This window comes from Hymenobacter segetis (assembly GCF_054776495.1).
On sequence record NZ_BAAHBV010000002.1, the window covers coordinates 976,596 to 1,437,968 of the forward strand.

General features: G+C 61.9%; 364 protein-coding genes, 2 tRNA genes and 3 riboswitches (2 of these 369 running past the window's edge). Of the genes, 208 read left to right on the forward strand and 158 right to left on the reverse strand.

Annotated elements, in window-relative coordinates:
- The 3 genes from rocD to ACYU70_RS14660 all read left to right on the forward strand — a co-directional run.
- Nucleotides 1-981, forward strand: the 3' portion of a protein-coding gene (gene rocD / locus ACYU70_RS14650; RefSeq protein WP_342298196.1) for an ornithine--oxo-acid transaminase. The gene continues 273 nt to the left of window position 1, outside the view; the window shows 981 of its 1,254 coding nt (coding positions 274-1,254); its start codon lies beyond the left edge, outside the window; its stop codon occupies nucleotides 979-981.
- 113 nt (nucleotides 982-1,094) lie between these two features.
- Nucleotides 1,095-2,234, forward strand: coding sequence for an NAD(P)/FAD-dependent oxidoreductase (locus ACYU70_RS14655; protein WP_342298197.1), 1,140 nt, complete (start codon nucleotides 1,095-1,097; stop codon nucleotides 2,232-2,234).
- A gap of 372 nt (nucleotides 2,235-2,606) precedes the next feature.
- The gene (locus tag ACYU70_RS14660) at nucleotides 2,607-2,831 is read left to right on the forward strand and encodes a hypothetical protein (protein WP_342298198.1); all 225 of its coding nucleotides are present in this window, start codon (nucleotides 2,607-2,609) and stop codon (nucleotides 2,829-2,831) included.
- A gap of 8 nt (nucleotides 2,832-2,839) precedes the next feature.
- Here the strand turns inward: ACYU70_RS14660 and ACYU70_RS14665 are convergent, their stop codons facing one another.
- Nucleotides 2,840-3,529, reverse strand: coding sequence for a hypothetical protein (locus ACYU70_RS14665; protein WP_342298200.1), 690 nt, complete (start codon nucleotides 3,527-3,529; stop codon nucleotides 2,840-2,842).
- Nucleotides 3,530-3,661: 132 nt separating this feature from the next.
- Here ACYU70_RS14665 and hemB point away from each other — a divergent pair, with 132 nt between their 5' ends.
- From hemB to ACYU70_RS14680, 3 genes are read left to right on the forward strand one after another with little or no spacing between them, the layout of a single operon-like run.
- Nucleotides 3,662-4,648: a porphobilinogen synthase gene (gene hemB / locus ACYU70_RS14670; protein WP_342298202.1), complete on the forward strand. Its 987-nt coding sequence runs from the start codon at nucleotides 3,662-3,664 to the stop codon at nucleotides 4,646-4,648.
- A gap of 16 nt (nucleotides 4,649-4,664) precedes the next feature.
- On the forward strand, nucleotides 4,665-5,171 hold the full coding sequence (locus ACYU70_RS14675; protein ID WP_342298204.1) for a GNAT family N-acetyltransferase: 507 nt from the start codon (nucleotides 4,665-4,667) through the stop codon (nucleotides 5,169-5,171).
- Between the two features lie 23 nt (nucleotides 5,172-5,194).
- Complete coding sequence (locus ACYU70_RS14680) at nucleotides 5,195-5,890, forward strand: DUF92 domain-containing protein (protein WP_342298222.1); 696 nt, start codon at nucleotides 5,195-5,197, stop codon at nucleotides 5,888-5,890.
- A 47-nt stretch (nucleotides 5,891-5,937) separates the two neighbouring features.
- Here ACYU70_RS14680 and ACYU70_RS14685 read toward each other — a convergent pair whose 3' ends face one another.
- Nucleotides 5,938-7,338, reverse strand: a complete 1,401-nt coding sequence (locus ACYU70_RS14685) for an APC family permease (RefSeq protein WP_342298206.1) — start codon at nucleotides 7,336-7,338, stop codon at nucleotides 5,938-5,940.
- Between the two features lie 125 nt (nucleotides 7,339-7,463).
- Here ACYU70_RS14685 and ACYU70_RS14690 point away from each other — a divergent pair, with 125 nt between their 5' ends.
- The 4 genes from ACYU70_RS14690 (at nucleotide 7,464) to ACYU70_RS14705 (ending at nucleotide 11,194) form a co-directional block, all read left to right on the forward strand.
- Nucleotides 7,464-8,393 carry a cation diffusion facilitator family transporter gene (locus ACYU70_RS14690; RefSeq protein ID WP_342298208.1) on the forward strand — a complete coding sequence of 310 codons (930 nt, stop codon included), beginning with the start codon at nucleotides 7,464-7,466 and terminating at the stop codon, nucleotides 8,391-8,393.
- A 46-nt stretch (nucleotides 8,394-8,439) separates the two neighbouring features.
- Nucleotides 8,440-9,366 (forward strand): cation diffusion facilitator family transporter, encoded by a 927-nt coding sequence (locus ACYU70_RS14695; RefSeq protein ID WP_342298210.1) that lies wholly within the window; start codon nucleotides 8,440-8,442, stop codon nucleotides 9,364-9,366.
- A 121-nt stretch (nucleotides 9,367-9,487) separates the two neighbouring features.
- Nucleotides 9,488-10,681 carry an amine oxidase gene (locus ACYU70_RS14700; protein WP_342298212.1) on the forward strand — a complete coding sequence of 398 codons (1,194 nt, stop codon included), beginning with the start codon at nucleotides 9,488-9,490 and terminating at the stop codon, nucleotides 10,679-10,681.
- A 21-nt stretch (nucleotides 10,682-10,702) separates the two neighbouring features.
- Entirely contained in the window at nucleotides 10,703-11,194 is a 492-nt protein-coding gene (locus ACYU70_RS14705; RefSeq protein ID WP_342298214.1) for a methylated-DNA--[protein]-cysteine S-methyltransferase, read from the forward strand.
- 277 nt (nucleotides 11,195-11,471) lie between these two features.
- On the opposite strand, the gene ACYU70_RS14710 is transcribed toward ACYU70_RS14705, so the two are convergent.
- Nucleotides 11,472-12,356, reverse strand: a complete 885-nt coding sequence (locus tag ACYU70_RS14710; RefSeq protein ID WP_342298216.1) for an alpha/beta hydrolase — start codon at nucleotides 12,354-12,356, stop codon at nucleotides 11,472-11,474.
- 215 nt (nucleotides 12,357-12,571) lie between these two features.
- Between ACYU70_RS14710 and ACYU70_RS14715 the strand changes: the two genes are divergently transcribed.
- Both ACYU70_RS14715 and ACYU70_RS14720 read left to right on the forward strand, forming a co-directional pair.
- A complete protein-coding gene (locus ACYU70_RS14715; RefSeq protein ID WP_460616034.1) occupies nucleotides 12,572-13,315 on the forward strand; it encodes a tetratricopeptide repeat protein in 744 nt (247 codons plus the stop codon).
- A gap of 81 nt (nucleotides 13,316-13,396) precedes the next feature.
- Nucleotides 13,397-14,131 carry a hypothetical protein gene (locus tag ACYU70_RS14720; RefSeq protein ID WP_342298218.1) on the forward strand — a complete coding sequence of 245 codons (735 nt, stop codon included), beginning with the start codon at nucleotides 13,397-13,399 and terminating at the stop codon, nucleotides 14,129-14,131.
- 233 nt (nucleotides 14,132-14,364) lie between these two features.
- Here ACYU70_RS14720 and ACYU70_RS14725 read toward each other — a convergent pair whose 3' ends face one another.
- A complete protein-coding gene (locus ACYU70_RS14725; RefSeq protein WP_342298219.1) occupies nucleotides 14,365-17,232 on the reverse strand; it encodes a M4 family metallopeptidase in 2,868 nt (955 codons plus the stop codon).
- 230 nt (nucleotides 17,233-17,462) lie between these two features.
- Nucleotides 17,463-18,785, reverse strand: coding sequence for an amidohydrolase (locus ACYU70_RS14730; RefSeq protein WP_342298220.1), 1,323 nt, complete (start codon nucleotides 18,783-18,785; stop codon nucleotides 17,463-17,465).
- Nucleotides 18,786-18,939: 154 nt separating this feature from the next.
- Between ACYU70_RS14730 and ACYU70_RS14735 the strand changes: the two genes are divergently transcribed.
- The gene (locus ACYU70_RS14735; RefSeq protein WP_342298221.1) at nucleotides 18,940-19,644 is read left to right on the forward strand and encodes a phosphatase PAP2-related protein; all 705 of its coding nucleotides are present in this window, start codon (nucleotides 18,940-18,942) and stop codon (nucleotides 19,642-19,644) included.
- A 74-nt stretch (nucleotides 19,645-19,718) separates the two neighbouring features.
- Here the strand turns inward: ACYU70_RS14735 and ACYU70_RS14740 are convergent, their stop codons facing one another.
- Entirely contained in the window at nucleotides 19,719-20,501 is a 783-nt protein-coding gene (locus ACYU70_RS14740; protein ID WP_342299952.1) for an SDR family NAD(P)-dependent oxidoreductase, read from the reverse strand.
- Between the two features lie 164 nt (nucleotides 20,502-20,665).
- Nucleotides 20,666-21,481, reverse strand: coding sequence for a phytanoyl-CoA dioxygenase family protein (locus ACYU70_RS14745; RefSeq protein WP_342299953.1), 816 nt, complete (start codon nucleotides 21,479-21,481; stop codon nucleotides 20,666-20,668).
- A 375-nt stretch (nucleotides 21,482-21,856) separates the two neighbouring features.
- Between ACYU70_RS14745 and ACYU70_RS14750 the strand changes: the two genes are divergently transcribed.
- The 4 genes from ACYU70_RS14750 (at nucleotide 21,857) to ACYU70_RS14765 (ending at nucleotide 25,976) form a co-directional block, all read left to right on the forward strand.
- The gene (locus ACYU70_RS14750) at nucleotides 21,857-22,615 is read left to right on the forward strand and encodes an energy transducer TonB (protein ID WP_342299955.1); all 759 of its coding nucleotides are present in this window, start codon (nucleotides 21,857-21,859) and stop codon (nucleotides 22,613-22,615) included.
- Between the two features lie 142 nt (nucleotides 22,616-22,757).
- Nucleotides 22,758-24,320 carry a hydroxymethylglutaryl-CoA reductase gene (locus ACYU70_RS14755; RefSeq protein WP_342299957.1) on the forward strand — a complete coding sequence of 521 codons (1,563 nt, stop codon included), beginning with the start codon at nucleotides 22,758-22,760 and terminating at the stop codon, nucleotides 24,318-24,320.
- Nucleotides 24,321-24,362: 42 nt separating this feature from the next.
- Nucleotides 24,363-25,109 (forward strand): hypothetical protein, encoded by a 747-nt coding sequence (locus ACYU70_RS14760; protein WP_342299959.1) that lies wholly within the window; start codon nucleotides 24,363-24,365, stop codon nucleotides 25,107-25,109.
- A gap of 135 nt (nucleotides 25,110-25,244) precedes the next feature.
- Nucleotides 25,245-25,976, forward strand: a complete 732-nt coding sequence (locus tag ACYU70_RS14765) for a hypothetical protein (protein ID WP_342299961.1) — start codon at nucleotides 25,245-25,247, stop codon at nucleotides 25,974-25,976.
- Nucleotides 25,977-26,054: 78 nt separating this feature from the next.
- Here the strand turns inward: ACYU70_RS14765 and ACYU70_RS14770 are convergent, their stop codons facing one another.
- The 3 genes from ACYU70_RS14770 to ACYU70_RS14780 form a co-directional block, all read right to left on the reverse strand.
- A complete protein-coding gene (locus ACYU70_RS14770) occupies nucleotides 26,055-26,594 on the reverse strand; it encodes a hypothetical protein (RefSeq protein ID WP_342299963.1) in 540 nt (179 codons plus the stop codon).
- A gap of 103 nt (nucleotides 26,595-26,697) precedes the next feature.
- Complete coding sequence (locus ACYU70_RS14775) at nucleotides 26,698-27,903, reverse strand: homogentisate 1,2-dioxygenase (protein WP_342299964.1); 1,206 nt, start codon at nucleotides 27,901-27,903, stop codon at nucleotides 26,698-26,700.
- An 82-nt stretch (nucleotides 27,904-27,985) separates the two neighbouring features.
- Nucleotides 27,986-29,659 carry a S41 family peptidase gene (locus ACYU70_RS14780; RefSeq protein ID WP_342299966.1) on the reverse strand — a complete coding sequence of 558 codons (1,674 nt, stop codon included), beginning with the start codon at nucleotides 29,657-29,659 and terminating at the stop codon, nucleotides 27,986-27,988.
- A gap of 431 nt (nucleotides 29,660-30,090) precedes the next feature.
- On the opposite strand from ACYU70_RS14780, the gene ruvX reads away from it, so the two are divergent.
- The 3 genes from ruvX (at nucleotide 30,091) to ACYU70_RS14795 (ending at nucleotide 32,350) form a co-directional block, all read left to right on the forward strand.
- Complete coding sequence (gene ruvX, locus ACYU70_RS14785; protein WP_342299968.1) at nucleotides 30,091-30,516, forward strand: Holliday junction resolvase RuvX; 426 nt, start codon at nucleotides 30,091-30,093, stop codon at nucleotides 30,514-30,516.
- Nucleotides 30,517-30,582: 66 nt separating this feature from the next.
- On the forward strand, nucleotides 30,583-31,191 hold the full coding sequence (def, locus tag ACYU70_RS14790) for a peptide deformylase (RefSeq protein WP_342299970.1): 609 nt from the start codon (nucleotides 30,583-30,585) through the stop codon (nucleotides 31,189-31,191).
- A 181-nt stretch (nucleotides 31,192-31,372) separates the two neighbouring features.
- Nucleotides 31,373-32,350 carry a zinc dependent phospholipase C family protein gene (locus ACYU70_RS14795; RefSeq protein WP_342299971.1) on the forward strand — a complete coding sequence of 326 codons (978 nt, stop codon included), beginning with the start codon at nucleotides 31,373-31,375 and terminating at the stop codon, nucleotides 32,348-32,350.
- 145 nt (nucleotides 32,351-32,495) lie between these two features.
- On the opposite strand, the gene ACYU70_RS14800 is transcribed toward ACYU70_RS14795, so the two are convergent.
- Nucleotides 32,496-33,407, reverse strand: coding sequence for an ion channel (locus tag ACYU70_RS14800; protein ID WP_342299973.1), 912 nt, complete (start codon nucleotides 33,405-33,407; stop codon nucleotides 32,496-32,498).
- Nucleotides 33,408-33,600: 193 nt separating this feature from the next.
- Here ACYU70_RS14800 and ACYU70_RS14805 point away from each other — a divergent pair, with 193 nt between their 5' ends.
- Entirely contained in the window at nucleotides 33,601-33,975 is a 375-nt protein-coding gene (locus tag ACYU70_RS14805; protein WP_342299975.1) for a DMT family protein, read from the forward strand.
- A 10-nt stretch (nucleotides 33,976-33,985) separates the two neighbouring features.
- Here ACYU70_RS14805 and ACYU70_RS14810 read toward each other — a convergent pair whose 3' ends face one another.
- Nucleotides 33,986-35,470: a hypothetical protein gene (locus tag ACYU70_RS14810; RefSeq protein WP_342299976.1), complete on the reverse strand. Its 1,485-nt coding sequence runs from the start codon at nucleotides 35,468-35,470 to the stop codon at nucleotides 33,986-33,988.
- 268 nt (nucleotides 35,471-35,738) lie between these two features.
- Here ACYU70_RS14810 and ACYU70_RS14815 point away from each other — a divergent pair, with 268 nt between their 5' ends.
- From ACYU70_RS14815 to ACYU70_RS14850, 8 genes are all read left to right on the forward strand, one after another.
- Nucleotides 35,739-36,602, forward strand: a complete 864-nt coding sequence (locus ACYU70_RS14815; protein ID WP_342299978.1) for a hypothetical protein — start codon at nucleotides 35,739-35,741, stop codon at nucleotides 36,600-36,602.
- 161 nt (nucleotides 36,603-36,763) lie between these two features.
- Nucleotides 36,764-37,456 carry a response regulator transcription factor gene (locus ACYU70_RS14820; RefSeq protein WP_342299980.1) on the forward strand — a complete coding sequence of 231 codons (693 nt, stop codon included), beginning with the start codon at nucleotides 36,764-36,766 and terminating at the stop codon, nucleotides 37,454-37,456.
- A 146-nt stretch (nucleotides 37,457-37,602) separates the two neighbouring features.
- Nucleotides 37,603-39,033 carry a sensor histidine kinase gene (locus ACYU70_RS14825; RefSeq protein ID WP_460616035.1) on the forward strand — a complete coding sequence of 477 codons (1,431 nt, stop codon included), beginning with the start codon at nucleotides 37,603-37,605 and terminating at the stop codon, nucleotides 39,031-39,033.
- A 48-nt stretch (nucleotides 39,034-39,081) separates the two neighbouring features.
- Nucleotides 39,082-39,756 (forward strand): response regulator transcription factor, encoded by a 675-nt coding sequence (locus ACYU70_RS14830; protein WP_342299984.1) that lies wholly within the window; start codon nucleotides 39,082-39,084, stop codon nucleotides 39,754-39,756.
- A gap of 76 nt (nucleotides 39,757-39,832) precedes the next feature.
- Nucleotides 39,833-41,200 carry a sensor histidine kinase gene (locus ACYU70_RS14835; protein WP_342299985.1) on the forward strand — a complete coding sequence of 456 codons (1,368 nt, stop codon included), beginning with the start codon at nucleotides 39,833-39,835 and terminating at the stop codon, nucleotides 41,198-41,200.
- A 156-nt stretch (nucleotides 41,201-41,356) separates the two neighbouring features.
- Nucleotides 41,357-42,268 (forward strand): efflux RND transporter periplasmic adaptor subunit, encoded by a 912-nt coding sequence (locus ACYU70_RS14840; RefSeq protein ID WP_342299986.1) that lies wholly within the window; start codon nucleotides 41,357-41,359, stop codon nucleotides 42,266-42,268.
- A 7-nt stretch (nucleotides 42,269-42,275) separates the two neighbouring features.
- Nucleotides 42,276-42,938: a response regulator transcription factor gene (locus tag ACYU70_RS14845; RefSeq protein ID WP_342299987.1), complete on the forward strand. Its 663-nt coding sequence runs from the start codon at nucleotides 42,276-42,278 to the stop codon at nucleotides 42,936-42,938.
- 194 nt (nucleotides 42,939-43,132) lie between these two features.
- Entirely contained in the window at nucleotides 43,133-45,442 is a 2,310-nt protein-coding gene (locus ACYU70_RS14850) for a patatin-like phospholipase family protein (protein ID WP_342299989.1), read from the forward strand.
- Nucleotides 45,443-45,547: 105 nt separating this feature from the next.
- On the opposite strand, the gene ACYU70_RS14855 is transcribed toward ACYU70_RS14850, so the two are convergent.
- The gene (locus tag ACYU70_RS14855) at nucleotides 45,548-46,255 is read right to left on the reverse strand and encodes an alpha/beta fold hydrolase (RefSeq protein WP_342299991.1); all 708 of its coding nucleotides are present in this window, start codon (nucleotides 46,253-46,255) and stop codon (nucleotides 45,548-45,550) included.
- A gap of 417 nt (nucleotides 46,256-46,672) precedes the next feature.
- Between ACYU70_RS14855 and ACYU70_RS14860 the strand changes: the two genes are divergently transcribed.
- Nucleotides 46,673-47,227, forward strand: coding sequence for an RNA polymerase sigma factor (locus ACYU70_RS14860; RefSeq protein ID WP_342299993.1), 555 nt, complete (start codon nucleotides 46,673-46,675; stop codon nucleotides 47,225-47,227).
- Nucleotides 47,228-47,369: 142 nt separating this feature from the next.
- On the opposite strand, the gene ACYU70_RS14865 is transcribed toward ACYU70_RS14860, so the two are convergent.
- The 3 genes from ACYU70_RS14865 to ACYU70_RS14875 all read right to left on the reverse strand — a co-directional run bounded on the left by ACYU70_RS14865 (nucleotide 47,370) and on the right by ACYU70_RS14875 (nucleotide 59,565).
- On the reverse strand, nucleotides 47,370-48,296 hold the full coding sequence (locus ACYU70_RS14865; protein ID WP_342299995.1) for an NAD(P)/FAD-dependent oxidoreductase: 927 nt from the start codon (nucleotides 48,294-48,296) through the stop codon (nucleotides 47,370-47,372).
- 147 nt (nucleotides 48,297-48,443) lie between these two features.
- Nucleotides 48,444-56,030, reverse strand: a complete 7,587-nt coding sequence (locus ACYU70_RS14870; RefSeq protein WP_460616036.1) for a hypothetical protein — start codon at nucleotides 56,028-56,030, stop codon at nucleotides 48,444-48,446.
- Between the two features lie 709 nt (nucleotides 56,031-56,739).
- Nucleotides 56,740-59,565, reverse strand: a complete 2,826-nt coding sequence (locus ACYU70_RS14875) for a 4-alpha-glucanotransferase (protein WP_342300574.1) — start codon at nucleotides 59,563-59,565, stop codon at nucleotides 56,740-56,742.
- A 242-nt stretch (nucleotides 59,566-59,807) separates the two neighbouring features.
- On the opposite strand from ACYU70_RS14875, the gene ACYU70_RS14880 reads away from it, so the two are divergent.
- Nucleotides 59,808-65,075 (forward strand): translocation/assembly module TamB domain-containing protein, encoded by a 5,268-nt coding sequence (locus ACYU70_RS14880; protein ID WP_342300575.1) that lies wholly within the window; start codon nucleotides 59,808-59,810, stop codon nucleotides 65,073-65,075.
- Nucleotides 65,076-65,236: 161 nt separating this feature from the next.
- The gene (tamL, locus tag ACYU70_RS14885) at nucleotides 65,237-67,507 is read left to right on the forward strand and encodes a translocation and assembly module lipoprotein TamL (protein WP_342300577.1); all 2,271 of its coding nucleotides are present in this window, start codon (nucleotides 65,237-65,239) and stop codon (nucleotides 67,505-67,507) included.
- Between the two features lie 206 nt (nucleotides 67,508-67,713).
- Here the strand turns inward: tamL and ACYU70_RS14890 are convergent, their stop codons facing one another.
- From ACYU70_RS14890 to ACYU70_RS14905, 4 genes are all read right to left on the reverse strand, one after another.
- Entirely contained in the window at nucleotides 67,714-68,883 is a 1,170-nt protein-coding gene (locus ACYU70_RS14890) for a hypothetical protein (RefSeq protein WP_342300579.1), read from the reverse strand.
- A 179-nt stretch (nucleotides 68,884-69,062) separates the two neighbouring features.
- Nucleotides 69,063-69,932 (reverse strand): SDR family oxidoreductase, encoded by an 870-nt coding sequence (locus ACYU70_RS14895; protein ID WP_342300581.1) that lies wholly within the window; start codon nucleotides 69,930-69,932, stop codon nucleotides 69,063-69,065.
- On the reverse strand, nucleotides 69,925-70,914 hold the full coding sequence (locus ACYU70_RS14900; RefSeq protein ID WP_342300583.1) for an NAD-dependent epimerase/dehydratase family protein: 990 nt from the start codon (nucleotides 70,912-70,914) through the stop codon (nucleotides 69,925-69,927). The genes ACYU70_RS14895 and ACYU70_RS14900 overlap by 8 nt, the downstream gene beginning before the upstream one ends.
- On the reverse strand, nucleotides 70,914-71,606 hold the full coding sequence (locus tag ACYU70_RS14905) for a TIGR04283 family arsenosugar biosynthesis glycosyltransferase (protein WP_342300585.1): 693 nt from the start codon (nucleotides 71,604-71,606) through the stop codon (nucleotides 70,914-70,916). Before ACYU70_RS14905 ends, ACYU70_RS14900 begins: the two co-directional genes overlap by 1 nt.
- Nucleotides 71,607-71,874: 268 nt before the next feature.
- On the opposite strand from ACYU70_RS14905, the gene ACYU70_RS14910 reads away from it, so the two are divergent.
- Nucleotides 71,875-72,672, forward strand: coding sequence for a DUF547 domain-containing protein (locus ACYU70_RS14910; protein ID WP_342300587.1), 798 nt, complete (start codon nucleotides 71,875-71,877; stop codon nucleotides 72,670-72,672).
- Entirely contained in the window at nucleotides 72,662-73,318 is a 657-nt protein-coding gene (locus ACYU70_RS14915) for a DUF6134 family protein (RefSeq protein ID WP_342300589.1), read from the forward strand. Before ACYU70_RS14910 ends, ACYU70_RS14915 begins: the two co-directional genes overlap by 11 nt.
- 154 nt (nucleotides 73,319-73,472) lie before the next feature.
- Here ACYU70_RS14915 and ACYU70_RS14920 read toward each other — a convergent pair whose 3' ends face one another.
- The 5 genes from ACYU70_RS14920 to ACYU70_RS14940 form a co-directional block, all read right to left on the reverse strand.
- Nucleotides 73,473-74,897, reverse strand: a complete 1,425-nt coding sequence (locus ACYU70_RS14920) for an alpha-amylase family glycosyl hydrolase (RefSeq protein ID WP_342300591.1) — start codon at nucleotides 74,895-74,897, stop codon at nucleotides 73,473-73,475.
- A gap of 51 nt (nucleotides 74,898-74,948) precedes the next feature.
- Nucleotides 74,949-77,057 (reverse strand): glycoside hydrolase family 97 protein, encoded by a 2,109-nt coding sequence (locus tag ACYU70_RS14925; RefSeq protein ID WP_425293345.1) that lies wholly within the window; start codon nucleotides 77,055-77,057, stop codon nucleotides 74,949-74,951.
- A 464-nt stretch (nucleotides 77,058-77,521) separates the two neighbouring features.
- Complete coding sequence (locus ACYU70_RS14930; protein WP_342300594.1) at nucleotides 77,522-79,156, reverse strand: DUF6377 domain-containing protein; 1,635 nt, start codon at nucleotides 79,154-79,156, stop codon at nucleotides 77,522-77,524.
- A 181-nt stretch (nucleotides 79,157-79,337) separates the two neighbouring features.
- A tRNA-Val gene (locus ACYU70_RS14935) sits at nucleotides 79,338-79,412 on the reverse strand.
- Between the two features lie 115 nt (nucleotides 79,413-79,527).
- Nucleotides 79,528-79,602 (reverse strand) — tRNA-Val (locus tag ACYU70_RS14940).
- 254 nt (nucleotides 79,603-79,856) lie between these two features.
- On the opposite strand from ACYU70_RS14940, the gene ACYU70_RS14945 reads away from it, so the two are divergent.
- Nucleotides 79,857-80,768, forward strand: a complete 912-nt coding sequence (locus tag ACYU70_RS14945) for a TerB family tellurite resistance protein (RefSeq protein WP_342300595.1) — start codon at nucleotides 79,857-79,859, stop codon at nucleotides 80,766-80,768.
- A gap of 200 nt (nucleotides 80,769-80,968) precedes the next feature.
- On the opposite strand, the gene ACYU70_RS14950 is transcribed toward ACYU70_RS14945, so the two are convergent.
- Both ACYU70_RS14950 and ACYU70_RS14955 read right to left on the reverse strand, forming a co-directional pair.
- Nucleotides 80,969-82,087 (reverse strand): mechanosensitive ion channel family protein, encoded by a 1,119-nt coding sequence (locus ACYU70_RS14950; protein ID WP_342297600.1) that lies wholly within the window; start codon nucleotides 82,085-82,087, stop codon nucleotides 80,969-80,971.
- Nucleotides 82,088-82,147: 60 nt separating this feature from the next.
- Nucleotides 82,148-83,410 (reverse strand): ABC transporter permease, encoded by a 1,263-nt coding sequence (locus tag ACYU70_RS14955; protein WP_342297602.1) that lies wholly within the window; start codon nucleotides 83,408-83,410, stop codon nucleotides 82,148-82,150.
- Between the two features lie 304 nt (nucleotides 83,411-83,714).
- On the opposite strand from ACYU70_RS14955, the gene queA reads away from it, so the two are divergent.
- Nucleotides 83,715-84,764 (forward strand): tRNA preQ1(34) S-adenosylmethionine ribosyltransferase-isomerase QueA, encoded by a 1,050-nt coding sequence (gene queA, locus ACYU70_RS14960; protein WP_342297696.1) that lies wholly within the window; start codon nucleotides 83,715-83,717, stop codon nucleotides 84,762-84,764.
- A 94-nt stretch (nucleotides 84,765-84,858) separates the two neighbouring features.
- On the forward strand, nucleotides 84,859-85,575 hold the full coding sequence (locus ACYU70_RS14965) for a 2-C-methyl-D-erythritol 4-phosphate cytidylyltransferase (protein WP_342297604.1): 717 nt from the start codon (nucleotides 84,859-84,861) through the stop codon (nucleotides 85,573-85,575).
- A 97-nt stretch (nucleotides 85,576-85,672) separates the two neighbouring features.
- Here ACYU70_RS14965 and ACYU70_RS14970 read toward each other — a convergent pair whose 3' ends face one another.
- The 3 genes from ACYU70_RS14970 to ACYU70_RS14980 all read right to left on the reverse strand — a co-directional run bounded on the left by ACYU70_RS14970 (nucleotide 85,673) and on the right by ACYU70_RS14980 (nucleotide 93,108).
- The gene (locus ACYU70_RS14970) at nucleotides 85,673-88,993 is read right to left on the reverse strand and encodes a T9SS type A sorting domain-containing protein (protein ID WP_342297606.1); all 3,321 of its coding nucleotides are present in this window, start codon (nucleotides 88,991-88,993) and stop codon (nucleotides 85,673-85,675) included.
- An 847-nt stretch (nucleotides 88,994-89,840) separates the two neighbouring features.
- Nucleotides 89,841-91,241 (reverse strand): T9SS type A sorting domain-containing protein, encoded by a 1,401-nt coding sequence (locus ACYU70_RS14975; RefSeq protein ID WP_342297607.1) that lies wholly within the window; start codon nucleotides 91,239-91,241, stop codon nucleotides 89,841-89,843.
- Between the two features lie 1,027 nt (nucleotides 91,242-92,268).
- On the reverse strand, nucleotides 92,269-93,108 hold the full coding sequence (locus tag ACYU70_RS14980; RefSeq protein ID WP_342297608.1) for a hypothetical protein: 840 nt from the start codon (nucleotides 93,106-93,108) through the stop codon (nucleotides 92,269-92,271).
- A 186-nt stretch (nucleotides 93,109-93,294) separates the two neighbouring features.
- Here ACYU70_RS14980 and ACYU70_RS14985 point away from each other — a divergent pair, with 186 nt between their 5' ends.
- On the forward strand, nucleotides 93,295-93,903 hold the full coding sequence (locus ACYU70_RS14985; RefSeq protein ID WP_342297609.1) for a DUF4142 domain-containing protein: 609 nt from the start codon (nucleotides 93,295-93,297) through the stop codon (nucleotides 93,901-93,903).
- An 81-nt stretch (nucleotides 93,904-93,984) separates the two neighbouring features.
- Nucleotides 93,985-94,587 (forward strand): DUF4142 domain-containing protein, encoded by a 603-nt coding sequence (locus ACYU70_RS14990; RefSeq protein WP_342297611.1) that lies wholly within the window; start codon nucleotides 93,985-93,987, stop codon nucleotides 94,585-94,587.
- A gap of 14 nt (nucleotides 94,588-94,601) precedes the next feature.
- Here ACYU70_RS14990 and ACYU70_RS14995 read toward each other — a convergent pair whose 3' ends face one another.
- Together ACYU70_RS14995 and uvrA are read right to left on the reverse strand one after the other, a co-directional pair.
- On the reverse strand, nucleotides 94,602-95,039 hold the full coding sequence (locus ACYU70_RS14995) for a hypothetical protein (RefSeq protein ID WP_342297612.1): 438 nt from the start codon (nucleotides 95,037-95,039) through the stop codon (nucleotides 94,602-94,604).
- Nucleotides 95,040-95,102: 63 nt separating this feature from the next.
- Complete coding sequence (gene uvrA, locus ACYU70_RS15000; RefSeq protein ID WP_342297613.1) at nucleotides 95,103-98,135, reverse strand: excinuclease ABC subunit UvrA; 3,033 nt, start codon at nucleotides 98,133-98,135, stop codon at nucleotides 95,103-95,105.
- 290 nt (nucleotides 98,136-98,425) lie between these two features.
- On the opposite strand from uvrA, the gene ACYU70_RS15005 reads away from it, so the two are divergent.
- The 5 genes from ACYU70_RS15005 (at nucleotide 98,426) to ACYU70_RS15025 (ending at nucleotide 103,283) form a co-directional block, all read left to right on the forward strand.
- On the forward strand, nucleotides 98,426-99,196 hold the full coding sequence (locus tag ACYU70_RS15005) for a hypothetical protein (protein WP_342297615.1): 771 nt from the start codon (nucleotides 98,426-98,428) through the stop codon (nucleotides 99,194-99,196).
- Nucleotides 99,197-99,300: 104 nt separating this feature from the next.
- Nucleotides 99,301-99,819: a hypothetical protein gene (locus ACYU70_RS15010; protein WP_342297617.1), complete on the forward strand. Its 519-nt coding sequence runs from the start codon at nucleotides 99,301-99,303 to the stop codon at nucleotides 99,817-99,819.
- Nucleotides 99,820-99,940: 121 nt separating this feature from the next.
- Entirely contained in the window at nucleotides 99,941-100,456 is a 516-nt protein-coding gene (locus ACYU70_RS15015; RefSeq protein ID WP_342297618.1) for a hypothetical protein, read from the forward strand.
- Nucleotides 100,457-100,576: 120 nt separating this feature from the next.
- The gene (locus ACYU70_RS15020) at nucleotides 100,577-102,052 is read left to right on the forward strand and encodes an MBOAT family O-acyltransferase (RefSeq protein WP_342297620.1); all 1,476 of its coding nucleotides are present in this window, start codon (nucleotides 100,577-100,579) and stop codon (nucleotides 102,050-102,052) included.
- A 28-nt stretch (nucleotides 102,053-102,080) separates the two neighbouring features.
- Complete coding sequence (locus ACYU70_RS15025) at nucleotides 102,081-103,283, forward strand: alginate O-acetyltransferase AlgX-related protein (RefSeq protein WP_342297622.1); 1,203 nt, start codon at nucleotides 102,081-102,083, stop codon at nucleotides 103,281-103,283.
- Between the two features lie 105 nt (nucleotides 103,284-103,388).
- Here ACYU70_RS15025 and asnS read toward each other — a convergent pair whose 3' ends face one another.
- Nucleotides 103,389-104,783, reverse strand: a complete 1,395-nt coding sequence (gene asnS, locus ACYU70_RS15030; RefSeq protein WP_342297623.1) for an asparagine--tRNA ligase — start codon at nucleotides 104,781-104,783, stop codon at nucleotides 103,389-103,391.
- Between the two features lie 154 nt (nucleotides 104,784-104,937).
- On the opposite strand from asnS, the gene rpoN reads away from it, so the two are divergent.
- Nucleotides 104,938-106,530, forward strand: coding sequence for an RNA polymerase factor sigma-54 (gene rpoN, locus ACYU70_RS15035; protein ID WP_342297625.1), 1,593 nt, complete (start codon nucleotides 104,938-104,940; stop codon nucleotides 106,528-106,530).
- A gap of 135 nt (nucleotides 106,531-106,665) precedes the next feature.
- Entirely contained in the window at nucleotides 106,666-109,452 is a 2,787-nt protein-coding gene (locus ACYU70_RS15040; RefSeq protein WP_342297626.1) for a response regulator, read from the forward strand.
- A 67-nt stretch (nucleotides 109,453-109,519) separates the two neighbouring features.
- Here the strand turns inward: ACYU70_RS15040 and ACYU70_RS15045 are convergent, their stop codons facing one another.
- The 3 genes from ACYU70_RS15045 to ACYU70_RS15055 form a co-directional block, all read right to left on the reverse strand.
- Nucleotides 109,520-111,316, reverse strand: a complete 1,797-nt coding sequence (locus tag ACYU70_RS15045) for a T9SS type A sorting domain-containing protein (protein ID WP_342297627.1) — start codon at nucleotides 111,314-111,316, stop codon at nucleotides 109,520-109,522.
- Nucleotides 111,317-111,585: 269 nt separating this feature from the next.
- On the reverse strand, nucleotides 111,586-112,296 hold the full coding sequence (locus ACYU70_RS15050) for a hypothetical protein (protein ID WP_342297628.1): 711 nt from the start codon (nucleotides 112,294-112,296) through the stop codon (nucleotides 111,586-111,588).
- 71 nt (nucleotides 112,297-112,367) lie between these two features.
- Nucleotides 112,368-114,458 (reverse strand): hypothetical protein, encoded by a 2,091-nt coding sequence (locus ACYU70_RS15055; RefSeq protein ID WP_342297629.1) that lies wholly within the window; start codon nucleotides 114,456-114,458, stop codon nucleotides 112,368-112,370.
- A gap of 193 nt (nucleotides 114,459-114,651) precedes the next feature.
- Between ACYU70_RS15055 and ACYU70_RS15060 the strand changes: the two genes are divergently transcribed.
- Nucleotides 114,652-116,730, forward strand: coding sequence for an OmpA family protein (locus tag ACYU70_RS15060; RefSeq protein ID WP_342297631.1), 2,079 nt, complete (start codon nucleotides 114,652-114,654; stop codon nucleotides 116,728-116,730).
- Nucleotides 116,731-116,802: 72 nt separating this feature from the next.
- On the opposite strand, the gene ACYU70_RS15065 is transcribed toward ACYU70_RS15060, so the two are convergent.
- Both ACYU70_RS15065 and proS read right to left on the reverse strand, forming a co-directional pair.
- Nucleotides 116,803-117,231: a DUF4844 domain-containing protein gene (locus ACYU70_RS15065; RefSeq protein ID WP_342297632.1), complete on the reverse strand. Its 429-nt coding sequence runs from the start codon at nucleotides 117,229-117,231 to the stop codon at nucleotides 116,803-116,805.
- Nucleotides 117,232-117,468: 237 nt separating this feature from the next.
- The gene (gene proS / locus ACYU70_RS15070; protein ID WP_342297634.1) at nucleotides 117,469-118,944 is read right to left on the reverse strand and encodes a proline--tRNA ligase; all 1,476 of its coding nucleotides are present in this window, start codon (nucleotides 118,942-118,944) and stop codon (nucleotides 117,469-117,471) included.
- A gap of 264 nt (nucleotides 118,945-119,208) precedes the next feature.
- Here proS and ACYU70_RS15075 point away from each other — a divergent pair, with 264 nt between their 5' ends.
- Together ACYU70_RS15075 and ACYU70_RS15080 are read left to right on the forward strand one after the other, a co-directional pair.
- Nucleotides 119,209-120,684 (forward strand): hypothetical protein, encoded by a 1,476-nt coding sequence (locus ACYU70_RS15075; RefSeq protein ID WP_342297635.1) that lies wholly within the window; start codon nucleotides 119,209-119,211, stop codon nucleotides 120,682-120,684.
- 73 nt (nucleotides 120,685-120,757) lie between these two features.
- The gene (locus ACYU70_RS15080) at nucleotides 120,758-122,368 is read left to right on the forward strand and encodes an OmpP1/FadL family transporter (protein ID WP_342297636.1); all 1,611 of its coding nucleotides are present in this window, start codon (nucleotides 120,758-120,760) and stop codon (nucleotides 122,366-122,368) included.
- A 75-nt stretch (nucleotides 122,369-122,443) separates the two neighbouring features.
- On the opposite strand, the gene ACYU70_RS15085 is transcribed toward ACYU70_RS15080, so the two are convergent.
- Nucleotides 122,444-123,472 (reverse strand): hypothetical protein, encoded by a 1,029-nt coding sequence (locus tag ACYU70_RS15085; RefSeq protein WP_342297638.1) that lies wholly within the window; start codon nucleotides 123,470-123,472, stop codon nucleotides 122,444-122,446.
- 102 nt (nucleotides 123,473-123,574) lie between these two features.
- Here ACYU70_RS15085 and ACYU70_RS15090 point away from each other — a divergent pair, with 102 nt between their 5' ends.
- Nucleotides 123,575-125,809 carry a S9 family peptidase gene (locus ACYU70_RS15090; RefSeq protein WP_342297639.1) on the forward strand — a complete coding sequence of 745 codons (2,235 nt, stop codon included), beginning with the start codon at nucleotides 123,575-123,577 and terminating at the stop codon, nucleotides 125,807-125,809.
- Nucleotides 125,810-125,927: 118 nt separating this feature from the next.
- Here the strand turns inward: ACYU70_RS15090 and prmC are convergent, their stop codons facing one another.
- Nucleotides 125,928-126,785: a peptide chain release factor N(5)-glutamine methyltransferase gene (prmC, locus tag ACYU70_RS15095; protein WP_342297641.1), complete on the reverse strand. Its 858-nt coding sequence runs from the start codon at nucleotides 126,783-126,785 to the stop codon at nucleotides 125,928-125,930.
- A gap of 55 nt (nucleotides 126,786-126,840) precedes the next feature.
- Here prmC and ribD point away from each other — a divergent pair, with 55 nt between their 5' ends.
- Nucleotides 126,841-127,875: a bifunctional diaminohydroxyphosphoribosylaminopyrimidine deaminase/5-amino-6-(5-phosphoribosylamino)uracil reductase RibD gene (gene ribD / locus ACYU70_RS15100; protein WP_342297642.1), complete on the forward strand. Its 1,035-nt coding sequence runs from the start codon at nucleotides 126,841-126,843 to the stop codon at nucleotides 127,873-127,875.
- A 149-nt stretch (nucleotides 127,876-128,024) separates the two neighbouring features.
- Entirely contained in the window at nucleotides 128,025-128,507 is a 483-nt protein-coding gene (locus ACYU70_RS15105; RefSeq protein WP_342297643.1) for a GAF domain-containing protein, read from the forward strand.
- 67 nt (nucleotides 128,508-128,574) lie between these two features.
- On the opposite strand, the gene ACYU70_RS15110 is transcribed toward ACYU70_RS15105, so the two are convergent.
- The 4 genes from ACYU70_RS15110 to ACYU70_RS15125 all read right to left on the reverse strand — a co-directional run bounded on the left by ACYU70_RS15110 (nucleotide 128,575) and on the right by ACYU70_RS15125 (nucleotide 133,228).
- Complete coding sequence (locus ACYU70_RS15110; protein WP_342297644.1) at nucleotides 128,575-129,237, reverse strand: phosphatidylserine decarboxylase family protein; 663 nt, start codon at nucleotides 129,235-129,237, stop codon at nucleotides 128,575-128,577.
- 260 nt (nucleotides 129,238-129,497) lie between these two features.
- Nucleotides 129,498-130,784, reverse strand: a complete 1,287-nt coding sequence (locus tag ACYU70_RS15115) for a Glu/Leu/Phe/Val family dehydrogenase (protein WP_342297645.1) — start codon at nucleotides 130,782-130,784, stop codon at nucleotides 129,498-129,500.
- Between the two features lie 328 nt (nucleotides 130,785-131,112).
- Nucleotides 131,113-132,102: a phosphatidate cytidylyltransferase gene (locus ACYU70_RS15120; protein ID WP_342297646.1), complete on the reverse strand. Its 990-nt coding sequence runs from the start codon at nucleotides 132,100-132,102 to the stop codon at nucleotides 131,113-131,115.
- Between the two features lie 136 nt (nucleotides 132,103-132,238).
- Nucleotides 132,239-133,228 (reverse strand): CPBP family intramembrane glutamic endopeptidase, encoded by a 990-nt coding sequence (locus tag ACYU70_RS15125; RefSeq protein WP_342297647.1) that lies wholly within the window; start codon nucleotides 133,226-133,228, stop codon nucleotides 132,239-132,241.
- A 213-nt stretch (nucleotides 133,229-133,441) separates the two neighbouring features.
- Here ACYU70_RS15125 and dusB point away from each other — a divergent pair, with 213 nt between their 5' ends.
- Nucleotides 133,442-134,434 carry a tRNA dihydrouridine synthase DusB gene (gene dusB / locus ACYU70_RS15130; RefSeq protein WP_342297648.1) on the forward strand — a complete coding sequence of 331 codons (993 nt, stop codon included), beginning with the start codon at nucleotides 133,442-133,444 and terminating at the stop codon, nucleotides 134,432-134,434.
- 165 nt (nucleotides 134,435-134,599) lie between these two features.
- On the forward strand, nucleotides 134,600-135,805 hold the full coding sequence (locus tag ACYU70_RS15135; protein WP_342297650.1) for an ATP-binding protein: 1,206 nt from the start codon (nucleotides 134,600-134,602) through the stop codon (nucleotides 135,803-135,805).
- Nucleotides 135,806-136,001: 196 nt separating this feature from the next.
- Here the strand turns inward: ACYU70_RS15135 and ACYU70_RS15140 are convergent, their stop codons facing one another.
- Genes ACYU70_RS15140 through ACYU70_RS15155 form a run of 4 tightly spaced genes read right to left on the reverse strand, consistent with a single transcriptional unit; the run spans nucleotide 136,002 to nucleotide 139,469 of the window.
- Nucleotides 136,002-137,063 carry a lipocalin family protein gene (locus ACYU70_RS15140; protein WP_342297651.1) on the reverse strand — a complete coding sequence of 354 codons (1,062 nt, stop codon included), beginning with the start codon at nucleotides 137,061-137,063 and terminating at the stop codon, nucleotides 136,002-136,004.
- 40 nt (nucleotides 137,064-137,103) lie between these two features.
- The gene (locus ACYU70_RS15145) at nucleotides 137,104-137,802 is read right to left on the reverse strand and encodes a peptidase associated/transthyretin-like domain-containing protein (RefSeq protein WP_342297653.1); all 699 of its coding nucleotides are present in this window, start codon (nucleotides 137,800-137,802) and stop codon (nucleotides 137,104-137,106) included.
- 48 nt (nucleotides 137,803-137,850) lie between these two features.
- The gene (locus tag ACYU70_RS15150) at nucleotides 137,851-138,552 is read right to left on the reverse strand and encodes a carboxypeptidase-like regulatory domain-containing protein (RefSeq protein ID WP_342297655.1); all 702 of its coding nucleotides are present in this window, start codon (nucleotides 138,550-138,552) and stop codon (nucleotides 137,851-137,853) included.
- A 50-nt stretch (nucleotides 138,553-138,602) separates the two neighbouring features.
- Nucleotides 138,603-139,469 carry a carboxypeptidase-like regulatory domain-containing protein gene (locus tag ACYU70_RS15155; RefSeq protein ID WP_342297657.1) on the reverse strand — a complete coding sequence of 289 codons (867 nt, stop codon included), beginning with the start codon at nucleotides 139,467-139,469 and terminating at the stop codon, nucleotides 138,603-138,605.
- Nucleotides 139,470-139,590: 121 nt separating this feature from the next.
- Here ACYU70_RS15155 and ACYU70_RS15160 point away from each other — a divergent pair, with 121 nt between their 5' ends.
- The 5 genes from ACYU70_RS15160 to ACYU70_RS15180 all read left to right on the forward strand — a co-directional run bounded on the left by ACYU70_RS15160 (nucleotide 139,591) and on the right by ACYU70_RS15180 (nucleotide 144,857).
- The gene (locus tag ACYU70_RS15160; RefSeq protein ID WP_342297658.1) at nucleotides 139,591-140,106 is read left to right on the forward strand and encodes a hypothetical protein; all 516 of its coding nucleotides are present in this window, start codon (nucleotides 139,591-139,593) and stop codon (nucleotides 140,104-140,106) included.
- 73 nt (nucleotides 140,107-140,179) lie between these two features.
- The gene (locus ACYU70_RS15165; protein ID WP_342297660.1) at nucleotides 140,180-141,964 is read left to right on the forward strand and encodes an amino acid permease; all 1,785 of its coding nucleotides are present in this window, start codon (nucleotides 140,180-140,182) and stop codon (nucleotides 141,962-141,964) included.
- 55 nt (nucleotides 141,965-142,019) lie between these two features.
- On the forward strand, nucleotides 142,020-143,120 hold the full coding sequence (locus tag ACYU70_RS15170; protein ID WP_342297662.1) for a sensor histidine kinase: 1,101 nt from the start codon (nucleotides 142,020-142,022) through the stop codon (nucleotides 143,118-143,120).
- Nucleotides 143,121-143,134: 14 nt separating this feature from the next.
- Entirely contained in the window at nucleotides 143,135-143,683 is a 549-nt protein-coding gene (locus tag ACYU70_RS15175; RefSeq protein WP_342297664.1) for a hypothetical protein, read from the forward strand.
- Nucleotides 143,684-143,879: 196 nt separating this feature from the next.
- The gene (locus ACYU70_RS15180) at nucleotides 143,880-144,857 is read left to right on the forward strand and encodes a lipid A deacylase LpxR family protein (RefSeq protein WP_342297666.1); all 978 of its coding nucleotides are present in this window, start codon (nucleotides 143,880-143,882) and stop codon (nucleotides 144,855-144,857) included.
- 113 nt (nucleotides 144,858-144,970) lie between these two features.
- On the opposite strand, the gene ACYU70_RS15185 is transcribed toward ACYU70_RS15180, so the two are convergent.
- On the reverse strand, nucleotides 144,971-146,023 hold the full coding sequence (locus tag ACYU70_RS15185; RefSeq protein WP_342297667.1) for a DMT family transporter: 1,053 nt from the start codon (nucleotides 146,021-146,023) through the stop codon (nucleotides 144,971-144,973).
- Between the two features lie 242 nt (nucleotides 146,024-146,265).
- Between ACYU70_RS15185 and hemA the strand changes: the two genes are divergently transcribed.
- Nucleotides 146,266-147,537 (forward strand): glutamyl-tRNA reductase, encoded by a 1,272-nt coding sequence (gene hemA / locus ACYU70_RS15190; RefSeq protein WP_342297697.1) that lies wholly within the window; start codon nucleotides 146,266-146,268, stop codon nucleotides 147,535-147,537.
- A 932-nt stretch (nucleotides 147,538-148,469) separates the two neighbouring features.
- Here the strand turns inward: hemA and ACYU70_RS15195 are convergent.
- The 3 genes from ACYU70_RS15195 to fdhD all read right to left on the reverse strand — a co-directional run bounded on the left by ACYU70_RS15195 (nucleotide 148,470) and on the right by fdhD (nucleotide 152,423).
- Nucleotides 148,470-151,052, reverse strand: coding sequence for an FdhF/YdeP family oxidoreductase (locus tag ACYU70_RS15195; protein WP_342297669.1), 2,583 nt, complete (start codon nucleotides 151,050-151,052; stop codon nucleotides 148,470-148,472).
- A 57-nt stretch (nucleotides 151,053-151,109) separates the two neighbouring features.
- On the reverse strand, nucleotides 151,110-151,457 hold the full coding sequence (locus ACYU70_RS15200) for a DUF7009 family protein (RefSeq protein ID WP_342297671.1): 348 nt from the start codon (nucleotides 151,455-151,457) through the stop codon (nucleotides 151,110-151,112).
- A gap of 96 nt (nucleotides 151,458-151,553) precedes the next feature.
- Entirely contained in the window at nucleotides 151,554-152,423 is an 870-nt protein-coding gene (fdhD, locus tag ACYU70_RS15205; RefSeq protein WP_342297673.1) for a formate dehydrogenase accessory sulfurtransferase FdhD, read from the reverse strand.
- A 197-nt stretch (nucleotides 152,424-152,620) separates the two neighbouring features.
- Between fdhD and ACYU70_RS15210 the strand changes: the two genes are divergently transcribed.
- Together ACYU70_RS15210 and ACYU70_RS15215 are read left to right on the forward strand one after the other, a co-directional pair.
- Nucleotides 152,621-153,934 carry a cation:dicarboxylate symporter family transporter gene (locus ACYU70_RS15210; RefSeq protein ID WP_342297675.1) on the forward strand — a complete coding sequence of 438 codons (1,314 nt, stop codon included), beginning with the start codon at nucleotides 152,621-152,623 and terminating at the stop codon, nucleotides 153,932-153,934.
- Between the two features lie 76 nt (nucleotides 153,935-154,010).
- On the forward strand, nucleotides 154,011-155,195 hold the full coding sequence (locus ACYU70_RS15215) for a putative sulfate/molybdate transporter (RefSeq protein ID WP_342297676.1): 1,185 nt from the start codon (nucleotides 154,011-154,013) through the stop codon (nucleotides 155,193-155,195).
- 37 nt (nucleotides 155,196-155,232) lie between these two features.
- On the opposite strand, the gene ACYU70_RS15220 is transcribed toward ACYU70_RS15215, so the two are convergent.
- The 7 genes from ACYU70_RS15220 to moaA all read right to left on the reverse strand — a co-directional run bounded on the left by ACYU70_RS15220 (nucleotide 155,233) and on the right by moaA (nucleotide 162,632).
- On the reverse strand, nucleotides 155,233-155,667 hold the full coding sequence (locus tag ACYU70_RS15220) for an acyl-CoA thioesterase (RefSeq protein ID WP_342297678.1): 435 nt from the start codon (nucleotides 155,665-155,667) through the stop codon (nucleotides 155,233-155,235).
- Nucleotides 155,668-155,815: 148 nt separating this feature from the next.
- Nucleotides 155,816-156,038, reverse strand: a riboswitch (cobalamin riboswitch).
- Between the two features lie 197 nt (nucleotides 156,039-156,235).
- Complete coding sequence (locus ACYU70_RS15225) at nucleotides 156,236-157,810, reverse strand: MDR family MFS transporter (protein ID WP_342297680.1); 1,575 nt, start codon at nucleotides 157,808-157,810, stop codon at nucleotides 156,236-156,238.
- A gap of 153 nt (nucleotides 157,811-157,963) precedes the next feature.
- Nucleotides 157,964-158,755 (reverse strand): SDR family oxidoreductase, encoded by a 792-nt coding sequence (locus ACYU70_RS15230; protein WP_342297682.1) that lies wholly within the window; start codon nucleotides 158,753-158,755, stop codon nucleotides 157,964-157,966.
- Nucleotides 158,756-158,762: 7 nt separating this feature from the next.
- Complete coding sequence (locus tag ACYU70_RS15235) at nucleotides 158,763-159,140, reverse strand: cupin domain-containing protein (protein ID WP_460616037.1); 378 nt, start codon at nucleotides 159,138-159,140, stop codon at nucleotides 158,763-158,765.
- A gap of 194 nt (nucleotides 159,141-159,334) precedes the next feature.
- On the reverse strand, nucleotides 159,335-160,495 hold the full coding sequence (locus ACYU70_RS15240) for an MFS transporter (protein ID WP_342297684.1): 1,161 nt from the start codon (nucleotides 160,493-160,495) through the stop codon (nucleotides 159,335-159,337).
- Between the two features lie 231 nt (nucleotides 160,496-160,726).
- Nucleotides 160,727-161,521: an alpha/beta hydrolase gene (locus tag ACYU70_RS15245; RefSeq protein WP_342297685.1), complete on the reverse strand. Its 795-nt coding sequence runs from the start codon at nucleotides 161,519-161,521 to the stop codon at nucleotides 160,727-160,729.
- Between the two features lie 73 nt (nucleotides 161,522-161,594).
- Entirely contained in the window at nucleotides 161,595-162,632 is a 1,038-nt protein-coding gene (gene moaA, locus ACYU70_RS15250; protein ID WP_342297687.1) for a GTP 3',8-cyclase MoaA, read from the reverse strand.
- A gap of 136 nt (nucleotides 162,633-162,768) precedes the next feature.
- Between moaA and ACYU70_RS15255 the strand changes: the two genes are divergently transcribed.
- Nucleotides 162,769-163,011 carry a MoaD/ThiS family protein gene (locus ACYU70_RS15255; protein WP_342297688.1) on the forward strand — a complete coding sequence of 81 codons (243 nt, stop codon included), beginning with the start codon at nucleotides 162,769-162,771 and terminating at the stop codon, nucleotides 163,009-163,011.
- A 90-nt stretch (nucleotides 163,012-163,101) separates the two neighbouring features.
- A complete protein-coding gene (locus ACYU70_RS15260; RefSeq protein WP_342297689.1) occupies nucleotides 163,102-163,524 on the forward strand; it encodes a molybdenum cofactor biosynthesis protein MoaE in 423 nt (140 codons plus the stop codon).
- A 127-nt stretch (nucleotides 163,525-163,651) separates the two neighbouring features.
- Here ACYU70_RS15260 and ACYU70_RS15265 read toward each other — a convergent pair whose 3' ends face one another.
- The 3 genes from ACYU70_RS15265 to moaC all read right to left on the reverse strand — a co-directional run bounded on the left by ACYU70_RS15265 (nucleotide 163,652) and on the right by moaC (nucleotide 166,204).
- Nucleotides 163,652-164,344 (reverse strand): porin family protein, encoded by a 693-nt coding sequence (locus ACYU70_RS15265; RefSeq protein ID WP_342297690.1) that lies wholly within the window; start codon nucleotides 164,342-164,344, stop codon nucleotides 163,652-163,654.
- Nucleotides 164,345-164,507: 163 nt separating this feature from the next.
- Nucleotides 164,508-165,704 (reverse strand): NTP transferase domain-containing protein, encoded by a 1,197-nt coding sequence (locus ACYU70_RS15270; RefSeq protein WP_342297691.1) that lies wholly within the window; start codon nucleotides 165,702-165,704, stop codon nucleotides 164,508-164,510.
- Between the two features lie 8 nt (nucleotides 165,705-165,712).
- Nucleotides 165,713-166,204 (reverse strand): cyclic pyranopterin monophosphate synthase MoaC, encoded by a 492-nt coding sequence (gene moaC, locus ACYU70_RS15275; protein WP_342297692.1) that lies wholly within the window; start codon nucleotides 166,202-166,204, stop codon nucleotides 165,713-165,715.
- A 248-nt stretch (nucleotides 166,205-166,452) separates the two neighbouring features.
- Between moaC and ACYU70_RS15280 the strand changes: the two genes are divergently transcribed.
- Together ACYU70_RS15280 and ACYU70_RS15285 are read left to right on the forward strand one after the other, a co-directional pair.
- A complete protein-coding gene (locus ACYU70_RS15280) occupies nucleotides 166,453-167,520 on the forward strand; it encodes an SDR family oxidoreductase (protein WP_342297693.1) in 1,068 nt (355 codons plus the stop codon).
- Between the two features lie 104 nt (nucleotides 167,521-167,624).
- Nucleotides 167,625-168,848 carry a molybdopterin molybdotransferase MoeA gene (locus ACYU70_RS15285; protein WP_342297694.1) on the forward strand — a complete coding sequence of 408 codons (1,224 nt, stop codon included), beginning with the start codon at nucleotides 167,625-167,627 and terminating at the stop codon, nucleotides 168,846-168,848.
- 331 nt (nucleotides 168,849-169,179) lie between these two features.
- On the opposite strand, the gene ACYU70_RS15290 is transcribed toward ACYU70_RS15285, so the two are convergent.
- Nucleotides 169,180-169,755: an NUDIX domain-containing protein gene (locus ACYU70_RS15290; protein ID WP_342297695.1), complete on the reverse strand. Its 576-nt coding sequence runs from the start codon at nucleotides 169,753-169,755 to the stop codon at nucleotides 169,180-169,182.
- 45 nt (nucleotides 169,756-169,800) lie between these two features.
- Here ACYU70_RS15290 and ACYU70_RS15295 point away from each other — a divergent pair, with 45 nt between their 5' ends.
- The 17 genes from ACYU70_RS15295 to ACYU70_RS15375 all read left to right on the forward strand — a co-directional run bounded on the left by ACYU70_RS15295 (nucleotide 169,801) and on the right by ACYU70_RS15375 (nucleotide 192,067).
- Nucleotides 169,801-170,580: a DeoR/GlpR family DNA-binding transcription regulator gene (locus ACYU70_RS15295; RefSeq protein ID WP_460616038.1), complete on the forward strand. Its 780-nt coding sequence runs from the start codon at nucleotides 169,801-169,803 to the stop codon at nucleotides 170,578-170,580.
- 86 nt (nucleotides 170,581-170,666) lie between these two features.
- A riboswitch (SAM riboswitch) is annotated at nucleotides 170,667-170,775 on the forward strand.
- A 72-nt stretch (nucleotides 170,776-170,847) separates the two neighbouring features.
- Nucleotides 170,848-174,579: a methionine synthase gene (gene metH, locus ACYU70_RS15300; protein ID WP_460616039.1), complete on the forward strand. Its 3,732-nt coding sequence runs from the start codon at nucleotides 170,848-170,850 to the stop codon at nucleotides 174,577-174,579.
- A gap of 93 nt (nucleotides 174,580-174,672) precedes the next feature.
- Nucleotides 174,673-175,629: a methylenetetrahydrofolate reductase [NAD(P)H] gene (metF, locus tag ACYU70_RS15305; RefSeq protein ID WP_342300280.1), complete on the forward strand. Its 957-nt coding sequence runs from the start codon at nucleotides 174,673-174,675 to the stop codon at nucleotides 175,627-175,629.
- A 255-nt stretch (nucleotides 175,630-175,884) separates the two neighbouring features.
- Nucleotides 175,885-176,445 (forward strand): hypothetical protein, encoded by a 561-nt coding sequence (locus ACYU70_RS15310; RefSeq protein WP_342300282.1) that lies wholly within the window; start codon nucleotides 175,885-175,887, stop codon nucleotides 176,443-176,445.
- Between the two features lie 108 nt (nucleotides 176,446-176,553).
- A complete protein-coding gene (locus tag ACYU70_RS15315; RefSeq protein WP_342300283.1) occupies nucleotides 176,554-176,994 on the forward strand; it encodes a putative signal transducing protein in 441 nt (146 codons plus the stop codon).
- A gap of 68 nt (nucleotides 176,995-177,062) precedes the next feature.
- Complete coding sequence (locus tag ACYU70_RS15320) at nucleotides 177,063-178,253, forward strand: PA14 domain-containing protein (protein WP_342300285.1); 1,191 nt, start codon at nucleotides 177,063-177,065, stop codon at nucleotides 178,251-178,253.
- Between the two features lie 203 nt (nucleotides 178,254-178,456).
- Nucleotides 178,457-179,302, forward strand: a complete 846-nt coding sequence (locus tag ACYU70_RS15325) for an SDR family oxidoreductase (RefSeq protein WP_342300317.1) — start codon at nucleotides 178,457-178,459, stop codon at nucleotides 179,300-179,302.
- 295 nt (nucleotides 179,303-179,597) lie between these two features.
- Complete coding sequence (locus ACYU70_RS15330) at nucleotides 179,598-181,013, forward strand: L-lactate MFS transporter (protein WP_342300287.1); 1,416 nt, start codon at nucleotides 179,598-179,600, stop codon at nucleotides 181,011-181,013.
- A 34-nt stretch (nucleotides 181,014-181,047) separates the two neighbouring features.
- Complete coding sequence (locus tag ACYU70_RS15335; RefSeq protein ID WP_342300289.1) at nucleotides 181,048-181,194, forward strand: MFS transporter small subunit; 147 nt, start codon at nucleotides 181,048-181,050, stop codon at nucleotides 181,192-181,194.
- A 231-nt stretch (nucleotides 181,195-181,425) separates the two neighbouring features.
- A complete protein-coding gene (locus ACYU70_RS15340) occupies nucleotides 181,426-182,034 on the forward strand; it encodes a gluconate 2-dehydrogenase subunit 3 family protein (RefSeq protein WP_342300290.1) in 609 nt (202 codons plus the stop codon).
- Nucleotides 182,035-182,133: 99 nt separating this feature from the next.
- Nucleotides 182,134-183,828: a GMC family oxidoreductase gene (locus ACYU70_RS15345; RefSeq protein ID WP_342300292.1), complete on the forward strand. Its 1,695-nt coding sequence runs from the start codon at nucleotides 182,134-182,136 to the stop codon at nucleotides 183,826-183,828.
- 128 nt (nucleotides 183,829-183,956) lie between these two features.
- Nucleotides 183,957-185,291 carry a family 1 glycosylhydrolase gene (locus ACYU70_RS15350; protein WP_342300294.1) on the forward strand — a complete coding sequence of 445 codons (1,335 nt, stop codon included), beginning with the start codon at nucleotides 183,957-183,959 and terminating at the stop codon, nucleotides 185,289-185,291.
- A 105-nt stretch (nucleotides 185,292-185,396) separates the two neighbouring features.
- Nucleotides 185,397-186,008, forward strand: a complete 612-nt coding sequence (locus tag ACYU70_RS15355) for a hypothetical protein (RefSeq protein WP_342300296.1) — start codon at nucleotides 185,397-185,399, stop codon at nucleotides 186,006-186,008.
- Nucleotides 186,009-186,017: 9 nt separating this feature from the next.
- Complete coding sequence (locus ACYU70_RS15360) at nucleotides 186,018-186,332, forward strand: hypothetical protein (RefSeq protein ID WP_342300298.1); 315 nt, start codon at nucleotides 186,018-186,020, stop codon at nucleotides 186,330-186,332.
- 175 nt (nucleotides 186,333-186,507) lie between these two features.
- Entirely contained in the window at nucleotides 186,508-187,044 is a 537-nt protein-coding gene (locus tag ACYU70_RS15365) for a hypothetical protein (RefSeq protein ID WP_342300299.1), read from the forward strand.
- A 270-nt stretch (nucleotides 187,045-187,314) separates the two neighbouring features.
- Nucleotides 187,315-189,855: a DUF5686 and carboxypeptidase-like regulatory domain-containing protein gene (locus tag ACYU70_RS15370; RefSeq protein WP_342300300.1), complete on the forward strand. Its 2,541-nt coding sequence runs from the start codon at nucleotides 187,315-187,317 to the stop codon at nucleotides 189,853-189,855.
- A gap of 205 nt (nucleotides 189,856-190,060) precedes the next feature.
- Complete coding sequence (locus tag ACYU70_RS15375; protein ID WP_342300302.1) at nucleotides 190,061-192,067, forward strand: 7TM diverse intracellular signaling domain-containing protein; 2,007 nt, start codon at nucleotides 190,061-190,063, stop codon at nucleotides 192,065-192,067.
- Here the strand turns inward: ACYU70_RS15375 and ACYU70_RS15380 are convergent.
- Nucleotides 192,064-192,348: a hypothetical protein gene (locus ACYU70_RS15380; protein WP_342300304.1), complete on the reverse strand. Its 285-nt coding sequence runs from the start codon at nucleotides 192,346-192,348 to the stop codon at nucleotides 192,064-192,066. The genes ACYU70_RS15375 and ACYU70_RS15380 overlap by 4 nt on opposite strands.
- 167 nt (nucleotides 192,349-192,515) lie before the next feature.
- Here ACYU70_RS15380 and ACYU70_RS15385 point away from each other — a divergent pair, with 167 nt between their 5' ends.
- The 9 genes from ACYU70_RS15385 (at nucleotide 192,516) to ACYU70_RS15425 (ending at nucleotide 206,498) form a co-directional block, all read left to right on the forward strand.
- Nucleotides 192,516-194,918, forward strand: a complete 2,403-nt coding sequence (locus ACYU70_RS15385; RefSeq protein ID WP_342300306.1) for a beta-glucosidase family protein — start codon at nucleotides 192,516-192,518, stop codon at nucleotides 194,916-194,918.
- A gap of 71 nt (nucleotides 194,919-194,989) precedes the next feature.
- Entirely contained in the window at nucleotides 194,990-198,148 is a 3,159-nt protein-coding gene (locus tag ACYU70_RS15390) for a SusC/RagA family TonB-linked outer membrane protein (protein ID WP_342300308.1), read from the forward strand.
- Nucleotides 198,149-198,196: 48 nt separating this feature from the next.
- On the forward strand, nucleotides 198,197-199,711 hold the full coding sequence (locus ACYU70_RS15395; RefSeq protein WP_342300310.1) for a RagB/SusD family nutrient uptake outer membrane protein: 1,515 nt from the start codon (nucleotides 198,197-198,199) through the stop codon (nucleotides 199,709-199,711).
- A gap of 40 nt (nucleotides 199,712-199,751) precedes the next feature.
- On the forward strand, nucleotides 199,752-200,996 hold the full coding sequence (locus ACYU70_RS15400; RefSeq protein ID WP_342300312.1) for a PKD domain-containing protein: 1,245 nt from the start codon (nucleotides 199,752-199,754) through the stop codon (nucleotides 200,994-200,996).
- Nucleotides 200,997-201,026: 30 nt separating this feature from the next.
- Nucleotides 201,027-201,902 (forward strand): glycoside hydrolase family 16 protein, encoded by an 876-nt coding sequence (locus tag ACYU70_RS15405; RefSeq protein ID WP_342300314.1) that lies wholly within the window; start codon nucleotides 201,027-201,029, stop codon nucleotides 201,900-201,902.
- Between the two features lie 160 nt (nucleotides 201,903-202,062).
- Entirely contained in the window at nucleotides 202,063-202,893 is an 831-nt protein-coding gene (locus ACYU70_RS15410; protein WP_460616040.1) for a glycoside hydrolase family 16 protein, read from the forward strand.
- A 49-nt stretch (nucleotides 202,894-202,942) separates the two neighbouring features.
- Nucleotides 202,943-204,379 carry a T9SS type A sorting domain-containing protein gene (locus ACYU70_RS15415; protein ID WP_342301364.1) on the forward strand — a complete coding sequence of 479 codons (1,437 nt, stop codon included), beginning with the start codon at nucleotides 202,943-202,945 and terminating at the stop codon, nucleotides 204,377-204,379.
- A 92-nt stretch (nucleotides 204,380-204,471) separates the two neighbouring features.
- Nucleotides 204,472-205,383 carry a LysR substrate-binding domain-containing protein gene (locus tag ACYU70_RS15420; RefSeq protein ID WP_342301362.1) on the forward strand — a complete coding sequence of 304 codons (912 nt, stop codon included), beginning with the start codon at nucleotides 204,472-204,474 and terminating at the stop codon, nucleotides 205,381-205,383.
- Between the two features lie 83 nt (nucleotides 205,384-205,466).
- On the forward strand, nucleotides 205,467-206,498 hold the full coding sequence (locus ACYU70_RS15425; protein WP_342301360.1) for a YeiH family protein: 1,032 nt from the start codon (nucleotides 205,467-205,469) through the stop codon (nucleotides 206,496-206,498).
- Here ACYU70_RS15425 and ilvA read toward each other — a convergent pair.
- The 11 genes from ilvA to ACYU70_RS15480 form a co-directional block, all read right to left on the reverse strand.
- The gene (gene ilvA / locus ACYU70_RS15430; protein ID WP_342301359.1) at nucleotides 206,495-207,763 is read right to left on the reverse strand and encodes a threonine ammonia-lyase IlvA; all 1,269 of its coding nucleotides are present in this window, start codon (nucleotides 207,761-207,763) and stop codon (nucleotides 206,495-206,497) included. The genes ACYU70_RS15425 and ilvA overlap by 4 nt on opposite strands.
- 200 nt (nucleotides 207,764-207,963) lie before the next feature.
- Complete coding sequence (gene ilvC, locus ACYU70_RS15435) at nucleotides 207,964-209,025, reverse strand: ketol-acid reductoisomerase (protein ID WP_342301358.1); 1,062 nt, start codon at nucleotides 209,023-209,025, stop codon at nucleotides 207,964-207,966.
- A 98-nt stretch (nucleotides 209,026-209,123) separates the two neighbouring features.
- Entirely contained in the window at nucleotides 209,124-209,726 is a 603-nt protein-coding gene (gene ilvN / locus ACYU70_RS15440; RefSeq protein ID WP_342301357.1) for an acetolactate synthase small subunit, read from the reverse strand.
- Nucleotides 209,727-209,772: 46 nt separating this feature from the next.
- A complete protein-coding gene (gene ilvB / locus ACYU70_RS15445; protein ID WP_342301354.1) occupies nucleotides 209,773-211,581 on the reverse strand; it encodes a biosynthetic-type acetolactate synthase large subunit in 1,809 nt (602 codons plus the stop codon).
- Entirely contained in the window at nucleotides 211,550-213,265 is a 1,716-nt protein-coding gene (gene ilvD / locus ACYU70_RS15450; protein ID WP_342301352.1) for a dihydroxy-acid dehydratase, read from the reverse strand. The genes ilvB and ilvD overlap by 32 nt, the downstream gene beginning before the upstream one ends.
- A gap of 160 nt (nucleotides 213,266-213,425) precedes the next feature.
- A complete protein-coding gene (locus tag ACYU70_RS15455) occupies nucleotides 213,426-214,313 on the reverse strand; it encodes a branched-chain amino acid transaminase (RefSeq protein ID WP_342301350.1) in 888 nt (295 codons plus the stop codon).
- A gap of 230 nt (nucleotides 214,314-214,543) precedes the next feature.
- Nucleotides 214,544-215,662: a 3-isopropylmalate dehydrogenase gene (gene leuB, locus ACYU70_RS15460; protein WP_342301348.1), complete on the reverse strand. Its 1,119-nt coding sequence runs from the start codon at nucleotides 215,660-215,662 to the stop codon at nucleotides 214,544-214,546.
- Nucleotides 215,663-215,678: 16 nt separating this feature from the next.
- Nucleotides 215,679-216,275 (reverse strand): 3-isopropylmalate dehydratase small subunit, encoded by a 597-nt coding sequence (gene leuD, locus ACYU70_RS15465; RefSeq protein ID WP_342301346.1) that lies wholly within the window; start codon nucleotides 216,273-216,275, stop codon nucleotides 215,679-215,681.
- Nucleotides 216,276-216,279: 4 nt separating this feature from the next.
- Complete coding sequence (gene leuC / locus ACYU70_RS15470) at nucleotides 216,280-217,674, reverse strand: 3-isopropylmalate dehydratase large subunit (RefSeq protein ID WP_342301345.1); 1,395 nt, start codon at nucleotides 217,672-217,674, stop codon at nucleotides 216,280-216,282.
- Nucleotides 217,675-217,702: 28 nt separating this feature from the next.
- Nucleotides 217,703-217,876, reverse strand: coding sequence for a hypothetical protein (locus ACYU70_RS15475; RefSeq protein WP_342301344.1), 174 nt, complete (start codon nucleotides 217,874-217,876; stop codon nucleotides 217,703-217,705).
- Between the two features lie 15 nt (nucleotides 217,877-217,891).
- Nucleotides 217,892-219,058, reverse strand: a complete 1,167-nt coding sequence (locus ACYU70_RS15480; protein ID WP_342295339.1) for a 2-isopropylmalate synthase — start codon at nucleotides 219,056-219,058, stop codon at nucleotides 217,892-217,894.
- Between the two features lie 166 nt (nucleotides 219,059-219,224).
- Here ACYU70_RS15480 and ACYU70_RS15485 point away from each other — a divergent pair, with 166 nt between their 5' ends.
- The 3 genes from ACYU70_RS15485 (at nucleotide 219,225) to ACYU70_RS15495 (ending at nucleotide 224,940) form a co-directional block, all read left to right on the forward strand.
- Complete coding sequence (locus ACYU70_RS15485; protein WP_342295338.1) at nucleotides 219,225-220,769, forward strand: hypothetical protein; 1,545 nt, start codon at nucleotides 219,225-219,227, stop codon at nucleotides 220,767-220,769.
- A 147-nt stretch (nucleotides 220,770-220,916) separates the two neighbouring features.
- Nucleotides 220,917-221,453 carry a DUF4833 domain-containing protein gene (locus ACYU70_RS15490; RefSeq protein WP_342295336.1) on the forward strand — a complete coding sequence of 179 codons (537 nt, stop codon included), beginning with the start codon at nucleotides 220,917-220,919 and terminating at the stop codon, nucleotides 221,451-221,453.
- 118 nt (nucleotides 221,454-221,571) lie between these two features.
- Entirely contained in the window at nucleotides 221,572-224,940 is a 3,369-nt protein-coding gene (locus ACYU70_RS15495; RefSeq protein WP_342295334.1) for a cyclic nucleotide-binding domain-containing protein, read from the forward strand.
- A gap of 88 nt (nucleotides 224,941-225,028) precedes the next feature.
- Here the strand turns inward: ACYU70_RS15495 and ACYU70_RS15500 are convergent, their stop codons facing one another.
- From ACYU70_RS15500 to ACYU70_RS15535, 8 genes are all read right to left on the reverse strand, one after another.
- Nucleotides 225,029-226,075, reverse strand: a complete 1,047-nt coding sequence (locus tag ACYU70_RS15500) for an adenylate/guanylate cyclase domain-containing protein (RefSeq protein WP_342295332.1) — start codon at nucleotides 226,073-226,075, stop codon at nucleotides 225,029-225,031.
- 84 nt (nucleotides 226,076-226,159) lie between these two features.
- Nucleotides 226,160-226,537, reverse strand: coding sequence for a response regulator (locus ACYU70_RS15505; RefSeq protein ID WP_342295329.1), 378 nt, complete (start codon nucleotides 226,535-226,537; stop codon nucleotides 226,160-226,162).
- A gap of 51 nt (nucleotides 226,538-226,588) precedes the next feature.
- The gene (locus ACYU70_RS15510) at nucleotides 226,589-228,919 is read right to left on the reverse strand and encodes an ATP-binding protein (protein ID WP_342295327.1); all 2,331 of its coding nucleotides are present in this window, start codon (nucleotides 228,917-228,919) and stop codon (nucleotides 226,589-226,591) included.
- Between the two features lie 13 nt (nucleotides 228,920-228,932).
- Complete coding sequence (locus tag ACYU70_RS15515; RefSeq protein WP_342295324.1) at nucleotides 228,933-231,221, reverse strand: ATP-binding protein; 2,289 nt, start codon at nucleotides 231,219-231,221, stop codon at nucleotides 228,933-228,935.
- Between the two features lie 70 nt (nucleotides 231,222-231,291).
- On the reverse strand, nucleotides 231,292-233,301 hold the full coding sequence (locus tag ACYU70_RS15520; protein ID WP_342295322.1) for a tetratricopeptide repeat-containing sensor histidine kinase: 2,010 nt from the start codon (nucleotides 233,299-233,301) through the stop codon (nucleotides 231,292-231,294).
- 155 nt (nucleotides 233,302-233,456) lie between these two features.
- Nucleotides 233,457-234,854, reverse strand: a complete 1,398-nt coding sequence (locus ACYU70_RS15525; RefSeq protein ID WP_342295319.1) for an ATP-binding protein — start codon at nucleotides 234,852-234,854, stop codon at nucleotides 233,457-233,459.
- 138 nt (nucleotides 234,855-234,992) lie between these two features.
- Entirely contained in the window at nucleotides 234,993-237,200 is a 2,208-nt protein-coding gene (locus tag ACYU70_RS15530; protein WP_342295316.1) for an ATP-binding protein, read from the reverse strand.
- Nucleotides 237,201-237,203: 3 nt separating this feature from the next.
- Nucleotides 237,204-239,441 carry an ATP-binding protein gene (locus ACYU70_RS15535; protein ID WP_342295315.1) on the reverse strand — a complete coding sequence of 746 codons (2,238 nt, stop codon included), beginning with the start codon at nucleotides 239,439-239,441 and terminating at the stop codon, nucleotides 237,204-237,206.
- A 540-nt stretch (nucleotides 239,442-239,981) separates the two neighbouring features.
- On the opposite strand from ACYU70_RS15535, the gene ACYU70_RS15540 reads away from it, so the two are divergent.
- Nucleotides 239,982-240,587, forward strand: a complete 606-nt coding sequence (locus ACYU70_RS15540) for an HD domain-containing protein (protein WP_342295311.1) — start codon at nucleotides 239,982-239,984, stop codon at nucleotides 240,585-240,587.
- On the opposite strand, the gene moeB is transcribed toward ACYU70_RS15540, so the two are convergent.
- Nucleotides 240,584-241,687, reverse strand: coding sequence for a molybdopterin-synthase adenylyltransferase MoeB (gene moeB / locus ACYU70_RS15545; protein ID WP_342295309.1), 1,104 nt, complete (start codon nucleotides 241,685-241,687; stop codon nucleotides 240,584-240,586). The genes ACYU70_RS15540 and moeB overlap by 4 nt on opposite strands.
- Nucleotides 241,688-242,097: 410 nt before the next feature.
- Between moeB and ACYU70_RS15550 the strand changes: the two genes are divergently transcribed.
- The 8 genes from ACYU70_RS15550 to ACYU70_RS15585 all read left to right on the forward strand — a co-directional run bounded on the left by ACYU70_RS15550 (nucleotide 242,098) and on the right by ACYU70_RS15585 (nucleotide 253,852).
- Nucleotides 242,098-243,147, forward strand: a complete 1,050-nt coding sequence (locus tag ACYU70_RS15550; protein WP_342295307.1) for an acetamidase/formamidase family protein — start codon at nucleotides 242,098-242,100, stop codon at nucleotides 243,145-243,147.
- Nucleotides 243,148-243,230: 83 nt separating this feature from the next.
- The gene (locus tag ACYU70_RS15555) at nucleotides 243,231-244,304 is read left to right on the forward strand and encodes a tetratricopeptide repeat protein (protein WP_342295305.1); all 1,074 of its coding nucleotides are present in this window, start codon (nucleotides 243,231-243,233) and stop codon (nucleotides 244,302-244,304) included.
- Between the two features lie 165 nt (nucleotides 244,305-244,469).
- On the forward strand, nucleotides 244,470-246,530 hold the full coding sequence (locus ACYU70_RS15560) for an OmpA family protein (RefSeq protein WP_342295304.1): 2,061 nt from the start codon (nucleotides 244,470-244,472) through the stop codon (nucleotides 246,528-246,530).
- A gap of 187 nt (nucleotides 246,531-246,717) precedes the next feature.
- On the forward strand, nucleotides 246,718-250,353 hold the full coding sequence (locus ACYU70_RS15565; RefSeq protein WP_342295303.1) for a hybrid sensor histidine kinase/response regulator: 3,636 nt from the start codon (nucleotides 246,718-246,720) through the stop codon (nucleotides 250,351-250,353).
- A gap of 56 nt (nucleotides 250,354-250,409) precedes the next feature.
- Complete coding sequence (locus ACYU70_RS15570) at nucleotides 250,410-251,138, forward strand: LytR/AlgR family response regulator transcription factor (RefSeq protein ID WP_342295301.1); 729 nt, start codon at nucleotides 250,410-250,412, stop codon at nucleotides 251,136-251,138.
- Nucleotides 251,139-251,172: 34 nt separating this feature from the next.
- Nucleotides 251,173-251,796, forward strand: coding sequence for a PKD domain-containing protein (locus tag ACYU70_RS15575; protein WP_342295300.1), 624 nt, complete (start codon nucleotides 251,173-251,175; stop codon nucleotides 251,794-251,796).
- 20 nt (nucleotides 251,797-251,816) lie between these two features.
- Entirely contained in the window at nucleotides 251,817-252,887 is a 1,071-nt protein-coding gene (locus ACYU70_RS15580; protein ID WP_342295298.1) for an ABC transporter permease, read from the forward strand.
- Nucleotides 252,875-253,852: an ABC transporter permease gene (locus ACYU70_RS15585; protein WP_342295296.1), complete on the forward strand. Its 978-nt coding sequence runs from the start codon at nucleotides 252,875-252,877 to the stop codon at nucleotides 253,850-253,852. Before ACYU70_RS15580 ends, ACYU70_RS15585 begins: the two co-directional genes overlap by 13 nt.
- A gap of 770 nt (nucleotides 253,853-254,622) precedes the next feature.
- Here ACYU70_RS15585 and ACYU70_RS15590 read toward each other — a convergent pair.
- From ACYU70_RS15590 to ACYU70_RS15615, 6 genes are all read right to left on the reverse strand, one after another.
- Complete coding sequence (locus ACYU70_RS15590; protein ID WP_342295294.1) at nucleotides 254,623-255,534, reverse strand: SDR family oxidoreductase; 912 nt, start codon at nucleotides 255,532-255,534, stop codon at nucleotides 254,623-254,625.
- Between the two features lie 21 nt (nucleotides 255,535-255,555).
- A complete protein-coding gene (locus tag ACYU70_RS15595) occupies nucleotides 255,556-256,209 on the reverse strand; it encodes a peptidylprolyl isomerase (RefSeq protein ID WP_342295292.1) in 654 nt (217 codons plus the stop codon).
- Between the two features lie 71 nt (nucleotides 256,210-256,280).
- The gene (gene hemC / locus ACYU70_RS15600) at nucleotides 256,281-257,207 is read right to left on the reverse strand and encodes a hydroxymethylbilane synthase (protein ID WP_342295291.1); all 927 of its coding nucleotides are present in this window, start codon (nucleotides 257,205-257,207) and stop codon (nucleotides 256,281-256,283) included.
- A gap of 135 nt (nucleotides 257,208-257,342) precedes the next feature.
- Nucleotides 257,343-258,479, reverse strand: a complete 1,137-nt coding sequence (locus ACYU70_RS15605) for a DNA polymerase III subunit (RefSeq protein ID WP_342295289.1) — start codon at nucleotides 258,477-258,479, stop codon at nucleotides 257,343-257,345.
- A complete protein-coding gene (locus ACYU70_RS15610) occupies nucleotides 258,476-259,696 on the reverse strand; it encodes a GlmU family protein (RefSeq protein WP_342295287.1) in 1,221 nt (406 codons plus the stop codon). The genes ACYU70_RS15605 and ACYU70_RS15610 overlap by 4 nt, the downstream gene beginning before the upstream one ends.
- A gap of 171 nt (nucleotides 259,697-259,867) precedes the next feature.
- Nucleotides 259,868-260,137: a type B 50S ribosomal protein L31 gene (locus ACYU70_RS15615; RefSeq protein WP_196294405.1), complete on the reverse strand. Its 270-nt coding sequence runs from the start codon at nucleotides 260,135-260,137 to the stop codon at nucleotides 259,868-259,870.
- A gap of 233 nt (nucleotides 260,138-260,370) precedes the next feature.
- Between ACYU70_RS15615 and ACYU70_RS15620 the strand changes: the two genes are divergently transcribed.
- From ACYU70_RS15620 to ACYU70_RS15675, 12 genes are all read left to right on the forward strand, one after another.
- Nucleotides 260,371-260,796 (forward strand): hypothetical protein, encoded by a 426-nt coding sequence (locus ACYU70_RS15620; protein WP_342295283.1) that lies wholly within the window; start codon nucleotides 260,371-260,373, stop codon nucleotides 260,794-260,796.
- Nucleotides 260,797-260,977: 181 nt separating this feature from the next.
- Nucleotides 260,978-261,559 carry an RdgB/HAM1 family non-canonical purine NTP pyrophosphatase gene (gene rdgB, locus ACYU70_RS15625; protein WP_342295281.1) on the forward strand — a complete coding sequence of 194 codons (582 nt, stop codon included), beginning with the start codon at nucleotides 260,978-260,980 and terminating at the stop codon, nucleotides 261,557-261,559.
- A gap of 182 nt (nucleotides 261,560-261,741) precedes the next feature.
- Entirely contained in the window at nucleotides 261,742-262,368 is a 627-nt protein-coding gene (locus ACYU70_RS15630; RefSeq protein WP_342295278.1) for a uridine kinase family protein, read from the forward strand.
- A 213-nt stretch (nucleotides 262,369-262,581) separates the two neighbouring features.
- Nucleotides 262,582-262,971 carry a hypothetical protein gene (locus tag ACYU70_RS15635; RefSeq protein WP_342295276.1) on the forward strand — a complete coding sequence of 130 codons (390 nt, stop codon included), beginning with the start codon at nucleotides 262,582-262,584 and terminating at the stop codon, nucleotides 262,969-262,971.
- A 157-nt stretch (nucleotides 262,972-263,128) separates the two neighbouring features.
- The gene (locus ACYU70_RS15640; RefSeq protein WP_342295275.1) at nucleotides 263,129-263,590 is read left to right on the forward strand and encodes a DUF4268 domain-containing protein; all 462 of its coding nucleotides are present in this window, start codon (nucleotides 263,129-263,131) and stop codon (nucleotides 263,588-263,590) included.
- A gap of 87 nt (nucleotides 263,591-263,677) precedes the next feature.
- Entirely contained in the window at nucleotides 263,678-264,052 is a 375-nt protein-coding gene (locus ACYU70_RS15645) for a hypothetical protein (RefSeq protein WP_342295273.1), read from the forward strand.
- A gap of 157 nt (nucleotides 264,053-264,209) precedes the next feature.
- Nucleotides 264,210-267,197, forward strand: a complete 2,988-nt coding sequence (secDF, locus tag ACYU70_RS15650) for a protein translocase subunit SecDF (RefSeq protein ID WP_342295272.1) — start codon at nucleotides 264,210-264,212, stop codon at nucleotides 267,195-267,197.
- Between the two features lie 137 nt (nucleotides 267,198-267,334).
- Nucleotides 267,335-267,946: an RNA polymerase sigma factor gene (locus ACYU70_RS15655; protein ID WP_342295270.1), complete on the forward strand. Its 612-nt coding sequence runs from the start codon at nucleotides 267,335-267,337 to the stop codon at nucleotides 267,944-267,946.
- Between the two features lie 796 nt (nucleotides 267,947-268,742).
- Nucleotides 268,743-269,624, forward strand: coding sequence for a porin family protein (locus ACYU70_RS15660; protein WP_342295268.1), 882 nt, complete (start codon nucleotides 268,743-268,745; stop codon nucleotides 269,622-269,624).
- Nucleotides 269,625-269,710: 86 nt separating this feature from the next.
- The gene (locus ACYU70_RS15665; protein WP_342295266.1) at nucleotides 269,711-270,106 is read left to right on the forward strand and encodes a c-type cytochrome; all 396 of its coding nucleotides are present in this window, start codon (nucleotides 269,711-269,713) and stop codon (nucleotides 270,104-270,106) included.
- 23 nt (nucleotides 270,107-270,129) lie between these two features.
- Entirely contained in the window at nucleotides 270,130-270,720 is a 591-nt protein-coding gene (locus tag ACYU70_RS15670; protein WP_342295264.1) for a YceI family protein, read from the forward strand.
- A gap of 42 nt (nucleotides 270,721-270,762) precedes the next feature.
- On the forward strand, nucleotides 270,763-271,680 hold the full coding sequence (locus ACYU70_RS15675) for a DUF5777 family beta-barrel protein (protein ID WP_342295262.1): 918 nt from the start codon (nucleotides 270,763-270,765) through the stop codon (nucleotides 271,678-271,680).
- 199 nt (nucleotides 271,681-271,879) lie between these two features.
- Here ACYU70_RS15675 and ACYU70_RS15680 read toward each other — a convergent pair whose 3' ends face one another.
- The 3 genes from ACYU70_RS15680 to ACYU70_RS15690 all read right to left on the reverse strand — a co-directional run bounded on the left by ACYU70_RS15680 (nucleotide 271,880) and on the right by ACYU70_RS15690 (nucleotide 275,270).
- A complete protein-coding gene (locus tag ACYU70_RS15680; RefSeq protein ID WP_198069922.1) occupies nucleotides 271,880-272,482 on the reverse strand; it encodes a NifU family protein in 603 nt (200 codons plus the stop codon).
- Nucleotides 272,483-272,587: 105 nt separating this feature from the next.
- On the reverse strand, nucleotides 272,588-273,667 hold the full coding sequence (gene aroC / locus ACYU70_RS15685; RefSeq protein ID WP_342295261.1) for a chorismate synthase: 1,080 nt from the start codon (nucleotides 273,665-273,667) through the stop codon (nucleotides 272,588-272,590).
- Nucleotides 273,668-273,728: 61 nt separating this feature from the next.
- Complete coding sequence (locus ACYU70_RS15690; RefSeq protein WP_342295259.1) at nucleotides 273,729-275,270, reverse strand: BatD family protein; 1,542 nt, start codon at nucleotides 275,268-275,270, stop codon at nucleotides 273,729-273,731.
- Nucleotides 275,271-275,542: 272 nt separating this feature from the next.
- Here ACYU70_RS15690 and ACYU70_RS15695 point away from each other — a divergent pair, with 272 nt between their 5' ends.
- The 7 genes from ACYU70_RS15695 (at nucleotide 275,543) to ACYU70_RS15725 (ending at nucleotide 281,380) form a co-directional block, all read left to right on the forward strand.
- Complete coding sequence (locus ACYU70_RS15695) at nucleotides 275,543-276,268, forward strand: ferritin-like domain-containing protein (RefSeq protein WP_342295258.1); 726 nt, start codon at nucleotides 275,543-275,545, stop codon at nucleotides 276,266-276,268.
- Between the two features lie 39 nt (nucleotides 276,269-276,307).
- Complete coding sequence (locus tag ACYU70_RS15700; RefSeq protein ID WP_342295256.1) at nucleotides 276,308-277,201, forward strand: ferritin-like domain-containing protein; 894 nt, start codon at nucleotides 276,308-276,310, stop codon at nucleotides 277,199-277,201.
- A 258-nt stretch (nucleotides 277,202-277,459) separates the two neighbouring features.
- Nucleotides 277,460-278,212 carry a ferritin-like domain-containing protein gene (locus tag ACYU70_RS15705; RefSeq protein WP_342295254.1) on the forward strand — a complete coding sequence of 251 codons (753 nt, stop codon included), beginning with the start codon at nucleotides 277,460-277,462 and terminating at the stop codon, nucleotides 278,210-278,212.
- 27 nt (nucleotides 278,213-278,239) lie between these two features.
- Nucleotides 278,240-279,154: a ferritin-like domain-containing protein gene (locus ACYU70_RS15710; RefSeq protein WP_342295253.1), complete on the forward strand. Its 915-nt coding sequence runs from the start codon at nucleotides 278,240-278,242 to the stop codon at nucleotides 279,152-279,154.
- Between the two features lie 240 nt (nucleotides 279,155-279,394).
- Nucleotides 279,395-280,117 (forward strand): ferritin-like domain-containing protein, encoded by a 723-nt coding sequence (locus ACYU70_RS15715; protein WP_342295252.1) that lies wholly within the window; start codon nucleotides 279,395-279,397, stop codon nucleotides 280,115-280,117.
- A complete protein-coding gene (locus tag ACYU70_RS15720) occupies nucleotides 280,114-280,962 on the forward strand; it encodes a ferritin-like domain-containing protein (protein ID WP_342295251.1) in 849 nt (282 codons plus the stop codon). The genes ACYU70_RS15715 and ACYU70_RS15720 overlap by 4 nt, the downstream gene beginning before the upstream one ends.
- Before the next feature lie 211 nt (nucleotides 280,963-281,173).
- Nucleotides 281,174-281,380 (forward strand): hypothetical protein, encoded by a 207-nt coding sequence (locus ACYU70_RS15725; RefSeq protein ID WP_342295250.1) that lies wholly within the window; start codon nucleotides 281,174-281,176, stop codon nucleotides 281,378-281,380.
- Nucleotides 281,381-281,403: 23 nt separating this feature from the next.
- On the opposite strand, the gene queG is transcribed toward ACYU70_RS15725, so the two are convergent.
- The 4 genes from queG to ACYU70_RS15745 form a co-directional block, all read right to left on the reverse strand.
- Entirely contained in the window at nucleotides 281,404-282,333 is a 930-nt protein-coding gene (gene queG, locus ACYU70_RS15730; RefSeq protein WP_342295249.1) for a tRNA epoxyqueuosine(34) reductase QueG, read from the reverse strand.
- Nucleotides 282,334-282,470: 137 nt separating this feature from the next.
- The gene (gene ruvB, locus ACYU70_RS15735) at nucleotides 282,471-283,523 is read right to left on the reverse strand and encodes a Holliday junction branch migration DNA helicase RuvB (RefSeq protein ID WP_342295248.1); all 1,053 of its coding nucleotides are present in this window, start codon (nucleotides 283,521-283,523) and stop codon (nucleotides 282,471-282,473) included.
- A 221-nt stretch (nucleotides 283,524-283,744) separates the two neighbouring features.
- On the reverse strand, nucleotides 283,745-284,092 hold the full coding sequence (locus ACYU70_RS15740; protein ID WP_342295247.1) for an HIRAN domain-containing protein: 348 nt from the start codon (nucleotides 284,090-284,092) through the stop codon (nucleotides 283,745-283,747).
- A 9-nt stretch (nucleotides 284,093-284,101) separates the two neighbouring features.
- Nucleotides 284,102-285,271 (reverse strand): acyltransferase family protein, encoded by a 1,170-nt coding sequence (locus tag ACYU70_RS15745; protein WP_342295246.1) that lies wholly within the window; start codon nucleotides 285,269-285,271, stop codon nucleotides 284,102-284,104.
- A 299-nt stretch (nucleotides 285,272-285,570) separates the two neighbouring features.
- On the opposite strand from ACYU70_RS15745, the gene ACYU70_RS15750 reads away from it, so the two are divergent.
- From ACYU70_RS15750 to ACYU70_RS15765, 4 genes are all read left to right on the forward strand, one after another.
- Entirely contained in the window at nucleotides 285,571-286,710 is a 1,140-nt protein-coding gene (locus tag ACYU70_RS15750; RefSeq protein WP_342295245.1) for a hypothetical protein, read from the forward strand.
- A 406-nt stretch (nucleotides 286,711-287,116) separates the two neighbouring features.
- On the forward strand, nucleotides 287,117-288,061 hold the full coding sequence (locus ACYU70_RS15755; protein ID WP_342295244.1) for a hypothetical protein: 945 nt from the start codon (nucleotides 287,117-287,119) through the stop codon (nucleotides 288,059-288,061).
- A 167-nt stretch (nucleotides 288,062-288,228) separates the two neighbouring features.
- The gene (locus ACYU70_RS15760) at nucleotides 288,229-290,010 is read left to right on the forward strand and encodes an FG-GAP-like repeat-containing protein (protein ID WP_342295243.1); all 1,782 of its coding nucleotides are present in this window, start codon (nucleotides 288,229-288,231) and stop codon (nucleotides 290,008-290,010) included.
- Nucleotides 290,011-290,067: 57 nt separating this feature from the next.
- Entirely contained in the window at nucleotides 290,068-290,436 is a 369-nt protein-coding gene (locus ACYU70_RS15765; protein ID WP_342295242.1) for a DUF4177 domain-containing protein, read from the forward strand.
- Nucleotides 290,437-290,530: 94 nt separating this feature from the next.
- On the opposite strand, the gene ACYU70_RS15770 is transcribed toward ACYU70_RS15765, so the two are convergent.
- Nucleotides 290,531-291,766 carry an acyl-CoA dehydrogenase family protein gene (locus ACYU70_RS15770; RefSeq protein WP_342295241.1) on the reverse strand — a complete coding sequence of 412 codons (1,236 nt, stop codon included), beginning with the start codon at nucleotides 291,764-291,766 and terminating at the stop codon, nucleotides 290,531-290,533.
- Nucleotides 291,767-291,960: 194 nt separating this feature from the next.
- Between ACYU70_RS15770 and ACYU70_RS15775 the strand changes: the two genes are divergently transcribed.
- Nucleotides 291,961-293,718, forward strand: coding sequence for an APC family permease (locus tag ACYU70_RS15775; RefSeq protein WP_342295240.1), 1,758 nt, complete (start codon nucleotides 291,961-291,963; stop codon nucleotides 293,716-293,718).
- Nucleotides 293,719-293,898: 180 nt separating this feature from the next.
- On the opposite strand, the gene ACYU70_RS15780 is transcribed toward ACYU70_RS15775, so the two are convergent.
- Nucleotides 293,899-296,154: a TonB-dependent receptor gene (locus ACYU70_RS15780; RefSeq protein ID WP_342295239.1), complete on the reverse strand. Its 2,256-nt coding sequence runs from the start codon at nucleotides 296,152-296,154 to the stop codon at nucleotides 293,899-293,901.
- A 62-nt stretch (nucleotides 296,155-296,216) separates the two neighbouring features.
- A riboswitch (TPP riboswitch) is annotated at nucleotides 296,217-296,320 on the reverse strand.
- Nucleotides 296,321-296,482: 162 nt separating this feature from the next.
- Here ACYU70_RS15780 and ACYU70_RS15785 point away from each other — a divergent pair.
- Nucleotides 296,483-296,707 carry a hypothetical protein gene (locus tag ACYU70_RS15785; protein ID WP_342295238.1) on the forward strand — a complete coding sequence of 75 codons (225 nt, stop codon included), beginning with the start codon at nucleotides 296,483-296,485 and terminating at the stop codon, nucleotides 296,705-296,707.
- 89 nt (nucleotides 296,708-296,796) lie between these two features.
- On the opposite strand, the gene ACYU70_RS15790 is transcribed toward ACYU70_RS15785, so the two are convergent.
- The 3 genes from ACYU70_RS15790 to pnuC all read right to left on the reverse strand — a co-directional run bounded on the left by ACYU70_RS15790 (nucleotide 296,797) and on the right by pnuC (nucleotide 299,460).
- Nucleotides 296,797-297,213: a GNAT family N-acetyltransferase gene (locus ACYU70_RS15790; RefSeq protein WP_342295237.1), complete on the reverse strand. Its 417-nt coding sequence runs from the start codon at nucleotides 297,211-297,213 to the stop codon at nucleotides 296,797-296,799.
- 21 nt (nucleotides 297,214-297,234) lie between these two features.
- Complete coding sequence (locus ACYU70_RS15795) at nucleotides 297,235-298,680, reverse strand: aldose epimerase family protein (RefSeq protein WP_342295236.1); 1,446 nt, start codon at nucleotides 298,678-298,680, stop codon at nucleotides 297,235-297,237.
- A 132-nt stretch (nucleotides 298,681-298,812) separates the two neighbouring features.
- A complete protein-coding gene (gene pnuC / locus ACYU70_RS15800) occupies nucleotides 298,813-299,460 on the reverse strand; it encodes a nicotinamide riboside transporter PnuC (protein WP_342295235.1) in 648 nt (215 codons plus the stop codon).
- A gap of 72 nt (nucleotides 299,461-299,532) precedes the next feature.
- Between pnuC and ACYU70_RS15805 the strand changes: the two genes are divergently transcribed.
- The gene (locus tag ACYU70_RS15805) at nucleotides 299,533-299,865 is read left to right on the forward strand and encodes a rhodanese-like domain-containing protein (RefSeq protein ID WP_342295234.1); all 333 of its coding nucleotides are present in this window, start codon (nucleotides 299,533-299,535) and stop codon (nucleotides 299,863-299,865) included.
- Between the two features lie 63 nt (nucleotides 299,866-299,928).
- Nucleotides 299,929-300,717, forward strand: coding sequence for a YqjF family protein (locus tag ACYU70_RS15810; protein WP_342295233.1), 789 nt, complete (start codon nucleotides 299,929-299,931; stop codon nucleotides 300,715-300,717).
- A gap of 9 nt (nucleotides 300,718-300,726) precedes the next feature.
- On the opposite strand, the gene ACYU70_RS15815 is transcribed toward ACYU70_RS15810, so the two are convergent.
- A complete protein-coding gene (locus ACYU70_RS15815; RefSeq protein WP_342295232.1) occupies nucleotides 300,727-301,248 on the reverse strand; it encodes a hypothetical protein in 522 nt (173 codons plus the stop codon).
- Between the two features lie 187 nt (nucleotides 301,249-301,435).
- Here ACYU70_RS15815 and ACYU70_RS15820 point away from each other — a divergent pair, with 187 nt between their 5' ends.
- The 3 genes from ACYU70_RS15820 to ACYU70_RS15830 all read left to right on the forward strand — a co-directional run bounded on the left by ACYU70_RS15820 (nucleotide 301,436) and on the right by ACYU70_RS15830 (nucleotide 306,811).
- Nucleotides 301,436-303,121: an Ig-like domain-containing domain gene (locus ACYU70_RS15820; RefSeq protein ID WP_342295231.1), complete on the forward strand. Its 1,686-nt coding sequence runs from the start codon at nucleotides 301,436-301,438 to the stop codon at nucleotides 303,119-303,121.
- Between the two features lie 36 nt (nucleotides 303,122-303,157).
- Nucleotides 303,158-305,761, forward strand: a complete 2,604-nt coding sequence (gene hrpB, locus ACYU70_RS15825; protein WP_342295230.1) for an ATP-dependent helicase HrpB — start codon at nucleotides 303,158-303,160, stop codon at nucleotides 305,759-305,761.
- A gap of 135 nt (nucleotides 305,762-305,896) precedes the next feature.
- Complete coding sequence (locus ACYU70_RS15830; RefSeq protein WP_342295229.1) at nucleotides 305,897-306,811, forward strand: fatty acid desaturase; 915 nt, start codon at nucleotides 305,897-305,899, stop codon at nucleotides 306,809-306,811.
- A gap of 9 nt (nucleotides 306,812-306,820) precedes the next feature.
- On the opposite strand, the gene ACYU70_RS15835 is transcribed toward ACYU70_RS15830, so the two are convergent.
- Nucleotides 306,821-307,660, reverse strand: a complete 840-nt coding sequence (locus tag ACYU70_RS15835; RefSeq protein WP_342295228.1) for an FRG domain-containing protein — start codon at nucleotides 307,658-307,660, stop codon at nucleotides 306,821-306,823.
- Between the two features lie 103 nt (nucleotides 307,661-307,763).
- Nucleotides 307,764-308,615, reverse strand: a complete 852-nt coding sequence (locus ACYU70_RS15840) for an oxidoreductase (RefSeq protein ID WP_342295227.1) — start codon at nucleotides 308,613-308,615, stop codon at nucleotides 307,764-307,766.
- Between the two features lie 192 nt (nucleotides 308,616-308,807).
- Here ACYU70_RS15840 and ACYU70_RS15845 point away from each other — a divergent pair, with 192 nt between their 5' ends.
- The 10 genes from ACYU70_RS15845 to ACYU70_RS15890 all read left to right on the forward strand — a co-directional run bounded on the left by ACYU70_RS15845 (nucleotide 308,808) and on the right by ACYU70_RS15890 (nucleotide 320,760).
- A complete protein-coding gene (locus ACYU70_RS15845; protein WP_342295226.1) occupies nucleotides 308,808-310,220 on the forward strand; it encodes an alpha/beta hydrolase-fold protein in 1,413 nt (470 codons plus the stop codon).
- Between the two features lie 90 nt (nucleotides 310,221-310,310).
- Nucleotides 310,311-311,789 carry an IMP dehydrogenase gene (gene guaB / locus ACYU70_RS15850; RefSeq protein ID WP_342295225.1) on the forward strand — a complete coding sequence of 493 codons (1,479 nt, stop codon included), beginning with the start codon at nucleotides 310,311-310,313 and terminating at the stop codon, nucleotides 311,787-311,789.
- 198 nt (nucleotides 311,790-311,987) lie between these two features.
- On the forward strand, nucleotides 311,988-313,478 hold the full coding sequence (locus tag ACYU70_RS15855) for a PP2C family protein-serine/threonine phosphatase (protein WP_342295224.1): 1,491 nt from the start codon (nucleotides 311,988-311,990) through the stop codon (nucleotides 313,476-313,478).
- A gap of 21 nt (nucleotides 313,479-313,499) precedes the next feature.
- The gene (locus tag ACYU70_RS15860; RefSeq protein WP_342295223.1) at nucleotides 313,500-313,829 is read left to right on the forward strand and encodes an STAS domain-containing protein; all 330 of its coding nucleotides are present in this window, start codon (nucleotides 313,500-313,502) and stop codon (nucleotides 313,827-313,829) included.
- 109 nt (nucleotides 313,830-313,938) lie between these two features.
- Nucleotides 313,939-314,352, forward strand: coding sequence for an ATP-binding protein (locus ACYU70_RS15865; RefSeq protein ID WP_342295222.1), 414 nt, complete (start codon nucleotides 313,939-313,941; stop codon nucleotides 314,350-314,352).
- 184 nt (nucleotides 314,353-314,536) lie between these two features.
- Nucleotides 314,537-316,852: a peptidylprolyl isomerase gene (locus tag ACYU70_RS15870; RefSeq protein WP_342295221.1), complete on the forward strand. Its 2,316-nt coding sequence runs from the start codon at nucleotides 314,537-314,539 to the stop codon at nucleotides 316,850-316,852.
- A 228-nt stretch (nucleotides 316,853-317,080) separates the two neighbouring features.
- Nucleotides 317,081-318,472 carry a peptidylprolyl isomerase gene (locus ACYU70_RS15875; protein WP_342295220.1) on the forward strand — a complete coding sequence of 464 codons (1,392 nt, stop codon included), beginning with the start codon at nucleotides 317,081-317,083 and terminating at the stop codon, nucleotides 318,470-318,472.
- A gap of 149 nt (nucleotides 318,473-318,621) precedes the next feature.
- Nucleotides 318,622-319,587 carry an AAA family ATPase gene (locus ACYU70_RS15880; protein ID WP_342295219.1) on the forward strand — a complete coding sequence of 322 codons (966 nt, stop codon included), beginning with the start codon at nucleotides 318,622-318,624 and terminating at the stop codon, nucleotides 319,585-319,587.
- Between the two features lie 130 nt (nucleotides 319,588-319,717).
- Nucleotides 319,718-320,143 (forward strand): hypothetical protein, encoded by a 426-nt coding sequence (locus tag ACYU70_RS15885; RefSeq protein WP_342295218.1) that lies wholly within the window; start codon nucleotides 319,718-319,720, stop codon nucleotides 320,141-320,143.
- A gap of 68 nt (nucleotides 320,144-320,211) precedes the next feature.
- Nucleotides 320,212-320,760: a GNAT family N-acetyltransferase gene (locus ACYU70_RS15890; RefSeq protein ID WP_342295217.1), complete on the forward strand. Its 549-nt coding sequence runs from the start codon at nucleotides 320,212-320,214 to the stop codon at nucleotides 320,758-320,760.
- Nucleotides 320,761-320,783: 23 nt separating this feature from the next.
- Here ACYU70_RS15890 and ACYU70_RS15895 read toward each other — a convergent pair whose 3' ends face one another.
- Nucleotides 320,784-321,905 (reverse strand): hypothetical protein, encoded by a 1,122-nt coding sequence (locus tag ACYU70_RS15895; protein ID WP_342295216.1) that lies wholly within the window; start codon nucleotides 321,903-321,905, stop codon nucleotides 320,784-320,786.
- A gap of 370 nt (nucleotides 321,906-322,275) precedes the next feature.
- Here ACYU70_RS15895 and recA point away from each other — a divergent pair, with 370 nt between their 5' ends.
- The 4 genes from recA (at nucleotide 322,276) to ACYU70_RS15915 (ending at nucleotide 325,800) form a co-directional block, all read left to right on the forward strand.
- On the forward strand, nucleotides 322,276-323,307 hold the full coding sequence (gene recA, locus ACYU70_RS15900) for a recombinase RecA (RefSeq protein WP_342295341.1): 1,032 nt from the start codon (nucleotides 322,276-322,278) through the stop codon (nucleotides 323,305-323,307).
- A gap of 213 nt (nucleotides 323,308-323,520) precedes the next feature.
- The gene (locus ACYU70_RS15905; protein WP_342295215.1) at nucleotides 323,521-324,273 is read left to right on the forward strand and encodes a DUF3108 domain-containing protein; all 753 of its coding nucleotides are present in this window, start codon (nucleotides 323,521-323,523) and stop codon (nucleotides 324,271-324,273) included.
- Between the two features lie 80 nt (nucleotides 324,274-324,353).
- Entirely contained in the window at nucleotides 324,354-325,034 is a 681-nt protein-coding gene (locus ACYU70_RS15910) for a hypothetical protein (RefSeq protein ID WP_342295214.1), read from the forward strand.
- A gap of 70 nt (nucleotides 325,035-325,104) precedes the next feature.
- Nucleotides 325,105-325,800, forward strand: a complete 696-nt coding sequence (locus ACYU70_RS15915; protein ID WP_342295213.1) for a response regulator transcription factor — start codon at nucleotides 325,105-325,107, stop codon at nucleotides 325,798-325,800.
- A 9-nt stretch (nucleotides 325,801-325,809) separates the two neighbouring features.
- Here the strand turns inward: ACYU70_RS15915 and ACYU70_RS15920 are convergent, their stop codons facing one another.
- Complete coding sequence (locus tag ACYU70_RS15920) at nucleotides 325,810-326,400, reverse strand: DUF3575 domain-containing protein (RefSeq protein WP_342295212.1); 591 nt, start codon at nucleotides 326,398-326,400, stop codon at nucleotides 325,810-325,812.
- 88 nt (nucleotides 326,401-326,488) lie between these two features.
- Here ACYU70_RS15920 and ACYU70_RS15925 point away from each other — a divergent pair, with 88 nt between their 5' ends.
- Together ACYU70_RS15925 and ACYU70_RS15930 are read left to right on the forward strand one after the other, a co-directional pair.
- A complete protein-coding gene (locus ACYU70_RS15925) occupies nucleotides 326,489-327,559 on the forward strand; it encodes a sensor histidine kinase (protein ID WP_342295211.1) in 1,071 nt (356 codons plus the stop codon).
- A gap of 25 nt (nucleotides 327,560-327,584) precedes the next feature.
- Nucleotides 327,585-328,298 carry an RluA family pseudouridine synthase gene (locus ACYU70_RS15930; protein ID WP_342295210.1) on the forward strand — a complete coding sequence of 238 codons (714 nt, stop codon included), beginning with the start codon at nucleotides 327,585-327,587 and terminating at the stop codon, nucleotides 328,296-328,298.
- A 4-nt stretch (nucleotides 328,299-328,302) separates the two neighbouring features.
- Here the strand turns inward: ACYU70_RS15930 and ACYU70_RS15935 are convergent, their stop codons facing one another.
- Nucleotides 328,303-329,763, reverse strand: a complete 1,461-nt coding sequence (locus ACYU70_RS15935) for a hypothetical protein (protein WP_342295209.1) — start codon at nucleotides 329,761-329,763, stop codon at nucleotides 328,303-328,305.
- A 232-nt stretch (nucleotides 329,764-329,995) separates the two neighbouring features.
- Between ACYU70_RS15935 and rplM the strand changes: the two genes are divergently transcribed.
- From rplM to tsf, 4 genes are all read left to right on the forward strand, one after another.
- Complete coding sequence (gene rplM, locus ACYU70_RS15940) at nucleotides 329,996-330,448, forward strand: 50S ribosomal protein L13 (protein WP_342295208.1); 453 nt, start codon at nucleotides 329,996-329,998, stop codon at nucleotides 330,446-330,448.
- 36 nt (nucleotides 330,449-330,484) lie between these two features.
- Nucleotides 330,485-330,871 carry a 30S ribosomal protein S9 gene (gene rpsI, locus ACYU70_RS15945; RefSeq protein WP_168672488.1) on the forward strand — a complete coding sequence of 129 codons (387 nt, stop codon included), beginning with the start codon at nucleotides 330,485-330,487 and terminating at the stop codon, nucleotides 330,869-330,871.
- An 18-nt stretch (nucleotides 330,872-330,889) separates the two neighbouring features.
- Nucleotides 330,890-331,657, forward strand: a complete 768-nt coding sequence (gene rpsB, locus ACYU70_RS15950; RefSeq protein WP_342295207.1) for a 30S ribosomal protein S2 — start codon at nucleotides 330,890-330,892, stop codon at nucleotides 331,655-331,657.
- 258 nt (nucleotides 331,658-331,915) lie between these two features.
- Nucleotides 331,916-332,752, forward strand: coding sequence for a translation elongation factor Ts (gene tsf, locus ACYU70_RS15955; RefSeq protein ID WP_342295206.1), 837 nt, complete (start codon nucleotides 331,916-331,918; stop codon nucleotides 332,750-332,752).
- A gap of 56 nt (nucleotides 332,753-332,808) precedes the next feature.
- On the opposite strand, the gene ACYU70_RS15960 is transcribed toward tsf, so the two are convergent.
- The 4 genes from ACYU70_RS15960 to ACYU70_RS15975 form a co-directional block, all read right to left on the reverse strand.
- Nucleotides 332,809-333,441, reverse strand: coding sequence for a DUF6624 domain-containing protein (locus ACYU70_RS15960; RefSeq protein ID WP_342295205.1), 633 nt, complete (start codon nucleotides 333,439-333,441; stop codon nucleotides 332,809-332,811).
- A gap of 314 nt (nucleotides 333,442-333,755) precedes the next feature.
- Nucleotides 333,756-334,769 carry a DUF3089 domain-containing protein gene (locus ACYU70_RS15965; protein WP_342295204.1) on the reverse strand — a complete coding sequence of 338 codons (1,014 nt, stop codon included), beginning with the start codon at nucleotides 334,767-334,769 and terminating at the stop codon, nucleotides 333,756-333,758.
- Nucleotides 334,770-334,959: 190 nt separating this feature from the next.
- Nucleotides 334,960-335,964 carry a hypothetical protein gene (locus ACYU70_RS15970; RefSeq protein ID WP_342295203.1) on the reverse strand — a complete coding sequence of 335 codons (1,005 nt, stop codon included), beginning with the start codon at nucleotides 335,962-335,964 and terminating at the stop codon, nucleotides 334,960-334,962.
- A 125-nt stretch (nucleotides 335,965-336,089) separates the two neighbouring features.
- Nucleotides 336,090-336,491, reverse strand: coding sequence for a hypothetical protein (locus tag ACYU70_RS15975; protein WP_342295201.1), 402 nt, complete (start codon nucleotides 336,489-336,491; stop codon nucleotides 336,090-336,092).
- 177 nt (nucleotides 336,492-336,668) lie between these two features.
- On the opposite strand from ACYU70_RS15975, the gene ACYU70_RS15980 reads away from it, so the two are divergent.
- Nucleotides 336,669-337,100, forward strand: a complete 432-nt coding sequence (locus ACYU70_RS15980; RefSeq protein ID WP_342295200.1) for a hypothetical protein — start codon at nucleotides 336,669-336,671, stop codon at nucleotides 337,098-337,100.
- Between the two features lie 71 nt (nucleotides 337,101-337,171).
- Here the strand turns inward: ACYU70_RS15980 and ACYU70_RS15985 are convergent, their stop codons facing one another.
- Nucleotides 337,172-338,731 carry a hypothetical protein gene (locus tag ACYU70_RS15985; protein WP_342295199.1) on the reverse strand — a complete coding sequence of 520 codons (1,560 nt, stop codon included), beginning with the start codon at nucleotides 338,729-338,731 and terminating at the stop codon, nucleotides 337,172-337,174.
- Nucleotides 338,732-338,929: 198 nt separating this feature from the next.
- Between ACYU70_RS15985 and ACYU70_RS15990 the strand changes: the two genes are divergently transcribed.
- From ACYU70_RS15990 to ACYU70_RS16000, 3 genes are all read left to right on the forward strand, one after another.
- Nucleotides 338,930-339,712 (forward strand): hypothetical protein, encoded by a 783-nt coding sequence (locus ACYU70_RS15990; RefSeq protein ID WP_342295198.1) that lies wholly within the window; start codon nucleotides 338,930-338,932, stop codon nucleotides 339,710-339,712.
- Nucleotides 339,713-339,715: 3 nt separating this feature from the next.
- Nucleotides 339,716-340,360, forward strand: coding sequence for a hypothetical protein (locus tag ACYU70_RS15995; protein ID WP_342295197.1), 645 nt, complete (start codon nucleotides 339,716-339,718; stop codon nucleotides 340,358-340,360).
- A 162-nt stretch (nucleotides 340,361-340,522) separates the two neighbouring features.
- Nucleotides 340,523-340,957, forward strand: coding sequence for a CsbD family protein (locus tag ACYU70_RS16000; protein WP_342295196.1), 435 nt, complete (start codon nucleotides 340,523-340,525; stop codon nucleotides 340,955-340,957).
- A gap of 115 nt (nucleotides 340,958-341,072) precedes the next feature.
- On the opposite strand, the gene ACYU70_RS16005 is transcribed toward ACYU70_RS16000, so the two are convergent.
- Nucleotides 341,073-342,296 carry an NAD(P)-dependent oxidoreductase gene (locus ACYU70_RS16005; RefSeq protein ID WP_342295195.1) on the reverse strand — a complete coding sequence of 408 codons (1,224 nt, stop codon included), beginning with the start codon at nucleotides 342,294-342,296 and terminating at the stop codon, nucleotides 341,073-341,075.
- A gap of 304 nt (nucleotides 342,297-342,600) precedes the next feature.
- Here ACYU70_RS16005 and gcvP point away from each other — a divergent pair, with 304 nt between their 5' ends.
- Nucleotides 342,601-345,519: an aminomethyl-transferring glycine dehydrogenase gene (gene gcvP, locus ACYU70_RS16010; RefSeq protein ID WP_342295194.1), complete on the forward strand. Its 2,919-nt coding sequence runs from the start codon at nucleotides 342,601-342,603 to the stop codon at nucleotides 345,517-345,519.
- Between the two features lie 98 nt (nucleotides 345,520-345,617).
- Here the strand turns inward: gcvP and ACYU70_RS16015 are convergent, their stop codons facing one another.
- Entirely contained in the window at nucleotides 345,618-345,941 is a 324-nt protein-coding gene (locus tag ACYU70_RS16015; RefSeq protein WP_342295192.1) for a hypothetical protein, read from the reverse strand.
- 231 nt (nucleotides 345,942-346,172) lie between these two features.
- Between ACYU70_RS16015 and ACYU70_RS16020 the strand changes: the two genes are divergently transcribed.
- Nucleotides 346,173-346,769, forward strand: coding sequence for a DUF4136 domain-containing protein (locus ACYU70_RS16020; RefSeq protein WP_342295189.1), 597 nt, complete (start codon nucleotides 346,173-346,175; stop codon nucleotides 346,767-346,769).
- A 73-nt stretch (nucleotides 346,770-346,842) separates the two neighbouring features.
- Here the strand turns inward: ACYU70_RS16020 and ACYU70_RS16025 are convergent, their stop codons facing one another.
- The 3 genes from ACYU70_RS16025 to ACYU70_RS16035 form a co-directional block, all read right to left on the reverse strand.
- Nucleotides 346,843-347,229 carry a DUF805 domain-containing protein gene (locus tag ACYU70_RS16025; protein WP_342295186.1) on the reverse strand — a complete coding sequence of 129 codons (387 nt, stop codon included), beginning with the start codon at nucleotides 347,227-347,229 and terminating at the stop codon, nucleotides 346,843-346,845.
- 44 nt (nucleotides 347,230-347,273) lie between these two features.
- Nucleotides 347,274-348,167, reverse strand: coding sequence for a lipoyl synthase (gene lipA / locus ACYU70_RS16030; RefSeq protein ID WP_342295184.1), 894 nt, complete (start codon nucleotides 348,165-348,167; stop codon nucleotides 347,274-347,276).
- Between the two features lie 163 nt (nucleotides 348,168-348,330).
- Nucleotides 348,331-349,212, reverse strand: coding sequence for a hypothetical protein (locus ACYU70_RS16035; RefSeq protein WP_342295181.1), 882 nt, complete (start codon nucleotides 349,210-349,212; stop codon nucleotides 348,331-348,333).
- A gap of 109 nt (nucleotides 349,213-349,321) precedes the next feature.
- On the opposite strand from ACYU70_RS16035, the gene ACYU70_RS16040 reads away from it, so the two are divergent.
- The gene (locus ACYU70_RS16040) at nucleotides 349,322-349,729 is read left to right on the forward strand and encodes an OsmC family protein (RefSeq protein WP_342295179.1); all 408 of its coding nucleotides are present in this window, start codon (nucleotides 349,322-349,324) and stop codon (nucleotides 349,727-349,729) included.
- 80 nt (nucleotides 349,730-349,809) lie between these two features.
- Here the strand turns inward: ACYU70_RS16040 and ytxJ are convergent, their stop codons facing one another.
- From ytxJ to ACYU70_RS16060, 4 genes are all read right to left on the reverse strand, one after another.
- Complete coding sequence (gene ytxJ, locus ACYU70_RS16045) at nucleotides 349,810-350,154, reverse strand: bacillithiol system redox-active protein YtxJ (RefSeq protein ID WP_342295176.1); 345 nt, start codon at nucleotides 350,152-350,154, stop codon at nucleotides 349,810-349,812.
- Between the two features lie 106 nt (nucleotides 350,155-350,260).
- Nucleotides 350,261-350,689 (reverse strand): hypothetical protein, encoded by a 429-nt coding sequence (locus ACYU70_RS16050; protein ID WP_342295175.1) that lies wholly within the window; start codon nucleotides 350,687-350,689, stop codon nucleotides 350,261-350,263.
- Nucleotides 350,622-351,200 carry a hypothetical protein gene (locus tag ACYU70_RS16055; RefSeq protein WP_342295172.1) on the reverse strand — a complete coding sequence of 193 codons (579 nt, stop codon included), beginning with the start codon at nucleotides 351,198-351,200 and terminating at the stop codon, nucleotides 350,622-350,624. Before ACYU70_RS16055 ends, ACYU70_RS16050 begins: the two co-directional genes overlap by 68 nt.
- A gap of 102 nt (nucleotides 351,201-351,302) precedes the next feature.
- A complete protein-coding gene (locus ACYU70_RS16060; RefSeq protein ID WP_342295169.1) occupies nucleotides 351,303-353,282 on the reverse strand; it encodes an alpha-ketoacid dehydrogenase subunit alpha/beta in 1,980 nt (659 codons plus the stop codon).
- Between the two features lie 421 nt (nucleotides 353,283-353,703).
- Between ACYU70_RS16060 and ACYU70_RS16065 the strand changes: the two genes are divergently transcribed.
- Nucleotides 353,704-354,423: a LytR/AlgR family response regulator transcription factor gene (locus tag ACYU70_RS16065; RefSeq protein ID WP_342295166.1), complete on the forward strand. Its 720-nt coding sequence runs from the start codon at nucleotides 353,704-353,706 to the stop codon at nucleotides 354,421-354,423.
- On the opposite strand, the gene ACYU70_RS16070 is transcribed toward ACYU70_RS16065, so the two are convergent.
- Entirely contained in the window at nucleotides 354,420-356,813 is a 2,394-nt protein-coding gene (locus ACYU70_RS16070) for an ATP-binding protein (protein ID WP_342295164.1), read from the reverse strand. The two genes, ACYU70_RS16065 and ACYU70_RS16070, sit on opposite strands and share 4 nt — an antisense overlap.
- Before the next feature lie 330 nt (nucleotides 356,814-357,143).
- On the opposite strand from ACYU70_RS16070, the gene ACYU70_RS16075 reads away from it, so the two are divergent.
- Nucleotides 357,144-358,397 carry a M16 family metallopeptidase gene (locus ACYU70_RS16075; protein WP_342295163.1) on the forward strand — a complete coding sequence of 418 codons (1,254 nt, stop codon included), beginning with the start codon at nucleotides 357,144-357,146 and terminating at the stop codon, nucleotides 358,395-358,397.
- A gap of 174 nt (nucleotides 358,398-358,571) precedes the next feature.
- Here ACYU70_RS16075 and ACYU70_RS16080 read toward each other — a convergent pair whose 3' ends face one another.
- From ACYU70_RS16080 to ACYU70_RS16095, 4 genes are all read right to left on the reverse strand, one after another.
- Nucleotides 358,572-358,949 (reverse strand): hypothetical protein, encoded by a 378-nt coding sequence (locus ACYU70_RS16080; RefSeq protein WP_342295162.1) that lies wholly within the window; start codon nucleotides 358,947-358,949, stop codon nucleotides 358,572-358,574.
- Between the two features lie 183 nt (nucleotides 358,950-359,132).
- Nucleotides 359,133-359,552: a hypothetical protein gene (locus ACYU70_RS16085; RefSeq protein ID WP_342295160.1), complete on the reverse strand. Its 420-nt coding sequence runs from the start codon at nucleotides 359,550-359,552 to the stop codon at nucleotides 359,133-359,135.
- Nucleotides 359,553-359,721: 169 nt separating this feature from the next.
- On the reverse strand, nucleotides 359,722-360,087 hold the full coding sequence (locus ACYU70_RS16090) for a hypothetical protein (RefSeq protein ID WP_342295158.1): 366 nt from the start codon (nucleotides 360,085-360,087) through the stop codon (nucleotides 359,722-359,724).
- Nucleotides 360,088-360,359: 272 nt separating this feature from the next.
- Nucleotides 360,360-361,019 (reverse strand): hypothetical protein, encoded by a 660-nt coding sequence (locus ACYU70_RS16095; protein WP_342295156.1) that lies wholly within the window; start codon nucleotides 361,017-361,019, stop codon nucleotides 360,360-360,362.
- A gap of 100 nt (nucleotides 361,020-361,119) precedes the next feature.
- Between ACYU70_RS16095 and pheS the strand changes: the two genes are divergently transcribed.
- The 7 genes from pheS to ACYU70_RS16130 all read left to right on the forward strand — a co-directional run bounded on the left by pheS (nucleotide 361,120) and on the right by ACYU70_RS16130 (nucleotide 368,218).
- Nucleotides 361,120-362,208, forward strand: coding sequence for a phenylalanine--tRNA ligase subunit alpha (gene pheS / locus ACYU70_RS16100; RefSeq protein WP_425293309.1), 1,089 nt, complete (start codon nucleotides 361,120-361,122; stop codon nucleotides 362,206-362,208).
- A gap of 84 nt (nucleotides 362,209-362,292) precedes the next feature.
- Entirely contained in the window at nucleotides 362,293-363,606 is a 1,314-nt protein-coding gene (gene rimO / locus ACYU70_RS16105) for a 30S ribosomal protein S12 methylthiotransferase RimO (RefSeq protein WP_342295153.1), read from the forward strand.
- Between the two features lie 19 nt (nucleotides 363,607-363,625).
- Nucleotides 363,626-364,438 (forward strand): phytanoyl-CoA dioxygenase family protein, encoded by an 813-nt coding sequence (locus ACYU70_RS16110; protein ID WP_342295152.1) that lies wholly within the window; start codon nucleotides 363,626-363,628, stop codon nucleotides 364,436-364,438.
- A 97-nt stretch (nucleotides 364,439-364,535) separates the two neighbouring features.
- Nucleotides 364,536-366,137, forward strand: coding sequence for a bacillithiol biosynthesis cysteine-adding enzyme BshC (gene bshC / locus ACYU70_RS16115; RefSeq protein WP_342295151.1), 1,602 nt, complete (start codon nucleotides 364,536-364,538; stop codon nucleotides 366,135-366,137).
- Nucleotides 366,138-366,149: 12 nt separating this feature from the next.
- The gene (locus ACYU70_RS16120; RefSeq protein ID WP_342295149.1) at nucleotides 366,150-366,737 is read left to right on the forward strand and encodes a 5-formyltetrahydrofolate cyclo-ligase; all 588 of its coding nucleotides are present in this window, start codon (nucleotides 366,150-366,152) and stop codon (nucleotides 366,735-366,737) included.
- Between the two features lie 135 nt (nucleotides 366,738-366,872).
- Nucleotides 366,873-367,400, forward strand: coding sequence for an ExbD/TolR family protein (locus ACYU70_RS16125; RefSeq protein WP_342295147.1), 528 nt, complete (start codon nucleotides 366,873-366,875; stop codon nucleotides 367,398-367,400).
- The gene (locus ACYU70_RS16130) at nucleotides 367,397-368,218 is read left to right on the forward strand and encodes an energy transducer TonB (RefSeq protein WP_342295144.1); all 822 of its coding nucleotides are present in this window, start codon (nucleotides 367,397-367,399) and stop codon (nucleotides 368,216-368,218) included. The genes ACYU70_RS16125 and ACYU70_RS16130 overlap by 4 nt, the downstream gene beginning before the upstream one ends.
- A gap of 75 nt (nucleotides 368,219-368,293) precedes the next feature.
- On the opposite strand, the gene ACYU70_RS16135 is transcribed toward ACYU70_RS16130, so the two are convergent.
- The 3 genes from ACYU70_RS16135 to mnmC2 form a co-directional block, all read right to left on the reverse strand.
- On the reverse strand, nucleotides 368,294-368,845 hold the full coding sequence (locus ACYU70_RS16135) for a GDYXXLXY domain-containing protein (protein WP_342295141.1): 552 nt from the start codon (nucleotides 368,843-368,845) through the stop codon (nucleotides 368,294-368,296).
- A 21-nt stretch (nucleotides 368,846-368,866) separates the two neighbouring features.
- Nucleotides 368,867-370,153: a DUF2157 domain-containing protein gene (locus ACYU70_RS16140; RefSeq protein ID WP_342295139.1), complete on the reverse strand. Its 1,287-nt coding sequence runs from the start codon at nucleotides 370,151-370,153 to the stop codon at nucleotides 368,867-368,869.
- Between the two features lie 167 nt (nucleotides 370,154-370,320).
- A complete protein-coding gene (gene mnmC2 / locus ACYU70_RS16145; RefSeq protein WP_342295136.1) occupies nucleotides 370,321-371,028 on the reverse strand; it encodes a tRNA (5-methylaminomethyl-2-thiouridine)(34)-methyltransferase MnmC2 in 708 nt (235 codons plus the stop codon).
- Between the two features lie 21 nt (nucleotides 371,029-371,049).
- Here mnmC2 and ACYU70_RS16150 point away from each other — a divergent pair, with 21 nt between their 5' ends.
- The 4 genes from ACYU70_RS16150 (at nucleotide 371,050) to ACYU70_RS16165 (ending at nucleotide 374,377) form a co-directional block, all read left to right on the forward strand.
- Entirely contained in the window at nucleotides 371,050-371,475 is a 426-nt protein-coding gene (locus ACYU70_RS16150; RefSeq protein WP_342295135.1) for a thioesterase family protein, read from the forward strand.
- Between the two features lie 350 nt (nucleotides 371,476-371,825).
- Nucleotides 371,826-372,905, forward strand: a complete 1,080-nt coding sequence (gene rlmN, locus ACYU70_RS16155; protein ID WP_342295133.1) for a dual-specificity RNA methyltransferase RlmN — start codon at nucleotides 371,826-371,828, stop codon at nucleotides 372,903-372,905.
- 179 nt (nucleotides 372,906-373,084) lie between these two features.
- On the forward strand, nucleotides 373,085-373,705 hold the full coding sequence (locus ACYU70_RS16160) for a DUF3575 domain-containing protein (RefSeq protein ID WP_342295131.1): 621 nt from the start codon (nucleotides 373,085-373,087) through the stop codon (nucleotides 373,703-373,705).
- A gap of 87 nt (nucleotides 373,706-373,792) precedes the next feature.
- Nucleotides 373,793-374,377, forward strand: coding sequence for a DUF3575 domain-containing protein (locus ACYU70_RS16165; protein ID WP_342295129.1), 585 nt, complete (start codon nucleotides 373,793-373,795; stop codon nucleotides 374,375-374,377).
- Nucleotides 374,378-374,471: 94 nt separating this feature from the next.
- Here ACYU70_RS16165 and ACYU70_RS16170 read toward each other — a convergent pair whose 3' ends face one another.
- The gene (locus tag ACYU70_RS16170) at nucleotides 374,472-375,443 is read right to left on the reverse strand and encodes a YihY/virulence factor BrkB family protein (protein WP_342295127.1); all 972 of its coding nucleotides are present in this window, start codon (nucleotides 375,441-375,443) and stop codon (nucleotides 374,472-374,474) included.
- Between the two features lie 108 nt (nucleotides 375,444-375,551).
- Nucleotides 375,552-376,295, reverse strand: a complete 744-nt coding sequence (locus ACYU70_RS16175) for a DUF3891 family protein (RefSeq protein WP_342295125.1) — start codon at nucleotides 376,293-376,295, stop codon at nucleotides 375,552-375,554.
- A 255-nt stretch (nucleotides 376,296-376,550) separates the two neighbouring features.
- Here ACYU70_RS16175 and ACYU70_RS16180 point away from each other — a divergent pair, with 255 nt between their 5' ends.
- From ACYU70_RS16180 to ACYU70_RS16195, 4 genes are all read left to right on the forward strand, one after another.
- Nucleotides 376,551-377,261 (forward strand): hypothetical protein, encoded by a 711-nt coding sequence (locus tag ACYU70_RS16180; RefSeq protein ID WP_342295123.1) that lies wholly within the window; start codon nucleotides 376,551-376,553, stop codon nucleotides 377,259-377,261.
- Between the two features lie 300 nt (nucleotides 377,262-377,561).
- Nucleotides 377,562-379,295, forward strand: coding sequence for a hypothetical protein (locus tag ACYU70_RS16185; RefSeq protein WP_342295121.1), 1,734 nt, complete (start codon nucleotides 377,562-377,564; stop codon nucleotides 379,293-379,295).
- 76 nt (nucleotides 379,296-379,371) lie between these two features.
- Nucleotides 379,372-381,183: a hypothetical protein gene (locus ACYU70_RS16190; protein WP_342295119.1), complete on the forward strand. Its 1,812-nt coding sequence runs from the start codon at nucleotides 379,372-379,374 to the stop codon at nucleotides 381,181-381,183.
- 32 nt (nucleotides 381,184-381,215) lie between these two features.
- Nucleotides 381,216-382,103, forward strand: coding sequence for an alpha/beta fold hydrolase (locus tag ACYU70_RS16195; RefSeq protein ID WP_342295118.1), 888 nt, complete (start codon nucleotides 381,216-381,218; stop codon nucleotides 382,101-382,103).
- 69 nt (nucleotides 382,104-382,172) lie between these two features.
- Here ACYU70_RS16195 and ACYU70_RS16200 read toward each other — a convergent pair whose 3' ends face one another.
- Together ACYU70_RS16200 and ACYU70_RS16205 are read right to left on the reverse strand one after the other, a co-directional pair.
- Nucleotides 382,173-383,444 (reverse strand): sensor histidine kinase, encoded by a 1,272-nt coding sequence (locus ACYU70_RS16200; protein ID WP_342295117.1) that lies wholly within the window; start codon nucleotides 383,442-383,444, stop codon nucleotides 382,173-382,175.
- Nucleotides 383,445-383,643: 199 nt separating this feature from the next.
- Entirely contained in the window at nucleotides 383,644-384,321 is a 678-nt protein-coding gene (locus ACYU70_RS16205) for a response regulator transcription factor (protein WP_342295116.1), read from the reverse strand.
- 295 nt (nucleotides 384,322-384,616) lie between these two features.
- Between ACYU70_RS16205 and ACYU70_RS16210 the strand changes: the two genes are divergently transcribed.
- The 3 genes from ACYU70_RS16210 (at nucleotide 384,617) to ACYU70_RS16220 (ending at nucleotide 389,872) form a co-directional block, all read left to right on the forward strand.
- The gene (locus tag ACYU70_RS16210; protein ID WP_342295113.1) at nucleotides 384,617-387,349 is read left to right on the forward strand and encodes a TonB-dependent receptor; all 2,733 of its coding nucleotides are present in this window, start codon (nucleotides 384,617-384,619) and stop codon (nucleotides 387,347-387,349) included.
- Nucleotides 387,350-387,563: 214 nt separating this feature from the next.
- The gene (locus ACYU70_RS16215) at nucleotides 387,564-388,916 is read left to right on the forward strand and encodes a CitMHS family transporter (protein WP_342295112.1); all 1,353 of its coding nucleotides are present in this window, start codon (nucleotides 387,564-387,566) and stop codon (nucleotides 388,914-388,916) included.
- A 146-nt stretch (nucleotides 388,917-389,062) separates the two neighbouring features.
- Nucleotides 389,063-389,872, forward strand: coding sequence for a DUF475 domain-containing protein (locus tag ACYU70_RS16220; RefSeq protein WP_342295110.1), 810 nt, complete (start codon nucleotides 389,063-389,065; stop codon nucleotides 389,870-389,872).
- A gap of 83 nt (nucleotides 389,873-389,955) precedes the next feature.
- Here the strand turns inward: ACYU70_RS16220 and ACYU70_RS16225 are convergent, their stop codons facing one another.
- A complete protein-coding gene (locus tag ACYU70_RS16225) occupies nucleotides 389,956-390,948 on the reverse strand; it encodes an NAD-dependent epimerase/dehydratase family protein (RefSeq protein WP_342295108.1) in 993 nt (330 codons plus the stop codon).
- 144 nt (nucleotides 390,949-391,092) lie between these two features.
- Here ACYU70_RS16225 and ACYU70_RS16230 point away from each other — a divergent pair, with 144 nt between their 5' ends.
- From ACYU70_RS16230 to kbl, 3 genes are all read left to right on the forward strand, one after another.
- Entirely contained in the window at nucleotides 391,093-391,530 is a 438-nt protein-coding gene (locus ACYU70_RS16230) for a BLUF domain-containing protein (RefSeq protein WP_342295107.1), read from the forward strand.
- 48 nt (nucleotides 391,531-391,578) lie between these two features.
- Nucleotides 391,579-392,646 carry a patatin-like phospholipase family protein gene (locus tag ACYU70_RS16235; RefSeq protein WP_460616041.1) on the forward strand — a complete coding sequence of 356 codons (1,068 nt, stop codon included), beginning with the start codon at nucleotides 391,579-391,581 and terminating at the stop codon, nucleotides 392,644-392,646.
- 133 nt (nucleotides 392,647-392,779) lie between these two features.
- Complete coding sequence (kbl, locus tag ACYU70_RS16240) at nucleotides 392,780-393,976, forward strand: glycine C-acetyltransferase (RefSeq protein ID WP_342295104.1); 1,197 nt, start codon at nucleotides 392,780-392,782, stop codon at nucleotides 393,974-393,976.
- A gap of 99 nt (nucleotides 393,977-394,075) precedes the next feature.
- Here the strand turns inward: kbl and ACYU70_RS16245 are convergent, their stop codons facing one another.
- The 3 genes from ACYU70_RS16245 to folP all read right to left on the reverse strand — a co-directional run bounded on the left by ACYU70_RS16245 (nucleotide 394,076) and on the right by folP (nucleotide 400,694).
- Nucleotides 394,076-398,482 (reverse strand): beta strand repeat-containing protein, encoded by a 4,407-nt coding sequence (locus tag ACYU70_RS16245; RefSeq protein ID WP_342295102.1) that lies wholly within the window; start codon nucleotides 398,480-398,482, stop codon nucleotides 394,076-394,078.
- 346 nt (nucleotides 398,483-398,828) lie between these two features.
- Nucleotides 398,829-399,662: a diadenylate cyclase CdaA gene (cdaA, locus tag ACYU70_RS16250; RefSeq protein WP_342295100.1), complete on the reverse strand. Its 834-nt coding sequence runs from the start codon at nucleotides 399,660-399,662 to the stop codon at nucleotides 398,829-398,831.
- Nucleotides 399,663-399,815: 153 nt separating this feature from the next.
- Nucleotides 399,816-400,694 carry a dihydropteroate synthase gene (gene folP / locus ACYU70_RS16255; protein WP_342295097.1) on the reverse strand — a complete coding sequence of 293 codons (879 nt, stop codon included), beginning with the start codon at nucleotides 400,692-400,694 and terminating at the stop codon, nucleotides 399,816-399,818.
- A 112-nt stretch (nucleotides 400,695-400,806) separates the two neighbouring features.
- Between folP and ACYU70_RS16260 the strand changes: the two genes are divergently transcribed.
- From ACYU70_RS16260 to ACYU70_RS16280, 5 genes are all read left to right on the forward strand, one after another.
- Complete coding sequence (locus ACYU70_RS16260) at nucleotides 400,807-401,343, forward strand: DUF1599 domain-containing protein (RefSeq protein ID WP_342295095.1); 537 nt, start codon at nucleotides 400,807-400,809, stop codon at nucleotides 401,341-401,343.
- 170 nt (nucleotides 401,344-401,513) lie between these two features.
- Nucleotides 401,514-402,683: a BT_3928 family protein gene (locus ACYU70_RS16265; protein WP_342295093.1), complete on the forward strand. Its 1,170-nt coding sequence runs from the start codon at nucleotides 401,514-401,516 to the stop codon at nucleotides 402,681-402,683.
- Nucleotides 402,684-402,687: 4 nt separating this feature from the next.
- Complete coding sequence (locus tag ACYU70_RS16270; protein WP_342295091.1) at nucleotides 402,688-403,746, forward strand: ABC transporter permease; 1,059 nt, start codon at nucleotides 402,688-402,690, stop codon at nucleotides 403,744-403,746.
- 38 nt (nucleotides 403,747-403,784) lie between these two features.
- Nucleotides 403,785-404,369, forward strand: coding sequence for a shikimate kinase (locus ACYU70_RS16275; RefSeq protein ID WP_342295089.1), 585 nt, complete (start codon nucleotides 403,785-403,787; stop codon nucleotides 404,367-404,369).
- Nucleotides 404,370-404,405: 36 nt separating this feature from the next.
- Complete coding sequence (locus ACYU70_RS16280) at nucleotides 404,406-405,083, forward strand: sterol desaturase family protein (protein ID WP_342295087.1); 678 nt, start codon at nucleotides 404,406-404,408, stop codon at nucleotides 405,081-405,083.
- Between the two features lie 78 nt (nucleotides 405,084-405,161).
- On the opposite strand, the gene ACYU70_RS16285 is transcribed toward ACYU70_RS16280, so the two are convergent.
- The 4 genes from ACYU70_RS16285 to ACYU70_RS16300 all read right to left on the reverse strand — a co-directional run bounded on the left by ACYU70_RS16285 (nucleotide 405,162) and on the right by ACYU70_RS16300 (nucleotide 407,552).
- The gene (locus ACYU70_RS16285; RefSeq protein WP_342295085.1) at nucleotides 405,162-405,341 is read right to left on the reverse strand and encodes a hypothetical protein; all 180 of its coding nucleotides are present in this window, start codon (nucleotides 405,339-405,341) and stop codon (nucleotides 405,162-405,164) included.
- Nucleotides 405,342-405,530: 189 nt separating this feature from the next.
- Nucleotides 405,531-406,391 carry a TPM domain-containing protein gene (locus tag ACYU70_RS16290; RefSeq protein WP_342295083.1) on the reverse strand — a complete coding sequence of 287 codons (861 nt, stop codon included), beginning with the start codon at nucleotides 406,389-406,391 and terminating at the stop codon, nucleotides 405,531-405,533.
- Nucleotides 406,388-406,846 carry a TPM domain-containing protein gene (locus ACYU70_RS16295; RefSeq protein WP_342295081.1) on the reverse strand — a complete coding sequence of 153 codons (459 nt, stop codon included), beginning with the start codon at nucleotides 406,844-406,846 and terminating at the stop codon, nucleotides 406,388-406,390. Before ACYU70_RS16295 ends, ACYU70_RS16290 begins: the two co-directional genes overlap by 4 nt.
- A gap of 127 nt (nucleotides 406,847-406,973) precedes the next feature.
- The gene (locus tag ACYU70_RS16300) at nucleotides 406,974-407,552 is read right to left on the reverse strand and encodes a LemA family protein (protein ID WP_342295079.1); all 579 of its coding nucleotides are present in this window, start codon (nucleotides 407,550-407,552) and stop codon (nucleotides 406,974-406,976) included.
- 201 nt (nucleotides 407,553-407,753) lie between these two features.
- Here ACYU70_RS16300 and ACYU70_RS16305 point away from each other — a divergent pair, with 201 nt between their 5' ends.
- A complete protein-coding gene (locus ACYU70_RS16305) occupies nucleotides 407,754-408,755 on the forward strand; it encodes a sugar phosphate nucleotidyltransferase (protein ID WP_342295078.1) in 1,002 nt (333 codons plus the stop codon).
- Between the two features lie 134 nt (nucleotides 408,756-408,889).
- On the opposite strand, the gene ACYU70_RS16310 is transcribed toward ACYU70_RS16305, so the two are convergent.
- Both ACYU70_RS16310 and ACYU70_RS16315 read right to left on the reverse strand, forming a co-directional pair.
- Entirely contained in the window at nucleotides 408,890-413,548 is a 4,659-nt protein-coding gene (locus ACYU70_RS16310; protein WP_342295076.1) for a T9SS type A sorting domain-containing protein, read from the reverse strand.
- A gap of 299 nt (nucleotides 413,549-413,847) precedes the next feature.
- Entirely contained in the window at nucleotides 413,848-415,257 is a 1,410-nt protein-coding gene (locus ACYU70_RS16315) for an alpha/beta hydrolase (protein ID WP_342295075.1), read from the reverse strand.
- Nucleotides 415,258-415,557: 300 nt separating this feature from the next.
- Between ACYU70_RS16315 and ACYU70_RS16320 the strand changes: the two genes are divergently transcribed.
- The 3 genes from ACYU70_RS16320 to ACYU70_RS16330 all read left to right on the forward strand — a co-directional run bounded on the left by ACYU70_RS16320 (nucleotide 415,558) and on the right by ACYU70_RS16330 (nucleotide 420,242).
- On the forward strand, nucleotides 415,558-416,652 hold the full coding sequence (locus ACYU70_RS16320; protein ID WP_342295073.1) for a hypothetical protein: 1,095 nt from the start codon (nucleotides 415,558-415,560) through the stop codon (nucleotides 416,650-416,652).
- A 127-nt stretch (nucleotides 416,653-416,779) separates the two neighbouring features.
- A complete protein-coding gene (locus ACYU70_RS16325; protein ID WP_342295072.1) occupies nucleotides 416,780-419,011 on the forward strand; it encodes a prolyl oligopeptidase family serine peptidase in 2,232 nt (743 codons plus the stop codon).
- Between the two features lie 184 nt (nucleotides 419,012-419,195).
- Entirely contained in the window at nucleotides 419,196-420,242 is a 1,047-nt protein-coding gene (locus ACYU70_RS16330; RefSeq protein ID WP_342295070.1) for an LLM class flavin-dependent oxidoreductase, read from the forward strand.
- Nucleotides 420,243-420,314: 72 nt separating this feature from the next.
- On the opposite strand, the gene ahcY is transcribed toward ACYU70_RS16330, so the two are convergent.
- Together ahcY and ACYU70_RS16340 are read right to left on the reverse strand one after the other, a co-directional pair.
- Nucleotides 420,315-421,634 carry an adenosylhomocysteinase gene (gene ahcY / locus ACYU70_RS16335; protein WP_342295068.1) on the reverse strand — a complete coding sequence of 440 codons (1,320 nt, stop codon included), beginning with the start codon at nucleotides 421,632-421,634 and terminating at the stop codon, nucleotides 420,315-420,317.
- 121 nt (nucleotides 421,635-421,755) lie between these two features.
- Nucleotides 421,756-422,511 carry a DUF4397 domain-containing protein gene (locus tag ACYU70_RS16340; RefSeq protein WP_342295066.1) on the reverse strand — a complete coding sequence of 252 codons (756 nt, stop codon included), beginning with the start codon at nucleotides 422,509-422,511 and terminating at the stop codon, nucleotides 421,756-421,758.
- A 155-nt stretch (nucleotides 422,512-422,666) separates the two neighbouring features.
- On the opposite strand from ACYU70_RS16340, the gene ACYU70_RS16345 reads away from it, so the two are divergent.
- From ACYU70_RS16345 to metK, 4 genes are all read left to right on the forward strand, one after another.
- Nucleotides 422,667-423,278, forward strand: coding sequence for a hypothetical protein (locus ACYU70_RS16345; protein ID WP_342295065.1), 612 nt, complete (start codon nucleotides 422,667-422,669; stop codon nucleotides 423,276-423,278).
- A 29-nt stretch (nucleotides 423,279-423,307) separates the two neighbouring features.
- Nucleotides 423,308-424,528 (forward strand): class I SAM-dependent methyltransferase, encoded by a 1,221-nt coding sequence (locus tag ACYU70_RS16350; protein WP_342295062.1) that lies wholly within the window; start codon nucleotides 423,308-423,310, stop codon nucleotides 424,526-424,528.
- Nucleotides 424,529-424,636: 108 nt separating this feature from the next.
- Nucleotides 424,637-425,371 (forward strand): SDR family NAD(P)-dependent oxidoreductase, encoded by a 735-nt coding sequence (locus ACYU70_RS16355; protein ID WP_342295060.1) that lies wholly within the window; start codon nucleotides 424,637-424,639, stop codon nucleotides 425,369-425,371.
- 173 nt (nucleotides 425,372-425,544) lie between these two features.
- On the forward strand, nucleotides 425,545-426,807 hold the full coding sequence (gene metK, locus ACYU70_RS16360) for a methionine adenosyltransferase (RefSeq protein WP_342295058.1): 1,263 nt from the start codon (nucleotides 425,545-425,547) through the stop codon (nucleotides 426,805-426,807).
- Nucleotides 426,808-426,883: 76 nt separating this feature from the next.
- Here metK and hpf read toward each other — a convergent pair whose 3' ends face one another.
- From hpf to ACYU70_RS16380, 4 genes are all read right to left on the reverse strand, one after another.
- Nucleotides 426,884-427,183 (reverse strand): ribosome hibernation-promoting factor, HPF/YfiA family, encoded by a 300-nt coding sequence (gene hpf, locus ACYU70_RS16365; RefSeq protein WP_198069793.1) that lies wholly within the window; start codon nucleotides 427,181-427,183, stop codon nucleotides 426,884-426,886.
- A 38-nt stretch (nucleotides 427,184-427,221) separates the two neighbouring features.
- Nucleotides 427,222-428,100: a tyrosine-type recombinase/integrase gene (locus tag ACYU70_RS16370; protein ID WP_342295055.1), complete on the reverse strand. Its 879-nt coding sequence runs from the start codon at nucleotides 428,098-428,100 to the stop codon at nucleotides 427,222-427,224.
- A gap of 168 nt (nucleotides 428,101-428,268) precedes the next feature.
- Nucleotides 428,269-428,463 (reverse strand): 30S ribosomal protein S21, encoded by a 195-nt coding sequence (gene rpsU / locus ACYU70_RS16375; protein ID WP_342295054.1) that lies wholly within the window; start codon nucleotides 428,461-428,463, stop codon nucleotides 428,269-428,271.
- A 177-nt stretch (nucleotides 428,464-428,640) separates the two neighbouring features.
- A complete protein-coding gene (locus ACYU70_RS16380) occupies nucleotides 428,641-429,786 on the reverse strand; it encodes an acyl-CoA dehydrogenase family protein (protein ID WP_342295052.1) in 1,146 nt (381 codons plus the stop codon).
- Nucleotides 429,787-430,035: 249 nt separating this feature from the next.
- Between ACYU70_RS16380 and ACYU70_RS16385 the strand changes: the two genes are divergently transcribed.
- The 6 genes from ACYU70_RS16385 (at nucleotide 430,036) to ACYU70_RS16410 (ending at nucleotide 437,996) form a co-directional block, all read left to right on the forward strand.
- Nucleotides 430,036-431,013: a polysaccharide biosynthesis/export family protein gene (locus tag ACYU70_RS16385; RefSeq protein ID WP_342295050.1), complete on the forward strand. Its 978-nt coding sequence runs from the start codon at nucleotides 430,036-430,038 to the stop codon at nucleotides 431,011-431,013.
- A 67-nt stretch (nucleotides 431,014-431,080) separates the two neighbouring features.
- On the forward strand, nucleotides 431,081-433,585 hold the full coding sequence (locus ACYU70_RS16390; protein ID WP_342295049.1) for a polysaccharide biosynthesis tyrosine autokinase: 2,505 nt from the start codon (nucleotides 431,081-431,083) through the stop codon (nucleotides 433,583-433,585).
- A gap of 14 nt (nucleotides 433,586-433,599) precedes the next feature.
- The gene (locus ACYU70_RS16395) at nucleotides 433,600-434,370 is read left to right on the forward strand and encodes a tyrosine-protein phosphatase (protein WP_342295048.1); all 771 of its coding nucleotides are present in this window, start codon (nucleotides 433,600-433,602) and stop codon (nucleotides 434,368-434,370) included.
- Nucleotides 434,371-434,455: 85 nt separating this feature from the next.
- Nucleotides 434,456-435,478 (forward strand): NAD-dependent epimerase/dehydratase family protein, encoded by a 1,023-nt coding sequence (locus tag ACYU70_RS16400; RefSeq protein ID WP_342295047.1) that lies wholly within the window; start codon nucleotides 434,456-434,458, stop codon nucleotides 435,476-435,478.
- 164 nt (nucleotides 435,479-435,642) lie between these two features.
- A complete protein-coding gene (locus tag ACYU70_RS16405; protein WP_342295046.1) occupies nucleotides 435,643-437,040 on the forward strand; it encodes a tetratricopeptide repeat protein in 1,398 nt (465 codons plus the stop codon).
- Between the two features lie 125 nt (nucleotides 437,041-437,165).
- Nucleotides 437,166-437,996, forward strand: coding sequence for a phosphosulfolactate synthase (locus tag ACYU70_RS16410; protein WP_342295044.1), 831 nt, complete (start codon nucleotides 437,166-437,168; stop codon nucleotides 437,994-437,996).
- A gap of 158 nt (nucleotides 437,997-438,154) precedes the next feature.
- Here ACYU70_RS16410 and ACYU70_RS16415 read toward each other — a convergent pair whose 3' ends face one another.
- The gene (locus ACYU70_RS16415; RefSeq protein ID WP_342295042.1) at nucleotides 438,155-441,427 is read right to left on the reverse strand and encodes a T9SS type A sorting domain-containing protein; all 3,273 of its coding nucleotides are present in this window, start codon (nucleotides 441,425-441,427) and stop codon (nucleotides 438,155-438,157) included.
- Nucleotides 441,428-441,638: 211 nt separating this feature from the next.
- Complete coding sequence (locus ACYU70_RS16420; protein WP_342295040.1) at nucleotides 441,639-442,562, reverse strand: bestrophin family protein; 924 nt, start codon at nucleotides 442,560-442,562, stop codon at nucleotides 441,639-441,641.
- Between the two features lie 423 nt (nucleotides 442,563-442,985).
- Here ACYU70_RS16420 and ACYU70_RS16425 point away from each other — a divergent pair, with 423 nt between their 5' ends.
- The 5 genes from ACYU70_RS16425 to uvrB all read left to right on the forward strand — a co-directional run bounded on the left by ACYU70_RS16425 (nucleotide 442,986) and on the right by uvrB (nucleotide 449,279).
- Nucleotides 442,986-443,648 (forward strand): DedA family protein, encoded by a 663-nt coding sequence (locus ACYU70_RS16425; protein WP_342295038.1) that lies wholly within the window; start codon nucleotides 442,986-442,988, stop codon nucleotides 443,646-443,648.
- A 122-nt stretch (nucleotides 443,649-443,770) separates the two neighbouring features.
- Nucleotides 443,771-444,520 carry a shikimate dehydrogenase family protein gene (locus tag ACYU70_RS16430; protein ID WP_342295037.1) on the forward strand — a complete coding sequence of 250 codons (750 nt, stop codon included), beginning with the start codon at nucleotides 443,771-443,773 and terminating at the stop codon, nucleotides 444,518-444,520.
- A 162-nt stretch (nucleotides 444,521-444,682) separates the two neighbouring features.
- Nucleotides 444,683-445,342, forward strand: a complete 660-nt coding sequence (locus ACYU70_RS16435; RefSeq protein ID WP_342295036.1) for an RNA polymerase sigma factor — start codon at nucleotides 444,683-444,685, stop codon at nucleotides 445,340-445,342.
- Nucleotides 445,332-447,080: a hypothetical protein gene (locus ACYU70_RS16440; RefSeq protein WP_342295034.1), complete on the forward strand. Its 1,749-nt coding sequence runs from the start codon at nucleotides 445,332-445,334 to the stop codon at nucleotides 447,078-447,080. The genes ACYU70_RS16435 and ACYU70_RS16440 overlap by 11 nt, the downstream gene beginning before the upstream one ends.
- Before the next feature lie 159 nt (nucleotides 447,081-447,239).
- Entirely contained in the window at nucleotides 447,240-449,279 is a 2,040-nt protein-coding gene (gene uvrB, locus ACYU70_RS16445; protein ID WP_342295033.1) for an excinuclease ABC subunit UvrB, read from the forward strand.
- A 3-nt stretch (nucleotides 449,280-449,282) separates the two neighbouring features.
- Here the strand turns inward: uvrB and ACYU70_RS16450 are convergent, their stop codons facing one another.
- From ACYU70_RS16450 to ACYU70_RS16475, 6 genes are all read right to left on the reverse strand, one after another.
- Nucleotides 449,283-450,536 (reverse strand): metal-dependent hydrolase family protein, encoded by a 1,254-nt coding sequence (locus tag ACYU70_RS16450; RefSeq protein ID WP_342295031.1) that lies wholly within the window; start codon nucleotides 450,534-450,536, stop codon nucleotides 449,283-449,285.
- Between the two features lie 225 nt (nucleotides 450,537-450,761).
- Nucleotides 450,762-453,161, reverse strand: coding sequence for a glycoside hydrolase family 3 C-terminal domain-containing protein (locus ACYU70_RS16455; protein ID WP_342295028.1), 2,400 nt, complete (start codon nucleotides 453,159-453,161; stop codon nucleotides 450,762-450,764).
- Nucleotides 453,162-453,194: 33 nt separating this feature from the next.
- Complete coding sequence (locus ACYU70_RS16460) at nucleotides 453,195-455,264, reverse strand: glycoside hydrolase family 65 protein (protein WP_342295026.1); 2,070 nt, start codon at nucleotides 455,262-455,264, stop codon at nucleotides 453,195-453,197.
- A gap of 120 nt (nucleotides 455,265-455,384) precedes the next feature.
- Complete coding sequence (locus ACYU70_RS16465) at nucleotides 455,385-456,947, reverse strand: RagB/SusD family nutrient uptake outer membrane protein (RefSeq protein WP_342295023.1); 1,563 nt, start codon at nucleotides 456,945-456,947, stop codon at nucleotides 455,385-455,387.
- Between the two features lie 23 nt (nucleotides 456,948-456,970).
- Nucleotides 456,971-460,039 carry a SusC/RagA family TonB-linked outer membrane protein gene (locus tag ACYU70_RS16470; RefSeq protein ID WP_342295021.1) on the reverse strand — a complete coding sequence of 1,023 codons (3,069 nt, stop codon included), beginning with the start codon at nucleotides 460,037-460,039 and terminating at the stop codon, nucleotides 456,971-456,973.
- A 168-nt stretch (nucleotides 460,040-460,207) separates the two neighbouring features.
- A protein-coding gene (locus ACYU70_RS16475; protein WP_342295340.1) for a glycoside hydrolase family 13 protein crosses the window boundary here: on the reverse strand, nucleotides 460,208-461,373 show its 3' portion. Its footprint extends 667 nt past the window's final position; the window shows 1,166 of its 1,833 coding nt (coding positions 668-1,833); its start codon lies beyond the right edge, outside the window — the gene reads right to left on this strand; its stop codon occupies nucleotides 460,208-460,210.

A 461,373-nucleotide genomic window follows, 5' to 3' on the forward strand; every position in this document is an offset into this window, starting at 1 on the left:
GACCAGCTGGGCGCGGCGGAAAAGCAGCTTTGCGAGCTATTTGGCTATGACAAGGCGCTGCTGATGAATTCCGGGGCCGAGGCCGTGGAAACCGCGCTGAAACTGGCCCGCAAATGGGGCTACCAGGAGAAAGGCATTGCGCCGAACATGGCCCGCATTATCGTGGCCGAGCACAACTTCCACGGACGTACCACGGGCATCATTTCCTTCAGCACCGATGGCGATAGCACGGGCGGTTTCGGGCCGTATATGCCGGGCTATCAGGTGGTGCCGTACGATGATTTGGCGGCGCTGGAAGAGGCGGTGAAGGAGCCGCACGTTTGCGCGTTTCTGGTAGAGCCCATCCAGGGCGAGGCGGGCGTGATGGTGCCTTCAGAAGGGTATTTGAAACAGGCGGCGGCTATTTGCCAGGCGCACAACGTGCTGTTTATCGCCGATGAAATTCAGACCGGGCTGGGCCGCACGGGCCGGATGCTGGCTTGTGACTACGAGGGCGTCGACCCTGACATTCTCATTCTGGGCAAGGCCCTGAGCGGGGGCGTGATGCCCGTATCGGCGGTGCTGGCGAATGACATTATCATGCTCACCATTCAGCCGGGGCAGCACGGCTCCACGTTTGGCGGCAACCCGCTGGCCTGCGCCGTGATGCGCGCCGCGCTGGATGTGCTGACCGAAGAAAAGCTGGCCGAAAAGGCGTTTAAGCTGGGCGAAATCTTCCGCGAGCGGATGCGCCAGGTGCAGGCCCAGCGCCCTGAAACGGTGGATTTGGTGCGCGGCAAAGGCCTGCTGAATGCGGTGGTGATTATTCCCGCCGAAGACGGCCGCACCGCCTGGGACGTGTGCGTGACGCTGATGGAGCGCGGCGTGCTGGCCAAGCCCACGCACGGCGACATCATCCGTTTTGCCCCGCCGCTGGTGATTACGGAGGCGCAGCTGCACGCGGCCTGCGATGTGATTGAGGCGGTGATTCTGGCATTTTAAAGCCCAATCTGTCATCCTGAGTGCAGCGAAGGACCTTCTCACGTTTGAGCAATTTGTTCGGGCGTGACAAGGTCCTTCGCTGCACTCAGGATGACAGACTTTTTCTTTGCCTCATGTCCAACGCTAACCTGTCTTACTGGGAGCACCAATCCTTCTTCGGACCGGCTGAAGTCGCCATCATCGGCGCGGGCTTGGTGGGGCTCACGGCGGCTATCTACCTAAAACAGCAGCGACCTAACTGGCACGTGGTGGTGCTGGAGCGTGGCTCGCTGCCCAGCGGCGCATCGACTAAAAATGCCGGATTTGCGTGCTTTGGGTCGATTTCGGAATTAATCGAGCAGGAAAAGCGCGGCGACTTGCAGGCAGTGGTGGCCGCCCGCTGGGCCGGGCTGGCGCGGCTGCGTGAGCTATTGGGCGATGCCGCGCTGCATTACCAGCCGGTGGGCGGCTACGAGCTTTTTCGGCACGAAGAAGCCGGGCTGGCGGCCAAGTGCCGGGATAAAATCGACTACTTCAATACGCTGCTGGCCCCGGTCACTGGGCACGCCCGCACCTTCCGCGATGCCAGCGGGGAGGCCGGACAGTTTGGTTTCGGGGGCGTGAGGACTTTGCTCAAAAATGAGCACGAAGGCAGCCTCGATGCCGGCCGCATGATGCGCGCCTTGCTGGCCCGCGCCTGGGCCGCCGATGTGCCGGTGCTCACCAATTGCGCCGTGGAAGATGTGGAAAGCAGCCCCGCTAGCCACCGCCTGCGCTTGGCCAACGGCGCGATTGTGACGGCCAGCCAGGTGCTGCTGGCCACCAATGCCTTCGCCACCGAGCTGCTGCCGGAATTGGCCGTGACGCCCGGCCGCGGCCAGGTGCTGGTGACCGAGCCACTGCCCGGAGTGCACCTGCCCGGCACGTTCCATTACGACCACGGCTATGCCTATTTCCGCCAGCTGGCCGACCACCGGATATTGATCGGCGGCGGGCGTAACCTCGATTTTTCAGGCGAAGAAACCACCGCTCCCGGCCTCACGCCCACGGTGCAGCAATACCTCGAAAAGCTGCTACAAGAGGTGATTCTGCCCAGCCGGCAGCCGCGCATCGACTACCGCTGGAGCGGGGTGATGGGGTTTGGGCCGGCGCTGGCTCCTATCATCGACTGGGTGCGGCCGGGGGTGCTGGCCGCCGTGCGCTGCAACGGCATGGGCGTGGCCCTGGGGGCGGGCATTGGCTGGGAGGCGGCGCAAAAGCTGGCCATCGGGTAGCGGAAATCAGCCAATATTCGTACAGCCCTGCGCAGACCTTATTTCCGGACTCTCACTATGCTTTTTGCTACGCGCCCCCGCTTGTTTCACTCCCGTTTGCTGGCTTTGCTGGTGGTAGCTGGCGGCCTGGCCAGCGGCTGCCAGAGCAGCCGGCCCAGCTTCTCGTTTCAGCCGATGCCGGGGCGCGTGCGGGAGGTGAAAGCGGCTGAGGTACCGGCATCGGCCGCGGTGTCAATGGATATGGCTTCGGCCAAACCAGTCACTCAATCGGTAATTTCTTTGCCCGTAGCCCCGAAGCAGCGCCGTACGGTGCCAAAGCCTAGGACGGCAGTGGCATCCACTGAAAATACATCTATTGCTCCCTTACCCATTATGCGCCCGGCCGCCACGCACCGGCGGCCGTTACTGGCCCGGTCCCATGCTACGGCCGAGGTTGGCCTCGGCACCACGGTGCTGGGGGTGCTGGGGCTGGTGGTGCTGCCCATTGCCCTGCTGGGCCTGCTGCTGAGCGGGGGCGGGCTGGTGTGGGGTATTGTGGCGGGGGCGGCAGCGCTGGCGGTGCTGGTGGCGTACATCGACCCGTTTGGGCAGCGGTAGGGTTTCAGCTATTGTATAGGAAACTTAATCTTATCGAAGCGGATAGCTAACGTATCGGTTGCCCCGATTCGGGGAATAACACTTTCGTTAAACTCGTTGAACATGAGCCCAGACTGCCATAGGCTTCCGTTCCATTGGTCTGCCCAAACCCAATGGTAGCGCATTACCGAAATATACATTTGATTATCATGTCGATAGCCAACATGCACCTGCTTACCTATTGCCCTCGTACTGCCAGCAGGATAAGGAGTTAGCGGGCTGGTATATTTGAGCATATCGTACATAAGGATACCAAAAACCGGCGGCCCATTACGCACATCATTGTAGATAATATTCGGTGTATCGGAATAAAACAGGTGCTGTGCATTGTTTTTTACCACCGAAAACCGCGCCTTGTTATAAAGACGTGAATTTAATATTACGGTGTCTGGTGCCAGGAATATTACTTTTTCACCAGGCAAGGGTGTTGGCAAGGGTATAAATTCTGCATGCGACGCCGTCATGTGTCGCAGGAACTTATCCTTGGCTGCCGCATCTTTTATTTCTCTGCCATTAGTGAATAGCCTCAAGTCAAAGGCTTCCGGCTCAATTGGCTCGGCAGGTACCGCCGAATCCTTTTTGCAGCCATTGAGTAAGCCCAGGCTTAATGACACGGCAAGCAGGAGGAAACGGTTAGTTCGGGCGGTCGTGGTAATCATCGCTACAATATTAGGTAGCATATCAGCTTGCTGAAGGCTGCTGCCTATCGTTCATCAACCAATTTGCTGCTTCCAACGGTTAATATGCCACCAGCACTACTTTCGCTGTTTGATTTTTTGAACTACCAGTCCATGCTCCCAACCCACCGCCCCCGCCGCAACCGCAAGTCTGCCGTCATTCGTGATATGGTGCAGGAAACCCGCCTCACCGCCCACGATTTTATCTACCCCATCTTCATCACCGAAGGCCAGAACCAGACCGAGGAAATCAAGTCGATGCCCGGCATTTTCCGCTTCACGGCCGACCGCGTGATTGACGAAATCGGGCAGTGCGTGGAGCTGGGCGTGAAAGCCTTCGCGCCCTTCCCCAACATCAACGAAGTGCTGAAGGACCCCATGGCCCGCGAAAGCACCAACCTTGATGGCCTCTACCTGAAAGCGGTGGCCGACATCAAGCGGCAGTTTCCCGAGGTCGTCATCATGACCGATGTGGCCATGGACCCCTACAGTTCCGACGGCCACGACGGTGTGGTGGACCCCGATTCGGGCGAAATCCTCAACGACCCCAGCCTGGAAGTGCTGGGGCAGATGGCCCTGGCCCAGGCCCGCGCCGGAGCCGACATCATCGGCCCCAGCGACATGATGGACGGCCGCGTGGCCTGGATTCGGCGGGTGCTGGACGAGAACGGCTTTTCGCACGTCAGCATCATGAGCTACACGGCCAAGTATGCGTCGGCGTTTTACGGCCCGTTCCGCGATGCGCTGTCCTCGGCGCCCAAGAAAGGCGACAAGAAAAGCTACCAGATGAACCCCGCCAACCGCCTTGAAGCCCTACGCGAGCTGGCGCTGGATGAAGCCGAAGGTGCCGATATGGTGATGATTAAGCCCGCGCTGAGCTACCTCGACATCATTCGGGAAGTGAAAAACCATACCAACCTGCCCGTGACGGCCTACAACGTGAGCGGCGAGTACGCCATGATAAAGGCCGCCGCCCAAAACGGCTGGGTCGATGGCGAGCGCACTATGATGGAGGTGCTCATGAGCATCAAACGCGCCGGGGCCGATGCGATTTTGACCTACTTCGCCAAGGAAGCAGCCGCCGTGCTGCGCCGGGGCTAATCAATTGGTTTCGAATATGCTCACGACCCGCCGCGCCACTCTGGCCGATGTGCCCGCTATCCTGGACCTGGTGCGGCGGGTGGTGCCGCTGATGCAGGCCAGCGGCAATTTCCAGTGGTCGGCCGACTACCCGAACGAGGCCGTATTCACGGCCGATATCGCGCAAAACCATCTCTGGGTGGCCGAGCTGGATGGCGCGGTGGCCGGCGTGGCCGCCCTCACCCAGGACCAGGATGCCGAATATGCCCAGGCCGACTGGGATGTAACCCAACCCGCCCTCGTCACGCACCGCCTGGCTGTGGACCCCGCCACGCAAGGCAAAGGCGTAGCGCTGGCGCTAATGGCCGAGGCCGAGCGGCAGGCCGTGGCCCAGGGGTTGAAGATATTGCGCGTGGATACCAATTCCGAAAACGCGGCTACGCAGCGGCTTTTCCCAAAACTGGGCTACCGGTTTGCGGGCGAGATTACGCTGGCGTTTCGGCCGGGGCTGCGGTTCTTTTGCTACGAGAAGCGGCTGGGGTAATGGAGTTATTCCGGCTTGGTTTGGTGCTGGGACTACTGGGGCTGGGCATGTTCTACAGCGTGCGGGCGGGCAAACTGACCACGGCCGCCGCCGGCACCGGCGGCGCACTAGGCCTGCTGATTTACCTTGGCAGCGGCTTTACGGGGCTGGCGCTGCTGGCCCTGTTTTTTGGATTGGGCACGGCGGCTTCCAGCTGGCGCGTGGCCGATAAGCGCCGCCTCGGACTGGCCGAGGAGAACAAAGGCCGCCGCACCGCTGGCCAGGTAGTGGCCAATGCCGGGGTGGCGGGCCTGCTGGGACTGCTGGCCTGGCAATATCCGCCCGCTGTTCCGCTGGCCCAACTGATGCTGGCCAGCAGCTTCGCCGCCGCCACCGCTGACACGCTCTCCTCGGAATTGGGCAACGTGTACGGCCGCCGCTACTACAACATCCTCACGCTGCGGCCCGATGCGCGCGGCCTCAACGGCGTGGTGAGCCTGGAAGGTACGGCGCTGGGACTGGCCGGTACGGCCGTACTGGCGGCGGCTTACTGCTTGGGTTTCGGCTGGGGGCCGGCCTTTGGGTGGCTGCTGGTGGCGGGCACAGCCGGCAATCTGATGGATTCGGTGCTGGGCGCTACGCTGGAACGGCGTGGCTTGCTGGGCAACAATGCGGTCAATTTCATCAATACACTGACCGGGGCACTGGTGGCAGGCGGACTGATGAAGTGGCTGGGCTAGCGTTGCACGGCCACTATTTCGGGAGCTGCTCAGCCGCTGAGTTGCACTTATTGCGCAAACGGCCACCGCTTCAGGCTGCGGCTCCACAGTAGAAATGCGCCCGTGCCCAGCGCCATCATGCCCAGCGCGGCCACCTGGAAATAGAGCTTAAAGTGCAGCCCGCCCCACGTCACCTCGGCCGGCGCGATGCCCACGAATACGAACAGCCACACGATGATGGCCAGGATGACGGGCAGCGGATAGAGCGGCATTTTGAACGGTAGCGCGCTCGTGCCGCGCCGCTTCCGGAGCAGCATCAGACCCACGGCCTGACCCACGAACTGCACCAGAATCCGCATGGCCAGGATGGCCGAAATCACCTCGCCCAACCGGAACAGCAGGCTGAACACGAAGCCCACACCGCCCAGCAGCAGCAGCGATACGTAGGGGAACTGCTTGGTGGGGTGCAGCTTACCGAAAATGGGCAGAAATTCGCCATCGGCCGCCGCCGCGTAGGGGATGCGCGAGTAGCCCAGAAGTACCGCAAACAGCGACGCAAACGCCACTAGCAGCACCATGGCCGTGGCCACGTTGGCCGCTGTGGGCCCGTACAGCCGCTCCATAAACACGCTGATGATGAACTGCGACTTATCACCGGCGCTGGCCTGCCAGCCCTGCACTTCCTGCCAGCCAATCACCGTGCCCACGCTCCAGTTCAGCAGCAGGTAGAGCGCCGCGATTCCCAGGATGCTCAGGAAAATGCTGCGCGGAATCACCTTTTCCGGCCCTTTTATTTCGGCCCCGAGGTGGCACACGTTGTAGTAGCCGAGGTAGGAATAGATGGTTTTGACCGCCGCCTGGCCCATGGCCGCCGAAATCAGCAGGCCCGGCAAGGCCGAAAAGCCGCCCGCCGGAAAAATATCGACGTGGTGGTTGGGATGCGTGACGCCACCGAAAATCAGCCAGCCCATCAAACTCAGCACGCCCACCCACAGGGCAACGCCCAGCTTGCCAATGTCCTCGATGCGGCGGTAGAGCAGCACAATCAGCAGCAGAACCACCGTGCCGGCCACCGCCTTGGGCTGCCACCACTCGGTCATGGGCACGAGGTAGCCGAAGTATTGGGCGAAGCCAATGGCCCCGGAGGCCAGTACCAGCGGCGACTGAATGAGCGTTTGCCAGACGTAGAGAAACGACATGTAGCGGCCCCACTTCTGCTCGCCGTAGGCCAGCTTGAGGAAACGGTAGCTACCGCCGGCTTCGGGGTAGGCCGCGCCCAGCTCGCTCCAAATCAGGCCATCGACGGAGGCCAGGGCCGCGCCCACCAGCCAGGCCAGCAGGAAATTTGGCCCCATAAAGCCCATCACGAGCGGCAGGGTGACAAAGGGGCCTATGCCCACCATGTCAATCATATTGAGGGCGGTAGCTTGAACCAGGCCGAGGCGGCGCTGCAAAGTAGGTGCGGACATGGGAGCGAAAATAGCGCCCTACGCCGCAGAATGGAGGCAGCAAGGCCGTCCTTCAACCACAACCGGCGCGTGGTGTTTCGGCACGCTTTGTCAACGCCAACCCCGACGACTGCGTAAGCCCCGCCATGAGTTCACCGGCTACCTCCTCCAAATTTGCCATCTACGGGGCCATCGGGGCCAACATTGCCATTGCCGCGAGCAAGTTTGTGGCGGCGGCTTTCACCGGCTCCTCGGCCATGCTTTCGGAGGGCATTCACTCCCTCGTGGACAGCGGCAACGGCCTGCTCATTCTGCACGGCGTGCGCCAGGCCGAAAAGCCCGCCGACAAGCGCCACCCCTTCGGCCGCAGCAAGGAGCTGTATTTCTGGGCCCTGATTGTGGCCATTCTGGTGTTTTCGGTGGGCGGCGGCATGTCGCTCTACGAAGGCATCGAGCACCTTAAATCCCCCGCCCCCCTCACTGACCCTACCTGGAACTACTGGGTCCTAGGCCTGTCGATGCTGTTTGAGGGCATCTCGTGCTTCCTGGCGTTCAAAGCCTTCAACGCCGACCGGGGCGACGCCGGCTTCTGGGAAACCCTGCGCCGCAGCAAGGACCCGTCGGTGTTCGCCATTTTGCTCGAAGACCTGGCCGCCCTGCTGGGCCTGGTCATTGCGCTGGCCGGCGTGTTTCTGGGCCATCTGCTCAATAATCCTTACCTCGATGGCGCGGCTTCCATCACCATCGGCTTGCTGCTGGTGGGCGTGGCGCTGTTCCTCATCTACAAAACCAAGCGCCTGCTGGTAGGCACCGGCGTGGATGATGAAACCGTGGACGCCATCGAAGCCCTGGTGCGTGCCCAGCCCAACATCGACCAGGTGGGCCCGCCCCTCACCTCCTATCTCGGCCCGGCCGATGTGATTCTGGCCCTCGACGTAGAATTTGCCCACCACCTCGCTTCCGAGGAAATCGAACAGGCTATTGATGGGTTGCAGGATGTTATTCGGGCGAAATACCCGGAGATGAAGCGCATTTTTATCGAAGCCAAGTCGCTGTCGAGCCGGGCAGAAGCCTAGCATGACGTTCTTTGAATTATAGTCACAGACTCCCTATCCCCGCCTTATGGCCGACGCAAACGCCTCTAAACTTTCCCTCTACGGCGGCATCGCCGCCAACATTGCCATTGCCATCAGCAAGTTTGTAGCGGCCTATTTCACCGGCTCATCGGCCATGCTTTCGGAGGGCATTCACTCCCTCGTCGATACCGGCAACAGCGGCCTGTTGCTCTACGGCACCGCCCAAAGCCAGCGCCCGCCCGATGCCGAGCACCCCTTCGGGCACAGCAAGGAGCTGTATTTCTGGGGCCTGATTGTGGCCGTGCTCATCTTCGCCATCGGCGGTGGCATGTCGTTTTACGAAGGCATCAAGCACACTCAGCACCCCGAGCCCATTGAAGACGCGGGCTGGAACTACGTGGTGCTGGGCCTTTCCTTTCTCTTCGAAGGCATTGCGTTTTACCTGTCGGTGAAAGCCCTGCTGGCCCAGTCGGATGGCAACGTGGGCTTCGTGAAGATGCTGCGCACCAGCCGCGACCCGGCCGTGTTCGCCTCCGTGATGGAAAACCTGGCTGCCTTGGTGGGCCTAGCAGTGGCAGGCCTCGGTGTATTCCTGGGCCATTGGCTAAACAACCCGTATTTCGATGGCGGCGCGTCCATCGCCATTGGCTTGCTGCTGATGCTGGTGGCCATCTTTCTGGTGGGCCGCACCAAGGGCCTGCTGGTAGGCACCGGCGTCGATGCCGTCACGCTGGCCAACCTGGAGCGCATTGCCCGCGCCCAGCCCCAGGTGTGCGAAATTCGCTCGCCCCTGTCCATGTACCTCGGCCCAAACGACGTGATTCTGGCCCTCGATGTGCAGTTTGCCGACGACCTCACCTCAAACGAAGTAGCCGGTGCCGTGGAGCAGCTCCAGGACGCCATCCGGGCCGAGCATCCCGAGGTGCAGCGCATTTTCATCGAAGCCAAAAACCTGGCCCAGCCTGTAAAGTAGGCTGCTTCCAGCTAAGCCCAACCTTAACCCCAGCGCCGTTTTTCCGGTTTAAGCTAATCAAGTGCCCGCGCCCGCCCAACCAGCCGGCGCGGGCATTCGCCTATATACGAAGCTTCCATTTATGGCTATTCCTACCCCCATCGCCTCGCCCTTCCGCTCCTTCTGGTGGGGCGGCTACGAGTGCACCGACCAGCTCAACGCCTTCGGCCACCGCGTCGATTTTCTGCCCCTCACCGGTCATTTGCAGCTGATTGACGAAGATTACACCGCCCTCAATCCGTTCAACGTCCGCACCGTGCGCGAGGGCATTCGCTGGGCTCAGATTGAAAAAACGCCCTACCACTACGATTTTAGCACGGTGAAAACCATGCTCGATGCCGGCCAGCGCCACGGCATCCAGCAAGTCTGGGACCTCTGCCACTTCGGCTACCCCGACGACCTTACGCCGCTGCACCCGCTTTTTGCCCGGCGCTTTGCCGCGCTCTGCCGCGCCTTTGTGGATTTCTACCGCTCCGTGCGGCCCGATGATGTGCTTATCGTCACGCCCATCAACGAAGTCAGCTTCATTTCCTGGCTCGGCGGCGATGCCCGGGGCACCTCGCCCTACTGCCACCACCAGGGCTGGGACGTGAAATACGGCCTCATGCGCGCCTACATCGAGGGGGCCCACGCCCTGCGCGAGGCCGACCCCACCATCCGCATGCTCAGCACCGAGCCGCTGGTGCACATCGTGCCGCCGCTGCACGCCACGCCCCGCGAGCGCCGCTGGGCCCGCGAAGCCCACGACAACCAGTTTCAGGCCACCGACATCCTCTCCGGCCGCATGTGCCCCGAGCTGGGCGGCCGCGAAGAGCTGCTCGACATCGTCGGCTTCAACTACTACTACGACAACCAGTGGCAGAACGGCACCACCAATAAGCTGGGCTGGAACGACGACGTGCCCGACCCGCGCTGGGTGCCCCTGCGCAACCTGCTGCGCTCGGCCCACAAGCGCTACCGCCGCCCCTTCGCCCTCACCGAAACCAGCCACCCCGGCATCGACCGCCCCATCTGGCTCCGCATGATTGCCGAAGAATGCGCCGCCATCCTCCGCGAAGGCCTGCCCCTGCAAGGCATCTGCCTCTACCCCATCATCGACCGCCCCGACTGGGACCACCTCGACCAGTGGCACCAGTCCGGCCTCTGGGATGCCGACCTCGCCCAGCCCGGCCCCGCCCGCGTGCTGCACCAGCCCAGCGCCGAAGCCCTGCTCGCCGCGCAAGCGGTGATTACCGAAGCCGTGCCCATACGCCAGCCCCGGGCGGTATTGGTGTAGCGCAGAAGGTACCTTTGGCGCATGGATGCCACGGTTTATCTGCCTTCGCCCCTCGGTCCGCTCGCCCTCATCGGCTCCGATGCGGGCCTGCGGGCCGTTTCATTTCTGGATGATGCGAACATAACCGCCACGCCCCTAGCTACCGTGCCCGCCTGCCTGCGTCCTGCGCACGAGCAGTTGCAAGCCTATTTCAACCGCGAGCTGCGTGATTTCGACCTCACCTACGCCACCGGTTTCGGCACCGATTTCCAGCAACAGGTGTGGCGGGCGCTGCTGGGAATCGGCTACGGCCGCACGGCCTCCTACCTCGACGTAGCCAAGGCGCTGAATAACCCCAAATCCGTGCGGGCCGTGGGCGCGGCCAACGGCCAGAACCCGCTGGCCATCGTGTGGCCCTGCCACCGCGTCATCGGGGCCGATGGCAGTCTCACGGGCTACGCCGGCGGCATGCACCGCAAGAAGTGGCTGCTCGAATTCGAACAGCCCACCCGCCAGGGCGGCCTGTTCAGCTAAAAATTCGCCCCGCGAACCCCTTGCAACACCCCGCGAACCGCTACATAGGGCATGCGAACCACTGCATAGGCCCCGCAAACCGCCCCATACACCCCGCAAACCGCCCCATAGGCCCCGCAAATCGCCGCATACGGCCCGCAAACCGCTTTATAGACCCCGCAAACCGCTTCATACGGCCCGCAAATCGCCTCATAGGCCCTGTTTTTCGTGTTTGCCATGTTGCGCGTATTTGCCATGTTTTGGAAATTCGGCATGTTTCCGGCCGTCGTTAGCCCCGCTACGCCCCCACCAGCTTCAGCAGCCCCTGATAAATGATGTTGTGCTGCCAATACAGCTGCAACACCATCGGAATGTGGTGCCGCCCGGGAATAATCGTGTACGGCGCGGGCTGGCCCGTCGCCTTCAGCCTATCCCGAAACCGCCCCGAACTCCCGCTAATGCTCGGGTACGTCTCCCCCCCGATGTAAAATATGAACGGCGGCAGGCTCGGCTTAATCTTATAAATGGCCGATTCCTGTTTCCATCCCGCCGGGTCCTTGCCGAAGGGCACGAGGTATTGCGCATCCCCCTCATACTTCATTTCCTTGAGGTAGGAATACATATCCAGCCCCGCCGGGTCGTCCATAATGGCCCCGCGCACGGGGTTTTGGGGCAATCCGTTGGCCGCTAACAGCGCATCATCCGTGGCTAGCAGCGCCGCCAGGCCACCGCCGGCCGAGTGGCCCATTACGAATACGCGGGCCGGGTCGCCGCCGTATTGTTTGATGTTCTGCACGGTCCAGGCCAGGGCGCGGGCGCAGTCCGCCGCCTGCTCGGGCACGTGCACCGACGGCGCGAGGCGGTAGTTTATCACCACCGCCACCACGCCCTGCTTGGCCAGCCGCCGGCCGATGAAGGTGTAGATATTCTTGTTCCCGCTCGTCCAGCTCCCCCCGTGAATGAACAGCACCACCGGGTAGCCCTTCCCGTTCGGGGCCACTTTTTTGGGTGAATACACATCCAGAATGTGGCGCTCCTTGTCAAAATCGGGGGCTGAGGCGGGCACATAGGCCACGTCTTTGGTGCGGTGGCTGGGGTAGGCCACCACGTATTCAGTGGCCAGCATGATGACCACGGCGGCCAGCAGCACAGCCACGGGAGTCAGCAAAAAGAAACGACGCATTAGCGGGGATTAAGCAGAACAGCCTGCGGCCGAATCCCGGCGCAGGGACCTCACCTACGCCCGGGCCGGGCCGGCAGTTTGCCCGCCATCGGCGCGGCCCCGGAGCCGGGGCCTTGGCAGCATTGGCTTTATCTTTGTCAGAACGGCTGCGGGCTGGCTTTTTGCCGGGCTGCGCTTCCCTCATTTATTTATTCGCACTCGTGTTGATTTCTGCTTTGCTCAAGAATATATCGCCGGCCCTGGCCGCCCTGCTGCTGGTAGGCCTGCTGGGCACCACCTCCGCCCAGGCCCAGCGCAAAAGCACCACCGCCAACGCCGACGGCAGCCTGGCCGCCCCGGCCCCGGGCAAGCCCATTCGCCTACAGCCCCTGTTCGGCGGCCTCAACCCCACGCAGGCCACCCAACTGCTGGGCGAAGCGCAGCTCAAGGCCATTGCCGCCAGCTTCGCCTCCACCGCCGAAGCCAGCACGTTTTTCACCAACAAGGGCTACGAATACCTGCGCGAAAACCAACTTGACACGGCCACCTACCGCTTCAACCTGGCCTGGCTCCTCAACCCCCAGAACGCCGAAGCCTACCGCGGCCTGGGCATCATCGCCAGCAGCCAGCCCACCCCCGATGCCGCCATTGCCCTGCTGAGCAAAGGCTTCGGCATCGCCCCCACCAGCGTCCTGCTCATGAGCGACCTCGGCGCGAGCTACCTCATCCGCTACGGCCAGACCAAGAAGAAAAAGGACCTCACCATGGGCCTCACCCTCCTGCAGCGCGCCACCGCCGCCGAGCCCACCAACGCCAACGCCTGGCAACAATTAGCCCGCGGCCTCTACTACCAGGAAAAATACCCCGAAGCCTGGGATGCCGTGCACAAAGGCCAGAACGCCAGCGTCAGCAGCCTCGACTTCGACCTCATCACCGACCTGCTGGCCAAGCTGCCCGACCCCCAGGGCACCTTCAAATAAAACCGCGCCGACTAAACGGTTTTCAGCGGTTTGCGCGTTGGGCTCCGTATAGGCGGTCTTTGTTTCACTTAACCCGATAATATGCGGTTTCGCTCGTTGATTTTTGGAGGGCTGGTGGCCGGCGCACTTAGCAGCCACACGGCCTACGCGCAGTACCACCACCCCGTCCGGCACTACAACCGCCAGGAGCGGGCCTACTTCCGGGGGCCGCTGCACGTCACCCTCGGCGGCGGCACGGCCCTGTATAACGGCGACCTGGGCAACAGCCTCGGCGATAATTTCCTGGGTCCGGCCCTGAGCCTGGGCGTGCTCTACCGCCTCACGCCGCACCTGCACCTGGGCAGCGAGTTTTCCTACGTGGAGATGGGCGCACGCGACAAAGCCAAAGAGCGCGGCCTGGCCTTCACCAGCACCAACGGCCTGGGCACGGTGTTCTTCCGGTTCGATTTATTGCCCGACGAGTCCGTGTTCGCAGCCTCGATGGCCGAAGCCCCGGTTTTCCAGGTATTCGTGCAGGGCGGCGCGGGCCTGTTGCTCTACAATCCGCAGTCCTACATGGGCACCGAGCGCGCCACCGATGGCACGAGCTTCCTGCCCCCCGAGCGCAACGACTACCCGGCAATGGCCATGGCTTTCCCCGTCGGTGCCGGCTTCAGCGTGCGCCTCACCGACAAGCTGCGCGCCAACCTCGAAGGCAACTACTACTTCACCACCACCGACCAGCTCGACGACATAAACTTGCGCCTCGGCGGCGCCTCGGCCAACAAGGACGGCTTTGGCACGGTGATGCTCAAGCTGGATTACTCACTGGAGTAGGTTTCTGGTCTAAGGTCATCTGTCATCCTGAGCAGAGCGAAGGACCTTATCACCAAAGGACAGTTTGCAGTAATTCTGTCGATGCGAACGTGATAAGGTCCTTCGCTCTGCTCAGGATGACAGACGACTCAGGATGACAGACGACTCAGGATGACAGACGACAAAGAGATGACAAAAGCAAAAAGGCCCGCCAGCAATGCTGACGGGCCTTTTTTACTACTTCAGAAAGAGGACTACTCTTTCACGAAGCGCTGGTGGTACACTTGCTTGCCGTCGCTCACGGTCAGGGTGTACATGCCATTGGCGAGGCGGCCGATGCTCAGTACGCCGTTGTTCAGCGACAAGCCTTCGATGCGACCACCGCGCACGTCGGTCACCGTCACGCTCTTGATTTCGGCATTATCCGGCAGCATCAGGTTCAGCACGTCGGTAGCCGGGTTGGGGTACACGGCCAGCAGTTTCGAGCCGTTGGTAACCGTGTTGCCGGTCAGGGCCGCGATACCCGTACCGCCGGTGATGTTCACCGTGTAGTCTTCGGTTTCGCCGTAGCTGTAGGTACCGCAGCTGCTGGTGGCGCTGGCGTCGCTCAGCGTCACACGCATGCGGGTGGCACCGCTTTTGGCCGTGGTGGGCACCGTGAAGGATGCCGAGCGGGTGGTGGCTACGCTGCTGGCAGCGGCATTCACCACGTTCTCACCAGCATCGGTGAACACGCCGTTCTGGTTGTAGTCGATGTACACTTTCACGTACTCCGAGTAGGCCGTGCCGGTGAAGCCGGCCGAGAAGTTGATGGTCTGGGCTGAGCCGGCTGCAACCGTAGTGCTCAGCGCCGTCCCATTGTAGTAGCCGGCATCAGCGCCCGAAGTGCGGTTGATGCTGCCCAGGTTCACGAGGTCGATGTACTCATAAGCCACGCTGGTGCCTTTGCTGGCGCAATAGGTGGGCGTGCCACCACCGCTGCCGGCAGTGATGTTCACCGTGTAGTCTTCGGTTTCGCCGTAGCTGTAGCTGCCACAGCTGGTGGTAGCGGCGGCGTCGCTCAGCGTAACACGCATGCGGGTAGCACCCACGGTAGCCGTAGCCGGCACCGTGAAGCTGCCGGTAGCAGCCGTAGCCGAAGTCACCGTGCCCGAAACCACGTTCTCACCAGCATCGGTGAACACGCCGTTTTTGTTGTAGTCGATGTACACTTTCACGTACTCGGTGTAGGCGCTCGATACGAAGCCGGCCTTGTAAGTAACGGTCTGGGCCGAACCCTGGGCGATGCTCGTGGTCAGGGCCGTGCCGTCGTAGTAGCCACCATCAGCGCCCGAAGTGCGGTTGATGCTGCCGAGGGCAACCTGGGCAATGTACTCGTAGGCCACGCTGGCACCCTGCGACGTGCAATAGGTGGTGCCGCCGCCGCCGCTGCTATAAGCTGCGCCGATGCCTACAGCATACCAGGCGTTGGTCACTGCTTGCGTCTGGGTCGAAGTAGCGCCGAACAGGTCCGTAGCGGCCTGAATCGAGTACGTGCGGGCATTGGCATAAGTCGAGCCAGCCGTCATGTACACGCTTTCCATGCGGAAGGTGATTTTAGCCGCATCCGAGATGCCGATAGCGCCCACGTTGTAGGCAAAGCCTTTCTCGTTGGTGCCCGACTTGCCCACCGAAATCAGGTAGTACCAGTAGTTGAGGATACCCGAGTTGGTGTGCACGCCGCCCTGGTCGTTAGCGTTGGATGGCGACGTAGTCGTAGCCGCCCAGTACGTGCCTTTATAGTAAGCGGGCTGGCCGTAGAGGTTGGGGTTGCTCATGGAGCGCAGCGCGCCGCCGGCTTTCATGATGTCTTCGCCGATATCCCAGGTTGATTTGGTGAGGCCCAAAGCGGCCGTGGTGTACTGCTCGATGCTGGCGCCCCAGATATCGGACAGGCCTTCGTTCATCGCGCCCGATTCGTTGGCGTAGGTCAGGTTAGCCGTCTTTTCGCACACGGCGTGGCCGATTTCGTGGCCGCACACGTCCAGCGCCGTCAGGGGCTTGAAGGTGCTGGCGCCGTCGCCGTAGGTCATTTCTACACCGTCCCAGTAGGCATTCTCGTAGCCCGCGCCGCCCGGCACGTCATCAAAGTGCACGTAGCTCTTGATTTTGGCCCCGGCGTTGTCATAGCTGTTGCGGCCGAAAACGTTTTTCCAGTAGTCATAAGTGGCTTGGGCGCCAAAGTGAGCATCGCCAGCCACGTTGTCGTAGTTGGCGTTGTTGTACTCGGCGGCCGTCCAGTTGTTGTCGGCGTCCACGAAATCGGTGGCGGCGGTATAGCTGTTGCTTTTCTTGCAGTTGTAGGTTTCGATGCCCAGGCCGCGGGTATACTCCTTCAGGTGCCAGCCGCCGGTGACGGTTTCGTTGGCCAGCGAGCGGGTGCCGCTGTAGGCCGTGGCAAACGTGGCCGTACCGGCCGTGTGCTTGATGATGTTGTCCTGCAACACCACCTGGCCGGTGCTGGCATTCACATAAATGAATGCGCGGCTGATGGGCTGCGAGGCGTACACGTTGAATTTCCAGGCCAGCACGAGCGGGCCGGTTTCAGAGCTCACGCGGGCATCGCGCACAATCACCAACTCGCCCTTCGGCAGGAAGGAGGCGGCGTCGGCTTCGTTGGATTGCCACTTGTACTGGCGGGCACCTACGTGGGCCAGGGCACGGTCAAGGGCCGCGCTTGCGCTCATCGAAGGCGTGGTGTTCAGGCCCGAGATTTTCTCAAAATCCCCGCTGATGCTTTCCACGGTGCCGGCTTTGGAGTGTACCGTATAGTCGGCGTGCTCCACGCGGATGCCCTGGTAATACTGGGCAAATTTCTGGTGGGTGAAGCCGAGCTGGTCGGTTTCGGCGGTGCGCTGCACCATCTGGTCGGCGTTGGTGAGGGCCAATTGCTGGCGCAGCACTTGGTCGCCGCTCATGCCCCGGGAGGCCATTTTAGCTTCGGCGCTGAACTGCACCAGCACGGGCTGGTTGTCTTCGCCTAATACTTTGGATTGAACGCGGGCGGCGTCCTGGGCATTGGCGGTGGTGGCAACCAGGCCGCCGAGCATCAGTAATGCCGCAGCTGAGTATTGTTTTCTCATGTAACTGAAATAGGTTGTTGGTGGGACACTAAGCCTGAGCAAATTTTGAATATTTTGCATCTAAGCAGCCGCAACCTAGACAACTTTATCAGCCCAATGAGGCATTTGTCATTGATTTATCAATAATACCGAAATCTTGTACGTTTGATGAACAAACAATGAAGAGGTAATTGCACTTAACCAAATTGCAATATTTCTTTAACCTGAATAATTATTTGGTTTGATTGTTGCTAGTGCTTTCCGGAGTTTAAATAGTCAGCGGCCAGAGTGGCCAGGGTTTTCACGCCCAGCGTAAGGCCGCTTTCATCGATGCGAAAGCCGGCTGTGTGGTGGTCGGCGGTGGTGGCGGGGTTTTGCCCCTTTGTCATGCCGCCCACGAAGAGGAACAGGCCAGGCACCTTCTCCTGATAGAAGGAAAAATCTTCGGCCCCGGTCACCGCTTTTATTTCCCGAACGTGGGCCGCGCCGGCCGTCGCTTGCAGCGTGGGCAGCATCTGGGCCGTGAGGGCGGGGTCGTTGGTGGTCACGGGCACATAGGGGTCGATGGTGACATCGGCCGTGGCCCCGGCGCTCTCAGCAATGTTGGTGGCAATGCGGCGGATGCTGGCCCAGATTTGCTTCTGCACCTCGGGGTTCAGTGCCCGAATAGTGCCCGACATTTCCACATCCGGCGGGATGACGTTGTAGCGCACACCGCCGTTGATGGTGCCCACCGTGACCACGGCCGCGTCGTCAATCAGCTTCACCTGCCGGCTCACGATGGTTTGCAGGCCCATGATAATCTGGGCGGCGGTCACCACCGGGTCCACGCTGTTCCACGGATAAGCGCCGTGCGAGCCCTTACCGTGCACCTTGATGGTGAAGCGGTCGGAGCTGGCCATCTCGCCGCCCGGGCGATAGGTCAGGTTGCCCACTTCGGTCTGGGCGTTGATGTGGACGCCGAACACCGCGTCGACCTTGGGCTTGTCGAGCACGCCTTCCTTCACCATGAGTTTGGCCCCGCCCTCTACGCCCGGCAGCGAGCCTTCCTCGGCGGGCTGGAAAATGAACTTGACGGTGCCGGGCAGGTCGGCTTTTACTTGGCTCAGCACCTCGGCCGCGCCCATGAGCATGGCCACGTGGGTGTCGTGGCCGCAGGCGTGCATCACGCCCACGGGCTGGCCCAGGTAGGTGGTTTTTACTTTGGAAGCGAAGGGCAAATCATTGTTTTCGGTGAGGGGCAGGCCATCCATGTCGGCGCGCAGGGCCACCACGGGGCCGGGCTTGCCGCCGCGCAGGACGCCCACCACGCCGGTGCGGGCCACGCCGGTTTGCACCTCGAAACCCAGCTTTTTGAGATGGGCGGCGATGATGCCGGCGGTGCGGGTTTCCTGGTTGCCGAGTTCGGGGTGCTCGTGGATGTCGCGCCGCCAGGCAATGACTTTGCTTTCTTCCTGAGTGGCCAGCTGGGCAATGCGGGCATCGAGGGCCGCATTTTGGGCGTGGGCGGCGGGGGCGGCGGCCAGTGCCAGCACGAGGCCGGCCGGCAAAGCAGTAAGTAAAAAGCGCGTCATAAAATCGGGGCGATGAAGTAAAAGCCGGGCGGCACGATTCGGCCACCTGGCAATGTTACGTCGCCGTTGCCAACCAGCGCGCTACTGTTCAGGCTGGAACGTATTTTTGCGCGTCGATTTATTCTCTGCCCATTATCCGAACCAATTATTTTTTGTGGCTACGATTCTGACCCCGCCCCCCCTGCCCCATCCCGTTGATGCCCCGCGCCCGCCGGCCCGGCCGCGCACCTGGCCAGCCGCCTGGGCTTCAATAAGTTTCCGCCTGCGGCTGGGCGCGGTGCTGCTGGGCCTGCTGGGGCTGCTGCCGGTGGTGCCGGGCTTCTACCATTTCATCCAGGCGCGCCCCGGCCAGCGGCTGTCCGACCCGCTGCTGGATTTGCTGCCGGTGCACGACGTTTCGATGCTCACGTTCGCGCTGATTTACGGGGCCATCGCGGCCACGCTGGCCTACCTTCTGCCCCGGCCGCAACGGCTTTTGCAGGCACTGTGGGCCTATTATTTCCTGCAACTGATGCGGATGGTCACGCTCTGGCTGCTGCCGCTGGAGCCGCCCACCACCCTGGTCATCTTGCACGACCCGGTGATGGACCGCATTTTTGAAGTAACCACCCAGCCCATTGTGCGCGACCTATTTTTCTCGGGCCACACCGCCACCATGGTGCTCCTTACCTTGGCCGGCCGGGGCCGCAAGTGGCACTGGGTGCTGGGCCTGATGAGCATGACCGTAGGCCTGCTGGTGCTGGTGCAACGCGTGCATTATTCCTACGATGTGCTGGCCGCGCCATTTTTCGCCTGGGCCGCCTACTGGCTGGCCGGGCGAATTACGAAGCAGAAAGGCAGCTTCGCCGATGCGAATTAGATTTCTCCAGACAGAAAAAAGGCCGTTCGGAATCACCGAACGGCCTTTTTTCTGTCTTACAATTTGCTAAAACTCTACAAATACTTCTCGTAAATCCCGGCCGCAATCTTCTCCACAATGCCCTTGGGCACCAGACTGGTAAGGCCGGCCGACACCTTGTTGAGCACGCCGGGGATTATTTCGGCCTCACCGGCCAGCAGGCCGTTCACTGCAGCCAGGGCCACGGCTTCAGGCGTCATCGAGACTTTGTTGGCAGTGGCTTGCAGCTCGGCACCCATGCCGGCGCGGTCGGCAAAGCTGGTGGTGGTGGCACCGGGGCTCAGGCAGGTCACTGAGATATTGCTGGTTTTGAGTTCGTAGCGCAGGCCGCGGCTGAAACTCAGCAAAAATGCCTTGCTGGCGGCGTAGAGCGAGAGCGAGGGCACGGCCTGATAGGCGGCGGTGCTGGCCACGTTCAGGATGTAGGCTTTCGGAGCTTTGTGCAGGGTAAGCAGCAGGGCGTGGGTGAGGGCCACGGGCAGGTGCATGTTCAACTGCATCATGTTTTGCTGCTCGGTTAGGCTGAGCTGCTCAAAGCGACCCCAGAGGCCATAGCCGGCGTTATTTACCAATATGGCCAGCTGGTCGGCTTGCTGATTGGCCCAGGCGGCCACGGTTTCGGCAGCGGCGGGGGCGGCCAGGTCGGTGGCCAGCACGTGGGCCTGGCGTTTGTGCCGGGTACCGACTTCCAGCGCCAGGTTGGTGAGTTGGTCTTCGGACCGCGCCACCAGCAGCAGGTCGTAGCCGCGCTGGGCCAGCAGAAGGGCAATGGCGCGGCCAATGCCGCGCGAAGCGCCGGTAACGAGGGCGTAGGCCATTTTTTCGAAGGTGATATTGTCGTATTATTCTTGCTATAAGGCCGTCATGCTGAGCGGAGTCGAAGCATCTCTACCGCGTAACTAATCCCTTTCAATTGGATTACTCTTCGCGGTAGAGATGCTTCGACTCCGCTCAGCATGACCGTTCTTTTTCTCCGCCTATTCTACTTCACCAAATGCAAAAAGCGCAGGTAGAACGGCGTGGGGCTGTCCTCGCTCTTGGGCTGGTACTTGCCCGAGATGATGGGTACGTACATCACGCGGCGGCGGCTTTCGGGGCCTACCAGCGGCGATTGGGCCACGCGGTGCCACATGCGGCCGTCGTGCACGGTGAGGTCGCCGGGCTCGGTTTCGATGGCCACCTCGTTGGGGTCGTAGAACACGTCCTTGTAGTATTTCTTGCGAAACAGCATCTTGTGCAGGCCCTGGCGGTGGGTGCCGGGAATCACGCGCAGGCCGCCGTTGGTGGCCTTGGTGCCGTCGAGGTGCAGGCCCACGTTGAGCATGGGGCCGATGCGCTTGCCGTAGAACACGTCGCGCAGCGAGTCGGTGTGCCAGCCCATCTGGCTGAATTCGGAGCCGGGTACGTTCACGTAGTGGTTCACCACGAGGCCGTCTTTCTCGTTCTCGCCCACGCGGCCGCCTTCGGCTTCGAGGAGCGGAAAAAGAGCCTTAAAACGGTCATCTTGCAGCAATTCGTGCAACACGGGGTGGTGCTGCGAGGCGAAGGCGAAACGCTGCACAATGCGCGAGCCGTCCACGTCGTGGCCGTATTTAATGGGCACGCCGTTCACTTTTTCTACGCCTTCGGCCAGCCATTTGGCTTGCACATCCTCGGTCGCTTTGAGGATTTGCTGGACGTATTCGGGCGAGGCGAAGGGCCGGAAGTGAAGGAAACCGTATTTGGTAAAAAAAGCCCGCTGCTCGGCGGTAAGGGTGCTGCCGAGCGTGAAGCGTGGATAGTCAGAGGATAGGGCCATAACAGGAAATTGGCGGCCGCCGGGTATTCCCGGGCGACACACAAAGGTAATACGTCCGGCGCGGCCCCTGCCGGTTTTTGGGCGGGGGCATCCGGGCAGCACGGCGGCTATAACCGCGCCGCCGCATGGTAGTTTCGGGACGGCAAATACGAAATCAACGGGTGAACAGATGGTGAATACCCGCTTCAGGGCGCGCCTGCGCTGACGGCAATTGCGAGGCAATGCTTTAATGGTCAGCACGTATTCCAGCACTATTCCCCGCGCCGGGAACCCGCCACCGGAACAGCGCCGCACAAGAAAAGGCAAATAAGGCCGTTGCAGAAGCCGCATTAGCTGCGAAAATTTCTATCTTTTCCCGCTTCTTTCCGCTTGGCCATGCTCCTGCTACCCACTTTCAATGCCGCTTTGCAGCCGTGCACCGTTGGGCCCACGGCTTTCCGTACCCATCCGCAAGGGCAATTTTGCGATAGCTGCCAGCGAGTGGTGCAGGATTTCAGCCAATCAACAAACCCTGTGGCTGACCTAGCCGCCGCCCGCGCCGCCGCGCCCGATGGCCGGGTGTGCGGCAGCTTTCGGGCTGCGCAGGTGCAGCAGACTCTGCCGACACTGACGCGGCGCATGAAGTGGTTTCTGGTGGCGCTGGTGCTGGTGGTGGGCCAGGGCTTTACGGCGCATGAAGCGCTGGCGCAGGTGCGGCGAACTACAATTGATTACACGCAGGAAGTTGCTAAGCCGGAACGGGAGCGGCTTGCCGAGGCAAAGCGCGACTCACTAGCACGCGCCTCATTAATATTAGATGAGACAAGTTTGCCACCGTTTTTGGGGATGGTAGTCGAGCAAGTCCCACGTTTTCGTGGCGGCGGCACCAGTTCACTGATTAAGTATATTCAGCAGCATCTAAAGTGGCCTTCTCATGCTGACACAGTCCACGTAAGCGGACGGCTATTTATCATTTTCACAGTGGGCGAAGACGGTTTGGTGCACAATGCTACCGTGGTCAAAGGCCTACATCCGCTGTTTGACGACGAAGCATTACGCGTAGTGCGGTCACTAAAAGGGTTTGAACCGGCCAAGCAGAACGGCAAACCGGTGAGTATGAGCCTAACGCTACCTGTTACATTTGAATCAAAATAGAAGTAGCCATTTCGTCTATTCCTAGCCCATTACCTTGTCTTTTACGGGAATTACTATTTGGACATTCTGCCCAAAATTCCCCACCTTCACCCCTGCTCTCCGCACCGCTCCTAATTCCCACTTCCCCCACCCTCTCCGCCCTATGGTTTTCACGCCCAGCCCCATGCTCCTCAAGCTGCTTTACACCCGCGGCAGCCTGCACAACCTGCCCGAAAACGCGGGCGTGGCCTTTAGCCTCAAAAACCGGCTCGATACCGTGAAGGTGACTGGTTTCAAGCAGGTGCAGATTGGCGAGGTGCTGGTACCGGCCGAGAAAATCCGGGTCGATTTGGGCAACGGTGAGCAGCGCGCCGCTACGGCCATCGATGCCGACGGACAGGCCGTAGAGCTGCCCGTGGGCCGCGCCATCACGGTGATGCTCGACATGCCGGCCCTGCCGGAGGGTATCCATCCGGTGCAGATGTGGTTTTCGACCGATGCCTTTGGCGACCTGCACGTGGAGGTGGAAGACGCCATTGTGGGCGTGGCCAGCTCCAAGCCCCGCATTCCGCGCTCCGAGGAAGACGACTATTCCGAGGCCGCCATCGCGGCCCGCCAGCGCTTCGCCGAGCAGTTTTCGGAGAAGGAATTCAAGCACCTCAAGCACTACTCCTTCGATGCCCACCAGCTGCAGGGCAACTGCGAGCATTTCATGGGTGTGGCCCAGATTCCGGTGGGCCTGGCCGGGCCGCTGACCGTGAATGGCGAGCACGCCCAAGGCGATTTCCTGATTCCGATGGCCACCACCGAGGGCACCCTTGTAGCGAGCTACAACCGTGGCATGCAGGTGCTGAACCTATGCGGCGGCGTGAAATGCACCGTGGTGGGCGACGCCATGCAGCGCGCCCCGGTGTTCGTGTTTGATGATGCGCGCGGGGCGCGGGACTTTGGCAAGTGGGTGGAAGACACCATTGACCAGATTCGGCCGCAGGCCGAAAGCACCTCCAGCGTGGCCAAGTTGCAGTACATCGACACGTATTTGAGCAACAAATTCGCCTACCTGCGCTTCAATTTCAGCACCGGCGACGCGGCCGGGCAGAACATGGTGGGCCGCGCCACCTTCGCCGCCTGCTCCTGGATTCTGGAGAACTACAAGGGCGCGAAAGTGGAGCACTTCTACCTCGAATCGAACTTCGCCACCGACAAAAAGGCCTCCCAAATCAACGTGATGCGGACCCGGGGCAAGCGCGTGGTGGCCGAAGCCGTGATAAAGCGCGACATCCTGATGCAGCGCATGCGCGTGACGCCCGAGCAGCTGGCCTACCACGGGCAAGTGAGCAACGTGGGCGCGTTCATTTCGGGGGCCAACAACAACGGCGCGCACTCGGCCAACGGCATCACGGCCATGTTCATCGCCACGGGGCAGGACGTGGCCAACGTGAGCGAATCCTCGGCCGGCATCCTGTATTCGGAGGTGAACAAGGACGGGGATTTGTACATCAGTATCACCATTCCGTCGCTCATCGTGGCCACCCACGGCGGCGGCACCGGCCTGGCCACCCAAAACGAGTGCCTGCAAATGCTGGGCTGCGTGGGCCGGGGCACGGTGCGCAAGTTTGCCGAAATAGTGGCCGGCGTGGTGCTGGCCGGCGAGCTCAGCCTGGGCGCGGCCATCTCCAGCTCCGACTGGGTGAGCAGCCACGAGCAGTATGGCCGCAACCGTTAAACGCCACGGGGCCAACCCGTCTTTTTCCTTTCCATTTTCTACATGACCACTACCCAAAAACTTGGGGCCGGCCTGCTACTGACCGGCCTGTTACTGGCCTCATCCGCCCACGCCCAAACCCAGCGCGACCTCACCGAAATCGGCATGGACCTCTACCAGCGGGCCAACGCGCCCGATGCCCTGGCCCGTATGCGCAAAGACCTGGTGAATGCCCCCGAGGCCTACCTCATCAGCGTGGACCAGCCGGGCACGCTGGTGTTGCTCGACAAGCGCCAGGTGCGGGTGCCGGCCCTGAAATACAATGTGGCCCTGCGCCTGCTGGAAGTGCGCGACTCGACCGGCAGCCACGTGTGGCCGCCCGGCAGCCTCGACGGCTTTTACCTGGGCCGGGGCAGCGAGGCGCGGCACTTCCGCAGCAAGATGGTGCGCAACGGCAGCACCCGGCTCGACTTTGCGGAGGTGCTGACGCAGTCCGACAACAGCCCGCTAGTCTTGGCCCTGCAGCACAGCTACCACCACGAAGATGCCCAGCTCGACCCCATTCTGCACACCGAAACCCGGCCGGAGCACACCGAAATCGGCCAGACAGTGCTGGCCGGCACCGACCTCGTGGCCAAAGAACCGCTCCGGGCGGTGCTCCTCACCCAAAAGAATGTGACCCAACTCTTTGGCTCACGGGCTTCCGAAGTAGCGGCCTGGGCGGCCAAACAATCCCTGAGCTACACCGACCTGGGCCAGGTGCTGCGCATGGTAGAATATTATAACCAACTGTCTTTCAAGCAGCCGTAGCGCGAACTACAAAGTGCGCGCTACTCCAGGCCCAGGCTGGCACGGTGCTTGAAAATGCGCTGCACCGGAGCGCAACCGCCTAATTATCGTATTTTTGACGCCCCCTGTACTATTCACCATTTTTTAGTGCTTTTAGTGAGACCCCACCTCTACTTATTTGCTATTTTCTTACTTGCCGGCGCACAGCAGGCCAATGCCCAGGCCGCGAAGGAGCAGGCTGAAGCCCGCACCATTTACGCCCAAAGCAACCGCAACCCCACCGCTGCCACCCTGCGGGCCGGCCTGAAAAGCCAGGCCACCGGCTTCCTCGGCGATGGCAGCTTCCAGCCCGGTGCCCTGCGCACGTTCGACGGGCGCTACCGGCCGGTGCCGGGCCTGCGCTTCCACGCCGGCATGCGCCTGCTCGAAGCCCAGGATTCCATCAACACCGATTCGACGCACCTGTGGCCCGTGGGCAGCCTGCGCGGCTTCGATATCGGCGAGATGGGCGGCACCGGGGCCGATGCCCTGCGCCGCTTCCGCCCCCGCCTGGTGAAGGAAGGCAGCGCCGGCACCCGCCGCGAATTTGTGGAAGTGCTCACGGCCGTGGATGCCGGCCCGCTATTGCTGGCCCGCATTTATTCCTCGGGAGCCGATGCGGTGGCCGGCCGCCTCTCCATGGCCCCCATGCTGCTGGTCGGCGTCGGCAACGAGCCTACCGAGCCGCTGCACCCCATCACGCTCAACCAGACCGATGTTCTGCGCCTGTTTGGCAAGCGCGAAGGCGAAATCAGCACCTTCGCCAACGCCCAGCACCTGCAATACGACCAGCCCGCCGACGTAGCCAAGATGATTGACCGCTACAACCGCGTGGCGGTGGTGAAGTAGCAGGCTTCGACTCACGTTAGAGCATCAAAAAAGCCCTTTCTGCGCGTGCGGAAAGGGCTTTTTTGATTTTGCGTGCAGCTACAGTGGGTCGGCCGTTACTTTAAAGCGTGTGTCCGAACGGATGGTGAGGGAATCCATAATAAAGTAATTCGGCCGCTGCCGGCTGTACACCGTCAGCTCGTACGTATCCGCCTTCAGGTAGTCATCGAGGCGGTCGGTGGTTGGAATAAGCGTCAGCGTTTTGGCACCCTTGGGCGGATTGTAGAGGTGCGCGAGCAAAACCCGGTTATTAGCCTTGGGCGTATTGATGTAAACCCGCAGGGTATCGAGGAAGTCGAAGTTGAGCGCGGCCGGGCTAACCAGGGTAAGCTGCATCTGGTCGAGCAGCACGTTTTTGACCTTGTCGCGGGCAGTCTTGTTGTTGCGAAACGAGGCTTCCGAATTCGTGATGATGGATACCGGCCGGGGCAGGCCCGTGTAGAAAATGCTGGGCGGGGGGATTCGGGAGTTCTGCGACACATCCACGGTAAACGTCAGGAGCTGGTCAAGCAGGCTCTTTTTGCAACCGAACACCGTCAGCAGCACCAGTACGGGGGCGAGGAAAAGTAGCTTCTTCATAGATTGTCGGGCTATTGATGAGTAGGGTCGATATACGTAGCTTGGTCGCTAAAGAGTTCGGGGGCAACCGCTACGGTAGTTCTTCAAAGTTACAACGAGCAGCTTAGTCCATCATATCCGCCGATTTGGGCGGGTCGGGCACGAAGCCGGGGTTCCAGCTCATCGGGTAGCGGCCGTCCACGTATTGCAGGGCCGTTTCGGTGAGGTAGAGCGGGCGGAAGGTGTCGAGCATCACCGCCAGCTCGTGGGTTTCCTTTTTGCCGATGCTGGCCTCCACGGTGCCGGGGTGCGGGCCGTGCGGCAGCCCCGTGGGGTGCCAGGTAAAGGAGGCCAAATCAACCCCTTTGCGCGACATGAAATTGCCAGCCACATAGTACAGCACCTCGTCGGAATCGACGTTGGAGTGGTTGTAGGGCGCAGGAATGCTGAGCGGATGATAATCGAACAAACGCGGCACGAAGGAGCAGATGACGTAGTTATGCCCCTCAAACGTCTGGTGCACGGGCGGCGGCTGGTGCAGGCGGCCGGTTATCGGCTCAAAATCGTGGATGCTAAAGGCGTAGGGGTAGAAATAGCCGTCCCAGCCTACCACGTCGAACGGCGAGTGCGCGTAGGTCAGCTCGTGCAGCAGGCCCTCTTTCTTGGTGTGAATCACGTAATCGCCCTCGGGATATTCCTCAGTAATCAGCTCGCTCGGCGGGCGCATGTCCCGCTCGCAGTAGGGAGAGTGCTCCAACAGCTGGCCGAAGTGGTTGCGGTAGCGCCGCACGGTCTCTACCGGGCTGAACGACTCGATAATCATCAGTCGCACCGGTCCTTCCTCGAAGTGCAGCTGGTGGATTACGGTGCGCGGCACCACCACGTAGTCGCCGGGCTCGAAGGCCACTTTGCCCATCTGGCTCCACAATTCGCCCCGGCCTTCGTGCACGAAAATCACCTCGTCGGCCTGGGCGTTTTTGTAGTAATAATCCATCCGCTTATCCGTGGGATTGCAGATGGACATGGTCACGTCGGCGTTGCCGAGCAGCGTTTGGCGGGCGGCCAGGTAGTCGCCGCCGGTGCTGGTCTGGGCCAGCGTGCGCAGGTGCTCGGGCTGGAGCGGCCGGTCCTTAATCAGCTTCGGGGCAAAAGGTTTGGGTGTGCCCACATGCTTAATCTGAGTCGGCGGGTGCACGTGGTAAAGTAGCGACGACACGCCGTGAAACCCGAGCGTGCCCACCAGCTGCTCCGAATACAGGGAGCCATCGGGCTGGCGAAACTGGGTGTGCCGCTTGCGCGGAATCTGGCCGAGGCGGTGGTAATGCGACATAACGAAGAGGGGTGGGATTGGAACCGTGAAGTTACGGGCTGCCGCCTGTCATTGCGAGTGAAGCGCAATGACAGGCGCTCCGCTACTTCCCCAGCAGCGCCAGCTGCGCGGTGCTGTCGCTCACCACGTGCAGGGCGCGCTGCAATTCGGCATCCTGCTCGCGCAGCACGGTGTAGTAGGCCACGGTGCCGTAGGCGCTGCGGGCAATGTAGGCCTTGAGCTGATTGCGCAGCAGCGGCGTGCAGCGGCGCACGGCGGCTCCGTCGGCCGTCACGCCATCCTGGGCGGCCTGGGTGGTCAGGCTCAGCAGCTGCGCATCCGAGATGCGGAAGGTGGCATTGAACTGCTCGAAGCGCAGGCCTTCCAGCTCGGCTTTGTGGCTCTGGTAAAAGTTCAGAGCGAAGGCGCGGGCCACGCCGTGGCTCAGCAGCTTGGTGAAATAGACGGAATGGGCGACAGAATCGCGCGGCACAAACACATCCGGCATGATGCCGCCGCCGCCGTACACGGTGCGGCCGTGGTCGGTGCGGAATTGCAGGGCCTTGGAAAAATGGATGCTATCAGCCGATTGCATCTCGCCACGAGCCGAGCGGCCGCTCAGCTCGGCGCTGTATTCGGCGTAGTTGGCCCCGTAAGGTTTCTGGATGGAGCGGCCGGCGGGCGTATAGTAGCGGGCAATGGTGAGGCGCAGTTCGCCGCCGTCGCTCAAGGGAATAGGCTGCTGCACGAGGCCTTTGCCGAAGGTGCGGCGGCCCACCAGCGTGGCGCGGTCGTGGTCCTGCAACGCGCCGGCCACTACTTCAGCGGCCGAGGCGCTGCCTTCGTCCACGAGTAACACCAGGGAGCCTTCCTCGAATTCGCCGGCTACTTTGGCGTAGGTCTGCGAGTCGTATTGGTCGCCCTTGCCGTCGGTGTACACGATTTTGCGCGAGCCGGCAATGAACTCATCGGCCAGGCGGGTGGCGCGGTCGAGGTAGCCGCCGGGGTTGCCGCGCAGGTCCAGCACGAGGCGGGTGAGGCCTTGCCGGCGTAGGTCGGCCAGCGCGGCTTTGAATTCGTCGTAGGTATTCGAAGCGAACCGGCTCACTTTGATATAGCCCGTCTGGTCATCAACCAGATACGCGGCATCAATCGAGCTATTGGGAATACGGCTGCGGGCAATGCTAAATCGCAGGGGCTGGCCCTGATGCCGGCGGCGCAGCTCAATAGCCACGCTGCTGCCCCGGGGGCCGCGCAGCAATTGCGAAAGCTGCCCGGAGGTGAGGCGTGCGCCCGATACGCGCTTGCCGCCGATGCTTAGAATCTGGTCGCCGGGCTGCACGCCGGCCTGCTCGGCCGGGCCGCCGCTGAGCGGGGCCACCACCGTCACGGTATCGCGGAAGGTGTTGAATTCGACGCCAATGCCGTCGTAGTCGCTTTGCAGGAAGGAATCGGTTTTTTCGCGGTCGCGGGCCGGGATATAGACCGAGTGCGGGTCGAGCTTTTCCAACATCTGGGTCACGGCGTAGTCGGCCAGGCCTTCGGTGTCCACGGAGTCGGCGTAGTCGCGGTCCACGTAGCTCAGGATTTCCTTGAAGCGCAGGTAGCCCCGGGCCGTAGCGTCGGGGTTTTCCGACGAGGGCCGGAAGGGATTATTGGCCACTAATACGCCGCAGCCCATGGCCAGCACCAGCAATAAGCCTTGCCGCAACCAGCCGCGCCGCCATGAGCTGGCGGGCACACCAGTTGCCTGGTTAGCAGGGGTAGAAGTGGGCATAGGAAATAAGCGTAGAGTTAATAATCAATAGGATAATATTAGATGGGATTCAAAATTATTGAAATTTTCCCAGTTACAAAGGATGAAAGGTAGCCATTTCTGCATTTCTTTAATTTATGCAATAATCTAAAACAAAAGAGCTAAACGCCGGTGTTTTTACTGGCAAATCACAATTTATAATTTCCAGCTTAGCCATTTTAACATGAATCAAATTTATGATTTTACCCATAAATTTTCGGATGGCTTTCGCCCAGCCCGGGTCTTTGCCCGTTGGATGGGGCTTTTTCCGGTCTGAGCGCGGCGGTAGTCAGAACTCGCAGCAAATACGGCCGGGGTTGCCCGGCGGATTGGGAGCTTTTGGCCCGCCGTATCTTTGCACCCAGCCACAATGGCTGGCTCTTTTCATTTTCTTCGTTTTACATAGCCACCACATGGGTCGCATCCTCGCCATCGACTACGGAAATAAGCGCGTGGGCCTGGCCGTGACCGACCCGCTGTGCATGATTGCCTCGCCGCTGGAAACCATCCACAGCAAGGATTTGCTGACCTACGTGAAGGCCTACCACCTGCGCGAGCCCCTGCGGGCCGTGGTGGTGGGCATGCCCCGCACGCTGCTCAACGAGCCCACCGACGTGACCAGCGCCGTGGTGGGCCTGCTGCGCACGCTGCGCCGTGAGTTGCCCGAGTTGCCCATTCATGAGCTCGACGAGCGGTTTACCTCGCGCATGGCCCACGCCACCATGCTGGCCGGTGGCCTCGGCCAGAAGGCCCGGCGCGACAAGGCGACGGTGGACCGCATCAGCGCCACCATTATTCTACAATCATTCCTCGAATCACCGCTGATGCGGGAAATATAGTTGTTTCGTTAAACGTCATGCATCGGCTGCGCTCAGCATGACGTTCTGTTTTAACTGACCATTACCATGATTTACTCCATTGTTGCCATCGGCGACCCCGTCCTCAAGACTAAAGCCAAAAACATTGCTGCCGACCTGCCCGCCGCCGAGCTCCAGCAGCTGATTGCCGACATGTACGAAACGATGTATTCGGCCCACGGCGTGGGCTTGGCAGCACCCCAGGTGGGCAAAGCCGTGCGGCTGTTCGTGATGGATTCGGGCCCGATGGTGGAGCTGGACGAGGAAGACCTGGCCGAGCTGGAAGAAGGCGAAGTGCCCGAGCCGCCCATCAAGCGCGCCTTCATCAACCCGCAGATGGTGAGCGAAACCGGCGAGGAATGGGGCTTCGAGGAAGGCTGCCTGAGCATCCCCGGCGTGCGCGAGCTGGTGACGCGCCACGCTGATATCGTGCTGCGCTACGAGGACGAAAACCGCCAAGTGCACGAAGAGGCATTTTCGGGCATGGCCGCCCGCGTTATTCAGCACGAGTACGACCATTTGGAAGGCATCCTGTTCACTGATAAGCTCTCCGGCTTCAAGAAGCAGCTGCTGAAGGGCAAGCTGGCCCGCATCAGCAAAGGCGATGTGCGGCATGACTACCGCATGAAGTTTGTGGGTGAGGGGCGGCGGCGGTAGAAGCCAAACTTGAGTGTATTAACCTGTCATGCTGAGCGAAGCCGAAGCATCTCTACCTCAAGACTATTCCTTTTAATTAAGATTAGTTGTGCGGTAGAGATGCTTTGACTCTGCTCAGCATGACTGTTTTAGCGAAACCTGGTTTAGTGAATTCCGAAGCTGGTTCCGTACCTTGTTAGCCGTGAAAAAATACGGCTACCTGCTCCTGATTTGTTTGCCCCTGCTCTTCGTTGCCCGCCAGGCGCAGGCGTGGGGCTTTTTTGGCCACCGACTACTGAACCGACTGGCAGTGTACACGTTGCCGCCGGGCATGATTGGCTTCTACAAGGCCAACATTGATTACCTGACGGTGAACGCCACGCGGCCCGACTCGCGCCGCACGGTGGTGCCCGGCGAGGCCCCCAAGCACTTTCTCGACGTGGACCGGTATGGCGACAGCGCCGAATTTAAGCTGCCGCGCAAGTACGCCGACGCCGTGGCCCGCTACGGCGAAGACTCGCTGCTGCGCCACGGCATCGTGCCATGGAACGTAGTAAGCATGAAAAATCAGCTCACCGCCGCCTTCAAGGCCAAGGACACGGACCGGATTCTGAGCCTCTCGGCCGACCTGGGGCACTACGTGGCCGATGCCTGCGTGCCGCTGCACACCACCCGCAACTACAACGGCCAGCTCACGGGCCAGCGCGGCATTCACGGGCTGTGGGAATCGCGCCTGCCCGAACTACTAAGCGCCGACTACGACCTGTTCAGCGGCAAGGCCGAGTACCTGGAGCGGCCCAGCGACGCGATTTGGGCAGCTGTCATCCGCTCGCACGCGGCTGTTGATTCGGTGCTGCGGTTTGAAAAACAGCTCACGGCCGAGTATCAGGAAGACCAGAAATTTGGCTACGAGCAGCGCGGCAGCCAGACGGTGCGGGCCTACTCGCGCGATTTCAGCAAAGCCTACCACGCCCGGCTCAATGGCCAGGTGGAACGGCAGCTGCGCTACGCGGCGGCCCTCATCGGCGACTTCTGGTTTACCTGCTGGGTGGACGGCGGCTCGCCTGATTTGCGCCAGCTGCAATACACGCCCTCGGCCAAAGAGCAGCAGCGCCTGGAACTGGAAGCCAAGCAAACGGCCGGCGCACCGGCTACGTCCGCGCCCGGGCATGACGAGTAACGCCTGTCATTGCGAGGCAGAACCGAAGCAATCCGTCCTTTTCTCAGCAACAAACCCTAAAACGTGCTAACCGAAGGTCAGCACTTAAGAAAATGTCTGGTTTTGAAAGGACGGATTGCCGCGCTGCGCTCGCAATGACAGGCGGTTAAGCCAGCGGCTCCGTCTGGTGTACCATATCTAAATCCACTACGGCAATGCCATCTTCGCCGACTTCGTAGGCGCGGATGAAGCGGCGGTGCCACTCAATTTCATCGTGGGTGTAGGAGTTGCGGGCGTGCACGTCCTGGGCGAAGGTGTCGTCGTAGGCTTTGAGCTGGATGATGATTTCGAAATCCAGACGCTCGTAGTCAGCGGGTAGTAGGTTGTGGAGCGGGCTTGTAGAGGTGATGTCGTGCACGATGGTCCAACTCAGGGGGAAGAAGCTGATGGCGTCGCGTTCGAGCGGCAGCAGGGCGTAGGTCTGGTCGTTGGTGGCAGGGTTTACGGTTTTGAGCAGCACGCGGGCCTGCAGGTCGATGAGGATGTTGTTGCGCTGGTTGGCGATGCGGAATTGCAGGCAGGGCAGGCCATCGGGCCGGCGGCTGATGATGGCCGTGCGGCTGAAATGAATGCGCGCCGTGGGCCGCGAAAACCGCCCGTAGAGCAAGCCCGTGGCCAGCGCGAAGGTGAGCACGCCCACCAGCGCCTCCACGCTGCTGAGGAAACCGGTGGCGTTGGTGCCTGGGTACACGTGCCCGTAGCCGACGGAGGTGAAGGTCTGAATGGAGAAAAACAGGGCGCTCAGAAAATCCTGCACGCCGTCGTGCGGGGCGGCCACCCCGGGTAGGTCTTCGAGGCCCAAGGCCATGAAGGCGAGGGCAAAGGCGACATTTATCACCGTAAAAAACACCACCACCAGGCCGATAAACGGATACCAATCCATCTGGATGAGCCATTGGTACGGGTCGTGGCGGTGCGGGCCGCCGCGCCGGCGCACGTTGAATGAGCCGTCATGGTTGATGGCCCGCTTGGTGCGGCGCGAGAACTTTTCGCCGATGCCAGGGTCGAGGGTGGGCATGTGGTGGAGGGGCGGAGTAGTGGGTTGGCGGGGCAACGTATGACGACAAATAAACGTCATGCAGAGCGCAGCGAAGCATCTTTACCACAGCAGCAACCCAATCGACAGGATTAGCGGTGGCGGTAACGATGCTTCGCTGCGCTCTGCATGACGTTCAGACACCCACCAGCTCATTACTCCACCACCCCACCACATGAAAGGCGTTTATTCCCTCCTGCTCCTCACCATCTCCAACCTGTTCATGACGTTTGCTTGGTACGGGCACCTGCATCTGTTCAAAAAAATGGCCTGGTTTGCCAAACTGGGCCTGTTTGGCGTCATCATGGTGAGCTGGGGGCTGGCCTTGTTCGAGTACGTGTTTCAGGTGCCGGCCAACCGGCTGGGGTTTGAGGAAAACGGCGGGCCATTCAGCCTGTTCCAGCTCAAGGTGATTCAGGAGGTGATTACGCTCACGGTGTTCACGCTCTGCGCGGTGTTCGTGTTCAAAACCGACAAGCTGGGCTGGAACCATGTGGTGGGTTTCATCCTGCTGGTGGCAGCCGTGTACGTCATATTCAAAAAGTGGTAAGCCGGTAGCACTACTCGGCTTTTAATACCCGCAGCACTTCCGTACGGCCTTCTTGCAAGAAACGCAGATGCAGGCTGTACACGCCCACGGGCAGGCCCGTAGTGGGCAAGGTGAGCTGCCGTGCGCCCGCCAGCTGCGGCGCGGGAGCCATTTCCAGCACCTGGCGGCCCAGGGCATCGTGCAACGTCAGGCCCACGGGCTGCGGGCTGGCCAGGGTGAAAGTCACCTGGATTTCCGCACCGAACGGGTTGGGGAAAGCGGCCGTGGTGCTGGCCGGACGGCTGGCGCGCACGGGCAGCAGCTGCGCGAAAGTGGTGAGCTGGCCCCAGGTTTCAGTACCCTTGCGGTAGCCAAGCAGCGTGGTGGTTTCGGTGGTGAAGCTGGTGTATTCCTCCTGCGTCTGGCCCAGGCCGACGACCGTGAGCACGGAGTAGCCGGCATCGAGGTTGCTGGCATTGCGGAGGGAGGTACTGTCGGCCGTGATGGTGCCGCACTGCATATAGTCGGTGTGGCGCTGCACAAGGCGGCCGTTGTAGTCGGTGGTGCGCCAGGCGGGCAGGTGCACCAAGCTGCCCGTGCCCACCGAAACCGCCCCTCCCCAGAAGCCGGTGGGCTGGTCGAGGTGGCCCATGATGCGCGTGATATGCAGGGCCTGCACCACGGGCGCACTCAGCACGGGCGCACCGATGCAGTTGCGGGTGAGGGTGCGGCGTTGCAGCTGGTAGTCCAGCGCATCGCCGCTGGCACTGAGGGTGCGGCTAATGATGCTGTCACGCGTCCAGCGATAGTCAACGCAGCCGGGCAAGCCTGCATAGCCGGTGGTGGTTGTTCGGCGCAGGAATACATCGCCGGGCTGGAAATCATACACCGCAAAAGCACCTAGCTTATTAATGCCCAGGCCCAGCTCCGGCAGGGCCGTGAGCGTGAGCGCGGCCTGCGGCAGCCGGGCATTGAGGTAGTGCCCCAAGGCCGGGCCACTCACCCAGCCAAGGCGCTTGCCGAGCGTGATAACGGCCCCATCCGACAGGGTGATGGTGGCCAGCGAATCGGCCTGCCCCAGCACCGCGCCCAGCGTGCGGGCCGTGACGCGGGCCGTGAGGCCGGCCGCAGTAGCCGCCCACGCCTGGCCCAGCACGGCGCGGGGGCGCAGTGTGAAGGTGCGGCCGTTGGCGGCCGTAAGGACGTATTCGGCCCCGGGGCGCTGCGTTAGCGAGGTGCCAAAGAGGTTATCATTGCGCTGCACGTAGTAGCCGCAGTTGCCTTGCTGAGGCAGCGCACGGCCCCGGCTGGTGCGCTTATCGAACAAAAACAGCGAATCGGCGCCCTGTGCCTGACGGCTGGCCAGGCGCAACAGGTGCGTGGTGTCGCCGGGCGTGGCAGCGGCGCTGAGCTGATAGCTGAGGCCGAAGCGAAACGGGCGGTAGGCCTGCGCATGGGCAGTGGTGGCCCACAGGCCGGCGGCCAGCAGGAAAACCAGCGAGGAGAAGTGCTTCATGTAGTTGTGGAATGAAGGAATGGCACAGGTTGGGCGCGGCAGCACGTACAGTCTGCGGTAGGCGACTGGGGATAAATATATTAAAGGAAATTTGCCAACCACTTTTTTGGCCGGAAAAGCCGCCGATTATTCACCTGAAGAAAAATTAATGTGGCCTTCAGGCCGGCTTCAGGGCGCGATGGAAATTTTGTATCGTCGGAAGAGCAACCGGAGCTCGCCGACGCTTACGACTCAACTTTTCATCTCCCATATTTTTTTCATTAATCCCATGAATAAGCCCTTTTATTCGGTTGCCCTGCTGGCCGCTGCTCTGCTGGCTGGCACCATTCAGGCCGATGCCCAGACCGTCACCAAAGTCAAAACCAAAACCTCGAAATCAGCCAAAGCCACCGCCGGCAACCTGGCCACCCCACCCCCACCGCCCGCCGAAGGCGAAGGCCCTGACGGCCCCGATGGCCCCCGCCCGCCCCGTGGTCCGCGTGGCGAGCACGGCGGCCCGCGCGGTGAGCACGGCCCCGGCAAAGACGGCCCCGGCCGGCGCGGCGAACACGGCGGCCTGCAAACCATCACCGACGTGCGCGGCACCCTGAGCAGCTACGTGGCCAACAACGACGACCAAGTGTACGATGCCTTCATCCTGCGCCCCGCAACCGGCGCGGCCGACACCGTGCGCTTCCCGCGCCACCTGGGCCAGCAGCTGCAAGCCGCCGCCAAAGCCGGCAGCACCGTGACCGTGAGCGGCGTGCGCCACACCGGCCCCGACGGCCGCAGCCACCTCCGCTTCGTGAGCCTGACCAGCGGCAGCCAGACCATCAACGACGCGCCGCCCGTGCGCCCCACCACCCCGCCCACGCCGGAAACCGCCACCGCCAAAGGCAGCATTAAGGAGCTGCGGCGCGACCCCAAAGGCCGCATCCGGGGCGTGGTGCTGAGCGACCAGACCGTGGTGCAGCTGCCGCCCCATGCCTTGGAGCAGCTCAGCGATAAACTGACAGTGGGCGCGACGCTGGAAGCCACCGGCAACCTGCGCACCGCCCAGCCCGGCGAAGCCCGCGTGGCCGGCACCACCGCCCCGCGCGTGGTGCACGCCCAGACGCTGGCGCTGGGTGGCGTGAAGTACCTGGTGCGGTAGGGTTGGCCGGATTTTAGAATCTAAACCTATCAGCCCGTCATGCTGAGCGCAGTCGAAGCATCTCTACCGCGCAACTAATCAGATTTAGTATTGCGGTAGAGATGCTTCGACTGCGCTCAGCATGAGGTTTTTGCGTAGTACAACCTCCCATTATCCCCCTCATGCGCATTCTCATCGTCGAAGACGAGGCCCGGTTAGCCGGCTTCATTCAGCAGGGCCTCACCCAGGCCGGGCACGTGGCCGACGTGGCCGCCACCGGCCCCGAGGGTCTGGAGCAAGCCGCCACCACGCCCTACGATGCCGTGCTGCTCGACCTGATGCTGCCCGGCCAGAGCGGCCTCGACGTGCTGCGCAACCTGCGCGAGTTCGGCATCCAGACGCCCGTGCTCATCCTCAGCGCCCTCACCGATACGCAGCACGTGGTGAAGGGCCTCGAAGCCGGGGCCGTGGACTACCTGCGTAAGCCGTTTGCGTTTGATGAATTGCTGGCCCGACTGCACATCATCGGCCGCAAAACCGCCGGTCCGGCCGGGGCCGAAGCCCTGCGTCTGGCCGACCTCGTGCTTGACCCGCTGGGCCGAGTGGTCACGCGCGCCGGCAAGACGCTCAATCTCACCAACCGCGAATTTGCCGTACTGGAGCTACTACTGCGCAACGCCGGCCGCGTGGTGAGCAAAACCCGCCTCGCCGAGAAAGTGTGGGACGTGGACTACGACATGGGCTCAAATGTGATTGAGGTACACATTTCGCAGCTGCGCCGCAAGCTGGACCGGGATTTTGCGCCCGCACCGGCTTTGTTGGAAACGGTGATTGGGCAGGGGTACCGGCTGCGCGAGCCAGCGGCGACGGGTTAGAATAAGCCAAATGAAAAAGCACGTCATGCTGAGCGCAGCCCAAGCATCTCGCGTGTGGTAGTAACTCAATCGTTGCAACGTCTTTGATTAGTGGAAGCACGCGAGATGCTTCGGCTGCGCTCAGCATGACGTTCTTAAATTAACCCATGACCTCTTCTCCCGTCAGCCCCCCTTCCCCCACACCCAAAACCCACCGTTTCCGCCTGGGCCTGCGCGGGCAGCTGCTGCTGGTGTTCGGGCTGGTGTTTGGGCTGGCGACGCTGGCGGCGGGCAGCTACCAATACCGCAGCCTGGGCCGCCTGCTGGCCCGCGCCGACGACGACCGCCTGCGCCTGCGCGCCGCCCAGCTGTTGGCCCGCGTCAGCCTCGACCCCGAACCCACCCTGCCCCTGCCCGACCAAACCGGCGAAACCATGCGGCTGGTATTTGAAGTGCCTGGGCAGCCAGCCCGCGAGCTGTTCCGCTCGGCCCAATGGCCGGCGGACGATACCACCGGGCTGCCTCGGCCGGGCACGCCGGGCGGGCGGCTGGGCCGAGGCCGCGTGGTGGCCGTGGCCCGGCTGGCCGCCCCGCCCGGCCCGGGGGCCGACTACGCCGAGCCCACCGGCCGCCTCACGCTGTGGCTGGCCCACCCCGCCGCCCCTCTCGAAAAAGCCCTGGCGCGGGTGCGCCGCACCGTGGCGCTGGGCCTGCTGGGCAGCGCGGCGCTGGCCGGCACGCTGGCTCTGCTGGTGGCGGGCGCGGTGCTGCGGCCCCTGCGGCGCATGGCCGCGCAGGCCCGCCGCATTCAGCAAGCCACGGATATTGCGCCCCTGCCCGTGCCCAACACCGGCGACGAAGTGCAGGAGCTGGCCGAAACCCTGAACCAATTGCTGGCCCGCCTGCGCGGCCAGGCCACCGCCCAGGCCAACTTCCTGGCCGCGGCGGCCCATGAGCTGCGCACGCCCCTGGCCACCCTGCAAACCGGCCTCGACGTGAGCGGCCGCGACCCAGCCCTGCCGCCCGCCACCCGCGCCGCTCTGGCCGGCCATGATGCCGAGCTGGCCCGCTTGGGCCGCCTCGTGGACGATTTCCTGCTAGTGGGCCGCCTCGGGAATGGGGCTGCATTACCAATAAATCGACACTCCGTAGCGCTCGACGAATTGCTGCTGGCCCTGGCCGACCGGGAGCTACCGCGCTTTCGGGCAGCGGGCCGCACGCTCACCATCGAATTACCTGATGATGCAACGACCGCCGCTCTCACCACCGCCACCGACGCCGACCAACTCACTACTTTGCTTTTGAATTTGCTGGACAACGCCCGCAAGCACGCCCGGCCCGGCACCGGCGTGGCGCTGCGCCTACAGGCGGCTGAGAAAGGTCACGGTCCCGTTATCAGCATCGAAAACGAGTTAGCGGCCCCACTGGGCGAACATCTGGCCCAGCTCACCACCGCCTGGTACCAGGCCGACCCACTGGCCCCCGGTACCGGCCTGGGTCTCTGGATTGCCGGGCGGTTGGCCCACGGCCTGGGCTTGCAACTTGAGTTCCGCGAGCAGCAGGAGCAGCTGGTGGTGACGGTAAGTTTCCCAACGTAAGGTTCGCTACCGACCTTTGGGGCTCCTGCCACGCCTATTTTTTCGCCCATGAACATTCTGCTGGTTGAAGACGACCCCCGGCTTTCGGCCCTCATCAAGCGTGGTTTAGAAGAAGAACAGCTGACCGTGACCGTAGCTGCCGACGGCGAGCGCGGCCAGGAGCTGGCCCTCGCCCAGCCCTTCGACCTCATTATTCTCGACGTAATTCTGCCCCACCGCAGCGGGCTGGAGGTGCTGGCCGCCATCCGGGCGCAGGATGCGCGGGTGCCGGTGTTGCTGCTCACGGCTCTGGGCACGACTACTGATAAGCTCCAGGGCTTCGGCAACGGGGCCGATGACTATTTGGTCAAACCCTTCGATTTTGCCGAGCTGGTGGCGCGGGTGGGGGCCCTCACGCGGCGCGGTGGCGGGCAGCCCCAAAGTGCCCGCCTGGCCTTTGCCGATGTGCTGATGGACACCGCCAGCCGCACCGTGACGCGGGCCGGCCAGCCGCTGCGCCTCACCACCCGCGAGTTCAACCTGCTGGAATTGCTGCTCCGCCACCCCGGCCGCGTGCTGAGCCGGGGCGAAATCGCGGAGCACGGCTGGGACGAGTCCTTCGACGCGGGCAGCAACGTGATTGACGTGTACGTGAGCTATTTGCGCAAGAAAGTGGACCACGGCTTTCCCACCAAGCTCATTCATACCGTGACGGGCGCGGGCTACGTGCTGCGGCAGGAGTAGCAGAACGTCATGAAGAGCGTAGCGAAGCATGACGTTCTTTTGCGCCGCTAATCCAATTCGAAACCAACCCCACCCCATGACCATCCGCAACCGCCTGACCTGGCTCTTCGTGGGCGTGGTGGCCTTCATTCTGCTGGGGGTGCTCACTACGGCGTTTTTGTTGCAGGCCGATTACAGCCGGCGCGATTTCCGGCAGCGCCTGCGCGAGCGGGCGGTGGTGGCGGCCTACATCTACCTGGAAAAGGATGAGCTGCGCAGCTCGGCGTTCCAAGCCTTCCAGAAACAGTTTCAGCGCACGCTCACCGAGGAAATTATTCAGCTTTATGATACCAAGGGTGAGGTGCGCTTTGTGCGCGAGGATGCTCGCCTGGAGGTGCCGCCCGACGTTTTGGCCCGTATCAAAGAAGGCCACGAGGAGTATTTTGAGGATGGCACCCGTGAGGCGGTGGGCATTTTTTACCGCGACAACCAGGGCCAGTACGTGGTGGTGGCCGGGGCCGAAAACATCCGTGGCGAAGCCCGCCTGCAATACCTGGCCACCATTCTGGCCACTATTTTCGTGCTGAGCCTGCTGCTGATTTACGCGGCCGGGCGGCTGTTTGCGGGGCGGGCGCTGGCCCCCATCGCGGCCCTAAATGACCAGATGGACCGTATCTCGGCCCACGACCTGCACCGGCGCGTGGCCGAAAACCTCTCGGGCCGCGAGCAGGACGAGCTTTCGCGCCTCGCCCACACCTTCAACCGCCTGCTCGACCGCCTCGAAAGCAGCTTCGACGGCCAGCGCGCCTTCGTGCGCAACGCCTCGCACGAGCTGCGCACCCCGCTGGCCGCCAGCATCGGAGAGGCCCAGCTGGCCCTGGCCCGCGAGCGCGAGCCCGCCGCCTACCGCGCCGCCCTGCACGCCCTGCTCACCGACCTCACCCAACTCAACGCTCTGCTCAACCACCTGCTGGACTTGGCTCAGGCCGAAACCCCGCTGCCCGAGCACGACACCCGCATCCGCGTGGACGAGCTGCTGGCCGAAGCCTGTGCCGCCATCGACCCGGCCCAGCGCCCGCGCCTGCACCTGCACACCGGCCGCCTCCCCGCCGAGCCCGAGCAGCTGGAGCTCACCGGCAACCGCGCCCTGCTCAGCCGCGCCCTCATCAACCTCCTCGAAAACGCCCTGAAATACTCGGAGCCCCAGCCGGTGGCCGTCGACCTCGAATACGAGCCCGGCGGCGTACTCGTGCGCATCCGCGACCAGGGCATTGGCATTGCCGAAGGGGATTTGCCGCAGGTATTCCAGCCGTTTTTTCGGGCTGGCAATGCCCGGCCGGTGACGGGCCACGGCGTAGGCCTGCCGCTGGCCCGCAAAATCATCGAGCAGCACGGCGGGGAATTGAAATTGACTTCGCAGCTGGGCCACGGCACCACCGTACTGGTGCGCCTGCCCACGGCGTAACCACGTAGCGCGGACTTTTAGTCCGCGAATGCACAATTGCAACGGAAGCAGATGGCCAGAACTCGCGGACTAAAAGTCCGCGCTACATTTTTCTTTCTAATCGTATTCTAATGACATGCCGGTAGCCTTGCAGCAGTTTAACCACTGCCGCACTCTATGAACCTACCAAACCAGTCGCTAGCAAACCGCCACAGCCACGCCCACTACCGCAAAAGCACCCTCGCTTTTACGGCCGTACTCGGGCTCCTATTCTTCACCGCCTGCACCCCCTCCGATGCCGATGCCCTGGATGAGCCCGCGCCCCAGGCCGTCGTAACCCAATCAAAAGCCCTCCCCGAAACCACCCCGGAAGAGTTGGTGCTGAGCGGCGAAATCGCGGCCGATGCCAACCACACGGCACGGGTATTCCCCCGAGTGGGCGGCCAGGTGCTGCGCGTGGGCGTTGATTTGGGCGATGAAGTGAAGCAGGGCCAGGTGCTGGCCGTGCTGCAAAGCCGCGAAATCGCGGAGCTGCAAAACCAGAGCACCGCCGGCACCGCCGACCTGGCCGTGGCCCGCAAGAACCTGGCCGTGGCCGAAGAGCTGTTCCAGAACGGCCTAGCGGCCGGGCAGGACGTATTCAAAGCTCGCGCCGAGCTGGCCCGCGCCACCGGCACCGCCACCCGCAACCACCGCCAGCTCGACACCTACGGCATGGCCCAGGGCGGGCAATACGAGCTGAAAGCGCCCGTAGCGGGCTACGTCATCGAGAAAAACGTGGCGGCGGGCCTACGCTTCAACGCCGCCGACATGCCCGCCGCCTTCACCGTGGCCAACCTGGATAGCGTGTGGGTCATGGCCAACGTGTTCGAATCGGACCTGACGTTGGTGCACCGGGGTCAGGCCGTCGAAATCACCACCCTGAGCTACCCCAACCAGCCGCTGCAAGGCCGCATCAATCAGGTTTTCCACGTCCTCGACCACGACAGCAAGGTGATGAAGGTGCGCTGCACGCTGCCCAATCCCGGCCACCTGCTCAAACCCGGCATGCACGCCCAGGTGCGTGTGCTGGCAACTTCCACCAACTAAGCACGGCATGGCTATTCTCATCATCGAAGCCGAAGAAAAGCGCCGGGCGGCCGTGCAGCGGTTTTTGCAGCGCGCCGGCTACGTCACCGACCTCGCTCCTACCCTGGCCGCCGCCACTGCCCGGCTGGCCGCCCGCTCCTACGAATTCGTGCTGCTGGCCCAGTTCCTGCCCGACGGCGACGGCCTCACACTGCTCTACGAAGCCCAGCGGCGCGGCTCCCGGGCCGCCTTTATTCTTATGATGGCCACCGATTCGGTCCAAGACCGCCTACAGGGCTTCGCCGCCGGGGCCGACGACTGCGTGGCCCGCTCCACCACGCTGCTGGAGCTGGAGCGGCGGCTGCGCAGCATTGCCCGGCAGCGGTTTGGCCGGCCCCGGCCGCGCATCAGCTTCGGGCCGGGGTTTGAGCTAGACCTGGCGGCCCGGCGCCTGCGCCACGGCCCAGATGCGGTGGACTTGAGCCGTTCGCAGTTCGACCTGCTGCACCACCTGCTCCGGCACCGAGGCCAGCCCCTCACCCGCGAGCAGCTGGGCGCGCACATCGGCAAAGGCACAGAGGGGTCGAATTATATCGACGTACATATTATGAACGTGCGCAAAGCCCTGGCCCGCTTCGCCCCGCCCGATTTCCTGCAAACCGTGCGCGGCATCGGCTACCAGGCGGCGTAAAAGAGGTAGGGGCGGGGCCTGCCCCCGCCCGTCGTCCGCGCCGAAACAACGATTCCGTGCAACGACGGGCAGGGGCAGCCCCCGCCCCTACCTCGTATAATCCAGAGGCAAAACACCCCGCAAAAACCCCACGGCCCGGCCCGGCGTACCAGCGGCAGCAGCGCAGTTCCCGGCGCTGGCTGTTACTTGCCTCTATGCGTCACTTCTGCACTCGTTTACCGCTGGCTTTGCTGCTGGCGGCGTTTTCTATTTTCACCGCCTCGGCCCAGAAAGTGGGCCTCGTGCTCAGCGGCGGCGGGGCCAAGGGCCTGGCCCACGTGGGCGTGCTGCGGCAGCTGGAGAGAAACCACATTCCCATCGACTACATCGTGGGCACGAGCATGGGCGCGGTAATTGGCGGCATGTACTCGGCCGGCTACTCGCCCGATGAGATTGAGCAGATTGTGCTCAGCCCCGAGTTTCAGCGCTGGACTTCAGGCAAACCGCTCGAAAGCAAAACATTCAACTTCCTCACGGCCGAGCCGTCGCCCTCAGCCTTGCGCCTGGGCATTGCCATCGATTCCACGTTCAAGGCCCGCATCAGCACCAATCTGGTGAACGATTTGAACCTGAACCTGGCCCTGGCTCGCCTGCTGGCCCCGGCCTCGGCCAGCAGCAACTACAACTTTGACAACCTGTTCGTGCCCTTTCGTTGCATGGCCTCGGAGGTATTCACGCGGCAGGTAGTGGAGCAGAAAAGCGGGTCGCTGTCCGATGCCATTCGCAACTCGATGTCGTTTCCGCTGGCGTTCCGGCCCATCCGCAACCTCGACGGCAAGTATTACTACGACGGCGCGGTGTACGACAACTTCCCCACCAATACGATGAAGAAAACCTTCGCCCCGGACATCATCATCGGGGTGAACGTGGGCGACGTGGCCTTCAAGAAATACCCAAAAAACGACGATGCGCTACTGGCCAGCACGGTAGCCTTCCTGGGCACGAGCGTGGCCGATACCGGCAGCGTAGGCAAAAACGGCATCTATATTCAGCCCGATTTGGACGGCATGGGCGTGGGTGATTTCGACCGCGTGAAGGACTTCATTGCCGAAGGCGACACGGCTGCCAGCCGCAACATGGACAAGATTAAATCGCGCATCAGCCGACGCGTCGATTCGACGAGCTTGCAGCAGCGGCGGCTGGCCTTCCAGGGCCTGGCGCCCAAGCCGCGCTTCATTGAGGTGCAGGTGCGCGGCCTGCGCCCCGACCAGAACGAGTACGCCGCCCGCTTTTTCCCGCGCTCGGGCCGCGAGTATTCGCTCGATGACATTGAGGAAGGCTACTACCGCCTGGCGTCGGACGACTATTTCAAGAACATCTACCCGCGTATTCGCTACGACGCGGCGCGTAAAGGCTACATTTTCAGCGTCGATGCGCAGCGCAACAACAACGTGAGCACCGAAGTGGGCTTCGTGCTCAGCAACCGGCCCATCGACAACCTGTTTTTCGGCCTCGAATTCCGCTACCTGCGCCGGCTGCTCTACACCGCCTCGGCCGACGTGAGCCTGGGCCGCTTCTACAACGGCGCGCACGGCTCATTCCGCATCAACGTGCCGGCCCGGCTGCCGTTCTTCTTTGAGCCCGAAGTGACGTATAATCAATGGGATTTTCAGAACACAGGCGGGGTGCTGGGGCGTGATGTCATCAACACCCAGGTGCGGCAGCAGGACACTAAATTGGGCGGGCAGTTTGGCATCAGTCCCACGTTCCGCAGCCGGATATTGCTCGATGTGGCCACTTTCGTCACCAAGGACGAATACACCAACTCCAAGGAAATCAACACCTCCGATGTGCTCGATGCCACCGTGTTTAGGGGCGTGACCGGGGCCATCCGCATCGCCCGCAACACCCTGAATCGCAAGCAGTACTCCACCAGCGGCCACCGCTACGTGTACACGTTGCGCGGCGTCACGGGCTCTTCGGACTATACACCGGGCTCCACGGCCCAGCAGCCGGGCAGCTCGCAGCACCGCGAGTGGCTCCAATTTCGGGCCACCGTGGAGCGCTACTTTGCCCTGGGCAAGGAGCGCCACGCCTGGGGCTACTTCGGCGAATTGATGGCCAGCGGCCAGCCCACGTTCACCAACTACCGCTCATCGCAAACCATGTCGCCGGTTTTTGCGCCTTTGCCCGATTCGCGCACGTTGTTTCTCGATACCTACCGCTCGTCGCGCTACGCGGCCGTGGGCCTGCGCTACACCCAGCCCTTCCTCAAAAAGCTGGAATGGCGCACCGAAGTCTACGTGCACCTCAACGGCCAGCCCCTCAAACAAGGCGACCTGCAACAAGCCGTGCGCCAGTCGGGCTTCGACCGGCCCCGCATAACGGCCAGCACGGGCCTCATTTTCCAGACGCCGGTGGGGCCGCTGGCCCTGCACGCCCGCTTCTACGACGACCCGGCCGAGCGATTTGGCATCTACGGGCACCTGGGCTACCTGCTGTTCCGCAGCCGGGCGCTGGAATAAGGAGTTAATTCATACCTGAATTGTCATTCCGCCCGCCGGGAGGAATCTGAGTAAAACCGTTTAGCGGCAATGCTTAGATTCCTCCCGGCGGGCGGAATGACCGTTTTAGTCCAATGCCCGGCGTACTTCGGCAGCGGCTTCCAGCGGCAATAGGTGCCCGGCTCCCGGCACCACCTCAAACGGAGTACCGGCCGGTAGCAGCGGCAGCGTGAGCCGGCGTTGCGTGGCAGGCGTGATGGACGTGTCGCCCTCCCCTACCAGCAGGTGGCAAGGAACGTTCAACTGCGGCATCAGGGTGCTGATGTCTTCGCGGGCTCCTTGCAGCAGCCAGGTGGCCCAGGCGACCTCGGTGCTGCGCAGGTTATCGGCGATAACGTGGGCGCGTAGGGCCGCAGCCAACGGTTGGCGGGTGATTTTTCGGAAGGTTTTTTCGGCTTCTTCCCGCTTGCCGTAGGCGGCCAGCGAGGCAGCCCGGTCGGCCTCCGACATGGGCTCGCCGGCCGGCGGCGAGGGCGAGAGCAGCACCAGCCGGCGCAGGCCCGCTGGCTGCCGGGCGGCAAGCGCCAGGGCCATTTTGCCGCTCATGCTGTGCCCGATGAGCGTAAAATCCGTCACCTGCTGCTGCTGAATGTAGGCCGCAATCCAGTCGGCGTAGGCCCGCACCGAGTAGTCGAACTTCGGCGGCACCGGCTGCGCGCCGAAGCCGGGCAGGTCCGGCGTCAGCAGGTTGGCCTCGGGCAGCAGCGGGCGCAGCACATCGTATTCGCGGCCGGAGCCCGCCCAGTAGTGCAGGGCGATAATAGTAGGAGGCATAAGCTATATGGGTACGTAAGCATTACGGCCGGGCCAGTATAGCGAACGGGAATGCGGCCACAGCCATGCCGGATGGCTTTTGCAAAAAGAAACCAGCCAATACTTTACCGGGTTTTTCGTCATCATTTCGCCCCGAGCTTAATCCATAAAAATCATTGAATTAAGTGGTCCAGAAAGTTCTGGTTTGGTAGTGCGCGCTATTATTTCAGCCGGACCAGCGCAATCCAGTTTTGGGAAAGTGCCGTAGGTTCTGGCTCACTGCTAACTGACTATTTATTCATTACCCGGTTCTCACGTCTAACCCGCCTGCTTATTTCCGTATACGCTACTATTCTTTTCCGTTTATCTTACTCTTCAGGCGCTTGACCCGGACCGCTATTATGGGCCAGTAGCCAAGCTCCTTCATCCTCCCCCTGTATGAATAAAGCTCCGACGTTGCTCCCCGCAACGGACGAAGAAATCCTTGTGCAGCGCCTGGTAGCGCGCGACGAGCAGGCCCTGCGGGTACTACACGACCAATATTCCCGTAACCTCCTGACAGTTATCAACCGCTTGGTGCGCGATGAGACGCTGGCGCAGGATGTGTTGCAGGAAGGCTTGCTCAAGGTCTGGCTCAGCATCGACCGCTACGATGCCACGCGCGGCCGCCTGTTTACCTGGATGGTGCGGGTGTGCTGCAACCAGGCCATCGACGCGATGCGCAGCCCCCGGCACCGTTTCAACAGCGGCACCAAGTCGCTGGAAGTGGGCGGGGCGCAGCGGGCGCAAGCGCCTTCCTCCTTCAACCCCGAGCACATTGGCCTGCGCGAGCTCACCCTCAAGCTCAAGCCCAAACAGCGCGAGGTCATCGACCTGCTCTACTTCGGCGGTTGCACCCAGGTTGAAGCCGCCGAGCAGCTCGGCATTCCGCTGGCCACGGTGAAAACCCGCGCCCGCGCCGCCCTAGCGGTGCTGAGCCAACTGGCAAAGTAAGTTTTTTTTTTAGCGGGCCTATCAATAGTTTTATTGTCTGTCATCCTGAGCGCAGCGAAGGACCTTATCACGCCAGAACAACTTTCGTTCGGCGGTGATAAGGTCCTTCGCTGCGCTCAGGATGACAGACGTTTTTAAGCCCTCACCGCGGGCATTCCTCCCGCGTCAGGCTTTCGTTGATGACGATGGCGGCGCGGTTGCCATCGGCGGCGGCCAGCAGGGCTTGCTGGGTGCCGGGCTTGGTATCACCGGCTGCGTACAGACCAGGGATGGAAGTGTGCAGTCGGGAATCAACCCACACCGCGCCCTTGCTGGTGAGGCGAGCTCCCAGGTTGGCGGCCAGCGGCGTGCGCTGGTGCTGGGGCGCGTGCAGAAACATCGCAGCCCGCTCCAGCTGGTCGCCGTTGGCAAATTCGATGCAGCGCAGGTCGCCTTTCGACGAGCCAATGAGGCGGGTAATGGGCTCTTCCCGAATGCCGATTTTTTCGCGGTGCAGGCGGCGGCGGGCATTGGGCGTGAGGTGGCCGGGGCCATCCGTCACCACGATTACGTCGCGGCTCCAGCGGCTCACCAGCAGGGCCAGGCCCGTCACGGTGCGGCCCTGGCCGTACACGGCCAGCGGCTGGTTGCGCACTTCCCAGCCGTGGCAATAGGGGCAGTGGAGCACGCCCCGCCCCCACAGCTCGCGGAAGCCCGGCAGCGGCGGCAGAATGTCGCTCACGCCGGTGGCCAGCAGCACCCGCCGGGCCGTCACGGTGATGGGGGTATCGTCGGCCGTGCCGTGGCCGATGGCCCGGAAGCCGTGGGCCTGCCGCGTGAGCGTATCGATATGCAGGCACTGCACTTCCACGGTTTCGTAGGGTGCCAGTTGCTCCTGGCCCAGGCGCAGCAGCTCGGCTGGCCGGATGCCGTCGCGGGAGAGAAAGCCGTGCACGCCGGGCGAGGCGGCATTGCGGGGCGGGCCACCATCGGCCACCAGTACCCGCCGCAGGCAGCGCCCCAGCGTGAGGGCCGCCGACAGCCCGGCGCTGCCCGCGCCAATAATCAACACGTCGTAATCCAGTTCCATAACACGCAACAGCTGGTAGCCGGTTAGATTAACTCTGATGCCAATGCTCAGGTTATGGGTACGCTTCGATTTTATACAAAAAAAGGCCCTCCCCGCGTGGGGAGGGCCTTTTTGCATGGTCACCGGCCGGGGTCGGGGCCACATCAGTTATTCCTTGATGAGGCGCTTGGTCAGGTTGATGGTCTGGCCGTTGGCCTGGCCGCGCACCAGCAGGTTGTAGGTACCGCTGGCGATGGTGTTCAGGTCCAAAGCGTGGGCCAGGCCGGCTTCCAGCGTCGTGTTGAGGACTATGCGGCCGGTAGCGTCGAGCACGCTCACCTGGTAGCGGCCGGTGGGCAGCTGGGTCAGGTCGAGCTGCGTGCCGGTGGTGGCCGGGTTCGGGAACAGGACGATGGCCGGTACCAGCGTCGTGGTGAAGGTCACGGTACGCACGGGCGAGTAGCTCGTTTCGCCGTCGGTATCCATCTGCTTCAGGCGGTAGTACACCAGGCCTTTAGCTTTCGGGCCGATGCCGGCGTCGGTGAGGGCGTACTCGGTGGTCGTGGTTTTGCTACCCTGGCCTTTCACTTCGCCGATTTTCACAAAGTCGGTGCCGTTGAGGCTGCGCTCCACGTCGAAGTGGTCGTTGTTCTTCTCCTGGGCCGTGTGCCACAGCAGCGCCGCGTCGAGGTTTTTCACCGCCGTAGCCGTGAAGTCGGTCAGCTCAACCGGCAGCGGGAAGTCGCCGATGGTGTAGGAATACGTCAGTGAGTTAGTGCCGCCGTTGGCGTCGATGGTTGTCACGGTTATCGAATAGGTGCCGGATTTGAGGGCCAGGCGGTTCGAGACGTAAATCTGACCCGTAGCGGCATCGAGGGCGAGGCCGGGGGCCAGCGTACCACCCGTTTGCACCACGCTGGTGAGGCCACCATTGGCCGGATTCGGGTTCACGGTGCGGTCGGCCAGGTACTTGCCAAAGGGCAGCGAGCCATCGGCGTTGTACTTCACCGTGTTCACATCAATCAGGTTCACGATGACATCGTTGTCCTGGTATTTCACCGTGCGGCCTTTGGTGGCCGTGCTCGTGGCGGTCGATTTCTCGTCCTTGCCGATTGCAATAGTGTACAGGGCCGGGGCCGAAGTCAGGCCGGGCGTGTCGGTGGTGGTGTAGCCGAAGGTTACATTGCCCACATACGTCGGGTCGGTGGCCAGGATGGTGCCGCGCGGGTCGAAGTACAGGTTGGCAATCTGGGTGGCCGTGTAGCCTACGCCCGTAGCAGCGGGGGCAGTACGGGCGGCATCCAGGTACAGGATGCCCGTGTTGGCGGCTGGCAGCGAGGTCAGCGTGTAAGTCAGCGTGGCGGTCTGGCCGGCATCAGCATCGGTACCCGTGAGGGGCGAGATTTTGATGGGGCCGGCCGTGCTGCCGATAACGCCGGTCAGGAAGCTCGGCAGCGTGTTCACTACGTCGTAAGCCGTAGGCGTCTGGTCGATGGCCGTAGCGAAGGGTGTGGCCACCGTGTTGTTGCCCGTGTTCGTGTCGCCGGGGGTATTGGCCGTGGCCGACACCGTGTAGCTGGCATTAGGAGCATCGAAGGACACGTAGTTCACCACATCGCCGGCCGGGGTCACGCTCATGGCGTTCATCAAGGGGAAGGTGATGGTGATGGTGCCGCCCGAGGCCGGAGCCTGGGTGCTGCCCGCCGGGAAGCTGATGTTGGTAGCCGTGGCTGGGATGGTCACCGTCTGCGTCACCACGCCCGAGGGCGAAGGACCGTTGTTGGTCGTCACTACGGCGTAGGTTACGCGGCTGCCAGCGAGGGCAACAGCCGGGCCTTTCACACTGGTGGTCACATCCACCTGCGAAGTCACGGTGATAACCGCGCTGTTGGCATTGTTGCTGGCAACGGCATCGGCCGTGGCCGAAGACACGAAGGACGTACCCGTTACCGAACCGCTGGCCGGGGCCTTGAAGGTCACGTTGTAGCCCGTGAGAGCCGCTGCGCCCGAAGCGAGCGAGTTCACCGAGTTCCAGGTTACCAGGCCCGTGGTATTGTTGTAGACACCACCGGTGCCGCCGGCTACGGTTACCACGTTGCTGCCATTGGCCAGGCCGGCCGGCAGCTGCACGCGGGGCACTACGGTAGTGGCCGTGATGCCGCCCGCCAGGTTGCTGAAGGTCGCGTTCAGGGTAACCGAAGCGCCCGGGGTTACCGAGCTCACGCCGCCCGAGATGCTGATGGACGTGGCCAAATCGGCCGAGCCCGCTACCGAAGTAGTAGCGCGGGTGGTGAGGGCATCAGCGCGGTTGTTGCTGAGGTCGGTGTCGATGGTAGTGCTGCCAACCTGGGCCCGGGTTACGGGCACCAGCTGCGTCACATCGGGCATCTGCACCGTCACGGTGTTGGCCACGCTGCCGCCGCTGGGCAGGTTGGTAGCCGTGGCGAAGGTGACAACGCCCGTCGCGTTGTCGTAGCTGGCACCGGCAGCGTTGCCGTTCACCAGTACTGTGCCGCCGCTGGTGGTGAGGCCGGCGGGCAGTTGCAGGGTCGAAACGATGGAAGCCACCGGCACGGGGCCATTGTTGGTCGTGGTCACGGCGAAGGTGACGGGGCTGCCGGGCAGGGCTGAGGCCGGGCCGCTCACGGCCACCGTTACATCAGCGGCCGGCGTCACGGCCAGTACGGTCGTGGCCGAGTTGTTGGTGCTGCTGGTTTCGGTGGTCGAGGTACGCACGGCGGCCAGCAGGGCCAGCTGGTTGCTGCCGGTGGTGGAAGCCGAGGGGTCGGTAATCACGCTGGCGGGCACATTGAAGGTGATGGTGTTCACCTGACGGCTGGCAGCAGCAAGGGGGCTGGCCAGGGTGAAGGTGGCCACGCCCGTGGCGTTGTCATAGGTACCAGCGGTGGTACCAGCGAAGGTCACGCCGCCGTTGGCGTTCAGGCCAGCGGGGAGCTGCACGGTCTGCACCACGTTGTAGGCGGTGTTGGCACCGGGGTTGGCAGTGGTCACGGCATAGGTCACGGCCTGGCCCACGGTGGCGGTAGCCGGGCCGGCCAGCGTGGTGCTCACGTCGGTGGTAGTGATGATGTCCACTTTCACTTCGCCCACGTTATCGGCCGGCACGGGGTCGGCGTTGGCTTCGCGCACGGTGGCCGTAGCCAGTACCGGGCCGCTGGCCGGGGCCGTGAACTGAATGGTGAACGGCAGCGGGTTGGTGGCCTGCGGCGCGAGGCTGGCAATGGTGGTGAAGGTCACAATGCCGGTGGCCGAGTCGTAGGTACCGTTGCCTACCGTCACGCCGGTGAGGCCGGCGGGCAGCTGCACTTGCTGCACCACGGCGGTGGCAGTGCCCGCGCCGCGGTTGCCGGCCGCTACCGTCAGGATTACGGCAGTGCCAGCGGTGGTCACCGTCTGGTTCGAGCTGATGGTGGTGTACACGTTGGCGGGGGTGCCCACGCCGGCTACTACCGTCGTGCTCACCGTGGCCCGGTCGTTCGAGGCAGCACCAGTGTTGGTGTCGCCGGAGTTATTATCGCCGGGGTTGACTGCGCCGTTGGCCTGCACGTTGGCAGTAGCGCTGTATGTGGCAGCCGGGGCGGCAAAGCTGATGGTGTTGGTCACCGTCTGGCCGATGGGCAGCGTGCTCAGGGTCGGGAAGGTCACCACCGTTTTGTTGGTGCCTGAGTTGTAGGCGGCCGTGCCGCCATTCGAGATGTAGAGGCCGGTAGTCGTACCATCGGCCGCCAAAGTCAGGTTGCCATCGAAAGTCACCGTCTGAATAACGCTGGGAGCCGGCGAGGCCGAACCGGCCGCATTGGTGGTGCGCACTAGGTAAGTAACGAGGCCGCCAGAAACCACCGGGGCAGCCAGGCCCGCGCCATCTACCGAGCCGGTGATGGTGGTCGACACATCATACGAAGGCGTGATGTTCACCGTGTTCGTGGCGAAGTTGTTGGTGCGGTTCAGCTCCGGGCCGTTGCTGCCGGCCGTGCTGCCGATATTGGCCGTAGCCGTAATCGGGCCGCTGGCGGGCGCTTTGGTGAAATTGGCCACGTAGGTGTTCGTGGTGTTGGCCGCCAAAGAAATGGGCGAGGGCGTGAAGGTCACGAGGCCCGTGGCGTTGTCGTAGGTCGGTACCGTGCTGGCCGTGCCGTTGATGGTGAAGGTCACCGCGCCACCGTTGCTGGTGAGGCCGGGCACGAGCTGCAGGGTCTGGGTTACGTTGCTGGCGGCTACGGCGCTGGCATTCTGGGCCGTCACGGTGTAGCTCAGGGCGGCACCGGCCGTCACGTTGCTGTTGTTGGCCGGGCCGGTGATGGCGGTTACCAAATCCAGCACCGGCGTTACCGATACGGTCAGGTTGGCCTGGTTCGAGGTTACGTTCTCGGTGTTTGTGACGGTGTAGGGAATCGTCACGTTGCCGGTGAAGGTCGTGTTGGCCGGCGTAAATTTCACCTGCCCGGCGGGCACACCCACCGTGGTGTAAGTGCCCTGGCCGGCCACCGTAAAGGTGGTGGCCGACTGCCCGGCAATATTGTTGGGATTCAGGTTGATGGTAGCGCCCGTGAGGGTACCCACGCTCGCCACGTCGTTACCGGTCACGCTGAAGGTAACCGGGGCGGCCGGGTTGGCCGTGATGGTGTTGAAGTCGTTATTGGCCGTAATCGTCACGCAGTTCACACCCGCCACGCTATTGGCAATGCTGGCGCTGATGGCCGCGCTGCTCACGCCGGTAGCACCGGCTTCTGAGCCAAAGGCAACCGGGCCAGGCAAGGTGGTACCGTTGGCCGCGCCGTTGGTGGTGGCCGTGGTAGCGGTCACGCCATTGGTAAGGATTACGCCGCCGCCGCCGCCGCCGCCGGGGCCGTGTAGTGCAGCAGCATTTTGAGTACCCTGGCCGTCGTTAGTACCGCCCGTTCCACCGTTGGCCGACAGCGCCAGGCTGGTAGCCTGGTTGTTGGTAGCCGTAACAAGGATGGAGCCGCCGGCCCCGCCGCCGCCGCTGCCGTCGTTGCCCACCGTATTGTTAGCATTCGCGCCATTGGCCAGGATGCTGCCGGTACCCGTCAGAGTGCCCGTCCGCACCAGCACGATGCCGCCACCGGCCGCGCCGCTGCTGGCAAAGCCGTTGTTGGGCGTGCCCGTGCCGTTGTTGGTAGAGCCGGCTCCGCCGCCGCCACCCATCACCAGGCGGCTGCTCGTAGCCGCCGGGAAGGCTGCACCGGGCTCGCCGCCCACTGCTGTGGCACTGCTCCAGGCGTTGCCGCCACGGCCGCCACGGCCGCCGTTGGCGCCGCCGCCGCCGCCACTGTTCTGGTCGTTATTGAGGGGGTTGGCATCCGTACCGCCGCCACCGGCGTTGCCGGGCGCGCCGCGGCCGTTGTCGCCGCTGGGGTAGCCGTCATTCAGGCCAGCCGGCAGCAGCGTAGGATAGCCGGTAACCGCGGCGCGGGTATCGAGCAAGCCGTTAGTCGGGTCGTTCACGTAGCGCGGGGTACCGGCCAGGCCTTCACCCTTGGTACCATTCGTGTTTTGTGCGGCCGACGAGCGGTAATCGATGCCAGTAGTGCCGGTGTTATCGCCACCAAGCTGCCGGCCGGCACCGCCCCGGAAGCCCAGGCCCGAAGCGTTAATGTTGAAACCAGCCAAGTCGAGTTTTGCGGCCACATCGAGGGCCACGATGCCGCCGGTAGCCCCGTTCCAGGCCAGCGGCGAAATGGTGGCGCCCAGCGTGAGGTTTATGTACTGCGGCACCCGGATTACCTGGAAGGTGCGCTGGCCGGTGGTACCGGTTGCCACGGCGTTCACGTAGCTGTTTTTCAGGCCCGAGGCCAGGGTGATGGTGCCGCCGGCCGTAGAGAGGACCGTAGCGCTGGTGCTGGCTACGGTCACGTACTCATAGGTACCGGCCTTGAAGTTGGTGGATACGCTACTGCCGTTGCCCGAACCGCCGGCCACGCCGTCGCCGTAGGTATCATCGTTGCTCGTGTTGATGTCGGCACCCTGCATCTGAATCACCAGGAGCAGGTCGCCGGGGGCAATATTGGTAGCAGCGCCGCGGGCCACGCCCACGTTGATGGTGGTGGCACCCACACCCAGCGTCTGGGCGGCCGTGCTGGGGTAATACGTATTCGGGTTGGCCGAAATCGTGGGCGACAGGTCTTTGCCAGCCGTGGCGCACGGGGCGGGCGTACCAGCCGCGCCGGTAGCCGACGTAGTCGTCGTCACGTTGGCATTGGCCGCCGTGCCGTTGTTGTCGGCGGCGTTGTTGTCGATGGTAGTGCTGGTGCTAGCGGCTTTGCCGGTGGCCGTTGCGGCCGTGGCCACAAAGCTCACCGAGTTGATAACCGTCGCATTCACCGCCAGCGAGCCGTTGGTAAAGGTCACGATGCCCGTGCTGGGGTCGTAGCTACCATTGGCCGAAGTGGTTACCGTAGCCGGCTTGTTGGGAAGGGTAATGGTCGTGACCGTGCCGGCCGCGGCGGCCGTGCCGTTGTTGGTGGTGTTAGCCAGGTAGTACACCGTCTGGCCCACCACGGCGGTCGAAGGGCCGCTAATGATGGTGAGCAAGTCGGCGTTCGTGACCGTTAGTGTGCTACTCACCGAGTTGTTGGCTTGCTGCGCTACCGTTTCTTCGGTGGTAGTACCGGCCGTGGCCGTGTTGGTATAGGTGCCAGCCGTGGGCGGCACCGTGTACGTGTAAGTAAACGAGTTGCTGGCCCCGGTAGCCAACGCCACGGTGCCAAAATTGATGGTGTTGCCCGTTACCGTGCCACCGCCGTTGTTCGTTACCACTGCCCCGGCGGGCAGGGTCACCACGCGCGACACGGCCGAAGAAGCATCGCCGTCGTTACCAAATTTCACGGTGTAGCTCACCGAACTTCCAGCCACCACGGTAGTGGGGTTGGGCACGGCGGTATACTGGGCATACACGTCGGCCTGCGAGCAGAAGTTGAACGCCGCAAAGCCCATAATCTGTTCGCCCGGGTTGTTGTAAGTGGTTTGGGCGTTCTTGTAAGTAACCACCACCCGGGTCACCGTCGATGGGAACAATACCGTTACGTTGCCGTCCGTAGTCGTATTGGTATTCGTACCGATAATCGTGTTGTTGCCGTTCCAGGCATTGGTGCTGTTAGTACCCAGCGTTACATCGCTGGCGCTCAGCGCAATCGGCGAGCCGCCGGTAGCCGTGGCGTAGCCGTCAATCTGCACCCAGTCCGTCCAGCCATTGCCGTTCGATTGGCCCACCGCTTTGTCGATGTCATTTAGCGTCATCGAAAAGCCATTAGTAGCCCGGTTGAGCGTAAACGTTACTTGGTTATAGTTGGCGTTGGTATTGGTCGGGGCCGTGCCACCATTGTTACCGTAGTCCACGTCCCACAACAATACCTTCCCGAATGATTGGTCCTGTACGACCGTGAGGGTAGTAGTTTGGTTTGATGAGTTCGTGGCATACCCCGATGAGGTAAGGGTGGTGGCACCTGTGGTGAGAGTGCGGCTGGTTTTCCAGTCTTCACCCGCCGTACGCGCGCTGAAATTGAACTCGCTCACATCGGCACAGGTCCGGGCCTGAACGCGGTTGGCCGCCTTCGGATTAACAGACGGATTTTTCCCGGGAATAAACACGTCTCTCATGTTTACTGGTGCGCCAGTGCCAAGGCTTGGCACTCCCGCGTTGCTCGAGGGCCTGTTCTGGCTCCAGCCAGGCAGCGCCAGCAGCAGCAGAAACAGAAGTCGTAAGAGAGGTTTCATAAAATGTGGAGAAGGGTATTAGAAAAAAAATATTATTGGTAAGTCCTTGTTTTCAAAACAAAAAGCTGCGCCAACGGTGGCGCATTTCACCTTCTATATCTGCTACAAAACTATTTCTGTGGAGGAAGCAGCAGAAATGCACTTCGACCAAAGCGGCATCATTCCAGACGAACACCCGGTTTGGGCCCTATTAAAATGCATGAGCACCGTATGGGCATTCAGTCAAAACAATTGACACTTGTTATAATCCCAATCAGGATTCCCTTCCCGGGAATCCCCCGCATTCCAATAGTTGAATACCTGCAAGGCAATCACAATTAAAAAGGAGAGTTTTCTGTTGATTTCCAGCCGATTCGTAATACGTTTTTCGCTACTGTGCTCGCGCGGAAACATGCTTGAGCACCTCACAACAGTATATTTCACGGCATTTTTGCATACGAACCTGACAATCGTATCGGATTGTCGGGATGGGTACTGCACTAAGTCAACCACACAAAGTTCCTCGATTTGATATTTCCGAATAATAATTTTATTATGGAATAATTATATTTACGGCCATTGCTCTACAGTTGAATTGGTCGGACTATAGCGGCATCTGGCAGCAATGGAAAGGGCCAGCAAAACGGGCCAACAGCAAGGGCCAGTCGGAATTCCGACTGGCCCTTGCTGTTGGCCCGTTTTGCTGGCCTTGCTACTAATCTACCGGGCGCTACCCCCGGCCGCTGGCTACCACCAGCTGGTGCAGCGGCTCGTTGAAGCCGATGGCATCCACCAGTTCCTCAAGCGGGAGGTGCAGGCGGTATTTCCAGAAGTGGCTGGGGTTGCTGGGCACGTTGATTTGTTCGTCGTGCGGGTTGGCGCGGCGCAGGTGGCTGTCGATGGCCAGCATATCCTGGAGCGGGAAAATGGCCCACATGGCCGGCGAGTGCAGGTGCTGCACCAGGATTTCGCGCGCCACCCAGGGCTCGCAATAGAACGGGGCCACCTCGCGCCAGTGGCCGAGAATGGTTTCGAAGAAGCGCTGGGTGCGCACCCGGTCTTCTTCCCACCAGCCGCGCACGGTGCTCATGTCGTGGCTGCTGGTCGTGACTACGCTCAGATACGGCGCGCTGTCGGGGTGGCCGAACTCGGTTTCGGGGTTCGAGGGCATGCGCTGGATGTTGAGGCCCAGGATGCCGAGCTCCTTCATTACGCCGGGCACCGACGCGGGCACCATGCCCAGGTCTTCGCCGCAGATGAGCATGTCGGTGGCGTAGCGCACGGGCGGCAACTTAACGAGGCCCTGCTGCCGCCAGAATTCCTCGTGGCGGCGGAAGAAAAAGTCAATGTAAATGTCGTCGTAGAGGCGGCGGCGGTCCTCATCGGAGTCCAGCTCGCGGAACGAGTAGCTTTTGTTCAGGGTGATGCGCGGGTGGTAGAAGTCGTTGCCGGCGGGCACGAACAGAACTTCATTCACCAAAGCAAACAGGCCCTTTTGCAGCCAGGCGAAATACTCGGCGTGCTCGGGGTAAGTGGCAACTTTCTGGGCGATGTAGGCTTCGATTTTGCGCTGGTCGTTCACCGCTTCCTTGAGGTGAATGCGGCCGTAGCTGGCATCGTCCAGGTACTCGTCGAACACGTTCTGGGCCTCGCCCTGGAAGATATCCTGGAGCATGTGCCAGCGGATGTAGGGCTCGCAAAGACGCGAGTAATCGAACCAGCCGAGGCGGCGCTCAATCTCGTGGCGGTGCAGTGGCAGGGCCGGCGCAAAGTGGCCCAGCAGGCCTTCCACCGACTCAATGGGCATCTCCCAGATGCGGAAGAAACCGAGGATGTGGTCGATGCGCAGCGTGTCGAAGTAGCGGGCGAGGTGGCCCATGCGCTGCTTCCACCAGAGGTAGCCGTCCTCGGCCATGCGCTCCCAGTTGTAGGTGGGGAAGCGCCAGTTCTGGCCGGTGGTGGAGAAATCATCGGGCGGGGCGCCGGCCTGGGCGTTCATGTGGTACAGCTCGGGCTGGGTCCAGGCGTCCACCGAGTGGCGATAGATGCCGATGGGCAGGTCGCCCTTCAGCACCACGCCGCGCGAGCGGGCGTAGGCCACGGCGGCACGCAGCTGCTTGTCGAGGTGGTACTGGGTGAAGAAGAACAGGCCGTAGTCGTCATAGTCGGCGGCGGTTTCGGCAGTCAGCTTGGCCAGGTTTTTTGGGGTGCGGAACTGCGCGGGCCACTCCTGGAAATCGGCGGTGTGGTACCGGTCACGCAGCGCGGAAAAGGCGGCGTAGGGTACCAGCCAGTCGGCCTGGCTTGCGTAGAACTCGCGGTACTCGGGGTCGGCCAGGAAGGCGGCTTTCTCCTGCTTATACAGCAGCTTGAGAAACTTCCACTTGGCATTCATCACCGGCTCGTAATCCACGAAATCCTTGGCGTTGAATTCTGCTTTGAGCGTGGCCAGCTCCTTGGCGGCCTTCTTGTCCTTGAGCGCGGCAATGCCTTCGAGGTGAATGAACTGCGGGTGCAGCGCAAACACCGAAATGGCGGCGTAGGGGTACGAATCAACCCAGGTATGGGTAGCGGTGGTGTCGTTGATGGGCAGAATCTGGACCAGCTTGAGGCCAGTTTGCACGGCCCAATCGGTCAGCAGCTTCAAATCGGAGAACTCCCCTACCCCGAGGCCGGCGGCGCTGCGCATGGCAAATACGGGCAGGGCCACACCGGCCCCGCGCCAAGCGGTGGCGTACTGGTAGGCTTCGTCGTTGAAAACGCGGGCCACGGTGCGGTCCTGCGTGGCAGGGATGACGCGGTTTTCACCGCCTTCCATGTCGAGGGCATGGCCGGCAGCGGCATCCCACATGGCGTATTTATAGAGGCAGTTTTCGCCGGGGTTTTGCAGCGTTACGGTGCCGCTCCAGGTGGGGTATTCAGCATCGGAGAGCACCAAGGCTTTGGTGTTGTCCCAAGCCCCCAGCGCGGGGTCGGAGCCGAGGATGCAGAGGCCGTGCTGCGGTGCTACGCGCGGGGCGAGGAGGCGAAAAGTGGTTTCGCCGGCAGCGGTTTTAGTTGTTTGGGAGTCCGGGGTTGATGCCGGGGCAGCTTCGGACGTGGCTTTGGCAGCTTTCGAGCCTTTGGCCGCGGCGGGGGCTTTGGTTTTTTTGGCGGGCGCGGCTGGGGTTGCTGCGGCGGGCGCTTTGGCCGGACGGCGGAAAAGGGCTTTGGTGAAGGCAGCGGTCAGCAGCTCGTTTTCGGGCTGGGCGGGGGCGCGCCAGTAATCAGCCAGATTCAGGCGTTGCGTGCGGGAGGCATCATAAGCAACGCTACGGTTGGGGCCGGCTTCCCAGTGCTCGCCGCCGGTGTTGGCATCGCGCAGCACGTACTTATAGGTAAGCTCGCCGGCGGAATCGGGTACGGTCAGCTCGATGCTCCAGCAGGTGCTGGCTTCGTCGTAGTTCATGTCGGCGGCTGCCGTGGGCTGCCAGTTGCCGAGGTCGGGATGGGAGCCGCACACGGCCAGGCGCTGGCCGAATACGGTGCGGTAGGGAAGAGAAAAACGTAGGGTCATGGGCAAGCGGTGGGGTTTGGGAGGCGCAAGATAGGGACTCGCCAAGGGAGGATTTATGAAGCCGGAAGATGGTTGGGATGCTCAAACGGTTGCGCACGAACAGCCACCCGGGCCGGGGCTTACGCAGTCGGGCCGGGTCGCGTTCGCCGGGCGAGGCGGCGAGCCATTTTGCCAACCCCAGCCGCCGGTTCTGCGTTTGGGAAGGTGCTCCTGCTTTGTGTTGCTGCTAATTACCTTCCGCCTTGTCCACTTTTCTGCGTCGTGCCCTTTACGGAATTCTGGGGTTAATAGCCCTGGTCCTGCTCCTCGTCATCGGAGTGGTTGTGTTTTTGCAATTTCCTTCGGGTCAGGACTTTGTGGCCAACAAGGCTGAAAGCTATTTGCGCAATAAGCTCAAAACGGAGGTCCGAATCGGGAAATTCCGGACCGATTTCCGCCACGCCATCAACCTCGACGGTGTGTACCTCGCCGACCAGCAGCGCGACACGCTTTTATCGGTCGGCCACCTCGGCGTCGACCTCGATATCTGGGCGCTGCTGCACAGCCAGGTAAATATTTCCAACGTGGAGCTGAACGACGGCCGCGTGCGCCTCACGCGCACCGAGCCTGATTCGGTGAACAACTACGACTTCATCATCGACGCCTTCGTCGACCCCAACGCGCCGGTGGATACCACCGCCTCGACGCTGAAATACGACATTGGCAAGGCGCGGCTGACCAACATCTACTTCACACAGAATGACCAGGTGACGGGCTCCGACATTCGGGCCAAAGTCGGCGAGTTCACGGCCAATATGGACGAGGTAGATGTAGACAAGTCCATCTACAAGGTGGATAACGCGGCTTTGCACCGCACCGCCATCAGCATCGTGCAAACTAAAACCGCCCCGGAGGTGGAAAACCCCGGCCCCACCGAGCCGCTCACGCTGCAATTTGGCCTGAACCACGCCGCGCTCGACAGCGTGCAGTTCGTGTATAAAAACGCCCCGGCGGCCCAGTTCATTAGCACCAATATCGGCCTAGCCGATATCACCGCCAAGGATATCAACCTGCAAAAGCAGCGCGTGAACCTGAGCAAGCTGACGCTCAAAAACACCTCCTTCGCCTACGCTCAGAACGAGGCCGTGCCCGTGGCCGAGCGCGTGGTGAACCCCGCCGAGGCCGTGCGCAAGCTGGACGAAGCCACCGACAAGGCCAAAGCCGCCACCGGCCAGAGCGCCGCTTCGCCGGGCTGGCGCGTGCTGCTGGATGAGTCTGATATCAGCGGGCTAGCCGTGAAGTTCGACAACTTCAACCAGCCCAAGCAGAAAACGCGCCTCCCGGCCCTCGACTACAACCACCTCAATTTCACCGACCTCGTGCTGAACACGCACGATTTGAGCTATTCTGAAAACCGCACCACGGGCAAAGTCGACAACCTGGCCGGCAAGGAACAGAGCGGCTTCCGCGTCGATTCGTGGAAAGCCAACGTGGTGTACGACTCAGTGCAAATCCGGCTTGACAGTCTCGATTTGATTACGCCGCACACCCGCATCCGGCGCACGCTGGCCATTGGCTACGAGAGCCTAGCCGCGCTGGGCGACACGAAAAAGCTGCCCAATCTGAAGATTGAGGGTGATTTGCGGAACGTGCGGCTGGGCTTCCGCGACATTCTGTACCTGGCCCCGCAGCTGGCCGGCACCTCGCCGTTCAATACCGGCCCCAACCAATCAGTGCTGCTCAATGGGCAGATTGCCGGGCGCGTGGGCGATTTCTCGGTGCGCAACCTGGAGTTTGTGGGCCTGCGCAACACGGTGCTCAAAGCCCGGCGCGGCCGGATTCAGGGTCTGCCCAATACCGATGCGCGGCTGTATGCTGACCTCGATATTCAGCAGTTCAGCACCTCGCGAGCCGATATCCTGAGCCTCGCGCCGAAGGGCAGCATCCCGAACAACATCAGCATTCCGCCCACGCTGGCCGTGAGCGGCACTTTCCGGGGCCGGCCCACTACGCTGGCATTTGATACCAACCTTAAGCTGCGCTCCACTTACGGCGACCTTGCTTTCAGCGGGAAGCTGGGGGCGGCACAGGCCAATGGGCGGCAGCCGCTCATTGGCACCTTCGCGGTGGGCGGGTTCGATTTCGGCAAGCTGCTGAAAGACCCGACCATCGGGCGCGTCACGGCCACGGGCCGCATCAACGCGACGGGCGATTTGAAAAACCCGGCCTCGCTGGTGGGCCGCGTGCAGAGCAACGTGCAAAGCGCCCGCTACAACGGCTACACCTACCACGGCGTGGTGGCCACCGTCGACCTTGACCGCAACCGCTACGTCATCAACGCCAGCAGCAAAAACGACCCCAACCTGAACCTCGACCTGAGCGCCGTGGTGAATCTGCGCGACGCCAAAAACCCCACCTACGAAGTCACGAAGCTGAACCTGCGCGGGGCCAACCTCACGGCGCTGGGCTTCTACACCGGCGGCGATTTGCGGGTGCAGGGCGACCTGGTGGCCAACCTGCGCGGCTCGAATCTGAATACGCTAAACGGCACCTTCAGCGGCCGCCACATTGTGATTGTGCGCGACAACCAGCCTTTTCCGCTCGACTCGCTCAACGGCCGCATCGTGCAGAATGACCGTCGTACGCTGGCCGTCATCAGCTCTGACATTGCCAATGTAAACCTCGATGGCAACGTGCATCTGGGCGACATCGCCACCGAGTTGCAGCAGCATCTGGACCGTTACTTCGACGTGCCCGGCGTGAAGTATGTGCCCAGTTCGGCCGACCGGCATTTCACCTATTCGCTGCAATTAAAAGACCCGAATCTGGCCACCAAGCTGGTGCCGGGGCTGAAGAAAATATCCCCCTTCACGCTGGCCGGCGACTACTCGCGGCAAGCCGCCCGCCTCACGGCGAATACCAGCATTCCCGTCATTCGGTATAATAATTACAAGCTTGATTCGCTGCGCCTGAACGTAGATTCGGACCCCGCGAAGCTGGATTACAGTCTGCGCCTGGCCCAGGCCGCCCAGGATAGTACGTTGAAGCTGCGCCGCCCCAGCATCATCGGCAACGTGGCGAATAACAAGCTGTTCAGCCGCGTAGCCATCCTAGGCGACTCAGCCAACCGTGAGCGGCTGGCGGTGGCCGGCACCCTGCAGGCGCTGGCTCAGGGCGGCGGCAAGAATAGCAGCGTAGTGTATGAATTCGTGGCTGCACCCGAGCAAGTTATCAACTACGAAAACTGGACGGCGGGAGCCAACAACTTCGTGCGCTACTACCCTACCGGCGAAGTGGTGGCCGACGGCCTCAACCTGACGAATGGCCGCAGCACGCTGGCCCTGCAAAGCCAGAACCCGCAGGTGCGCACCTCGCCATTGGGTGTGACGTTTACCAATTTCGAGCTGGCCGAACTGGCGCGCATCGTGCAGCAGCAGGATTCGCTGGTGGCCGGCAACCTGAATGGCACGGCCCGCATCGACAATCTGGGCAAGCCCAATCAGGCTTTTACGGCCGATGCCACGATTAAAAACCTGGTGTTCCAGAAGGCTTCCATTGGTGATATCGCCTTCCGGGCCACCAACCCCGCCCCCAGCCGCTACGATGTAGATGCGCGGCTGGCCGGCGGCGCGGCCGGTACCGTGGGCGGCGCGGGCAACGACGTGCAGGTGCGCGGCACTTACCTCGCCAGCAGCCCCACCCCGCTCAACCTGACGGTGGATGCCAACCGCCTAAACCTGAAACTCATTGAGCCCTTCTCAGTGGGTCAGGTGCGCCAAGCCAACGGCTACGTGCGCGGCCAGCTCACGGTGACGGGTGCGCCGAGCGCGCCGGTGGTGCGCGGCACCCTTAATACTTCTGACGATGCCGGGTTTGTGGTACCGCAGCTGGGCTCGCCCTTCCGCCTGCCTAATCAGTCGCTCACGTTTGATGACCGGGGCATTGCCTTCAATAACTTCACGGTGCTGGATTCGGCCTCGAACAAAGCAGTTATCAATGGCTATCTGCTGAGCAAGGACTTCGTCAACTACTCCTTCGATATGCGGGCCACGACCAAGGATTTCCTGGCCGTGCGCAGCACCCGCGAGGACAACCAGCTGTTCTACGGCCGCTTGGTGCTCGACTCGGATACCCGCCTCACGGGGCCGGTTTCGCTCATCAAAGTGAATACCAATGTGACGGTGGTCGACGGCTCGAACCTTACGGTGGAGTCGCCCACGGCCACGCCCACCACGGTGGCGCGCGAGGGCATTGTTGAATTTGTGGATAAAAGTGCTCCGCTCGATACCATGCTTTCGCGCAAGCTGGCGGCCGGCGACACACTGAAAATGGCCGCCTCGGGCTACGATGTGACGGCCGTGGTCACGATAACCGACCGCACGCCATTCACCATCGTTATCGACCCGGTGAGCGGCGACAACCTGAAAGTGCGGGCCGCCGGCACACTCAATACCAACATCGCGCCGGATGGCACCATCACGCTCAGCGGGCGGCTGGAAGTGGCGCGCGGGCTCTACCATATGTCGCTATACAGCCTGGCGCAGCGGGATTTCATCATCCGCAGAGGCTCAACGATTGTCTGGGACGGTGACCCGTATAATGCCACGCTTAACATCACGGCCGTGTACAAGGTGCAGGCTGCCCCGGCCGAGCTGCTGGCCGGCCAGGGGGCTGATGACCTCACCAGTGCCACGGTCGCCCGCAACCGCCTGCCGTTTAATGTGCTGCTGAATGTGACCGACCAGCTGACTAAGCCCACCATCGGCTTCGACATCACGCTGCCCGAAAACCAGCGCGGCGCCCTCAACGGCCAGGTTGATGCCAAGCTGGCTCAACTGCGCCAGCCTAACCAGACCTCGGAACTCAGCAAGCAGGTGTTCTCGCTGCTGATTCTGGGTCGGTTTGTGGCCCAGAACCCCTTCCAGACCAGCAGTGGCGAGGGACTGGTGGCCACGCAATTACGCGGCAGCGCCAGCGCCGTGCTTACCGACCAGCTCAACAACCTCACTGGCAAGTACCTCGCCGGCCTCGGCCTCGACCTGGGCGTGACCAACCAGGCTGCCTACGGGGCCGACGGCAGCCAGGGCAGCCGCACCGACCTGAACGTGGCCCTGCGCCGCCAGCTCCTCAACAACCGCCTGACCGTGCGCGTGGGCACCGACATTGCCCTGAGCGGCAACACCGGCACCCAAAGCACCCAGGGCCAGAACAGCCCCAGCAACCTGGCCGGCGATGTGAGCCTGGAATACACCCTGCTGGCCGATGGCCGCCTGCGCGTGCGCGTGTTCCGCCAGAACAGCTACGAGGACATCGACGGCGCACTGGTGCGCACCGGCGCGGCTCTGGTGTTCCAGCGCGACTACCAGGATTTGAAAGAGCTGTTCTCGAAAGTACCGAAGGATATCAAGGAAGAGCGCAAAGCCAACCGCAAGCAGGAAAAAGTGGATAAGAAAGCCGAGAAGGATTCTGTGCAGCAAGCCTCGCCTCCTTCGGCGCGGGTAGATTCGACAAAGCAGGCAAGCAAGAAATAGGTATTTATTTGGTAGTGAACGATAGTAGCATGTTTGATTGGCATACCCGAACCTTCCTTTCCGGTCCTCGCTCCCCTCAAAAGGAAGCGCCTGACGGCATTTGTCAGGACTTAACCAGTGCCCCTTATTTTTCAGGAATTCGGGCGGGAAGTGAGGTTTCGTTGCGCCGCTTAGCCAGCCTCGCTCTGCTCCTGCTCCTCGCCTCCTGCTCGGGCCTGAAATACATTCCCGAAGGCCAGAAGCTCTACACGGGCAGCAAGGTCATCATCAAATCGCCTGAAAAGCTCAGCAACAAGTCCGCCCTGCAAACCGAGCTGGCATCGGTGGTAGCGCCCAAGCCCAACGGCTCCATTCTGGGCCTGCGGCCGAAGCTGTATTTCTGGCACCTCGGCGTGGGCAAGAAGAAGGGTCTGGGCAAGTTCTTCGCCGATAAGTTTGGGGAAGCACCGGTGCTGCTGAAAGACGTGAAAATCACCGCCACCGAAGGCCTGATTACCAATCGGCTCTATAACAACGGCTTCTTCAAAGGCACCGTGGCCCATGAGGTGAAGGCGAAGGACAAGACTGCGCAGGTGGACTACACCGCCACGACTGGCAAACCCTACACCATCAAGGAAATCCATTTCCCGGAAGGCGACACCACGGTGAACGCTGCCGTGCGCGCCACCCAGCCCGGCACCCTGCTGAAAGTGGGCGACGCCTACAACCTGACCACGCTCACCAACGAGCGGGTGCGCATCGACAACGTACTGAAAAACCAGGGCTATTTCTACTTCAACCCCGATTACATTCTGTTTCAAGTGGATAGCACGCTGCACGACAAAGTGAACGTGTATCTGCGCGTGAAAGGCAGCGCCCCCGCCATCGCCGTGCGGCCCTATTGGCTCGATGTGGTGAAGCTCAACACGAACTACATCCTGACCGATACCACCACGCGCCCGCCCATCCTCTACCGCAAATACCTCTACTATCCCGACGAGAAAGTATTCAAGGCCAGCGCCATTACCCGCGCCACATTCCTGTACCCCGACAGCCTGTACCGGCGCAAGCGGCGCGACCAGACCATCAGCCGCTTGATGAGCCTGAACACGTTCAAGTTCGTGGAAATCCGCCTGAAGCCATCGCTGGCCGGCGATTCAGCCGACCGCGCCCGCCTCGACGCTGATGTGCTGATGACCCAGCTCAAAAAGAAAAGCCTGCGGGCCGATTTGCAGCTGGTGTCCAAGAGCAACGGCTTCACGGGGCCGGGCCTCACGGTGTCGTTCCGGAACCGCTCGGCCCTGCGCGGCGGCGAGCAGCTAGTTGTCAATGCCGTGGCTTCCACTGAAACCCAGACCGGGAGTGGCAGCGGCGGCGTGGGCCTCACCAGCTACGAATTAGGTTTGAACGCGCAGCTGCTCATTCCGCGCCTCGTGGTGCCCAATTTGCCGCTGCTGGATGTGCACCTGCCCAACTCCGATTTCCAGCCGCGCACCACCATTGGGGCGGGTTTCCGGCTCGTGACGCGCGCCAACTACTTCACCCAGAACTTCTTCAACCTGAACTACGGCTACTCCTGGAAAACCAAGATTACCAACGAGCAGGAAATCAAGCCTATTGATATAACCTACGTTCAGTTCACGCCTACTGACCAGTTTATTCCAATACTTGAAGCCCGACCTTTTCTGAAAAGCGCGTTTCAGCAGCAGTTCATTCTGGCCAGTTCCTACCGCTACACCTACAACCAGCAGGTGCTGGAGCAGCGCCGCCAGCAGATTTACTTCAGCGGGCAGGTCGAGGGAAGCGGCAACCTGGCCCAGGGCCTGGCCAGCTCTCTCGGCGGCACCAAGAACGATAATGGCAAGTACACCATTGGTGGCCAAGAGTATAGTCAGTATTTGAAGTTTGATTTCGAGTTCCGCGAATACTACCGCATCAGCCCGAATCCTGCTTCGGGCAACCGCATCGTGGCCCGTTTCCAAGCTGGTGTGGGCCTGCCCAGCGGCAATTCCGACGTGCTGCCTTACCCCAAGCAGTACGGCATTGGCGGGCCAAACTCGGTGCGCGCCTTTGCCGCGCGGGGCGTCGGCCCGGGCACCTACCGCCCCCAGAATGCCACGCAGGACCTCAACAGCTTCTACGACCAGGTGGGCGACATTCGCCTCGAAGGCAACGTGGAATACCGCCAGGACCTGATTCCCTACCTCAAAGGGGCCGTGTTTCTCGATGCCGGCAATATCTGGCTGGCCAACGACGACCAGGCCCGGCCCGGCGGCAAGTTCAGTTCCAGCACCTTCCTGAAACAACTGGCCGTGGGGGCCGGCGTGGGTCTGCGCGTCGACGTGCAGTTTTTCGTTATCCGCTTCGACTTAGCCTTCCCGCTGCAAGCGCCCTACGGCACGCCTACCAGCCAAACCGGCCGTTTCAACCTGGCCATCGGCTATCCGTTCTAACAATGTCTGCCATTGCGAGTGGAGCGCAGCGCAACGCGGCAATCCGTCCTGTATTAACCAGACACTTCCTTCTATCAGAAAGCCCCGACACTTCGCAGTATCGGGGCTTTTTGTTGCTAAAACAAGGCTTTGTCACAGCTCAAAGCTGGTCGCATCCAGAGGACGGATTGCCGCGTTGCGCTGCGCTCCACTCGCAATGACAGACGTTACCGAATTATCGGCATCCGCTCAAACGGCCGCTCCCTATCAAACAAATAGCGGAACGTGGCGTGGGTTTTCACGATGGTGGCCCCGATGGAGCGCGTGGTAACCAGCATGCGCGGGTTGAAATCGCCAATCCAGTTCATTTCGATATCGGCGTAGCCCGCGTCGATGAACGCCTGGCGGGCATATACCAGCATGGCCGCGTCCACGCCCTTGCCCTGGTACTCGGGCACCACGCCGTAAATGATGCCGAACAGGCGCTTGTCGCGGCGGCGCATGAAGCGCCAGCGCGCCCATAGAAAGCGCAGCTTGCCCACTAGGTTCAGCCGCCGGCCCACGTGCCGAAAAATCTGGTTCAGCTCGGGTAGGCTGATGAAAAACGCCACCGGCTCGGAGCCGTGGTAGGCAAACCAGAGCAGGCGCTCATCCACCACGGGCTTCATTTCTTTCACGATGTTGCGGGCCTGGTCCAGCGTCATCGGCTTCACGCCCGAGTGCTTGGCCCAGGCCAGGTTATACACGTGGTGGAAGTCGTAGGCCAGCTTCTCGGCATCGGCCTTGCGGGCGTGCTCGAAGCGGAACTCGGCCGCGTGCTCCTTGGCCTGCTGCGCGAAGCGGGCGTGCAGCGGCGCGGCCGTGGTGCGGTAGCAGGTGTACTGCTTGAAGTAGAGTTGAAAACCGTATTGCTCGAATAGCTGCTGGTAATACGGCGGGTGCCAGAACATGCCGTAGTTCGGCGGGCGGTCGAAACCGTCAATCAGCAGGCCCCAGAGCCGGTCGCGCTCGCCGAAGTTGATGGGGCCATCCATGGCCTGCATGCCCCGCACGGCCAGCCACTGCCGGCCGGCATCGAACAGCTCATTAGCGGCCGACTGGTCGTCGATGCACTCGAAAAAGCCCAGGCCGCCGGTGGGCAGGTCGGGGTTCTGCACGTCGGGCGCGTCGCGGTTGAGGAAGGCCGCCACCCGGCCGATGACCGTGCCCGTGGCATCGGTCAGCACCCAGCGAATGGCTTCGCCGTTGGCGTATTTCGGGTTTTTGATGGGGTCGAAAACGGCCTCAATCTCATTTTCCAGAATCCCGATGTATTGCGGCACCGCCTGGTGCAGGCGTGCGGGCAACTCCACAAACTGCCGCGCCAGGCGGGCATCCGTAACTTCAAGCAGCGGCATAGACTAAAACGATAAAAGCAACGCTTGCCAACAAAACCCAAGCGAAAAAGGCCCAACGGGGCCGCAAATAAACAGCCGCGCCGCCGTTCGGGGACCGCCGCAGCACCGCGAGAATACCAAAGGCCCCGGTTATTCCCGAATGCAGCCCCCGCTACCACCGCAGCGGCCCTTCCCGGCGGCTATTCGTAGAAATGCCGCATCCGCCGGATGGTGGACAGCACCACCCAGTCGCCCAGCCGTGGCAGGTAGGTATGCACCAGCACGATAATCCGGCCCAGGGCCGAAATCACGGTGCGCTGCCGCCGCTTCCGCACGTGCCGCACGATAATGGCAGCTACTGCGGCCTGCGACTTCTGCCAGCGCGGCGGGCGGTGTGCAATGGGCACGGGCTGGCCCTGGGCATCGAGCACGCGCTTTTCGGGGTCGTTTTGGGTGAAGCCGATGTGCACCACGCCAAAGTGAATGCCGGTATCAGCCAGCTCCAGCCGCAGGGTGTGGGCCAGGTTGGCCACGGCTGCCTTGCCAGCACAGTAGGCCGAGCCGCTAGGCATCCCATTCAGGGCCGAAATGGAGGAAATGAACGTGACGCTGCCCCGCGTGCGGGTCAGGTGCGGCAGGGCCGCCTTGAGCGGATACACCGAGCCGTATACGTTGCTGTCGAGCACCTGCCGGAACACCTCGGGAGCCATGTCGGCGAAGTAGGCGCGCATGGAAATGCTGGCGTTGGTAATCAGAATATCGAGCCGGCCGAAGTGGTCGAGGGCCGTTTGCACGAGGCGCTCGCAGTCGGCGTAGTCGGTCACGTCGGCTACGCAGGTGGCTACGGAGTGGCCGGCAGCGGTCAGCATTTGCCGGGTATGCTCCAGCCGCTCGGCGTTGCGACCGTTCAGGACCACGGCGGCTCCGCTTTCGCACAGCGTGCGAGCCGTTTCGCGCCCAATACCCGATTCCGAACCGGTGACGATGGCCACTTTGCCCGCAAACGGTCCCGGGTGCCGGGCCAACGTGGCATCCAGCGAAGAGCGAGGGGCCGGATTTGAATCAAACATAATGGTTGGTTTTAAACCAGTCGAACGCTTCGGCCACGGCTTGAACGATGGGAGTTTGCGGCAGGGCCAGCTCCTGCCGGGCTTTCTGCACATTGAAATAATGTCCGTCGTTGGCCACAGAGGTCATGGCCGAATTCAGCTGCGCCGGGCGGCCGGTGAGCCACGCTTTCACATCGCAAAACTCGCTATAAAGTGTGGCGAGCCCTGGCAGAATAGGCCAGCGCGGTGCCTGCACCCCCAGCACGCCCGCCATCAGCCCGAAGGCCTCGCGGTAGCTCAGGTTCTCATTGCCGAGGATGTAAGATTCGCCCACGCGGCCCTGCGTGAGGGCGTTGACGGTAGCCGTGGCCACGTCGCGCACGTGCACGTAGTTTTTGCCACCCGGCGGGTAGCCCGGCAGCTTGCCCTGAAAAAGCTCCAGCAGCAGGGCGTTGGAAGTCGGTTTAACATCTTGCGGGCCGAGCATAAAAGTGGGATGCACCAGCACGGCGGGCAGCTGCTTCCGCGCCACGGCGCGCAGCACGAGGTCGGTGGCCGCGCGCTTGCTGTCCATGTAGTCGAGGCCGTAGCGGCGGCCAGCGTAGGGCCGGGTTTCGTCGCCGGGGTTGGCTTTGGGGCCGAAGCCGAAGACATTGGCCGTACCTACGTACACTAGCCGGCGCACACCCGCCCTCCGCGCCAGCTGCAGCACAGCTTCGGTCCCGCCGAGGTTGGCGGCCCACACGGCCGGGTCGCGGGCCGGATTCACCTGGGCCAGTGCAGCGGCGTGGATGATGGCCCCGCAGCCGTGGGCCGCGCCGGCCAGGGTGGCGGGCTGGGTGAGGTCGGCGGCGCGGTAGTCAATGTTCCAATCGGCTGGAAATGGCGCGGGTGTGCCGGGCCGTAGCAGCGCCCGCACGGGATGGCCGCGCTGCCGCAGTTCGGCCACGAGGTGCCGGCCCAGAAAGCCGTTGGCGCCGGTCACAAGGACGGTTTCGGCCATCAGTAGGTGTTGAGCATGGCTTTGTAGGTGCGGGCAATGCGCACCGGAGCCACTTTGAGGAAGTACAGCGAAAAGGCTGTCAGGTTGGCCACCTGCACGCGCAGCCAGCTGTTATTCCGATACTTACGGGCCGACACCACCACGTCTTTGGGCACAATCAGGAACGAGGCCACCCGCCGGATGCGCTGGATAATCTCAAAATCCTCCATCACCACGAAATGTTCATTGAACCCGCCCAGCTGCTCAAACAACGCCCGCGTAATAAACAGCGTCTGGTCGCCGCCCCGGCTCATAATCCCTTTGAAACGAGTACCAAAGCTATTAATCCGCAGCAGCGGATGCGCCGAATCGAACCGGAACCGGTAGCAGCCTGCCGCGTGGCCCTGCGCCACGGCCTGGCCGATGGTGGCCACGTAGTCGGGGTGAATGCTCACGTCGGCGTGCACGAAATAGAGGATATCGCCGGTGGCGTGGGCGGCCCCGTGGTTCATTTGGGCGGCGCGGCCGGGCCGGGGGGCCAGCAGCACGGTGGCTCCGGCCTGGCGAGCCAGCTCGGCGGTGCCGTCGGGGCTGTGCGCGTCCACCACCAGTATTTCTACCGCGCCGTTGGCATCGTGGCGGCGCAGCTCGGCTACCAGCCGGGCAATGTTGGAGGCTTCGTTGAAAGAGGGGATGATGACGCTCAGTTTCATAGCAAGGGAAAGGACGAGGGGGCGAATTTCTGCATTTCGCCGCACTTGCACTGTGGGCCGTTTTCCATGCTTACGCACGGGCCGCCGCCAGCAGTTTGGAACGGGCGAAATCTTTACCCGCCAGCGACGGCGCGGGCCGTTTCCAGAGCTCGTCAATCGGCCCCGCGTTATTTCTCGTATGGGATAAACCTACGCCGGCGTTGCGTCTATTGCCGCGGCAGTGCCCCACCGTCCGGTTATTCAAGCGCTTCTCATCCAATTTTCCTTCATGAAAGCCACCCGCTCTTTTACCCTCGCCCTGTTCGGCACTATACTCTTAGGTGCTAATGCCTTTGCGACAGCGCCGGCCCACTCACCGGCCAGCGCGGCCACTGCCGCCAGCCCCGCTGCCATAGACCACGGCAGCTACGACAAGCTGCTAAAGAAATACGTAAGCGCCAAGGGGCTCGTCAACTACAAGGGCCTCAAGGCCGACCAGCAGGCGCTCAACAGCTACCTGGATATGCTCAGCAAAAACGCGCCCGCCGCATCGTGGAGCAAGGCCGAGCAAATGGCGTTCTGGATTAATGCCTACAACGCCTACACCATCCGCCTGGTGCTCGACCACTACCCCGTTTCGAGCATCAAGGACATTGGCTCGAAAATCAAGATTCCCTTCGTGACCACGCCCTGGGCCATCAAGTTTTTCAGCATCGGCGGCGAGAAAATGAGCCTCGATAACATCGAGCATGGCACGCTACGCAAGAAGTACGACGACCCGCGCATCCACTTCGCGCTGGTGTGCGCCTCGATGTCGTGCCCGCGCCTGCGCAACGAGGCATACACCGCTTCCAAGCTGGAAAGCCAACTCGACGACCAGGGCCACGACTTCCTGAACAACCCCGCCAAGAATAAACCAAGTGCCGCCAGCGCCCAGCTTTCCAAGTATTTTGACTGGTACAAAGGTGATTGGGACAAGAATGGCCAATCGGTGGAAAAGTGGGTAAATAAGTATTCGACGACTAAAATCGATGCCAAAACCAGGATTTCCTACCTCGACTACAACTGGAGCCTGAATGAGCAATAGGCCCCGTGCGGGCCATTGGCTGGCGCTGCTGGTACTAGTGGGGCTGGCCGGCGCGGCGCAAGCCCAGGCCCTGCCGGGCACAACCACGCGCCCGGGCGCCCCCACCGAAACCCGCCACTACGCCATTGAAGTAGCCGGCCTGCGCGTGGGCACCATGACGGCCACCCGCCAGCCCCAGCCCGGCACCACCGAGGTGATTTCCACCCTCATCAGCGACGTGCAGGTCACGTTCCTGTTCTATCACCTGAAAATTTACTACAAGGTAACCAACCGCGTGCGGGGCGGCCAGCTGCTGCTGTCCACGGTGGAGGCGCACACCAATCAGGGCAATTTTTCGTCCCGCGCCGAGTGGCTGGGCGACCATTACGCCATCCGGGCCGACCAATACAAACACCACTACCAAGCCATCGAAAAGCAGCCCATCACCTACACCGTGACGGATATGTTTTTTGGCGAGCCCGGCAGCCACACCACCGCTTTCGCCGAATATTTTGGCGACTATTTCACCCTGGCTCGCGCCGCCGATGGCACCTACCAAGCCCACCGCGACGGCCGCGAAGACGAGTACCACTACGCCAACGGCCGGCTGGTGAGCCTCATCAAAAAGAACCCGCTGAAGAATTTCGTTATTCGGCTGCTGCCGTAGTGCTGGTAGTTGGCGCAGTCAATAAAAACGCCTGTCATCCTGAGCAAAGCGAAGGACCTTCTCGCGACTGAACAATACGTTCAAACGTGAGAAGGTCCTTCGCTTTGCTCAGGATGACAGACATTTGAAACAGCTCCTGCCCGTTCCCAATCCCCTATTTCGTGAGGACCACGTAGCCGTAGGCGGGCAACGATATTGTGCTGCCCAGCGTGACCTGACCGCCTTGCAGGGCGTTGGTCCAGGTGCTGCTGTTCAGGGTGGCGGGCAGCGTAAAGGAAGTGGCCGAGCTGCGGGTATTCACCACCACCAGCGCCTGCGATGTACCTGATACCTTGGTGAAAGCGCACACGTTGGCCGTGCTGTACGAGGCGGTGGGCATGCCGTGTTGCAGGGCCGGGCTGGCGGCGCGGGCTTTCAGCAGCTGGCGGTAGAGGCGCGTCACCTCGGGTTTGGCATTCCAGTTCACTTTCACACCGGTGAAGGGGAATTTGATGGCCGTGCTCATGCCCACTTCCTGGCCGTTGTAAATCATGGGTACGCCCTTGTAGAGCGCGGCGATGACGAAGGCCGACATCGCGCCCGCATCGCCGCCGAACAGCGCCACCGGCGTGCCGTCGGAATCGTTCACGTCGTGGTTGGTGATGTAGCGCACCACCTGCTGCGTGCCCGTGGCGCCCACGTATTCGCTGGCGTTGAAGTTATCGAACGTGGTGGCCGAGGCGTTGTTGATATACACACTACGAATGCCGCCGTAGAAGTTGAAGCCGAAGATGTAGTCGAAGCCCGAGGCGTAGTGGCTGCTGCGGCTGCCCTCGGCCAGCAAGAGCAGCTTGTGGGTTTTGATGGTGCGCAGCGAGTCCACAGCCTGTTTCCAGAAGGTGGAAGCCGTGATGGTGGGCGCGTCGGCATAGTCGCAGCGGAAGCCATCGACGTTGGCCGTGTACACCCACGATTTCATGGCCGAAATCATCTCCGCGCGCATGGCCGGGTTGGTGAAATCGAGCTGGGCCACGTCGTTATAATTGGTGCCGGGCGGGTTTGAGATGGTACCAGCGGCATTCTTCAGGTACCAGTCGGGATGGTCCGTTACCCAGGCATTGTCCCAGCTGGTGTGGTTGGCTACCCAGTCCAGCATCACGGTCAGGCCCCGGGCGTGGGCCGCGTCCACCAGCGTGCGCAGGTCGGCGAGGGTGCCGAACTCGGCGTTCACGCCGCGGTAGTCTTTCACGGCGTAGGGCGAGTTCACGCCGCGCAGCTGGCCCACCGGGTATATCGGCATGAGGTACACCACGTTCACGCCCAGATTCTTGATAGAATCCAGCCGGGCCGTAACGCCGGCAAAGTTCGCGCTTTGGCTGAACGCCCGCATATTCACCTGATAAATCACGGCATCCTCGCGGTTGGGCACTGCCGAGAAAGGCGTGCCGTACTGCGGTGTGGTTGGCGTGGTGGGGGTGGTCGGCGTAGTGGGCGTGGTGGCCGTCGGGGCCGCTGCCATCTCCTTTTTGCACCCGGCCAGGAAGCTGGCGGCCAGCAGCAAAACCAGGCTGTTTTTAACTAAAATACGGCGAATAAGCATGCAGGAATTCTTTTAAAAGGACAGGAAAATAGCGCGCCGAGACGCAGGAAATTATTTCTTAACCGGCTTGAAGCTAACCGCCGCCCCGCCGCCGGGAGCCAGCTGCAAAGTGAGGACCGACTTGCTGGTAACCACCTGCCTGGTAATGCGGTAGGCCGTGGGGTTTTTCTGCCAGTCGGCCCCTTTGCCGTCGGCATAAATGGTGGCCTCGTAGCGCTGGCCGGGCGTGAGGAAATCCAGCTTAATGGGTTGCTGGCGGGCTTTTTCGTCGGTGATACTGCCGAGATACCACTCGTCGCGGCCCTTGGCTTTGCGCACGGTGGTGAGGTAGTCGCCGGGCTCGGCGGCCAGAATGCGGGTATCGTCCCAGTCCACGGGCACGTCTTCGATGAACTGGAAGGCGTCGAGGTGCTGGTTGTAGTTCTCGGGCAGGTCGGCGGCCATTTGCAGGGGCGAGTACATGGTCACGTACAGCGCCAGCTGCTTGGCCAGCGTGGTGTGCACCAGGCGCTTGCCGGTCGGCTCAAAATTCTGGAGCTTGAAGATGCCGGGCGTATAGTCCATCGGCCCGCCCATGAGGCGGGTGAAGGGCAGGATGGTTTCGTGCTCGGGCTGGTTGCCCTCGCTGAAGGCGTTGAACTCGTTGCCACGGGCGGCTTCGCAGGCCAGCCAGTTGGGGTAGGTGCGGTTGAGGCCAGTGGGGCGCACCGGCTCGTGCATGTCAACCATGATGTGGTAATCGGCCGTTTTCTGGGCCGTTTGCACGTAGTGGTTCACCATCCATTGGCCGTCGTGGTGCTCGCCGCGCGGAATGATTTTGCCCACGTAACCGGTTTTCACCGAGGTGTAGCCGTGGGCATTCATGAAGCGGTAGGCATTGTCCTGGCGGCGCTCGTAGTTGGTGGCCGCGCCGCTGGTTTCGTGGTGCATGATGATGTTGACGCCCTTGCTGGCGGCGTAGCGCTGCAGCTCGTCCACATCAAAATCGGGGTAGGGCGTCACGAAGTCGAACACTTCCTCCTTCCAGTTATTGGCCCAGTCTTCCCAGCCCACGTTCCAGCCCTCCACCAGCACGCCGGGGATGTGGTGCGCGGCGGCAAAATCGATATATTGCTTGACGTGGGCCGTGTTGGCCATGTGGCGGCCGTTGGGCTTGAGCTTGCGCCAGTCGGTGCCGGCCAGCTTGATGTTGAAGGTGTCGGCGTAGTTCCAGCTGCCACGGCTGGTCTGCATTTCCCACCACACGCCCACAAATTTCTGGGGCTTAATCCAGCCGGTATCAGTGATTTTACTGGGCTCGTTCAGGTTCAGAATGAGCTTCGAGGCCAGCAACTCGGGGGCCTTGTCGCTCACCACGATGGTGCGCCAGGGCGTGTGCTCCGGAGCCTGCAAATAGGCCTTGGCGCCCGTGCCGGTGGCATCGGGCACGAGCTGGCTGGTGAGGTCGAACGTCTTGGTGTCCACGTTCAGGTACAGGGCCGGGTAGTTCACCAGCGCTGCTTCGTGGATGTTGATGTACAGGCCGTCGTCCGATTTCAGCATCAGTGGCGTCTGAATACGGTTGGCCGGGGCCTTCTCCTGAATGGCCGGAATGGGCGTGGTGTTCACCTCGTTCACGCGGCTGGTGGTGTAGGCGTACTCGTTCGAGTCGTAGTCGCCCGGAATCCAGAACGCCTTGTGGTTAGCCGGCAGGTGAAACTCCGTGAATTCGTCCTGCACCGTGAAATACTGCAGGTGCGCCTGCCGCGGAAACTCGTAGCGAAAGCCCACGCCATCGGCGAAAACCCGAAACACCACGTCCAGCTTGCGCCCATCGGCGGCGGGCTGGCGCAGGTGCACCGTGAGCTGCTGGTAGTGGTTGCGAATGTTCTTCACCTCGCCCCACACCGGCTGCCAGGTTTCGTCCACGTCCTTGGTTTCGCTGCCCGTGAGCACCAGCGGCCCATCAAAGCCCTTGCCATCGGCAAACGCCAAGCCCAGGCGTGAGGGCGCAATCACGGTTTTCGGGCCGAAGGCCACGGCATAAGTTGGGCGGCCGTCGGTGCTCAGGGCCACGGTCAGGCTCACTTTGTCGAGGCTGGCAGTTAGCGGGGCGGTGGCCTGCGCGTGGGCCTGGGAGCCGGCCGTCAGCAGCAGCGCAGCCAGCAAAATATTTCTCATCATTCGGGTGTCAAATCGGGGGGCGGTGGGAGCGGCGACTTCTTCAGCGTTAGGTATGGGCAGGGGTAAAGGCTGCGGCTGCCCAAGGTTTGGGAGAGCTTGTCAAACAAAGCTAGAGTCACCCCTCACCCCCCTGAAATTTTTCAAACCACAGTATGAAAAATATTAACCCATCCCCCAGACTTATCCTTCACCAACAATGATTTACCCCAAAAATCCCCAACCAAAATATTAGCCCCATATGGCATCTTCTCCTCCTCATTCTAACAAAAACAAGGGCTCCAGCCTCTTAAAAACATCCCAAGCATTACAAAAGCATGGGGCATTCCCATCCCTGTCCTTCACGCCGTCGCATCGTGCCGCAACCAGCCGATGCTCCCCTGCCCACCCTGGTGTGTGGCCACTCACCCAACCGGATATCGGGTTAACTATATCCCCCTTTTACCGTGTAGCAGCCTCGTTCTTCAGACCGCCTGAATGGCCTGAATGCGCGCCTCAAACTCCTCGTTGGGCAGGAAAGACCGGTTCTTTACCCGGGTCTTATAGGTATAAATCGTGTTGATGGAGTAGCCCAGCATCCGGCTGATTTGCTCGCTGTCGTCGATGCCCAGCCGGATGAGCGCGAAAATGCGCAACTCCGTGGTCAGCAGTTGGTCGTCGGCCAGCCGAATGCCCTCCCCTTCCCCGAACAGCGCGTTGAACTGCGCGATGAAATTGGGAAATAGCCGCAGAAATACCGTATCGAACCCCTTCAGCAGCTCGTTGCGCTCGGTTTTGATGTTCACGCCGTCCACCAGCTTCTGCACACCGGCGTACTGTTTGGTAGCCAGCAGCGCATCGAGCCGCTTCTTCAGGGTTTCGATTTTGTCGATGTACTGCGAGTTGTTGTGGAAGTAGAAGCCGATGTATTCCTCCTTAATCTTGTTGGCTTCGTTCAGGTCGCCGTTCAGCTGCCGCAGCACCTCGTTCCGCTCGCGCAGCTCCTGGTTGGTGGCAAAAACCACCCGGTCGGCTTTGCGCGCCTTCCGCAGCTGCCTAAAGCTGATAATGGCAAAGCCTATCACCACGCCCGCCAGCAGCGTCATTATAATCGCATAGGTTTTCAGCGCCTTACGCTGGTTTTCGATGATGTTAATTTTCTGGCCTTCGATGATGGACGAGACGTGGCTAATCTCAAGCTGCCGCTGCCGGGCCTTGTAGAACGTAGCATCCTCCCGCGCCTCCCGGATGAAGGTATAGGCATTTTTCAGGTCGCCCTGGCGGTAGCAATAGTCCGAGAGCTTGAAGATGGCCGTGGTTTCCTTGGTGGCCGTTTTCACGTCGGCAATGGCCGAAACCAGCAGCAGTTCAACGGCCTTATCGGTCTGGCCCGCCAGCTCGTAGAGGTAGGCCGTGGTACTGGCACTCACGGCCAGCTGGTGTAGCGTGAGGTGCGGCAAACGTAATATCTGCTGGTACACGGCCGCACCGGCGGGCACATTGTTGGTCTTTTGCGCCCGAAATTCCTGCACCGATAGGTACTCGTAAGAGCCGGGACGGGCATATTGCAGGGCCGTATCAGCATAGGCCAGCGCCTTGGAATAATACGCTGGCCGGTACACCTGGTCCTGGTTGAAATCGCCCAGGTCGCTGTAGGCCCGGGCTTTCAGAAAATAAAAGCTCTGCTTATCGGCCTTTTTCAGCCGGGCCGGATTGATGCCATCAAGCGTCTCGAAGGTTTCCTTGAACAGGCCCGACGAGAGCAGCACGAAAGCCAGCTTCAACCTGGCAACTTCCAGCTTCTCCGGCTGCTTCAGCTGATTGGCCAGTCGGATAATCTTCTGGCAGTACACAAAGGCCGAATCGTACTTAAACGTCTTGTACTCATCGTAAATGCGCAGGCCCAGGTCAAATTTCGCATCATCATTCACCTCCGCCGAGGCAAACTCGGCTGTGAGCACGGCAATGCGATTCAGGCGTTGCGCATCGTATTCCTTTTTGTGGTCCAACGCTTTATTTAGCTCCACCAGCAGACTGTCAGTCGTGCCCGTGCCCGCCGCCGCACAAGCAGGTACCGCACCAAAGAGCAGGCTACACCACAGGACTAAAAAGAGCTTCACGAAGGCGACAGGAGGTAATTCGGGCGGGGAATGGCCAAAATTAACAGATAGCTGGTGCGTTAGTGGGCACCTCATTCCGCTACGGCAATGAATTCAGCTGCTCTAGCTTCGAAGCGGCCTTCAAACGTGTTAAAATGAAAACAGCCACTCAGTATCGCTACCAAGTGGCTGTTAATCAATGTGGGAAGTAAAGGATTCGAACCTTCGACCTCTTCGGTGTGAACGAAGCGCTCTAAACCAACTGAGCTAACCTCCCATTAAAAAACCTGCAAGCTCTATCAGCATTTGCAGCGGCCTCGGGGCAAACCAAGAGTCCGGCTTTAGAATAAAACAGCCACTCAGATTTCAATCTAAGTGGCTGTTTATCAGTGTGGGGGATACTGGGTTCGAACCAGTGACCCTCTGCTTGTAAGGCAGATGCTCTGAACCAGCTGAGCTAATCCCCCGTGTGGTTGTTTCCGTTTGGGATTGCAAAGATGGGGGGACTTTTTGGAAACACAAAACCTGCTGCTGCTTTTGGGTGCATATTTTTTCGATTTTCGGTCGAATCCGGCAGCAACAAATTCATTTTCAGCGCAAGAAATTTTCGCTGAATTTTAGAAAAAAACTGTTTTGCGGGCTTCAATTAAGGCAAGCAACGTATTCCAGGCCGCTCCGTTAAGGGGTGGAAACAAACTTCTCACTCAACGCTCTCTCCCCGATGGATACCCAACTCCTCCAGAATTACTCGGAACAAGAAAAAACCGCTTACCTGAGCGCCATTGCCAGCCTGGCCACGGCCGACCGGCAGGCCTCGGGCGCCGAAGGCCAGTTTCTGCAGGCGCTGGCGCAGCAGGCCGGCCTCTCGGGCGGGGCTACCCAGCAGGTGCTGGCCGCCGCGCAGGACGCCAACAATCAGACCATTCAGCAGAACCTGGATATCCTCAAAAACAGCGACTTGCGCTTCTCGCTCGTTACCGACCTCATCAGCTTCGCTCGCGCCGATGGCTCGTATGCCAACGATGAGGAAGCCATGATTAGCAAAATGGCCCAATACCTCGGCATCAACCCCGAGCAGAAGCAAACCCTCGAAACCGTGGTAGACCAAGCCGCCAGCGTGCCCCACGACCCGCAGGACCCGGCCAAAACCGGCTTCCTGAGCAGCATCGGCGATAAGCTGTCCAGCGTGGGCATTCCCAAAGGTGCGCTCATGGCCGGCCTGCTGGGCGTGGTGGCCCCGATGGTGATTTCCAAAGTGATGAGCGGCGGCAGCCAGAACCAGAGCGGCTACGGTGACCAAAGCAACTCCGGCGGCGGCGGCTTGCTGGGCGGTAGCATGGGCGGCCTGCTGGGCGGTGCGGCCCACAGCGGCATGGGCAGCCTGCTCGGCGGCCTGCTCGGCAGCGGTATGCTGGGCGGCCTGCTCGGCGGCGGCAACTCCAACGCCACGGCCAATATGCCGCAGCAGGGCTCGGCCATCGGCAGCGGCGGGCTGGGCTCGATGATGTCCATTCTGGGTGGCCTGGGTGGCCGGGCCGGCTCGCAGCCGGCCAGTGCGGGCGGCTCGGGCCTGGGCGGCTTGCTGAATGGCGGCCTGGGCGGAATGCTCGGGGGCTTATTCGGGGGCCGTTAGGACCACGGATTGGCTACGCCGAACTTCGTTTCGCTCGGATTTTTCGGATTCCACGGATTTTGTGGACGACAAAAACTTCCAATCTTTAAAATAGAAAAGGCCACCTCACGGTGGCCTTTTTTGTTATAATGCGCCGTCCACAAAATCCGTGGAATCCGAAAAATCCGAGCGAAACGAAGTTCGGCGTAGCCAATCCGTGGTCATGCTTTAGCCACGGGAGCCGCCACCACGGGCGCGCCGGCAAACAGGCCACCGTGCTGCTCTACCACTTCCACAATGCTGTAGTTAAGGTCTTCTTTCACGTTGAGGTATTCGTCGTAGCTGGTGGTTTCCACGAAGTATTGCACGGTTACTTCCTTGCCGGCGGGCGTGAGGGCGTTGAACTTCATTTGCACGTCCTGAGTCACGAGCGGGTGGGCCTGCATGGCTTTCACGGCGTCGGCAATTATGGTGTGTAGCTGGGCGCTGGTAGTTTTCTGGTCGAAGGTGAGGGTGAAACCTACGCGGCGCGAGGTGCGCAGCGAGAGGTTATCCAGGGGCTTGTCAATCATGCTTTTGTTGGGCACGGTGACGTAGCTTTTTTCGGCGGTGCGCAGGCGGGTGCTGCGGAAACCGATTTTTTCTACAGTGCCGCTCACGTCGCCGGCCGTCACGAGGTCACCCACGCCAAAGGGCTGGTCGAGAAAGATGGTGAACGAGGCAATGAGGTTTTCGAGGCTTTCCTTGGCCGCGAAAGCCACCGCCAGCCCACCAATACCCAAGCCGCCGATGAGGGCCGTGACATTCACCCCAAACACCTGCCCCAGCGCCACCAGTACCGCGATGATGATAAAAAACACCTTCAGCAGGTCCTTGGCAAAGGGCAGAAACTGATTGTCGAGGCGCGTGGGGCCGCTGGTGGTTTCGCGCAGGGCCGCCCGGCGGGCCATCACCAGCAGGGCAAAATCGACGAGCCGCAGGGCCACCCGCGCCGCCGCTACGATGAAGGCCAGCGCCAGCACGCGCAGCAGCAGCACCTCGTGCCAGGGCAGCACGCCGGGGCCGGCCGTGGGGCTGTGCGGGTACGTGAGCGTAGTTCCGGCCAGCACCAGCGTAACGAGCAGCAGCAGCGTGGACAGCGGCTGGATGAGCAGGTTGTGCAGCTCCTCCTCCGTTACGCCAGCGGTGTAGCGCTTGGTGAGGGAAAACAGCAGCTTGCTGAGCAGCCGTGAAAACAACCGTCGGAAAGCGCTGCCCACCAACAGGATGAGCACCGCAATGAGGTATTGCCCGAGGGTATTGCCCAGGAGTTGGTAGTCGAGAAAAGCAGGAAGCGTCATGGGTAGCGATGAATCGTAGCGCGAACGACAAAGTTCGCGCTATGGCCGTCAATCCCTCCCCTACTTGGCCCGGATGGCAATCACCGGGTCCAGGTTAGCCGCCAGCACGGCGGGCACGATACCGGCAATAATGCCGATGCCCACCGAAATAAGCAGCCCCAGCACCACCCGCGCCGCCGACATGGTGAGCGGCAGCGCATCCTGCGGAATCAGCGTCACAAGCCACACCAACAGAATGCCCGCTGCGCCCCCAATCAGGCACAGGAACACCGCTTCGAACAGAAACTGGAACAGGATGAAGAAATTCTTCGCCCCCAGCGACTTCTGAATTCCGATGATGTTGGTGCGTTCGCGCACGCTCACAAACATGATGTTGGCAATGCCGAAGCCACCCACCAGGATGGCAAACGACCCGATAACGCCGCCCACCAAACCAATGACACTGAATAGTTTACCCACAGCCGAGGCAATCATTTCGGGGCGATTCAGGGCGAAATTGTCTTCCTCGCGGGGCTTCAGGCCGCGGATGTTGCGCATCACGCCGCGCATTTCGTATTCCAAATCGAGCAGGCCCACGTCTTCATCGCGGCCTTTCACGGCGATGGTGGCGCTGGGACCGCCGCCGAAACCGGTGGTGCTGAGCGCGAACATCTTCGTGAACATGGGGAACGGGATGATGCAGTTGGCGTCGTTACTGGAAATGGTGATGAGTTTTTTGCCCTCCTTTTCCATCACGCCAATGACGGTGAAAGTCTGGCCGCGCGCCTTGAACTGGCTGCCCAGCGCATTGCCGTGCGGATAAAGATTTTCGGCGATGGTGGCCCCGATGATGGCCACGGGCCGGGCGGCGTCCATTTCCTGCACCGTGAAGTAGCGGCCTTCCTTGATGGGCACGTTGCTCACGACGCGAAAGTCGTAGCTCACGCCCTGGAGCACGCAGTCGGCTACCGAGTTGGAGCCGGCTTTCAGGACGTTGCCGCTGTTGGCGGCGAAGATGGCGATGCCTTTATTATTGGGGCCGAGCTGCCGGCGGAGCTGCTGGTACTCGCGGGGTGTGGGCACGGGGCGCTGGAAATATTTCCACCACGGAAAGTCTGAATCGAAGGCGAAAGGCCATTTCGAGACGTAGATAATCTTGTCGCCTACAAAGTCGAGACTGCTGCGCACGTTGGCTTCCAGCGAATCGACGATGGTGAAAACGGCGATGATGGCAAAGATGCCAACCGTGACGCCCAGCAGCGACAAAACAGTGCGCAACAGGTTGGATTTGAGGGCATCCCAGGCGAAGAGAAAGCTTTCGAGGGTGAGGCGCAGGTTCAACATAAGGGCGGGCGGACACGAGTAAAGCAGCTTCCGGCCCCAAAAGACGGAAACCGGCGGGGAAGTTGCGCCAACTGGCCTTGCGGCGGGCATCCTTATCTGACGTCCGCGAAGCAAAGGACCTTATTACGTCTGAACAGTTTGCCGTAATTCAGGTACTGTAATGGCGGCAAGGTCCTTCGCTCAGCTCAGGAGGCCAGGCGACTAGATGAACGGAGCATTTCTTCAAAAATTAATGTTTCGAAAAAAAGCCGTACTTTTGCCTCCCCAAAATTCCGTATATTCCCCCAAATACTGCCCTATGGCGATGAAATTGCACGAGTTCAAATTTGAACTCCCTGAGGAGCTGGTGGCCATGCACCCCGCCCGCAACCGTGACGAAAGCCGCCTGATGGTGGTGCACCGCGCCACCGGCCAAATTGAGCATCGCAACTTTAAGGATATTCTCGACTATTTCAACGAGGGCGATGTAATGGTGTTCAACGACACCAAGGTTTTCCCGGCCCGCCTGTACGGCAACAAGGAAAAAACCGGTGCTAAAATCGAGGTTTTCCTGTTGCGAGAGCTGAACAAGGAGCTGCGCCTGTGGGACGTGCTGGTGGACCCCGCTCGCAAAATCCGCGTGGGCAACAAGCTGTATTTCGGCGAGTCAGACATGGTGGCCGAGGTGATTGACAACACGACTTCGCGCGGCCGTACCATCAAATTCCTGTTTGATGGCACCGACGAGGAGTTCCGCAAGGCGCTGTACGAGCTGGGCGAAACCCCGATTCCGAAAGAGGTTATCAACCGCGAAACCGAGCCTGCGGATAAGGAGCGGTACCAGACCATCTACGCCGAGCACATTGGCGCTGTGGCGGCTCCTTCGGCCGGCCTACACTTCACCCGCGAGGTGATGAAGCGCATGGAAATCAAGGGCATCGAGCCGGCGTTTGTGACGCTGCACGTAGGCCTGGGCACCTTCCGCACGGTGGATGTGGAAGACCTGACCAAGCACAAGATGGACTCGGAGAACTTCATCGTGACGGCCCCGGCCTGCGAAGTGGTGAACAAGGCCCTCGACCAGAAGAAAAAGGTGTGCGCCGTGGGCACCACCACCATCCGCGCCATGGAGGCGTCGGTGTCGGCCAATGCCCGCATGAAGCCCACGCAGGGCTGGATTGACCGGTTCATCTTCCCGCCCCACGATTTCAAAATCGCCAACTGCATGCTCACCAATTTCCACATGCCGGAGAGCACGCTCATCATGCTGGCGTCGGCCTTCGCCGGCTACCCCCTGCTGATGGAAGCCTACAAACAGGCCATCAAGGAGAAGTATAAGTTCTTCAGCTACGGCGACGCCATGTTGATTCTGTAGTTTGATTAATTAGACGAGCAAAAGGCCCGGCTGCAATGTGCAGCCGGGCCTTTTGCTTTGTCGGATATTTGCGCCTCTTTCAATTCTGCTGTTTATGGCTTTGCCGCGCCCTTCCGTTCATTCATCTGCTCAGTCCATCACCCATCGGTTTGCTATTCTGGTGGCGGGCGGCAGCGGCACCCGCATGGGGGCCGACCGGCCCAAGCAGTTTCTGCTGTTGCGCGGCGAGCCCGTGCTGCTGCACACGCTGCGCCGCTTTGCCGAGCCGGCGTTGGGCGTGAGCGACATTGTGGTGGTGCTGCCGGCCGACCAGCTCGATACCTGGCAGGCGCTGTGCGCGCAGTTCAGCGTGGATATTCCGCACCGGCTGGTGGCGGGCGGGGCCACGCGCTGGGCATCGGTGAAAGCCGGCCTGGCGGCCCTGAAAGCCCACACCGAGGGCCTGGTGGCGGTACATGATGGCGTGCGGCCGCTGGTGTCGCGGCAGGTGGTGGAGCGTACCTACGCCGCCGCCGCCACGCACGCCGCCGCCGCCGCTGCCGTGATGCCCAAGGACTCCGTGCGGCTGGTGTCGGCGCACGGCTCGGCGGCGCAGAACCGCAGCCGCCTGCGCCTGATGCAAACGCCCCAGACGTTCGAAATTGACCTGCTGCGCCGGGCTTATGCCATGCCCGAACTGGCCAGCTTCACCGACGATGCTACGGTGGTAGACGACCTGTGCCGCGTGCAGCTGGTGGAAGGCGACTACCGTAACCTGAAAATCACCACGCCCGAGGATTTGGTTGTGGCGGAGGCGCTGCTTGGGCAGTAGCAGATGCTGTCGCTGGTGCGTTAGCGGTGACAGTCTTCACGTCAAAAAGGCCCGTCCAAAGCTGGACGGGCCTTTTTAGTAGTCAGTGCCAGGATATTTATTTGACGAGACTGACGTGGTTGGTTTTGGTTTTGCCATCCGCTACCACGCGGTAGGTGTAGATACCGGTGGCCAGGAATTCCCCTTTGAGCTTCACCGAACGGGTTTCGCCCCCTGCCACGTCGCCATCAAAAAGAGTGGCCACTGCTACCCCAATGGCATTGTACACCTGCACCACCACGTGCCCCGACTTCGGCACTGAGAAATTGATGGTGGCATCCTTGCTGGTGGGATTGGGGTAGGCTTCCGTCAGGATGCCCTGCTGCAAGGCAGGCGCAGTGGTGGGCGAGGCAGCCGTGGCGACCCGGCCGGCCGAAGCCGGGCAACTTGCGGCCTGCCCCCCACAAATAGTGGCAGCCGAAACACACCCGCCAGCCGCCGCCGAAGCCGTAGCGGTGATGCTAAACCCTTTGCCGGCCCGCAGCACGAACACCAACGGCCCCGCGCTATAAGTGGTGCTTTGCGGATTTGTGCCGTCGGTTTCAGTCACCAGATACGTGGTGCCTGCTACGGGGCCGCAAACCGTGAGGGTGGGCGAGGTGAGCGTGCCGCACAGCGTAGCTTCCTGGATGGTCACGGTAGGCCCGGCGGGCTTGGCATTCACCGTCACGGCCACATCGCTGGTGGCGGCAGTACACACTGGGTTAGCCGAGCTGGTCACGGTCAGGCGCAGGGTTACCGTGCCGCTGCCGCCACTCACGGCGATGGTGGGCGCGTAGGTGCCGCCGTTGGTGATATTGACAGTCAGGCTATTGGGATTATTGAATACGGCCCACGAAGGCGTGCCGTTGCTGCCCGAGCCCGATGGCGAGAATGAGTTGCCGTTGGCACTCAAACACTGCGCTGCCGGTGCCGTGCCCGCATCGGCCGTTGGGTTGGGATTCACCGTCACGGCCACGTCGCTGGTAGCGGCGGTACACACCGGGTTAGCGCCGCTGGTCACCGTCAGGCGCAGGGTCACGGGGCCGCTGCCGCCACTCACGGCAATGGTGGGCGCGTAGGTGCCGCCGTTGGTGATATTGACGGTCAGGCTATTGGGATTATTGAACACGGCCCACGAAGGCGTGCCGTTGCTGCCCGAGCCGGCGAGCAGGAAGGAATTGCCCGCCGTGATGGCGCACTGGGCGGCCGGAGCCGTGCCCGCACTGGCCGTCGGGTTGGGATTCACCGTCACGGTCACGTCGCTGGTTGCATCACCACAGGTAGCACTGGTCACGGTCAGGCGCAGGGTCACGGTGCCACTGCCGCCGCTCACGGTGACCGTCGGCTTAGCCATGGCATCGCTGGAGAAAACCGCACTCAACGCACTGGGCGACTTGCTGAAGACCGTCCACTTGTAGGTGCCATTGGTCCCGCTGCCGTCCAGACTAAACGTGTTTCCCGCCGTGCTGGCGCACTGGGCCGCCGGGGCAGCGCCCGCACTAGCCGTCGGGTTGGGGTTCACCGTTACGGCCACGTCGCTGGTGGCCGCCGTGCAAAGGGGATTCGCGGTTCCGTTCACGGTCAGGCGTAGCGTCACCGTGCCGCTGCCACCGCTCACGGCGATGGTGGGCGCATAGGTGCCACCGTTGGTAATATTGACTGTCAGACTATTGGGGTTGGTTTGCACGGCCCACGAGGGCGTGCCGTTGCTGCCCGAGCCAGCCAGGACGAAGGAATTGCCCGCCGCGATGGCGCACTGCGCGGCCGGCGCGGTGCCCGCACTGGCCGTCGGCACCGGCTTCACCGTTACGGCCACGTCGCTGGTAGCGGCGGTACACACCGGGTTAGTGCCGCTGGTCACGGTCAGCCGTAGCGTTACCGTGCCGCTGCCGCCGCTCACGGCGATGGTGGGCGCGTAGGTGCCGCCGTTGGTGATATTGACGGTCAGGCTATTGGGATTATTGAACACGGCCCACGAAGGCGTGCCGTTGCTGCCCGAGCCGGCGAGCAGGAAGGAATTGCCTGTCGTGCTGGCGCATTGAGTGGCGGGGGCCGTACCGGCGTTAGCCGTGGGGTTGGGGTTCACCGTCACCACTACATCGTCGGGGGGCGACGAGCAGGTGGCTCCCACTTTGGTCACCGTCAGGGTGTAGGTGGTGGTGGCGCTGGGAGTCACCGCAACCTGAGCCGTCGTGGCGAAGGGCGCCGCACTGCCAATTGCCCACGAATAAGTGTAGCCCGATACGGCTGGGGTGCCAATGGTGGTAGAATTACCGGCGCAGACGGCCCTATCCGGGCCAGCATCCGCCGTCACGTTTATTTTGAGGTCCAGCGGAATGGGCTCCACAAAATCCGTCATGTTGGCCGACGAGGACTGGGATGATTTCGTGACCACCCACAGCGTCGATATTTTCCCCACGCAGGTGGTTTGCACATTTCTGTACACGGCAGAAATATCCACGGCCACCTCCGCAAACAGGTTGGTATCGTAGGACGAGCCCCCAAAAGGCGAATACGGCACATTGCTCAGCACCACCCCGTTGGTGCGGCCAAAGGCCGCCCCGGCCGGCGGGGCCTGAATCTGCACCCAGGTAAAAGCCCCGGCTACGGACTGCCACACCTCGTAGTACAGGTTGGGCACGGTGCCGCCGTTCACAAATTCGGCCGTGATTTGAATGTCCCCCGCCGTGCGCCCGCCGTCTGTGCCGGCGCTGGTGAAAGTGCCATTGGTGTTGCGCGTCAGCGTTTTTTGCAGGAACTGGAACGCCAGAAAGCTGTTGCCTTCCTTGGTGGCCCGGTCCCCGGCCATCATCACCCACGTGTCGCCGACGAAGGTGCCCGGCGCGGTGGCGCTTGAGGCCTCTTCGATGAACACCAGCGCGTTGTTGATGTCGTTTTTGGAAGGGTTGGGCCCGCCGGTCTTCCAGGTCACCGCTGTGTTGGGGTTCGAATCAATCTTACTGCCGCCCGAAAAAATGTCGTCCGTAGCCCCGTAAGAGTCGGTTTTATGAATCACCCGCTTTGGGTTGGCAGTTGCGGGCACGGTGCCGGTTGCCGACAGCACGCCGCCGTATCCGGCGGCCGTTAGCGGGTTCGGCAGCCAGTCGCCAGCACTCAAATAGCTGGCAGCATCGCCGCTGTAGGCAGTCAGGTCGCCATCAATCCCGAAGCCATTTGTGACACCAGTTGGCCTAGAATTGGGAATGGGCACCGGGGCCACGCCCGGCGGCACCGCATTTTGGGCAAAAGCGCCGGGGCTCAGGAGCAGCAGCGCCGCCAATAGTGCCCCGGCCGGCCGCCACAGTTTCCGGCCAGGCAGGGTAATGGAATAAAGAAAACGAACGAAAGCGCTTGCTGTAGCAAGCGAGGAATTAAGGGCGCGATAAGCAAGTTTCATGGGTGCGCAGATAAAGGTGAATGGTTGACAGCAGCAGCGTGCATGGCCCGCAAAGCGGCCAGCCGCAGCTTCCAATGGAGAGCCGCAGGGGAGACGAAACCAGCAAGTGAGGGACAATAGCGCCCCATTCCCGGGCTATTGGCCCGGAAAAACCCCGTGAAATCAGAAAGGGTGGCTACTTGTCAGAATGCAACCGGGCGCGCGAAAGCGGCGAGTGTGCAGGCAAGCGGCGGGGATGAAATAAGGGTATTGCTGATGCCCACATCAGCAAAGCGTTAGTATGACCGCCCTTGGGCTCAGGCAGTACGCGGAGGGCACAAGCGTGGCTCCCAGCCTAGGAAGACAGCCACACTCAAAGCAGTATATTCAAATGTATATATTAATTTTATTAAAAAATAGTTACTTTAATTTTATTATTAAAATTTTTAATAAATCCATGCCGGATAGTTCAAATCAAAGCGCATCAGTCTATGTATATGACAGATAAACCACGTCGGCGGCAAGCCAGTACTCCGGTGGCTATTGAGCCGGAAAATCATACAACTAATTGATTTACATCATATAGCCCATACACCTTATCCAGCTATTGCAAGTGAAGCAAGTGGCGCCAGAGACGAAGGCCGCTCAGCCCGGAATTGTCCACCAGGGCAAGGGTTATCCCCGGCTGGGCTTTTGTACTTAGTGGGCACCTGGTTGTATTTGGCGGGCACAATGTCCAAAATATCCGCTTTAGCAGTGTTCATGCCCGTACCCCACATGGCCGTGGGCCAATCGAGCGGCCGCCCACCAAAGCAAAAAGGCCCGTCCCAGCGGAACGGGCCTTTTTTAAACACCAACTAACCGGGGCTTATTTGTCGAGAATAACGCGGTTGGTTTTGGTTTTGCCATTGGCCACTACGCGGTAGGTGTAGGTGCCAGCCGCCAGCGTACCGCCTTTCAGCACCACCGAGCGTTGCTCGCCAGCCAGGGCTTCCCCGTCGAACAGCGTGACCACCGGCCGGCCCATCGCATCGTACACCTGCACCAGCACGTGCCCGCTCTTGGGCACCGAGAAGTTGATGGTGGCGTCCTTGGTGGTGGGATTGGGGTAGGCCATTGTTTGGATATCTTTGGCTCCCACCGTCGATGGTGCAGGGCTGTTGGAGACACGGGCAGGAGAAGGGCAGGTGGTCACAATCCGAGTGGGAGAATTAGTGCAGGTGGTGGCGTCGGAAACACAGCCAGCCGAACTGGTAGCAATGACGCTAAAGCCCTTGCCTTCGTGCATGTTGATTGTCAATGCGCCTGATTTGTATGTAGTAGACTGAATGAGGGATGTTCCGTCCCCCTCATACACATCGTATTTGGTATCAACTACCGGGTTACAAATCGTCAGCTTTGGCACCGTGACCGTGCCGCACAGCGAGGACTCTGTAATTATCACCGAAGGGCCGGGGGCGGTAGCTGGCTGGTCGTTAATAGTAGAACAGGTTTGGGACGAAATACAGCCGGCTGCGTTCTTGCACCGGACGCAGTGGCTACCCGGGGCTAAGTTCCCAAAGGTAGTTGCAGTGCCGAAGGCGCCGCCGTCCAAGTTGTAGGTGAGACCGGTGCCCAAAGGAGCGGTTACCTCGATGCTTCCGGTAGCGCTTGTACAGGTAGTCTGGGTTGGCGTCAGGCTCGGTGCCAAGGGGGCACTTTCGCTACCCAGCGTGAAGTTGAAACTGTACTTACAAGCCGGAGAAGACGAGTCTTTTACGTAAATGGTGTAGGTAGCAGCAGCAAGATTGCTGAAAGTAGCCGAGCTCTGGTACGTCACATCATCCCGGCTGTAAGTATAAGGCGACTTTCCGCCCGTAGCCGAGACGGTGATACTGCCCGTGCTTGCGCCTACACAAGGCTTAACAGACGAACTCACACTAGCCGAGAGCGGCGTAATGATTGCCAGGGAAGGAAGGGTGCCGCACTTAGGAGCAATCTTCGACGGGTCGAGCGGGCACTGGCGATTGGTGTTGTCGGCAGCGTCCGTCCAGGCCAGATATAAGCCCGTAATCGTCAAGGCATCGCCGCAGGTATATGTGATTTTGGGTAGGCCCGAGTTGTTGCTTGAAGAAAAGGAGGTGATTGCATTGGGCGGAACCGGGCCCACGCAGCCAGTTATCGAGGTTGGTGTGGAACTGGTGCCATCAGAATGCCGAATGGTGAGCGTGCCCCAGAACGCAAACGAAGTGCGAAGTGAGCCAGTGGAGTTGTTGATGGCTATTGTCAAATCCGATGTCAGTGTAGTGCCGGAGGTACAGGTAACGCAGCCCGTGCCCGTTATCGAAGCGCTAACCAGTTCCAAATCCTTGGACGTACATCTGTTTGCATTAGGAAAGGTTTGTGCGAGTGCCGTACTGGAGAACATAAGCCCCGCCACCATGAGCAGCAAGAAATGCAGCCAACCAGTAGTGCCCATTCTTTGAGCAGAAGTTGAGGCTAACAGCCATTTAGAAAATGTGCCTTGACAAGCATGAGGTGTATGAGAAATGAGTTTCATGGTCTTGTGGATAAAGGTTTGTGCTTGATATACTAGCAATTGAAGGCGCTGCGGAGCAGCAGCACAGCTAAGCGCGCAATGGCAACCCGTCGTGTTGAGGAGGTCGAAATCGAGGGCCAATAAGGTCCTGCACCCCAGCTGGCGGCTGGGGAAAACCCTGATTCAAAAGTGGGTGGCTACGTGCTGCAATCCTTCGCCACGCCCCTAAAGCGCGGAATACGAATGCGGAATGCGAAGGCAGGTAGTGGCGCGAAAGATGGGCTGTACCATCGAGTGAAACAGCTAAGCCCTGAATGACTGCCTAAAACAGGGCAGCGCACGAGGTCACAAGTCACCGCTCCCGTATCTGCGGGAGGGTGCTTAAATATAGTATATTGTTAATATATACTATACAAAATACTATGTCAAGAACATTTATTACTATTTTCTCACGTTTCCACCGCAGCTCTTACCGTATCAAGGTCGGCCAACTTAATTATCAATCATTTATTGATTGGTGGGTGTATCATTTTTCTTGCATTTATCAGCAATAAAACTTCGATAATTGATAGTCACCCGCTAATTGTTTTGCCCGAAACAGGTAAAGCTGCAAGCCCGGCCAGAGCAACGCAGCCAGAAATAACAGCGCCGATTTCCTTGCCGGCATTATTCAAATGAAACCAAAGCACCAGATGATGCGCCAACCCAGCGGGCACAAAAAAAGGCTGCCCGTGGGCAGCCTTTTCAGAAATCGATACGCTGGTTTGCCGAAGCGTGCTTAGCGCAGTGCGATGGTTTTGGTGTGGCCATTCACGGTCACGGTGGCCACGTTGTCGCAGGTGCCGGTGCCGTAGTCCAGCGTCATGGTCTTGCTGTTGGTGTTGGTGACGGCAATAGTGCCCTGCACGAAGTATTTGGGGCAGTCGGCGCGCTTGACGAGGGCATTCTGGATGGTAGCGGTGTAGCCCACGTTCTTGCGGTTGGTGCCCGTGGCCGAGCCGGTTACGTTGTACACGTCGTCGGATACCTGCGGGGTGCCGAAACCATTCGTGCAGGTGAAGGTCCAGTTGGCGGTCCAGGAGTGGGTACCGCCGTTGTTGGCGCGGATGATGCTGGCGTTGGTCACGTCAACGGTGAACGAGCCGCCGCCGATATCAGTGAAGGTGCGGGTGGCGGTGTGCTGGTTGTCGTTCACGAAATAGTTGTCGCGGGTGACCACCGCCCCGGCCCGGCGGGTCAACACGTCAGTGGTGAAGTGAACGATGATTTTGCCCCGGCGGTAGCGGCCATCGGCGCACAGGCAATTGGTGGTGCCGAAGTCGATGGTGAGGGTTTTGGTGGCAAAGTCGTAGCTGCGGTTGGCGCAGGTGCCGAAACGGGCTTTGAAGTCGTTTTCGCCGATTAGGTAAGCCGAGCCCTGTACAGTAGGGTCGGCGGGGCCGGCCATCTTCATGGCTTCCGAGCTCATGGCCGTTTCAGAGTTATCGTCGGTGCGGTCTTCGGCCGTGGTGATGTCGTCGGAGGGCGTGGCGTCGTTGTTGCGGTTGCAGCTGGCGGTGAGCAGTGCGCCGCTGGCGAGACAGGCAAAGGCCAGGGAACGGAGAGAAACGGTACGCATGACGGGGTGAGAAAAAGTGTATGAATGGGAATGTTGAACGGCGGTTGTGGTTGGTTGGAAGCAAAGGTGCTACGTGGGTTTAACCCGGCCGTAAAAAAACTTCTCCCGCCCCGCAAAAAACCCAGCCCGGGGCGAGTCGTATAGATGGCATATCAGCCCATCTGGCTTATTATCAACTTATTTCTCATGCGCCCCTTTCCTGCCCTTGCAATGCCGTTGCGGCTGTTTAAATGGGCAGCCGTGGCCCTGCCGCTGCTGGCAGCCTGCTCGTCGGGCGGCGGCAAGGCCGATGCCGTGGACGCGGCGATGGCTCAGAACGAAAAGAAAATTGACGCCGCCGATATCACCAAAAAGCAGGAGGCCGACGCCGAATTCCTAGTAAAAAGCACTAGCAATGCCCTGCTCGAAGTAGAGCTGGGCAAGCTGGCGCAGGCCCGGGCCACCTCTCCTACCGTGCGCAGCTACGGGGCCAGCCTGGTGCCGCAGCGGCTGGAGCTGCTGGGCACGCTCCGCGCCCTGGCCGCCGCCAAGGGCCTGACCGTGCCCGCCGCCCTCGGCGATGACGAGCAGGAGGCGTACCACGAGGCCAGCACCCAGGCCGGTGCCCAGATTGACAAGCACCTGATGGCCCTGCTGGTGAAAGCCCAGAAGCAGGACGAGGATGCCTTCGACGACATGAGCGACGATGCGTACGACGGCGACATTCGCGGCTTCGCGGCCAAGTTCCACGACGCCGTGCAGGAGCAGCTCGATGCGGCCAAAGCAACCGCCGACGTGGCCGAAAAGCTACCATAAGCCGCAGGACTTCAGCAAATTTTCATTGATGCGGATTCATCTTACCCTATCCACTTCACTTCACCAACCCCTTCTCTCGCCATGAAACGCTCGTTCATCACCCTGCTCAGTGCCGCCATGCTGCTGATTGCCGCTGCCGGCTGCAACACGAATGACTCCGTGAAGGAGGCCCAAAAAGTTAACGAAGTGAAAGCCGACAGTGCCACGGCCAACACCAACATGGGCAAAATTGAGGAAAAAGGCATGGACTACGACTCCAAGTTCATGACCAAGGCCGCCAGCGGTGGCATGCTCGAAGTTGAACTTGGTAAGCAGGTGGCAGCCCGGGCCGTGACGCCCCAGGCCAAGGAATTTGCCAAGAAAATGGTATCAGACCACACCAAGGCCAACGCCGAGCTGATGGCGCTGGCGGCTAAAAAGAACATCACCCTGCCCACCGCCCTCGGCAACGACCACCAGAAGGTGCTGAAAGACGTGGCCGAAAAGAAGGGCGTGAAAATGGACCAGGAGTACATGAAGGAAATGCTCAAGGACCACGAGGAAGACGTAAAAGAGTTCACCGACGCCTCCATCAAGGCCTCCGACCCAGACATTAAAGCCTTTGCAGCCAAAACCTTGCCCGTGCTGAAAATGCACCTCGATATGGTGACCAAGATGCGCCCGGCCGTGGATGCGGCCAAGTAAAACCTGACCAGCAGCTACTTACTGGCCGACCCCACGGCCACGGCTTCCCACTGCAACTCGTAGGAGTCGCAGCGCAGGGCGTTGATATTCATGCGAAAGCGGCCTTTGGCCGTTTTGCCGGCAATTTGCCCGCCCAGGTCGAAGCACCACGCCGTGGCCCCGCCGTTTGGCGGCTCGCAGAGGCGGCCGGCAATGGTGCCATTGGTGACAGTGAAAGTGCCTTTGGTGGGGCCGGCGGCGCGCTGGCGCTCCAGCTTGCCGCCGCAGCGCCAGTAGCCATTGAAGGTGAAGTCGCTCACGGTTTTGCCGTCGGGCGCAAGCACGAAGCTCAGGCTGTCGCCTTTCATGCCGTTGAGGAATTTGCCCTTGAACAGGGTGCCCGGTTTAGGCGCTTTGGGTGAGGTGCCGGCGGCGAGGCCCAGCAGCAGGGGAAATAGTAAAAATGTACGCATTTGCAGGAATGAAAAGAGGCCGGAAAAATAAATTTTTCCGGCCTCTTTCGCAATACGTTTCAGTTACGCGGTGGCGTACTTGCTCGTTTTCAACTCCTCGGCCAGGAAACGGGCGGTGTGGCCCTTGCCGGATTTGGCCACCTGCTCGGGCGTGCCTTGGGCCACGATGGTGCCACCGCCCGCGCCGCCCTCGGGGCCGATGTCGATGACGTGGTCGGCCACTTTAATCAGGTCGAGGTTGTGCTCAATGATGAGGACGGTGTTGCCCTTGTCGGCCAGCTTCTGGAGCACATCGGCCAAGTGGTTGATGTCCTCGAAGTGTAGGCCGGTGGTGGGCTCGTCGAGGATGTAGAAGGTCTTGCCGGTGTCCTTTTTGCTGAGTTCGGTGGCAAGTTTCACACGCTGGGCTTCGCCGCCCGAAAGCGTGGTGGCCTGCTGGCCCAGCGTGAGATAGCCGAGTCCTACCTCGTTCAGGGTCTTTATTTTGCGCAGGATGCGGGGCTGGTATTCGAAGAATTCCACGGCCTTTTCCACCGTCATGTCCAGAATGTCGGTGATGGACTTGCCTTTGAAGCGCACTTCCAGCGTTTCGCGGTTGTAGCGGCGGCCTTTGCAGGTTTCGCAGGGCACGTGCACGTCGGGCAGGAAGTTCATTTCGATGGTACGGATGCCCGCGCCTTCGCAGGTTTCGCAGCGCCCGCCCTTCACGTTGAAGGAGAAGCGGCCGGGGCCGTAACCACGGATTTTCGCCTCCGCCATCTCGCCAAACAGCTGGCGGATTTCAGTGAATACCCCCGTGTAAGTGGCCGGGTTTGAGCGCGGCGTGCGTCCGATGGGCGACTGGTCGACCTCAATCACCTTGTCCACCAAATCCAGCCCTTCGATGCTGCCGTAGGCCAGCGGCTCGCGCTTGGCATTAAAGAAATACTGGTTGAGAATCGGGTACAGCGTGTCGTGGATGAGCGTGGATTTGCCCGAACCGGATACGCCCGTCACGGCCACTAGCTTGCCCAGCGGCACTTTCAGGGTCACATTTTTCAGGTTGTTGCCCTTCGCACCTTTCAGCACCAGCTCGGTGCCTTCGCCCTTGCGCTTCTTGCGCTGCATCTCGATGTGCTTCTGCCCGCTGAGGTACTGCGAGGTGAGCGAGCCGGAATTGAAAATCTCCTGCGGCGTGCCCGAAGCCACGATGTGGCCGCCGTGGATGCCCGCGCCGGGGCCGATATCGAGCACGTGGTCAGCGTGCAGAATCATGTCCTTGTCGTGCTCCACCACAATCACCGAGTTGCCGATGTCGCGCAAGTGCTGCAAGGCTTTGATGAGCCGCTCGTTGTCGCGCTGGTGCAGGCCAATGCTGGGTTCGTCCATGATGTAGAGCACACCCACGAGTTGGGTACCAATCTGGGTGGCGAGGCGGATGCGCTGGCTTTCGCCGCCGCTCAGCGTGCGCACCGGGCGGTGCAGGTTCAGGTAGTCGAGGCCTACTTCGAGCAGGAAGCCGATGCGCTTGCGAATTTCTTTGAGTAGCTCGCGGGCGATGACGTTCTGGCGGTCGGTCAAGCGGCTTTCCAGCCCTTCAAACCAGCCAGCGAGGTCGTTCAAGTCCATCACCGACAGCTCGCCGATGTGCTTGTCGTCCATTTTGAAGTGCAGGCTTTCCTTTTTCAGGCGGTAGCCGTGGCACTCGGGGCAGGGCTGGGCCTGCGCGTACTGCGCAATCCACTCCCGAATGTTGTCCGACTCGGAATCCATCTGCCGACGCAGGAAGGGAATAATGCCCTCGAACGGCTCCGAATACATGCCCTTGCCGCTGTCGGCCTCATCCTCTGAGATGCCGTGGAGCAGGCGCTTCAGCAGTTCCTCGGGCAGCTTCTCAATCGGCGTGTTCAGCGTGGCTTTGTTCTTCTTGAGAATGAGCTGGAGCTGCTGGAAAATCCAGATGTCGCGGTACTCGCCCAGCGGCGCGATGCCGCCCCGGCTGATGCTCAGCTTGCGGTCGGGCAGCACCGCTTCCTCGGTAATTTCCTGCACTTCGCCCAGACCGTTACAGGTCGGGCAGGCGCCGTAGGGCGAGTTGAATGAGAACGTGTTGGGTGCCGGGTCGTCGTAGGCGATGCCGGTGGCAGGGTCCATCAGGAAGCGCGAGAAGAACTGCGGCGTGGCCTTTTTCGCGTCGGGGTCGAGCACCAACATGGTGCCCTTGCCGTGGGTGAGGGCATTCTGCACCGAGCCCGATAGGCGGAACCGGTCTTCCTCCTTCACCAGCAGCCGGTCAATCACGATTTCGATGTCGTGGATTTTGTAGCGGTCCACCTGCATCTTGGGCGTAATGTCGAGGATTTCGCCATCGACGCGCACTTTGGTGAAACCCAGCTTGGCAATCTTCTGGAAATCTTCGCGGTAGTGGCCTTTGCGGCCTTTCACCACGGGCGCCAGCGCCACCAGCTTCTTGCCGTCGAAGTGCTTGATGATGTAGTTGATAATCTGGTCGTCAGACTGCCGAATCATCTTCTTGCCGGTGGCGTAGCTAAATGCCTCAGCGGTACGCGCATACAGCAGGCGCAGGAAATCGTAAATCTCCGTGATGGTGCCCACCGTGGAGCGCGGGTTGCGCGAAGTAGTCTTCTGCTCGATGCTGATAACCGGCGACAGGCCCTCAATCTTGTCCACGTCGGGCCGCTCCAGCCCACCCATAAACGAGCGGGCGTAGGCCGAAAACGTCTCCATGTACCGCCGCTGCCCCTCGGCATAAATGGTATCGAAGGCCAGGCTCGACTTGCCCGAACCCGAAATACCCGTGAACACCACCAAGCGGTTGCGCGGAATCTTCACGCTCACGTTTTTCAGGTTGTGCTCGCGTGCGCCGTACACCTCGATGTACTGCGCTTCCAGGTGCTGCGAGGCGGGGCTGTGACCGTTGAGCTGGCCATGTACGTGCTCGGTAACGGGGCCGGCGGCCGGAATTTCGGTGATATCACGCACGGCGGCAGCCGTTTCGGCGGCCGCGGCCGCGCCGTTGGATGCCGGTTTTTTCTTAGCGGCGGCCGGGGCTTTAGGAGCTTTGGCAACCGGGGTAGCAGTGGATTTTTTGGCCATTCAGAAACGCAGCGAATAAGTTCGCAAAAGTACGGAAAGCGCCGCCCGATAGCTAGTCCGGGCCGCGAGATAAGACGAGGAATGACGCCGCGGGGCGTCGGGGTATAACCCCAAACGGGGGGTATTTGTCCCCGGAAATCCTGCGGAAAATAAATCGGCGTTGATTTTGGGCAATTGGGCGAATGTTTTGGGCCAACCAACGGTTGGCGGGGTACTCTGGCACTTGCCTTGCATCTATTGAAGTGGCAGCACCGTTACGGAGCTAGCTTATTTTTTATCAACTCCTTATCATGAAACCCCTCGCAAAATTTGTTGGCGCAGCCCTGGTGGGCGCGATGGCGCTGTTCGCGGCTCCGGCCGCCCAGGCCCAGGTGGGGGTGAATATTAATATTGGCACCCCGGCCTGGGGGCCGCAGGTTCCCTACGGCACGCAGTATTACTACATCCCCGAGATTGACGGCTACTACGACCTCTACAACCAGCAGTACATTGTGTACCAGGATGGTTACTGGGTGCCGCTGCCCGAGCTGTACGGCTACGACCCCTACCAGTTCCACCCGGTCATTGTAGACTATCGCGGGGCCCAGCCCTGGCTGCGGGTCGATTACTACCGCCAGCGCTACGCCTACCAGCCCTATCGTAACTACGGCCCCAGCCGCGCCGGCTACTACAATGGCGGCTATGGCTACGGCCCCAGCTACGGCCGCTCCCGCTACGACAACCGCGGCGGCTACTCCAACGGCCGCAACTACGGCGACCGGGACCGCGACGACCGCGGCGGCTACCGCGGCAACGACAACCGCGGCGGCGACCGTGACAACCACGGCCAGTACCCCGGCGGCGGCGGCTACAACACCCCGCGCGGCAACCCCATGCCTCAGCAGCCCACGCAGCATCCGCAGCAGGGTGGTGGCGGCTACAACCCCGGCCAGGGCCAGGGCAACCACGGCGGCTTCGGTGGCGGCCAGGGCCAGCAGGGCGGTGGCCAGGGCAACAACGGCGGCGGGCGCGGCAATGGCGGCGGCAACAACGGTGGCGGCCGTGGCCACGGCCGCGACTAAGCCCGTTCTATAGTGCGCCCAACTTGTTGGGGCCAACTCTAGTATAAAGCGCCCGGTCCAATCAGTGGGTCGGGCGTTTTGCTTTTGCCTTTAATCATTTCTCTATGAAACTCATTCCCACCGTGCTCTGCGCCATCCTGGTTGGAGGCACGGCGCTTGTGGCCGCGCCAGCCGCCCAGGCCCAAATCAACATCAATATCAACCCGCCCAGTTGGGGGCCGGCCGTACCGCAGGGCTCGCAGTACTACTACATTCCCGAAACTGACGGTTTCTACGACGTGCCGACCCGCGAGTACCTAGTGCGGCGCGATGGCCGCTGGGTGCGCACCCGCACTATTTCGGGCTACAACACGGCCAATTTCCACCCCGTAGTGGTTGATTATGTAGGCGCCGAGCCTTGGTCGCGCTACGACGAGTACCGCGCCCGCTACCCCCGCGGCGGCAACCCCAGCAACGGCGCGCTGCCGCCCGGCCAGGCCAAGAAAATGGGCTACCGCGCCAATCCCAGCAACGGCGGCCTGCCCCCCGGCCAGGCCAAGAAAATGCAGGGCCGCTACGATGACGACCACGGCCGAGACCACGACGACGACCATGGCAAGGGCCACGGCAAAGGCAAGCATTAAGCCGCCGGCTGCACTACGACCAGGCCCCGCCCCACTGGCGGGGCTTTTTGCTGCGGCAGTATTTGGCATCTTCCTTTTAAACAGCGCCGTATTACCCCATTATTTCACTTCGTAAAAAGCCATGAATTTCACCCCAAAAACCCTGTGCGTGGCGCTGGTTAGCGTGGTTGCGCTGGCCCTAGCCCCGGCGGCCAAAGCGCAGGTCAACGTGAATGTGAACGTAGGCCAGCCCGCCTGGGGGCCGCCCGTGCCCCAGGGCACGCAGTTCTACTACATCCCCGAAATCGACGGCTACTACGACCTGTATGCTCAGCAATACATTGTATTCCGCAACGGCCAATGGGTGCCCGTGGCCGTGGTGGATGGCTACGACCCCTACCAGTTTCACCCCGTAGTGCTCGACTACAGGGGCCGCCAGCCGTGGGTGTACGTGGGCGCGCACCGCGACCGCTACCCCCGCCGCGTAGTGGTGGTGCAGCCCCGCCCCGTGATAGTGCGCCAGCGCGGCCTGCCGCCCGGCCAGGCAAAAAAGCTCTATCGAGAAGGCTACCGCGAAGGCCGGCAAAATGACCAGGGTCACGGCAATGGTCACGGCAATGGTCACGGCAATGGCCACGGTCGCGGCCACGGCCATTAAACCACCGCAACTTGCCCCAAACCACCTAAAGGACCGGCCCCTCAGCCGGTCCTTTTTCGTTGGCCTTCTCCCGGGTATGCGTAGCTTTGAAACTGCTCTCCCAGCGGTTATTCCCTTTCCATGGTCTTTAGTAGTACTCTTTTCCTCTTTTACTTTCTACCCGCCTTTCTGCTGCTGTACTACGCGGTACCGGCACGCCTGAAGAATGCCGTGGCCCTGCTGGCCAGCATTGGCTTCTACGCGTGGGGAGGGCTCAGTTTTCTGGCGCTATTCCTGGCATCAGTCGTGGCCAACTTTGTGCTCATCCGCTACATGGATGCGGCCGTTGACCAAGGGCGAAAGCGCCTGTTTCTGCTAATCAGCATTGTGCTGAACGTGGGAATGCTCTTTTACTTCAAGTACGCCAACTTCTTTCTGGATAATGCCAGTGCCATGAGCAGCTTCTTCGGCGGCTCCGGGCTGACCTGGGAAAAGGTGGTGCTGCCCATCGGCATCTCCTTCTTCACCTTCGAAAAGCTGACGTACACCATCGACGTGTACCGGGGCGTGAACAAGCCGCTGAAATCCTTCTGGGACTTCATGCTCTACATCATGCTCTTTCCCAAAATGATTGCCGGCCCCATCGTGCGCTTCCACGAAATAGCGGGCCAGCTCACCGACCGCTCGCAGTTTGATACCATCGACGAGAAGCTGGCCGGCATGTTTCGCTTTATGGTGGGCCTGGGTAAGAAGGTGCTCATTGCCAACGTAATGGCCGAGCAGGCTGACCGCATCTTTAGCTCGCCGGTGCATGAGTTGCCCACCGCCGTGGCCTGGGTGGGGGCGCTGGCCTACACCTTCCAGATTTATTTCGACTTTTCGGGCTACTCCGATATGGCCGTGGGCCTGGGGCGGCTGATGGGCTTTCAGTTTCCCGAAAACTTCAATTCCCCCTACGTTTCGCGCTCCATCACCGAGTTCTGGCAGCGCTGGCACATCACGCTGGGGCGCTGGATGCGCGACTACCTCTACATCCCGCTCGGCGGCAACCGCGTGAAGCCCAGTCGCCTCTACGTCAATCTCTGGACCGTGTTCATTCTCTCCGGCTTCTGGCACGGGGCGGCCTGGAACTTCATCGCCTGGGGGGCCTACCACGGGTTCTGGCTGATTCTGGACCGCCTGTTTCTGCTGCGCCTCTACCGCCGCCTGGGGGCCCTGAGCATCGTGCCCACGTTCGTCATCACCGTGGCCGGCTGGGTGCTGTTCCGGGCCGAAACCCTCAGTGGGGCCCTGGCTTTTTTGGCGCGGATGTTGGGCCAGGCCGCGCCCGCGCCCGATGCGGGCTGGGATGCCACGCCGGCAGCGGTGGTGATTCCTCCGCCCGACTGGCGTTTTTTTGACACCCAGTTCTGGGCCATGCTGGCCCTGGGGGCCTTTTTTGCCTTCATGAACGTGGCTCCGTTCCTAGAACGCCGCAACCTGAGCCTGTACGCGGCGCACACGCTGTCATTGCGCCGCTCGGTGGCGCTGGGGTTTGGGGCCGCGCTGCTGCTGGTGCTCAGCGCCAGCTACATCATCAGCAATTCGTTCAATCCGTTCATCTACTTCCGCTTTTAGCGGCTGGCTCGCCGGGCTTCCCTTTCTTATGCCTCCCTCTCCCAAAACTGCGGTGTATGGCCAGCGCCTCATATTCGCTGGGTTGCTGCTTTTGCTCGCGTGGCCGGCCTTGCAGGCAAATTGGCCCGTGGTGCCCGTGCGGCCCCTCGACGGCGTAACGAATCCCGCGCCTACGCCCGTGTTTAGCTGGGGCGACTTGTGGGACAGTACCTACCAGCCCACCCTGGAAAATTCCCTCACCGAGCAACTGGGCTTCCGGCCCTGGCTCGTGCGCGTGCGCAACCAAGTGGCTTACTCCATCTGGCACAAGGCCCTGGCCGATGGCGTGGTGCTGGGCAAAGACCTGAACCTCTTCCAGCAAAACAGTATTGAGGCGTATCTGGGCCGATATTATCTGGGCGATGAGGAAATTGCCAAGCGCGCCCAGCAACTGCGGCAGGTTCAGGATACGCTGCGGGCGCACGGCACCGAGCTACTGTTTGTTATAGCTCCTGGCAAAGCCCGCGTGCTGCCCCAATACCTGCCCGATGACTACGCCAGCCAATGGCGGGGCACCAGCAATTACACCACCGTTAGCCAGCAGTTTGCCAAATACGGCATCAATACCCTGGACGCGGCCGCCCTGATGCTGCGCTGGCAGGCCGCCCGGCCGCCCTACCCCTTGTTCACGCGCACCGGCACTCACTGGAGCGGCTACGCCACGACCCGAATGGCCGATACGCTTTTCCATCGCATCGAAAGCATGACGGGCCGCGACCTGCCCGATTTTGCCCAGCAAGGCCCGCCCGACGTGGTAACCCGCGCCGCCGAGCTGCGCTACGCCGACAAGGACCTGGAAGATTTATTGAACCTGGCCCAGGAAATCCCGCCCTACCCCACGGCTTATCCGCACGTCGTATTCGGGCCGGCCCAAGGCAAAAGCCCGGTCAATGCAATTGTCATCGGCGACAGCTTCACCAAAAGCTTTTTCACCTTCTATCCCTACTTCGACCGCCTGCTGGCGCCCGAATCCCGGTTCTGGTACTATAACGCATCGGTGACCTGGCCGGAGCAAATCCCCTCCGGCGAAACTCGCCAGGTGAAAGACCTGAACCTGGCGCAGCAGCTACGGGGCCGTCAGCTGGTGCTGATTCTTTCGATGGAAGGCAACCTGACCGACGTTGGGTTTGGCTTTATCAATCAGGCATTCAACCTGTACTGCACCCCGGCGGCGCAGCCCAAGGTGCCATAACAAGCTGGCATTCCGATTTTTGCCAGCAACATCGCCCGATAGAAACAGAAAAGGCGGCTTATTTAAGCCGCCTTTTCTGTTTCTTATCTAACTAAAAGCCCGCGCTTAAAACGCTGCGTTTTTGGGGTAGCGCGGGAAGGGAATCACGTCGCGGATGTTGCTCATGCCCGTCACGAACAGCACGAGGCGCTCGAAGCCCAGGCCGAAGCCGGCGTGCGGCGCGGTGCCGAAGCGGCGGGTATCAAGGTACCAGTCGAGGTCTTCGGCGGGCACGTGCATCTCGGCCATGCGGGTGGTGAGCTTGGTGTAGTCCTCCTCGCGCTGCGAGCCGCCGATGATTTCGCCAATGCCGGGAAACAGCACGTCCATGGCGCGCACGGTGCGGCCGTCGTCGTCCAGCTTCATGTAGAAGGCCTTGATTTCCTTCGGGTAGTTGGTGAGAATGACGGGCTTTTTGAAGTGCTTCTCCACCAGATACCGCTCGTGCTCCGACTGCAAATCGGTGCCCCAATCGACCGGGAATTCGAATTTCTGCTTGGCGGATTTCAGGATTTCCACGGCCTCGGTGTAGGTGAGGCGCTGGAAGGCGTTATCGACCACGAAGTTCAGGCGGGTGAGCAGTTCCTTGTCGTACTGCTCGTTGAGGAAGGCGAGGTCGTCGGCGCAGTTGGCTAGGGCGTAGCGCACTAGGCTCTGGAGAAAGTCCTCGGCCAGGTCCATGTTTTCTTCGAGCTCGTTGAAGGCCACTTCGGGCTCAATCATCCAGAACTCGGCCAGGTGGCGGGCGGTGTTGGAGTTTTCGGCCCGGAAGGTGGGGCCGAAGGTGTAGATGCTGCCCAGCGCCATGGCGGCCAACTCCCCTTCGAGCTGGCCCGACACGGTGAGGTTGGTTTGCTTGCCAAAGAAGTCCTGGGTGAAGTCCACGGAGCCGTCCTCGGTGCGGGGCGGGTGCTCGGGGGGCAGCGTGGTCACGCGGAACATCTGGCCCGCACCCTCGGCATCGGAGCCGGTGATGATGGGCGTGTGGACGTAGAAAAAGCCGTGGTCGTTGAAATACTGGTGCACGGCGAAGGCCAGCGCGTGGCGCACGCGCAGCACCGCGCCAAACGTGTTGGTGCGGGGGCGCAGGTGGGCGATGTCGCGCAGGTGCTCCAGCGAGGTGGCTTTCTTTTGCAGCGGGTAGGCTTCGGCATCGGCCGCGCCCAGCACCGTCACTTCGGTAGCCTGGATTTCGACGGCCTGGCCTTTGCCCTGCGAGGCCACCAGCTTGCCACGAATGGCCACGGCGGCCCCGTTGCTCACGTCTTTGAGGCTTTCCTCGGGGAAATTCCCGGCATCGGCCACGGCCTGGATGGTGTGAATCGTGGAGCCGTCATTTACGATGATGAACTGCACGTATTTGTTGCCGCGGCGGGAACGAACCCAGCCTTTGACGAGAACTTCGCGGTCAAGGTCCTGGCTGGCCAGGAGTTCTTTGACGGTGGACCGTTTGAGGGACATAACTTGCGGGGAAGCGGATGAATCGGCAAAGGTAGGCCGATAAGGTGGTAGCACGGAATGCAACGCGGACTTTGTAATGCGGGCCACACCAACTTTTCATGCCAAACTTTAGTAAAATTGACCTCCGCCCCCTGCTTTCCGTACTTTCGTTATTATGCAACGCCTCGACTTAAAACAGCTCCTTTCGCAAAAGCTTAGCCCGCAGCAGATTCAGTTTATCAAGCTGCTGCAAATTCCTACGGCGGAGCTGGAGACGCGCATCAAGGAAGAAATGGAAGTGAATCCGGCGCTGGAAGAGGACGAGCCCGACGACACCGAAGAGCTGGACCGCGACGATGACGACAGCGACGACTCCGACGACCCGGATTCCAGCCTCGACAACGACGAAAACACGCTGGATGAGGACTTTGATGACCGCAGCAGCAACGATTCGGAACAGGCCGACGAGATGCCGGAGCCCGAAATTCAGCCCAAGGACGAAGGCCCGGCCGATACCGAAGCCAACGCCGACAACACCGACCTCGACCTGAGCGACTACCTCAACGACGACGAAATAGCGGGCTACAAGATGCAGGGCGACGGCCCCGGCGAGGAAGAGGAGCGCGACACGCCCCTAGCCGACACCAGCGGCTCGCTCCTAGATTCGCTGCTCGACCAGCTGCATTTTGCCGATTTGGATGAGCGCCAGGAGGCCATCGGTCAGCAGCTCATCGGCTCGATTGACGGCGACGGTTACATCCGGCGCGACCTTTCGGCCATTGCCAACGACCTGGCTTTTTCGCAGAACCTGGAAGTGACGGTACCCGAGATTGAGGCCGTGCTACGCGTGGTGCAGCAGTTCGACCCGCCCGGTATTGCGGCGCGCGACCTGCCCGAGTGCCTGCTGCTACAGTTGGAGCGCCGGCCGCAGGACGAGAACACGGTGAACGCCGAGCGCATTCTGACCGACACGTTTGAGGAGTTCAGCAAGAAGCACTACCCGCGCATTCAGCAGAAGCTGGATTTGGAGGATGACGAGCTGAAAGAGGCCATCAACGTCATTCTCAAGCTGAACCCGAAGCCGGGCGGCAGCGGCCCCAGCGGCCTGGGCAAGACGCAGTACCTGATGCCCGACTTCATTCTGACGAATGATAACGGCATCTTCAACCTGACGCTGAACGCCCGCAACGCCCCCGAGTTGCGCGTGAGCCCGGCCTACACCGAGATGTTCCGGACCTACGACAAGGCGGCCAAGAAGGACCAGAAAATGAAGGAAGCCGTGACCTTCGTGAAGCAGAAGCTGGACTCGGCTAAGTGGTTTATCGATGCCATCCGGCAGCGGCAGAACACGCTGCTGCGCACCATGAATGCCATCGTGGAATTGCAGCGGGACTTCTTTGCCGAGGGCGACGAAGGCAAGCTCAAGCCGATGATTCTGAAGGACATTGCCCAGCGTATCGGCATGGATATTTCGACGGTGAGCCGGGTGGCCAACTCGAAATCTATTCAGACCGAGTTCGGGATTTATCCCCTGAAATACTTCTTCTCTGAGGGCATTGCCACTGATTCGGGCGAGGATGCGTCGAGCCGCGAAGTGAAGAGCATTCTCAAAGACCTCATCGGCAAGGAGAGCAAGGAGCGGCCGCTGAGCGACGACAAGCTGGAAAAGATGCTGAATGCCCGGGGCTATAACATTGCCCGCCGCACGGTGGCCAAGTACCGCGAGCAGCTGAATATTCCGGTGGCACGGCTCCGTAAAGAACTGTAGAACAATCCGAAACCACACTCCGCACAACCAACCAGCGTTGTAGAAGAAGCAGGCTGGCGTAACTTTCCAGCAAAGATTGGGCTCTCATGCCCGGACGGCACTACATTGCCGGATGTCGCCGCTTCGCTTCTACTGATGCAAACCGAACTTCCCTCCGACCCCACCGAGCTGCGGGAGCTGCTGCTGGCTGAGCGCGCCCGCCGCGAGCTGGCCGAAGCCCAACTGCCGACCGTACTCGCGCTGAGCCGCACCCCCGAGCTCAACCCCAACCCCGTGCTGCGGGTGGGTGCCGAGGGCCAGCTGCTGTATGCCAACCCGGCCGCCGGCTTTATGGCGCGGGAACTGGCAGCCACCGGGCCGTCGCGGCTGCGGCCGCTGCTGGTGCAGGCTACTACTACGGCCCTGCGCACTGGGGCCGTGCAGCAGCGCGAAATCATGGCCAACAGCCAGCACTTTCTGCTGTCGGCCGTGCCGGTGCTGGAAGACAATTCCGCGATGCTCTACCTCACCGACATCACGCCGCAACGGCAGGCCGAGGAAAGCCTTCGGGAGCAATATTCGTTCTACGAATCGGTGATGGCCCACCTGCCGGCCGTGGTGACGGTGCTCGACCCCGACCAGCGCTACCGCTACGTGAACGCCTACGCCGAGCCCGACCCCGCCCGGCGGCAGGCCCGCATCGGCCTGACTTTTGCCGACCACTGCGCCAAGCAGGGCCTACCCAAGGAGCTGGCCGTGCGCCGCCGCCGCTTGTTTGACCGGGCCGTGCAAACCCGCGCCCTGGTGAACTGGGAGGAGCGCTGGCCCGGCACCAGCACCGAAGACCACCACCACTGGCTGTGCTACTACCAGCCCGTGTTCGGGCCCGATGGGGTGCTGCGCCAGGTAATGTGCTACGGCCTCGACATCACCAACCTGCGCCAGGCGGAGGCCCGCACCCGTGAGAGCGAGGCCGCCGCCCAGGCCCAGCACGCCTTCACCAATCTGGTGCTCGACCTCAACCCCAACCTCATCTGGGTGCGCGATGCCAAGGGCTACACCATCTTTGAGAACGCCGAGATGCAGACCTGGCGCCGCCTCATTGCGGAGCTGGCCGGCGCGTCCAGCATGGAAGCGGGCATGAGTAAGGAGGAAATCCAAACCTCGGTGCAGGCCGACCAGGAAGTGCTGCGCACCGGCCAGCCGCTCACCATTCAGACGTCCATCACGCTGGCCAATGGCGAGGTGCGCTGGCTGCAAACCGTGCGCTGCCCGCTGGTGCTGGCCGATGGCACGGCCCAGGTGCTGGGCGTGAGCACCGATATTTCGGCCCTGAAAAACGCCCAGCACGCGGCCGAAGCCGCCGCCACGGCCCGCGAAAACTTCCTGGCCAACATGAGCCACGAAATCCGCACGCCGCTCAATGGCGTGCTGGGCATGACCAGCCTGCTGGCCAAAACCGGCCTCAACGAGCAGCAGCGCAACTATACGGCCGTCATTCAGCACTCGGGGCGGCACTTGCTGAACGTGGTGAACGACGTGCTCGACATGGCCAAAATCACCTCCGGCAACCTGGAGCTGGAGCAAAGCGCCTTCAACCTCTGCGACTCGATGGGCAGCGCCGCTCAGCCGCTGGTGATGCAGGCCCAGGAGAAGGGCATTCGGGTGGTGGGCACCCTGCTGAAGGACTCGTGCCCGCACCCCTGGGTGCTGGGCGACTCCTACCGCCTCAACCAGGTGCTCATCAACCTGCTGTCGAATGCCATCAAGTTCACGCCGGTGGGGGGCACCGTGACGGTGGGCGGCTACTACGTGAGCGAAACCGAGGACACGCTCACCACCGAGTTTCGGGTGACGGATACCGGCATCGGCATTGCCCCGGACAAGCTGGAGAGCATCTTCAAAGAATTTACCCAGGCCTATGCCGACACCACCCGGCAGTTTGGGGGCACGGGCCTGGGCCTGAGCATCAGCCGGGCGCTGGTGACCCAGATGGGCGGCCAGCTCACGGTGCAGAGCGAGTCTGGCAAGGGCAGCTCCTTTGCCTTCCGCGTCACGCTGCCTAAGGCCAGCCCCGAAGCCCGGCAGGCGGCCCTGGCCCCCTTGGCCCCGGTGCAGGAAGCGGCCGTGCGCGGGGCCCGCGTGCTGCTGGTGGAAGACAATGCCGTGAACCGCGAAGTGGCCCAGCTGCTGCTGGAGGCCCACGGCGTGACGGTGGACGAGGCCGCCAGCGGCATCGAAGCCCTGGAATGGTTCGAGATGAACCGTTACGACGTTATCCTGATGGACATCCAGATGCCCGGCATGAACGGGCTGGAGGCCACGGCCCGCATCCGGGCCCACGCCGATGCGCGGCGGGCGGCCACGCCCATCCTGGCCCTCACGGCCAACGCCTTCCGGGCCGATGCCGAGAAGTACTATGCCGCCGGCATGAACGACACGCTGCCCAAGCCCTTCGACGAGGCCGAGCTGCTGAGCAAGCTGGCTTCACTGATGGCCGGCGTGAAGGAGCCGCTGGTGGACGTGAAGCCCGCCGCTGCCGCGCCCGCTCCACTACCAGCCCCGGTGCCGGTGCCGGCCGCTGCCCCAAGCGCCGCCCCGGCCGCCGCAGCGCTCTTCGACCTGGCCCTGCTGCACCAGACGGCCCACGGCAACGCCACGTTCATCAACCGGATTCTGACCTCCTTCCACACCAACACGCCCGCCAGCGTGGCCGACCTGCACGCTGCCCTGGCCGCCACCGACTGGCCCGCCGCCGCCGCCGTGGCCCACAAGCTACGGCCGTCGCTCAAGCTCATCGGGGCCGAGCAGCTGGTGCCCTGGCTGGCCGCGGTGGAAAGCAAAACGGCTCCCGATACGGAGCGCCAGCAAGCCACCGAGGCGCTGGCGGCCGGCCTCACCGAGCTGCTGACGGCCCTGCCCACGGCCGTGCCTGCCGCCTAACGCAAACGCCCCCGCCACGGAAGTAGCGGGGGCGTTTGGCTTTGGGTGATGGGGCGGGCTGCCGGCCCTACTCCACCACCAGGCGGTGAGTGGCGCTGCGGCCAGCGGCGGCCACGCGCACGGCGTAGAGGCCGGCAGGCAGCCCGGCCAGGTCCAGCTCGTGGCGCAGGCCGGCGGCGGGCAGGGGCACGGTGGCGGTGCGCACCACGCGGCCCAGGGCATCGGTAATTGCAATGGTGGCAGCCGAGGCCCCGGGCACGGGCGGCAGCTGCACCGTGGCCGTGGCGTGGGCGGGGTTGGGGTACACCGCCACGTCGGGCAGGGCGCGGGGGCCGGTGGTGGCCAGGCCCACCAGGTCGGTCATCGAAGCTAGGAAGGTGGCACTGCCGCCTACCGGGCTGGCCACCGGCAACGTGCCGAAGGCCGCTGGCACCCCCACGCCCCCCGCGATGTAGACACGGGAACCCATCACCAGCACGGCCGACGGGGCATCGCTGCCGGGGCCGCCGGCCTGCTGCGCCCACACCACCTGGGCAGTGGGGCCGGCATCGGCCAGGCGCACCACAAACACGTCGTCGGCCCCTAGGCTGGTAAGGGTGTGCGGACCGAATGTGGCCGTGTTCTGAAAGTTGCCGGCCACGTACACGCTGCCGCCGCGCACGTCCAGCCCGTAGGCGTAGTCCATCGTCGGCCCGCCCAGCTGCTGCGCCCACTCAAACCCGCCTGAGGCCCCGGCATCGGTGAGCTTGGCCACGTAGGCATCGAGCTGGCCGGCATTCACCAGCACGGCATTGCCGAAGCGGGCGGGGGCCCCATACCAGCGCCCCACGATGTAGACCCCGTTCGGGCTGGCGGCCAGGTGTTGGACCTCCTCGGGGCCGGTACCGCCGGCCCGCTGCGCCCAGACGAAGGCCGGGGCCGTGCCCTGGTCGAGCAGCTTCGTGACAAAAACATCCGTCGCCGTCCCCGCCGGGTCGGCGTTGGTCAGCACCAGGCTGCCCAGCCGGGCGGTAGGCGCCCCGAAAGAGCCCCCCAGGTAGATATTCGAACCGCTGATGGCAATGCCGGAGCAATAATCGCCCCCCGTGCCGCCTATCCGCTCGGCCCAGGAAAAGCTGCTAGTGCTGCCCGCGTCGGTGAGCTTGGCCACGTACACATCGGAGATGTTGTTGCCGCTGCCCGTGGTGACGTTGTTGGTGAGCGTGAGCGGGCCGAAGGCGGCGGTTGGGCTGCCGAACTGGCCCACGAAATACACGCTGCTGCCGCTCACGGCCACCCCGTTGCCGTACTCGACGCCCGTGCCGCCCACGCTTTGGGCCCAGACAAAGCTGCCGCTGCTGCCCGCATCCGTGAGCTTGGCCACGAAGGCATCGTAGATGACAGTGGAGGCCGTGGTGGGGCCGGCATTGGTCAGGGTTGTGCTGCCACACACCAACTGGGTGCTGCCAAACACGCCCACCAGGTACACGCTGCTGCCGCTCACGGCCAGGGCATTGACGTAGTCTATGCTGGTGCCGCCGGCCCGTTGGGCCCACACGAAGCCGTTGGTGGCCGGGCTCCATTTGGCCACAAATACATCGTCGCGCCCGGCGCTCGTGAGCGTGGTGCTGCCAAACGGGACGGTGCCACTGAAGCCGCCGGCGATGAAAATATTGCCGCTCGCATCGGCCGCCGTAGCACTTATATACGCCCCGTTGATGCCTGAAGCTCCCACCGTAAACAGCGACTGCCAAGCCGGAGCCGGAGCCTGAGCACGGGCCAGCGGGGCTGCAAGCAGCAGCAGCAGCAGCGCCGCCAGATACGGCCGCAGCCAGGTGATGAGTTGCCGGCCAGAGCCGGGAAAGGTTGTAGAAAAATGCTTCATTGGGAAAGGAAAAAGGGGAGACTAATGGAAAACAGGGCCTAAGGCCACTGATGGGGCTGGTAAAAGCTCCGCCGCATACGGCGGTACCCTTCGGCATAGTGCCCATGCCTACCGCCGCATGCGGCGGGCCATGTGGGCACATTTCCCATGCCTATTGCCGCATGCGGTGGTACCCTTCGGCACAGTGCCCACATGGCCCGCCGCATGCGGTTGGCCATGTGGGCACTGTGCCGAAGGGTACCGCCGCATGCGGCGGAGCTTTTTGGGGGTTAGGACTTGGGCGTGGCGGGGGCGGCCACTTTGGCTTTGCCACCCGTGCGGTTGGGCAGCAGGCCGTAGTTGAAGTAGATTTCGGCCTGCTTGGGCTCTTGCCAGAAGGCAGCCAGGGCGGTGCAGTGCACCTGCCACAGCAGCTGGCAGGCATGCGCCCACTGCCCGCCCAATGAGCCGATGGTTTCCTTTTCCACTTTCAGGCCAGCATCCTTGGCGGCGGTGGCGGCGGTGAGCTCGGTGAGAAGTGCATCGGCATCCTTGGCGGCCTGCTTGCCCAGGTCGCCCTCGTGGGCGTGCAGGGCTTTGGCAAAGGCCTCGAAGCGCACGGGCAGGTCGGTGGCGTTGGCGTCGGTGAGGTGCATCAGGCCCTGGGGCAGCAGCCCCTTGAGGCGGTCGAGGTGCTGGCGGTAGGTGGGCACCAAGGTCACGGCATTGGTGTCCTGCACGAAGGTGCGCATGGCCCGCAACACGTCCTTTTTGGAGCGGGTGAGGGCCTGGCCGGTGCCATCCTGGCCTTCGCGGGCCACCACGGTGCCGGCCAGGGCGGTGGCGGCGGCTTTCAGGCCGGGGCTCAGGGCCAGGAGGGCGGGGTCGGTGCTGGCACCGGTGGCCGTCACGGTGTAGTTGAGCAAGCACAGGAAGGTGGGCCGGCTGCACCGGATGTTGTTGAAATGGGGGGTGTAGAGGTCGTGGTAAAGGGCTGCCATGAGGGTTGAAATGTGGGGGTTAGGTTGTGAGGCCGGAAGGTAGGGGAAGTAGCACAAACTTTCTGCTTACCCTACCGCCGCCCTACCCGCCACTCCGCCGCCAGTTCGAAATACGGTAGTACCCGGCGCGTTTCCTGCGCCAAATCCACCGCCGTGTAGCTGCTGCCCGAGTACGCCCCCTTCCCCATCGAATATGCCGAATACGTGCGCAGCCATTGCAGCCAGATGCTGGCCGTGAGGTTGAAGCCGGCCGTGGCGCGGCGCTCCACCGCCACCTCCGGCCCCTGCTGCCGCGTGATGCTGTGCAGGTAGATAAGCTGCGAGGCCGGCCCGGTGGGGTTGTCGAGCAGCAGGGCGGCGCGGCCGTAGTTGCGCTGCTCCAGCAGGCGGTAGCCCAGGCGCAGGCTGGTGCTGCCCCGCTTGCCAATCCAGCTCTGCCGCCCCCCGATGGACAGGTCGTGCGTCACGCTGGTATCGAGTGGGCTCTCGCGGAAGCGCGTCCAATCGAGCTGGCCCACGCGGTTTTCGCGGCGCTGGTAGTCGGCCAGCAGCAGCAGGTGCGGCCGCAGCTGGTAGGTGAGGCTTTGGGATTGTTCCAGCACGCGGCTGGCGCGGTTGCGGGCCTGCTCGGTGGTCTGGTCGCGCACCTGGTAGCTCACCCAGAGGTGGTAGTTCGAGCGGATGCTCCACTTGCCGGGGGCCCAGGTGAAGCCCGGCTCCCAGTGCAGCAGGTGGTCCACGTAGTTCTCGGCGCTCTGGCTGGCCCGGATGAAAACCGTTTGGCGGTACTCGCCCGCCACCCCGAGCGTGGTGCGGAAGGCCCCGGCCCAGCGGCCCGTCCAGGTCAGGCGCAGCAGGTGCTGGGCTTCGTCGCGGGTTTGCTGGTTGTCCTTACTAGGAGCATCCACGCGCAGCAATTGGGCCGAGCCCAGCAGCGCCAGCGCGTGGCGCGGACTGGGCAGCCAAGTCAAATTACCCAGCCACAAGATGGTTTGCTCCTTGATGTCTTTCACCTGCTCGCGGGCCAGCGCAGTCGCCAAACGCGGCACGCTCAAAAACCGGGAGTTATCAAGATAATACGACCGGGTGCGCTCGCGGTAGCCAAAGCTGATGGACGACTGCAGTTTGGGCCGGGCAAAGCGCAGCTCCTGGCGGGTATCCAACTCGCGCTGGCGGTAGCCCACGTCCTGCAAGGTATCGGCCCGCTCGCCCAGCCGCCGGTAGCGGAAGGCCCGTTTGGGCAACAGCAAGCTATTATCCGAGCGCAGCGTGGCAAACTCATTAATGCGGTACGAAGCCCCCGCCTGCACCGCCACGGTATCGGACTGAATGCGCTGCACCGAGCCCAGCAGGTAGTCTTCGGCGCGGTTGGTGCGGTAGCCCACGAGGCCCTGCACCACCAGCGGCGCACCTTCCAGAAACGCCTGTTCGCCGGCCGCCTCGGCCACCAGCCGCTGCATGGTGCGGGGGCCAAGGCTGGCCCGGGTGCCCAGCACGCGCACAGCCAGCGGCGCGGCCGTGGGGCCATTCAGGAAGTACAGCGCCGCCGCATCGAAGCCCAAGGCGAAGCCTGCGTCTTCGCGGCCGTTGCGGCGGTCGGTGGCCAGGCCGCCCAGCACCGTGAGGCGCATCTGGCTCAGGGTATCGGTGGGCGAGGCGGCGCGCAGGCGGCGCTGGTAGCCCAGGCGGCCCAGCCACAGGCCGGTACGGGTGGCATTGGCGCGGCTCTGGTCGTAGTGGAATTGCTGGCCCAGCTGCCAGTGGTTGGCCGCGTCGAGGGTGAACACGTCGGCCACATCGGCCCCGTAGTCTTCCCGCACGAAGGGCGGCGTGCCCCGCGAGTCGTAAATCATGTCGGTGCCCACGCGGTAGCGCAGCTGCTGGCGCGGCCCCAGCCGAAGGTAACCCCGCGCCCCGCTGGTTTGCACGAAGGTGCTCACGCCCACCCGTCGGGCCCGGGCCACCAGTAGCAGCGCCGTATCGGCCCCGGCGGGCCGCAAACCCCGAAAAACCGGCCCAAACGCGGTAGCGCCCACCAGTACCTGCGCCCGGCCCGCCAGCGGCAGCAGCGCCAGCAACACCAGCAGCCCGGCCACGCGCCGGCCCACCGCCGCGCCCCGCGCTACGGTCCTCTTACCCGCCGAAAACCACCGGATTACCACGTTTGTCCGGCCCCCGACTTATTCCCTCGGCGGGCCGAAGCGGGAAGGTAATACATTGCACGGCGAGGCCCCGAAAATAGTTTTTCGTTAGGTTTCGTTAGGTTAGCGGTAGCAAACCCCGCCCGTTCCCAACGGCATTGATGTAAATTTGCCCGGGGCCCTATTGCCACTTCTCTTTTCTGCTATTGATACCATGAATAATTATCTTATGAAGAATTTGCTGATGGCCGCACCGGTGGCGCTGGGCTTGCTGGCCGCTACGTCGGCCCAGGCGCAGCACGTGCAATGGGCAGCCCGGCTGGTAGCCGTGTCGTCGCAGAAATCTGATGGGAAAGACCCGTTCGCGCCGTCGCAGGTGCTGGGCGTGCCCAATGCCCTGCCGCTGGGTCAAATCAGCAACGACGCCTGGATTCCGCGCAAGGAAGGACCCAATGAGTTCATCGAAGTGCGCTTTGCGCGTTCGGTGGCCGCCCAGCAGGTGACTATTGTCGAGAACTTCAACCCCGGCTCCATCACCAAAGTCGAGCTGGTGGACACCAAAGGCGTGCACCACGAAGTATACTCCAACGACAACCCCGGCCCCCTCCCCGAGCCCTCCCGCACGCTGGAAGTGAAGTTCCCGGCTGCCGAATACCGCACCCTGGGCGTAGTGGTGCGCATGAACACGGCCAAAGTCGAAGGTATCAACCAGATTGACGCCATCGGCATCGCCGACGTGGTGTCGACCATGGTGAAGCAGGCCTTTACCGGCGAGAAAGGCCCTGATGCCGTGAAATCGACCCAGTTTGACTCCTCGCTGGTGAACCTCGGCCCGAACGTGAACACCCGTTACGTAGAAACCCACCCGGTTATCTCGCCCAACGGCCGCACGCTCTACTTCGCCCGCGAAAGCAACCCCGACAACGTGGGCGGCAGCCGCGACCCGCAGGACGTCTTCGCCTCGGCCCTGCTCAGCGGCAAAAACAAGACCTGGGGCCTGGCCAAGAACGTGGGCGGCCCCGTGAACACCCCCGACGACCCCAACGGCATCGCCTCGGTATCGGCCAACGGCCAGAGCGCCATCCTCATCAACATCTACAACCGCGACGGCACCATGGACCCGCTCGGGTGCAGCCTCACCAAGCACACCCGCATGGGCTGGACGCAGCCCGTGCCGCAGGTCATCAAGGACTTCGTGAACCTCGATAAGGAGCACGTCGATTTCTTCCTCGCCACGTCGGGCAAGGCCCTGCTCATGGCCGTGGAGCGCCCCGACGGTCTGGGCGGCCAGGACCTCTTCGTGAGCTTCCCGGTGCCCGAAACCAACAACACCTGGACCAAACCCAAGAACCTGGGCCCGAACGTGAACACCGCGAAATCGGACTTCGCCCCCTTCCTCGCCGCCGACGAAAAGACCCTGTACTTCGCCAGCGAAGGCCGGGGCGGCTACGGCAAGTCGGACATCTTCTACAGCAAGCGCCTCGACGATACCTGGACCAACTGGAGCCCGCCCCGCAACCTGGGTCCGGTGGTGAACTCGCCCGATTTCGATGCCTACTACACCATTTCGGCCGCCGGCCAGGATGCTTACCTGGTGTCGTCGCGCAACGGTACCAACGGTTCCAAGGACATTTTCCGCATCTCGCTGGCCCCCGCTTTCCAGCCCGAAGTGGTGACGCTGGTAACCGGCAAAGTGCTCGACGTGAACACCGGCAAGCCCATCCGCGCCATTATTCATTACGAAAACCTGCTCACGGGTGAGGAAATCGGCGTAGCCGAAACCGACCCGGTTGATGGCTCCTATACCATCGTGCTGCCCAGCGGCGTGCAGTATGGCTACCGCGCCGAGGCCAAAGGCTACATCGCCGAAAACGCTAACCTCGACGTGACGGCCAAGGACAAATATTCCGAGCAGAAGCAGGACCTGTTCCTCGTACCCTTCAATGTGGGCCAGACGGTGAAGATGAACAACATCTTCTTCCAGCAAAGCAAGTATTACCTCACCACCAACTCCTACCCCGAATTGCTGCGCCTCATCCGCATCATGAAGGATTACCCGACGGTGGAAATTAAGCTCTCGGGCCACACCGACAACCAGGGTGACCCGGCCCTGAACCTCAAGCTGAGCCAGGACCGCGTGAACGAGGTGAAGAAATACCTCGGCACCCACGGCATCAAAAGTGAGCGGGTGACCACCGAAGGCTTCGGCGACACCAAGCCCATTGCCAGCAACGACCAGGAAGAAACCCGCGCCAAAAACCGCCGCGTGGAGTTCACCATCACCAAGAAATAGCCCGGCCTGACTGGACGCAAAAAAGCCCCGATACGTAATGTATCGGGGCTTTTTTTATGATGCGGACGCTGATTATTGCCGCGCCTTGCTGGCCGCGCCTACGAAGGAATCCAGGCGGCCTTCGGAGCTTTCCAGGCCCACGATTTCCATGAGCTCCTGGAAGTACTCGGCCACCTGCTGGCGGTCGGTAGCGGTAGCGGTGAGCGGGGCTACGCGCGCCAGGCCGTTGTCCAGGCACTTGAGGTAGGCCTCTTTGGTGGGCTGCTCCTTGGTCACGCGCAGGAAATCATCGGCCGAGATAACGAGGTAGCGGTTGAGGTCGGGGCGCACTTCGGCGTGGGCTTTGGTGGCTTTGCCGGCCTTGGCTACTTCGGCTTTGGTGAGCTCTTTCAGGTCTTCGAGTTGGGTGATGGCCTGGGCCGGCACCTGGATTTTGCCTGTCTGGGCATTGGCGGCCAGGGTGCCCAGTGTCAGCAGGCCGGCTAGTATGGCGTATTTCATAGTAATGTGGTAAAATGTTATGGAAAGATGATGAAATGGCTAAATCGAGGCTATCAAGCATGATAATTCTCTCCGAAGGTACTAGCGGGCAGGCACATTGTCCCCCTCCCGCCAACGCCTGAACCAAAAAATTGTCATTCCGACGCAGGAGGAATCTGAGTAAAGTCATTGTTCAACGACCTCACTCAGATTCCTCCTGCGTCGGAATGACAACTCAGGAATGGCCGCTAATTCGGCTTAGTAGGCGCGGGCAAAATAAGCGCGGCGCGGGCTGGGCTTGCCCGTCACCATGCAGATGCCTTCTTCGTCGGCCTCGTTCAGGGGCAGGCAGCGCACGGTGGCTTTGGTTTCCTCCTTGATGCGCTCCTCGGTTTCGGAGGTGCCGTCATAGTGGGCCAGCAGGAAGCCGGGCTCCTCGTCCAGCATCCGCTTGAACTCGTCGTAGCTGTCCACGCGGGTGGTGTGAGCGGCACGGAAATTCTTGGCGCGCTCGTAGATATTGGTCTGGATATCGGTGAGCAATTGGTCGACGCTGGCCACGATGTCGGCCAGGGGCAGGCTCATTTTCTCTTTGGTGTCACGGCGCACCACTTCCACCATGCCGGCATCAAGGTCGCGCGCGCCGATGGCCAGGCGCACGGGCACGCCCTTCAGCTCCCACTCGGCAAACTTGAAGCCGGGGCGCTCGGTGTCGCGCGCGTCCAGCTTCACCGAAATGCCCCGAGCAATCAGGCCCATCTGAATGGGTTTGATGCGCTCCAGCAGTGCATCAAGCTCGCCCGTTTTGTAGATGGGCACGATAACTACTTGTATAGGAGCCAATTTAGGCGGCAGCACCAGGCCTTCGTCGTCGGAGTGGGCCATCACGAGGGCGCCCATCAGGCGCGTGCTCACGCCCCAGCTGGTGCCCCACACGTGCTCACGCACGCCTTCCTTGTTGGCAAACTGCACATCGAACGCCTTGGCAAAATTCTGGCCCAGAAAGTGGCTGGTGCCGGCTTGCAGGGCCTTGCCGTCCTGCATCAAGGCTTCGATGCAATACGTGTCCTCGGCCCCGGCGAACCGCTCGTTGGGGGTTTTCACACCCTTCACCACCGGCAGGGCCATGTGCTCCTCGGCAAACTCGGCGTAAACGTCGAGCATCTGGCGGGTTTCGGCTACTGCCTCTTCAGCAGTTGCGTGGGCGGTGTGGCCCTCCTGCCACAGGAATTCGGCGGTGCGCAGGAACAGGCGGGTACGCATTTCCCAGCGTACCACGTTGGCCCACTGGTTGATGAGCAGCGGCAGGTCGCGGTAGCTCTGCACCCAGTTCTTGTACGTGCTCCAGATGATGGCCTCCGAGGTGGGGCGCACCACCAGCTCTTCTTCCAGCTTGGCGTTGGGGTCTACGCGCAGCTTGCCGGGTTTGTCGGGGTCAGTCTGGAGGCGGTAGTGAGTCACTACGGCGCACTCTTTGGCGAAGCCTTCGGCGTTTTTTTCTTCGGCTTCAAATAAGCTTTTGGGTACGAAGAGCGGGAAGTAGGCATTTTCGTGGCCGGTGCGCTTGAACATATCGTCCAGCTGGCGCTGCATTTTTTCCCAGATGGCGTAGCCGTAGGGTTTGATGACCATGCAGCCGCGCACGGCCGAGTTTTCGGCCAGGCCGGCACGCTTCACTAACTCATTGTACCAAAGCGAATAATCTTCCTGGCGGGTAGGCAACTTTTTACTCATGGGAGGCATCTTAGGGGTAATTGAAAAAGTTCCCGGATTTGGTACAGGATTTGACTTGACCTTGGGGCACCGTTTCGGGGTCAAATTACGTTATTAAAGTGCGGACCTCCTTGCGGAAGTGCTTTGCGCTGGTGACGGCAGTGACCGGCTTATTTTTCAGCATTTTTTACTGGGCTGAACCTGATTTCTAGCCGCTTCACCCCGCTATCATCGTATAGTCCGTTACTTTACAGAAAGCCTTCCCATCCTTACTTTTTTTTAGTCATGAAAAACCTGCTCACCGCCTGTTTGCCCGCTTTGGCCCTGTTTGCACTGGGCGGCTGCGCGAGCACCTCGGGCCTCGTTTCGTCGGAAGACGACGGGGTCTATTATTCTTCCAAAGACCGCACCACGGCCGTGGTCAGCACCGCGCCGGCCCCGGCCGCTACCAGCGAGGAGGCCAACCCGGACTACAATGGCGGTACCACCAACTCGTCTTCAACCCGGCAGAATAATTCCGGTTCCGACCAGTATTACGACAACACCTACACCTACATGCGCGGTGCGCCCGGCTACGGGGGCTCATCGAGCTACTACGGCCCGGGGCTGAACTCTTACTCGCCTTACAGCCCCTATACCAGCCTGAGCTACGGCGGCGGCTATGCTTATGGCGGCGGGGCCTGCGGCTTTTCGCCTTATGCCTTCGGATGGTGCGACCCGTTTTACAGCTCGCTTTATAGCCCGTTTGGCTATGGCGGCTATGGCTACGGTTCGGGCCTGAGCATCAGCTTTGGATTTGGCCGCTCGTTTGGGTATGGCGGCTACGGCGGCTACTATGGCTATAGCCCGTTCGGTTATGGCTACAGCCCATATGGCTATGGCTACGGTGGGTATGACCCGTTCTACTACAGCAGCCCCTTCTATGGCGGCTACTATGGGCGCGGCGGCTATTATGGCAGCAGCTATTACGGCAACAATTATAACAACGGCTACTACAGCAACGGCGGCGACCGGGGCGGCCGCAACTACGGCAGCCACCGCACCGACCGCGCTTCGGATGGCCGGTATTCGTCGGGCCGCGCGGGCAATGGGCAGGGCGCTGGCACCCCAGCCACGCCCAACGGCAGCGGCCGCACCCGCGATGAGCGCGTGATGTCGAATACCCCCGAATCGATGCCAATGGGCATGGCCGATGCCGTGGGCCGCACCCGCAGTGAGGCCGCTTCGACTTCGCCCGCCACGCAGCCCATGCGCACCAACGACTCCTACAACCAGCCCCGGCGTATGGATGACCAGCCGCGCTACCGCAACATGGACCAGTCCACGACTAACCGGCCGGCCATAGGCGCAGCCCCGCAGGACCAGGGCCAGATGATGAGCGACGATGGCCGGGGCCGCACACGCACCGCCGAGGCCCTGCCGCAAAACAACGGCCAGATGCAGCCGCAACCGCAGGAAGGCCAGCGCCGCCGCGGTGGGTTCTTCCAGAACATTCTTGGGGAGCCCATCAACAACAACGGCGGGCAGGCCGCCGAGCAGCCCCGGCAGCAGCGCACGTATGAGCAGCCCCAGCAGCGCACATACAGCCAGCCTCAGCAGCGCACGTATGAGCAGCCGCAACAACGCACATATGAGCAACCGAAGCAACGCAGCTACGAGCAACCACAGCAACGCTCGTACAGCCAGCCCTCCTACTCCGCGCCATCTGGTGGTGGCGGGGGAGGTGGCGGTGGTGGCCGGGGCCGTGGTCGCGGCGAATAAGGTATAGGCTAAGGATTCTGCAAAAAATTTCCAGCGAGCTGGCCGAACGGTTGGCTCCCTTTCTTCCCTTATCATGAAAAAACGGATTTACTGGCTTAGCCTGGCCCTGGTAGCAGGGCAGGCCGGCCACGCCTTTGCCCAGGATGCCACCGATGCTCTCCGATATTCCCGCCTGCAATTTGGGGGCACGGCCCGCACCCAGGCCATTGGGGGAGCCAATGTGGCCCTGGGAGCTGATTTTGGTAACCTCACCAGCAACCCCGCCGGGCTGGGACTGTTTCAGAAATCAGAAGTGCACCTGACGCCCGGCATTGGCATTGGCCAGAGCGACAGCCACGTTGACGGCAGCGCAAGCGCGGCCCAGAACGACACGAAGAACAGCTTTCACATTGCCAGCACCGGCGCGGTGTTTGCCAGCCGCCGGCCCGATGACGACCAGACCACCAACTGGCGGGGCGGGGCTTTTGCCCTGGGCTTTACCCGGCTGGCCGACTTCAATACGGCCTTCCAGTACGGCAATACCCTTAATACCCGCGTGGCGGGTAACTATACCCTGACCGGCGATGACCAGTCGTATCTGGCTTCGTTGCGCCGCACGGTCGGGTACAACGGCTACACCCAGGCCAGCGTCGACCGGCTGCGGGCGCAGGGCCAGTCTGGCAACTTCACCTCCCTCAACGGGCTGGCTTACGGGGCTTACCTGACCACTATTGCCAAAGACCGCAACGGCAACGACATCGGTGTGGCTTCTACCACGCGCAAGGGGCCAATCGGGCAGGCGGAAAGCGTGATTTCGAAGGGCTCGGTTTCGCAGTTCGACCTGGGCTACGGGGCCAATTACCGCGACCGGCTTTATCTGGGCATCGGCGTGGGCATTGTGAGCTCGAACTTTACCCAGACCCGCAACTACACGGAAACCGAAACCGACGCCACCACTCACCTCAGCGACTACACGCTGCACGATGAGCTGAAAACCACCGGCACCGGCCTCAACGCCCGCATCGGGGCCATTTACCGGGCCACGGATGCGTTGCGCATCGGTGCATCCATCCAAACGCCCACGTTCATGCGCATGACCGATACCTATAGTGCAGCCTTTACCACGACGTTTACGGCGCAGGGAAACGATGTGGTGGCAACCTCGCTGCCCAGCGGCCCGGTGGGCGTGAAGGTGCTCGACCAGGAATTTCCGCTCTATGCGTACACCATCACCACGCCATTCCGGGCCAATGGCGGCGTGGCCTACACCATTGGCAAGCACGGCTTTGTGACGGGCGATGTGGAGTATGTGGGCTACAGCCAAGCCCGCCTGCACAACGACGCGCAGGACAGCAACGGCGATGACTATTCCTTCACGGCTGAAAACAGCGACATCCGCGCCAGCTACCGCAACACCGTCAACCTGCGCGTTGGGGCCGAGGGCCGCTTCGATATTTTCCGGGTGCGGGCTGGCTATGCCCGCTACGGCGACCCCTACAAAATTGACAACAGCAACGAGCGCGCCCAGAATTTCTACACCCTGGGAGCGGGCCTGCGGCAGGGCAATTTCTTCCTCGACCTGGCCGGCGTGTACACATCCTACCACCAATATCACACGCCCTACGACCTGGGCGGCGACGAGCCGCTGGTGAAGGTGGACAACTCCCGTTTCACCACCAGCATCACGGCCGGCATCACTTTCTAACAAAGGCCCTGCTTTGCCATTGCAAAAAAGCCTTCCCGAATCCGGGAAGGCTTTTTTGTGCAGCAGGCTGCCGGCTTATTTCTGCACCCTAACGGAGCAGTTGAGCACCGGGGCCGAGCCCAGCACGAGGTCGGAAACGAGCAGCAGGCCGTAGCGGTCCGTGGTGCCGTCGCTGATTTTAAAGGCCAGTACCTGGCCTTTGGTCAGGGCACCGGTGGCGAAGGCGTTGGGCTTGAAGGCCGGGCTGCTGTCGTAGCTCGTGGTGAAGTCGGCGGCAACGGCCTTGCTGAACTGGTCGCTGGTGAGCGTGGTCAGGCGCAGGCCGGTGGCGTGGCGGCTGGCGGTGGCCCACACGGCGGGCAGTTTGCAGATGGCGGTATCGGTATTGGCCGGCGCTACCAGGCTGAGGGTAGTGCCGGTGCCGCCCGCCACGCAAATCAGGTCCACCAGGGTTTGGTTGGCTTCTACGGAGCGCTCCTGGTTCAGCACCGCGTATTTGGGCAGCAACAGGCCGTATTGCAGGTTGAGAAATACCCGGCTGCGGTCGCGCACGCCCCGGGCTACCACGGCGCGGCGCGGCACCGGCCGCAGCACCGCCGTGAAGCTGTGCACGACGACGGCGGAGTCGGCTTTGCGGGCCGTGAGGCGGTAGGCGCGGCTGGCCGTGGCCCCGGCTACGTCGGTGGCCGTGTATTGCCACTGCTCGGTGCCGGAAGTGGCCCGGGCCGCAAACTGATTGACAAACAGCGTTTCGCTGATATCGTGGCCACTGCTGCTGCCAGCTATGGGCTGAATCAGCGAATCGAGGTAGGTGATTTCCTTGCTATCTGGCGCATTCTTGGTGGGGTCATAGGATGACAGGGGCACCGGGTAGATGATGGGCTTGATGCCGGGGAGGTAAGTAACGGTGATTTTCAGGCGCTTGAGCGCATTGTCATTGCCCACGGCGTACACGCGGGTCGTGAGCGTGTCGTTGGGCTGGACGGTCTTGTTGCTGGAAGTCAGCGTGGAGATACCGACGAAGTCGAGCTGAACCGGCCGGTCGGTTTTGGAACAGGCGGCCAGCAGCACGGGCAGGCAAAGCAACAGGAGGCGAAAACGCATAATGCAAAGGTAACGGGGGCCACGGCCTGCAACCGTGCTGCCGGCGAATGTTACCTTTAACGTTCGGTTTCCGTCCTTATTTCGATTTTGTTCTTATTCCCTATGCGTTTACGCTTTTTTGCGCTGGCGGCCCTGCTGGCCGCCAATGGCCCGGCCCTGGTGCCGGGCCTCACTCCCACCCTCGTTCACGCGCAGCAGAAGCTGCCCCTCACCTTAGAAGACATCTGGGCCAAGCCCACGTTCCGCTCGGCTTCGGTGCCTGGTTTCAACTGGATGAATGACGGCCGCTACTACTCGGCCCTGGAAAACGGCAGCCTGGTGCAGTACGAGGTGACCACCGGCAAAGCCGTGCAAACCCTGGCCGCCGCCGCCGAATTGCAGCTGGCCGGCGCACCGCTCAACGTGGATGGCTACTCCTTCAATACTAACGAGCAGAAAATCCTGTTCACGACGGGCACCGAGCCCATTTACCGCCGCAGCGCCCGCGCCAGCTATTACGTGTTCGACCGGGGCACCAAGAAGCTGACGCCCCTGAGCACCGGCGGCAAGCAGGGCTACGCCACCTTCTCGCCCGACGGCCAGCGCGTGGCCTTCACCCGCGACAACAACGTGTTCGTGACCGACCTGGCCACGATGCAGGAAACCGCCGTGACCACCAACGGCCTAAAAAACAATATCATCAACGGCTCGGCCGACTGGGTGTACGAGGAGGAATTTGGCTTCGCGCAGGGCTTTTTCTGGTCGCCGGACAGCCGGCAGATTGCCTTTTACACCTTCGATGAGAGCCAGGTACCCGAGTACGACATGCAGGAATGGGGCGGGCTTTATCCGAAGGAATACCGCTTTAAATACCCCAAGGCCGGCGAGAAAAACTCCATCGTGAGCGTGAGCAGCTACGACGTGGCCAGCGGCAAAACCACGAAGATGGACGTGGGCCCCGTGGCCGACCAATACATCCCGCGCCTGCAGTGGACGCGCGTGCCCAACACGGTCAGCATCCAGCGCCTGAACCGCCTGCAGAACAAGCTCGAAATCCTGCACGGCGACGTGACCACTGGCAAAACCAAAGTCGTGCTCACGGACACCAACCCCGCCTACGTTGAAATCAACGATGATTTGAACTACCTCGAAGGCGGCAAGCAATTCCTCTTCACCAGCGAGAAAGACGGCTACCAGCACCTCTACCTGCACGACATGGACGGCAAGCAGGTACGCCAACTCACGAAGGGCAACTGGGAAATCTCGGCCATCAACGGCTTCGATGCCAAGACCGGCAATGTCTATTACACTAGCACCGAAGGCTCGGCGTTGCAGCGCCATTTGTATCGCATTAATCTGAAGGGCGGCGACAAAAAACGCATCAGCGAAGCCGGCAACGGCACCGACGTGGTGAACATGAGCCCCGACACGAAGTATTTCCTCAACGTGCACTCCTCGGCGGGCGTGCCCACGGTGACCAGTCTGCGTGAAGGCAGCACCGGCAAGCTGGTGAAAACCCTGGAAGACAACGCCAAGCTCAAGCAAACCCTCACGCAGTACGACCTCGGCAAGCTCGAATTCCTGACATTTAAAACCAGCGAAGGCGTGGAGCTGAACGCCTGGATGATTAAGCCCAGCAACTTCGACCCCGCTAAGAAATACCCCGTGCTGATGCACGTGTACGGCGGCCCCAGCTTCGGCACCAGCAGCACCCAGACGGTGCTGGATAACGCCGGCGGCGGCACGGCTTTCACCAACTACCTCTGGCACCAGATGCTGGCCGAAAAGGGCTACATCGTGGTTTCGGTGGAAAACCGGGGCACCTCGGGCCGGGGCTCGGCCTTCCGCAAGGCCACCTACGCCAACATGGGCAAGCTCGAAACCATCGACCAGGGCGAGGGCGCGAAATACCTGGCCACGCTGCCCTACGTGGATAAGTCGCGCATCGGCATCTGGGGCTGGAGCTACGGCGGCTACATGACCTCGCTGGCCATGACCAAAAACGCCGAACTCTTCAAGATGGGCATCGCCGTGGCCCCGGTCACGAACTGGCGCTACTACGACACCGTGTACACGGAGCGCTACCTCAAAACGCCCCAGGAAAACCCGGGCGGCTACGACGATAACTCTCCCGTGCAGTTCGCCCAGAACCTGAAGGGCAAGTTCCTGCTCGTGCACGGCACCGGCGACGACAACGTGCATTTCCAGAACTCCATCGCCTTCGTCGATGCCCTCATCAAGGCCAACAAGGACTACCAGACGCTGTACTACCCCAACCGCAACCACGGCATCTCGGGCGGCAACACCCGCCTGCACCTCTACCGCCAGATGACGAATTTCGTGCTGCAGAATTTGTAGGATTTTGGCTGGCGCTGAATCCATCTGTCATCCTGAACGCAGTGAAGGACCTTATCACGATTGAGCAAGTTGTTCAACCGTGATAGGGTCCTTCACTGCGTTCAGGATGACAAGTGGCTTACCGCCGCGTGCCGCGCACCACCCGCGCCTTGCCGAACATATCGGGCAGCACGCGCACATCCTCAAAATCACCGGGCGTGAGTAAGGCGGCCGTTTCAGCGCCCAGGGCTTCGTTGATTTCCAGGTAAATGCTCCCGCCGGTGCGCAGCAGCGCCCGGCCCACTTCGGCCAGCCGGCGGTAGAACAATAACGGGTCGGCATCGGGCACGAACAGGGCGGTGGCGGGCTCCCAGGCCAGAACGTTGTCGCGCATTTCGGGCCGTTCGCTTTCGCGCACGTAGGGCGGGTTGCTCACCAATACATCCAGCGAGCTAGGGGCAATTTCCTTCGGCAGCAAGTTCAGAATATCGACCAACTCAAACACCACCTGGGGCGCAAAGCGGGCCGCATTGCGCCGGGCCACGGCTAGGGCTTCGGCCGAAATATCCACGGCCATCACCTCGGCGGTGGGCAGCAGGCGGGCCAGCGCCAGCGCCAGGCAGCCCGAGCCCGTGCCCACGTCGAGCACGCGCAAGCCCGTTCGGCCCGCTTGCTCCTGCTTGATGAGATACACCAACTCTTCGGTTTCGGGGCGCGGGATGAGGGTGGCGGGCGTCACCTCCAGCTCCATATCGGCGAAGTGGGCGGTGCCCAGCACGTATTGCACCGGCTCGTGGGCCAGCAGGCGCATTAGTAGTGGTTCCAGGGCGGCTTCGGTGCCGGGCGCAACGGGCTGTTGGGCTTCCATCATACGCTTCAGGGCATCCATTTGCAGCAGGTGCTCCGCTACCAAAGCGGAAATGGCCTGGGCTTCTGAGGTGGGGTAGATGGCTTGCAGTGCCGTGGTAATCGAGTCGGTGAATTGGCGAACGTTCATTGCCCCAAAGGTAGCGCCGGGCCCCAGCGGCGGCCCGGCGCTTACCTTCGCGCCCATGAAAAACGATGATGCCCTGTTCATGCGCCGCGCCCTCGATTTGGCGCTGCTCGGCACCGGCCACGCCCGGCCCAACCCCCTGGTCGGCTGCGTCGTGACGCACGACGGCCGCATCATCGGCGAGGGCTGGCACCAGCAATACGGCGGCCCCCACGCCGAAGTAAACGCCCTGGCCGCCGTAGAAGACCAAGCGCTGCTGAAAAAAAGCCGCGTCTACGTCACCCTGGAGCCCTGCGCCCACCACGGCAAAACCCCGCCCTGCGCCGATTTGCTCATCGCCAAGGGCGTGCCCGAGGTGGTGATTTGCAACGAAGACCCCTTCCCGCTGGTAGCAGGGCGCGGCATTGAGAAGCTCCGCGCCGCCGGCATCCACGTCGAGACTGGCCCGCTGGCCGAAGAAGGACGCTGGCTGAACCGGCGCTTCTTCACCTTTCACGAGAAAAAGCGCCCCTATCTGGTGCTCAAATGGGCCGAAACTGCCGACGGCTTCCTGGCCGGGCGCTACTTCCAGTCGGTCCAGATTAGCGGGCCGCAGGCGGGCCTGCTCACCCACAAATGGCGCACCGAGGAGCAGGGCATTCTGGTGGGCACGCGCACGGCCCTGCACGACAACCCCCGCCTAAGCGCCCGCGACTGGCCCGGGGCCCAGCCCACGCGCCTCGTCATCGACAAAAACCTGAGCCTGCCGCCCACCCATAATTTGCTCGACGGCTCGCAGCCCACCCTCATCTACACCTACCGCCAGCCCTACCACAAGGCCAACCTCGACCTCGTACACCTCTCCGAAGCCGACGACCTCCTACCCCAGGTAATGGCCGACCTCTACCAGCGCCAAATTCAATCAGTGTTAGTCGAAGGCGGCCCCACGGTGCTGAACGCGCTGATAAACGCCGGCATGTGGGACGAAATTCGCGTATTTCGCTCGCCCATGAAGCTGGGCCAGGGCATTGCCGCCCCGCGCCTGGGCCACGGCGGCCTGCGCAACGTCGAAAACGTTGGGGCCGATGAGCTGTTCTGGTACGTGAATCAGTAAGCTTTTCTATTCCACGCCTGTCATCCTGAGCGCAGCGAAGGACCTTATTACCTCTGCACGATTAGCAGTGAATTCAAAAATGAGGACGTGACAAGGTCCTTCGCTGCGCTCAGGATGACAGCATTCCGCACTCAATACCTAAAAATATCATGGCCGAAACCCTCGCCCTCGACACCACGCTCACCAAAGCCGAGCAATACCGGCAGTTGCTGCCCCAAATAGAAGCCCTCACCAATGGCGAGCCCGACCTCACCGCCAATCTGGCCAACACGGCTGCCGCGCTACGCCAAGCATTCGGCTTTTTCTGGGTAGGATTCTACCTCGTGAAAGCCGATGAGCTGGTCCTCGGCCCGTTCCAGGGCCCGATTGCCTGCACGCGCATCCGCCACGGCAAGGGCGTGTGCGGGGCCAGCTGGGCGCGGGCCGCAACCATCCTCGTGCCCGACGTAGAAGCCTTCCCCGGCCACATCGCCTGCAGCTCCGATTCCAAATCCGAAATCGTGGTGCCCATCATTAAAAACGGTCAGGTCGTGGCCGTGCTCGATGTCGACAGCGACCAGCTCAACGATTTCGACCACGACGACCAGGCCGCGCTGGAGCAACTGATGCAGCTGGCCGCCACCTGGTTTTAATTAAATGGTCACGCATAAAAAAGGCCGCTCAGTGAGCGGCCTTTTTTATGCGTGACCATTTAATTAATCAGACTTTCAGCTGGCAAATCACGGTTTCGCCGCCCTTCACCTTCTGGCCCAGCTCCACTTTCACTTCCGTATCAAGCGGCACAAACAAATCGACGCGCGAGCCGAACTTGATGAAGCCGAACTCTTCGCCTTGGCTCACTTCGTCGCCCTCGTTCACATACCACACAATGCGGCGGGCCATGGCCCCGGCAATCTGCCGAAAAAGCACCAGCGGGCCGGCATCGGACTCCACTACCACGGTGGTGCGCTCGTTCTGGGTGCTGCTTTTGGGGTGCCAGGCCACCAAGTAGTTGCCGGGGTGGTACTTGAAATACTTTACGAGGCCCGAAATGGGGTTGCGCGTCACATGCACGTTGATGGGCGACATGAAAATGCTGATTTGCTTGCGCTCATCCTCAAAATACTCGGGCTCGAATACGTTCTCGATTACCACCACCTTGCCATCGGCCGGGGCCAGCAGCAGGTCTTCGTGGGTGAACAGGTGCCGGAACGGGCTCCGGAAGAACTGCAGAATCAGCAGAAAGATGATGACCGTGGCCCCAGCAAAGAGCCGGTTCACCAAATCCTGGCCCCGATTGAACTGAAACATGAGCAAATTGAGCGCCAGCAAAATCAGCAGCGTAACGAACAGAATGCGTCGTCCTTCTTTATGAATCTTCATATAGCACGGCTTGAAACGAACTCCCCGGCGTGGCTTGCGCCGTCCTTTGGTTCATGAATTCGGTTTCAGATGAAAAAGCTACTCAGCCGCGCAGAACCGGGCCGACTGATGAGGTAAACGTTGTAAACGGGATATCCGGGCAAAGGTCGCTACAGAAATCAGAAAGGCACGAACCGAGCGGCCCGTGCCTTTCCAGAAAGCAAGTACGGAAGAACGCAGAAAAAATCTGTGCATTCCGTGAAATCACGCTAACTATTTGATTAGAAGCCGCCGCGGAACTTGTACGTCTGGGCTACTTTATCAATGCTCACTACGTAGGCCGCGATGCGCATCGGGATTTTATATTTCTGGCTCGTGGCATACACCTTCTCGAAGGCGTCGGACATGATGCGGTCGGCGCGCTCGGTCACCATTTCCTCGGTCCACTTGAAGCCTTGGCGGTTCTGCACCCACTCGAAGTACGACACCGTAACGCCGCCCGAGTTGGCCAGAATATCCGGCACGACCATGATGCCTTTTTCATTGATAATCGGGTCGGCCGAAGCCGAAGTCGGGCCGTTGGCACCTTCCACAATGAGCTTGGCCTTGATATCGCGGGCGTTGTGCTCGGTAATTACGTCCTCCACGGCGGCAGGCACCAGCACGTCCACGTCGCACGTCAGCAGGTCGTCGGCATCCATGGTGGTAGCCCCGCTAAAGCCTTCGAGGCGGCCGTTGTGGGCATTTTTGTAGGCAATGGCTTCATCGATGTTGATGCCGTTGTCGTTCCAGTAAGCGCCCGAGATGTCGCTCACGGCTTTAATTTTCAAGCCTTTGTCGAAGAGCAGCTTGGCGGCCCAGGAGCCCACGTTGCCAAAGCCCTGCACAGCGGCCGACACTTCGGTCGGCTTCAGGCCCAGCTTGCCCAGTGCGGCCAGGGCCGAAACCATTACGCCGCGTCCGGTAGCCTCGGTGCGGCCCAGCGAGCCGCCCATTACCAGCGGCTTACCCGTTACCACGGCAGGCGAGGTAGCGCCGACGGTTTTCGAGAACTCATCCATCAGCCAGGCCATTTCGCGGGGGCCGGTGCCCATGTCGGGGGCCGGAATGTCGCGGTCGGGGCCAAAAACGTCTTTCAGGGCCAGTGTGTAGGCGCGGGTGAGGCGCTCCAACTCGCCGGGGCTCATGGTGGTGGGGTCGCAGATGATGCCGCCCTTGGCACCGCCGTAGGGAATATCCACCACGGCGCACTTCCAGGTCATCCAGGCCGCGAGGGCCTTCACCTCGTCGAGGTGCACGTGCTTGTCGTAGCGGATGCCGCCTTTCGAGGGACCGAGGATGGTGTTGTGAATCACGCGGTAGCCTTCGAACACGCGCAGCTTGCCATCGTCCATCGTCACGGGCAGGTTCACGATGACCTGCTTATCGGGCGCTTTGAGAACGTTGTATGTTTCGTCATCGAGGCCGAGGATTTCGGCCGCGATGTTGAAACGCGACATCATGGATTCGAGCGGGTTTTCGCGGTCCATTATCGGAGCCGGCTCCTTGTACACAGTGTGAGCTGCCATTCGGGATGGGGATTTAGGGATGTGGTTTGGGTGGGAATATGGGTACGGTTTCGCGCCGCAAAGGTATTGCTTTTGGCAGGATGAAGCGGGCAAATGCCGCAAACGTTTGGGAAAACGTTAATCGCCTGTCATTGCGAGTGAAGCGCAGCGGAACGTGGCAATCTGCCCTGTATAACGTGATAAGCCCTGAGATGTGATAAAGCTCTTTTTAAACACCAGAAAGCCCCGATACAGCGAAGTAACGGGGCTTTCTGGCAAAAGAAAGTTCTGGTTTTGACAGGACGGATTGCCGCGTTGCGCTGCGCTCCACTCGCAATGACAAGCGCCCCTACCCCACCAGCAACTGCAGCAGCGCCAGCACCGGCAGCACCAGTAGAAACGCATCGAACCTATCCAGCAAGCCGCCGTGGCCGGGCATGATGCTGCCCGAGTCCTTCACCCCCACGCTGCGCTTGAGCATGGATTCGGCCAAATCGCCGAGGGGCGCGAACACTGCTACCACGCCCGCCGCCACGAGGCGGTGCGTGAGGGGCATATCGGGCAGCATGTAGCCGATGGCCCAGCCCACTACCAGCGTCATGACGAAGCCGCCGGCCCAGCCTTCCCAGGTTTTGCCGGGCGAGATTTGGGGGGCCAGTTTGTGCTTGCCGATGGCCCGGCCCACGGCGTACGCGCCGATATCGGAAGCCCAGATAAGGAAGAGGAGGGCGAAGACGCGGCGGTAGTCATAGCCTCCTGCGCCAAAAGCAAGGACAATAAGCGCCGTCATTGGCACACTGATGTAAAGCAACCCGGTAATGGCGGTGCCCACATTTGTGAAAGGCTGGCTGTATTTGGGCCAGAGAAACATTTCCCGAATCAGCAGAACTACCGTTGTTGCGGTGAGCAGCGCTCCTGGAATGGCAAACAGCGTCAGCCAGGTTTGCGACTGCCAAAAGGAAGTCGTGATGTGTTCTGCGAGTTTATTTCCTTCGGGCGAACCGTCAGTTTTGGCCAACGAAAAGATGCTGTCACCCATCAAGTAATAAGTACCAAATAAGACACTCCCGAATAGCGCTAAGCTAACTACAACCCCAATCCACGTAGCCGGCGCGTAACCGCCCGCACGCATCATGCGGTAAAACTCCCACAGCATGATGGCCTGCACGGCGGCGAAGAACAGCCCGAACGTCCAGGGGCTAAACCAGACGCTGCCCAGCAGCAGCACGGCCCCGATGACGCCCCAGATGACGCGCAGGCGCAAGTTGCTGGGACCGGCGGGTGCGGCGGTAGTTTCGGGAGAGACGGCGGGGGCAGGCGGAGGCGTAGAGTCGGGCAAAGTGGGGAGGTTTGAAAACGAATTATTAAACGTCATGCAGAGCGTAGCGAAGCATATTTACCGCGCAACGCAATCCAATCGACGGGGTTTATAATTGCAGTAAAGATGCTTCGCTGCGCTCTGCATGACGTTCTTTTTAGGCCAAAGGCTCCTCAGCCTTACGCACAGTCACGCCCTCGCTGCTGAGGGTGAGCATGGCGGTGGGCGGGGCCGGGGCCGTGAAGTGCCGGTGCAGCACATAGAGCAAGCCGGCCGAGAGCAGCGCCGACGGAATCACCAGCAGCCAGGGCAGGGCGTCGGTCGAGTCAGGGTCGAAGCCCCAGCCGAACTGGCCGCGCTGAGCCAGGTAGAGGATGAACAGTTGGAAGGCATTTTGGGTGAAGTGCGCGGTCATGCTCACCAGGATATTGCCGCTCCAGAGGTACAGATACCCCAGCACCAGCCCCAGCACGAAGCGCGGCACGAACCCAAAAAACTGAAAGTGAATGGCCGAAAAAATGGCCGCCCCCAGCCATACGCCCACATGCGGCGAAAACCAGCGCACCAGATTTTTCTGAATCACGCCCCGAAACACCAGCTCCTCGGCCACAGCCGGCACCAGTCCAATCACCAGCACGCCCAGCCAAAAGCGCTCGGGCGTGTTGAACTTGGTGAGGAACTTGGTGAGCACGGCCGCCCGGTCCTCGCTGGCCCGCGCCCACACCTCAAACTCGTGCATCTGAGCTGGGAAATGCGCCCCCGCGTTCCAGGCAATGATGGTGGACATAAACGGCAGCGTGACAATAATCAGCACCGCCACCACCAGCAGCCACCACCACGCCCCCAGTCGGCGCGGACTAAAATACTCGGCCCAGCCGTAGCCCAGCGCCGAGGCCAGCAGCACCGCCCCGCCCCCAAACGCCGACAGCAGCAGCACGCCCTGAAACATCATCAGCAGCCCCCAGCCCTGGGGCGAAGCCGCCGGATTATTCATCATGCCCAGCGCCTGGAGCATCGACACGCCGAAGCCCGCCTGCGCCCACACAAACACGATGGCGTAGCCCACGCAGGCCCCCATTATCATGGTGCCCAGCAGCAGCAGTATCTGAAGGCCAGGATGCAGGGTGCGGGGTAGGAAACCTTTCATAGCGGGGTGCAAGTTGGGAAGGGCGTAAATTTACCGTAGTTTTTAACTTAGGCTTGAATAACGACTTTATAGAACGTCATGCAGAGCGCAGCGCAGCATCTTGCCCGCAGTCACTAATTCATGACGCTTCAACGTTTGAGTTAGTGGTGGCGGGCAAGATGCTGCGCTGCGCTCTGCATGACGTTCTGTAAAATATCAACATACGATACTCCCGTGGTCAACATAGGTCCCAACATCCAGCTTCCCGATTTCCCGCTCCTGCTCGCGCCCATGGAGGACGTGAGCGACCCGCCCTTCCGCGCCGTGTGCAAGGCCCACGGGGCCGATTTGATGTACACCGAATTCATCTCCTCGGAAGGCCTGATTCGGGCGGCTGCCAAGAGCCGCAAGAAACTGGACATCTTTGATTATGAGCGGCCCATCGGCATCCAGCTCTTCGGTTCCGACGTGGAGACGATGGGCGAATGCGCAGCCATCAGCACCGAGGCGGGGCCGGATTTGATTGACATCAACTACGGCTGCCCGGTGAAGCAGGTGGCCTGCCGGGGTGCGGGCGCGGCCCTGCTCCAGGACATCCCCAAGATGGTGGCCATGACGGCTTCCGTAGTGAAGCACACCCACCTGCCCGTGACCGTGAAAACCCGCCTGGGCTGGGACGAAGGCACCAAAAACGTGGAAGAAGTGGCCGAGCGCCTGCAGGACGTGGGCATTGCCGCCCTCACCGTGCACGGCCGCACCCGCGCCCAGCTCTACAAGGGCGATGCCGACTGGCGGCTCATCGCCAAAATCAAGGACAACCCGCGCATCAAAATCCCGATTTTCGGCAACGGCGACATCACCTCCCCCGAAAAAGCACTCGAATACAAAAACCGCTACGGCGTGGATGGCGTGATGATTGGCCGGGCCAGCATCGGCTACCCCTGGATTTTCCGGGAAGTGAAGCACTACGTGGCCACCGGCCAGCTCCTGGCCCCGCCCACGCTGGAGGAGCGCGTGGCCGCCTGCCAGATGCACTTCGACCGCAGCATTGAGTGGAAAGGCCCGAAGGTGGGCGTCTTCGAGATGCGCCGCCACTACGCGCATTATTTCCGGGGCCTGGAAGGCGCGAAAACCTGGCGCACCAGCCTGGTGAATGCCGAAACGCCCGCCGACGTGCTGGAGATTTTGCAGGAAATTGCCAGCAGCAACGCTGTGCTGGTGGGCTGAGGCACTTCTGTCATCCTGAGCGTAGCGAAGGACCTTATCACGCCTGACCAGATTTGCAGCAATCATTTTTACTGCAAGCCGTTTTAGCGTGATAAGGTCCTTCGCTGCGCTCAGGATGACAGTCAATTTTACTGCCGTTCCTTTGCCCGCCCCGTATTCCCGTTCATGATTCCGATTTACAGTCAAAAAACCCGCATCAAAATTCTGATAGCCGTGCTGGCGCTGCTCATCGGGGCGGCCACGGTCATCTACACCAACCTGCTGGTGCAGCGCGTGTCGGAGCGGGAGCAGCAGCAGATTCAGCTCTACGCCAAGGCACTGGAATACATTATCAATTCGGAAGCCGAAACCAATACGTTTGTTTTCAACGAAATAATCAGCAACAACACGACTATCCCGGTCATTCTCAGCAGCGATGGCAAGGACATTACCAACGCCAAAAACATCACCATGGCGGCCCACCTCTCACCGGCCGATTCGGTGACGCTGCTCGAAAGCGAGCTGTTGCTGATGAAGAAGCAGCACCCGCCCATCATCGTGAAGTTTGGGGCGGGGCAGGTTAACTATATTTTCTACCGCGACTCGCAGCTGCTGCGGCAGCTGCGCACCTACCCGCTGGTGCAGTTGGTGGTAATTGGCTGCCTGGCCGTCATTGCGTATTTCGCGTTCAGTTCGTCGCGCCGGGCCGAGCAAAACCGCGTGTGGGTGGGCCTGGCCAAGGAAACGGCCCACCAGCTGGGCACGCCGCTCAGCAGCCTGGTGGGCTGGCAGAACTACCTACGCGACTCCGAGCGGTTCAAAAACGAGCCTATCGTGGAGGAGCTGGGCAAGGACATTCGGCGGCTGGAAATCATCACGGAGCGCTTCTCCAACATCGGCTCGGTGCCGGTGCTGAAGGACGAAAACCTGTACCTCACCACCCGCAACGCCATCGAATACCTGCAAAGCCGGGTGTCGAAGAAGGTCATTTTCAAGATTGAATCCGACCTGCCGATGGACACGCCGGCCCGCATCAACGTGCCGCTGTTCGACTGGGTCATCGAAAACATCTGTAAAAACGCCGTGGATGCCATGGAAGGGCGCGGTTCCATCACGCTGCACCTACGCCGCGTGCGTACCCGCCGCAGCTGGTACCGGCGCGGCGCCCCGCCCCGCCAAGTGGCCATCGACATCACCGACACGGGCAAGGGTATCCCCAAAAACAAGCTCGAAAGCGTATTTATGCCCGGTTTCACCACCAAAAAGCGCGGCTGGGGCCTGGGCCTGGCGCTGGCTAAGCGCATTATCGAGAACTACCACGAGGGCAAGCTTTTCGTGAAATGGAGCGAATTGGGGCGCGGCACCACCTTCCGCGTGGTGCTGAATCAGTAGTGGCCGCCTGTAGTTGCGAGGAGGTACGACGAAGCAATCCGTCCTGTCAAAACCAGATATTTTCTTCTACCAGAAAGCCCCGGCACTACTCAGTATCGGGGCTTTCCTGGCTTTAAAAAGGGCTTTTCACAGCCCAGGGCTGGTCGCTGAGAGAGAACGGATTGCCACGGCCTGCAGCCTCGCAATGACAAGCCGCCTACCGATTCGTAATCTCCACATACGCCTTGCCCGTCACGGGCTGGCCGTTGTGGGTGCCTTTCACGCGGCACATTCCCTCCCAGTAATACATGGTGAAGGCGTGGAAAAACCGTAGCGCCAGCTCCTGCTGCGGCACCAGTGGCTCCACGGTGAGGTCGTAGCCCTTGCCGGGCACCTGCACGCGCCAGGTGGCGGGGTATTTCTTTTTCGAGGTCGGGCTGGTCCAGTACGTCAGGGGCGTGAGCTGGAAATCGGGGCCGGAGAGGTGGATGCTGGGGCCGGTGGTGCCGCTGAAGGTACCGTTGTTGAGGTTCTGGCCGGTGGCGGAGTTGCGCAGGGTGTTCAGCATGAATTCCTCCTGGGGCTGGTCGAGCTGGATGCTGAGCCAGTCCCAGCCCACGTTTTTGTCCACGATGCTGGTGCAGTTCCACTGCCGGTCGTACCACAGCTCGCCGGCTACCTGACGGGTTTTGCCGGCCACTGTGAGCGTGCCGGTGGTGGCCAGGCGCGGGAAGGAATAGTAGCCGGCCATGATGCCGTTGCCGTAGTTTTCGTAGCCGGTGCCACTGTGCAGCACCACGTCGCGGGTGGGCAGGGTGGTGAGGTTGAGGGCGTAGCCGGCATTAGCCTTGCCGGTGAGGGCAGCCTGCAGGTGGTAGGCTCCCTCCTGCCCGTCAAATTTCCAGGTTTCACCGCGCTGCTGCTCGCGCAGGCGCAGCGGCAATGAGTCGGTGAGCAGCACGGGCAGCCGGCCCAGCTTGTAGTCGAAGTGGAATTTCTGGCCTTGCGGGTCGGTGAGAGCCACATTCACCATCTGCCAGTCCTGGCGGCCGTCTTTCAGGTTGAAGTGGAAGAATACGTACTCCACGCCGAAATCCTCGCCGGTGGCCTGGTCGCGCAGGTGGCCGGTGAGGTACCACCATTCCAGCGAGTTTTTGGGGTGCACGGCTTCCTCGTGGGGCAGCGCGGCGTGGGTAGCGGTGGGGTTGAAGCGGGTGGTGGGACGCGGGGCAGCACACGCCGCCAGCAGGCAAAGGAGGGCAAAACGCAAAACTTTCATACCCTCTCAGAAGGCATTTTGGGGCAGAAAGGTTTGGTGGTTAGCGGCGGCTTTTGCGAGGTCCAGGCAAGGGAACCGGGGGCTCTTCCAACCTGGCTTTTCCCTTGCGAAAGCCGCGTTCCGGAATTGAAAGCAGCCGGATGGTAAGCGGCGAAGGCGCTGAAGTCACTTTTACGCTTACTTCCACGGCCTGCCCTGCAAGCGCAAAAGGCACGCCCCCAACTCTCACTTTTATAATTCCGCTTTTTGCGGGTGCCCAATCAGCGGGAAAGGAAAAGGAAAATTCTCCCCGCTCGTTGGCAACCGTACCGTATTGTGTTTCGCCAAAATATACTCTCGCTCCGGCTACTGGCACATTCAATGAGTCATCTATCACGACCCCGCGAATGGTAATCATGGCCTTGCCAGGATTCTGCCCAACCAGCGAATGCCCGATGAGCAGCGGCTGTGGCGGCAGAGCGGCCGCCGAAACCTGCTGCCCACTCAGAAAAGCAGCTACCGCCAACAGCCACCGCCGGGGGCCACTCCACCGTTTCGGGTGGTGCAGCACCGCCACCGGGACCGCCATGAAGGCACAAACGCGCTGCCCCTTCCGCGCCGCCATAAAAGCCAGTATTTCCGCCTGACTCATGCGAGTAAAATCCACCACCTCCGTTTGGCAGCGGCCACACTGGCGGCCGTCGGCCGTGGGCATCATGGCATCCCAACTTTCGGCACAGGGCTTCGGAATGGAAATCACGGCGTTCAGCAGTTGGGGCTTAAATCATAACTGATGATGATGCAGCCGCTACTTCTGCGGCGGGGCTACGGGCGGCTCGGGCATCCGGATTTTGCCCATCACCTTGCCCCGGTTCGGCACTGATTCCAGGTGCACGGCCAGTGCGGCGGGCGCGGCCTTCAGGTTCAGCGCCACATCCTTGGGCTGAAAATCGAACGGGTTGCCTAAGAATTTCAGCGTCACGCTGCCTCCGGCGATGGGCGCCCAGTCGCGGGCCATTATCAGCTCGAAATTGCCCTTCTCGTCGGTGGTGGTGCCAAACTCCGTGTCGTTTATCATTACCCGCACGCCGGCCACGGCGGGGCCGCTGGGGCCGTCCAGCACCTGGCCACGAATGATGATTTGGCGTGCCGGGGTCATGGCCGGGTCGGTGGCCACGGTGGCGGTGGTGGGCACGGGCGGCTGCTGGGGTGGCTTGGTAGCGCACGAGGTGGCCGACTGCCAGCCCAGCAACGCGAGGCCGGCCAGCAGCCAGCGCCGCCAGCGCGTGGCCGGGGCCGTGGGAGCCAGCTGAGTGGCATTGGTCAGGGCGCACACGCGCCGGCCGCCCTGCCGGGCCATGAAAGCCATGATTTCGGCGTCGCTCATGCGGGTGAAGTCCACCACTTCGGTGGCGCAGGCGGCGCAGTGCCGGCCGGCGGCGGTGGGCGACATATTGGCCCAAGGCTGGGCACAGGGCTGCGGAATGGAGATGCTTTGGAGAGTGGCCATGCGGCTAAAGTAGCGGTTTTGGGGGAAGCAACAGGGAAACGGCTCCAATATCAGCTGCGGCGAAAGGGTCGGGTGAGCCAGTATTTGCCCCAGTAGTAGATTGCTCGCGGGTGCCAGGGAGCGGGCGGCAGTACCGGTATGTACATTTCCATTCCACCCAACACCTGAGTATCCATCTGCATTGTTATCAGCTGACTGGCGCTGTTGAAATGCACCAACCGCTCTTCCGTAACAAAACCGACACTACTGAAAACAAGTGTTAGGTCTTTATTCAGTAAGGCTTGCGGAACAGGCAGAAGAAAGCTTCCATCCGCCACGGTAGATACGCCCGTTGTAGTTCCCTTTATCAGCACCGTAACGCCCGGAATACTTTCGTGCGCCCTGGCATCGATGACAGTGCCCCGCAATACGGATGGTGCGGACGCTAATGAATCCAGGTGGGTTGAGGAGGCATATTCCATCGTGGGCGCGCCCGTAGTAATCTGCACATGCTCTGCCGTAGCAGGGTCGCGCAAGGGCTTTCCTTTTTCCTCGCCCACCGGAGCCGATGGCACCGGGCCACCCCAGTAGCGGGCACGCCATTCGGCCGGCGCTTGCGCCTGGGCCACCACACCGCTGCCTTCCCGCACGCCCCACACGGCCACGGCCGCCGCCAGCCAGGCCCGCCACCGCGCCGTTGGGGCAGCCGCAGCGGCGCGCTGCAACGGCCGCTCCAGCTGCCCCGCCGCGAAGCGCCCGCAGGTGCGGGTGCCAGCGGCTCCGGCCAGATAGGCCAGAATTTCGGCATCGGTTTTCAGGGTAAAGTCGACCACCGTGTGCTGGCAGGCGTCGCAGTGGCGGCCGGTGGCGGTAGGCATCATGGCGGCCCAGCTTTCGGAGCAGGGCTGCGGAACGGATAGGGAAACGGCGCGGCGCATGAGATATTGGCAAGGAGGTATGCCCGGAAGATGCCCGCCTGCCAAAAAATGCACACGCGGCCTCGCCCAAATTCCGTAACTTGCTCATACTCTCAACTCGGACCTTTCCACGTTCACTGCCATGCTACATTTTTTCCGCGTTGCGCCGCTGGCGCTGGTTTTGTTGCCGCTGCTGAGCCGGGCGCAGGCGGGTTCAGCAGCCGCGCTCGGGCTGGAAATTCCGGCCCCGGCCCCACCCAGTCAGGGCCATTTCCTGGCCGGGGCCTACGTGGTAGGCAACTACACGCCCCTGCCCGCCACGGCCGGCTACGCCATGCAACCCTACCTGCGCTACCAGTTGGGCAGCAGCCCCACGGGCCGGCCGCGCCCCTTCGTGCAATACAGCTTTATCCCCTACCGCCTGCAGGGCCCCGGGGCCGGCATGCTCTACAATCCCGATGCCTTCCCGACTAATTCGGGCTTTGCCCCACTGGCGCAGCGCCCTTCTCCCTTTGGCTACGGCAGCCCCAGCAACTATGGCGGGCTGGGCGCTTTTTCGGTGGGAATTCCGATGCAGATTGGGCGCGGCTCGGCGGTGCTGCACATCGGCGGCTCATTGGTCGAAAGCGCATTCATGCAGTCCTTGCATGTGAGGTAACCGGGGCCGCGCGGGCCGCAACCCGCGCCGGGGCGTTATCTTTTGCCCCTCAAACCCGCCCTCCCACCTTAGCATGAGTTCTGAAAAGTCGCTTTTCCGCCGCAAAACCATCGCGGCCATTCTGCAAAACCCACCCGCCGACCACGAAGGCCACTCCGCCCCCGGCGGCCTGGAGCGTCACCTTACCGTGCGCGACCTCACGGCTTTAGGTATCGCGGCCATCATCGGGGCCGGCATTTTCAGCACCATCGGCAAGGCCAGTCTGGACGGCGGGCCGGCGGTGTCGCTGCTGTTTGTTTTTACGGCCATTGCCTGCGCGTTTTCGGCGCTGTGCTACGCGCAGTTCGCGGCCACCATTCCAGTTAGCGGCTCGGCTTACACTTACGCTTACGCCTCGTTTGGCGAGCTGGCGGCCTGGATTATTGGCTGGGCATTGATAATGGAATACGCGGTGGGCAACATCGTGGTGGCCATTTCGTGGTCCGATTACTTCACCGGGCTCATGGACGGCATCGGGCTGCACATTCCGCTCTGGCTCACGATGGGCACGCAAACTGGTCATGCGGGCTACGAGGCCGTGCAGACGCTGGTGCAATCAGGCAAGACCCTGGCCGAGGCCACGGCCGCCGTATCGCCGGCCCAGCTCGATGGCTACAAGGCCTGGATGCAGGCCCCGGCCCTCTCCGACAGCCTGCATCTGGTGGTTGACCTGCCCGCTTTCCTCATCACCGTGGCCATCACGGCGCTGGTTTACATCGGCATCAAGGAAAGCAAAAACGCCTCCAACCTACTGGTGTTGTTGAAGTTGATAATCGTCTTCATCGTAATTGTAGTGGGCGCGTTCTACGTGCAGCCGGCCAACTGGCACCCCTTCGCCCCCAACGGCGTGGGCGGTGTGCTGAAGGGCGTATCGGCGGTGTTTTTCGCCTACATCGGCTTCGATGCCATTTCGACCACGGCCGAGGAATGCAAGAACCCGCAGCGCGATTTGCCCAAGGCCATGATGTACGCCCTCATCATTTGCACGGTGCTGTATGTGATTATCACGCTGGTGCTTACGGGCATGGTTTCTTATAAAGAATTGGGCGTGGGCGACCCGCTTTCCTTCGTATTTGCCAAGGTGGGCTTGTCGCGTCTGTCCGGCTTGGTGGCCGTGAGCGCGGTGTTTGCTATGGCCTCGGTGCTGCTGGTGTTTCAGCTGGGCCAGCCGCGCATCTGGCTGACCATGAGCCGTGATGGGCTGCTACCCACCGTGTTTTCCAAGATTCATCCGCGCTTTCACACGCCTTCATTCGCTACCATCGTCACGGGCTTTTTTGTGGCGGTGCCGGCGCTTATTCTGAACATGGATTTGGTGGTTGACCTTACCAGCATCGGCACGCTGTTCGCGTTTGCGCTGGTGTGCGGCGGCATCCTCATCATCGACCCTTACGGCCGCTCGGAGGCCCGTTTCAAGGTGCCCTACATCAACGGGCAGTGGCTGGTGCCGCTCATCCTGGCCATCGGAGCCTTCCTGATTGTGCGCTACAACGCGGTCAGCAACCACGAGTTTATGCTCGATATCACCGGTCAGCGCGGCTGGATTGCCCACGATGCGCTGAGCGGCAAGGTCACGGCCGGCTTCGCCCACCAGATTCCGACGCTGGTGTTTTTCCTGTTCTGCATCGGCCTGTCGGTGCTCTCGTTCCGGAAGAAACTCTCGCTGCTGCCCACCCTGGGCCTGCTCATCAATCTGTATCTGATGACCGAGTTGGGCATCAGCAACTGGACGCTGTTTTTCGTGTGGCTGCTCATTGGCCTGGCCGTGTATTTCGGCTACGGCTACAAAAACTCGAAGCTGAACCGGATGGTGGCATAGCTGTTTGCCAACGGGTCAGCGCTTTCCTTCGGCTCACCCTTTCTGCAAACCCGCTATGCTCCCGCCCGTCGAACTATTTCAGCACCTGCTCGAAGGCAGCCCGCTCACCACATTTGTGTACAGCGTGACGGCCCGCCGCCTGCTCTACGTGAGCGCGGCCTACGAGCAGCTGTTTCCCGGGGCCCGGTGCGCGGACACGGATGCCGACCTGCCCCGCCTGCTGAGCTACCTGCCGCCCGATGACCAGGTCTACGCCCTGCATTGCCTGGGCCAGCTGGCGGCCGGCGAGCTCTGCGACGACCTGCTGCTGCGCGTGCAGCCCCACCCCGAGGTGCCCCTGCGCTGGCTCTCGGTGCAGGCCTGGCCCGCCGTGGGCAGCGACGGCCAGCGCCTGCTCTGCGGCACGGTGCAGGATGTGACGCTGGAGCAGGAGTACCTGCGCAACGCCGACAAGTACATGGCCAAGAAGAACACCACGCTCGAAATCCTGTCGCACGACCTGGCCGGGCCGTTCACCATGCTCCAGCAGCTGGCCACCGTGCTCGACGAGCGTACCCAGGCCCTCGACGACCCGCTGGTGCGCAAGCTCCTCCGCGTGATGGAGGCCACCTGCCGCGACAGCGTGAACCTCATCCGCGACTTCGTGGACGGCGAGTTTATGGACTCGGCCAACGTGGACTACAAGGCCATTCGGGTGGATTTGGTGCAGAATATCCGCCAGGTGGTGGACACTTACCAGCAGGGCGAGCACCTCGTGGCCAAGCACTTCGCCTTCCAGACTTCGCAGCCCACGATGTACGTGGAAATCGACAACAACAAGTTTCTCCAGGTAATTAACAACCTGATGTCCAACGCCATCAAGTTCACCGGCGAGGGCGGCCACATCGCCGTGGGCCTCACCCAGCACCCCGACCATGTGCTGGTGACCGTGGCCGACGACGGCATCGGCATTCCGGCCCACCTGCTGCCGGTGTTGTTCGACCGTTTCACCCCCGCCCGCCGCCCCGGCCTGCGCGGCGAAAAAACCACCGGCCTGGGCATGCACATCATCGAAACCATCGTGCGGCTTCACCACGGCCGCATCTGGGTCGAGAGCGAAGAGAACGTGGGCACGACGTTTTACATCAAGCTGCCGGCCACGGTGGTGGCGGGCTGATATTGGGCAATTCCGTGGTCCAAACCTCCTTCCTCACCTTCCGCCTGCACGGCACCATCCCCGCCGCCACCGGCCGCGAGCTGGCCTCCGAGCTGCGCCAGGCCCGCGAATCCGGCACTGACCACCGCCGCAGCCAGAAGCAGTTTTTTGCCAAATTCGATGCCGTGCTGGACCGGGCTCCCATCGGCGCGGCCTACTTCGAAAACGAGAAGATGGCCGAAGTCCTCGCCGGCGAAATCATGATGCTGGAGGAAACAGGCTTCATCGTCCACGGCTTCGCCATTCTGCCCAACCACGCGCATATCGTGGTGCATTTGCCTGAGCGTAGCAACCTTTCCTTCGCCAAAGCCATCGACCTGCTGCACCTGCGCACCGGCACCGCCTGCCGCCGCCTAGTGCGCCCCAAACTCCCACCCGAAGCCGAATTCTGGCAGGTGGGCTGGTTTGAATACGAAGTGCAGGACGAAGCCGAGCTCACCCGCCTACTAGCCTACGTGCGCGGCAATGCCCGGCAGGCCGGCTTGCCCGCCCGCTTCCAGGCATGGCCGTATGTGAATGATTGAGTTGGTGTAAGTCCGGTTCCAGCTGGCGAGCGACTGTCATCCTGAGCGCAGCGAAGGACCTTATCACCGAAGAACAGCTTGCAGTAAATCCAAATGGAGCAAGCGTGATAAGGTCCTTCGCAAGCTCAGGATGACAGTCACATTTTCCAAACAGCCTCAATCCTCCCCGCCCGCCAGCGCGTACCTCCCGCCACTTATGCGCCTGCTGTTTCTCCTGTTTCTATCGTTGCTGCCCCGGCTGCTGTCAGCGGCTCCCACGCCAGCCGATACGCTGCATCCCCTCAGCCCGGCGCGACTGCTGCGCTACACCTACGCCAACGACCTGTTTTTTCGCACCGACTACTACTTCACGCAGGGCATGACGCTCACGCTGGTACACCCGATGCTGGCGCGGCTGCCGGTACGCCACCTGCTGACGGCCGGCCCGCGCGGCAGCACACAGCAGCACGGCCTCACGCTGCGCTACGATGGATTTACGCCCCTGCGCATCCAGGATGCATTTATTCGGGTGGGCGACCGGCCGTATGCGGCGTATTTGTACGCCTCTTTTTTTCGAATCAGCAACCAGCCGGCCCGCCGCCAGCGCCTGACCACGGCGCTGGAAATCGGCTTTATCGGCCCGGCCGCCGGCGGCAAGGAGCTGCAAACCGCCATCCACCGCGTCACGGGCAACGCTGAGCCGCGCGGCTGGGACTACCAGATTAGCAACGCCCTCATCATCGGCTACCGCGTGGCGTTTGAGAAACAACTAGCCGCCAGCCGGCACATTGAGTTGCTGGGCAATGCCGAAGCTTCATTGGGCACGCTGTACACTTATGCCGGCACCGGACTACGGCTACGGGTGGGAAAGTTCAGGCCCTATTTCGCCAATCTGAGCGTGGCATGTCCAAGTCATAGCGCCGAGCCGCAACCCTGGCAACTCTACGGCGAAGCCGCGCTGAAAGGTCACCTCGTCGGTTACGATGCTACCTTACAAGGCAGTCCTTTCACTAACCGCGACCCATACACACTGCCCGCAGATGCTGTACGCCGGGCCGTTTTGCGCAGCTCCGGCGGCATGGTACTGGCTCATAGCGGGCTGAGCTTTGCCGCCACGGCTACTTGGGTTTCGCCGGAATTCGCGGGGGGCCGCTCGCACCGCTGGGGGCAGCTGGGCGTGACGGTGGCCTTTTAAAGAATCGTACGCGCCGGTCCGACCGCCCCAGGCGGTCCGACCGGTTGTCGTTGTTTAGCAGAACGTGCTTCCTGCAACCGGTCAGACCGCCTGGGGCGGTCGGACCAGCGTCTCTACTTGGCCCGGTGAATAATCAGCACACCCACCAGAATCACCACCATGCCGGCGAAGTGCCACAGGTTAAACGCCTCGCCATCCAGCGCGCCCCAGGCCAGGGCCACGATGGGAATCAGGTAAGTACTCGACGAGGCAAACAGCGCCGTAGACTGCTGAATCAACCTATTAAACAACACCATGGCCACGGCCGTACTCATCGTGGCCAGCAGCGCGATGTAGCCAAACGCCGCCCACGCCCCCGGCACGGTAGCCAGCTTATGCAAAAACTCCGTGCCCAGCAGCAAGTACGCCAGCGCCGGCCCGCCGATAAGTAGCAGCAGCACCGACGTCACCGCCACCGGCGTCATGCCGCCCAGCTTGTGCTTGATAACGTTTACGCTCAGGCCGTAGCCCATGGTCGCAATCAGGATATAGATGCCGTACCAGGCGTTGCCCTCGCCGGCGGGCGTGGCATCGCCGCCGCTGCCACCCAGCTGCAACATCACCACCGTGCCCACCAGCCCGAGCGTGATGCCCAGCACCCGCAAGCCCGTCAGCCGCTGCCGAAACAGCAGCGCCCCCACCAGCAGTGTGAACACCACCGTGAGAGCATTGAGCACGCCCGCCAGCCCCGAGGCCAGCCGGGTTTCAGCATACGCAAACAGAAACGCCGGAATCAGCGTCCCCACCACCCCACTAAGGGCCAGCCACTTGAACCGACTGCGCTCCACCCGCCCCACATGGCGCAGGGCAAAGGGCAGCAGCAGCAGCGCCGCCACGCTCACGCGGGTAGCGCCCAGCTCCATAGCCGAAAACACCACCAACCCCTTCTTCATCAGGATAAACGACGTGCCCCAGATGGAGGCCAAAATGAGCAGCAGCATCCACGCCACGGGCGAGGTAACGGCCGGCGCGGGATTGGCCAGCGCTTCGGTCGCTTCGAGGGAAGCCGTTTCGTCGGCCGCGCCCGGCAGGGTGGTTTCGGGCGCGGTCGTGGCGGCCGATGAAGCAACCCTGGCGGGCATCAGCACGAGTGAGGAATGAGCAGCGGGTGGGAGTTTGGGCGACATGCGGCAAAGGTACAAGCCCCCCGCACGGCGGCCGGCGGGCTTGGTTCTGGCTGCCGCCCCCCGATTCCGGGCTGACTTTCGTCATTTCATCCAACACTACCTAGCCTGATTGTCTCTGAGGGCCTGCAGATGCCTGATATTCGTCAACTTTCCCCTCGAACCCTACTTATGCCCGGGCTGTTGTGATATCCTACCGAAATCCTGCCGTAATTTTGTAGTCCGATTTCGTGTCGATTCCGTCTATGTCGCATCCGTTCAAGGCCGTTAGCCTCTCCTTCAAGAAAGCCCCGCTTGCCATCCGCGAGCTGCTTTCGCTGGACGAGGCCGCCTGCCGCCGCTTCCTGAATACGCTGCACAATGAGCTGGGCCTTAATGACCTGCTCGTGCTGAGCACCTGCAACCGCACCGAGGTGTACTACGCCGCCGAGGACGACCGCAGCCGCGAAATCATCCTCGCCCTGGGCCACCTGAAAGACCGCGCCGACATCGGCCAGTTCCTGCCCTACTTTGACCTGCTGCCCGACGCCGACGCGGCCGTGCAGCACCTCTTCGAAGTGGCCATGGGCCTTGATGCTCAGGTAGTAGGCGACCTGCAAATCAGCAACCAGGTGAAAATGGCCTACCAGTGGGCCGCCGATGCTGACGCCGCCGGCCCTTTCCTGCACCGCTTGCTGCACACCGTTTTCTTCACCAACAAGCGTGTGCAAACTGAAACCAGCTTCCGCGACGGGGCTGCCTCAGTAAGCTACGCCGCCCTGGAACTGGTGGAAGAGCTAACCGCCGACGTGGCCAATCCCAAAGTGTTGGTAGTTGGCTTAGGCGAAATCGGAGCCGATGTATGCCGCCACCTGGCCGCCAGCAAGGCCTTCGGCGAAGTCACCCTCTGCAACCGCACCCGCGCCAAGGCCGAAGAGCTGGCCGCCGAGTGCAACATGCGCATCGTAGAGTTTGAAGACCTCGTGCCCGCGCTGAAAGAAGCCGACGTGGTGATTTCCTCGATAAACCGCGCCGAGCCGTTCTTCACCAAAGAGCTGGCCGAGAACCTCGACGTTCTCAGCTTCAAGTTCCTGATTGACCTGAGCGTACCGCGCAGTATTGCCGCCGATGTGGAGCAGGTACCGGGTGTGCTGGTCTACAACATCGATGCCATTCAGAGCAAGGCCTCGGCCGCGCTGCAAACCCGCCTCGAAGCCGTGCCGCAGGTGCGGGCCATCATCGCCGAAAGCATTGCCGGCCTCAACGACTGGGCCAAGGAAATGATGGTTTCGCCCCTCATCCAGAAGATGAAGGCCAACCTCGAAACCCTCCGTCAGGAGGAACTCGACCGCTATCAGAAAAAAGCCACCCCCGCCGAAAGCAAGCTCCTCGACGAAGCCACCCGCTCGCTGATGCAGAAGATTCTCAAGCAGCACGTGCTGCACCTGAAATCTGCCTGCAAGCGCGATGAGGCCGATAAACTGGTAGCCATGCTGGGCGAGATGTTCGATTTGGAGAAGACGGGCGAAGCCGTTTAACCTTTATTAGCTACAGCACAGAAGCCATCTCATTTACTGAGACTTTAAAAAAGCCCGCCAAATGGCGGGCTTTTTATTTTTCGCCGATGCTTTCTTTGATAGATATCGAGGATGCACACATGATATTTCCTCCTTATTCTCATAGCATTTCAACACTCAGCTCACAGCCAACAACTGAAAGTTATCCACATAATCAGACAATCGTTGCCTACACAAACCTTAAACGCTATTTCACAAAAATATGATAATCAATTTATTAATTATCAATGTTCGAATCCATTTAGGACTAGAGCAGTCCGTTAGCGTTAGGAACCGGCTGTTTGCCCTACGTACTTTTACACAGCACGGTTAATCCACCTCACCTCGGCGGTCTTTGAGAAAAGACAAAGCCCCGGCCGGTGGAACGGTCGGGGCTTAAAAGAAGAAGGTGGTTGAGCACCTAATTCTCCCTGAAGATGAGAAACAAGCGTGTAAAACCGGGAGCCAAGTTTCGACTTGACTTCCAGCTGTCCGACGAGCTAGTGAAGTGGCTTGTCGGACTTGCAGTAGGCAGTGGCGCCCTTTCGGCGGCCATTCACTACTTGTAAGAGGCGGCAAGGGGCTGGGCCGGGAGGTTCGGCCCCTTGTTTTTTGGCGTTATTACGCTGCAAATCTACAGTAAGTTTACGAATCTTCGTAAGGTTTCGTATAACTAGCTTTGTTGATTATCACCCAAATCACCTTGTCTATCAGAACATTAACCGCTAGTTTAAACAATTTATTTTGTAGAATTGGTTTTCCATAAAACTGTAAGTTTACAGATAAACGTAAAAAGGAAAGTCCCGGCACTATGCAGTGTTGGGGCTTTCCTTCTTACATCTTGGGACTTTCTGCATCAAGAGGACGGATTGCCGCGTCGCGCTATGCTCCACTCGCAATGACAAACGTCCCCGTTACGCCATCATCTTTTCGCGCTGCTTGATGCGCTTGTCGTTATTCACCGCCGTGGGCACCACCGTTACCACCACGTATTTCGAGGTGGGCGTGTTGCTCACTTTAGCTACGCTGGTGATGGGTACCAGCGGGTTAGCCTCGGGGAAATAAGCGGAGACGTTGCCTTTCGGAATATCGTAGGGCACGGCTACGAACTTCTCCACGGTACGCTCCTCGCCTTGGTAGTGGCTGGTGATGTCGATGAGGTCCTTCGCTTTGATATTGCGGGCGGCCATGTCAGCCGGGTTCATGAACAGCACGCGGCGCTCGCCGTGAATGCCCCGGTACCGGTCGTTGTACTCGTAAATCGTGGTGTTGAACTGGTCGTGCGAGCGCACGGTCATCAGGATGAGCTGGTCGGGGGCCACTTCGTACTTCTCCAGTGTGGTGGTGGTGAAATGGGCCTTGCCGTCCTTGGTTGTGAATTTGCGCTCGCGGGGGCCGTTGGGCAGGTAGAAGCCGCCCGGCTCGCGCAGCTTCTTGTTGAAGTCCTCGAAGCCGGGGATGACGCGGGCAATGTGGTCGCGGATAACGTCGTAATTCTCCGTCATAGCCACCCAGTCGGTGGTGGTTTTGTCGCCGAGGGTGGCAATGGCCACGCCACTGATGATGGCTACTTCGCTAAGCTGGTCGCCGGCCAGGGGCACCAGGATGCCCTTGTTCTGGCTCACCACGCCCATCGAGTTTTCGCAGCTCGTCATCTGGTGGCCGGACTTCTGCATGTCGATATCGACGTGGGCGAAGGTGGGCAGCAGCAGGCTGGTTTCGCCGGTGGTGAGGTGGCCGCGATTGAGCTTGGTGCCCACGAATACGGTCAGCTTCTGCTTGCGCATGGCTTCGGCAATGAACTCGGTGTCGGGGCCGGCGGCCAGCAGGTTGCCGCCCAGGCTGAAATACACCCGGGTTTTGCCCGCGTGCATGGTCTTGAGGCTTTCTACCACGTCGAGGCCGTCTTCGCGGGGGGCTTTGAACTTGAATTCCTTTTCCAACGCGTCGAGAAAATCCCCCTTCACGCGCTCCCAGATGCCCATTGTGCGGTCGCCCTGCACGTTGGAGTGGCCGCGCACCGGGCAGGTGCCCGCGCCGGGCTTGCCGATGGCCCCTTTCATGAGGTGCAGGTTCACGATTTCCTGAATCGTCTGCACGCCCTGGCGCTGCTGCGTGACGCCCATGGCCCAGCAGGTGATTATTTTCTGCTTGCGCGCCATGAGGTTGGCCGCTTCCAGCAACTGGGCGCGGCTGATGCCGCTGATTTCCTCGATTTCCTCCCAACTCGTGTTGCGAATATTCTGCTCGAAGGAGTCGAAGCCTTCGGTGAATTCGGCCACGAAGCTGCGGTCGACTACCTGGCCCGGGTTCAGGTCCTCGGCCTCGAAGAGGTGCTTCATTATGCCGCGCAACAGGGCCATGTCCCCATCCACGCGCACTTGCAGGAATACGTCGGTGATTTGCGTGCCGTCGCCGATAAGCGCGCCCAGCGCCCGTAGCGGGTTCATGAAATCCTGCGGGTTTTTGAAGGCGATGAGGCCGGCTTCCGGCAGCGGGTTCACGCTGATTATTTTGGCCCCGTTGCGCTTGGCCGCTTGAAGAGCCGAGAGCATGCGCGGGTGGTTGGTGCCCGGGTTCTGGCCGATGATGAGGATGACTTCGGCCTCGTGCAGGTCATTCAGCGTGACCGAACCCTTGCCCAGGCCCAGTGTGGGGCTCAGGGCCGAGCCGCTACTCTCGTGGCACATGTTGGAACAGTCGGGCAGGTTGTTAGTGCCGAACTCGCGGGCAAACAGTTGGAACAGGAAGGCCGGCTCGTTCGGGATTTTGCCCGAGGTGTAGAACACAGCCTCATCGGGCGAAGCGCAGGCGTTCAGCTCTTTGGCGATGATATCGAAGGCATCGGGCCAGGCGATGGGCGAGTAGTGATTGTCGCCGGGGCGCTTCACCATGGGGTGCGTGAGGCGGCCGGTGTTGTTCTGGTCGCGGTCGCTCAGGCGCGAGAGCTCGGCCAAGCTGTGCTTGGCGAAAAGCTCGGGGCCGGCGGCCCGGTCGTCGGCATCGGAGGCGGTGGCTTTGGCACCGTTCTCACAGAATTCGGCTACTGAGCGGTGCTCGTCGGGGTCGGGCCAGGCGCAGCTGGAGCAGTCGAACCCGTTTTTCTGGTTCAGGCCGAGCAGGGCCTTGGTGCCGCGCCCCATGCCGCCCTCGCTCCAGCTGAACTGCATCGATTTGATAACGGCCGTAACACCGGCCGCCACCTTCTCCCGGCCTTCCAGGCGCAGGCCGGTGAGGGCCTCAGGCGGCTGCGCCAGGATGGGGTGCAGGTACTTGGCCTCCATAGTGGGCGGCGCGGGGATGTGCTCTTCGGCGGGCGGAGTGCCGGCGCTGGCTTCGTGCATGGCTTTGCTGGGGTGGTCGGCGTTGGGGATTTCGTGGTCGGCTACCGGGGCGTGGCCCTGGTCGGGTCGTTCGCCGCTTTTGGGGGCGAGGCTGGCTTTCTGCTCGTGCGCCTGACCAGCTTTGCCGGGGTCGGTTTGAGGGGAATCTTCCATGGGGCTCATCAAAACAGAGGGTGGGATTTTAAATAGCGTTAGAAGTTGCCGACGGCACTAGTGGCGGCAGTCCAGGTCCTTCTCAACCAAAATTTGGAGACGCTGGTTTTCAGCCAGTGGCACGTCGTGCGAAAAACCGTTCTGGTCGGTTTCGACCCAGGTTTTGGCCAAGGCAAAAGGCACCAGCACGGTGAGCGCGCCCGGCTCGTAATGCACCTGCACGGGCTCGGCCTCGGGCAGGGTCTGGGCGGGTTCGGAGCCGCGCTCCAGGGCATAGGTCAGGCGCTGAGCGGGGTTGAGCCCGAAGTGCACGGCTCCTTCCACGCGGCCTTTTTCGGCAAATTCGTCCAGCTCGCCCTGGGAGACGCGCAGGCGCAGGGTGTCGTCTTCGATGCGGAGTTTCATGGGGTGGGATTGTGGCTGAAAGTTAAACGGCTGAGGAGGGAGGGTGTTGCCGAACTATAGCTGTTAAGCAAGGTTTTTCTGGCGCCTTAGCCAGTATTAGGCCAGCAGTCGCCAGCCGTGGCTGTAGATGTTGAACCGCTCGTTGCGCACGAAGCCCAGCACGGTCATCCCGAAGCTCTCGGCCGCCTGAATGGCCAGGCTGCTGGGCGCGCCCACGGCCGCTAAAATCCCAATGCCGGCTGCCGCCGCCTTCTGCACCAGCTCGAAGCTCACGCGGCCGCTCACCAGCAAAATATGCTGGTGCAGCGGCAGCCATCCGGCCAGCAGCGCCGCGCCAATTACCTTGTCCAGCGCATTGTGGCGGCCCACGTCTTCGCGCAGCAGCAGCAACTCACCCTCCGGCGAAAACAGGGCTGAAGCGTGCTGGCCGCCAGTTTGCTCGAAGCCGGCCTGGGCGGCGCGCAGCTTCTCAGGCAACTGGTGCACCACGGCGTAGCGCAGGTGCGGGCCGGCGGTGGGCAGCACCGGGCAGGAGGCGGTGCGCACGGCATCAATGCTGGTTTTGCCGCACACCCCGCAGCTGGAGCTAGTGTAGAAATGCCGTTCCATGGCCGCGAAATCAACCTTTACGTGCGCGGCCAGCTCGGCGCGGACCACGTTGCCGGCTTCTTCGGCCTTTTGCACATCGGGGCAGGGAATGATGCCCAGCAGGTCGGCTTTAGTATGGATAATGCCTTCGGTGAGCAGGAAGCCGGCAGCTAATTCCTCGTCGTGGCCGGGCGTGCGCATGGTGACGGAGAGGGTGCGATGCTGGCGCTGGCCGTCGGTTTCGTAGCCCACACGGATTTCGAGCGGTTCCTCGGCGGCGAGCTGGTCGGAGGCGGGCACGGGTGGGCCGCTGCCGCTTACTTTTTGGATGGTGGCGAATTCGTAGCTGGCGGCGGGGAGGAGGATGGCGGGGTCCATGGGAGAATGCAGAAACTATAGAACGTCATGCAGAGCGCAGCGAAGCATCTTGCCCGCAGTTAGTAAACCAATCCTTAAATGAAAAAGATTAGTGGTGGCGGGCAAGATGCTTCGCTGCGCTCTGCATGACGTTCTTTTCAGCATGACGTTCTTGCGATTTCTTTCGTCTGCCCCGAGCCCTCCCCCACCCTCTGCCTATGAAACTCAAACGCCTCACCCGCAATCTCACCTTTTGGGTGCTGCTGGCCATTGGGGCCGGGGCGCTGCTGGGCCACTTCCGGCCCGCCCTGGCCGTGCAGATGGAGCCCCTGGGCAAGCGCTTTATCGATGTGGTGAAGCTGTTCATCAACCCAATTATATTCCTCACCATCACGCTTGGCATCAGCACGATGGGGGATTTGAAGAAGGTGGGGCGCATTGGAGGCAAGGCACTGCTGTACTTCGAGATTGTGACGACGCTGGCGCTGCTCATTGGCGTGGGCGTGGCGGCGCTGGTGCGGCCGGGCGCGGGCGTGAGCACCGGCAAGCTCGATGCCGGGAAAGTGGGCGAGTTCACGAAACGGGCCACGGAGTTCTCCTGGGGCCACTTTCTGGCCGATAACCTGACCTTGCAGGTGCTCATCGTAGCCATTGTGCTGGGCATCGGCCTGAGTAAATACGCGGGCCGCAAGGCCATCATTCACTTCCTGAAGGAATGCTCGAAATACGTGTTTCGGGGGCTGCACTGGGTGATGATGCTGGCCCCCATCGGGGCGTTTGGGGGCATGGCGTTCACGATTGGGAAGTACGGCATTGCCACGCTGCTGCCGCTGGGCAAGCTCATGATTACCGTGTACCTGACCATGGTTTTGTTCGTTTTTCTGGTGCTCGGGGGCATTCTGCGCTACTGTGGCATCGGGATGTGGTCGTTTCTGAAATACATCAAAGCTGAATTGCTGATTGTGCTGGGCACCTCGTCGTCCGAAGCCGGGCTGCCGGGGCTCATGGAGAAGCTGGAGGGCATGGGCTGCGCCCAGCCGGTGGTGGGACTGGTGGTGCCCACGGGCTACTCCTTCAACCTCGACGGCACCACGATTTATCTCTCGCTTTCAACCCTTTTTCTGGCCCAGGTATTCCACATCGAGCTTTCGGGGGCGCAGATTCTGACCATGATGGGCATTCTGATGGTGACCTCGAAGGGTGCGGCGGGTGTAGCGGGCAGCGGCTTTGTGGTGCTGGCCAGCACGCTCACGGCCATGAAAGTGATTCCGGTGGAGGGCCTGGCCCTGCTGCTGGGCGTGGATAGATTTATGTCGGAAGCCCGCTCCATCACCAACTTCATCGGCAACGGCGTGGCCACCGTTTTCCTGGCCCACACGGAGGATGCCCTCGACCACGAACGGGCGGTAGAAGTGCTGGGCCGGCGGCTGCGGCCGCTCCGTTTCCGCAAGGATTACACCAGCGGCGAGTACCTGGGCGAAGCGGCCGAACAGGCCAGCGAAGTGGCTCGCCTGCTGAAAAACAAAAAGTAGAACCAGTGGGGTTATGGGTAGAGACGCATACTTGCGTCCCTACCCCATTCTACCAGACATTTCCCACCTTTGCCCTGTGGAATCCATTACCCTGACCCCGCCCACACCCGCCCCTACGCGCCCCCCCATCCGCTTCGACCGCAACGAGCTGGCCGGCGCGTTTGGCGACCTCGGCACCGATTTGCCGCTGCTCATCGGCGTCATCGCCGCCTCGGGGATTGACAGTGCTTCGGTACTGATTTTATTCGGGCTGATGCAGGTGTTTACCGGGCTGTGGTACCGGATGCCCATGCCGGTGCAGCCCCTCAAGGCCTTCGCGGCGCTGGTTATCGCCCAGAAAATTCCCGGCCGCGTCATTTTTGGCGGGGGGCTGGCTATTGGGGTCAGCATGTTTTTTCTGTCGATAACCGGGCTGATTGATGCGCTGGCGCGGCTGGTGCCCAAGGCCGTGGTGCGCGGCATCCAGTTTGGGCTGGCCTTGCAGCTGGCCACGCTGGCCCTCACCAAGTATGTGGGGGCCGATGGCGCAGCGGGCTACGCACTGGCGGCGGCGGCTTTTGCCGTGACGGTGGTGCTGTTTGGCAACCGGCGCTGGCCGGCGGCGCTCATCGTTATTGCCCTGGGCGTGGCGTATGCGCTGGTTTTTAAGCTCGATTTGGCCACGGCGCAGCGGGCGGTGGGCCTGCACTTGCCCAGCTGGCACCTACCCCAATCGGCCGATATTCTGACCGGCGCGGTGCTGCTGGCCCTGCCCCAGATTCCGCTTTCGCTCGGCAATTCCATTCTGGCCACCAAGCAGGTGGCGCACGATTTATTCCCCGAGCGCGAACTGCTTACCATCAAAAAAATCAGCTTCACCTACGCGCTGATGAATTTGGTGAACCCGTTTTTCGGGGGCTTTCCGGTGTGCCACGGTTCGGGCGGCATGGTGGGGCACTATGCGTTTGGGGCGCGCACGGGCGGGTCGGTGGTCATTTATGGCGGCATTTTTCTGGTGATGGGGCTGTTTTTCAGCCAGGGCTTTGCCGAGGTGGTGCAGATTTTTCCGCTGCCGGTGCTGGGGGTGCTGCTGTTGTTCGAGGCGCTGTCGCTGGCCACGCTGCTGCGCGATGTGAGCGGCAGCCGCAGTGATTTACTGGTGTCGCTGCTGGTAGGCCTGCTCTGCGCGGGGCTGCCGTACGGCTACCTGGTGGGCCTGATTGTGGGCACGGCCATCTACTACGCCATGCAGCGCGGCTGGGTAGGGCTGGGGAAACACTAGCGGCTGGCGGCCTTTCTCTAAACACCAGACAGGCTGATTACGAGTCCAAAGGCGGCGCTACCAACGTTAGTGATGATTCCATTTCCTCGGCCAGAATGCGGACGGGCTGCTTGTGCTCATCCACGGCCACAAAGGTGAACAGGCCGGTTACGGCCTTGTGACGGTCGTCGGAATACATCTGCTCCACGAATAATTCGACGCGCACTTTGAGGCTGGTGCGGCCTACGTGCTCGATGTTGGCTACTAATTCGACCAGCGAGCCGCCGGGGATGGGGTGCGTGAAATCGACCCGCTCGGAAGAAACCGTCACCATTTTCAGGCGCGAGAAGCGGGTGGCGGCGATGAAGGCTACCTCGTCCATGAGCAGCAGCGTGGTGCCGCCGAACAGGGTGTCGTAGTGGTTGGTAGTGTTGGGAAAAACGGCTTTGAAAATGCGCGTCTCGGCGCGGGCAATGCGGTCGGCAAGAAGCATGAGCTAACGGGGATAAGAGGTGATAAACGGCCTCCGTTTGCGTTCAAGCCCCATTCTTCATAAGCCAGCCACCGGCCGCACCACGCCCCGGCCACGCCCCAGGCGCAGCGGCACGGCACCGCCGATGCCAGCCCCAAAGCGCGAGGGCAGCATCACTCGGCGGCCGGCAGGTCTCCTGACTTGTTTCGGGTGAGCCCCGCCCTTCTCGGCCCGTTTTCAGGGGGCCAATGGGCATGTCTGGGGCCGCCGGCTCCGGCGGGCTAGGCCGGGAAACTCACAGTAGCGCGTCTGTTCGGGAGTTGCACCCGATTCCCTTTTAAGTTTTACCCCGGCTGAAACCGGGGCTAAAAACCGTCCGCTGATTGAAGGAAATCAAACCGAGAACCAACGCGGCGAAGGTACAGCACGAGCGGCGGGGATGGCGCGGGCCTGTGGCCCGTGCCGGCTATTAGCAGGCCTCTGGCCTGCAATTGTTGAACGATGACCGAACAGCGCGGACGCCCGCGGGCCTGGAGGCCCACCAATAGTCGGCACGGGCCACAGGCCCGCGCCATCGCTGTAATTACCCCTACTCCACCGCCGTGGGCACCTTCTCATTGGCCTTTCGTAGCGGCAGCTCCGGCACCAGCAGCGTGAGCAGCAGGCCGCCCACTACCAGCAGAATATCCACCATATACACCCGCCGGATAGCCGTGGCGAAGGCGGCCCGCACCGCCGGGTCGGCCGCGCCGGCGGTGGTGGCGGGCACGGCCGGGCCTTCGGCTACCACCGCCGGGCGGGCGGCCGTGGCGGGAGTCTGCGCGGCGGCCGGCAGGCTGTGGGCCAGCGTGAAGGTGAGCACCGCGCCCAACGCCGAGGCCGCCAGCGCCCCACCAATCTGCCGAAAGAACTGGCTGGCCGAGGTAGCCTGGCCCATGAGCGTGGGCTCGGTGGCGTTCTGGACGGCCAGGGTGTAGAGCGGCATCGTAGGTCCCAGGCCCAGGCCGCAGACGGCCAGGTAAATGAGCACCTGATAATACTGCACCGTGGGCGGCATGGTGGCCAGCAGGCTCAGCCCCCCGAGCAGCAGCACGAGGCCGCCCAGCATCCAGCGCTTGTAGTGGCCGAAGCGCGATACCATCTGGCCGGCCAGCATCGAGCCCGTGACCACGCCCAGCGACAGCGGCATCAGGCTGGCCCCCGCCCGCGTGGCCGACTCGCCCAGCACGTTCACCATAAACAGCGGCTCGAAAATGATAACGCCCAGAAACGCCCCGCCCATGCAGAACAGCGCCGCATTGGCCGTGCGGAACACCGGGTTTTTGAACAGACTGAAATTGAGAATCGGGTTCTCGTGCCGCAGGCTGCGCCCCACAAACAGCACCAGCGCCACCGCTGCTCCGGCCAGCAGCCCAAGCGTGAGCGCGCCCGCCCACGGATACAGCGCCCGGTTGAGCTGCAAGGCCACCACCAGCGGCCCCAAGCCGGCCATCAGCAACGCGGCGGAGATAAAATCGAACGGCTTGGGTTCGGTGCGCGGGCGTAGCGGCGGCATTTGGGTGATGATGAACCAGAGGGCCAGCAGGCCCAGCGGCAGGTTCACGTAGAACACCAGCCGCCAGCCTGCCACGCCGGGAATCAGCCCCGTACCCTTATCCGTGAGAAATCCGCCCAGCAGCGGCCCCAGCACCGACGACGTGCCAAACACCGCTCCCGTAAACCCCTGGTAGCGCCCCCGCTCGGCCGGCGCAAACAAATCGGCGATGATGATGAAGGCCATGGCAAACAGTCCCGCCCCGCCAAACCCCTGAATGGCCCGGAACACCACCAGTTGCGTCATGCCATCGCCCAGCACGGGCAGCGTCCCGAACTCGCCCGCCAGCCCGCACAGCCCCGAGCCCACCAGAAAGATGCTCACCGCCACAATCTCAATGGTGCGCCGCGAGTACATATCGGCCAGCTTGCCGTAGATGGGCACCAGCGCCGTGCTGGCCACCAAATAAGCAGTAGCTACCCACGTAAACCGGTCGAGCCCGTGCAAATCGGCCACAATGCGCGGCAGCGCCGTGCTCACGATGGTCTGGTCGAGCGAGCCCAAAAACATGGCCAGCAGGATGCCGGCGAAGGTGAGCATCTTCTGGCGGTGGGTGAGGGTTTCGGTCAAGGGGAAGGAAAATGGAAGTCTGGAGCAAAAAAGAACGTCATGCTGAGCGTAGCCGAAGCATCTCTACTGAGGAAGTAATCAGTTACTCTCGCGGTAGAGATGCTTCGGCTGCGCTCAGCATGACGTGTTACTATACGCGCCCGGCGCCAAATGTTATAGCAGCGAGCGGATCCACCCGCCATCCACCGGCACCGACGTGCCCGTGATGTAGCTGGCCCGCTCCGAGCACAGAAACGCCGCCAGCGCCGCAAATTCGCGCGGCTCGCCCAGTCGGCGCATGGGTATTTCGGCCTCCCAGCGTGCCGTGGCCTCGGTCGATGAAATGCCTTCGCGAGCGGCCGTAGCCTCGGCCAAGCCCACCACGCGCTCGGTGCGGGTGTAGCCGGGCAGAATGTTATTCACGGTGATGCCTTGCGCTGCTACTTCGGTGGCTAGGGTGCGGGCCATGCCCGTCACGGCCGCCCGCAGGCTGTTGGAGAGCATGAGGTTGGCCACCGGCTGCTTCACCGAAATGGAGGTGATGTTGAGAATGCGGCCCCAGCCACGCGCCTTCATACCGGGCAGCACGGCGCGGGTCAGCTCCACCACGCTGGTGAGGAGCAGGCTGGTGGCGGCCTGCCACTGGTCGGCGCTCAGCGTGTCGAAGGTGCCGGCGGGCGGGCCGCCGGCGTTGGTCACCAGGATATCGATGCGGCCGAAACGGGCCTGGCCGGCTTCGACGAGACGGGCCACGGCGGCGGGGTCGGCCACGTCGGTGGCTATGCCCAGCACGGGCGTGCCGTATGCTTGCTCGATGGCCGCGCAGGTTTCCTGCAAGGCCGCATCGTGGCGGGCGCAGAGGATGAGCGCCGCGCCCTCGGCGGCCAGTTCTTCGGCCACGGCGCGGCCCAGGCCCTGGCTGGCGGCGGCCACCAAGGCAACTTTCCCTTTTAGTCCGAGGTCCATAAACGGGCTATTTCAGGCGCAGGTAGTCGTCCGATTTATCGAGCCAGTCCTGGCGGGGCGGGCTGAAAATATCCACGTCAAGCGTGTCTTCGATGGCCTCCGCCTTGTGCCACACATTGGACGGAATGTGCAGTACTTCCCCCACACCCACCACAATGGGCTCGGCATCCTCAGAGCCAATCCAGAAGCGCAATGCCCCTTCGAGAATGTATGTAATTTGCTCGTTGTGGTGCTGGTGCAGGGGCACGATGCAGCCTTTTTTGAGGTAGACGTGGGCCAGCATCATCTTGTCGCCGGTGATGAGGCGGCGCGAGAGCTGGTCGGTCACCTGCTCTTTGGGCATATCGTCCCAGGTGTATTTGGTGGCGGTGGGGTTGTCGGGCATGGGGTGTTTGAGTGGGAGCAAAGAATTAAGAAGAACGTCATGCTCATCTGGCGTCCGCGCAGCCGAAGCATCTCGCTCGGGGTAGTAACTCAATCGCAAGGAAAGGGTTGCTGCCTTCGAGCGAGATGCTTCGGCTGCGCGGACGCCAGATGAGCATGACGTTCTATTTCCCTTGGCTTTCCTACTCCCAAACCCTACACCCGCACCCTACTCGCCACCGCCGACACGCACAATCCCATGAAGGCAATCAGCGCAAACGACACCCGCAAGCTCGTGGCCCCGGCCAAGAAGCCAATAATCGGCGGTCCCAGCAGAAACCCGAAGAAGCCGATGGTGGACACCGCCGCCAGCGCCATCCCGGCCGACATATGGGTAGACTTGCCCGCCGCCGAGTACACCAGCGGCACCACCGCCGACGTGCCAAACCCCACCAGCAGAAACCCCAGCAGCGCCGTGGGCAGCATCGGCCACGCCACGGCAATACTCAAACCGGTGGCGGTGAGCAGGCCGCTGAGCTGAATCACGCGCTTCGAACCGAGGCGGTGCGCCAGCCAGTCGGCCCCGAAGCGGCCGGCCGCCATCGTACTCATAAAGGCTGTGTAGCCTGCCCCCACCCAGTCCTTATCGGCCTGAATGACTTTCTTGAAATACACCCCGCTCCAATCAAACATCGCCCCCTCGCAAATGAGCGCGCAGAAGGCAATGGCCCCCAAACCCAGCAGTTCCTTGTCGGGTTTCACGAAGATGGGCTGGTCGGGGTCGACGCCCGAATCCTCGCGCACGGTGGAGCCGGCAGCTACGGCCAAGCCGGTGAGGATAAACAGGGAAATGAAGATGAAATGGATGCCCGGCGGCACCGCGTGCCCAATCATAAACGAGCCCACGGCCGCCGCCACAAACCCCGCCAGACTCCACAGCCCATGGAAAGAGGCCATGATGGGCTTGTGCTGATAGAGCCGCTCCACGCCCACAGCCTGGGTATTCACCGAAATATTGGTGAGGTTGCCACCCACCCCGAAGATAATCAGGCACGGCAGCAGCTGCCAGAGGCTGCCGGCCCAGCCCAGCCCCAGCAAGGCCGTAGCGTAGAGCACCACGCCCCACAGCACCACCCGGCGGCTGCCGTGCTTGGCCACCAGCCACCCTGCCAGCGGCAGCGACAGCAATTGCCCCAGCGGAATGGCCAGCAGCACGCCGCCCAGCGCCGCCTCCGAAATACCCATCTTCTGCTGCACGCTCGGAATGCGCGAGGCCCAACTGGCAAAGCACAGGCCCAATAGAAAAAACAATGCCCCCACGGCCAGGCGGTGGGTTTTGCGGGAAACATAGCCGGCGGCCGGCGGTAGCGAAATCATATCCATCATCCAAAAATCTGGTCGGCAATCAGCCGGGGCCGGGGCTCCGGTTTCGGCAAATTACAAGCATTGCCAACGCCGGCCAACGCCGGGAAGTTGCTCTATTTAGAAAAGAGGCGCTTCTCCGTCAGCAAACGTTTCCGACTTCATCAAGCTTCAGAATCAGCTCAAAAATTTCTAATTATCAGCGTTTTACATACCACACCCGTTAACTACCTAATTGAATAAACGCTACTCCAATAGCTTCGCCAGCTCCCGACGGTACTGCGGGTTATCGGTCATGCCGTTGTGGCGCGCGCCGGGCAAAACGATGAGCTTATCCGTGGGCTTGAGCAAGGCCTTGAGCCGAAGGGTCGAATTGTAGTCAATTACCTCGTCGTGGTCGCCGTGAAATAGCACGATGGGCGCACCGACCTGGCCGATAAGCTCGTTGGTGGGCATGGGGTAGCGCAGCACAAAGCCCGGCACGAAAGGATAAAGACGCGTCGCCATGTCGCGCATGCTGAAGTACGGGGCCTGCAAAATCAGCAGCCTGGGGTGATGATGGACGGCCAGCCAGGTGGCCGGCCCGGTGCCGAGCGAATAGCCGAGAATAACCGTGCGGTTTTCGGGATATTCGGATTGAAGCCGTTGGTAAACCGTGTCTACGTCGGCCAGCATCTGGGCCTGGTTGCTGATGGTGCCGCCACTTTTGCCGTAGCCCCGGTAGTCGAGCAGGAACACGTCGTAGTGCAGGGCAGTGTATGTGGCGGCGGCATCGCCCCAGCTATCGAGCGCGCCGCCATTGCCGTGAAGGTAAAATATCAGCCCTTTAGAGTTCGGGGTTTTGAAAAGCAGGCCGTGCAGCCGGGTGCCGTCGGCGGCCGTGGTCCACCGCTCCTCAAACTGGCCCGGGAAATGAAACTGATAGCCGGCCGGCAAATGCGTGGGCGCGAACAACAGCTTCTCCTGCTTGAAATACAGCACGCCGCACAGCAACACGTACAACGCCGCCACCACGCCTACCACGATAAGCACAACTTTCATAAGCAACTGGCCGCAGCCTACCGAAGCAACTGCCTCCGGGGCTGCCAAGGTAAATCCGCCGGGGCGAAAGGCCCTACCCCCCAATCGTGGCCATGCTCTCGAAGCTGAGCTGGTGCAGGGGCCGCTGCCGCTCCGCCTCGAAGCCATTGGCCGCCCGGTGGCGGAAAGCGGCCGAGAGCGCCGCCACGATTTCCTCGTCGGATTTGCCGCCGCGCAACAGGGCGCGGGTATCGAGCACGCCCTGGTCGTAGAGGCAGGTTTTGATGCCGCCTTCGGCCGTGAGGCGCAGGCGGTTACAGGTACCGCAGAAGGTACGCGAGTAGGCTGCGATAATGCCCACCGTGCCCCGGTGCCCCGATATAGTGTATTCTGAAGCCGTGGCCCCGGCCGCCATGCTCACCGGCGTGAGCGCGCCAAAATGGTCTTCCAGGTGCTGGCGGATACGGATGTGGTTCCAGGGCAAGGAGGCGGGGCCGGCTTCGTGGCTGCCGCCGTTGAAGGGCATTTCTTCGATGAAGCGCACGTCCACGGGCAGGTCGCGGCTGAGGTCGGCCAGCGGAATGAGGGCGTCGATGTTCTGGCCGTCCATCACCACGGCGTTGATTTTTACCTGAATCCCGGCATCGAGCAGGGCGTGGAAGGTTTCCAGCACCTTAGGCAGCTCGTCGCGCCGCGTGATTTGGAAGAACCGCTCGCGGTTCAGCGTATCGAGGCTGAGGTTCACGGCCTTCACGCCCAGGCGGGCCAGGGCGGGCACGTGCGGCGCGGTGAGCACGCCGTTGGTGGTCAGACTGATGTCATCGATGCCCGGCAGCTGGGCCAGGCGCTCCATGAAGGGCACCAGGTCGCGCCGCACGAAGGGCTCGCCGCCCGTCAGGCGCACTTTGCGCACGCCCAAGCCGGCCAGCAGGCCCGTGAGGCGCAGCATTTCCTCGTAGCTCAGCAGCTCGTGCTTGGGCATGTACTTGATGCCTTCTTCGGGCATACAGTAGAAGCAGCGCAGGTTGCAGCGGTCCGTTACGGCCAGGCGCAGGTATTCCAGCGGGCGGCCGTGCTGGTCGAAAAGGGGCGTGACGGCCGGCGCGGCCGGGGCGAGGATAGATGGAAGCACGTTTATCACCAATTTTGCCCGGCTGTACGTAAGACAGCCGGCTTGTGGTAAACCCCGGACGGCGGAAAGGTGTTCAGCCCACAGCCCCAAGCTCGGCCAGCGGCCGGGTTTCGCCCCAAAATTTACGTCGAAAGATATGTCATTAAAAGTCTCCCTCTTCGGCATCACCCGCGACATCGTGGGCACGTCCGTCATCGAGCTGCCGGCCCCCGCCCCCGCCACCGTGGGCGAACTGCTGGCCGAAATGCGCCGCCAGTATCCCGCCCTCGGCGACCTGCGCAGCTGCGCCGTGGCCGTGAACAACGAGTACGCCAGCGCCGATACGCCGCTGCACACGGTGGACGAAATTGCCCTCATCCCGCCCGTGGCCGGCGGCTGATTTTCCGTAGCGTGGACTTTTAGTCCGCGTGTGAACCGCATAATTCTGAATCTACTGACTCGCGGACTAAAAGTCCACGCTACTGCCTGCATGACCCCACACCTCGCCATTACCGACCAGCCCATTGACATTGCCGCCGCCCTCGCGGCCGTGCAAACCGACACCGCCGGGGCGGTCAATTCCTTTATCGGCACGGTGCGCAACCAGTCGGGTGGGCGACCGGTGCGCCGCCTGCACTACGAGTCCTACGACAGCATGGCCCTCACGCAGCTGGGCCACGTCGTGGCGCAGGCTTACGAGAAGTGGCCTATGCTCCAGAAAGTAGCCGTGGTGCATCGCAAAGGCACTTTAGAGCTCGGCGATGTGGCCGTGGTGGTGGCCGTAGCCACACCGCACCGCGCCGAAAGCTTCGCCGCCTGCCAGTTCATCATCGACACACTGAAGCAGGTGGTGACCATCTGGAAACGCGAGGAATATGAGGATGGGACCGAGTGGGTGGCGGCGCACCCGTAATGCAAGCTCGTGTAATCGGCTGTCATGCTGAACGCAGTGAAGCACCTTATCACGTCAGAACCAATCGTTCCAACGTGATAAGGTGCTTCACTGCGTTCAGCATGACAAACGCAAAGCAAACAATGATTTACTTGCTTGGAATCAGGTACCCTAGCGACAATTGAAACGCCGAGTGGCGGGCGTTTTTCAGGTCGCCGTAGAAGTCGCTGTTGTTGCTGGGTTTCACAAAGTCGCTGAAGGCGCCGGTGTAGCGCAGGCTCAGGCTCAGGCCGTTTTCGGCTTCGTAGCCCACGCCGGCCAGGTAGCCCAGCTCGCTGCGGTTGAAGCCGCTCACGTCGGTTTTGTTCTGGGACTCAGTGGTAGTGGGCGTGCCGCCGAGGGCCGGCGTGGTGGTGGTTTTGGTTTGGTTGTTGGCGCTCAGCAGGTAGGAATACTGCGGGCCGGCCTCGAAAATCAGGCCCGAAGCACGCACCTTCAGCAGCACTGGCACATCGAGGTAGTTGTAGTTCACGCTTCCTTCGCGCTTCTGCTTGCCGCCGAGCAGGCCGGTATATTCGGTGGGCTTGTTTTCGAAGCCTTTCTGCGAGTACAGCACCTCGGGCTGCACCGAGAAAAAGCCGTCGGTGGTGACGGGAATGTTGAGCATGGCCCCGCCCAGGAAGCCGAATTTATTATTGTAAGTATCCTGATTTTGAATGTTGCCGGCCAGGTTGGAGTAGTTGGCCCCGGCGCGCAGGCCGATGCGGATACTTTGGGCCTGAGCCGAAGAAACAGCAGCCGTAGCCAGAAGCGCGGCAGCTAAAATTGCAGTCTTTTTCATGATGAAATAGGGTTAATTGATAAGACGTGTCGCGGGCGCTTCTATCAAAAACGTGCCAACACGCGGCCCTAACGCCCATTACCCAAATAATAGTCTGAGCAGTAAGGCAAAAAAATAACCGCCGGGCGGGCGGTTATTCCTGGCAGTAGGTCGGTTTGGCAGGCTAGCGGCTTAGCTCCTGGGTGGCGGCGGCGCGCTCGGCGGGCGTGTTCACGTTGCGCAGCTCATCGGGCGCGGGCGGGGCCAGCAGCTCGATATCGGAGTTAATCAGCGCCTTGCGCGGGCAGGAGTAGCCGAGGCTCAGAAACCGCAGCAGCTGCCCGTAGCTGTGCGGCTCCCAGATGCTCACCAGCGGCTCCGGAAACTCATCCCACGGGCTGCGGAAGGAGGTGGCCATCCGCGCCGGCTGCCGGTTAGTCACCAGGTATTCCAGGGTGTCGCGGGTGAGGAAGGGCAGGTCGCAGGCCAGTACCAACCAGGCCGCGTTGGGGTCGGCCTGGAAGGCGGACAGGATGCCGCCCAGCGGGCCGAGGTTCAGGAAAGTATCGGGTATGGCGGTGAGGCCGGCGGGCAAGTCGGCGGCCTGGTCGGGGCGCACGGATACGCGCACGTCGGGGCAGAATTCGGCCAGCAGCGCGGCGGTGTGCTGGCGCTGGTCGAGGCTGTGGTAGTGGAGCGCGCCTTTGTCGGTTTGCATCCGCTCGCTGCGGCCACCGGCCAGCACGAGGCCGCGCAGCACGGGCACCGCCAGCTGGTACCATTGCTTGATGAAGGCCGCGATTTTAGCGGTGTCATTCAGCGGCAGCACGGGCGGCAGCGGTGCGGCACTGAGGTGCTCCAGCAGTACGGCGGGCAGTTCGGCCTGGCCTTCGGCGAGGAGAATGAGGCGCACGTCAGTGAGGCGGTCGAGCTTCTTATCGAGCGGCTTGCGCGGGTCGACGATGACGACCTGCTGGCGGGCGCGGAAGTGGTTGCCGTTCACCAGCACGATGCTTTCGTGGGCCAGTAATTCGGGCTGCGAAAACCGGTCCAGCGCCCGCGTCAGGTTGAGCTGGCGGTAGGTGATTTTATCCACCAGCTCGGCCGAAAGGCCATTTTCGGCCACGTAAGGCACCGGCTTAGCGGCGGTATCTGAAGATTCTTCAGCAGCGGCGGAGTCGCCGGCGGCATGGTCGGCATCCACGTAGGCCACGCGCAATTGTGGGGCCAGCAGCGGCAGCAGCCGGGCCACCAGCGTTTGAATCTCGCCGCAGGGCGCTCCCAGAATGGCCAGCTCGTGGCGGCCGAATTCGCCCACATCGGGCCGGACCAAGGCGGCGTGCTTGGGCCGCTTTACGGTTGAGTTTGGTAGACTATCCATTTCGGAATTTACGAATTTTCGGCGCGATGGAAATCTTTTTTGCCGCCGGTCTTCTCAATGAGCTGCACGCCTTCGATGGAAATATCGTGCGAAAAGGCTTTGCACATGTCGTAAATGGTGAGCGCGGCCACAGTGGCGCCGGTCAGGGCTTCCATCTCCACGCCGGTGCGGCCGGTGACCACGGCAGTGCAGACGATGCGCAGGGCCGTGGGCCCGTCGGGCTCGATGGTGATGCTGCAATCATCCAGTCCCAGCGGGTGGCAGAGGGGGATGAGGTCGGCGGTTTTTTTGGCCCCCATGATGCCCGCCAGGATGGCGGTGTGGATAACCGGGCCTTTGTGCGAGGGCATTTCGCCGGCCTGTACGCGGCTCAGCAGCTCCTCGCCCAGCACTACGCGGCAGTGGGCGCGGGCCACGCGGCGGGTCGGCGTTTTCTGGCCGACATCCACCATCGTGGGTTGGTTGGCGGCGTTGACGTGGGTGAAATTCTTGGTTAGCATAGGGCTGTAGAGACGCATAATTGCGTCTAATCGTTGGATGGGTTCTAGCGCGGACTTTTAGTCCGCGACACCGGGTGCCGTGCGGAGGCGCGGACTAAAAGTCCGCGCTACATCTCACTTAGCCAACTCGGCGGTGAATTGTTTCGGCGCAAACTATTGGACTAGTCAGCCGTTTTCAACCCAGCGCCGGGCCACAACAGCCCCGGTAGCCCCGGCGAAATCCGCCCCCATCCACCCCGATTCTCATCATGACCAATACCGCATTAGTAGTTGGTGCCAGCGGCATCATCGGCAGCAACCTGGCCCAGGAGCTGCTGGCAAATAACTGGCCCACCTACGGCCTAGCCCGCCGTCCCGGCACCGATATTCCCGGCCTGCAACCTGTGGCCGCCGACCTCATGGACGTGGCCAGCCTCGAAGCTGCCCTGGCCGACATCAAGCCCACGCACGTCTTCATCACCAGCTGGATGCGCAACGATACCGAAGCCGAGAACATCCGCGTGAACAGCGCCATGGTGCGCAATCTGCTGGCCGTCCTCGGCCCGAAACATTCGGTGCAGCACGTGGCACTAGTAACCGGCCTGAAGCACTATCTCGGGCCGTTTGAAGCCTACGTGAGCGGCGGCGTGGCCCCGCCTACGCCCCTGCGCGAGTCGCAGCCCCGCCTGGCGCTCGACAACTTTTACTACGCCCAGGAAGACGAAGTGTACGCTGCCGCCGCGCGCGACGGCTTCACCTGGAGCATCCACCGGCCGCACACCATCATCGGCAAAGCGGTGGGAAATCTGATGAACCTGGGCACCACGCTGGCCGTGTACGCCAGCATCTGCAAGGCCACGGGGCGGCCATTTCGCTGGCCCGGCTCGCGGGCGCAATGGGAAGGGCTGTCGGACGTGACCGATGCCCGCGTCATCGCCAAGCAATTGGTGTGGGCCGCCACCACCGAGGCCGCCCGCAACGAGGCCTACAACGTGGTGAACGGCGACATTTTCCGCTGGAGCCAGCTGTGGGGCCGCCTCGCCGAGTGGTTTGGCGTGGAGGCCGTGGGCTTCGATGGCAGCATTCACCCGCTGGAAGCCGAGATGGCCGGCGATGCCGAGCTGTGGCGCGAAATCGCCAACAAGAATGGTTTGGCTGAAGCTGATTTGAGCCGCCTGGCCTCGCCCTGGCACACGGATTTGGATCTGGGCCGGCCCATTGAGGTGATGACGGACATGGCGAATAGCCGCAAGCGGGGCTTCACCGTGTTTCAGAGTACGGAGGATTCATTCTTTGATTTATTTGCGAAGCTGCGCGAAGACCGGCTGATTCCGTAGGACGGTGTAGGGGCGGGGCCTGCCCCCGCCCGTCGTTGAACGACACAAGCGCGAGCCTAACGACGGGCGGGGGCAGGCCCCGCCCCTACTTCCATCAAATTCCCATGCTCTCCCCCGCCGAAGCCACCGTCCGCGTCCTCGCCACCGCCCGCCCGCTGCCCACCGAAACCGTGGCCCTGCCCCATGCCGCCGGCCGCATCCTGGCCGAAACCCTCACGGCCGACCGTGATTTCCCTCCCTTCAACCGGGTGGCCATGGACGGCATCGCGGTGAGCTTCGCCGCCTGGGCCGGGGGCCAGACGGAATTCGACATCGCCCACACCCAGTATGCCGGCGAGCCCGCCCGCCCGCTGCCCAGCCCGCAACAGGCCGTGGAGGTGATGACCGGTGCCGTGCTCCCCGCCGGGGCCGACATAGTCATTCGCTACGAGGACCTGCTGCTGCACGACAACCGCGCCCGCATCCAGATTCCGCCGCCCGCCGCGGCCGGCGTCAACATCCACCACCAAGCCGCCGACCGCCACGCCGGCGATGCCCTGCTGCGGCCCGGCACCCGCCTCGGCCCGGCAGAGCTGGCCGTGGCCGCCACCGTGGGCGCCGCCGAAATGGCCGTGCTGCGTGCTCCGGTAGTGGCCGTGGTGAGCACCGGCGACGAGTTGGTGGGCATCGGGGCCACGCCCCTGGCGCACCAGATTCGGCGCTCCAACGTGTATGCCCTGCAAGCGCTGTTTGCCCAGGCTGGGGCCGATATTTCGCTGTTTCACCTCTCCGATAATGTGGAGGAGCTGCGCGTAGGCCTCACCAATATCCTGGCTGCCGGCTTCGATGCCGTGGTGCTGAGCGGGGCCGTGAGCAAGGGCCGCGCCGACCACCTGCCGGGCCTGCTGCGCGAGCTGCACGTTGAGGAAATCTTCCACGAAGTGCAGCAGCGGCCGGGCAAGCCGCTCTGGTTTGGGGCGCGGGCCGACGGGCCGGTGGTGTTCGGGCTGCCCGGCAACCCGGTGTCCACCTTCATCACCGCCTGCCGCTACGTGCGGCCCTGGCTGCGCGCCGTGCAGCAGCCCGCCAGCGCGTCCGAAACGGCTGCCTCTATTGAAGCTCCCCAGCCGGCTGTGCTCACCGTCGATATCACCTTCAAGCCCCAGCTCACACACTTTGTGCCCGTGCGTATGACCGTGGACGCGGAAGGCCGCCGCTTGGCCACCCCGCTCCGCGTGGGCGGCTCCGGCGACATGATGGGGCTGGTCGGTGCCACTGCGTTTCTGGAACTGCCGCCGGAGCCGGCCGTATTTGCGGCGAGGACTGTGTGGCCGGCCTGGGGGTTATAGCACATACTTTAGCTTGTGCCAGGCCTGAATGCTGATTGCACGGGCGTGCAATGCTCTTTCGCATCCTCAAAAGCCAATTACACGGGCGTGCGACGCACTTCTGCATTATCAAAAGCCGGCTGCACGGGCGTACAATGCCCTTCCACACCCTCAAAAGCCGACTGCACGCCCGTGTGACGCGCTTCCGGGCCCTCGAAAGCCGGCTACACGCCCGTGCAATGTCCTTTTGGACATCCAAAAGCCGACTGCACGGGCGTGCGACGCACTTCCGGTAGTACTGAAAGCCAACTGTACTGAGGTACGCCGCCCTTCCACTCCTCCGAAATGCCGGCTACGCCAGCAGCTGCCGCAGCCGCAGGTGTTGCAGCAGCATGATGGTTTTGCCGTCCTGGATTTCGCCGGTTTTTATCATCGCCAGGGCCGCTGGCAGGGGCATTTCGAGCACTTCGATTTCCTCTTCTTCGATGCCGCCGCCGGCGTGCTGTTCGGTGGCCGCCGAGTATTCGGCCAGGTAGAAAAACAGGCGCTCCGTGACCGAGCCGGGGCTCATATAGGCCTCCATCACCTTCTCGACGTGGGTGAGGCGGTAGCCGGTTTCCTCCTCCGTTTCGCGGATGATGGCCGTGTCCGGGTGCTCATCATCGAGCAGGCCGGCGCAGGCTTCGATGAGCATCCCCGTGGGGTTGCCGTTCACGAAAGTGGGCAGGCGGAACTGCCGGGTCAGGATGACGTGGTCGGTGGCGGGGTCGTGGAGCAGGATAACGGCCCCATTGCCCCGGTCGTAGGCCTCGCGTGACTGGGTTTCCCAGGTGCCGTTTTTGCGTTGGTAGTCGAAGGTGATTTTGCGCAGGGTAAACCAGTCGTCGGACAAGGTTTGCTGCTCGCGGAGGCGGATTCGTTCGTTCATGCCGGGGTCGAAAGTTCGTTACTGTTCGTTTTTGTTTCTTTGCGATTGTTTAGAACAAGTAACACCACGGCGATGAATTTCCAGCTGCGCAAGCACCACTTACTGGCCACCCTGGAGCAGCACGGCACCGTGCTGGTGGCCGAGGCCGCCCAACAACTAGGCACCACGCCCATCACCATCCGGCGCGATTTGGCCCTGCTGGCCGAGCAGGGCCTCGTGCTGCGCACCCACGGCGGGGCCGTGCGGCCCGGCATCGCGAAGCACCCGGTGGCCTTCGTTGCCAAAACCACCGCCCACGCCGCGCAGAAGGACTATATCTGCCGCCTGGCCGCCCGCCACGTGGCCGAGGGCGACACCCTTTTCATCGACTGCGGCAGCACCACCTTTCCGCTGTGCGCCCTCATCCGGCACCTCAAAATCCGCGTCGTCACCAACTCGTTGCCCGTGTTGTTCGAGCTGGCCGGCACGGCCGTGCAGGTAGTGATGGCCGGCGGCGAAGTCGATGCTAAGCGGCAGGCCACGCACGGGGCCGTCACGGTGGAGCATTTGCAGCGCTACCGGGTGGATAAGGCCTTTATGGGCGTTGACGGCACCTCCCTGAAGCGCGGCCTGAGTGCCAACAGCGAAAAGGAAGCCTCGATTTATCGGGCGGTGGCCGCGTCGGCCGGCCACGTGTATTTGCTCTGCGATTCGAGCAAGCTGGAGCGCGACCAGTACTTCCAGTTTGCACCCCTGGCTTCGGTGGGCACGCTTATTACCGACCAGCAGGCGCCCGCCGAACTGCTGGCCCGGTACCGCGAAGCGGGCCTGGTAGTGCTCGCGTAGCGCATGCTTTGGCTTGCGCCTCGCGGGTATCAGCACAAGCTAAAGCATGTGCTACAAGCCCCGTTCCGTTGTATCTTCGCCCTACGCTGCTATCCAGAAAGACCGAGGGACCGGGCCCGATGACGTCTTGGCAACCTACCACGAGTAGGTGCCAACTCCCGTTTCACCGCGTTTTTTGGTGAAAAAAGATGACAGCCGGAACCGTGCCTCCCCGCACGGGTTTCTTTCTGGATACGCGCTTACGTAGCTATTCGACCCAGAAAAGAAATGTCCGTCTCCGCCCCTACCCTGCCTGTTATCTCTCCGGAACGCGAAGCCTTCGCTTCGCGCTACAGTCTCCCCGAACTGCTGCGCCAGCGCCTGCTGATTCTTGACGGCGCGATGGGCACCATGATTCAGCGCCACCCGCTCACGGAGGAGGATTTCCGGGGCACCCGCTTCGCCGACCATCCCAAGCCGTTGCGGGGAAATAACGACCTGCTGAGCCTCACCCGTCCCGACATCATCAAAGGCATCCACGCCGAATACTTCGCCGCCGGGGCCGATATGGTGGAAACCAACACCTTCAGCGGGACTACCATCGCGCAGGCCGACTACGGCCTGGAGCACGTGGTGTATGAGCTGAACTACGAATCGGCCCGTCTGGCCCGCGAAGCCGCCGATGAGTACGCCACGCCCGAGCGCCCGCGCTTCGTGGCTGGCGCGGTAGGCCCCACCAACCGCACCGCCTCGCTCTCGCCCGACGTCAACCGCCCCGGCTTCCGCGCCGTGACCTTCGATGAGTTGGCTACTGCCTACCTGGAGCAGGTGCGCGGCCTCGTGGATGGCGGCGTGGATACGCTGCTCATCGAAACCATTTTCGACACGTTGAACGCCAAAGCGGCCCTCTACGCCGTGCAGAAGTTCTTCGACGAAGGCGGCCGCGTGGTGCCGGTCATGATTTCGGGCACCATCACCGATGCCTCTGGCCGCACCTTGAGCGGCCAGACGGTGGAGGCGTTCTGGAACTCCATCCGCCACCTGCCGCTGCTGAGCGTGGGCCTGAACTGCGCCCTCGGGGCCGACCAGCTCCGCCAGTACGTGCAGGAGCTGAGCCGCATTTCCGACGTACATATCTCCGCCTACCCCAACGCCGGCCTGCCCAACGCCTTCGGCGGCTACGACGAATCGGCCCAGGAATTTGCCGCGCTGGTGGAGGAGTATCTGAAGGAAGGCATCGTGACGGTGGTAGGTGGTTGTTGCGGCACTACGCCCCAGCACATCGCCGAACTGAGCAAGCTGGCTGAGAAATACCAGCCCCGCCAGCTGCCCGCCGCCATTCCGCCCGCCACGCGCCTGAGCGGTCTGGAGCCGTTCGGCATCACTGAGCAGAGCCTGTTCGTGAACGTGGGCGAGCGCTGCAACGTGACCGGCTCGCGCGCTTTCGCCCGCCTCATCCGCACCGGCGCATATGAGGAAGCCCTGGCCGTGGCCCGCCTGCAAGTAGAAGAAGGTGCCCAGGTCCTCGACATCAACATGGACGAGGGCATGCTCGATTCGGAGCAGGTGATGACGACGTTTCTGCACCTCATCGCCTCGGAACCCGACATTGCCCGGGTGCCGGTGATGATTGACTCCTCGAAGTGGAGCGTACTGGAGGCCGGCCTGAAATGCGTGCAGGGCAAGAGCATCGTGAACTCGATTTCGCTGAAAGAGGGCGAAGCGGCCTTCCGCGAACGGGCCCATACGGTGCGCCAGTACGGTGCCGCCGTGGTGGTGATGGCCTTCGACGAAAACGGCCAGGCCGACTCGCTGGAACGCCGCATCGAAATCTGCCAGCGCAGCTACGATATTCTGGTGAAGGAAGTGGGCTTCGACCCATCTGACATCATTTTCGACCCCAATATCCTGACCGTGGGCACGGGCATGGACGAGCACCGCAACTACGCCATCGACTTCATCGAAGCCGTGCGCTGGATTAAAGCAAATTTGCCCGGCGCGCTCACCAGCGGCGGCATCAGCAACATCAGCTTCTCGTTCCGGGGCAACGACGTGGTGCGCGAGGCCATGCACACGGCCTTCCTCTACCACGCCATCAAAGCCGGCCTGGACATGGGCATCGTAAACCCCGGCCAGCTCGGCGTGTACGATGAAATCGAGCCCAATCTGCTGGAGCTGGCCGAAGACGTCCTCCTAAACCGCCGCGCCGATGCCACCGAGCGCCTCGTGGAATTCGCCGACACGGTGAAACAGAAGGACAAGGCCGAAGTAGTGGCCGACGAGTGGCGCAGCCTGCCCGTGTGGGACCGGCTGCAACACGCCCTGGTGAAGGGCATCACCGAGTTTATCGACGAGGACACCGAGGAAGTGCGCAAGCAAGTCGGCCGGCCTTTGGAAGTCATCGAAGGCCCGCTGATGGCTGGCATGAACGTGGTGGGCGACCTGTTCGGGGCCGGCAAGATGTTCCTGCCCCAAGTGGTGAAATCGGCTCGCGTGATGAAGAAGGCAGTGGCTTATCTGGAGCCGTACCTGCTGGCCGACAAGCAGGGCTCCGACCGCCAGACGGCCGGCAAAATACTGATGGCGACGGTGAAAGGCGACGTGCACGATATCGGCAAGAACATCGTGGGTGTGGTGCTGGCCTGCAACAACTTCGACATCGTGGACCTCGGCGTGATGGTGCCGCTGGAGAAGATTCTCGACGAAGCCCAGAAGCAAAACGTGGACGTGATTGGCCTGTCCGGCCTCATCACGCCCTCGCTCGATGAGATGGTATACGTGGCCCAGGCCATGGAAAAGCGCGGCCTGAAAATCCCCCTGCTTATTGGTGGGGCCACCACGTCGCGCCTGCACACGGCCGTGAAAATCGCGCCCTCCTACAGCGGCGCGGTAGTGCACGTCAACGATGCCTCGCGCTCGGTGGGCGTGGCCGCCGGCCTGCTCGGCTCGGGCGAAAAAGCCTACGCCCAGACCGTGGCCGACGACTACGCCGCCCTGCGCGCCGACTACGCCAGCCGCCAGCGCGACAAAAGCTACCTGACCATCGAAGCGGCCCGCGCCAACGGCTTCAAGTCGGACTGGAACACGGTTTCTATCACCAAACCCAGCTTCCTCGGCACCAAAGTCCTCGAAGACTACGACCTCGCCGAGCTGGCCCAATACATCGACTGGACGCCCTTCTTCCACACCTGGGAGTTGAAAGGACGCTACCCGCGCATTCTGGAAGACGAAACGCTGGGCGAAGCCGCGACGAAACTATTCGAAGATGCGCAGACCATGCTCGCCACTATCATCGATGGCAATCTGCTCACGGCCCGCGCTGTGCTGGGCTTCTGGCCGGCGAATACGAAGGATTACGACACCATCGAAATCTACGCGGATGATACTCGTGAAACTGTAGCCACTGAGTTTTTCACGCTACGCCAGCAGGGCGAGAAAGGCCCGGGCATCCCCAATATCGCCTTCTCCGATTTCCTGGCTCCGAAGGAAACTGGCCGCGCCGACTACATGGGCGGGTTTGCCGTTACGGCTGGTATTGGCATTGAGAAGCTCATCGAGCAGTACGAAGCCGACCACGACGACTACTCCAGCATCATGGTGAAGGCCCTGGCCGACCGCCTGGCTGAGGCCTTCGCCGAGCGCCTGCACGAGCGGGTGCGCCGCGAGTTCTGGGGTTACGCGCCCGACGAGCACCTCACCGGTGACGACCTCATTCAGGAGAAGTACCGCGGCGTGCGCCCTGCCCCCGGCTATCCCGGCTGCCCCGACCACACCGAGAAAATCACCCTCTTCAAGTTGCTCGACGCCGAGGGCAAAACCGGTATCTCGCTTACCGAAAACCTGGCCATGTACCCGGCCTCGTCGGTGAGCGGTATGTACTACGCCCACCCGGATTCGCGGTATTTCGGGTTGGGCCGAATTGGCGTGGACCAGGTGGCCGACATCGCCCATCGCAAGCACATGCCGCTACCCGAGCTGGAACGCTGGCTGATGCCCAACCTGAACTACGAGCCGAAATAATGTAGTGTGGACTCTGCGAGTCCGCGCCCGCACCACACGAAATAATTGCCCTCACGCTTCCATGCGCGGACTCGCAGAGTCCACGCTACCTATATGAAAGTTACCGACCACCTCGCCCAGGCCAACGGCAAAACCCTCTTCTCCTTCGAGGTGCTGCCGCCCAAAAAGGGCGAAAACATCCACACGCTCTTCTCGAATATCGAGCCGCTGATGGAGTTTAAGCCGCCGTTCATCGATGTGACGTACCACCGCGAAGAATACGTGTACCGCCACCATCCCAATGGCTTGCTGGAGAAGAAAACCGTGCGCCGCCGCCCCGGCACGGTGGGCATTTGCGCGGCCATCAAAAACCGGTTCGACGTGGACACCGTGCCGCACCTCATCTGCGGCGGTTTCACGAAGGAGGAAACCGAAAATGCGCTGATTGACCTGCACTTCCTGGGCATCGACTCCATCCTGGCCCTGCGCGGCGACCCCATCAAATCGGAAGGCCATTTCAAGCCCGAGCTCGACGGCCATGCCTACGCCTGCGACCTCATCGGCCAGGTGGCCAACCTGAACAAGGGGGAGTACCTGGATGAGGAACAGGATGATACCTGGGCCACCAACTTCTGCATCGGCACGGCCGGCTACCCCGAAAAGCATTTTGAAGCGCCTAATTACGCTTCGGATATCAAGTTTTTGAAGCACAAAGTGGACCGGGGAGCTGATTACATCGTGACCCAGATGTTCTTCGACAACGAGGAGTTCTTCAAGTTTGAGCGGAAGTGCCGCGAGGCGGGCATCAACGTGCCCATCATTCCCGGCCTGAAACCGCTCACCACCAAAAGCCAGCTCACCATGCTGCCCCGGGCCTTCTACCTCAACCTGCCCGAGGCCCTGGCCGAAGCCATCAGCCAGTGCCGCGACAACGAGGCCGCCCGCGCCATCGGCATCGAGTGGTGCCTCAACCAGAGCCGCGAGCTGATGGCCCACGGCGTGCCCTGCCTGCATTATTATTCGATGGGCAAGTCGGAAAGCATCCGGCGGGTGGCGGCGGAGTTGTTTTAGGTTGCCTGAGCAGTCGTACAGATGCAGTCGAACAACATTGAACGTCATGCTGAGCGTAGTCGAAGCATCTCTACCGTGTAACTAATCCTGACGATTTGGATTACTACTGCGGTAGAGATGCTTCGGCTGCGCTCAGCATGACGTTCTTTCTCATCACAGCTTTTCATCTGAGCTAACCTTTCAGCCGGCGTAGCAGTACAGGGCACAAGCGGCCGCAACGGCCGTTATTTGCAACCTACTTACTGTGTTTGTGCTATGAATGGTGAATTGCGTAATCGGCCGGCGGCCCTGAAACTCGGCGGCGTATTACTGGCCGCACTGCTGCTCACCGGCTGCGACTCGACACCCAACGAGCGCCGGGCCGCTGCCCGCGAGGCCGGCCATGAGCTGGACACCGTGGCCCGCACCGCCGCCGGCAAGCTGGCCCGCATCGGCAAGGCCACGGCCACCTACGATGCCAGCAACCGCGCCCGCCGCGCCCGGCCCCTCGACCCGCGCCAACAGCTGGCCATGGAAGCCAAGCTGATGGGCCCTTACAACGGCCAGATTAACTCCCTCACGCCCCAGGACCTGCCGGCCGCCTACGGCCAGCTGGTGCGCGAAACCCGCACCCAGCGCGCCACCTGGACCGACCGCGACTGGGACTACGCCCGCGCCGTGTACCAGCGCCTGAACGACCAGCTGAAGCAGGTCCGCATGGACATGCCCGCCCGCGACGAAGTGCGCGTCCGCGCCCGCCAGGCCGAGTTCGTGAGCCTGCAGGCCGGCCACGCCGTGAACGGCATCGACGCCGCCACCCGGAAACAGCCGAAATAGAATTATGAATTAAAAATTATGAGTTATGAATTGCTTATCATGCCTTTGCGGTACCATACTTCGCCCACAAATTCATAACTCATAATTTTTAATTCATAATTCCCTCCCGTGTCCCGCCCCGACTCCGTCGTTTTTCTCGAATCGTTTTACGAGCCGATGGCGGCCAACCTGGCCCGCACCCGGCTGGAGGCTGCGGGCATTCCGTGCTTTCTCAGCAATGAGAATCTGGTGTCGATGATGCCGCTCTACAGCCCGATTACGGGCGGTGTGCGGCTGCACGTGCGGCAGAGCGACGCGCAGGCCGCGCTCGACATCCTGCACGCCGAGCCTGAGCCCCGGCCTACCGGCCCGGATGTGGCTTCTTTCGAGGCCGACGCGCCCGACCCAGTCACACCGCGCTGCCCACGCTGCGGGTCGTCGGACGTGGCGTATGGGCCGGCCACGCGCAATACCTACGGGTTCTGGTCGGGGCTGCTGTCGGTGCTGCTGCGGTTTCCGGTGCGCGGCAACAGGTTTCACTGCTTCCACTGCGGCAACGAGTTTGCGTAGGTAGCCAGCAGCGGGGTATTGAAGCTGAAAGCCAATACCAAAGGCATCGGGATTGCCGTTATTGCAGCATGGCTGGCGAACATAACCGGCGGCTTGGGCTGCTGTTGCTTATTGGATTGGTGTGGCCGGGTGTGCCTGCGCTGGCGCAAGCGCCCCTGCCTTCCGGTGACGGTATCAGAGGCGACTACTACGAAGGGACGAATTTTGAGAAATACGTCCTGACTCGTCGCGATGCGACCATTAATTTCAACTGGGGCCACCAACCGCCCGCATCGGGGATGCCAGCCGAGGAGTTTTCGGTGCGCTGGACGGGCTGGCTGGTGCCACCGGTCAGCGGCAAATACGTTTTTCATGTTACCGTAGACGACGGGGTTCGGCTGTGGCTGAACGACCGGCAACTGCTGAACGAATGGCGCGGACAGCCCCTGAGCGACTACACCGCTACGGCGGAGCTGCGGGCCGGCGAGCCATACCACCTGCGGGTTGACTACTGCCAATACGGCCTGGATACCCGCATTTTCATCACTTGGGAGCGGCCCGACGTACCCCTGAAACCGCCGACTGCATCGTGGCGCAACTTCTGGGGTAAAATGGCCGAAATGCCAAAGTTGGCTCCAATTCCGACCAGCTACCTGTTCAGCCGCAACCCGCCACCGGCCGCCACCGGCACGGCGGCCCCCAAGCCAGTAGTTCGGCCACCGAAACCAGAGCCGGCCCGCGTCATTCCTACGCCGCCAGCTGTGGTACCTGTCCGCCCGGCCGCGGTGGTGCCCAAGCCGGTTCGCAGCCCCGCTCCCGTGCCGAACCTGGCCGCTTCCGTTGGCAGCAGCGAGGCAATAGCAGCTCCAGCATCAGCTGCGGCCCCAACAATGCTTCTGGCCGATTCGGGCAGCGTGGCTTCGCTGACCGGCCTAGCCATAGGCGGCACGGTGACGTTGCCGGAGCTGTATTTCGACCAGGGCAAGGCCGTGTTGTTGCCGCCCTCCCGCGCCGCCCTCGACCGGCTGGCCACCATCCTGAGTGCCCAGCCAGACCTGCGCCTCGAAGTGCAGGGCCACACCGATAACGTGGGCAACGCCGAACTCAACCGCCAGCTCTCGCAGCAGCGGGCCGAGGCGGTGTGCCTCTATCTCACAGCCCACGGCGTGAGCACGGCCCAGCTTCGGCCGGTGGGATACGGCGGCACCCAACCCGTGGCCGACAACGCCGACCCCGCCCAGCGCCCCCGCAACCGCCGCGTGGTGCTGCGCCGGCTCTGAACCACCGGTAGGGTAGCACGGGCAAATAACCGGGTCAGCGGCAGCCATTGGCGGGTTTTTCGCGTAAGCCGGGGCATCACGTTTTCCTACCCGCCATGCCTCCTAAGAAAACCACGGCTGCTCCCGCCGCCCAAAAAAAACCGGCTACTCCTGCCAAGAAAGCCGCCCCTGCCAAAGCCGAGCGCCGCCCCACGGCCAAGGACATGAAGGCCGCTGCCCAGAAGCTGCCCTACCCGGCCAAACAGGCCGATATGAAGCTGCAGCCCCAATCGGACCTGGCCAATTACAAAGCCGCCGGCAAGCTGAAGGATAAAGTCGCCATCATCACCGGGGCCGACTCCGGCATTGGCCGGGCCGTGGCCATTGCCTTTGCCAAAGAGGGCGCGCACGTAGCCGTCGTCTTCAACGAAAACGTGGAGGATGCGGAGAAAACCAAGCAAATGGTCGAAAAGGAGAAGCGCAAGTGCCTGCTACTCCAGCTCGATGTGCGCGACCCCGAGCAGTGCAAGCAGGCCGTGCGCCGCACCCTGGCCGAGCTGGGCGGGCTGAATATCCTGGTGAATAACGCCGCTTTCCAAATGAGCCAGGCCAAGTTCGAGGACATCCCGGAGGAGCAGATTCGTCGCACTTTCGATACCAATATTCTGGGCTACATCTGGATGGCGCAGGCTGTGATTCCGCACCTCAAAAAGGACGACTGCATCATCAACACGGGCAGCATCGTGGGCATCACGGGCATCCCGATTCTGGTGGATTACGCCTGCTCGAAGGCCGGAATTCATGCCCTCACCAAGTCGCTGGCGCTGTATCTGGGCGAAAAAGGCATTCGGGTGAACTGCGTGGTGCCCGGCCCGGTCTGGACGCCCAACATCCCCGGCACCATGCCCCGCGAAGAAATCGCCAAGTTCGGCCACGAAGTAGCCCTCAAGCGCCCCGGCCAGCCCGAGGAGCTGGCCCCCGCCTACGTACTGCTGGCCTCGCAGGATGGCTCGTTCATGACCGGCAGCCTCGTACACGTGACGGGCGGCAAGCTTAGCAGCGACGAGTAGGGCGAATAGATTTTACTGAACGTCATGCAGAGCGCAGCGAAGCATCTTGCCCGCAGTAGTAATCATTTGCTATCGGGGTAAAGATGCTTCGCTGCGCTCTGCATGACGGCCTTAACCGCACTCTGACTTCGGCAAACTGACTAACTATACCTGTTTAGCAACATTTTTGCGCCGCGAATAATCAACCAGCGAAGCCGCCGGTTACCTTGGCACTTGTCGCCCGCTTTCAGCGCGTTAGCCGCTGCGGCGGCCACGTTTTTCACCTCCTTCTTTCACTTCAATTCCCACATTTTACATGGCCGAAAACTCCTCTTCCCTGCTCGACCGCAGCCGCACCGTGGCGGGGCCGGGCTACAACCGCTGGCTGGTGCCGCCGGCCGCCCTGGCCATTCACCTGGCCATCGGGCAGGCCTACGCCTTCAGCGTATTCAACAAGCCGCTGGGCGCACTCATCAGCGGCGACCCGGCCAAGCCCGCGCCCGACGACTGGACTCCGCTACAAATCGGCATCACGTTTTCCATTGCTATTGTGCTGCTGGGCCTTTCGGCGGCCATTTTTGGGAAGTGGCTGGAGCGCGTGGGGCCGCGCAAGGCCATGCTGGCCTCGTCGCTCTGCTTCGGCGGCGGCTTCCTGATTGCCTCGCTGGGCGTGCACCTGCACAATATCTGGCTGCTGTATTTCGGCTATGGGGTCGTGGGCGGCATCGGGCTGGGCATCGGCTACATTTCGCCGGTGAGCACGCTGATTAAGTGGTTTCCCGACCGCAAGGGCGTGGCCACGGGCATGGCCATCATGGGCTTTGGCGGCGGCGCGATGATTGGCTCGCCGCTGGCCAACAACCTGATGACGCACTTCAAAGGCTCGGCCCCGCTGGGCGTGGCCCCCACGCTCATCGTGATGGGCATCATTTACCTGATTTTCATGCAGTTTGGCGTGTGGACCATTCGCGTACCGGCCGATGACTGGAAGCCCGCCGGCTACGTGCCCAGCACCGTGCACAACGACATGATTACCACGGCCAACGTATCGGCCGACAACGCCATCAAAACGCCGCAGTTCTGGATGCTGTGGGTGGTGCTGCTCTGCAACGTGACGGCCGGCATCGGCGTGCTCGAAACGGCCTCGCCGCTCATTCAGGCCGTTATTTCCGGCACGGCCAAAGGCAAGGGCATGGATAGCACGGCCCTGGCGGCGGCCGGCGCGGGCTTTGTGGGCCTGCTCAGTTTGTTCAACTTGCTGGGCCGCTTCTTCTGGTCGTCGGCTTCGGATAAGCTGGGCCGTAAGGTGGCGTATGCCATCTACTTCGGCCTGGGCGTGGTGCTTTATGCGCTGGCCCCTACGCTGGGAGCTAATGCGCAGCTAACGCTGTTTGTGGTGGTTGCCTGCGTGATTATCAGCATGTACGGCGGCGGGTTTGCCACGGCTCCTGCGTACTTGTCCGACTTGTTTGGCAAGTATCAGGTAGGTGCCATCCACGGCCGTTTGCTCACGGCCTGGAGTACGGCCGGCGTGCTCGGCCCGCTCATCGTGCACTACCTGTCCGATAGCCGCAAGGCCGAAGGCTTCACCGGCGCGGCCATGTACCAGACGGTGTTTTATACCATGGCTGGCCTGCTGGTGGTCGGTTTCCTGGCTAACATCATCGTGACGGCCGTGAACGAGCGGTACTACGAAAAAGGCCCCGTGACGGTAGAAGCCGGCGGCCACTAAGTCTCAGTCTTTCAAACCATAACTTAACTTCGATATGAATCCGCAACCCAATTCTCCTACCCCTCCTGCCGCCGAGCCCGGCGTGGGCGGCTCGGTGGTCCTGGCCTGGCTGGTGGTGGGCCTGCCCCTGGCCTGGGGCGTGTCGCAAACGTTCATTAAGGCACTGGCACTGTTTAAATAAGCACCGTTTGCGTCTGTTTTTGAGAAAGCAGCCGGCCTTGGGGTCGGCTGCTTTTTTGTTTCAACCTGCCAAGACGGTCGATTTATTTGGTGGTCAGGGCATAGAAATAATGTGCTCCTGGCCGAAAATTTTCCTGGTTCGCGGCCCAGCCCCGGGAAGATTTTGCTCGTAAGGAGTTATTAGCTGAGCCGTTTCGTGCGGCGCTGTTTCAGCCCAAGCCCCCATCTCCTGATGTCCGTTCCCGTTTATCCTAGCGGCACCGTGCGCGCGCTGCTCGATACGCCGCACGTATCGGAGGCCACCCGCACCGCCGTGCAGGCCCGCCTCGCTGCGCCGGCCGCCTACGCGCCCCAGTTTCTGGCCCCCGAAACCTACGCCCTGCTCGAAGCCGTGGCCGCCCGCCTGCTCCCGCAGTCCGACCGGGCCGATGCGCCCATTCCGCTAGCTCCCGCCGTAGACCAGCGCCTGGCAGAAGGCCGTGCCGACGGCTGGCGCTACGACGCCCTGCCGCCCGACCGCGAGGCCTACCACCTGGGCCTGGGCGGCATTAAGGAAATCGCGCAAGCGCAGTTTAAGACCGATTTCACGAATCTGGATGCCGAGCAGCAGGACGCGGTGCTGCAAGCCCTGGCCAGTGGCACCCCGCCCGGCGCAACCTGGGCCACGCTGGATGCGGGCCGCTTTTTCGAGGAAATGCTGGCTGAGCTAACCGAAACCTACTACGCCCACCCGCTGGCCCAGGAGGAAATTGGTTACGTGGGCATGGCCGACCTGCCGGCCTGGACGAAAATCGGCCTCAACGAAAAAGAAGAACGGGAAGTGAAAGTGGTAAATGAGTAGCTGAGCAACTGAGTAAATGGTCGTTTACCTACTCGTATTAACTCGCTCGTCTACCGCACATTGCCCCTTTACTCAATTGCTCATTTACTCATTGCAAAAATGCCCGACGAAGAAGTTCTAGAAGAAGGCGTCCTCAATCCCGTCAAGCCCGAAATTCAGGACCCGCTGCTGCGCGCGTTGCTGGCCGATGAGCCCGCTACCGCCCCTGTAGCGGCCGATACGCCCAAAGAGCAACCGCTGCCCACCGAGCCCGAAGCCGACGAAGTGGACTGCGTGGTGATTGGGCTGGGCGCGGGCGGCGCGCCGCTGCTGGCCCGTCTGGCCATGGCCGGCCTGAAGGTAGTGGCCTTGGAAGCCGGCCCCTGGCACAACCCTGCGAAGGACTTCGCTACCGACGAAAAGGCCCAGGATTTCCTGTTCTGGAATGATGAGCGGCTGGCCGCCGGCCATGACCCGCTGGCCATGGGCAAAAACAACTCCGGCACCGGCGTAGGCGGCTCCACGCTGCACTACACGGCCTACACGCCCCGCCCGCTGCCCGATGATTTACACATCCGGCGCGATTTCGGGCAGGGCGAGGATTGGCCGGTGAGCTATGAGGAGCTGGCTCCATATTATGAAGAAGTAGAGCATTTTATTGGAGTTTCGGGGCCAACGCCCTACCCCTGGGGCCCCAGCCGCCGCAAAGGCTACCCGCTGGCCCCGCTGCCGCTGAACAGCGCCGCCCAGCTGATGGTGCGCGGCGCGGAGAAAATGGGGATTAAGACTTCCCCGGCGGCGAATGCGGCGCTTTCGGCCCGCTACTACCAGGAAGGAATTGGCTGGCGCGAGGCTTGTACCAACCGGGGCTTTTGCCAGGCCGGCTGCTCGAATGGCGCGAAGTCGAGCATGGACGTGACCTTTATTCCGCTGGCGGTGAAGCACGGGGCCGACATCCGCCCCAACAGCTTCGTGACCGAGATTGAGCGTGATGCCCGGGGCTACGTGACGGGCGTGGTGTACACCCAGAACGGCGAGCAAAAGCGCCAGCGCTGCCGCCACCTCTTCCTCTGCGGCGGCTCAGTGGAGACGCCGCGCCTGCTGCTGCTGAATGAGCTGGCCCTGACCAGCGGGCAAGTCGGCCGCAACCTGATGGCCCACCCCGGCCTGCAAGTATGGGGCACATTTGCCGATGAAGTGCGGCCCAACAAGGGCATTCCCGGCGGGCTAATTTCGCAGGATACCCACCGGCCGGCCGGGGCCGATTTCATCGGCGGCTACCTGCTGCAAAGCATTGGCGTGATGCCCGTAACATTTGCCGGGCAGGTGGCGCGGGGCCGCAAGCTCTGGGGCCAGCCCCTGCGCGACTATATGCGCAACTACAACCATATTGCCGGCATCAATATCCTGGGCGACTGCCTGCCCCACGCCGACAACTTTATGGAGCTGGCCGAGGAAAAAGATGCGCGCGGCCTGCCAAAACCCCGCCTGCACTTCACGGCCCAGGAAAACGAGCAGCGCATGAATGCCCACGCCGAAAAGGCGATGCGCGGCATCTGGGAGGCGGCCGGCGCTACCGATATATGGTCGTTTCAGCGCTACGCCCACGTCATCGGCACGGCCCGCATGGGCAAAAGTGGCGACGACGCGGTGGTGGACGCCAATGGCCGCGCCTTCGACGTACCCAACCTCTACATCTCCGATAATTCGACCTTCCCCAGCGCACTCAGCGTGAACCCGGCGCTGACCATTATGGCCCTGAGTCTGCGCACGGCGGATAAGTTTCTGGAGCAGCAGCAGCGGCGGGATACCTGAACGTCATGCTGAGCGTAGCCGAAGCATCTCGCTTGCCACCACTAATCAATAATGAAACAACGATTGGATTACTGCTGCACGCGAGATGCTTCGGCTGCGCTCAGCATGACGTTCTAAAATACAGCCATATGAAGTCCTTTCTCACGGAAATTCACGACCATTTCGGCGACGGTAACTACGAGGGCGACGAATTCGGCGGTGCGCGCGGGCACAACGGCAACGGCCTGCCCACGGGCCTGCCCAACAATTTCATGTTTGCCACCGGCATCGAGTGCAGCTACCCGACCATCGACGGCGGCAAAACCCGCCGTGATATGCTGGCCGAGTGCGACCACTACAACCGCTACCAAGAAGACCTGGCGCTGGTGAAAAGCATGGGTCTGAAAGTGTTGCGCTACGGCCTGCCCTACTACAAAATTCAGCTCAGCCCCGATAAATACGACTGGGAATTTGCCGACCTGGCAATGGCCGAAATGCAGCGCCTGGAAATCACGCCGATTCTGGACTTGATGCACTTCGGCGTGCCCGATTTCATTGGTAATTTCCAGAACCCAGAGCTGCCGGTACACTTCGCCGCCTACTGCGAGGAAGTGGTGAAGCGCTACCCCTGGGTGCGCTTTTATACGCCGGTGAACGAGATTTACGTGACGGCCAAGATGAGCGCCAAAGATGGCATCTGGAACGAGCAGCTGAAGTCCGACAAGGCCTTTGTGACGGCCCTGAAGCACATTGTGGCCGCCAGCATCATGGGTACGCAGCGCATTGCCAAGCACCGACCCGACTGCATCATCGTGCAAAGCGAGTCAGCTGAGTTCACCCACGAGCTGCGGGCCGAACACACCTACGAGGTGCAGATGCAGAACAAAATGCGCTTCGCCGCACTCGATTTGCTTTATGGCCACCACCCCGAGGGAGATGTACTCAACTACCTCTACGATAACGGGATGAGCCGCCGAGAATACGACTGGTTTATGGCCGGCGAGCCGCCCGGCTACCAGATTATGGGCAACGACTACTACGGCCGCAACGAGAAAATTATGCTGCCGAATGGCGAAATCGTGACCAGCATGGACGTGCTGGGCTGGTACAACATCACCCACGACTACTACCAGCGCTACAAAAAGCCGGTGATGCACACCGAAACCAACGTCCTCGAAGCCAAGGATGCGCCCACTTGGCTCTGGAAGCAGTGGGTTAATATATTGAGGATGAGAAAAGAAGGCGTGCCCGTCCTCGGCTTCACCTGGTACTCGCTCATCGACCAGCTCGATTGGGATAAGGGCCTGGAGCGCAAAGTGGGCACCGTGAACCCCTGCGGCCTCTTCGACCTCGACCGCAAGCCCCGCCCCGTATCCGAAGCCTACAGAATGCTACTCCAGGAGTACGGCCAGATTACGATAGTACCTCACGGCGAGCTATTTGAGGTAACGAAAGCGCCCGCCACACTGAAGGTGGAGGTGTAGCGTGGGCTCTACGAGTCCGCGCCTGAGAAATATTGGATGCGCGGACTCGCAGAGTCCGCACTACATTCACTCACCCTACACCCGCCGCGCATTCTTTGCACTCCCATGAAACAAGCGCTGCTGCAAAACCAGCTCCACCGCCTGCTCTGGCAGCACGGGCTGCTGCTGCTGCTGGGCCTGGCCCTCTACCTGCTCGACAAGCACGAAGGCCTGCCGCCCGACGTGATTACGGGCCTGCTGCTGGTGGCAGCGGCCGGCAAGACGGGCTACTTTCTGCTGCACAATTTCCGCGCCCTGGCAGCCCTGCGCGATACCTTCCAGCAATTCCTGCTGCTCGTTTCGCTCAACTTAGGCATGATTGCGCTGTCCTTTGCCCTCGATTTTTATTGCCTATACCGCGTCAACGACCACGCCTTCGCCGGGCTGCGGCCGGGCTCGGAGCTGGAGGTTTTCGGGCAATTATTTTACCACAGCGTGGGCACGCTCATCAGCAACTCGGGCAGCACCGTGACGGCGGCGGCCGGCCCCACGCAGGTGCTGCTGCTGCTGGAAAAAATCTCCGGCTTCGTGTCCACGGTCTTCGTCATTTCGAACGCCGCCAACTACCTCGGGCCGCTGCCCAAGGCCGGGCCGAAACCCGTAGCCCCGGCCGATGGGCCGGAAACATTGCCGAAGCCCGAAACTGGCAACGCAGCTACGGTTGGCCCTAACTCGTAAAGCCGGGCCATGACTACTCCTGCCCCCGGCCTGCTTCTGCGCGTAGCCGCCATCTGGCCCCTGCCGGGCCTGGGACTGCTCGCGCTGCCCGCTGGTCCCACCCCGCTGCTGCTGCCCTACGCCCTGCACACAGCGCTGGTGGTGGCCGCCATCCTACCCGATGGTACCCGGCAGCCGGGCACCGCCACGGTGGAGGAGGTGAGCCGGCCCGATACCGGCACCGGGCCGGTACGCGGGCTGCTGCTCGATATGGGCACCGCCTGCGCACTGCCACCGGACACCGAAATCTGGCTGGCCGGGGAGCCCGCCGACGAGCTTCGGTAAGTGCCTGCTCATCCGTTTATCGACTCCCAATTGCCCCCGTCGACTTTCCGGGGGGCTTGGTAGACGCGCCTTGGTGGCCGGGGTGCGCTCCCGCTAGTTTCGACGCACCCGAAGGACGGGCCGGCCGACTGGCCGTTTTCGCATTCCCCTTTTCACTATTTATCTCATGTTCAAAATGCTCTTTTCACTCCTGGCGCTTGGCTTATTATGCTCCGGGCCCACGGCCTCGGCCCAGTGCCGCGACCCCTGGATTGCGCAGGCTTACAAGCAGATGGCCAGCCGTGCGCCTGTGGGCCAAGGCGATGCCTGCGAGTGCAACACGCACCTCTACAACAATGGCAGCTGGGGCAACTACAACGAGCTGGCCGGCTACGTGAAGCAATACCTGCAAAGCGGTGTGCGCCTGGGCTACGCCCCACTGCCCAACGGCAACTTCGCCGTGGCAGTGCTGCAAGGCAACCAGGTAGCCGCTATTTCGGTCCTGAACTCGGGCGGCAACGTGGTGTCTTCCGGAGGTGGCAACGTGGTCGCTTCCGGAGGTGGCAACGTGGTCGCTTCCGGGGGTGGCAACCTGGTGGCCTCAGGCGGCGGCAACATCACCGGGCTGAGTGCCAACACGCCGGGCTTCTCCTTCGGGCAGGCCCGCGGGGTGCTCGCCGCCGGCGAGCGCCGCCTGCCCACCAGCGGCGGCGGCACCATCGTCATCCGCTGAGGTTGCCAATATCCAATTTTCGCTATCTGCTCCCCGCTCCGGCTTCGGCTGGGGCGGGGAGTTTTTTTCTAAATTCAGGTCCGCCCGGTTGGTTGCCCCCAAACGGCTTCTGCACGGTTAGTCGACGCCCGACAGCTATTCGCTTGGCAGGTTTAATCTTTCACCAGAAATTTTACTGTTTTCGGCACGGAACTAGTTGGGAGGCGCTTGCGCTTTGCGTAAATTGCCGGACTACTTAAGGTTTTGGCATTTGGCTCTTTTATACTTCGTATGAAATTTCTTGCTCCGCTGCTCCTGGTGTGCCTCCTGGCACTGCCAGCCGCCGCCCAGCGTATCGTAATCAGTGGCCAAGTGGTGGAAGCTACGAACGGTGAGCCGGTGCCGTTTGCTTCCATCTTTATTCCTAAAAGCAGTGCCGGTGTCACGGCCGATGCCGACGGCAAGTTCAAGCTGGCCGCCACGGGCTCGCCCGATTCCATTGCGGCTTCGGCCCTGGGCTTTGCCACCCAGCGGCGCAAGCTCAGCAACGCGGCCGTGCAAACGGTGCTGTTCCGCATGAAAACCGGCGGCGTGGCCCTGGGCGAAGTCATTGTGCGGCCCGGCGAAAACCCCGCCTTCCGCATCCTGCGCGAAGTGCAGAAACACAAGCCCGAAAATGCCCGCAGCGCCCTGCAAGCGGCCGAGTACGACTCCTATAACCGCATCGAAACCAGCCTGATTGACCTGCCCAAAAGCCTGTCCAATCGCAAGGTTATCAAGGATATTCGGGCGCTGGCCGTGCGCCAGGGTGCCGCCGCTGCGGCTGATGTGGATGCCCCGCTCCCCGTTTTCGCTTCGGAAGTGGGCTCACGGGTGTACCAGCGCAACAACCCGCTACGTCGCCGCGAAGACCTGATACACAAGCAGATGCGCGGCGTAGGCCCCCGCGAGGGCTCGGTGCTGTCGCAGATGCTGGGCTCGAACTTCCAGAATTTCGACTTCTACCCCAACTGGCAAAACGTGCTGGGCAAGGACTTCATCTCGCCCATCGCCGAAGGCGGCCGCATCACCTACGACTACGAGCTGCAGGATTCCATGTTTGTGGGCAAGGACTGGTGCTATAAAATCGCCGTCACGCCCAAGCGCAGCCACGATTTGGCCTTCAAAGGCACCATCTGGATTACGCAGGAAGGCTACGCCCTGCGCCGCGCCGACCTCGTGGCCAGCCCCGAAGCCAACATCAACTTCGTGAGCGACCTGCGCATTTACCAGGACCTCACCTCGCCCGTCGACGGCCCTGGCCTGCCCACCCGTACCAAGCTGGTGCTCAGCGTGCGGCCCTACGAAAAGCAGGCCGCCATGCTGGTGCGCTTCACCACGGTGAGCAGCAATTTTGTGCGCAACCAGGTGCACAACGAGCCCGGTTTCTACGACCAGCCCATCGTGTCGTCGCTCATGGAGCCTTCCGACAAGGAGGGTGCCGGGGTGGGCAGCCTGCTCACCGGCCTGCCCCAGGGTGGCGCGGGCGGCTACTTTGACCAGCACCGGCCCGATACCCTGAGCCTGAGCGAGCGCCAGACGTTCGCCGTGCTCGACTCGGCCAAGCAGCTGCCCTCGGTGCGCAACGTGCTCGACTGGGTAGAGCTGCTGGTGAACGGCTACAAGCGCGTGGGCAAGTTCGATTTAGGCCCAATTTCGACGCTCTACGCCAACAACGACTTCGAAGGCAACCGCTTCCGCTTTGGCTTCCGCACCACGCCTGACATCAGCCGCAACTGGCTCACGCAGGGCTACGTGGCCTACGGCACCAAGGACGGCCGCTTTAAGTACGGCATCCGCACGAGCTACGTGGCCGAGCGCCGCCACTGGACGGTGTTCACCGGCGAGTTCAAGCACGACGTGGAGCAGGCCGCCCTGCTCGACAACGACTTTCTGGAGAACAACAACCTGTTTGTAGCCGCCTCGCGCTGGGGCCGTTTCCGCCAAGGCAAGCCCGTGCTACGCGACCTCACCGCCTTCAGCGTGCAGCGCGACCTGTTCCACGGCTTCACCCAAACGCTGACGCTGCGCTACCAGAGCATCGACCCGCTGTTTGAATTCCGTCGCCGCCCCAACAATGGTCCGGGCAACCCACCCACCGAAGAACCCAGCTCGGATGTGCTGCACCTGAGCGAGATAGTATCAGAATCGCGCTACGCGCCCGACGAAAACCTGGTGCAGAGCGAAACCCGCCGCCGGGCCGTGGGCCTGAAGCGCTGGCCGGTGTTCAGCTTCCGCTACACGCTGGGGGCCATCGACTGGACGCAGGGCGATTTCATGTACCACAAGTTCAACCTGGCCATTTCGCACAGCGTATCGATGGGCCAGCTGGGCCGCCTCACCTACCGCGCCGAAGGCAACTACATTCCCTCAGCGCTGCCCTACATCATCCTCAAAACCCCGCTGGGTAATCAAACCCCATTTTATAACGCCAACGCTTTCAACCTGATGAACTACTTCGAGTTCATCACCGACCGCTCGGCCACACTCCGCCTCGACCACCATTTCGAAGGCCTGCTCGTGAACTCCATTCCCGGCATTCGCGCCCTCAACTGGCGTTTGGTAGCCACCAGCAACGTGCTCTACGGCAAGCTCTCGGACCGGGCCCGCCGGGCCAACAGCAATACCTCTGACCTGCCCGGCCCCATTTCCATGCCTTATGTGGAAGTAGGCTACGGCGTGGAGAACATCTTCAAGTTCATTCGGGTCGACTTCATTCACCGCCTCACCTACCGCGACGCTCCGGGTACCAGCAACTTCGGCGTGAAAGTAGGCGCGCAGTTCCGGCTGTAGTTATTGGGCCAACCTCGCCCGCTCAAATTCCAACGCCCGGCTGTGTTTCGACACGGCCGGGCGTTGGCAGTTTATGGCGACCAGCGGACAGCACAACTATGAGCAGTGAGTAAACCCTTACTTATCTTACTGGTTACCTTTGTCCGGTTTCGATTTGTGCTGTCGTAAGTTAGATACCGATATGTTTATTTCTTCTCCATTGATTTTGGGTTTGCGAACTATTGGTGGCGGGGACCCGCTATGCCGGCTGGTTCATGCCCTGCTGTGGCTACTGCTGCTCCTGCCGGCCCGCGCCCACGCCGCGCCCGAGGATACGCTGGCCGTGAGCCCGAACAACCCGGCCCTTTATCTGGAAGAGAACTATTACAGTATGCTGGAAGACCCCACGGGCCGGCTCCGGCTGGCCGATGTGCAGTCGCCGGCCTGGAGCCGCCGCTTTGTGATGTTGCGCGGCTCGGGCCACCCGCCCAACATTCAGCATCCGCGCAGCACCTACTGGCTCCGCATCACGGTGCGCCACGCCCCGGCCGAAAACGCCGCCTGGTACCTGGAGCTTTACGATTCGCACATCGGGCAGGCGGTGTTTTACGGCCCGCGCCCCGGCTCGGCCACGGCCTACGACAGCGTGGCCACCGGCGCCAGCCATTCCTTCGCCACGCGCCCGCATCCCTACAAAAACTTCCTATTCGACCTGCCGCCCCGGCCCGGCGAAACCGCTACCTACTACCTACGCCTGCATTCCGACACGCGCACCAGCTTCCGGGCCATGCTGCACAGTGGCGCGGGCCTCATCCCGGAACTGTCGCTGCAATACTGGCTGCTAGGCATTTTCTATGGCATCCTGTTCATCATGGTGCTGTATAACCTGATTCTGTTCTTCTTCCTGAAGGAGCGCACCTACCTCTACTACGTGCTCTACGTGCTGAGCGGCTCGCTCCTATTTCTGAGCGAAGACGGGCTGGGGTTCCAGTATTTATGGTCGGCCTCGCCCGACCTGAACCACTTCATTGGCGCGCTGGCGCCGGTGCTGCTGCTGCTCACGTTTGCCACCTACGCCAGCGGCTTTCTTGATACTGCTTCGCGCCTGCCGGCCCTGCACCGCCTCGGAACGTGGGTGGTGGGCGGCAGCACAGCCCTGCTGGTGCTCGATGCCGCTGTGGTGCATTCCGGCTTCAGCTTCTGGCTGTACCTGCTGCCGTATGGACTGCTGTATTACGCGGCTTTTCAGGCCTATCGCAGCGGTTTGCGGCCGGCCCGCTACCTGCTACTGGCGCAGGCGCTGGTGGCTACCAGCCTCACATTCCTCATCATGCGCAAGCTGGGCATCAACTTCTACAGCAACGTGTACACCGTGTACAGCCTCAACGCGGCCTTCGTGGTGGAAGTCGTAATTCTGAGCTACGCGCTGGGTGAAAAGCTGAAGGGCCTGATGGACATGACCCTGCTCACCCAAAACCGCCTGCTCAAGCAGCTCCGCAAAAAACACCAGGCCCAAGACCGCCTCGTGGAGCAAATGCGCGAAAACCAGGCGCTTAAAGACCAGCTCAACACCGAGCTGGAAGGTCTGGTAACCCTGCGCACCGCTGAGCTCCGCCAGCAAAACGAAACCGTGGCCGCCCAGAACCGCGAGCTGCTACAAGCCAACGGCCTATTGGCCCTGCAATCGGCGGCCATCGAAAAGCTCAACGGCGACCTCAGCCGCGACCTCCACGCCGAGAAGGCCGCCCGCATCGAATCGAAGGAAGTTGACTTTGGCGAATTCAGCCAGATATACCCCGACAAAGATGCCTGTCTGCGCTACCTCGCCGACCTTAAGTGGGGCCACGGCAGCTACCACTGCCGCAAGTGCGGCCACGAAAAGAGCTGCGAAGCCCGCGAACCCCATGCCCGCCGTTGCACCCGCTGCCGTTATGTAGAGTCGGCCACGGCGAGCACGTTATTGCAAAAGTGCAAGTTTTCCATCGTCAAGGCGCTGTATGCGGTGTTCCTGCTGCACGCCCATAAGGGCAGTTACTCTCCCTCGGAGCTGGCCCGCATACTCGACCTCCGCCAGGCCACCAGCTGGGCCTTTGCCCAAAAAGTATTGCAGGCCCTACAGCGCCGCCGCCAGGCTCCCGACTACGAAGAGGGCGAACCGTGGACGCATGTGCTACTCGATACTGCCGCCGACGCCGAAGTGGAGGAGAATGAACCCGCCGAAACCGGGAATTAAGCCCCCCATTTTTTCCCGGTAACGTTTGTGTTGGGAACTGGAATCAATTTGTCCACTTTGCCATATAATGGATAGCTTTTCAGTCTGGTATTTGGGAACTGGCAAATAATGTCAGTTTTTTTTTCAATCAGCCCTGTTTTTTTTCGTTGTTTTTTAGCCTGTGCCGCAAAAACCGAAAACGCTTTGGCTGCTTGTATCAGGCATGAATATGAAATGAGCACGTGTGCAGCAAGCGTATAAGCCATGCTGACCCAAGTGACAAAAACTGCCAAAACAACCATTCTGAGGCAGTTATTGAGTTGCATTTGCCCAACACACTCCTCTACATTTGGCCAACTGAATATTCCAGATGGCCTCGTTTTCCTCCCTGTTTCGCATTCGTTTGCTGCCCGGCCGGTCGTCGGCATCGGTAGTTCAAGACCATTCTTCCGCGTGGCGGAATTTGCTTGTGGCGCTGCCGCTTCTGGCCGCTTGCCAGCGCGGAGCCGTGCCGATGGCCACCACGGCTCCACTTACTGAAGCCCGCACAGCGGAAATAGCCCCGCCCACCTTCAGCCCGCGCGTGCAGCAGTTGCTGGCGCAAATGACGCTGGAGGAGAAAATCGGTCAGATGACCCAGCTAAACATTTCGGCGATAAATCATACTGGCACCAACGGCGATGTCTCGCTCGACTCGGCCAAAGCGGCGGGTTTAGTCCGGGATTTTCATATTGGCTCGTTCATCAACGGGGAAGCAGTGCCGGCCGTGCAATGGCTGCGCTACTCGGCCGCGCTGCAGCGCATTGCCCTGCGCGAGTCGCGCCTGCACATCCCCATGATTTATGGCATCGACCACATGCACGGGGCCAGCTACGTGGGCGGCACTGCCATTTTCCCGCACAACATCAACCTCGGGGCCAGCTTCAATCCGGCCCTGGCCCGGCAGGCGGCACGCGCCACCATTCTCGAATCAGCCGACCTGGGCCACCACTGGGTATTTGCCCCGGTGCTCGATTTGGGTTTGAACACGTACTGGCCCCGCTTCTACGAAACCTTTGGCGAAGACCCGCTGGTGGCGGCCACGCTCGGCACGGCTTTCACCGTTGAACTCCAGACCAATACTGAGATTTCACCCTATAAAGTAGCGGCCTGCGGCAAGCATTTCCTCGGCTACTCCGACCCGCGCAACGGCTGGGACCGCACCAACGCCCTCATCCCCGACCAGCGCCTGCAGGAGTTCTTCCGGCCTTCGTTTCAGTCCGCAATCGATTCCGGATTGAAATCCATCATGATTAACTCGGGCGAAATCAACGGCGAGCCGGTGCACGCGTCCAAAGCCATTCTCACCGATTTGCTGCGCCGCCAGATGGGCTTCAAAGGCGTGGCCGTGACCGATTGGGAAGACATCAACCGGCTGGTGCGCGTGCAGAAAGTGGCTCCCAACGAGAAGGAAGCCACCTGGATGGCCATCGACGCGGGCGTGGACATGGCCATGACGCCCTACACCACCAGCTTCTGCCGCATTGTGAAAGAGCTGGTGCAGGAAGGCCGCCTGACCCAGGCCCGCATCGACCTTTCGGCAGGCCGGATTCTGCAGATGAAGGATGAAATCGGCCTTTTCGAGAACCCCATGCCCCGCGCCGACCGGCTCAGCCGCATCGGCGACCCGGCGCTGCGGGCGCAGGCCGTAGCCGCCGCCCGAGAGAGCATGGTGTTGCTTAAGAATGAGCGCAATGCCCTGCCGCTGGCCCCGGCCCGCGTGAAGCGGCTGCTGGTGGTGGGCCCCTCGGCCGATTCGCGCGCCAACCTCTGCGGCGGCTGGACGCTGGCCTGGCAGGGCCGCCCCGAAGATGCTTACCCGAAGGATGTGCCCACGCTACTTGAAGCCTTGCGCCGGGAATATCCCCAGGCCAAAATCGAGATGCTACCCTACCGCGATGCCACCGGCAAAATGCTGTTGCCCAGCATTTCTGCTGCGGCAAAGCAGGCCGATGCCGTGGTGCTGGCCCTAGGCGAGCGGCCCTACACCGAAGGCCTGGGCAACACCTCAGACCTGACCTTACCCGTCGACCAACAGCAGCTGGCCCAAGCGGCGCAGGCCAGCGGCAAGCCTACGGTGCTCATCGTAATCGGCGGGCGGCCGAACATCATCCGCAGCGTAGCCGAGGGCTCGTCGGCCATCATTTGGGCGGGGCTGCCGGGCTACGGCGGGGCCACGGCGCTGGCCGAAATCATCAGCGGGAAGACTAATCCGAGCGGCAAGCTGCCTTTTACCTACCCGCAGTTTGCCGGCCACATCACCAACTACCACCACGATAATAACGAAAACAGCCTCGATTTGAGCGACTTTGGTGCAGGCTATGAGTCGCCGGGGGCCAAGTACAAAAGCTCGATGCTGACCGAGTTCGGCGAAGGGCTGAGCTACACGACTTACGCCTACTCCGGGCTGGCGCTGAGCGACTCGGTGCTGACCGGGCCGGCCGCCAAATTGCGCGCCACGGTGCGCGTGGCCAACACCGGCTCCCGTGCCGGTCAGGAAGCCGTGCTCTGGTTCCTGACCGACGAAATCGGTCGCATTGCCCGCCCGGTGCGGATGCTGAAGCACTTTGAAAAACAAGCCTTTGCTGCCGGCCAAAGCCAGCAGCTGACGTTCGACATTGACCCACTACACGACCTGAGCTACCCCGACGGCCAGGGCCGCCCGCAGCTGGAAACCGGCTGGTACACCCTGCGCGTGGGCTCCCAGATGGCCCGGTTCCGCTACGTGGCTTTGCCGGTGGCCAGCGCCACCCCAGCCGCCGGCAAAGCCACGGGGGCCGTGCGCCCGGCCTCTGACCAATCGCGCACCGTTACGGCGGCCGCATCACACTGATTATTCCGCAAACTCGTCGGCTGATTTTTAGCAGCCAACTTCTTCGCTTACCGCTTTTTAAAACTCCCACCATGAAGCGAACTTTTTACCTGATTGCGCTGCTGCGACGCACTACCATACTGCTGGCCTGCGGGCTGCCGGTACTAGCAACGGGCGCGCCGGTTGTGGCAGCAACCCGGCCGGTCACGCGCCCGGCCGCCGATGTGCCCGTGACCGGCCGTGTGACCGGCGCCGACGGCACCGGCGTACCCGGCGTGACCGTGTTGGTGCGCGGTACCTCCCTCGGCACTTCCACCGCACTCGACGGCACTTTCTCACTGACTGCACCCGAGGGCAGCACGTTGGTATTCAGCTTTGTGGGCTTCACAACCCAAACGGCAGTGGTGGCCAATGGTACCCCCGTAAACGTCACGTTGCGCGAAGACGCGCAGAAACTGAATGAAGTGGTAGTGGTGGGCTACGGCACCCAGGAGCGCGGCAGCATCAGCAGCGCCATTTCCTCGGTTTCGGGGCACGACATTGCTACCCAGCCGGTGGCCGACCCCACGCAGGCCCTGCAAGGCCGGGCAGCGGGCGTGACCGTGACGCAGAACTCGGGCGCGCCGGGCGGGGCGGGCGGCACGGCGGTGCGGGTGCGCGGCATCACGTCGGCGGGCAACAACTCGCCGCTGTACGTGGTGGACGGCTTCCCACTGCCATCGTCCGATGCGGGCGGCAACAGCGTGGAAAACCAGTTGAACGCCATCAACCCCAATGATATTGAGACAATTGACGTACTGAAGGATGCGTCGGCCACGGCCATTTATGGTCTGCGGGCGGCCAATGGCGTGGTCATTATCACCACGAAGCGCGGCAAGGCGGGCACGGCCAGCATCACCCTAGACGGCTACCGGGGCGTGCAGCAGGTGTGGCGCAAGCTCGACTTGCTAAACGCAGAGCAGTACGCGGTTATCAACAACGAAAGCATTCTGGCTCAGGGCACGGCACCGGTGCAGGAGAAGCTGCGCGACCCCAAATCGTTGGGCGCGGGTACTGACTGGCAGAAAGCGGTTTTCCGGCCCACGGCCGTGATTCAGAGCTACAACCTGGGCGCATCGGGTGGCAGCGACAAGGCCCGCTACGCCGTTTCGGCCGGCTACTTCCAGCAGGATGGCACGCTGAACGGGTCTAATTTTGAGCGCTTTACGCTGCGAGCTAATGGCGATATTCAGCTCAGCAAGCGCGTGAAGATTGGCAACAGCCTGTCGCTGACGCACCTAGCCGACCGGCAGCTCGACACCGGCAACAGCGAGTTTGGGGTACTGAACAACGTGTTGCAGGCCCCGCCCACCATCCCGGTGTACAACCCCGATGGGTCGTGGCACGAGCCCTCGAAGGCGGACAACTACGCCGAGCCGAACCCCGTGCTGCAGTCCCTGATTGAGGACAAGAAGTTCAGCCGCAACCGGGTGCTGTCCACAGTATTTGCGGAAGTGGAGCCGGTGAAGAACCTGCGGTTTCGCACCAATGTGGGCGTTGATATGATTTTTGACAACGGCTCGAGCTTTCTCCCTTCGCTGGGCCCGAACTCGCCGCGCTACAGCAAGTCGAGCGCCAGCTCATTTTCCAACTACAACCCCGGCTACCTCATCGAGAATACGCTGACGTATGACCGGCTGTTTGCCGAAAAGCACCAGGTGACGGTGCTGCTGGGCCAGTCGGCGCAGGAGTTCAACTTCAACTCGCTGAGCGCGGGCCGCTCCCTCTACCTCAACCAAGACCTGCGCCAGCTGAACAACGGCCCCCAAACCGGCCAGACCAACAGCGGCACCAGCAGCCAGACCCGCCTGGCCAGCTACTTCGGCCGGGTGAACTATGACTTTGCCGGCAAGTACATTTTCTCGGCCACGGTGCGCTACGATGGCAGCTCGGCCTTCGCTACAGGCTACAAGTTTGGCTTCTTCCCGGGGGCCTCGGTGGGCTGGCGCTTGTCGGAGGAGGCCTTCATCAAGAACATTACGACCATCAGCAACCTGAAGCTGCGCGCCGGCTACGGCCGCGTGGGCAACCCGCTGAATGCCGGGCAGTTTGCTTACCTGGCCACCATTAACACGGGCATCACTTACCCGTTCGGTCCCAATGACGTGACCACGGGTGCTCAAACCATCAACTCGGGGGCCGCGCCCACCCGTGCCCAGAACACGCAGCTGCGCTGGGAAGACAACGTGCAAACCAATATTGGTGTAGATGTGGGCCTGTTTAGCAACCGCATCGAAGCCACGGTGGACGTGTATAACCGCCGCTCGCCCAACCTGATAAACAACGTGCCGGCCTACCTCGTGACGGGTACCTACGAGGCCGTGCCCACCAACTCGCTGGTGTCGTACAACCGCGGCATCGACGTTTCCGTCTCGACCCGCAACCTGGTGGGCGGCGACCGGGGCCTGACCTGGACGACTTCGGCCGTGTTCTCGGCCTATAAAAACCAGATTGAGGACCTGGGCACGGGCGGCACCGCCTTCAACGGCGCCACCAACCGCAACGGCGCGGCCCTCGTGCGCTACGACAAAGGCCAGCCCTTCGGCGCGTTCTACGGCTATGTGGCTGATGGCCTGTTCCAAACGCCGGAAGACGTGAAAAACCATGCTACCCAAACGGTGGGTGCCAACTCCGGCGTAAGCACTGCCCCGGGCGACATTCGCTTCAAGGACCTGAACGGCGACGGCAAGATTACCGATGCCGACCGCACGTTCATCGGCAACCCCAACCCGGCCTTCACCTACGGCCTAAACAACACGGTGAGCTGGCACGGGCTGGACCTCAACGTGTTCGTGCAGGGCTCGCAGGGCAACGACGTGTATAACCTGAACCGCGTGTACACCGAAGGCGGCCTGTACAGCAACGGCAACAGCAGCACCCGCGTGCTGGGCCGCTGGACCGGCCCCAACACGAGCACCGACGTGCCCCGCGCCGTGGCCGGCGACCCCAACCAGAACCTGCGCGTGAGCAGCTACTTCATCGAGGACGGCTCCTACCTGCGCATCAAAACCCTGACTGTCGGCTACAACCTACCCAAATCCCTCACCCAGCGCGTGGCCGCCCAAAGCCTGCGCGTGTACGTGACCGGCCAGAACCTGGTGACCCTCACCAAATACACGGGCTTCGACCCGGAGCTCGGCGGCCGCGGCATCGACTTCGGCGTGTATCCGCAGTCGCGGGTTTTCCTGGCGGGCGTGAACATCGGCTTTTAATAGCCGGGCCGCCTTTTTCCCATCAGTCGCCTTTATCTCTCCCACCAGATGAACTTCCTCCCCAAAACCGCCGCCGTTGGCTTTCTGCTGAGCCTGGGCCTGCTGACCACTACGGGCTGCGGCGAAAAATTCCTCGACGAGTCGCCCCGCGACCAGCTCACGACCCAGAACTTCTATAAGAATGAGACGGATGCCATCCTGGCTACCAACGCGGTGTACTCGCAGCTGAGCCGCAAGGGCCAGTACAACTACTCGCTGTGGGGCATCGGCGACATCATGTCGGACAACTCGAATACCGGCGGCGGCGGCGGCGGCGACGGAGCCGAGGAAATCCAGCTCGACCAGTTCAACATTCCCAGCAGCAACCCCATGACTGGGGCGCTGTGGGCCGGCTGCTACGTGGGCATTGGCACGGCCAACCTGGTCATCCAAAAAGTGCCGGGTATCACCAACATGAGCCCCACCATTCGGACGCGGTGCGTGGGCGAGGCACAGTTTCTGCGGGCCAAGTATTACTTCGACCTGGTGCGCTGCTTCGGCGATGTGCCGCTGCTGACCACGCCGCCCGCCAGCCCCGCCGATGCCGCCATTCCGCGCACGCCGGCCGCCAAGGTTTACGAGCAGATTATCAACGACCTGACCGCCGCCAGCGGCAGCCTGCTGGGCAGCTACAGCGGGGCCGACCTGGGCCGCGCCACCAAGTGGGCCGCCATGGGCCTGCTGGCCAAAGTGCAGCTCACGCTGGGCAACAAAGCCGAGGCCGCGCGCCTGGCCCAGCTCATCATCACCACCGGCCCGCACAGCCTGTGGGCCAACTACGGCGACAATTTCAAGCTGGAAAACGAGAACGGCAAGGAGTCCCTGTTCGAGGTGCAGTTCGTGACGGACCCCTCGCAGTCCTACGATTTCAACCACCTGGGCTTCGTGGGAAATGAATTTTTTGCCCCACGCCTGCAGGGCCTGGCCCCGCAGAACGGCTACGGCTTCAACATTCCCGAGCCCAACTTCGTGGATGGCTACGAGGCCGGCGACCGCCGCCAGGCCGTCACCATCTTCAAGCCCGGCGACCCCTACCCGGCGGGCAGCACCTACCCCTCGCAGCCCGCCACGCTGCCGGGCTCGCCCAACGGCTACAACGTGCGCAAGTGGCTGATACCCAAAAGCGCCTCCAACGTCTGGGACTCGCCACTGAACTTCCCGGTGATGCGCCTGGCCGAGGTGTACCTCATTGCCGCCGAAGGCCTGGGGCCGACGGCCGACGGCTTCAAGTACCTCAACATCGTGCGCCGCCGGGCTTTTGGCGAAGACCTGACCAGCCCCACGGCCCAGCCCCACGACCTGAACAGCAACAACACCAACGACTTTGCGGCCGCCGTGCTGCGCGAGCGCCGCTACGAGCTGGCTTTTGAGGATGACCGGTGGTTCGACCTCAAGCGCACCAACAAGCTACTCACCAACGCGCACCTCATCAGCAAGGGTATCAAGCCTTTCAACATCGTGCTGCCCATTCCGCAGTCGGAACGCGACGCCAACCCCAACCTGACGCAAAACGATGGCTACTAAGCGCATCAGCTCATTCCCACCCATGCTATCCTCCGTTCTCATGCGTAGTTCTTTTCGTCAATCTGTGTTGCTGCTGGCCCTGGGGGCCGTGGCGTTGGGCGCGTGCCGCAAAAAAGAAGTGGACTCGCTGGAAGGCCCCGTGCCCGCCGCCGGCTTCACCGTGGCCCTGAACACGACCGTGTACCCGGTGGTGGCCACCTTCACCAACACCAGCGCCGACGGCTTCCTGTACCAGTGGGATTTCGGCGATGGCTCGCCCCTGGCTTCGGGCCGCGACGTGACCCACACCTACACCCTGCCCCGCACCTACCAGGTGAAGCTGGTGGTTTCGGGCCGGGGCGGCACGGGCTTCGCGCCCGTCGATGTCACGATTCCGTCGATTTGCAGCAATGCAGCCTATGCGGCGCTCATCGATTGCGGGAAGAATAATGCCACCAGCTGGACGTATTCAGACCAGCCGGGGGCCATCAAGACGTTTGCGGCCAACGGCACTACCCAGCTCAGCGCGTCGGGGGTGCTGCCCGACTGCCAGGGCGACGACCAGTTCCAGTTCAACCAGAGCTTCACCTACACCTACGACGGCGGCGACAACTGCGGCGCGAACCTGAACGGCACGAGCGGCTTCATTTTCCGTCCCACGGCCAACGGCCTGGGCCAGATTGTGCTGCAACGCCCCAAGTCCTTCATCGGCCTCACGGATTCGGTGGTGAACAAAACCTACGACATCGTGGAAGCCTCGGCCACCGTGCTGCGCCTGCGCGGCACCAACCCCAACGGCACCATCACGGAGGTAACGCTGATGCCCACCCCGCCCCTGCTGGTCATCACCGAGCGCCGGCTCACGGGCGGCAGCTCGCGCACCTGGGTGCTCGATAACACAGTGCCGAACCCCATCACGGTAGGCACCGAGGCCGCGCCCGAATCCTACTACCCGAACGGGCCAATCGTGGCCGCCGGCGGCCTGCCCGCCTGCCAGGCCGACGACGAGTACACGTTCACCAGCAGCCACAGCTTCGTGTATAATGCCAAGGCTGAGACGTTTGTGGCCGGGTCGTATTCGTGCCAGGCCCCGCGCTCGCTCACCACTACGTTCACGTTTGGGGCGGCGGCCGGGGCGGGCCAGGCCCAGTTTGTGCTGGCAGCGCCCACGGCCTTCATCGGGGCCACCGATGCCGGGGCCGACCACACCTACCGCATCCTTTCCATCAACAACCGCACGATGGTGCTGCGGGCCGGCGGCCCCACCGCCGACCCGGTGTTCACCTTCAAGATGCGGGTGAAATAAGCCTTCCACTTATCCTTTTCAGCTATTCCCATGATGTTATTTCCCTTTTCATCGTCGCGCCTGGCCCTTGGCTTCGCCGCCGTGGCGCTGGCCGCCAGCAGCTGCACCCAGAACCCACCCGGCCCCACCATCACCGAAACTGCGGCGGCAACTCCCGAGCCCGTGAATGCCGCCATCATGCCCTACGGCAGCTACCGCACCCTGGTGTGGAGCGATGAGTTCGACGGCACCTCGCTCAACCCCCAGAAATGGGTGCCCGAGATAAAGGACGTGTGGTACAACAACGAGCTTCAGGCCACCACCGACTCACGCTCCAACCTGGGCGTCACCAACGGCAACCTCGTTATCACGGCCCAGCGCGAGGCCTACCACGGCCGCGCCTACACCTCGGCCCGCATCAACACCAAAGGCCTGCGCGACTTCACTTTCGGCCGCATCGATATCCGCGCCAAAGTGCCCAAGGGCAAGGGCATCTGGCCCGCCATCTGGATGCTGGGCTCGAACGACAGCCAGGTAAGCTGGCCGGCCTGCGGCGAAATCGACATTATGGAGCTGCGCGGCAGCACCCCGCAGGTCGACATCAGCACCCTGCACTACGGGGCCAATACGAGCACGCACCAATTCTCCAGCTTGGCTTATTCCCTGCCCGGCGCGCCCGATTTATCGGCCGCCTACCACACCTACACCGTCATCCGCAGCCAGGATAAGACTCAGTTCTACGTCGACAGCGTGCAGTACTACGAGCGCACCGTGGCGCAGGTATCGCCCTACCCGTTCAACAACCCGTTCTATATGATTCTGAACGTGGCTGTGGGCGGTGATTTCGACGGCAACCCCGACGGCTCTACCTCCTTCCCCCAGCAAATGCTGGTGGACTACGTGCGCTACTACAAATACAAGGAGTAGCCCGGCCCGATACCGCCGTTCATTCCGGCCGGGGCCTGGTGAGAATCCCCCGCCGGATTGGGCGTTGGCCGCCGGTCCAGTGGGCCGGCGGCCAATAGGCTCCGCCGTTTTTGACTTCGGCACCGCTTGGGAGTTATCCCCATTTTTTCCACTTCAACGCATGATTTCCACATTACTACCCGGCTTGTTGCTGCTACTCAACGGTACTTCGCCCGCTCCGAAAGCGGCCGTGGCCCCGCCGCGCTACACCTTCACCAAGCTGGCCTGGAGCGACGAGTTCAACTACGCTGGCCTACCCGATTCCACGAAGTGGACTTACGACGTGGGCGGCAGCGGCTGGGGCAACAAGGAGGAGCAGTACTACACGAAAAAGCGCCGCGAAAACGCCCGCGTGGAGGGCGGCCACCTCATCATTGAGGCCCGCAAGGAGGCGCTGGTGGCCGGCAATGGCTACACCTCGGCCCGGCTGGTATCGCGCGGCAAGGGCGGCAGCCAGTTGTATGGCCGGTTCGAGATTAGGGCCAAGCTGCCCGGCGGGCGCGGCACCTGGCCCGCCATCTGGATGCTGCCCGACAAGAACCCCTACGGCAACAAAGGCTGGCCCGATAACGGCGAAATTGACATCATGGAGCACGTGGGCTACGACCCCAACGTGGTGCACGCCACCACCCACTGCAAGGCCTACTACTTCCGCATCAACACCCAGAAAACCGGCATCACGAAGCTGCCCGATGCCATCAGCGCCTTCCACACCTACTCGGTGGAATGGACGCCCGAAACCATCACGGCGCAGGTGGATGGCCAAATCTACTTCGCCCACCGCAACGAGGGCACCGGCTGGGAAACCTGGCCCTGGGACCAGCCCTTCCACCTGCTGCTCAATATTGCAGTGGGCGGCGAGTGGGGCGGCCAGAAAGGCATCGACGAAGCCGCTTTCCCGCAGCAGATGGTGGTGGACTACGTGCGCTTCTACCAGATGAAAAAGGAATAATCAATCAGACCCAATCCCAAGTTTTTTTCACAACCTCACCAATTCCCACATGAACAACTTTACCAAAATCCTGTGCGCCGCTGCTTTAGCTACCGGCGCAACCCAGGCGGCTTCGGCCCAGACCCTGTACGACAACTTCGAGACGACGCGCATCGTGTCGTATCCCGTGGTGGAAGGCACGCTGGTGCAGAACGCGCCCAACCCCGGCAGCACCGCCGTGAACAGCAGCAGCACCTGCGCCTCCTACGCCCGCCAGGCTAGTGCCCAATACGCCGTGCTGGTGGTGAAGCCCAACAATGCCCGCATGGCCGACGTGGCCGCCTACGCCACGGGCGGTGCCAAGCGCATCAGCATCAAGTTCCGCAGCCCGGCAGCGGGCGTGACGGTGGGCGCGGTGCTGCAAAACAGCACCAAATCGAACACGCTGCCTTATCCGGCCGGCAAGTTTGGCACCGAGTACACGGCCGTTACTACGGTGGCCAACGCCTGGGAAACCCTCACCTTCACGCCCAGCGCGGCGGCCAGCGGCAACTTCGATGCCACGGTAACGTCGGCTGATATCGACCAGATGCTGTTTCAGGTGGCTCCCAACTCCAACAACGCCAGCACTTACTACCTCGACGACATCATGGGCCCGGAGCTGCTGGCCGTGGCCCCGCCGAGCAACCTGGCCGTGCGCCAGCTGTATGACAACTACGAGGGCATCCGCGCCATCAAGTACATCGCCTACAAAACGGCCGGCGGCCTCAAGATTGACACGCTGAACAACTCGGTGAGCACCGGCAATACCAGCGCCCACGTGGCCCGCTACACGCGCTCGACTCAGCAATACGACTCTTTCGTGATGCAGCCCCGCGGCGCGGCCATTGCCGATGTCACCAACTTCAAAAACAACACCCTGCACATGACCCTGAAGGTGTTCAGCGTTGCGCCGGGCGTGGTTTATCAGATTACGCTGCAGGACTCGACGGTAGCCGGCGCCACCAACTACCCGGCCGGCCGCAACTCGGAGTACACCGCCACCACCACGGCCACCAACGCCTGGGAAACCCTCAGCTTCAACTTCGTGAACGCGCCCAGCGCCACGCCCAACACCGGCCTGAACGAGATTGTGCTGCTGATTGCCCCCAACACCACGGCCCGCCGCAAAGTGTACCTCGACGACTTTTTCGGCCCGAGCCTGGTGGGTTATGTCCCCACCGCCACCCGCACGGTGCAAACCACGTCGGCCGCCTTCGCCCCGGTGTATCCTAATCCTACGTCGGGCGTTACGCAGCTGCCGTTCAGCCTGCAAAAGCAGTCGGTGGTTAGCCTGGCCGTGTTTGATAACCTCGGCCGCCGCGTGGCCCAGCTGATTGATGGCGAAACGCGTGCCGCCGGCCAGTTCACCGCCGAGCTGAACGCCGCCAAGCTGGCCCCCGGCCTCTACACCTGCCGCCTGACCGTGGACGGCGTAGCCCTGAGCCGCCCGCTGAGCGTGGAATAATTTGCCCTTTCCTTTCCACAAAAAAAGCCCCGGCCAATTCTGGTCGGGGCTTTTTTTGTGCGTTTGAAAGCGGTCAGCGCGTACTTTGGGCCATGTCTGATTTTCGCCTTCGCGTGTTCCAGGCCGTGGCCCGGCACCTGAGCTTCACCAAAGCGGCCCAGGAGCTGTTCGTCACGCAGCCAGCCGTCACCAAGCACATCCACGAGCTGGAAAAGCACTACGGCCAGCGCCTGCTGGAGCGGCGTGGCAACCGCGTGGCCCTCACCGAAGCCGGCCGCCTGCTCCAGAGCCACGCTGAGGCTGTGGCCGCCTCTGCCCAGCAGCTCGACGACCAGCTCCTGACCCTGCGCGACCCCGACGAAGCCGCCGGACGCCTGCGCCTGGGGGCCAGCACCACCCTCTGCCAGTACGTGCTGCCGGGCGTGCTGCCCGCCTTTCAGGCCCGCCACCCCAACGTGCAGCTCACCCTAGCCAACGCCAATTCCGAGCACATTGCCGAAGCCCTGCTGCGCGGTGACCTCGACCTGGGCTTTGTGGAAGGCCGCTCCCGCAGCCGCGACCTGCACTACGAATTGCTGCTGCCTGATGAGCTGGTGGCCGTGCGCCGCGCCACCCCCACCGGCCCACCCACCACGCCCCTGCCGCTGGCCGAGGCCCTGGCCCACCCGCTGGTGCTGCGCGAGCGCGGCTCGGGTACGCTCGAAGTGCTGGAATTTGCCCTGCGGGAATTAAAAATCAAGCTTAATGCCCTGCAAGTGGCCTTTTACTTTGATAATACCGAGTCAATCAAAGGCTACCTCGAAGCCGCGCCGGAGGCGCTGGGCTTCGTCTCGCGCCGGGCACTGGCCCGCGAACTCACTGCCAGCCGCCTCGAAATCGTGCCCATTGAGGGCTTGTACCTGCCCCGGCAGTTTGAGGCCGTGTGGGTGCAGGGCAAGCAATTACCACGCGCGGCGCAGCGGTTTCTCAGCTTCGCCCAGCAGCAGTTGAAGTCTTCATTATAACTATTGGTAATTTGGAATAAACTTTTTCGATTACCCCTACCGCAGGCGTCGCCGTAAATTTGAGGCACTCACTCTCCTGCCTCATGGCCCATCCCACCCTGTTGCCACCCACCGCGCCGGCCCCCGCCGGCCCGGCCCATACCACTGGAATTTTCCGGCATTTTCACACGCCCCATCAGGTGCTGGGCTACCCGATTACGGGTCGGCAGGTGGTATTTGGGCTGCTGCTGGTGTTCTGCCTCACGCCGTGGGCCTCGCCGCCGGTGGCGCTGGCGCTGGGCCTGGTACTGGCCCAAACGCTGGGCAACCCCTTCGCCAGCCAGACCAAAATGGCCACTGCCAAGCTGCTGCAATACTCGGTGGTGGGCCTGGGCTTCGGCATGAATGCCCACGCGGCGGTGCAGGCCGGGCGGGCGGGCATTCTGTTCACGGTGGCGTCCATTTTCGGCACGCTCATTCTGGGTTATTTCGCGGGGCGCTGGCTGGGGCTGGGCCGCCACGTTACGCACCTTATTTCCTGTGGTACTGCCATTTGTGGGGGCAGCGCCATCGCGGCGGTGGGACCGGTCATTCGGGCCAAGGATGAAGAAATGTCGGTGGCGCTGGGCACGGTGTTCGTGCTCAATGCCATTGCGTTGTTTGCGTTTCCGCCCATCGGCCACGCCTTGGCCATGACGCAGCAACAGTTCGGCCTGTGGTGCGCCATTGCCATCCACGATACCTCGTCGGTGGTAGGAGCGGCCAAGGTTTACGGCGACCAGGCCCTGCAAGTAGCCACTACCGTGAAGCTGGCCCGTGCCCTCTGGATTATCCCGGTCAGCATCGGCACCGCGCTCATTTTTAAGCAGAAAGGTGTCAAAATTAAGATTCCATACTTCATCTTCGGCTTCATCGCGGCTATGCTGCTGAACACCTACGTGCCCGCCCTGCACCCGCTGGGGCCAGTACTGGTGGCGCTGGCCAAAATCGGCCTCACGGTCACGCTGTTCTTCATCGGGGCTGGGCTATCGGCGGCCACGCTGCGCTCGGTGGGCGCTAAGCCGTATTTGCTGGGCGTGCTGCTGTGGGGGGTGATTTCGAGCGTTTCACTCTACGTCATTCTGCACACGGTTTAAACCAGCAGCGCCAGAAAATCGGGCTGGCCGTTCAGGTATTCAAAAGCGAAGCCCTGCTCCCACATCCGGGCTTTTATGTCTTCCACATCGTGCGGCTGCTTCACTTCGATGCCAACGAAAACCGGCCCTTTTTCCTTGTTGTTTTTCTTGATGTACTGGAAGTGAATGATGTCGTCGCCCTCGTGCAGCACATTATTCACGAAGCGACGTAACGCGCCGGGGGCTTGGTTGAACGTCACCATGAAGTAGTGTTTCAGCCCCTGGTACTTGGCGGCCCGCTCCTTGATGTCCTCCATGCGGGTGATGTCGTTGTTGGAGCCGCTCACTATGCATACCACCGTTTTGCCCCCGATGCGGTCGGCGAACTGGTGCAGGGCCGAGATGGTGAGCGTGCCTGCTGGCTCCAGTACAATGCCTTCCTCGTTGTACATCTGCAGCAAATCGAGGCAAATCTGGCCCTCCGGTACCAGCACCACTTCATCCAGCAATTCCCGGCACAGTCCGTACGTGAGTTGGCCGGGACATTTCACCGCCGCGCCATCCACGAAACTGTCGATACTGGCCAGCGCCGCGTGCTGCTGGTTCCGGATGGCATTGTGCATCGACGGCGCACCCAACGGCTGCACGCCGATGAGCTTGGTATTTGGGCTCAGCAGCCGAAACATGCTGCCCACACCCGAGGCCAGCCCGCCCCCGCCGATGGGCATGAAGCAGTAGTCAATAGCCACGGTAGCGGCCTTCAGAATCTCCAGGCCTACGGTGGCCTGCCCTTCCACAATGGCCATATCATCGAAGGGGTGAATGAACGTGCTGCCCCGCTCGTCGCTGAACTCTTTGGCGGCGCGAAATGAATCGTCGAAACTGGCCCCGACTAGGACGACCTCCACGAATTCCTTCCCAAACAGCCGCACCTTGTCCACCTTCTGGGCCGGCGTTTGGGCAGGCATGAAGATGTAGCCTTTCAGCCCCAGCAGCTGGCAGGCGTAGGCCACGCCCTGGGCGTGGTTGCCGGCGCTGGCGCACACTATTTCCCGCTCGCCGATGATAGGCGGCAGCGTGCTCATCTTGTGGTAAGCCCCACGGATTTTGTAGGAGCGCACCACCTGCAAATCCTCGCGCTTGAGCAGCACCGTGGCGCTGTAGAGGCGCGAAAGGCCGTGGTTTTGCAGCAGCGGCGTTTTGTAGATGACGTGCTTGAGATTGCGCGCCGCCCGCTCCACGTTTTTGAGCAGCACGGCGGGTTGGACGGTGGTGGCGTTGGGCATGGAATTTTGTAGAATCGTTGGTATAAAAAAGAACGTCATGCTGAGCGTAGCCGAAGCATCTCGCGTGGGGTAGTAATCCAATCGTCAGGATTAGTGGTGGCACGCGAGATGCTTCGGCTACGCTCAGCATGACGTTCATTGCTGGTCGTTCTGCCGGGTTGTTCAACGCTGAGACGCGAAGTGTCGCGTCTCTACATCGTTCAGGCTTCCACCTTTTCAGCTGCTTTGGAGCGCAGCTGGCGCACCGTCGCGCCCGTGGCCCACAGCTCCGACTCACGCACCTCCTTCAGCTCCGCCTCAAGCTCTTTGCGGTAGTTGGGCGTGGTACCGCGCTCGATGGTGCGGCGGGCTTCCGCGCCGCTGGCCACGCTGTCGTACAACTCATTGAGCACCGGTAGGGTGGCTTCGCGGAAGCGACCTTTCCAGTCCAGCGCACCGCGCTGGGCGGTTACGGAGCAGTTGGCAAACATCCAGTCCATGCCGTTTTCGCCCACCAGCGGCACGAGGCTTTGGGTGAGCTCTTCCACGGTTTCGTTGAAGGCCTCGGAGGGCGAGTGGCCGCGCTGGCGCAGCACCTGGTACTGGGCTTCGATGATGCCAGCCAGGGCGCCCATTAGCACGCCGCGCTCGCCGGTGAGGTCGGAGTACACTTCCTTCTTGAAGTCGGTTTCGAACAGGTAGCCCGAGCCCACGCCGATGCCCATGGCAATGGCTTTTTCCCACGCTTTGCCCGTGGCATCCTGGAACACGGCGAAGGACGAATTCAGCCCGCCACCAGCCAAGAACAGGCGACGCAGACTGGTGCCGCTGCCCTTGGGCGCCACCAGAATTACATCCACATCGGCAGGCGGGATGATGTTGGTCTGGTCATTAAAAGTGATGCCGAAGCCGTGCGAGAAGTACAGCGTTTTGCCCGGCGTGAGGCGCTCCTTCAGCATGGGCCACAGCGCAATCTGGCCGGCGTCGCTCAGCAGATTGCACACAATGGTGCCTTTTTCAGCCGCTTCTTCCAGCGAAAACAGCGTTTCGCCCTCCACCCAGCCGTCCTTGATGGCGCGGTCCCAAGACGGCGTGCCCTGGCGCTGGCCCACAATCACGTTGAAGCCGTTGTCGCGCATATTCAGAGCCTGGCCCGGCCCCTGCACGCCGTAACCGATTACGGCAATGGTGTCGTCCTTGAGGTATTCCAGCGCCTTTGCGAGGGGGAATTCGTCGCGGGTGATTACGGTTTCGTCTACGCCGCCGAAATTGATTTGTGCCATGAGAATTGGGGGTTTGGATTGTAGCGTGGACTCTGCGAGTCCGCGCATGGGTTGAAAGATTTTCGTTCGATGCGCGGACTCGCAGAGTCCACGCTACATCACATCGTAAACACCGCGTCGCGGTTATTCAGAAACTCGTTTTCGGCCACGTCCTCGCCGGGCTCGCGGCGCTCAAATTCGCGCAGCTTGTGGTTGAAGCCGTCACTGGCTTTGATGATGGCAATGCGGGCGCTGCGCACGAATTCGATGAGCCCATAAGGCTGCAAAACCTTAATCAGCGCGTCGGTTTCCTCGCGGTGGCCGGTGGTTTCAAATACCGTGTAATCCTTGCGAATGACCACGGCGCGGGCCCCGTTTTCGCGCAGCAGGCGCTCTACAGAGGCTTTTTCGGCAATGACATCAGTCGGCACTTTGTAGAGCGCCATTTCCTGCCAAATCACGTCGGCGTTGGTGTTGTAGTACACTTTCAGCACTTCCACCTGCTTCTCAATCTGGCGGGCCAGCTTGCTTACCACTTCCTCCGTTTCGGTGATGACGATGTTGAAACGGTGGATGCCTTCGATTTCGGAAGGCGACACGTTGAGGCTCTCAATGTTGATTTTGCGGCGCGAGAAAATGATGGCAATGCGGTTGAGCAGTCCCACCTGGTTTTCGGTGTAGGCCGTGATGTTGTATTCCTGGCGGTCGGGGGGCTGGGACATGGTTTCTGGGGAAGACTGGCTTAATGGAACGTCATGCTTTCGTTCTTCAGCGCAGCCGGATTTCGGCCACGCTGCACCCTTGCGGCACCATCGGAAAGATGTTGTTTTCCTTCGCCACCAGCACCTCCAGCAGGAAGGAGCCGGGGTGCGCCAGCATCTGCCGTAGCGCGGGGGCCAGTTCCTCCCGCGCCTCCACGCGGCGGCCGGCGATGCGGTAGCCGGCGGCCACGGCCACGTAATCGGGGCTCTGGATATCCACGAACGAGTAGCGGCGGGCATTGAAAAGCTCCTGCCATTGCCGCACCATGCCCAGGAAGCGGTTGTTCAGAATGATAATTTTCACCTCGACGCCGGTTTGCATGATGGTGCCCAGCTCCTGGATGGTCATCTGCACGCCGCCGTCGCCGATGATGGCTACTACCGGCCGCTCCGGTGCCCCGAATTTGGCCCCAATGGCGGCCGGCAGCGCGAAGCCCATCGTGCCCAGCCCGCCGCTGGTGATGTTGCTGCGGGTGTGGTTGAAGCGGGCGTAGCGGCAGGCCACCATCTGGTGCTGGCCCACGTCGGTCACGATGATGGCCTCGCCCTGGGTCAGCTCGTTGAGCTGTTGCAGGACTTCGCCCATCGTCAGCTCTTTGCCGGTGGGGAATAGCTCGTCGTTTATCACGGCGGCCACTTCCTCGGCCTTATAATCCTGGAAGCGCTGGTGCCATTCCCGGTGGCTTTTTGGCTCGATGAGGGCCGTGAGCAGCGGCAACGTTTCCCGGCAGTCGCCCCACACGGGCACGGTGGCGGCCACGTTCTTGTCAATTTCGGTGGGGTCGATGTCGAGGTGAATAACCTTCGCTTGCTTCGCGTATTTGTCCAGTCGGCCCGTTACCCGGTCGTCGAAACGCATGCCGATGGCGATGAGCACGTCGCACTCGTTGGTGAGGACGTTGGGGCCGTAGTTGCCGTGCATCCCCAGCATGCCCACGTTCAGCGGGTGGTCGGTGGGCAGCGCGCCCGCGCCGAGGATGGTCCAGGCCGCCGGGATGCCGCTTTTTTCGATAAAAGCCTTGAACTCCTGCTCGGCTTTCCCCAGAATCACCCCCTGCCCCCAGAGCACGAACGGCCGCTCAGCCCGGTTGATGAGCGCCGCCGCCTCGCGCAGGTACTCGGGACGCACGATGGGCACCGGCCGGTAGCTGCGAATGTGCGTGCACGGCACGTAGGGGGCGAAATGGAACGGTTGCAGCTGGGCGTTTTTGGTGATGTCAATGAGTACCGGGCCGGGCCGGCCGCTGCGCGCGATGTAAAAGGCCTTGGCCAGCGCCTCGGGGATTTCCTCGGCCTTGGTCACCTGGTAATTCCACTTCGTGACGGGCGTGGTGATGTTGATAATGTCGGTTTCCTGAAACGCATCGGTGCCCAGCAAGTGCGCGAACACCTGCCCCGTGATGCACACCAGCGGCGTGCTGTCAATCTGCGCATCGGCCAGGCCGGTGACCAGGTTGGTCGCGCCCGGCCCGCTGGTGGCAAACACCACCCCCACCCGCCCGGAGGCCCGCGCATAGCCCTGCGCTGCGTGAATGCCGCCCTGCTCATGCCGCACCAGCACGTGGTTCAGTCGGTCGTTGAAGTCATAAAGGGCATCGTAAATCGGGATGATGGCCCCGCCGGGATAGCCGAAAATCGTGTCCACGCCCTCAGCCAGCAGGATGTTCAATACCGCCTCGGCCCCCGTGGAATTGGGCGCGGGCGCTTCGGCAGCAGTTTCAGAAGCTTCGCCAACGACGGAAGCAGCAAGGATTTCCGCAGTTGCTACGTCCGTTTCGGCGGCCTCAGGCAGGGTTGGTGGCTGGTTCGTTAACATGGCTTTCTTCCAGTAAATCGGTGATGCAGCCGTGGCTGGCGTCGCTAACGGTGCGGATGTATTTCAGGAGCACACCCTGGGTAGCGTTGGGGCGCGGGCGCTGCCACTGGCTGCGGCGCAGCTCCAGCAGGGCGGGCTCAATCTGGATATCAATGGTGTTGGTGGCGGCGTCGAGGATAATCCAGTCGCCGTTTTCGACCAGCGCGATACCGCCACCATCGTAAGCCTCGGGGCAGACATGGCCGACCACGAAGCCGTGGGTGCCGCCCGAAAAGCGCCCGTCCGTAATCAGGGCCACCTTATCGCCCAGTCCCGCCCCAATGATTGCCGAAGTCGGCTTGAGCATTTCGGGCATGCCCGGACCGCCCTTCGGTCCCACGTAGCGAATGACGACCACCTGCCCGGCCTTAATACTGCCCTGCGTGATGCCCTCGTTCAGCGCCTCCTCCGAATCGAACACATTGGCTGGGCCTTCGAAGCGCAGGCCTTCCTTGCCCGTGATTTTAGCCACTGCGCCCTTCGACGCAAGGTTGCCGTAGAGAATCTGGATGTGGCCGTCGGCCTTGATGGGATTGTCAAAGGGCCGCAGCAAATCCTGCTCCGCGCCCAGCGGCTTCACATCGGCGAGGTTTTCGGCCAGGGTTTTGCCGGTCACGGTCAGCAGGTCGCCGTTTAGCAGGCCGGCATCGAGCAGGGTACGCATCACGGCGGGCACGCCGCCCAGGACCGAGAGGTCTTCCATGAGGTATTTGCCACTGGGCTTGAGGTCGGCCAGCACCGGCACGCGGTTGCTCACGGCCTGGAAATCCTCCATCGTCAGGGGCACGCCGGCCGCGTGGGCAATGGCGATGAGGTGCAGCACCGCATTGGTCGAGCCGCCTAGCACCGTCACCACCACCAGCGCATTCTCAAATGCCTCCCGCACCAGAATGTCGCGGGGCTTAATGTCGCGCTCCAGCAGCCGGCGCAGGTAGGCCCCGGCATCAAGGCATTCCTGTTTTTTTTCCACGCTCACGGCGGGCAAGGACGATGAGAACGGCACGCTCATGCCCAACGCCTCAATGGCGGCGGCCATGGTATTGGCCGTGTACATGCCGCCACAAGCGCCCGGGCCGGGGCAGGCATTGTGGATGACGCCGCTGTAATCCTCGTCCGAAATCTGGCCCTGCAATTTCTTCCCATACGCCTCAAAACACGACACAATGTTGAGCTGCTGCCCCTTGAACGTGCCGCCCTTGATGGTGCCGCCGTACACCATCAGGCTGGGCCGGTTGAGCCGCGCCATGGCGATGAGGGCGCCGGGCATGTTCTTATCGCAGCCCACCACGGTGGCCACGGCGTCGTAGTTGTGCGCCCCCGCCATGGCCTCGATGGAGTCGGCAATAATCTCCCGCGATACCAGCGAAAACCGCATTCCCGGCGTGCCGTTCGTGATGCCGTCGCTCACGCCGATGGTGTTGAAGCGCAGCCCCACCAAGCCCTGGGCCTGCACCCCGATTTTCACGCCGTCGGCCAGCGCATCGAGGTGCATGTTGCAGGTGTTGCCCTCGAAGCCGGTGGAGCAGATGCCCACGAACGGCTTACGCAAATCCGCATCCGACAGCCCCGAGCCGATGAGCATGGCCTGCGAGGCCGGCAAGCTGTCGTCCTGGGTGTAGATGCGGCTGTATTTGTTGAGAATCATGGTGGGAAGGGTAATGGGGAAATCGTATGTCATGCAGAGCGCAGCGAAGCATCTTGCTCGCTGGAACCTCACCCCCGGCCCCTCTCCCAAGGAGAGGGGAGCCTAACGAAGCGGGCGAGATGCTTCGCTGCTCTGCATGACGTTCTTTTTAGTTGTTCTACTAGGCGTTTTGCTCTACCGCTGCGCCCGTCACCAGCGCCCGGTAACGCTCGGCCAGCTGGGCCCCCAGCGTCTCCGAGAAAGGCGTGCTGAATTCCAGCTCATCGATGGCGGCAATGCCTACCACCTCGGCCGCAGTGCCGGTGTAAAAGGCTCCGGTAGCGCCCTGCAACTCATCGGGAATGAAGAATTTCTCCGTGACCTTAATACCCGCCTCACGGGCCAAATCAATAATCGTGTTGCGCGTAATGCCGCGCAGAATGCTACCCTGCGGCGCGGTGAACAGCTCGCCGTTCTTCTCGAAGAAGAAATTGGCCCCCGGACCTTCGGCCACGTAGCCGTTCATGTCCAGCAGCAGGGCTTCATCGAAGCCGCGGCCTTTAGCTTCGGAGCTGGCAATAATGGAGTTAACGTAGTGGCCTGAAACTTTGGCCTCAATCGGCACGGCCTTCGGGTTGGGGCGCTGGTAGGGCGAGATGCTGAGGCGCAGGCTCTGGTCGCCGAGGTACTTGCCCCAGTCCCACACGGCGATGAGCAGGTTGCTGCTGGTGGCGTGCTTCAGGGTCATATTTGGCGTGGCGGCGTACACCAACGGGCGGATGTAAGCATCGGCGAGGCCGTTTTTTTCCAGCAGCTGGTAGGTGATGTCGGTTAATTCTTCCACCGAATAATTGAACGGCAGGCCGATGCTGCGACACGAATAATGCAGCCGCTCGTAGTGCTCCTCAGCCTTGAAAATACGAGTACCGGCCGGCGTGGCGTAGGCCCGGATGCCTTCAAAGACGGCATAGCCGTAGTGCAGCGACTGGGCGTAAGCGCCCACTTGGGCGGCTTCGGCTTTCACAAACTCGCCGTCGACAAAGGCCAGGGTGTCGGGGTTGAAATACATGCTTAGCAAAACGGTTAAGCGATAGAAAATCAATAAAAAAGCCTTCCTGAGCGCGGGGCTTAGAAAGGCTTTTGCTGGGTTGCAACGAGCTGTTCCTACGCGCCCCGAGGGCCAGGAGTGATGACAGTAAAGACTAGCAGGAAATGGTTTTTCATGGGGGTCATCTGGATTTTTTGAACGTCACGCCGAGCGTAGCCGAGGCATGACGTGCTGTTTCATATTCCCTTCCATCAAATAATTGTGCTGATGCCGATTTCCACGTTGTTCTTATTCCACTGCTTCTCGTTGGAATCGGCAATCCAGAAGGCAATGTAATTGCCTACTTCTTCGGTGGTATAGGGCGCGATTGGGTTCAGTTCGGGTGTCAAAACACTGTTGTTCAGCGCCTCGTCCACGGCCTCACGCACCAGGGCGGCTTCGGCAGTCAGCTCCAGGTGCTCCAGCAGCATGGCAGCCGAGAGAATGGCGGCAATCGGGTTGGCAATGCCTTTGCCCTTAGCCTGCGGATAGGAGCCGTGGATGGGCTCGAACAGCGCCACCGCCTCGCCGATGGAGGCCGAGGGCAGCAGGCCCATGGAGCCAGCAATGACGGAGGCCTCGTCCGAAATGATATCGCCGAACATGTTCTCGGTCAGAATCACGTCGAACTGCGTGGGGTTGAGGATAACCTGCATCGCGGCGTTGTCTACGAAGAGGTAATCCACCGTCACTTCGGGGTATTGGGCGGCCATTTCGCGCACTTCCTCGCGCCAGAGGCGGGAGGTTTCCAGCACGTTGGCCTTGTCCACCAGCGTGAGGTGCTGGCGGCGGCCAGCGGCGGCCTGAAACGCCAGGTGCGCAATGCGGCGGATTTCGGAGCGGCTGTAGGTGCAGTGGTCGTAAGCGCCTTCGCCGTCATCGGTACGGCCTTTCTCGCCGAAATAGATGCCGCCGGTCAGCTCGCGAAAAATGACCATGTCGGTGCCCTGGATGCGCTCCTTTTTCAGGGGCGAATGGGCCAGCAGCACGTCGTATGCCGTCACGGGGCGAATATTGGCGAACAAGCCCAGCTCCTTGCGCAGGCGCAGCAGGCCCTGCTCGGGGCGCACTTTGGCGGCGGGGTCGTTGTCGTATTTCGGGTCACCAATGGCCCCGAGCAGCACGGCATCGGCGGTGCGGCAGGCTTCGAGGGTTTCGTCGGGCAGCGGGTTGCCGGTGGCATCGATGGCACAGGCGCCCATCAGGTGCGAGCTGAGGTCGAAATGGTGGTCGAACCGTTCGGCTACCGCTTCCAGCACTTTCACAGCCTGCCGACACACTTCCGGCCCGATGCCATCGCCGGGCAACACAGCTATTTTCTTGCTTACCATCGTCTTGACTAATTAATTACCAGGTCCAGGTTCGGTTTTGTTCGTAGGCTTCGATGGCGGGCTTCTGGCTCACCAGATAATCGATGTCGTCGTAGCCGTTAATCAGGCACTCCTTTTTGTAGGCGTCGATGTCGAAATGGAAGCTGTCGCCGGTGGCAGGCACGTGCAGCGTCTGTTCAGGCAGGTTCACCACGAATTGGGTATCGGCATCCGCTTCAACCAGCGCGAAAAGGTGGGCCAGCTCAGCATCCGTCACTTGCAGGGGCAGTAGGCCGGTATTCAGCGCGTTGCCGCGAAATATATCGGCGAAGTAGCTCGAAATCACCACCCGAAAACCGGCATCGTAGAGCGCCCAGGCAGCGTGTTCGCGACTGGAACCGCAGCCGAAATTCTTGCCCGCCAGCAGAATCTGGCCGCTGTACTTCGGGTCGTTCAGCACGAAATCCGGCTTGGGCGAGCCGTCGGGGTTGCGCCGCCAGTCGCAAAACAGGTTTTCGCCGAAGCCTTCGCGCGTGGTCGCCTTCAGGAAACGGGCCGGGATAATCTGGTCCGTATCAATGTTTTCGAGCGGCAGTGGCACCGCGCTGGAGTGCAGGGTCTGAAACTTTTCCATGGCCCTAGTTCAAATACTGCGTGATGTCCACAATCCGTCCCTGCACCGCCGTAATGGCCGCCACCAGCGGACTCGCCAGCAACGTCCGTGAGCCCGGCCCCTGCCGCCCCTCGAAGTTGCGGTTCGAGGTAGCCACGCAGTAAGCCCCCGCCGGGATTTTGTCCTCATTCATGGCCAGACAAGCGCTGCAACCGGGTTCGCGCAGCTCAAAACCGGCCTCGGCCAGAATCTTGTCCAGCCCTTCGGCAATGGCCTGCTGCTCCACCTGCTTCGAGCCGGGCACAATGATGGCCTCGACGTGCCCGGCCTTCTGCTTGCCCTGCACGTAGGCCGCCACGGCCCGCAAATCCTCGATGCGCGAGTTGGTGCAGCTGCCGATGAAAACGTAGTTGATTTCCTTGCCCAGCAGGGATTCACCCCGCTGAAAACCCATGTACTGCAGCGATTTATCGAAGCTCTCGGCTTCGCTGGCCGGTACTTCGCTGGGGATATGGCCATTCAGCGCGATGCCCATGCCGGGGTTGGTGCCGTAGGTTATCATCGGGGTGATGTCCTGGGCGCTGAACTTGTGCTCGGCATCGAAAACGGTGTCTTCGTCTGAAAATAGCGTTTTCCAGTAAGCTACGGCCTGGTCCCAGGCGGCTTCTTTGGGAGCGTAGGGGCGGCCTTCAACGTAAGCGAATGTCGTTTCATCGGGCGCTATGAGGCCGCCGCGGGCACCCATTTCGATGCTCATGTTGCAGACTGTCATGCGGCCTTCCATGCTCAGGGCGCGCACGGCGCGGCCGGCATATTCAACAAAGTAGCCGGTGGCCCCGCCCGTGCCAAGCTGCGCAATCACGTAGAGAATCAAATCCTTAGCCGTGACGCCGGGCCGCAGCTCGCCATCCACCGAAATGCGCATGCGCTTGGGGCGGTTCAGCAAGAGGCATTGCGTGGCCATCACCTGCGCCACCTGGCTGGTGCCGATGCCGAAGGCCACCGCGCCAAACGCGCCGTGCGTGGAGGTGTGGCTGTCGCCGCACACGATGGTGGTACCGGGTAGCGTAAGGCCCAGTTCCGGCCCGATAACGTGCACGATGCCCTGCCGGGCGTGGCCTAGGCCGTACAATTCCACGCCGTATTTGGCGCAATTGGCGGTCAGCTTGTCTACCTGCGAGCGGCTCAGCGGCTCCTCTATGGGCAGGTGCTGGTTGCGGGTGGGCACGTTATGGTCGGCCGTGGCGAGGATGCGCGCCGGGCGAAACAGCGGCAGGTCGCGGGCTTCGAGCTCGTCGAACGCCTGCGGGCTGGTCACCTCGTGGATGAGGTGCCGGTCGATATACACAATATCCAGGCCGCCGGGCGCGGTTTTCACCACGTGCGCATCCCAGATTTTATCGAATAAGGACTTAGCCATTTTGAGGGAGAGAAGGGAAAACGGGGGCTTAGCGGGTAGTGGATTCGGTGAAATCGGAGGCAGTGGGTGCGGCCTGCTGAATCACGGCGACGGCGTAGCTAATCCAATCGGCGTGGCGCTGGGGGAGCGACGCCGGTTGTTCGGGTTGGTGGTTTTCGGTGGAAGCGGTGAGAGTGGTGTAAATTGCTTCGTTGGCAGCCATAATGTTAATTTTTAATCAATTAGCAGTTATAAGTTTTTCCTGTTCGACCAGCACATGCAGGTCTTCATCAACTACTTCGCGCTGACGGTCGGCCAGTTCCATAAAGCGTGCATAAGCTTTATTCAAAGCGACTTTCTCAAAATCGTAGCCCAGTTTCTGAAGGCGGTAGGCCAGCGCGGCGCGGCCGGAGCGGGCCGTAAGCACAATGGACGAATCGGCCACGCCGACCTCCTTGGGGTCAATGATTTCGTAGGTTTCGCGGTGCTTGATGATGCCGTCTTGGTGAATGCCGCTGCTGTGCGAAAAGGCATTCGCACCCACAATGGCCTTGTTGGGCTGCACGGGCATGGTCATCAGGTGCGACACCATGGCCGAGGTTTCGGCCAGCAGGCGGGTGTTGATGTTGGTGTGCAGGTCGAGGTAGGGGTGCTGGCGCAGAATCATCACCACTTCTTCGAGGGCCGTGTTGCCGGCGCGCTCGCCCACGCCATTTATCGTGCATTCAATCTGGCGGGCCCCGTTCATCACGCCCGCGATGGAGTTGGCGGTAGCCAGGCCGAGGTCGTTGTGGCAATGCGTGGAAAGCCGCACAGTATGGATGCCGCGCACGTTTTCGTGCAGGAATTTGATTTTCGCGCCGTATTCCTGGGGCAGGCAGTAGCCGGTGGTGTCGGGGATGTTGAGGACGGTGGCCCCGGCCCGGATGGCGGCCTCGCACACCTGGGCCAGAAACACGTTGTCGGTGCGGCCAGCGTCTTCGGCGTAGAATTCCACGTCCTCCACAAAGCTTTTGGCGAGCTTCACGGCGGCGATGGCGCGGGCCAGCACATCCTCCCGCGTGGTGCAGAGCTTGTGCTGAATGTGGACATCGGAAGTGCCGATACCGGTGTGGATGCGCGGGTAACGAGCGGGCCGCAGGGCCTCGGCGGCCACACGAATGTCGTTTTCGACGGCTCGCGAGAGGCCGCAGACGGTAGCTTCACGGGTTTGGGCGGCGATGGCCTGCACGGCGGCAAAATCGCCGGGGCTGGACACCGGAAAGCCGGCCTCGATGACATCGACGCCGAGCGATTCTAGCTGCCGGGCAATGAGAAGCTTCTCGTCGCGGTTTAGCTTGCAGCCCGGCACCTGTTCGCCGTCGCGGAGCGTGGTATCGAAGATTTGAATTTGCTGGGTTGCCATGCGATAATCGCCCGGAATCGGTGGGCTGCGGTTATGAATAGGTCGGCAAGAACTACCCCGCGCCAGCGCAGCAAAACCACGCTTTTGGAAATTCTACTATTTCCAAAAGCCGGCCTTCATCCATTAATCATTTATTTATCAGGTACTTGTTTTATTATTTCATACAATGCCTACGAAAAACCCGGAGCCTGTATTTCAGCTGATAAAGTCCCTGACGCGGACTGAAAAGCGCCATTTCCGGCTGTTTACCAACCGGCCGGGCGCGAGCGAGGACCTGAAATTCCTCTTACTTTTTGATGCCCTCGACGCACTGGAAACGGCTGACGACGCGGCCGTGCTGGCCCAGGTGCCCAGCCTGAAACGCGCGCAGCTGGCCAACCTCAAGGCCAACCTTTACCGGCAGCTACTAGCCAGCCTGCGCGTGTACCACGCCGGCCAGAACCCTGATATTCAGCTGCACGAGCAGCTCGACTACGCCCGCGTGCTCTACAACAAAGGCTTTTACCAGCAGGCCCTGCGCATGCTGGAGAAGGTGAAGCAGGGCGCACGCCAGGCCGAAATGCCGCACATCGTGCTGCTGGCGCTGGATTTCGAGAAGCTCATCGAAAGCCAGTACATCACCCGCAGCCTGAAGGACCGGGCCGATACCCTCACCGCCGAGGCCACCGATACCGTGGCGCACCTGGCCAACCAGCACGCGCTCAGCAACGCCTCGCTACGCCTCTACGGACTGTACCTCAAGGCCGGACACGCCCGCAACCGGGCCGACCACGAGCGCATCACGGCGTTTTTTCGGGAGAACATGCCGGTGGTTCCGGCCAATAATGGCGGCTTTTTTGAGAAGCTGTACTTCTACCAAGCGCACGTGTGGTACCACACGCTCGACCAGGATTTCCGGGCCGGCTACCGCTACGCCCAGAAGTGGGTTGATTTGTTTGAGGCCGCGCCGCACATGAAGGAGCTGCAGACGATGCTCTACATCAAGGGCCTGCACAACTTATTGGCTTCGCTTTACAATCTGCTGTACTACAGCAAATTCAAACAGGTATTGAATATCCTGGAAGAATTTGCCGCCAACCAGACCCGCCGCAGCAGCCCCAACACCGAAATCCTGCTGTTCCAGTACCTCTACACCAACCGCATCAACGCCTATTTCCTCGAAGGCCGCTTCACTGAGGGCCTGGAAATCATCCCGGACCTGCTGGAGCAACTGGAGCGCTACAAGCCGCAACTCGACCTGCACCGCACGCTGGTGCTGTACTACAAAATCGCCAGTCTGTATTTCGGCAGCGGCGAGTTCGTGAAGGCCATCGAATACCTGAACCTGATTATTCAGCACAAGGAATTGAGCCTGCGCGAGGACCTGCAATGCTTCGCCCGCATCCTGAACCTGATTGCTCACTATGAGGCCGGCGACGATGCCAGCCTGGACTATCAGATTCGCTCGGTGTACCATTTCCTGGGCAAGATGGACGACCAGCAGCCCATGCAGGTGGAGATTTTCCGGTTTCTGCGCACGGTGGGTAGCATCGCGCCGCACCAGGTGCGCGAGGCGTTTATCCGGCTGCGCGACAAGCTCATCGTCATCGCCGCCACACCTTATGAGAGCCGGCCGTTTTTGTATCTGGATATCGTGTCGTGGCTGGAAAGCAAGATTTCGAACGTGCCGGTGCAGGAGGTAATGCAGCGGAAGTTCCGGCAGATGAAGTAGCGCGGACTCTGCGAGTCCGCGAGCGAGCGCAGCGAGCATCGAGCGTATGGTGAGGTCCCGGTTGTTCGCTGCGCTCACTCGCGGACTCGCAGAGTCCACGCTACAGGCGGGCGTACCTTTGCGGACCAATTCACGCCCCCGAAAACAATGTCGGCAACGACCTTCCTACTGCTTTTCAACCTGCTCTTCGCCCTGCCGTCGGCCCCGAAACCGGCCACCGTATTCCCGGTGCCGAGCGGCGTGAGCAACCAACTGTTCTACCTGCAGCGCGACCCGAATACCAACACCGTCATCTACCAGCTGAACGTGGACCGCGCCGGCCACCTCAACGAAGACGAGCCCGTGAATGTGTTCTGGATTCGCTACGACGAGCACGGCGAGCGCAAGGATTTAAACTTCATCCAGCGCAAATTTGCCTACGGCCTCACGGCCGAAAAGCTGGCAACGGATAAATACGAGCTGAAATTCGCGGCTTACAATAAAGTCCGGTTCTTCCTGCTGCGCTCGCCGACGGATAAGGCTCTCCACGTCTACACCACCATCGCCGGCAAGCAGATTCAGCTGGAGCGCGTATTTCTGCGCATCGAGGGGGGCACCTTCTGGGTGCCGAATGTGAAGTACATCGAGTTCAAGGGCCTGAATACGTCTACTCTCCAACCGATAACGGAGCGGATAACGCTGTAGCGTGGTGTAGCGTGGACTTTTAGTCCGCGAGTAAAGGGATACGCGGGTGAAGAGTGAACAGACCGACCAGTCGGACTCCGCTACGCGCGGACTAAAAGTTCACGCTACATACCATCCCGTGTATCTTTGGCTACGGCCGTGCCGCCTGGCCCGGCTCCCTTTCCGCATGATTTCGGCCACCTCTCTGCAACGCCTCTTCGGCATCAAAGCCAGCGAAACCCGCACTGTGGGGCTGTTTTTGCTGCATAATTTCCTGCTCGGCATCGGTTCGGTGCTGGTGTATGTGGCGGCCAATGTGCTGCTGCTCGAGCACAATCCCGAGCATAGCTTGCCGCTGGGCTACATCGTGGGCGCGCTGGCTATGATGGCCGTGGGCAAGGTTTACACCCACTTCGAGCATCACTACCTGCTAAAAAAGCTGGCCGTGCGCGTGCTGCTGGCCGTGGTGGCGCTAGTAGGCGTGCTGGGCGTGTTGGTGGCCGTGGGCCATTCGGTGGCGGCAGCCGTGGCCATTATGGCCGGCTACCGCGTCATTTATCTCCTCACGAATCTCGAATTCTGGGGCATTTCGGCGGTGGTATTTGATGTGCGGCAGAGCAAGCGCCTGTTCAGCATCATCAGCTCGGGCGACATGCCGGCCAAGGCCTTGGGGGCAGTGCTGGCGGCTCTTATTCACGGCGACGCACAGCTGCCGGTGTTGCTGGGCGTGTCGTTTGTAGCCTACCTCGGGGCGTTGTTCACGCTGCGCGCCACGCTCAGCTCGCACGTGGTCGAGGCCACGGCGCGACCAGTACGGGCCGTGGCGCGGCCCCAGAAGAAACTGGTGCAGCAGCTCTTCGGCGGCAGCCAGCTGGTGCTGGCCATGTGCCTGAGCTTGGTGACCATCGCGGGCGTGATTACGGCCGTGGAATACATGTTTTTCCTGAACGTGAAGCACAAGTTTCATGAGTCGGAGGATGTGATGCAGTCGGTGGGCTGGCTGCTGGCGGCCACGTACTTAGCGGCCACGTTCTTCAAGCTGCTGGTGAGCCGGCAGGCGCTGGAACGCTACGGCGTACAGTGGTCGCTGCGGCTGCTGCCGGTGGTGGCCTTGGTGGCACTGGCCGTGTTTGGTGGCTACAAAGTGGCCAGCGGCTATTCGCAAACCGGGCAATTAGCCTTTTACTGCGGCTTGTATTTGCTGCTCGAAGTGCTGCGCCGCACCGTGTTCGACCCCGTGTTTCTGGTGCTGTTTCAGCCGCTGGCCCCGCCGCAACGGCTGGCCGCCCACACGCTGGCCAAAGGTTTTTATGAGCCGGCAGGCATGGCCCTGACGGGTGTACTGTTCTTCGCGCTGCGCTCCTCGGGCCTGCTCGATGGCAGCCTGCCCTTCTTCTGGATGGGCGCACTGCTGATATTATCCCTGCTTTTTTTGCGCCGCACCTATCTGAATTATCTGGCCGAATTGAAGGAAGGCTTGGGCCGCCGCTTCGCCGAAACCGCCGACCTGGCCCTGCCCGATGCGGCCCGCCACGTAGTGCTGGCCCACCTGCTCAGCCCCCACCCCACCGAGGTGCTAAATGCCGTGGCCTGGCTGCGCAAGCACGAGCCGCAAGCCCTCCCCGAACACGCCCCGCGCCTGCTCGAACACCCCGACGAACGGGTGCGCCTGGCCTTGCTGGCCACGCCCGAAGCACACCCGCTGCCCGTGGAAGCCCTCCAGGCCCTGGCCCTGCGCGACCCCGCCGCTACTGTGCGCGAAGCCGCTGCCCACCAGCTGGCCGCCGCCATCCCCGACGCGCCGGCCGTGGCCGCACTACTCGCCGGCGACGACCTGGCCGCCCGTCAGGGAGCCATTCGGGGCAGCCTGGAAACTGAGCCTCAGCACCAAGCCGCGCAGCACAGCCTGTATCTGCTGCTGCCCACCACCGGCCACAACCCGGCCCCCACCGCCGAACTGGCCGCTCTGACCCTGCTTCCACTTTTTCCGGTTGAGATTCAAAATGAGCTGATTGAGCGCCATCTTGCCAGCGCCGAGCCGGGAGTAGCCGAGGCCGCCCTCCGCGCTATCGGCACCGTGGGGCATCTGGAACTGGCCCATCACTTGCTGGCCGCCCTCGGCGATAAGCACCGCTGGCAGGCGGCCGCTGATAGCCTCGTGGCGCTGGGCCCGGCCGTGGTGCCGCTGGTACGCGAAGCCTTGTTGCGCGACGCCGAGCCCGCCCACCCGCAACGCCTGGCCTCGGTGCTGGAACGTCTCGATAACAGGGCCAGCCGTGCCGCACTGGTGGAGTTGGCCAAGCACCCGCACCTGTTTTCACGCGGGGTGGCGCTGCGGGCACTTCGCCGCTTCCCGGCCCGCAAGGCAGACCGGCCGGTATTTGAACAATTGCTGCGCGAAGAATTCACCCTGGCCGCGCAGTTGCTGCACGGGCTGGTGACGACGGGCGGCACAGACTTCACTGCTGCTATCGACTACGAATTGACGCTGTTGCACCAGCGCGTGTTCGGCCTGCTGGCCCAGCTCTTCGATGCCGAGCTGGTGGCCACGGCCCAGCGCAACGTGGCCCACGCCGCCCGCGAGCGCCAGGCCAACGCCCTCGAAATCCTCGACAATCTTATTCCCCGGCCCATTTACCAAGGCCTTCAGGCGCTGCTCGATGACTCGCCCGTGGCCGAAAAGGCCCGACTGTTCACTAGCCTTACGGCGCATAGCGCGCCGGCCCGTCCGCACCCGATGGTGGCAATGGGCGCGGCCTCAGCCGCTGGCAGCGCGGTGGCCCCGCCGCCGCACCTGGTAGCCGAGCTACCACTTACCACCGAAGCCCTGCCCACGCTACTGCTGCGGCGCGGCCACGTCGCCTTCACCTCCTGGACGCTGAGCGTGGCCCTGCGCCACTGGCAGCCCACCGAACCCGATGCGCTGGCCCTACTGCGCCCCTACTTCACTTCGCCTTACCTGCTGTTGCGCGATAGCGCCCAACTAGCCGCCGCCGCGCTGGCTGCCCACCGGGGCCAGCCCTTATCCGCCCTCAATCTTCCCGCCATGAGCCATTCACACGCCGCCGAGTCTAAAATCTCCGCCCTGGAGCGGGTGGTGGTGCTCAAAAGCACCGCCCTGTTTGCCACCACGCCCGAAAACGTGCTCAGCAGCATCGTGCCCATCATGAAGGAAGTGACGTTCCGGGAGGGCGAGGAAATCTTTGCCAAAGGCGACATTGGCACCTCGCTTTTCATCGTGCACGATGGGCAGGTGGGCGTTTTCAACGGCCCGCAGCAGCTGGCTACTTTCGGACCGGGCGACTTTTTTGGCGAGCTGGCTTTGCTCGATGCGGAGCCGCGCTCGGCCACGGCGGCGGCGCTGAGCGAAGTGCTCGCCTTCCGCATCGACCAAGAGGATTTCTACGACGTGATGGAGGAACGCGGCGAGGTGCTGCGCAATATCCTGCGCATGCTGTGCCAGCGGATTCGCACGCAGAATGAAAAGATGCGGGAGTTGGCGGGATGAGCAGCCGTAGCGTGGACTCTGAGAATCCGCGCCTGAACGAGCCTTCCGCAGCCAGCAAGGCGCGGACTCTCAGAGTCCACGTTACACGCTACTCCACCACCTCGTAAATCTTCACCGGCAGCGCCTTGTTCTTCAGCGTTACCTCGCTCACGAACTGGCAGTGGAAGGACTCTTTCACCCGTTCGTACACGGCTTCGCTGATTATAATCTGACCGGCTTTGGCGGCGGACTGCAGGCGTTGCGACATGTTTACCACGTCGCCAATCACGGTGTAATCCAGGCGTTTGAGGGAGGCCGAGCCGATGTTGCCGGATACGACTTCGCCAGTGTTCACGCCGATGCTGACTTGGGGGCGGTAGTCAAAGCCAGCGGGCAGCGGGGCCTGGCTTTGTTGCAGGGCGGTGCGGGCGGAGAGGGCGGCGTCGATGGCGCGGTCGAGGTGGTGCTCGCCCCGGAACACGGCCATCACGGCATCGCCCATGAACTTATCGACGTGGCCACCCTGGGCGATGAACTCCTTCACCACCAGGTCGAAATAGGTATTGAGCAGGCTCACTACGTCGGTGGGCGGCATCTTTTCGGCTAGGGCGGTGAAGCCGCAGATGTCGAGAAAAACTACGGTGGCTTCCACGGTTTCGGAGGCCAGGAGGCGGTTTTCGAAGTCGGGCCGCGTCATGAAATTGAGCACGGTTTCGTCGACGTACATCTTCAGGATGTTGTTTTCCTGGATGGCGCGGAGGGTGTCGCGCAGCTGGCGCACCTGGTCGGCGGTTTTTTCGATGGTCAGCTCCAGGTCGGCAAAATCGACGGGCTTCACCACGAAATCGAACGCGCCCCGGTTCATGGCCGTGCGCAGGTTGCCCATGTCGCCGTAGGCCGACACGATGACCGTTTTCATGGCCGGGTGCTCGGTGTGGGTGCGCGTGAGCAGCGTGAGGCCGTCCATCACCGGCATGTTGATGTCGCTGAGAATGACGTCGGTATCCGGGTGTTCGGTGATGCGCTCCAGGGCTTCCTGGCCGTTGGTGGCGAAGAGAAACTCGTAGGTGCTCTCCCGGATTTTGCGCCGAAACTTCTGCTTGATAAGCAGTTCGAGGTCGGCTTCGTCATCGACCACCAGAATTTTGGTTTTCATAGGATTGGCAGAAGGCGAATAATTGGACGAAAATACGTCAGAAAAGGATGGCGCTCAGATTATCGCTCGTTTTTCTACGCCGCCTTAGGGCAGCAGGTGCTGCAATTTCTCCTTTAGCACGGCAAAATCTACGGGCTTGGTCAGGAAATCATTGGCCCCCAGGCTCATGGCTTGCTGGTAGCTGGCGTTGTCGCCGTAGGCCGTAATCATCATCATGGTGGTGGGCGGCATCTCGAACTCCTCCTTGACGTGGCCGAGCAGGTCGAGGCCGCTCATGCCGGGCATGTTGATGTCGGAGAGAATGATGAGGACTTCGGAGTGGTGGGCGCGCAGGTAGGTCAGGGCTTCCTCGCCCGAAAAGGCGAAGCTGAAGCTCATTTCGCCGTTACGGATTTCGCGGCGGAAGCGCTGCAGAAATAGGTCGCGCACATCGGTTTCGTCGTCAACAACCAGAATTTGCATGGGGCGGAGGCGGGGAAAATTAGTCGGGCCAAAGGTAGGTTACGGCCCGGCTTAGGCGGGTAGGCCAATGAGAAATTTGGTGCCCTTGCCGGGCTCGCTCGCCACGGCCAGCGTGCCGCCGTGGGCTTTGGTGATGATGTCGTAACTCAGCGACAAGCCCAGGCCGGTGCCCTCGCCCGTGGGCTTGGTGGTGAAGAAGGGTTGGAAAATCTTGGCCCTGACATCGGCGGGAATTCCCGTGCCATTGTCGGAAACCTGGACCTCAACCTGCTTACCCACCTGCTTGGTGCTCACCGTGACTCTGGGCTGATAACCCACTTCACCCGTCTGTTGGCGCTGTTGCACGGCGTAGAAGGCGTTGCTGAACAGGTTGAGCAGCACCCGGCCCAGGTCGGCCCCCACGGCTTCGACTAGTGGCAGGCCGGGCGCAAAGTCAGTTTCCAGCTTCGCGTTGAAGGTTTTGTCCTTGGCCCGCAGGCCCTGGTAGGCCAGGCGCAGGTACTCGTCGGTGAGCTGGTTCAGGTCGGTGGGGGCGCGCTCGCCGGTGCTCGTGCGCGAGTGCTCCAGCATGCCCTTGACGATGGCCGCCGCCCGCCGGCCGTGGTGGCTGATTTTGCCCAGGTTCTGCCGCAGGTCGCTCACCAGCTCGGCCTCTAGCGCCACGTCACGCATGCCTTTGGCCTGCTCCTCTTCCAGTTCCTCCAACAGCTCGGTGCTCACTTCCGAGAAGTTGTTGACGAAGTTGAGCGGGTTCTGAATCTCGTGGGCGATGCCGGCGGTAAGCTCGCCCAGGCTGGCCATCTTCTCCTTCTGGATGAGCTGGGCCTGCGTGGCCCGTAGGTCCGTCAGGGACTGGTCGAGCTGGTCGCGCTGGGTTTGCAGCTCCTGCTTCTGGGCAGTCACGGCTTCGTTGAGGAGGCTCAGCGCCGCGTTGGCCCGCTGCTGGCGGCGGTTGCTGCGCCAGAGCAAAAACGAGAACCCGCCAATCAGCGCCAGCACCGTGAGCACGGCCCCGAGCACCCAGCGTTGGCGGCGGGCCCGCACCACGTCCTGCTGCTGGCTTTCGCGCAAGCGGGCGATGCGGGCCGTTTGGGCGCGGTCGGCCTGCTCAATCTCAAACTGCGCCACCTGCAGGGCGCCTTGGCCATCGCTCAGCGTGTCGGCCAAAGCCGTAGCGGCCTGATAATACCGGGCGGCGGGTGCCATTTGCCCGCGTGCCTGATAGTGGCGGGCCAAGGCGCGCAAGTAGGCCAGGCGCAGCGGCGTGCTGTGGGCATCGACGGCTTTGCGGTAGGCCTGTAGCCAGTAGGTTTCGGCGATGGCCGGCTTGCGCCGGGCTTCGTAATAGCGCGCCCAGGCCGCGTCCAGTTCCAGGGGAGCGGCCGTGATGACCAGCGGCAGCTTTAGCGAATCGGCCAGGGGCTGGGTATGCTGTAGCAGCACGCCGGCTTCGGCTACCCGGCCCAGCGCGAGCAGCGCCTGGCTTTTCAGCACCCAGGCAAAGGCCCTGATACGTAGCATGCCCAGCGGTACGGGTCCTGAGACGACGGTGGAGTTTTTTAGGACCTGGTCGGCCGCGCGCAGGGCGGCCGGGTAGTTCTGTTGCTGCAGGTAAACATTGCCAAGCGCGCGAAACAGGGCCACGCGTTGGGAAGCGCTGGTCAGGCCAGGCTCTGCCAAGTGCAGGTAACGCAAGGCTTTGGCGTAGTTGCCCCACTTCCCATAGCTGGCTCCCGCACTCAATAGAAAGATGCGGTAGAGGGAAGACGAAACCGGGCGGACCAGCGCGGCGGCCCGCAGGTACTGGCTGGTGGCTTGGTTATAATCGCCACGATAGGTGTAGGAGCCCCCCAGCGCGTGATGGCACACTGCCAGGCTGATAGTATCGCCACTGCGGAGGTATTGGGCACATTTGGCTTGGTAATACGCCAGCCGGGCACCTTCGCGGTTGAGGGTGCTGAAGGCCTCGCGTAGGCGGGCGAGCGGCCAAGACGCCGGCCGGTGCAGCCGGTCGAAAGCCGTCACGGCCGCTTGCAGACTGTCGAGCGCCGCCACTCCGTTGGCCTGTACTCCGGCGAGCAGCAGGCGGTAGGCGCGGTGTTCCGGGCGGCGTAGGCGCTTCGTAAGCACCACGACCGTCGCCATGTCGGACATAACCGGGTCTAGGGAGTACAGCGAGCAATCTATCAGGTGCAGCAGGGTGCGCAGCCGCGCCGTATCGGTCCGCTGCGCCGCCAGCACCCGGCGCAGCGAGTCGGGCGAAGCGGCCCAATAGCGGTGCGGAAAGGGTTGGGCCCTTACCGGACCACCTGCCAGGAGCAGCGCCAGCAGGCCCACCAAGAAGCCGGCGTGTTTCAGCCGGCGCAGCGTAGGGGTCGACATAAAAGCAAGAGAGTTAGGCGGGTAGGCAAATCGTAAACGTAGCACCCTCCCCCGGCTGGCTTTCGGCCGCGATGGTGCCGCCGTGGCCCTGGGCGATGATGTCGTGCGAAAGCGAGAGGCCCAGGCCCGTGCCCTCGCCCGTGGGCTTGGTCGTGAAAAACGGCTGGAAGATTTTCGCCTGCACCTCGGCCGCCATGCCCGTGCCGTTGTCGGCCACCCGAATGGCCACGTGCCCGTTCACGCGCTGCGTCGACACGCTCACGGTCGGGGCATAGCCGGTTTCGCCCGCTTGCTGGCGCTGTTGTACGGCGTAGAAGGCGTTGCTGAATAAATTGAGCAAGACCCGGCCCAGGTCGCCGGCCACAGCTTCGACCAGCGGCAAGCCGGGCGCGAAGTCGGTTTTCAGCGCGGCGTTGAAGGACTTGTCTTTGGCCCGCAGGCCCTGGTAGGCCAGGCGCAGGTACTCATGGGTGAGCTGGTTCAGGTCGGTGGGGGCGCGCTCGCCGGTGCTCGTGCGCGAGTGCTCCAGCATGCCCTTGACGATGGCCGCCGCCCGCCGGCCGTGGTGGCTGATTTTGCCCAGGTTCTGCCGCAGGTCGCTCACCAGCTCGGCCTCTAGCGCCACGTCACGCATGCCTTTGGCCTGCTCCTCTTCCAGTTCCTCCAACAGCTCGGTGCTCACTTCCGAGAAGTTGTTGACGAAGTTGAGCGGGTTCTGAATCTCGTGGGCGATGCCGGCGGTAAGCTCGCCCAGGCTGGCCATCTTCTCCTTCTGGATGAGTTGGGCCTGCGTGGACCGCAACTCCGTCAGGGAGGTATCGAGCTGGTCGCGCTGGATTTGCAGGTCCTGCTTCTGGGCCGTGACGAGGTGTTTGAGGCGCTCGGAGCGGCGGAAGGCGTAGTAGAACACGGCGGCTAGCACCAATAGCATCACCACGCCACTCAGCAGAAACGCGCCCACGATGCGCTGCTGCCGGTCGCGGGCGGCGGCCAGGGTTTGCTTTTGGCGCAGCCCCGCAATGCGGTCGTTCTGGGCACGCTCGGCCTGTTGGCCCTCATATTGCGCCACGTGAAACTGGCCCTGGGCGGTTTCGAGCGAGTCGGCCAGGGCGGTGGCGGCCAGGGCGTAGCGGGCGGCTGGGGCGGACTGGCCACGCTGCTGGTAGAAGCGGCCCAGCTCGCGCAGGTAGGCCAGGCGCAGGGGCGTGGAGCGTGACTCCTGCGCCTGGCGGTAGGCGGCCAGCCAGTGCGTTTCGGCGCGGACCGGCTCGCCGCGGGCCGCATAGTAGCGCGCCCAGGTGGCATTCAGCTCAAAGTTGCCCGCCGGACCAGTTACGGGTAGATGCAGGGAGTCGGCCAGGCGCTGGGCCGGGGGCAGCAGCCGGCCGGCCTCGGCCACCCGGCCCTGGCCCAGCAGCACGGCACTTTTGACCACCAGCCCATATGCTTTTTGAAAGGGCGGCACCGTGTCGCGCGGTGACTGAGGGCTCAGGGCGCGGTCGGCGTAGCGCATGGCCAGCGGGTAGCGGTGCTGCCGGCGGTAGGCGTCGGCAATGGCCCGGTTCAAAAATCCCCAGTTGCCGGCACTGGTTCCCGCCCAGCCCACGGCTTGCCGCAGGTAGGGCATGGCCCGGTCGTAATTACCCCACTGCACGTAGGAAGCCCCGATTACAGCCACCTCGTTGTAATAGAAAAAGGGGCTGAAGGGCCGGAACAGCTCCGCCGAGCGCAGGTAGTAGCTGATGGACTGGTTGTAGTCGCCCCGGTAGGCGTAGTAGCCGCCCAGCGCGTGGCAGCAGGCGGCCATGTTTTTGGTGGCGTGGCGCTTTTCATAGAAGGCCAGCTTGGCCTGGTAATAGGCGTGCTTGGCCTCCTGCCGGTTGAGCTGGTTAAACAGCACCCGAATTCCGATGAGCAGGTTGGGCGCGGGATGGCCCAGCGAATCGAATGCCGTCACCGTCGCCTGCAAGCTGTCGAGGACTGCGGGTAGGGTTGCGCGATTATCCGGTAGCCGGATAGCACCCAGCAGCCGGCGGTAAGGACGGTAATCGGGGCGGTGCAACCGCCCGGTTAGGGCCACCAATTCGGTTAGCTCGGCATCCCGAGCACTAATAGGCTCCAAATCAGCCAGGTGGCGAAGCGTGCGCAGGCGGGCGGTATCGGCGCGCTGGGTGGCCAGCACCCGGCGTAGCGAGTCGGTATTGGTATCCCAGTAGCGGCGGCTGGGCGTAGGCTGGGCGGCCAGCGGGCCGCTCAGCAGCAGAAGCAGCCCCAAGGCCACAAGCAGTAGAAAGTGACGCATAGGCAACAGCGAATCACCACGCAGCGAACTACTTCTCGTGGCCAGAATTATTCCCGGTTAAAATTGGGATTTATCCCGGCAAGCTAATCACGAATTCGGTGCCTTCGCCCTCCCGGCTTTGCACGGCCAGGGTGCCGCCATGGCCCTTGGTCACAATTTCGTGGCTCATGGACAGGCCCAAGCCCGTGCCCTCGCCCACCGGCTTGGTGGTGAAGAAAGGCTGGAACACCTTGGCCTTCACCTTCTCTGACATGCCCGTGCCGTTGTCCCGAATGCTGATTTCGACCTGCCCCGCCGTCACCCGGCTGCTCACCGTGAGGGCCGGCTGATAATCGGGGCCGGATTGCTGGCGCTGGCGCTGCTGCACGGCATGGAAGGCATTGGTAAACAGATTAATCAGCACCCGGCTCAGGTCCTGCGGCACTACTGATACGGGCGGCAGCGCCGGGTCGAGCTGGGTGATGAGTTCGGCGGTGAAGTCCTTGTCCTTGGTGCGCAGGCCCTGGTAGGCCAGGCGCAGGCTTTCCTCGATGAGGGCGTTGAGGTCGGTGGGCAGGCGCTGGCTGGTGCCGGTGCGTGAGTGCTCCAGCATGCCCTTGATGATGGACGTGGCCCGCTGCCCGTGCTGGCTGATTTGCTTGAGGTTCTGCTTCAGGCCGTCGAGGATTTCGCGCTCTAAGGTGGTGTCGCGGGCGGGGTTGTGGGGGTCGCCGTTTATCTCGTCCACCAGCTCGGTGCTCACTTCGGCGAAGTTCTTCACGAAGTTGAGCGGGTTTTGCAGCTCGTGGGCAATGCCGGCGGTGAGCTCGCCCAGGAAGGCCATTTTCTCGCGCTGCACCAGCTGGTCCTGAGCAGTTTTGAGCTCGGCCAGCGACTGCTCCAGCGCCCGGCGGGCGCGCTCTTCCTGGCGGCCGTGGCGGGCCAGAATTACGGCCAGCACCAGCAGGCCCACCAGGCCGGCCACCAGCCCGGCGGTACGGTAGCGGGCGCGCAGCGCGGCCTGGCTGGCGGCCACTTCCTGCATCCGCTGCTGCTCGCGGTAGTTGAGGCTTTGCAGGCGCATCACCTTCTCCTGGCCGAAGAGCGTATCCTTCATCACCAGCATGAGGCTCTGGTATTTGAGGGCGCTGTCGGGGCGGCCGCGCTGCTTGAAATCCTGGGTGAGCAGGGTGCTGGCATTGAGCACGCCGCGCAGGAAGCCGTTGGTCTGGGCTGCCTGGCAACCCAGCCGGGCGTAATAAATGCTGGAATCGGGCTGGCCGATTTTTTGATACAATTCGGCCAAGCCTACGTAAGCAAAATTGAGGCTGCGCAAGTGGTGCACCTTCTTCGATTCGGCAATGCTCTGGTGGTAGAAGGTGCGGGCCTGCGCCACCTGGCCGCTTTTGCGGGCCACGTTGCCCAGGCCGTACAGAATGTAGTTGGTAGGAGTGTGCAGGCGGCGGGCCAAGGCGTAGGCCCGCTCCTGAAAAATCCGGGACGAATCAATCTGACCAAACAAGTCATACGCCAGCCCGATGTTGCTTAGCTCAATCACCGTGCGGTGCTCGTCGTGCAGCTGCTCGCCAATTTTCAGGGCGCGGAAATAGTAGGCCAGCCCCTGGCGCTTGTCGCGTAGGTACACGTAAATGATGCCGATGCTGCGCAGGTTCTGGGCTATCAAGCCCTGGTCGTGGGTGGTTTCGGCGATGCGCAGCGACTGCTGAAACACCTCCAGCGAACGCGCCAGGTTGCTCTCGCGCAGGGCGGCCCCCAGGCGGTTGAGGGCCGCACCCTCGCCCTGCTGGTAGTGAATGCGGCGGGCCAGGGCCAGCGCTTTGTTGGCGTATACGGCGGCCGAGTCGGTGTGCTGGGTCCAGAGCTGGTCGCTGATTTGGCAGAGCAGCGTTACCCGGTCGAAGTCGGTTTGGGGCAGCGTGAGCAGGTGGCGCAGGCTGTCCACGGCCGCGCCCGGCGTTGGCGTTCCGGCCGCTCGCGGCCCGGCCACCACCGGCCCCGGGCCCGCCAGCAGCACGGCCAGCACTATGCCCAGCCAGCCAAGCCTGCGAAGAGCTGAAACCCGGGTAATAATAGAAATCAACGAACTGGTTCTAAGGGAAACAAAGTAAAAAAAGCCGGCGCTTATTCACTTAAGCAACAGGCCAAAGCCCAGCCCTAACCGCTAAGTATGCGCCATAGTTCAGCGGCTTAGCGGCGGTGGCTGGTGGTAGAACCAGAAAGAGACAACGGCGGCAGTTAGCCGGCTTGATTAATAGGCAAGCTAATCAGAAACTCGGTAAAGCTGCCCTCCTGCGACGTGACGGAAAGCGTGCCGCCGTGGCCCTGGGTCACAATATCATAGCTCAGCGACAGGCCCAGGCCGGTGCCCTCCCCGGTGGGCTTGGTGGTGAAGAAGGGCTGGAAGATTTTGGCCCGCACGGCTTCGGGAATGCCCTGGCCGTTGTCGCGCACCCGGATTTCTACCTTGTCGCCCACCCGGCGGGTGCTGATGCCCACGGTGGGCGCGTAGCCGGCCTCGCCGCCGCGCATCTGCCGCTGGCGCACGGCATAAAAAGCGTTGCTGAGCAGGTTGAGCAGCACCCGGCCCAGGTCCTGGGCAATGGCCTCAACGGGCGGCAGGGCGGGGTCGAAATCGGGCTTGAGCGTGGCGTTGAAGGTTTTGTCCTTGGCCCGCAGGCCGTGGTAGGCCAGGCGCAGGTACTCGTCGGCCAGCTGGTTGATATCGGTGGGGGTGCGCTCGCCGGAGCTGGTGCGCGAGTGCTCCAGCATGCCCCGCACAATGCTGGCCGCCCGCCCGCCGTGCTGACTGATTTTGAGCAGGTTCTGCTTGAGGTCGGCCAGCAGCTCGGCTTCCAGCTCCAGGTCGCGGTCGGGTTTCAGCTGCTCTTCTTCCAGCTCGGTGATGAGCTCGGCGCTCACGTCAGCAAAGTTGTTGACGAAGTTGAGCGGATTCTGAATCTCGTGGGCAATGCCGGCCGTGAGCTCGCCCAGGCTGGCCATTTTTTCAGACTGCACCAGCTGGGCCTGGGTGGTGCGCAGCTCCACCAGGGCACCGCTCAGCTCCTGCGCCTGGTGCGTGAGAGCGGCGGTGCGCTCGGCCACCAGGCGCTCCAACTCTACGTTCTGGGCCTCAATGAGGCGCTTGGCTTTTTCCTCCTCTTCGCGCAGCACCCGTTCTTTTTCGAGCTGCTTTTTCTGACTGCGGGCAATGAAAATGAACGTAATCAGCCAGATGATAACGAAGCCTTGCGTAGTATCGAGAAAGGCATCGAAGCTCTTGGGAATCTTCCCATTGGAGTCTTCAATGATGATTTCGAGCACCTTATACACCACAAACGGGGCCGTGGCAAACAGCAGCGTGCGCGCCGGGCGGTAGTGCCGCAGGGCCAGCAGCACGCCCAGCAGCGCAAAGAGCACCAGCAGCCAGTACACATCGCCCAAAATCGGCGACTTGAAACTAAACGCCAAGGAAATGACAATCAGCACCGCCGCCGGCACCCAGATGTAGTTCAGCGCCCGGTGCCAGCGGGGCAGCCGTTGCGGCAGGTCCAGAAACCGGCTCAGGCCACGCGCCATGCCGTACGCCATCGGGGCCAGGTAAAAAAGGTCGCCGTAACCAGCCGAGTGAGCCATAGAGGAAGGAGCGCAGAAGCAAGAATGTAGAGCAAAAAACGGCGCGCGGGCCGCCGCAAAGTTGGGCAGTTCGGCTGAATTTTCTTCGTATCTGGTTTCGGCCCTGCCCAAACGGCTGGAAATGTACTGCCCCGGCCGTTATGCTTTGCCGGCCGGCGGCAGGCTAATGATGAATTCGGTGCCCTCGCCCTCCACGCTTTCCACGGCCAGGGTGCCGCCGTGGCCCTTGGTCACAATCTCGTGGCTGAGCGACAGGCCCAGGCCCGTGCCCTCGCCCACCGGCTTGGTGGTGAAGAAGGGCTGGAAGATTTTTTCCCGCACCTGCGCCGGCATCCCTGTGCCATTGTCGTGCACGGTAATTTCGATGGTGCCGGTGGCGGTCTGGCGCGTGCATACCGTCACGGTGGGCTGGTAGGCAATGGCAGCGGCACCTTCCTGCTGGCGCTGGCGCACGGCGTGCAAGGCATTGGTGCACAGGTTTACCAGTACGCGGGTGAGGTCGGAGGCCACCACGGGCACCGGGGCCAGGTTGGGGGCAAAATCCTGCACCAGCGTGGCATGAAAGGCGGCATCCTGAGTGCGCAGGCCCTGGTAGGCCAGCGCCAGGGCCTCGGCCACCAGGGCGTTTAGCTCGGTAGGCACGCGCGGGCCGGCACCGGTGCGAGCATGGGCCAGCATGTCGGTGATGATGGCGGAAGCCCGCTGGCCCTGCTGGCTGATTTTGAGCAGGTTCTGCTTCAGGCCGGCCATTATTTCCTGCTCCAGGCCGGCAGGCTGCGCGGTGGGGCTGTGGTCGAGCAGGCCCACGCTCACATCGGCGAAGTTTTTCATGAAAGCCAGCGGGTTCTGCAGCTCGTGAGCAATGCCGGCCGACAGCTCGCCCACGAAGGCCCATTTCTCGGCCGCTACCAGCTGGCTTTGGGCGGCGCGGAGCTCGTCCTGCTGCTGCGTCAGCAGCGCGTAGGCCCGCTGCTTTTCGCGGTTGTTGCGCCAGAGCACGGCGCTCAGAGTGCCCACCGCCCCCAGGCCCAGCAGGGCCCCCAGCAGCAGCCAGCCCTGCTGGCGGTTACGGGTTTGGATGAGCCGGCTGGTGCTGGTGAGCATCCCAATCTGGGCCTGTTTTTTGGCCAGCTCGGCGCGGTATTCCAGCACGGCGGCTTGGCGCTGCAAGTCGCTGCTATTGAGGCTATCACGGTAAGCGCCAAACAGTTCCTCGTAGCGGTAGGCGGCCGCGAAATCGCCGCGCCGGGCCGAGGCCTGGGCCAGCACCTGGCTGGCGTCGCGGCTGGATGGGCGGTCGCCGCTGCGGCGCGTGGCCTGCAAGCTGCGCTGGGCGTAGATGATGGCGCTGTCGGGGCGGCCGGTGTGCAGGAAGGTGCGGGCCAGCACCAGTTGCGCCCGGGGCACTTCGCCCACGACTTGCAGGCGCGCCGCGCGCCGCAGGCTGCTGCGCACGTTGGCAAATGCTTCGGCGTAATGGCCCTGACGCTCTTCCATGTCGCCAATATTGATTTCTTCGAAAACCAGCCCGCCCTCGTCATTGGTTTGCCTGAAGACATTAGCTTCCTGCTCGTAATTAGCTTGAGCTTTGGCCCATTGGCCCTGAGTGCGGTAGAGGTTGCCCAGCCCGGCGTAGGCGTGGCCGATGCCGTTCTGGTCGCCCGAGCGCCGGGCCCAGCGCAGGCCCTGCGTGAGGTAGCGCCGGGCATTGTCATACTCGTGCAGGTAGGTGCTGGTGATGCCCAGCTGGGTGTTGAGAAAGGCCAGCCACTTCTGGCTGTGAGCCGCTTTGGCCAGGGCCAGGCCGCGCAGGTTGGCCTGCAACGACTTGGCGTACAGGCCCTGTTCCGAGTACACACTCGACTGGTTGTAGAGGCTGCGGGTTTGGCCCAGGCGGTCGCCGCTCAGCTCAAAGTCGTGCCGGGCTTGCTCCGAAAAGCTTTCGGCCAGGGTATACTCGCTGCGGTGGCGGTAGTGAAATCCCAGGCCCAGCTCGGCCTCGGCCGCGCCGGCGGTGTAGCCCAGCAGCTGCGCCAGCTGGCGTGCTTCCTCAAACAGCGCCGCCGACTCATTGGGAGCCTTGTTGCGCAGCTCCAGCGCCAGCGTGTTAAGGCTATTGACGCGCCCGGCATCAGGCTGCGGGTGGGCGCGCAGGGCCGCTCGCAGCCGGTCGATGGATTGGGGCCGGGTTTGGGCCTGAGGCTGAGCCTGCACGGGCGCGAACGCACTCAGCAGCACGCCGCCGGCTATGGCCCCGCGCAGGCCCCAGCCCAGCACCGTGCGGCGCAAGCCCAAGGCCCAGTGGGTGGCGGCGGCGCGCCCCGTCCAGTTAGCAGGCTTTTCCACAGCTCAGGCGGGCAGGGTAATGAGGAATTCGGTGCCCTCGCCCTCGCGGGTTTCCACGGTGAGGGTGCCGCCGTGGCCCTTAGTCACGATGTCGTAGCTCAGCGATAGGCCCAGGCCGGTACCCTCGCCGGGCGGCTTGGTGGTGAAGAAGGGCTGGAAGATTTTTTCCCGCACCTGCGCCGGCATCCCCGTGCCATTGTCCGAAACCAGAATTTCCACCACCGGGCTGTCGGTGGGGCGGCGGGTGCGCACTGTCACGGTGGGCTGGTAGCTGGCCGGCCCGCTGGTGCCCTGCTGCGCCAGGTCGCGCTGGCGCTGGCGCACGGCGTGCAAGGCATTGGTACACAGATTCAGCAGCACGCGGCCCATGTCCTGCGTCACCAGGGCCACCGGGCCCAGGCGGGGGTCCAGCTCCTTGCTCAGGGTGGCGTAAAAGTCCTTATCGGTGGCGCGCAGGCCCTGGTAGGCCAGCGACAGCGAATCGGCGGCCAGGGCATTGAGGTCGCTGGGCACAGGCTGGCCGGTGCCGGAGCGCGAGTGCTCCAGCATGTCCTTAATAATGGATGAAGCCCGCTGACCGTGCTGGCTGATTTGCTGCAAATTCTGCTTCAGACCAGCCAGAATCTCGGTTTCCAGCGCCGGGGCCTGGCCGTCGCCGTCACCATTCATGCCCTCCACAAGGTCGGTGCTGACTTCGGCAAAGTTTTTCATGAAGGTGAGCGGATTCTGCAGCTCGTGAGCAATGCCGGCCGTGAGCTCGCCCAGGAAAGCCATTTTCTCGGCCTGCACCAGCTGGTTCTGCGTTTGGCGCAGCTGGGCCAGGGTGCGCCGGTTCACCTGCAGCTGGCGGTAGATGAACGCGCCCAGGCACGACACCACCAGCACCGTCAGCAGCGCGCCCAGCAGTAGCCACTGGCCTAGGCGCAGGCGCACGGCCTGCACCGCCTGCGCCTGTTGCAAGCTGGCAATCTGCGCGTTCTGGGCTTGCTCCATCCGCTCGCTTTCGTACTGGGCTACGTGGAAAGTATTCTGGGCAGCATTCAGCGTATCAGTCAGGGCGATGTAGGCCCGGGAGTAGCGCTGGGCCTCGGCCGGCCGGTTGCGGGCATCATAAAAGGCGATGAGCTGCTTCAAATATTCGGGCCGCAGGCGCTCGATGCGGGCGGCAGTGGCTTTGCGGTAGGCCAGCAGCCAGTGGCTTTCGGCGCGGGCATCGTCGTGCCGGGCCGTGTAGTACCAGGCCCAGGCGGCATCCAGCTCAAACTCGCCCGGCCGGCCCGACATGGGAATGCGCAGCGAATCCCCGAGCTGTTGGGCACGCTCCAACAGCTGGCCCGCCGGCCCTACGCGCTGCATTTGCAGCAGCACCCGGCCCTTTTGCACCAGCGCGTAGGCCTGGCTGAGCTTGCGCTCGGCGGCATCGCCGCCGCGAGCGGTCAGCACCGAATCCACCATGTGCAGAGCGGTGGTGGGATGGTCGCCCTCGGCATACAGGCGCGACAAAGCCAAGAATGTAAACACCCGCTCCAGGCCTTGAATGCGCCGGAACTCGGGCAGGCGCAGGGCCTGGCCCAGGTACTGCACAGCTTTGGCGCGGTTGCCCCAGTCGGCATACACGTCCCCGGCCACCAGCAGCTCGCGCACGTAGAGCGGCCGGTCGTAGGCCCGCACCAGGTCGGCGGCGCGGAGCACGCTGTTGAGGGTGCGATTATAGTCGCCCATGCGCCGGTAGTAGCCGCCCTCCGACACGTAGCAGGCGGCCACGTTCTCGGTGGCCCTGCGCAGGCGGTAGTACGCCAGCTTTTCCTCGTAGTAGCGCTTGCGGGCATCCATCTGGTTCAGCCGGTTGTAGAGCGTCACCAGGTCAATCAGCAGCCACGGAATTGGCCGGCCCAGGCGGTCAAACTCCGTCACGGCTACCTTAATGGTGTCCAGGGCGGCCGCGTCGGCATTGCCCTGCTGCCACAGTACCAGCCCGTTGCGCAGGTGGCGGTAGGGTGCTGCGTCCAGCACTTGCAGCTGCTTATTGAGGCGCAGCAACTGGTCGAGCAAGGGCAGGGCCTGCACGTTGGTGGGGTGCAGGTCGAGCAGGTGCTGCACCACCCGCAGGCGGGCAGTATCAGAAGTTTGCTGCGGCAGGACACGGGTCAGCGAATCATAATCGGCCTCCCAGTAGTGCTGGCGGGCAACCACCGGCCCGCCCATCGCCCAGAAAATCAGCACCGTAAAAATCCATCTCATGGGCAAAGCTGGGTCTTGGCGGCGACGGGGAAATAAGTGGCCCATGCATACCGCATTCCAGAGCACGACACTGGCGGCCGGCACGAAAAGCGGTGGGATTGATGGGGCATCATCGCGGGTAGAAGCGAGTGGAAAACAGGTAAAATTACGGCCAGACTGCCGGGCCAGCCAGCATCGCCGGGCCCCGGCTACGCGCCGGTTTCCTTTGTCCGCGTAAAGATGAATTAATTACTCCAATTCCCTTATAATTGACACCAACAAATAGAACATTTACCTTAATTTTCAGTAAATTAGCCTTCCGCAAATCCATTGTCAGCAGGCAGTACACGGCCTCATAATAAAGGGAACCGAGTGCGATGGCTAATCAAGGTAGCGAATAATCCTGTTGTGCGATAAATCATATCTCGATTTATCGCAGCATTTCAATTTATTGAAAGTGGCGTAGTAGTTGCTGGCTGCTTCCTAAGTTTTGCTTTTTCTCTGTTTTTTGCCGTCGTGCCCCGCCGGGTTTCATCATCTCACCGCGTCCGTTCCTGCCGTATGCGAGCCCTACCTGCCGAAGCGTTTATCGTGCGCGAGCTGCGCCGGGGCCTGGCCCCCACCCTCTACTACCACAGCCTGGCCCACACGCTTGACGTGGCCCAGGCCGCCCAGACGCTGGCCGCCGCCGAAGGCGTGACCGATGCCGAAACCCTCACCCTACTCCGCACGGCGGCCCTGTACCACGATGCGGGCTTCCTGCACACGTATGAAGGCCACGAGGCCCGGGGATGCGAGATAGTGCGCGGCACGCTGCCGGAATTCGGCTATTCGCCAGGCCAGGTTGAGAAGATTTGCGCCCTGATTATTGCCACCCAGTATCCGCAGGAACCCCGCTGCCACCTGGCCCAGATTCTCTGCGATGCCGACCTCGACTACCTCGGCCGTCCCGATTTCGTGCCCATTTCCACCAGCCTGTTCCGCGAGCTGACGGCCCGCCAGCTCATCGCCAGCGAACACGCCTGGTTTCAGCTGCAGGAGCGTTTCCTGACCGGCCACCAGTACTGGACGGCCACGGCCCTGGCCCTGCGCGCCGCCCCCAAACAAGCGCGGCTTGCCCATATCCGCGCCCGCCTGGCCGCTTGGCCCAGCCCGGCGACGGCTTAATAATCGGCCAGGCCGTTGCGCAACGAGTACACTTCTGCGAAGCCATTGCTGAGTAGCAATTGCGCTGCTTTCTGGCTGCGCACGCCGCTGGCGCAATGCACCACCACTAGCACTTTGGGGGTTAATTCGGCCAACTGAGTCGCCAGCTGCCCCAACGGAATCAGCTGCCCGCCGATGCTGCGGTGAGCGTGCTCGTGGGGCTCGCGCACATCAATCAGCTGGAGCGGCCGGCCGCTGGCCTGCCAGTCCTTCAACTCATCGGCCGAGATTTCGGGGGCGCGGGCCGTGGCGGCTTCGAGCGGCGCTTCGCCGCAGAAAGCCGCGTAGTCGGGGGCCAGCGTGGTGAGGTGCTGGTTGGCCGCCACGGCCCGGAAGCCGATGGTCTGGAAGCGCATGCTGAGGGCATCGACTAGCAGCAGACGGCCGCTCAACACCTCCCCTATTTCGAGGATGATTTTCAGGGTTTCGTTGGCCTGCATGGTGCCGATGAGGCCGGGCAGCACGCCCAGCACGCCGATTTCGGCACAATTGGGGGCATCGCCGGGAGCGGGCGGCACCGGATGCAGGCAGCGGTAGGTGGGGCCATTCTGGTAATTGAACACCGAAACCTGCCCCTCAAACTTGAAGATGGCCCCGAATACCAGCGGCTTGCCCAGCACCACACAGGCATCGTTGACGAGGTAGCGGGTGGCAAAATTATCGGAGCAGTCTACCACCAAATCGTACTCCGCGAACAGCGCCAGCGCATTGGCTGCCGAAAGCACCACTTGGTACGGTTGCAGTTCGATGAAGGGATTCTGGGCGCGCAGCCTTTCGGCGGCCACCACGGCTTTGGGGCGGCCCACGTCGGCGGTGGCGTAGAGCACCTGGCGCTGCAGGTTGCTGTCGTCCACTGTGTCAAAGTCGAGCAGGCCGAGCGTGCCCACGCCGGCGGCGGCAAGATATTGGAGCACGGGGCAGCCCAGCCCGCCGCAGCCCACCACCAACACGCAGGCCGCTTTAAGCTTTTGCTGGCCGGCCGCACCTATTTCGGGCAGCAGCAGGTGGCGGCTGTAGCGGTTGGTTTCGGCGGCGGAGAGCGGGGCGGTGGCGGGGGGCATTGGGGTAGCGGGGTTTTGGCGCTTTGGCGCAGTGCGTCGGCTCATTTAAACAGCGGGCCGGGGCAATTGGCGGCAATCCGACTGCAAACTTCGGGTGAATGCCGTCCATTAGCCGGCGTTGCGCTTACGGCTTTCCGCCAGCCAGCGCTGCCACCAAGCCATTGCATGCAGCCTGATTGCTACCCTACATTTGCCGAATCAGGCAAAACCACGGGCAAGTAACAAGCGGGTTTTTACAAGTTTATTTTGCTTAACATAATAATAAAATGATATTACAGACCTGATTTTCAATTGATACCGACTATTTTCGACCATTAGGCAACAGCAGGCCGCATCCTATGGCCACCCCTCACCGAGCCACATCCAAGCAGTCTGCCTGACAACCGCTACCCCGGAGCGAACTTACCGCCATGAAAGTTTGCTTCCCGCTTTTTGCCCTGGCGGCGCTGCTACTCGGCCCGCCGCCCCGCACCCAGGCCCAGAAAGCCGCCCTGCACGAGTTGCCCATCACGCCGGCCACCGCCGCGTGGGGCTATTATGATGCCGCCGCGCCGCCCGTGCTACGCATCAAATCCGGCGAAACGGTGCGGGTGCACACGCTCATCACCTCCACGCCGGCCCGGCTGGAAGGCGCGGGCCTGCCCGCCGCGCAAGTTGAGCCCAACCTGCGTGACATCACCGAGCATGTGACCAACAAAGGGCCGGGCGGGCACATCCTCACCGGCCCCATTTTCGTGGAAGGGGCCGAGCCCGGCGACGTGCTGGAAGTCCGCATTCAGTCCATCGATTTGGCCATTCCCTACGCCTACAATGCTTTCGGGGCCAAAAGCGGCTTCATCCCCGAGGATTTCGGCTACGCCAAAATGCGCATCATCCCGCTCGATGCGAAGAAGATGGTGGCGCATTTTCTGCCGGGAATCGACGTGCCGCTGCGGCCGTTTTTCGGGAGCATGGGCGTGGCCCCGCCGGCCGCGGCGGGCCGCATCAATAGCGCGCCGCCCGGCATCCACGGCGGCAACCTCGATAACAAGGAACTGGTGGCCGGCACCACGCTCTATCTGCCGGTGCACGCGGCGGGGGGCCTGTTTTTCGTGGGTGATGGCCACGCTGGCCAAGGCAACGGCGAAGTCGACATTACGGCACTGGAAACCTCGCTCACGGGCACGCTGCAATTCATCGTGCGCAAGGATTTGCACCAAACCCTGCCCCGCGCCGAAACGCCCACCGCCTACATCAGCATGGGCCTGAACGAGGATTTGACCCTCGCCGCTAAGGACGCAGTACGCGAAATGATTGCCTTTCTGGTGGCCGAAAAGCACCTCAGCCGCGACGATGCCTATATGCTGTGCAGCGTGGCCGGCGACCTCGACGTGACGCAGGTGGTGGACGGTACGCGCGGGGCGCACATGATTTTGCCCAAGAGCATTTTCGGGAAAGTGAAGACAGCGAAGAAGGAATAGCAAGACATTCTTCATTATTAGCTCAAACCAAAAAATCCAATATCTTCGCTATCCACGCTTTCCTTTCGACTTAGCATCTGGCTATGATACAAAAGAGTCTGTTTTTCTTCGTGTTGCTGGGTGCGCCGCTGGCTGGCTGGGCGCAAGTCGACACCGTGCGGGCCAGCACCCTGCCCGGCCCGCAGCTGGCCGAAAAGGCTTACAACAGCGGCCTCGTCAGCTTCAGTAAGCAGAGCTACCCGGCGGCGCTGGCCAGTTTCGACCAGGCCATTGCCGCCAAGCCCGATTTTGCGGCTGCCTACACCAACCGCGCCGCCACCCGCTACGAGCTGAAAGAATACCCGCAGGCGCTGGCCGACTACGACCAAGCCCTGAAGCTGGAGCCCGGCAACTACGCCGGCTACTTCGGCCGCGGCCGCACCCACGAGGCCCAGAACCAGCCCAGCGAGGCCGAAACCGACTATTCCGAAGCCGTGAAGGCCAAGGCCGACTACGCGCCGGCATGGTACAGCCGCGCCGTGCTGCGCTTCGAGAAAGGCGAATACCAAGCTGCCCGCGACGATTTCGACGGGGCCATCAAGGCCGACCCCAAGCTGGCCTACGCCTACCACGACCGCGCCAGCACCCAGCAGAAGCTCGGCAACTACGCCGCCGCCGCCCTGGACTATACCGAAGCGCTGGCCTTGCAGCCCGAGCTGCTCTCGGCCCTGCTGAACCGCGCCACCGCCGAGCGCCACACCGGCCAGCTGCCCCAGGCCCTGAAAGACTACGACGCCTACCTAGCCAAGAAAACCGACAACGCCCTGGCCTACAACAACCGGGGCAGTGCCCGCTTCGAAAACAAGGACTACGCCGGGGCCATTGCTGATTTCAGCCAGGCACTCCAGCTCGACCCGAAGTACGCCTACGCCTGGAACAACCGCGCCGCCGCTCAGCTCAAGCTGGAAAAATACGCCGATGCCGCCGCCGATGCCAGCGCCGCCCTCAAGCTAAAACCCGACTACGCCGAGGCCTACCTCAACCGGGGCCACGCCCGCGAAATGCTCCGCCAAGCCGATGAGGCCTGCCAGGACTGGCGCAAAGCCGCCGAGCTGGGCATTGCCGTGGGGAATAACTACGCGGCGGCGGCTGGTTGCGCGGGCGAGGCGGCGGAGTAGTGGCGAAGCGGCCAAGTAGTTGAGAATATCACACAAAAAGAACGTCATGCAGAGCGCAGCGAAGCATCTTGCCCGCAGTCACTAAATCCTTTCGATTGAATTGCATTGAGCAGTAAAGATGCTTCGCTGCGCTCTGCATGACGACCAATATTATTCCATTCTGCTATGTCCTTTCCTATTCGCCTGCTAGTCCTCCTGCTCCTCGCCAGCGCCGCGCTGCCTGCCGCGGCCCAAAGCGTGGCCTTTACCAAAGACAACTTTGGCGATAATAAAGAAGGCCTGCGCGAAGCCAACCGCGAGCTGAAAGCCGGCGACGATGACTACCGCGCCGACCCGCCGCGCTACGCCCAGTCCCTGCCGCACTTTCTGGCGGCCCAGGAATTCAACCCCAATAACGCGGCCCTGAATGTTAAAATCGGCGACTGCTACCTGAACTCGGCTACCAAAACCGCCGCCCTGCCCTACCTGCAAAAAGCGGCCAAGCTCGACGCCACCGCCGATGCCCGCACCCATTACCTGCTGGCCCGTGCCCTGCACCTAAGTGGCAAATGGCGCGAGGCCATGGCCGAATACCAGCTGGCCACGCCCGTGGGCAGCAACACCCGCAACGGCGACGCCGGCACCATCACGCCCAACGACTTGCAGCGCCGCATTCAGGAGTGCCGCAACGGCCAGCAGCTGATGGCCCACCCCACGCGCGTGTTCATTGATAACGCCGGGCCGGAGCTAAACTCGCAGGCCTCGGACTACGGTCCGGTGGTGTCGGCTGATGAGTCGACTATCCTTATTACTTCGCGCCGGGAGGGCTCGACGGGCGGCAAGAAGGACCCGGAGGGTAACGGCTATTTTGAAGACATTTACCAATCGACCTGGAAGGGCAAGGCCTGGAGCCGCGCCACCAACCTGGGCGCGCCCGTGAACACCGACGACCACAACGCCACCGTGGGCCTGGCCCCCGACGGCCAGCGCATGCTGGTGTACGTGGGCACCAACGGCGGCGATTTGCTCGAAACCACCCTCGGCGGTACGGCCTGGGACAAGCCCCGCCGCCTCAACAGCCGCATCAACACCAACGCCCACGAAACCTCGGCCAGCTACTCGCCCGACGGCCGCTACCTCTATTTCGTGAGCGACCGCGAAGGCGGCGCGGGCAGCTCCGACATTTACAAAGTAGACCTCGATGGCAAAAACACGCCCGTGAGCCTGGGCCCGGCCATCAACACGGCTTATGGTGAGGAGGGTGCCTTTATGGCCCCCGATGGCAAGACGCTGTACTTTTCTTCCGAAGGCCACAACTCGATGGGCGGCTACGACATCTTCAAATCGGTGTTTGAAAACGGCAAGTGGAGTACGCCCGAAAACCTGGGCTGGCCCATTAATACGCCCGATGATGACGTATTTTTCGTGACCTCGGCCTCGGGGCGGCACGGCTATTATAGCAGCGACCGGCCCGGCGGGCTGGGCGCGAAGGACATCTACCGCATCACCTTTCTCGGGCCGGAGAAACAGCCTTTGCTGAGCGAAGAGGACCAATTATTGGCCTCGCGCCTCGTGCCCATCAAGCAAACGGTGCTGGCTCCGGCGGTGGCGGTGGCCACGGCCCAGGTCACCATCCTGAAAGGCACCGTGACCGATGACGCCACCAAACAGCCACTCGACGCGGCCATCGACCTCATCGACAACACCAGCGGGCAGACCATCGCCAATTTCCGCAGCAATGCCACCTCGGGCCGCTACCTGGTGAGCCTGCCTTCGGGCACTAACTACGGCATCGTGGTGCGGCAGGACGGCTACCTTTTTCACTCCGAAAACTTCGACCTACCCGCCGGCGCGGCCTTCGCCGAAGTGGTGAAGGACATCCCCATGAAGAAGCTGGAAATCGGCACCACCATCGTGCTGCGCAACATTTTTTTCGATACCGGCAAGGCGACCCTGCGCCCCGAAAGCACCGCCGAGCTGGAGCGCCTGCAAAAGCTCCTCACCGAAACGCCCGCCCTGAAGCTGGAAATGGCTGGCCACACCGACGACGTGGGCGAAGCCGCCATGAACCAGGACCTGAGTCAGCGCCGCGCCCAGGCCGTGGTGAGTTACCTGACCCAGCACGGCATCGCCGCCGCCCGCCTCACGGCCATGGGCTACGGCGAAACCAGGCCCGAAGTGCCCAACACCAGCAAAGGCAACCGCCAACTCAACCGCCGCACCGAGTTCAAGGTGACGGCCAAGTAAGTAGCGCGGACTTTTAGTCCGCGCGTGACGGCTCGGGTTAGGATAAAAGCCCGCGCTACTATCGGGCAAAACGCTGTATTCGTCGGGTTCTGCACTTCGATAACCGTAAAGTCGGCCCGCCGCTCAACGGCCCGTTCTACCTTGCAGCGTCAAACAACTGCCCAATCCGGCAGGTGGTGTTTTCCGCTTGAAACTACTTCTCCGCTTTCTCTATATCCGTCGGCTGGGCCTGATGCTGCTGGCGCTGCTTGGGCTGCTGCTTTGGATGCGGCCGGCCAGCGCCCAGCAGGCCTATTTGCGCCAGTTTGGGCCAACGGAGGGATTCCGGCCGGCTTTCGTGTACGCGCTGCTGCAGGACCGGCAGGGCTACCTCTGGCTAGGCACTGGCGAAGGCCTTATTCGCTACGACGGCACCCAGTTCGTGGCCTTTACTCAGAAAGACGGCCTAGCCGAGGATTTTGTGGTGTCGCTGTGCGAGGAGCCCACTACCGGCCGGCTCTGGGTAGGCCACTACCAAGGCGGCATTTCGGTGAAGCAAACCGCCACCAGTTCATTCAGCCCGGCCAAGCGTAGTGCCGTCCCCGTCGGCCTGCGCCTGCCCGCCGACGGCCCCCCGCACGTCGATACCGCCGCCATCGGCCGCTACCTGCGCCGATACCACCTGCGCCTGCCCGAAGGCACCGAACCCACCTGCCTGCTCGAGGACCGCGAAGGCAACGCCTGGCTGGGCACCGCCGGTCAGGGCCTGCTGCGCCATTCGGACCGGCATTTGAGGCTGGAAGCATACCCCCTCGCTTCGGCCAATCAACTGCCGGCGCTGGCTACGGTGCACCAAAAAGGTTTGGCCGAAGCCTGGGCTACTTTCGGCGGCAACCGCTTTTTCCGGCTTCATGCTAATGGCCTTGCGCCTGCTCAGCAAGGCGATTTCGTAGCTCCGGCTCTGCGCGGCGGTTCGGTGAAAGCGCTGCTGCCGCGCCCGGCGCGGCTGGGCGGCGGGTTCTGGGTCGGCACGTCCACCGGCCTTTACACAGCCGCCGCGCCCGGTCATATTCCGCAGGCTGTACCGGGTTTCAATAGTACCGATTTCAATATCACGGCCCTGGCCTACACGCCCGGCTCCGGCCTCTGGGTAGGCACCGCCGCTGATGGCCTCTACCTCCTGCCCGCCGATTCTTCGCAGCGAATTCGCCATTTCACCACCGCCAACGGCCTGCTGCACAACACCACCTACGCCCTGCTGGCCGACCACACCGGCCGCGTCTGGGTGGCCACGCACGGCACCGGCATCGCCGCCTACGACCCTGTGATGGACGAATTCGTGCACTACCGCCTCGGCTCCGTGGGCCTTGATGCCAGCAGCCTAGCCGAGGATGCCGACGGCCGCATCTGGGTGGGCACCGAGGGCCAGAGCATCTATTGCCGCCAGCGTTCCGGCCAGTGGCAACAGCTCACCGCCGCCAGCCAGCTGCCTTCCGACTATACCTATGGAATGCTGCCGCTGCCCGGCCCCGCCGGTCCGCAGTTGCTGCTGGTGCATCGCCAGGGCCTCACGCTGCTGGATTGCCGCACCCGCGTCTTCACGCCCCTCGCCGCCACCGATAACCCGCTGGTGCGCGACTGCCTCGGCCCCGCCGCCCTATCTGCAGGCCCCCGCACCGGCGCGGTAGCGTGGCTGAGCACCCGCACCGGCCTGCTCCGCGTAGACGTAGCCACTACCCGCCGCCTCGCCACCACCCGCCGGCCCGGCCTGGCCATTACCGGGGTCGAAGTCGACGGCGAAGCCCGCGCCCTGGATGCGCTGGGCTGGCTATCCGCCACCCGCCACCGCGTCAATTTCACCTTTCAGGGCATCAGCCTCAATGCCGGTGCCGTCCTCACCTACCAGCACCGCCTGCGCGGCCTCTCCGATGAGTGGAGCCGCCCCAGCACTGCCGGCGAAGCCCAGTTTCCGGGCCTCGATGCTGGCCAGTATGTGTTTGAGACGCGGGTGCGGCGCGGCAACAGTGGGCCGTGGAGCCCGGTGGTGGCCGCCACTTTTGGCGTGGCTACGCCGCTGTGGCGTACCTGGTGGTTCCGCACGTTTGCGTTGCTGGCGCTGGCCGGGTTGGCTTATGGGCTGGTGCGCTTCCGCGAGCGCACGCTGCGCCGCACCCAGTTTGTGCTGGAGCGCACTGTGCGCGAGCGCACCGCCGAGCTGCGCCAGCAGAAAGCCCACATCGAAGACATCAACGCCGATTTGGTGGTGGCCCGCGACGCGGCCGAGGCCTCGCGCCGGGCCAAGGCGCAGTTTCTGGCCAACATGAGCCACGAAATCCGCACGCCGATGAACGCCGTTATCGGCCTCACCAACCTGCTGCAAGCTACCCGTCCCAACACCGAGCAGGCCGAATACCTCACGGCCATCGAGTCGTCGTCGCAAAACCTGCTGGTGATTATCAACGACATCCTCGACAGCTCGAAGATGGAAGCCGGCAAGCTGACGCTGGAGCAGGTACCCTTCCGCCTGCCCGAAGCCGTGCGCCGCCTCGGGGCCATGTTCAAGTTTGCCACTGAAAGCAAAGGCCTCTTTCTGGCCGTAAACGTGGCCGACAACGTGCCCGCCGCCGTGCTCGGCGACCCCGTGCGCCTCAATCAGGTGCTGGTGAATCTGGTGGGTAATGCCATCAAATTCACCCGCGCCGGCGGCGTCACGGTTACGGTAGAAACTGTTTCAGCCCCCGACCCAGCCGGCCACGCCCTCGTTCGCTTCGCCGTGCGTGACACCGGCATTGGCATCCCAAATGACAAGTTGGGGGCCATTTTCGAGGATTTTTCGCAGGCCAACACTTCCACCACCCGCGAGTTTGGCGGCACTGGCCTGGGCCTGAGCATTGCCCGCAACCTCGTGCAGTTGCACGGCGGCCAGCTCGGCGTGACCAGCGAGGAAGGCCAAGGCTCCGAGTTTTTCTTCGAGCTGCCCTACGAAGTGGCCGATGCCAGCGCCGCCCGCCCCGACGCCCACGCTGGCCTGCTCACGCCCTTCGAGCCGGCGTTGCGCATCTTGGTGGCAGAGGACAACGCCCTCAACCAACTCGTGGCCCGCAAAACCCTCGAAGCCTGGAACGTGCAGGTCGTCATCGCCGATAACGGCCGCCTGGCCGTGGAGGCCATCACCGGCGCCACCCAGCCCTTCGACGCCATCCTGATGGATGTGCAAATGCCCGAGCTTGACGGCTATGGGGCCACCCGCGAAATCCGCCAGCACTTTCCCGATGCCGGCCAGTTACCCATCATCGGCCTCACCGCCTCCGTGCTGCCCGAAGACCGCGCCCTGGCCCTGGCCGCCGGCATGAATGATACCCTCGCCAAGCCCTTCGAGCCGGCCGTGCTCTACGCCCGCATTGCCCATTTCACCGGCCGGGGCACCGCCGGTGCCGAAGCAGCCATCACCTCCAACGAAGAACATATTCCCGCCAACCCGCCAACCCACCAATCCACCAACCCACCAACGCTCAAGCCCGACTGGCACCTATTGGAAGAGCTGGCCGGCGGAAATGAAGGCTTCCTGCGTCAAATCATCACCACCTTCCTCACCGAAGCCCCGGCCTTGGAGGCATTAATGGCCGCCACCTGCCCCAGTGACCCCGCCGCGCTGGCCAGCACCGCCCACAAGCTCAAGGGCCAAGTGGCCTATTTTGGTGTGCCGGTGTTGCACACCCAGCTCGACGAGTTGGAACGGGCCGCCCGCCACCCGGCCCTGCCCTACTGCGAGCCGCTGCTCGACACCATCCGCCAGCAGCTGGCCGAGCTGTACCCGCAGCTGGAGGAGCGGGCCGGAACTTGAAAACTGAACCGTGGGCCCTACATTCGTTACCAAAACTCCCACCGTTTCGCTTTCTTATGGCTGTTTCTAATCTGCGTTGCTTAGTGGTTGATGACGACCCAATGTCGGTTCAGATAGTGCTCAATTGCATCAACAACACGCCATTTCTGACGGCTGTCGGCAGCTTCACCAACCCCATCGAAGCCGCCGAGTCCCTGCGCACCGCGCCCGTCGACCTGCTGTTTCTCGATGTGGAAATGCCGCTGCTCTCCGGCATCGAACTGCTGGGAATGCTCCAGAATCCGCCCTTAGTCGTGCTCATCACCAGCAGCAAAGACTACGCGGTGCAGGCTTTCGAGCACGCCGTGGTCGACTACCTGGTGAAGCCTGTGAGCTACGCCCGTTTCCTGCAAGCTTCCCAAAAAGCCCTGGAAATGGCCGAGCGCCGCGCCGCCGCAGCCGGCCCCGATGCCATCGAAACGTCCGACGCTGACGCCGATTTCACCTTCGTGAAAGTCGACAACAAGCTCGTGCGCGTCAGCTTCGACGAAGTGCGCTACGTGGAAGCCCTCGGCGACTACGTGCACATCGTCACGGGCCAGAGCAAGCTCATCGTGTATAGCACCATGAAGGCGGTGGAAGAGAAGTTTCCCAGCAACCGCTTCGTGCGTGTGCACCGCTCCTTCATCGTCAATTTCAACCGCATTCAGGCCCTCGAAGACAACTCGGTCATCGTGGAAGGCAAGCACATTCCCGTGGGCCAGACCTACCTGCGCGAGGTCATGCAGCGCCTTAATAAATTCTAGCCGCCGCGCCGTTTTCTTCGCCTAATCCTCTAATATGCGCTTTCCAGTAGCTTTTTCTTCCATTAAATCCTCGCTACTAGCGGCCCTGTTCGTCTTGGCGGGTCTGGCCGCCCAGGCCCAGCAGGCCGGCGATACCACTAGCGTAGGCTGCGGCCCGCCCCTGCCGCGCATGTTGTGCGTCGACCTCGACGGCCGCCCGTCCATCGACGAGCCGGCCGGCCCCTTCACCTACCAGTGGCATATGGGCGACGGCACCACCCTCACCGGCCCTACGGTGAGCCATTGCTACAAAGAGCGCAAAAACTACGTGGTCGAGCTCGATGTCATCGTGGACAAAACCGGCGAAATCCGGCGCGGCCAGAAGTACATCCCCGTCAACCTCGTGCAGCAGGACATCGTCGATTTCACCGCCTCGGCCACCCGCGTGCGCGTGGGCCAGTCCGTGTCCTTCGATTCGCCCGAGGCCCAGCTCCTCACCTGTCGCAACGTGCAGTTCGTCTGGGATTTTCGCGATGGCACTATCGTGCAGGCCCGCACGGCGCAGCACGTTTTCCGTCGGCCCGGCACGTATTCGGTGCGCTTCAGCATGCGCGGCTACGGCTCCAATGCCTGCGTAGCCAGCCACTGCGTCTCACGCGAAATCGTGGTTGAACCTTAAATTCTGGTGTGGCATAGCGCATGGCCCGTTTTATCTTCCGACGTCTGGCCCGCACTTTCCTCGCAATCTGGGCCCTGGCCTCGGCCGTGTTCCTACTGAGCCGCCACGACCTCGACACCGCCCTGCGCCTATCCCTGCCCGATGCCACCAGCCAGACAGGCTCCAGCCCTGCCCTGCTACCCCAAGGCCAGCAGGCTGCGCTGCAAGCTCTGCGCCAACGCTTCGGCCTCGATTTACCCGTTTTTTACGTGAGCCACGAGCCGGCTTCGCCTGCCGGAATGCAGTCCTGGCACTGGCACGGCCTCCACAACCAGTACCACCAGTGGCTGCGGGCCCTGGCGCACGGCGATTTGGGCACCTCGTTTCGGACGGGCGAGGGCGTGGCCGCACGTCTGCGCCATGCCCTAGCTTTCACGCTGCCGCTCACGGGCACGGCGGCCGTTCTCGCGGTGCTGATTGCCCTGGCGCTGGCGCAGCGCCTGGCCACGTCTTGGTGGTGGCAGCGTCCTGTGCGCGTAGTGTTGGTTGTGGTACACGGCCTCCCACTGTTTGTGGTGGCCCTGGTGCTGTTGCTGGTATTTGCCAATCCTGATGTGCTGGACTGGCTGCCCGCGTACGGCTTCGGCCAACTAGATGAAACGAGCACGAGCCCCGGCCAGCATTTGGCCGATGTTTTTCTGCATTTGATTCTCCCGGTATTAGCCTTGGTCATTACGGCCTTGCCCGAGCTCACGCTTCAGCTCACCGCCGCCCTGCAGCAGGAGTTGGGCACCGCCTACGCCACCACGGCCCGCGCCAAAGGCCTGTCCGAAGCAGCCGTGGTCCGGCATCACGCGCTGCGCAATGCCTTGCTTCCCACCCTCGCCCAGATTGCCGAATTCCTACCGGCCCTCGTGGCCGGGGCCGTGGTGGTGGAAGTGGTGTTTGCCCTGCCCGGCATGGGCCGCCTGCTGGCCGAAGCCTCCGCCGCCCGCGACTATCCCGTGCTCATTGGCGGCGTGCTGCTCACCGGCGCGGTTCGCCTGTTGGCATTGCTCCTCGCCGACCTTTCTTATTTTTGGGCCGACCCCCGCATCCGTTGGCAGTCCTGACCTCCTTTCGCCCCACCTGGCCGCAGCGGCTGGCGTTAGGCTGGCTGGGCCTGCTGGTGCTGGTGGCCGCAGCAGTGCCCCTGCTGCCCCTGCCCTACCCGCCCGGCACCCCCGATTTGGCCCACATGACCGTGCCACCGTTTAGTGCCACCCGCCACTGGCTCGGCACCGACCCGCAGGGGCGCGATGTGCTTAGCATTCTGGTGTATGGCACCCGCACGGCCGTGCTGCTCACATTGCCGGCCGCCCTGCTGGCGGCACTCGTTGGGGGCCTTGCCGGGGCCGCCGCCGGCTTTTGGGGAAATACCGCCCGGGCCCCCTTGTCCTACTGGCTGATGGGTGCGGGCAGCGTGTGGTGGGGCTTGCAGCTGCCCATTCCAACGCTGGGGATGGGGCTAATACTTATTGGCGCAATCCTAGCGGTAAGTGCAACTTCACGAAGCCGCCCGCTGCCTACTTGCCCCCTGCCGGTCAATGCGTTGGTAATGGGTACGGCCACGGCCCTCGACACCATTCCGCGCCTGATTGTGGTAGTGGCCGTGGTGGCCAGTATCGGGCTTTCGGTCCCCGGCTTGCTGGCAGTGCTGGTGCTCACTACATGGCCCCCAATGGCCCGGTTGGTGCGGGCCCAGATGCTGCGCGTCCGCCACTTACCGTTTGTAGAAGCTGCGCGGGCAGCCGGCCTTTCGGAGGGGCAAGTGTGGTTTCGGCACGCCTTGCCCCATGCCCTGCACCCGCTTCGCACCGCCTTGCCGCTGAGCATCGCGGGCCTGCTGGGCCTGGAAAGCACCTTGTCGTTCCTGGGCATTGGCTTGCCCCCGGAGGTAGCTAGTTGGGGCCGGCTGCTCGCCACCGTGCGCAGTGAGCCCAGCGCTTGGTGGGTTCTATTATTCCCTTCATTGCTGCTTACCATGAGCATATTAAGCCTTAATACCCTAAGTCGCTTATTAAATCCAAGAACTTAGCCTTTGGCAAGTATAGGTGGGATTTATTTAATGCTTCAGAAGAAGTTGAGCAGTTGATGCTATGTCACAAATTCGGTTTTTTTATAATAATAATAGCTCAACATAAAAAATTACACAACGCTAATAAACAGTTGCTTATAATAAAATCAGCCTGTGATTATTTATTTCATATATGATTTTACCAATCAATAATTGATATAAATCATTCCACCACGCTACTTTTTCGATGTCACAATCAGGGCCATTATGTCCTTTTATCGGCAGTGTAGTGGCCGTAACATTGTATTGCTTTTAATAAAAACCCTCGTTGCTCTCCCCAGGTAGCGCTTCTTTTTCTACCACCGTTTTATCTATATCCTTATGTACCTGCTCATCTATCCGTCATTAAGCACTCCTCGCCGGCCGAAAGCCCCGAAAGAAGCCGCTCGTCCCATTTCCGTAGGCATCGATTTCGTCACCCCTGACGGAATGGTAGTGCCCCGGGCTTTGGGTGAAGCGGCGCTACTGGGCCGCACCGCTGTTTTGGTAGGAGGGCTTCTGGTTGGAGTATGGCCCCAGGCTTAGGCCTGCGTTTTCGCTGCTATTCCGCCTTTCCCTCTTTTAATTTCCAGCTCTTAATTACCCTGTTGCATCTGGTATAATATTCTACCCATAATCCAGTATCTACCGCTCACCGGCTACCCCGGCTGAGTTTCAACCCGCCGTCTGCCCCGGCGGGTTTTTTTTGTCCTATACCCAAGCCATCAGCCCTTGGCTAAACGAGCCGGGCGCTAGCTGGCGGTGGTTTCGTTTTGGGCGCTCACCAGGGCAATGCCTTCGGCGAAGGTATGGGGCTGATAGCCGAGGTCGTGCCGGGCTTTGTCGATGAGGAAGCCGGTGCGGGCGGGCCGGCGGGCTGGCTGTGTGAAGGTGCTGGCATCTACCCGCTCAATCAGGCCTGCATCGAGGCCAAAATGTTCGGCTACGCGCAGGGCCATGGCGTGGGGCGTGAGCATTTCCGCGCCGCTGATGTGGTAGATTCCCTGAGCATTATGGTGGGCCAGCAGCCAGCAGCCCTGGGCCAGGTCCTCGGCCAGGGTGGGTGTGCGCCACTGGTCGGCCACTACTTTGATGGGCTTGCCGGCGCGCAGCGAGTCGCGCACCCAGAGCACGATGTTGGTGCGGCCGTAGTTGTGGGCCACGCCGTACACCAGCACGGTGCGGGCAATGGCCCAGGGGCCGGCGCTGGCCTGCACGGCCTGCTCGGCAGCCAGCTTGCTTTCGCCGTAGAAATTGACTGGCCCCGGAGCGGCGTCCTCGGCCAATGGACCGGTTTCGCCGCTGAAAATGAAGTCGGTGCTGAGGTGCGTGAGGTGGATATGCTGCCGGGCGCAGGCCGCCACCAGGTTTTCGACGGCCGTCACGTTGTGCTGCCAGCAGGCTTCGCGGTTGAGTTCGCACTCGTCCACATTGGTCATGGCGGCGGTATGGATGAGGTGCGTGGGTTGCTCCCGGGCCAGCACCTGCTGCACCTGGGCGGCATCGCTCACATCCAGCTGCACGAAGCGAACATCGGAGTAGAGGCCGGCCAACTTGTTGACTCCCCGCGACGTGGCCACGAGCTCTACATCAGGCTGCTGCCGCAACAGGGCCACCAGCTTCTGGCCGAGCAGGCCATTGGAACCCGTGAGAAGGATTTTCATGCAGTGCGCCTTTGCAATCGGTTACGGATAGGTGTAGCCGTATTCCTTCGTGATTTTCTTGCGTTTCATCTTCTCCACTTTCATGGTCATTTTGGCATCGCCCAGCGGATGGTCGCGGCCGTCTTTGGGGAGCTTGGCAATTTTATCAATCACGTCGAGGCCCTGGATTACCTGGCCGAAAACGGTGTACTGGCCGTCGAGAAAATGAGCGCCGTCGTGGTTTTCAACCAGATAAAACTGGGTGATGCTGCTGGGCGTGCCGGCCGGGCCACCCATGCGAGCGGCGGCCACAGAGCCGTAATTGTGCTGGTGGCCGGGCGCGAGCTCGGCGGGAATGGTGCCTTCGTTGGGCTGGCCGAGGCCGTCGTTGCCGGGGTCGGCATCCTTGGAATTAGCATCGCCGCCCTGAATCATGAACCCTTCGATGATGCGGTGGAATGAGGTGCCGTTGTAGAATCCGCTTTGGGCTTTCTTCAGAAAATTGGCTTTGTGCAGGGGCGTGTCATCGAACAAAACCAGGCGAATAACGCCCTGGGCCGTGGTGATGGTCACGACCTCATCCTTGCTTTTATGCTTGGCATGTTTGGCCGGTTTATCCGCCGCGAACGTGGGAGAGGTCAGCCACAACAGGGCCAGAAATACGGTGCCAGCCCAGGAAAAAAGAAAGGATTTCATAAGAACAACGTCAGGAATAACGGGAACAATGCCCCAAAACTACATGGATTTGCAGGCCGCAACCAAGCGCTTTAGCCGCGGTGCTCGCGGATGCTGGCCAGGATTTCGCGTCCGCCGCGCCCCAGCACGGCATCGGCCACCGATATGCCCAAAGCGCGGGCGTCAGCGGCTGTCTCGACGGTCTGGATTTCCTCCACGTACTCCTCGCCGTTGAGGCTGATGAGGCCGCCGTGCAGGCGCAGGCGGCCGCCATCAAGGGTAGCGAGGGCGAAGGAGGGAATGCTGCACCCGCCCTCCATGGTGTGCAGAAAGGCGCGCTCGGCCAGCAGGCAGGTGTGGGTGGCGGGGTGGTCGAGGGCGGCTTTGAGGCGGGCTTTCAGGGCTTCGTCCAGGTCGGCGGCGCACTCGATGGCGATGCTGCCCTGGCCGGTGGCGGGCACAAACTGGTGGGCCGGCAGCGTGTGGCGCACCAGGTGCTCGTAGCCCATGCGGTGCACGCCGGCGAAGGCCAGCACCAGCGCATCAAACTGGCCCTCTTCCAGTTTGCGCAGACGGGTCTGGAGGTTGCCACGGGCTTCGGCAGTGGTGGCGTTGGGGTAGAAGCGGCGCAGCTGGGCCTTGCGGCGAGTGCTACTGGTACCCAGCACGATGCCGGGCTTATCAAGCGAGAATTTTTCGTCGAAACTCAGTACCACGTCGTTCACCCGCTCGCGCTCTAGGAAGGCCAGCAGCTCCAGCTCGCGCGGAATACTGCTTTGCACGTCCTTGGCCGAGTGCACGGCGAGGTGGGTTTCGCCGCGCAGCAGGCTGGCTTCCAGCTCTTCGGTGAACACGCCTTTAGAGCCGATTTTGGCCAGGCTGCGGTCCTGCACAGCATCGCCGGTGGTTTGCATGGGCACGATTTCGGTTTCGAAACCGGCCTTTTGCAGCAGGTGGGCGACGTGTTCCGTCTGCCAAAGGGCAAGGCGGCTGGCGCGAGTGGCGAGGCGAATGGTCATAATCAGGCAGTTGTTATTTGGAACGTCATGCTGAGCGCAGTCGAAGCATCTCTACCGCTTCGTTACACCAAAATTGATTTAGTTGCGCGGTAGAGATGCTTCGACTGCGCTCAGCATGACCGTGGTTTTATTCACTCAAACTCGTAAAAAACCGCCTAACCGCAGCGAGCTATCCACGAACACCATTTTGGCGTTGGCATTGCGCTCGATGTGGTAGTGGGCGTCGGTCAGCTCTTTGGTTAATAAATCAGCGTTGCGCGGGGTCACAAATTTGGCGAAGCCCGTGACGAACTGCTGCTCACCATTGGCCAGATGCGGGACGAATTTTGGGTCGATGCCGAACAGCAGCACCTTGCGCACCAAACCCAGTGAGTAGCTCAGCAACTCCTTCTGGTTTTCGCGGCCCAGCTTCTGGAATTCCTCGCTTTTCTTGAGAATATCGGCCGCCTTGCTGCCGTAGCTGAAGCACAGGCGCATCCAGTCGCGGAAGAATTCGAAGTAATCGTGGTCGGCGTTGGCATCACGGCTGGCGATGGCCGCGCCGAGGCTGCCTTCGGCCAGCTGGGCTACCTGGCGGGCTTTCACTTCGGGCACCTGGTATTCATCGCGCAGGTAGGCGGTGATGTCGTCCTCCGAAAACGGGCGCACCACCACTGGCTGCACCCGGCTAATGATGGTGGGCAGCAGCTGCTCGGGCGCGTGGCTGACGAGCAGGAAAATGGTGGCGGGCGGCGGCTCTTCCAGCAGTTTCAGCACGGCGTTGGCGGCGGCGGGGTGCATGAGCTCGGGCAGCCAGAGAATCACGATTTTGAAGCGGGCCTCGAAGGCCTTCAGGCTCACCAGCTTCAGAATCTGCACGGCTTCGTCCTTGCTGATGTTGCCCTGCTTGTTTTCGGCCCCGATGTGCTGCATCCAGTCGTTGAGGCCCTGATAGGGGTTGTCGAGTACGAATGCTCGCCACTCGGCCATGAACTTGCTGCTCACCGCGTCCTTGGTCACCGTTTTGGTGGTGGTTACGGGCACGATGAAGTTCAGGTCCGGGTGCGCCAGCTTGGCCGTTTTGGTGCAGGCCGGGCAGTGGCCGCAGCTATCCTCGGCATCGGCGGCGCGGTCCTCGCAGTTCAGAAACTGGGCATAGGCGAGGGCCAGCGCCAGTGCCGCACCGCCCTCCTGCCCCCGGAAAAGCTGGGCGTGCGCCACGTGCTGCCGCTGCACCGACTGGCGCAACAGGGCTTTGACGGCAGACTGGTTGGGGATATCAGCGAAGGTCATGCTTTGGCTTTCTCCCAAACCCGGTCCTCTTCCGTCGCCTCAAATACTACCTTCATAATCCCCTGCTCAACCGCATCATACGGCAGGCCACGCCGGGCCATCACGCGCTCAGCCACCTCGTTCACTTTGGGCAGCTTGAAGGTTTCGAAGCCCGCCGCACCGCCCCAGCTGAAGCTCGGGATGAAGGTGCGCGGGAAGCCGGCCCCGAAAATATTGGCCCCCACGCCCACCACCGTGCCGGTGTTGAACATGGTGTTGATGCCGCACTTGCTGTGGTCGCCCATCATCAGGCCGCAGAAGGTTTGGCCGGTGTCCACGAAGCGCTTGGCGGCGTGGCTCCAGATTTTGACGGGCGCGTAGTTGTTTTTGAGGTTTGAGGTGTTGGTATCGGCCCCCAGGTTGCACCACTCGCCGATGACGGAGTTGCCGAGGTAGCCGTCGTGGCCCTTGTTGGAGTAGCCCAGCAGGATGCTGTTGCCCACTTCGCCCCCCACTTTCGAGAACGGCCCCACGGTGTTGTCGCCGCGCATTTTGGCTCCGGCGTTGATGTGCGAGCCCTCGCACAGCGCCAGCGGCCCTTTGATGATAGCACCCTCGTGTACCTGCGAATTCTTGCCCAGGTAAATCGGGCCGTCCTCGGCGTTGAGAATGGCGGCGCGGATTTTCACGCCTTCTTCAATGAAAATATTTTCGGCCCCGTACACAATGGTGTGCGCGTCATTCACCGGCTGCGAGGTGCGGCCTTTGGTGAGGAGCGCGAAGTCGCGGCGAATTTCCACGCCGTTGCGCAGAAACAGCTGCCACGGCCGGTCAATCACCGTCACGGGCTCGGCCACCTGCTTTTCTTCTTTCAACCCATCCTGCACCAGCTCGGCTACCAGCGAGGCATCGGCGAGGTGGGCCGCCACCAGCAGCTCGTCGCAATACAGGCCTTGGCCGGGCTGCAGCGCCAGCACCTGCTTCACCAGCACCGCATCGGGGCACACCGCGCCGTTGATAACCAGCGCCGGGCCGGTCACCACGCCATCGGCGCACACCGGGAACTTGGCTTGCAGGTACGGCTGCGTGAGGTAGCCCACGGTGGGCGCGGCCAGATGCCGCTGCCACTTCTCAGCAATGGTGAGGATGCCGCAGCGCAGCGCCCCCACGGGCCGGGTGAAGGTGAAAGGCAGCAGGTGCGGCCGAATGGCCGGGTCGTCGAAGAGGAGAACGTGCATTTTTCTTAAGCTATTCGCTAATAGCCGTTAGCTGTTAGCTTCTTTTGAAACAGGCCCAAATTTACGGCAAGCGGCTTGGCCGAGGGCCAATAAAAAACTCCTTCCGGCGAAACCGAAAGGAGTTCTTAAAAAGCTAACGGCTATTAGCTGGAAGCTAACAGCTGATAAAAGCTATTCTTTGTTGGCGCTGTTCTGCTCCTTCTTGGCGTAACGGCTGCGGAATTTCTCCACGCGGCCGGCCGTATCGATGAACATGTTTTTGCCCGTGTAGAAGGGGTGCGAAGCAGAGCTTACTTCGATTTTCACCAGCGGGTACGTTTTGCCGTCTTCCATCGTGATGGTGTCGGTCGGCTTCATCGTCGAGCGGGTGATGAACTTAAAGTCCGAAGAGGAGTCCTGGAATACGACTTCCTGGTACTCGGGGTGGGTGTCCTTTTTCATATCGAGAGGTCGGTTTTACCGGTTGAACCCTGCCGATTTTGCGGAAGGGACTGCAAAAGTACGGCTTAGCTCGGAAATACCCAACTCTGCGTCCAATATTTTCGCCACAGCCGGCCGCGCCACCCCGTGCGCCTGAGCTTGTTGACTTTCTGAAAAGGTTGTACATTTGAATTCGGCCCACACTCGGGGCCGGCCCGTTGCGTGTGCTGAAATCTGTACTCGTTCGCCGTCTGTTGCGCCGTTCCGGCCCCGTAGCGCTGCTGCTGGTGCTGTGGAGCGCGGCCGTAGTGTACGCGGCCACGCTCACGGTTTTCACGGCCGCCTACTCCGGCACCCTCGTGCGGATTGACTGGGAAGTGAATTCTGAAACCGACGTCACCGGTTTCGAGCTGGCCCGCAAGGGTGCCACCGAAGCCAGTTATACTATAGTAAATACCACCGCTGCCACCGGCATGCGGCACTACCAGTACCTCGACGCCAACGTGTACCGCACCACCGGCGGCACCACGCCCGCGCCGCCGTCAGCCGGCAATGGCCCCTACACCTACCGCCTCACCGTGCGCGGCCCCGGGGCCGACCAAAGCTACCTCACCGTGCTGGCCGGCACGCCCAGCGCCGTGCAGCGCTCCTGGGGCACTATTAAGTCGATGTTCCGGTAGGTTGCTTCTTAATCAGAACGGGCTAATTCAAAACGTCATGCTGAGCGAAGTCGAAGCATCTCTAACGTAGTAGTAATCCAATCGGAAGGATTAATTGCGCGGTAGAGATGCTTCGCCAAGCTCAGCATGACGTTCTTTTGTGCTTTGCTATTCATCTGTCTTGTTTCACGAATCTCCTGCAATGCGCCTCTGCTTCGCTTCCAATAATGCCCACAAGCTCGATGAAATTCGCCCGCTGCTGCCGGCCAGCATTGAGCTGCTGAGCCTGGCCGACATCGGCTGCCAAGAAGAGTTGCCCGAAACCCAGGACACCCTGGAAGGCAACGCCCGCCAGAAAGCCGAATACGTGCGCCAGCACTACGGCGTGGCCTGCTTCGCTGATGACACCGGGCTGGAAGTGACGGCGCTGAATGGCGAGCCGGGCGTGTACTCGGCCCGCTACGCTGGCCCCCAGCGCCTGGCCGAAGACAACGTAACCAAGCTGCTGCAGGAACTGGCCGGCCAGCCCGACCGGTCGGCGCGCTTCCGCACGGTGGTGGCGCTGGCCGGGGCCGATGGTACCATGCACGAGTTTGCGGGCGAAGTGGCGGGCCTTATTACGGAGGACTGGCGGGGCACCGGCGGCTTCGGCTACGACCCCGTGTTTGCGCCCACTGAGGGCGATGGCCGCACGTTCGCCGAAATGAGCGGGACCGAAAAAAACCGCATCAGCCACCGGGCGCGGGCCGTGGCCGGGCTGGTGGCTTTTTTGAATGAGGAATAGGAACACGCAGGCATGAACGTCATGCAGAGCGCAGCGAAGCATCTTGCCCGCAGTCACTAATCCTGTCGATTGGATTACTCGCCCCGGTAAAGTTGCTTCGCTACGCTCTGCATGACGTTCGTCTTAGCACCTGCTATCTCCCCTATCTCATATTCCCCGTCCCCAAACTACCTTTGCCTGCTATGCAGACCCCCTACTTAATTGGCATTACCGGCGGCAGCGCTTCTGGCAAAACCACCTTCCTGCGCCGGCTGCTGGAAGCATTCCCGGAGGAACAGATTTGCCTCATCTCGCAGGACAATTACTACCACCCGCGCGAAAAGCAGCTGCGCGACGACATGGGGGTGGAAAACTTTGACCTGCCCGCCAGCATCGACGCCGCCGCTTATGCCGCCGACGTGCTCAGCATCAGCCAGGGCCACGAGGTGCGCCGCAAGGAATACACCTTCAATAATGCGGCTGTGACGCCGCAGGAGCTGGTGTTCCGGCCCGCGCCCATTGTGGTGGTGGAGGGCATTTTCGTGTTTCATTTCGAGGAAATAGCCAAGCTGCTCAACCTGAAGGTGTACATCGATGCCCAGGAGCACGTGAAGCTGCACCGCCGCATCATCCGCGACCGCGACGAGCGGGGCTACGACCTAGCCGACGTGCTCTACCGCTACACGCACCACGTAGCGCCCACCTACGAGCAGTTCATCGCGCCCTACAAGCACTACGCCGACATCGTGATTCCCAACAACCGCCATTTTGAGCGCGGGCTGGAGGTGCTGGTGGGCTTCCTGCGCACCAAGGTGAACGCCGAAGAATAAGGGCTTTGGCGGACGGTGAAAAAGCGCTAGCAGGCCGGGGCTGCGCAAAGCAGCGGGCTAAGCTGGTCAGTTATTTTTTGCCAACTTCATCAAAGTAGCAGTTAAAATAGATTATATTGGACCCACAAATCATCCTTGCGGCCGAACCAAGTCGGGTTGGCCCAGAGATAAATTGCTCCGTATAACCCTCGTTTACACGCTATTCTTACAACGATGAAAGGTTCTTTTCAACTAGCGGCGCTGGCAGTGGCAGGCTTGGCTGCGCTGAGCAGCTGTGACAAAAACGGCCAGTCCGGCGTGCTGCAACACCCGCCGGGAAACGCGGCCCTACGCGTGGCCGTGACGCCCGACAAGGAGTACGACCAGGCGTTTGAAGAGTCGACCCGCAAGCTGAGCGACACCACCTACCTCATCATCACCAAGGCCGAGCGCGGCAGCGTGTTTGCTGTGCACACCGGCCCGCTGCCCGTGGCCGACCACGCCGTGTGCTTTGCCAGCACCTACAATCCGGGCTTCCGGGAGTGCGTGGAAGAATATTACCACAACGCCGGTGGTGTGGCCATTCAGAACAACGAAGCCGGCTGGTGGGCCACGCCGCTGTAAGCAGCACTGGCAACGAACCGCACCGCCGGCACGTCATGCTGAGCGCAGTCGAAGCATCTTTACCGCACAACTAACCCAGCGAGTGGGTTTACTATTGCGGCAGAGATGCTTCGGCTGCGCTCAGCATGACGTTCTTTTTTTGTCCTCACTCTATCGAATGTATAGCAAAGCAGAAATCACCCGATTGCGCCAGGCGTTCTGGACGGCATTTGGGCAATATATGGCCCCGGTACCCTCGGCTGAGGGCGACACCACCAATTGGATAAACTACAAGACGGGCGTCAAAAACGTGTATTTTCGCATGCAGGCCGATAACCGCCGGGCCAGCATCGGCATCGAGCTCACGCACCCCGACGCGGGCATCCGCGAGCTGTTCTGGGAGCAGTTTCTGGAATTGAAAACCCTGCTGCACGAAACTCTGGGCGAAACCTGGGCCTGGGAGGCCGATGCCACCGATGCCCAGGGCCAGCCGCTGAGCCGCATCTACCACGACCTGCCAGGCGTGAACCTCTTCAGCCGCGACGACTGGCCGGCGCTGATTTCGTTCTTCAAGCCCCGGCTCGTGGCGCTGGATGCGTTTTGGGCCGATGCGCAGTATTCGTTTGAAGCGCTGAAATAGTGCGGTTTATGGACCTCAAACTGGATTAAAGGCGCACTTGCTGGCTTTTCCAGCAAAGTGGTATCTTTGCAGACCCCGTTTGCCGCCATGTCCCAACTGATTGCTCGTTTTTGGTTTTCGCTCCGCTTCGCCTGGCTTGCCGCCACGGTGCTGCTGGTGCTGGGCCTGAACCAGCGGGCCGTGAGCGTGCTGCGCCCCCTGGGCAAGGCCGAAACGCGCTGGGCTGCGCCCACCCGCGCCACCGTCGTCAAGCAAAAAGTGCTGCTCGAAGCCACCGGCACGGTCAAGCATTTTGTAACCCCGCTGGGCACCGCCTGGCTGCCTTTGCCGGCCACCGCCACCCTGTGGCTGCCTACGCTGCGCTGGCAGCTGGCCGCGCCACGCCTGTTGGCGGGCATTCGCGCCGGCGAGATTTTCCGGGCACGGCTGCTGGCTGTGGCGCTATCGCCGCAGGCTCCCTAAGTAGTGTTGAATTTTGAGGGTTGAGTGTTGAATGGGTGTTGGCCGAAGGGCTGGCGGCTCACGCAACATCCAACCCTTTTCTTTTCCGCTTCGCTTATTCTCCGCTTTCCACTTCGGGAATTCAACCCTCAATATCTAACATTCAACACTTTTAATAATGCGTAACAAAGGATTAATCATCGCGCTCACCCTCGTCGTCACGGCGTTGTGCGCGTACTTCCTCTTCTTCACCTACGTCTCGCGTGGGGTGCAGCAGAAGGCCGTGGCCTACGCCACCAAAAACGGCAAACTCGACGAAGGCCAGCGCCAGCACTACCTTGATTCGGTGTGGCGCGCACCGGTATTCGGCCCCTTCACCTACCGCGAGGTGCGCCAGAGCGAGCTCGGCCTCGGCCTTGACTTGAAAGGCGGCATGCACGTGACGCTGGAAGTTTCGCCGGTGGAAATCGTGCGCGCCATGAGCGGCAACAGCAAAGACCCGGCTTTCAACAAGTCGCTGGCCGATGCGCAGGAAGCTCAGAAAACCAACTCGGGCACGCCGTTCACGGCCCTTTTTGCCCAGGCCTGGCAGCAGAACGCCGCCGGCAAGCCGCTGGCTAGCATCTTCGCCAACACGACGAACAAGAGCCGCAACATCGATATCAACTCTTCGAACGAGAAGGTGATTGGCGCGATTGACAAGGAAGTGGAGGAAGCCATTGACCGCTCGTTCAACATTCTGCGCACCCGCGTCGATAAGTTCGGCGTGAACCAGCCCAGCATCCAGCGCGTGAAAGGCACCGGCCGTCTGCAAATCGAGCTGCCTGGCGTGGACAACCCCGACCGTGTGCGCAAACTGCTGCAAGGCCAGGCCAAACTGGAGTTCTGGGAAGTATGGAACCAGAACGAAATCGGCCCCTACCTGGTGGCCCTCGACAAGCAGCTGCAAGCCAAGGATGCCGTTGCGAAAGCCGGCCCCGCTGCCGCTACTACCACCGACACTACCGCTACCGCCGCCGCTGGCGACTCAACTTCGCTGGCTGCCCAGCTTGCCAAGAAAGGCAAAGACGGCAAATCGGCCGCTGACTCTTCGGCTGCCAACAAGGGCGGCGCCCTCGCCAAGCTCTTCACCATGCCCGGCCGCCTGGGCGTGAACCTGCGCGACACCTCGGCGATGAACAAAATCCTGAGTTCGGCCGAAGCCAAAGCCACCCTGCCCCCCACCCTGGCCCTGCTCTGGAGCCTGAAACCCACTACCATCGACAAGCAGGAGTACCTGGAGCTGATTCCGGTGCGCAAAACCCGCGACGGCGTGCCTCCCCTGGGCGGCGAAGTAGTAAGCGATGCCCGCGCCGACCTCGGCCAGAACGGCCAGCCCGAAGTGCTGATGAGCATGACGCCCTCGGGCGCTCGCAAGTGGCAGAAAATGACCGCCGCCAACATTGGCAAGCAGGTGGCCATGGTGCTCGATAACTACGTGTGCTCGGCCCCCGTGGTGCAGAGCGAGATTTCGGGCGGTGGCACCAGCATCACCGGCAGCTTTGCGGTGGAAGACACCCAGGACTTGGCTAACCAGTTGAAAGCCGGCAAGCTGCCCGCTCCCACGCGCATCGTGGAAGAGGCCGTAGTAGGTCCGTCGCTCGGCAAGGAAGCCATCAACCAGGGCCTGTACTCGTCGCTGGCCGGCGTGGTGATTATCATGCTGTTCATGGCCTTCTACTATGGCCGCGCCGGTATCGTGGCCGACATTGCCCTGCTCTTCAACATCTTCCTGATTCTGGGCGTACTGGCCCAGTTTGGCACGGCCCTCACGCTGCCCGGCATCGCCGGTCTGATTCTGGTAATGGGCACCTCGGTAGATGCCAACGTACTGATTTTCGAACGAATCCGGGAAGAACTGGACCACGGCCTCGGCCTGACCGATGCCATCAACAAAGGCTACTCGCGCGCCTTCTCGGCCATCTTTGACTCGAACGTGACGACCATGCTGATTGCCGTGATTCTCGGCTTCTTCGGTACGGGTCCGGTGCAGAGCTTCGCGGTTACCCTCGGTATCGGTGTACTCACCTCGTTCCTGTCGGCCGTGTTCGTGTCGCGCCTCATCATCGAGTGGATGGTGAAGGGCAATGAGAACCACCCGATGACCTTCAGCACCGCGATTTCGCGCAACCTGTTCAAGAACCTGAACTTCGACATCGTGGGCAAGCGCAAAATTGCCTATACGTTCTCGGCCGTGTTCATCATCATCGGCTTCGTGCTGATGTACGTGCAGGGCGGCCCGAACCTGGGTGTGGACTTCAAAGGTGGCCGCGCCTACGTGGTTGACTTCAACAAAACGATGGTAGCTTCTGACGTGGCCGATAAAATCCGCCCCGCCTTCCAGGATGCCGGCCTCGAAGTGAAGCAGTACGGCGCTCCTGACCGCCTGCGCATCACCACCGGCTACCTCGCCGAGGATGAAAGCCCCGTGGCCGACGCCAAAGTAGTAGCCGCCCTGAACCAGGGCCTGCAAGCCTATAGCGCCGACGCGCCGGTTATCAAGTCGACTTCGAAAGTAGGTGCCACCATCGCCGACGACATCAAGCGCACCTCGGTGCTCTCGCTGGGCCTCACGCTGCTGGGTATCTTCGTATATGTATTGTTCCGCTTCGAGCGGTGGCAGTACTCGATGGCTGCCGTGGTCGCGCTGTTCCACGATGCCCTGCTCGTGATTGCCGCCTTCCCGATTGCCCGCCTCTTCGGCCTGAACTACGAGATGGACCAGATTTTTGTGGCCGCGCTGCTCACGGTTATCGGCTTCTCGATGAACGACACGGTGGTTATCTACGACCGTATCCGCGAGTACCTGCGCGAAAACCCCAAGCTGACCTTCGCCCAGGTGGTGAACCCGGCTCTGAACTCGACCTTCTCGCGCACTATGATTACGTTCACCACGGTGTTCCTGGTGGTGTTCGTGATGTATGTGTTCGGTGGCGAAACCCTCCGCTCGTTCTCTTTCGCCATGATTATCGGCGTGATTTTCGGCACGTACTCGTCGCTGTTCATCGCCACCCCGATTATCCTCGACACCTACGGCAAGAAAGAGGAGCGTGAGCGCAAAGCCGCTGGCGAGGACGTGACCGGCCTGCCCGGCGACGCACCCAAGCTGAGCACGGCTAACGTGTAACGAATCCCCTTATCAGGACGCAAAACGCCCTGAGTCATTCTGAAGAAGCCCGGCCCTGTGCCGGGCTTTTTTTGTATCGAAGCAACCGAATTTGCTTACCTTCCGAGTGGTCAGTAGAAGCCTGCCACCCGCCGTCGATGCTGCACATTTCGCCACCCTATTCTGCCCCGCTGCCGCTGCCCGAGCTGCTGGCTGCCTGCGTGCGCCAGGAACGGGTGGCCCAGCGCCGGCTCTATGGCCAGTTTCATGGCTTTGCGATGGGCATTTGCCTGCGCTACGCCCGCGACCGCGACCAGGCCCTGGAGGCAGCCAACGACGGCTTTCTGAAAGTATTCCGCGACTTGTACCGCTTCGATGCCACCCGCCACCCCGATGACGTGCTGGGCTCGTTCCGGGGCTGGCTCAAGCGCATCATGATTCACACCGCCATCGACCACTACCGCGCCAACGAGCGCCACCAGCACCAGCAGGAGCTCGACGACGCGACCCTGAACCAGGCCGACCAAGGCCCGACGCCCCTCGATACGCTGAGCTACGACGAGCTGCTGACCCTTGTGCAGCGCCTGCCGCCCGCCTACCGGGCGGTGTTCAACCTGAACGTGATTGATGGTTTCGGCCACGAGGAGATTGCTGAGCAGCTCCATATTTCCGTGGGCACTTCCAAGTCTAATTTATTTAAAGCCCGTGCCCATTTGCGGGCCATGCTGGCCCAGGTTACTACTTCCTCAGCAATTCGATATGTGGTCTGATAACGATATAGATAACGCGTTCCAACGGCTAAACCCGCCGGAGCCGGAGCCGACCCCGTTCCCGCTGGATGCCTGGCTGCGCTTGGAAAGCCAGCTGGACAAGGCGGTGATTGAGCGCGCCGTCCGGCGGCGGTTGTGGCAGTTTTTTGTGGCCGAAGTGGCCGTGGTATTAGTGATTGGGCTGGGCTGGCTTTTGCTCCGGCCGGCGGCGATGGTCCCAACCGCCCCAAATGCCACGGCACTCGCTGGGCAGCCGGCGGCCCAGTCGGCTGCCAGCGCTCCGGTGGCCGGGCATCTGGCCAAAGAAACAATCCATCCGGTGGCTTCAACTTCAATTAAAAAGTCACCGATTGCCTCTCCGAACCCTGCGTTATCCCCAACCCCGGAAACCTCTGCTTCGACTGCCGATTCCCGCACACTCCATACCTCCTCAGCCGCTTCACCAACCGCTTCTTCTACTGTCTCGGCCGTTGCCGTAGCGCCGACAGCTGCTCCCATTGCCAAAGCCCACCCGCTTGCGGTAACGCCTACTACGGCGCTTACCGAGCGTAGCCGAGCCAGCAGAACGAATGCGGAAGCCCCGGCCCGCCAGCAAAGCGCCGCGAATGGGTTTGTGGTAGCTACCCGACCGCGCAAATCTGCACACCTGTCCCGCGAGCGCCTGACAACGGCCGGACAGCCCAAGGCTACGACCGCACCAGCTGGGAGTGTTGCTAAAACCCATTCGGAAGCCAGCCCCCCCCTGAATTCGAATGCCAGCCGCCGGCATACTGCTGCTGCAAGGGCGAGCTACCCGGTGGCGGTAGAAGCCCACAAACCGGCTACTGCTCACTCCCTGCGTACCCACGCGGCAAATGCTATTGTTACTCCGGCAGCTACCGATGCTCCGGCTGATGCAGCCAGCACCTCCCCCCGTAGCGCTGATGCTGATGAGGCCAATGTTGTTGCAACTGGTTTTGCCCCGCTCGGCCTGCGCCCGGTAGTGTCTCCGGCGGCTAAGCCCGTTCCGCTGCCCACGCCCCTGGCCACTGTGGCACTGGCCGAAACGCCGCCCCAGCCCGAACTACCCAAACCCGCCCGCGAGCCGCGCTTCTACGTGGCGCTGGTAGGAGCGCCCGATGTGAGCACGGTGAAATTCGCCAGCATCGAGAAGCCCATGCCCAACGTGGGACTGGTGCTGGAATACCGCCTCAGCAGCCGCGTGCGCGTGAATACCGGCCTGCTGCGCTCCACCAAGCAGTACACGGCCCGGCGCGAGGACTATGACTTCGGGGCCAACACGGCCCGCGTGTACCAGCGCGATTTTACCGACGTGGAAGGGTCCTGCACCGTGTTCGATGTGCCGCTGAACCTGCGCTACGACCTCATAGTCCGGCCCCGGTACCGGGTCTTTGGCAGCGCGGGCCTCTCCTCGTTTTTCATGCAGCACGAAGCCTATTCCTACGAATATCCCAACCCCGCCACCGGCGTACCAAGCTACTGGACCGGCTCGGCCACCAACCAGAACCAGCACTACTTCAGCATCCTGAATTTATCGGCCGGCTACGAGCGCGCCCTCAGCTCCCGCTGGAGCCTGCAAGCCGAGCCCTACCTGAAGCTCCCCCTGGCCGGCGTGGGCACCGGCAAAATCCGGCTCACTAGCGCCGGAGTATTTTTAGGGGTCAAATACGGCTTCTAAGCGCCACGCACTGCCCGTGCTCCGGCCAGTGCGCCTTTCCGGCCGCTCCTTCCATTTCATTTTCCATCACATATTCGACACTTTCTATGTTCGACGTTCGTTCTTTTTCTGCCTGGCTGCGGCCGGCCCTGGTAGGCGTGGCCACGACGCTGCTGGGCCTGGCGGCCGGCTGCACTTACTCGCACGGCGACCCGGCTCCGGCGTGCGATATATCCACCGAAACCATCACCTACACCGGGGTCATTTCTCCCATTTTCGATGCCAACTGCCGCCGCTGCCACGGCTCGACGGTGTACACCACGCTGGGCGGCGGCAATGATTTCAGCAGCTACGCCACCATCAGCAGCTACCCGCAGGCCAGCCTGCTGGGCTCCATCAAGCACAGCATCGGCTACGATTTCATGCCCAAAGACGGCAGCAAAATATCAGACTGCGACATTGCCCGCATCGAAGCCTGGTACGCCAAGGGCAAACCCCAGTAACCCCACTTCCTCCCCTCTTTGCTATGAAACGCTCCTTTTTTCTGCTATCGGTCTGCCTGTTGTTCTCTGCGCTCGCGGGCGCACAGGCGCAGAGCAAGTACATGACCAAAACGGGGCGTGTGTCGTTCTTTTCGGCCACCCCGATTGAGGACATCGAAGCCAAAAGCCAGCAAACGGCGGCCATCCTCGATTTCGGGACGGGCCAGCTAGCCTTTTCCGTGCCCATCAAAAGCTTCGTGTTCAAGCGCACCCTCATGCAGGAGCACTTCAACGAGAACTACATGGAGTCAGACAAATTCCCGAAGGCCACCTTCACGGGGCATTTTGTGGGGTTTGATGCCGCTACGCTGGCCACCGCCGGCCCGCACAACGTGCAGGTGGAGGGCGACCTGACCGTGCACGGCGTGACGCACCGCATAACGGTGCCCGCCAGCGTGGAGCTGAAAAGCGGCCAATTACTGGCTTTTGCTACCTTTCCGGTTGCGTCAGCCGACTATAACATCGAGATTCCGTTGCTGGTGCGCAACAACATTGCCAAGGTCGTGACCGTGCGCGTGGCCCTATCCTGCGACCCCGTGGCAGGTGCTGTGGGTGCCACTACCGCGCCCCACTAGTCGGCCGTCATTCCGTTCGTCGCTTTCTTTCCCGCTTTCATTATGACTCAAAATCTTTACCCCTCCCGTGGTTTTCTCGGCCTGCTGCTGGCTGGGTTGCTGGCGCTGGCCAGCCCCGCCCGCGCCCAAACCGACCTGCTGCAGGACCTCGAAAGACAAACCGCCGACTCGACCAAGCGCGAGGTGGTGGCCGCCACGTTCAAGGGCACGCACATCATCAACTCGCAGTCGGTCGAAACGCCGGGCCAGGGCACGCTGGCCTTCCTTATTCAGCACCGCTTCGGCACGCTGAATAGCGGGGCGTATAACTTCTTCGGCCTCGACCAAGCCGTGCTGCGCCTGAGCTTTGAGTACGGCCTGACCAACCGGCTGGCCGTGGGCATCGGCCGCAGCAACATCGAAAAAACCTTCGATGGCTTCCTGAAATACCGGGCTTTGCGGCAAACCAGCGGGGCGCGGCCCATGCCGGTATCGGTCACGCTGTTTGGGTCGGCGGCCATCACCACGCTTAAATTCGGCACCTTGCCTACGGAGCGCACCACAGCCTCGCGCCTTGACTATACCTACCAGGTGCTCATTGCCCGCAAGGTTAGTTCGGGCCTGTCGTTGCAGCTCATGCCCACGCTCATCCACCGCAACTACGTGCCCCTGGCCGGCATGCAGAACGACGTGTATTCCATCGGCGGGGGCCTGCGCCAGAAACTCACCAAGCGCATCGCCCTCACCGCCGATTATTTCTACGTGTTACCCGGCTACGCGGCGGATAATTTCCGCAACGCCCTCGGCGCAGGGTTCGACATTGAAACCGGCGGCCACGTCTTCCAGCTGCACGTCACCAACGCCCAAGGCATGACAGAGAAGTTCTTCGTTCCCCAAACCAGCGGCGACTTCTTCAACGGCGACATCTACTTCGGCTTCACGGTGGTAAGGAATTTCACGGTCAAATCGCAGTTGAAATGAGGGCAGTAACTGTCATTGCGAGGGCGTAGCCCGTGGCAATCCGTCCTCTCTCAGCGACAAGCCTTTAGATGTGACAAGGCTCTTTTTTCAACAGCAGAAAGCCCCAATACTGCGAAGTATCGGGGCTTTCTGATAAAAGGCATTTCTGGTTTTGACAGGACGGATTGCTTCGTCGTGCCTCCTCGCAATGACAGATTAATTAAACCGTAATACCTTCAGCTACTACGCTTTGCACTTCGGGCACCATGCGCTTGAGCAGGTTCTCGATGCCAGATTTCAGGGTAACCGTGGCCGAGGGGCAACCGGAGCACGAACCCTGCAGGTTCACGGTCACGATGCCTTCGTGGTAGCTTTTGAAGGTGATGTTGCCACCGTCTTGCTCCACGGCGGGGCGCACGTAGTTATCGAGCAGGTCGATGACTTTCTGGGCAATCTGGCCTTCCTGCTGGGTGGGGTCGCCGGCGGTGGCAGCCTGGGCGGCCTTCTGCTCAGCGGCGGGGTCCACTAGGAAAATGGGGCCGCCGGCTTCCACGTAGCTTTTCAGGAACTGACGCAGCTCGGGGATGAGCTGGGTCCAGGCCAATTCGGGCTGGGATTTGGTGACGGTGACGAAGTTCTGGGCGATGAACACGCGGCCCACGTAGTCGAACCCGAACAGCTCCTGCGCCAGCGGCGAGTTGGCGGCGGCTTCGAGGTTGGGGTAATCCACGCTCACGCCGTCCACCAGCAGGTTTTGGTTGAGGACGAACTTCATGCTCTCCGGGTTGGGAGAAGCTTCGGCATAAATGGAAACAGCAGACATAGTTTCGGGGCTTAAAATCAGGGGGAAGCGCCGCCGGGGCGGCAGCTGCAAAGGTACAACCGCGACGGGGCCGCAGAGGTTGCAAATGTACCTACATCATTTCAGTTATACCCGGTTGGCGCGGGCGCGCAACAGCAAATCGGCCAGCACCAGCTGGGTCATGGCTTCCACGATGGGCACGGCGCGGGGCAGCACGCAGGCATCGTGGCGGCCCCGGCCCACCAGCGTGATAGCCTCGCCCTGGTCGTTGATGGTTTGCTGGGGCTGGAGCAGCGTGGCCACGGGCTTGAACGCGACGCGGAAATAAATATCCTGGCCATTGGAAATGCCGCCCTGGCTGCCGCCGCTGTGGTTGGTGCGGGTGCGCACGGCTCCCACAGCATCGGTGTAAAATTCGTCGTTGTGCAGCGAGCCGGGCAATTTCGTCCCTTCAAAGCCGGAGCCAAACTCGAAGCCCTTCACTGCATTAATACTAAGCATGGCGTGGCCCAGCAAGGCCGGTAGCTTATCAAACACCGGCTCGCCCAGCCCGGCGGGTACGTGGCGTGCGACCCCCGTAATCACGCCGCCCACGGTGTCGTGCGCGGCCTGCGCGGCCCGGATGCGAGCTTCCATGAGGGCAGCGGTTTCGGGGTGCGGGCACCGTACCAGGTTGCTGTCGATGAGGCTCAAATCGAGCAATTCGTAGCCCACGGGCACTTCTACCTCGCCCACAGCCGATACGTAGGCTAACGTTTCAATGCCGAAATGGGCCAGCAGTTTTGCCGCCACGGCACCGGCCGCCACGCGGGCGGCCGTTTCGCGGGCCGAGCTGCGGCCGCCGCCGCGGTAATCGCGGCGGCCGTACTTGGCGTCGTAGGTATAGTCGGCGTGGCTGGCGCGGTAGGCATGCGCGATGTGCGAGTAGTCGTCGGAGCGTTGGTCGGCGTTGGGGATGAACAGGCTGATGGGCGTGCCGGTGGTCACGCCCTCGAACAGGCCCGACTGAATGTGTACGGTATCAGCCTCCTTGCGCGGCGTGGTGAGGTCACTCTGGCCGGGCCGCCGCCGGTCGAGAGCAGCCTGAATGTGGGCGGCATCCACGGCCACGCCCGCCGGGCAGCCGTCGATAATCACGCCGATGCCCGCCCCGTGCGACTCGCCAAACGTGGTGATGCGAAAGAGGGAGCCGAAAGTATTGGACATTTTATGGTGCTTGGTTTTGGTACTCAGGATGACAGGTGGCCAGCCACAAGTCCCCGCAAAACTACGCCCGCCGCCCGGCCCGCCACCAACCGAAGCCGGCTACGCCCGCCAGCGCGATGAGCAGCCAGTCGGCGTAGCGGCGCACGTCGCGGTACACGTCCAGCGCCTGCATGGTGGTGTCGGCCCCGGCCAGCGCCGGACCGTAGAAGGGGTCATCCTCGGGCCGGGCCAGGGGTTCCACGGCTGCCACCACGCCCTGCACCAGCGGCCGCAGGCCGGGCCGCAACACGTCGTAGCGGCCAGTAGCGGGGTTGAATACCACCAATTTCAACAAGCTATCCAAGGGCAGCACGCCGGGCCGCCGGACCACCATCCGATACCGAAACACCTTGCGCCCGCCACCCGGCGCGGGCTCCTCGCGCATGTCGGAGCCGTACACATCCAAGCCGGGCCACGCCGCCACCGTCGGGGCCAGCACCGCCGCCAGGTTGCCCTGCCCCGCCACGCCAAACGAGTAGGTGAACGACTCACCCACCCGAAACTTGGTACGGCTGATGGCCTCCTGCATCTCGAAGCGGCCCACCGCCACCGGGCCACCGGGCGCGGCCGTCGGCAGCGGTTGCACCGCTACTGCCAGGCCGGGCGCAGTATAGGTTTTGTAGCCAGCCAGGCGGTTGTCCTGGCCGGGCTCGGGCTTTTTCAGCGTCTTGAACTTCACCATCGTCAGGGCCAGGGGCGGGAAGCGCAGGGGCTGGGCTGTGAGGGGATAGTAGAGGTTTTCGGCCAGCCGGAAGCGTAGGTATTTCTGGCCGAGGTGGCGCACGGTGTCGGGCGTCACGCTGGGTTCGGGGCCGGGCTCCTGCCAGGCGGTGGGCTGGTGCAGCTCGTGCAGCAGCGGCGGCAGCTGGTCGGTGAAATCGTGGAAGGCCAACAGGGCCTGGTCTTCGGGCTTGAGGTAGAAATACAGCCCCACGCGCACGCCCTCGCCCACAAACACGCGCGGCCGGTCGGCCACCACGGCCAGGAAGGCGTGGTCGGCCCGCTCCTCATACAGCACGGGCTTGGGCTTGCCAAACATCTTGTCGAGGTCGCCCACGGCTTGCAGCGGCGCGGTGGGGTTCACTGGTTTGGTGATGGCGCTAGGATTGGGCGGGGCAGCCGGCCCAACCCGAACGGTGGCGGCCTTGCTGCGCAGCAGCACCCCGTTCACCGTGAGTTGGAAGGGCTTGATAACGATTTCGCCCTCGCCGTAGGGCACGTAGCGCTGGGTAATGGTGAGGTCGGAAAAGCGCCGGCCCTGCACGATGCGCGTGGTGGTGGTGCTGGTTTTGCCGGTTTTCTTGAAGCCTTCCAGCTCCGGAAATTCCGAATACTTGTCCAGTGCGCCGCCGCGCAGCCGGAAAGCCAGCGTGAATATGCCCGTGACGGGCAGCGAGGCCGGCCCGGGCAGCAGTTCTACATCGGCCGCCAGCGTGGCCGGGGGCTTGGGCTGAGCGGCCGGCGCGGCCTGAGCGGGCTTGGGCGGGGCAACCGGCGGCGCCTGGCCCGGACCGGCCTGCAATAGCCCCGGCAGCAGCCCCAATACCCAAAAAAGTCCTCCCATAGTCACTAGCGCATTATCACCCGCTAAAAGTAGCTCAAAACGCTGGATTCAGTCATTCCAGCGAAAACCATACTTCAGCATTTCCCTGCCCTCGGCCGGGGTTATAACAAAAAATTAGGGCATAATCAATCCCTATCCCCAGTTAATGCCGTATCTGCTCACACACCACCTATACGGTTGCGGTTTTCCACTTACTGACAGGCTTCTGGCGCTGTCCGGAATTGCATTGCCTTCTCCGCAGGTTTCAATTTCCACCTAACTACTTCACTCTCATGTCTGATAACCTCCAGCCCCGCGGTGCCGACGATACTTCGTTCGCCCAGCCGCTGTACACTCCCATCAAACGCCGTTCGTTCTTCATGTATGCCGGTGCTACGGCCGGGGCCACGGCCCTCGTGCTGGCTGGTTGCTCGAAAGACAGCGACAACACCACTCCCTCCGCCAACCTGATTGACGTGGGCGCTGGCGATGTGGGCGTGCTCAACTACGCATACGCCCTAGAACAGCTGGAATCGGCTTTCTATGCGCAAGTGCTGGCCGGCGCTTACTACGCTAGTGCGACAACAGATATAAAAAACATTTTCTCGGACATTGCCGCCCACGAGAAAATCCACGCTGATTTCTTCAAGACGGCCCTGACTGGCGCCGCTCCTACGCAAATAATCAAGGCACTGGAGCCTGATTTTTCTAAAATCAACTTCGGCGACAAAACATCGGTACTGGGCGCGGCCAAGCTGTTCGAGGACACCGGCGTTTCGGCCTACAACGGGGCCGCCCGCTACATCACCACTGATGCCTATTTGACGCTGGCGGGAAAAATTGTTTCGGTAGAAGCCCGGCACGCGGCGCTTATCCGCGACCTGATTTCGAACGGCACTTTCGCCGATGACCTCACCGCCGATGGCCTGGAGAAATCGGCCAAGCCGCAGGATGTGGCCACGGCCGTGAATGCTTACCTGAAAGACGGTTCGAAAATCAGTGCTACGAAACTGGTCTAACGGCCTTCCTCTTTTTCTTTCTTTCTAAAATATCGCATCATGAATTTTTTCCAAATCATCGAAGAAATCGAGAAGGTTGACCCGGAAGTGTACGACCGCCTCGATTCCCGCCGGGCAGTGTTCAACTCCCTGCGCGGCATCGGTCAGAAACTTACCCTGGCTACTGCTCCGCTGGCCCTGTCGGCCCTGTTCAGCAAAGCCTACGGCCAGACCAGCACCTTGCCTGCTGCCGTTAAGGGCGTGTTAGAATTTGCTCTGGGCCTTGAGGACCTGGAGTACCAGTTCTACACCCAGGCATTGGCCGCTACGGCTATCAAAAACGCGCTTAGTGTCGACGGCCTGAAGGCCATTACCACCATTCAGGGCCACGAGGCGGCTCATAAGAACTTCCTGCGCACGGCGCTGGGCGGTCCAACAGTAGCCCCGGCCGACATGGGCGCGGCTCCATTCGACTTCACCGGTGCCAAGGGTGGGGCACAGGCCCCAGTATTCCCCACCGTATTCACCGACTACGCCACTTTTCTGGCAGTAGCCCAAACGCTGGAAGACACCGGCGTGCGCGCCTACAAAGGCGGTGCCCCGGCCCTGAAAGTGAGCCCGGACATTCTGACCGCAGCCCTGAACATTCACTCAGTCGAAGCTCGTCACGCCTCGCACATCCGCACCATGCGCCGCGCCCTGGCCGGTGGCATAGCCGGCACGCCCAGCCTCAGCGCCTCGCCCAAGAGCTGGATTTCAGGCACCGACGGCGGCGGCCCGGACCCGACGAAAACGTCGGGCTACTACGCCGGCGAAGACCTCACCACTCAGGCCATGGTCCCCATTATCACCAACTCCACGCCCAACGTCACGGCCGCCCAGGCTTCCGAGGCATTCGATGAGCCCCTGGATTCGGCTACCGTTACCACGCTGGCTTCGGTGTTCAAGAAGTAATTCCGTTTGGCCCCGCAATGGGGTTGTTGCAAAGCCGGTTCCGCACACGCGGGGCCGGCTTTGCTGTTTATAATGCCCGCCGGGGCCGGGGTTTCGTTTCCGGGCTTTGCAACGAGTTAGCTTTGTATCGGCATCTTCCTGTGGAATCCGCTTCGGTATTCGGGGGTAGTGAGCTGGTCGCGGGTTTCGCACTGGCCCGGCCCGGGCCGCCGGCTTTCGTAGTTGCCCCTTCTTTTGCTCATCAAACACTCGTTATTTATGTCCGATACGCTTCGGCCCACCGACTCTCAAAGCCCGCAGCCGGGGCAGCCCCTGCTGGCACGCATCAAGCGCCGGTCCTTCTTTATGTATGCCGGCGCTACGGCTGGGGTCACGGCGCTGGCCCTGGCCGGCTGCTCGAAGGACGAAACCACGCCCGACACCGCCGCCACCAGCGCCGTGAGCTTCGGCACCGGCGATGCCAGCTTGCTCAACTACGCCTACGCCCTGGAGCAGCTCGAAGCCGCTTTCTACGCCAAAGTGGTAGCTCTCACCACCTCGCCCCTGCTGCCCGCCGAAATTCCGTACTTCGCCAAAGTGGCCATCCACGAAGCCATTCACCGCGACTTCCTGCGCACGGCCATCAACCGCGACTTCAGCGGCACCCTCATCCCCGACCTTACGCCGAAGTTCGACAGCATCGACTTCACCAAGCGCGTGAAGGCCACCACCGATACCAAGCTGGGCATTCTCGATGCCGCCAAGGCCTTCGAGGACCTGGGCGTGGCCGCCTACAATGGCGCGGCCAAGCTGTTCAAAAGTGCGGTGTACCTGGGCATCGCGGGCCAGATTGTGTCGGTTGAGGCGCGGCACGCGGCCTACGTGCGCGACCTGATTACGCCCGGCTCCTTCGCCACCAACGAGGGCACCGACGTGCTCGGCTTCGACCGCCAGCTGGCCCCGACCGCCGTGCTTGCCATCGCCCAGACTTTCGTGGAGCAAACGCTCAACGGCAGCACCATCGGCCAGTAACCTTCTTCTTCCGACTTCTTTTTTGCCATGAATTTTTTCAACATCATCGACCTGCTGGCGGAAGCTGACCCCGACGTACTGGACCGTTTCAGCTCGCGCCGCGCCGTGTTCAACTCGCTGGGCACCGTGGCCCAGCGCGCAGCCCTGGCCACCTCGCCCCTCTTTCTGGGGGCTTTGTTCCAGAAAGCCTACGCCGGCACGGCTTCGGTGCCCACCGATATTCTCAACTACGCCCTCACGCTGGAGCTGCTCGAAGCCGACTTTTACCGCCAGTTTCTCGCCGCCGGCCAGATTCCGGCCGGTGCGGCCCGCGACGCCATCACCCTCATCAAAACCCACGAGGACGCGCACGTAACCTACCTGCACGATGCCATCATTAAGATGGGGGGCACACCGGTCGCGGGCTCGAACACAACCGGCATCCGCTTCAACCCCAACCTGCTACCCGCCACCTACGCCGACCAGCTGAAATACGCCCAGGTGCTGGAAGATACCGGCGTGCGCGCCTACAAGGGCCGCGCCGCCGAGCTGATTGGCACCGATTTGCTCACGCCGGTGCTCCAGATTCACTCCATCGAAGCCCGCCACGCGGCGCATATTCGCACCATGCGCGCCCAGCAGCCTTGGGTGAGCCTCGGCGACGACCTGGCCACCGACCCGCTATACAAAGCAGCCTACACCAGCGGCGTGGCCAGCAGCACGAAGACCGTCGTTGCCCTTGGGGGCACCACCTACGGCATTCCGGCCTATAACCCGGCCCAGCCCAGCCCGCCGGAAAGCAACCAGCAGCAGGGGGCTGCCGGCAAAAACGCCGCCGTGCTCATCACGGCGGGCATCGGGGCCACCACGTATCTGCCCGACGATGCCGCTGCCGCCTTCGACGAGCCCCTGCAGGCTGCCGAGGTACTGGACTCTTCCCGCGCCGGGGGGCTGCTGGCGTAGCTTGGTCATTCCGACGCAGGAGGAATCTGAGAAAAGCAGTCCAACGGTTTTATCCAGATTCCTCCTGCGTCGGAATGACAAGGTATGAGCGGCACTCTTTCGGCCGCGAGCCGGTTCTGCCCCCGCGCAGGACCGGCTTTGTTTTTTAGGGCTTTGCAACCAATGGATGGGTAGCGAGTACCTTTGTAATGGCTGGGGCCCGGCTTCTCGGGTTAGCGGGCTGGCTTGAATACTTTACGAATGTCTGACCACACCTTTTTACCCGCCTGGCGGGAGCAGTCGCTGGGGCGACGCGTGTTTTTACGGGTTTCGGCCGCTTCGGCCGCCTCAGTGGCCCTGATTGCGGCCGGCTGCTCGGGTACTACCACCACGCCCACTGCCGCCGACCCCTACCAGCTGGCCCTGCCGGCCGGCGACTCGGGCCTGCTGTACTACGCCTACCTGATGGCCCTGGCCCAGGTAACGCTCTACCAGAAAGTAGTAGATGCCCCGCCCACGGACCTGACCACCACCGAGCGGGCCGTTTTCGCCGACCTGCGCGACCATGAGGTGGTGCACCAGAAAACCATCGCCTACCTCATCGACCCGACGGGCGCTACCCAGCTGGCTCCCACCGATTTCGCGTTCAGCCTCAGCAAGTTCACGCTAACCACCCGCGCCGGCGTGCTGGCCGCGTCTCAGCAGATTGCCGACCTCGTGGCCGCCGCTTATCCGGTGCTGCTGCCTTTGTTCACGAGCAGCAGCGCGCCGCAGCGCACCATCCTGCTCAAGATGTCGTCGGTGCAGGCCCGCCAGGCCGCGGCCGTGCGCGACATGCTCACGCCCGGCTCGTTTGCCAACAGCGACGTGGTGGGCAGCAACGGCCAGCTGCTCACCAAAACCCCTACCGAAGTGATAACGGCCCTGGCCCCCTACTTCGCCCCTTACGTTATTTCCGTGGCCAGCCTGGCTGTTCCTGTATGAAGCTGATTTCCATTCTTGACCAGCTGGCGGCCACGCCCGCTATTGCCGCGCCGGCCCCCCGCCGCGCCCTGCTGGCCCAGCTGGGCCGGGCTGCCGTGGCGGCCCTGCCGCTGGGTGTCGCCCTGCCCGCCGCCGCCGCCCCGGCCGATACCTCATTTGATGCCGTGACGCAGCTGCTCCAGCTCGAGCGCACGCAGGTAGCACTCTACACCCAGGCCCTGGCCGCGGCCGGCCTCATCCCGGTAGCCCAAACCGCCGACTTCCAGCGCCTGCTGGCCCACCAGACCCAGCACGCCGCCCTGCTCCTCAAAGCCCTTCAGGATGCTGGAGCCCTTGTGCCCGCCCTGCCTCAGTTCGATTTCAGCGGCAAGCACAACGTGGCCGCCAACCCGGAGCTGTTTCCCAACGTGCTCACGAACTACGATGCCTTCCTAGCCGTGGCCCAGCAGCTGGAAGACCTGAGCGTGCGCCTCTACCAGACCCAGACCGTTAACATCAACGACCCGCAGCTGTTCCGGGCCGCCCTGCGCATTCACGCCGTTGAGGCCCAGCATTCGGCCCACATCCGCGGGCTACGTAAGGGCCGGGGGGCAGTGGTGCAAAACTGGCCCAGCGAGGAAGATGCCGCTATTGTGCGCCCTACTGCCGCGCAGGCCCTGACCGCAGCCGCCACTGGCGGCGAGGAAAACGGCGTGCAGTACGTGACGCCGGGCGTGCCGGTACCGTTCGCCTCCTTCCTGCTCATCAGTAGCAACACGGCCATTCACGACCCGGCCCTGGCCGAATCCTTCGATGAGCCGGTAAGCAGCGCAGTAGCCCAGACCGCCCTGAATTTGTTCGTGTAATCGCAGTTATAAAATTTTGGCTTTTCATCCAAAAAGAGTGGCCCTGGCTGCTCTTTTTGCGTATTCGGCCAGCTAATGCTCCCCTTCGGAAGCCTTATGGATTGTGAAAATCTTAAGTATATATAGTATCTTTAATATCCAACAGCTAAGCCAAACTATTAAACTTGCTGTTTTTCGCGCTTACTATTTCACCATCCTTTTTCCCTGCTCTATGCTAGATTACATGAAAATGATTCTGACCAAGGTCAGCTTCAACAAAGCCCTGTTCGAGAAAGAATTGCGTAAAGCACTGAAGATGATTAAGCCCGTCGAGCTGCCCGATTTCCGCACTTGGTGCTACCGGCAGTTTGCCCGCCTCTACCGCCGGGTACTGAAACGGGTATTTGCCAGCACCACGCCGGAAATCGGCCTGGCATAAGGCAGCCCTCGCGTGGGCCGGCGCTACTCGGCCACAAACCTGATGTTGCGTTTCAGCCCTTCGTACCCCGTGCGCTTCACGGCCGACTGACGGAACAGCTCCGTAAATAATTCGTGGGTGATTTCGCGCCAGTCGCCGGGCGTCAGGTCCTTGAGGCCGGGCGCGGGGTTGAACTGCGGCTCGTTATGCGGCTTCGAGAAGCGGTTCCAGGGGCACACGTCCTGGCATATGTCGCAGCCGAAGACCCAGTTGCCGAACTGGCCGGATACTTCGGTCGGAATCTGGTCCTTGAGTTCGATGGTGAAGTAACTGATGCACTTGCTGCCGTCCACTACGTAGGGCTCGGTGATGGCCTGGGTGGGACAGGCGTCCACGCACTTGGTGCAGGTGCCGCAGTAGTCGCGGATGGGGCCGTCGGCGGGCAGCTCCACGTCCACAATCAGCTCGGCGATGAAGTAAAACGAGCCGTTGCCGGGCGTGATGAGGTTGGAATTCTTACCCACCCAGCCGAGGCCGGATTTCTTAGCCCAGGCCTTGTCCAGCACCGGTGCGGAATCGACGAAGCAGCGCCCGCTGATGGCTCCTATTTCGGCTTCCATATCAGCCAGCAGCGTTTTCAGCTTGTCTTTGATGACGAAGTGGTAGTCGCGGCCGTAGGCGTATTTGCTGATTTTGAGGGTGTCGTCGGGCTGCTGGGTTTCGGGGGCGGGGTAATAGTTGAGGAGCAGCGAAATCACCGATTTCGCGCCGTCCACCAGCAGGCGCGGGTCGAGGCGCTTGTCGAAGTGGTTTTCCATGTAGCCCATCTTGCCGTTCATGCGGCGCGTGAGCCAGGTTTCGAGGCGCGGGGCTTCTTCTTCCAGGAATTCCGCCTTGGAAATGCCACAGGCCATGAAGCCGAGCTCGGCGGCGCGGCGCTTGATGAAGGGGGCCCATTGGGACTGGGGAAGCATGGGCAACGGAGTAACTGAGCTGCAAAGAAACAGGAAACGCGCCGCTGGGGGCGGCGCGTTCCGTGGGGTTGTAGCGCGGACTTTGTAGTCCGTGTATGTGCGAAGCACACGCGGACTACAAAGTCCGCGCTACATTTCTACGACGTTATCTCATCGAACAAGCTGCCCGAGTTGCCACGCATATTCTGCGGCAATAACCGGCCCAGGTGCTGGTACGCGGCTTCCGTGGCCTCGCGGCCACGCGAGGTGCGCTTGATGTAGCCTTCCTGAATCAGGAACGGCTCGTACACTTCTTCGATGGTTTCGCCTTCCTCGCCGCAGGCGGTGGCGATGGTGCTGATGCCCACCGGGCCGCCCTTGAACTTGTCGATGATGGTGGTAAGGATGCGCTTGTCCATGTCATCAAGGCCGCGGGCGTCTACGTCGAGGGCATTGAGGGCGAACTGGGCGATTTCGACCGTGATGGTGCCGTCGCCTTTGATTTGGGCAAAGTCGCGGGTGCGGCGCAGCAGGTTGTTGGCAATGCGGGGCGTACCGCGCGAGCGGCGGGCAATTTCGTAGGCCGCATCCTCGTGGATGGGCGTGCCCAGGATTTCGGCCGAGCGCAGCACAATCGTGGTCAGCAGCTTGGAATCATAGTATTCCAACCGGGCCGAGATGCCGAAACGGGCGCGCAGCGGCGCCGTGAGCATCCCCGAGCGCGTGGTAGCGCCCACGAGCGTGAAGGGCGACAGCGAAATCTGCACCGAGCGGGCATTCGGGCCCGAATCGAGCATGATGTCGATGCGGTAGTCCTCCATCGCCGAGTAGAGGTATTCCTCCACCACGGGGTTGAGGCGGTGGATTTCGTCGATGAACAGCACATCGTGCGGCTCCAAGTTGGTGAGCAGGCCGGCGAGGTCGCTGGGCTTATCCAGTACCGGACCGCTGGTCATCTTGATGCCCGAGCCCAACTCGTTGGCAATAATGTGCGAGAGCGTGGTTTTGCCCAGGCCGGGAGGACCGTGCAGCAGGACGTGGTCGAGGGCATCGCCCCGCATCTTGGCGGCTGCCACGAAGACTTTCAGGTTTTCCAGAATCTTGTCCTGGCCCGTGAAATCGTCGAAACTGAGCGGACGGAGGGCTTTGTCGATGTCCTTGTCGGTGGCATCGAATCCGTCGGTGCCGCCGGAGAGATAGGCTTCGCGCATAATGATATTGCTAAAATGATTGGTCGGCGCTTGCTAAGCGGATGAGTAACGGTTGGGGGCGCAAAAAAGCTCCGTGGGGAGTAGAAAAAACAGCTTTACACAAAGAACGTCATGCTGAGCGAAGTCGAAGCATCTCTACCGCAGCAGTAATTATTTACTATTGCGGTAGAGATGCTTCGACTTCGCTCAGCATGACGGCCTTTTCTGTTCTCAAAAAGCTCCTACTCGTGCAGCAGCACTTCGATATCCAAGTGCAGCCAGTCGGTTTCCCAGGATTTGTGGTTGAGGCGGGCGGAGAGGTGCTTGCCGGCATCGAGGAGCCGGGCCACGGTTTCGTTGCGGCCCTCGGGCAGGTAGCCAAGCCAGACGTTGGCGGGGTCGGTGGCGGGAGCGGTGTGCACTTGCACGGCCCAGTCGTCGTAGTGGTTGTCGGCTTCGCGGCTCAGGTGCAGGGCCTGGCCGACCTTCAGCTTGGGCTCGTACTTCTCCAGGTTGGGGCGGTGCGAGGTGCCGGCCACGAGGCATTCGAGCAGCACGAGGGGTTCGGACGAGGGGACGATTTTCATCATGGGGCCAAATTACGGCACCGGGATGGCTTCTGCTACCGGCACGGCAGCCACAACCGGCACGGCGGCTACGGCTGGCACGCTCAGCGGCGCGCCCGGCGCGAAACGGCTCTGCTTGTACCGGGCCTTGATGTAGCGGTTGCCGGGCAGCTCCACAAACCGGTGCAGCAGGTAGCTCAGGCCCAGCGACAGCACGAACATCGTAATGCCCAGCACCCAGTTGCTGGCCCCGAGGGCGTGCCGGTCATTGAGCGTGAGCAGGTACCGGATTATCAGCTGGTGAATGAGGTAGAAGCTGAAGCTGATTTCGCCCAGCCAGACCCAGATGCGGGTCGAAAACACCGCCGATAAGTAACCGTTCTGGTGCGCAAACGAGAAAATTATCAGCACCATGGGCAGCCAGTAGTAGGCCGAATACCGGTACCCCATCGCCACCTCGCCCCGGAAGTAGACCGCCACGCCGAACACGCCAAACGCCAGCAGCTCCATGAGCGTGGCCCCGAGCTTCGACTTATACAAGCCCCGGAGGTAGCCGCGCTTGTAGACCTGGTGCAGCGTAATGCCCACCACAAAATCAACAATCCGGAAGAAGGGATTGATGTACATGAAGCGGTGGTAACCGTCGTCGTGGGAAAGGTTCATCACCACCGGCACGGCTAGAAACAGGAGCCAGCCGTAGCGCAGCAGCGCCTTGTTGCGCACAAACAGGGTTATGATGAACGGGAACGCGAAGTAGAAGAACATCTCATCGGAGATGCTCCAGGAAGGGGAATTGTAGGAGAAAAAGTAGTCGTTGACGGGAATGAAGGCGTGGATGAGCGTGGCGTTGCTCAGAAACATGACGGTGGAAGCGGCCGGGTCCACGAAGAATTCGCTCCAGCCCGGGGCCCAGTCGATGACCAGGCCCACGGCCAGCAGCAGCGTCACGAGGTGCAGGGGATACACGCGGGCAATGCGGGCCACCCAGAACTCGCGGAAGGTTACCCGTCGGTCCAGCAATTTGTCGTCGTAGTTCAGCGACAGGATGAACCCGCTCAGAATAAAGAAGAAGCTGACGCCGATAAAGCCTTCGCCCGTGACATCCTTGAAAGTGGGGTATTCGTTGCCATCCACGAACTGCAGGTGGCTGCAAAACACCATGAGGGCAAACAAAAACCGGAGCGAGGTGAGCGGTTTAATCATGAAGGCGCGGGGGGCGGGACTGCGCCCGCCTGGGTTAAATGGTTGGGTAGAATGGGCGGCCGGCCACGGGGTAGGGTGGCGGTGGCCGGGCCTGATGGCGCGGGATGACCGGGCCATCAGGCCCGGCGGGGGAAAGCTTGTGATGAGGGTTTTGCGCGCCTAACGCGGCGTCCCAAAGGGTAAAACTACGGCACGGCTAGCGGTTTTGCCGCGCCGGCATGGCCGGGCCGGATGCGTTTTCAGGTTTTCTTTCCCAATTTACCGCGGCCATCGTGCGTGGCAGCCTAGCCCTCCTTCCCATGGCCGATTTTGAGGACGACGACCCGGACACCAATTCCGAAGAAGAAAACGACGATGCCGCGCAGGCCGCGCAGTTCGAAGCCGAATTGCAGCGCCAGATTGCCCTGCTCCCGCCCGAGCTATACCAAACCATGCAGCCGCTGCTGCTGCTGGGCAGCGTGGCCAACTACATGCTGCTGGGCCACGACGAAGACCCCGTGCCCCTGGCCCTGAAAGAGCTGCTGGGCTACGACCTCGACACGCTGAAAGTGATAACCGGCGTGACCGACAACCCCAGCCTGGCCCGCGTGATGGCCGCCCACACCCTCCAGCTGTTCGACTTTGTGGTGGTGGGCCGGCTGGTGTACGAAAGCGCTATCAACGAGCCCCTGCAGGCCTACCTGGGCCGCAACAAGGCCGCCGAAGCAGATTTTACCGGGCCGCGCGAGTACATGCTCACCTTTGGCGAGTCATTGCTCGAAAACATTGCCCAATACCTGGCCGCCGGCGATGCCGACCTGGCCGAGGAGCTGCGCCTGCGCCGGCTGCAAACCGAAAGCATCTTTGCCCGCCTCGATGACACGCTGCGGCCGTTTTACCCGCCTGGCCACTCGCCCGAGGAAATCCAAGCCGAGTCGATGGATGCTGCCGACGAGGCCGAGGACGCGGAGGAGCCCGCCGTGCACGTCACCTTCAACGAAGGCCAGCGCGTGACGCTGGGCACCGCCCTGCGCCTGCCCTACATCCTGGCCGAGCTGGCCGAAACGCCTTTTGGCCGCGCCCTGGGCGGCGTGCGCCGCCTGCGCCGCAAGGCCCTGGAGCGCCTGGCCGCCCGCCTGGCCGCCTCCAGCGCCGAGGAGCCCTTCAGCCTGAGCCGCTCCGAGCTGCTGCGCCTCTACCAGGCGGCGCAGGTGTGCGCTCTGAGCACCGTGACCGACGTGCTGGCCACCGGCAGCCTCGAAGACGTGATGCGCGACGCGGCGGCCGACGACGAGGAAACCCCGGAGGAAATGGCCGCGATGGCCCACCACGCCCGCGAAGTGATGCTGGCCATGATGGGCGGCTTCGTGGAAGTGGTGGAAGTGAACCACCCCGACGACGAGGAAGTGGCCGAAGCCAAAGCCGAAATCTCACGCCTGGCCGCGCTGCTGGCCGAGTAAGCGGCGGCCGAAAAAGGCCGTTTCCAGCGACATGTAGTGACTTGGGGTACCCAAATGGCCGCTCGGGCACCCCAAATGGCTGCTCGGGCACCCCAAATGGCTGCTCGGGATACCCAAATGGCTGCTCGGGATACCCAAATGGCTGCTCGGGATACCCAAATGGCTGCTCGGGCACCCCAAGTGGCCGCTCGGGGGGGCCAAATGATTCCTCGGGGGACCCAAGTAGCTGCTCGATGGGGCCAAATGGTCATTCGATGGCCCCAAGCAGCTGCTTGGTGGCACCAAGTACCGATTCGGCAGGGCTAGGCGGGTGCCCGATGCAATCCGGTATTGTTTTCTTCTCTTATATTTCAAGCGGCAATACCCGCTGGTTTTCAGCGGCCTTTCCTTCCACCCCACTTTTTTCATGAATCAAGAACAAAAAAATCATCGCAAGATGTATGGCAACGTGCTGGCCTGGTACGGGCACGCGGGCACGCCGCTGCTAAAAATAAAGCTGATAAATACGCTGGTAGGCGAGGTGACCACGGCCGTGGCCGGCCTCGATGCCCAAGCCGCCCTGCAGCTGGCCCCCACCACGGGCGTGACGCGCACCCGCACCGAAGTGAAGAAGGAAGCCGCCGAAAAGGCCGAAGTGCTGCGCGGCCTCGTGCTGGTGCTCACCTCCGACGATGTGCTGGCCGCCGCCCTGGCCAAAACCGTGGGCAGCTACCTCTACAGCCCCGATACGGCCTTCCTGGCCTACGCCCAAAAAATTGCCGAGGCCGTGGGCACCATCCAGGCCGAAGACCTGGCCGATGCCGGCTACCAGCCCGAGGTACTGGACATCCTCGCCAAGGACCTGAAAGCCCTGGCCGATACCGACGGCCAGGCCGTGCTGCTGCAAGCCGGCACCAAGGCCGTCACCGACGGCCTGCCCCCGCTTTTTGCCGGCATCGACGCCACCCTGCTGCGCCTGGACAAGCTGGTGAACGCCCAGCGCTTTGCCTATGCCGGCCTCGTGACGCAGTACGAGGCCCTGCGCCGCCTGCCCAAAACCCCGGCCACCCACCAGTTCCGGGCCAAGGGCCTCACGCCCTACAACGAGCCCCAACTGGTGTTCAATATCCTGGACGAGAGCGTGCCCACCCCCAACCTCTACAACACCGGCGGGCGCGGCCACGACGTGGTGTTTTACCTCGGCGCCACGCCCACCAGCCGCCCCCGCCCCGGCCAGGGCGTGCTGGTGAAAAACGGCAAGAAAGTGGCCCTGAGCGACTATTCAACCCTCGGCACGGCCGCCACCGAGCCCTACCTGCTGGTGCTGCAAACCAGCGAGCTGGCCGCCGGCGGCTGGCGCGTGCGCGGGTAGCGCCGCCCTTTTCTGCTTTCACGCAGTGTTTCGCAGGGTTAAAACCGCAGTGTTCCGCAGTGTTGTCCCAGAACAGCACTGCGGGACACTGGGGTTTTAACCCTGCGAAACACTGCGTGAAATCGTTAAATCCTTAACTCTTTTCCCCCCTTCTTTTCCAACCTCCCATGCCCCATTCCTACTCCCGCGCCCTCTGGGCGCTGCCCGCCGCCCTGCTCCTGGCCCCCCTCGGGGCCGCCCTGGCCCAGGCCCCCGTCATCAGCTCCGTTATTCCGATGGCCAATGCCCGGGCGGCGGCCCGCAACAGCCCGGTCACGGTCACGTTCAATCAGCCGCTCACGGCCGCCTCGGCGGGGGCGCTCAAGGTCTTCTCGGCCCAGCGCGGCGGGCTGCGCTCGCGCGGCACCACGCCGGCCGTGGCGAGCGGGAGTGCGCTCAGCTTTGCACCTTCGGCTTATCCGTTTATGCCCGGCGAGACGGTGCAGTACACCGCGACCACGGCGGCGGCCGGCACCGGCGGGGTGCTGGCGCAAGGCCGGGTGGGGCAGTTCACCACGGCCACGGGCGGCGCGGGCCGCGGGGACTTTGTGCTCCCGGCCACCCCTCCTAACACCAACGTCGGCAGTCCCAAAAGCATTGCCATTGGGGATGTGGATGGCGATGGGGACCTCGATTTGATTACCACGAATTACTACAATGCGATAGCCGTGCTTCGGAACGATGGCAGCGGCGCCTTTACCCGAAGTTCGTTGGTGGCGGTGGGCAATGTGGTGGGCAATGTCAGCAGCCTCGTGCTGGGCGATATGGATGGCGACGGCGACCTCGATTTTGCGGCCGTCAACCGCGAGGGCGGCACCGTCAGCGTGCGGCTGAACGATGGCTCCGGCACGTTCACCGCGCCCGGCACCGGCCCGGAAATAGCGGTGGGCACGATGGCGGCCACCGCCGCCTTATGCGATGTGGACGGCGATGGCGACCTCGACCTGCTGTGTACCACCACCGGCAACAACTTGGTGAGCATCCGCCTCAACAACGGGGCCGCGGTCTTTGCCGCCTCCGCCACCACGCCGGACATTGCCGTGGGCGACATGCCCTACGGGCTAACCGTCGGCGATATCGATGGCGATGGCGACCTGGACGTTATCACGGCCAACGGCAACAACGCCACCGTCAGTGTCCGTTTCAATAACGGGAACGGCACGTTCACGGCGGCCGGCTCCAATCCGAATCCAAGCGTAGCCTCCCTCCCCATCCACGTAGCCCTGGGCGATATCGACGGCGACGGGGACTTGGATTTGCTGGCTATGTCGGACTACACCATCAGCATCCGGATGAACGACGGCCTGGGCAATTTCACCAGCCCGCCCACCAATCCGAACCAACTAGCAGTGGGAGTCGGCAGCGTTACGACTGCCATCGCGCTGAGCGATGTGGACAGCGACGGCGACCTCGACTTGCTGGCCACCCGGCAAAATGCTGGCTTCCCGTATCAGTACGGCCTGCTGTGTGTCCGCCTCAACAACGGCCAGGGCCTCTTCACGCCCCCCGCCACCAACGCCAACTCCGACATGGGCGCGCTGCCCAGCGGCCTCGCCGTCGGCGATGTGGACGGCGACGGCGACGTGGACGCGATGGCGACCAATGGCTCGTCCAACACCGTGACCGTGCGCCTGAACGGCGGCACCGCCCTGGCCGCCGCCGCCGGCCGCCCCGCCGCCCCGGCCCTGGCCCTGTCCCCCAACCCCGCCCCTGCCGGGCACGGCCCGACCACCCTCACCGGGGCGGTGCCCAATGCCCCCCTCACCGTGCTCGATGCCCTGGGCCGGGTGCTGCTCACCGCCACCGCCGATGCCGCCGGCACGGCCCGGCTGGCCCTGCCCGCCGGACTGCCGGCCGGCGTGTACCTGGTGCGCAGCGGCGGGCAGGTGCGCCGCCTGGTGGTGGAGTAGCGAGCGGAATCCTGACGCTGCGTAAGTTGCGGGGGCATTCATTTCAGCTCCCTTTTTATGAAGAAATTCCTTCTCCTGACTTCGTTGTCACTGGCCGTGGCCGGCTCCTGGGCGTTTTACCCCAATGCGGCCCCCGCCACCACCGGCTACCTGATGGTGGTGGGCAGCGGCCGCCCGGGCAATGAATCCTACGTACCCGAAATCATTACCATTCAGCCCGATGGCAAGCAGCAGGTGCAGCGCCTGACCAATGTAAGAGTCGGCACCGACCGCACCAGTACCGACGTGGCCGTGGCCCTGCACCACGCCGAACTGCTCCAGGTAAATGCCCTGGCCGCCAAAGGCTGGCGGCTAGTGAGCGTGGCCCAAAGCACCGTAGGCGTCGGGGCCACCACCGAAACCGTGTACATGATGGAGCGGCGGTAAGGGCTTCTTTTGCTAACAAAAACGGCCGTTCCATTGCTGGAGCGGCCGTTTTTCGTTGTTGCGGGGCACAAGCTAAAGCATGTGCTACAGGGGCTTACTTGAAGGCCTGGATGCCGGTGATATCCGCGCCCGTGATGAGCAGGTGAATGTCGTGCGTGCCTTCGTAGGTAATCACCGATTCGAGGTTCATCATGTGGCGCATGATAGGGTACTCGCCGGTAATGCCCATGCCGCCGTGGATTTGACGGGCTTCGCGGGCTACGTGCAGGGCCATGTCGACGCTGTTGCGCTTGGCCATGGAGATTTGGGCGCTGGTGGCTTTGCCTTCGTTTTTGAGCACGCCTAAGCGCCAGGCCATGAGCTGGGCTTTGGTGATTTCGGTAATCATCTCGGCCAGCTTCTTCTGCTGGAGCTGGAAGCCGCCGATGGGCTGGCCGAACTGCTCGCGCTGCAGGGAGTATTTCAGGGCCGACTCGTAGCAATCAATGGCCGCGCCGATGGCCCCCCAGGCAATGCCGAAGCGGGCCGAATCGAGGCAGGAGAGCGGGCCTTTGAGGCCGTCGACGTTGGGCAGGATGTTCTCTTTGGGGATTTTCACGTCCTCAAACACCAGCTCGCCGGTGCAGGAGGCGCGCAGGCTCCACTTGTTGTGAATTTCGGGGGTGCTGAAGCCTTCCATGCCGCGCTCCACGATGACGCCTTTGATGCGGCCCTGCTCGTTTTTGGCCCAGACAACGGCCACCTGGCACTCGGGCGAGTTCGAAATCCAGAGCTTGGCCCCGTTCAGCAGGTAATGGTCGCCCATGTCCTTGATGTTGGTGGTCATGCCGCCGGGGTTAGAGCCGTGGTCGGGCTCGGTGAGGCCGAAGCAGCCCAGCCACTCGCCGGAGGCCAGCTTGGGCAGGTATTTTTTGCGCTGCTCCTCGGAGCCGTAGGCGTAAATCGGGAACATCACCAGCGAGCCCTGCACCGAGGCCGTGGAGCGCATGCCGGAATCGCCGCGCTCAATTTCCTGCATGATGAGGCCGTAGCTGATGTAGTCGAGGCCGCCGCCGCCGTACTCCTGCGGGATGGTGGGACCGAACGCGCCTACGTCGCCAAACTTCTTCACGATTTCGCTCGGGAAGTGCGCGTCCTGCGCCCATTTCTCGATGCTGGGGCTGATTTCCTTTTTTACGAAGTCGCGGATGGACTGGCGGATGAGCAGGTGCTCCTCGGTCAGCAGGCCGTCGAGGTCAAAATAATCGGTGAAGCCGTTGGCGTTGGTGCTGCCTTTCTGGGCAGTGTGGGCTTTCGACTGGGGGGAGAGAACGTCGGCTTCGGATGACATGGGGCGGGGATTGGGGTGAGGGGTGGGAATGTGCGGGTAAAGATAACAGGCGGGCCGGAGCCGCCGGGAGTTGGCGCGACGGGCGAGGCCGGAACGGGCGCCTTACATTTCGCCACCTTTGCCGGGCTGCCGCACGGCTTCCCGTTCGCCAACTTCGTTTAAAGCCAACTGCCCGTCTTTCTGCCCGCCGCGCTATGCCCAACCCGATACCCACCCACCACCCGCCCAAGCTCAGCGAGCTGGAAGCTACCGCCATTTGCGGCAACGACATTTCCTCGTCGTGCCTGTACGTGTCGGCGCTGGCCATTTCCTACGCCGGGCAATACGCCTGGCTGGCCCTGCTGATAGTGGGCGCGGTGCTGTTCCTATTCCGCAAAATCTACGGCGAAGTAGTGGGTGCCCTGCCCCTGAACGGCGGGGCCTACAACGTGCTGCTGAACACCACAAGCAAGCGCAACGCCGCGCTGGCCGCCTCGCTCACCATCCTGTCGTACATGGCCACGGCCGTGCTCTCGGCCAACGAGGCCATGCACTACCTGCACACGCTGTGGCACGGGCTGCCCATCATCGGGGCCACCATGGGGCTGCTGGGGCTGTTTCTGGCCCTCACCATTCTGGGCATGTCCGAATCGGCGATTGTGGCGGTCATCATTTTCATCACGCACCTGGCCTCGCTCACGCTGCTGGTGGGCGTGGCGGGGTGGTACCTAGCTACCCACGGCCTGCACAATTTGTCTCTCAACTTTGCGCTGCCCGTGAAGGGCGGCAGCATCCTGAATGCGCTGTTTTTTGGGTTTAGCGCGGCCATGCTGGGCATTTCGGGGTTCGAAAGCTCGGCCAACTTCGTGGAGGAGCAGGCCCAGGGTGTGTTTCAGAAAACATTGCGCAACATGTGGGTGGTGGTCACGGTGTTCAACCCGCTCATTGCGTTTCTGGCCGTGGCCGTGCTGCCGCTGGTGGCGGTGGGCCAGCACACCGAAACGCTGCTCTCGTACCTGGGCACCGTCACGGGGGGCAGCTGGCTGGGCACGGCCATTTCGGTCGATGCCGTGGCCGTGCTGAGCGGGGCCGTGCTCACATCCTTCGTGGGCGTGAGCGGCCTGATGAAGCGCATGACCCTGGACCGGATTCTGCCGCAGTTTTTCCTCAAGGAAAACAGCCGGGGCAGCAATTACCTCATCCTAAGCGCTTTTTTTCTGCTGTGCATTTCGGTGCTGCTCATCACCAACGGGCAACTGGGGCCGCTGGCGGGCGTGTACACCATTTCGTTTCTGTCGGTGATGGCCTTCTTCGCCCTCGGCAATTTCCTGCTGAAGGGCAAACGGCCTAATCTGCCGCGGCCGGTGTACGCGGGCATTCTCACCGTCACGCTGGCGCTGGTGGGTGTACTGCTGGCCCTGTTCGGCAACGTCAAGATTCACCCCGAATACCTGATTGTGTTCCTCGAATACTTCCTGCCGGCCATGGCGGTGGTGTCCATCATGCTCAATCGCATGGCCATTCTGCGGCTGCTGCTACTGGCGGCCGAGTGGCTGGTGCAGCACCTGCCACGGGTGGCGCGCCTGGCCCGCCTTAAAATCCAGCGCCACCTGCGCGAGCTGGCCCGACAGGAATTCGTGTTTTTCACCAAAGGCGACAACGTGGCCAACCTCAACAAGGTGATGACCTACGTGGTGGAGAATGAGTTTACCAACCGCCTGAAAATCGTGACCTTGCTCAAACCCGGCGAGAAATTCCCCGAGGAGCTGCTGAACGATATCAAAGTGCTGGACCGCGCCTACGAGCAGATTGAAGTAGACTTCGTGACCATGGAAGGCCACTTCGGCCCGGACCTGATTGAGGAGCTCTCAAAGCGGTGGAATATCCCCAAAAACTTCATGTTCATCGGCTCGCCGGGGGACCGGTTTCCGTACCAGATTTCGGAATTGGGCGGGGTGCGGCTCATCATCTGACCACGGATTCGCTCGGATTTTTCGGATTAATCGGATTTTGTGGACAGCGCTGTGTAGCGGCAAACCCGGACAGCATCAACAAAAAAGGCCGCTCAATGAGCGGCCTTTTTGTTTGGGAATGTGGCTTCTGAGTCGTCCACAAAATCCGATTAATCCGAAAAATCCGAGCGAATCCGTGGTCTAGAAACGTAGATTCAGCGAGGCCAGGAAATTGGTTTTGGCCTGCGGGTAAACGTAGTTGAAATACTGCGTCTGACCGCCGTACACGTAGCCGTAGGTGTAGCCGTTGTTCACGTACTCGGTGGCGAAAACGTTGTTGACCAGCACCGCCATTTCTACTTCGCGCAGGCCAGCGAAGGCCGTTGGGTGCCAGAGGTAGCGCAGGCGCACATCCTGCACGTAGTAGGGTGCGATGCTGCGGCTCTCGGTGCTGGTGTTGTCGAGGTACTGGCGGCCGGCGTAGCGGGCCAGCGCCGCCAGCTTCAGGCCGGCCACGGGCTCTACCTCGGCGGTGTAGGCAGCGGTGAGGTCGGGCGAAAAGGCGATGTTGGTCTGCTTGAAATACGTGGCCTTTTCGCCGCCCTTGTCATAGTCGGCCAGGTAATCGGTGTAGTTGTCGATTTTATTGCGGCTGGCCGTGGCCGTGGCCGTGAGCGTGAGTTTGGACACCGGCTGCCAGGCAATCTGGCCCTCCACCCCGGCGCGGTACGAGTCGGCCACGTTGGTGTGGATAGGGTTGCCCACGTCGTCGAGGTGGCCCGAAAGCACGAGCTGGTTGCGGTAGCGCATGTAGTAGCCGTTCAGGCTGGCCTGCACCTTGCCGGCGGTGCGACGCAGGCCAGCTTCGTAGTTGAAGAGGGTTTCGGCGGTGGGGCGGCGCTCGGCGGGCGTGTCGGTGTAGTCGGTGCGGGTGGGCTCGCGCTGCGCCACGGCAAACGAGGCGTAGGCCTGCGTGCTGCCCGTGAGCTGGTAGGTGAGGCCGGCCTTCGGATTCAGGAAATTGAAGTTGATGACTTGCTGGCTCTTGGCACCGTCGGGGCGGCCATCGGGCGCAAACAGCTCGTAGCGCACGGTGCGGTACTGCAGGTCGCCGAAGATGCCTAGCGCATCGGTCAGGCTCACGTTGGCGCGGGCGTAGACGTTGAAATCCGTCTTGTGGGCGTTGGGCTCGTCGTAGTAGCGGGTGCCGGTTTCGGGGATAAATGTGCCGCGCTGGGCCCAGGTGAGCTCATCAAAATGCTGGCCCCGGTAGCCCACGAAAGCCCCGCCCAGCGTGGCCTCGGTCACGCGACCGGCGGTGGGCCGGAGCTGCAAGGCATAGGTTGCGCCGTACAAATCAGTTTTCAGCCAGCGACGGCGGATAACGTCGGTGCTCGTGAGCGTATCGAGGCTGCCACTGGCATTGGGCTGAAAAACAGGCCCGCTGATGCCGTACTTGGCGAAGCCCTGGTTGGCCTTATACTCCTCGTAGTAGCCGCCGCCGCGCGTCCAGAAGGGCGTCACGCTCAGGTTGAGCGTACTGGTGAGCTGGCGCGAGATGAGGAATTGGTAGTAGTCCTGCTGGTAGTTGTCGGTCTGGTTTTTATAGGCCGACGGGTGCTGGCCGGCGTCGGTGCCGGCTTCGTTGTAGCGGCGGTTTTTGTGCAGCAGCGAATCGGCTAGGCCGTACCAGCTTTGGTAAGTGGTTTCGTAGCCGGTGAGGACGAGGGCGCGCAGCAGGGTCTTCTCATCGGAATACGTGCCGGCCAGATACAGGCTTTTCAGCCGCGACCAGCCCCGGTCAATATATCCCTCGCTCTGCACCCGCGAGGCGCGGGCATCAACCGTAAAATGGCCGTTTATCAGCCCCGTACCAGCCATAATCGTGCTTTTCCAGGTACCAAACGAGCCCGCCGAGTTGTTCACCTCCGCGTAGGCTTTGGGCCGCAGGCCGAGGGTTTCCACGTTCAGGCTGGCCCCGAAAGCGCCTGCGCCGTTGGTGCTGGGCCCGGCCCCGCGCTGCACCTGAATGCTCTGGGTAGACGAGGCCAAATCCGGCAAATCGACGAAGAACACGCCGTGGCTTTCGGCTTCGTTCACCGGTACGCCGTTCAGCGTCACGTTGATGCGGGTGCCGTCCGTACCGCGAATGCGGATGCCGGTGTAGCCCACGCCGGTGCCCGCGTCGGAGGTCGTGACCACGCTCGGCGTCTGGTCGAGCAGGTAGGGAATGTCCTGGCCGAAATTACGCGCTTGCAGCTGCTCACGGCTCACATTCTGGTAGGTGGTGCCGGTTTTGTCGGTGGCGCGGGTGGCCGTCACGATTGCCCCGGGCGTGAGGATGCGGCGGGCAATGGTCGTATCATTGGGCACGGTGCCGGACACGGGGACTTGCGCCCACGCCGGCGCGGCGGCCAGCGCACACAGCGCCGCCCCCGCAAGGAGTACAGTTTTCAAAAAAGGGTGGTATAAAAAGTGGAACGCGCCGTCGCCCCAGGGGTCGGAGCGGCCGCGGAATCGTCCGTGGATTGTTTATTCCCTTCGCCGGCATTACCCGGTTCAGGTTCGATGGGTATCATCTCAGCCGATGTCGTGCACAACATCAGCACCCCTAAACATGCCGCAAAGATATAGCCCGCCGCGCTGGCCCATATCTTTTTTTATTATTCGGTGGTTAGGTCAGTGGCGGTTTGCTGACTGTCAGTTAATTTAGGCACGTCGGCCGGCGGAACGCAGGGCCGGGAGCCTATGTTATAGGTTCCGCACCGTTTTAGCCGCTTTCGCCATGTTAAGCCTAGTCTACGCCGTTGCTCTTTGCGCCTTTTTCCTGTTCGTCCTGGTGCTGCCGCGCCGCCGCCGCGTAGTGCCCCCGCCCCCGCCCAGCGATGGCGACGACGATGGTGGCGAACCCCACGACCCCGGCCTGCCCGACCTCGACCTGCCCCCCGGCATCTCGCGCCCCATCAACGACTGGGAGCCCGACTACAACCGCCGCCGGGTGGAGATTTAGGCAGTTGATTTAAGAACAGAGGAGTTGAAAGGCCAAAGCCCCGTCAAACGCGGATTTAGCCTTTTAGCTCCTCTTTGTTTATCCTTTGCTCATAGCGCCACGGCCATACGCACATAAGCAATAGGCCCTTTGTAGAACGTTTCGCCCTCGGGCCGCAGGCCGAACCGGGCGTAAAAACCGGCGCTGTCCTGCCGGGCATCGCACCAGATGCAGGTAGCGCCCAGCCGCCGGGCCTCGCTGAAAACGTGCCGAAGCAAGGCGCTGCCTATGCCTTGCCCTTGGCAGTTGGGCCGGGTGGCAAACTTGCGGAAACGGGCCGTCCGGTTTTCTACGAATAAGGAGATTACCGCCACCAGCTCATCGTGACGGAAAGCGCCGAAGTGGTTTCCCACGTCGTCATCCTCGATTTTGACATAATCCAGCGGCTTATCGGGCCACAGCACCTGATGGCGCAGGGCGTAAGTATCCTCGGGCCGGATGGAGCGAATGTCAAAAGGGGCAGGCATTGGCTACTAATTGAAACCGAATCAGCCGACGGTAATGGTGTAGGCGGCGGTGAAAACCTGGCCGGGCTCCAGGGTCAGGATGCCTTCTTTCTCGCTGAGGTCGCCGGGCTTGCCGGCCGCGCTGGCGATGCCGTGCCAGGGCTCGACGCACACGAAACTGGCCCCCGGACCTTTGGTCCAGAGGCCGAGGTAGGGAAAGCCGTCGAACTGGAAGCGCACGAAGTGAGCCGACTTGCGCGAGCGCAGTGTGAGGCCGCTGAAATCGTAGTGCTTGAACACCAGGGCGTCATCGGCAAACAGGTCGTAGCTCAAGGGCAATTCCTGTTGTTCGGTGAGGACGGGGGCCGTCTGGCCCGTGAGCAGGCCGCCCTGCAGCAGGTGGCGCTCCAGGGTCACGGGGTGGTCGAACTCGAAGTAGTAGTCCTCGAATTTTTCATCGGGCATTAGGGGGCAGCGCACGGCCGGGTGCGCCCCGATGCTGAAGAGCAGCGGCGCATCGGCGGCGGGGTTGCGCACGTCCCAGCGCACGGTGAGCTCGGTGTCGCGCAGAGTGTAGGTGATGGTGAGTTCGAAGGCGAAAGGGAAGACGGCGCGGGTAGTTTCGTCGTGCTGCAGCCGGAACACCAGCTCGGTGGCAGTTTGGCGCACCACGGCAAACTCCTGGTCGCGGGCGAAGCCGTGCTGCGGCAGCTTGTAGGCGCGGCCCTCGTAGGAGTACGCATCCTCGGGCAGGCGGCCCACCAGCGGGAACAGCACGGGCGCGTGCCGGGCCCATACTGCCGGGTCGGCGGGCCAGATGTATTCGAGGTCGTCGGCGGTAGTGCGCAGACTGGTAAGCTCGGCCCCGTGGGCGGCAAAGGTGGCCTGGCAGGCCAGCGTGTTGAGGGTGTAGTGGGTGGGGTGGTAGGCCATGCGGGGTTCTTCTAAAACGGAAGTAGTGGGCTGGACAGCCGTGCGCAGCAGCTCATCGACCAGAAAGCGGGCCTGGGCAAAACGGCGGTCATCGGAGCCGGAAATTTCGGCAAAGTTGGCCATCCGCTCGCTTAGCTCGCGGCGGTAGAGGTCGTAGAAATGCTGGCGCAGGTGCGGGTGTTCGCGCAGCGGGTCGGGCTCCCAGGGCAGGTCGATGCCCATGAGCAGGGCCAAGTCGTACTGCTGCTGGTCGATGGTGCGCAGAATCCATTCGGGGCAGGAGCCGAAGGAATGCTCGGCCCAGATTTTTATCACCAGCAGGTCGCTGTCGCAGAAAAACAGGCCGTTACTGGCGCGGGCGGCGGCGGCGATTTCGGCCGCGAGCTGGCCGCGGGCTATTTCCTCCAGGTCTTCGGGGGTGTAGTGCGGGCCGGACTGGGCGAGGTATTCGCGGGCAAACTCGGGGGCGAACGAGGTGCCGTAGTGCGCCGCCAGCTGGGCGGCCAGCGTCGATTTGCCCGTGGACTCGGGGCCGGTGAGGGAAACGCGGAGCAACTTAAAAGGGGTGGGGACGGACGCAGTGAAGAAACGAAACGAGGGGTAAGCAAGAGCCGGAAGTCATCATCTGGGGGATAATGCGGGTGCCTCCCGGCGCAACAAGTCAACTTGATGGCATTATAAAACCGCTCAAACGCTGGCCGGTTCCGGTAGTGCGGAAACGGGCCGGGCCATCTCGCGCCGCCACTGCCAGTAGCCGTAGGCAGCCAGGCCCAAGTAGAGTGCGTAGAGCAAGCTGGTGGGGTAAAGGTCTTTGTACCAGAGCACAGGCACGTAAATCAGGTCGACCAGTATCCAGATAAGCCAGTTTTCGAGGCGCTTGCGAGTGAGCAGGTATTGGGCCACGATGCTGCCGGCGGTGGTGAAGCTGTCGAGGTGCGGCAGCGAGGCATCGGTATTATAATGCAGATAGTAGCCGAAGCCCAGCGTGAAGGCCAGGGCGAAGGCCGCGCCGGCCAGCCATTCGCGGCGGGTGGCGTGCGTCACGCCCAATTCGGTATCGTTGCGCCCGCCATACAGCCACTCGTACCAGCCGTAAATGCTCAGGGCAATGAACAGGACCTGGAGGTAGCAGTCGGAATAAAGCCGCGCCCGGTAGTAGACGAAAACGTAGAGCAGGCAGCTGATGATGGCCACCGGGAAGTTCCAGATGGACTCGCGCGCGGCCAGCCACACGCAGGCAAATCCCGTGACCACGGCCACCAGCTCCAGCACGGTGGTAGCGTGCCAATACTGCACAAACGAGGTCGGAATATCGAGCAACAAAGAAGCAAACACGCGGGCACGGCCTGGTATGAAGCCGCAAGGTAGAACGCGGCGAGCCTATTTTTGTGGCCTCAACCCCGCTCCATGTCCAGCTTCTCCCTAGAAATCAGCCCCGAAGACCTGCACCGCCGCCTGCAAGCCGGCGACGATATTCAGCTCATCGACGTGCGCGAGGAAATGGAATTCGAGTATTGTCACCTGCCCGGCAGCCTCCTGCTGCCCCTGGACGAGCTGCCGCGCCGCGCCGCCGAAATCCGCACCGAGGGGCCGGTGGTGGTCATTTGTCACCACGGGGTGCGCTCGGCCCACGCCCTGAGCTACCTGCGCCAGCGCCTGGGTCGCACCAACGTCATCAACCTGCGCGGCGGCGTGGACGCCTGGGCCGAACGAGTCGACCCGGCTTTTCCCACGTATTAGGGCCAGCCGCGGCCGCCACTTGCCGGGGTTCGTTGTTATCCCTGCCAACCGCTGCCGCTATTCATGCCCGATTTCCCGCTGCCCACCAGCCCCGTTCCTACTCCCCTCGCTCCTACCCTCTCGGACCGGCTGGCCCTGCGCGAGCGGCCCATGGGCCAGCCCCTGTTGCGCCAGCAGTGGAGCGAGCTGCTGTTTCTGCACTGGGCAGTGCCGGCCGAATTGCTACAGCCGCATCTGCCGCCCCGCCTCAAAATCGACACTCACGATGGCATGGCGTGGCTGGCCGTCGTGCCGTTTCAGATGAGCAAGGTGCGCACCCGCCTCACGCCGGAAATGCCGGGCACCAATGCCTTCTTGGAGCTGAACGTGCGCACCTACGTGCATCTGGACGGCGTGCCGGGCGTGTGGTTTTTCTCCCTCGATGCCACCAACGCGCTGGCCGTGTGGGTGGCGCGCACGTTTTTCCGGCTGCCTTATTTGCGTGCCGACATGCGCCTGGAGCGGCCCAGCGCCGATTTGCGGCAGTTCACGGCCACCCGCACCCACGGCGGGGCCCCGCCTGCCAGCTTCCGCGCCACCTGGAAAATTGGCGCGCCGCTGCCACCTTCAGAGCCGGGCTCGCTGGCATTTTTCCTCACTGAGCGGTACGCGCTCTACACCAGCAACAAGGCCCAAACCAAGCTTTACCGAGGCCGGGTGGCCCACGCGCCGTGGCCGCTCAGCACCGCCCAGGTGCTGCATCTGGAATCGAACCTAATTGAGGGCCACGGCCTGCCCACGCCGTCCGGCAAGCCCGTGGTGCACGCCGGCAGCCCCGTAAGCGTGGAGCTGTGGCCCATGCAGCAGGTGTAGCGAGCGGCGCTATTCGCGCAGCCAGCGGGTCATTTGGGGGAAGCCTTCGGTTGTCGTCATCTCCATCCAGACCAGCAAGGGCAGGCCGAGGTAGATGCCTTGGCTGAAATTATTTAGCATCCATTTGCTGGAGTTGCGGTAGCCGGCAGGGTGAAACACGACTTCGGGCGGCACTCCAATGGCCTGCGCCGCAGCGTACGACCACAGCATGGCCACGATTTCCTCGCCATCGGTGCCGTGCTGGTCGGGCTTGCCAGCCATCACGTTGCCGGCCAGCTGGATGCGCTCGGCGGCGGGCGTCACGGCCAGATGGCCCGCCTCGTGGAGGATGTCGCCAGGGTAGAGCAGCTTGGCCGGGTCAATCAGCAGGCCGCCATTTTCGATGAGGATGCCGGGCAGAAAGGTGTCAGTAGTGAGCTCGACTTCCTGGGTTGGGATGCCGATTTCGGCCAGAAACTGCCGCATGGCGGGCAGGTGGGCGAGGGCTGCCAGGGGCGAGTGGTGGCGCGAAGAAGGCAGTTTGAAAGGCATAAGGCAATGATGAGGGGTTCATTTTTTTAAACTTAGCACAGAACGGGGCAATAGCTTTTTCAAAAAAACATGTCCCTGACTGTCAGCGATATATATTATCACCAAAAAGCCATATCGCTTGGGGAAACCACCTATCTTTGGCCGGGCCAGCCAGCCTGCTTTTCCTTTCCACTAATCATTCTCGGCTATGCATTTTTTCTACTCTTCCGTTCGTTTTCGTTTGGCCCTGCGCTCGGGCTTGCTACTGGCCCCGGCAGGGGCCGCACTGGCTCAGGCACCTGTCATTACCACCGCCACTCCGATGGCTAACGCCCTGGCGGCTACACGCACCGGGCCGGTCACGGTTAGCTTCAGCCAGCCGCTCACGGCCGCTTCGGCGGGGGCACTGCAGGTGTTCAGCAACCAGCGGGGCGGGCGGCGCACTGCGGCCGCGCCGGCTACAGTAAGTGGCAGCACGCTCAATTTTGCGCCCACGGCCTATCCGTTTATGCCCGGCGAAACAGTTCAATACACGGTTACGACCGCAGCAGCCGGCCTGGGCGGGGCCCTCGGGCGAGCGCGGGTTGGCCAGTTTACAGTGGCGGGCGGCACCGGTACCGGCATTTTTAGTCTCGGCTCTGCCCCAACGGTAGGCGGCTTCGCCAATGGTGGAGCCATGGGCGACGTAGACGGCGACGGCGACCTCGACCTACTGGTGGCTACTCAGAGTACCACCGTGAGTGTGCGCCTGAACGACGGCCGTGGCCATTTTGCGGGCAACACAGAAGTAGCCGTGCTAACGGGCACGTCCTTGCTGCTTGGCGACGTGGATGGCGATGGCGACCTCGACATGGTCAATTCCAGCCCGTACCGTATCAGTGTGCACCTGAATGATGGGGCCGGAGTCTTCAGCGACAGCCGGCAAATCCCGCTCGTATCATCAAGCAGTGCTGCCAACGATGCGGCCCTGGGCGATGTGGACGGCGATGGCGACCTCGACCTGCTTTTTACTCGCCCGGGTGGCCCCACCAACATTGCGGTGCGCCTGAACGACGGCACGGGCACTTTCAGCGGCACGCGGGAAGTGGAGGCGGGCAGTGCCCACAGCATCCTGCTCGGCGATGTAGACGGCGATGGTGACCTCGATGTATTGGCTACCGGCGCAGCGAACACCGTTATTATACGTCTGAACGACGGCAGCGGCAACTTCACCGGCACGCAGCAAGTGGCAACGGGAACGGCTTACCACATCACCGCAGGCGATGTAGACGGCGATGGCGACCTCGATTTATTGGCCCCCAATCTGTCGCTGAATACCGTTAGCGTGCGCTTAAACGATGGCAATGGTAACTTCAGCGGCACGCAGGAAGTAAGCGTTGGCCCGCACCCTGTCAGCGTGGCAGCAATTGATGTAGATGGCGATGGCGACCTCGACCTGGCCACCACCAACGGCCTTGGCAGCAGCACACTGAGCGTGCGGATTAATAACGGCAGCGGCCTGTTTAGCGGCAGTCAGGACATTGCGGTGGGCAACTTTGCCGACCAGGTATTCGCCGGTGATGCGGATGGGGATGGCGACCTCGATTTGGTGACCAATAACAGCCCGGGGCGCTCGGTAAGCATCATGCTCAACGGCAGCACAGCCCTGGCAACGGCCCGGGGGTATTCCAGCACCGGTGTATCGCTCTGGCCCAACCCCTCCCACGGCAGCTCTATGCTCAGTGGGCTGGCGCCACACGCTCCTGTCCAAGTCCTTGACCCATTGGGCCGTGTTCTGCTTGCCATTACTTCGGAAGCAGATGGCACGGCCCGCCTTGTGCTGCCCGAAAAGCTATCGGCTGGCCTGTACCTGGTGTGCGGTGGCGGGCAAGTGCGGCGCTTGGTAGTGGAGTAAACCACTGCCCCCGGTTCAGGCCGTAATTTTGGCCCAATGCCCAACGCCTTCGTCCTGCCGCCCCTCCCCAGCCTGCCCATCATCGCGGCGCTGCCCGAACTGCGGGCCGCCCTGGCTGCCCACAGCCGCGTGGTGCTGGAGGCACCGCCCGGCGCGGGCAAAACCACGGTGGTGCCGCTGGAGCTGCTGGCCGCCGAGTGGCGCAACCCCGACGATAAAATCCTGGTGCTGGAACCGCGCCAGCTGGCCGTGCGCGGGGCCGCCGCCCGCTTGGCCCAGCTGCTGGGCGAGCCCGTGGGCCGCACCATCGGTTACCGCGTGCGGCTGGATAGCAAAGTGAGCCAGGAAACCCGCGTGGAAGTCATCACCGAAGGCATTCTCACGCGCATGATTCAGGACGACCCGGCGCTGGAAGGCATAGCGGCTGTGGTGTTTGATGAGTTTCACGAGCGGAGTTTGAATGCGGATTTGGGCCTGGCGCTGGCGCTGGATGCACAGGCCGTGCTGCGGCCCGAGCTGCGCATTCTCATCATGAGCGCCACGCTGGAGGCGCAGCGACTGGGCCAGTGGCTGCCCGCGCCGGTGGTGTCATCGGCCGGTTTTCTGTTTCCGATTGACACGCACTACCTCGACCCACGCCGGGCCTCGGCCCTGCCCAACAAGCCCAATGAGCGGCTGGCCGAGCTGGTGCCAGCGCAGGTAAAGGCGGCTTTAAACGCGCACCCCGAAGGCGACATCCTCGTTTTCCTGCCCGGCGTGGGCGACTTGCAGCGCAGCGCCCGCAAGCTCCAGGATGCCCTGCCCGACCACGTCGACCTGCACCTGCTGCACGGCGAATTGCCGCTCGAAGCGCAGGATGCGGCCTTGCGTCCGGTGGGCGGCGGCCGGCGCAAGGTCATTCTGGCCACCAGCATTGCCGAAACCAGCCTCACCATCGAGGGCGTGCGGGTGGTGATTGACGGCGGCTTTGCGCGGGTGCCGCGCTTTGTGCCGCGCACCGGCTTCACTACCCTCGAAACCGTGCCCGTGGCCCGCGCCGCCGCCGACCAGCGCCGGGGCCGCGCCGGCCGCCTCGCCCCCGGCACCTGCTACCGCCTCTGGACCGAAGCCGAGCACCACAACCTACCGACCCACCGCCCACCCGAAATCCACACCGCCGACCTCAGCAGTCTTGCCTTGGAGCTGGCCCTGTGGGGCGTGGCCGAACCTACTAGCCTGCGCTGGCTAGACGTGCCGCCGGTTGCGGCGTTTGCTCAGGCTACTGATTTGTTGCTGCGGTTGGGAGCTTTGGTTGAACATAAATCGGGAGCACAACCCACACCGCACGGCCGGCAGCTGGCTGCGCTGGGCCTGCCGCCGCGCCTGGGCCACCTCGTAGTGCGCGGGCAGGAACTGGGCCACGGCCCCGCCGCCGCCTCACTAGCCGCCCTGCTGGCCGAGCGCGACCTGCTGCGCTGGGCTGCCCCCACCGACACCCGCCCCGCCCCACCCGACCTGCGCCTGCGCCTCGAAGCACTGGCCAGCGGCCGTCCGCCCCTGCCCGGCCTGGCCCTGCACCACGCCACGCTGCAACGGGTGCGCGACGTGGCCCGCAACCTCACCGGCCGCATGGGCAAATCGGCAAATTCACCCATTCACTCAATCACTCATTCACCCATTGGCTTGCTCACCGCCCTGGCTTACCCCGACCGGCTGGCCCAGCGCGAAACCCACGACCGCCTGCGCCTCGTGACTGGCCAACGCGTGAGCCTGAACACCACCGACGTGGACCCGCAGGCCACGTTTTTCGCGGTGGCTCACTTAGCGGGCACGGCCTCGGCCCCGCGCGCTACATTGGCTGCCCCGCTCGGGCAGGACGAGTTAGAGCTGGCCTTTGCCGACCAGATTACGACCACCGACGAAGTGCGCTACGATGCCGCCACCCAGCGCGTGACCGGCCGCCGCGTGCGCCGCCTGGGGGCATTGCTGCTTGATGAAAAAATCATCGGCCAGCCCGATGCGGCGCTGGTGGCGCGGGCCTTGCTCGACTATTTGCAGGAAGCCGGCGTGAGCAAGCTGAACTGGACGCCCGCCGCCCGCCAGCTACAGCAGCGGCTGGAGTTCCTACGGCAGCACTTCCCCGCGACTGAATCTTCGGAACCGTGGCCGGCTTTCGATGATGCCACACTAGCCCGAGAGTTACCTGACTGGCTCGGCCCGCACCTCACCGGCCTCAAAACCCTCGACCAGGTGCAGCGCCTCGACCTCTACGAACCGCTACTGGCGCGCCTGCCCGGCGGCTGGAGCCAGCGCCAGGAGTTGGACCGCCTTGCCCCCGCCGCACTGGAAGTGCCCAGCGGCTCGCACATTACCCTGGATTACAGCGACCCCACCGCCCCCGTACTGGCCGTGAAGTTGCAGGAGCTCTTCGGCCTCACCGAAACGCCCACCGTGGCGGCCGGCCGCGTGCCGCTGCTGCTGCATCTGCTGTCGCCCGGCGGCCGGCCGGCGCAGGTAACGCGCGATTTGCGCAGCTTCTGGGAGAAGGGCTACTTCGAGGTGCGCAAGGATTTGAAGGGCCGCTACCCCCGTCATCCCTGGCCCGATAAGCCGATGGAGCATATCCCGACTAGGCTGACGAAGAAGCGGCTGGGGCAGTAAACGGGCCGCAGGCACCTCGGGCCGCCCGGCCAAAAAACAGCACGGCAGAAGCGTGCGCGGCAGCTCCAAAAACCATTTTCGCGTTGGCCGGCGGCCATGTAACTTCGTAGAAAATCAGGCCTTTTCCACTGTTACATGGCTTCTACCGCTCCTTCCGAAGCGCCGGTTATTGCCGGCGACCGGCTCACGCCCGGCTGGCTCCACAACACCTGGCTGTACCTGATGCTGGCGGCCGCCTTAGGCTGGGGCTGGTCGAGCTGGTCGGGGCCGCGCGGACTGGCTTCGGCGGGGCTGGTGGTGCTCACGGTGGGGCTGGGGCACTCTATTGGGCTGCACCGGGGCATCATCCACCACGCCTACCGGTGCGGGCGGATTACGCGGGGCGTGCTGGCCTATCTGGCAGTATTATCGGGGCTGGGTGGGCCAATATCCTGGCTGCGGGTGCATTACTTCCGCGACTACTGGCAGAACCGCCTCGACTGCCCGCCCTACTTCCGCTACGACCACTCCCTGGCCCGCGACTACTACTGGAACCTGCACTTCGACCTAGTTCCCGGCGACCTCAGCCGCTACCACATTCCCGCCGAGGACCTGTACGACCCCTGGCTCGTTTTCCTGGAAAAAACCTGGTACCTGCACGTTATCGGCCTCGCTGGCTTCATCTGGGTCTTTTTTGGGTTTGAGGCCATGATAATCTGTGTGCCGGTGCGGGTCAGCGTGAGCATGCTGGGGCACTGGTTTGTGGGCTTCATGACGCACAAATACGGCTACGCCCGCTACGACATCGACGATGCCACCGAGCACGGCTACAACAGCTGGGTGCTGGGCGCGCTTTCCTTCGGCGAGGGCTTCCACAACAACCACCACGCCCACCCCAGCTCGGCCAAAATGAGCACCGAATGGTACGAACTCGACTTGGGCTGGTACCTGCTGGCGGGCCTGCGGGCCGTGGGCCTGGTGTGGGACGTGCAGGTCGTGGGCCACGACCATACCCAGCGGGACCGCGCCAAAGAGCACCGCTTCCGCTGGCACTGGCCCTGGCAGGACTAGCCGCGAACGTTAGCGCATCTCGTTCTCATCCAGGAAGTTCTTACCATCAGCCCGGGGCGAGTAGTGGCGGTGCAGCCAGCGGCTGAGGCCACCGAGGCCCGGTAGCAGAACCCGCTCGGTGATGTTGGCCTGGTCGAGCTTATCGCGCACTTCCCACTTGAGGCGGGCCGGAATGATAATGCGGAAATACAGCTCCGGGCGGTCGGCCAGCCAGTCGTGCAGCACGCTCTGGGCCGTGCTCATCAGGGAAAATAACGCGTACTGGTGCACGATGCGTGCATCGAGGCTGGGCGGTTCCAGAAACAGCACGTAGGGCTCGGCCTGTAATTCCTCAAGCTCGCGCAGGCTGCTGCTCACGGGCAGCAGCAGTTCGGAGGTGAAGACGTTGGAGCCTTCGGCTTGCAGGGCCTGGCGCAGGCGCTGGGGCAGGTGCTCGGCGGCCTTCACGTAGTTCAGCGCCCAGATAATGCCGTCTTCGTGGTAGGCCGCGATGTCGTCGGTGGCGAAGTGCAGGGCCACGTAGGGCGAGTACGTCCAGTCGAGCAGGCGGGTGGGCAGGCCGTGGTGCTGGGCCAAGGCCAGCCAGTCCCAGGTGCTGGCGGCGGCGGCAGGCATACCCGTTTCGCGGGCGTACTTGCGGAAATTGCGCAGCAAGTGATGCTCCAGATTCTGGTACTCGCCGCCGAGACGCTGCAAACTGGTTTCGAGCTGAAAGTGGCGCGAGCGGCCGCCCCGGTACACAAACGGCGACCGGAACCGCCCAATGCGCGCATCCCAGGTATCCTGGAAAAGCAGCCGTTGGAGGTCTTCCCAGGAGGTGGCTTCGTAGTCGTTGGCAGAAAGAGACATGGGGCGAAGATACGCCGGGCCGCAGGCGTTAGCTACCGAAAAAGCCCCGAAAACCGCTCATTTCTGAGCAGCCCGGGGCTTTTTCAGTTTAAGAAATCAAGAATTATTCGCCAGCCGGGAAATCGGCTGCGTCGCCCACTGCGGCATATTGCTCCAGTTCCTTGGCGATACCGGCAAACTTCTCGCGGGCGCCCTTCACGGCCGCTTTGCCCAGCGGCAAATGCAGCGGTGGGTTTTCAAGCTGCACCACGTCGTACATGGCTTTGGCGGCGCGCACCGGGTCGCCGGGCTGCCGGCCGCTGTAGCCCTGGATGCCGCGCAGGTTTTCGCCCACCGTGGCTTGGTAATCATCAATTTTGGTATCGGCGATGGTGGCCGACTCGCCCGCCCACTTCGTGCGAAAACCGCTGGGCTCGATGTTCGTCACCTTAATGCCAAGCGGCCCTACCTGCTGGCTCAGGCTCTCGCCAATGGCCTCCAAGGCAAATTTCGAAGCATTATAAATGCCCACGCCGGGAAAGGTTTTCAGCCCGCCGATGCTGGTGATGTTGAGGACGTGGCCTGAACGCTGCTTGCGCAACTGCGGTAGCACGGCCCGCAACACGTGAAGCGCACCGAACACGTTCACGTCGAACTGGCGCTGCACTTCCTCGGCAGGCACTTCTTCAATACTGCCCATCGAGCCGTAGCCGGCGTTGTTTACAATAACATCGAGCTGGTTGAATTTGGCAATTGCATCGGCAATGGCGGTTTTGACGGTGGCCTCATCGGTCACGTCGCACACCAGGCCGAGGGTGCGTCCTTCGGCTTTTTTGGTGAATTCGTCGGCCTGTTCAGGCTTGCGGAAGGTGGCGGCCACGCGGTCGCCTTTTTCGAGCACGTAGTCGGCCAGGGCTTCGCCGAAGCCGGACGAGGCCCCGGTGATAAACCAGGTTTTGGCAGTGGAATCAGACATAAGGAGTCATTCGTTGAAATGGTAGGTGCTAAGACGGGTTGGAGAGGCGAATTGTTTGCCGACGGCTGTTGAAGCGTCACTCAGAACGTCATGCTTCGACTGCGCTCAGCATGACGTTCTTTCTACCCGCGTCCCCCCCGTCGTACCTTCGCGGCCCGATTTTTCACTTCCATCCAATCCCACCCACTTCCTATGAAAAAGCTTTTCTCGCTGCTACTGGCGCTCATTGGCTTCACCGCCCAAGCCCAGGTCACCTTTAAAATCACGGCCGTGCCGGCTAACACGCCGGCCAACGCCACGCTCTACATCGCCGGCACTTTCAATAGCTGGAATCCTGGCAGCACGGCTCACGCCCTCACCCACAACGCCGACGGCAGCTACCAAATCACGCTGCCCGCCGCCACCGGCACCATGGAATACAAGTTTACGCGCGGCTCCTGGGCCGCCGTCGAAACCAATGCTTCGAACGGTTCGGTGCCCAATCGCACCTACACTTTTGGCACCGGCGCGGCCACCGTGCTGTGCCAGGTGCTGAACTGGGAAGACCTCGCCGGCCCCGGCGGCGGCGGTCCAACCTCCACGGCAGCAGCCAACGTGAGCGTGATTTCGACCACGTTCGCCATGCCGCAGCTGGGCCGTACCCGCCGCGTGTGGCTGTATTTGCCGCCCGGCTATGCTACCAGCGGCCGCCGCTACCCCGTACTCTATATGCAGGACGGCCAGAATGTGTTCGACGCCGCCACCTCCTTTGCCGGCGAGTGGGGCGTGGACGAGGCCCTGAATCTGTTGGCCGCCAACGGCCAGGACCCGACCGGCTGCATCGTGGTGGCCATCGATAACAGCGCCAACCGCCTCGATGAATACTCGCCTTGGAACAACCCGGCCTACGGCGGCGGCCAAGGCGATTTGTACATTGATTTCCTGGTGCAAACCCTCAAGCCCTACATCGATACCAACTACCGCACCCTGCCCGACCGCGCCAACACCGGCATCGGCGGCTCCAGCATGGGCGGGCTCATTGCCACCTACGCGGCCCTGCGCGAGCCTTCGGTGTTTGGCAAAGTGGCCTCGTTTTCGCCTGCATATTGGTTTGCCTACCCGCAGTTGGCGGCCTACGCCCACCAGCACCCGGCCAACCCCAACACCCGCTTCTACTTCGTGAGCGGCACCACCGAAAGCACCACCATGGTGCCCCAGATGCAGGCCCTGCGCGATTCGCTCCAGAGCGGCGGCGTGCCGGCCACCAACCTCAACTTCAACACCCGCGCCGACGGCCAGCACGCCGAATGGTTCTGGAAGCGCGAGTTTCCGGCCGGCTACTCCTGGCTGTACGCGCCTGCCACGGCCACGGCGACGCGCCCGTCCCAAACCCTCGCCGTGAGCCTCTACCCTAACCCTGCCGCCCGCGAGTTGCGCGTGTCGCTGCCCGCCAATCTGGCCGGCGACGCGTTGCTCGAAATCAGTGATGCGCGGGGCCGGGCCGTGCTGCGCACCCGCGTGCGCAACGGCCAGAACGTGGACGTGAGCCGCCTGGCTTCGGGTCTGTACTTGTCGCGCCTCACGGCCGGCAGCGCGGTGGGCACCAGCAAATTCACCAAAGAATAATCCGGTCTTCATCGGTACGGCGGGCGTCCAACCCAACTTCCCGCCGTACCTTTGACTGGCAAAAGGCACCAACCCCCAACCCCTTTTGCCATGGCGGATTCCGCAACCCCCAAAATTGCCTTCGAGGCCCTCACCTACGACGACGTACTGCTGCTCCCAGCGTACTCCGAGGTTTTGCCCCGCGACTGCGACACCGGCACCCGCCTCACCCCCAACATCCGGCTGCAAACCCCGCTTATTTCGGCGGCCATGGACACCGTTACGGAGTCGGACATGGCCATTGCGCTGGCGCAGGAAGGCGGCCTGGGCATCATTCATAAGAATATGTCCATCAAGGCCCAGGCCGAGCAGGTGCGCCGCGTGAAGCGCAGCGAGTCGGCCCTGATTCAGGACCCCTTCACTCTGCCGCCCACCGCCACCCTGGCCGACGCCCGCCAGCTCATGCGCAAGCACAACATCGGCGGCATTCCCGTGGTGAATGGCGGCCACGTCCTCGAAGGCATCCTCACCAGCCGCGACCTGCGCTTCGAGAAAGACATGAGCCAGCCCGTCACCACAGTGATGGTGCCCCTCTCCCGCCTCGTCACCGCCCCCGCCGGCATCGACCAGGCCGCCGCCGAAGCCCTGCTCACCGATAGCAAAGTCGACAAGCTACCGCTGGTTGACAGCGAAGGCCGCCTCGCCGGCCTGATGACTTATAAGGACATTCGCAAGCGCCGCCGCTCGCCGCACGCCAGCAAGGACCACCTCGGCCGCCTGCGCGTGGGCGCCGCTGTGGGTGTCACACCCGACCTGCTTCAGCGCGTGGCCGCTTTGGTCGAAGCTGGCGTGGACATCGTGAGCCTCGACACCGCCCACGGCCACTCCAAAGGCGTGATGGATGCCGTGCGCGCCATCAAAGCCGCCTACCCCAAGCTGGACGTGATGGCCGGCAACGTGGCCACCGCCGCCGGGGCCCGCGCCCTGGCCGATGCCGGGGCCGACTGCGTGAAAGTGGGCGTAGGCCCGGGTTCCATCTGCACCACGCGCATCATCGCTGGCATTGGCGTACCGCAACTCTCCGCCGTACTCGAAGCCGCCAAGGGCTTGGAAGGTACCGGCGTGACGCTGGTAGCCGACGGTGGCATCAAATTCTCGGGCGACCTCGTGAAGGCCCTGGCCGGCGGCGCGGCAGCCGTGATGGTGGGCTCGCTGCTGGCCGGCACCGAGGAAGCCCCCGGCGACCTCATTATCTACGAAGGCCGCAAGTACAAGTCCTACCGTGGCATGGGCTCGGTAGAGGCGATGGAAGACGGCAGCAAGGACCGGTACTTCCAGGATGCCGAGGACGACGTGAAGAAACTCGTACCCGAGGGCATTGTGGGCCGCGTGCCCTTCAAAGGCAATGTTTCGGAGGTCATTTACCAGCTGGCGGGCGGCCTGCGGGCCGGCATGGGCTACGTGGGCGCGGCCAACATCGAAGCCCTGCAGGCGGCGCAGTTCGTGCGCATCACCGGGGCCGGCCTGCGCGAGTCGCACCCGCACGACGTGCAGATTACCCGCGAGGCACCGAATTATTCGAGCCGCTAGCCAGGCAGCTACTTTGCCAAAGGCCAAGTAGCGCGCTGAATCACAATGGGCAATGCTGGTTACGGCCGGCATTGCCCATTTTTTATGCCTTATATCGGATGGAGCCTTTTCGGATAGCCGATTGTATCTTGCACGCCGGTTGAGCGTCGGCTACGGCGCGGCGGGCTGGTGTGCTTGTGTTATTCCTAGGTTCTGTCTGTGCGTCATCCGTTACTGTACATTGGTTTTCTATTAGCGCTGCTAAGCGGAGCGCTGGCCGTTGGCAACTTGCTGACTGACGGCGGCACCGGGACGGCGTCGTGGGCCATCTGGTTACTGTTGCTGGCCGACCTGGGCACCCTTGCGGTGCTGTTCAAGCTATTTTTCCGAGCACCAGTTGCGTCCAGCAATGTAATCCCTGCCGCACTCCGCGAGAGCGAAATGCTGAGTTTACAACGCCTGGCCCAGATTGTCCAGCGGGGCCAGACCTCTACCGAGGTATATAGTGTGTTGCTGGAGTCGGCTGTGGAAACAGTGCGGGCCGATGCTGCCTGGATTGACCTCGACCCCAACCACACCGGCACTGACGACACCAACGCTACCCAGTACTACAACCTCACGCCTGAGCAGGCCGATATCCTGCGCAAGGGTCTCCGCGCCCACCCCGCCGTAGAGGGCGAGTACATGACCAACGACCTGAACCGGCATTCCGCCTTTCTGGGCACCTCGCAGGCATTTCGCTCGCTCATTCAACTGCCGCTGCACGGCCTGCACTTCAATTATGGCACGCTGTATTTGCTGAAAGCAGAGCCCAATACTTTTAACCGCGAAGACCTTAGCATTCTCCAGACCTTCACCGGCCAGGCCGTGCTCAGCATCGAAAACCTGGAGCTGATGCGCACTTCGCTGGCCAACCAGCGCACTCAGGAGGAGCTAAAAATTGCCTCGCAGGTTCAGGACAGCCTCATTCCGAAAAACCTGCCGACTGATAACTGGTTCGAAATCAGCTCGCACTCGCTGGCGGCCAAGGAAGTGGGCGGCGATTTCTACGATTTCCTGCACCTGCCGGGCCGGCGCCTGGCCGTCATCATCGGCGACGTGAGCGGCAAGGGCGTCACTGCCGCCTTCCACATGGCCCAGATGAAGGGGATTTTCCACTCGCTGATGCAGGAAAACCCGCTGGCCAAAAACGAGCGCGACAAATTCCCGGTGCCTAGCAAGTTTATGGCCCAGGCCAATACCGCCCTCATCCACTGTCTGGAAAAGTCGTCGTTCATCACTTCCTCGCTCTACATCATTGACTATGAGCAGGGTGGTTTTGTATTTGCCCGCGCCGGGCATTGCCATACCCTCTATTATCACGCCCTGCGCGAGGAGGTTTTTTACTTCGATTCCGCCGGCCTCGGCCTCGGCATCATCCGCAACGAGAGCTACGAGAAGCACATCAAAAACCAGTTCTACGACTACAGCCCCGGCGATGTGATGGTGATTTACACCGATGGCATTGTGGAGGCACGCGGCGGCTCCGGCACCGACGAATATGGCGAAGACCGCCTCAAACTGCGCCTGGAGGAAAGTTATTTTCAGGAGGCTGAGGACATTAAAAACTTCATTCTCGACGACCTCAACAGCTTTACCCACGGCTTCCCCATCCACGACGACCAGACCCTGCTCGTGATTAAATTCAAGTCGGCCCAACCCCTGCCGTAGGCCTGACGTATCGCCCTCATTATGAAAGTTACCGCACAACCCTCCGCTGATACCCTTACCCTGTTGCTCGATGGTGAGCTGGATGCCAGCTCCGCCATCGTTCTTGACACTGAGCTGGCTAAACCCGACATCCTCAATTACCGCAAAGTCCTGATTGACTGCGCCAAACTAAGCTACATTTCTTCGGCTGGCCTAGGAGTTTTCATCTCGCACCTCCAGCGCTTTCAGGATGCCAACGTGAAGCTGGTTTTCTTCAACATGCAGGAGAAAGTGTTCAACGTATTTGAAATCCTGGGCCTGGATGCGCTGATGACCATCGTTCCAAGCCTCGCCGAAGCCGAAGCCGCCTAGTTTTCAATGAGTAAATGAGTGAATGAGTGAATGAGTAAAGAATTGACTGCTTAGACGATTCTTTACCCTTCTGCTCACCCTACTCATTCACTCATTCACTCATTCACTGATGAAGTCTGCCCTCCGCATTGCCTGCTCGCGTGCCCACCTGCAACAGGTGCGCGACTTCGTGCGGAATTACCTCAACACCCGGCCGCTTTCCGAAGTGACGGTAAACCAAGTGGTGCTGGCCGTAGATGAGGTAGTGGCTAACTTCATCATCCACGCCAATGGCGAGGACGAAACCCAGTTTCTGGACCTCACCCTGGCTTTTGACCAGCACGACCTGAACGTGGAGATTGCCGACAACGGCGACACCATCTTCCTGCCTGGCCCCACGACCAGTCCCGATTTCCACGCCTATATCCAGCAGGGCCGCAAAGGCGGCATGGGCATGACGCTGGTGAACCGACTTATGGACCGCGTGGAGTTTTTCACACGCGGCAACCATACCGTGTGCCACCTCAGCAAGCACCTGGCCTGAGCCACACTTTCAGACCTTATTTTTGAGACCGTTGTGCCCCACACGACGGTCTTTTTTTTATCCGGCTCATCCGGCGAAGAACTTGCGCCATTCCCCCCGGAAATTAGTTAATTTCGCACCGGTAATTTTATGCCCGCGCCGCTACTTACTACTCGCTTAGCGCTTTTGTCTTCTAACTTTTCCTATGCATAAACGCATTTTGTACGCCGGCGCGGCCGTTGTCACGCTGCTGGCTGGTTGCCAAACTTCCAAACCGGCCGCATCGGCTACCACGGGTTCTACTGCTACCGGCCCGGCCGTCGAAACGCTGGGCACGTACCCGGTGCCAGCCAATGAGTTTGCCTACGTCTACCGGAAAAACAACAGCTCGGCCCCCGACTATGGCACCCGCCAGAGCGTGAGCGACTACCTGGACCTCTACACCAACTTCCGCCTGAAAGTGCTGGAAGCCGAGCAGAAGGGCCTCGACACCACGCAGGCCTTCAAGCGCGAGTTGGAGGGCTACCGCCAGCAGCTGGCCCAGCCCTACCTCACCGAGAAGAGCGTGACCGACCAGCTGGTGCGCGAGGCCTACGACCGCATGAGCCAGGAGGTGAACGCCTCGCACATCCTCGTGCGCGTGGCCCCCGATGCCACACCGCAGGACACGCTAACGGCATATCAGAAGATTGAGAAGCTGCGCCAGCAGGCCCTGTCCGGCACCGATTTCGGCCAGCTGGCCCGCGCCAACAGCGAAGACCCTTCGGCGAAGGAGAACGGCGGCAAGCTGGGCTACTTCACGGCCATGCAGATGGTGTACCCGTTTGAGTCGGCGGCCTACAAAACGCCTGTGGGGCAGGTGTCGCAGCCCATTCGCACGCGCTTCGGCTACCACATTATTAAGGTGAATGACAAGCGCACGGCGCAGGGCGAAATCAAGGTGGCTCACCTCATGATTCGCATGAACGCCAACGCCGCCAAGGCCGACTCGCTCACCGCCAAGAAGAAAATCGACGAGCTCTACAGCCGCCTGAAAAAGGGCGAGAACTGGGACAAGCTCGTGGCCCAGTTTTCGGAAGATGCCGGCTCGGCTGCCAATGGCGGCGAGCTGCCGCCCTTCGGCACCGGCCGCATGATTCCCTCGTTCGAGGATGCCGCCTTCAAGCTGCAAAAGCCCGGCGACCTCGCTCCCCCGGTTCAGACGCCCTACGGCTGGCACATCATCAAGCTGATTGAGCGCCAGCCCCTGGCCAAGTTCGCCGACATGGAGCCCAGCCTGAAAAGCAAAGTGGCCAAGGATTCCCGCTCGGAGCTCAACAAAGCCGCTTTCCTGAAGCGCGTGCGCCAGGAAGACCAGTTCTCAGAAGTGGCTTCGGCTAAGACTTACGCTTTCGCCAAAGCCGATACGGCGCTGGTGGCCGGCCGCTTCAAGTACACGGCTCCGGCTGCTACGATGAAGGCCGCCAAAGGCACTGCCAATGATAACTCGACCCTGTTCAGCATCAAGGGCAAGCCTTATCTGGTGAAGGATTTCCTGGCCTACGTGCAGCAAAACCAGCGCCCCCGCACGGGCGCGCAGCCGGCTTTTGCTATGCAGCAGCTCTACGACCAGTACGTGGAGCAAAGCCTGACCGACTTCGAAAAAAACAGCCTCGACACCAAGTATGAGGACTACCGCATGCTGGTGAAGGAGTACCGCGACGGCATCCTGCTCTTCCAATTGATGGACGAGAAGGTGTGGAGCAAGGCCATTGAGGACACCGTGGGCCTGAAAAAATACTTCGCCGACAACCAGGCCAAGTACCAGTGGGACCAGCGCGTGCAGGGCACCGTAGTAAGCGCCGCCACCCCCGCCCTACTGGCCCGCGTGCAGAAGGAAATGAAAACCGGCCGCTTCCCGCTCACCCGCAACGTGCCCCAGGGCGTGGCCTTCAACTTTGGCACCACGCTAAGCAAAGTAGGAAACATGACGCTGGATGACATCAGCAAGCGCATGGTCCAGGACACCACCATGCAGGTGACCATCACCGGCCGCGTGAAGAAGGGTGAAAAGGCCAGCCTGGCCAGCGCCCGCGCCGATTCGACGGTGCGCCAGCTCCGCCGCCGGGGCGTGGCCGCCAGCCGCATTCGCAAAGCGGTACAGGCCACGCCAGGCACGACCACTGCGGCGCAGGTGGCGCTATTCAGCGGTAATCCGGTTGCTATCGAGTCGGAGATGAACGACCAGAACCCGCTGTCGGTGCAAATCACCCAGAAGGTGTTCCAGAAAGGCGACAACAAGGTGATGGACGAACTGATGACCAAAGGCCCCGGCACCTACAACGTGCAGAAGGATGGCCGCTACTACGCTGTCACCATCGACCGCACGCTGCCCGCCGGCCCCAAAACCCTGGCTGAAGCTCGTGGCCAGGCCACGTCGGACTACCAGACCTACCTAGAAAAAGAATGGATTGCCCAGATGCGCGCCGCCCGCCCCGTGAAAGTGAACGAGGCCGAAGTGAGCAAGCTGGTAACGAAGTAATGATTGAGTGAATGAGGGAATGGCTGAATGGGTGAATGACCACTAAACATTCGCTCATTCAGCCATTCCCTCATTCACTCAGTACCTAACTGCAACCTTCCGGGCGGGCTTCGGCTCCTTGTTTTTGTCTGCCAACGGATTTATGGTGAAATTTGTGGGCCCGTTTGGGTGTTAGCCCCGCACGGACCAGGCCGGGGCACCTGTCCACCGGCTTTTCAATACGACTTTATGCTTGTTAATGTGAACCGCGCCATAGCGCCGGCCCTGCTTACGCTATTGCTGCTACTGGGCTTTGTGCCCGCTTCCCAGGCCCAGTTGGGCATCAGCCGGCCCAAGGGCCAGCAGCTGCTCGATGGCATCATTGTGAAGGTGGACAACCAGATTGTGCTGCGCTCCGAGGTGGAGCTCATTTACGCCCAGGAGGTGGCCCGGGCCGAAGGCAAGCCCGTGGCACCGGATTTGAAATGCAAAATCCTGCAAAGCCTGGTGCTGAACAAGCTGATGCTGGCCCGCGCCGACGTCGACTCCGTGACGGTGGAGGACAAGCAGGTGAACAGCGAAGTAGACCGCCGCATGGCCTATTTCGCGCAGCAGATTGGCTCCGAGAAGCGCCTCGAGGAGCAGTACGGCAAGTCCATCAAATCGCTGAAAGACGACCTGCGGCCCCAGATTAAGGACCAGCTCACGCAGCAGAAAATGCAGGAAACCATCACCGGCAAGGTGGCGGTGACGCCGCGCGAAGTAGCCCAGTATTTTACCCGCATTCCGAAGGACAGCCTGCCATACTTCAGCACTGAGGTGGAAGTGGGCCAGATTGTGGTGCCGGCCCAGGTGAACGACAAGGCCAAGCAGGCCGCCATCGCCAAGCTCAATGACCTGCGGGCGCAGGTGCTGGCCGGGGCTGATTTTGCTACCCTCGCTAAGGCCAATTCGGAAGACCCGGGCTCGGCCAAGGAAGGCGGATATCTGGGCTTTTTCAAGCGCGGCGAGCTGGTGCCGGAATATGAGGCGGCTTCGATGAAGCTGGAGCCAGGCCAGATGTCGCCGGTGGTGCAGTCGCAGTTCGGCTTCCACCTTATTCAGTTCATTGAGCGCAAGGGCAACACGTATTCGACGCGCCACATCCTGCTGAAGCCAGAGACTGGCTCATCCGATATCAGTGCCTCGGCCAAGCTGCTGACCCGGCTGCGCCGCCAGATTCTGTCCGACAGCATCACTTTTGCCAAAGCGGCCAAGGACAACTCCTCGGATAAAACCAGCAGTAGCAACGGCGGCCTGCTCGCCAACCGCCAGGACGGCGGCTCGCGCCTGCCGCTTGATAAGCTTGACCCGGCCATCTTCTTCACGATTGATACGATGAAGGTGGGCCACATCACCCCGCCGATGGCCTACCGCACCGACGACGGCAAGGACGCCATGCGCATCCTGTGGCTGAAATCGAACACCCCGCCCCACCAGGCCAACCTGCAGGACGACTACCAGAAGATTGCCGCCGCCGCCCTCAACGAGAAAAAGACGAAGGCGCTGGACGAGTGGTTTGCCAAAAACCGTGGCACGGTGTACCTCGAAGTAGAGCCGGAATACGCCCAGTGCAAGGTGCTGGACGCGGTGGAGAAATAACCTTCGTCTTGTTTCCACTGTCATCCTGAGCGGAGCGAAGGGCCTTATCACCACTGAACGGTTTGTAGTAAACCAATCGATGCAAACGTGATAAGGTCCTTCGCTCCGCTCAGGATGACTGATTTTCCTCCTTCCTCTTAAAATCCCGAATGGCTCAATTCCAAAACGACAAAGAAGCTGCCGATGCCCTGGCCGCCTCCTTCCAGAAGCTGCGCCAGGAAATCGGCAAGGTCATCGTGGGGCAAGACGAGGTGGTGCGGCTGGTGCTTACCGCCGTGTTTTCGCAGGGCCACAGCCTGCTGGTAGGCGTGCCCGGCTTGGCCAAAACCCTGCTGATTCAGACCATTGCCGACTCACTGGATTTGTCGTTTAACCGCATCCAGTTCACGCCCGATTTGATGCCCAGCGATATCGTGGGCTCGGAAACGATGAACCAGCAGCGGGATTTTCACTTCGTGAAAGGCCCCATCTTCGCCAACATCATTCTGGCCGACGAAATCAACCGGACGCCGCCCAAAACCCAGGCCGCCCTGCTCGAATCGATGCAGGAATACGCCGTGACGGTGGCCGGGCAGCGCTACCCGCTCAGCCGCCCGTTCTTCGTGCTGGCTACGCAGAACCCCATCGAGCAGGAAGGCACCTACCCCCTGCCCGAAGCGCAGCTCGACCGCTTCATGTTCAACATCGAGCTGGGCTACCCGACATATGCCGAGGAGTTGAACATCGTGAAGCAGACGACTTCCAACATCAAGCAGACGGTCAACAAAGTCCTCCACGCCGCCGACATTCAGGCCTTCCAGGAGCTGGTGCGCCGGGTGCCGGTGGCCGATAACGTGGTGGAATACGCCGTGGGCCTCGTGCACAAAACCCGCCCCAACACCGAGCGCGCCGCCCCCCGCACCAACCAGCTGCTGGAATGGGGAGCCGGTCCCCGCGCCTCGCAGCACCTCATCGTGGGTGCCAAGTGCAACGCCCTGCTCAACGGCAAATACTCGCCGGATATTGAGGACGTGCGCGCCGTGGCCGTGCCGATATTGCGCCACCGCCTCGTGCGCAACTTCAAAGCCGAAGCCGAAGGCATCGGCGTGGAGCAGATTGTGAAAGAACTTTTGTAGAAAACGTCTGTCATCCTGAGCGCAGCGAAGGACCTTATCACCGATGAACAATTGGCAGTAATTACTGCTCCAAACGTGATAAGGTCCTTCGCTCTGCTCAGGATGACAAAAGCCCTGACAAGTCCCTAATATGGAAGCCCAAGCCTACTATCAGCAATTTGAGCGCAACGTGCGCATCATCCTCGACGCCCTGGCCGCCGGCCTCGACCTGCGCACCACGGCCCTCGAAACCAGCCTGCCCATTGAAGTGTACGTGCTGTGCGAGGTGCTGAACCAGGGCGCTGGCGAGGACTTCACTCTTAGCGCCAGTGGCGTGGCTCGGCTGGCCGAGTTCCAGCAGCAGTTCATGAAGCACGAGGGCCAGACGCTGGCCGCCATGCAGCGCGTGCTGGCCGACAAGCGCGGCACCATGCGCACCCCCGAAGGCCGCGTGCTGGTGAAGGAAATGCTCATCCGCCGCCTCGAATTCTTCAACGAAGCCGCCCGGCAGGTGAACGTGATGCGCACCCAGCAGGCCCTGGGCAGCCCCAGCCAGTACGTGGGCGAGAACAAATAGCCGATTTATTTCTTGTGAAAGGGCCGCTTCCGGACACGGAGGCGGCCCTTTTTCCGTAGTACGCTGCTATGCTGCCCCGCGCCCCGCTCTACACCGAACGCCTCTGCCTGCGCCCCTACGAGCCGGCCGATGCCGATGCGTTTTTCGCGTTGCTGCACGCCGACCGTCCCCGCTTCCAGGCCTCCTTCCCCGACCGCCTGCAAGCCGTGCGGTCCGTGGCCGATGCCGTGGTGTCCCTGCGCACCTTCGCCGAGGACTGGCGCACCGGGCGCTTCTACGTGTTCGGCATCTGGCACCGCGCCACGGCCGAATATGTGGGTGATATCTGCCTCATGCCCCAGCAAAAGGGCCAGGCCGAAATCGGTTACTACCTGGCCGCCGCCGCCGAGGGCCACGGCTACGCCCGCGAGGCCCTGGCCGCCGTCATCGACTTTGGCTTTAATACGGTGGGCAGCCAGCGCCTGCTCATCCGCTGCTTTCAGGGCAATGTGCGCGGGCAGGCCGTGGCGCGCGCCGTGGGCTTTCAGCCAGAGCCGCCGCCCAAGCGCCCGCTCTGGTTCCGTAATTCGGATACGCTAAGCCAAATCTGCCGCTTCTGGCTCGTGCGCAACGCCTGACGCGGGCCAAATCGCCCCACCGGCTACTGCCCCACCCGCACGCGTTTACCCACGTTGCCCAGCAGCCAGTCCTGCCGGAAATTGAAGTACATCCCGAAGGAATAATCCAGCAGCTTGGCGTTGAGGTCGAACACCGGTTCGACCCGCGCTGAGAGCGCGGCACCGTCGGAAATGCGGAAGTCGCGCAGCAGCCGCACCATGATAATCTTGCGCTTGGGGTCCAGAAAATCCGGGTTCGACACCGTGCGCGAAGCGCTCTGGTACAAGTCGCCCCCCAGCGGCGACATGAAGCGCGAACCCTGCCAGTAGCTCACCATCACATCAGCGTAGCGGGTTTCGAGGGTACCGTTCAGATACAGCGCCCGGCCGTATTGAAACGGAAACTGGCCCTTCGTGAAGGAATAATCCTGATACCCGAGCACGTAGCCATTGAACCGCACGGCCCGCAGCGTGGGCCCGTCCAGGGTGCGGCGCGCCTCCAGGCCAAAGGCCTCGTTGAACACCGTTTGCAGGGGCTTGTCCAGCGTATCAATCTGCCCGCCGTGGTGGATGGCCGTGAACTGAAACGGGATGGCCACCGTCCAGCGGCTGTTGTCGGGGCTGATGCGGTAGCTGCTGGTCAGGCCGCCGGCCACTTCTTCCTGGTAGTTGCTGTAGCGGTACTGCTGGCGCTGCCAGTCCACCCACTGGTCCACAAACAGCCGCGAGCCTGTGTAGCGCATCTGAATGCCTTCCTCCAGCGGGTTCAGCATCACCCGCTCGAAGTTGAACATCGGCTCGATGTAGTTGTGGTGCAGGTTTGCCCGGATGTTGCCCAGGATTATCTGCTGCTTGCCCGTGGTCCAGGTGGCCCGAAACGTGGGCCGCACCGCCTTCAACACCGGGTTGCCGAAGTCTTTCCAGATGAACACGCCGCCTTCCAGCCGCAGGTCTTTGGTGGGATAATAAACGAGTTGCGGGTTCAACTGCGTACCGTACAGCGTGTAGCCGTCTACAATCTTGTTGAAGTATTCGTTGTCCTTGAAGAAGGTGAAGGCATTGAGCGAGACGCGCAGGTCCCCGGCAGCCGCCGGATTTGCTGCCCGAATAATATTTGCCGTTACAGAATCAGTTTCCTTCCTCTGTTCATTTAGCAAATTATCCATCTCCATGTGGCCTTCCGGCCTGCCTGGAGTAGGACTTGTAAACGCCCGATTGTCCAATTGCGCCTGTGCTGTTTCCACTCTAATTAGCACAGCCACAAGGCCAACTAATATTTTTAGATAATTCCTCATATATTTCGCCTCTCAACGGCACCAAACCACTAACCTCTGTGTTAGAAAAAGCCGCCGCAAAACAGCCCATTCGGGGCCTTTAACAAGGAATAGATTTATTCGATTGCGACCCGGCCAAAACCAGTAACTTTACCAAACCTAATCCCTTTTTCTCAAATACCCCCACATGGCACTAGCTACCAAAGCGGCTCCGAAAGCCGAAAGAGTTGAAAAGGCGGAAGTCAACACCGCGGCCGAAAAAATGAAAGCCCTCCAGCTCACCCTGGACAAGCTGGATAAGGCCTATGGCAAAGGCACCGTAATGAAGCTCTCCGACAACAAGGTGGGCGACATTCCAAGCATCAGCACCGGCTCGCTTTCGCTCGACATTGCCCTCGGCATTGGCGGCGTGCCCCGCGGCCGCGTCATCGAAATCTACGGCCCGGAATCGTCGGGTAAGACCACGCTGACCATGCACATGATTGCCGAAGCGCAGAAGAAAGGCGGCATGGCCGCGTTCATCGACGCCGAGCACGCCTTCGACAAATCCTACGCCGAGAAACTGGGCATCGATACCAGCAACCTGCTCATCGCCCAGCCCGATAACGGCGAGCAAGCCCTCGAAATCGCCGACCAGCTGATTTCGTCCGGCGCCATCGACATCATCGTGATTGACTCCGTGGCCGCCCTCGTACCGAAAGGCGAACTCGAAGGCGACATGGGCGACTCGAAAGTGGGCCTGCACGCTCGCCTCATGAGCCAGGCCCTGCGCAAGCTCACCGGCACCATCAACAAAACCGGCTGCTGCTGCGTGTTCATCAACCAGCTCCGTGAGAAAATCGGCGTAATGTTCGGCTCGCCCGAAACCACCACCGGTGGTAACGCCCTGAAATTCTACGCTTCCGTGCGCCTCGATATCCGCCGCATCGGCCAAATCAAGGAGGATAAGGACAACGTGACCGGCAACCGCACCAAGGTGAAGGTGGTGAAGAACAAAGTAGCGCCGCCCTTCAAAGTGGTCGAGTTCGACATCATCTACGGCCAGGGCATTTCCAAAGTCGGTGAGATTGTGGACCTTGGCGTCGACATGGGCATCATCGGCAAGTCGGGCTCGTGGTTCAACTACGGCGAAACCAAAATCGGCCAGGGCCGCGAAGCCGTGAAGACTTTGCTGCTCGACAACCCCGAGTTGGCCGCCGAAATCGAGAAGAAAATCCGCGACATGGCCAAGGGCGACGAGGACGTAATTCCCGTTGACATGAGCATTCCGGAGGACGGCGAAGACACGCTGTAAGCACAGCCGCACCTTCCGTAAATAATCCAAAGCCCGTTGCAAATCGCAACGGGCTTTTTTTATGTTCGTACCTTTACCTTAGCTCCGGGGCTGGCATTACGTTTGTCTAGGGTCAGGCTGCCCCTTCTTTTTATTATAGTTATTGATATGACGCGCCGCTGGTTATTTCTTACTCCTGCTCTCCTGGTATTGCTCGCCTCCGCCCAGCTCGCAATGGGCCCTGGCGATGCCGTGCGCAACGTTCCACAATCCAGCTTCGGGCGCGGCGAAACCATTCGCTACACCGTCCACTACGGCCTCATCAATGGCGGCGAGGCCACCGTGGAAACCGGCGGCAGCCTGGAGCGCGTGAATGACCGGCCCTGCTACAAGGCCACCGTGAGCGGCAAAACCACCGGCTCGTTCGACTTTTTCCTGCGCATCCGCGACCAGTGGCGGGCCTACATCGACACCACCAGCATCCTGCCCATCCGCGCCCAGCGCGACATCGCCGAGAAGAACTACCGCAAGAAGGAAACCGTCGATTTCGACCACCTGCGCGACGTGGCTGAGGTGCAGGACCACAACAAGGAAAACCCCAAGCACACCACCGTGAAGGTGGCCAACAACACCTTGGAGCTGGTGAGCGGCTTTTATTACCTGCGCACCATCAATTTCGACCGCATGAAAGTGGGCGACGTGGTGCGGATGCCCGGCTACTTCGACGGTGACAATTTCATCCTGGACGTGGTGTACAAAGGCCGCGAAGTGGTGGAAACCAAAGCCGGCGACGTGCGCGCGTTCAAGCTGGTGCCCAAAATGCCCAATAATAAGCTATTCCGGGGCGAAAACGCCATTTCAGTGTACCTCTCTGATGACCGTAACAAGATTCCGGTGCTGTTTCAGGCCGAGATGTTCGTGGGCACCGTGAAGGTGGACATGGTGCGCTACCAGGGCCTGAAGTGGAAACTGAACCTGGCCAACTAGCCAAGCGCGGCAGCAAGAGCATTCTTAATATCAGTATATCTATTGCCTGCCTGGCCTGACGGGTTACTTTCGTAGTAACCATGAACGCCATCCAGCATTTTATTGTCAATTTTTCGTCGGTTCCGCTCGTGGTGGCGTGCGTGGTGGGGCTGGTCCGGTACCGCCGGTACGAGGCCGTGCGACGCTACTTGGCGTGGCTGTCGTGGCTGGCGTTGGTGGTTACGGTGGTGTCTTTATGGTTTCAGCGCCACCACCAGCCCAACCTGTTTCTGGCCCCTATTGATACCGCCATCGAGTTTACGCTGCTGGGCCTGATGTACCGGCGGGCGCTGTGGCCGCATCCCGTGGCCCGGTATCTGCCGGTTGGCATCGGCCTGTTTGTGTTGGGCACGGCGCTCACCAGCTGGCCCCGGCCCGGCACGGTCGAGTTCAGCCCCATCCAGCATTTCATCGAAAGCGTGGCCATGCTGGTCCTGGTGGGGCTGTATTACAGGCGCGTGCTCAAGACATTGCCCGTATCATTGGCACCATTGGAGCGCGAGCCAATGTTCTGGATTTCGGCGGGCGTGTTGCTGTATTTCTCGGCCAACAGCCTGATTTTTCTCACCAGTAACCTGGTCCTGTTTCAATCCAAAGAGCTCAGTCTGAATATCTGGGCCATTCACGCCCTGCTGTACTCTTTTCTGAATGGGTTCTTCATCGTAGCGCTGTGCCTCCCGTCGCCGCCGCCGGAACGGCTGCCGGACATCACACAATCGTAACATGATGCCGGCCGCCGGGAGCGGTACTTTTGCGGAAACATTGCCTCGCTTCACCTAAGCCCCAAACGCCGTGACTGCTGCCAAAACGCCCGTGTACAAGATTCTCGTGGTTGATGACGACCCGGACATTGTCGAGCTGCTGGAGTTCAACCTGAAGAAGGAAGGCTACCAAACCGCCTCCGCCTCCGACGGCCGCAAAGCCCTGGAAGTAGCCGCCGAGTTTCACCCCGACATCATCCTGCTCGACGTGATGATGCCCAACCTCGACGGCATCGCCGCCTGCCGCCTGCTGCGCGAAAACCCCAAGTTCAAGGACACCTACATCCTGTTCCTCACCGCCCGGGCCGAAGAATTCTCCGAGGTGGCCGCCTTCGAGGCCGGGGCCGACGACTTCATCGCCAAGCCCATCAAGCCGCGCGCCCTGCTCGGCCGCCTGGCCGCCGTGAAGCGCCGCGACCAGGACCCCCACGCCGCAGTAGATGCCATCGACATCAACGGCCTGCGCATCGACCGCACCGCCTTCGCCGTGTATCAGGAAGGCAAGAAAATCACCCTTCCCAAGAAGGAATTTGAGCTACTGGCCTTCCTGGCCGCCTCGCCCCACAAGGTGTTCAACCGCGAAGAGCTGCTCCAGAATATCTGGGGCAACGACGTATTCGTGCTGGCCCGCACCGTGGACGTGCACGTGCGCAAAGTGCGCGAAAAAGTGGGCGACCACCACATCCAGACCATCAAGGGCGTGGGCTACAAGTTCAACGTGGACTAGCGGCAGGCATTATTCTGTCGCTTTGCCGAATGCGTAGCCAATCGACAAGCCGGGGCGCAACTCCAAGCCGACAATTCCTCCACGAACGTCTAGGGTTCCATGGTTATCATCAAGGTTATCAACACTTCCGGCAGCATATCCCACCCCCAGAAAGGGCTCGATGCTGAGGTGCCCGGCAATGATACCCTGCCAACCCAGCACGCCGCCCCCGCCGAAGGTGGTGAGCGTAGCTTTGTCCTGCGTGGGAGCATTCGAGAGAAAGGTGGAAGTTTCAGTGAAGTTGAAATGCTGAAAGCGCAGGTATGGCCCGAAGAAAAACCCGCGCAGCGCTTCGGTTCCGGAATGAAAACGGTACTCCCCCGTTAGCCCAAATCCTCTGAATTGGGTTTCGGAGGAGAAAGTACCCGAATGTTTGTCGTTGTAGTTAGTGACGAAAGCGCCCAGATTTAGACTGCGGTCAACGGCAATTTGATGTTCCCAAAAAACCGAGCCCGTCTGCACGGCTAAGCTTACTGCGTTAATTTTGACGACGTTGCTCTGCGCCTGGGCAGCGGCCGCGCCCCCAAGCAAAATGGCAGATAGGAGTACTAGTTTTTTCATCAAATCGGACGGTTGGTAGGCCGGGCGGAATTGCCGGACGATAAAGGTATGTATTCGCCTCATAAGTCCCGCCTTTCCATATTTGCGCATGAATTTATCCTCTCGCACCATTGCCATCCTTATCGCGCTGCTGGTGGCGGGCGTGCTCACTACCTATGCCCGCATCGGCCCCACGCTGCCGTTTCGGGAGGCATTTCTGGCGGCGGGTGTTACGGTGGCGGCTTGTTTTCTGCTGATTTATCTGTCGTTTGAAGCCCTGATTTTCCGGGAAATCAACGGCATTTACGCGGGTCTGGAGCACATCAAACGCAAGGAATTCAAGAAGCTGAGCAACAAATTCCTGTTCCGGCCCGAGCCGGTGAAGCGCGTGCGCGACGAAATCCTGCTCATGGCCGAGCGCCGTCAGCAGGAATTAGATGAACTGGTGCGCCTGCAAGCCCTGCGCCGCGAGTTTCTAGCCGATGTTTCGCACGAATTGAAGACGCCGCTTTTTGCCGCCCAGGGCTTCGTCCACACCATTCTTGATGACGAGGACGACGAAATTGACCTGGCCACCCGCCGCAAGTTCCTGCGCAAAGCCGCCGCAAGTCTCGACACGCTTGATGCGCTCGTACAGGACCTGGTCACCATCGCGCAGCTCGAAAAAGGCGTGGTGCGGATGCGCCGCCAGCGCTTCGATTTGATTGTGCTGGTGCGCGAAATCTTCGAGCTGCTGGAGCAGCAGGCCGCCCGGCGCGGCACCCACCTGGAGCTATTCCCGCCCAGCCTGCCCGAAACCGGCCTGCTGGTAGTGGCCGACCGCAACCGCATCCGCCAGGTTCTCATCAATCTGATTGACAACGCCATTAAGTACGGCCGCGACAAAGGCCGCGTAGTGGTTTCATTGGTTGAAAGCGGCCGTTCCGTTCGCATTGCCGTGCGTGACGACGGCGCGGGCATCGCCCCCGAGCATCAGGGCCGCATTTTCGAGCGGTTTTATCGCATCGATAAGAGCCGTTCGCGGGAGTCGGGTGGCTCGGGGCTGGGCCTGGCCATCAGCAAGCACATTGTGGAGGCGCACAAGTCCACCATCAAGGTAAAAAGCACCGTGGGCGAGGGCACCACGCTGGAATTCAAGCTGAACAAACCCAAAAATGGCGCGGTGGGAAGCGCGGCCTGAGGCCGTCGTACCTTTGCGGCCTCTTATGAAGCTCCCGAATTTCTCCGACCTCGTTATTTTCGAAAACGACGATTACCTCGTCGTCAACAAGCCGCCGTTTCTGGCCACGCTCGATGAGCGGGTGGGCGGCGCGCCCAACATGCTACGCCTAGCCCGCCAGCACCACGACGACATCCAGGCCGCCCACCGTCTCGACCGCGAAACCAGCGGCGCGCTGGCCTTCGCCAAAAACCCGGCCGCCTACCGCCACCTCGCCATGCAGTTCGAAAACCGCGAGGTAAAAAAGCAGTACCACGCCGCCGTGTGGGGTACCCCGCAGTTCGACCACCAGCTGGTGGAGCGCAGCATTGAAACCACCACGCGCGGCAAAGCGCGCCTCGCCTACAAGGGCAAGCCCGCCGAAACCTACTTCACCACCCTCGAAAACTTCGCCCGCCACTCGCTCATTCTCTGCGAGCCCGTCACCGGCCGCATGCACCAGATTCGCCTGCATCTGATGTACCTGCAGGCCCCCATTATTGGTGATAAGGACTATGGTGGGGAGGATTTCTACCTGTCTTCGCTGAAGAAAAAATTCAACGTGAAAGAGGGCGAGGAAGAACAGCCGTTCATCAAGCGGTTTGCTCTGCACGCCCTCAAGCTGCAGTTTACCGGGCTGGATGGCGAAGAAATCAGCGTGGAAGCTCCGTATCCGAAGGATTTCCGGGTGCTGGTGGATGTACTGGCCCAGAATCGGTAAATCCTTACCGCACCCGCTCAAACACGACTACGCGTACGGTGTCCCGCTCGGGGTGGTAGGGGTCGCGGGGAAGGGCTGCTTGCCAGCGTTGGCGGAAGCGGTTGTCTGCCTGGAGCTGGGCCATCGGCAGGCGCCCCTCAACCGGAAAAAACCAATCATCCCATATCAGCAGCGTGCCCACGGGCAGGAGTTCGAGATGGGGAGCCCAGTTCAGGTTAGTACTAGGGTGCTTTTCCAGGTTGAAAAAGTCGTTTTGAGTGGCCATCGATACGTAAGGAAACTCGTAGGCGAGGGGCCGGGTAGTGTTGTTGGTTTGGCGCAGCCAAGCCGCCGCGCCCTCTGCCACTTGCTGGTCGGCAGACTGGCCAAAGTCGCGCTGCCAGCGAAAGGCATTACGCGCCCCGGTGAATAAGAACGCCACCGCCGCTACCGCCCCCGCCAGGCGAATGCGCCGCTGCGCTTTCTCCGACCTGCCTAGCTCGGCTAACCAAGCCAATCCATTGAGAGCCACCACGGCAAACAACGGCGCGGTAACGGTCAGCACGCGCGTCAGGCCAAAGGAATTAAACAGTCCTTTCGCCCAAAAGATAGTATGCGCCAGAATGAACACCGTAATGCTGCCGTACACCAGCAGCAATTCTGCGCTGAAAAGCGGTTGCTGCCAGCGCTCCGGTTGGGCGCAGTGACGTAGCATTCGCACGCCACCCAGGGCGGCCAGCACCGTGAGCACCCAGCCCAGCAAGCCCGGCAGGCTAATCAGGAAATGATTCCAGTCGCCGTGCCCGTACACCGATACCGTACCGTAGGGATTGTGGCCAAATACCCAGCCCGGCTCGCCAAACACGATGCCGCCAACCACGCTGTACACGGCGTAGCCCAGCACCAGCAGCGGCAAGCTGCGCCACTGCCGACGCCAAGCCAGGAACACCACCCAGATACCAATTAATATAAAGCCCTCGGAGCGCACGAAGGGCAGCCAGGAAATCAGGGCCGCCGACCAGCCCGGCCGTTTCGTCATGGCCAGAGCCACTGAGCCTATTAATATCAGCCCAAACAACGGCTCTGTAAGGCCCGAAAACTGAATGAGAAAATAGTCCGGCGTGACATAGGCAAACAGTATAGCCAGCTCCGGCGCGGGAAGGCGCAGCGCCCGCGCCACCACGTAGGCGCACCACGCCGATGCGGCCACCACCACGCACTGAAACAGCTTCATGCCAATAAAACCCGCCTGCGCCGGCCCCGAAGCCAGCAGCGTAAACAGGGGCTTGGCCCACGAATCCAACAGATTCAACGGGTGCTGAAAGGCATAGTGGGCAAACAAATAGTGCTTGATGCTGTCGCCCGAATCGTAAGTCCCTTTGGTGAGGAAGGCCATCACCACCGACAGGCCCAGCAGGCCCGCCAGCAATAACCGGACACGGCGGTCAGTATAAGAAGCGTCGGGATGGGAAGCGAGTAGATTCATATGGAGCACCGGGGCCGGCAGCAAGCAATAAGCGGCAAAAGTACGCGCCAGCCCATGTAGCCCCGATACGATTTAAGCCGCTGTAAGCACAGACACAATGCTTTCACAGAAAAACTACTGCGCTGCACTTGTCTATTTCCCCATAAATCAGTACCTTTGTGTCCGTTTTTCCCGAAGCCCAAGCGGCTCCGCACTCTTATTCAATAGTTTAGCATACCTTTTTTTTCGACTCATGGACCACCTGAGCTTCAAGACGACCCACGTCAGCAAGGCCAACGCCCAGAAGAGCTGGGTTATCATCGACGCCAGCGTCGCCCCTCTGGGCCGCGTTTGCTCGCAGATTGCCAACATTCTGCGCGGCAAGCACAAGCCTTCGTTCACGCCTAACGCTGATTGCGGTGACAACGTCATCGTCCTCAACGCTGACAACCTGCGCGTAACGGGCAAGAAAATGACCGAGAAGGTCTACATCACCCACTCGGGCTACCCCGGCGGCCAGAAGCGTCGCACTGTGCGCGAGCAGATGAACCGCGACTCGCGTCGTGTCATCGAGCACGCTGTGAAAGGCATGCTGCAAGGCAACAAACTCGGCTCGGCCCAGTACCGCAACCTGTACGTGTACGCCGGCATGGAGCATCCGCACGAGGCACAGCAGCCCGTTGCTATCGAACTCAAAAACCTGTAAGCCACGACGGCTTACGCTCTTTAATTTTCTCACTAAATGGCAATTACCAACACCTCTGGTAGAAGAAAAACCTCGGTGGCCCGCATTTACATGCAGGCCGGGCAAGGGAATATCACTATCAATGACCGGGACATGAAGTCGTATTTCAGCAACGAGTTGCTGGAAAACGTAGTCAACCAGCCCCTGGCAATTCTTGAGCAAGTCGGCCAGTACGACATCAAGGTGAACGTGAAAGGCGGTGGCATTTCGGCTCAGGCTGAAGCTATCCGTCTGGCAATCACCAAGGCGCTCGTTAGCGACAACGAAGAAACCCGTCCTGCTTTGAAGAAGGAAGGTTTCCTCACCCGCGACCCGCGCATGGTGGAACGCAAGAAATTCGGCAAGCGCAAAGCTCGTCGCTCGTTCCAGTTCTCGAAACGCTAAAACCAGGAGGATACTATCATGGCTCAGACGACTTATAAGGACCTGCTCGACGCAGGTGCCCATTTTGGTCACCTCACCCGCAAGTGGGACCCCAAAATGGCGCCGTACATCTTCATGGAGAAGAACGGCATCCACATCATCGACCTCAACAAAACGTTGGTTTCGCTTGATTACGCTGCCACGGCTATTCGCAACATCGCGAAAAGCGGCCGCAAAATCATGTTCGTAGCCACGAAAAAGCAGGCGCAGGAAATCGTTACGACGGAAGCCGAGCGTTTGAAGATGCCTTTCGTGACCGACCGGTGGTTGGGCGGCATGCTCACCAACTTCGCCACGGTTCGCAAGAGCCTGAAGAAGATGGCCACCATCGATAAGATGGTGAAAGAGAACACGGCCTACGCCGCTCTTGCCAAGCGTGAGAAGCTGATGATGTCGCGTGAGCGCGCCAAGCTGGACCGCGTACTCGGTGGTATCGCCGACCTCGGCCGTCTGCCCGCTGCCCTGTTCATCGTGGACGTGAAGCGCGAGCACATCGCCGTGAAAGAAGCCCACAAACTGGGTATCCCCGTTTTCGCTATCTGCGACACGAACTCGAACCCCGAGCTGGTTCAGTTCCCGATTCCTGCTAACGACGATGCTTCGAAATCTATCCAACTGATTGTTGGTGTGATTGGTAAGGCCATCGAAGACGGCCTGTCGGAGCGCAAAGTTGACAAAGAAGACGCCGACCGCAAAGAAGCCGACGAGGCTGCTGTTGCTGAAAAGACGGCTGCTGACGAAGAATAGTCCCTTCTTAGCTCTTTGAAAAAAGGGAACCTTCGAGTAGTCTAGGCTCCGGAGGTTCCCTTTTTTATTTACTCCCCTCCTTACCAAGGAGGGGATGTTCGAACCGAAGGTTCGGACGGGGGTGGTTATGGCATTGAACAGTGCGGAACGATTCAGACGCCCACAACCACCCCAGCTGACGCTTCGCGCCAGCGTCCCCTCCTTGGTAAGGAGGGGAGTTTGAAGTTCATTCCTCAACCCTCCCAAATAAATACTCTAATGGCCGCTATTACCGCCGCAGACGTAAATAAGCTCCGCACCATGACCGGTGCGGGCATGATGGATTGCAAAAAAGCCCTGGTGGAAGCCGACGGCGACTTCGAAGCCGCCCGCGACATCCTGCGCAAGCACGGCCAGAAAATCGCTGACAAGCGCGCCGACAACGAAACGTCGGAAGGCCTTGTGCTGGTGAACGTGAGCGAAGACGGCACCAAAGGCAAACTGGTGGCCTTGGCTTGCGAGACTGAATCGGTAGCTAAAGTGGCTAACTTCCGTGAGTTGGCTCAGCAAATCCTGGACACCGCTATCCGCATCGACGCTGGCACGAAAGAGGACATCCTCGCAGCCAAAGCTTCGGACGGCCTGACCGTGCAGGAGCACGTGACCGACCTGATGGGCAAAATCGGCGAGAAGCTGGAAGTGACTTACGCTACGCTGACCGCTGAGAAAGTGGCTTCGTACATCCACTCCGACAACAAGAAGGCCGTACTCGTGGGCCTGAAAAACGTTGGTTCGGCTGATGCCGCTGCCGTAGGCCGCGACGTGGCTATGCAAATTGTAGCCATGAAGCCTATCGCCGTTGATAAAGATGGTGTGGATGCTTCCATTGCTGAGCGTGAAATTGAAGTAGGCAAAGAGCAGGCCCGCGCCGAAGGCAAGCCCGAGGCTATGCTGGAGAAAATTGCTCTCGGCAAACTCAACAAGTTCTACAAGGACAACACCTTGCTGAACCAGGAATTCGTGAAAGACAACTCGATGACCATCGCCCAGCTGCTCGACAGCAAGTCGAAAGGCATGACGGTTTCGGACTTCAAGCGTGTGGCTATCGGCGCTTAATTGCGGCTGACTGCTGAATGAGAAAGGCCCGCTGGCATTGCGCTAGCGGGCCTTTTTTATTGTGCCTGTGGTTGGGGCTTATTCATTTGCCTGGTCATTTCAGCCATCCCATCCAAATATTTCTGTAGCGGTTCCATCCCAATAGCAGCACGACGTTTATCTACATTTTTGGGGTCGCGCAATGACACCGGAACAGCAATGACTTTACTAAAGTCCTTCCCTACATATCCTGTGTATGTTACTTGGGTTCCATATTCCTCAAGCTGTCCAGCATTAGTTGCTATGCGGTCAGTCAGGTAAGCATAGTCGGCTGGGGCGGCATTCTTTCTTTTCACCTCGGGCAGCATCAGGCGCAACACTTGCCGCTGAAAATCGGGGTATGCATCGGCGTGTTGCACCAAGAGCCAGAAGTTGTGGGCGCTTTTTTCGCCCACTTGCTTAAAGCCAGGGTAGCCGTACTGCTTCACAATTCTTTCCAAGATGGGCTGATGGCGGGCAAAGTTGATTTTTTCAACTTGGACTAAATTTCGCCCGGCGCTATCGGGAAGCTGCTGGAACATTCGCTGCATCGGCCACTGGTCAACATAAGCCAAGCTGTCGAGGGTTTTGCTGAGCTTTGGATAGCGTACGGGTGTTGTTTGCGCGGTGGCAGATAAACTTGCCATCAGCATAACCAGAAGTATTTTCATGGGATTAGTTAGCAAGGTGAGTATGCGCAACCGCTCGAACTGTTTGATGATGCAATTACTGGTGTAGCAGTTGCCAAGCCCGTACCCGCGCCTTAACGTTCTCGCGGATGTCCTTGGAAATAGCGGGTGGTCAGCGATAAAGAAATGGCTGTAGCCTTCGTTGATAAAAAACCAAAGCGGGCTACAACCCTGTAGCCTTTGCGGATAAAAAATTGAGGCATGCTACAACGCGGCAGCATGCCTCAATTTTTTATCCGCAAAGGCTACATGCTATACAGGTCGGCGATGGTTGAGAAAGGTATTTCTAAATCGATTCATTGACTATTGCGTCCCTGCCACGCGTGCACCCGCGCCTTGGCGTTCTCGCGGATATTCATGTAGAACAGGCCGTAGTCGGCGATGTGGTAGGAATGGCGCAGCTCGGGGCGGCCGGGGAGCAGGAAGCGCGGGTAGCCGCCGGGCTTGGGCGGAGTTATCCAGAGGAGACCCTGATGGACTTTGGCATCGGTGACTTGCGGGTCGATGCGCTTGAAATCCTGGCTGACGCCGCCGCGGTTGAGGGTGGCGGGGGCTAGCAAGGTGTCAAGCGTCCAGGTGAGGGGATTGGTGGCAACGAAGGGGTGAAAGGGCGGATAGTCGTTGCCGGTGGCCACGGAATTGTAGCTGATAAAGCAGCCGGTGGCGAGCGAATCGGGGCAGGGCCGGATGGTTTGGTACTCGTCGGGCTTCACTTTGAAGCCGATAAGGTAGGCGGCCACGAGCTGGTGGCGCAGCTTAGGGTCGTTATCGAAAAACTCGTGGAGGAGGCGCGTGGCGTGGGCCGTGCCCTGGCTGTGGCCGGCAATGATGATGGGGCGGCCTTGGTTGTAGTGGGCGAGGTAGTACTGAAAAGCGGTTTTTACGTCGGCGTAGGCGAGGTCGAGGGCGGCCTGGCCGTTGGTGGTTTCCTCGTCGAAGAAGGAATAGAGCGTGGCTTGGCGGTAGCGCGGGGCGTAGATGCGGCCGGCCGCATTGAAGGCGCTGGCCTGGTGGCGGATGGTGCTTTTGTCGGTGTAGCGGTTTAACTTCTCCCGGCCGAGGTCGGCGTTCCAAGCGGCACGCCAATAGTAGGTGGTGGGGTGGATAAAGAAAACATCGGCGGCGGCAGTGGCTTGCTCGTCGCGGAGGTTGGACTGCTCGGGCACGGCGTCGGCGGAATCGCGGCGGGTGGGCAGAGCGGCCCAGAGGCTATCATGGGCGTAATCGGGGCCGGGCGCAGGCGTGTAGGTGGCGAAGTCGTGGCGGGGTTTGAGGAGGTTGAGGCAGCTGGTGAGCGGCAGCAGAATCAATAGCGGTAGAAAGTAGTGACGAAAAGGATACTTGAACACGGACATGATATAGATAGGCCGTCATGCTGAGCGGAGTCGAAGCATCTCTACCGCAGTAGTAATCCCCGTCGATTGGGTTAGTTACACGGTAGAGATGCTTCGGCTGCGCGGACGCCAGATGAGCATGACGTTCTTTTTCTTGGTTAAGCAATTACAAACCCGGCCAGTTTCTCAACTCGCGCGGACTTCCGTCTGAGTTGTAAAGCAAGCTCAGCGGCTCGGCGGGTTTGGCTACTACGTCGGCGAGGGTGATGTTCCAGCGTTGCCACATTTCGGCCAGGGTTTGGGTGTAGGCGCTGTTTTCCCAAGGGTTGAAGATGGCGCCGGTAACGTCGTCGATGAGGGCGTCGAAGACGATTTGGGTGTCACCGGGGCGCGGGTGGCGGGGGTAGATATCCGGCACGACGTGTAGCAGGTGGGCAGCGTAGTACACGCGGGCCTTGAATTCGGCAATCTGGACCGGATGCAGCGGGCGTTGGGCATCGGCGTACACCTTGCGCATAGCTTGGCCCACGAGGCCGATATCGACCAGGCAGGCGACCAGCACGGTTTTATCGAGCTTGATGCTAAAAACGAGGGTATTCAGGTCGTCATCGTACTCGAAGGGCGTCACGTCTTCGGTCGGGTCGGCTTCGAGGACGAAAACGGAGCCGGGCACGAAATCGGCGTATTCGGTGGGCACGCGCAGGCCTTGCAGCAACTGAAAAAATGCCTGGAAGCGGCGTACCAGCGCGGCGTTTTCGGCCAGCGGGTACTTGGGCTTTATCAGGGGCTCGAATTCGTTCAGCAGCTCGGTGATGAAGATGCCGTAGAACATTTTGCCCATCCAGAGGAAAAGCGTGTCATCGCCGAGGGCGCGCAGGGCAGCGGGGCCTTGCGCGGCGGCGGCCTCTACCCTACCCTCCAGCTCTTCGATGCGCTGGCGGGCGGCGGGGGCAGCGGGCAAGCGCAAATCCTTGATGAGGACGGTGCGCTGGTCGAGGAGCTGAATGGGGCGCTCGGCCAGGTTATAGCGGGTCTGCAGCCACTCGGCGAAGACGGGAACGGTATCATCGGGGCCAACGGGCTGGCCGCTGAGGAAGCAGGTTTCGGGGCCGAAGCGCATGCCATCGAATGGGTCGTAGGGCAGCAGGTCGGTGGGAGATAATGGAGCCATAAAAAGCAGTAGCGCGAGCTTGGTGGTTCGCGTCGCCACGCGGCCAACCGGAATTTTTCCGGGTAGCGCGGGGACGCGAACTACAAAGTTCGCGCTACAATGGTTACGGCGAGGCAGCCGGCAGCTTACTTCGAGAGCGTGTTGCCGGCTTTGATGAGCTGCTTGCTCAGGTTGGCGAGGGGCGCGGCGTAGTCGCCGCCGGCCTCTTCGGCTACTTTGGCGGTTTCGGCCCCCAGGCTGGCGAGGATTTCCGCGATGTCGTGGGCGGGGGTTTTAGCATCAGCCAGTAGGTCGCTGAGCTGGCTGAGTTCCTGCTTGATTTTGGCTAGGCCGGGGCGGTCGGAGGCGGCCAGCACGGCCGCCCAGCGCTCAACCTCGGTGCGGCCCTGCGGGCCGGCGTTGGTGGGCGTACTGGCCGTGAGGAAAGTGAGCGTATCGTCGAGCAGGGCAGTATTTTGCTGGTCGCTTACGGCCATGGGCACGGCGGGCGTGGCGGGCGTTTGCGGAGTGGCGGCGGTGGAATCCATGGGAATGCAAGAATAAGAAGATGCGTGAGGGCTATACTGTTGCGGGCCGATAAAAGTTAGCTGGGCGGTTTGCACCGGCTGGTTCGGAGCGAAACCCGTTGGGCCTGCCCCGCCCGTGGGTTACCTTTTTCCTCCTCGTTGATTAACCGTCAAATCTCACTCTCAAATTCAACGACCATGAAAATCTCCGTTAAAGCCCTCTTCGTAGCCGCTGCCGTCGCCTTCACCGCCACCGCTTGCGAGCAAACCAAAACTACCGAAACCACGACCACCACGCCCGAAGGTACCACTGCTACCGTAACCACCGATAGCACTGCCACCACGGCTACCGAAGCTGGTGCCGCCGCCGGCGCTGCCGTCGACAATGCCTCGGCCAACATGAAAGCTGGTGCCCAGGAAGCCGGTGCCAAAATGGACGCCGCCGCCGAAAAAGCCGGCGCTAAAATGGACGCCGCCGGTGCCAAAATGGACGCCAAAATGGACGCCGCCGGTGCCAAGATGGATGCCAAAATGAACGCCGCCGGTGCCAAAATGGACGCCATGGGCGACGCTGCCGCCAAATCGGCCCAGCAGACCAAAGAGAACATGAAAGAAGCCGCTAAGAAGTAATTCCAGTCGGCCCTGATTTCCTGAAAAGCCCCGCGCAAGTGATTGCGCGGGGCTTTTTTTATGCGCAATACTCAGGCATTGGCAATTTCCAGCAGCACGTCGTAGTACGGGCGGCCCAGGGTGCGGGCACGCAGCCAGGAGTAGAAGCTGATGACCTGCAGGTCTTCGCGCTCCTCGGAAATGAAGGCGGGCAGGTGCGTCACGCGGTTGCCAAAATCGTGGTTGTGCGCGGTGGCGGGGTTTTCGATGAGCTCGCGCACCAGGCTCAGGTAAATGAGCACGGGGTGATAGGGGCCACCGGCGGGTACGGCCTGGGTGGCGGTGGCCGCATCGGCGGGCACGGCGGGAAACAGCTCGCGGATGGTGCGCTCGATGGCGCGCAGGCGGGTCAGGGCCTGCTCGGTATTGTCGAGCTCGATTTGGATGAGCATTTCGCCGATGTTGCGGTTCAGCATCCATTCCAGACCGAGGTGCTGCTCCAGCCAGTGGTCGGTGCGGGCCAGGCTGAGCAGGGCTTGGTTGGCTTTGGCAAACTTGCCTTCGGCGAAGTAGTGGAACGTGAGCTGGAAGCGGGCGGTGAGGTCATCGGCGGTGGCGAGGGCTTTGGGGCCGCGCAAAGTGGCTTCGAGCAGGCTGATGCTTTCGGCATTGCGGCGCAGGAAGGCGTAGTTGGCGGCCAGCAGGAAGGTGAAGCGCGGCGCAAACTCGCTGAACTGCCGGCCCGGCCCGGCGCTCATCAGCGCAGTGCCTTTTTCCAGGTATGCCACCGACTCGGCAAAGCGGCGGGAGCGGTACAGGGCGTGGGCCAGCATGTAGAGCAGCTTGAGCTGGTGCCCGCGCTGGGCCGGCGCAAAGCCGTGGCGGCGCTCCATCAGATTATAGCAGCGCTCGATAAAAACGGCAAACGACGTAAAATCGCGCCGCACCAGCATGGCGCTGCGCGTGATGGACATGAGCCGGCTCAGCAGCGAGGGCGAACGGGCGAAGGCTTCCTGCAAGTCGTATTCGGCCAGAATCTGCTGCAAAATGGCATCGACGGATACCGTGGCCCGGCCACGCACCCGCGCCTCGCGCAGGCGCTGGCGCAGCAGGCTGTCGGCAATGTTGGCCCGCTCCTCCTCATCGGCGGCTTTTTTGTTGGCCCGGTAGCGGGGCAGGATTTCGTCGAGTGGCGCGGCGTGGGGCGATTCAGCGTGCTGAATCTGGAGGTTGTACACGGCGTTCAGCTGCTCGTACTGCTCGGTTTCGCGGCCCAGCTTTTCGGCTTTGCGCAGGGTGGTCCAGGCCAGGCGCGGGATGCCGGCTTCAAACAGATACTGGGCCAGGGTCAGGTGGCCGCGCACGGTGGCGGCGGCCGTGGTATCGAGCTGGCGCTGGCGCAGCAGCAGGTAGTCGGTGAGGTGGCGCATGAGGCGCTTGCGCAACGCGTAGTAAGCCACGGGGTTGGGCGCATCAGGGTAGAGCTGGGCGATGAGCTGCTCAGTTTTCAGCTCCTTGGCTCGCACCAGCAGCTCGTAGAGGCGCGAATCGAGCCGGCCGATGGTTTTGCGGCGCTGCCGCTGAATGAAGCGGCCAAAATCGCGCCGGTCGTCGGGGCTGAGAGTGAGGAGCGTGGTGCGCAGGTCGTCCATTGGTGCAGTAGATAGAGATTTTCGATTATTTAGGACACGAATTAATATCCTTTTATCAAAACATTAACCATTATCAGACAAATACTTGCGCAACTCAAAAGACTTTGCCTAAGGTCTAACAATATGCAAAATACGGTTGAAAGCCGGCTACTAAATGCGCCACCTTTAGCCATGTTTTCACCCTTAGCCTCTTGCGCCATGTTCACACGCCTACTCTCCCTGTTTTTCCTGCTGGTACTGTTGGTCGGCCCGGCCCGCGCCCAGGACCTCCTCACCAAGCGCAACGGCGACGAAATCGCGGTGAAGGTGGTCGAAATCACGCCCTCCGAAGTAAAATACCGCCGCGCCGACAACCCCGACGGCCCGCTCATCAGCATCTGGCGCAGCGATGTGTTCCTGATTCGCTACGCCAACGGCACCAAGGAAGTGCTGAATGCGCCCCCGGCGGCGGTCGGCACTGGCCTGCCCGTATCGGGTGCGGCGGCGCGCACGGCTTTTCCGGCCGAGGTGCCCACGCTCAGCAATGCGGCACCCGACGATGCCATTCTGGACGAGCCCATTCGGCTCGATGGCCCGCGTATTGGCTTTACCGTGCTTTCGGCCAGCGTGCTGGACAAGGCCCACGAAAGCATGCCCGACCTCAACCCCTTCCTGACGCAGTTTGGCTGGCAGTTCGAGAGCCGCTTGTTTCGGATGCCCAACGGGGTGAGCGGGCTGGCCGAATTCGTGCCGCTGGTGGGCGGGCTGGAGCAGGGCAAGTTTCTGCCCAGCATCAGCGGGCTGCTGGGCATTCGCGGGGCCAAGGGCCTTGAGTTCGGCGTGGGGCCGAACCTGACGCCGCTGGGGGCCAACCTAGTGCTGGCCATGGGAACCTCGTTTCGCTCCAACGGCATCAACTTTCCCGTGAACTTGGCCGTGGTGCCGGGCAACGGCGGTGCCCGCATCAGCCTGATGCTGGGGTTCAATGCCCGGCATCGGTAGGCCATGCGTACCACCGACATTCTCGCGGCCCTGCGCCGCTGCTTGCTGCTGCCAGTGCTGCTCCTGGCCGTTATGGGCCGGGGCCGGGCCCAACAAGCCACAACCATCGATGTTATTCTCCGCACCGATGGCACCGAAATTCCGGGCCGGGTACTCACCATTTCGCCCCTGGCGCTTCGCTACCTGCCGCTGGCCGGGGTCGACACCATCCAACTGGCCGCCGCCGATGTATTTCTGGTGCGCTACGCCAACGGTACCCGCGAAGTGCTGCATCCAACAGCTTCCCCCGAAAAGCCGCCAGCGCCCGACCTTTTGCCGGGCCTGAGCGAGGCCCAGCGCCGCACCAAAGGCCACCAGGACGCGGCCCGCAGCTATACCACCAACGGCCCGTTCTGGGGCGCGTTGGGCGCGACGCTCTACGGCGGGCCGCTGCTGGGCGCGGTGGCCCCGGTCAGCATTGCGCCGCATCCCATAACGGCGGCCAACCTCCATGCTCCTCACCCCGAACTGCTGGCCGACCCGGTCTATGGCCCGGCCTACCGCGCGGAGGCCCAGCGCCGCAAGCGCGGCCGAGCCTGGGGTGGCTACGGCGTGGGCGCGGGCGTGTGGGTGGTGCTGATTGGTAGCCTAGTGGCAGGCTTTCAATAGCGCGGCCCCGCAGCCAGACCGGGAGACCAGCGCGTGGCAGCGGGTGTAAAATTTCGGCATTCGGCCCACGGCCTCAACGCGCCCAAAAAGCCTTGCGTACAAGCCCAACAATTTCACCTCTTCCCGCCCTCATTTCTTTCTAACTAAACTCCCCTTTCAACCATGGACGTTAATCAAAATAACATCAGCGACAATACCGAGTTGCAAGCTCGCGGCAACTGGAACCAATTGAAAGGTGCCGCCAAGCAGAAATGGGCCAACCTGACCGACGACGACCTGACCTATAACGAAGGCAAGCAGGATGAGTGGCTGGGCAACCTACAGGCCAAAACCGGCGAAACCATCGACAACATCAAGAACTGGTTCAATAACATCGGCAACGATGCCAGCGCTACCGCCACCGGCAACAGCACCGAACTGAAAGCCCGCGGCAACTGGAACCAGATTAAAGGCGAAGCCAAACAGAAGTGGGGCAACCTCACCGACGATGACCTCGACTACGAAGACGGCAAGCAGGACGAGTGGTACGGCAAACTGCAAGAGAAAACCGGCCACGCCATTGACGACATCAAAGGCTGGTTCAACCGCACGTTCTAAATCATTCTTTCCCCAATGAAGCAAGGCGGCTTCCAATTCACACCGCATTGCTTCATCACCAAAAAAAGCCCTTCCTGTTTCCAGGAGGGGCTTTTTTTGTTAATTCCGGGCTAAACTACACGCTGGCCGTTTCGGCCACGTAGTCGGCCAGATACTGATACCGCTCCGTGAGCTGGCCGCCCTTGGCGATGGTGGCACGGGCAATCACGCCCTCGGCATCGGGGCCCAGCAGGTGGGGCAGCACTTTGTCGATGAGCTGGCGGCCGAAGTCGCGGCTGGCGTTGCGGGGCAGCTCGCAGGGCAGGTTATCCACGGCCATTTCGGTGATGTTGGTCGGGCGCGAGTAGGGCGGCTCCAGCTCGCCAGTGGCGGGGTTGTAGTCGAAAGCTGGCTCGGCGATGGTGCTGCTGCGCTTGGTGGTGGGTACCGAGCCGTTCACGTCGCACGTCACGTCGGCGATGGTGTTGATGCGGAAATCGGGCCGGCGCGTGTCGGCTTCGGTGAAAAGCAGCGGCGCGGCCGGGTGCCAGTAGGCGCAGGCAATGAGCAGGTCAGTGACGGGCAGGAAATTGCCGAACGTAGACTCGTACTCCTCGGGGTGCTGGTGGAAATTCTGGGTATCCCACACGCGGCCATCGCGGCGGCGGTTGTAGTCGGAGCTGCGCAATTGGGTGTACACCGGCTCGTTGAAATCGAGGTACAGATAATCGTACACACTCACCCGCCGGATGCCCATGCGGTCGAGCACCTCCAGGGCGCCCTGCGCCACACGCCCGCTGCCAGTGATGGCCATTTTGATGGGCGGCAGCTTTTTTACTTTGAAAAACTCCTCCTGCATGTCGTCCATGTCCACGCATTGGTAGGCGGGTTTCAGGTCGTAGAGGCCGTGCTTGCGGCCGTAGGTGAGCAGGCCATTATAGGCCCCCACGATGCCGGCGTAGCGCCCGAACGCCACAATGCGCTCGCCGTGCGCGTTGGTCAGCAGCTCGTAGTCAATCAGGGTGATGTTCTTTTTGAGCACGGCTTGCAGCAGCTTGCGGTTGGCGGGCTGCTTCTTCACGGTGTGTGAGAAAAAGAGGTAGGTTTTGTTGGGAATGAGCTGGTCGACGGGCACCTCCTTCACACCCATCAGCACGTCGCATGTGCTCAGGTCGTCGCGCACTTCCAGGCCCAGGTCGCGGTATTCCTGGTCGGCGTAGCTGCGGATGGGGCTGCTTTGCACCACGATTTGCAGGCCGGGGAAGCTGGTCTGCGCCTCGACGCACTTTTTGGGGGTGAGGGGCACGCGCTTGTCGGGCGGGGTTTTGCCTTCGCGGATGAGGCCGATGGTGAGGGACATGGGGTGGGGTGGGAATTGGGTGAGAAGCGGGAAAACATCTGTCATCCTGAGCGCAGCGAAGGACCTTATCACCACTGAACAGTTTGCACTAATTCAACCGATGCGAACGTGATAAGGTCCTTCGCTGCGCTCAGGATGACAAGCGGGTTCAACGGCACCATGACGCGCCATCAAACCAGATAGCCGGCCAAAATTACGGCTTTCCCACAGTTCGCCGGGACGTTTCGGGCGTACCTTTGTTAAGGAATCTGAATCCAAAAACCCACCCGCCTAACCGGCTCCCCACCAACCTATTCCCGTCTTTATGTCGTTGAAATTCTCGCCAGTCGACGTTTTTGAAGCCCGCCACAACGCGCCCGGGGCCGATGCCCAGGCGGCGATGCTCCGCACCATCGGCGTGGACAGCATCGAGCAGCTCATCGCCGAAACCGTGCCGCCCGCCATCCGCCTAAAGAAACCGCTCGACCTGCCCGCCGCCCTCAGCGAACGGGCTTTTTTGGCGAAATTCAAGCAGATTGCCGGTCAGAACCAGGTGTTCAAGTCCTACATCGGCCTCGGTTACCACGACACGACTTTGCCCCCCGTTATCCAGCGCAACATTCTGGAAAACCCCGGCTGGTACACCGCCTACACGCCCTACCAGGCCGAAATTGCCCAGGGCCGCCTCGAAGCTCTCATCAACTACCAAACGGTAGTTATTGACCTCACCGGCCTCGAAATCGCCAACGCCAGCCTGCTGGACGAAGGCACCGCTGCCGCCGAAGCTATGCACATGCTGCACAGCCAGACCAAGAAGAAAAACGCGAACCAATACTTCGTATCGGAGCAGGTATTGCCCCAGACAATCGACCTGTTGCGCACCCGCGCCACCCCGGTCGGCATCGAGCTGGTAGTGGGTGACCACCGCCAAGTTGACCTCAGCAACGAAGGTTTCTTCGGCGCGATGGTGCAATATCCCGCCGCCGATGGTGAGGTGTTCGACTACAAAGATTTCATCGCCCAGGCGCAGAAAAACAACGTTTTTGTGGTGATGGCGGCTGATTTGCTGGCCCTCACGCTGCTCACCTCGCCCGGCGAGCTGGGCGCGGATGTGTGCGTAGGCAACTCCCAGCGCTTCGGCGTGCCGATGGGCTACGGTGGCCCCCACGCCGGTTTCTTCACTTGCAAAGAGCAGTTCAAACGCGTTATTCCCGGCCGCCTCATCGGCCAGAGCATCGACGCGGCCGGCAACAAGGCCTACCGCATGGCCCTGCAAACCCGCGAGCAGCACATTCGCCGCGAAAAAGCGACCTCCAACATCTGCACCGCGCAGGTGCTGCTGTCAGTATTGGCCGGCATGTATGCCGTGTACCACGGCCCGCAGCGCCTCCAGCAGTTCGCCACCAACACCCACCTGCTGGCCCAAACCCTGGAAGCCGGCCTGAAAAAGCTGGGCGTAGAGCAAACCAACACATCTTACTTCGACACCCTGAACCTACGCCTCGAAAGTGCCGAACTGGCGCAGGCGCTGAAGAAAGAAGCCGAAGCCGCCCGCCTCAACTTCCGCTATTTCGAAGAGCAGCGCGTCGGCATTTCGCTGAACCAGAACACCGAGCTGCACGACGTGGCCGACATTCTGGACGTGTTTGCCAAAGTGCTGGGCAAGGAAGCCGACCAGCTGGCCGAAACCGTGGAAGCCGCCGAGCTGCACGTTCCTGCCGCGCTGGTGCGTAGCAGCGAGTACCTCACGCATCCCGTGTTCAACACGCACCACGCCGAGCACGAGATGCTGCGTTATATGAAGCAGCTCGAAAACAAGGATTTGAGCCTGGCTCATTCCATGATTGCGCTCGGCTCCTGCACCATGAAGCTGAACGCCACCGCCGAGATGATTCCGGTGACCTGGCCCGAAATCGGCGGCCTTCATCCTTTCGCTCCCATCGAGCAGGCCAAAGGCTACGAGCAGATTTTCTCGGACCTGCAAGCCTGGCTGTGTGAAATCACCGGCTTCGCGGCCGTGAGCCTGCAGCCCAACTCGGGCGCGCAGGGCGAGTACGCCGGCCTACTGGCAATCAAAGGCTACCACGATGCCCGCGGCGACCACCACCGCACCGTAGCCCTGATTCCGGCCTCGGCCCACGGCACCAACCCTGCTTCGGCCGTGATGGCCGGCATGCAAGTGGTAGTGGTGAAAAGCACCGAAGACGGCAACATTGATGTGGCCGACCTCAAGGCCAAAGCCGAGCAGCACGCCGCCAACCTGAGCTGCCTGATGGTGACCTACCCGAGCACGCACGGCGTGTACGAGGAAACCATCATCGACATCTGCGCCACCATTCACAGCCACGGCGGCCGCGTGTACATGGACGGGGCCAACATGAATGCCCAAGTGGGCCTCACCTCCCCCGCCACCATCGGGGCCGACGTGTGCCACCTCAACCTGCACAAAACCTTCTGCATCCCCCACGGCGGCGGCGGCCCCGGCATCGGCCCCATCGGTGTAGTAGCCGACCTCATCCCCTACCTGCCCGGCCACGCCGTAATTCCGGTAGAAGGCCGTGTGAATGGCTCGGTTTCGGCCGCGCCGTGGGGTTCGGCCAGCATCCTGCCCATCAGTTACGCCTACATTTCGATGATGGGCGGCGACGGCCTGCAGCGCGCTACTGAAACAGCTATTCTCAATGCCAATTACATCAAGGCCCGCCTCGAAGCGCACTACCCGGTGCTTTACACCGGCAGCCACGGCCGTTGCGCCCACGAGATGATTCTGGAATGCCGCCACTTCAAAAAGGCCGGCATCGAAGTAGAAGACATCGCCAAGCGCCTGATGGACTACGGTTTCCACGCGCCCACCGTGTCGTTCCCCGTGGCCGGCACGCTCATGATTGAGCCCACAGAAAGCGAAAGCAAAGCCGAGCTCGACCGCTTCTGCGACGCCATGATTTCCATTCGCAAGGAAATCGCCGACGTGGAATCGGGCAAAGCCGATGCGAAGGAGAACGTGCTCAAGCACGCCCCGCACACCGCCGCCACCGTCCTCGTACACGAGTGGACCCGCCCCTACACCCGCGAGCAGGCCGTGTACCCCATGGAGTATGTGCGCGCCAATAAGTTCTGGCCCGCCGTCAGCCGCATCGACTCGGCCTACGGCGACCGCAACCTGATTTGCAGCTGCACGCCGATGGAAGAATACGCCGACCAGCAGGAAGAGCTGGTCCAGGCCGACAAAGGCCCGTCGTACTAACTGCGGCCGACTCCCAACGCAAAAAGCCCGATTCGATGAATCGGGCTTTTTGCATTTGCAGAGAAGTTAAAAACAGCGCGCGAGTGCGCGGGTCGTGGCTATTTGCGGTTGCCGCGCTCGTTGCCGCGCTCGCCGAAGCAGCGGCGGTCCATGTAGCCTACTTTGGTCTGGCCGTCCTTATCGAGGCGGACGCGCACGAAATAGGCGTTGATGGTATCGGTCACCTGCACTTCGTTGCCGCTGGTGGTTTGGGCGAGCACAGTGGACGTTTTTTTCATGCCATCGTACACGGGGCAGTCCACAATGGTGTTGTGCGCTACGGGGGTACGGTCGGCGGCCGCCTTGCTCATTTCGTCGCGGGTGGAGGTGCAGGCAGCAAACAGACTGGAGACAGCCAAAAAGAGTAGGGCAGTTCTTTTCATCAACTAGGAAAAAGCAAGGGTGGGGATTTTGGAGGTAAGGTAGGACAAATTCCGGTGATGTCAATATTTTGTCTTCTTATTTGCATCCGCTTACCCCCCGGCCCAGCCCCATAAAAATGGAACGCCGCAACCCTCTTTTCCGTTACTATCACAGCCGCTAAAAACAGCCCATTTATCCTGATAAACGGCTTTTTAGGGGCATTAATACACCCGTCTTCCTTCTTCCTTTTTATGAATCGCATCACCCGTTTTCTGGCCCATCCGGTGGCCTTGGTTGCCGCCAGCTTAGTGTTGCTGCTGAGTCCCAGCGGCTGCACCACGGCCTCCCGCGTAGGCGTGACCAATGATTTTGACCACGCTGTGAATTTCCGGGCTTTCAAAACCTGGGCTTGGTACCCGCAGCAGCCCCGCGATGCCGAGGGTGGCCCGGCCAAAGGCTACGAGTCCTTCCTCGACAAAAGGATGCGGGCCGCCGTGGCTTCGGAAATGACCCAGAAAGGCCTGACCGAAGTAACCACCGCGCCCGATATCTACGTGGCCTACAGCGCCCGCGTGGAGGACAAGCAGCAGGTTTCGCCCTACTACAATGGCATGGGCTACCCCTATGGCTACGGCTACGGCGGCTACCGCGGCTATTCGCCCGTGACGCAGTACAAGGCCGGCACCGTGGTAATTGACATCATCGACGCTCACCGCAAGGAGCTGGCGTGGCGTGGCACCGGCCAGGCCCAGGTCAACCAGAACACCATTGATGAAGTGGAAACCCACCGCATCGTGAACGGCATTCTGAGCACCTACCCGCCGCAGGATAACAACGCCCGCCGGTAATAGCATTCGTGCTTCGGCTATAAGAAAGCCCCTTCCGTAGACGGAAGGGGCTTTTTTGTTTGTTCAGTGAAGTTTAGTTCACCTCTAAATCAACTACAGTGACAGCTGGCGGCAATAGATGAGGTCTTTTGCTGTCGAGCCCAAACCGGTTGGGGCCAATAGTGCCCTGCACAAATTGCAGACCACCGCCCAAAATGTAGCTCACTACTGGCAGCAGCATTATCAGACTCCACCAGCTGCTTAGGTTCAGGTCGTGCAGGCGCAGCAAGACCTGTATGAGTACCAAGTAGAAAATGACCAAAAAGCCGCCCAACGCCAGTAACGCCACCGATGATGGTACCTGAACGGCGTACAGCAGCCCAGGCAGGGCATAAACCAGCATAGCCAGTGCGTAGAGCGCCAGCACTCGCAGAAAATAAGTTCGCCGACGTAAGCGACCAGCAGCAGTAAAAAAGGCCATAAGCAGATTTTTGGCCTAAGCTACACCGGTCCACTCAAATGCCTTTACACGGGCACGTTCACGTGGCGCTCGGCGTGGTAGGAGCTGCGCACCAGCGGGCCGCTTTCCACGTATTTCAGGCCGCGGCGCAAGCCTTCTTCTTTGTAGTGAGCGAATTGGTCGGGGGTGATGAACTCGGCTACTTCGAGGTGGCGCTTGGTGGGCTGCAGGTACTGGCCGAGGGTGAGGATGTCGAGGCCATTGGCCACGAGGTCGTCCATGGCCTGGTACAGTTCGTCGGGCTTTTCGCCCAGGCCTAGCATAATGCCGGATTTGGTGCGGTGGCCGGCCTGCTTCGTGCGGCGGATTTGCTCCAAGCTGCGGTCGTAGCGGGCCTGCGGGCGCACGAGGCGGTAGAGGCTTCCTACGGTTTCCACGTTGTGCGAAATCACTTCCTGGCCACCCGAAATCATTACATCGAGCGCGTCCCAGTTGGCTTTCACGTCCGGTATCAGGGTTTCGATGGTGGTTTCGGGGCTGAGTTGCTTGGTGAGTACCACGGTTTCGCGCCACACGCTGGCGCCGCGGTCCTTGAGCTCGTCGCGATTTACAGAGGTGAGCACGGCGTGCTTCACCTTCATGAGCTTGATAGCCTCGGCCACGCGGCGGGGCTCGTCGAGGTCGTACTCGGTGGGGCGGCCGGTGGCCACGGCGCAAAACGAGCACGAGCGGGTGCAGATGTTGCCCAGAATCATGAACGTGGCCGTGCCCGCGCCCCAGCACTCGCCCATGTTGGGGCAGTTGCCGCTCTCGCAGATGGTGTGCAGCTTGTGCTCGTCGACGAGGCGGCGCACGGCGGCGTATTCTTCGCCCACGGGCAGCTTCACGCGCAGCCAGTCGGGCTTGCGGGGGCGGGCGGGGGCAGCCGTTTCGGGCTGGATAACGGGCAAATCAATCATTGTTTCAATGAGGAATGAGGAATGAAGAAGGAGGAATTACCCTCGGCCCATTCGATACTAAGCACTAACAAATTTACGGCGCAATTGATGCGCCTCGCCTATCCGGCGACGTCCCAGTCCGAATTCTCCATTCCTAATTCTCAATTCTTCATTGAGCGAAGCCTTACGAGCGGTGCCCGAAATACAGCGTCAGGTACACCGAGGGGAAGAACTTGCGGTTCAGCACATCGGTGTCGGACAGAATGCTGGGGCTGAGCATGACCATGCGCTTGGTGAAGGCTTCGACCAGAAAGCCCGCTTCTAATCCCGTCACCGCATCGCGGTAGCGGCCGTACTCGAAGCTGAGGGCCCCGCGCAGGTGGAAGCCGGGCACCACCTTGGTTTCGCCAATGCCGCTGAACAAGGGGCCGTGGTCAAGAATCGCGCCCACAATGGTATGCTTGTAGGGGTCGTACTGCTCGTTCACAATTTCATCGGTCGAGAGATTGATGACGTTCGTGCGCGTGGCCGTGCGGTCGTAGCTGATGTAGTAAGGCATCAGCAGGCCGAATGATGGACCTGCGCTCAACAAGGCATTTACCTGCACGCCGGCATCAGCAGCCTTGCGGAACAGGATGCGCTGCACACCCACCGAAGGCCGCAATACGAACCCGTAATTGGTTTTGCGGTTGATGTAGGTGCCGCCAATCAGCGTATTGTAACGCTCTTCCTTGTCGTTGTTTTTCAGCATCACGCCCTCCAGGCTCCAGAAGCGGAGCAGGCGGCCTTCCAGCACGCGCGTGGAGCGGATGGACGCGCCACCCAGCAGGCCGCCCTGGGTGTTGAAGTTCACCCCGAAAACGAATTCCTTCTGGTACGACTGCTCATCGGAAGGGGCGTCGGAAAGCATGTCCGAGCGCAGCGGGGCCGACGCGGAGCGGGAAGGCGGGGCGGGCGTGGTGGTGGCGGCCGGTGCAGCACGGTCCTGGGCTTGCGCGCCGGCGGCCGTGAGCAGGCCGGCAGCCAGCAGGCCCCAGCGGTAGGTAGGTGCAGGAAAAAAACGCATAATCTTTAACCGAAAAGGGACCCGAACCGACGCCGAAAACGCGGCGCACCAAGTAATACGTAAATTAGCGAAAGAACAAACAACTTCGTAAAGGTAACTTCCTGACTTAATGAACACCGCCACTGCCCGCTACGCGGGCCACCTCCGCACCGAAGCCACACACGTTGCCTCAAGCAATGTAATTCAAACCGACGCTCCTACCGACAACCACGGCCGGGGCGAAGCCTTCTCCCCCACCGACCTCGTGAGCACGGCCCTGGGCTCGTGCATGATGACGGTGATGGGCATTGTGGCCGAGCGCCACCAGTGGGACCTGGTGGGCAGCACCTTTGCCGTGGTGAAGCACATGAGCACGGAAGCTCCGCGCCGCATTGCCCAAATCGACGTGACGTTTACACTGCCCGCCACCCTGGCGCTTACTGAACGCACCTTGCTGGAACGCTCGGCTCACACCTGCCCGGTAGGCCTGAGCCTGCACCCGGACGTGCGGCAAAACATCGTGTTCGAGTACAAATAGTCAAGGGTTTAAAATGAGTGAACGGCTACCTGTTTCAACGCATGAAACCGGGTAGCCGTTCACTTATTTACTATTGGTTGCTAGCCTTGTACGGCCTGCTTCACATCGGCGAGGCGGATGCCCATGTGCGAGGCGTCGTAGGTGCATTCGCCGGCCTGGATGAGCAGGAGTTGCGGCGACTCGTGGCGGATACTGAACTGCTCCGCCACCTGGGCCGACAGGGGCCGGAAGCGCAGCAAATCGAGGTAATAGATGGGCAGGTCGAGGCCGCTATCGGCCCACTGGCGCTCAATCTTGCTCTTGGCCGCCGCGCTGATGGAGCAGGTGGTGCTGTGCTTGAAAATGAGCACCGGCTGCTCGTGCGAGGCCTGGGCCAGCTGGATGATTTCGTCGGACTGGGTGAGGGGAAGCCAGGGAGTGGACATTGCGATATTTTGGATTGGATGAAGACTTGGGGCCGGCTGAATGGCGCCGGGTTGGCGCGCGGGTACACTACAACAACTTACGGCCAGTAGATTCCCGCCGGGCGGCTCATTCTTTTTCGTTGGCCTTTTCCTTCTTACTACTGGCTTGGTTGGGCGGGCGTTGCAGGGTGGTTTTTCGGCGGCGCAGGCCCAGGAAACCGGGGGGCTGCACGTTGGGCGCGGTGCCGGATTTGTAGTTGAGGTCTTTGCGGGTTTCGGGTACGGCTTGGGTGCTTTGGCCGCGCTTGAGCTGCACCTTGGTCACGTCGAGGTGGCTGTCTTTATAGGGCGAATCGGTGGTGCGGTCTTCGCGCAGGGCGCGGCGGTTGGCGGCTTTTATTTTGCTGGGCTTCACGCGCTCAATCTGAGCCTGGGCAGGCGCGGCATTCAGCAAAAATGCCGCTACGGCCAGCAGGCCCAGCAGCCGGCTAAGGCTTGCCAGTGGGCGCGGGCTCCGGAGCAGGCGCGGCTGGGGCTGGAGTGGGCATGGCTTCATCGGGCAATTCCTGTTCGGGCGTCGTGCTGGGCTGCTTGGGCGCCGGCCGGTGGTCGGGGCTGTAGTTGGGTTTTGCATGGAGGCCGTATTTGAAGAAGTTGCGGATAGACTCGATGGGATGGAAGCCCTTGCTCACTTTGTGGCGCTTGCGGCGGTTCAGCTTGGGCTTTTTCATGAGCCCGTGCTTGTCGTACCGCACCGTGGAACGCTCGGGGTACACGCTGCCTTTGGCAGCGGTAGTGCTGGCGCTGGCCGTGGCCCCGTCGTTGCTGGGCGTGGAGACATCGGTGGCGGCTTCCGGCGCGTCGGGGCCCGCTTTCTTCTTGGCCGAAGCGGCCGATTTGGCCAGGTCGTTCTGCAGCTTTTGGTGCTCCTTCTTCTCTTTCTGCTGCGCAATAAACTCCGGCGACGGCTTGGGCGTGGGCAGCCGGTACGGGTGAAATACCTTGTGATAAAGCGTGCAGCCGCCCAGCGCACTCAGCAGCAGCACGCCCACCAGGGACCGGAACACGACGGAGGGTAAACAGTATTTCACCGCAAAGCAGGCAGAACCAATTAAATCAGAAAGAGAAAGATACGCGGGCCACGCGCGAAAACCGCGCCAACCCAACGGCTAGTAGTTACGCAGGGCCTGCACCTGCTCGCGCAGACGCTGCTGGGGCAGAAAAGCCGCCTCCAACGGCGGCGCAAACGGAATGGCGGTATCCAACGACGCCACCCGGCGCACGGGCGCATCGAGGTGCTCGAAGCAATTCTCGCCAATCCAGGCCGCGATTTCGCCGCCGATACCGCCGGTCATCGTGTCTTCGTGCAGAATGAGGACGCGGCCGTTTTTCTCCACCGTTTTGCGCACCGCCTCCTGGTCCCAGGGCAGCAGGGTGCGCAGGTCCAGAATATCGGCCGACACGCCTAAATCCTGGCAGGTTTGCAGAGCCCAGCGCACGCCCATTCCGTAGGTGATGATGCTCATTTCGTTGCCCTCAGCCGCCAGCGCGGCCTGGCCGATGGGCGTGGTGTAATAGGCCTCCGGCACGGGGCCACTCAGGCTGCGGTACAACATCTTGTGCTCAAAATACAGCACCGGGTTGGGGTCTTCAAACGCGGCGCAGAGCAGCCCTTTCGCGTCGTGCGGGTTGCTGGGGTACACCACTTTCAGGCCGGGCACGTGCGTGAACCACGCCTCGTTGCTCTGCGAGTGGAACGGGCCGGCGGCCGAACCCGCGCCGGTGGGCATGCGCACCACCACGTCGGCATTCTGGCCCCAGCGGTAGTGGCTCTTGGCCAGGTTGTTCACAATCTGGTTGAAGCCGCAGGTCACGAAATCCGCAAACTGCATCTCGACCATGCTTTTCTTGCGCTTGATGCTCAAACCCAGCCCGATGCCCACGATGGCCGACTCGCACAGCGGCGTATTGCGCACCCGGGCCTTGCCGAATTCGGCCACGAAACCGTCCGTGATTTTGAACACGCCGCCGTAGTCGGCAATGTCCTGGCCCATGAGCACGAGCTCGGGGTAGCGCGTCATGCTCTGCTTCATGCCCTCGGAAATAGCGTCGATGAAGCGGATTTCGCGGGTCGGTCCATCTTTCGGCGCATCCGTGGCGGGCGCGTCGAAAGGCTGGTACATGTCAGCAATTTCCTCCTGAATGTCGGCCGTGGGCATCGGCTCCGCGTCGGCCTCCTGGAGGCCGGCTTCGATGGCGGCCTTGATTTTTTCGCGGATGCCGTGCTTGGCGGTTTCGGTGAGAATGCCTTCGGCCAGCAGCCATTTCTCGAAGTTTTCGACCGGGTCTTTGGCGGCCCACTCTTCCATCAGGCTCTGGGGCACGTACTTGGTGCCGCTGGCTTCCTCGTGGCCGCGCATCCGAAACGTGAGGGCTTCCACCAGCACGGGGCGCGGGTTTTGGCGCAGGTCTTCGGCCAGGCGCTTCACGGTGGTGTACACTTCCAGCACGTTGTTGCCGTCCACCTGCACGGCTTCCATGCCGTAGGCGGGGCCTTTGTCCACGAAGGATTTGAAGCGGAACTGCTCGTTGCTGGGCGTGCTCAGGCCGTAGCCATTGTTTTCAATCATGAAAATGACCGGCAGCTGCCATACGGCGGCCACGTTCAGGGCCTCGTGGAAGTCGCCTTCGCTGGCCCCGCCGTCGCCGCTGTAGGTGAGGGTCACTTTGGGATTTTTATCGAGCAAATCGGCCAGGGCAATGCCGCCGGCCACGGCCAGCTGCGGACCGAGGTGCGAAATCATGCCCACGATGTGGTGCTCGTTGGTGCCGAAGTGGAAGCTGCGGTCGCGGCCCTTGGTGTAGCCGGTGCGCTTGCCCTGCCACTGCGCAAACAGACGACCCAGCGGCACCTCGCGTCCCGTGAACACGCCTAGGTTGCGGTGCAGCGGCAAAATGTATTCATCGGCCTCCAGCGCCAGGGTACTGCCCACCGAAATGGCCTCCTGCCCGATGCCCGAAAACCACTTACTGACCTTGCCCTGGCGCAGCAGAATCAGCATTTTTTCCTCAATCAGCCGGGGGCGCAGCAGGTGCTGATAGAGGTGCAAAAGGGTTTCGTTGGAGAGGTCGTGGCGGTCAAAAGTCATGACTAAGTGGGTGGGGTTGGGTGGGCAAAGGTAGGAAAGCAGGACCCGCACCGGGCTACTTTCTGCGCGGGCATCTGCACAGGGCTTTTCCTTCCTCATCATTCCCTCAGAACCCCGGCCGAATTTTACCCGGCAGTTCCATCATGGCTTTTTCCTCTCATCATATTATGAAAACCGGCGGGCCAGCTCTATGGATGGTGGCGCAGCAGTGGATGAAAACAGGAGGAAGGGCAAAAAACATAGGAATCCTAAAAGAAAATCAGCACCTTGAGGCCTGACAGCCGCTAGTGCTGCTTTCATAATTCTACAGTCGTGCTTACTTACAACCATCCGGTTTAACAATCAACGATTTACAGCTCTGCCCATTTGCCGCTATTGGCACCCACTACCACCCAGGCAGCTCCTTCCCTGCCCATATTTTATGCCCGACCTGCTACCGCTTACCTGCGTCATCGTCGACGACAACGAGATGAGCCGCCTGGCCCTGGAGCATTTCGTGGCCCTCACGCCCGGCCTGGAACTGGCCGCGACGCTGCCGGACGGCCTCACGGCTCTGCAGTTTCTGCAAACGCACCCGCCAATTGACTTGCTGCTGCTCGACATCGAGATGCCCAACCTCACCGGCCTGGAACTGATTCGGATATTGTCGCAGCCGCTGCCGGCCATTGTGCTGGTTACCTCGCACCACAACTTTGCCGCCGAGGCCTTTGAGCTGCCCGTGGCCGACTACCTGGTAAAGCCCGTGGACTACGCCCGTTTTCTACAGGCCGTGAAGCAAGTACGTGCCTTACGGCCACGGCCCGCCCCCGCCCTGCCACTCAGGATGGAAAATTCCAATGTATTCGCCAGAGTCAATGGCAAGCTAGTGCGCATCAATTTCGATGACGTGTACTACATCGAGGCCATGTCCACGTACTCGGTGCTGGTCACGGCCACGCACAAGCACATTGTGCACGTCACGCTCAAGAACCTGGAAGAGCGGCTTCCCTTCAGCCACTTCGTGCGGGTGCACCGCTCCTACATCGTGAACACCCGCCGCATCGACGCCATCGATGACCACCAGCTCACGCTGGGCCCCTACACCGTGCCCGTGGGCAAGCTCCACAAAGCCGAGCTGATGCGGCGGCTGGCCCCGCTTTAGGCGGCGGCTTCCAGCGCGGCGAGCTCGGCCGGCATGGCCGTCAGCACCCGGCCCACCACGGCGGCCAGCTGCTCCACGGCTCCGGCCAGCACCTCCGGCGCGGGCAACGTGCCCGGCGTGGCCTTGGGATGCGCCAAACCGAGGATTTCCAGCGGCGCGGCCACGCCGGCCACGCCCAGGGCCAGCAAATTAGGCTTGATGTGATGCGCGATTTCGGCGGCCTGGGCCCAGTGCCGGGCGGCGGCGGCGGCGTGCAGCTGCGTCAGGCTCAGCGGCATGTTGGCCTGGAAGGAGCGCAGTATCTGGCCTACAAACGCGGCGCGGCCCTGCGACTGACGGCGCAGGCGCGTAAGGTCGTAGAGCGGCTCGGCTGGCGCATCCAGCAAGGCCACCATCTTGTGGTACAGCACTTCCTCATCGAAGGGCTTGGCCAGGTAATCGTTCATGCCGGCGGCGAGGTACTGCTCCACATCCGAGCGAAAAGCGTTGGCGGTAAGCGCGATAACTGGTGTATTGGCCCGCCGCGCATCGGGCAGCTGGCGCAGGCGGCGGGTCACGTCCACGCCGCTCAGGCCGGGCATCTGGATGTCCATCAGCACGATGTCGTAGGGTTTGGCTTCGAGGCAGGCCAGGCCGGCGGGGCCGTCCACGGCTTCTTCCAGCACCACGCCCCAGGGAGCCAGCGTCATCTGGGCCACGGCCCGATTGATTTCGTTGTCTTCCACCATCAGCACGCGCACGCCAGCCAGCCGGCCGGTGTCGTAGGCGGCGGTGAAGGCCGGGGCCAGCGCTGGCACCGGGGCCTTGGGCAGCGTCACGGTGAACACAAACGTGGTGCCCCGGCCCACGGCGCTGGTCATGGTGAGCACGCCGCCCAGCTGCGCCACCAGCGCCCGGGCAATGCTCAGCCCCAGCCCAGTACCGCCAAACTGGCGGCTGGTGTCGGCATAAGCCTGGGTGAAGCTCTCAAAGATGCGCTCCTGATGAGCCAGAGCGATGCCAATGCCGGTATCGGCCACGCTGAACTGCACCGTGAGCGTATCAGCCGTTTCCGCCACCAGCTCGCTCGATACATTGATGGTGCCCCGCTCGGTGAACTTGAGCGCGTTGCTGGCCAGGTTGATGATAATCTGATTGAGGCGGTGCGCGTCGCCGATAACCCAGGGTTGGGGATAGCTCGCCCGCAGCGAAGTACCCTCGAAAACCAACCCTTTCTCGGTAGCCTGCAAGGCCAGCGGCTGGAGCGCGGCGCTCACCGAATCGCAGAGATTGAAAGGCACCTGCTCCATTTCCAGCTTGCCGGAGCTGATTTTGGCCATGTCGAGCACATCGTTCACCACGCTCAGCAGGTGCTGCCCGGAGCGCTGCATGATGTCGATGAGCTGCTGCTGGCGCGGGTCGAGCGGGGTTTTGGTAAGGTGGGCCGCCATGCCTAGCACGCCATTGAGGGGCGTGCGGATTTCGTGGCTCATGTTGGCCAGGAAGTTCTGGCGGGCCGTGGCGGCGGCTTCGGCGGCCAGCTGGGCGGCCTTAAGCTCGGTGATGTCGGTGCTCACGCCCAGCACGTGCACCGTACCGTCGGGGCGGTGCAGCGGGCGCTTGGTGGAGTGGTACCAGCGCACGCTGCCATCGGGCAGGGTGAAGCAGTCCTCCACCACTATTTCCCGGTTGCCGTCCATCACTTGGGCATCAATTTCGGCGAAGCGGGCCAACTCGGCGTCGCGGGTTCGGCGGCGGCTGTCGGCATCGCCTTCCAGCCGGGCGGCAGCCTCAAGCTGCTGAATGGCACGGTTTTGAAAGAGAAACTTGCCGGCCCGGTCGCGCACGAAAATCATGCTCGGCGTGGTGTCCAGCACCTGCCGCGTGAAGGCCTGCTCGTCGGCCAGAGCCTGGCGGGCCTGCTCGCGGTCGGTCACATCCAGGCCGTAGCCGATAAACCATGCCAGCGCTCCATCCGGCCCGAACACCGGTTGCAGGCGGCGCAGGAAATGGCGCGGGCCGGTGGGCTTGGCTACCACTTCGGTCCACTCCACCACTTGGCCGGCGCAGGCGCGGTCGAACAGGGAGCGGAGCTTGGGGGTGAATTCGGGCGGACAGCCGGGCTGCGGGGACAGCTCAGCCAGGGTTTTGCCCTGAGCTGCCTGGCGGGCGGCGGGGTCGGCCATGGCGGCCGGGTTGAGGTACTGAAAGCGAAGCTCAGCATCCACTACGCCTATTTCGGCCGGCAGGCTGTGCAGAATGGTTTCGAGGAAATCGCGCTGCTGCGCGGCGGCCGCCGCTTGTTCCCGGGTCCGCGCCAGTTCCGCCTCAAGAGCCGCGATGCGGTCCTGGGCCTCGGCTAGTGTAGCAGGAGCTTCGAGGGTCACAACGGCGGGTAATGTTTCGGGCATAGGGCTAGAGCAAGGGCAGCTAATAAAGGTCCGGCAGAAGGCGAGGTCAGAGCCTGGCTCGTGCTCCAATGGCTTATTTTGCCCGACCAACGACGTTTTTTTCTGGCTAAACTTCCGGGTGCCGTTTTTCCTAACGCTACAGGTATCGGTTTCGTGTACCTGGTTTTGGGTACCCGAATGCCCATGTAGCACCAGCAAGGGCCGGGGTGTCCGAAGGGTCGGTTTCTGAGACCGGCAGGTTTTCGGGGCAGTCGCAAACCCGCCGCGCTTTTCCTCGGTTAACAGCCTCGGGCGCGGCGCGTACCTTTAGCCCATTCCATTGCTTTCTCTATGATTCATTTCACCGAATTCACCCTCGATAACGGCCTGCGCTGCATCGTACACGAAGATTTCAGCACGCCCATGGCCGTGCTCAACGTGATGTACGACGTGGGCTCGCGCGATGAAGACGCCGAGCACACCGGTTTCGCTCACCTGTTTGAGCACCTCATGTTTTCGGGTTCGGTCAATATTCCGAGCTACGATGAGCCGCTGCAGCGCGTGGGAGGCGAAAACAACGCCTTCACCTCGGCCGACGTCACCAACTACTACCTCTCGCTGCCCGCCGCCAACCTCGAAACCGGTTTCTGGCTCGAAAGCGACCGGATGCTGAACCTGGCTTTCTCCGAAAACGGCCTCGAAGTGCAGCGTAAAGTGGTGGTGGAGGAGTTCAAGCAGAGTTACCTCAACCAGCCCTACGGCGACGTGTGGCTCCAGCTCAAGCCCCTCGCCTACCACACCCACCCCTACCAGTGGAACACCATCGGCAAGGAGATTGCGCACATCGAAAACGCCGTAATGGACGACGTGCGCGGCTTTTTCAAGAAGCACTACGCCCCGCAAAATGCCGTACTGGTAGTGGCCGGAGCCGTGAGCGCCGCCGACGTGCGCCAACTGGCCGAGAAGTGGTTCGGCCCCATTCCCGGCGGCCCGGCCTACCAGCGCCACCTGCCCCAGGAGCCTGCCCAGGCCGAAGCCCGGCACCTCACCGCCCACGCGGAAGTACCCCTCAGCGCCCTGTACAAGGCCTACCACATGCCCGCCCGGGGCGATGCCCGCTACCACGCCGTGGATTTGCTCAGCGACATGCTGGGCCACGGCAAATCGGCGCGGTTGCACCAGCGGCTGGTGAAGGAGCAGGCGCTGTTCAACAACATTTCGGCGTCGCTCACCGGCTCGCTCGACCCTGGCCTGCTCGTCATCAGCGGCAAGCTGAACGAGGGCGTGGATATTAAAGCCGCCGATGCCGCCGTGGAAGCCGTAGTGGCCGAATTCCTGACCCAGGACGTGGACGCCCACGAGCTCGAAAAAGTAAAAAACCAAGCCGAAAGCAGCCTGGTGTTCGGTGAAATCGACCTCCTGAACCGCGCCATGAACCTGGCCTACAGCAAGCTGCAAGGCGACGCTAACTTGGTGAACGACGAAAGCCGCCGCATCCAGGCCGTGACCGTGGCCGACGTGCGCGCCATGGCCCAACTGGTGTTGCGTCCCGAAAACTGCAACACGCTTTATTACGAAGCCACCACCGTGGCGGAACCGGCGTAGATTTCAGGTTACCGGACTGCCTGGAAAATATAGAACGGTCATGCTGAGCGCAGCCGAAGCATCTCTACCGCAGTAGTAATCCAATTGTAAGGATTAGTTACGCGGTAGAGATGCTTCGGCTGCGCTCAGCATGACCGTTCTTTTTTTTGGCAAATGCCCTTCGGAAACCCAGGCCTAGCGCTTGGTTTTTACTTTGGTTTTGCCGGGCGCTACGGGCACGTTGCTGTCGCGGGTGAGGGTGCTGTTGGCGGGCTTCACGTAGCGGGGGCGCGGGGTGCGGTTGTCGTTGTAGCCACCGTTGCTTTGGTAGCCTACCTGCTTGCGCATGGGCATGCTGGGGGCCAGGTACGACATCGAGCCGTTCTTGATTTCCTCGGGCACGCCGGCGCCGTAGGGCTTGCCGGTGTGGGGGTTGATATTGGGGGCCTTACGGGCGCCCCGCGCCGAGTAAGGCGCAATTTTCTTGCGGGCGGCGCGGGTTTTGGTTTGCGCATTGGCTCCGGTTACGGCAAAGGTGACCAGCAGCAGCGTGGCGAAAAAGTAACGGAACATCGATGGAGTAATAAAAAAGTGAACTGATACAAAAGTAGCCGCCTAGGCGGGGTCCGAAAGCGAACCGGCTCCCGTCATACGCACCACGGCCCGCAGTGGGTGAGGTCGAACGACGGAAGCCGACTGGCAATACGAGAAGCGGCCCGGCCGGGATTTCCCCAACCGGGCCGCCACCGGGCCGAATTAGTTGCCGAGCGTGGTTTGGGTAGCGGCCGACTTGCGGGGCGGGCGCACGCTGTAGGGCACCATGCCGTTGCTGGTGCGCATGTGTACCGGCATGCCGGGGGCGGCATACACGTTGGCGTTGTCAATCTCGCCGCGCGAGGTGCTGGCGGCGGGGTAGGCCGGGCCCCAGCCGCCGTCGGTGGCGGGAGTGGTGGTGGCCACGGCCGTTTGCGTGGTTTCGAGGGGAGGCCAGCCGTCGTTCATCACGGGCGTGGTGGGGGTGGTTTTGAGGGCGACGCGGCGGGCTTTTTTGGCGGCGCGGGCCGAGGCTTTCACCGATTTGGTGGTCTTCTTTTTGGCGGCGACGGGCGTGGTCTGGGCGCTGGCTTCAGCCAATAGGAACACCGACAATGCGAGGGTAAGGATGGAGCGGAACATGGCTGAAGGAAAAAGAAGTTGAGAAGTAAAAGTTGGTTCGTTTAGCTGTCAGGGTACATTTCGAAAAGCGTGCCAACTTCTTCTGCTTCCTCCCCGGCCCACGCAAAACGGCCCGGCCAGCCCGCAAATGCGGACCAACCGGGCCGTTTCATCGACAGAAGCCGGGAGTTTACCGGGGCGTGAGCGTGGTGCGGCTTTTGGTGCGGGCGGGAGCCGGGCCATTGTAGCCTTCTACCTTCTTGGGGTTGTCCACGTTCACGGGCATGCCGGGGGCGGCGTACACGCTCTGGCCCTTGCCATCGGCGCTTTCCGTGGAGCCTACCGAGCCATTGCCAGCGGGGCCGGTTTTGGTACGGCCGCCCGTTTCGGCGGGCGCGGGGCGGGCGGTGGTATTGCGCGTCACCATCTTTTTCGCGGTGGTTTTGCGGGTAGTTGTGGTTTTGCGGGCGGCGGTTTTGGTCGCGGGGGCCGTTTGGGCCGATGCTTCCGCCGCGATGGCCAGCGCCAGTATCAGGGTGAGAACAGAACGAATCATAAGCGTGAATTGGGGGTGGTGAGGGAAAACGCCAGCGTTGCGAAGCAGCCCGGCTCCGGGCATACGCGAAACCCGGCGGTAAGGTCCAAGCTCACTACTCATCCAATGCCATTTGCCCGCTGCCGCACCGCAGTTCAGTTTTTATCACAAGGAAAAATCGGGACGCAAAAAAGCCCGGCTGTTCCTTTTCAGGGCACAACCGGGCTTTCTAATACTAATTGATGCCAGGCAGAGAAAAACCCGGAGGCTTTATCTGCAACGCAGCCAGGCTACTACCAACCCAGCGGCTCAGGCGCTTTTTTCTTAGGCGCAGGAGCGGGAGCAACGGCCTTAGCGGGAGCCTTGGCGGGCGTGCCGGCTTTGGGTGCAGCAGCGGTAGGAGCCATCTCGGCACCGTTGGCGGCATTGCCGGCGCCGGTAGCAGCCTCAGCAGCTACTGGGGCGGCAGCAGCAGGAGCTGGCGCGGCAGGTGCGAGGGCTGTAGCCGGGCGCGGAGGCCACGGCTTGTCGCGGCGCGGCTTGCGGTTGAGGCGGCGCTCACGCATGGCAGCAGCATCATCAGCCATCACGCTACGACCGCCGCGCATGATAACGGGGGCACCAGGCGCTACCGAAATGCCCGAGCCGCTGGCCACGCCGCCGGCACTGCTGCCGCCACCGCCACCAAAGCCAGCTTTATCGGCCGCAGCCGGTGCGGGCGTTGCCTCGGGGGTCGGCATAGCACCTGCAGCTTCGGGGGCTACTGCGGCTGCGCCGCCGTTTTGCGTGGCTTTCGCGCCGGCCGCGGTGGAGGTGCTGCTCTTGGTGGTCTTCTTAGCCGGAGCTTTTTTGGGGGTATCCCAGCCACTCGGGGCGTCCCAGCCACCGCTTTGGGCGGCGGCGGAAGTAACTAAGCCTCCGCTGATAAGTAAAAAAAATAGGGCGCGCTTCATGGCAGGAGATTTTCGTGGGTGGTTTATAAACGGCGTAACTGAATGTGTTTGCGAAACGTTCGGCCAGGGCCGGAGCCTTGCCGTAACTTTGCGGGCTATGATGCAGGAATCCATTGCCGCGCTGACGGCCGAAATTACAACGGCCGAACTGAATAATCCCGCCGAACTCGATGCCTTTCGCATCAGCTACCTCGGCCGTAAGGGCCGGCTGGCCGACTTGTTCGACCAGCTCAAGACCGTGCCTGCCGAAGACAAACGTGCTGTGGGCCAGCAGCTCAACACCCTGAAGCAGCAGGCCCAGGCCCGCTTCGACGAGGCCCAGCAGGCCGCCGAAGCGGCGGCCGACAACGCCCCCGCCAACCCCGATTTCGACTACTCCCTGCCCGTGGTGCCCAACGCCCTGGGCACCCGCCACCCCCTGAGCCTGGTGCGCGAGGAGATGCTGCGCATCTTCGGCCGCATCGGTTTCGCCGTGGCCGAAGGCCCTGAGATTGAGGACGACTGGCACAACTTCACGGCCCTCAACTTCCCCGAAAACCACCCGGCGCGCGACATGCAGGACACGTTTTTCGTGGCCCCGGTGTCGCACGCGGCCGGCGCGGCCAACGCTGGAACAACTGGCGAAGCCGCCACTGGCGCACCGGCTTTGCCGCACTTGCTGCGCACCCACACCAGCACCGTGCAGGTGCGCGTGATGGAAACCGAGCCCCTGCCCATCCGCCGCGTGATGCCAGGCCGGGTGTTCCGCAACGAGGCCATTTCAGCCCGCGCCCACATGATGTTCCATCAGGTGGAAGGCATTTTCATTGACGAGGGCGTGAGCTTCGCCGACCTGAAGCAGACGGTGTATTACTTCGTGCAGGAGCTGTTCGGGGCCGATATCAACATCCGCTTCCGCCCCAGCTTCTTCCCCTTCACCGAGCCCAGCGCCGAAATTGACATTACCTGCCTGATTTGCAAGGGCGCGGGCTGCAACATCTGCAAATACTCGGGCTGGGTCGAAATCGGCGGTTGCGGCATGGTAGACCCCGCCGTACTCGAAAACGCTGGCATCGACCCCGAGAAATACTCCGGCTACGCCTGGGGCATGGGCATCGAGCGCATCGCCATGCTCAAGTACCAGATTAAGGACTTGCGCCTGTTCACGGAGAATGACATGCGCTTCCTGCGGCAGTTTGAGGCGCTCTAAATCAAGCACAACCGAACCAATCTATGCCTGCGGGCATTCTATGCAACCTATCTCAGCAGGTAGGTTCCGATAATTCTGTGATTCATGAAGGTTAGAAATCAGACCACCAATAAAGTAAACGTCATCACCCTCGGCTGCTCGAAGAACATCGTGGACAGCGAAGTTTTGATGGGCCAGCTCCAGGCCAACGACTTCGACGTGACCCACGAGGCCGAGAAGTCCGACGCCAACATCGTCATTATCAACACCTGCGGCTTTATTGATAACGCCAAGCAGGAAAGCATCGACACCATTCTGCGCTACGCGGATGAGAAGGAGGCCGGCCGGCTGGATAAACTGTACGTGACGGGCTGCCTCTCGCAGCGCTACAAGGACGAGCTGGAGGTGGAAATTCCGCAGGTAGATGCCTATTTCGGCACCCTGGAGCTGCCGCAGATGCTAAAGGTGCTGAACGCCGACTACAAGCACGAGCTCATCGGCGAGCGTCTGATTACGACGCCCAAGCACTACGCCTACTTCAAAATTGCGGAGGGCTGCAACCGCCCCTGCTCGTTCTGCGCCATCCCGCTGATGCGCGGCAAGCACGTCGACCGCAAGATTGAGGACCTGGTGAAGGAGGCCAAGCGCCTCGCCAGCATGGGCACCAAGGAGTTGATTCTCATTGCCCAGGATTTGACGTATTATGGCCTGGAAGCCTACGGCGAGCGCAAGCTGGCCGATTTGCTCCGCAACCTGTCGGACGTGAACGGCATCGACTGGATTCGTCTGCAATACGCCTACCCGTCGCAGTTTCCGCTGGATGCGCTGGATGTGATGGCCGAGCGCGAAAACATCTGCAAATACCTGGATATGCCCTTGCAGCACGGCTCCGATGCCATGCTAAAAAGCATGCGCCGGGGCATCACCAAACGCCGCACCATTGAGCTGGTCGATACCATTCGGCAGCGCGTACCGGGCATTGCGCTGCGTACCACGCTCATCGCCGGCCACCCCGGCGAGACGGAAAAGGACTTCCAAGAGATGTATGATTTCGTGGAGGAGACCCGCTTTGAGCGCCTGGGTATTTTCACCTACTCGCACGAGGAAAACACGCACTCGCACACCCTGGTGGACGACGTACCGGCAGAGCTGAAGCAGGAGCGCGCCGATGCCATCATGGAATTGCAGCAGGGCATTTCGATGGAGCTGAACGAAGCCCGCGTGGGCCAGACCTACAAGGTGCTGTTCGACCGCAAGGAAAGCGGCCATTTCGTGGGCCGCACGGAATTTGATTCGCCGGAGGTGGACAACGAAGTGCTGGTAGCGGTGGAAAAGGACACGTTTGTGCGCTTGGGCGATTTTGCAAATGTGAAGATTGACTCGGCCTCGGATTTCGACCTATACGGCCACTTGGTATAAAGACGCGACAGATTTCCGCATGAAAGCTCGTCTCAACCAGCATGATATCGAATACCATGTGGAAGGCCCTGCCAGCCCCGGCGCGGCCGAAATCCTGCTGGCCAATGATACCGACCTCACGGCCACGCAGCCCTGGGCAGCAGCCGGCTACACGGTAGCTCCCTGGCTCACGCCGGCCGAAAACGCGACCCTGCGCGAAGGCCTGATTGAGGTGATACGCACGGCCGTGCGCGGCGCGGGCTTTGACATCGCGGCCGACTGGCCCGTGACGGATTACCACCGGCTGGTTGGCGACGACGATGCCCGCCACCTGGCCGTGGTGCAGCAAACCACCACCTGCCCACTGGCGTGGCTGCCCCTGCCGGTGGCCGCCCTCGAAGCGCGGGTGGCGGAGTTGTGCGGCCGGCCCATCAGCGCCCACAACCCGGCCCTCGGCCGGGCGCAGTTCCACTTGCGCATCGTGCGGCCCCGGCGCTCCGATAACAACCCGTTGCACCGCGACGTGTGGATTGACCGGCTGCGTAACGGCATCAATATCTATTTCCCGCTGGCGGGCAGCACCGCCGATTCGTCGCTGGCGCTGCTGCCCGGCTCGCACTGGTGGCCCGAGGACCAGCTGACGCGCACCCACGCCGGGGCCGTGTACAACGGTGCGCAATACAGCGTGCCCGGCGTGGTGGCCTCGGCCCAGCCGCTGCACCTGCTGCGCCCCAACCCGGGGCCGGAGGAAGTGCTGCTTTTCTCGCCCTACCTGCTGCACGGCGGGGCCGTGAATTTGAACGAGGATGAAACGCGCCTCTCGCTCGAAATGCGGTTTTGGGCGGCTGAATAAGCGTAAGATTTAACTTTTCGGCCGGGGCCGGGTTTTGTGCGGACTTTTGCCATTGGCCAGGGTTCATACCGAACCCGGCCTTGCTCGTATTTCCCCCATGCCTACTCGTTGTACCACGCTGCCCTACGCCGAAACCGGCGCTTTCTCGGGCCTGCTGACCGATTACATTGCCCAAAACCCGGCCCTGGCCCCGTTTTACAACCGCTTTCCGGCTCTCGAAAACTTCGCCGCCCAAATTGAAGAAAAGAAAGCCGCCTACTCGCCCGAAGCCCGCAAGCGGCTGGTAGCGGCCCTGCGCGACCAATACGGCTTTGCCCCCGACCCGGAGCCGGCCATCGAAAACAGCCTGCTCCTGCTGGCCGAGCCCACCACCTTCACCGTGACTACCGGGCACCAGCTCAACCTGCTTACGGGGCCGCTGTATTTCATTTATAAAATCGTGTCGGCCATCAAGCTGAGCCGGGAATTGAAGGCGAAATACCCGCAGTATGATTTCGTGCCGGTGCACTGGATGGCCACGGAGGACCATGATTTTGCCGAAATCAACCACTTCTCACTCTTCGGCAAAACCTACGCCTGGGACGCGGCCGGCACCGGCGGCCCGGTGGGCCGCCTGCCCCTCGACGGCCTCAGCGAGCAGCTGCTAAGCCAGCTGCCGCCCGAGGTACCAGCCGCCTTCCACAAGGCCTATTCCGAATCGAAAACCCTGGCCGAAGCCACCCGCAAGCTGGCCGATTCCCTCTTCGGTGAGTTCGGTCTGGTGACGCTGGATGCCGACCGCCCGGCCCTGAAACAGGCCCTGGTGCCGCTGCTGGAGAAAGAAATCGGAACGCACGCCTCCAACGCCGCCGTGCAGGCCACCAACGCCCGCCTGACCGCCGCCGGTTACAAGCCGCAGGTGTATTCGCGGCCCGTAAACCTGTTTTTCATCACCGACGAGGGCAAGCGCGAACGCCTGGAACCCGACGCCAGCGGAGCCGACTGCGTGGAAGTTACCATTCGCAACACCGCGAAATGCCACAGCCAGGCCGAACTACTGGCCTTGGCGAAGGCGCACCCCGAACAGTTCAGTCCCAACGTGGTGCTGCGCCCGGTGTATCAGGAAATCCTGCTGCCGAACTTGGTCTACATCGGCGGCGGGGCTGAGGTGGCGTACTGGTTTCAATTGAAGGACGTGTTTGCGGCGTTCGGCGTGCCTTTCCCCATCGTGCTGCCACGTAACTCGGCCGAGTACATCAGCCGGGCCAACGCGGGCAAGCTGAAAAAGCTGGGCCTGACTACGCACGAGATTTTCCGGCCGCTGCCGGAGCTGAAGAAGCAGGTAGGCGCGGCCCTGGGCCAGGAAGAAATCAGCCTGAAAGAGCAGCAGCAGGCCCTGGCTGCATCGTTCCAGCAGGTGCAGGACCTGGCCCAGCGCCTCGACCCCACGCTGGTGAAAACCGTGGCCGCCGAAGCGCAGAAAGCCGCCGCCGGCCTCGCCGGCCTCGAAAAGCGCCTGAGCAAAGCCGCCGAAATGAAGCACGAAACCGCCTACACCCAGCTGGCCGCGCTCAAGGACAAGCTGTTTCCCGGCGGCGGCTTGCAGGAGCGCAGCGAAAACGTGCTCAGCATTCTGATAAACAATCCCGGCTTCATCGAGCAGCTGATTGAGGCGTTTGAGCCGCTGGCGCTGGAGTTCACGGTGCTGGAGGAGGAGTAGGTCCACGCTACGATGCAGGATAAAGCCACTCTGCGCCGCGCCACCCTCGCCCGCCGCCAGGCCCTGCCACCTGCCGAAATCGCGCAGCGTAGCCAGCAGCTTTGCGACCAGTTATTCCACCAGTTCTCGGTGGCGCAGTGGCGCTGGCTACATCTGTTTCTGCCGCTGGCCAAACGGAATGAGCCGGACACTTGGCCGATTATTCATCGAATCTGGGCTGAGGAACTGGCGGTGCGCCTAGCCGCGCCCGTGGTACAGGCCGACGGCATCTCGCTGCGTCACTATGAATTGACACCGGCCACGCCGCTACTTACCAACCGCTGGGGCATCCCTGAGCCCGCCGCTACTGCCGAAACAGAAGTGCCCGCTGCCGCTTTCGATGCTGTGCTGGTGCCGCTGCTGGCGGTGGACTGCGCTGGCCACCGCGTGGGCTACGGCGGCGGCTTTTATGACCGGTTTCTGGCCCAATGCCGGCCGGGCACGCAGTTCATCGGTCTGAATGTGCTGGACGATGCGCCCGTGGCCGCCATTGCCGACGTGCTGCCCACCGATGTGCCGCTCACGGCCTATATCACGCCGGGCGGGGTGTGGCGGTTTTGAGGCATCTAGTGAAAACGTACTGTTAAGCTATTTAGTATAGGGGTTGAGAATAAATTATTATTCATAATATTCTCACAATAAGGCTATAACGCGCTGCGTTGCTCGGGTATCTTTCACCTTTTCAGGACAGAACCCATGGCCGAAATCCAGCAGCAATCCGCCGGCTCCGCGAAGCCGGGCAAACGACGAGCGAAGAAGATGTCGACCCGCATCGACATGACCCCGATGGTGGACCTGGCGTTTCTGCTCCTCACCTTCTTCATGCTCACCACCACCTTCGCCAAGCCCTTCGCGATGGACCTGAATATGCCGGTGAAGAGCACGGAGCCCACGTCGGTAGCCCCCTCGCGGTCCATGACCATCATTCTGGGCAAAAACCACCGGGTGCACTATTTCTTCGGGCTGAATGCGCCGCAGGACAAAACCGCCGCCGTGCCCGAGCTGAAGACCACCTCGTTCGCCCCCGATGGCCTGCGCCCGGCGCTAATCGCCCGCATGCGGCAACAGCCGGGCCTGGTGGTGCTCATCAAGCCCTCGGCCGACTCGAAATACCAGGACATGATTGACGTGCTCGACGAGATGAACATCGTGCATCAGCCAAAATACGCCTTGGTCAAGATTACTCAGGATGACTTAACCCTTCTCAAAACCGCCACATTATGATGAACAATGCCCAGCTGGCCACGGCCAGCCTCGACGACATCGTGTTCGATGGTCGCAACCGCCACTACGGGGCCTACGAGCTCCGTGCCCTCTACCAGCGCCACATGACGCGGGCCTTGATTATCGCCACGGCCATGCTGGCGTTGCTGCTGGTGTTTCCGCTGCTGGCGCAACTGCTGAAGGAGGACGTAGTGGAAGTGCAGACGCACCCCTTCACGGCAGACCCTATTGCCCCGCCGCTCGACCCGAAGGTGCTGCCTCCCCCGCCTATCGCGCCGCCGGTGGCCCCGCCGGCCCAACCAATCCACGTAGCTACCATTCGATTTACGCCGCCCGTGGTAGCGCCTGATGACCGCGTGACGGAAGAGGTGCCTGAGCAACAAGCCTTAGCCACGGCAACGGTAGCGGCCGTTACCACGGAAGGCGTTACTGCTGTCGACATTGCGCCACTGGAAGAGGTAGAGCGCCCAGCTGCCACCGACGGCGTAGTGGACACAAAAATTTACGTGTCGGTGGAGCAAATGCCTGAGTTGCCCGGCGGTGGGGGCCAGGCCGCCATCGTAGCCGCTATTCAGAAGTCGGTGCGCTACCCGGCCAAGGCCCTGCAAAACGGGGTTGAAGGCAAGGTATTCGTGAGCTTCACCGTGGACCCCAAAGGCGATGTGACAGACGTGAAAGTGGTGAGAGGCCTGGGTTCCGGGCTGGATGAGGAAACCATGCGAGCAATCAAAACGCTGCCCAAATTCATCCCCGGCAAGCAAAATGGCCGCGAGGTGAGCGTATCGTTTACCGTGCCTGTTACCTACCGCATTCAATAGCGGAGCAAAACTTTTGCAAAGCAAAAAAGCCCGGCGTGCTCAGCACACCGGGCTTTTTTGCTTCATCCATTCCGGCTACTTCAACGCCGCATCCACGCCCGTGATGCGGGCCTGGCCCCACGGCGCGATGCTGACGCGCACCCGCAGCGGGTGCAGGCGGCCGGCTTTTTCGAGGCGCAGGCCGCTGCCTTCGGGCACGTAGTAGCGCTCCAGGTTGAAGCGCAGGGCAAACGAGCCCCGGTACACATCCGTGACCCAGCCGCGCAATACCGCCTGGCCCGCGCCGGGCGTGGGCGCCTGGGGGTACACGCCCACGGCGGTGCTGAGGCTGTCGGGGCCGGGAGCCAGCAGCACGAACACGGCCTGGCGGCGGGTGGGCGCGCCCTCGCCGTGCCAGCGGCTCAGCGGATTGTCGCTGATGGCGTAGTGCAGACGCACGAAGTCGCCGTAGAGCAAATCCTTGGGGTCGAGGGGCGTGGTGGCCAGGATTATCCGCTGGCCCAGGGCCGTGGTGGCGTAGCCCGCGCCGGCCACGCCCAGCACGTAGAGCACCTGCGCGGCCACCAGCGCCCGCAGCAGCGGGCGGCGGCGCGCCGGGGCGGAAAACCAGGAGAGCAGGTCCGTCATTCGATAATTATGAATGTTGAATTATGAATTAGGAGTTGGCTCGGAGGCTTCGGATGCGGCAGCTGGAAGCGGCGGCGTGCCAGCCTGCTGGGCTACCGGCGGTGCAGCGGCAGCCAGCACCTGAGCATTACGGCGACGCAGGTACCAGCTCAGGGCCAGCAGCAGGACGCCGCCAAGCAGGAAAAACAGCGACTTATCCATAAAGCCCCAGGTGAGCTTGAAGTAGGCCACTGCCGTGGCGGCCACAAACAGCACCGCACCGATGGTGAGTTGCTCGGGGTCGTGGTCGCGGTTGGCGCGGGCCAGCACCGAGCCGGCGTGGGCATACAGCACCACCAGCGTGGCCACGGCCAACGACAGCCCGCCCGAGAGGTAAAACCCCGGCAGCAGCAGCAGCCACTCGGGCAACGTGGCGAGGCGGCCCCGCGCCCGCTTGCCGGCCACCGACACGGCCAGCACCGCCGCCAGCGCCCCCAGGTAGGGCAGCAGCGGCGGGCGCAGGATGTTGGCATAAGCATCGGCTTCGCCAAAAATGGCCAGCCCGAACATGAACAGATACGCCGCCACCAGCGACGGCACCTGCAAGGCCCGCCCGCCGGCGCGGTTGGGCTGCCAGTCGCCGGCCGCGTAGATGAGCATGGCGGGCACGAAAAACCAGGTGATTTTGGAATGCTGCACAATGATGAACAGCCCCGCCTGCCACAACAAGCCCACGGCCAGCACGGTGGCGCTCACGGTATCGGGCCGCCGCCACCAGTAGTAGCCCATGCCGCCCACCACCAGCCAGGCCGTGACGTAGCTGAAAATCCCCAGCGACTCGACGCAGTACGTCTGCACCGCCGCCCCGATGAGCACCGTGAGCAGCACCAGCAGCCGCGAGCCGTACACGTAGCTCAAAGCCCCGCCGGCTATCACCCAGGCCAGCAGGCCGCTGGCATCGTAGCCCACCAGCTGGTAAAGCTGGCTGGTGAGGATGATGCTGGCCCCGAACAAAATCAGCCCCAGCCCGATGAGGCCGTGGCCCAAGTCGGGGTTGCCGCGCCGCAGGAAGTAGCTGCCGGCGGCGTAGCTGCCCACCAAGCTGCCCAGCAGCAGCGCGAGCCGCAGGGCGGCCGGCAGGCCCTGCCAGTTGGCCGCTACCACGCTCAGGCCGCTCAGGCCCACCAGCACGCTGCCCAGGATGGGGAGCAGGCCCAGGGCAGGCGCTTGCTGGGGGTAGCGGGCCAGCAGCTGCTGCCGCTGCGCCTCGCTGATGAGGCCATCGGTGACCCAGCCGGGGCTTTCGATATCGAGAAATTTGCGGGACAAAACGGTGAATTGGTGAGTTAGCAGAGGGAAAAGCTAAAGAACGTCATGCAGAGCGCAGCGAAGCATCTTTACCTCAATACTAACCCAATTGATTGAATTACTTACGCGGTAAAGATGCTTCGCTGCGCTCTGCATGACGTGCAACTCACCCTTCCTACCCTCCTCCCCTACTCCTTCCACGCCCGCGTCATCTCGCGCTTGCCGGGGGGGCCGGGCAGCTTCTCCGTCAGCCAGCCGGCGGCGCGCAGGTTGCGCCGGAACTGGCCCTGGGCGCAGTAGCTCACCAGCACCGCGCCGGGCGCGGCGGTATAGTAGAGGTTATGAAAAATATCTTCTGTCCACAGCTCGGGCTGTTTTTCGGGAGCGAAGGCATCGAAGTAGATGAGGTCGTAATGATTAGCTGGCAGGGCAACGGCTTGAATGGGCTTCTGCACTTTGGCCAGTGAAAATTCCGGCGCTATCATAAGCGGCAAGCCCCAGGGCATGGTGTGCATTCGGGCAAATGCCGTAGCCAGCATCGGTTCATCTTGCCACTGCGAAGCCAGCACAGCGACGGTTTCGGCCGGCAGTGGATAGGTTTCAAAACCATCATAGGCCACAGCCGCGCCGGCCGCTTGTGCGGCTTCCAGCGTCAGCAGGGCGTTGAGGCCGGTGCCCAGGCCCACTTCGAGCAAGCGTAGCGGTTGCGCTTGGCCCATGCCTGCTTCTAACAGAGGACGTAGGCCCGCCTCGATAAATACATGCGCCGACTCCTGCCGCGCCCCGTGCTGCGAGTGGTAATGCTCGTTCAGGGCCGGCACAAAGAGCGTAGGCGAGCCGTCGGCCGTCACGCGCACTTCTACCTTTGGCTCGTCAGGGAATTCTTCCTTCTTCATTCCTAATTCTTCAGTGAAAAAATGCCCCGCGTAAAAGTAGCCCTGCCCGATACCTTCTCCTTCGCCACCGAAATCCCGGTCCGCATCACCGACCTCAACTACGGCGGGCATCTCGGCAACGATGCCCTGCTGGGCCTGCTGCACGAGGCGCGGGTGCATTTCCTGCGCTCCATCGGCCTGCCCAACGACTACGATGCCGTCACCAAGCTCGGCCTCATCATGGTGGATGTGGCCGTGGAATACAAGGCCGAGGCCTTCCACGGCGACGTGCTGCGCATCCAGATGGCCGGCAACGACCTCAATAAATATGGCTTCGACGTGGTCTACCACGTCCACAATCAGGCTGGCAAGGAAGTGGCCCGCGCCAAAACCGGTATGCTCTGCTTCGATTACAACCTGCGCAAGCTGCGGCCGCTGCCGCCGGAGCTGGCCGCGCAATTGCAGTAGCGCTACCGGGCGCCAGGCCCGTCGGATGCGCTACCGGCACCATCGGATGACTTGCGGCACCATCGGATAGCCTTCCGGGGCCATCGGACAGTCATCCGGAGCCATCGGATGACTTGCGGAGCCGTCGGACGAGCTACCGGGACCATCGGACGCCTTACCGGAGCCATCGGATGACTTGCGGGACCATCGGACGCCTTACCGGAGTCATCGGATGACTTGCGGGGCCATCGGATGGCTTGCGGGAATATCGGGCGAGTCACCGGGGCCGTTGAACGCGCAATGCCAAACAGCCGGAGGCAAACTCACCGCCCCCGGGAACCCATCGCCCTACTCGCTTGTATCTTTGCACTATGCTGCTAGAATTGCCCCTCGCCCCCATTGCTAAAAAGCGTGATATCCGCAAAACCTCGCCCGACGAGCTCAAGGCCTTTATGGTGGAGCACGGCGAGAAGCCCTTCCGTGCCAAGCAGGTAACCGAGTGGCTGTGGAAGAACACCGCTGCCACGTTTGAGGAGATGAACAACATCTCGGTGGCCACCCGCGAGCTGCTGGACCAGCACTTCGTCATCAACGGCGTGACGGTGCAGAACAAGCAGCTCAGCAACGACGGCACCATCAAATCGGCCTTTAAGCTCTACGATGGCAACATTGTGGAAGGCGTACTCATCCCGCACGATACGCGCATGACGGCCTGCATTTCGAGCCAGGTGGGCTGCTCGCTCACGTGTAAGTTTTGCGCCACGGGCTACATGGACCGCAAGCGCAACCTCGACGCGGCCGAGATTTACGACCAGGTGGTGCGCATTCGGGAGCAGTGCGAAAGCCAGTACGGCACGCCGCTCACCAACATCGTGTACATGGGCATGGGCGAGCCGCTGCTCAACTACGCCAACGTGGTGGAAAGCGTGCGCCGCATTACCGCGCCCGATGGCCTGAACATGGCCCCACGCCGCATCACCATCAGCACGGCCGGCATTGCCAAGATGATTAAAAAGCTGGCCGATGACGACGTGAAGGCCAACCTGGCCCTCTCGCTGCACGCCCCCACCGATGCCAAGCGCAACGAAATCATGCCCATCAACGAGGCCAACTCCTTGGCCGCGCTCAAGGAAGCCCTCCAGTATTACCACCAGAAAACCGGCCGCAAAGTCACGTATGAGTACATCGTATTCGACGGTTTCAACGACGGGCTGGACGATGCCGAGCACCTCCTCAAAATCTCGAAGTGGCTGCCCTGCAAAATCAACCTCATCGAGTACAACCCCATCGAAAACGCCGACTACCAGAACGCGGAGGCCGACAAAATCACCGCCTTCCACAAGTACCTGGCCGACCGCGGCGTGCAAACCAACATCCGCCGCTCGCGCGGCAAGGACATCGACGCGGCCTGCGGGCAACTGGCCGTGAAGGAGGAGAAGACGGCCGCGTAGGCTGCCGGCACTGCCTACCCCGCCACCCACAATAAATGCCCCGGCTCAGAAGTTGAGCCGGGGCATTTGCTTTTTCGCACTTGTGCAACCCTGCCGCAGCCGTCGGCATCATGTGCGCGCGGCCGTAGTTTTGTATCTCCTGTTTTCTTTCCTCCCTCATTTTCTTTCCTTCAAATCCCATGAAAAAAACCCTACTCCTGCCCGCCCTGCTGCTCATGGCCGGGGCCGCCCACGCCCAGGATAACGCCGTGAAGGTTGACATCTTTCAGCCCATCATCAACACCCTGGCCCTGTCGTTCGAGCACAAGCTCAGCGAGTCGAGCAGCGTGCAGGTGGGCCTGTCGGGCACTTTTGGCTATCAGGAAGATGGCAACTACAGCTTCAACCCGAACGGCTATTACGACGGGCGCAGCACCTCGGGCTTCGCCATCACGCCGGAGTACCGCCTCTACCTCTCCGAGAAGCACCCGGCGCTGGAGGGCTTCTACGTGGCCCCCTACCTGCGCTACCAGTACTTGAGCCAGACCGGCACCAGCTACATCGCCAACAACAACGGCGGCGGCTACAACCAGAAGTATGAATCCTCGCTTTCGGCCTTCGGGCTGGGCGTGGTGGTGGGCCGGCACTGGATTTTCAAAAAGCGCTTTTCGCTGGATATTTTCACCGGCCCCGGCTACACGTTCACCAGCACCTCGTCGAACCAGCCGGGCTACACGCCCCGGAAGGGCGATTTTGTGGGCTACCTCAACAACAACAGCTACGATTTCCGGGGCGGAGCCACCTTCGGCATTGCTTTTTAATTCGGCCTTGCCTTTTAAGTAGTGACTATTCGAATGCAGCAGTATACCTTTGTCGGATACCGTTTTTCCACTTTTTTCTACAATTGCATGAGAAAGCTACTACTTGCATCCGGCCTGCTCCTGGCAGCCGGCTCGGCTTCGGCCCAAACCAACAACATCAAAGTGAACATCCTGAGCCCCATCGTGAAAACGGGCTCGTTCTTCTTTGAGCACAAGCTGAACCCCAACAGCAGCATTCAGCTGGGGGCCCTGTTCACGAACTGGAGCATTAATGACACGAAAATTACGGGCTTCGCCATCACGCCGGAGTACCGCTTCTACCTGTCGGAAAGCAAAGAGGCCATGCAGGGCTTCTACGTAGCGCCTTTCCTGCGCTACCAGAACCTGACGCTGAAAGACACCCACGACAGCTACGTGTACACGGGCAGCGGCAGCGGCACCTACCAATCGCAAACCGACGAAGCGTCGCTCGACACGTTCGGGGGCGGGGTGCTTATCGGCCACCAGTGGATTTTCAAGCAGCGCTTCTCGCTCGATACGTTCCTGGGCCCGTCGTACAACGGCGGCTCGGTGACTTACAAGAGCAACGGCTCCAACACGGGCACGCTCGATGCCGGCACCTTCAAGGGCTTCGGCATTCGCACGGGCATCACGTTCGGCATCGCGTTCTAAGAACACACTGCGGGGTTCACGCCCGAAAGTTGAAAAGCCCGTCCGGCATAGCTGGGCGGGCTTTTTTGTGGCTTGGCGACAGCGGCAGGGGCGCTCAGGACTTCCACTTGCCGGTGCTGCGGGGGCGGCCGGTGGCCCGTTCCTCGTCCGACTCGCCGGGGGCCACTTCCTCCAGGCGCACGCGCACGGCGTGGGCTTTGGGCTGCACTTTCTGGCCGAAGGCATCGGCAAACTCCTGGGTGAACTCGGCCCCAAAGAAGATGATGAGCGACGAATAATTGACCCACAGCAGCAGCACGATGGCCGAGCCCGCCGCCCCGAAAGCCGAGCCGGGGTCGGACTTGGCGATGTAGAAGGCGATGAGAAACTTACCAATCACGAACAACAGCGCCGTGATGAAGGCCCCCACGCCCACGTCGCGCCAGCGGATGATGGCATCGGGCAGGAAGCGGTAGATGAGCGCAAACAGCAGCGTGGTGATGCCCAGCGAGAGCGTAAAATCGACCAGCTTGATGGCAATGACCCCGGCTTCGGGAATCTGGCGCGACAGCCAGCCGGTGAAGGCGCTGAGCACGGCGCTCACCACGAAGGAGATGAGCAGCAGCAGGGCCACGCTCAGAATCAGCCCAAACGAGAGGAACCGCTGCTTGAGAAACGCCCCGATGCCGATGCCGGTGGTTTTCACCTTCAGGTTCCAGATGTCGTTGATGCTTTCCTGGAGGGTGACGAAGAAGGTGGTGGCCGCGAACACCAGCGTGCCCACCCCGATGGCCGTGGCCACCGGCCCGCGCTGCTGCAGGGTGAACTTGGCAATGCTGTCCTGCAGGAATTTGGCCGAATCCGGCCCCACCAGGCCCTTCAGCTGCCCGTATATCTGGCCCGTGAGGGCCTCGCCGCCATACGCGGCGCTGGCCACGGTGATGACGATGAGCAGCAGCGGCGGCAGGGAGAAAATGGTGTAGTACGACAGCGCCGCCGCGTGCCGGAAGGAGTTGTTGTTGCTGAACTCGCCCGCCGAGGATTTGAGGACGGCGAGAACATCAGAAAACTTGTAGTGCGTAGCCATGCAGAACTGGAAAGGGGAATGCCGAAAAGCGGGAGTGCGCTTGCTAGTACGGCCGGGCCGGGCCAGCGTTGGCGCGGCGGGGACCGTAGCGCCAACTTTTAGTCCGCGCTACGGGCACGCCAGCGTCCAGCGCAGCGTCTCGACCGGGGCGGCGCGCAGGGCGGCGGCCAGCTCGGCATCGTCTTTATATTGAAGCTGGGTGAGCACGCTGGCCTCCACGCTCACTTCGATTTCCTTGGCCTGAAACGGCCAGGGGGTGATGATGACCGGGCCGCCGGGGCCGGCGGGCTGGGCCAGGGTGTGGGTGGTGCCGTCCGGCCCGCGATGGATTTCGACGGCGCGGCCCATTTCCGGGATTTCGTGGCGGCAGAGGATGAGGGAGAGGCGGTCGCACCAGTGCAGCAGGGCGTAGGCCTGGGCGGCTTCTTTGCGAGAAGCCTTGAGTTCTTTTTGCCACTGCTGCTGGCGGGCTTTGAGGTCATCGAGAAAGCCGTCGATTTCCTTGCGCTGGCCGCGCAGGTGTTCGTAGAGGCAGCTTAGGTGCAGGCTGGTGAGGAGGCTGCGCCAGCGCCCCTGGAAGCGGGCGGCGGCCAGCACGCCGGCGGCCTGCTCCATCGAGAATGCTTTTTGGGTGAAGTTGGCGGGGGCACCGGCGGCGGTGAGGCCGTGGTGGCCGCCGTGGCCGCGCCAGGCGGCCTGCTCGTCGTCGTGCTGCGCGATGGCGGCCAGCAGGCCCACCCACTTATCGGGCGGCAGCGTGGGCGGCCAGTGCCAGGCGAGCTGCGCGGCCAGCAGGGCGTGGGCCTGCTGGTAGATGATTTGCCAGCCGGCGGGCGTGGAGTTGACTATCATGGGGAAGAGGGCGAAAGAGGAATGGAAAGGGAGAAGTGGGGGCGGATTGGGACGATGCAAAACCGTCATGCTGAGCGGAGCGCAGCGGAGTCGAAGCATCTCTACCGCAGCAGTAAACAGATTAGTTGCGCGGTAGAGATGCTTCGACTCCGCTGCGCTCCGCTCAGCATGACGTTCCGGGGGTAGGCTAACTGTTATTTTCCCCTACCTTGGCCCCACAAATTCCTTTTTCATCATCTTTTCTCCCAACTTCGGATGACCCACAAAACCTACTTCCACAATTTCTTCATCCCCCTGTGCGCCGCCCTGAGCGACGACGAGTTTCTGGCCTTCGCCGATACCGTGCTGGCCAACCTGAACCGCGATGCCGCCGCCCACGCCGACGATATTGCCTACCTCGCGCCCCTGGTGGAGGGCCTGCGCACCGCCCACGGGCAGCGCGGCGAGCAGGGCAAGTCGGCCACGGCGGCCACGCTGCGCACGGCCGTGAAAAACTTTCTGGCCTGGGCCAAGCTCACCAACACCACCAAGGTGTTTCCGGCGTTCCCGGACCGCAACCAGGCCGAGCGCATCGATATTTTTCCCGGCGGCATGGATGCGTTGTATCAGGCCGATTACACCAACATTCTGAAGCGCGCCAGGTACTACCTCGACCGCATTGGCACCACCTATAGCAACCAAACCAAGGTGGACACCAAAGAAGCCGAAACCCAGTTCAAGCTGTTGAGAGATGCGCTGGAAGGCCGCGTCACCGACCACGCCACCCGCCAGGAAGGCAGCGCCGCCGTCGATGCCGAAGAGCTCAAGGTGTGCCTCGGCCTCTACCGCGCCTACACCGGGCGGCTGCACGAGTACTTCGAAAACCCTGAGGTGGCCTACAGCTTCTTCCCCTTCCCCAACACCGTGGGGGCGGCGGCCGATGGCAACCTGCCCGCATTGCCCGCCCCAGCCCATCCGGCCAGCTAAATTGCACAGGAACGAGAAAACATTCTCTGTTTTGTAGTCCGGCCGAGTCCGGACCCCTCGGCAGAGCTCTGCCCGATGCCCCGGCCACGACCGGAGTGCCGGGCAGAGCTCTTTTTAGGGGTCCGGGCGCGGCCGGAGGGCTTGGCAGAGCTCTGCCGAGGCGGCCGGCCGCGCCCGGACCCCTAAAAAGAGCTCTGCCGAGGGGTCCGGGCTGGCCTGTACCCCTCGGCAGAGCTCTGCCAAGCCCCCACCCGCCGGGCTACCTTTGAAAAAATTCCACCTTCCTTTCCACGCTTGTTTATGAAAACCTTTACCCTGCGCCTGCGGGCGCTGTTGTTTCTATTGCTGCTGGCTGGGCCGGCCTGGGCGCAGCAGCCCACCTGGCAGTGGGCCAGCCAGGGCGTGGCCTCCGCCAATGCCACGTCTTATGCCACGGCCATGGTGGCCGATGCCGGCGGCAATACGATAGTAGGCGGCTCCTTCACGGGCACGCTCACGCTGGGCACCACCACGCTGGTCAGTGCGGGCCGCTACGATGTGTTCGTGGCCCGGCTCAGTCCGACCGGCCAATGGACGCAGGCCGTGCGGGCCGGCGGGCCCGATGACGACAGCATCACGGGCCTGGCCGTGGACGCCACGGGCACGGTCACCATCATCGGCCATTTCACCAACTACGGCGTGGGCCAGCCACTGGCTTCCGCCACCTTCGGCTCCACCGTGCTCACCGGCGGCGGGGGCTTCGTCGATGCCTTTGTGGCGCGCCTCAGCCCGGCGGGTGCCTGGACGCAGGCCCTGCGCCTGGGCACCGGGGGCATCATCCAGGCGCAGGCTCTGGCCCTGGATGGCCAGGGCCAGGCCGTGGTGGCCGGCACTTTTACCAATGTGCTGACCATTGGCACCACCACCCTCACGTCCGGCAGTTCGCAGGACGTTTTCGTGGCCCGGCTCAGCGCGGCGGGCCAGTGGACGCAGGCCGTGCAGGCGGGGGGTGCCGCGCCCACCAACAACACGTCGGTGGGGGCCGTGGCCGTGGATGCCGCCAATGGCATCGTGGTCACGGGCTGGTTCTACGGCAACATGCGCATCGAGGCCCCGAATCCATTTATCCTCGTCAATGCGGGTACGGGCGGGGCCGATGTGTTTGTGGCCCGCCTGAACGCCGCCGGGCAGTGGACCCAGGCCGTCCGGGCTGGTGGCCCGACCAGCGACCAGGGCCAGGCCCTGGCCCTGGATGCGGCCGGCAACGTGGTGGTGGCCGGCATCATCACCACCACCGCCCCGGGCGGCACGGTCGGCATCGGGAGCACCACGCTCACCGGGGCCGGCGGGTCCGATGTGTTTGTGGCCCGCCTCAGCCCCACGGGGCAATGGTTCCAGGCCGTGCAGGCCGGCGGCCCCGGCAGCGATGTGCCCCGGTCTGTGGCGGTAGATGCGGCCGGCACTGCCACGGTGGTCGGCTATTTCGGCCTCGACTCGACCCCCACTCCCCCGCCGATGGGCCACCCCATCAGCTTTGGCAATACGACCCTGGCCAGTGCCGGGCGGCAGGATTTGTTCGTGGCCCGGCTCAGTACGGCCGGCCAGTGGACGCAGGCCGTGGCGGCCGGCGGCCAGCTCGATGACTATGCCCTGGCCACCACCCTGGCCCCGAACGGCGACGTGACGGTGGCCGGGGCCATCACCGGCGCGGCCCGTTTTGCCCCCCTCACCCTGAGCGGAAATTCCCCCAACTCGTCGGCCTTCGTGGCCCGCCTCGCGGGCCTGGCCACCGCCACCCGCGCCGCCCTGCCGGCCGAAATCTTTACCCTGGCCCCCAACCCTACCGGGCACGGCCCTGCCCAGGTGCGCCTGGCCTGGCCCGAGGCCACCGCCGCCCCGCGCCCCGTGCTGCTGCTCGATAACTTGGGCCGCACGGTGCGCCGCCAGGAGTTGCCCGCCCGCGCCACCACCGCCACGCTCGATGTGCAGGGCCTCGTGCCCGGCCTCTACCTCGTGCGCTGCGGCACGGCCACCAGCCGGCTGGTGGTGGAGTAATCTTTTCAGGTGAATAGCACGCCGGTTGATGAACCGCCGGTTCGCGCCTTCTTTAACCCGATAACATTCCTTTCCAATGATGCTACCTTTTACCCTCCGCCTGCGGGCGCTGTGGCTGCTGCTGTTGCTGGCCGGCACGGCCCGGGCGCAGCAGCCCAACTGGCAATGGGTCAGCCAGGCCAACCAGAGCAATGTCAGCTCCCTGGAGCCCATCGTGGCCAAAACCGTGGTGGAGGCCAACGGCACCACCGTGGTGGCGGGCACCTTTCGGGGCACGCTCACGCTGGGCCCGTTCACCCTGACCGGTGCGGGCACCACGCTGGGCAGCGACGTATTTGTGGCCCGCCTGAGCCCCGCCGGCCAGTGGGTGCAGGCCGTGAGCGGCGGCGGCCCCTCGGGCGATGTGCTGCTGGACATGGGCGTGGACGCGGCCGGCACGGTGACCGTGGCGGGCTACCTGCCGCGGGCCACGAACAACACCGTCGCCATCTCCGAACCGTCCACCTTTGGCAGCATCACGCTTACCTCGGTGGGCCGGCAGGACGGCTTCGTGGCCCGCCTGAACGCCGCCGGGCAGTGGACGCAGGCCTTCCTGCTGCCGGGCAGCGACTACTGCCGGCCCAGTGCCCTGGCCGTGGATGCCGCCGGCAACGCCGTGCTGGCGGGCAGCTTCTACAAGCTGGGCCTCACGCCCACCCCCCGCGCCACCATCACCATCGGGGGCACCACCCTCACCGGCCTGCCCAACTTCACGGCCATCAACGGCACGGTGCGCTCCTGCCCCACCGTTTTTGTGGCCCGCCTCAGTGCCGCCGGCCAGTGGTCGCAGGCCCTGTTGGGCATCGGCACCGGCACCGTGGAAGGGGCCGATGTGCAGGCCCTCCGCCTCATGCCCACCGGCGAGGCCGTGCTCACCGGCGGCTTTTTCGGGCTGATGCAGTTTGGGCAAACCCCGCTGCTGGCCAGCGCCGGCACCAGCAATGTGTACGTGGCCCGCCTCAGCCCCACGGGCCAGTGGACGCAGGCCGTGCAGGCCAGCGGCCAGGGCACCGATGCCGGGATGGCCCTGGCCCTGGACGCGGCGGGCAACGCCTACGTGGGCGGCCGCTTCGGCGGCTGGTTGGCCCCCACGGCCACGTTTGGCAGCACCGTGCTCACCTCGCCGGGGGGCACCGACGGGTTTGTGGCTAAGCTCAGCCCCGCCGGCCTCTGGACGCAGGCCACCCGCCTGGGGGGGGCCGGCGATGACATCGTGACGGCCCTGGCCCTGGACGGCACCGGCAGCCTGGTGATGGCGGGCACATTTGGCGCGGCCAGTACGAGCGGCTCCGTCGGGGGCAGCTCCGCCAGCTTCGGCAGCACCACGCTGTACAGCGCCGGGGGCGCAGATGTGTTTGTGGGGCGGCTCGACGCGGCCGGGCAGTGGCTGATGGCGGCGCAGGCTGGCGGCCCCAACGAAGACCAGGCCACCAGCCTGGCCCTGGAACCCAACGGCAATGCCACCATCGGGGGCCAGTTCAATGGCTCGGCCCGCTTTGGCCAGCTGGCCCTCAGCACCGGCAACAAGGCCGGCTACGTGGCCCGCGTCAGCAACTTATCCCTGGCCGCCCGCGCCGCCCGGCCGGCCGAAGTCTTCACCCTGGCCCCCAACCCTGCCGGGCACGGCCCTACCGGGCAGGGCCCCGCCACCGCCCAGGTGCGCCTGAGCTGTCCCGAAGCAACGGCTACTCCTCGCCCCTTGCTCCTGCTCGATAACTTGGGCCGCACGGTGCGCCGCCAGGAGCTGCCCGCCCGCGCCACCACCGCCACGCTCGATGTGCAGGGCCTCGTGCCCGGCCTCTACCTCGTGCGCTGCGGCACGGCCACCAGCCGGCTGGTTGTCGAGTAAAACCACCCGGCCCGGCGGCCGTACTTTCGGCCATGCCTGAGTACCCCGCCGTCGGCCCCACCCCGCTCACTGTCCTGTTGCCCGACGGCCGTACGCTGGGCCTCACCCGCTACGGCAGCCCCGCGCACCGGGCGGTGGTGTTTCACCACGGCTTCGGCTCCTCGGGGCTGGAATTGCCGGCTGATGCGGCTCTGCTGGCCCGGTTGCAGCTCCAGATTCTGGCCCCCGACCGGCCCGGCGTGGGCCGGTCCAGCGTGTACCGGCCCCTCACGTTTCCTTCCTTTGCCGATGACGTGGTGGCCATGCTCGATGCGCTGGAAATACGCGGGCCGGTGGGCGTGATGGGCTGGTCCGTGGGCGGGGTGCACGCGCTGGCGCTGGCGGCCCGGCATCCGGAGCGGGTGGCGGCCGGGCAGCTGCTCAGCACCTGCCTACCGCTGGGCGAGCGGGCCGCCTACCGGCACCTTTCTCCCCTCTGGAAGGCCCTGCGCTGGGGCCAAATCGGCTTCCCCTGGCTGAACCGGACCACCTTCCTCTGGCTCAGCCAGCAATGGCAACGCCACCCCGACCGCACGATTGACTGGTTTATCCGAGGCATGCGCCCGGCCGAGGCCCGCGTCACGGACCGGCACCGCGCCCTGCTGCGCGATGCGGCGGTGGCCGGCTTCGCCAACCACGGCCGGGGCGTGTATGATGACGCGCAAGCCTGGTGCCGCCCGCCCGGCTTCCGCATCGAGGACGTGCGTGCCCCCATGCGCCTCTGGCACGGCCAGGCCGACGGCGTGTGGGGGCCGGGCAATATTCCCTATCTGGCCGAGCGACTGGGCGGCGCCCCCCTGCACCTGCTGCCGGGCCAGGGCCACATGCTGTATCTGGAAAACTGGGAGGCAATATTGGAGGAGATGAGCGGGCTGCTGTAGCGCGGACTTTGTAGCCCGCGCCGCTGCGCCGCTTGGGTTTCCGCGGGCACGCGGACTACAAAGTCCGCGCTACATCCGCACCCGCATCTGGTGCCGGCCCGGCTCCTCATAATGGTAGCTCAGCAAAAACCCGCTGGTCTCGCAAATCTGGCGGGCAATGGCCAGGCCCAGGCCCACGCTGCCGGGCGGGCGCTCCGGGCCGGGGCGGAAGCGCACGAAGAGCTGGTCGGCGGGCAGGGCGCGGGGGCGGCCAGTATTTTCCACCGTCAATAGTTCCGGCGTAAGCACCACACGCACTTCCCCGCCGGGCACGTTGTGCCGGATGGCGTTGCTGAGCAGGTTGCTCACCAGAATATCAATCAGCGAGCGGTTGGCGGCCACCGGTAGCGTGGGCACCAAGTCAGTGGCGAGGATGAGGCCGGCCCCGGCCAGCTGTTCGCGCAGCTGCCCCAGCTGGGCGCGGATGGCGGCGGCCAGGTCCACGGTTTCGGTGGGGAAGAATAGCTGCTGGTCGAGGTGCGCCAGCAGCAGCAGGCTCCGGCTGAGGTGGGTGAGGCGCTGCGTCACGTCCAGCAGCGGCTCGATGTGGCCGGCCTGCTCCTCCGTGAGGCCGGGGGCCTGCACCAGCATATCGAGCTTGGTGCGGAGGATGGCCAGGGGCGTTTGCAGTTCGTGGGCCGCGTTTTCGGTAAACTCCTTCTGGCGGTGGTAGATGCGCTGGTTGCGGCTCAGCACCCGCCCGATGGCCGCGTTCAGCGCCTTGAACTCGGGGATGCGCGTGGGCGCGAGGTGCACCGGCTCGGGCTGGTCGAGCTTGTAGCGCTGCAGCTCGCCCAGCGTTTGGTAAAACGGAGCCCACAGCCGCCGCGCCAGCACGTGCTGCAGCACCAGCAGCCCCACCAGCAGCGCCCCAAACAGCAGCGCCCCCGCCTGCCCGATACGCGCCAGCAGCTCCTGGCTATCGAGCATGGTGGTGCGCAATTCCAATCGGTAGGGGCGCCCCTGAAACATCACCGGCGCGGCCAGCTGTCGGTACGGCACCGTTTTCTTCACCAGCTGATTGTACATCATCCGCACGCTGAAGGCAGCCGGCGGCCCGGGCGCGGCCAGCGGCACAAATTCCACGTTGTGGTCGAGCCGGTGCCAGAATTCCAAATCAGCGGGCGAGCGCAGGTAGAGGCGCAGGTCGTTATCCACACGCAGCTTGCGCCGGCTCAGGGTCCGGTCCACGTAGCCGTAGTAGATTTTGCGGATGAAGTGGAAGTACACGAACGTTCCCGCCGCCGCCACCACGCTGGCATAAATCAGAAAAATGACGGTGGTGCGGGCCAGCAGCTTCATGAGGAGCATTGAACATCAAACTCCCCTCCTCAGACGAGGAGAGGATGTTCGAGCCAAGGGCTCGAACGGGGGTAGTTTGATTCGTTGAACGACACCCGAACGAACCAGGCGCGAGTCGTTCAACGAATCAAACCACCCCAATTTTAGCTGCGCTAAAATATCCCCTCCTTATCCAAGGAGGGGAGTTGTCGTGCTTTCATCAGTTTGGCTCAAACCGATACCCCAGCCCGTACACCATCCGAATGTAGTTCGGCGCGCCCGCCTCCGTCAGCTTGCGCTTGAGGTTTTTGACGTGGGCGTACACGTTTTCAAACGTATCGAACTGCTCGGCTGCGTCGCCGGAAAGATGCTCGGCAATGGCCCCTTTGGTGATGACGCGGCCCTGATTCGCCAGCAGCAGCAGCAGCAGGTCGAACTCGGTGCGCGTCAACGTCAGCGCCTTGCCGGCCACGGCGGCGCGGCGGGCGGGCACGTCCACGGCCAGCTCGCCGGCTTGCAATAAGTTCGTTCCCTGGTAGTGGCGGCGGCGCACCAGCGCGGCAATGCGGGCGCTGAGCTCGGGCAGGTAGAAGGGCTTAGGCAGGTAGTCGTCGGCCCCCAGCTCTAGGCCGGTGATGCGGTCGTCGACCCCGGCGCGGGCGCTGGTGATGATGACGCCGGCCGCCTTGTGGTGACGCTGCAGCTCGCGGAGCAGGTCGAGGCCGTCGCCGCCGGGCAGGGTGAGGTCGAGCACGATGCACTCGTAGTCGTGGAGCAGCATTTTTTCCTGCGCCTGGGCGTAGGTGGTGGCCACTTCGCACACGTAGTGCTGGGCTTGCAGGTAGCTCACCACGCTGGCCAGCAGGGCCGGTTCGTCTTCGACGAGAAGCAGTTTCATGGGAATAGATGGGAATGAGGGGCAAGGTAGCGCCGTTCGGGAGTCGATGAATCTATAAAGGCTGTCATCCTGAGCGCAGCGAAGGACCTTATCACATTTGAGCAAATCATGCCAGCGTGATAAGGTCCTTCGCTGCGCTCAGGATGACAAGCTTTCGCCTCAGCTTAAAAATCAAATAAGTAAGCACTCCCTCACTTATTTTTCACAAAACGCCAAATCTTCCAAATGTATTCTAAATCGCCTCGCTACTTCGCTTCATCAATTGCGAATCCATTCCCTCTTTCTCAAAATTCCCATGAAGCGAAACTTACCCTCCTCTCCCCTTTCGGCCCGGACGGCGGGCGCGGCGCTGCTGCTGGCTGCCTGCGCGGTGGCCGGTGGCCCGGCTGCCGCCGCTTCGCCGGCTGCTTTTTTGGCTGCGGCCCCAAACGATTCCGCTCCGCTGGCACGGCGCCCCCTTACCGGCCGCATTCTGGATGGCAACGACCAGAAGCCGCTGGCGTTTGCCTCGGTGGCCATTAAAGGCACCAACCGCGGCACCACCACCGATGCCGACGGCGGCTTCAAGCTCGACGTGGACGATGGCGACGTGCTGGTGATTTCCTACGTGGGCTACGAGCTGCGCGAAATTGCCGTGCCCGCCGGGGCCAACACCCTGGACGTGCCCATGAAAACTGCCACTCACACCACCGCCGACGTGATTGTGGTGGGCAACCGCGCCTCCGAGGCCCGCACCAACGTGGACCTGCCCGTGCCCGTGGACGTGCTCACGGCCAAGGAAATCACCAAAACCGGCCAGACCGAACTGGGCCAGATGATTCACTTCACCGCGCCTTCGTTCAACTCTACCAAGCACGCCATCAGCAACGTGACTTCGTATGTGGACCCGGCTACGCTGCGCGGCCTCGGCCCCGACCAAACGCTGGTGCTCATCAACGGCAAGCGCCGCCACCAGTCCTCCGCCCTGAACGTGAACAACGTGGTGGGCCGCGGCTCGGTGGGCACCGATTTGAACGCTATTCCGACGGCCGCCATCGAGCGGGTGGAGATTCTGCGCGACGGCGCGGCGGCCCAGTACGGCTCCGATGCCATTGCGGGCATCGTGAACATTGTGTTGAAGAAAAACCCGCGCGGCGGCGTGGTTACCGGCAGCTACGGCATCACCGACAAGGGCGACGGCGCGACCTACGACACCGGCCTGAACCTGGGCCTGCCCGTGGGCAAGCGCGACGGTTTCCTGAACCTGACCGTGCAGGGCCACCACAACGACCCCACCGACCGCTCGGGCGACTACACCGGCCGCGTGTACAACTCCGATAAAGCCACCGACGATGCCCTGGTGGCCCAGAATGGCTTCAACCGCCACGTCACGAAATACGGCACGGCCCGCAACACCATGGGGCAGTTCTTCTACAACGGCGAGGTGGCGCTGGGCGAGGCCTGGCGGCTGTACTCATTCGGCGGGTATTCATATAAGGACATGACGGCCTATGGCTTCTTCCGCAACCCGAGCAACAAGGCGCGGGCCGTCCTTTCGCTTTTCCCGAATGGCTACAACCCCGTGTTCCCGGCCACGGTGCAGGACGTGGCCTCCACGGTGGGCCTGCGCCGCAAAACGGCCGGCGGCTGGAACCTCGATTTCAGCCTCGGCGGCGGCCAGAACATCATCAAGACCTACGCCAACCACACGGTGAACCCGTCGTACGGCAACGCCTCACCCACGTCGTTCTACACCGGCACCAACAAGTTTGGGCAGGTGCTGGCCGATGTGAACGTGTCGAAGTCTTTTGAGGTAAGCGGGTTGAAATCGCTGAGTCTGAGCTACGGTGGCGAGTTCCGGGTGGAGCAGTACGAGCTGCTGGCCGGCGACGAAGCCTCCTGGAAAAAAGGCCCCGTGACCACCAACAACCCCGACGTGGGCAGCAGCGGGCGCGAAGGCATCGCGGCCGTGAACGCCGTGAGTCGCACCCGCAACAACGCCGGCGTGTACGTGGACGTGCTGAGCGACATCACCGATAAATTCCTGGTGGGCGCAGCCGGCCGCTTCGAGCGCTACTCGGATTTCGGCTCGAACGTGAGCGGCAAAATCTCGACCCGTTACAAGTTCACCGACCTGTTTTCGGTGCGCGGTTCGCTCAACCGGGGCTTCCGCGCCCCCTCGATGCACCAGCTCTACTACTCCAACTACGCCGATGCCCAGTGGCTGACGCTCAACGGCGTGTTCGACTCCTACCCCATTGCCCACCTGCGCAACGATAACCCCTACGTGCAGAAATTGGGCGTGGGCCAGCTCAAAGCCGAAACCACGCTCGACTACAACCTCGGCTTCACGGCCCAGGTCACGCCCGACCTCGTGTTCACGGCCGATGCCTACCAGATTGACATCAATGACCGGGTGGTGATTTCGGGCCAGCTCGATGCCGCCAGCCCGGCCCTCAAACCGACGTTTGCCGGCTCCGGCTACGCCCAGGTACAGTTCTTCTCCAACGCCCTCGACACCCGCACCCGCGGCCTCGACGTGGTGGCCAGCTACCGCAAAAAGATGGACCGCGACCAGGAAATGGGCCTTAACCTGGCCATGGCCCTCAACGAAACCAAAGTGGTGGGCGAAGTCCGCACTCCGGCCCAGCTCGCCAACCTCGGCACCCCGCTGGTGGACCGCGTGATGATTGGCCTGATTGAAAAGGCCCAGCCGCGCTCCAAGTTCATCGGCTCGGCCAACTACCGCTACAAGAAAATCGAAGGCCTGGTGCGCGCCACCCGCTTCGGCGAAGTGACGGCCATCCAGTCCAGCGCCGAACTCGACCAGACCTTCTCGGCCAAAACCATCACCGATGTTTCGCTCACTTACGGCTTCACGCCGCGCCTGGGCCTGACCGTGGGCGCCAACAACGTCTTCAACGTGTATCCCGACGAAATCGCCTTCCCCTCGCTCACGGCCTCGGGCCAAACGCCCTACACGCGCTTCACCTCGCAGTTCGGCTTCATGGGGGCGTATTATTTCACTTCGCTGCGGTTCAGCTTCTAATTGGCTGAACGTTGAAAATCAGAACGTCATGCTGAGCGAAGCCGAAGCATCTCTACCGCGCAAGTAACTCGTTTGCTGCAACGAATGAGGTGGGACGAATTCGTTGCCTGTGGTTGGTGAGGCCGCGCAACGAAGCGGTAGAGATGCTTCGGCTTCGCTCAGCATGATTGTTCTTTTTTAATCTACCAATCCATCAACCCACCCCTTCACCACCATGCTCGCACTCGCTGGCTTTGCCATGATTCTCACCTTCATGGTGCTGATTATGACGAATCGTCTGTCGGCCATTACGGCGCTGCTGCTGGTGCCGGTGGCGTTTGCGGTGCTCACCGGCTTCGGCTCGCAGATGGGGCCGATGATGCTCGACGGCATCAAGAACATTGCGCCCACGGGCATCATGCTGGTGTTCGCCATCCTCTATTTTGGACTGATGACGGACGCCGGGCTGTTCGACCCGGTCATCAGCCGCATCCAGCGCGTGGCCCACGGCGACCCGCTGAAAATCATCATCGGCACGGCGCTGCTGGCCCTGCTCGTGTCGCTGGACGGCGACGGGGCCACCACCTACATCATCGTGGTCACGGCCATGCTGCCGCTCTACCGCCAGCTCGGCATCAACCCGCTGATATTAACCTGCATGAATATGCTGGTAGGCGGCGTGATGAACATCCTGCCCTGGGGCGGCCCCACGGCCCGCGCCATGAGCGTACTGCACCTCGACAGCACGCAGCTTTTCAACCCGCTGATTCCGGCTATGGGCGCAGGGCTGGTGTGGGTGTTTTTTGTAGCCTGGCGCTTTGGCAAGCGGGAGCGGAAACGGTTGGGGCTGGAGCATCTTAACGAAGCCGATGCCAACAAGAAAGCCGTGGTATTCAACCTCGCCGCCGGCCTGCCCCAGCCCCTGCCGGAAGGCCCTGACCTGGAGCTCTCGCCCGAAGAAAAGGGCCTGCGCCGGCCCAAGTTATTATGGGTAAACGCCCTGCTCACCATTGCGCTGATGGTGGCGCTGGTGCGCGAGCTGCTGCCGCTGCCGGTGCTGTTTATGCTGGCCTTCGCGCTGGCCGCCGTGCTGAACTACCCGAATTTATCGCAGCAGCGGCAGCGGTTTGCGGCCCACGCGGGCAATGCGCTGTCGGTGGCGGCGATGGTGTTTGCGGCGGGGATTTTCACCGGCATCCTCAACGGTACGCACATGGTGGATGCCATGGCGCAGACGTTCGTGCAGCTGGTGCCTACTTCGCTCGGCCCGCACTTCCCGGTGCTGACTGGGCTGGTGAGCGCGCCCCTTACCTTCTTCATGTCGAACGACGCATTTTACTTCGGCATCCTGCCGTTTTTCACCAAGGCGGCGGCGCAGTTTGGGATTTCGGCGGCTACCATGGGCAAAGCCTCATTGCTGGGCCAGCCGGTACATCTGCTGAGCCCGCTGGTGCCGTCCACGTATTTATTGGTGGGCCTGGCGGGAGTTGATATCGGCGCGCATCAGCGCTTCACCCTGAAATGGGCTGGCGGCACGGTGCTGGTGATGTTGGTGGTGTCGCTGCTACTGGGCATCATCCAGTTGTAGAGACGCATATTTGCGTCTCGTCGTTGACTCCGCTGAACGACATTTTGCTGATGCGGTTATGTCTGTGGAATTGAGCGCAGACCTAGTCGTTCAACGACGAGACACAATTATGCGTCTCTACTATCCCGCTATCCTAGCTTTACCCCGTGAATCAATACATCGAGCAAATTCTGCACAACCCGCTGGCCTCGCTGGCCATCGTGGGCAACCTAGTCATCATCGAAAGCCTGCTCTCGGTCGACAATGCTGCCGTGCTGGCCACCATGGTGGGCGATTTGCCCAAAGACCAGCGCCACAAGGCCCTGCGCTATGGCATTTTCGGAGCCTATATTTTTCGGGGGCTGTGCATTCTGTTCGCTTCGTTTCTCATCAAGTTCTGGTTTTTGAAGCCGCTCGGCGGGCTCTACCTGCTGTACCTGGTTTACGACCATTTCAAGGCCCGCCCCGCACACGACGACGAAGCCATCGACAAGCAAAAAAGCTGGATTTACCGCAACACGCTGGGATTGTTCGGGAAATTCTGGGCCACGGTGGCGCTGATTGAGCTCATGGATTTGGCCTTTTCCATCGACAACGTGTTTGCCGTGGTGGCCTTCACCGACAACCTGATTCTGATTTGCGTGGGCGTGTTCATCGGCATTCTGGCCATGCGGCTGGTGGCGCAGGGCTTCGTGCTGCTCATGGGCAAGTACCCGTTTCTGGAAACCGCCGCTTTCGGGGTCATCGGCCTGCTGGGCCTGAAGCTGGTGCTTTCGCTAGTGGCCCACTTCCTGCCCGGCCATCCCGTGAGCGAGGCCCTGGAAAGCGAAGCCGCCGACGTGGCCATTACCATCCTTACGGTGGCGGCCTTCGCGGTGCCGTGGGCCACGTCGCTGCTCTTCAATGTGCCCCGGCACGCCGGCGGCAGCCGCCCCACCGAAACGAAAGCCGCCGAAGCCACGAAGCAACAGGTGTAATTATTCAGGGCGCAGGCTTCACAAAAAACGCCCCGTATCAATTGATACGGGGCGTTTTTTGTGATTTGAACGAAGCTACCTTGCTACGCCGGCTGCATTTCCTTCAAGTGCAGCAGCATGTCGGCCGTCATCTTATCCAGGTCGAAGTCGGGCTGCCAGCCCCAGTCCTGCCGGGCTTTCGAGTCGTCGATGCTGGCGGGCCAGGAGTTGGCGATTTGCTGGCGGCCGTCGGGCTTGTAGGTGACTTCGAAATCGGGGACGTGCTGCTGGATGCTGGCCGTGATTTCGGCCGGCGAGAAGCTCATCGCGCCCAGGTTGTAGCTGGTGCGGACTTTGATTTGCTCGGCCGGAGCGTGCATCAGGTCCAGCGTGGCTTTCAGCGCGTCGGGCATGTACATCATCGGCAGGTAGGTGTCTTCTTCGAGGAAGCACTCGTATTTTTCGCCGGCCACAGCCTTGTGGTAGATGTCCACGGCGTAGTCGGTGGTGCCGCCGCCGGGCAGGCTCTTGTAGCCGATGAGGCCGGGGTAGCGCAGGCTGCGCACGTCCAGGCCGTGCTTGCGGTGGTACCACTCGCACCACTGCTCTCCCGCCAGCTTGCTGATGCCGTACACCGTGTTGGGATTCATGATGGTGACCTGCGGCGTGTTGTCACGCGGGGTATCGGGCCCGAACACGGCGATGGAGCTGGGCCAGTACACCTGGGCCACACCGTGGGCCACGGCCGCTTCGAGCACGATGAGCAGGCCGTCCATGTTCAGCTGCCAGCCGAAGAGCGGGTTCTTTTCCGCCGTGGCCGAGAGCAGGGCGGCGAGATGATAAATCTGCTTCGGGCGATACTGGCGGATGAGCTTGTCGAGCCGGGTGCGGTCGAGCACATCGAGCAATTCGAAGGGGCCGCCGGCCAGCAGGTCCGGGTTTTTGGGCGGGCGCACGTCGGCGGCTACCACCAGGTGGGGCTCGTAGCGCTGGCGCAGGGCGGCTACCAGTTCGAGGCCCAGCTGGCCGCAGGCGCCGATAACCAGCACGGAGCCGGGTAATACAGAAGTTTCAGTGTCGCCGGGAGTGGTGGCCATGCGCGGGGGGTCAGGTTGAGATGGGGAGAGTGGGACTTGGGCTGCAAAGATACCGGGGCGGCCGTAGCCGGACCGTGGGCAAGGGCACCGTTTTGCCCACAACGGTGTTGGAGCGCCTTAGTTACACCAACCCCGCTCCGCCCCATGCCACCCCAACCCCTGCTTTACACCCTGATTTACCGCAGCCAGGCCTCGCGGGCGGTGCACGAAGTGACGCTGCCGCCGCTGCTGCGCCGCGCCCGACTGCACAACGAGCGCAGCCGCCTCGGCGGCCTGCTGCTGTATGCCAACGGCGAATTCATGCAAGTGCTCGAAGGCCCCGAGCCCGCGTTGAGCCAGCTCTACGCCCGCATCAAGGCCGACCCGCGCCACTACGCCGTGCGCACCCTGGCCTACGGCCCCATCACGGAGCGCGCCTTTCCCGACTGGCGCATGGCCTACGTTCCGGCCGATGCCAAGGCCCTGGAAAAAATCACCGGCTTCCTGCCGTTGGCGGCGGCCCCCGGCCACGCGCCGCACCCGCCCCAGGAGGTGGCGCAGCTGTTGCATCAGTTCGCACAAGGCCGCGCCCAGGACCAATAGCGTCCGGCGGCCCGGCTGGCGGCTGGCGGTATCTTTGGGGCCATGAAGGTGCGTTTGCTGCTCTTGTATTTGGGAATCGGACTGCTGGGAAGTGCGGTGGCCCGCGCCCAAGCCCCTGCCTCGCCGCGCTACCGCAACCTGGTGATGGAAGGCGGCGGCATCCGGGGCATTGCCTACGGCGGGGCCTTGCTGGAGCTGGAGCAGCGCGGCGTGCTGGCCGGCCTCACGCGGGTGGGGGGCACCTCGGCCGGGGCCATTCAGGCGGCGCTGCTGGCGGTGGGCTACTCGGCCCAGGAAATTATCGACGTGGTGAATGCCACGCCCGTGCAGCGGCTGAACGATGGCCGGTTCATCTTTTTCGGCGGCACGCACCGGCTGGTGAAGGAATACGGCTGGTACCGGGGCGATGAGTTCAGTACCTACCTCGGCGAGCTGGTGGCCCGCAAAACCCAAAACGCCCACCTCACCCTCGGCGAGCTGCATGCGCTGGCCCTCAAAGAACCCACCCGCTTCCGCGACCTTTACACCACCGGTACCAACCTCACGCAGCAGCGCGTGCAGGTGTTCAGCTACGAAACCACGCCCACCATGCGCGTGGCCGATGCCGTCCGCATCAGCATGAGCATTCCACTCTACTTCCGGGCCGTGCTGCTCGATGCGGAGAACAAGGTGATAACCGGCACGCCCGCGCCCAGCCAGCCCGTGCAGGTGCTCGTCGATGGCGGCCTGCTGGCCAACTACCCCATCGATTTGTTCGACTACCCGCGCTACCTGGCCGCCGGCTTCACCGGCCCGCCCGATGCGCGCGGCCACGTCTTCAACCCCGAAACCCTGGGCCTGCGCCTCGACCGCGCCGAGCAGATTCCGCTGGATGGCGCGCCCGCCGGCCGCCGGCAGCTCGCCCCCTACGACATCACCGATTTCAACACCTACATGGGCGCCCTCTACACCGTGGCCCTCGAAAACCTCAACCCCGTGCAGCCCGCCGACTGGCAGCGCACCATCAGCATCGACTTTCTGAACTTTAGTCCGAAAATCAAACGGATTTCGAATGAGCAAAAAAAGCAGCTGATGGATAGCGGGCGCAAGGGCGCGCAGGCGTTTTTTAGCCGTTAGAGGTAGGGGCGGGGCCTGCCCCCGCCCGTCGTTGAACGGAATCGTTAGAACGGCGCTAACGACCGGGCGGGGGCAGGCCCCGCCCCTACTGACAATGTAATTTTGCTTCATTAAACTCACCATCCCACCAAATATGTACGCCACTCTCCAGCCCGACCTCACCCAGCAGCTTCAGGAAATCAAAGATGCCGGCCTTTTCAAAAAGGAGCGCATTATCACCTCGCCCCAGGGCGCGGAGATTGAAACCGACGAAGCCGGCGAAGTGCTAAACTTCTGCGCCAACAACTACCTGGGCCTGAGCTCGCACCCCGAGGTCATCAAAGCGGCCAAAGAAGCCATTGATACGCACGGCTACGGCATGAGCTCGGTGCGCTTCATCTGCGGCACGCAGGACATTCACAAGGAGTTGGAGGCTAAGCTGGCCGAGTTTCTGGGCACCGAGGACACCATTCTCTACGCGGCAGCTTTTGATGCCAATGGTGGCGTGTTCGAGCCGCTGTTTAATGAGCAGGACGCTATTATTTCGGATGCGCTGAACCACGCCAGCATCATCGACGGCGTGCGCCTGTGCAAGGCCCAGCGCTACCGCTACGCCCACAACGACATGGCCGACCTGGAAAAACAGCTGCAGGACGCCGTGGCCAAAGGCACGCGCCACCGCATCATCGTGACGGACGGCTCGTTTTCGATGGACGGCACCATCGCGCAGCTCGACAAAATCTGCGACCTCGCCGATAAATACCAGGCCCTGGTGATGGTGGACGAGTGCCACAGCAGCGGCTTCCTGGGCAAAACCGGCCGGGGCACCCACGAGTACCGCAACGTGATGGGCCGCGTCGACATCATCACTGGCACGCTGGGCAAGGCGCTGGGCGGGGCCATGGGCGGCTTCACCTCGGCCCGCAAGGAGATTGTGGACATGCTGCGCCAGCGTAGCCGCCCCTATTTGTTCTCAAATACGCTGGCCCCAGCCATCGTGGGCGCCAGCCTGCGCGTGCTAGAATTGCTGACGGAAAGCACCCAGCTGCGTGACAAGCTCGAAGAGAACACCAAATATTTCCGCGAAAAGATGACGGCCGCCGGCTTCGACATCACGCCCGGCGAGCACCCTATCGTGCCCGTTATGCTGTATGATGCCAAGCTGGCCCAGGAATTCGCGGCCCGCATGCTCACGGAGGGCATTTATGTGGTGGGCTTCTACTACCCCGTGGTGCCGCAGGGCAAGGCCCGCATCCGGGTGCAGCTCAGCGCCGGCCATAATCGGGAGCATCTGGACAAGGCCATTGCCGCCTTCACCAAAGTAGGCAAAGAGCTGGCCGTTCTGAAATAGAATACTGGCTCAGTCAACTGCTAAATCTATTTTATCAAGCACAAAAAAGCCCCGCTGGCAGCTGCCAGCGGGGCTTTTTGCTTGGCGCGAGGCGCTAACCTATTCGCGTACCACGCGCTGGGTGAGCACGCCTTCCGTGGTTTTCACGCGGAAGGTGTACACGCCCGACGCCAGGTGCGCCAGGTTCAGCGAGGCCGAGCCGGGGGCGATGGTGCTGGTGTGCACCACCTGGCCCAGCGAGTTCAGCACCAGCAGCTGCGAGGCCGTGGCGCGGGGGCCGCGCAGCTCCAGCGTGAGGCTGCCGTTGGGCGTGGGGTTGGGGTACACCCGCAGGCTCACGCCGGCGAGCGAAGCGGTTTGCGCAGCCGTTACCACCACCGCCAGCGCCGTCGAAGGTGCCGAGGCGCAGCCCGAGGTTGAGGTAATGACCACTGTGTAGTTGCCGTTCGGGGAGCCCGCGGGCAGCAGCAGGGTGTTGCTGGTACCGGCCGTGCCCACCAGGTTGCCGTTGCGGGAGAACTGGTAGGTGGCCCCGGCCAGCGCCGGTGCGCTCAGCAGAACGCCGCCGCCCGCCTGGGGCGTGGCCGTGAGCGTGGGCGTAGCCAGTCCGGCCACGATGGTGATGGTAGCCGTGGCCGTGGTGCCGGCGCAAGCCCCGGCAGCCGCCGCGGTGTTGGTTACCGTGTAGGTGCCGGCCGTCGAAGCGGCCAGGTTGATGGCACCCGTGGTGGTGTTGAGGCCCAGGCCGGTGCCGGTGGTCGAGAACGTGCCGGCCGTGGTGCCGGTGGCCAGCGTGGCCGCTACCGTGCTAGCCGAGCCCGAGCAATAAGTGCCCGATGGGTAGCTAAAAGTAGCCGCCGGGGCCGACGCGATGGCCAGCACCACCTGCCCGGTCGTGGTACACGAAGCAGCCGGGCCGGTGGGCGTGAGGGTGATGGTTACGCTGCCCGCCGTCACATCGGCCGCCGAGGGCGTGTAGGTGGCGTTGAGCGTGGAGGCATTGGGCGAGAACGTGCCCGTGCCGGTGCTGGTGTAGGTAGCGCCCGTAGCCGTGCCGGCAATGGTGCCAGCCAACTGGTAAGGCGTACGGCCGCAAGTGCCGGCCGACGCGGCCGGCAGCGAAGCCACCAGGCCCGCGCTGCCCACGTTCACCACAATGGGGGTGCGGGCGGCAGTGCCCACGCACTCGGAGCCAATCTGCCAGTTGTAGAAGAAGTAATAGTACGTGGCCAGCGTAGCGCCCGTGATACTCACCGTGCCGCTGGGCGAGGTGTAAGGGTACGCCGTGGCCGGCACGGCCGTGGTATAGTCCCGCACGAGGGCCGGCGTAGCAGAGCTCAGGTACAGCGTGTAGCTGCCGGCGGCAGGCACGGCAAAATTCAGGGTAAGCACCGTGGGCGACACGGCGGCCGTGGTGTTGGCCGGCACCGGCGCTATGATGGTGGCCAGCGAACCCGTGGTGCTCGTAGTGCTGCCCGAGAGCAGGTAGATGGTAGCGGTGCCAGCTGCCGCGTTGGCCGTGCGGTACACCGTCACGGTAGCAATGGTAGTGGGGCCAGTGGTAGTGAAATACAGGCCACCACCCGTATTGGTACCGTCAGCACCGTTGGTCAGGGCTTTGCCCACGTTTTCGGTGCCGCCCGCGAAGGCTTCGGCGTAGTACGTCGTGTTAGCCGTGAGGGCCGGCGTTACGAATGGGCTGCCGGTGCCCACGGCCGTACCGCCGGTAGCGGCCGTGAAGTAGCGCACCGAAATGCCCGCCGGCACCGTAGCCGCCAGCGTAGCCGTGCCGCCCGCGCAGGTGCTGAGCGGCGTAGGAGCCGCCGAAATCACCGGGTTATTCACCGTGATGGCGGCCACGTTGCTGTAGGCTGTGTTGGCGTTGCAGGTACTGCGCACGCGGTAGTAAGTGGTGCTGCTGAGCACCGGCGTGGTGTAGGTGGCCGCGGTAGCGCCGGCAATGTCTGTGAAGGTGCCGGTGGCGCTGCTGCTACTCTGGTACTGGAGGCTGCCGCTAGAGGCACCGGCCAGGCTCAGCGACGCAGTTCCGCTGCCGCAGATGTTGAAAGCAGCGGGCGAGAGCACGCCGGCCACCGGGGCCACCACCGTGCGGGTAGCGGCGGGGGTGAGCACGTTGTTGGCGGTGTTGGCATCGCCGGTCACGGTAGCCGTCACGGCAAAGGTGTAGGCACCCGGGACACTCAGGTTCAGCGTGTTGTTCAGGGTCACGCTCAGCAGCGCGCCGCTGGCCAGCGTGCCCGTGCTCACGGTGCCCGTGAGGGTTTGGGTGAGGCCCCCGGGCAGCGTGACGACCACCGTGGCCGTGGCCGGGTTGGTGGCAAAGTTGAGGGTGGCGGTGCCGGCGTTGCGAATCTGCACCACCACCGCTTCGGCGGCGCTGTAGCAGCTGGTGCCCGTGGCTGGGCCCAGCAGGGCTACCGGGGCAACATCGATGCCCACCGGGGTAAACTCGTAAGCGCCCAGGTCGGGCACGGTGCCGCGGGCAGCCCCCGTAATGTCTTGGGTGACGCGGGCGAGCGGCGTGCCGGCGTTGTTCAGCAGCACATTAGTGGGCAACAGGTTGCCGGTGCTGGCCCCCGCAAAGGCGGGGTCCGTCGAGATGCTGTTCGCGTCAAACACTTTGCCGTTGGCGGCTTGCAGGTCAGCCAGTGTCAACAGGGCCGCGCTGAAGTAGCCCACGTTGCCGTTGGGCACGTAAATGTCGTTGTAGTCGCTGCTGGTTGGGGCCGTCGAGTAGTACAGGCCGTACTTGGTGCCCGTGCTGGGCCGCGTGATGCTCACCACGTTGTTTTTCACCTCGGTGTTGGCCCCGGAGTTGTAGATGCCGTAGGTGGTGAAGACGACGGCCGACTGGTCGTCGGCGTTGATGGAGTTGTTGTAGATGTGGCTGAACGCCGAGCCCGAGTTGTAGATGAGGTACTGCGTGCTGGTGCCGTTGATGTTGTAGAGCACGTTGTTCACCACGTCGTTGGTGGTGGCGGCGGTGGCCCCGGTGCTGTTGGCCAGGTAAATACCGTACAGGGTGCTGGCCGAAGTCGGGTTGCCCGTGAATGGGTCGTGCAGGCGGTTTTTCTCAATGGCTAAGCTGCGCGACGAGCCGAAGGTGTAGAGGCCGTAGAAGCTGCTGGGGTTGGTGCGCAGCAAGCGGCTTATGTCGTTGCCGATGAACTGGGCCCCGTCCTGGTAGCCTGTATAAATCCCGTAAGTATAGAAATCGCGCACGTTGTTGTTGCGCACGGTATTGCCGGTGTTGAGCGAAGTCGTGCTGTTGCCGTACAGCGAAATGCCGTAGTAGCCCCCGTTCACAGTATTGCCCTCGATGAGGAGGTTGTTGGCCGAATTGCCGCTGGTGGTGGCGCTGGACGTGGAGCCGCTCACCACGATGCCGGCAAAGTTGGTCGACGTGGTGGCGATGTCCGCGTTGATAGTGTTGTTGCTGATGCGGTCATTGTCGGCCGCGTTGGTCAGCAGCACGCCGTAGCCGTAGGTGCCACTGGTGCCGGTGCCGCCGGTGGCATCAATGTTCAGGTTGTTGATGGTGGTGTAGTCGGTGCCATTAAGCTGCACCACCGCCCGCTGATTGGTATTGGCCGAGGCAAACCGGATGGTGCGCCCGCCGCCGTTCACCACAATGGTGTTGGTGGCGCTCACGCCGGCTATTTCGCCCAGCAGAAACTGCTCGGTGTACGGCCCGCCCGATACCGTGAAGGTCACCGGGCCGCTGATGCCGTCCTGGTTCAGGCGCGTAGCGGCATCGGTGAAGCTGGCGAAGTTGGTGCCCCCCGTGGCCAGGGCGTTATTAATGGTGTACGCCCCGCTGAGGGGGTTAGCCGTCTGGCTCGTCACCGTGATGTTGTCAATCGTAGCCGGGGGCTGTGCGCCGCCCGTGCCATCGTTGCGCCAGGTAAAAATCAGGCGCTGGGTACTCCCGCTGAGGCTGCCCGGCAGTTGGAGTGTGGTGCGGCCAAAGGCCGTTTGCAGGTTGATTTGGGCCAGCACCGTGACGCCGCTGGTGCTCAGCGTCGTGCCCGCCACCGGCGTAAACGAAGTGGGCGCTACCTGCACCAAGATGTAGTCGTAGGTGCTTTCGCCCGCCGCCTTCCAGTCAAAAGCCAGCTGAATGTTGCCCTGGCCGGCCGGCACGGTCACGTCGCGGTACATGTGCACGACGGACGACGAAGTAATGGTGTAGGCGTTGGTCACGCCCGCGTCGTTGCTGATGTAAGCCGCATTGGTGCCTGTGGTGGTAGGGCCGTTGCCCCCCGCCTTACCCACCGCCCACTGGTTAACCACGGAGCCGTTGACGAGCGTGAAGCTGTTGGTCGTACCCTCAAAGGTTTCGTTGAAAACCGTGGTGGTCTGGGCCTGGGCACCCAGGCCTCCCAGCAGCAGCAGGCCCGCGCCCAACAGGCGCGTCAGCTGCTTTGGTGGCGACAGGACACGGAGCCGCAGCCCCTGCTGCTCGCGGAGTATTTTTTTGTGCATCGAAAAAAAGAGTAAAGTGGATGAATACGAGGGTGAAAAAGGGGAATGAATGAAAAAGCAACCGGGTGGTAGCGCCGTAACTGGCAACGGGGTTTGCGCCGGCAGTCGGCGGGCTTTGGCTTCTGAGTGCGCTGGGTGAGTCGCACCAAAACCCAACTGCCTGAAAGGCACAGCACAGAACGTCTGAGAAAAGTAAAAACGAAAAGTTCGAAAACCTAATCCCTCCCCGGCTACCACCGGCGCCCCCACCCGCCAATCCACCACTCAGGCAGTTAGCCTTCAATAAATTACCCTCTACAAAATGAGTTGATGGATTGCGCCTTACCCTTACTCAGCGGGGCCTTTATCAGGCGGCGGCTTCGGCTTTGCGGGCAGCGTTGGCGGCACCGGGAGCCGGGGCTAACAGCCATTCGTTCAGGCGGGCGCGCAGCTCGCCGGTGCCCAGGTTGCGGAATACTTCGCCGTGGCGCACGAGGCTCATGGCCCCGGTTTCCTCGCTCACCACGAGCACCACGGCATCGGTGATTTCGCTCAGGCCGATGGCGGCGCGGTGGCGCAGGCCGAGCGAGGCGGGCACGTCGGGGTTTTCGCTCACGGGCAGGATACAGCGGGCGGCCCGCAGGCGGCCGTTGGCCACAATCACGGCCCCGTCGTGCAGGGGCGAAGTTTTGTTGAAGATGGAGAGCAGCAGGCGCTTGCTGATTTCGGCATCGAGCCGGTCGCCGGAATCGGCGAAAGCCGTGAGGTCGGCGGTCTGGGTGAAGCAGATGAGCGCGCCGGTGTACTTGTTGGAGAGGCTTTTGGCGGCCTCCACGAACGGGCTGATGGGCAGCGGGGCCACCTCGGCTGGGCGGCCCCAGGCCCAGCCGCGCATCCGCTCCAGGGCCGTGGCCTTGCCCACGTTCAGCAAAAACCGCCGGATTTCCTGCTGAAACAAAATGATGCTGGCCAGCACGCCCACGCTCATAAACTGCCCCAGAATCTTGGTGAGCAGCTCCATGCCCGTAGCCTTCACCACCAGATAGAGCAAGTAGAACGACACCAGCCCCAGCGCCACATTCAGGGCCACCGAGCCGCGCAAGAGCTTGTAAAGCTGGTAGAGCAGCACCGTCACCAGCAATACATCGGCCGCGTCAATCCAGCCGAAGTGCAGGAAATTGATGGGGAATGGGCCGGTCATCGGGTGGGTTGGGAGAATGAGGAGACGCTTGTCATCCTGAGCATAGCGAAGGACCTTATCACTGCTGAACTAGTTGCAGTAGTTTCAACCGGCCCAGACGTGACAAGGTCCTTCGCAAGCTCAGGATGACAAACGCCCTTCAAATTACGGCCTTTATTCCGCCATTGGAAAGGTGTTGGCAAATAATTGTATGGTTTGGCGGGCTTCGGCCACGTCGTGGGCACGCAGGAGCTTAGCGCCGCCTTGCAGGGCCACCATGTGCAGGGCCGTGGTGCCGTTGAGGGCCGTTTCGGGGCCGAGGCCGAGGGGGCCGTACACCATTCGCTTGCGCGAGAGGGCGGCCAGCACGGGCAGGCCCAGCGCCTGCAGCTCGGGCAGGCGACGCAGCAGCTCGTGGCTTTGGGCGGCCGTTTTGGCGAAGCCGAAGCCGGGGTCGAGCAGCACCTCGGTCACGCCCATGGCGCGCAGGGCGGCCAGGCCGTCGCGGAAATAGCGCAGCAGGGTGAGCACCAGGTCGTCTTCGTAGTGCGTGAGCTTGGCCATGGTTTGGGGCGTGCCGCGCAAGTGCATCAGCACGTAGGGCACGCGCAGGCGGGCCACGGTGGCAAACATTTCCTTGTCGAGGGTGCCGCCGCCCACGTCGTTCACCAGGTCGGCCCCGGCGTGCACGGCGGCTTCGGCTACACCGGCCCGGAAGGTATCGGCGGAGAGAAAGGCCTGCGGAAATTCCCGGCGCAGGGCTTCCACGGCGGGCAGCAGGCGGCGGGTTTCTTCAGATTCGGAAATATCTTCAGCGCCGGGGCGGGTGCTGTAGGCCCCGAGGTCGAGCACGGCGGCCCCAGCGTGCAGCATGGCTTCGGCGCGGGCAAGGAGGTCTTTTTCCGAAGCCACGCGGCTATCGGCAAAGAAGGAGTCGGGCGTGAGGTTGAGGATGCCCATCACCTGCGGCCGGCGCAAATCGAGCAGGCGGCCGTGGGGCGATAAAAGTGAATGGGTGAATGGGTGAATGGGTGAATGAACCAAAGAACGCATGAGGCAGGATTCGGGGCTACGAAGGCTCAATATCCAACCACGAGGGCGAACTTGCGGCAGTGAAGCCGGTGCTGCGCTCATTCACTCATTCACCCATTCACTTATTCACCCATTGAACACCCCCGAACACTACGACCTGCTGCTGGCCCGCTGCCGCACCCTGTTTCTGGCTAAAACCCACGACTACGGCACGGCGTGGCGCATTTTGCGCCTGCCCTCGGTCACGGACCAGATTTTTATCAAGGCCAACCGCATCCGGACCATTCAGGAAACGGGTGTGCAAATGGTGGCCGATGACGTGAACGAGGAGTTCGTGGCCATCATCAACTATTGCCTCATCGCCCTGATGCAGCTGCACCTGCCCAAGGAAACCCCGCTCGACATGGCCCCCGATGCCGTGGCCCTCGCCTACGACCACGAAGCCGCCGAAAACCGCCGCCTGCTGCTGGCCAAAAACCACGACTACGGCGAAGCCTGGCGGCAAATGCGCGTAGCCAGCATCACGGATTTGATTCTGATGAAGCTGCACCGCGTGAAGCAGCTCGAAGACATCGGCGGCGCGGCCCTGGTGAGCGAGAGCGTGGAAGGCAGCTACCGCGACATGCTGAACTACGCGGTGTTTGCGCTGATTTTGCGCGGGGAGGGGTAGAACGTCATGCAGAGCGCAGCGAAGCATCTTGCCCGCCACCATTAATTAGTTATAGCACGCGAGATGCTTCGCTGCGCTCTGCATGACGTTCTTGTTCATGACGTTCTTATTAATGTCTCATAACCCCACACCAAGCCCCTGCGTTTTGCCACCGGCTTACCTTTGTTTCTATGTCTCCAACTAGCTCCGCTCCGGCCGTCGCGCCGGCCCCTCATTTGTTGCGCACCATCACCCGCGTGTGCTGGTTTTTGCTGGGCGCGCTGTTCATTTTTTCGGGCCTGATTAAGCTGAACGACCCGGTGGGCACGGCCTACAAGCTGGAAGAATACTTCGAGGTGTTTGCCGTTTCGGTGCCCGCGCTGGAGGGTTTCTTCTTCTGGTTCAAGGACATTTCGCGCACGCTGTCCATCCTGCTTAGCTCGCTCGAAGTGATTCTGGGCGTGGCGCTGCTGCTGCGCTGGCACCTGCGCATCACGCTGTGGGTGTTGCTGGGGCTGCTTATTTTCTTCGCCTTCCTCACCTTCTATTCGGCGGCCTTCAACAAGGTGACGGACTGCGGCTGCTTCGGCGATTTTATCAAGCTCACGCCCTGGACCTCGTTTGCCAAGGACATGTTCCTGCTGGTGCTGTGGCTGGTGGTGTTCACGCACCAGCGGTTTTTGCGGCATTCCTTCGTCACGGGCACGTTCGGGATTATGGTCATGACGTTTGCCACGGCTATTGCCATCGGCATTGGGGTGCGGGCGCTGGGCCACCTCCCCTACTTCGATTTCCTGCCCTATAAAGTCGGCAACGACATTGGCAAGCTGATGAAGCCCGCCGAGCCCGCCCAATACCGCTACACGATGACGCGCAACGGCGAAACCAAGACTTTCGACGCCTACCCCACTGATACCACCTGGAAATACCAGGCCATGGAATCGCTGAATCCCAAAACCTCCACCCCGGTCATCACCGATTTCGAGGTATCGGATGTCAACGGCAACTCCTACACCCAGGAGCTGCTGAAAGGCAGCAAGCTGGTGCTCATCGTGCAGAACACCAACAAGACAGACCGCGACCGGTTCACGGCCATCAACAAGCTGATGGAAGATGCCGCCAAGTCGCGGCGCGGCATCACGGCGCTCACCATCACCAGCACCAGCGCGGCCAAGTTCGACTCGTTCCGCCACGACGTGAACCTGGCCGGCCCCTACTATTTCGCCGATGCCACGGTGCTCAAATCCATCATTCGCTCCAACCCCGGCCTCATGGTGCTGCAAAACGGCGTGGTGAAAGCCAAGTACCACTACCACGACATTCCAGAACTGTGGCAGATAGAAAAGGTGCTCAAGGAGTAACGGTATGCTCGCCTTCATCCTCCGCCGCTTAGCTCAGGGCGTGCTCGTGCTGGTGGGCGTGGCCTGCACGGTGTTTCTGCTCTTCAACGTGCTGCCCGGCGACCCCGCCGCGTTGCTCGCTGGCCAACGCTCCGACCTGGCCACCAAAGCCGCCATCACCGCCGACCTCGGCCTCGACCAGCCCCTGCCCGCCCGCCTGGTGGGCTACCTCAACGATATTTCGCCGCTGGGCCTGCACCCCGCCGACTCGGCCGGCCGCGCCCGCTACGGCGGCTTCGCGCTGCTGCCGCTGGGCACTAAAGCATTGGTACTGAAAACGCCCTACCTGCGCCGCTCCTTCCAGAGCAATAAGGACGTGCTGCGCATTCTGCTCGATTATTTCCCCGGCACCATGTGGCTGGCGCTGGCGGCCATGCTCATTGCCAGCGTGGGCGGCGTGGCCTTTGGCGTGGTGGCGGCGCTGCGGCCCCAGTCGTGGCTCGATAGGGTGCTGGTAAGCACCTCGGTGCTGGGCATTTCGGTGCCGTCGTTCGTGGCCGCCATTCTTATTGCCGTCACCTTCGGCTTCTACTGGAGCCATTGGACGGGCCTGAGCCTCACCGGCCAGCTCTATGAAACGGACCCGTTCACGGGCGAACGGCACTTGGTGCTGCGCAATCTGCTGCTGCCGGCCGTGGCGCTGGGCATCCGGCCGCTGGCCATTATCACGCAGCTCACGCGCTCTAGCATGCTCGATGTGCTAAGCCAGGACTACATCCGCACAGCCCGCGCCAAAGGTCTGAGCCGCACCGCCACCGTGCTGCATCACGCCCTCCGAAACGCCCTGAACCCGGTGGTCACGGCCGTGTCGGGCTGGCTGGCCTCGCTCATGGCGGGCGCGTTTTTCATCGAATACATCTTCAACTGGAAAGGCCTGGGCACGGTGACGTTACGCGCCGTCGAGAACCTTGATTTTCCGGTGGTTATGGGTTCAACGCTGTTCGTGGCCGCCCTGTTTGTGCTGATAAATATTGTAGTGGACGTGTTATACGCCGTGCTCGACCCGCGCGTGAAGCTCAGCTAAAAGCTGCGCCAGCATAATCTCAATTCACGTCAGGACTTGTGAAGCAGCCTCTCCCCGACTCCATCATTTCTCGCGGCGGCTCCGGGCACTTGAGCCTGGTGGGCCTGCCCGGCGCGGGCAAAACCACGCTTGGCCGCCAGCTGGCCGCCCACTTCAACCGCCCCTTTCTGGACTTGGATGTGGCCATTGAAGCCCGCACCGGCCGCAGCGTGCGCGCCATTTTTGCCGAAGACGGCGAGGCGAGTTTTCGGGCTGTGGAATCTTCGGTGCTACGCGAGGCCCTCGCCCACGCCGGCCCGCCGCTGGTGCTGGCCACAGGCGGCGGCACTCCGTGTTTTCACGACAACATGGCGCTGCTCAACCAGGCCGGCCCCACGCTCTGGCTCGATGTGCCCATCGAGGTGCTGGCCGCCCGCCTGCCCCCCGAGGAAGTAGCTAAACGCCCCCTGCTGGCCGCCGCCGGCGGGGCCGAAGCCTGGCTGCGCGAAACTCTTGCCGCCCGAAGTAAGTTTTATGCCCAGGCGCGGCTGCGGTGCGGGGCGGCCTGCACGTTGCCGGCCGTGGTGGCCCAGCTGGCGGGGGCCGGATTTGCTCTGCCCGCCACATTGCCGCCTGCATCGTAATTTTGTTAATTGATTCGTTCGACGTTTGTTACCCCTATGCAATCAGTATCCACCGAAGAACCGGCTGTAAACGAGGCTCCTACACCCGCTACAGCAGCCCCTGTCCGGCCCAAGCACAAAGGCTCTGCCCAGCTTTTCCAGAACCCGGTGCTGGAGCGGCTTTCGCACACGCACATTGCGCTGCCGGTGGGCATTTTTGCCGCTACGGGCATCATCAGCATGTATTATGGCCTCACGCACGGCTTCATGACGGGCGTGGCCGCGCTGGGGCTGTTCCTGGTGGGGCTGCTGGCTTTTACGTTCGTTGAGTATCTGGTGCACCGCTACGTGTACCACATTCCGGCCACCACGCCGGGCCGCGCCAAGTTCCAGTACACCATGCACGGCGTGCACCACGAATACCCCAAGGACAAGACCCGGCTGGCTATGCCGCCCATCATCACGGTGTTTGTGGCGTCGCTGCTGTTCTTCATTTTCCGCTTCAGCTTCGGCTCGTATGCGTTTGGGCTGCTGTCGGGCTTCACGTTTGGCTACGCCATGTACCTGTTTGTGCACTACGCCATTCACGCCTACTCGCCGCCAAAAAACTTCCTGAAGGTGTGGTGGACGCACCACAGCCAGCACCACTACCGGCAGGACGAGGTAGCCTTCGGCGTGAGCAGCACGCTCTGGGACCACATCATCGGCACTATGCCCAGCAAGAAAAGCGCCTAGCTTTTCGATAAGGCTAAGACGCAAAAAGCGCGACTCCTGCTTAGGAGCCGCGCTTTTTTATTGTCGCTACGTGCCGAATTAGGGGCGGGGGCCACGCATTTTGCTCACGATGAAGAACAACAGCGCCACTACGATAAACACGGCGATGATGCCCGTGTAGGCACCGGCTTTAAAAATGTCGCCAATGACTGCGCAACCGGTGAGTGTAGTGGCCAGGGCGAAGAGAAAGATGAAGATGGAAAGACGGGAGGCGTTCATGGCGTGAAAGAATGAAGAAGGGAGGTGAAAGCCGCGTAGCACGCTGGCTGCGGGGTTAGGGCTGATACTGTGCCCGTACCAAAAAGGTTAGCGTCAATCCCTCGCTAACAGTAGTTATTTCAGCAAAACAGCCCGGCCGAGATATTCTCGACCGGGCTGTTTTCTTTTCAATTATCAGCAGCGGGGACTTTACCAGCTGCCGCTGGCACCGCCGCCGCCGCTGCTACCACCGCCAAATCCGCCGAAGCCGCCACCTCCGCCGCCCCCTCCACCCCAGCCGCCGCCACCGCCGCCGAAGCCGCCGCCGCCGAAGATGATGGGCGGAATGAAGCCGCCGCCAAAGCCCCGGTTGCCGCGCCCGCCGCCGCCGCCCCGGTTGCGTATCATGGTGAACACGATGACCATCACGAGAATAATAATCCAGAATGGAAAGCCCGAGCCGGTGCGGTCGCCCCGGTCCTGGCGCTGGGCGTCGGCGGGGTCGGCCTGGTATTCGCCTTTGGCGAGGGCAATGAGCTGGTCGGTGGCTCTATCAAGACCCGCGTAGTACTGGTTTTGGCGGAAGGCCGGCACCAGCGTGTTGCTGATGATGCGCTTGGCCAGAGCGTCGGGCACGGCTCCTTCCAGGCCGTAGCCGGTCTGGATGCGGGCGGTGTGCTCCTGCTTTGCCACCAGAATCAGGATGCCGTTGTTTTTGCCCTTGCGGCCAATGCCCCAGCCTTCGTACAGCTTCTGGGCGTAGTCAGCAATGTCGTCGCCGTCGAGGGTGGGCACGGTGACCACGGCGATTTGCGACGACGTGCTGTCGTTGTACGCCACCAGCTTGCGTTCCAGCTGGTCGGCCTCGCCGCCCTGCATCAGCCCGGCCAGGTCGTTGACAAGGCGCGGGGGATTGGGCCGGGGCGGGATGTTCTGCGCCGCGCTACTGAGGGCTGAAACCAGCCCGAGCAACAGCAGCAGCATTGGCAGCCACCGCTTTGGCACGCCCGGTTTTAGCAGGGAGAAGCGGAACAAAGTCGATATCCTGGCAGTAGCCACGGAATTTTTCATGCGTCGGAAGACGGTTTTTGGCCGCCGAAAGAAATGGAATCGTCCAGCTCGTTCTGGTCGGTAGCGGCGTTGTAGGGGAAATAGCGCTTGAGCTGCTCGCCCACCATTTTGATGCCGCGCTCCAGGCCCAGCACGTAGTTTTCGTGCCGGAACTGCTCAAGCACGGCTTCCTTGGTGGTTTCCCAGAAGTCGTCTGGCACGGCGGCATTGATGGCCGAATCGCCCACCACGGCAAACTGCCGGCTTTGCCAGGCCAGGTAAAACAGCACGCCGTTGCGGGCGGCAGTTTTGTGCATGTTCAACTCGCCAAATACCTGGGCGGCGCGGTCCAGCGGCTCGGGCGTGGGGCAGGTGTCTTCGAGATGCACCCGAATTTCGCCGGAAGTGGTGATTTCGGCCTGCCGGATGGCGGCTACTAGGGCTGCATCCTGGGCGGGAGTGAGGGGGGAAGTCATGGTAAGTTAGAAGTTAACAGAACGTCATGCTGAGCGCAGTCGAAGCATCTCTACTGCAATAGCAATTAATTACTTGCGCGGTAGAGATGCTTCGACTCCGCTCAGCATGACGTTCTATCAATTAAACTTAGAATTGAACCGTAGGAGCCTTGCTAGCGGCCGCGTCAGCCTCGAAATACGGCTTGGGCTGGAAGCCGAACATCCCGGCAAACAGGTTATTTGGGAACGAACGGGTGAACGTGTTATAGTCGTTGGTCACGGCGTTGAACTTGTTGCGCTCCACGTTGATGCGGTTTTCGGTGCCTTCAATCTGGGCCTGCAGTTCCTGGAAGTTGGCGTTGGCCTTCAGGTCGGGGTAATTCTCCGACACGGCCAGCAGGCGGCCTAGTCCGGCCGAAACCTGGCTCTGGGCTTCCTGGAATTTCTTGATGTTTTCGGGGGTCAGGTCGTTGGCATTCAGCTGTACGCTGGTGGCTTTGGCGCGGGCTTCGATGACGCTGGTGAGGGTGCCCTGCTCAAACTTGGCGGCCCCTTTCACGGTGTTCACCAAGTTGCCGATGAGGTCGTTGCGGCGCTGGTAGGCACTTTGCACGTTGCCGGCCTGGGCTTTCACGGCTTGGTCGCGCGTCACCATGCCGTTGTAGCCGCAAGAGGACTGAGTGAGCAACAGGGCCAGGCCCGCGAAATAGAGAAGAAAGCGTTTCATGATGGGTTGTGAAGGGTGTTGGTGAAGGGTATTCGGGGGTTGAAAGCGCCGCGGGCCAAACCTACGGCCGCTGCCCCGGTTGGGTACCGGGTTTGGGGCAAAGTACGCAGCTTAGCCCTAGTAGTTGTAGCTTGCTGCTTAGCTGGCCCGAACGCCTTCATTTATCGTCCTCCCGCCTACTTCATTACACAGCCCTGTTTCATGAAAGCTGTTATTCCCGTTGCCGGCATTGGCTCGCGCCTGCGCCCCCACACCCACACCCAGCCCAAAAGCCTGGTGCCGGTGGCCGGCAACACCATTCTGGGCCACATCATCGACCGTTTGCAGGCCGCCGGCCTCACCGATTTTGTGTTCATCGTGGGCTATCTGGGCGATAAAATCGTGCGCTACGTGCGCCGCCAGTACCCCGAGCTCAAGGCCACGTTTGTGGTACAGGAGCCGCGCGAGGGCATCGGCCACGCCCTGTGGCTGGCCCGCGAGGAGTTTCGCCACGACCCCGACGGCGTGCTCATCATGCTCGGCGACACCATCGTGGACGTGGACTTGGCCGCCCTGATGGCCACGCCCGGCTCGGTACTCGCCGTGAAGGAAGTGAAAACCCCCAGCATGTTCGGGCTGGTGGAAACCGGCAACAGCGGCCGGGTAAACAAGGTGGTGGAGAAGCCCAAAATTCCGAAATCGAACTTCGCCATGGTGGGCCTCTACAAGCTGGCCTACCCTGAAAAGCTGGCTCAGGCCCTGGAATGGCTCATCGATTCGGACGTGCGCACCCACGGCGAATTTCAGCTTACCGATGCGCTGATGCACCTCATCGAAGAAGGCGAGGTGATGACGACGTGCCCGGTAGACAACTGGTTCGACTGCGGCCGCAAGGAAACGCTGCTCGAAGCCAACGCCCGCCTGCTGAACCGCCCCGAGTTTCTGGAAGGCCAGGACTATTCCGAATACCCCGATACGGTTATTATTCCCCCGGTCAGCATCGGGCGCGGCTGCCAGATTTCGCACTCCATCATCGGCCCCAACGTAGCCATCGGCGACAAAACCATTGTCAAAAACTGCATCCTGAGCGACTCCATCATCGGCAGCTACTCGGAGCTGCGGGCGGCCGTGATGCACGACTGCATCGTGGGCTCCGACGCCTCTTTCCGGGGCATGAACCACTCATTGAACATCGGTGATAACACGGAAATTGATTACAGTTAAGACGGCGCGGGCCGCGCGATTACCGCTGCTATCAAAACCAAAAAGCCCCGACTGCCAGTGCAGTCGGGGCTTTTTAGTATGCTCAATCAAGCCTACCTGAGAGCCGGCCCCAACGCGGAGCCGGCTCAGAAAATCTAGTTGATAACCACGCGCTTGGCCAGGCTGGCATCGCCGGCCCGGAGACGCAGCGTGTACACGCCGGTCGCCAAATCGGCGGTAGGCACCGTGAACGAGGCACCGGCAGCGGGCAACGCTACCGACTGCTTGCGCACCACCTGCCCGAGGGCATTGAGCAGTTCGGCCTGTACGCTCGTGGCGTTGGCCACGGCGGGCACCCGCACGGTGAAGCTCTCGTGGGCCGGGTTGGGGTACACGCTCACCCCGGTGGCCGTGAGGGCCGTGGTGGTAGCAGTGGTCACGACGTAGCTCACGTTCACGTTATCGAGGCCGATGTCAGTGCTGCCGTTATCACCCGTGGCGCGGAAGCGGATGATGCTCGTGGCCGTAGCACCCGTCAGGGGCACGGTGTAGGTGGTCCAGCTGGCGGCCAGCACCTGCGTGAACAAGGGCGTGGTGCTGAACGTAGCCCCACCGTCGGTGCTCAGCAGCACCTCGATTTTGTCCGAGCCGGAAGTATTGATGTAGTCAAACTTCAGCGTAGGCACGCTTGTGGCCGTGCCGGCGCTGATGTTGGCGTAGAGGTCGAACAGAGCGAATTCCGTTACCGGGAACACGTTGCCGGAGTGGTAGCGGGCCGAGAACAAGGACGAAGCCCCGCCCGCATTGCTGCCGGCCGGCGTGTAGCCATACGAGGTCGACGTCCAGTTGGCAGCCGCGCCGTCGTCGTAGCGGCGGAACGAGGCGTCGGGGTCATTGCCCGCCGTCATTTTCCAGTTCAGGCTGGGCACCTCGCGCAGGGCGCAGTTGCTCACCCACGTGTTTTCAAACGTCTGGGTGTAGGGCAGCGTGGCGTAGGTTGGTGTCACGCAGGCGAAGGCCGTGGTGAAGGTGGCCGTCGCAGGGGTCGAGCTGCCGCCGCCGGTGCAGTTGGCGGTCAGCGTTACGGTGTAGCTAGTGCCGGGCGTGAGGCCGGTGAGGGTGATGGGTGAGGTGGTGGCGTTGGCCTGGGTGGTGGTCGGCACAGTCGTCACCGTGTAGCTGGTCGAACCGCTGGCCGGAGCCGTGAACGTCACTTGGGCCGTGGTGGTAGTGATGGTAGCCGCCGGCACCGCCAGAGCCGTTACCGGCGCGCAGGCCACGTAGCTGATACCCACGTTATCGAGGCCGATGTCGCTGCTGCCGTTGTCGCCCGTGGCGCGGAAGCGGATGATGCTCGTGGCCGTGGCGCCGGTCAGCGGCACGGTGTAGGTGGTCCAGCTGGCAGCCAGGATTTGTGTGAACAAGGGCGTGCCGAACGTGGCCCCGCCATCGGTGCTCAGCAGCACTTCAATTTTATCCGAGCCCGAAGTATTGATGTAATCAAACGTGAGCGTGGGCGTGCCCGTGCTACCGCCCGCGTTGGCGTAGAGGTCGAACAAGGCGAATTCCGTCACCGGCGACACGTTGCCGGAGTGGTAGCGGGCCGAGAAGGCCGACGTAGCCCCGCCGGCGTTGCTGCCGGCCGGCGTGTAGCCGTAGTTGGTCGAGCCGCCGGTCCAGTTGCCGGCCACGCCGTCGTCGTAGCGGCGGAACGAGGCGTCCGGGTCGGTAGCGCCGGGGGTCAGCTTCCAGTTCAGGCTGGGTACGTCGCGCAGGGCGCAGTTGCTCACCCAGGTGTTCTCAAACGTCTGCGTGTAGGGCAGCGTGGCATACGTGGGCGTCACGCAGGCGAAGGCCGTAGTGAAGCTCACCGGGGCCGTGGTCGTCGAGCTGCCGCTGCTGCCTGAGCAGTTGGCAGTCAGCGTCACGGTGTAGGTGGTGCCGGGCGTCAGGCCGGTGAGAGTGATGGGCGAAGTCGTGGCGTTGGCTTGGGTGGTGGCCGGCAAGGTGGTCACCGTGTAGCTGGTCGGGGTGCTGGGCGAAGCGGTGAAGGTCACCTGGGCCGTAGTCGTGGTAATGTTAGCCGCCGGTACTGCCACCGTCGTGGGCGGTGCGCAAGTCACGTAGCTGATGCTCACGTTGTCGAGGCCGATGTCGCTCAGACCGTCATCGCCGGTGGCGCGGAAGCGGATGATGCTCGTGGCCGTGGCACCCGTCAGGGCCACTGTGTAGGGGGTCCAGGTAGCGGCCAGCACCTGCGAGAACAAAGGCGTGGTGCTAAAGGTGGCCCCGCCGTCGGTGCTCAGCAGCACCTCCAGCTTATCCGTGCCCGAGGTGTTGATGTAGTCAAAAGTCAGCGTGGCTGTGCCCGTGCCGCCGCTCACGTTGGCATAAAGGTCGAGTTGGCCCTGGCTGCCCGCGGTGGCGTTATAGGAGTGGAAGCGCGCCGAGAACGACGACGTAGCGCCGGCGGCATTGCTGCCGGCCGGGGTGTAGGCGCCGCTGGTGGTGCTCCAGCCGCCGGCGGTGCCGTCGTCGAAGCGCCGCCAGGCGTTGTTGCCCGTCAGCGGAGAGGAGCGCCAGTTGGCATCGGGCACATCGCGGGTGCCGCAGGCATTGGCCCAGGTGCTCTCAAAGGTTTGCGTGTAGGGCAGGGCGACGTAGGGTGCCGCCACGCAGGCGGTGGTGAAGGTAGTGGTGACCGCCGCCGAAGTGGTACTGCCAGCGCAGTTGGTGGTCACGCTCACGGTGTAGGTGGTGTTGGGCGTGAGGCCCGTCAGGGGCACGGGAGAGGCCGTGGGGGCGGGCGTGACGGTGGTAGCCGTGCCGCCGGCGGGGGTATAGGTCACGGTGTAGCTGGCCCCGCCGCTCGGAGCGGTGAAGGTCACGTTGGCGGTGGTGGCGGTGATGTTGGCCACACCCAGGCTTGCCACGATGGAGCAAGTCACGTAGCTCACATTCACGTTATCGAGGCCGATGTCGGTGCTGCCGTTGTCGCCCGTGGCGCGGAAGCGGATGATGCTCGTGGCCGTGGCGCCGGTCAGCGGCACGGTGTAGGTGGTCCAGCTGGCAGCCAGGATTTGTGTGAACAAGGGCGTGCCGAACGTGGCCCCGCCATCGGTGCTCAGCAGCACTTCAATTTTATCCGAGCCCGAAGTATTGATGTAATCAAACGTGAGCGTGGGCGTGCCCGTGCTACCGCCCGCGTTGGCGTAGAGGTCGAACAAGGCGAATTCCGTCACCGGCGACACGTTGCCGGAGTGGTAGCGGGCCGAGAAGGCCGACGTAGCCCCGCCGGCGTTGCTGCCGGCCGGCGTGTAGCCGTAGTTGGTCGAGCCGCCGGTCCAGTTGCCGGCCACGCCGTCGTCGTAGCGGCGGAACGAGGCGTCCGGGTCGGTAGCGCCGGGGGTCAGCTTCCAGTTCAGGCTGGGTACGTCGCGCAGGGCGCAGTTGCTCACCCAGGTGTTCTCAAACGTCTGCGTGTAGGGCAGCGTGGCATACGTGGGCGTCACGCAGGCAAAGGCCGTGGTGAAGGTGGTGGTAGCGGTGGCCGCAACGCCCCCGACGGAGCAGTTGCTCACCACGTTCACCGTGTAGGGCGTGCCCGCCGTGAGGCCGGTGAGCACGAGCGGGGCGGCCGTCGTGGCATCGGTGATGGTGTAGGTGTTGGTGGCGGGCGTCGTCGTCACGGTGTAGTTGGCCACGCCCGAGGTGGGCGCGGTAAACGACAGGCTGGCCGAGGTGGTGGTAATGGCGCTGATGGTAAGCGCCGTGGGAGCCGCGCAGGCCGTGGCCGTCACCAACCGGGTTTCGGTGGGCAGCGAAGCTCCGGTAGCGTAGGTGGCCACAATGCTCACCGCGTAGGGCGTATTAGCAGCCAGGCCGGTGATGGTGAAGGGCGAGGCCGTGACCGTGAAGGGGCTGCCGGTGACGGCGGGCGTCACGGTGGCGGTATAAGAAGTGGGGGCGGTAGCCGCAGCCGGGGCCACAAAGGCCACCGTGGCCGAGTTGCCCGTGACGGCCGTGGTCGTGGGCCGGATGGCCGGCAGCTCCGCCTTAGCGGAAGGCGTGTAGGTATACGTGAGGCCCGAGGCTGGAATCAGGGTGGCGCTCACGGCTACCGTGGAGGTGCTGGTGAGGGCGGCCCCGGTGTTGGTCTGGTCCCAGCCCACGGCACTCGCGCGGTTGTTGAAGTCGGTGGCGGCGGCCCCGCGCAGGCCCACCTGCGGGTTGGTGCCCGTGCCCAGGCCGGTGAAGCTGCCGTACACGATGCGGATAACGTTGCTGGTTTCAACCAACCGAATTTGGTAGTTCTCTACCCCGTTCAGGCCGCCGTAGGCCCCCCAGTTGGCGTATTGCACCACAAACTCGCGGTTCGGGGCCGTGCCTTCGGTAGAGGTGCTGATGGCCGCCCCCGTATTGCTCCGGCCGCCCCCATCGAGGCCAAACGCGGAGATGGCCCCGTCGTAGCCGGTGGTCGAGGAAATGGGCGTGTAGGTAGCAGTGCCCGGCGCGGTAGCGCCAAACGTGATGTACCCGTTCGAGGTGATGCGCAGGGTGGTGTAGGCCGTGCCCGCGTAGGTGAACGTGAAGGGCAGCGTAGTGGCGGGGTACACCACGTTATCGTCGCTGGCGGTGCTGATGACCGTGCCGGTGATGGCCGTGTAAGTGCCCGTGCTTTGGGTGAAGCCGTAGGCATCGGCCCGGCTCTGGGCGTGGCCCAGCGCCGGCAGCAGCCAGGCCAGCAGCGCCAGCGCGCCGGCCCAACGGCCACTCCGCGCGCGGCGGGGCGTGATTTGTAAATGATTTACCATGCTTAAAAAAGAAAAAGGGGGTGAAAAAAGTGTTCGGGGAAAACACATCGGCAAATCTAGTGCGTTAGCCGTTGTTTGCGTAATTCTTTTAGGGTCATTCGGTTCTTTACCATTTCGGCCGCCTGGCTGCCGTCCTGGCGCTGGCCAAACACCCGGCGGTAGCTCCCCGGCAGCTAACCCGGGCTGCGCCCCGCCGCCCCCGGTTGCCTCATAGGCCCCGGCACCCCGTTTCCAGCCCCAAACCACTCACCCAGAATGTCAGCAGAAACGCCAACACGCACCAACCCCACTCTTTAAAATCAGCGCTTTAGCGGCCGCCGGAACGTCCAGTAGGATTTGCCTTTCGGCTGCATCAGCCACGTTCGCTTGCCGGCGCGCATGCTGTCCACAAACAGGTAGTGCAAGTCGCTCATCACGGTGCCTTCGGACGCAAAGTATGAATGCCCCAGAAAGTCGGTTGACACCCCCGTGGCATCAATCGTCTCCACGCCGCGCATCAGGAGCATCCCAGGCCCCGCCTGCCCGGCCCGCATGTTATGGTTGATGCGCTGCGACAACCGCAGCGCGTTGTCGTTGCTGGAAGCATAGAGCGTCACGTTCAGCTTGCCGTTGATAACCGGAGCAATTTTGGTCTTGAAATCCGCCACACTGATGTCGGGGGCCGTCAGCACGATTTCGCGCACATGGCGGTTGCGAAACAACTGCGGCTCCTTCTGCATCAGGTCTTGCAGCGTGGCCAGCATAATGCGGTTGCCCATGCTGTGCGCAATCAGGTAGATGTTGGTGGCCGAGGATTTTTGCAGAAACGTGCGCATAAAGGCTTCAAATTGCGCCACCGATGCCTGATTGCGCTTCTCATCGATGCGGTAAGCCAGGCCGCTGCCCTGCGAAGGCCAGCTAAACAAGAGCGGAGCCCCTTTGAAGCCCAAATCGTAGGTGAACTGGGCCGTGCGAAACAGCGCCGTCCGGAAGTCGTTGTTGAAGCCGTGCACGAATACGAACGCATCCCGGTTGGCCGACGCGTCGCTTTTGTAGTTCATCAGGTTCAGCAAATCCTCCTGCGAGAGCAGCTTGGTTGACTCCAGGATGAGGTGTTTGGCCGGGTTGGGCTTCCCGATTTCGTAGCCCATGAAGGTCGCCGGCAGCTCCACCTGCCCCAGCTTGTGGTCGCGCGGAATGCTGACCTGGCAAGTGCCATACCGGGTAATGGCCTTTTCCTTGCCAAAATTAATGGCCTGCCTGGCCTTGGGGTTTACGGGCAGCAGATTGCGGTTGGTGCAGAAGAAAACGGTGACCATGCGTTTGGCTTTCTCCTTTTGCTCCTGCGCCTGCACCATCTGTTCGATGGGGTCGCGAGCCGGCCGGGGGCTCATGGTCACGCGGATTTCCGGGCAGCCTTTGTTGGAGGCCGGTCCGGGCCGGGTGGGGCAGCGGTCCTGGACATCGGCCACGCCATCGCCGTCCTGGTCGGGGCAGCCCGACAGGGCGGGTGAGCCTTTGGCGGTGGGGCAGCGGTCCTGGGCATCGGCCACGCCGTCGCCGTCGGTATCGAGGGGGCAACCGTTGGCATCCACTGCTACCCCGGCCGGCGTGTCGGGACATTTGTCCTGGCCCAGGGCCACGCCATCGCCATCGGGGTCACGCTCCAAGGCTTTGCGGGCCATGCGCGGGGCGCAGGCCTCCAGCAAAACCATCAACAGAAAGACCATAAAACCGGCTACTGGCCGGGGTAGAAAAGGATTGAAACGGCTGCAAAACATGAATTTCTGATTTTATGATAGATACCTGGCCAAACTTAATCATATCCAACCTCAAATAAATATTGTTAATCAATATTATGTGAAAGCCATGCTTCCGCTATTTCCCCGGCGGGGCATTTGGGCAACACCTGCACTTGGCCGGCTCAGCCCTGGCCTGGCCCGGTGGGTACTGCCACCGTGGGGCGATAGTATGAAAACCCTAATAAGTTGCGCCCAAAACCGTACTTTTCCGGTAAAATCGCGCTGCTTATGACTTTCCGCCCCGTTCTGGCCTTTCTGCTGGCTCTTGTTCTGTTCACCGCCCGCGCCCAAACGCCCCTCGGCCAGCCCTCGCTTGATGAATCCAAGGTGCAAATCTGGTGCGCCACGGTGCGCTTCGTGTACGATGATGCCGGCCGGCCCAACCTCAAAAGCACCGTGCGCTGCGACGGCGGCAACCTCGACGCCCTGGCCGCCAGCATCCGGCCCGACAGCCTGCGCGTGTACAGCGTGCTCTACCAGTCCATCGAAGGCCGGGGCGCCATTTATCAGGGCAAGAAAGACAACCCCGCCCGGCTGGCCGCCCTCACCAAAGCCATTGTAAGCAAGCTGAAAAGCTCGCCTGCCCGCCGCAAAGCCCCCGCCCGCATGGCCCGCGTGGCCGCCCTCGAAACCGCCCTCACCAACTACGTGACCTCGGGCACGCCGCTGGGCGAAGTCTCGGCCGCGATGGCCCCCGAAGTGGCCGATACCGCCGCCACTGCCCCCGGCGCGCCCGGCCCGGCCGAGGCCGCCGAAGCCCAGGCCGCCGCCGAGCGCGACGCCGCCGGCACCTCGGCCGTGGCCCTGCCCGCTACCGGCCCGGGCAGCCTGCTCTACCGGTTTGCGGCCCCGCTGGCGCTCATTCTGGGCATTCTGAGCCTGGTGCTCTACATCATGCTGCGCGTGACGCTGGGCCAGTGGCGCCGCCAGCAGCGCCGCGAAACCCTCCTGGCCAAGCAGGCCGCCACCGCCGCCCAAGCCGCCGCCGCTGAAACCAGCGCCGCCGTGGCCGACTCCGTGGCCCGCGTGAAACGCGCCGAAGCCCTGATACTCGCCGCTTCGGCCGCGCCCGAGGCCAACAATGCCCCCGCCCAGCCGGTTCTCGACCGGCTCAGCCCCGCCCAGCGCCTGGAAGTGGAGCGCCTGGTGAGCCAGCGCGTGGACGAGGAGCTGCGCTGGCTGCGCGCCAACCTGCCCGAACTGGTGGCTTCCGCCATCAGCCAACCTACAGCGGATGCGGCGGTGACAGAAGCCGCGCCCGCGCCTGATGCTACTCCCCGCAGTCAGGGCGGCGCGGTGGCTGATGATGTGCAGCTGGACTAGCAAAACGTCATGCAGAGCGCAGCGAAGCATCTCGCTTGTAGTAAGTAATCCAATCGATTGAGTCACTGTTGCACGCGAGATGCTTCGCTGCACTCTGCATGACGTTCTTTTATTCTTCCCAAACCATATGAAAGCTGTTTTACCTCTGGTTGCCGTTCTGGCGGCGGCCACGGCCTGCCGGGCCACTGCCCCGCCCGCCCGCAACACCCTCCCCAACCACCAGGCCCTCACCGAAACCACCGTGCCCGAAAAAGGCGAGCCCAGCCGTCGCGCCGGCCTGGAGCTGCCCACTCCCCTGCCCCCCGTGAAATACCCCGAAACCCGCAAGACCGACTTCACCGACACCTATTTCGGCACCAAAGTGGCCGACCCCTACCGCTGGCTCGAAGCCCTCGACTCGCCCGAAACCAAGGCTTGGGTGACGGCCGAGAACGAAGTGACTTTTGGCTACCTGAAGCAGATTCCGTTCCGCGATAAAATCCGCGAGCGTCTCACCAAAATCTGGAACTACGAGCGGTTTGGCGTGCCCGAGCAGGTGGGCGCGGAGCTGGTGTTCAGCAAAAACGACGGCCTGCAGAACCAGGCCGTGCTCTACCGCCAGCGCGGCACCGAGGAGCCGCAGGTCCTCCTCGACCCCAACAAATTCTCGGCCGACGGCACCACCGCCCTGGCCGGCACCGAGTTCAGCAACGACCACCGCTACCTGGCCTACGCCACCAGCGGCGGCGGCTCCGACTGGCACAAGGTCCGCATCATGGATTTGACGACGAATAAGCTGCTGCCCGAAACCCTGGAATGGGTGAAAGTCTCCGGCACCTCGTGGACCAAAAACGGCTTCTACTACGGCCGCTACGACGCGCCCAAGGCCGGCGAAAACGGCCTCTCGGGCAAGAACGAGTTCCACAAAGTCTATTTCCACAAGCTGAACACGCCCCAAAGCGCCGACCAGCTGGTGTACGAAAACCCCAAAATGCCCCTCGGCTTCCGCTTCGCCACGGCCACCGAAGACGAGCGGTTCCTGGCCCTGACGCTCACTGACGGCAAGGCCGACGGCAACCAGCTGCTGGTGCGCGACCTCACCGACCCCAAGCAGGCCAAAACCTGGACCATGCTCATTTCGAGCTACGAATTCAACAACAACGTCATCGGCAACGTGGGCGGCGAGGTGCTGGTGTACACCAACTATAAGGCCCCCAACTACCGCGTCATCCGCATCGACCCGAAGAAGCCCGCCGAAGCGAACTGGCACGACGTGCTGCCCGAAAGCAAGAACAAGCTGGAAAGCGTGACGCAGGTAGGCGGCAAGCTGGTGGCGGATTATCTGAACGATGCCAGCTCGCAGGTGAAGGTGTATTCGGAGTTAGGCAAGTTTGAGCACGACGTGAAATTGCCGGCCATCGGCACGGCCAGCGGCTTCGGCGGCCGGCGCGATGCCAAGGCGGTGTACTACGCCTTCACCTCGTTCACCTACCCCACCACGATTTACAAGTACGACCTCGCCACCAACACCAGCACCGTTTTCCGCGCCCCGAAAGTGGACGTGAACCCGCAGGAATACGTGACCACGCAGGTATTTTACCCCAGCAAGGATGGTACGAAGATTCCCATGTTCATCGTCCACAAAAAAGGCGTGGAGCTGAATGGTAAGAACCCCACCTACCTCTATGCCTACGGCGGCTTCAACATCTCGCTCACGCCGAGCTTCTCGGTGGCCCGTATGCTGTGGCTGGAAAATGGCGGCGTGCTGGCCATCCCTAACCTGCGCGGCGGCGGCGAGTACGGCGAGGCCTGGCACAAAGCCGGCATGACGCCCAACAAGCAAAACGTGTTCGACGATTTCATCGCCGCCGCCGAGTACCTCAAAACCAACAAGTACACCGACTACGACCACCTCGCCATCGCGGGCGGCTCGAATGGTGGCCTGCTCGTAGGGGCCACCATGACCCAACGCCCCGACCTCTGCAAAGTAGCCCTGCCCGCTGTGGGCGTAATGGATATGCTCCGCTACCAGACCTTCACCATCGGCTGGAACTGGGCCCCCGAATACGGCACCTCGGCCGACCAGAAGCAGTTCGAAAACCTGCGCAAGTTCTCGCCCCTGCACAACCTGAAGCCCGCCGCTTACCCCGCCACCATGATAACCACGGCCGACCACGACGACCGGGTGGTACCCGCGCACTCCTTCAAGTTCGCCGCCGCCCTGCAGGCCGCTAACACCGGCCCCAACCCCACCCTGATTAGAGTGGACGTGAACGCCGGCCACGGCGCGGGCAAAAGCACCAAGCTGCAAATCGACGAGTGGGCCGACGTTTGGAGCTTCTGCTACGCCAACATGGGCGTGACGCCGGAGGTGAAGTAGCCAGTTTATTTGAACAAAAAAGAACGTCATGCTGAGCGCAGTCGAAGCATCTCTACCGCAGCAGTAATTTTTACTCTGGCGGTAAAGATGCTTCGACTGCGCTCAGCATGACGTTTTACTATCCCTAAAACCTTTCGCTGTCCCAACGCTTCCCAGTTCTTTCCCTATCAATTTATCCCATCATATGCAAATAGGCATCAGCTCATTTGGCGAAATCGCCCCCGCCCACGTAGCCGGCCAGGACCACGCCGCAGCCCAACGCATGCAGGAGCTCCTAGCCATGGGCAAGCTGGCCGATGAAACTGGCCTCGACGTGCTGGCCCTCGGCGAGCACCACCGCCCCGATTTCATCATCTCGGCCCCTGAAGTCATCCTGGCCGCCATCGCCGCTATCACCAAGCGCATCCGCCTGAGCAGCGCCGTCACCGTCCTCAGCTCCGTCGACCCGGTCCGCACCTTCCAGAACTTCGCCACCGTCGACCTCATTTCCAACGGCCGGGCCGAAATCATTGCCGGACGCGGTTCCTTCATCGAGTCGTTCCCACTGTTCGGGCAGGACTTGAAGGATTACGACGCACTGTTCATTGAGAAGCTCCAGCTGCTGCTCAAAATCAACGACAACGAAGTGGTAACCTGGCAGGGCAAGCACCGCGCTTCTATTGAGGCCAAAGGCGTGTACCCACGCCCGGCGCAGGCCAAAATCCCAGTCTGGATTGGCGTGGGCGGCACGCCCGCGTCCGTCATTCGGGCCGGGCAGTTGGGCCTGCCGCTTACCATTGCCATCTTGGGCGGCGCGCCCGCGCAATACGTGCCGTTTGCCGAGCTCTACCGCGAATCGGCCCAGAAAGCTGGCTACGACATAGAGTCGCTACAACTCGCCATCAACTGCCACCTGCACCTCGCCGATACCGCCGAGCAGGCCCGCGACGAATTCTTCCCGCCCTACTCCACGCTCATGAACCGCATCGGCCGTGAGCGCGGCTGGTCCCCTATGGACCGCCGCCACTTCGACTATCTCTGCGGCCCGCAGGGTCCGCTCCTGGTGGGTAGCCCGCAGGATATCATCGCCAAGCTGCTCTACCAGCACAAGCTGTTCAACAACACCCGTTTCCTGGCCCAACTCGTCATCGAAGGCATTTCGCACCAAAGCGTGCTACGGTCCATCGAGTTGCTGGGCACGCAGGTGGCACCGGCCGTACGGGCGGCGCTCATTAGTCAGCCCATCGCCTGATTCAGTTTTATCAACAACAAAAAGGCCGGCTCACTTGCGTGAGCCGGCCTTTTTCAATACTACGGTTAACTACTAGTAGCGGTACAAATCCGATTTGAACGGACCTTCTACCGGCACTTTGATGTAGTCGGCCTGCTTGGCGGTCAGTTCGTCCAGCTCCACGCCGATTTTGGCGAGGTGCAGGCGGGCCACCTTCTCATCGAGGTGCTTGGGCAGGGTGTACACCTGGTTTTCGTACTGCGCACCACGCTCCCACAGCTCCAGCTGGGCCAGCGTCTGGTTGGTGAACGAGTTCGACATCACGAACGAGGGGTGGCCGGTAGCGCAGCCCAGGTTTACGAGGCGGCCTTCGGCGAGGATAATCACCTCTTTGCCCTCAATGGTGTAGATATCCACCTGCGGCTTCACCGTGTCTTTGGTGTGGCCGTAGTTCGAGTTCAGCCACGCCATATCAATCTCATCATCGAAGTGACCGATGTTGCAGACAATTGCCTTATCGCGCAGGGCGCGGAAATGCTCCTCGCGAATAATATCGCAGTTGCCGGTGGTGGTGATGACGATGTCGGCGCGCGGAATGGCGTCCTTCATCTTGCGCACTTCGTAGCCGTCCATGGCCGCCTGCAGGGCGCAGATGGGGTCAATTTCGGTTACAATCACGCGGGCACCCGCGCCGCTCAGCGAGGCGGCGGTGCCTTTTCCTACGTCGCCGTAGCCGGCCACCACGGCCACTTTGCCAGCCATCATCGTGTCGGTAGCCCGGCGGATAGCATCCACGGCCGACTCTTTGCAGCCGTACTTGTTATCAAATTTCGACTTCGTCACCGAGTCGTTAACGTTGATGGCGGGGAAGGGCAGCGTGGCGTTTTTCACACGCTCATACAGACGCAGCACGCCGGTCGTCGTCTCTTCCGAAACACCTTTGATGCCGGCGGCCAGCTCGGGGTAGCGGTCCAGCACCATGTTGGTGAGGTCACCACCGTCGTCCAGAATCATGTTCAGCGGCTGACGGTCTTCACCGAAAAACAGCGTCTGCTCGATGCACCAGTCGAAAGAGGCCTCGTCCATGCCTTTCCAGGCATACACCGGGATGCCGGCAGCGGCAATGGCCGCAGCGGCGTGGTCCTGGGTCGAGAAGATATTGCACGACGACCACGTCACCTCCGCGCCCAATGCTTTGAGGGTTTCGATGAGCACGGCCGTTTGGATGGTCATGTGCAGGCAGCCGGCAATGCGGGCCCCTTTGAAGGGCTGCGCCGCGCCAAATTCCTCGCGCAGGCTCATCAAACCGGGCATTTCGGCTTCGGCGAGGCGGATTTCCTTGCGGCCCCACTCGGCCAGGCTCATGTCCTTTACTTTGTACGGAACGTACGTTTTCGTCGTGGTTTCCACCATGATACGGATTAATTATTGTGTGGCGATTCAACCGCAAAGATACGGGATTTGTTCGCCGTGGAACACAAAAAAGCCCGCGCCGGTTGGGCGCGGGCTTTTGCAGCAAGGTTTGGCAATTGCTTTAGTTATTCTTTATCAATTGCAATGTAAATTTCTCATTATCGGTAGGCGCAGTGGCAGCGGAGGCTCCCCGTACAATGATGGTGTAAATACCTCCGGCAACGAATGCAGTATTCAAGATTGTTCCTCCGAACGCTGGCTGGATAGCGCTATTGTTGCTGTTAGCCAAGTTATAGCTGGCTGCGCCGGCTGGAATTTCGACAAATGCCGATGCCTGCCCGGCAGCAGTAGCAGTGGTCACGGGTACCAATGCACCGCCGCCACTAGGCGTCTTGCTCAGTGTCAGCGGAGAGTCGAGGTCCTGGCCAATGTGTACCAGCCGCACCTTGGCGTTGGTCGCAACAGCCGGGGCGGTCAGCACATCTTCTACCCAAAGGCCGGATACAGTAGCGGTTGATTGCCCCGGAACGCTGTAAGCGAAAAACGAATAGCTTTTGTCTTTCGCCACTGTTTGCGGCATATTGTATAGCGTTGCCCCGCCTGAGGCATCAATGGTCGCCTTTACGGCCAGGTTGCCCGTTGCAACAGTTTGGTAGGGGGTGTTGGTGCCGTAAGTCACCGAAGGGCCTTCTTTGTCACCCACCGTCACCTTGATTGGACGCGTTGAGTTGTTTACCGCTCCGTGAACGGCCAATACTTTGGCCGTATCGGGAGTTACCGCCGGCGCGGGTGTGTCACTCTTGCCGCAGGCGGCCAAAAGCAGGGTAGCCGGCAGAAGGGCCTGAATGGCGCGGCGGAATACAAAGGATGTTTTCATGTAAAATATTCGGTTGGATGGTGAAACACGCGGCCCAAGGGGTGATTAGCCGGTTCGGCCTGAACGTGTGACAACCCGGCTTTGTTGGGTTGGCGGCCAGAAAATATTGCGGAGGTGTTCTTTTCAGCTCTTCAGGCATCATTATATTTGTTACTATGCACGAAATCAACCAGCTGCGCACAGTTAACTGGCAGCTCCGTGGCGCAGCCACTATTATCTTATCAGTTAGCTTATTAGCTCCTGCGTTGGCGCAGCAAGGTCCTGGCAGCATACGCCTATCGCCCGAAGATGAGGGGCGCGGCCTGGGTGGCCCGCAGCACAATTTTGATTTCCTGGCCCCCGGTGCCAGCGGCGACAATTACCAGACGGCTGGTTTTTTTGGACAGAAGCTCCGCCCCTATCTGGCGGGCAACGCCGATGCCCTGGCTCACCTCGACGAGTACCGCCGCCAGAAGACTTTTTTCCTGATTGACCGCCTGGTGGCCGTCGGGTCGTTTGGCCTGTACGGCCAGCAGATTCTGGCTCACGGCGACCGGGTGTATTTCAACTCGACGCAGCAGGTAGCCATCGGCGTGTTCGCTACCAGCCTGCTGGCCACGGTTTTTATCAATCGCAATACCAACTCGCACCTGCAACGGGCGGTAAAGACTTTTAACCACGACGTAGCTCACAACGGCACGTGGCAGCGCTTGCAGCCGGCCGCCATCGGCTTTGCGGCTGCGCCCACGGGCCAGCCTTTGCTTTCGCTGCGCTGGGCGTTGCGCTAACTGCCGCGTTTCTCCGTATAAGGTCATCCATGGACTACCCCTTGCCCGAAGCGGCCCGGCGGTACGTGGCCGCGCACCTGCACGACGACCCCGCCCACCTGGCCCTCCAAGCCCGCCGCCACCCCGGCCTCCCCGTGCCCGAGCTGGTGCGCCAGATTCAGGCCCGCCAGAAAGCCCGCGCCAAGCTCCCCGCCTGGGCCGATAACCCGGAACTGATTTTTCCGCCCGCCTTATCTGTCGAGCAGGCCTCGTCGGCCCGCACGGCGGCTTTCAAAGCCAATTTGGTGGAAGGCCAGCGTCTGGCCGACCTCACCGGCGGCTTCGGGGCCGACTCGGCCGCCTTCGCCGCCCGCGTGGCACAGGTCGACTACGTGGAGCGTGACCCCGCGCTGGCTGGCGTAGTGCGTTATAATTTCAGTCAGCTCGGCATTGATAACGTGACCATTAATGCGGCCGACGCGGTGGCATTTCTGAAAAGCACGCCGCACCATTACGACTGGGTTTACCTCGACCCGGCCCGGCGCGACACCGCCGCTCGCAAGATTTTCCTGCTGCGCGACTGCGAACCCGACGTGGCAAAACTGCTGCCGCTGCTGCTCCACAAGGCCGATAAGGTACTGCTCAAAACCTCGCCCATGCTCGACATTGAGCTTGCCGTGCAGGGCCTGGCCCATGTGCGGCGCCTCTGGGTGGTGGCCGTGGATAATGAGGTGAAAGAAGTGCTCTACGAGCTGGGCCAGGAGCCTGCCGTGGACCCCGAGCGCTACGCCCTGAACCTGCGCCGCGACGGCACCCAGCAGGAATTCCGCCTCAACCGCGCCCGCGAGGCCCGCGCCACGCCCCGCTACGCCGAGGCCCAGCAGTACCTCTACGAGCCCAACGCGGCCGTGCTCAAAGCGGGGGCTTTTCGCAGCATCGGCACCGCATTCGAACTGCTCAAGCTGCACCAGCACAGCCACCTCTACACTTCGGATGTGCTGCGGGCCGATTTCCCGGGCCGGGTTTTCAAAATCCTGGCCGTGGAGAAAGCCGATGGCGCGGCCCTCAAGGCGCACCTGGGACCCGAGGCGCGCGCCCACGTCACTACCCGCAATTTCCCCGATTCAGTGGCCGACTTCCGGCGGCGCACCGGCATCCGCGAGGGCGGCGAGGTGTACCTGTTTGCCACCACCGACCTGCGCGGCCGGCTGGTGGTGCTGGTGTGCGAAAAGCTTACGGCCCCGGTGAATGGCGTCCCTGCTGTTGCCTGAAACCTGGCGCGGCACACCATTTATCCAGCACAAAACCCGCCTTAGCCGGTTGTGTGCCGTAGAGCAGTTGCGCAATTAGCGCGGGGCTCTTCACTCAATAATTCAGGAATGCGTTTTACAGATAAAGTGTGCCTGGTGACGGGCGGAACATCCGGCATTGGCCGGGCCTGCTGCGTGCGGCTGGGAGCCGAAGGCGGCACCGTAGTGGTGCTGGGCTGCGATAAAGCCGACGGGGCCGAAACCGTGCGCCTGATTACCAAAGCCGGCGGCAAAGCTATTTTCATGGCCTGCGACCTGTCCAAGCCCCGCGCCATTAGCGGCGTAGTGAAAAAAGTATTGGCCAAGTATCACCGCATCGACGTGCTGGTATGCGACGCGGCCATGATGACCTTTGACCATCTAGTGGACCTGCCCCTCACGCAATGGGACCTGCTGATGCTGGTGAACCTGCGCTCCCTGGCCCAGCTCACCCAACTCTGCCTGCCGCATATGCCGGCCGGCAGCGCCATCGTGGCCATCAGCTCAGTACACGCCCACCAGACTACCGCCAACGTGGTGCCCTACGCCACCAGCAAGGGCGCGCTCGAAGCCTTCGTGCGCGGCATGAGCCTGGAGCTCGACCGAAAGCAGACCCGCATCAACGCCGTGGCTCCCGGGGCCGTGGACACACCCATGCTCTGGAGCAACCCCAACGTGAAAAACGGCACCGAGAAAATCGACAAAGCCACCGTGGGCACGCCCGAGGAGCTGGCCGCCGCCATTGCCTTCATGGCTTCTTCCGAAGCCAGCTTCGTACACGGCACCACGCTGGTGGTAGATGGCGGCCGGCTGGCTCAACTGTAGCCTCACCACTTACGGCAGCTATTTTCCGTGGGCTGCTGAACCCTACTGCATTTCCTCGCCAACTGCATAGCCACCAATAGCCCGGATTTCCGTACTTTTGTGCCGCGCCCGCCCGCCGGTTTCGGCCTGGCGGGCGCGCTTCGTTTCTATCTTCCGCTCTTTTCGCGCATTCAATGCCCTATCTGTTCACTTCCGAATCGGTTTCGGAAGGCCATCCCGATAAAGTTGCCGACCAGATTTCCGACGCCATCCTCGACGAGTATTTGCGCCAGGACCCCACTGCCAAAGTAGCCTGCGAAACCCTCGTGACGACCGATTTTGCCCTCGTTGCCGGCGAAATCAAATCCACGGCCCACGTTGATGCCGAGCCCATTATCCGCGAGACTATTCGCCGCATCGGCTACAACAAGCCCGAATACCTCTTCAACGCCGACACCTGCGAGGTGATGAACCGCCTGCACGAGCAGTCGCCCGACATCAACCAGGGCGTGGAGCGCGCCAAGGACGAAGACCAGGGCGCCGGCGACCAGGGCATGATGTTCGGCTACGCCAGCCACGAAACGGCCAACTATATGCCGCTGGCCCTCGACCTCTCGCACCGCCTGCTCCAGGAGCTGGCCGCCATCCGCCGCGAGGGCACGGCCATGCCCTACCTGCGCCCCGATGCCAAGAGCCAGGTTACCATTCGCTATTCGGACGACCACAAGCCCGAGGCCATCGATACCATTGTCATCAGCACCCAGCACGACGAGTTCGATGCGTCCGAAAGCGTGATGCTGGACAAAATCAAAGCCGATGTGCTGTCGATTCTCATCCCGCGCGTGAAAGCCGGCCTGAGCGCCGATGCCCAGGCCCTGTTCACCGACAAAATCACCTACCACATCAACCCCACCGGCAAGTTCGTCATCGGTGGTCCCCACGGCGATTCCGGCCTCACCGGCCGCAAAATCATCGTGGATACCTACGGCGGCAAGGGTGCCCACGGCGGCGGTGCCTTCTCCGGCAAAGACTCCTCCAAAGTAGACCGCTCGGCCGCTTACGCCGCCCGCCACATCGCCAAAAATCTGGTGGCCGCCGGCGTGGCCGACCAGGTGCTGGTGCAGGTGGCCTACGCCATCGGCGTGGCCCAGCCCGTGGGCGTGTTCGTGACCACCTACGGCACCATTAAGGTGAAAAACGCGGCCGGCCAGCCCCTCACCGACGGCGAGGTAGCCGAGAAAGTGAACAAGCTGTTCGACCTGCGCCCCTACGCCATCGTGAAGCGCTTCGGCCTGCAAAACCCCATCTTCGCCCAGTCGGCGGCTTACGGCCACATGGGCCGCCAGCCCGGCACCGTGGACGTGGTGATGCCCAACGGCGAGAAGAAAACCTTCGAAACCTTCACCTGGGAAAAGCTCGACTACGTGCCCCAGATTAAGGCTGAATTTGGGCTGTAAGCCTCATCCGACAATAACAAAAAGCCCCGCCTGACTCATCAGGCGGGGCTTTTTGTTGGGCAGAATGCCGAATCTATTAATGGGCAATGGCCTTTTCCTTGTGCTTCGTAATCTGACGGCGCAGGCTTTCGGTAGCGGCATCGGCGGCAGCTTCAAACGAAGCAGCATCTTCCTGGCTGAACAAGATGTTGCCGGGCACCAGCAGCTTTATCTCGACGGTTTTGTTCTCGATGCCATCCTTGTTGTTGAGGCGCATAATAACCTCGCCTTCGGTGACCCTATCGTAAAAAGTTTCCAGCTTATTCAAACGTTGCTGAACAAAATCAAGCAATTTCTGGTCGGCGTCGAAGTGCACCGAATGCATCTGTACTTTCATAAAGCGGGTGATTAAGAGGTAAAAGGGTAAATAGAAACTCAGGCCCGTGGGTGGGCCTGTTCAAATACGGATTTCAAGCGGTCGACGGACAAGTGCGTGTACACCTGCGTGGCCGCCAGACTAGCGTGGCCCAGCAATTCCTTGATGGAATTCAGGTCGGCTCCCTTGCCTAGTAAGTGGGTGGCAAAGGCATGCCGCAGCGCGTGCGGGTGCTGCTGCGCCCCGGAGGTCGTAATCTGGCTCAGGTAGCGCTTCACGGTGCGGTAGACGAACTTTTCGTACATCGCGTCACCCTTGTCGGTGAGCAGCAACGGGCCACCCACCGTACCAAACTCGTGCGCCCGCTTCGCCTGGTAGCGCTCAATCACGAGCTTCAGCGTGGGATTGAGTGGCACGAGGCGCTGCTTGTTGCCTTTGCCGGTTACGCGCACGGTGCTGGCCCCCAGGCTCACATCGTCGGCGTGAATGCCGATAAGCTCCGAGAGGCGGATACCCGTGCCGTAGAGCATTTCCAGCACCAGTTGGTCGCGCTGCCCGGCAAAGTCGTCGCCGAACTCAAACGTATTCAGCAAGCCGTTCAGGGCCTCTTCGGGCACGAATTCGGGTAGCTTTTTGGCCATTTTTGGGGCCTTAATGCGCAGCATGGGGTTGGCTTCGATGCGGCCGTTGCGGAGCAGAAACTTGTAGTATGAGCGCAGGCAGGCCACTTTGCGGTTCACGGTGCGCGGGTCGAGGTTTTCCTGCATCAGCTCCACCACCCAGCCCCGGATAAGCGGATGCGTGGCTTGGGTGAGGTCAGTCAGCTCGTAGGCCGACTTGAGGTAGGCCGCAAACTGCCCCAAATCGGTCTGATAAGAGACAATCGTGTGCGGACTGTAGCGCCGCTCAAAGCGCAAAAAATCGAGAAAAGCATCCATACCAACACCAAAAAAGCCCGGCGGTTGGGCCGGGCATCCAATGTAGCATTTTTTTATTTTCCACCAAGCTTATCGCTCCGGTATGGACGCGAAAAAACCGGCCGGCTTGCCAATAGAGGCAAACCAGCCGGTTTTCAACAAAGCTAAACGGGCCGAAAAACTTTCGGACTATTCGCCAGGCTGGCCGTAGGTGGCGAGCTTGTAAACAGCCTTCTGCTTCAGCTTGCGCTCGGTGATGCTGGGCTTCTGGAAGAACGTGCGACGACGCAGCTCTTTCAGAACGCCGGTGCGCTCGAATTTCTTTTTGAAACGCTTCAGAGCGCGGTCAACCGATTCGTTGTCTTTGATTTGAATGATAATCATATCAGGGAATGAGGGAGATTTTCAGAGGGAGGCGGTGTAAACCGGGCCGCAAAGATAATCACGGATTTATCGGATTCAAACGGATTTCACGGATTTTGTAGTCGATTCATTTCCAACGCCTAGGCGCTGGCGGCCGAACTGACCCCAAAACCCGCGAAATCTGCCAGAATCCACGGTTTACTTAAGCAGCACGCGGGCAATAACCAGCTTCTGAATTTCGCTGGTGCCCTCACCAATGGTGCAAAGCTTGGCGTCGCGGTAGTATTTCTCGGCCGGATAATCTTTGGTGTAGCCGTAGCCGCCGAAGATTTGCACGCCTTCATTAGCAGTGCGCACGGCCACTTCCGAGGCGTAGAGCTTGGCCATAGCGGACTCCAGGTTCACGTTCAGGCCGCGGTCCTTCATATCGGCGGCGCGGTAGGTGAGCAGGCTGGCGGCTTCGATTTCGGTGGCCATATCGGCCAGTTTGAAGGCGATGCCCTGGAAGTTGCTGATGGGCTGGTTGAACTGGTGGCGCTCCTTGCTGTACTTGGTAGCGGCCTCCATAGCGCCTTGGGCGATGCCCAAGCTGAGGGCTGCGATGCTGATTCGGCCGCCGTCGAGCACTTTCAGGCTCTGCACAAAGCCGTCGCCCACGTTGCCGATGACGTTTTCTTTGGGCACTTTGCAGTCGGTGAAAATCAGCTCGGTGGTTTCCGAAGCGCGCATGCCCAGCTTGTCTTCCTTGCGGCCAGCCTCGAAGCCCGGCGTGCCGCGCTCGATGATGAAGGCCGTCATGCCGTGCGAGTCGCCCACTTCGCCGGTCCGCACGATAACCACAGCCACGTTGCCGGATTTACCGTGGGTGATGAAGTTTTTCGCGCCGTTGATAATATAGTTTTCGCCGCTCTCATCGAGCACGGCGGTGGTGCGCATATTGCCAGCATCGGAGCCGGTATTGGGCTCGGTGAGACCCCAGGCGCCAATCCATTCGCCGGAGGCCAGCTTGGGCAGGTATTTCTGCTTCTGCTCTTCGGAAGCGTGCTGGAGGATGTGGCCGGTGCAGAGCGAGTTGTGGGCGGCCATGCTCAGGCCGATGCTGCCGTCAATCTTGGACAGCTCGGCAATGGCGGTTACGTACTCGACGTAGCCAAAACCGGCTCCGCCGTACTGCTGGGGCACAAGCACGCCCATCAGGCCCAGCTCGCCGAGCTTGTGAAATACGTCGATGGGAAACTCCTGGCTTTCATCCCATTTCATCATTTCGGGCTTGATGTGCTGGGCGCCAAAGTCGCGCACCATCTGCGCTATCATGGTCTGGTTTTCGGTGGCTACGGCTTCCATGTAAAGGGAACTAAGGGTGGGATTGGAGAGAATATAAGGTCGTCGGTACTGCAACGGCGGTTTGGCCCTTCGCAGTCCACAAAAGTACGATTCAGGCAGTTGGCAACGGGGAGGGCGCGGCCCGTCGCAACCGCCTGTTGTTGAATGGGCGCGGCAAAAGCGTTACTTTTGAGGCTTTTTGGGGGGAATCTGCCTTTCGAGGCCAAAATTTTTCCTGGTTTTTGTTTGATATCGCCCTAATTGGCCTTCATGCCGACATTTCACTTTCGTCGCCTCAAGCCGCTGTGGCTGCTGGCCTTGCCCGCGCTGCTGCTTTTTTCGTCGTGCGTTTCCACTCACTATTACAACCAGCGCACCATGTTCCGGCTCACCGACAGCCAGGGCCGCCAGCTGGATAGCACCAAGCTGCGCCTGGCCGTGAACCGCACGGCACGCAACTACCTCATCCAGCCCAACGATTTCCTGGAAGTGCGGGTGAATACGAATAAAGGCGAGCGCATTCTGGACCCCAATGGCGAACTGCAGTTTGGCCAGCCCGGCGGGGCGCTGCCCAGCCGCAGCGCGGGTGCCGGTGCCAGCCCCAGCAGTAGCGGTGGCGGCGGCAATGCCCGCGCGGCCGCGGGCCAGCGCACCGTGGGCCAATCGGCTGGCAGCGCCACGGCGGGCTCCGAGTTTCTGGTGCAGGCCGATGGCACGGTGGTATTGCCCCTGGTGAACCGAGTGAAGGTAAGTGGCTTATCATTGCTACAGGCCGACAGTGTGCTGCAGGTTCGCTATAATGAATACTACAAGGAATCTTTCGTGACCACGCGGGTGACCAACAATCGGGTGTTCATTCTGGGGGCACCAGGGGGGCAGGTGGTGACACTGGCCAACGACAACATGAACCTGATTGAGGTACTGGCTCTGGCCGGTGGCATCGACGGCGGCGGCGGTGGCGGCGGCGGAAGCATCGTCGGCGGCGGCGGGTTTTACCGCTACGGCGGCAAGGCCAGTAATATCCGGATTATCCGGGGCGACCTGAAAAACCCGCGTATCCAGCAAGTGGACCTGACAACCCTGGACGGGATGCGCCGGGCCAACTTACAAATGGAGCCGAATGACATTATTTACATAGAACCAGTGCACCGTCCGTTGCTGGAAACTCTGAACGACGCGGGACCTATTATCAGTTTTGCTTCGCTTATTCTGACTACTACCCTTGTTATCATAAATTTCGTGAAATAGCGCGCTGAGCGGCAGCTTTTTATCATATCCAGTATCATACCCAGCGCTTGCTGGTAATAGCATTACAATGGCCGTAAACGAAAACTCGGAGCTGGAAGAGCTTATTCGAAATGCCAACGGCGGAGCCGTGGAGCCTTCGGTTGTGTCCAACGCCGGAGGCAATGAGGCTGACGATGACTCCGCCAGCCTGGATGTGGCCACGCTGGTACTGGTAGCCCGGCGCAGCCTGCTGTGGATGCTCTTACTGATTATTCTGGGCGTTACGGCGTCGTGGCTGTACCTGCGGTATACCAAGCCAGTGTATAAGTCGACATCCTTGCTCAAGATTGAGGAGCGCAACCAGGGCAGCGCCCTAGGCCTGGCCGGGCAGATGGCCCCCGCCGTGGTAGACAAGGCCCAAGGCAGCAAGCTGGCCGGTGAGGTGGAGTTGATTAAGTCCAACATCATCTACCGGCGGCTGAAGGACTCGCTGGACCTTGATGTGAACTACTACATGCAGGGCACGGTGCTGGAGTCGGAATTGTACGGCACCTCCCCTTTCCGGGTGGTGTACAAAATCACAGACAACTCGCTGTACAACCGGAAGTTTGACTTGAAATTTGTGAACAGGCAGCGGTTTAAGCTTGATTTCACCAATCAGAACCGGCCGCAGGGCGGCGAATATGCCCTCGGGCAAACCATCGCGCTGCCGGGCATTACACTGCAAATCCTGCCCACAGCCCGCCTGGACACGGATGCGCTGGAGGGCAGCTACCACTTCACGGTGCAGGACGATAATACCGTGAGTGCTTACCTGGATAAAAACCTGACTGTTGAGATTGTGAACCCGGATGCCAACACAATTGGCATCTCCTTTAACGATTTTAATGCCGTGAAGGCGCAGGACATTGTCAATAAGATTGATTCGGTATACCTGGACGAGAAAATTGCCAGCAAACAGGAAGCCACCCAGAAGCAGCTCCGGTTTCTGGACCAGATTTCGCAAGAAACCCGTAAAAACCTGCAGGAAGCTGAAGACAACCTGCAGGCTTTTGTTCAGAGCTCGGGCACGTACGATGTGAAGGCTGAGGTAGGCACGATTAGCACAAAGCTGGAGCAGTTGGAGGAAGAACGGGTGAAACTGGCGGAAACGCTGACGCTGCTGAGCCAGGTGGCACAGATGGCGCAACAAGGCAACCTCACGCGCGACGAAAACCAGACTGTGCAGCAGAGTATCCCGGCGCTGGCGGAAATTAAAGACCCGCAGCTGGGCGAACAGCTGGCCGAGCTCAACAGCCTGCAATGGAACCTGCGGCGGCTGTCGCGCTCCTACACCGATAAAACGGAAGCAGTGCAGGCCGAGCAGGCCAAAATCGACTTTGCCCGCAACAACATCCAGCGCCTGCTGCTGCAAAACCAAAAGTTGCTGCGCCGCAGCATGGACGAGCTCAATGCCCAGCGGGCCAAGCTGACCGGCGAGTTGCAAAGCCTGCCCGAAAAGGGCACCGAGCTGGCCCGCCTGCAACGCCCGCTGGAATTGTACGAAAAGTCCTTCCTGATGCTGCTGGACAAGAAAATGGAGTTCAACATCGAGAAAGCCGGCACCACGGCCGACTTCCAGATTCTGTCGCCGGCCTCGCCGCCCTCGCCGCCCATTTTCCCCAATAGGCTCATTGTGTATGCCGTAGGGCTGGCCGGCGGGCTGCTGCTGGGCCTGGGCCTGATTGCGGTGCGCTACCTCATGCACAACACCGTGACGAACGTGCGGGAGCTGGAGCGAAACACCAAAGCGTCGGTGCTGGGCATCATTCCGACCTACGACAAGGAGAAGATGGAAGTGTCGCGCCTGGTGGTGGATAAGAACCCTAAATCGGCCATTTCCGAGTCCATTCGCTCCATCCGAACCAATCTGGATTTCATCAGCTCAGCCAAAAAGAAGCGGCTGATTTCGGTGACGTCCACCATCTCCGGCGAAGGCAAAACCTTCGTAACCGTTAACCTCGGCGGCATTATTGCTCTTTCGGGGCAGAAGGTTATCATCCTGGATTTGGACATGCGCAAGCCCAAGGTCAACCTGGCGTTTGGGGCCGAAAACACGCGCGGGGTGAGCACCATCCTCATCGACCGGCACAGCGTGCAGGAATGCATTCAGCCCACGAGCATCGACTCTTTGCAGTTCATCTCGGCCGGCCCCACGCCGCCCAACCCCTCAGAGCTAATTTTGAGCGACCGGTTCGATACCATGATTCAGGAGCTGTTTCAGCTTTACGATGTTATCCTGATTGATACGCCGCCCGTGGGCTTGGTTACGGACGGCATTCTCATCATGCGCAAGGCCGATATTCCGCTCTACATCGTGCGGGCCGGCTACTCGCGTAAGACGTTCGTGAAGAACATGAACCGGCTGATGCGCAGCAACAATTTCACGCGCATGTGCACGATTCTCAACGATGCACAGTCGGGTGGCGGCTACGGTTATGGCTACGGTTATGGCTACGGCTACGGCTATGGCGCGTATGGCCAGGGCTACTACGAAGAGCCCGCGACCAAACAACTGACCTTTGGCGAGAAGCTGAAGAAGTTTTTCACCTAATATCCACAGGATAAATGGCTTCGCTCTGGCAACGTCTTTTTGGCGGGGCGACTTCCGCTCCGGTGGCTACGGCTTCGCTGGCGGCCCTGATGGCCGATATGCACTCGCACCTGCTGCCCGGCCTCGATGACGGGGCCGAAACCGTGGAGCATTCGCTGGACCTGCTCCGGGCCCTGCGCGGCCTCGGCTACCGCAAGCTGGTGATGACGCCCCACATCATGGGCGACTTCTACAAGAACACGCCGGAAGGCATTCGGGCCGCGCTCAAGCTATTGCGCGAAGCCGCCGCCGCCGCCGGCCTGCACGACGTAGCCCTCGAATGCGCCGCCGAATACTACCTCGACGAGTTTCTGGGCCGGAAGCTGGCCGATGGCACCGAGATGCTCACCTTCGGCGGCGACAAGCGCTACCTGCTGTTCGAAACCTCCTACATGAACGAGCCGCTGAACCTGTTCGACATTATTTTCGAGATGAAGTCCCAGGGCTACCAGCCGGTACTGGCCCATCCTGAGCGCTATACTTATTTATACGGCCGTTTTGCCGAGATTGAGAAAATGCGCCGCGATTACGGCGTGCTGCTCCAGGTAAACCTAAATTCGCTGGCGGGCTACTACTCCCCTGCCGCCAAAAAAGTGGCTGAGCAATTAATTGACGGCGAGTTGGTTGATTTTGTGGGCACCGATACGCACCACCTGCGCCACACCGATACGTTGACCAAGCGCACACTCGTGCAGCCCTATATGGAAAAGCTGCTCCGGCTGCCTTTGCTGAACAATACGCTTTAACACCTGGTCCGTTAGTAGTAATTAGCAGGCCGTTGTGGGCCGGCTGATGCCATCCATTTGCCTCTGAGCGTTAACTACTGATTTCATGATATTTGTAACCGGCGGCACCGGCCTCATCGGCTCTTTTCTGTTGCGGGCGCTGCGGGAGCGGGGACTGGCCGTGCGCGCGTTGCACCGGGGCGCGGTGCCGACCGACGCTGCTCCCGGCGTGGAATGGCTGGCCGGCGACCTGCTCGATACCGAACAGCTGCGGGTGGCCCTCACGCCCGATGTCACGCACGTTTTCCACTGCGCCGGGCTGGTTTCCTACGCGCCGCAGGACGAGGACCTGCTGCTGAGCGTGAACGTGCAGGGCACCGCCGCCGTGGTCGATGCCTGCCTGGAGCGGCCGGGCATCCGGTTGGTGCACATGTCGTCGGTGGCGGCGCTGGGCGGGCCAGCGGCGGGCGCTACGGCCGCCCCCGGTGAGGTACTGACGGTGACTGAAAAGGCTTCCTGGGACTTGGGCGCGGCACATCCGGCCTACGCCACCTCCAAATACTTAGGCGAGCTGGAGGTATGGCGCGGCGTGGCCGAAGGGCTGGCGGCCGTCATCGTAAACCCATCGGTGGTGCTGGGGCCGGGCGACTGGCACCGCAGCAGCACCCGCCTGCTGCGCTACGCCCACCAGCAGCACCGCTTCTATACCCGCGGCCTCATCAACTTCGTGGACGTGCGCGACGTGGTGGCCCAGTTGCTGGCCCTGGCCTTCGACCAGCCCGAGGCCAGCGGCCAGCGCTACATTCTGAGTGCCGAGGCCGTGCCCCTGGCCGACTTCTTCCGGCAGGCGGCGGAGGCCATGCAGCGCCGCCCGCCCACGGTGGCCGTGCCCGACTGGGCCGCCGAAATTATCTGGCGGCTGGAGCATGCCCGGGCGGTGCTTACAGGTGCCCGGCCGCTCATCACCAAAGACACCGCGCGGGCGGGCCGGCAGCCGGTGGTGTACAGCCACGCCAAAGTGCAAAGCGCTACAGGACTGAAATTCCGCCCATTACCTGATACGCTGACGTGGTGCGCGGCTGAGTTAGCGGCAAAACCCAAGCGCCTCGAACCGGTTATCGTATCTTAGCAACAACTAGATTGCACGGTTTTGGCCAATATTTGTTATTATTGATAGAGTACTGAAAAAGTGGAGTGGAACGTTTCTGGCAAGCAGTGGCATAACCACCTCCGGTTGCTGGATTCGCTAATTCACAAAACCAGATTAATCCACTTAACTGCGGTTTTATGCGCATGAACGAACATTTTGAAAACGACCGGACCGTGCTGGATACCGTGCGCCGCTTCGAGCGCATGGTGGCCCAGCAGGAATCTGTTTTCTTCGACCTGGAAGACTTCGAGAACATCATTGACCATTACGTGACGAGTGCAGAGTTTGACAAGGCCCTCCAGGCCTGCGAAGCTGCCCTCGGCCAATACCCTTTTTCTACTGAGCTGCTGATTGACCGCGCGCAAGTGACGGCCATGCGTGGCGACTACTCCGAAGCCGAGCGCCAGATTGACGCCGTGGCGGCCCTGGACCCCACCAACGCCGACGTGGCGGTGACGCGCGGCATTATCAGCACGCAGCGGGGCGAATTTGCGCAGGCAGTGGAGTTTTTCCGCACCGGCCTGGAGCAGGAGCCCGAGCGTGAGGACATTCACTTCAACTTGGGCCTGGCTTTTCAGAGCTGGCAGAAGTTCAAAAGCGCGGCCAAGCACTACAAGCAGAGCCTGCGCCTCAATCCCGACAACGAAACCGGCGTGCAGGAGCTTCTGCACTGCCTCGACATCACGGCGCGGCTGGAGGAGCACGAAGATTTCTTCAAACGCTTTACCGACGACGACCCTTATTCGGCCACGGCTTGGTACAACCTGGGCCAGTACTGGTACCGCCGCGAGGATTTCACGAAGGCTGCCGAGGCATTCGACTTCGCTGTGACCATCCGGGCCGATTTCTATGATGCTCACCACTGGCTGGCCGACACTTTTGTGTGCCAGCAGGAGTACCTAAAAGCCATTCCGGAGTTCGAAATGGCCTACCCACCCGGCGAGCCGACCGATGAGGCGTTGTGCAACATCGGCGAGTGCTATGAGAAGCTGCGCGAGTGGGAGCCCGCCCGCAAGTTCTACCGTCAGGCGCTGGAGCTGAACCCCGAGATGGACGAGGCCTGGTTTGGCCAGGGTGTGCTGCTGCAGGAGCAGGGGCGCTGGTTCGAGGCCATTCACTACTTCCGTAAGGCGACTGAGCTGTACGCCGAAAGCGGCGAGTACTGGTCGGCGCTGGGCGCGGCCGAAAACCAGGTGGGCAACGTGGTGAGCGCGCTCGAATCGTACGAGAAAGCCACCGAAGTGGCCCCCGACGACGTGCAGGGCTGGGTGAGCTGGAGCGCCATCCTCTACGAGCAGGGCCATTTCAGCGAAGCCGTGGATTTGGTGCGCCACGCCGTGGAGCTGCACCCCCACGAAGCTCATTTTCACTACATGCTGTGCGCTTATTTGCTGGCCGATGGGCGGATGAAAGAAGCATACGGCGTACTCGAAACGGCCCTCACGCTCAACTATGAACAGCACGTTATTCTGTTCGACTACTTCCCCCAACTGCGTGAGCAGCCGGGTTTGAAACGGCTTATTGAGCAGTTTCGGAAATAACATTTTGGCTTAATGCTACTTTTGTAACCGCCCGTCAGCCGACGGGCGGTTTTTCTTTGCCCGCGCCACCCGTTTTTTTAGAGCGGGCAAGCTTTCCCCAAATTCTCATATTTTACTCAATTTTAATGAATTACGACCTCTCTCAACTGCCGGAGCGCACCCCCAAGCCCCGCGAGCAGGGCTACACCATGGTAATGGACAAAGGCATGAGCCTGCGCGAAGTAGAAGATTTTCTGGAGGTAGGCGAGACCTATACCGACGTGGTGAAACTGGGCTGGGCCACTTCCTACGTGGTGCCCAACCTGAAGCGCAAGCTCGAAATTTACCGCGAAGCCAATATTCCGGTGTACTTCGGCGGCACCCTGTTTGAGGCCTTCATAATCCGCAACCAATACGACGATTACCGCCGTCTGCTGGACACTTACGGCATGGAGTACGCCGAGGTATCGGACGGCAGCATCGACCTCGACCACGAGCGCAAATGCGAGTACATCCGCGACCTGAGCAAGAGCGTGCGCGTACTGAGCGAAGTAGGTTCGAAGGATGCCGAGAAAATCATCCCGCCCTACAAGTGGATTTCGCAGATGCAGACCGAGCTTGAGGCCGGGGCCATCAAGGTAATCGGTGAGGCCCGCGAGGGCGGTAACGTGGGCCTGTTCCGCAGCACCGGCGAGGTGCGCTCGGGCCTGGTAGAGGAAATTCTGACCAAGATTCCTTCGGAGAAAATCTTGTGGGAAGCCCCACAGAAAGCCCAGCAAGTATGGTTCATCAAGCTGCTGGGGGCCAACGTAAACCTCGGCAACATTGCTCCTAACGAAGTAGTAAGCCTCGAAACCATTCGTCTGGGCCTGCGTGGCGACACGTTCTCGCACTTCCTCGATATGGATGCCGTGGACCCCATGTTCCAGCCAGCGGCCAAGACCGGCAAGCCCGGCACTTCCATGCCCCGCGGCTAAGCAGCCACCGCCAGCCGAGTGCGCTGACCAGTAAATTAAAAGCCCTTCATGCTCGGCATGAAGGGCTTTTTTAGGCTCGCTTGCCTATCTATCGTTCACAAAAAAAGCCGGCCTCCTTGCGGAAGCCGGCTTTTCTGTGGGCCGAAGCCGTGGTTAGCTTATTGCTTCACCACTTTCAGGTTCTTCACTTCGCCGGTAGGCAAGGTGATTTTCACCAGGTACACACCAGCTTTCAGGTCGCCCATGCCAGCTACCGAAGTATCGGTGAGGCTGCCGTTCAGGACAACGTTCTGCTGCTGCAGGGTGCGGCCCGTCATGTCGGTCACCAACAGTTTGGCCGTGCCCGTAGCTGCCGATTGCAGGGCTACGTGGAGTTCGTTGCCAGCATTGAGAGGATTGGGGTAGGCCACGAAGCTGGAGGCCGGAGCCTTGCCATCGAAGCTAACCACCGTGGGGGCGAAGAAGGCATCTTTGCCGTCCAAGTCCATCTGGTGCAGGCGGTAGTAGCGCTTGCCCGATTTGTTGGCTTCTTTGTCTACGTAGCTGTAGTTGGTCACCTGCGTGGTGTTCGGCGAAGCGCTCGGAACGTAGGACAGCGTGCGGTACTCAGTGCCATTTGTCGAAACCTGCACTTCGTAGCCTTTGCTGTTTTCTTCCGAAGCCGTCTGCCAGGTCACCAGAGCATCGTTGCCGATGCGCTTGGCATCGAACGCCATCAGGCGAACGGGCAGAGGGGTTTCGGTGCTGCCCAGCGTGAAGGTGGCGAACTGAGTTACGCCGGTCTTGGTCACGTTGTTGTTCACCTGGTCAACCGGGCCGTCGCGGCCAATCAGGCCGAAGGCACCACCGCCGTTGGTCGAGATGAAGATGGTCAGTTGGTCTTCCGGGATGGTGCTGTTGCCGGGGGTGCGGATGTCGGCACCATTCAGGTTACGGGTTTCCGAATCGCGGTAGTGGAAAATCATCGTAGCAGTGAGGCCGCCGTTGTTGGTAGCCTGGTCGGAAGGACGCACACCGAAGATGCGACGGATGCCGAAGCGGCCGCTCACCGGAGCATAAGCCTCTACCGTGTTACGGGTCACATCCACGTTGCCGGGGCTGTTAGCACCGTTGAAAGTCAGGGTCATGCCCATGTTGCCATACGTACGCGTTTCGCCTACCAGTACACCCTGACGGGTAGTACGAACAAAGCCACGCAGGTAGGAATCATCGGTTTCACCGTTGAGCTGTGCACCGTTGTTGCCATTGGTGAGCGCGCGGTCAGAAAGGACAATCACCGACAGCAGGGGCTGGAGAATGTCAGTAGTCAGAATGCCGGCATTTGCATTGAGCGTAGTGTATGGGTTCGGGATGACCGTGTTAACCGCGCTTACGGTGGGGGTCAGGAAGTTAATAGCTTCCGAAACGTTCATAATACCAACTACATCCTTACGGCCACCACCCGAGATATCAATCCGGACAAATGAGCCGCCCGTGATGGTCTGGGTTACGCCACCGGCAAACTCCATGATGGTGTTTTCGCGCTGAATAAAGCTGTCGTAGCTGTTGTCGAAATCACCGAACACTTGCAACTGGCCGCGCACGAGGCGGGTAATGGAACGCGAACCTTGCGAGGTACCACCCATAATCAGGTTACGGGTCTTGGCCGGGCCGGAGCCGATGTTGCTGTAGGTAGGCGTCGCAACGTCGGAGTTGATGTTGGGGTAAGGAACGCCGCTGCCAGCACCCAAGTCACGAATCAGGGCATTCTTAGTTTGGTCCGGCACGCCATTGCTCCAGTTGCGGGCATCAAACCAGTTGTCGTTGATAGAGCCCGTCCAGATGGTTTGGGCGACCGGCGTACCCGATACCGTGAATCCAGCCGAGTAGGCATTACCAGGAGCACCGTTCGGGTCGGTGATAGTGAAGTTGGTGTTCGTAATCGAGTTCGAGCCGCTGGCCTGGTAGTACACGTCAACCACATAGTTGCCGGCAGCCGTGACGGCGGGCGTAGCAATCAGGTTAGGCTGGGGGTTGATGCCGTTAACACCGGGGTCGAGGATGAACGTGCGCGTGCCGTTAACGGTGTTGCCGGACTGCGTGAGGTTGATAGGCTGGAAAGCGCCACCGGACGTACCAGCCAGGCGAGTGCGGTAGTAGAGCACCACGCTGGTGATGGTATTGGCACCGGCTTCGGTGGTGGTTACCGTCGTGCTGTTCAGGCGCAGCTGGCCGTTGTTCACGTCGTAAGTCGTGCCGTTGTTGGCCGACGAGCTCAGGTCAGCATTTTGGAAGGGGCGCGGCGTGTTGGGGTTGATGTTGTAGATAACGGTACCGCTGTTGTTCGGAGCGATGCCGATGGTATTGCCCTGCACGGTAGGTAGCGGCGTTTTGGTGCCGGTCACATCGAAAGTAGCGGCGTACGAGTTATTGTCGTTGGCACGCTGCGGCAGGCCTGTACCATTTACCTGGTAGGTAGCATGGAACGACACTTGGATGGTGTAGCCGTTACCAGCACTGGCAATCAGGCTAATCAGGTTGGTGTTGCCGCTACCAATAGAGAATTGGCGCACACCGTTGTTGACGGCACCGTTCTGTTGCAGTTGCAGCGTACCCGTGCTCACTTGATTGAAGCTCGGGTCATACAGGGTGTAGTCCAAGTTGGCACCGTTCACAACGAAAGAACCGGTTTCGGTAGTCGTTACCGTGCCGCCTTGCAGGATAAGCTGACCAGCATTAATGTCGAAAGCAAAAGGTGCTGTCGCGCCGGGCTTCTGGTCAAGCAGTTTCGTGTTGAAGGAAGAGCCGGGGTAGTTAACGCTGCCGTTGCCTTGGTCAACAGTAACCGATTCGCCGGAGAAGACAACCGAGCTGGGGGGAGGAATAACGCCGACTACGTTGAAAAGGCCAGTATAACCACTGCCACCGTTGTCATCACGAACTGTAGTGTTGGTTACACCAGTACGACCTGTAGCTCTGAAGACAACCGATACGTTGTACCCATCACCAGCAGTAGTAATGCCGCTCAACAGATTTATACCAGCAGTCGAAAAGGTGAAACTTCTCGGGCTACCAGAAGCAGGAGTACCGGTGAGCTGAATTGAACCACTGCTTACAGGATTGCCAAGCGAGTCGGCGACCGTATAATCTACAAAGCCTGCGTTAAGAGTAGTCGTGGACGTAGCAGTAGCCGTAAAGCTGCCACCGTTGAGCAATAGACGGCCAGTATTGATATTGTATGTACCAAGGCGCTGTGTATCAAACTGCGCTGCCGCAATGTTCTCATTGGCCCCACCATTACGGCTAATAGTCACCGTCGAGTTGGAGATGATAATGCCAGCTTGCGCGGTCAGCGAGGAGCCCAGGCCCAAGAAGATGGCGAAGAGCGGAAGTAAGGAGCTTAGAAAGCGCCGCTGTCGCGACAGCTTCTGAGTAAAGGTTAAAGTTTGCATGTAATTGGGGGTTGAATGTTAGAGAGGATGAAACGCTTGGAATGCGGATTACACGACGAGGCGCATATACGCAGGGGTTTAAAAAAAGGCTGGGCTGGTCTGAGAAAATTTACACAAATGCCGAATCTATCCAAATAAGGCTTTTTTGATATTATCAAGCGACTATGGATGAATGCTATTTATTACTGGCTGAATGCACAAAAACCGTCGGTTAATGGACTACGCTGTAGGGCACGGTCGCCAAAGCCTTTTTCTCGGCTGGTAGTTCCACGCCCAGCAAATCATGTACACTTACCCGGATTTTATTGGAGAGCTGGGTGATGGGCAGGTCGTTGCTGTCGTACCCAAACGGGTTCTCAATTTCGTTGCCAATCATCTCCAGCCCGAGCATGGCGTAGGCCCCAATCATGGTCACGGGCACCATCCACCAGCCGCAGGAATCGACCAGCACCAGGGGCATTACCATGATAAAAACGGTGATGTAGCACTTGATGAAAAAGCTGTAGGAATACGGGATGGGCGTGGACTTGATGCGCTCGCAGGTGCCATTCACGGTCATCATGCCCAGGTAGTGCTGCTTGATGTTGATGAGGTGAATGGGGTCGAAAATCTGGACCTGGCGCAGCTGCTCCACGCTCTCCATGAGCACGGCAATGATGGTGGAGCACACGCTCTCGGCCTTCTGGAGGCGCTCGATGATGTCGGGGGTCGCCTCCATCTTATCGAAGCGGACTTTGTTGCGCAGGCTGCCTTCGAGGGCGATGGGGAAGTTGGAGATGAGGGCGGCGAAGTAACGGCGGCTGGATTTGGCCTCGCGGGGCAACAGGGCGTTCATTTCCATGGCCAGGCCCCGGCAGTGCGACACCAGTTGGCCCCACACGCGGCGGCCTTCGTAGTACCGGTCGTAAGCGGTGTTGGTGCGGAACACCAGCAGCAAGCTGAGCAGAATGCCTAGGATGGACAGGTACTCGCGCCCGATGCGGACGTTGAGGGTATGAAAATCGAGGCTGATGATGGCAATGGCCGACCCGTAGAGTCCCACCAGGGCTACGCGCTTCAACAACAGGCGGATAACCGCCGAAGTATGAAAGTGCCACAAGGCCCGCCACCAATCTCCGCCCTGATAAACAATCATTGAGTAAGTATTTTTTTTGTCCTGCAACGGCAAATCATTTGCCGGGGTTGAGCCTGCTTAGCCGCACAGTAGAATAGTGAAAATGGGCAGCTGGCCAATTCGTAGGTGCGGTGCGGCGGGCCTCATCACAGGTCATGCCACGTTTTGCCGCACCACGCTTACCTGAACCGTACGTCGATGCTTTACACTGCTCAATAACAGGCTCACTACCCGGAACCGGATGATTTAGTCGCATTGAAAAAAATACCTGATAAATACCAAGTCCGGTACCCGGTTAGCCAATCGGGCCGCAAAGGTAAGAAGCACAGGCTCGGGACACTAACTGCGGGGAATAATAAACCGGACGCGCGAACCGCTGATGCCCAGTGAACGGGGTAGTTTCGGCGGCCACCGGTTTTCTTTGTGGCTCACTTCACGCCCGGCATGGAAATTATCAAACACTTTCTCGACCTTCTGCTGCACCTCGACAAGACCCTGGTAGACGTTGTCCACAACTATGGCACCTGGACCTATCTGGTGCTTTTCCTCATCGTTTTCACCGAAACGGGCATCATCGTGTTCCCTTTCCTGCCCGGCGATTCGCTGCTGTTTGCGGCCGGCGCCCTAGCTGCCCGCCCCGAAACCGGCCTGAGCGTGTGGATAATTATTCCGCTGCTGATTGCGGCCGCCTTCATCGGCGACAACGTGAACTATGCCGTAGGCGACTACCTGGGGCCGCGAGTGTTCCGCGAGGACTTCAAGTTCCTGAACCGCAAGTACCTCGACCAGACGCAGGCCTTCTACGCCAAGCACGGCGGCAAAACCATCATCATGGCGCGCTTCGTGCCCATCGTGCGCACGTTTGCGCCGTTTGTGGCGGGTATTGGCACCATGACTTACCGCTACTTTGCGTCGTACAGCATCATGGGTGCGGTACTGTGGGTGGTGGTGCTCACGCTGGCGGGCTACCTGTTCGGCAACATTGAGGTGGTGCAAAAGAACTTCGAGCTGGTGATTCTGGGCATCATTGCGCTGTCGGTGCTGCCGCCGCTGTGGTCGTTTGTGAAAGGCAAGCTGGCTGGCCCGGCCGACGCACCGGCCCGGTAGCCGGCGGGCCGCTCCGCACGGAAGCGTACCTTCCGCCAAACCGTAAGCCGTCCCGGATTTTCATATCCGGGACGGCTTTTTTGCGCTACTTTAGGTTGTTTTTCGGTTTTAATTTTAACTCCATGCGTCAGTTCGGGCTCATTGGCCGCACCCTCAATTACTCGTTCTCGCAGACGTACTTCAGCCAGAAGTTCTACTCGCAGAGCCTGGCCGACCACGCGTATGAGCTATTTGAGATGGTTACTATCGGCGAGTTGCCGGCCCTGCTGGCGGCAAATCCTGACCTGGCGGGCCTGAATGTGACCATCCCGTACAAGGAAAGCGTGGTGCCCTACCTGGATGAGCTGGCCAGCTCGGCCCGCCGCGTGGGGGCCGTGAACGTGATTGAGTGGCTGCCCGACGGCCGCCTGCGCGGCCACAACACCGACGTGGTGGGATTTCGGGAGTCGTTGCGGCAGTTTTTTCCGGCCCCGCTTGGGGCACGGGCGCTGGTACTGGGCGCGGGCGGCGCGGCTAAAGCCGTGACCGTGGCGCTGAATGATTTGGGCATCGCCTACTGGTCGGTAACGCGGAACCCGCTGGGCCACGGCCTGACTTATGACGACCTGACGCCGCAGGTGCTGGCCGCGCATCAGCTCATCATCAACACCACGCCACTGGGCACTTTTCCGCTGGTAGACGAGTGCCCACGCCTGCCCTACGAGGCCCTGACGGCGCAGCACTACCTCTATGATTTGGTGTATAACCCGGCCGAAACGCTGTTTATGGCCAAAGGCCGCGCGGCCGGGGCGCAGGTGAAAAACGGCTTCGAAATGCTGTGTCTGCAAGCCGAAGCCGCCTGGGATATCTGGAATAATGGGACCGCAGACTGATAACTAAAATCCATTTGCAACCTTTTCCGATGGGTGTGCATCTCCCATAAGCCAGCCCACCACATTGCTGGCTACTTTCTGATTGACACACCTTTCTATGCAAGCGAAAATGGACTCTTCTACCCTTCTTTCCCTGGCCGGCACGGGTTACCGGGCGCAGGCATGAGCAGCGGCGCCCTCTCCTGGTTCGCGTTCGGGGCCGATGACGTGCTGCCCGACCAGCCCGCCACGGCACCGCGCCTCACGGCCAGCCGTAGCGCGGCCGTAACCAGCCCGCCCACCGAAGCCGAGCTGATTGACGGCTGCCTGCGCGGCCGCCAGCTGGCCCAGAAGCTGCTTTATGACAAATACGCCGGCAAAATGATGGCTGTGTGCCTGCGCTATGCCCAAACCACTTTTGAGGCCGAGGACGTGTTGCAGGAAGGCTTCCTGACGGTGTTTCGCACGCTGGCCAGCTTCCGGCGCGAGTGCCCGCTGGAATTCTGGATTCGCCGTATTATGATTAACGCGGCCCTGCGCCAGCACCGTCGCAACGCCTCGCTGGTAGCAGTGAGCGACGGTGACTACCCCGAAACCCTATCCAGCGAAGAATTCACCCTCAGCAACTTCAACTTCAACGAATTGCTGGAAATGGTGCAGGAGCTGGCTCCGCGCTACCGCATGGTTTTCAACCTCTATGCTATCGAAGGCTATACCCACAAAGAAATCGGCGAATTATTAAGCATTACCGAGGGCACCAGCAAATCCCAATATTCCCGGGCCCGCGTCATCCTACAAACTAAACTGGAGCGCCTCGGTGCCCCAACCCGCCATGTCCGTTAATCCTATCGAAGACAACACTACGCCTAAAACCACCGGCAGCCTGGAGGAATTATTCCGCCACCACCTGGGCGAAGAGGCCGCCGTGCCCCCGCGCCCCATGCTGTGGGACCAGATTGATAACTCGCTGCTGATTCGGCAGAACGAAACCTACCGCCGTCGCCTCGTGGCTACGCGCTGGGTGGCGGCGGCCAGCCTGCTGCTGGCCACGCTGGCCGGCACCGGCTGGTGGGCCAACCGCGCCGATATGCTTGGCGGTGCCGAAATGGCTACGAACAGCCGGCCAGCGGCGACGGGCACTCGGATGGGCCGCACCAACATTCCGGCCACGCTGGGCATGAAAGACGTAGCGGGACCGTCCGATGCGTCGCTGGCGGCTAACGGCTCGGCAGTTGGTACTAGGGGTGCGGCTTTGTCGGGTAAGGCTTCTATTAATAACAGCACCGCAACGAATAACAACTCCACAATTACATCATCAGGTAATCAGGGCTTTGCTACTGCGGACCGGGCGGCCGTAGCTGCGGCTACTCAAAGCCAGTACACCGGTTTCGGTTCGGCTTCAACGGCCCGCTATTCAGCTGGCAAAAATTCAGCGGCTGAATCCGCTTTGCAGCCTGGCGTTGCTTCGGCAAGCCGCACGGTAGCCGCTACTGTAGCAGTAGCCGCTGGCGAAACCTCCGTTGTGGCCACCAACCAAGTGGCAGCCCAGGCACAGTCCGAAGAATCGACCTCAAATCAGAATTCCGGCCGGATGCTGGCAGCGGCTGACGTAGCGGGCACGGCTGCGGCCGGCGCTTCGGCGGTTGCGGGCGGCAGTTCGGCTGGCACAATGGGCAGCGGTGTAGCAGCTACGACTTCGCTGGCCGCTACCACCGCTTCGGCAGCCACAGTTGCTCCCGAGGAAGTGAGCCTGCTGGCTGCCCGTCAAACTTCACTGAGTTTGGCCAACGCCACCACGTTGCCCAACGGCTTAGCCACGGTGCCGGTTGAAGAACTGCCCGCCATTGATGCACACCGCTGGCATTACGGGGCCAGCTACACGGCCGGCGTATTCAACCCTAACGTTAATTTCTCGCGGGCCGGCATCGAGCCAGAGTTCGATTATGACCGGGGTCCCGCCTTCGGCACGGACTCCCCGAAGCTTACCGAAGTAGCCGCTACCGAATACCGCAACAACCTGCGGCCGGGCCTGAGCCAGCGCATCGCGCTGCTGGCCACGCGCCACCTGCGCGGCCATTGGTCGCTGAGCACCGGGGCCGAATTCAGCCAGGCCACGGCACAGTCGGCGTCCTCGTCGTCCTTCGTGGGCGAGCAGTTGTTCGACCTGGGCCAGGGCAGCAAACACACGCTGCACACCACCAATTTCCGCTACAGCATGGCCAGCATTCCGCTGGAAGTGCGCTATTCTAACCCCGTGAAGCGCGGCTGGAGCATCTACGGCCGCCTGGGCGGTGTAGTAACGGCCCTGCTGGGTGTGCGCAGCGATGTAGAAGGCGACCCGGAAGCCACCCGCACCTATTCCATCGCCTCCACGGGCGGGCCTTACCGCCGCGTGATGGGCAGCCTGCGCGGCGCGGCGGGCACGCAGTTCCGCACCAGCACGGGCAAATGGGCCTTCACGATGGGACCAGTTGCTGAAATCGGTCTGGTGGCGCTGAATGCCCACCCGGTACAAAGCTATTTGGCCCAGAGCCACCCATATAGCTTCGGTATAGAGGCAGGCGTGGAGTTTGGACGGTAGAGCCGCTTGAAGGAAGAAAAGACCGTCATGCAGAGCGCAGCGAAGCATGACGGTCGTGTTTTCTCAAGCCTCCCCTGCCCTTTTCCAAATGCCGCGAAACCCATTCCCCGGCATTTGGGTTAAGGTAGGCTGACCATTTCGGCCTACCTTTCGCGTTGCATGGAGTACCAACTGACCTCAGAATTTAAGCCCACCGGCGACCAACCCACCGCCATCGCCAAGCTGGTGGAAGGCGTGAACAACGGCGAGCACGCCCAGGTACTGCTGGGCGCCACCGGCACCGGCAAAACCTTCACCATGGCCAACGTCATTGCCCAGACGGGCAAGCCGGCGCTGGTGCTCTGCCACAACAAAACCCTCGCGGCGCAGCTCTATGGCGAGTTCAAGGCGTTTTTTCCGAACAACGCCGTCGAGTACTACATCAGCTACTACGACTACTACCAGCCGGAAGCCTACATCGCCAGCACCGACGTTTTCATCGAGAAAGACCTGGCCATCAACCAGGAAATCGAGAAGCTGCGGCTGCACACCACTTCCACCCTGCTCAGCGGGCGGCGCGATGTGATTGTAATTGCCTCAGTGTCGTGCATCTACGGCATCGGCAACCCCGAGGAATTCGCCAAAAACGTCATTTTCCTGAAGCCGGGCATGCGCTACACGCGCAATAACCTGCTCTATCAGTTCGTACAGATTCTGTACTCGCGCACCGAGGTGGAGTTCACGCGTGGCTCGTTTCGGGTGAAGGGCGATACCGTGGACGTGTTTCCTGCCTATGCGGACTACGCCGTGCGCATCTACTTTTTCGGCGATGAGATTGAGTCGGTGCACAAGATTGACCCTATCAGCGGCAAGAAACTGAGCGATGAGGCCAACGGCATCGCGCTATACCCGGCCAACCTGTTCGTGACCGGCAAAGACACCCTGAACTCGGCCATCAAGCAGATTCAGGATGACATGGTGCAGCAGCACGCCTACTTCGAGAAGGAAGGGCGCGACTCGGAAGCCAAGCGCATCATGGAGCGTACGGAGTTCGATTTGGAGATGATTCGGGAGCTGGGCTACTGCTCGGGCATCGAGAACTACTCGCGCTACTTTGATGGGCGCACGCCGGGCTCGCGGCCGTTCTGTTTGCTCGATTATTTCCCCAAAGACTACCTGCTGGTAGTGGACGAAAGCCACGCCACCATGCCCCAAATCCGGGCCATGTGGGGCGGCGACCGCAGCCGCAAAACGGCGCTGATTGAGTACGGCTTCCGCCTGCCCTCGGCCCTGGACAACCGGCCGCTGACCTTCAATGAGTTCGAGAGCATGTTCCAACAGGCGGTGTATGTATCGGCCACGCCGTCGGACTATGAGCTGACCCAGGCCGATGGCGTGGTAGTGGAACAGATTATCCGCCCCACGGGCCTGCTCGACCCCGAAATTGACCTCCGCCCCAGCATCAACCAGATTGACGACCTGCTGGACGAAGTGGACAACCGCGTGAAAATGGGCGACCGCGTGCTCGTGACCACCCTCACCAAGCGCATGGCCGAGGAGCTGAGCAAGTACATGGACCGCCTCGGCATCAAGGTGGAATACGTGCACTCCGACGTGAAAACGCTGGACCGCGTGGAAATTCTGCGCAAGCTGCGGCTGGGCGAAATCGATGTATTGATTGGCGTGAACCTGCTGCGCGAAGGTCTAGACTTGCCTGAGGTGAGCCTCGTGGCCATTCTTGATGCCGATAAGGAAGGCTTCCTGCGCGACCAGCGCAGCCTGATTCAGACCATGGGCCGGGCCGCGCGAAACGACCGGGGCAAGGTAATTATGTACGCCGACCGCATGACCGGCTCCATGCAGCGGGCCATTGATGAGACGAACCGCCGCCGCGCCACGCAGGCGGCTTACAATGAGGAGCACGGCATCACGCCGCGCACCGTGCGCAAGAGCCACGCCGAAATCATGGGCCAGACCGATTTGGCCGACTACCGCGTGCTCGATACCCTGCCCTACGCCGACACGGACGGCGGGGCCGCCCTGGCCATGGCTGCCGAGCCGGTGATAGCCATGATGACCCGGCCCGAGTTGGAAAAGCTCATCAAAACCACCGAAAAGCAGATGGAAGCCGCCGCCAAGGACCTCGACTTCCTCACGGCCGCCAAGCTGCGCGACGAGCTGGCCGCGCTGAAAACCATGCTGAAAGGAAAACGGGAATAGCCGCTAAGGCTGCCGGTAGAGTACGCCACCCTTCATCACCAAGCGGATTTGGCGGAGGGCGGCCACGTCCTGCGTGGGGTCGCCGGCCACGGCCACGAGGTCGGCCAGCAGGCCGGGGCGGATTTGGCCCCGGTCGGCGAGGTGGAAGATTTGGGCGTTGCCGCTGGTGGCCTGGCGTAGCACCTGTAGCGGCGTGAGGCCGTAGTCGCGCACCAGCAGCTCAGCTTCGCGGATGTTGTCGCCGTGGGCGAATACGCCGACATCGCCGCCTTGGGCCAGCGTCACGCCGGCTTTGAGGGCGGCGGCCATACTCGCGTGCTTTTGCTGGATGCGGGGCGGGGCCGGGTCGGTGCCCTTGTGCCAGCCTTTGTATTGGGCGGTGGCATCGGAGGCGGCCACGGTGGGGCACAGGGCCACGCCGCGCTTTTTCATCAGGGCGAAGATTTCGGGGGTGCCATAGTCGCCGTGCTCGATGGTTTCGACGCCGGCCAGGATGGCGCGGCGCATACCCTCGGGGGTGCTGGCGTGGGCCACCACGCCCCGGCCGGTGGAGCGCGCGGTTTGCACAATCAGCGTCAGTTCCTCCTGCGAAAACGTGGGCTGGGCCGAGCCGTCGGGCCCCCAGCGGTAGTCGGCATACACCTTGATAATATCGGCCCCTTTGCCAATCTGCTCGCGTACGGCCCGGATGATGCCGTCGACACCATCGGCTTCCTGCGCGCCCTGGGGCACATTTTCATCTACCGAAAGCTTGGGGCCGTAGCTGCCCGTAGCCACCAGTGCCCGCGTGACTACCAGCAGGCGCGGCCCGGGAATGATGCCCTGATTAATGGCTTGCTTGATGCCCACATCGGCGAAGCCTGCGCCCTCAGTGCCAAGGTCGCGGGCGGTGGTGAAGCCGGCCAGCAGCGTACGCTGGGCGTGCACCGTGGCCCGCGTCACCCGCAGCGCCTGCGACTCCAGTAGCACCTGGTTGTCCCAAGTAGTTTCGTTGTAGGGGTGCAGCAGCAGGTGCGAATGGCCTTCAATAAGGCCGGGCAGCAACGTGAGGCCGGGTAGCTCCAAGGTGCGAGCGTTTGACGGCACCGCTACTTTAGCGGCTGGGCCGGCAGCCGTGATTTTGTCGTTTTCGACCAGCACGACCCAGCCTGAGTGCATTTCCTGGCCATCGAACACGGCGGCGGGGCGCAACAGTGTGGCGGCTGATGCGGGCGTCACCGCCTGCGCTTGGGCAGTTTTGGGCAGAAAGGCCAGCATCAGAAGCCCGCCCAACATCGCATAGCGGAAGCGCCGAAAGCGACGAGCGCGGCCCGATTGACCCGCAGGAAAGTCAGAATATCGCATAAATAATCAAGGCCGCCCCCGCTGGTACGGGGGCGGCCTTGCGAAGCTACTCCGCGCACGCGGCTTATATTGTGCTGCGCTGGCCGCAGGTTAGCGCGCAACGTGCTAACCTGCGGCCAGCGCGAGTAGGCAAGCTTGTTATTTACTGGCCGTGGGTGGCGCCATTTCCGTCACCGGGGCCTGCGGGGCCAGCAAATGGCGGCTTTTAGCCACCACCACCGGCTTACCCACCTGGAAGGTGGCGCGCTGCTTCACGTCTACTGATGAGGCGGCGGCCTGCACGGTGTAGGTTCCGGCATCCGTCACCCAGGCCGAGGCGGCAGTGTCGTAGGAAGCCAGGTCGGCGGCGGTGAGGGTGAAGCTGAGCGTCTGCGCCTTGCCGGGCGCGAGCAGGGAGGTTTTGGCGAAGGCTTTCAACTCGCTTACGGGCTTAGCGAGCTTGCCTTTGGGGGCGCTTACGTAAAGCTGCACCACTTCACGGCCCGCCGTTTTGCCGGTATTGGTGACGGTGAGCGTGGCCGTGAGCTTGTCGTTGAGCGCGGACGCGCTGAGTTTCAGCGGGCCATAGGCGAAGGTGGTGTAGCTCAGGCCGTGGCCGAAGGCATAGGCCGGCTGTTTCTGGAAAGTATTGAAGTAGCGGTAGCCCACGTAGATACCCTCGGAATACGTGTTTTCCGATTCCTGGCCGCCCAACGAATTAGCTGGCGCGGCTGCGCCGGCCTTCACTTTGCCCGGGAAATCCTGGCTATATGGGATGTCGGTGTAGGCCATCGGAAACGTGGTGGCCAGCTTGCCCGAGGGGTTGGTTTGGCCGCTCAGCACGTCGGCCACGGCGTGGCCGCCCTCCTGGCCGGGCTGCCAGGCCAGCAGAATGGCATCGGCCTGGTTGCGCCAGCTGGCGGTTTCCACTACGCCGCCTACGTTCAGCACCACCACCACTTTCTTGCCCAGGGTATGGAAAGCTGTGGCAACTTGTTGAAGCATGGCCTTTTCATCGGCCCTTAGCGTGAAATCGTCGGTCACTTTACGGTCCCCACCTTCGCCCGCGCTCCGGCCGAGGGTGACAATTGCTACATCGACCGCCTGGGCCTGCTGTTGCAGCGTAGCCGCATCCAGCCCCATTTCCGCAATAACCGGGACGGGTTCGAAGAAGGTCTTTTTCGGGGGAATCTTGGCTTTTTCGGCCCGCAGGTATTGCGTGTAGGCTTGGCTAATGGGAGAACTGACGGAAAACCCAGCCTTACTCAAGCCCTGCTCAATGGAGATGGTGTAGGCGCGGTTCACGTCGCCGCTGCCAGTGCCACCGGCAATGAGGTTGTAGGACGTGTTGCCGAACAGGGCCAACTTCTGGCCAGCGGCCAGCGGCAGCGCCAGGGCTTCGTTGCGCAGCAGCACCATGCTTTCGGCGGCGGCCTGGCGGGCCACGGCGGCATCGGCGGGCAGCGCGGGGCGGCTGGTGTAGCTGTTGCCGAGGAAGGTGGGTGACTTGAGCACCAGTTCCAGCACGCGGGTCACGTTGGCATCGAGCTGTGCGGGCGTGAGCTGGCCGCTTTTGGCCGCCGCCAGCAGGGCCTGCGTCTGGGCCGTGGTGCCGGGCATGAGCAGGTCGTTGCCCGCTTTTAGCTGGGCTACCGGGTTCTGGCCGCCGTACCAATCGGTCATTACCAAGCCTTTGAAGCCCCACTCCTGCCGCAGCAGCGCCGTGAGCAATTCGTGACTCTGGGATGTGTAAGTGCCGTTCACGAGATTATAGCTCGACATCACCGTCCAGGGCTGGGCCTTGCGCACGGCAATCTGGAAGCCTTTGAGGTAGATTTCCCGCAACGCCCGCTCGCTCACCTGCGAGTTCATTTTCATGCGGTTGAACTCTTGGTTATTGACCGCGAAGTGCTTGATGGACGTGCCCACGCCGTTCGACTCGACGCCATTCACGAAAGCCGCCGCGATGTTGCCGGTCACCACCGGGTCTTCGGAATAATACTCGAAGTTGCGCCCACCCAGCGGGTTACGGTGGATATTCATACCCGGGGCCAACAGCACATCAATGCCAAAGGCCCGCACCTCGCTCCCAAACGCCACGCCCACTTTGTACACCAGTTCGGTGTCCCAACTCGACGCCAGCAACGTGGCCACCGGGAAGGCCGTAGCGTAATAGGTTCGGGTACTGTCGCCGCCCCGAATGGGGGCAATACGCACACCCGCCGGCCCATCGGAAAGCGTGAGCGACGGGATGCCGAGCCGGGCAATGGCGTGGGTACGGCCGGCCGCGCCGGGCACTTTCTCGGGCACCTTGCGGTCGGCAGGGTCAGAGGGCGGCAGGATGCCTTCGGGGAAGCCGGCGGGATAGAAGCCCATGCCCACCACCAGCTTTACCTTTTCCTCAGTGGTGAGGGCGGCCAGGATTTCCTTCAGCGGAGCCTTACCCAGCTGCGGCGCGAGAGCCTGCGCGGAGGCAGCTTGGTTGCCGAGCAGAGCCAGCAAAACCACCATCGAAAACTTGCCGCTAAGGCGGCCATACGCGTGATACAGGTTGCTCATAAATCCAGAATTTACTAATTGACAATCAATTTTTTATCGACTCACAGAGTACGTGCGGCGTTGCGGCCCCACGCCCGTAATCTTCACCGATTGCCAGCCGGTGGGCAGCGTGGATTTGCGCTGCGCAATGCCGGCCGGCGTGATATCCAAGCCGCCAAAGCCCATGAGCACGGCTTGCAGCACCCCGCCCGCTCCCGTGGCGAAGTAAGGATTGGTGCCGCCCTTGGTTTCGGCGATGACGCGGAAGGGCGGCAGCAGGTTAGGCTCGTAAGCATCTTTAAACCAGAGCTTGGCCTTATCAGCATTGCCCAGGCGGGCGTAGAGGAGAGCGAAAATGCCCTGCGTCATGGCCGGGGTGCCTTCGTTGGGTACGCGGGTTTCGTAGTAGCTGAGGTCTTTTTTGATTTGGGCGGGGTCGGTGATGACGTTCAGCGGGTAGGCCAGCAGGTTCACGTCGCCCTGCTTGATGCCTTCGCCGTGGTAGGTGGCGTGCTCCTGAGTCACGCCGTCGGCCATTTTCAGGATGGGAATGTTCTGGGCTACCAGCGCCCAGTCGGGGTTGGCGCGCAGGCCGAGTAGCTTGGCGGCGACGGCGGCGTTTTGCAGGTTGACTTTGGCGGCGGCGTTGGTGAAGGCGTCGTTGTCCACGTTTTCAGCCCACTCATCCGAAGCCACCACGTTCTTGATATCGTAGTGGCCGGGGCCGTTGCGCTCCACCCGACTGGCCCAGAAGTCGGCGGTGGCCGAGAGCATCGGCCAACCTTTTTCGCGCAGCCAGTCTTTGTCCTGCGTCACGCAGTAGTATTGCCAGGCGGCCAGGGCCACGCAGGCCGAAATATGGTGCTCGAAGGGGCCGCTCAGCGCCCACACCGGCGTTTCCTCCACGCCCGAGTCGGCGCTTTCCCAGGGGTACATGGCCCCCTGGTAGCCGTGGGCGAAGGCGTTGCGTCGGGCCGGCTCCAGCCGGCGGAAGCGGTATTCGACCAGCGACTTAGCAATTTCGGGGTGCAGCACCAGCAGCGCCGGGAACATCCACAGGTCGGCATCCCAGAACACGTGGCCGTTGTAGCCCAAGCCTGAAAGGCCCATCGGAGAGGGCGAATAATCGGTGCCGGCCCGCGAAAAGCTGTAGAGGTGGTAGAGCATGCTGTGCACGTCCTGCTGCGCTTGCGCATCGCCGCCAATCTGGATGTCGCTCTGCCACAGGTCCTGCCAGGCTTTGGCGTGGAAGGCCAGCAGCCGCTCCCGGCCTTCGAGGCGGGCGAAGATGGTCATGCGCTCGGCCTCATTCAGCGGGTCGGGGTGGTGGGCCGAGGTGATGGCCGAGCCCGCCACGGCGTAGCCGTAGGTCTGCCCGGCTTTCAGGGCTTTGCTGAACTTCATCAGGTGCTCGCCATTGTCCCACATCTCGTGGATGACGCGCGGCTCCAGCCCCTGCCCTTCCGTGAACAAAAACGTGGTGGACGCGCACAGCAGCAGCTTGCCCGTCGGGCTTTTGGCTGAGGACGTGAGAAGTCGCACAGTGGCGTGCGGCCGGTCGATTTCGTTGTAGTAATTCTGCACGTCGCGCAGGGCGTCGGGCGTGTCCATCACGCTGGCGGCGGTCAGGGCAATGTCTTTTTTGGCCACGATGGACACGTCCAGCAGCACCGTGTAGGGCAGGTGGCGTAGCGCATAAGTGGTGTAGCTGATGGTGGCCTTGTCCTGGTAGTCGAAGGTGGTGGTGAGGGTGGCTTTCTGCATGTCCAGTTCCTGCCGGAAGTGGCTGGCATCGGCGGCACCCAGGCGGCGGCCGTCGATTTCCATGTACATATTCAGCAGGTTGATGCCGTTGAGGAAATTGCTCACCCGGCCCCGGCCGTACTGGTCGTAGGCCCCGGCCAGCACCACGTTCTTCACCTTAAAGGGCTCGGGCGACGACACCACGCCCATGATGCCATTGGCCACCGTCACACCGTAGTAGTTGGCCGGGTCCACCTTGTCGGCAACGATGCGCCAGGGGTCGGGCGTTTGGGCGGCGGCGGGAAGCTGGGCGGCGGCTATAAACAGCAACGCCACCGCGCAACGGAATGGACGCAGCCAGTTGGATTCAGAAATCACCATGTTAAAAATGCCAGAGAAGTAATGAGGTGGAATAAAAAAGGGTAAGCACAGGCTTACCCTTTTTTACAATTCCTGGCGGTGGCTTGCTGTTGCCAGCTCGCCTGCCTCCGCAGTTATCCCTTAGTAGCCCGGGTTCTGCACCAAGTTGGGGCTCACCGCAAGCTGCTGGTTCGGGATGGGGAAGATGAGGTAGTGGGCATCTGTGCTGGTGGGGCCTTCCTGCAATGGCCCCAGGAACTTGCCGAAGCGCACCATGTCCTGCCGCCGCCACAGCTCCAGATACAGCTCGCGGCCCCGCTCGTCATACAGAGTATTCAGGTCCACGGTGGCCAGCGCAGTGGCCCCGCGCGAGGCATTCGTCCGGATGGAATTGACCAAGGCCAGCGGCGTGCTGCCATAAACGCCGGCCGTGGTACCGGTGCCGCCGCGCAGGATGGCTTCGGCCTTCATCAGCAACACGTCGGGCAGGCGAAAGTGTACCATGTCGTTATCGATGGCGCCGGCCGAGTTATTGGTGAAATCGGGAGGGTACTTCATCGGCCGGATGCCGGTTACTTCCAGGTTGGCACCGGTTTCGATGATGGCCACGCTTGCGGTGAACGCCAGCGGCGCACCCAGGCGGTCCTTCAGTGGTGCGTCGGTGGTCAGGTTGTACTGCTGGCCAATCAGGAAGCCCACATTCACGCGGTGGCCGGGGTTGGTCGGGCCGTTGGTGTAGGTGTAATACTGGCCCCGGCGCTTATCCACGGCCTCGTACTTGTTGTAGAAATCCGACAGCGCGCAGGGGCCGTTGTAGCCGCTGGGGGTCATGTTGTAGTGCGAGATGAAGCGCCACAAATCATACTGCGCCCCACTGCTTACGCCACCCTGGTTCAGCTCGGTGAAAATGTTTTCCGTGCCGATGTTGGAGTTGTCCGGCGCGAAGTTGTCGAAGTAGTTGGCGGCAAACCGGAAGCGGCCGCCGTTGATTACCTGGTCGGCCAGGGTAATCACCTGGTTCATGTCGGCCGCCGCGAAGGTGGGCGTCTGCCGGTTGGCATACACGCCCCGGTTGATGTAGCACTTCATGAGCAGGGTGCGGGCGGCATCCTTAGTCGCCTGCGAGGCGGGCGCATCGGGCAGGTTGGGCAGCACGGCCGTTACCTCGCTGATGATGTAGTCGAGGGCCGCGCTGCCCTTGTACACGCGCGGCGCGGCCACTACCAGCTCGCCGGGTTCGCGGTAGGGCACCTGGTCGAACAGGTCGAGCAGCCAGTACATGGCGAAGGCGCGCAGAAAGCGGGCTTCGGCCTGCTGCTGGGTATTGGCCTTGAACTTCGGCTGGAGCATGTCGGTAGCCGCAAAAACCACCCCGCTCAGGTTGTTGAACGCGTCGCGAATCTGGCCGTGGTTGGCATCCCAGGTGCGCTGGTGCAGAGAGCGCCACTGGCCGTTGTCGTCCCAGTCGCCGGCCCGGGTGGGCATCAGGCGCTCATCGGTGGTCACTTCCGAAAGCGCAAACACCTGGGTAGCGCCCTGGAAGGGGCTGCGCATGGATGAATAAACCCCATCAAGCAGCGAGGAAGCATTGCCCGAGGCTGCCTGCTCGGGTGTCAGGGTGGCATCGAGCCGCTCGGTAATCTGGCAGCTGTTGGCCAGCGGAAGCAGCGCCAGCAAGGCGGCGGTGCTGAGTATCTTTTTCATATCGATAAGGCGAGTAGGGTGGGTTACAGCGAAAAGTTGAGGCCGAACGTGAACGTGCGGGACGGTGGGAAGCCGGTGTAGTCGATGCCGACCGACGGCACCACGCCATTGGGTTTGCTGGTGTTCACTTCGGGGTCGAAGCCGTGGTACTTAGTGATGAGGAACACGTTCTGGCCCGTAGCGAAAACGCTGGCTCCTTTAACTACCTTGGCCACGTCGCCGATGGCGTACGAGAGCGTCAGGTTGGAGAGCTTCGTGTAGTTGCCGCTTTCCAGGTAGCGCGTCGAGGGCGTCACAGCGTTGGAAAGCGACTCCTTCACGCCCGACTGGTATTCGGACAGGGCAATGTTCTTGCCTGCCCGTATCTGACTCACGTTGAGCACACTGTTGAACGTGTTGTTGTAAATCACGTTGCCGTAGCTCCCGGTAAAGTTGCCCGTCAGCGTGAACTTCATGAAGCGTGCGGTGACCCCCAGGCCCAGCAGCGTGGTGGGGTTGGGGTTGCCCACGTAGCTGGCCTTCCCAAACTCGTTGTAGAGGCCGGTGGCACTGTTAATGCCGTTGTAGGTGGGCACGTAGAAGCCGTTGAGCGGCTGGCCGTTCTGAATGGTTTCGGCAAACACGTTCGACAAACCCTGCCCACTGAGGGCGCCCGTCTGAATGATGAGCGCAGCGGGCAGGCCCGATACTTCGTTCTTCACAAAGGTGGCGTTGGCATTGAAAGTCAAGCCAAAACGCTCGCTTTCAATAGCCGTAAGGCCAGCCAGCAGCTCCACTCCTTTGTTCACCACCACGCCGTCGAGGTTTCTCCACACCACGGCTCCGCCGGGGGCCGCGGGCTGCCCCGGAGGCTGCGGATACAGCAGGCCCGTGGTGCGCTTATTGAAGTAGTCGGCCGTCAGCGTCACGCGGTTGTTGAACAGGGCTACGTCAATACCGGCATTGTACTGCTCATCGGACTGCCACTTCAGGTCCGGGTTAGGGTTGGTGAGCTGGCCCAGGCCCTTGTTATCGGCCTGGAACGTGTACTGGCCCTGCGCCGAGCCGGCCGGAAACTCCTGGTTGCCGGTGCGGCCGTAGCCCACCCGCAGCTTCAGCTGGTTGATGGCCTCTACCTTAAGAAAGTCCTCCTGGCTGATATCCCAGGCCGCCGACGCGGAGGGGAAGTAGCCATAGCGGTTGTTCGAGCCGAATTTGGTGCTGCCATCTGCGCGCATGGTGGCCGTGAGCAGGTAGCGCCCTTTGTAGTTCAGCACGACACGGGCGAAGTACGATTGCAGAGTCGTTTCCGGGTCGGCAAACGATGAAATCTTGCGGCCCGAGGGGTTCGAGTACTGCAGGTAATTGGTGTAATCGAGCCCGTAGGTGCCAAAGCCGACCGGTACGGACACGCCATTCACGAGTTTCACCGGCCCCAGCCCGCTCAGGCCCGTGCCCGAGTAGAAGTATTTGTTATACTCATAGCCCAGCAGAGCCGTCAGGTTGAGGTCAGTCGCAATCTGCTTGGTAAAGTTCAGGGTTTGCGTCAGCTGCTGGGTCTGCAGCTCGGTGGTGTTCACGGACGCGTAGCCGTACTGCTGGTAGTCGCTGATGTTCAGCCGCTGGTCATAGGAGGTACGGCGGATACCGGTGCTGTAGTTCACGGCTATCAGGGCCCGATATTCCAGCCAGTCGGTGAACTTGTAGTAGGGCGACACCGAGGCCAGCGCCGTCGTCACCCGCGAGTTATCGTTGGTGTATTCCAGCATCGCCACCGGGTTGATGGTGGAGCTGCCCAGCCGCGATACCGGCTGGCCGTTGGCACTGTACAGCGAGTCGGTGGGGTTCCAGGCCAGGGCCTGCCCAATGAGGCTGCCCCGGAAGTCACCATTGTTAGTGATGGGCGCCAATTGCTCGCGAAACTGGTTGGTGGTGATGTTGATATCTACCCCCAGACGCTTGCTTTCCAAGAACTTGAGGTTGGTCGCAAAGTTGGCGGTGTACTTCTTGAAATCGGTTTTCTTGATGATACCCTGCTGGTCGAGGTAGCCAATGGAGAGGCGGTAGCGGGCATTTTCGTTGCCACCGTTCACCGACGCGTTGTAGTTCTGAACGGTACCAGTTTGCAAAATGGCACCCAATGGGTCGTTGCTCAGACCTTTGTCGTTGGTTGCGGGCGCGCCGTAGTAAGTGAGGGCCTGCCGGTACTGGCTGGCATCGAGCACGTCAATCTTGCGCAGGATTTTCGAGAAGCCGCTCGAAGCACTGAAGTCGATTTTAGCCTCGCCGATTTTACCGCGCTTGGTGGTGATGATAACCACGCCGTAAGCTCCCCGCGAGCCGTAAATGGCCGTAGCCGAGGCATCCTTCAGTACGTTAATGCTCTCAATATCGGCCGGGTTCAGGAAGTTCAACGGGTTGCTGTCGGGGCTGTCGCCGAAAGCCGTAGTCAGGCCCGGCCGCGCCGAGCGGCCGTCGAGCTGCACGCCATCCACCACGTACAGCGGCTGGCCGGTACCGGTCACGGCCGAATTGCCGCGAATTTTGATGGTAGCGGCCCCGCCGGGCTGCCCGCTGTTTTGCGTTACCTGCACGCCCGAGGTCCGACCCTGGATGAGCTGGTCGGGCGAGGTGAACGTTCCTTTGTTGAAATCCTTGGGGGTCAGGGTACTCACGGCACCCGTGAGGTCAGCTTTCTGCACCGTGCCGTAGCCCACTACCACCACATCGCCCAGCGCCTGCGCGTCGCTTTTCAGCGCCACCGATGCCGTGGATTTGCCCGTGATGTCCACCACCTGCGTGGAATAGCCCACGAACGAAAACGACAGCTTCGTAGCCGTAGCCGGCACATCGAGCTGGAAGCCGCCATCGGCCCCGCTGCTGGTACCGGTGCTGGTGCCGGGCACCAGTACTGTCACGCCGGGCAGGCCGACCCCAGATTCATCCGTCACCTTGCCCGAAATCGAACGGTTGGCCTGGGCCTGGCTCAACAGCGGAAACAAGATAAATAAGGCTCCCAACAGCAACAGCTTCAGAAGCGTTGTTGGGCCGCGGCCCGCCGGGGCGGCCGGCAGCTCCCCCGGATTATACCGTTTGTACACGTTGTTTCTCATGATTTTAAAAGTGAAATGGTGGGAAATTTTTAAGCAGCGAGTGGTTGGCAATTCCCAGAAAACGATTCCTGCAAACGATTCTGGAATAATTGGCGGCGAACTCCGGGTCTATTCATGTATTGCAGCGTTAGGTGAGAAAGATGAGTTGTCGAGAAAAGCCCGCTGCTTTTATTGCAGCGGGAGCACCACGGCCTGCCAAGGCTGGAGCGCCAGCGCCGGTGAACTGGCCTGAATGGTGGGGTAATTATTGAGCCAGGCGGCTCCAGCGGGCTTCAGGTCCGTGGGCACAGCCCAACTGCGGGGCACCGAGGAGAAGTTGAGCACCACCAGCACCTTATCAGCGCCCAGCATGCGGGTGTAGGCGTAGATGTGCGGGTTGGCTGCGTCGAGCACGTGGTATTGCCCATACACCAGCACCGGATGCGCCCGGCGCAGGGCCGTGGCCCGGCGGAAATGGTTCAGCACCGAAGCCGAGTCTTTCTCCTCCGCCGCCTCATTGACGGTAAGATAGTTGGGGTTGACTTTGAGCCAGGGCGTGCCCGTGGTGAAGCCGGCCTGGGCCGTGGCGTTCCACTGGAAAGGCGTGCGGGAGTTGTCGCGCGAGAAGCGGGCCAGATTCTTTATATAAGCCGGCAGATTGCCGCCTTGCGCTTTCACCAGCTGGTAGCCGTTGCGGGCGGCCACGTCGCGATAGTCGGCAATGCTGTTGAAGCCGATATTGGTCATGCCCAGCTCGTCGCCGTTGTAGCAGTATGGCGTGCCGCGCATGGTGAGCAGAAAGGTATTCAGCAGCTTGGCCGAGGCGGCGCGGAAGGCCGGCCGGTCGTCGCCAAACTTGCTCACGATGCGCGGCTGGTCGTGGCTGCCGAGGTAAATGGACTGCCAGCCCTTGCCCGCAAAAGCGCTGTCCCAGCGCGTGAACACGCGCTTGAGGTCGGTGAGCTTGTAGCCGGCGGCCGAGTTGCCCACACCCACCGCGTCGAAGTGGTAGGTCATGTTCAGTTCCTTGCGGGCGGGGTCCACGAAGACCATGGCTTCCTGGGGGTTGCGACCCGCGCCTTCGGCTACGGTCATGATGTTGTACTTACTCAGCACCTCGCGGTTCATCTCCTGGAGGTAGTCATGCAGGTGCGGGCCGTGGTTATAGGCGTTGGTGTAGTTGCGCTCATTCAGGCCCGGCATGGGCGGGAATGTGGGGTCTTTGGCCACAAACTGGAAGGCATCCATCCGGAAGCCGTCGATGCCTTTATCCAGCCAGAACTTCATCATGGCGTAGATTTCCTGGCGCAGCTTGGGGTTGTTCCAGTTCAGGTCGGGCTGCTTGCGCGAGAAGT

Excerpts from the sequence above, each read along its gene's own strand:
- ACYU70_RS14655 (WP_342298197.1), top strand. The coding sequence starts at position 1,095 with ATGTCCAACGCTAACCTGTCTTACTGGGAGCACCAATCCTTCTTCGGA.
- ACYU70_RS14660 (WP_342298198.1), top strand. The coding sequence starts at position 2,607 with ATGCGCCCGGCCGCCACGCACCGGCGGCCGTTACTGGCCCGGTCCCAT.
- ACYU70_RS14665 (WP_342298200.1), bottom strand. The coding sequence starts at position 3,529 with ATGATTACCACGACCGCCCGAACTAACCGTTTCCTCCTGCTTGCCGTG.
- hemB (WP_342298202.1), top strand. The coding sequence starts at position 3,662 with ATGCTCCCAACCCACCGCCCCCGCCGCAACCGCAAGTCTGCCGTCATT.
- ACYU70_RS14675 (WP_342298204.1), top strand. The coding sequence starts at position 4,665 with ATGCTCACGACCCGCCGCGCCACTCTGGCCGATGTGCCCGCTATCCTG.
- ACYU70_RS14685 (WP_342298206.1), bottom strand. The coding sequence starts at position 7,338 with ATGTCCGCACCTACTTTGCAGCGCCGCCTCGGCCTGGTTCAAGCTACC.
- ACYU70_RS14690 (WP_342298208.1), top strand. The coding sequence starts at position 7,464 with ATGAGTTCACCGGCTACCTCCTCCAAATTTGCCATCTACGGGGCCATC.
- ACYU70_RS14695 (WP_342298210.1), top strand. The coding sequence starts at position 8,440 with ATGGCCGACGCAAACGCCTCTAAACTTTCCCTCTACGGCGGCATCGCC.
- ACYU70_RS14700 (WP_342298212.1), top strand. The coding sequence starts at position 9,488 with ATGGCTATTCCTACCCCCATCGCCTCGCCCTTCCGCTCCTTCTGGTGG.
- ACYU70_RS14705 (WP_342298214.1), top strand. The coding sequence starts at position 10,703 with ATGGATGCCACGGTTTATCTGCCTTCGCCCCTCGGTCCGCTCGCCCTC.
- ACYU70_RS14710 (WP_342298216.1), bottom strand. The coding sequence starts at position 12,356 with ATGCGTCGTTTCTTTTTGCTGACTCCCGTGGCTGTGCTGCTGGCCGCC.
- ACYU70_RS14720 (WP_342298218.1), top strand. The coding sequence starts at position 13,397 with ATGCGGTTTCGCTCGTTGATTTTTGGAGGGCTGGTGGCCGGCGCACTT.
- ACYU70_RS14725 (WP_342298219.1), bottom strand. The coding sequence starts at position 17,232 with ATGAGAAAACAATACTCAGCTGCGGCATTACTGATGCTCGGCGGCCTG.
- ACYU70_RS14730 (WP_342298220.1), bottom strand. The coding sequence starts at position 18,785 with ATGACGCGCTTTTTACTTACTGCTTTGCCGGCCGGCCTCGTGCTGGCA.
- ACYU70_RS14740 (WP_342299952.1), bottom strand. The coding sequence starts at position 20,501 with ATGGCCTACGCCCTCGTTACCGGCGCTTCGCGCGGCATTGGCCGCGCC.
- ACYU70_RS14745 (WP_342299953.1), bottom strand. The coding sequence starts at position 21,481 with ATGGCCCTATCCTCTGACTATCCACGCTTCACGCTCGGCAGCACCCTT.
- ACYU70_RS14750 (WP_342299955.1), top strand. The coding sequence starts at position 21,857 with ATGCTCCTGCTACCCACTTTCAATGCCGCTTTGCAGCCGTGCACCGTT.
- ACYU70_RS14755 (WP_342299957.1), top strand. The coding sequence starts at position 22,758 with ATGGTTTTCACGCCCAGCCCCATGCTCCTCAAGCTGCTTTACACCCGC.
- ACYU70_RS14760 (WP_342299959.1), top strand. The coding sequence starts at position 24,363 with ATGACCACTACCCAAAAACTTGGGGCCGGCCTGCTACTGACCGGCCTG.
- ACYU70_RS14770 (WP_342299963.1), bottom strand. The coding sequence starts at position 26,594 with ATGAAGAAGCTACTTTTCCTCGCCCCCGTACTGGTGCTGCTGACGGTG.
- ACYU70_RS14775 (WP_342299964.1), bottom strand. The coding sequence starts at position 27,903 with ATGTCGCATTACCACCGCCTCGGCCAGATTCCGCGCAAGCGGCACACC.
- ACYU70_RS14780 (WP_342299966.1), bottom strand. The coding sequence starts at position 29,659 with ATGCCCACTTCTACCCCTGCTAACCAGGCAACTGGTGTGCCCGCCAGC.
- ruvX (WP_342299968.1), top strand. The coding sequence starts at position 30,091 with ATGGGTCGCATCCTCGCCATCGACTACGGAAATAAGCGCGTGGGCCTG.
- def (WP_342299970.1), top strand. The coding sequence starts at position 30,583 with ATGATTTACTCCATTGTTGCCATCGGCGACCCCGTCCTCAAGACTAAA.
- ACYU70_RS14800 (WP_342299973.1), bottom strand. The coding sequence starts at position 33,407 with ATGCCCACCCTCGACCCTGGCATCGGCGAAAAGTTCTCGCGCCGCACC.
- ACYU70_RS14805 (WP_342299975.1), top strand. The coding sequence starts at position 33,601 with ATGAAAGGCGTTTATTCCCTCCTGCTCCTCACCATCTCCAACCTGTTC.
- ACYU70_RS14810 (WP_342299976.1), bottom strand. The coding sequence starts at position 35,470 with ATGAAGCACTTCTCCTCGCTGGTTTTCCTGCTGGCCGCCGGCCTGTGG.
- ACYU70_RS14815 (WP_342299978.1), top strand. The coding sequence starts at position 35,739 with ATGAATAAGCCCTTTTATTCGGTTGCCCTGCTGGCCGCTGCTCTGCTG.
- ACYU70_RS14820 (WP_342299980.1), top strand. The coding sequence starts at position 36,764 with ATGCGCATTCTCATCGTCGAAGACGAGGCCCGGTTAGCCGGCTTCATT.
- ACYU70_RS14825 (WP_460616035.1), top strand. The coding sequence starts at position 37,603 with ATGACCTCTTCTCCCGTCAGCCCCCCTTCCCCCACACCCAAAACCCAC.
- ACYU70_RS14830 (WP_342299984.1), top strand. The coding sequence starts at position 39,082 with ATGAACATTCTGCTGGTTGAAGACGACCCCCGGCTTTCGGCCCTCATC.
- ACYU70_RS14835 (WP_342299985.1), top strand. The coding sequence starts at position 39,833 with ATGACCATCCGCAACCGCCTGACCTGGCTCTTCGTGGGCGTGGTGGCC.
- ACYU70_RS14840 (WP_342299986.1), top strand. The coding sequence starts at position 41,357 with ATGAACCTACCAAACCAGTCGCTAGCAAACCGCCACAGCCACGCCCAC.
- ACYU70_RS14845 (WP_342299987.1), top strand. The coding sequence starts at position 42,276 with ATGGCTATTCTCATCATCGAAGCCGAAGAAAAGCGCCGGGCGGCCGTG.
- ACYU70_RS14850 (WP_342299989.1), top strand. The coding sequence starts at position 43,133 with ATGCGTCACTTCTGCACTCGTTTACCGCTGGCTTTGCTGCTGGCGGCG.
- ACYU70_RS14855 (WP_342299991.1), bottom strand. The coding sequence starts at position 46,255 with ATGCCTCCTACTATTATCGCCCTGCACTACTGGGCGGGCTCCGGCCGC.
- ACYU70_RS14860 (WP_342299993.1), top strand. The coding sequence starts at position 46,673 with ATGAATAAAGCTCCGACGTTGCTCCCCGCAACGGACGAAGAAATCCTT.
- ACYU70_RS14865 (WP_342299995.1), bottom strand. The coding sequence starts at position 48,296 with ATGGAACTGGATTACGACGTGTTGATTATTGGCGCGGGCAGCGCCGGG.
- ACYU70_RS14870 (WP_460616036.1), bottom strand. The coding sequence starts at position 56,030 with ATGAAACCTCTCTTACGACTTCTGTTTCTGCTGCTGCTGGCGCTGCCT.
- ACYU70_RS14875 (WP_342300574.1), bottom strand. The coding sequence starts at position 59,565 with ATGACCCTACGTTTTTCTCTTCCCTACCGCACCGTATTCGGCCAGCGC.
- ACYU70_RS14890 (WP_342300579.1), bottom strand. The coding sequence starts at position 68,883 with ATGCCGCTGCTTGAAGTTACGGATGCCCGCCTGGCGCGGCAGTTTGTG.
- ACYU70_RS14895 (WP_342300581.1), bottom strand. The coding sequence starts at position 69,932 with ATGTTTGATTCAAATCCGGCCCCTCGCTCTTCGCTGGATGCCACGTTG.
- ACYU70_RS14900 (WP_342300583.1), bottom strand. The coding sequence starts at position 70,914 with ATGGCCGAAACCGTCCTTGTGACCGGCGCCAACGGCTTTCTGGGCCGG.
- ACYU70_RS14905 (WP_342300585.1), bottom strand. The coding sequence starts at position 71,606 with ATGAAACTGAGCGTCATCATCCCCTCTTTCAACGAAGCCTCCAACATT.
- ACYU70_RS14910 (WP_342300587.1), top strand. The coding sequence starts at position 71,875 with ATGAAAGCCACCCGCTCTTTTACCCTCGCCCTGTTCGGCACTATACTC.
- ACYU70_RS14915 (WP_342300589.1), top strand. The coding sequence starts at position 72,662 with ATGAGCAATAGGCCCCGTGCGGGCCATTGGCTGGCGCTGCTGGTACTA.
- ACYU70_RS14920 (WP_342300591.1), bottom strand. The coding sequence starts at position 74,897 with ATGCTTATTCGCCGTATTTTAGTTAAAAACAGCCTGGTTTTGCTGCTG.
- ACYU70_RS14925 (WP_425293345.1), bottom strand. The coding sequence starts at position 77,057 with ATGAGAAATATTTTGCTGGCTGCGCTGCTGCTGACGGCCGGCTCCCAG.
- ACYU70_RS14945 (WP_342300595.1), top strand. The coding sequence starts at position 79,857 with ATGGATACCCAACTCCTCCAGAATTACTCGGAACAAGAAAAAACCGCT.
- ACYU70_RS14950 (WP_342297600.1), bottom strand. The coding sequence starts at position 82,087 with ATGACGCTTCCTGCTTTTCTCGACTACCAACTCCTGGGCAATACCCTC.
- ACYU70_RS14955 (WP_342297602.1), bottom strand. The coding sequence starts at position 83,410 with ATGTTGAACCTGCGCCTCACCCTCGAAAGCTTTCTCTTCGCCTGGGAT.
- queA (WP_342297696.1), top strand. The coding sequence starts at position 83,715 with ATGAAATTGCACGAGTTCAAATTTGAACTCCCTGAGGAGCTGGTGGCC.
- ACYU70_RS14965 (WP_342297604.1), top strand. The coding sequence starts at position 84,859 with ATGGCTTTGCCGCGCCCTTCCGTTCATTCATCTGCTCAGTCCATCACC.
- ACYU70_RS14970 (WP_342297606.1), bottom strand. The coding sequence starts at position 88,993 with ATGAAACTTGCTTATCGCGCCCTTAATTCCTCGCTTGCTACAGCAAGC.
- ACYU70_RS14980 (WP_342297608.1), bottom strand. The coding sequence starts at position 93,108 with ATGCGTACCGTTTCTCTCCGTTCCCTGGCCTTTGCCTGTCTCGCCAGC.
- ACYU70_RS14985 (WP_342297609.1), top strand. The coding sequence starts at position 93,295 with ATGCGCCCCTTTCCTGCCCTTGCAATGCCGTTGCGGCTGTTTAAATGG.
- ACYU70_RS14990 (WP_342297611.1), top strand. The coding sequence starts at position 93,985 with ATGAAACGCTCGTTCATCACCCTGCTCAGTGCCGCCATGCTGCTGATT.
- ACYU70_RS14995 (WP_342297612.1), bottom strand. The coding sequence starts at position 95,039 with ATGCGTACATTTTTACTATTTCCCCTGCTGCTGGGCCTCGCCGCCGGC.
- uvrA (WP_342297613.1), bottom strand. The coding sequence starts at position 98,135 with ATGGCCAAAAAATCCACTGCTACCCCGGTTGCCAAAGCTCCTAAAGCC.
- ACYU70_RS15005 (WP_342297615.1), top strand. The coding sequence starts at position 98,426 with ATGAAACCCCTCGCAAAATTTGTTGGCGCAGCCCTGGTGGGCGCGATG.
- ACYU70_RS15010 (WP_342297617.1), top strand. The coding sequence starts at position 99,301 with ATGAAACTCATTCCCACCGTGCTCTGCGCCATCCTGGTTGGAGGCACG.
- ACYU70_RS15015 (WP_342297618.1), top strand. The coding sequence starts at position 99,941 with ATGAATTTCACCCCAAAAACCCTGTGCGTGGCGCTGGTTAGCGTGGTT.
- ACYU70_RS15020 (WP_342297620.1), top strand. The coding sequence starts at position 100,577 with ATGGTCTTTAGTAGTACTCTTTTCCTCTTTTACTTTCTACCCGCCTTT.
- ACYU70_RS15025 (WP_342297622.1), top strand. The coding sequence starts at position 102,081 with ATGCCTCCCTCTCCCAAAACTGCGGTGTATGGCCAGCGCCTCATATTC.
- asnS (WP_342297623.1), bottom strand. The coding sequence starts at position 104,783 with ATGTCCCTCAAACGGTCCACCGTCAAAGAACTCCTGGCCAGCCAGGAC.
- rpoN (WP_342297625.1), top strand. The coding sequence starts at position 104,938 with ATGCAACGCCTCGACTTAAAACAGCTCCTTTCGCAAAAGCTTAGCCCG.
- ACYU70_RS15040 (WP_342297626.1), top strand. The coding sequence starts at position 106,666 with ATGCAAACCGAACTTCCCTCCGACCCCACCGAGCTGCGGGAGCTGCTG.
- ACYU70_RS15045 (WP_342297627.1), bottom strand. The coding sequence starts at position 111,316 with ATGAAGCATTTTTCTACAACCTTTCCCGGCTCTGGCCGGCAACTCATC.
- ACYU70_RS15050 (WP_342297628.1), bottom strand. The coding sequence starts at position 112,296 with ATGGCAGCCCTTTACCACGACCTCTACACCCCCCATTTCAACAACATC.
- ACYU70_RS15060 (WP_342297631.1), top strand. The coding sequence starts at position 114,652 with ATGAATAATTATCTTATGAAGAATTTGCTGATGGCCGCACCGGTGGCG.
- ACYU70_RS15065 (WP_342297632.1), bottom strand. The coding sequence starts at position 117,231 with ATGAAATACGCCATACTAGCCGGCCTGCTGACACTGGGCACCCTGGCC.
- proS (WP_342297634.1), bottom strand. The coding sequence starts at position 118,944 with ATGAGTAAAAAGTTGCCTACCCGCCAGGAAGATTATTCGCTTTGGTAC.
- ACYU70_RS15075 (WP_342297635.1), top strand. The coding sequence starts at position 119,209 with ATGAAAAACCTGCTCACCGCCTGTTTGCCCGCTTTGGCCCTGTTTGCA.
- ACYU70_RS15080 (WP_342297636.1), top strand. The coding sequence starts at position 120,758 with ATGAAAAAACGGATTTACTGGCTTAGCCTGGCCCTGGTAGCAGGGCAG.
- ACYU70_RS15085 (WP_342297638.1), bottom strand. The coding sequence starts at position 123,472 with ATGCGTTTTCGCCTCCTGTTGCTTTGCCTGCCCGTGCTGCTGGCCGCC.
- ACYU70_RS15090 (WP_342297639.1), top strand. The coding sequence starts at position 123,575 with ATGCGTTTACGCTTTTTTGCGCTGGCGGCCCTGCTGGCCGCCAATGGC.
- prmC (WP_342297641.1), bottom strand. The coding sequence starts at position 126,785 with ATGAACGTTCGCCAATTCACCGACTCGATTACCACGGCACTGCAAGCC.
- ribD (WP_342297642.1), top strand. The coding sequence starts at position 126,841 with ATGAAAAACGATGATGCCCTGTTCATGCGCCGCGCCCTCGATTTGGCG.
- ACYU70_RS15105 (WP_342297643.1), top strand. The coding sequence starts at position 128,025 with ATGGCCGAAACCCTCGCCCTCGACACCACGCTCACCAAAGCCGAGCAA.
- ACYU70_RS15110 (WP_342297644.1), bottom strand. The coding sequence starts at position 129,237 with ATGAAGATTCATAAAGAAGGACGACGCATTCTGTTCGTTACGCTGCTG.
- ACYU70_RS15115 (WP_342297645.1), bottom strand. The coding sequence starts at position 130,784 with ATGGCAGCTCACACTGTGTACAAGGAGCCGGCTCCGATAATGGACCGC.
- ACYU70_RS15125 (WP_342297647.1), bottom strand. The coding sequence starts at position 133,228 with ATGAAAGGTTTCCTACCCCGCACCCTGCATCCTGGCCTTCAGATACTG.
- ACYU70_RS15135 (WP_342297650.1), top strand. The coding sequence starts at position 134,600 with ATGATTCCGATTTACAGTCAAAAAACCCGCATCAAAATTCTGATAGCC.
- ACYU70_RS15140 (WP_342297651.1), bottom strand. The coding sequence starts at position 137,063 with ATGAAAGTTTTGCGTTTTGCCCTCCTTTGCCTGCTGGCGGCGTGTGCT.
- ACYU70_RS15150 (WP_342297655.1), bottom strand. The coding sequence starts at position 138,552 with ATGGCCACTCTCCAAAGCATCTCCATTCCGCAGCCCTGTGCCCAGCCT.
- ACYU70_RS15155 (WP_342297657.1), bottom strand. The coding sequence starts at position 139,469 with ATGCGCCGCGCCGTTTCCCTATCCGTTCCGCAGCCCTGCTCCGAAAGC.
- ACYU70_RS15160 (WP_342297658.1), top strand. The coding sequence starts at position 139,591 with ATGCTACATTTTTTCCGCGTTGCGCCGCTGGCGCTGGTTTTGTTGCCG.
- ACYU70_RS15165 (WP_342297660.1), top strand. The coding sequence starts at position 140,180 with ATGAGTTCTGAAAAGTCGCTTTTCCGCCGCAAAACCATCGCGGCCATT.
- ACYU70_RS15170 (WP_342297662.1), top strand. The coding sequence starts at position 142,020 with ATGCTCCCGCCCGTCGAACTATTTCAGCACCTGCTCGAAGGCAGCCCG.
- ACYU70_RS15180 (WP_342297666.1), top strand. The coding sequence starts at position 143,880 with ATGCGCCTGCTGTTTCTCCTGTTTCTATCGTTGCTGCCCCGGCTGCTG.
- ACYU70_RS15185 (WP_342297667.1), bottom strand. The coding sequence starts at position 146,023 with ATGTCGCCCAAACTCCCACCCGCTGCTCATTCCTCACTCGTGCTGATG.
- hemA (WP_342297697.1), top strand. The coding sequence starts at position 146,266 with ATGTCGCATCCGTTCAAGGCCGTTAGCCTCTCCTTCAAGAAAGCCCCG.
- ACYU70_RS15195 (WP_342297669.1), bottom strand. The coding sequence starts at position 151,052 with ATGGAAGATTCCCCTCAAACCGACCCCGGCAAAGCTGGTCAGGCGCAC.
- ACYU70_RS15200 (WP_342297671.1), bottom strand. The coding sequence starts at position 151,457 with ATGAAACTCCGCATCGAAGACGACACCCTGCGCCTGCGCGTCTCCCAG.
- fdhD (WP_342297673.1), bottom strand. The coding sequence starts at position 152,423 with ATGGACCCCGCCATCCTCCTCCCCGCCGCCAGCTACGAATTCGCCACC.
- ACYU70_RS15210 (WP_342297675.1), top strand. The coding sequence starts at position 152,621 with ATGAAACTCAAACGCCTCACCCGCAATCTCACCTTTTGGGTGCTGCTG.
- ACYU70_RS15220 (WP_342297678.1), bottom strand. The coding sequence starts at position 155,667 with ATGCTTCTTGCCGACCGCATTGCCCGCGCCGAGACGCGCATTTTCAAA.
- ACYU70_RS15230 (WP_342297682.1), bottom strand. The coding sequence starts at position 158,755 with ATGGACCTCGGACTAAAAGGGAAAGTTGCCTTGGTGGCCGCCGCCAGC.
- ACYU70_RS15235 (WP_460616037.1), bottom strand. The coding sequence starts at position 159,140 with ATGCCCGACAACCCCACCGCCACCAAATACACCTGGGACGATATGCCC.
- ACYU70_RS15240 (WP_342297684.1), bottom strand. The coding sequence starts at position 160,495 with ATGATTTCGCTACCGCCGGCCGCCGGCTATGTTTCCCGCAAAACCCAC.
- ACYU70_RS15245 (WP_342297685.1), bottom strand. The coding sequence starts at position 161,521 with ATGAAAGTTGTGCTTATCGTGGTAGGCGTGGTGGCGGCGTTGTACGTG.
- ACYU70_RS15255 (WP_342297688.1), top strand. The coding sequence starts at position 162,769 with ATGTCATTAAAAGTCTCCCTCTTCGGCATCACCCGCGACATCGTGGGC.
- ACYU70_RS15260 (WP_342297689.1), top strand. The coding sequence starts at position 163,102 with ATGACCCCACACCTCGCCATTACCGACCAGCCCATTGACATTGCCGCC.
- ACYU70_RS15265 (WP_342297690.1), bottom strand. The coding sequence starts at position 164,344 with ATGAAAAAGACTGCAATTTTAGCTGCCGCGCTTCTGGCTACGGCTGCT.
- ACYU70_RS15270 (WP_342297691.1), bottom strand. The coding sequence starts at position 165,704 with ATGGATAGTCTACCAAACTCAACCGTAAAGCGGCCCAAGCACGCCGCC.
- moaC (WP_342297692.1), bottom strand. The coding sequence starts at position 166,204 with ATGCTAACCAAGAATTTCACCCACGTCAACGCCGCCAACCAACCCACG.
- ACYU70_RS15280 (WP_342297693.1), top strand. The coding sequence starts at position 166,453 with ATGACCAATACCGCATTAGTAGTTGGTGCCAGCGGCATCATCGGCAGC.
- ACYU70_RS15285 (WP_342297694.1), top strand. The coding sequence starts at position 167,625 with ATGCTCTCCCCCGCCGAAGCCACCGTCCGCGTCCTCGCCACCGCCCGC.
- ACYU70_RS15290 (WP_342297695.1), bottom strand. The coding sequence starts at position 169,755 with ATGAACGAACGAATCCGCCTCCGCGAGCAGCAAACCTTGTCCGACGAC.
- metH (WP_460616039.1), top strand. The coding sequence starts at position 170,848 with ATGTCCGTCTCCGCCCCTACCCTGCCTGTTATCTCTCCGGAACGCGAA.
- metF (WP_342300280.1), top strand. The coding sequence starts at position 174,673 with ATGAAAGTTACCGACCACCTCGCCCAGGCCAACGGCAAAACCCTCTTC.
- ACYU70_RS15310 (WP_342300282.1), top strand. The coding sequence starts at position 175,885 with ATGAATGGTGAATTGCGTAATCGGCCGGCGGCCCTGAAACTCGGCGGC.
- ACYU70_RS15320 (WP_342300285.1), top strand. The coding sequence starts at position 177,063 with ATGGCTGGCGAACATAACCGGCGGCTTGGGCTGCTGTTGCTTATTGGA.
- ACYU70_RS15325 (WP_342300317.1), top strand. The coding sequence starts at position 178,457 with ATGAAGGCCGCTGCCCAGAAGCTGCCCTACCCGGCCAAACAGGCCGAT.
- ACYU70_RS15330 (WP_342300287.1), top strand. The coding sequence starts at position 179,598 with ATGGCCGAAAACTCCTCTTCCCTGCTCGACCGCAGCCGCACCGTGGCG.
- ACYU70_RS15335 (WP_342300289.1), top strand. The coding sequence starts at position 181,048 with ATGAATCCGCAACCCAATTCTCCTACCCCTCCTGCCGCCGAGCCCGGC.
- ACYU70_RS15340 (WP_342300290.1), top strand. The coding sequence starts at position 181,426 with ATGTCCGTTCCCGTTTATCCTAGCGGCACCGTGCGCGCGCTGCTCGAT.
- ACYU70_RS15345 (WP_342300292.1), top strand. The coding sequence starts at position 182,134 with ATGCCCGACGAAGAAGTTCTAGAAGAAGGCGTCCTCAATCCCGTCAAG.
- ACYU70_RS15350 (WP_342300294.1), top strand. The coding sequence starts at position 183,957 with ATGAAGTCCTTTCTCACGGAAATTCACGACCATTTCGGCGACGGTAAC.
- ACYU70_RS15355 (WP_342300296.1), top strand. The coding sequence starts at position 185,397 with ATGAAACAAGCGCTGCTGCAAAACCAGCTCCACCGCCTGCTCTGGCAG.
- ACYU70_RS15360 (WP_342300298.1), top strand. The coding sequence starts at position 186,018 with ATGACTACTCCTGCCCCCGGCCTGCTTCTGCGCGTAGCCGCCATCTGG.
- ACYU70_RS15365 (WP_342300299.1), top strand. The coding sequence starts at position 186,508 with ATGCTCTTTTCACTCCTGGCGCTTGGCTTATTATGCTCCGGGCCCACG.
- ACYU70_RS15370 (WP_342300300.1), top strand. The coding sequence starts at position 187,315 with ATGAAATTTCTTGCTCCGCTGCTCCTGGTGTGCCTCCTGGCACTGCCA.
- ACYU70_RS15380 (WP_342300304.1), bottom strand. The coding sequence starts at position 192,348 with ATGGTTGTTTTGGCAGTTTTTGTCACTTGGGTCAGCATGGCTTATACG.
- ACYU70_RS15390 (WP_342300308.1), top strand. The coding sequence starts at position 194,990 with ATGAAGCGAACTTTTTACCTGATTGCGCTGCTGCGACGCACTACCATA.
- ACYU70_RS15395 (WP_342300310.1), top strand. The coding sequence starts at position 198,197 with ATGAACTTCCTCCCCAAAACCGCCGCCGTTGGCTTTCTGCTGAGCCTG.
- ACYU70_RS15400 (WP_342300312.1), top strand. The coding sequence starts at position 199,752 with ATGCGTAGTTCTTTTCGTCAATCTGTGTTGCTGCTGGCCCTGGGGGCC.
- ACYU70_RS15405 (WP_342300314.1), top strand. The coding sequence starts at position 201,027 with ATGATGTTATTTCCCTTTTCATCGTCGCGCCTGGCCCTTGGCTTCGCC.
- ACYU70_RS15410 (WP_460616040.1), top strand. The coding sequence starts at position 202,063 with ATGATTTCCACATTACTACCCGGCTTGTTGCTGCTACTCAACGGTACT.
- ACYU70_RS15415 (WP_342301364.1), top strand. The coding sequence starts at position 202,943 with ATGAACAACTTTACCAAAATCCTGTGCGCCGCTGCTTTAGCTACCGGC.
- ACYU70_RS15420 (WP_342301362.1), top strand. The coding sequence starts at position 204,472 with ATGTCTGATTTTCGCCTTCGCGTGTTCCAGGCCGTGGCCCGGCACCTG.
- ACYU70_RS15425 (WP_342301360.1), top strand. The coding sequence starts at position 205,467 with ATGGCCCATCCCACCCTGTTGCCACCCACCGCGCCGGCCCCCGCCGGC.
- ilvA (WP_342301359.1), bottom strand. The coding sequence starts at position 207,763 with ATGCCCAACGCCACCACCGTCCAACCCGCCGTGCTGCTCAAAAACGTG.
- ilvC (WP_342301358.1), bottom strand. The coding sequence starts at position 209,025 with ATGGCACAAATCAATTTCGGCGGCGTAGACGAAACCGTAATCACCCGC.
- ilvN (WP_342301357.1), bottom strand. The coding sequence starts at position 209,726 with ATGTCCCAGCCCCCCGACCGCCAGGAATACAACATCACGGCCTACACC.
- ilvB (WP_342301354.1), bottom strand. The coding sequence starts at position 211,581 with ATGTTAACGAACCAGCCACCAACCCTGCCTGAGGCCGCCGAAACGGAC.
- ilvD (WP_342301352.1), bottom strand. The coding sequence starts at position 213,265 with ATGATTCTCAACAAATACAGCCGCATCTACACCCAGGACGACAGCTTG.
- ACYU70_RS15455 (WP_342301350.1), bottom strand. The coding sequence starts at position 214,313 with ATGTATTTCAACCCCGACACCCTGGCCTTTGTCGACGGCGAGTTTGTG.
- leuB (WP_342301348.1), bottom strand. The coding sequence starts at position 215,662 with ATGGTAAGCAAGAAAATAGCTGTGTTGCCCGGCGATGGCATCGGGCCG.
- leuD (WP_342301346.1), bottom strand. The coding sequence starts at position 216,275 with ATGGAAAAGTTTCAGACCCTGCACTCCAGCGCGGTGCCACTGCCGCTC.
- leuC (WP_342301345.1), bottom strand. The coding sequence starts at position 217,674 with ATGGCTAAGTCCTTATTCGATAAAATCTGGGATGCGCACGTGGTGAAA.
- ACYU70_RS15475 (WP_342301344.1), bottom strand. The coding sequence starts at position 217,876 with ATGGCTGCCAACGAAGCAATTTACACCACTCTCACCGCTTCCACCGAA.
- ACYU70_RS15480 (WP_342295339.1), bottom strand. The coding sequence starts at position 219,058 with ATGGCAACCCAGCAAATTCAAATCTTCGATACCACGCTCCGCGACGGC.
- ACYU70_RS15485 (WP_342295338.1), top strand. The coding sequence starts at position 219,225 with ATGCCTACGAAAAACCCGGAGCCTGTATTTCAGCTGATAAAGTCCCTG.
- ACYU70_RS15490 (WP_342295336.1), top strand. The coding sequence starts at position 220,917 with ATGTCGGCAACGACCTTCCTACTGCTTTTCAACCTGCTCTTCGCCCTG.
- ACYU70_RS15500 (WP_342295332.1), bottom strand. The coding sequence starts at position 226,075 with ATGAAAACCAAAATTCTGGTGGTCGATGACGAAGCCGACCTCGAACTG.
- ACYU70_RS15505 (WP_342295329.1), bottom strand. The coding sequence starts at position 226,537 with ATGCAAATTCTGGTTGTTGACGACGAAACCGATGTGCGCGACCTATTT.
- ACYU70_RS15510 (WP_342295327.1), bottom strand. The coding sequence starts at position 228,919 with ATGTCGACCCCTACGCTGCGCCGGCTGAAACACGCCGGCTTCTTGGTG.
- ACYU70_RS15515 (WP_342295324.1), bottom strand. The coding sequence starts at position 231,221 with ATGCGTCACTTTCTACTGCTTGTGGCCTTGGGGCTGCTTCTGCTGCTG.
- ACYU70_RS15525 (WP_342295319.1), bottom strand. The coding sequence starts at position 234,854 with ATGGCTCACTCGGCTGGTTACGGCGACCTTTTTTACCTGGCCCCGATG.
- ACYU70_RS15535 (WP_342295315.1), bottom strand. The coding sequence starts at position 239,441 with ATGAGATGGATTTTTACGGTGCTGATTTTCTGGGCGATGGGCGGGCCG.
- ACYU70_RS15540 (WP_342295311.1), top strand. The coding sequence starts at position 239,982 with ATGCGAGCCCTACCTGCCGAAGCGTTTATCGTGCGCGAGCTGCGCCGG.
- moeB (WP_342295309.1), bottom strand. The coding sequence starts at position 241,687 with ATGCCCCCCGCCACCGCCCCGCTCTCCGCCGCCGAAACCAACCGCTAC.
- ACYU70_RS15550 (WP_342295307.1), top strand. The coding sequence starts at position 242,098 with ATGAAAGTTTGCTTCCCGCTTTTTGCCCTGGCGGCGCTGCTACTCGGC.
- ACYU70_RS15555 (WP_342295305.1), top strand. The coding sequence starts at position 243,231 with ATGATACAAAAGAGTCTGTTTTTCTTCGTGTTGCTGGGTGCGCCGCTG.
- ACYU70_RS15560 (WP_342295304.1), top strand. The coding sequence starts at position 244,470 with ATGTCCTTTCCTATTCGCCTGCTAGTCCTCCTGCTCCTCGCCAGCGCC.
- ACYU70_RS15570 (WP_342295301.1), top strand. The coding sequence starts at position 250,410 with ATGGCTGTTTCTAATCTGCGTTGCTTAGTGGTTGATGACGACCCAATG.
- ACYU70_RS15575 (WP_342295300.1), top strand. The coding sequence starts at position 251,173 with ATGCGCTTTCCAGTAGCTTTTTCTTCCATTAAATCCTCGCTACTAGCG.
- ACYU70_RS15580 (WP_342295298.1), top strand. The coding sequence starts at position 251,817 with ATGGCCCGTTTTATCTTCCGACGTCTGGCCCGCACTTTCCTCGCAATC.
- ACYU70_RS15590 (WP_342295294.1), bottom strand. The coding sequence starts at position 255,534 with ATGAAAATCCTTCTCACGGGTTCCAATGGCCTGCTCGGCCAGAAGCTG.
- ACYU70_RS15595 (WP_342295292.1), bottom strand. The coding sequence starts at position 256,209 with ATGAAATCCTTTCTTTTTTCCTGGGCTGGCACCGTATTTCTGGCCCTG.
- hemC (WP_342295291.1), bottom strand. The coding sequence starts at position 257,207 with ATGACCATTCGCCTCGCCACTCGCGCCAGCCGCCTTGCCCTTTGGCAG.
- ACYU70_RS15605 (WP_342295289.1), bottom strand. The coding sequence starts at position 258,479 with ATGACCTTCGCTGATATCCCCAACCAGTCTGCCGTCAAAGCCCTGTTG.
- ACYU70_RS15610 (WP_342295287.1), bottom strand. The coding sequence starts at position 259,696 with ATGCACGTTCTCCTCTTCGACGACCCGGCCATTCGGCCGCACCTGCTG.
- ACYU70_RS15615 (WP_196294405.1), bottom strand. The coding sequence starts at position 260,137 with ATGAAAAAGGACACCCACCCCGAGTACCAGGAAGTCGTATTCCAGGAC.
- rdgB (WP_342295281.1), top strand. The coding sequence starts at position 260,978 with ATGCGCCTCTGCTTCGCTTCCAATAATGCCCACAAGCTCGATGAAATT.
- ACYU70_RS15630 (WP_342295278.1), top strand. The coding sequence starts at position 261,742 with ATGCAGACCCCCTACTTAATTGGCATTACCGGCGGCAGCGCTTCTGGC.
- ACYU70_RS15635 (WP_342295276.1), top strand. The coding sequence starts at position 262,582 with ATGAAAGGTTCTTTTCAACTAGCGGCGCTGGCAGTGGCAGGCTTGGCT.
- ACYU70_RS15640 (WP_342295275.1), top strand. The coding sequence starts at position 263,129 with ATGTATAGCAAAGCAGAAATCACCCGATTGCGCCAGGCGTTCTGGACG.
- ACYU70_RS15645 (WP_342295273.1), top strand. The coding sequence starts at position 263,678 with ATGTCCCAACTGATTGCTCGTTTTTGGTTTTCGCTCCGCTTCGCCTGG.
- secDF (WP_342295272.1), top strand. The coding sequence starts at position 264,210 with ATGCGTAACAAAGGATTAATCATCGCGCTCACCCTCGTCGTCACGGCG.
- ACYU70_RS15655 (WP_342295270.1), top strand. The coding sequence starts at position 267,335 with ATGCTGCACATTTCGCCACCCTATTCTGCCCCGCTGCCGCTGCCCGAG.
- ACYU70_RS15665 (WP_342295266.1), top strand. The coding sequence starts at position 269,711 with ATGTTCGACGTTCGTTCTTTTTCTGCCTGGCTGCGGCCGGCCCTGGTA.
- ACYU70_RS15670 (WP_342295264.1), top strand. The coding sequence starts at position 270,130 with ATGAAACGCTCCTTTTTTCTGCTATCGGTCTGCCTGTTGTTCTCTGCG.
- ACYU70_RS15675 (WP_342295262.1), top strand. The coding sequence starts at position 270,763 with ATGACTCAAAATCTTTACCCCTCCCGTGGTTTTCTCGGCCTGCTGCTG.
- ACYU70_RS15680 (WP_198069922.1), bottom strand. The coding sequence starts at position 272,482 with ATGTCTGCTGTTTCCATTTATGCCGAAGCTTCTCCCAACCCGGAGAGC.
- aroC (WP_342295261.1), bottom strand. The coding sequence starts at position 273,667 with ATGTCCAATACTTTCGGCTCCCTCTTTCGCATCACCACGTTTGGCGAG.
- ACYU70_RS15690 (WP_342295259.1), bottom strand. The coding sequence starts at position 275,270 with ATGGGAGGACTTTTTTGGGTATTGGGGCTGCTGCCGGGGCTATTGCAG.
- ACYU70_RS15695 (WP_342295258.1), top strand. The coding sequence starts at position 275,543 with ATGTCTGATAACCTCCAGCCCCGCGGTGCCGACGATACTTCGTTCGCC.
- ACYU70_RS15700 (WP_342295256.1), top strand. The coding sequence starts at position 276,308 with ATGAATTTTTTCCAAATCATCGAAGAAATCGAGAAGGTTGACCCGGAA.
- ACYU70_RS15705 (WP_342295254.1), top strand. The coding sequence starts at position 277,460 with ATGTCCGATACGCTTCGGCCCACCGACTCTCAAAGCCCGCAGCCGGGG.
- ACYU70_RS15710 (WP_342295253.1), top strand. The coding sequence starts at position 278,240 with ATGAATTTTTTCAACATCATCGACCTGCTGGCGGAAGCTGACCCCGAC.
- ACYU70_RS15715 (WP_342295252.1), top strand. The coding sequence starts at position 279,395 with ATGTCTGACCACACCTTTTTACCCGCCTGGCGGGAGCAGTCGCTGGGG.
- ACYU70_RS15720 (WP_342295251.1), top strand. The coding sequence starts at position 280,114 with ATGAAGCTGATTTCCATTCTTGACCAGCTGGCGGCCACGCCCGCTATT.
- ACYU70_RS15725 (WP_342295250.1), top strand. The coding sequence starts at position 281,174 with ATGCTAGATTACATGAAAATGATTCTGACCAAGGTCAGCTTCAACAAA.
- queG (WP_342295249.1), bottom strand. The coding sequence starts at position 282,333 with ATGCTTCCCCAGTCCCAATGGGCCCCCTTCATCAAGCGCCGCGCCGCC.
- ruvB (WP_342295248.1), bottom strand. The coding sequence starts at position 283,523 with ATGCGCGAAGCCTATCTCTCCGGCGGCACCGACGGATTCGATGCCACC.
- ACYU70_RS15740 (WP_342295247.1), bottom strand. The coding sequence starts at position 284,092 with ATGATGAAAATCGTCCCCTCGTCCGAACCCCTCGTGCTGCTCGAATGC.
- ACYU70_RS15745 (WP_342295246.1), bottom strand. The coding sequence starts at position 285,271 with ATGATTAAACCGCTCACCTCGCTCCGGTTTTTGTTTGCCCTCATGGTG.
- ACYU70_RS15750 (WP_342295245.1), top strand. The coding sequence starts at position 285,571 with ATGGCCGATTTTGAGGACGACGACCCGGACACCAATTCCGAAGAAGAA.
- ACYU70_RS15755 (WP_342295244.1), top strand. The coding sequence starts at position 287,117 with ATGAATCAAGAACAAAAAAATCATCGCAAGATGTATGGCAACGTGCTG.
- ACYU70_RS15760 (WP_342295243.1), top strand. The coding sequence starts at position 288,229 with ATGCCCCATTCCTACTCCCGCGCCCTCTGGGCGCTGCCCGCCGCCCTG.
- ACYU70_RS15765 (WP_342295242.1), top strand. The coding sequence starts at position 290,068 with ATGAAGAAATTCCTTCTCCTGACTTCGTTGTCACTGGCCGTGGCCGGC.
- ACYU70_RS15770 (WP_342295241.1), bottom strand. The coding sequence starts at position 291,766 with ATGTCATCCGAAGCCGACGTTCTCTCCCCCCAGTCGAAAGCCCACACT.
- ACYU70_RS15775 (WP_342295240.1), top strand. The coding sequence starts at position 291,961 with ATGCCCAACCCGATACCCACCCACCACCCGCCCAAGCTCAGCGAGCTG.
- ACYU70_RS15785 (WP_342295238.1), top strand. The coding sequence starts at position 296,483 with ATGTTAAGCCTAGTCTACGCCGTTGCTCTTTGCGCCTTTTTCCTGTTC.
- ACYU70_RS15790 (WP_342295237.1), bottom strand. The coding sequence starts at position 297,213 with ATGCCTGCCCCTTTTGACATTCGCTCCATCCGGCCCGAGGATACTTAC.
- ACYU70_RS15805 (WP_342295234.1), top strand. The coding sequence starts at position 299,533 with ATGTCCAGCTTCTCCCTAGAAATCAGCCCCGAAGACCTGCACCGCCGC.
- ACYU70_RS15810 (WP_342295233.1), top strand. The coding sequence starts at position 299,929 with ATGCCCGATTTCCCGCTGCCCACCAGCCCCGTTCCTACTCCCCTCGCT.
- ACYU70_RS15815 (WP_342295232.1), bottom strand. The coding sequence starts at position 301,248 with ATGCCTTTCAAACTGCCTTCTTCGCGCCACCACTCGCCCCTGGCAGCC.
- ACYU70_RS15820 (WP_342295231.1), top strand. The coding sequence starts at position 301,436 with ATGCATTTTTTCTACTCTTCCGTTCGTTTTCGTTTGGCCCTGCGCTCG.
- hrpB (WP_342295230.1), top strand. The coding sequence starts at position 303,158 with ATGCCCAACGCCTTCGTCCTGCCGCCCCTCCCCAGCCTGCCCATCATC.
- ACYU70_RS15830 (WP_342295229.1), top strand. The coding sequence starts at position 305,897 with ATGGCTTCTACCGCTCCTTCCGAAGCGCCGGTTATTGCCGGCGACCGG.
- ACYU70_RS15835 (WP_342295228.1), bottom strand. The coding sequence starts at position 307,660 with ATGTCTCTTTCTGCCAACGACTACGAAGCCACCTCCTGGGAAGACCTC.
- ACYU70_RS15840 (WP_342295227.1), bottom strand. The coding sequence starts at position 308,615 with ATGTCTGATTCCACTGCCAAAACCTGGTTTATCACCGGGGCCTCGTCC.
- ACYU70_RS15845 (WP_342295226.1), top strand. The coding sequence starts at position 308,808 with ATGAAAAAGCTTTTCTCGCTGCTACTGGCGCTCATTGGCTTCACCGCC.
- guaB (WP_342295225.1), top strand. The coding sequence starts at position 310,311 with ATGGCGGATTCCGCAACCCCCAAAATTGCCTTCGAGGCCCTCACCTAC.
- ACYU70_RS15860 (WP_342295223.1), top strand. The coding sequence starts at position 313,500 with ATGAAAGTTACCGCACAACCCTCCGCTGATACCCTTACCCTGTTGCTC.
- ACYU70_RS15865 (WP_342295222.1), top strand. The coding sequence starts at position 313,939 with ATGAAGTCTGCCCTCCGCATTGCCTGCTCGCGTGCCCACCTGCAACAG.
- ACYU70_RS15870 (WP_342295221.1), top strand. The coding sequence starts at position 314,537 with ATGCATAAACGCATTTTGTACGCCGGCGCGGCCGTTGTCACGCTGCTG.
- ACYU70_RS15875 (WP_342295220.1), top strand. The coding sequence starts at position 317,081 with ATGCTTGTTAATGTGAACCGCGCCATAGCGCCGGCCCTGCTTACGCTA.
- ACYU70_RS15880 (WP_342295219.1), top strand. The coding sequence starts at position 318,622 with ATGGCTCAATTCCAAAACGACAAAGAAGCTGCCGATGCCCTGGCCGCC.
- ACYU70_RS15885 (WP_342295218.1), top strand. The coding sequence starts at position 319,718 with ATGGAAGCCCAAGCCTACTATCAGCAATTTGAGCGCAACGTGCGCATC.
- ACYU70_RS15890 (WP_342295217.1), top strand. The coding sequence starts at position 320,212 with ATGCTGCCCCGCGCCCCGCTCTACACCGAACGCCTCTGCCTGCGCCCC.
- ACYU70_RS15895 (WP_342295216.1), bottom strand. The coding sequence starts at position 321,905 with ATGGATAATTTGCTAAATGAACAGAGGAAGGAAACTGATTCTGTAACG.
- recA (WP_342295341.1), top strand. The coding sequence starts at position 322,276 with ATGAAAGCCCTCCAGCTCACCCTGGACAAGCTGGATAAGGCCTATGGC.
- ACYU70_RS15905 (WP_342295215.1), top strand. The coding sequence starts at position 323,521 with ATGGGCCCTGGCGATGCCGTGCGCAACGTTCCACAATCCAGCTTCGGG.
- ACYU70_RS15910 (WP_342295214.1), top strand. The coding sequence starts at position 324,354 with ATGAACGCCATCCAGCATTTTATTGTCAATTTTTCGTCGGTTCCGCTC.
- ACYU70_RS15920 (WP_342295212.1), bottom strand. The coding sequence starts at position 326,400 with ATGAAAAAACTAGTACTCCTATCTGCCATTTTGCTTGGGGGCGCGGCC.
- ACYU70_RS15925 (WP_342295211.1), top strand. The coding sequence starts at position 326,489 with ATGAATTTATCCTCTCGCACCATTGCCATCCTTATCGCGCTGCTGGTG.
- ACYU70_RS15930 (WP_342295210.1), top strand. The coding sequence starts at position 327,585 with ATGAAGCTCCCGAATTTCTCCGACCTCGTTATTTTCGAAAACGACGAT.
- ACYU70_RS15935 (WP_342295209.1), bottom strand. The coding sequence starts at position 329,763 with ATGAATCTACTCGCTTCCCATCCCGACGCTTCTTATACTGACCGCCGT.
- rplM (WP_342295208.1), top strand. The coding sequence starts at position 329,996 with ATGGACCACCTGAGCTTCAAGACGACCCACGTCAGCAAGGCCAACGCC.
- rpsI (WP_168672488.1), top strand. The coding sequence starts at position 330,485 with ATGGCAATTACCAACACCTCTGGTAGAAGAAAAACCTCGGTGGCCCGC.
- rpsB (WP_342295207.1), top strand. The coding sequence starts at position 330,890 with ATGGCTCAGACGACTTATAAGGACCTGCTCGACGCAGGTGCCCATTTT.
- tsf (WP_342295206.1), top strand. The coding sequence starts at position 331,916 with ATGGCCGCTATTACCGCCGCAGACGTAAATAAGCTCCGCACCATGACC.
- ACYU70_RS15960 (WP_342295205.1), bottom strand. The coding sequence starts at position 333,441 with ATGAAAATACTTCTGGTTATGCTGATGGCAAGTTTATCTGCCACCGCG.
- ACYU70_RS15970 (WP_342295203.1), bottom strand. The coding sequence starts at position 335,964 with ATGGCTCCATTATCTCCCACCGACCTGCTGCCCTACGACCCATTCGAT.
- ACYU70_RS15975 (WP_342295201.1), bottom strand. The coding sequence starts at position 336,491 with ATGGATTCCACCGCCGCCACTCCGCAAACGCCCGCCACGCCCGCCGTG.
- ACYU70_RS15980 (WP_342295200.1), top strand. The coding sequence starts at position 336,669 with ATGAAAATCTCCGTTAAAGCCCTCTTCGTAGCCGCTGCCGTCGCCTTC.
- ACYU70_RS15985 (WP_342295199.1), bottom strand. The coding sequence starts at position 338,731 with ATGGACGACCTGCGCACCACGCTCCTCACTCTCAGCCCCGACGACCGG.
- ACYU70_RS15990 (WP_342295198.1), top strand. The coding sequence starts at position 338,930 with ATGTTCACACGCCTACTCTCCCTGTTTTTCCTGCTGGTACTGTTGGTC.
- ACYU70_RS15995 (WP_342295197.1), top strand. The coding sequence starts at position 339,716 with ATGCGTACCACCGACATTCTCGCGGCCCTGCGCCGCTGCTTGCTGCTG.
- ACYU70_RS16000 (WP_342295196.1), top strand. The coding sequence starts at position 340,523 with ATGGACGTTAATCAAAATAACATCAGCGACAATACCGAGTTGCAAGCT.
- ACYU70_RS16005 (WP_342295195.1), bottom strand. The coding sequence starts at position 342,296 with ATGTCCCTCACCATCGGCCTCATCCGCGAAGGCAAAACCCCGCCCGAC.
- gcvP (WP_342295194.1), top strand. The coding sequence starts at position 342,601 with ATGTCGTTGAAATTCTCGCCAGTCGACGTTTTTGAAGCCCGCCACAAC.
- ACYU70_RS16015 (WP_342295192.1), bottom strand. The coding sequence starts at position 345,941 with ATGAAAAGAACTGCCCTACTCTTTTTGGCTGTCTCCAGTCTGTTTGCT.
- ACYU70_RS16020 (WP_342295189.1), top strand. The coding sequence starts at position 346,173 with ATGAATCGCATCACCCGTTTTCTGGCCCATCCGGTGGCCTTGGTTGCC.
- ACYU70_RS16025 (WP_342295186.1), bottom strand. The coding sequence starts at position 347,229 with ATGGCCTTTTTTACTGCTGCTGGTCGCTTACGTCGGCGAACTTATTTT.
- lipA (WP_342295184.1), bottom strand. The coding sequence starts at position 348,167 with ATGATTGATTTGCCCGTTATCCAGCCCGAAACGGCTGCCCCCGCCCGC.
- ACYU70_RS16035 (WP_342295181.1), bottom strand. The coding sequence starts at position 349,212 with ATGCGTTTTTTTCCTGCACCTACCTACCGCTGGGGCCTGCTGGCTGCC.
- ACYU70_RS16040 (WP_342295179.1), top strand. The coding sequence starts at position 349,322 with ATGAACACCGCCACTGCCCGCTACGCGGGCCACCTCCGCACCGAAGCC.
- ytxJ (WP_342295176.1), bottom strand. The coding sequence starts at position 350,154 with ATGTCCACTCCCTGGCTTCCCCTCACCCAGTCCGACGAAATCATCCAG.
- ACYU70_RS16050 (WP_342295175.1), bottom strand. The coding sequence starts at position 350,689 with ATGAAGCCATGCCCACTCCAGCCCCAGCCGCGCCTGCTCCGGAGCCCG.
- ACYU70_RS16060 (WP_342295169.1), bottom strand. The coding sequence starts at position 353,282 with ATGACTTTTGACCGCCACGACCTCTCCAACGAAACCCTTTTGCACCTC.
- ACYU70_RS16065 (WP_342295166.1), top strand. The coding sequence starts at position 353,704 with ATGCCCGACCTGCTACCGCTTACCTGCGTCATCGTCGACGACAACGAG.
- ACYU70_RS16070 (WP_342295164.1), bottom strand. The coding sequence starts at position 356,813 with ATGCCCGAAACATTACCCGCCGTTGTGACCCTCGAAGCTCCTGCTACA.
- ACYU70_RS16075 (WP_342295163.1), top strand. The coding sequence starts at position 357,144 with ATGATTCATTTCACCGAATTCACCCTCGATAACGGCCTGCGCTGCATC.
- ACYU70_RS16080 (WP_342295162.1), bottom strand. The coding sequence starts at position 358,949 with ATGTTCCGTTACTTTTTCGCCACGCTGCTGCTGGTCACCTTTGCCGTA.
- ACYU70_RS16085 (WP_342295160.1), bottom strand. The coding sequence starts at position 359,552 with ATGTTCCGCTCCATCCTTACCCTCGCATTGTCGGTGTTCCTATTGGCT.
- ACYU70_RS16090 (WP_342295158.1), bottom strand. The coding sequence starts at position 360,087 with ATGATTCGTTCTGTTCTCACCCTGATACTGGCGCTGGCCATCGCGGCG.
- ACYU70_RS16095 (WP_342295156.1), bottom strand. The coding sequence starts at position 361,019 with ATGAAGCGCGCCCTATTTTTTTTACTTATCAGCGGAGGCTTAGTTACT.
- pheS (WP_425293309.1), top strand. The coding sequence starts at position 361,120 with ATGCAGGAATCCATTGCCGCGCTGACGGCCGAAATTACAACGGCCGAA.
- rimO (WP_342295153.1), top strand. The coding sequence starts at position 362,293 with ATGAAGGTTAGAAATCAGACCACCAATAAAGTAAACGTCATCACCCTC.
- ACYU70_RS16110 (WP_342295152.1), top strand. The coding sequence starts at position 363,626 with ATGAAAGCTCGTCTCAACCAGCATGATATCGAATACCATGTGGAAGGC.
- bshC (WP_342295151.1), top strand. The coding sequence starts at position 364,536 with ATGCCTACTCGTTGTACCACGCTGCCCTACGCCGAAACCGGCGCTTTC.
- ACYU70_RS16120 (WP_342295149.1), top strand. The coding sequence starts at position 366,150 with ATGCAGGATAAAGCCACTCTGCGCCGCGCCACCCTCGCCCGCCGCCAG.
- ACYU70_RS16125 (WP_342295147.1), top strand. The coding sequence starts at position 366,873 with ATGGCCGAAATCCAGCAGCAATCCGCCGGCTCCGCGAAGCCGGGCAAA.
- ACYU70_RS16130 (WP_342295144.1), top strand. The coding sequence starts at position 367,397 with ATGATGAACAATGCCCAGCTGGCCACGGCCAGCCTCGACGACATCGTG.
- ACYU70_RS16135 (WP_342295141.1), bottom strand. The coding sequence starts at position 368,845 with ATGACGGACCTGCTCTCCTGGTTTTCCGCCCCGGCGCGCCGCCGCCCG.
- mnmC2 (WP_342295136.1), bottom strand. The coding sequence starts at position 371,028 with ATGAAGAAGGAAGAATTCCCTGACGAGCCAAAGGTAGAAGTGCGCGTG.
- ACYU70_RS16150 (WP_342295135.1), top strand. The coding sequence starts at position 371,050 with ATGCCCCGCGTAAAAGTAGCCCTGCCCGATACCTTCTCCTTCGCCACC.
- rlmN (WP_342295133.1), top strand. The coding sequence starts at position 371,826 with ATGCTGCTAGAATTGCCCCTCGCCCCCATTGCTAAAAAGCGTGATATC.
- ACYU70_RS16160 (WP_342295131.1), top strand. The coding sequence starts at position 373,085 with ATGAAAAAAACCCTACTCCTGCCCGCCCTGCTGCTCATGGCCGGGGCC.
- ACYU70_RS16165 (WP_342295129.1), top strand. The coding sequence starts at position 373,793 with ATGAGAAAGCTACTACTTGCATCCGGCCTGCTCCTGGCAGCCGGCTCG.
- ACYU70_RS16170 (WP_342295127.1), bottom strand. The coding sequence starts at position 375,443 with ATGGCTACGCACTACAAGTTTTCTGATGTTCTCGCCGTCCTCAAATCC.
- ACYU70_RS16175 (WP_342295125.1), bottom strand. The coding sequence starts at position 376,295 with ATGATAGTCAACTCCACGCCCGCCGGCTGGCAAATCATCTACCAGCAG.
- ACYU70_RS16180 (WP_342295123.1), top strand. The coding sequence starts at position 376,551 with ATGACCCACAAAACCTACTTCCACAATTTCTTCATCCCCCTGTGCGCC.
- ACYU70_RS16185 (WP_342295121.1), top strand. The coding sequence starts at position 377,562 with ATGAAAACCTTTACCCTGCGCCTGCGGGCGCTGTTGTTTCTATTGCTG.
- ACYU70_RS16190 (WP_342295119.1), top strand. The coding sequence starts at position 379,372 with ATGATGCTACCTTTTACCCTCCGCCTGCGGGCGCTGTGGCTGCTGCTG.
- ACYU70_RS16195 (WP_342295118.1), top strand. The coding sequence starts at position 381,216 with ATGCCTGAGTACCCCGCCGTCGGCCCCACCCCGCTCACTGTCCTGTTG.
- ACYU70_RS16200 (WP_342295117.1), bottom strand. The coding sequence starts at position 383,444 with ATGAAGCTGCTGGCCCGCACCACCGTCATTTTTCTGATTTATGCCAGC.
- ACYU70_RS16205 (WP_342295116.1), bottom strand. The coding sequence starts at position 384,321 with ATGAAACTGCTTCTCGTCGAAGACGAACCGGCCCTGCTGGCCAGCGTG.
- ACYU70_RS16210 (WP_342295113.1), top strand. The coding sequence starts at position 384,617 with ATGAAGCGAAACTTACCCTCCTCTCCCCTTTCGGCCCGGACGGCGGGC.
- ACYU70_RS16215 (WP_342295112.1), top strand. The coding sequence starts at position 387,564 with ATGCTCGCACTCGCTGGCTTTGCCATGATTCTCACCTTCATGGTGCTG.
- ACYU70_RS16225 (WP_342295108.1), bottom strand. The coding sequence starts at position 390,948 with ATGGCCACCACTCCCGGCGACACTGAAACTTCTGTATTACCCGGCTCC.
- ACYU70_RS16230 (WP_342295107.1), top strand. The coding sequence starts at position 391,093 with ATGCCACCCCAACCCCTGCTTTACACCCTGATTTACCGCAGCCAGGCC.
- kbl (WP_342295104.1), top strand. The coding sequence starts at position 392,780 with ATGTACGCCACTCTCCAGCCCGACCTCACCCAGCAGCTTCAGGAAATC.
- ACYU70_RS16245 (WP_342295102.1), bottom strand. The coding sequence starts at position 398,482 with ATGCACAAAAAAATACTCCGCGAGCAGCAGGGGCTGCGGCTCCGTGTC.
- cdaA (WP_342295100.1), bottom strand. The coding sequence starts at position 399,662 with ATGACCGGCCCATTCCCCATCAATTTCCTGCACTTCGGCTGGATTGAC.
- folP (WP_342295097.1), bottom strand. The coding sequence starts at position 400,694 with ATGCGTTCTTTGGTTCATTCACCCATTCACCCATTCACCCATTCACTT.
- ACYU70_RS16265 (WP_342295093.1), top strand. The coding sequence starts at position 401,514 with ATGTCTCCAACTAGCTCCGCTCCGGCCGTCGCGCCGGCCCCTCATTTG.
- ACYU70_RS16270 (WP_342295091.1), top strand. The coding sequence starts at position 402,688 with ATGCTCGCCTTCATCCTCCGCCGCTTAGCTCAGGGCGTGCTCGTGCTG.
- ACYU70_RS16280 (WP_342295087.1), top strand. The coding sequence starts at position 404,406 with ATGCAATCAGTATCCACCGAAGAACCGGCTGTAAACGAGGCTCCTACA.
- ACYU70_RS16285 (WP_342295085.1), bottom strand. The coding sequence starts at position 405,341 with ATGAACGCCTCCCGTCTTTCCATCTTCATCTTTCTCTTCGCCCTGGCC.
- ACYU70_RS16290 (WP_342295083.1), bottom strand. The coding sequence starts at position 406,391 with ATGAAAAATTCCGTGGCTACTGCCAGGATATCGACTTTGTTCCGCTTC.
- ACYU70_RS16295 (WP_342295081.1), bottom strand. The coding sequence starts at position 406,846 with ATGACTTCCCCCCTCACTCCCGCCCAGGATGCAGCCCTAGTAGCCGCC.
- ACYU70_RS16300 (WP_342295079.1), bottom strand. The coding sequence starts at position 407,552 with ATGAAACGCTTTCTTCTCTATTTCGCGGGCCTGGCCCTGTTGCTCACT.
- ACYU70_RS16305 (WP_342295078.1), top strand. The coding sequence starts at position 407,754 with ATGAAAGCTGTTATTCCCGTTGCCGGCATTGGCTCGCGCCTGCGCCCC.
- ACYU70_RS16310 (WP_342295076.1), bottom strand. The coding sequence starts at position 413,548 with ATGGTAAATCATTTACAAATCACGCCCCGCCGCGCGCGGAGTGGCCGT.
- ACYU70_RS16315 (WP_342295075.1), bottom strand. The coding sequence starts at position 415,257 with ATGGTCTTTCTGTTGATGGTTTTGCTGGAGGCCTGCGCCCCGCGCATG.
- ACYU70_RS16320 (WP_342295073.1), top strand. The coding sequence starts at position 415,558 with ATGACTTTCCGCCCCGTTCTGGCCTTTCTGCTGGCTCTTGTTCTGTTC.
- ACYU70_RS16325 (WP_342295072.1), top strand. The coding sequence starts at position 416,780 with ATGAAAGCTGTTTTACCTCTGGTTGCCGTTCTGGCGGCGGCCACGGCC.
- ACYU70_RS16330 (WP_342295070.1), top strand. The coding sequence starts at position 419,196 with ATGCAAATAGGCATCAGCTCATTTGGCGAAATCGCCCCCGCCCACGTA.
- ahcY (WP_342295068.1), bottom strand. The coding sequence starts at position 421,634 with ATGGTGGAAACCACGACGAAAACGTACGTTCCGTACAAAGTAAAGGAC.
- ACYU70_RS16340 (WP_342295066.1), bottom strand. The coding sequence starts at position 422,511 with ATGAAAACATCCTTTGTATTCCGCCGCGCCATTCAGGCCCTTCTGCCG.
- ACYU70_RS16345 (WP_342295065.1), top strand. The coding sequence starts at position 422,667 with ATGCACGAAATCAACCAGCTGCGCACAGTTAACTGGCAGCTCCGTGGC.
- ACYU70_RS16350 (WP_342295062.1), top strand. The coding sequence starts at position 423,308 with ATGGACTACCCCTTGCCCGAAGCGGCCCGGCGGTACGTGGCCGCGCAC.
- ACYU70_RS16355 (WP_342295060.1), top strand. The coding sequence starts at position 424,637 with ATGCGTTTTACAGATAAAGTGTGCCTGGTGACGGGCGGAACATCCGGC.
- metK (WP_342295058.1), top strand. The coding sequence starts at position 425,545 with ATGCCCTATCTGTTCACTTCCGAATCGGTTTCGGAAGGCCATCCCGAT.
- hpf (WP_198069793.1), bottom strand. The coding sequence starts at position 427,183 with ATGAAAGTACAGATGCATTCGGTGCACTTCGACGCCGACCAGAAATTG.
- ACYU70_RS16370 (WP_342295055.1), bottom strand. The coding sequence starts at position 428,100 with ATGGATGCTTTTCTCGATTTTTTGCGCTTTGAGCGGCGCTACAGTCCG.
- rpsU (WP_342295054.1), bottom strand. The coding sequence starts at position 428,463 with ATGATTATCATTCAAATCAAAGACAACGAATCGGTTGACCGCGCTCTG.
- ACYU70_RS16380 (WP_342295052.1), bottom strand. The coding sequence starts at position 429,786 with ATGGAAGCCGTAGCCACCGAAAACCAGACCATGATAGCGCAGATGGTG.
- ACYU70_RS16385 (WP_342295050.1), top strand. The coding sequence starts at position 430,036 with ATGCCGACATTTCACTTTCGTCGCCTCAAGCCGCTGTGGCTGCTGGCC.
- ACYU70_RS16390 (WP_342295049.1), top strand. The coding sequence starts at position 431,081 with ATGGCCGTAAACGAAAACTCGGAGCTGGAAGAGCTTATTCGAAATGCC.
- ACYU70_RS16395 (WP_342295048.1), top strand. The coding sequence starts at position 433,600 with ATGGCTTCGCTCTGGCAACGTCTTTTTGGCGGGGCGACTTCCGCTCCG.
- ACYU70_RS16400 (WP_342295047.1), top strand. The coding sequence starts at position 434,456 with ATGATATTTGTAACCGGCGGCACCGGCCTCATCGGCTCTTTTCTGTTG.
- ACYU70_RS16405 (WP_342295046.1), top strand. The coding sequence starts at position 435,643 with ATGAACGAACATTTTGAAAACGACCGGACCGTGCTGGATACCGTGCGC.
- ACYU70_RS16410 (WP_342295044.1), top strand. The coding sequence starts at position 437,166 with ATGAATTACGACCTCTCTCAACTGCCGGAGCGCACCCCCAAGCCCCGC.
- ACYU70_RS16415 (WP_342295042.1), bottom strand. The coding sequence starts at position 441,427 with ATGCAAACTTTAACCTTTACTCAGAAGCTGTCGCGACAGCGGCGCTTT.
- ACYU70_RS16420 (WP_342295040.1), bottom strand. The coding sequence starts at position 442,562 with ATGATTGTTTATCAGGGCGGAGATTGGTGGCGGGCCTTGTGGCACTTT.
- ACYU70_RS16425 (WP_342295038.1), top strand. The coding sequence starts at position 442,986 with ATGGAAATTATCAAACACTTTCTCGACCTTCTGCTGCACCTCGACAAG.
- ACYU70_RS16430 (WP_342295037.1), top strand. The coding sequence starts at position 443,771 with ATGCGTCAGTTCGGGCTCATTGGCCGCACCCTCAATTACTCGTTCTCG.
- ACYU70_RS16435 (WP_342295036.1), top strand. The coding sequence starts at position 444,683 with ATGAGCAGCGGCGCCCTCTCCTGGTTCGCGTTCGGGGCCGATGACGTG.
- ACYU70_RS16440 (WP_342295034.1), top strand. The coding sequence starts at position 445,332 with ATGTCCGTTAATCCTATCGAAGACAACACTACGCCTAAAACCACCGGC.
- uvrB (WP_342295033.1), top strand. The coding sequence starts at position 447,240 with ATGGAGTACCAACTGACCTCAGAATTTAAGCCCACCGGCGACCAACCC.
- ACYU70_RS16450 (WP_342295031.1), bottom strand. The coding sequence starts at position 450,536 with ATGCTGGCCTTTCTGCCCAAAACTGCCCAAGCGCAGGCGGTGACGCCC.
- ACYU70_RS16455 (WP_342295028.1), bottom strand. The coding sequence starts at position 453,161 with ATGAGCAACCTGTATCACGCGTATGGCCGCCTTAGCGGCAAGTTTTCG.
- ACYU70_RS16460 (WP_342295026.1), bottom strand. The coding sequence starts at position 455,264 with ATGGTGATTTCTGAATCCAACTGGCTGCGTCCATTCCGTTGCGCGGTG.
- ACYU70_RS16465 (WP_342295023.1), bottom strand. The coding sequence starts at position 456,947 with ATGAAAAAGATACTCAGCACCGCCGCCTTGCTGGCGCTGCTTCCGCTG.
- ACYU70_RS16470 (WP_342295021.1), bottom strand. The coding sequence starts at position 460,039 with ATGAGAAACAACGTGTACAAACGGTATAATCCGGGGGAGCTGCCGGCC.